Origin of the sequence: Branchiibius hedensis (genome assembly GCF_900108585.1) — a bacterium.
Taxonomy (GTDB): domain Bacteria; phylum Actinomycetota; class Actinomycetes; order Actinomycetales; family Dermatophilaceae; genus Branchiibius; species Branchiibius hedensis.
In genome coordinates this window covers 2,345,677-2,807,049 of sequence record NZ_UESZ01000001.1, presented here as the reverse complement: position 1 = coordinate 2,807,049, position 461,373 = coordinate 2,345,677, and the positions used below count along the sequence as shown (strand labels likewise).

Genomic DNA, 461,373 nt, shown 5'->3' with positions numbered 1-461,373 from the left:
TCAGCCCGATCGGGACGAGGTACATGCCGTTCTCCTCGAACGGCTCAGGCGGGTCGCCGGCGTCACCGGACCAGCCGATCCAGGCCGCTTCCCGCCCCCGCATCACCGATTCCATCGCGGTGACGAGGCCGCCGGGGCTGCGATGCCATTCGATGCTGCCGTCCTCGGCGACCTCCTTGTCGACGGGCAGCCGGTTGGCGGCGATCACGAGGTCGAAAGTGGGCGAGGTCACCTGCCCAGGATAGGTAGTCGCCGGGGACCCTTCCGGGCCGCACCGCAGCGCTGACACGCCTGCGTGATCTGCGTTACATTCGAGTATGAGAGTCTCCGAGATCCTCCGCCGCAAGGGCACTGATGTCGTGACTGTCGCGCCCGATGCGACCATCAGCGACCTGGTCGCGCTGCTGCACGAGCATCACATCGGTGCGGTCGTCGTCCTCGACGCGGACCGCCGACTCATCGGGATCGTCGGCGAACGCGACATCGTCCGCGGCCTGGCCGAACACGGCAGCGCGGTGCTGGCGCAACCCGTCAGCGATCTGATGACCACCCGGGTCGAGACGTGTTCGCCCGGCGACAACGTTCCGGATCTGGCCGAGCGGATGACCAGTCTGCGCATCCGGCATCTGCCGGTGACCTCCGACGACGACGAGCCCGGGGTGCTGGCGATCGTCAGCATCGGCGACATCGTCAAATCCCGCCTCGACCAGCTCGAGCACGAGCGCAGTCAACTGGAGAACTACATCTCGCAGTGAGCGCCCGCGGGGGCCCCGCGGGCACGCCGAGCGTCCGGCGAGGAACGGCGCGCGTCCGCACACGACGTACCGTTGGCCTATGAGCAGCATGGACGGGTCCGGTGTCGATTCGCACCTGGACCCGACCGCGGTGGCTCCGATCCGTCGGCGGCTACCTGGTGCCACCACGCAGCGGCCGCGCGAGATGCTCGGCGCCTACGAGCTGCTGGACCAGGTCGGCGAGGGCGGCATGGGCGTGGTCTACCGGGCCAAGGCGCCCGACGGGCAGTACGTCGCGCTGAAGGCGTTACGTCCCTACATCGCCCACGATCCCGACGCTCGCGCGCGGCTGCGCCGGGAAGTGGCGTCGCTGCGGCGGGTGCGCGCACCGGGGGTCGCGGCGCTGCTGGATGCGGACGTCGACGGCCCGCGACCGTTCTTGGTGACCGAGTTCGTCTCGGGTCCGCCGTTGGACAAGGTCGTCGCCAACGAGGGTCGTTTCACCGATCAGCGGCTCGCCGACCTGGCGCAGGGACTGGCCGATGCGCTGAGTGCGATCCACCGCGCCGGCGTCATCCACCGCGACCTGAAACCCGGCAATGTGCTGGTCGGTCGGGACGGGCCGGTGTTGATCGACTTCGGCATCTCGCACGTCGCCGAGGACTCCCGCCTGACGATGACCGGGCTGGTCATGGGCACCCCGGGCTATCTCTCGCCGGAGATGGTGGAGGGTGGCGAGGTCACCCAGGCCGCCGACTGGTGGGGCTGGGCGGCGACTCTGGCGTACGCCGCGTCCGGCACCCCACCGTTCGGCCGGGGCCAGATGACGGTCGTACTCGATCGGGTGCTGCGCGGTCAGGCCGACCTGCGCGGGGTCGACGAACGCATCCGACCGTTGCTGGCAGCGGCCCTGTCGCCGGATCCCGCCCGGCGTCCCGGGACGCAGCAGGTGCTGCACGAACTGCGGGTCTACGCCGGCGGCGGGTACACGACCGGACTGCCCGTCGCCACCGCCTCGGCGCCGCATACCGCGCCGTTGCGGCCGGATGCGACCAAGCGGTTGCCGGCTCCGTCGGCGGGGCGGGTGGCGCCCGTGAGCCGGCCGCCCGCGCAGGTGCACTCAGCCAACTATTGGGCGCCAGCCCAACCGGCACCGGCCGCGGCACCCAGTCAGCCGGCGCCGGAGCCACGCTCGGTGCCGTCGACCGACCCCCGGATCGGGCGGCCGCCGCGATCGGGGACGTTGGCTGCGCTCCTGGTCGGTGTGGTCGCGCTCAGCGCCGTCGTACCCGTGGCCGCCTGGGGCGCCCTGCTGATCTGGTCGTTCGTGGCCCGGTGGGTGGACCGGTCGATGACTGCCATGGTCGTACGCCGATTCGACGCCGGGCGGCGATCGACAGACCCGCTCGTCGCGGCCGCCGCCGCCCCGTGGCAGGCGCTCGTCGCGGCGATCAGCACCATCCTGGCGGCGATCCTGCCGGCCGTCGTCGGGGTCGCCGGTGCCGTCGCCACTGCGCTCGGGGTGGCTGTCCTGCGTTCCAACAGCCCCGAACTGGGCCGGCCGCTACCGGTCGCGGTCGGGGTGTTGTTGGCGACGGCACTGTCCTGGTGGGGCCCGGGCGGTCAGGCGTTGCGCCGCGGATCACGCAGCATCGTGCGCACCGTTGCACCGCAACCGGTGATCGGCACGGGCCTCGTGGTGCTCGTACTGGCGGCGGCCGCGTGGTGCGCATTCCACGCAGGCACGCACTGGCAACTGCCGCCGAGTTGGTGGCCGTATTCCGACGCTTCGCAGATCCCCGGATCCGGTCTGATCCCGAGTCTTCCGAGCATCCGCTGACTCATTTACGGATCTGCGTAACGATCCGGTATCTTTCGTCGATAGTTCTTGCGGTGGCAGTTCGCTGACCGCCGGAGCATCACAACTTCATGTCTGTCCGAGCGCCTGAACGCCGAGCCTCAACTCTCAGGCGCGTAGCCGCACCAACAAGGTGTGGTGAGGACGGGGGACCCAGCGCCGCGTCAGCGGCGATCGGCCAGGGATCGCGATCCGTGGCCTTGGGGTGAAGCCGGTCCGCCGGCCGGGCACCTGACAGCCCGAACCCGACAGCTCACCCCGCAGGCGTTCGTCAGGAAGGATTCCTTTTCGTGCGCTATACCCCGAAGCACGCTGCGCCCAAGCAGACCACCACTGCTCGTCGCACCGCCACCGCCGTGGCCGTCGGAGCCAGCACCCTGGGCGCCGGCATGATCGTCAACACCACCTCCGCGCACGCGGCCACCGTGTCCGTCGCGCCCGCCGCTGCTCCCGCAGCCGTGACCGTGAAGGCCGCCAGTTCCGGCGTCAAGCTCTCCGTCGACGGCGTCATCGGCCCGAAGACCACCAAGGCCACGCAGCGCTGGGTCGGTGTCGCGCAGACCGGGTCGCTGAACCTGACCACGCGCAAGGCCCTGCAGCGCAAGGTCGGCACGACCCAGGACGGCATCATCGGTCCGAAGACGGTCGCCGCGTTGCAGAAGAAGATCGGCATCTCCCGGGACGGCGCGCGCTACCTCAACGCGCGCACCGTGAAGGGGCTGCAGAGCTACCTCAACCGGACGCTGAAGCTGACCGGCGCGGCCCCGGTCGCCTCCTCCTCCGGCGGTGGCAGCACCTCCCGTGGCGGCGAGCGGCTGAACCTGGCCCGCGCGGCCATGTGGGACCGGATCGCCTGGTGTGAGTCCGGCCGACGCTGGGGTCTGGTTGCTTCGAACAGCACCGGCACCTACTACGGCGGTCTGATGATGACCCACGACGCGTGGCGCATCGGCGGCGGTCTGGCGTTCTCCTACAACGCCAACCAGTCCTCCCGCGAGGAGCAGATCACCGTGGCCAACAACCTCTACGCGCAGCTCGGCCTGAAGCCGTGGTCCTGCGCCTGGGCGGCCTGAGTCCCGCGTGATCCGAAAGCCCCTCGCTCCATGGCTGAGCGGGGGGCTTTCGGCTGCGCACTACGAGGTCGAAACAGCAGGAAGTCCGGCCGCCAGGAGGGCGACACCGGCGGCGAAGTCAGCGTCCCGGTCGGCGCTGGGCGCGTCGATCACGCCGAGGCGGGTCGCGAACTCCTGCTGTTGTTCGAAGAACACGAAGCCGAGCACGTAATGCACGGCGGTGCGGGCGGCCGTCTGCGCCTGCTCGCTGCCCTGCGCGGCGGCTTCGAAGAGGCCGAGGGCGGGGACGCCGCTCAACCCGAGGGCGTAGGAGCTGTAGACCAGTTCAGCGCCGTCCCGGTGGTCGCGTAAGGCAGCTCGGAACTCGTCGGCCACCTGCTGGAAGTCGGTGGCGTGGCTGTTGCGCAACGGCGCCAGGATGCGCTCGCTGACGGCCGCCAGCAGTGACTGCTTGTTGGGGAAGTGCCAGTACAACGCGCTGGGTTGCAGGTCGAGGCTGTCCGCGATCCGCCGCATCGACAACCCGGGCAGGCCGTGGCTGTCCAGGATGTCCAGTGCCGCGTCAACGACATCGTCCGCGGTACGGCGGGCGGTTGCGGGGGCAGCGGGCATGCGGCTACCGTACCTGAACAGTGTTCACCTGAACGGTGTTCAGCAAGCCCGTACCCGGCGTACGCAACTGGAGGTCCCGATGAGTCTCGATGCCACACACAACGCGGCGATTGCCGTACCACGCGGCAAGGTCCGGGTACTGGCCGACGTGCTGCCCGGTGGGCTGGCCCGCGACGTCGCGCTCGTTGCGGCCACGGTCCTGCTGCTGATCGGTGCCGGCCAGGTGACCATCCCGCTGCCGTGGACGCCGGTGCCGCTGTCGCTGGGCACGTTCGCGGTGATCGCCTCCGGCGCCGCGCTGGGCTCCGTGCGCGGGTTGGCGGCTGTCGCCATCTACTTCCTGGCCGGGATCGCGGGCGCACCGGTCTTCGCGCAGCACACCAGTGGCTGGCACTTCGCCTCCTTCGGCTACCTGATCGGGATGGTGGTCGCCGCTCCGCTGGTCGGCTACCTCGCCGAGCGCGGCTGGTCGCGCACCATCCCGACTATGGCCATCTCAGCGGCGATCGGCTCATTGGTGGTCTACGCGTTCGGCGTGCCGTGGTTGATGCACTTCGTCGGCGCTGACTTCGGCACCGCCCTGAAGCTGGGGGTGACGCCGTTCCTGATCGGTGACGGGCTCAAGATCGCCGCGATCGCGCTGTTGCTTCCGGCGGGGTGGAAGCTGCTCGATCGTCGCTGAGGCGGTTGGCTCGTTCCACCTGTGGCACGTGGGTCTCGGCCCATTCGCGGACCGCGCTGAGTGGCTCCAGGAGTGAGCGGCCGAGTGCGGTGAGGCGATATTCGACGTACGGCGGGTGGCCGCCTTTGTCCACGCGGGCGACCAGTCCGTCGTACTCCAGCGCCCGCAACGTCTCCGTCAGGACCTTCGGTGTGATGCCGGCGATGTGCCGTTTCAACTCGGTGAACCGCAGCGGCCCGTCGGCCAGTGCGGTTACCACGAAGACCGTCCAACGCGCGCCGATCCGGTGCAGCACCACCCGACTCGGACAGGTCGGTGCCATCACGTCGTACGCCTTCGCCATCGCGGATCGTCCCTGCTCAGAGTCGGTTTCGTTGTAGATACCGGTATCAAATCAATACCTTCGTTCAGGACAGCGTAACTGCGACGAAGGAGAAGACAATGACGGACCTGACCGGCCAGAGCGTGCTGGTGATCGGCGGCGGCAAGAATCTGGGATTGGCCATCGCGCGGAAGGCGGCGGCGCTCGGCGCAACGGTGACGATCGGCGTACGTTCGGCCCAGGACGCGGCGGGCGATGAGTTCCGGGTGGTCGCCCTCGACATCACCGACGAGGACTCGATTGCCGCTGCTGCAGCGGAACTGGGCACCATTGATCACATCGTCTCGACGGCGGCCGCGCACCACAACGTGGCTGTCGCCGATCTCGACAAGGCGGCTACCGTCACCGCGTTCGACGCCAAGGTCGTTGGCCCGTTGCTGGTGGCCAAGCATTTCGACGTGACCGGCTCGATCGTGCTCTTCTCCGGGGTCGCGGCCTGGCAGCCGTCGCCGGGGTACGCGGTCATGGGCATCACCAACGGCGCCGTCGCGTTCGCGGTGGCGGCATTGGCCAAGGAGTTGGCGCCGGTGCGAGTGAATGCGATCTCGCCGGGGATCATCGACTCCGGGACCTACGACGCGATGCCGGACGCGGACCGCGAGGCGTTCTTCGCGGGCGTGGCGCAGGGCAATCTGGCTGGGCGGGTCGGCAGGACCGAGGACATCGTCGATGCGGTGGCGTGGCTGTGGGGTGCCGGTTTCGTCAGCGGCGAGACCATCCACGTGGAGGGCGGTGCCCGCGCGGCGTGAGCCTCAGCGGGTCTTGATCGACGACTCGAGGACGGCGCCCCACTCGGCAGCGATCTGCTGGCGCCGCCTCGAGTCGTCGGTGAGTACGTCGGCCAGGCCGAGGCCACGAGCGAGGTCGAGGGTGGCCTGGATGAGTCGGCGGGTCCGCGGGTCGGAGTCGTCGGCGTTCAGCAACCGGACCGCCATCTCGTGGGTACCCCGGCCCAGTCGCCGTTCCAGGGGGACCAAGCGGTCCCGCAGCGCCTTGTCGGCTGCGGCGGCGGTCCAGACCTGGAGCGCGGCTTTGAAGAAGTCGTCGGCGTAGTACTCGATCAGCAGGCTGACGGCGCGCCGCTGCCGGTGTGGCCCCTGCAGGTCGGTCTCCAGGGAACTCATCGCCTCACGGCGGCGCTCGAAGATGTAGTCCAACGCCGCGAAGTTCAGGTCCTCCCGGGTCGGGAAGTGGTGCTGCGCGGCGCCACGGCTGATACCGGCCTCGGCCGCGATGTTGGCGACGGTCGCGTTGTCCCAGCCGTCCCGGGCCAAGCAGGTGATCGCGGCCTGCAGCAACCGTTGCCGGGTGGCCCGACTGCGGTCCTGCTTCGGCTCGCGGATCTCGCGATCGGTGGTGGTCACTGCGCCCACCGGGGCGGCCGCTTCTGCAGGAAAGCGGTCATGCCCTCTCGTGCGTCATCGCTGGCGAACAGCCGTGCGGACTGTTCGACGACAATCTCCCGGTCCGCGTCGAACCGCTGCAGGAGAGGGCGATTCAGCAGCAGCTTGGTCTCTGCCAGGCCCTGGGGGGAGCACTTCAACAGGTCGTCCAGGACGCCCCGGGTGGCTCCGTCGACATCCGCCGAGTCGGGTACGGCGCGGGTCACCCAGCCGCGTTCGGCACCTTCCAGCGCGGTCAGCACCCGTCCCGTGAGCGCGAGGTCCGCAGCGGCACGGCTGCTGAGTCGCGGAAGCACGGTCAATGAAATCACGGACGGCGCCAGACCCAGGCGTGCTTCGGTCAACGCAAAGGTCGTTCGCGGGCCGGCGATCACCATGTCGCATGCTCCGACCAGCCCCATGCCGCCGGCTCGCACGTGCCCATCGAGCCGGGCCACCACCGGTTTGCCCAGTGCGAGGATCGCCCGCAGCACGTCGGCGAGGGCCTGGCCGCGCGCGGTGACCGGGTCCGCACCCGGCGGGAGGGCGGCAGCGCTGGACAGGTCGGCTCCCGCGCAGAAGGTGCCCCCGGTGTGGGTGAGCACGACGACCCGCACGTCCGAGGATGAGTCGGCCTGCTGCAGCAGCTCGTTGAGCGATGTCACCAAGGGGTCGGACAGCGCGTTGCGGTTGTGCGGCGAGTCTAAGGTGATGGTGGCAACCCCGTCAGCCACCTCGTAGTGGACCAGTTCCTCACTCATCGCTGACCACAGCCAGCACCGCGCCGGGTTCGACCTGGGTGCCCTGGGCGACCAACTGAGTCACGACGCCGTCGGCGGTCGCGAGCACGGCGTGCTCCATCTTCATCGCCTCCAGCCACAACAGCGGTTGCCCCTGCGTGACCGTGTCGCCTTCGCTGACGGCGACCCGGGACACCACCCCCGGCATCGGGGCAACCAGCGACCCCGGAGTCGCCAGGGTCGACGGGTCGACGAAGCGTGGGACAACGCCCAGCGTCAGCGAGCCGTCCGGGCCCTGCACGTGCACCCGCTGCTCATCGCGCACGCTGGATCGGCCCACCCGGTAGCGGGTGCGCAATCCCGCCTGCTCGACCTCCACCCGGTCCGGTGCCACGGACACGATCCGCAACTCATCCAGCGCTGGGGTGGTGACAACCACCCCGTCCCGGGTGAACCGGTACCCCACGGCGATCTCGTCCTCGTCGTGCAGGTAGGTGCGGTTCTGGGCCGCGGACACCACGTTGCGCCAGCCGGACGGCAGGTCGGCATCCACCGTGGCGGTGGCCCGCTCGCGCGCCGCGTCAGCGACGGCGGCGACCACCGCGGCCAACGGCGGTGAGATCCGTTGCGCGCGGGTGAGTTCCGCCGGGTCGTGGGTGTTGAAGTAGCCGGTGTCGAACTCCCCGGAGAGGAACTCCGGGTCGCGCAGCACGCCGACGAGAAGGTCGCGGTTGGTGACGACACCCTCGATCACGCTGTCCTGCAACGTCTTTGCCAGCAACCGGCAGGCCTCAGGCCGGGTCGGTGCGGTCGCGATGACCTTGGCCAGCATCGGGTCGTAGTGCACACCGATGGTGTCCCCGGCTTCGGTGCCGGAGTCCAGCCGGATGCCCCGCTGCGGGGTGAGCGTGAACTGCTCGGTCACGCCCGGTACGACGAAGCCGGACATCGTGCCGGACTGCGGCTGCCAGTCGGCGGCCGGATCCTCGGCGTAGAGCCGGGCCTCGATCGACCAGCCGCGCATCGTCGGTTCGGCCCCGCTCAGTGGCAACCCGGTGGCCACGTCCAGTTGCAGGCCGACCAGATCCAGACCGGTGACGTTCTCGGTCACCGGGTGCTCGACCTGCAGACGGGTGTTCATCTCCAGGAAGAAGAACTCGCCGTCGTGGTCGGCCAGGAACTCCACGGTCCCGGCCCCCACGTAGTCGACGGCCTTGGCGGCGGCCCGCGCCGCGTCGTACAGGCGATCCCGCATGCCCGGACCGACGCGTTCGACCAGGGGCGCGGGCGCTTCCTCGAACACCTTCTGGTGCCGGCGCTGGATCGAGCACTCCCGCTCACCGACCGCCCACACCGTCCCGTGCGTGTCGGCCATGATCTGGACCTCGATGTGCCGGCCGGTCTCGACGTACCGTTCACAGAAGACGGTCTCATCGCCGAAGGCCGACTTCGCCTCCCGCGCAGCGGTTTCGATCTCACCGGGCAGATCGGCGAGGAAACGTACGACGCGCATCCCGCGGCCGCCGCCGCCCGCCGATGCCTTGATCAGGACGGGTAGATCCTTCTCGGTGACGGCATCCGGCTGCAACCGGGTCAGCACCGGCACGCCCGCGTCGGCCATCATCGCCTTGGACTCGATCTTCAAGCCCATCGCGGCGATCGCGGCCGGTGGCGGACCGAGCCAGACCAGGCCGGCGTCCAGCACGGACTGCGCGAAATCGGCGTTCTCCGAGAGGAATCCGTACCCGGGGTGGATGGCGTGCGCGCCGGAGGTCAGCGCTGCGGCGATGATCAGGTCACCGCGCAGATACGTGTCGGCTGGTGCGGAGCCGGGCAGGTGGACCGCCCGGTCGGCTTCGCGGACGAACGCGGCGTCCCGGTCCGCGTCGGAGAACACCGCGACGGTGTCGATTCCGCGATCGCGGCAGGTCCGGAACACCCGGCGGGCGATCTCACCACGGTTGGCGACGAGCACCCGGCCGATGGGCGCGGTCTTGATGGTGGGTGAATACACGGGCTGCCTCACATCCGGAAGACACCGAACTCGCCGGTGCCTTCCACTGGTGCGGAGTGGATCGCGGACAAGGTCATGCCCAGGACGGTGCGAGTGTCGCGCGGGTCGATGATCCCGTCGTCGTAGACCATCCCGGACAGGACCAGGGGTAGGGACTCGGCGTCGATCTGGTGCTCGATCGCGGCCTTGATCGCCAGGGCGCCCTCGTCGTCGAACGGCTTGCCCTGCGCCTCCGCCGACGCCTTGGACACGTTGTAGGTGACCTCGGCCAACTGCTGCGCGCCCATCACCGAGGACCGCGCACTGGGCCAGGTGAAGAGGAATCTGGGGTCATAGGGTCGCCCACACATGCCGTAATGCCCTGCGCCGTAGGAGGATCCGAGCAGGATCGAGATGTGGGGGACGGTCGAGTTGGAGACGGCGTTGATCATCATCGCACCGTGCTTGATGATGCCGCGCTGCTCGTAGTCCTTGCCGACCATGTAGCCGGTGGTGTTGTGCAGGAAGAGCAGCGGAGTGTTGTAGCGGTTCGCCAACTGGATGAATTGGGTTGCCTTCAGGGCGTCTTCGTTGAAGAGGGCGCCGCGGGCGTTGGCCAGGATCCCGATCGGGTAGCCGTGCACGTCCGCCCAACCGGTGACCAGCGAGGTACCGAAGAGTGGCTTGAACTCATCGAACTGCGAGTCATCGACGACTCGGGCGATGACCTCCTTGGGGTCGAAGGGCACCTTCAGATCCGGTGGTACGACGCCGAGCAACTCCTCTTCGTCGTACCGGGGAGCGGTGGCCAGCGCCCGAGGCTTCGGCCCGGCCTTGCTCCAGTTCAGTCGGCCGACGATCTGCCGACCGATCCGGATGGCGTCCTGCTCGTCCTCGGCGAAGTAGTCCGCCAGACCGGAGACCCGGGCGTGCATCTCTGCGCCGCCGAGTTCCTCGTCGTTGCTGACTTCGCCGGTGGCCGCCTTCACCAGCGGCGGCCCGGCCAGGAACACCTTGGAGCGTTCCTTGATCATCACGATGTGATCGCTCATCCCGGGTAGGTAGGCGCCGCCGGCGGTGGAGTTGCCGAAGACCAGGGCGATGGTGGGGATGCCCGCCTTGGACAGGTTGGTGAGGTTCTTGAAGGAGCGACCGCCGGGGATGAAGATCTCCAACTGCCGGGGCAGGTCGGCGCCACCGGACTCGACCAGCGAGATTACCGGCAGCCGGTTCTCCAGGGCGATCGTCTGCAGCCGCAGCGACTTGCGCATCGCCCAGGGGTTGGTGGCGCCGCCCTTCACGGTGGGGTCGGTGGCCACGATCATGCACTCGACGCCGTTGACCACCCCGATGCCGCCGGCGATGCTGCCGCCGACGGTGAACTCGCTGCCGTAGCCGGCCAGCGGGCACAACTCCAGGAACGGCGAATCGCGGTCCAGCAGCAACTCGATGCGGGCGCGAGCCGTCATCTTGCCGCGGGACGCGTGCCGGGTGTTGGACCGTTCGCCGCCGCCGTCGACGGCCTTGGCCAGTTCCCCGTCGATCTCGGCCAGCTTCTCCTGCATCGCCGTCACGTTGGCGGCGTAGTCCGGGCTCGTGGGATCCAGGGTTGAGGTGAGCGTGCTCATGCAGTCAGCCCCAGGTTGCGTGCCGCCAACTGCCGCAGGATCTCCACCGTGCCGCCGCCGATGCCCAGGATGCGCATGTCGCGGTACTGCCGCTCCACCTCACCCTCGGTCAGATAACCCATCCCGCCGAAGAGCTGCACGGCGCGGTCAGCCACCCACTCGCCGTACTCGGTGGCGGTGTTCTTGGCGAAGCAGACCCGCGGGATCAGATCGGTGGTGTCCCCGGACAGGGCCTGGTCGACGACGGCGTGGGTGTAGGTGCGGGCCAGGTCGATCTTGCGGGCCATGTCCGCGAGGGTGTCCTGGACCGACTGGCGGCTGATCAGCGGTTCGCCAAAGGTAACGCGGTCGCGGCACCACTGGACGCTCAGGTCCAGGCAGCGCTGGGCGTGCGAATACGCCTGTGCCGCAAGCCAGATACGTTCACTGACGAAGTGCGCACCGATCTGCGCGAAGCCGGTGTTCTCCTCGCCGACCAGGTGGCGTACCGGCACGCGGACGTCCTCGAAGCTCAGCTCGGCGGTGTCGGAGCAGTGCCAGCCCATCTTCTGCAGCTTCTTGCTGACCGTGAAGCCAGGCATGCCCTTCTCGATCACCACCAGCGAAACGCCCCGGGCGCGAGGCAGATCCGGGCCGCCGGTGCGCACCGCGGTGACCACGAAGTCGGCGCGGGTGCCGGAGGTGATGAAGGTCTTGGCGCCGTTCACGACGTACTCGTCGCCGTCGCGGCGGGCGGTGGTGCGCAGGCCGCCCACGTCGGAGCCGCCACCGGGCTCGGTGATGGCCAGGGAGCCGATGATGTCGCCGTCCAGGGCGGGGCGGACCCAGCGGTCGATCTGCCACGGGTCGCCGGCGGCGATCAGGTGCGGCACGTTGATACCGGTGGTGATCATCGACGCCGGAACGCCGCCCGCGGCGCCGGCCTCCAGCAGTGCCTCGGTGACGGTCACCGACTCGCGCAGGCCACCGCCGCCACCGCCAGCCTCCTCCGGGTAGCCGGCGCCGAGGATGCCGAGGGCGCCGGCTTTCTTGGACAGTTCGCGGGGGAGTTCGCCGTCGATCTCCCACTGGTCCTGGTAGGGCAGGATCTGGTCCTTGGTGAAGCGGGTGACGGTGTCGCGCAAGGCACGCAGTTCGTCGGTCTGCCAGGGGTTCATCAGTGGCCTTCCTGGGGTAGCAGGGCTGTGGGGATGTCGAGGTAGCGACCGCGCAGCCATTCGCCGAGGCCCTTGGCCTGCGGGTCGAAGCGGGCCTGGTAGGCGACGCCCTCACCGAGCAGGTCCTCGATGAGGAAGTTCACCGCCCGCAGATTCGGGAAGACGGTGCGGTGGATCGCGAGGTCAGCGGTTTCAGGAAGCAGCTCCCGGAGCGTGTCGGTCGTGAGAGCCTCTGCCAGCCAGGCGAATCCGGCGTCGTCGCGGGCCCATACGCCGATGTTGGCGCTGCCGCCCTTGTCGCCGCTTCGCGCTCCGGCGACCCGGCCGAGGGGGGCGCGCACGGTATCGCCGGCGGGCGCCGGACCGGTGGCCGGCGCCTCGATCGCCGTCTCGGTCAGGTAGTCACCCGGGGCCTCGATCGTCAGCTGGGTACCGTCGGGAAGGGTCACCCGGTGGTCAACCTCTTCCTGGGGGATGAAGCCCGGCGTGAAGACGCCGTACGCCGTGGCGTCGGCCGGCGGGGTCATCGAATGGAAGCCGGGGTAGCTGGCCAACGCGATCTCGACGCCGGCGTTGCTGAAGGCCCGGCCCACGACCTTGGGGTCCTTGTCACGGGCGGTGACGATGAGCTTGGCGGAGGCGCCTTCTTCGGTGTCAGCGTCGGCGACTGCGGTCTTGGTGAGTTCCCAATCGATCTGTGCGGGTTGGGTTTTCAGGGCTTGCTCGAAGCCGCGTCGCGCGAGGTCGGCCTTGGCGTCGATGTCCAGGCCGGTCAGCACCATGGCAACCTGGTTGCGGAAGCCGCCGAGCGCGTTGCAGGACACCTTCAGCGTCGCGGGCGGCGCTTCCCCGGTGACGCCGTCCACGAGGACCCGGTCGGGCGCTTCCTGGGACAGTCGGATGCTGTCGAGACGTGTGGTGACGTCGGGGCCGTAGTAGCGTTCGCCGCCGATCTCGTAGAGCAACTGGGCGGTGACGGTGTCCACGGTGACGGCGCCAGCGGTGCCCGGATGCTTGGTGATCACGCTGCTGCCGTCGGCGCGGATCTCCGCGATGGGGAAGCCGGGATGCAGCAGATCGGCGATCTCGGTGAAGAAGGCGAAGTTGCCGCCGGTGGCCTGGGTGCCGCACTCAATGATGTGGCCTGCCACGGTGGCACCGGCCAGAGCATCGTAATCCTCACGGCCCCAATCGAATCGGGCGATCGCCGGACCGATGATGACCGAGGCGTCGGTGACCCGGCCGCTGATCACGACGTTGGCACCCGAGCGCACCCCTTCGGCGATCCCGAAGGCGCCGAGATAGGCGTTCGCAGCCAGCGACTCAGGCAACCCAAGCTCGGCGGCACGGGCGGTCACGTCGTCGCCATCGACGTACGCGACGGTTGCGCCCACGCCCAGCCGCTCGGATAGCTCATGGATCGCGGCCGCCAGCCCGGCCGGGTTCTGTCCGCCCGCGTTGCTGACGATCTGGACGCCCTTGTCGATGGCCAGACCGAGGCACTCCTCGAGCTGCCGCAGGAATGTCTTGGCGTAGCCGAGCGAGGCGTCCTTGGCCTTGTCGCGGCCCAGGATCAGCATGGTCAACTCGGCCAGATAGTCGCCGGTGAGTACGTCGAGGGGCCCGCCTTCGAGCATCTCGCGCATGGCACTGATCCGGTCGCCGTAGAAGCCGGAGCAGTTGCCCACTCGCAGGGCGTCGGTCATCGGGTCACCTCTCTGGTGTGTGCGGCGCGGACCGCCGCCTTCGGTGCGCCGGCGAACGCCTGCGCGATAGTGAGCCACTCGGTCGCCGCGCCCGGGGTGGCGACCAGGGCCAGTTCGGGCAGCTCGCGGCGTTGGGTGACCGCCAGGCAGAAGTCCTCAGCCGGTCCGGTGATCCGATCCTCGGCGGTGTCCGGTCCCCAGGTCCACAACGCACCCGAGGGGGCCGTCAGCTCGATGCGCGGTTCAGCAGCGGGAAGTTCCAGCTGGTTGATCGCGTAGGCGAAGGCACGGGTGCGGACACCCAGGTGAGCTATATCCCGCAAGCGGTCGGTGGGCACTCGACGTACGCCGAGTGCATCGGCCACGTCCTGACCGTGCGCCCACGTCTCCATCAGTCGGGCGGTGGCCATCGAGCGCGGCTTCATCGGGGGACCGAACCACCCGATGCTGGTGTCGTCTGGGAGAGCGGTGAGTGCCTCGGCCAGCTTTGCCCGGCCATCCTGCCACTGCGAAAGCAGTTGTGCGGCAGGCAGTTCGGCTCGCGCGGCGGCGGTCGTGTCCGTGAAGTGCAGGGGGTCGGCGGCGCCCTGCGCCACGACCTCGGCGAAGGCGTCTGGATCGGTGACCGCGGCCAGCGCGACCTCGTCGGTCCAGGCGAGGTGGCCGATCTGGTGGGCAATGCTCCAGCCGGCCGCTGGGGTTGGCCGCTGCCATTCGGCGGTGGTCAGATCGCGAACCAACGCCGCCAGATCGTCGCCCTCGGCGCTGAGGTGATCCACGGTGTTCATGAGGGCCGACGTTGCCACACAGAAAGAAATCAAGCAAGAGTGCTTGTTTTCCAAAGTGTGATCTAGGTAACGTTCGGTCATGCGGCTCACCGATGACCATCGTTCGTTCGCGGCCACCGTCCGGTCGGTCGTGGACACCCAGATCAACCCGTACGTCGACCAGTGGGAAGCGGACGGCATCTTCCCGGCGCACGAGTTGTTCCCGCAGCTGGGCAAGTACGGTCTGCTCGGCCTCGAATACTCGCCCGAGGACGGCGGCGAGGGCGCCGACCACTCCTACACGATGGTGGCCTGCGAGGAGTTCGGCCGGATCGCCGCCGGTGGCGTCTCGATGGCGATCAATGTGCAGGCGAACATGGCCACCCCCTCACTGGCGAAGTACGGTTCGCCCGAACTGCGGCAGAAGTTCCTGAAACCGGCGATCGCCGGTGAGATGGTCGCCGCCATCGGGGTGACCGAGCCGGATACCGGATCCGATGTGTCGGCGCTGCGCACCCGGGCGACCAGGGATGGCGACGACTGGGTGATCACCGGGCGCAAGCTCTACATCACCAACGGGGTGCAGGCCGACTGGGTCTGTTTGTTGGTCCGCACCTCCGATGAGGGTGGCTACCGCGGGATGTCCCAGATCGTCGTACCCACGGCGTCCGAAGGGTTCTCGGTCGCCCGCAAACTGGACAAGCTCGGGAACCGGTCGTCCGACACCGCCGAACTGGTCCTGGACCAGGTGCGGGTGCCCGTCGAGAACACGATCGGCACGATCGGTCGCGGTTTCCAGCAGCAGATGGAGCAATTCGTCATCGAGCGGATGGCCGCGGCCTACTCCATCGTCGGCCAGGTCGATGTCGCCCTGGAGAAGACCCGCGACTACCTGTTGCAGCGCAAGACCTTCGGCAAGGCGCTGGCGCAGCACCAGTACATCGCCTTCCGGCTGACCGAGCTCGCGGCGCGCAACGACCTGCTGCGGCATCACAACCAGGCGGTCTGCGAGGCGGTGCTCGCGGGGGAGGACATCACCCGGATGGCTTCGATCGCCAAGTGGGAGGCGGGCCGGCTGGTGCGTGAGGTCGCGGACATGTGCCTGCAGTTCCACGGCGGTATCGGCTACATGGAGGAGACCTGGACGGCGCGGATGTTCCGCGACGCCCGGCTCGCCTCCATCGGCGGCGGCGCTGACGAAGTCATGTTGCAGGTCGTCGCCCGCATCGACGGCTACCCGTTGAGCTGAACCATGGACCACGCACTCGGCGTCGATGCCGGCTTCGGTGACTGGGTCACCAAACACGCGCTGCGCAACCCGGAACGCCCGGCGCTGATCAGTGCCGAATCCGGCGAGGTGACCAGCTACGCCCAACTCGAGGTTCGCACCGATCAGCTGGCCGATGCGCTCAGGGGCCGCGGTATCGGCCGCGGCGATCGTGTCGCGATGCTGACGCTGAACAGCGTGGCGATGATGGAGATCTACGTCGCCGTCGCGAAGCTGGGCGCCATCAGCGTCCCGGTCAACTTCCGCCTGTCGGCCCCTGAGGTCCGGTACGTGCTGGCCGACAGCGGCGCCACCGTGCTGTTCGAATCCACGTCCCTGTCCAAGCTGGCCGAGGCCGCCTGCTCGGAGGGTACGGCGGTCCGCGAGCGCATCGCCGTGCCGACGTCGGCTGACCGGGCCGCGGACAGTGAGTACGAGGCTTTCCTGCGCAGCGGAAACCCGGACCGGGTCACCCTGCCCATCGACCTCGATGAGGTGTGTGTGCTGATGTACACCTCGGGCACGACCGGCGCGCCGAAGGGCGCGATGCTGACCCACGGCAACTTCCAGTGGAACGTCTTCAACGGGCTGGGCCTGGGTGAGGGCAACAACGGCCGGGACGTCACGTTGTCCAGTGCGCCGCTGTTCCACATCGGTGCCCTCGGGGTGCACACCGCGCCGTACCTCTATCTCGGGGCGTGCACGGTGATCCAGGAGGCGTTCACTCCCGACTCGTGGCTCGAACTGGCCGAACGGCACCGGATCACCAACGCGTTCCTGGTCCCGGCGATGTGGGCCGCGGTGTTGAACGCGCCATCGTTTGCCGAACGGGATCTGTCCTCCTTGCGGACGGCGGTCAGCGGCGGCGCGCCGTGCCCGATCGTGGTGATCGAGGGGATGCGCGCGAGGGGTGTGCAGTTCACCGAGGGTTTCGGGATGACCGAGACCTCACCGAACGCTTCCTGTTTGCAGCCCGACCAGGTGCTCGAGCACGCCGGATCCATCGGCAAGCCGCTGATGCACGTCGAGTTCCGGTTGGTCGACGAGGCCGGCGAGGATGTGCCGGTCGGTGCGGTCGGCGAGTTGGTGATCCGGGGGCCGAACGTCATGGTCGGGTACTGGAAGAAGCCGGAGGCGACGGCTGAGGCGATGCGTGGCGGCTGGTTCCATTCCGGTGACCTGGGTCGCCGCGACGAGGCAGGCTTCTACACGCTGGTCGACCGCAAGAAGGACATGATCATCACCGGTGGTGAGAACGTCTATCCCATCGAAGTCGAGCAGGTGATGTACCGCCACCCGGCGGTGAACGAGGTGGCTGTGATCGGCGTACCGGACACCGCATGGGGTGAGTCGATCGTGGCCGTGGTGGCGCTGACACCGGATGGTCAGGTGAGCGGGCCGGACCTGCTGGCGTGGACTCGGGAGCGGGTCGCGCACTTCAAGTCGCCAAAACGGGTCGAGTTCGTCGACGCGCTGCCGCGCACCGCCACCGGGAAGGTGCTCAAACGGGATCTGCGCGAAGAGTACGGCGGCGCGGCCAGTGCCGTGAATCGGTGACATCCAAACGAAGGAGCAACCATGGTCATGAAAGCTGATGTGTCGCAGGTCGATCCGCTGGAATACAACCTGGCCACGCGGGTCAACATTGGTGACTCGCTGCGCCGGATGGCGGGCATGTTCCCCGACCGGGTCGCCGTGGTCGACGGTGCCGACCGGGTGACGTACGCCGAGTTGAACGACTCCGCCGAGCACGTCGCTCGCGCTCTGCTCGACCTGGGCCTTCCGGCGCAGAGCCCGGTGGCGATGCTGATGATGAACTCCTGGCGGATGCTGGCCACCTACTACGGGTGCGCGAAGTCCGGGATGGTTGCGATGCCGGTGAACATCGTGCTGACGGCGGCGGACCAGCGGTGGATCCTGGCCGATGCGCAGGCGACGGTGATCGTGGTCGATGCGGTGTTCGCGCCACGGGTCGCTGCTCTGTTGCCGGACCTGCCGCTGGTCGAGACGGTCATCGTGGTCGGTGGAAGTGAGCCGTTCGAGCGGGTCCGGACGGAGGATTGGGACGCCTGGACGGCGAGTGTCTCGGACGTGCCGGTCGAGGTCATCGTCGACGACCGGGACATCGTGCAGTGTCTCTACACCTCCGGCACGACCTCACGGCCCAAGGGTGTGTTGGTCAGCCATGTGTCCCTGCAGATCGCGCTGTTGTCCGATGTGATCGTGACCCGGCAGACCTGGGGCTTGCAGTCACCGACGATGCTGGTGGTGTTGCCGATGTTCCACACGACGGCGTTGAACACGCTGACCCAGCCGATGTTGACCGTCGGCGGTACGGCGGTGCTGCTGCCGGCCTTCGATCCGAACGCCGTTCTCGACCTCATCGAGCGGGAGAACGTCACGCACACGATGATGTTGCCGATGATGTGGGCGGCGACCCTGGCGGCTCAGAAGGCCAAACCGCGGGACGTCAGCGGGGTGACCACGGCGATCTATGCGATGGCGCCGATGCCGGACGAGTTGCTGGCGGCGGTCGATGACACGTTCACCAACGCTGACGTCATTCTGGGCTCGGGCCAGACGGAGGTTGTGCCGGCCACCGTGATGCAGTTCCCCGAGCACCGGCACAGTGCTCCGAACTCCTGGGGTTCGGCGGTGCCCACCCTGGACGTGGGGATCATGCAACCCGGCGGCGGCGAAGTGGTCGGGATCGATGAGACCGGCGAGATCGTCTACCGCGGCGGCAACGTGTGCGCCGGCTACTGGAACAACCCGGCTGCCAACGCGGCAGCCTTCGCCGGTGGCTGGTTCCACAGCGGCGACGTCGGGCACATCGACAAGGACGCGGTCGTGTGGTTCACCGACCGGGTCAAGGACATCATCAAGTCTGGTGGCGAGAACGTGTCGTCGGTGATCGTCGAGCGGGTCGTCGGCGGGGTGCCCGGGGTGGCGGAGTGCTGCGTCGTCGGCGTGCCCCACGAGCGCTGGGGCGAAGCGGTCACCGCGGTCGTGGTCGCCGACGGCTCCGTGGACCCAGCGCAGTTGGCCGACGACGTGATCGCAGCCGCGAAGCAGCGACTCGCCGGCTTCCAGGTCCCCAAACAGGTCACGGTCCTGCCCGAGCTGCCGAAGACCGCCACCGGCAAAGTCCAGAAGCACGAGGTCCGAGCCGCACTGCGCGAGTAGGTAGTTGAGGGTCTGTCCGAAACTTTGTGTAAGTGGCTTGGCGTGACGTCCCTGGCTTTGGCTGGGGCGGAAGGAAGATCGCGTCATGTCTGATGAGCAAGCGCATGGTGAGTTGGTGGCGAGGTCGTCGGCCGAGTCGGTTGACGTTGATGATCTGGCGCAGCAGCTGGTCGCTTCGGCGGTCGAGCGGCAGGTCGCTTTGACCGGTGAGGGTGGGTTGTTGACGACGCTGACGCGGCGGGTCCTGCAGGCAGCCCTGGAGGCCGAGATGAGCGCCCACCTGGGGTATGACAAGCACGCGGTCAACGGCCGCGATGGCGGCAACTCCCGCAATGGCTCCAGCCCCAAGACGGTGCGCACCGAGATCGGGGACGTGCAGATCCAGGTTCCGCGGGATCGGGCCGGCACGTTCGAACCGCAGATCGTGCCCAAGCACCAGCGCCGCCTGGCCGGGTTCGATGAGGCCGTGATTTCGCTGTACGCGAAGGGCATGACCACCGGGGACATCGCCGCTCACCTGTCCCAGGTGTACGACACCGATGTTTCCCGGGACCTGGTCTCGCGGGTCACCGACCAGGTCCTGGGTGACATGAAGGCGTGGTCGGCGCGTCCGTTGGACGCGATCTACCCGGTGATCCTGATCGACGCGATCGTGCTGAAGGTCCGCGAAGGGACGGTCGCGAACCGTCCGGTGTATGTGGCAATCGGTATAGACCTCAACGGTTTCCGCGATGTCCTGGGGTTGTGGGTCGGCCCATCGGGTGGGGAAGGAGCCAAGCAGTGGATGAACATGCTGTCGGACTTGAAGAATCGTGGCATCCTCGATGCGTGCATCGTGTGCTGCGACGGCCTCAAAGGCTTGCCCGAGGCGATCACGGCGACCTGGCCGGCCGCCACGGTGCAAACGTGTGTGGTGCATTTGGTCCGCAACAGTCTGCGGTACGCCTCCAAGAAGTACTGGCAGGCCATCACCCGCGACCTCAAGCGGATCTACACCGCCCCGTCGCTGGCGGCGGCCGAAACCGAGTTCGAGACCTTCGCGCAGCAGTGGGAACCGCTGTATCCGGCGATGGTGCGGATGTGGCGCAACTCCTGGACCGAGTTCATCCCGTTCCTGGACTTCCCTGTCGAGGTCCGCAAACTGATCTATACGACCAACGGGATCGAGTCGTTGAACGCCCGGTTCCGGGCAGCGACACGTCGACGGGGCCATTTCCCGGACGAGCAATCCGCGTTGAAGGTGCTCTACCTCGCGGTGTTGGAGCGGCAGAAGAACCGACCCAACCCCACCGGGCAGATCGCCGGCTGGAAGAACATCCTGAACGTACTATCCATGACCTACGGCGACCGCCTAGGTCTGAACTAGCCGATGCCACTTACACAAAGAATCAGACGGACCCGTAGTTGACTACATCCCCAGACCGCCTCACTGTCTAGGAGATCTGCACCTTCTCGGTTGTTTGATCAACCGAACCTCCGAGATAGTGCGGATCTCGGACGTTGCGAGCCCGCGAGCCCACCTCAGGCGCTTTTGCGGTCGGGTGGGTTGTGCGCTGACCAGTGGTAGTTGCGTTGCCATTGCAATCGGCCGGGTGGGTTGTCGGGGGTGAACAGGTCGCCGCCGTACCCGGTTCTGGTTTTCTGTCCGATGACCGGTGGGACCAGGAATTCCAGGTACCCGTCTTTCTCCCTTGTTTCTACGTGGCGGTCGTGCACGAGCCGGTGGTGGTGGGCGCACAGCAGGCACCCGTTGTCCAGATCAGTGCCGCCATGGGGGTCCTCGGGGTTGTGGGGTGTCCAGGGGTTTCGCCAGTGGTGGCCTTCGCACCAGTGCGGTGGGCGGTCGCAGCCGGGGTAGGCGCAGCCTCGGTCTCGCAGGGCCAGGGCGCGGCGTTGGGTGGCGTTGAAGAACCGTTGCGTCTGGCCCAGGTCCAGGGGCAGTGACTTGCCGCCGAGGACTTGGGGCAGGATCCCGGCCCCGCAGCCGATCTCGCGTGCTTTGCTGGCGGAGATCCGGGCCCCGGAGGGCAGCGTGCCGGGACCCACCTGGCCGGTGAGGGTGTCGTAGTCGACGTTCACGGTGAGCACGGCGGCGATCCCGCCGGCGTTGGGTAGGGCGTCGGCGGGTAGGTGGGTGCAGATGGTCGCGAACGCGCGTCCTTGGCGGTGCGCCTGGTCCGACGGCAACCCAGCATCCCTCGACTCACCCGGCTCACCTGATTCAGCCGCTTCGGCTGGTTCGGTGTCTTCTAGGTGGTAGCGCCGGGGTGCGGACAACGCTTCGATGGCGGTGCGGAGCATTTCGGCTTCGGTGTCGGGGACGGTGAAGCCGCCGCGGTGGGTGCCGTCGCGGTTGTCGCGCATCCAGAACCGGGCCGCCCGGGCGGCGCGGCGTTCCCGGGCTTGTAGTTGGTTCTCTTCGTGCTCGTCCGCCTCGGCCGGGGTCTTGAAGGCGTCGGCGGCGCGGGTCGCGGCCCGGCCCAGGTCCTGGATCGACAACAACCGGGCCGCATCGAGTAGCGATTCTTGGGCGCGGACCCGGTCCTCGGTGGCCACGGCGACGGGGAGGTGGGTGAGGGCTTTGGCGATGATCCCGGCTTGTTCCCGATTCACCCGACCCTCAGCTAACGCGTCTTCCACGACCGGGGTGTTGGACAGGTGGATCGCGGCACGGACCAGGGCGTTGCCCTCGCGCCGGTCACCCCCGAAATCAGCCGCCAACAGTTGCCCGGTGCTGGTCGCGCCGACCGTCCGGGCGGTGTCCCGGTCGTGTAACCCCCGCGCCAACACCATCAAGGCGGCGTCGATCCGGGCTTTCGCCCGGGCCAGCGACGAACTGAGCGAGCGCAGATCGTCGTCGGTGACCGACGGATCGCTGCCCAGGTCGCCGTTTGAGCGGCAGGCGGTCAACGCATCCACCGCGGCATGCACCCCGGCCACCCCGCCCGCCCATGAAACACCGGGCGGCACAGTGCTTTCCGTGACCGAACCGCCAGTGACAACACCCACCATTGACTCCACCCCCTTCCCGTCCCCACGAGAAACCCGAACCGGACTGAGAAGAGACTACGAGCCAGCACCGACAGTCAGAAGAAGGAAATCAGCCAGTGTGGATAACCGCCCAGCGTCCACGGCTATCCACAGCCGAGACGTCCACAGCCGCGCCGTCGGCCGTCCGGAACGAAGCAGCCGCGACGAAGCCGCGTCGAGACGGTGAGCAGTAGATCGGGCCACCATCAGATCAGGCGACCACGACCAGGGCCACGGTTGCCGCCGCGACGGACGCGACCGCCGCAACGAACCCTTCGAGAGCCAGTCGGCGCGTCGAGATGGAAAGCCCGGCTGCCCGGCACCGCTGCCGCCACAGCAACGTCGCCAGCGACGCCCACACCGTGACCAGCGGACCCGCGTTCACCCCGATCAGCAGGGCTATCAGCCGGGCGGGCGCGTCGGACGCCACCGATTCGAGGGCCAGGTAGGCCGGCAGGTTATTGACGAGGTTCGCTGACACCCCGCCGGTGAACGCCAGCCGGAAGAGATCGAGAGTGCCTACGCCCGAGCCGACCGCCGAGCCCAGCAAGGACCGCAGCCCGTGGTCGAGTGCCAGTTGCACCACGAGGAACAACACGACCACACCGACCACCAGCCGCCACGGCACGGCGATCTCCCGCAGCCGGGACCGGTCGCGCACGAAGAGCACGACGGCCAGGAATACCGCCGCAACCGTGGCCGGCACAGCAGGCACCAGCCCGGTCACGAAGAGCGGCCCCAGCAGCACACACACGCACCCGGCCGACCACAGCAGGACCCGGTCGTGCGGCGACGGAGGCGACGGCACGTCGTACGTTCCCCTCAGAACCCGACGATGGCGCAGAGCCAGCACGAGCACGGTCGCCGCGATCGCGGCCAGCGCGGGCGCCCAGGACAACCGCAGGTAGGCGCTCGTGGACGCGACGTGGTGCAGCGCCAACAGATTGGTCAGGTTCGAGACCGGCAGCAGCAGCGAGGCGGTGTTCGCCAGCCACAGCGTCGTCATCGCGAACGGCACCGGCGAGACCCCCACCTGGGCGGCGACCGTGATCGCGACCGGGGTCAGGAGCACCGCGGTGGTGTCCAGGCTCAACACGATGGTGCTCACGCAGGCCAGCGCCACGATCAAGAGCCACAATCGCCAGGTACGGCGACCACCGGCTCGCGCTGCCCAGTGCGCCGCAACGTCGAACACGCCCGCGATCGAAGCGATTTCGGCGACCACTGTGATAGCGACCAGGAAGACGAGCACCGGCCCGACCCGTGCCGCAAGATCGAGCACCTCGTGGGCGCTGAGCACCGCATGACGCTAGCAGCCCCGGCCACCGGTAGCCTGAGGGTGAACACCGCCGCGTAACCCCGGGAGACCCACGCATGCCCGCTGCGCACGATCACGTGCTCACCGTCGTCCCCGGAGGCAATGCCCTCTCCCCGTTCCGCGCAGCCGGGCTGGTCACGCGCCTGCAGGCCGTCGTCCCGACCGTCACCGCGGTCAGCGCCCGCTACGTGCATTGGGTGGCCAGCGCCGCGCCGCTCTCACCAGAGGTCCACGAGACGGTCGAGCGGCTCTTGACGTACGGCGACCCCTGGGTTCCCGGCGCAACCGGAGCTCTCGTCGTGGTGGCTCCGCGCCTTGGCACGATCTCGCCGTGGGCGTCCAAGGCCACGGACATCGCGCACAACTGCGGTGTCGAAGTGCAGCGCATCGAACGGGTCACCGAGTTCACCGTGGCCTCGTCCGCGCCGTTGACGCAAGCCGACTGGGCAGCGTGCGCCGACGTGCTGCACGACCGGATGATCGAGGTGGCGTTCCCAGCGCGCGACGACGCCGCGGCGCTGTTCGCCGAGCGCGACCCCGAGCCGATGGAGCACATCGACATCCTGCGGCATGGCCGTTCGGCGCTGGAAGAAGCCAACCGCGACCTCGGCCTGGCCCTGTCCGACGACGAGATCGACTACCTGGTGGAGTCCTTCACCGGCCTGCAGCGCAACCCCACCGACGTCGAGCTGATGATGTTCGCGCAGGCCAACTCCGAGCATTGCCGACACAAGATCTTCAATGCCGACTTCATCGTCGACGGACAGGCCGAGACGCGGTCCCTGTTCGGGATGATCCGGCACACCGAGCAGGTCGCAGGTGCGGGCACGGTCGTCGCCTACAAGGACAACGCGTCGGTGATGGAAGGCGGAAGCCGCACGCGCTTCCTGCCGTCTGCAGCCGACGGCCCCTCGGCCTACCGCGGTCGCGAGGACGACGTACACGTCCTGATGAAGGTCGAGACGCACAACCACCCGACGGCCATCAGCCCGTTCCCCGGCGCCGCGACCGGTGCCGGCGGTGAGATCCGCGATGAGGGTGCGACCGGTCGGGGCTCGGCACCCAAGGCCGGCCTGACGGGTTTCGTGGTGTCGAACCTCCACCTTCCGGACACCGAGGAGTCCTGGGAGACAGAGCAATACGGCGCACCGTCGCACATCGCGTCACCGCTGGAGATCATGATCGAGGGGCCTATCGGTGCAGCCGCGTTCAACAACGAGTTCGGTCGGCCGGGCCTGGGCGGCTTCTTCCGGGTCTACGAGCAGACCGTCGACGGTGTGCGCCGCGGCTACCACAAACCGATCATGAGCGCGGGTGGCCTGGGCACGATCAGTGCCGATCTGGTCGAGAAGATTCCTTTCCCCGCCGGCACATTGCTGATCCAGCTCGGCGGCCCGGGGATGCGGATCGGGATGGGCGGCGGAGCTGCATCGTCGATGGCGGCCGGCACCAACGCCGCCTCGCTCGACTTCGATTCGGTCCAACGCGGCAACCCCGAGATCGAGCGTCGCGCGCAGGAAGTCATCAACCACTGCTGGTCGCTCGGTCCGCAGGAGAACCCGATCCTGGCGATCCACGACGTGGGCGCGGGTGGGCTGTCCAATGCCTTCCCGGAGTTGGTCGACGATGCCGGTCTGGGCGCCCGATTCGACCTGTCCGCAGTGCCGTTGGAGGAATCAGGCCTGGCACCCAAGGAGATCTGGTGCAACGAGTCACAGGAGCGGTACGTCGTGGCGATCGCCCCGTCGTCACTGCCCCAGTTCAGAGCATTGTGCGAGCGTGAGCGATGCCCGTACGCCGTGGTCGGAGTCGCCGCCGACGACGGTGAGTTGGTCGTGACCTCCTCGGCCGACGACACGCCCGCGGACACCCCCATCGACATGCCGATGCAGGTGCTCCTAGGTAAGCCGCCGCGGATGACCCGGGACGTCACCCGGGTCGTGCGGAACGGAACGGACTTTGACGAGTCCGCGATCGACGTACGGGAAGCGGCGTATGCCGTGTTGCGTCACCCCTCGGTGGCCAGCAAGCGGTTCCTGATCACGATCGCCGACCGCACGGTGGGCGGTCTGACGCATCGCGATCAGATGGTCGGTCCGTGGCAGGTGCCGGTCGCTGACGTCGCGGTGACGCTGGCCGACCACGTTGGCTTCGCCGGTGAGGCGATGGCCAGTGGCGAGCGAACTCCATTGGCGGCCAAGGATGCTCCGGCCTCGGGTCGGATGGCGGTCGGTGAGGCGCTGACGAACCTACTGGCCGCGCCGGTCCCCTCGCTGTCGCGGGTGAAATTGTCCTGCAACTGGATGGCAGCCTGTGGTGAACCGGGCGAGGACGCCGCACTCTACGACACGGTGTCCGCGGTCGCGATGGAGTTGTGCCCGGCCCTGGGCATCTCGGTGCCGGTGGGCAAGGACTCGCTGTCGATGCGCACGCGCTGGTCTGAGGATGGCGTCACGAAGCAGGTGACCTCGCCGGTGTCGTTGGTGGTGACCGCGTTCGCCTCTCTGCCGGACGTTCGTGGCACGTGGACCCCTGCGCTGCAGGGTGATTCAAAGTTGGTTCTGGTCGACCTCGGGGCCGGGAAGAACCGGCTCGGCGGTTCCATGCTGGCGCAGGTGTCGGGTGGGTTCGGATCCGAGGTGCCGGATCTGGACGATCCGGATCAGGTGCTGGCCCTTGCGGATGCGCTGGCCGAGTTGCGGTCGGCGGACCTGGTCACGGCCTATCACGACCGCTCCGATGGCGGTCTGTGGGCGGCGGCGTGCGAGATGGCCTTCGCGGGAGCGACCGGTGTCTCTCTCGAGGTGCCCTCAGTGGCAGCGCTATTCACCGAGGAGCTCGGGGTACTCCTGGAGGTGCCGGCTGACTCCCTGGAGTCGGCTTCCGGTGTGCTGCGGTCGCGCGGGCTGTCGTTCTCGGTGGTCGGTGCGCCGAATTCGACACGCCGCGTGACGGTTTCGGTTGATGGCGCTCCCACCCTGGATGAGTCGCTGCGCGATCTGGGCCAGGTGTGGGACGAAGTGTCCTGGCGGATCGCCCGGTTGCGGGACAACCCGGAGTGCGCCGACCAGGAGCACGCAGCGTTCGCCGCGGACGACGACCCTGGGTTGGTGGTGGCGCCGACGTTCGATCCGAGCGACGACGTGGCCGCGCCGTACGTTGCGAAGGGCGTCCGGCCCAAACTGGCGGTCCTGCGCGAGCAGGGCGTCAATTCGCACGTCGAGACCGCGTTCATGTTCGACCGGGCCGGTTTCGACGCGTACGACGTGCACATGACCGATCTGCAGAGCGGCCGGATCGCGCTGGATGAGTTCACCGGCCTGGTCGCCGCCGGTGGTTTCTCCTACGGCGACACGCTGGGAGCGGGGGAGGGCTGGGCGCGCTCGGTGCTCTTCCACCCCGAACTCACCGACCAGTTCCGCGAATTCTTCCACCGCAGTGGGACGTTCGGTCTCGGGATCTGCAACGGTTGTCAGATGTTCGCCGCCCTGGCCGATCTGATTCCAGGGGCTGAGGCGTGGCCGTCGTTCACCCGCAACGTCTCGGAGCAGTACGAAGCCCGGCTGACCCAGGTCGAGGTCCTCGACTCACCCTCCGTGCTCTTCGCAGGGATGGCCGGCAGCCGCATCCCCATTGCGGTCGCGCACGGTGAGGGGTTCGCGAACTTCTCGGCGCGCGGTTCGCTTGAGAACGTCCACCAGGCAGTGCGGTTCGTCGACCACGTTGGCGGCATCGCCACGACGTACCCGCACAACCCGAACGGTTCGCCGCAGGGGCTGACCGCGGTGACCACCGACGACGGCCGGTTCACCGCGATGATGCCGCACCCGGAGCGGGTCAGCCGCAACGTGCAGATGTCGTGGACCTCGGGTCCGGTGGAGCAAGAAAGTCCCTGGCTGCGGATCTTCCGCAACGCCCGGGTGTTCGTTGGCTAGTTTCGACGCGTTAGGCACACGACAAAGGAGTCCGAATGTCATTGCAGGGCAAGACCATCATCATGTCCGGCGGGAGCCGCGGGATCGGCGAGTCCATTGCTCTGCGGGCTGCCGCAGACGGTGCGAACGTGGCGCTGCTGGCCAAGACCAGGCAGCCGCATCCGAAGCTGCCGGGCACGATCTACACCGCGGCCGAGGCGATCGAGAAGGCCGGTGGTCAGGCACTGCCCCTGGTCGGCGACGTGCGCGACGACGAGTTCGTGGCCTCCGCCGTCGCCCAGACCGCGGAGAAGTTCGGCGGGATCGACATCGTGGTCAACAACGCGTCGGCGATCGACCTGACCGACAGCGAGTCGATCCCGATGAAGAAGTACGACCTGATGACGCAGATCAACACCCGCGGCGCGTTCCTGCTGTCGCGGTGCGCCATCCCGCATCTGAAGAAGTCGGACAACCCGCACATCCTGACCCTCTCGCCGCCAATCCTGTTGGACGAGAAGTGGTTCAACGGGTTCACCGCCTACACGATCGCCAAGTACGGCATGTCGCTGGTGACCCTGGGTCTGGCCGGGGAGCTGCGCGAAGACGGCGTCGCCGTCAACTCCCTGTGGCCACGTACGGCGATCGACACGGCCGCCGTACGCAACATCGTCGCCCCGGGTGAGGAGAAGCGCAGCCGGACGCCGGAGATCATGGCGGACGCGGCGTACGTCATCCTGACGACCCCCAGTCGCGAGCGCACCGGCCAGTTGTTGATCGATGACGACGTGCTGGAAGCCGCTGGTGTCACGGATTTCTCGCAGTACCTGCTGCCAGGTGCGACCGATGCCGATCTCGCGTTGGATTTCTGGGTGGAGCCCAAGGGCGACGTCGGGAACTTCTCCCTGCACTAGACGGATCTAGTGGGCTGCGCTGAAAGTCCTGGACGAGGTGCTCCGCCCCTGACCAGGACCTTCACGCATCCCAAGCGTTAAACAATTTGGCGCGCAGCGCACTAGGCGTGGAGGATCTCGACGAGGTCCTCCACGCCGCGGAAGTCACCAGGGTTGCGGGTGCATAGCCGGGAGTTGTGGGCATGGGCCGTGGCTGCGATGAGCAGGTCGAGTGACCGGGCGCGCGGCTTGCGCCCGACTGCGACAACAGCTGCGGCGAGCTGCCCGTAGCTGTCGGCAACCGCGTCATCGACGGGCAGGGCATCAAACTGACGCTGCAGCAGCGACAACCGGCGCAGTCGCTCGGCGCGCACGGAGGGGCTCGATGCCACGAGCACACCGAAGTGCAACTCGGCCACACTGACCGCGCTGATCGCGAGTTCGCCCTCGATCGGGGCAACGTCGCGCGCGATCAATACGCTGGTATCGAGGACGGTCCTCACCGAGGTAGCCACGGATCGCGCATGACGTCGTGGTCGATGGAATCGCGATCCGTCTCCCAATTCGTGTCGGCTGGCCCCGCGAACAGATCTTCCAGATCGGTCCACGCGCGCCAACGGCGACCAGACACAGGGACCAGACGAGCGCTCGGGCGTCCGGCGACGGTCACGGTGATCTCCTCGCCGTCCTCGACCCGGCGCACCAGGTGGGATGCGTCTTGTCGGAGTTCGCGTAGTCCAACGGTGGCCATACCTCAGGGTAGCACTTGTGCTATTCGACACCGAATGACCGACTTTCGAGCTAGACTTGAATTGTTCAAGAAAAGACTGCAGGGTGGGCGATCAATGGATGACAGCGATTTCGAGCAGGTGCTGAGGGCGGCGGATCTACGGGTCACCCGTCCCCGTCTGGCGGTGCTGGACGCCGTACGCCAACACCCGCACGCCGACACTGCCAGCGTGCTGACGGCAGTGCGCGACCGCGAACCGGCCGTGTCCCAACAGGCGGTGTACGACGTGTTGGCTGCCCTCGCCGACGCCGGCATTGTGCGCAGAATCCAACCGGCCGGTTCGGTGGCCCGATACGAACTGCGCGTCGGTGACAACCACCATCACATCGTGTGCCGCACCTGCGGGGTCGTAGCGGACGTCGATTGCGCGATCGGTGCCGCGCCATGCCTCGAGCCATCCGAGGCCCACGGTTTCGTCATCGACGAGGCCGAGGTCGTCTACTGGGGCCAATGCCCCGACTGTGCTTCCCAAGTTGTACCCACCTCTCTCTGAAAGGGATTCAGTCATGCCCGAACACCTTCCTGATGCCCATCCCGACGACCACAAGACGCAGGCGAACGCCGAAGTCGGTGAGATGAACGACCAGGCCCCTGCTGGTGGCTGCCCCGTCCTGCACGACGCCGGCGTCCAGCCCACCGAGAACGACGCGAACCGTCGCTGGTGGCCGGACCGTCTGAACCTGAAGATCCTGGCCAAGAACCAGCCCGCCGTGAACCCGCTGGGCGAGGAGTTCGACTACGCGGCTGCGTTCAACACTCTCGACCTCGCGGCGGTGAAGGCCGACATCGAGAAGACCCTCACCACCAGCCAGGACTGGTGGCCGGCAGACTTCGGCCACTACGGCCCGCTGATGATCCGGATGGCCTGGCACAGCGCGGGCACCTATCGCGTCCAGGACGGGCGTGGTGGTGGCGGCACCGGCCAGCAGCGGTTCGCGCCGCTGAACTCCTGGCCCGACAACGTCAACCTCGACAAGGCCCGCCGCTTGCTGTGGCCGATCAAGAAGAAGTACGGCGACGCCCTCTCGTGGGCCGACCTGCTGATCCTCACCGGTAACGTCGCGCTGGAGTCGATGGGTTTCAAGACCTTCGGTTTCGCCGGCGGGCGTGTCGACGCGTGGGAGCCGGACGACGACGTGTACTGGGGTCCGGAGACCGAGTGGCTCGGTGGCGACCAGGGTGGTGCGCAGCGCTACAAGGGCGACCGTGAGCTGGACAACCCGCTGGCCGCGGTCCAGATGGGTCTGATCTACGTGAACCCCGAAGGCCCGGAAGGGAATTCGGATCCGCTGGGCTCCGCCCGCGACATCCGGGACACCTTCGGCCGGATGGCCATGAATGACGAGGAGACCGTCGCGTTGATCGCCGGCGGCCACACCTTCGGTAAGACGCACGGCGCCGCGACCCCCGATGGTCACGTCGGCCCGGAGCCGGAGGCGGCCGGGATTGAAGCCGGCGGTCTGGGCTGGCTGAGCACCTACGGTTCGGGCACCGGCAAGGACGCCATCACCTCGGGCCTGGAGGTCACCTGGACCGATGTGCCGACGCAGTGGAGCAACCGGTTCTTCGAGATCCTCTTCGGCTACGAGTGGGAGCTGGAGACCTCGCCCGCCGGTGCGCACCAGTGGGTCGCCAAGGACGCCGAGGCCATCATCCCGGCGCCCGACGAGGGCGGCGCGAAGCGCAAGCCGACCATGCTGACCAGCGACCTGGCCCTGCGGGTGGACCCGGTGTACGAGAAGATCTCGCGACGCTTCATGGAGCACCCCGAGGAGCTGGCGGACGCGTTCGCCCGCGCCTGGTTCAAGCTGACCCACCGCGACATGGGACCGGTTTCGCGGTACCTCGGCCCGGAGGTGCCCAGCGAAGAACTGCTGTGGCAGGACCCGATCCCGGCGCCGACGCACGTTGCGACCCCGGACACGATCGCTGCGGTGAAGCAGCAGATCAAGGACTCGGGACTGTCTGTCTCGCAACTGGTTTCGACCGCGTGGGCCGCTGCCTCGTCGTACCGCAACTCTGACAAGCGCGGTGGCGCCAACGGTGGACGGATCCGGTTGGAGCCGCAGCGCAGCTGGGAGGTCAACGACCCGGAGAAGTTGGCTGAGGTCGTCGCCAAGCTGGAGACCATCGCCGACGCCAACGACATCACGTTCGCTGACACGGTCGTCCTCGCCGGCAACGTCGGCGTCGAGCAGGCCGCTGCCGCAGCGGGTGTCACGGTTGAGGTGCCGTTCACTCCCGGCCGCGGCGACGCGACCCAGGAGCAGACGGACGTCGACTCCTTCGCGTGGCTGGAGCCGAAGGCCGACGGATTCCGCAACTTCGTGCGCGCCGACGCCAAGCTGCCGGCGGAGTACCTGCTGATCGACAAGGCCAACCTGCTGAACCTCACGGCTCCGCAGTTGACCGTGCTGATCGGTGGTCTGCGGGTGCTCGGCGCGAACGCTGCTGGCTCCACCGACGGGGTGCTCACCGACCGCCCGGGTCAGTTGACGAACGACTTCTTCGTCAACCTGCTTGACCTCGGCACGGTCTGGCACGCAGCCGGCTCCAACGACCAGTTCGAGTCCGAAGACGGCAAGTGGACGGGTACCCGTGCGGACCTGGTCTTCGCCTCGAACTCCGAATTGCGTGCAGTGGCTGAGGTTTACGCCCAGGACGGTGCGCAGGAGAAGTTCGTCAAGGACTTCGTTGCGGCGTGGGCCAAGGTCATGGACAACGACCGGTTCGACGTCTGATCTGATCGCTGACGCAGCAGCCCGGACCCGTGATGGGTCCGGGCTGTTTGCGTTGCGGCGGCGCGACCACCGATTCTGAGGAGATGGATGTTCTTGAGGGGCAGGTGTGCTCCCGGCTCCCTCAGAATGCGCGATCTCCTCAGAATCGTGACGGCACGGCACCCGCGCAGCGGCGGTTTTCCTCGCAGGTGGCCGCGCAGGTAGCATCGGGCGGGCTCGCTTCGGTGAGCACGCCGGCGTAGCTCAGTTGGTAGAGCGCCTCACTTGTAATGAGGATGTCGCGGGTTCGACTCCTGTCGCCGGCTCCATGGGGTGTTCGCGTTTCGTGGTGGTTGTGTTTGCGAAACCGGTGTGGAGGCGGGGCTGGGCGTGGGTGGCGTTGGTTGGGCCCGCGGACGCGGGGTTGCGGGCGTGGTTCTGCTGGGCTGGGGTCCGGGCAAATGGGCTCCGCGGACGGTCGAATCATCCGGAAGTCGTTGCTGGGCATGCTGGTTGACCGGAGGGTTGTTCTCCGGTCGATGGGTCGCTCAGGCGGGGGTCTGTCCGGAACTTTGTGTAAGTGGCTTGGCGTGACGTCCATGGCTTTGGCTGGGGCGGAAGGAAGATCGCGTCATGTCTGATGAGCAAGCGCATGGTGAGTTGGTGGCGAGGTCGTCGGCCGAGTCGGTTGACGTTGATGATCTGGCGCAGCAGTTGGTCGCTTCGGCGGTCGAGCGGCAGGTCGCTTTGACCGGTGAGGGTGGGTTGTTGACGACGCTGACGCGGCGGGTGCTGCAGGCGGCGTTGGAGGCCGAGATGAGCGCCCACCTGGGGTATGACAAGCACGCTGTGGCTGGCCGTGATGGGGGCAACTCCCGCAATGGCTCCAGTCCTAAGACGGTGCGTACCGAGATCGGGGATGTGCAGATCCAGGTTCCGCGGGATCGGGCCGGCACGTTCGAACCGCAGATCGTGCCCAAGCACCAGCGCCGCCTGGCCGGGTTCGATGAGGCCGTGATTTCGCTGTACGCCAAGGGCATGACCACCGGGGACATCGCCGCTCACCTGTCCCAGGTGTACGACACCGATGTTTCCCGGGACCTGGTCTCGCGGGTCACCGACCAGGTGTTGGGTGAGATGAAGGCGTGGTCGGCGCGTCCGTTGGATGCGATCTACCCGGTGATCTTGATTGACGCGATCGTGTTGAAGGTCCGCGAAGGGACCGTGGCGAACCGGCCGGTGTATGTCGCAATCGGTATAGACCTCAATGGTTTTCGCGATGTGCTGGGGTTGTGGGTCGGGCCTTCGGGTGGGGAAGGAGCTAAGCAGTGGATGAACATGCTGTCGGACTTGAAGAATCGTGGCATCCTCGATGCGTGCATCGTGTGCTGCGACGGCCTCAAAGGGTTGCCCGAAGCGATCACCGCGGCCTGGCCGGCCGCCACGGTGCAAACGTGTGTGGTGCATTTGGTCCGCAACAGTCTGCGGTACGCCTCCAAGAAGTACTGGCAGGCCATCACCCGCGACCTCAAGCGGATCTACACCGCCCCGTCGCTGGCGGCGGCCGAAACCGAGTTCGAGACCTTCGCGCAGCAGTGGGAACCGCTGTATCCGGCGATGGTGCGGATGTGGCGCAACTCCTGGACCGAGTTCATCCCGTTCCTGGACTTCCCTGTCGAGGTCCGCAAACTGATCTATACGACCAACGGGATCGAGTCGTTGAACGCCCGGTTCCGGGCAGCGACACGTCGACGGGGCCATTTCCCGGACGAGCAATCCGCGTTGAAGGTGCTCTACCTCGCGGTGTTGGAGCGGCAGAAGAACCGACCCAACCCCACCGGGCAGATCGCCGGCTGGAAGAACATCCTGAACGTACTATCCATGACCTACGGCGACCGCCTAGGTCTGAACTAGCCGATGCCACTTACACAAAGAATCAGACGGACCCTTACGTGGATGATTCGGTGGCTTCGATTAGTAACCAGGGCATGAGCACCACGTTCAGCCTGGATGAGGCGGGTCGGCGGCTGACCCAGTCCACCGCCGGCGGGTGGGACGACGGGATGGTGGTGACCCGGCACTACACCGACACCTCCGACAACCCCTCCTGGTCCGTGACCGCCAAACCAGGGCAGGCTGAGTCGTGGACCAAGTACACGCCCGGGTTGGACGGTGGCCTGGGGGCGATGATCGCCCAGGACGGGTCCGCCTCGATCAGCCTGGTCGACCCGCACGACAACAACGTCACCGCCATCACCATCCCCGCCAGCTCGTCGAGCACGACCACCGCGTTCGGGATCACCGGCTGGTCCGGATACGACGAGTACGGCGGGCTGCCGATCAACTGGCACTGGGCCGACAGTTCGGTCACCGGACCCCTGGGGTACGGGTGGCTCGGCGGGAAAGAACGCGCCACCAACGGCCAAACCGCCCAATTCACCCTCATGGGTGCCCGCTTGTACAACTGGACGACCGGCGGGTTCACCAGCCCCGACCCCGTCCCCGGCGGTAACGACACCAGCTACGGCTACCCCACCGACCCCATCAACTCAAGCGACCCCACCGGACAATTCGGATGGCCACGATGGGTCAAAAAGGCAGCGAATTGGGTAAAGAAGAATCCAACCAAGGCCATCGGACTAGCCGCCTTCGGCACATGTTCATTCGTCACGCTTGGAACCTGCGCAGCGGTTGGCGTTGTGGCGTCAGTTGCAAATGCGCGGATTAGTGCTGGACGCTTCCGAAGCTGGGGGTTTGCTCGCTCCCTTGGAGTGAATTTAGCCTGGACCGCCGGTGGTTACGGAGCCGGCCGTCTTCTCCAGTCGGGGTATCAGATGACCCGTGGTGCAGCCTATTCGTCCTATAAGGTTAGGCGGGCTGTCCCAAGAAGCGTGGGGCAGATAGTTAGGCCCAACTACCGGCGTGTGCCGAACTGGAAATACAGGTCGTCGTACTACGTGCATTCGACCAAGCTAAGCGTTATGCAGTCGTATTTCTCGGATTATATGTGATGGAATCCCCATGTGAGGGTGGCCGGTGGAGGCCGGCCACGGCCGAGGAGGCCGATCAGTGTGTCCTAGCCAATGGCGAGGACACTTGCGGCCGGCTCCGTCTTCGGGTGACGGCTGCCTTGGTTGGCGGACGTTTCGTCTCGTATGCGCTTCTCGCCGTTGCCGTCGTTTCGATTAGTGGTTTCGATTCAATCAAAGGATCCGACGAGATTCGCGGAGTGGGCGCACTACTGTACGCCGCTGGACTAGCAGCGCTTTCAGTTGGATCCGAGTTGCTGCTCGCACGACCGATCATCGAATTATCACCTGGTCGGCTGACGATCAGGAATCCTTTGAAGGTGTATCGCATGGCACTTTTCAATGGATGCAGAATCGAAATAGGTGAACCGAGTTTTCTTGGCAGGGTCACCTTGAAGTATGAAGGTAACAGGCGAATTGTCTGTACTGGGATTGAGCGAACGGGGCTGACCATCATAAGGGGTGAAAGCCAGGAGGAAATTCTGCTCCGGCTGGCTCTGGGGAGTCGGCGCTATGAGATAGATCACAATCAGATAAATCTGCCTTTAATGTATGAGACAAGGGTGCGCCTAATGAGCCCAGCTCTCGGAATCCTGCTCGCTGCGTGGACTTGCTTCTTCGCTTTCCACTCTCTCGTGCTCGTTTGAGGTCAGGACCCAACGGGCAAGTTTCCGAGCCCGGGGCGAGGCGAGAAAGCAAAACGCAGCCGCTACCCCGGCGCCGGTGCAATTTAGGCCCCGGTTACGACTTAGGCCTGACTCCTGACTCGTGCCACTTGAGCTGACGGTTGAGTTTGATGGGACATCGGTGCTGGTCAGCGGGTTACGGTTCGGCTGATTGACACACCCCGCTACTGGCTATCGTCGGGGTCGTGGCGTTTGTGCGGAAGGTCCCGGGCCGTTCCAGTGCCACGAAAGTGCAGATCGCCGAGCGCCGGGCAGGACGTGACGTGGTGCTGGAGCACATCGGGACCGCGCGCAGCGACGCCGAGCTGGCGGTGCTGATGCAGCAAGCGCGCCAGCGGTTACGGCCAGGGCAGGAGGCCTTAGATCTCGGTCTCGACGATGAGAGCGGTGCTACCCGCCCGGGGGTGATCACCGCTAAGACCAGCGCCGTGTTGTGGCAGGTGCTCACGCGGGCGTACGCCGACCTGGGGTTCGACGCGCTCGGCGATGCCGCGTTCCGGGAGCTGGTGTTGGCCCGGATCATCGAACCGACCAGCAAGGCGGACACGGTGCGGGTGCTGGAAGAGATCGGGGTGCCGCACGCTTCGTTGCGCAATGATGTTCCGGTCGTTGAAGCGGTGCGCCAGCGCCGAGTACCGCGACACCCTGGCGGCGGCGTGCTTCGAACACGTCACGGTCGCAGGCGATCTCAGCTTGTGCCTGTACGACGTGACGACGTTGTATTTCGAGGCGGAGAAGGAAGACGACCTACGCAAAGTGGGCTACTCCAAAGAACGCCGCGTCGACCCACAGATCGTCGTCGGGCTCCTGGTGGACCGGGGCGGCTTCCCGTTGGAGATCGGCTGCTACGGAGGCAACCAGGCCGAGACCGCCACGATCGTGCCGATTGTCACCCAGTTCCAAGAGCGCCACGGGCTGGCCGACGTGGTCGTGGTCGCCGACGCCGGGATGCTCTCGGCGGAGAACCTCACGACACTGGATGAGGCGAACCTGCGGTTCATCGTCGGCTCCCGCGTAGTGAAGGCACCGGGGGACTTGGCTAAGCACTTCCGGTGGCGCGGCGATGCGTTCACTGATGGGCAGGTCATCGACACCATCACCCCACGCCGGGCCAGCGCTGCTGCGAAAGCGGAGAACGACCCAGCCCAGTTCGCGGAACCGGAGTGGGACCGCGAGGACCATCCGTTGTCGTGGCGGGCGGTATGGGCCTACTCCCGCAAACGCGCCGTCCGCGATAACAAGACGTTGACGATCCAGCAGCAGCGGGCCCAGGCCGTGGTCGATGGGGAACGGGCACCCAAGAAACCCCGCTTCGTCAAAACCGTCGACGGCACAACGGAATTGAACCAATCAGCACTGGAACGGGCTCGCCGCCTGGTCGGGCTCAAGGGCTACGTCACCAACATCCCCAAGGCCACCATGCCCGCCGCGGAGGTGATCGCGAAGTACCACGACCTGTGGCAGGTCGAAGCCTCGTTCCGGATGAGTAAAACCGACCTGCGAGCCCGCCCGATCTCCCACCACGACCGCGACGCCATCGAAGCCCACCTGACCATCGTATTCGCCGCCCTCGCGCTGAGCCGGCACCTGCAGCAGCAGACCGGGCTCAGCATCCGCAAGATCGTGCGAACCCTACGACCGCTACAGCAAATCACCGTCCGGATCGCCGGACATGAGGTCATCGCCCAAGACCAACTCACCCCAGCCGCAGCAGAGATCCTCGACGCCCTTCAAGCCAACTCGAAATGACACACCCCGGTGGCACGAGTCAGGTTAGGCGATTCTACAAATAAAAATTCATTCGAGAAATCAGAGTAGAGAGCGAGCAAGACGATCGCATTCAAGGATTCCGACATTTTATTTGGCAAGCGCGCAAAGTCCTCACGTTGGGCTACCTAGTGTCGCGTTTCTGAAGTTGGTTGACGGCGGGTCCATCGACGACGCGAATGACGACGACACGCACGCTGGGGCCGTTCGTGGGCTACCGCCTCGTCGAGGGGATCGCCAGCCTGGCCGCTTCATTTGAGGGAGCCATCGGTGATGTGCGACTGCCATGAATCCCGAGGTGACCTGGGCCCGCTCTCGGACACGTGCTGTGGGGACTGGTCCCGTAGGGCACGCGAAGGGCACGGAGGCCCGCATGAGTGGTATTGCGGCAGATCAGAACGGCATCAGGCAGTCTCGGTGACGGGTTCGACTCTTGTCACCGGCTCCGATCGCGGCACGACCGGACGAGCGTAGCCGTCCTCCCAGCGGCTACTTAGAGAATCTGGGGTAGGTCCTGCTCTGGCCGGAGCAGGATTCAGGTGTCCGGGGTTGTCGCTCTCTTTTCGGCTGCTCACCGTTGTGGTGTGGCTCTCATTTGGCCTGCGCATCCCCGGGCACCGCCAGGGCCGGGAGAGGCTCAAGAGAGGAATGCGCTGCCGGAAGTAGCAATGCCCTCCTGCGCTCGACCACCGATCCGGTACTCGAGAACGGGAGCAACAACGATGCAGAACAGCTCACCCCCACCGGGCGCGGTGGTGATCGGGATGGACCCGCACAAACGCTCGGTCACCATCGAAGTGATGAACGCCGGCGAGCAAGTGTTGGATGGTGGCCGGTTCGACACCGACAGTGACGGTTTCACCCGCATGCTGACCCACGTTGCTTCCTACCCGGATCGGGTGTGGGCGATCGAAGGGTGCGCCGGGATCGGCCGGCACGTCGCCGCCCGACTGGTCGCCGCCGGCGAGACCGTGGTGGATGTCCCGGCGAAACTGTCCTACCGGGTGCGGTTGCTGACCGCCGGCAACGGACGCAAGACCGATGACACCGACGCGCACTCCATCGCCCTGATCGGGGTCCGCGTCACCGGGCTACGCCCCGTGGTCAGCAACGAGCAGATCGAGTTGTTGCGGGTGCTGGTCGATCGGCGCCGGATGCTCGGAGAAGAACACACCCGCAAGATCTCCCAAGTGCATCGCCTACTGCTGGAACTGATCCCGGGCGGGGCGAAGATCTACCTGTCCGCCCGCCAAGCCCGCACACTGCTGTCCCCGGTGCGCCCCAAAGACCCCGCCGGCAAAGCCCGTAAACAGCTGGCCATGGAGTTGATCACCGACCTGGAGAAGGTCTACACCCGCACCAAACAAGCCGACAAAGACCTCCTCGCCGCGTTGGCCGAAACCGGCACCCACCTGACCGAGCTGCACGGCATCGGGCCCACCGGGGCAGCGATGCTGCTGGTCGAAGTCGAAGACATCACCCGCTTCCCCGACCACAACCACTTCGCGTCCTGGACCGGCACCGCACCCATCGACGCCTCCTCCGGCGACACCGTCCGGCACCGCCTGTCCCGCGGCGGGAACCGTCAGATCAACCGGGTGCTCCACACCATGGCCACCGTCCAACTACGCAACCCCACCCAAGGCCGGGCGTACTACGACCGCAAGAAAGCCGACGGGAAATCCTCCATGGAAGCGATGCGCTGCCTCAAACGGCGACTGTCCGACATCGTCTACCGCACCATGCTGACCGACCTGACCCAGCCGGCGACGACGGGCCCGGGAGGGCAACCAGGTGACGACTCTGACTCCAGCGCGACCGGCTCACAACCCACCACCGGCTCTTCGGACAAGCCACTTCCCGGACCCGCCACCACCCACCCTACGAGGCCCCTCCCCGCAGCGTCTTGACATAGAGAGGAGCCATGAGCGGGAAAACGCAGGGCCCGTAATGGGATGCCTAGCGGACTTCGATGGGATCAGTCCCGCGGGCCGGTGCCGAACGGCGAGGTCAGCGAGTTTCGCGAACAGGCCTCCATGAGCGGTCATCTTTAGCGCTCGGTCCTCCTCGTCATAGCGTGTCCGTCACTTTGTGTAACTGGCTTGGCGTGACGTCGTTGGCTTCGGCTATTCGTAGTGCGTCCACATGCGCAGGATGTGGACGGTCCGCTCGTCGGGCAGGATCTCGTAGACCATTCGGTGCTGGATGTTGATACGCCTGGAGTAGCAGCCCGCCAGATCGCCAACCAGCTTCTCGTAGCGCGGGGTCGTGGCAAACGGATCCTCCCGCAGGACGTCCAGCAGTTGCTGCGCCTTCGGTTTCAGCCCGGAAGCCGCCAGTTTCTTGGCGTCCTTCTGCGCGGCGCGCGAGTAGACCAGTGTCCAGTCCTGCGTGTTCACCAGTCGAGTTCGGTCGAACCGGCGTCGATTCCGTCTTCGCGGGCTCGACGGATGGACTCTGCCATCCCGGGCACGGACTCCAGGGCCAAGGTCTCTTGGATGGCGTGCCAGTCGGACTCGCTGATCAGGACGGCGTTTCCGCGCTGCCCGGTAATAGTCAATGGCTCAGAGTTCTCGTTCACCTGGTCGATCAAACGGTAGAGATTCGCTCGTGCGTTGGTCGCGCTCACGGCTGTCAAGGTGATCACCTCCTGACCAAAGCGTACGCTATCACGTACGCTATCCGCCATTCTCAGGTTACCAACCGCGCCACCGATCGGACGCGTCCGTGCTCGTGAGCTAACGGAGCTTGCGTGACCAGCGCCAGCGACGCCCTCGCGTCGAGCGGGCCTGCTCGGCCGTGGTAGAGCGTGCGGCGATAGCCGGGACGGAATGTGCGAACGAGGCCAGACTCTTGAAATCCTCGCCCTGCAGCACCCGAGCAGTCGTTGTAAACGGGAACCCGGTCATGCCAAGGACACGGATGGCGTACGCGCCGCCCGCTTGCTCGTGTTCAATCCAGTCGCCGCCGTACTCGCGGATCGTCACCTCCCCGACATAGGCGCCGATCAGCGTCCACCACAGGTCGAGGCGCTCCTCGGAGAGGGGGCCATCAGCAAGCAGACGCGCGCAAACTTCGTCTAGCCGGGGGAGGCTCTCAACGGTCCAGTCAAGCCTCTCGTCGAACTGCTCAGCGACCAATCCCACGCACTGCTCAGCGATCTCGACAAGGCCCTCACGGTCTACTGACACGTCAGCATCCTGTCAGTTGGAAGCACTGACCTCGGCAGGAATTTGACTCCGAGGTCGAACGCCTTTGTCAGCGGCACGAGCGGCGGGCAGCCTTGAAGTCCGCGACCACCTCGTCCGGGTCCACACCGCGCTCGGACAGCATCGCATCCAGCTTCGCCGCCGCCGACCGCAACGAAGCGGCTTCAGCCTCACGATCCACCGGGGTCGGGATGAACCACCCGACCGTCTGACCATGACGGGTCACCGCCACTGGCTCGGCCGAGTCAATGTATTCCGCCAACCCTGCCCTGAACTCCCGGATCCCTACCGTCGCAACCATGGCTCTCCCTCTGTGTATCAATGTGTACACATTGATACAGTTCGGAATCGCATTCAAGCAAGCGTGTCGGCCCAGGCTCGGGTACCAACGCACCGAGCAACCCGCGGCTGAGAGGTCCTACCGCGTCACCGATCCGACGCGTCGGGACCGCAGGTTGGCCAGCCGCTCAGCGGGCGCTGCGGTCGAACTCGATCAGCCGGGTGCCCTTGGTCACCGTCCGGCCCCAATCGCCCTCAGCCACAAGGCCATACATCTGGCCCGAGACATGCCACTCCTTGCGTCCGCCGGACTGATCCTCAATCGTCACGTAGTACCACGTCGACGCGCTGGTGCCGCCTACCGTCATGCCGGTCGTGACCGGACCACCCGCGACCCCGCCGATCGGCATCCCGCCGCCCACGACGGTGCCGGAGCTGCCGCCGCTGACCCGCATCCGTTTGGCGACAACGCGACCTTGCCCGATGATGCGTGGGGCGGACGCTTCCTTGACGCCCCGAATCACCATAAGCACGACCACCACGACGATGCACGCAGCGATCAAGGCGAAGACCGCGGCGAACCATCCGGGGATGCCGAAACCACCGAAGGAATCGGTGCTCGGGTCAAGCGGCGAGCCGAAGGTAGCGACCGGGTCGGTCGGCAGGCCGGTGTTGTTCATCTAGTTCCCTGTCCCGTTGGCATCGCGATCGGTCTACCGTGAGCAGATGCGTTTCGACGAGGCTAACGCGGTACAGAAGGCCTGCCGGCAACTTGGCGGAATCAAGCCAATGGCCTGGGTTTTCGCCCGCGTCCTGTACCGTGTCGACAACCCGCTGCTGAAGCGCACCGGCGGCAAGACCTCCGTCACAGGCCTCCTCACCGGACTGCCCATCATCGAGCTGACCACCATCGGTGCACGGTCCGGTCGGCCGCGCACGATGCCGCTCGTCGCCGTACCCGATGGGGATCGGCTGGTGGTCCTGGCCTCCAACTTCGGCCAGCACCAGAACCCGGCCTGGTACTACAACCTGCGCGCCCACCCCGAATGCACCGTCACGCACGCCGGCGAATCGGTCCCGGTGGTCGCCTACGAGGCGACAGGCGACGAACGAGAACGTCTGTGGCAGTTGGATCTCGAGACCTACCCGCCCCGGGCAAAGTACGCCGATCGCACCGGTGGGCGGCGCATCCCCGTCATGGTCCTAGGTTCCCTGACGTCCTGATTGCCTACAACAATCGGGCCAGCCGCTTTTTGCGGCGGTTCTCCCGCACGATCCACGCCACGTCTGCGTCGGTGGCGGCCTGCTGCTCCAACTGCGCGAACGCAGGCAACCCCTGCTGAGGGTCAGCCGCTACGGCCACGCTCCAGCAATAGCCCAGTCCCTGGCGCAACACCCGCAGCTTCGGATCGCGGCGCTGGGTTGCCGGCCACGATGCCACAGTTGCGGTCGCCCGTCGGCACACCTCGAGCGCAACGGCGGCACCCGCGGGATCGGTGATCAACCGCGGCTCGCAAATAGCGGCAGCCGCCGCGCGCAGGACCAGGGGATCGGGGTCGAATGCCCAATCCAGGACAATCGAGCGCAGCCGATCGGGGTCGTCATCGCCTACTCGTTGCAGGGCTATCGCGACCCCTTCGCGGATGCGCCAGCGGTCATCGGTGGCGTCGCTGCGCAGTTGGGCGAGCACCTCGGGTGAGGGGGCTTCAGCGAGGCATGGGCCCAGTGCGACGGTGCCGCAGAACCGCAGATACTCCTCATCGCTGGTAAGCAACGATCGCACCTCGTCATCGCGGGCCACTTCCGCGAATGCCGCTGCGAGGGTGAGGTTTGCACGCGGGCCGGGCAGTCCTGAGTGTGTGCGCAGGTAGGCGAGTCGCTCGCTTCCGGACAGCCCTCGCAACACCGCGCGAGCGTCATCCACCGCACTCATTGCTTCGCCTCGATCAGCGTGGCGCCATCCGCAGCGCGCCGTCCATCCGGATCGTCTCGCCGTTGAGGTAGTCGTGCTCGACGATCATCGTCACCAGGCGGGCGTACTCCTCGGGCTGGCCGAGGCGGTGCGGGAAGGGCACGTTGGCCGCGAGTGATGAGCGCACCTCTTCGCCGAGACTCGCGAGCAGGGGAGTGTCGATGATCCCGGGGGCAATAGTGTTGACCCGGATGCCGTACTGCGCCAGATCCCGCGCGGCCGGCAGCGTCAGCCCGACCACGCCGCCCTTGGAGGCGGAGTAGGCGACCTGCCCGATCTGACCTTCGAACGCGGCAACCGACGCGGTGTTGACGATGACGCCGCGCTGGCCGTGCTCGAGCTCAGCAGTCTTTGAAATCGCCTCTGCCGCAAGAGCAAGGACGGTGTAGGTGCCCACCAGGTTGATAGTGACGATCCGGGAGAACAGGTCTAGGTCGGCTACACCCTCCCGGTTGAGGATCCGCTTCGGCGGCCCGATGCCGGCGCACGAGACGGCCGTCCGCAGTGGCGCGAACTCAGCAGCCGAGGCGATCACCTGTCGCACCTGCTCCGGGTTCGTCACGTCGGCCTCGAGAAGGGTCACGCCCGATGCCGGCGAAGCCTTCTCAATGGACGGCGCCAGGTCGAGCGCAAAGACCGCGGCCCCCCGTGCGGCCAGAGCGGCGGCGGTCGCCGCGCCCAGTCCGGATGCGCCACCGGACACGATTGCCGACGTACCTTGAAGCTCCATGCTCAGCCCTTCTTCTTGAGGTCGCGCCCGATCACCAGGCGCTGGATCTGGTTGGTTCCTTCGAAAATCTGCATCACCTTGGTCTCGCGCATGAAGCGCTCGACCGGGAAGTCCTTGGTGTAGCCCGCACCCCCGAGCACCTGGACCGCATCCGTCGTGACCCGCATCGCGTTGTCCGTCGCGACCAGCTTGGCGATCGACGCCTGGCGGGAGAACGGCCGACCCGCGTCACGCAGGCGGGCAGCGAAAAGGTACGTCGCGCGGGCCGATTCGACGGCCGCCGCCATGTCCGCGAGCAGGAACGAGAGTCCTTGATGGTCGATGATCGGCACACCGAACGCCGCACGATCCTTGGCGTAGGCGACGGCCACGTCGAGCGCCGCCTGCGCGACACCCGTTGCGACAGCGGCGATCCCGAGCCGCCCGCTGTCCAGCCCAGCGAGGGCGATCGACAGCCCCTGTCCCTCAGCGCCGAGTCGCCGCTCGACCGGCACCCGCACCTGCTCGAACCGCATCGTCGCGGTCGTCGAACTCATCAGGCCCATCTTCTTCTCCGGCGGGTCGGCAACCAGACCCTCAGCCGACGCAGGAACCAGGAAGCAGGTGATGCCCTCGTCTGCGCGGGCCATCACCTTGTAGTAGTCGGCCTCGCCGCCGTGCGTCGTCCACGCCTTCGCGCCGTTGATGACGTAGTCGTCGCCCTCACGACGTGCGGTCGTGCGCATCGCCGCCGGGTCGGAGCCGGCGTGAGCTTCGGAAAGGCAATAGGCGCCGAGCAATTCGCCACCCAGCATGTCGGGCAACCAACGCTGCTTCTGGTCTTCGGTTCCCGCGTGGAAGAGGCCGAAGCAACTGAGCGCGTGCACACTGACGCCGACCCCGACCGCCGCCCACGCCGTGGCAATCTCCTCCACCACCTGCAGGTACACCTCGTACGGCTGGCCGCCACCGCCGAACTCCTCCGGATAGGGCAAGCCCAACAGGCCCGCACGCCCCAACGTCCGGAACCGCTCGCGAGGAAACGTCGCCTCCCGCTCGGCCTCATCGACGTACGGCGCCAACTCCTTGGCCGCGATGTCCCGGGTCAGCGCAACCAGGTCCGCCGCGTCGTCATCCAAGAGGCGTTCGACGGGCACGGGTCCTCCACGCAGTTCGACAAGGTGTACTCAGGTTCTCATCACAGTACACTTCAGATCGTGGCCATCCGCAAGCGTTCCGTCCGGCAGGAACAGATCCTCGACGGCTTGATCGAGCTGTTCCTGGCCGAGGGATTCGGCGCGTTCTCGGTGGCGGACCTCGCCGAACGGTTGCAGTGCTCGAAGGCGACGCTCTACGACCTCGCCGACAGCAAGGAGCAGTTGATCGCGGTCGTGTTACGGACGTTCTTCCGGCGCGCTACCGACCAGGTGGAGGCCGAGCTTGCCCCGGTGACCGACCCCGTGCAGCGGATCGACGCCTACCTGTCGGCGATCGGTCATGCGCTTGAGCCGGCCACCAGGGCGTTCTACGACGACCTGCAGGAGTTCGCCCCGGCCCGCGAAATCTATTCGCACAACACGGCTTTCGCTGCCGACCGTGTGCGGCAACTCGTGCAGGGAGCCGCGCCACACCGGCGGGCCGTGAACGCCGACTTCATCGCCGCGATTGCCGCGGGGGCGATGGAATCCATCCAGACCGGCGACGTGCGCGAGCGCACCGGGCTGGATGACGCCGAGGCCTACCGGCAACTGGCCGCGTTGATCGTCGGTGCGGTCAGTCCGCGGTGACGGGCAGTTCCTGGTACGCCGGGTAGAGCACTGACATCCGAGCGTCCGAGTCGCACCGACCCAGCCCCGCGACGTACGCCCCGAGGTCTTCCAGATGGATCTGGGTGCCGGCGCCGTAGCCGCCGACCATGTCGACGGGCAGGCCGCGGTGCTCGACGGTCAGAACGGTGTCCTCGCCGTCCGGCGTGAGTGTCACCTCGACCGACTCCCGGCCGTCGCTGCTGGTGGTCACGAAGCGGTGCGGCGGGTCGCACTCGGTGATCGTGTCCTCGCCCTCTGCGCCGCTGGCGTACATCCGGTATCGGTAGGTCTGGCCGACCGCCAGGGTCCCTTCGAACTCGCCCAGCCAGCGGGCCAACCGGTCCTTCTCGGTGAGCGCTGACCACAAGTCGTCACGGTCGGTGGCGTAGCGCTCCTGCAGGCGGATCGACCCGCGCGCGCCATCGTTGTGCAACGTCCCCAGGAGCCGGGGCTGCGCGGAGGGCTCGCCGAGTTCCCTTGCGTACGTGGGCATCAAGCCCTCCCAGCGTGGCCGCCACGGCGCAGGGTCCTGCCCCGAAAGGGCCGAGCGCAGGTCTTCCAGGTGCACCTGCCAGCCGGCGCCGTGGGCGAGTTGGTCGGCGCGCGGCAGCCCGCAATCCTGCACGGTCAGCCGGGTGCCACCCGCCTCTTCCCGCAGACGTACGTCGATCCGCGTCTCCTGCTCGGTCCCCGGGTCCATCCGCAGCGAGAAGGCGTACGGCGGCTCACAGGTCTCCACAACGGCCGGCCCGTCCCAGCTGCTGGTGAAGGTCACGTGGATCACGCCACCGACCCGCAGGTCACCGCTGACCGTGCCCATCCACCGGGCCAGCCGCTCGGGTTCGGTGACCGCCTGCCACAGGTCCTCGATGGTCGTGGGATAGACGTCGTGGACCCGGATAGTCACGCGATCGCCGTACTCGATGATCGAACTCAACAGGGCGGGAGCGGTTTTCATCAGGAACTCCTATTTTTCTTGCCTCGGGCAATTTCGGTGTGCAGCGCGGCGAAGCGGTGTTCCCACTCACGCTGGCGTTGCTGGAGCCAATCGCCGATCTCGGCCATCGGTTCAGGGCGTAGCCGGTAGATCCGGCGCTGGGCGTCGTGCTCGACCGCGACGAGCCCGGCGTCCCGCAGCACCGAGAGGTGGCGGGAGGCAGCGGGTTGGGAGATGGGCAGGAGGGCACCGAGTTCGCCGGCCGATGCCGGCCCCTGGCTGAGTCGCTCCAGCACGGCCCGGCGGTGCGGGTCCGCGAGGGCACGGAGGGCGCTGTCCATGGCACTAAAATAGCAGCATAGTTATATAACGCAACAGCTAATTAAGATGCGGACTGCAACGTGCCGCAACGGTGGCGCTCGGCACCGGCGGCGAGCACGCTCGAGATCAGGACCGATCGGGGTCCGGCTAGGGCGACAAAGGAGTCGAGATGAGAGCAGCGCGCTACTACGACCGGGGCGACATCCGGATCGAGGACGTCCCCGAACCCGAGGTGGGCCCGGGGCAGGTCGGGATCGACGTCGCGTGGTGTGGCATCTGCGGGACGGACCTGCACGAGTACGCCGAGGGGCCCATCTTCATCCCGCCATCCGGTCACCCGCAGCCGATCAGCGGTGAATCCGCCCCGGTCACCCTGGGCCATGAGATGTCCGGCGTCGTGTACGCCGTGGGCGAGGGTGTCGAGGGCCTCTCGCCTGGCGATCACGTCGTGGTCGAGCCGTACATCGTGCACGACGACGTCGACACGGGTCCGGACAGCGACGACTACCACCTCTCGCCGGACATGAACTTCATCGGGTTGGGCGGCGGTGGCGGCGGCCTCGCCGAGAAGATCGTGGTGAATCGGCGCTGGGCGCACAAGGTTTCGGACAACGTGCCGCTCGACCAGGCCGCGCTGCTCGAACCCCTTTCGGTGGGTTATCACGCTGCTGAGCGCTCGGGCGTGCAGGCGGGCGATGTCGCGCTGGTGACCGGAGCCGGGCCGATCGGGTTGCTCACCTCCGCTGTGCTGACCGCTCTGGGGGCGAGCGTGATCATCAGTGAACCGAGTCCGCTGCGACGTGAACGAGCCGAGCAGACCGGTGTGGCCAAGCTCGTGCTCGATCCCGGTGCCGACGACGTCGTCGCCAGGGTCCGCGAGGCGACCGGCGGCCGCGGGGCGGACGTCGGATTCGAGTGCACCTCGGTGCAACCGGCGTTGGACACGCTGGTCGAGGCGTTGCGGCCGCGCGGGGTGCTGGTCAACGTCTCGATCTGGGGCAAGCGCGCCAGCTTCGACATGCAGGCACTCGTCCTGAAGGAGTTGGATGTCCGCGGGACCATCGCCTACGTCAACTCCCACCCGGCCACGATCGCTCTGGTCGAGGAAGGCAAGGTCGACCTCGGTCCGTTCATCACCGGTCGGATCGGCCTGGACCAGCTCATCGACGAGGGTTTCGACACCTTGATCAACCGCAACGAGACCGCGGTGAAGATCCTGGTGTCGCCCAGCGGCCGCGGTTTGTGAGTGGCATCCAGCAAACTCCCAGCAACTTTTGACACAGGTGTAACGCTGTCTCACCCAGAGGCGTGATCGCTGGCGGGATCCTGGTCGGGTGAGTACAGACGTCGAGATCAACCCGATCAGTGCCGAGGACTACGGTCACCACCTGCTGGCCATCGAGCCGGGCGGGGTGGACGTCATCCCGGAGGATCAGCGGCACGGCCGCCCGATCGATCTGTTGTGGACCTGGACGTCGCCGAACATGGAGTTTGCGACGATCGGTGTCGGCATCCTCGGACCGCTCTTCTGGGGTCTGAATCTGTGGCAGACGATCGCTGCGATCATCCTGGGTACGGCGCTCGGCTCGCTCACCCACGCCGTCCTGTCTTCGTGGGGCCCGCAGTCGGGACTGTGCCAAATGGTCCTGTCCCGAACCGGATTCGGGTTCCTCGGCAACATCCTCCCGGCCGGGTTGAACGCCGTCATCGCGGGCATCGGCTGGTTCGCGGTCAACAGCATCAGTGGGGCGTTGGCGCTGCATGCCCTCATCCCAGGGCTCGCCAAGGGACTGGCGCTCGCGATCGTCGTACTCCTGCAGTTGGCGGTTGCCTTCCTCGGGCACAACCTGGTGCAGGCGTTCGAGCGGTGGGCGTTCCCCATCCTCGCGGTGGTCTTCGCCATCGGCGCGGTCATCGTCTTCAGCAAGTCGCACCCCAGCGTCGGCACCGGTGGCACGCCCACCGTCGGCGCCTTCCTGCTGATGGCCGGCGCGTCCTTCGGCTACGCGTGCGGCTGGAACCCCTACGCCAGCGACTACACCCGCTACCAGCCACGCGGCAACGGAGCCAAGGCGGGCCTGTTCGCCGGTCTTGGCATCCTGATCTCCTGTGTCATCCTCGAATCCGCCGGTGCTGCAATGGTGTCCGCTGCCGGCAAGGCCGCCAACGTCGACCCGGGCGTCTACACCGGCCTGTTGCCCACCTGGTTGGGCAAGCTCACCTTGCTGTGCATTGCGATCGGGGCGATCTGCGCCAACGCGCTGAACATCTATTCCGGGGCGATGTCCGCTCTGGCGATCGGCTTCCGCACCACGCTGCACCGGGCCAGGGCGTTCGTGGCCGTCGGTTTCGGGATCCTCGGTTTCCTGCTGGCCCTGGCCGGCATGGACAACGCGGGGGAGAACTACGAGAACTTCCTGCTGGTCATCGCCTACTGGATCGGCCCCTGGCTGGGCTTCGTCCTCACTGACCGCTGGCTCAACCGCGGCGCGGACTTCACGGCGATCGCTCAGGACCGCGGTTGGCAGAACTGGGCCGGCCCGATCGCCATGCTTGTCGGCATCGTGGTCTCGGTGTGGCTGTTCTCCAACCAGGCCAACTACACCGGGCCGATCCCGTCCGCGCACCCGCAGGTCGGTGACATCACGTATCTCGTCGGATTCCTGTTGTCCGCCGGAATCTACGCCGGCCTGCGCCGGGTGCTGCCGCCGAAGTCGAGCACACTGGTGCCATGACCACCGATCAGGAGATGCTCGCCGTCGCTGTCGAGGAAGCGCGGGCCGGGCTCGCCGAGGGCGGAATCCCCATCGGAGCAGCCCTGTTCGACCCCGACGGTGTGCTGTTGGGGCGTGGCCACAACCGCCGGGTGCAAGACGACGACCCGTCGGTGCACGGTGAGACGGATGCCTTCCGCAACGCCGGCCGGCAACGCAGTTATCGCGGCACCACGATGGCCACGACGCTGTCACCGTGCTGGTTTTGCAGCGGGCTGGTGCGTCAGTTCGGCATCACCCGGGTCGTCGTCGGCGAGGCGCAGACCTTCGTCGGCGGCCACGACTGGTTGGCCGAGAACGGCGTCGAGGTCGTCGTGCTGGACGACCCGGAGTGCGTGGCGATGATGACCGAGTTCATCGCCGAGCACCCGGACCTGTGGAACGAGGACATCGGCGTCGACTGAGGCCTCAACTCAACCCGAGCCGGTCCGTGATCTCCTTGACGTCGCTGGGGAAGCGGTGCACCTCCTGCGGCCAGTCCAGGGCCTGGGTGATCCGCCCCGCCCAGTAGCGAGCCGCCTCGTCATCGGGTACGTCGATCACCGTGAAGCCGCCGAGGTGCTCCTTGGTCTCGGTGTAGGGCCCGTCGCTGAAGACCGGTGCTCCGTCCACGAGCTCGACGCTGCAGATCGCGGTGGACGCGTCGATGCCGCCTTCGGCGAAGACGAAGACCCCCTGCTCCTTCATCTCATCCAGGACGGCGTTGCTCGCCTTGCTCTTGTCCTGCAACTGCTCCAGCGTCTGCTCCGGCACCCACTCGTCGTTGAAGGCAATCAGGTACAAAGCCATCGTGGTCTCCTCTCGTGCGGCACCACCGTGTGCGGTGCCGTCACTCGTTCTACGAACGGTGCCACGCGAATACGACAGCCGACCGCAAAACGGCTAGCGCAGGACGAACGGATTGCCCACTGGCGCGCCGCTGTTGATCCAGACCGTCTTGGTCTCCAGGTACTCCTCGATCGCCTCGGCGCCGTTCTCGCGGCCCACACCCGAGGACTTGTAGCCGCCGAACGGCGCCATGAAGCTCACGGCCCGATAGGTGTTCACCCAGACGGTGCCGGCTTTGATCGCATCCGCCATCCGCAGCGCCCGGGCCAGGTCCGAGGTCCAGACCCCTGCCCCCAGCCCGTACGCCGAGTCGTTGGCTATCCGGGTCGCGTCCGCCTCATCGTCGAACGGGATCACGGCCAGGACCGGCCCGAAGACCTCCTCCTGGGCGATCCGCATGCCGTTGTCGACGCCGGTGAAGATGGTGGGGCGCACGAACCAGCCGTCCCCGACGTCTGCCGGGTCGGCTGGACCGCCACCGAGTGCGACGGTCGCCCCCTCTTGTCGAGCAACGTCGATGTAGGACAACACTTTCTGGTACTGCGGCCGGGTCGTGATCGGGCCGACCTGAGTATCCGCCGCTCGCGGGTCGCCCATCCGGGCAGTGGCCGCGAGTTCGACCACCCGCGAGACGAGTTCGTCGTGGATCTCGCGCTGGACCAACAGCCGTGAGCCAGCGATGCACGTCTGCCCGGTCGCAGCGAAGATCCCGGAGACCACCCCGTTCGCAGCCGACTGCAGGTCGGCGTCGGCGAAGACGATGTTCGGCGACTTGCCGCCGAGTTCCAGCGCCACGTGTTTGATGCCGGCGCCGGCCGACGCGCCGATCGAGCGACCGGTCGCGTCCGAGCCGGTGAAGGACACCTTGGCGACACCAGGGTGCTCGACCAGCGGGGCGCCGACCTCCTTGCCGAAACCGGTGACGACGTTGAAGACACCCTTGGGCAAGCCCGTTTCGTGCAGCAACCGGGCCAACGCGACCGTTGACGCCGAGGTGAATTCCGACGGCTTCACCACCACGGTGCATCCGGCTGCCAGAGCAGGTGCCAGCTTCCACGCAAGCAGCAGCAGCGGTGAGTTCCACGGTGTGATGATTGCGGTGACGCCGACCGGTTCGCGTCGGGTGTAGGCGAAGTAGCCGGGTTTGTCGATCGGCAGCACGCGGCCCTCGATCTTGTCGGCGAGTCCGCCGTAGTAGCGGAACCACTGCGGCAGATAGGCGACCTGGCCGGACATCTCGGCGAGCAGCTTGCCGTTTGTCGTTGACCTCCAGTTGCGCCAGCTCGTCGGCGTGTTCGGCGATCACGTCGGCCAGACGGACCAGCAAAGCACCCCTCGCGGTCGCCGTGAGGCCGCCCCACTCGTCGGCCTCGAGGGCGGCGTTGGCGGCCGCAACAGCCAGGTCGGCGTCTGCCGATGAACCCGCAGCCACCTGCGCCCAGGGCTTGCCGGTGTAGGGGTCTTCGCTCTCGAACCAGCCACCGTCGACCGGGCGGTGCTCGGTACCGTCGATGAACATCGGGACGTCGTACATGTCGGGCTCCTCAGAAGGTTTCGAAGCCAAGCGCGGCACGGACAGCGTTCTTGTTCGCTACTCCGTCGCGCGGGGGTAACGCACGCGGCGGCTCGGTGACGTCGATGAGGACCCGGCGGAACGCCGTACCGTTCTGGGCTGTGATCAGGGCGGCCAGCTCCCGTGTCTCATCGGCGGATGAGATCGTCGCGGCGTCCGGAATGCCGAAACCTCTTGCCACCTGGGCCAGGTCGGTGTTCAGACCCGCGTGGCTGCGCTGCATCCCGGTCTCGCCGAAGTGGCCGTTGTCCAGTACGACGATTGTCAGGTTCGGGGGCGACTGCACCGCTACCGTGCCCAGGGCCCCCACACCCATCAGCTGCTCCCCGTCACCGGTGATGACAACCACGGGCGTATCCCGTTGCGCCAGAGCCAGTCCCAGCCCCATCGGAACGGCTGCTCCCATCGCACCCCACAGGTGGAAGGTGCGCGGACGGTAACCGGTGGCGAAGACGTCGTAGCTGGGGGAGCCCAAGCCGGTGACGATGAGGACGTCGTCGGGTAACTGGCCGATCAGGTCGGTCACGAACGCCCGGCGATCGATGCGGGTGCTGGTGTCGGGCAATGTTGCGGTCATCAGTTGCGCTCCCACTTCTTGCGTCCGATCAGTCGTTGGCCGAGCAGCACCGCGACGCGGCCGCCGGCGAGGAAGGCGGTGTCCAGAGCAGCGCTCACGGTTTCCTCGACATCCGAGGGGTCATCGACCCGGTAGACGGTGATGCCCATCAGTTCGAGGGCGTTCTGCGTGGCCAGGCCCATCGGGGCCTGCCAGGGGTTGAACTCGCCGTATTCCCCACGCATGGTCACCACGGTGAGGAAGGGGAAGCCGCCCATCGTGAGCAGCGAGAACATGTTGATGCAGTTGCCGACTCCGCTGCTTTGCATGAGCAACGCCGCGCGTTGGCCACCCAGCCAGGCGCCGCTGACAACGCCGACGCCTTCCTCCTCGGTGGTGCAGACGACGTCGGTGATGTCGGGATCAGCAATCGCGTCGCGGATGGCGACGGCGTGCCCGGCATCGGGCACGTAGACGATCTGCTGAATGCCGCCCTCCCGCAAAACGCGGGACACGGTGTCCTGCCAGCTGCTGCCGGCCAGATAGGTCTGGTCTGTCACGGTCATGGGGATGATCGTGTCCGCCATCGGGAGTTAATAGAAGAGGTCTTTGATGAGCACAGAATTAAGATGAATGAATGCTGGAAGCGGCCGATCTGGAGTTGCTGGACGCCATCGCGTCCACCGGCAGTCTCGCTGCGGTGGCACACCGAACGGCGGTGACGCCCGCGGCGGTCACCCAGCGCCTGGCCCGGCTGGAGGCGAAAGTCGGTGCGCCGCTGGTCGATCGCGGTCCGCGTGGTGCGCGGCTGACCGATCTGGGTCGGTTGATCGCCGAGCAGGCCGCCGAGGTGTCGGCTCTGGTCAGCCGGGCCCAAGCGCGCGCGGAGACCTACTTGGGCCAACGGTCCCGGCGGTTGCGCGTCGGTGCCTTGGCTTCGGCGGTGCGACCGCTGGTCGCGGACGCCCTAGCCAACGTGCGGCTGCGGCACCCCGTGGTGGAGCCGTCAGTGGTCGAAATCGGTTCGCAGGAGGCCATTCTCGGGGTTCGCCGGGACGAATTCGACGTGGCGATCGTGGCGGAGTACGCCGAGCCGCTGGCCGCTGACTCGGTCCAGTTGCACCGGTTGATGCGCGATCGGCTGATGGTCGCCGTACCCGATGACCACCGCCTCGCACGTGGCGACGCGCCGATCAGTTTGGGCGGTCTCGCGGGCGAAGATTGGGTCAGCGGGGCACCCGGGCGTCGGCACCGCACGCAGTTGGACGAGTTGGCGAAGGTGGCCGGCTTCGTGCCGCGGGTCGCGTATCAGAGCGAGTCCTACGAAGTGGCCCTGTCGCTGGTCGCCGCCGGGATGGGGGTGGCGTTGATTCCCCGTACGGCGTGCCATCCGACCCGTGGCGTGCACGTGCGTCGGGTGCGTGGTGCGCCCTCGCGGACACTGTTCGCAGTCACGGCGCCGTCGGCCGCCCAGGCACCGATGGTGGCGCCGATGTTGGCGGCCTTGAAAGACCTCGCCCGCGCCTGACCGATCAGGCCTCGGGAATCTCCCGGCCGAACGACTCCACGGTGATCTCCTCCGGCTCGGGGCCACCCCGCTGGTCGGTGTCCAACGCGTCGATCTGCGCCAGTTGTGCTGCAGTGAGCTCGAAGTCGAAGATGTCGATGTTCTCGGCCATGCGCTGCGGGTTCGTCGACTTGGGGATGACCTGTCGGCCCTCCTGCACGTGCCAGCGCAGCATCACCTGAGCCGGGGACTTGCCGTGCTCCTGCGCGATCTGCGCGATCGTTGGATCCGCCAGCGTCGAGCGGTGGCCGCTGTCCCGGTAGAAGGTGATGCCGCCGATGGGCGACCACGCCTGGGTCAGCACGCTGTTGCGGAAGTTCGCGGCCTGCGCCTGAGGTTGCTGGAAGTAGGGGTGCACCTCGATCTGGTTCACCGCCGGCGCGACCTGGGTGGCCGAGGTCAAACGGTCAAGATGCAGGGGCATGAAGTTGCTGACGCCGATAGCCCGGACCTTGCCCTTACCCAACAGCACCTGGAGCGCTTCGTAGGAGGCGACGGTCAGATTGAACTCGCTGGGGAGGGCCTGGTGCAGGATCAACAGATCGATCTGCTCGACGCCGAGCTTGGCGGCGCTCTTTTCGAAAGCGTGGATGGTCGCGTCGTAGCCGAAGTCATTGATCCAGACCTTGGTCTCGATGAAGATCTCGTCACGCGGCACACCGGAATCCGCGATGGCCTGGCCGACCTCGCGTTCATTGCCGTACGCCGCCGCCGTGTCGATGTGGCGGTAACCGGCGCCCAGCGCTTCACGCACCGCCTGCCGGGTCTGGTCCGGCGGCGTCTGGAACACGCCGAATCCCACTGCGGGGATGGTGACGCCGTTGTTCAACTCCAGGTCAGGCACGCTCATGCGGATCTCCTTGCTGCGGTTCAGGACGTCGACAGGGCCGCGCCCATCGCTTGGATCAGGGCTTGCAAACCCTTGAATGGCCTAGTCATCACAGTGAACTCGGTGATCTCGTCGTCGTCGTTCCATGTGATGATGTCCACCCCGTCAACGTCCAACCCGTCAACGGTGGCGTTGAAGCGCAGCACCGCCGATCGCTCGTCATACCACTCGTGGCGGTAGGTCAACGTCGGGCCGAGCACCTTCGCGGCCGCCCACAGGTAGGCGTAGGTCAGCTCCGCACCTTCCTGGGGGGTGTGCACCGCGGGCGAGCGGAACACCGCATCGTCGGCGAGCAACGCGCGCAGTGCGGCGGGGGTGGGATCCGTGACGAACGCGTGCCAGTCGCTGACGGCAGCCGGTGTGGTCATGCCGTTCAGGCTAGTTGCGCGCTCGGCCAGGAGCCATCACGTACCACTCGGCGTACGACGCGTACCGCCTCGGTCGCCACAGCCTCCACGTGCGGTGGGATCCGACCGGCGCGTTGCAGACCCAGCACCATGGAGCGCTTGATCGACGGCTCGACCAGGGGCGCCGCGCTCAACTGCCCATCGCCCAACTCGGTGGCGATGCCGGCAGCAGGAAGCACAGTCCACCCGTAGCCGGCTGTGACCAACTGCTTTTGCACGTGCATCGAGTTGGTCTGCATTGTCACGTGCGGAGTCGCACCCGACTGCGCGATCGCTTGGTCGATCAGGATCCGCAGGCCGTGCCCCGCGACCGGGAGCACCAGATCTTCCTGCCACACCCGCGACCACGGGATCGGCCGGTCGGCGCTCAGGCCGGCCGACGCCGGTGCCACCGCCCACAGTGGTTCGCTCACCAGGGGTGACACCGAGATCGACGGCGTCGAGGCCAGGTTGTACAACAGCGACAGGTCCACATCGCCGGCATCCAGCCACTGCTGCAGATGTCCGGAGTACGCCGACAGGATGCGCAGTTCGATGTCCGGGTAGTGCGACCGCACCGCGTCCGCCAGGGGCTGCGCCAAGAGGTCGAGAGTGCTCTCCAGGATGCCGATCGTGACGATGCCACGGACCGAGGTCGGGCTGGGCCGCAGTTCGGCGCGGGCCCGGTCCAATTCCTGCAGCGCCCGCCGGGCTCGCTCGACGAGAACTTCGCCCTCGGCGGTGAGCGTCATACCCTGGCGGCTTCGCTCGAACAGGGTGACGCCGAATTCCTCCTCGAGAGAACGGATTTGGCGAGTGACCGCTGGCTGCACGATGTGCAGGACCTGCGCGGCCTTGGTGACACTGCCAACCTCGCTGACCGTCACCAAAGCGGTGAGTTGCTTGAGATCCATAGAGACCCTTATGTGATCGGGCTATCCATCTATCACCAGGAAGTATTACATGGAGTGCTAGATCACAGCCCATGATGTGTGGCCCGGCTCACAATCCCGCCCCGGAAGGAGCACCTCATGAGCGTGCAGACCCCTACTATCGCCCCGCGCCGGCACGGCGTGGCTGCGAACGTCATCCGTGGTTGTCTCGGCAACACGATCGAGTGGTTCGACTGGTTCGTCTACGCCACGTTCAGCCTCTACTTCGCCGCCAGCTTCTTCCCGGGTGAAAGCCCCACTGCCCAATTGCTGGCCAGTTCCGCGGTCTTCGCCGTCGGCTTCCTGATGCGCCCCCTGGGCGGCTGGCTCCTTGGGGCGTACGCCGATTGGAAGGGCCGGCGCGCAGCGCTCACCTTGTCGGTGCTGCTGATGAGCGGTGGCTCCCTGGCGATCGCGCTGATCCCCAGCTACGCGAGCATCGGCCTGGCGGCACCCATCCTGCTGCTCGTCGTACGTCTGGTCCAGGGTCTGTCGGTCGGCGGTGAGTTCGGCTCCAGCGCAACGTATCTGAGCGAGATCGCCACTCCGAAGCGGCGCGGCTTCTTCTCCAGCTTCCAATACGTCTCGATCGTCCTTGGCCAGCTGCTCGCGCTGATCGTGATGATCGTGATGCAGCAGATCTTCTCCGACTCGACCATCACCGCGTGGGCCTGGCGGATCCCCTTCGTCATCGGCGCGATCCTCGGCCTGGTGGTGCTCTACCTGCGGCGCACGATGGACGAGACCGACCACTTCAAGGCCGACCAGGCCCAGAAGGAAGCGCACAAGGCGGCGACCTTCCGCGAGGGCGAGCAGATCGAGAAGCGTGGCCTGAAGTCGCTGCTGACCGAGTACCCCAAGCAGATGGCGGCGGTCTTCGCCCTGGCCATCGGTGGAACGGTCGCGTTCTACACCTTCACGACCTACTTCACGAAGTACATGGTCAACTCCGCCGGTCTGCCCAAGAGCATGGCATCGGTCATCAGCTTCATCGCGCTGCTGATCTTCATGGTCCTGCAGCCGCTGACCGGCATGCTGTCCGACCGCTTCGGCCGTAAGCCCGTCATGCTGTTCTTCGCCCTGGGCATCATGATCAGCACCGTTCCGATCTTCACCATCGTGGGCCACACCCACAGCGGACTGGTCGCCTTCGCCGGGATGATGATCGGCCTGGTGTTCCTGTCGGGCTACACCGCACTGGCGGCAATCGTGAAGGCCGAGCTGTTCCCGACCAAGATCCGGGCCATCGGCGTCGGTGTCCCGCACGCCTTGGTGGCGGCCGTCTTCGGTGGGACGACCGAAACCGTCGCGCTGTCCCTGAAGAACGCCGGGCACGAGTCGGCCTTCTTCTACTGGGTGATCGGCTGCGTCGCCCTCACTCTGGTCGCGATCCTGCTGATCCCGGAGACCTCGCGGAACTCCACGCTGGAGGCCCAGGACCCTACGGTCAGCCCCGCTGATGGGGGCATCACAGATCAGCATTCGACGGTGGCCACCATCACAAAGCACGATGGAACGGAAGAGAAGGAGACTGTCCATGTCTGAGCTGACCGCCTACGAACTGAACGCCGAAGAGTCCGCCATCGTCAAGCTGGTCCGTGACTGGGTCGATGCCGAGGTCAAACCCGTGGTGCAGGAGTTGGAGCACGCCAACACCTACCCCGAGGACCTCATCGAGCAGATGAAGCAGCTGGGCATCTACGGTCTGGCGATCCCCGAGCCATGGAACGACGCCGGCGTCTCCGTACCCTGCTACGCAGCGGTGAACGAGGAACTGGCCCGCGGCTGGATGAGCCTGGCCGGAGCGATGGGCGGGCACAGCGTCGTGGCCAAGCTACTGGTCAACTACGGCACGCAGGAGCAGCAGGACCGCTACCTGCCGAAGATGGCCACCGGCGAGATCCGCGCCACGATGGCACTGACCGAGCCCGGCGGCGGCTCCGACCTGCAGGCCATGCGCACGACCGCTCGCAAGGACGGCGACGACTACGTGATCAACGGGGGCAAGACCTGGATCACCAACGCTCGGCGCTCGCAGCTGATCGCGCTGCTGTGCCGCACCGACCCCGAGGCCCAGCCCGCGCACAAGGGGATCAGCATTCTGCTGATCGAGCACGGCCCGGGTTTTGAGGTCTCCCGCGATCTGCCCAAGTTGGGTTACAAGGGCGTCGAGAGCTGCGAGCTGAGCTTCAGCGACTTCCGGACCCCCCAGACCAGTCTGCTGGGCGGCACTGAGGGACAGGGCTTTTCGCAGATGATGCGCGGTCTGGAGATCGGCCGCATCCAGGTAGCGTCGCGTGCGCTGGGCGTCGGTCAGGCCGCGCTGGAGGATGCGGTGCGTTATACGCAGGAGCGGGCGAGCTTCGGCAAGCAGATCTGGCAGCACCAGTCCGTGGGGAATCTGTTGGCGGACATGGCCACCCAGCTGATGGCCGCTCGTCAGCTGGTGCAGTACGCCGCGCGGCGCTACGAGACCGGGCAGCGGGCGGACATGGAGGCCGGCATGGCCAAACTGTTCGCCTCCGAGACCGCGATGAAGGTCGCCCTCGATGCGATCCGGGTGCACGGCGGCTACGGGTACTCCACCGAGTTCGACGTCGAACGCTACTTCCGTGACGCCCCGTTGATGATCGTCGGCGAAGGCACCAACGAGATCCAGCGCGGCGTGATCGCCCGTCAGTTGGTCAAACGCAACCCGGTAGCGCGCTGAACGGCGCTGTGGCATGCAGACTGACCTGATGGAACCTCGCACCGGCCGCGCCGTCCCGGTTGACGCCTCGTCGTCCTGGCTGTTCGTACCCGGCGACCGTCCCGAGCGCTTCGCCAAGGCGCACGCGGCCGGCGCGCACCAGGTCATCCTCGATCTGGAGGACGCGGTGTCCGTCGCGACGAAGCCGGTCGCTCGGCAGGCCGTGACCAACTGGGTCGGCGACGGGCGGGACGCCTGGGTGCGGGTCAACGCACCGGGCAGCGCGGCGTATGCCGAGGACGTGGCGGCCGTCAAAGGTTCCGGTGCGCTGGGGGTCATGGTGCCCAAGGCCACCGCCGATGGTGTGCGTACGGCGCGCCAAGACCTGGGCGGCGACCTGCCCCTGATCGCCCTGGTCGAGTCAGCGGTCGGGCTGCAGGAGGCCGACCGGATCGCACGGTCCGACGGTGTCGTGGCCCTGGCCTTCGGGTCGATCGACTTCGCGGTCGATGTCGACGCTGAGGAGACCTGGGAAACAATGCTGTTCGCCCGCAGTGCGCTGGTTCTGGCGGCCCGGGCCGCGGGACTCACCGGTCCGATCGACGGAGTCAGCACCGCGGTGAGTGACCCCGAACAAGCCGGTCGCGACGCAGCGGCCGCCCGAGCGCTCGGCTTCGGCGGGAAGCTGTGCATCCACCCTTCGCAGGTCGTGCCGGTCAACCTGGGCTTCGCTCCCTCGGCGGAGCAGTTGGACTGGGCGCTGCGCATCGCGCACGCGATCGGTGGGGTCGAACGTCTCGACGAGGACGACCTGTCCACCGCGCTGCAGGTGGACGGTCAGATGGTCGATCGACCGGTCGTGCTGCGAGCTCGCCGGATCCTGCAACGGCACGCCATCAACGATCTGTAGGAGGACCGACATGCTTCCCCTTGACGGCATCACGGTGGTGTCCCTCGAACAGGCGGTCGCCGCCCCGTTCGCCACGCGACAACTGGCCGACCTCGGCGCGCGGGTCATCAAGGTCGAACGTCCCGACGTCGGCGATTTCGCCCGAGAATACGACCGCACGGTGCACGGTGACTCCAGCTACTTCGTGTGGCTCAACCGCGGCAAGGAGTCCATCGAGCTGGACATCAAAGACACCGCTGACCGGGCGGTCCTTGACGCGATGATCGCCCAGGCGGACGTCGTCGTGCAGAACCTCATCCCGGGCGCCGTCGAACGGCTCGGCCTGGATGCGGCCACGCTGCGCGCCGCTCGCCCCGAACTGGTCTACTGCTCCATCTCCGGCTACGGACCCGACGGCCCGTTTCGGTCCAAGAAGGCCTACGACCTACTGGTGCAGTGCGAAGCCGGACTGCTGGCCACCACCGGATCGCCCGACGAGCCGGCCAAGGTCGGGGTATCGGTGGCCGATATCGCCACCGGGATGTACGCCTACTCGGGGGTCCTCTCGGCGCTGCTGCGCCGCTTCCGCAGCGGTGAGGGGGCCACCGTGGAGGTCGCGATGCTCGACGCGCTGGGTGAGTGGATGATGCAGCCGACCTACTACGCGGTGTACGGCGATCGGCCGACCGTCCGCACCGGCGCCAAGCACGCCTCGATTGCGCCGTACGGTCCCTATCGCGCCGGTGACGGCAACACGGTCTTCCTCAGCGTGCAGAACGATCGGGAGTGGGAAGGGCTGTGTCGCAGGGTGATTGGCGACACGGCACTGATCGACGACCCGCGTTTCGTGCACAACACCGAGCGGGTCGAGCACGATGCCGAGGTCACTGTCCTGTTGGAGAAGGCGTTCGCGGCCTACGACGCGGACGACCTGGTCGATCGGCTGGACGAGGTCGGGATTGCGTGCGCCCGGATGCGCACTCCCGCCCAGTTCCACGAGCACCCCCAGTTGCAGGCCCGCGACCGTTGGCGCAGTGTCATGACCCCGGGTGGGCAGGCGATCGATGCACTGCTGCCGCCGGTGGTGCTGTCCGACGCGGCTCCCGCGATGGGTGACGTCCCGTCGTTGGGCTCGCACAACGAGTCACTACGCGCCGAATTCGCCCGAATGGCAAGGGTGCTCGCATGACGTCGGAGGTCATCGAACGCTCCGAGATCCTGAATCCCGGGCCGGCCGAGGCGCTCGCCGGACTGATCGGCGTGGCCGCACCCGGTGACGCACTGCCGATGATGTGGCACTGGGTCTATCTGCTGGACCGCCCGGCACAGGTCGATCTCGGCCCGGACGGCCATCCGTTGCGTGGCGTCCTACCCGCCCCACCGGAGCCGGGCCGGCGGCGAATGTGGGCGGGTGGTCAGGTGCGCACCCTGGCCCCGTTGCGGCTCGGACAGGTGGCCACGCGGCGTACGCACATCATCGACACGGTCGAAAAGCACGGTCGCAGTGGACGATTGACGTTCGTCAGCGTCCGCCACCAGATCACCCAAGGTGACACGCTGTGCGTCGACGAGCGGCAGGATGTCGTCTACCGGGACATGGTCGCCGCTGAGCCGATCGCGCAGATCGGCGACGACCAACCCGCCGGGCCAGGGGAGTGGTCGCTGGAGATCACCCCGACCCTGTTGTTCCGCTTCTCGGCGCTGACGTACAACGGGCACCGGATCCACTACGACCGTGAGTACGCCACAGTGGTCGAGGGCTACCCCGGACTGTTGACCCACGGTCCGCTGCAGGCGCTGATGATGGCCGAGAGCGCTCGCCGGGACGGGATCGACACCACCGTAGGGACGACATGCGACTATCGGCTGGTCTCGCCGCTCTTCGACTTCCAGGGTCTGGTCGTCGGCCCGGGGGACGCAGCAGGGACTCGTGACGCAGCAGGGACTCGTCAGGTGCGCGACCGCGCGGGACGGACGACAGCCGTAGCCAGCTTCGGCCCATTGGCCGGCAGCAGCAAGTAGGGGGAACTCCCCACATTTTCAGCTGTGAGTTCCCTGGGTGGTTCTGTTTGTATCGAGAACGTATCCGATCAGCAGATTCGTCCGAAGGGGACACCATGCGCAGCCCGATCCACCGTCCACTGATTGCCGTCGGAGCCGCCTGCGCGGTGCTCGGCCTGGCCGCCTGCGGCAGCAGCGTCAGTGTGTCCTCCCCGAGCGGTGGGACGACGACCACGTCCTCCAGCAGCGCCGCTCCCACCACCTCGGACTCGCCGACCACGTCGGCGGCTGCGGAGGCACCGAGCACGTCCGCCGCCGGCGGCGGTGCGACCGAAGGTACGCCGGGCACCGTCACCCCGCCCGGGACCAAGCTGAAGGTGGGTCAGGCGGCCGTCATCCACACCAACCGCGGCGACGACCCGAAGGACCCGAAGTACTACGAGACGACTATCGAGCTGAGCGTCGCGAAGATCGAAAAGGGTTCGGAGGCGGACCTTTCCAAGCTGGAGAACGCCGCCAAGTTCAAGGGGCAGACGCCGTACTACATCACCGTCAACGCCAAGCTGCTGTCCACCAAGGGTGCCTCCAACCTGGGTGTGAGCGTGCCCAGTGTCGACGGCACGCTGAAGGACGGCACCGAGGCGCAGAGCCTGATCGTCTTCGGGCAGTTGGGCCCGTGCGACAGCAAGAGCTTCAAGGCCACCGGTAGCGGGGACAACCTGACCATCCCGGTCGGCGCGACCGCCGTCGGCTGCACGATCGTCCTGGCTCCCACGGGTGATGCGGTCACCGGGGCAACCTACGACGACAGCCGCTGGAACTACGAGGACTACTCGGACAACAAGTACCGCGACGACCCGATCGTCTGGTCGAACTGACCCGGTCCTACAGACCGGCCAAGGTGCGCGGCGTCCCGACTCCGGTCGGGGCGTCGTACCCCTTCTTGGCGGTGCACAGGTAGTCACCGCCGCAGTACCCGTTGCTTCCGGACCTGATGTCGTGGAACCACGACCGGTGCCGGTAGATCCGGCCCGCCGTCGTGCCGTAGGACTTCGAATGGCCGGCGCGCGCGATCATCCCCGCGACCAACGGGGCGGACAGACTGGTCCCTCCGACCAGCAGCCAATCCGTGGGAGTGCCGAACGTGTCGTAGACCGCGAAGTTGCTGTACGGATCGGCCACCGCTGAAAGGTCGGTGCTGGTGCGCATCGGGCAGTGCGTCAGCCGCCGCGACTGATAAGCCGGTTTGGCGAACCACGCGGAACAACCGCTACCGCTGCCGTCCCACGCGGATTCGCTCCAACCGCGGGCGGTGCGCAGGTTGCGGGTCAACGACGTGCCGCCGACGGAGATCACGGTCGTCGAGCTCGCCGGGAATCCGGCCGGTTGGAAGCCGTCGTCGCCGGAGGAGGCAACGATGGGCACTCCCGGGTGCCGGTAGTAGCGGGCCGCGATGCCGGGCACCGCGGTGTATTCGGGGCCGCCATAGCTGTTGGAGACGACGGCCGCGTTCAGGCGGACCGCGGTGTTGACCCCGGCAGCCAGTGACATGGTGTCGTTGTCATCGGCCTCCACGACCAGGATTTTGCAGGCCGGACAGGCAGCGGAGACGGCGTCCACGTCCAAGGCCGCTTCCAACCCCCAGTCAGGGTCGGCTTGGGGCAGCGGGCTGGTTGCGCCACGCTGGTTGACGATCCGCAGGCAACCGTTGCGGACGGTGCACGCCCTGAGCCCGGAGACTTTGCGGTAGACCGCCAGGTCCTTCTCCAGGTTCGGGTTGCTGAAGGCGCCCACGATCGCCACCGTGACCCCGACCGCTCCGCCGCGCAGCCCGTACGCCGAAGCGATCTGGGACGGGCCGAGGGTCTGGATGACCTGGGGAAGGTAGGCCCTGCGTCCGGAGGTGGAGGTGCGGTACTGCGCCAAGCAGCGGACCTTCCCGGCAGGGACGGGCGCACACGCAGCGTGCGGGACCCCGCTGGCCGGCAAGGGGGACGGGCCAGCGGTCGCGGGCCCGGCGCCCAGCACGCCGAGGCTGGCCAGGGCCAGACACAGCAGCGGGACCAGCAACCGGCGCACGGTGCGGTTCATCTCAGGCTCCCTTCACGACGTACGCCGCGTCCGTGGTTTGCGTGATCGCGTCGCCGCCCGCGGTGTGGCCGCTCACCCGAATGGTCACCGACTTGCCCACGGCGGACGGGGAATTCGTGAGTGCGGCGAGGAACCGATTGCCGCCGAGGGCGGTCACGGGCACATCGGTGAACGTGCGCCCACGGTCCAGGCTGATCTGCAGGGTCGCGGTCACCGCCGCCTTTCCGATGATGGGTGCGATCGAGAAGGTGAAGGGGTGGGCGCCCACGCTCATCGTGCTGTCCAGGGCGGTCGGCAGCGGCACGGACGTCGTCAGTTCGCTCGGGACGCGGCAGATGGTCGGTTCGCCCCACGGGTCGTCGCCGCAGTCCCACGTCGCCGGGGCGACCGCATCCTTGGCAGAGGTGTGGAACGTCAGGTCGGTGACCGAGTGGGTGGAGCGGGTGAAGCCGGCGATCCCCAACCAGGTCTCGAGCCGCGCCCGGACGGTCGTTGCGGTCGTCGGCACCGTGAGCGTCAGCCCGGAACCGTTGGTCTCACTGTCGATGAGCTTTCCGTTCTTCCACACCTGGAACTTGGCGACCGTCGTACTGTCATCACCCAGTCCGATAGCGCCGAAGTGACCCGGTACGGAGTCGGTGAACGGCACGATTCCGACAAACAATTGGTCATCGGACCGGCAGGAGTAGCAGACGAACCCCGAACCGCCTTGTGCCGCCGGTAGGCCCGGGGCCAGCGGCCCGCGCAGGTAGTCGACCGGGTAGGTCTGTCCGGCCAGCCTCGTGCGGGGCACGTCCTGCACATCGGCTTGGGCTTTGGCCGTCGGGTCCATCGAGGGCAGGTAGTCGTCCTGCCACAGGGTTCCCTTGGGCGACACCAGATAGTCGGTGCCATGGCCGCCCGGTGGGGTTGCCCACCCGAACGACGACGTGGGTGCGTCGCCGGTGGGCAGAGCCTCGTGGCTGATCCCGTCAACCACGCCGGGTGCGCTGCGGTAGTAGCTCATGGCGAGGGTGGCGACATCGCTGACGACGTGCCGCTGGGACGGCGCGATGGCGCCGGTCGCCTGGTACGTCGCGGTGTAGGAATAGGGCGATGCGGCAGTGCTCTGGTCGTTGCCGAACAGGAAACTGGTGCTCAGGGTCTGCGTACCCGTAGGCGGCGCGGCGCTGGGGGAGACATACAGATCGTGTCGCCCGAACTCCAGGACCCCGTTGTCGCTGAAGGACTCGCCGACCCAGCCGTCGCCTTCGAACGTCACCGTCTGCAGTACGTCGAGCGAGGTGAGCTCGTAGGCAGCGGCGGTTGGTCGCGGGGTGACCAGGGTGACCTTCGCCGTCGCGCGCCGGGCGTCGATGGTGAACTTCTGCAGGTTGCTCTCGGCCCGGATCAGCGGGAGCGTGACCACCGAGTCGGAGGCATCGTCGCTGATCACGGCGAACACGCTGTACCGGCCCTTCGGCAGGCTGGCCCGGGCCTGGCCGTTCATCACCAGTGCCTGGTTGGCGAACCTGCTCGGGTCATCGAGGTTGAGCAGGAAGAGTCCGGCGAACTGCGCCGGCCGCCCGCTGCGGTCCAGGACGGTGAACCGGGACGTGACCTGAGCGAACGCGGGTTTGACGACGTTTCGCGGTCCCGCGGTCACGCTGATGCGACTGGCTCCGAACAGGGTGCTGCTCGTTCGGTGGGCAGCGCGATCAGCCGCCGCCTGCCTGCGCAGCGCGGCACCGAACGCGGCGCTGCCCTTCCGGTCGAAGGTCCCCGTGATCTGGGTCGACGTGCGCGTGGTGACGTGCAGACCAGGAACCTTGACCGCCGACAGTTTCGGACCGGTGACGTGCACCGACACGGCGGAGGAGACCTTCGACACCTCGAACAGGGCCGGGTCCAAGGCGCCGCCGAGGTAGGGCAGGGCGGCGGTAGGGACCAGGAGCGACTGTTGGGGGCCACCCATCCGCACCATGCCGCCGCGCTCGCCCGCAGCCGGGATGACCGTGGTGACCGCGCGGCCCGACACCTGCCGCTGCACCACCGTTTCGCCGGTGATCAGCCGGACCACCCTGGGTGCAGGCGCCGCTGTTCGCGGGGCGTTCTGGTGCACACTGGTCGTCGAATTACGAGCGCTCGCAGCGGTATTCACGCTGAAGGCGGCAACGGCGAGGAGGGCCGCGGCGGACGCGGCCATCGCCTGTCGTGGTGTATTCACGTTTCGACCCCCGAGGTCGCTCGAACCTAACCGGCGCAATGTCGGCAGGCACACCATGACACACAGCTGCCGCATAGGCGCTGCGACGCACCAAACTCCCAGGACACTGGTGGCTAGCCGAACGAAACCTGAACGACTTGCGCCCCGGCCGAGGGGCCGGGGCGCAGGTCTGAGCGGGTGCCGATCAGATGACGCCGTACTTGGCCAGCAACTCGCCGACTTCGTTCTTGGTCACCTTGGTCTTCATCCACGGCTGGGCGAACTTCAGACCGGGCAGTGTCAGTTCCTTGCCGTCGCGCAACCGGCTGGTCGCGGTGAGCAGGCTGCGCACGTCGTACGTCGAGTTGAAGACTTCGGGGACACCTCGCTCGATGTCGAGCAGGGTGTAGACCGCTTCCATCGGGGTCCGCACGGAGTACTCGGTCGTGAAGATGCAGTCACGCTCCTTGGACTCGGCGAACTGGCCGATGAAGGCGAAGTTGACCGATCCTTCGGGCACGACGTCTGGCCGGTCGCCGGCCTGGCGCGGCATGAAGAACGCCGTGACGTAGGGCATCATGCACGGCACTGTCTTCGCGCCGTTCGCGGCCAACTCGGGGATGTCGGACTCGGGCACGCCCAGATGGTAGAGCCACTCGGCCGCGATCTCCTCACCGGTGCACTCCTGGATCGACTTCTTGGTGTAGTCACCGGGAGTGTCGCTGTTCAGGGCGTAGACCCAGACCACGATCTGATCCTTGGGCTGCTGCTTGAAGTGCGGCTGCCGGTTGACGGTCCAGCTCATGAACCAGGAAGAGTCCTTGACGGTGACGATGCCGCCGGTGACGACCTTTCCGCTGAACGGGTCCCGTTTGGTGATTTTCTGGATGTACTCCGGGATCCGGTGGTCCAGCGTGGTCACCGTGGCTGATTCCCACTTGGACTTCTCGATGTCACCGGCGAAAACGTCCGGATGGCCGAAGGATTCGTGCTTTGCAGAGATCTTGCGCCACAGATCCCAGGCCGGAGCCGGCCCGGTGTTGAGCTTGGCCGGGGTGTGCTGGTCGCCCTCGTCGGAGTTCTCGGTCAGTGAGCCGATGGTCATGAAGACCAGGTCGTTCTCACCCAGGTCGACACCACCTTCGGCGCCATCCTTGATCCAGTGGATGTAGGTCGCCTTCTTCTTTTCCGGGTCACTGAGGTCGAAGTCGACATCGGTGACCGTGGTGTCGAAGTGGAAGGTCACCCCGTGGTCCAGCAGCCACTTGTAGAGAGGCAGCACCAGGGACTCGTACTGGTTGTACTTGGTGAACTTCAGTGCACTGAAGTCCGGCAGGCCGCCGATGTGGTGGATGAAGCGGTGCACGTAGAGCTTCATCTCCAGCGCCGAGTGCCACTTCTCGAAGGCGAACATCGTCTGCCAGTAGAGCCAGAAGTTGCTCTTGAAGAACTCGTCGGTGAAGACCTCGTCGATCCGCTTGTTCTCCATCTCCTTCCGCGTGGCCATGAAGAGCTTGACCAGTTCGTTCTGCGCCTTCTGCGACATCATGAACTTGTTGTCGGTGTGCGCGCTCTGCCCGCGGTCCATCGTGGCGCGTTCGAGGGAGAAGTTCGGGTCGTCCTTGTTCAGCCAGTAGAACTCATCCAGGACGCTGGCGCCCTCGACCTCGATCGAGGGGATGCTGCGGAAGAGGTCCCAGAGGCACTCGAAGTGGTTCTCCATCTCGCGGCCACCGCGGATCACGAAACCCTTCTTGGGCTCCTTGATCCCATCGAGCGCGCCACCAGGGAGCTTGAGCTCTTCCAGGATGGTGATCTTCGAACCATCCATCTGACCGTCGCGGATCAGGAAGGCCGCGCCCGACAGGGAGGCCAGGCCGGCGCCGACGAACCAGGCGGTCTTGTCGTCCACCCCCTCCGGCTTGCGCGGGCGGGCAAAGGCTTCATAGTTACCGCTGCTGTAGTACATCTGCCGAAACTCCTTCGTATCAGTACTGATAGAAGCCCTCGCCGGCGGCGAGACCCGTCTTGCCCTTGTCGATGTAGTTGACCTTCAGCCATTCGGCGAGCTTGCGGGCATCCGCGTCACCGTGGCTCATGATGTTGTACGGCGTGACCAGGCCGATGATGTCGTAGAGCTGGAACGGGCCCAGGGGTGCGCCCGTGCCGATGCGCCACACGTTATCGACGTCCTTGGGTTCGGCATACCCTCCAGCGGCCAGTTCGAGGGCCGCGCCCAGGAACGGCACCAGCAGGGAGTTCAGGACGTAGCCGGCCTTCTCCTTGTGGATCGGCACCGGCACCATGCCGATCTCGCTGGCGAACTGGACCACGCGGTCGAAGACGGCCGGATCGGTCTTCGGCGTCCCCATCACCTCGGCGGTGTTGGCCCGCCAGATCTGGTTGGCGAAGTGCAACGCCAGGAAACGGTCCTCGCGGCCGCTGGCGTCGCTGATCGCGCTGGGCAGCAGCGTGGAGGAGTTGGTGGCGAAAATCGTTGCGGCGGGGGCGAATTCGTTGATCTTGGCGAATGTCCCGCGTTTGAGATCCACGACCTCCGGGATTGCCTCGATCACCAGATCCGCGTCTGCCACCGCCGCCTGCAGGTCCGCAGTGAGGGTGAGTGAGTCGCGGGCTGCCTGGGCTTTTCCGTCCGCGGCGCCGGGCACTTCCTTGGCGTACGTCGCGACCAGACCGTCGAAGGTACCTCGCGCTTTGTCGAGGGCTTCCTCCGAGATGTCGTAGGCGGTGACCTGCTTTCCGGAGTAGGCGGACTGGAAAGCGATCTGCGCTCCGAGGACTCCGGTGCCCAGGACCGTGACCCGCTCGATGGAACTGGTGGTGGGTGCTGACTGCGTCATGGTGACGCCTCCTTCTCTACATCTGTAGAAAGACTACGCCCGCGCGTTCGACCTACCCAACCGTCGGCTCGCCGGTGAGCCTTTCCGTCTCAATTGAGGTGCATGTGAGTCCAGGGTTTGTCCAAGTGGAAGCGCCGCCCGCTGATCTCGCTGACCTCGATAGCGACGACGTTGAACTTCGCCGTAGGCACCCACGGTCGCAGCGGAAGGTCATCGGCGACGTACGCCGCGCTGCCCTCGAGGGTGACAGCGCGGCCACGCGCGATGACGCTGAGAGCCGTCTCCTCGTCGTACTGGTCGATCTCGAAGGCGACGTCCGAATTCATCGCCATGCCAAGCAGTTTCGAACCCTCGGCGGTCCGGAAGATGATGCGCTTATTCGCATCGACGGCGTAGTTGATCGGGACGATGTGCACCTCGTCGAGCAGGTGGAAGGCCAAGCGACCGAACTCGTGCTGGCGCAGCACCTCCCACGCCTCGTCGTCGCTCATCGGGGCAATCGGGTTCTCATCCATTGCTGACTCCTTCGGTCGACACCTCCGATGTTAGTCCTGTCCGGGAGAGGGCAGACTGGCAACCGTGACCATGCACAGTGACGACTACCAGGCGCTTCGCGGACGCTACGACCAGATGACCTACCGGCGGTGCGGACGTAGTGGTCTGCAACTGCCGGCAGTCTCGCTCGGGTTGTGGCACAACTTCGGCGACGACGTCCCGCTGGATCGGCAACGGGCGACGTTGCGGCGCGCGTTCGACCTCGGAGTGACGCACTTCGATCTGGCCAACAACTACGGGCCGCCCTACGGCAGCGCCGAGCGCAACTTCGGCACGATCTACGCGCAGGACTTCAAGCGCTACCGCGACGAGTTGATCCTGTCGACCAAGGCTGGCTATGACATGTGGCCCGGTCCGTACGGCCAGGGCGGCGGCTCGCGCAAGTATCTGCTCGCCTCGCTGGACCAGTCGTTGCAACGGATGGGCGTGGACTACGTCGACATCTTCTACAGCCACCGCTTCGATGCGGACACGCCGCTGGAAGAGACTCTTGGCGCACTGGATTCGGCGGTTCGCTCCGGCAAAGCGCTCTACATCGGGATCTCGTCCTACTCCGGAGACCGCACCCGCGAAGCGCTGGCGATCCTGCGCGAACTGGGCACTCCGCTGCTGATCCACCAGCCGTCGTACTCGATGTTGAACCGGTGGATCGAGGAGGACCTGCTGGATGTGCTCGGCGCCAACGGCGTTGGCTGCATTGCGTTCTCGCCGTTGGCGCAGGGGATGTTGACGGACAAATACCTCAAGGGGATCCCGGAGGGGTCCAGGGCCGCACAGGGCAAGTCGTTGGACCCCAAGCTGTTGAAGCCGGAGTCGCTGAAGCACGTGAAGGCGCTGAACAAGATGGCGCAGGCGCGGGGCCAGTCCCTTGCCCAGATGGCGCTGGCCTGGGCGTTGCGCGATGACCGGGTGACCTCGGTGCTGGTCGGCGCCTCGAGTGTCGAGCAGTTGGAGGACAACCTGGGCGCGCTGGACAACCTGGACTTCGGGCCGGACGAGCTGGCCCAGATCGACCAGCACGCGGTCGACGCCGGCATCAACCTCTGGCGTACGTCGTCCCGCGCCTGAGTGCCCGCATTAGCTGCGCAGCGGCTTCAGGGCGTCGGTCAGCTTCAGGAGTTCATCGAGCACGATCGTCGCTGAGGCGGCCTGCTCGTCGTTCGGCGTGAAGACGCCGCCCTCGACCTGCTTCATCGCGAACGGGATGATCACCTGCTGCGGAGTGGCGTACATGCCCAGGGTCGTGATGACCTGCTTGGCCATCTGCACTGCGCGCAGGCCACCGGAGACGCCGCCGTAGCTGACAAAGGACGCCGGCTTGTAGGCCCATTCCTTCTGCAGGTAGTCCAGCGCGTTCTTCAGCGGCGCGGTCATGCCGAAGTTGTACTCCGGCGTCACGAAGACGAATGCGTCCGCGTGCTCGACCCGCGCCGCCCACGCCTTGGTGTGGTCGTGGGTGTACTGCTGCAGCCGGGGGTGGTTGGGCTCGTTCATCATCGGCAGGTCCAGCTCGGCCAGGTCGACCGGGTCCACCTCGAACCCGCCTTGCTCGCGAGCTGCCTCGACGAACCAGTCGGCGATGGGTCCGCCGATGCGGCCGGGGCGGGTGCTGACCTGACAACTTGTAGAACGTTCAAAGACATGGGTCCAGTCTAGGGGTCGCCGGAGAATCCATAGGGCGTCATTGTTTGTGACCTCCTCCCGTTGGTACATCGGGCGAATGGACAGATTGTGTTAGTTCAGCGTTAGCAATCCGTAAGTCTTTCTGGGTAACCTGGTCTCTACCGCAAATTCTCCGCGCGTCGTGGCGCGAGTCGCCAGCCGTCGTCAACCCCGGAGGTCGTCATGACTGAGTTCCCCACTGTTCTGGTCGAGCAGGCCCACAGCAGCGCCTGGGCGCTGGACCGCACCCAGGCCGCCGCGATGAACCCGGCCAATCCCGCCGACGCCTCCTTGCATCTGGCCGCTGATGCCCTGCGCGCCCGCGGCCTGCAGGTCGTACCGCGCGAGGGTGGCGCAGTCACTGCCGACCAACTGCGGGTTGCCGACGTCTACGTGATTGCCCACCCGGCGCAGGCCGCCTCGGAGCGTGTCGCCGGTGCGCTGTCCCCGGTCTTCGATCCCGCTGAGTTGGACGCCATCGAGTCGTTCGTCCGCGCCGGCGGTGGCCTGGTCGTGCTCGCCGAGTGCGATCAGGACACCCACGGCAACAACGTCAACGACTTGCTGGCCCGATTTGGTCTGCACGTCCGCAGCACGCTGGTGCACGAGAGCGCGGACGGTGGCCGCCGCCACCAGAGCAACGCGACCTGGGTGCTCGGCGAAGTCGCCGGGGGACTTGGCCAGGGGCTGCTGGCCGGGGTCGGCGAGTTGTGCTTCTACCGGTCCGGGGTGATCGAAACCTCCGCCGACGCGGACGTGACGGTTCTGGCACGGACCAGCGCCTCGGCGTACCCCGCAGGTGAGGCGCTCGCGGTTGCCGCACGGGTCGACGCGGGTCGGGTGGTCGTCCTGGCCGACTCGGACCTGGTCGGTGACGACAGCATCGCCGAGTTGGACCACAAGCGGTTCTGGAGCAACGTCGTCACCTGGGCATCGGCCGCTGGCCGCGCGCCCGCTGCGACCGTCGCGCACAGTGAAATCGCTTCATCGCCAGCGTGGTTCGCGTTGAAAGACGCGGTCGAGGAGTTGCGCCTGATGCAGGCCAAGGACGGTTCGATCGATTCATCGACGTACGACGTGTCCCGGGCGGCCGAGCTCGTCCAGGTCATGATCGACCGGGTGGGTGAACTCGCGCCGCAGTTCCCGCACGACGCGGACTACCTGGCGGCCCTGCCGGGTGACCTGTCCCGTTGGCGTGACGAGGGATTCGGCAAGCCGGACTTCCTGGACTCCCTCGTGCTCTTCCGCCCGGACCTGTGCCGCGAGGACGGGATCGAACACCTGGTGCTCTTCCCGATGTACACGCAGAACGGCAACCCCGACCGGGTGTTCGAGGCGCTGCTGATCAAGGTCATGTGGCCGGACTGGCTGGCGCAGGTCGAGGCGACCTACGACAACACGATGTTCCTGCCGGTCAACTTCATCGACTTCACACCCGGCTACGACACCAACTCAGCGGTGCTCTTCCCCGAAACTGTTGCGGTGCGGGAGGTTCCGAAGTTCCACTGGGGCGCGATCTTCTGCGACCGCGAGGGTGCGCGCTTCCGCGAGGTCGTCACCGCGGCATCGTCCCTGCTGTCGCTGGACCTGCCGCCGGACGCCGAGCGGTTGCTCGCGTCGCAGTCCCTAGCGCAGGAGACCTTCGCGATGTGGGACCTGATCCACGACCGCACGCACAGTCACGGCGACCTGCCCTTCGACCCGTTCATGATCAAGCAGCGGATGCCGTTCTGGATGTACGCGCTGGAAGAACTGCGCTGCGACCTGAACACCTTCCGCCAAGCGGTCATCCTGGAGGAAGAGGGTCAGCCCTACGCCCGATTCGTCCAGCTGGCAGTGCTTTTCGACCGTCTGTTCCGTTTCCCCATCACCGGGGACCGCGTCCGCAACTACGACGGACTGGGCGGCCAGTTGATGTTCGCCTACCTGCACAAGAACGACGCACTGCGCTGGACCGACAACCGGCTGTCCTTCGACTGGCGCCGGGTGCCGTCGGTGATCGTGCAGTTGTGTGAAGAGGTCGAGACGCTCTACCGCACCGGGATCGACCGCTCGCGTGTCGGCCACTGGCTGGCGTCGTACGAGTTCGTCATGGCGTACGTCGCACCGCACCCCGCGTCCGCATGGGCCAAGGGCGCTGCCAACCTGCCGCTCGACGGTCCGGTCAAAGCGCTGGTCGACCTGGTCCAGCCCGATGAGTTCCCGCTCAACGTCTTCTACGAGTCGCTGCGCAAGAAGATGGCGCCGGTGATCGATTCGACCCGTGGCATCACTGGTGTCAGCCCGGCCCCGCAGGTTGTCGCGGCGTGACGGACCTGTCCGGTCTGGTCGTCGTCGTTGCCGGCGCGGCCGGTGATCTTGGTCGTGCGACGACGCGGGCCGCGGCCGCTTCTGGCGCGACGGTCGTCGCGGTCGGGCGCTCAGAGGAACGCCTCGCTGCGCTGGAAGGGCCGGGCGTCGTACCGTCAGTCGTGGATCTCACCGACGAGGCCGCCACCCTGGCGTGGGGGCACGAACTGGTTGAGACCTACGGTCACGTCGACGGTCTGCTGCACCTGGTGGGCGGTTGGCGCGGCGGCAAGGGCATCGTCGAGACCGACCTGGCCGACTGGGATTGGTTGCACGAGAATCTGATTCGCACGCTGCAGCACACCTCGCGGGCGCTGCATGACGCGTTGGTCGCTAGTCCGCGCGGGCGCCTGGCGATAGTGTCATCGACCTCGGTGGCCAAGCCCACGGCGACCAATGCGCCGTACGCCGCGGCGAAGGCGGCCGCCGAATCCTGGACTCGGTCGGTGGCCGACTCGTTCGCGCACTCCTCCGACGATCCGGCGGCGGCAGCATCGGTGATTCGGATCATGGCGTTGGTGACTCCGCAGATGCGCGAGGCGAATCCGTCGAAGGCGTATCGCAACTTCACTGACGTGGATGACCTGGCCGCGGAACTGGTGGGGTTGTGGGACCGGCCCGCTGCCGAGATCAACGGCGCCGTGTGGTGACCTTGTCTTCATGACTTCCTTGCACGACGTGTCGGCGCGCGGTTTCGCCAGTGACAACTACGCCGGTGTCCATCCTTCGGTGCTCGATGCCGTGGCCGCGGCGAACGGCGGCCATCAGGTCGCCTACGGTGAGGACGACTACACGGCTGCCTTGCGCGAGCGGATGTCGGAGTTGTTCGAGGCACCGGTCGAGGTGTTCCCCGTTTTCAACGGCACCGGTGCGAATGTCATTGCGCTGCAGTCGGTCACGCAGCGCTGGGAGTCGGTGGTCTGTGCGGAGACGGCACACATCAACGTCGACGAAGGGGCCGCGCCGGAGAGTGTCGGGCACCTGAAGCTCAAGACCATCCCCACTGTTGACGGGAAGCTGACTCCGGAGTTGCTCGACGCATTCCCGCTGCGGGTGGGCGACGAACACGCCGCGCCGGTCGGTGCGGTGTCGATCACCCAGACCACCGAGCTGGGAACGGCGTACACGGTCGAGGAGATCCGGCAGCTCGCTGCCTGGGCGCACGCGCATGAGCTGGTGCTGCACGTCGACGGGTCGCGGATCAGCAATGCGGTGGTTTCGCTCGGAGTCTCGTTGGCGGAACTGATCACGGACACCGGCGTGGACATCCTGTCCTTCGGTGGCACCAAGAACGGCGTACTCGGCGCGGAGGCCGTCGTAGTGCTGAATCCTGCTGCGGTGCACGGAATCGTCTTCCTGCGTAAGCAGTCGATGCAGCTGGCGTCCAAGATGCGCTTCCTGTCGGCGCAGTTGCTCGCGCTGCTGTCGGATGACCTCTACCTGACCTCCGCCGGGCACGCGAACGCGATGGCTGCGCGGCTGGCGGACGCTGTCGCTGATGTCGTCACGCTGCCCCGCCCCACGCAGGCGAACGCGGTCTTCGCGATCCTGCCGCGCGAGGTGTCGCTGAAGCTGATGGAGACCTTCCGGTTCTACTTCTGGGACGAGACCACCGGCGAGGTCCGGTGGATGTGCGCCTGGGATACCACCGAAGAAGACGTCGACACCTTCGCTGCCGCGATCCGAGACGCGCTGGCGGGCGCGTAGTTCGCTCGACTTTGGGACTGGTTGACCCACGATTCTCGCCTCAATGGGACAACCAATCCCAAAGCTGGCGGGTGCGGCGCGCAGTTAAGGGAAACCTGTGCGCGGGCTTTGCGATCGCAGGCATATTCTGCGCGGGTGGAAAGCACGCCGGAGGCTGAGGGGCCGCAGACCGGGGTTGAGCCGACGCGCGGCCATCCTCGGTGGCACCGGTATTGCTGTCGTGACCGCCGCCGGCACGGCGGCCGCGACCGATGAAGTCGTGACGTACCGCTCGCCGACCTACCGGGTCTCGCCGATGCCGGACACGGTCACCTCGCCGATGAGTGTGCGGGTCACCTGGCATGCGGAGGCGCCGGCGGCGCAGACCGCGCACCTGACCTTCGACGATGGTCCGTCACCGGTGTGGACGCCGAAGGTCCTGGACATCCTGCACCGCAACGACGCGACTGCCACCTTCTTCATGCTGGACGAGTTCATCAAGGGCCACCCCGACGTGGTCGCTCAGGTGCACGTGGCCGGCCACGAGATCGGGGTCCACGGCGGCGACCACACCGACATGACGACCCTTGAGCCGGACGCGTTGGCGAAGGTCCTGAGTGAGACCCGGGAAGCCATCACGAGCATCACGGGAGTCGCCCCGACCAGGATGCGACCGCCGTACGGGCGGCTGGATGCCCCGGTCCTGTGGTCTGCGCACCAGGCGGGACTCGAAGAAGTCGTCCTGTGGTCGCACCGCACCGGTGGCAGCCGCCAGGAAGCCCAATCGGTCCTCGACCGTCTCTCGTCAGGGATGGTCATCCTGTCCCACGACGGCCGCTCGTCGGTGAACGATGCCGAACTCGACGCGATCAGTTGGCTCCTGCCGCAATTGCGCGCCAAGGGGTTCTCGGTCACCCGCCTGCCGTTGGGCGGCTAACGCGGGTAGCAGTCGATCTCGGTGGCCTTCACGCTCGCCCACGCTTGCGCCCCGGCGACCAGCCCCAACTCGTTGACGGCGAGCGTGGTCACCTCAGCGACGAGGCGGGAGTCATTGGCAGACAGCATGATTCGCGCGGTCTGACCAAGCACTTCGACCCCGGTCACGGTCAGCTGCCAGGTGTTGCGCGGCGAGCCGTCCGGGGGCGAGCGCCACAGCGACACTGCGTTGGGTCGGATGCTCACCCAGCACTCGCCTTCGACCTCCGAGGCGGTGCGGACCTCACCGAGACCCGTGGCCACGAGACCGTCACCCGTCGCGTGACCAGGCAGTAGATTCAGACCGACCAGCGTCGCGGCGTACGCCGATCGCGGAGCAGCCGACACCTGCACCGGAGTGCCGCGCTGGGTCAGGCGCCCGTCCTCCAGGAACACCAACTCATCCGCCAGGGTCAATGCGTCGACGGGATCGTGGGTGACCATGATCGTTGTTCCGTCGAAATGCGCCAGGCGAGAGGCGAGTACGCCGCGCACGGAGGTCCGCGTCTGTGGATCCAGTCCGGCGAGGGACTCGTCCAGAAGGAGGACCGCGGGATCGGTCGCGAGGGCCCGGGCTAGGGCGACGCGCTGTGCTTGTCCGGTCGACAGTGCTTTGGGTTTGCGGGACGCGAGTTCGCCGATACCGAGGGCGTCGAGTTCCTCCAACGCGCGCTGTCCCGCAGCCGAGGCGGCCACTCCACGCGAGCGCGGCCCGAACGCCACGTTGTCGGTGGCACTCAGGTGCGGGAAGAGGACCGGATCAGCGAGCACCAGACCCACCGAACGATCCTGCGGCGCAAACGAAGTCCAGTCGGAGTCATCGACCGTCAGCGAGCCACTGCTAAGCGGGGTGAGCCCGGCGATTGCGCGGAGCAACGTGGTTTTGCCGGACCCATTCGGACCGAGAATGCCTGTCACTGTGCCGGATTCGAAGGAGAGCGACACCTCGAGGGTGAAGCTGCCCTGTTCAACGCGGCCGTCGAAAAGCGCGCTCACCGCAGCCACTTCCCGCGCAGCGCGGCCAGCACGACCACGCACACCAGCAACATGATCACGGCCAGGGCGGTCGCGGCGTTCTGATCGATGTCGAGCGCCTGGTAGACCGCGAGCGGAGCGGTCTGTGTCGTGCCGGGGAAGGAGCCCGCAAAGGTGATCGTGGCGCCGAACTCACCCAGCGCGCGCGCCCAGGCGAGCATGGCCCCCGCCGCGATGCCCGGCAGCACCTGCGGGATGACGACCCGACTGAATGTCCTTGTCGGAGTAGCGCCCAGCGTTGAGGCGATGTCGTCGTAGCGCGGGTCGAGGGACCGCATGGCACCCTCCACCGCGAGGACGAAGAACGGCAGCGCCACGAAGACCTCGGCGATGACGACCCGCGTCCAGTTGTAGGGCAGCCGCCAGCCGAACCAGTCGTAGAGCGGACCGCCGATCACCCCGGTCCGTCCCCAGGCCAGCAGCAACGCGACACCGCCCACGGCCGGTGGCAGCACCAACGGCACCGTGACGACAGCGCGGACCCAGGGCACCCACCGACCCTCGCTACGCGCGAGAACCCAAGCGAGCGGCGTACCTAAGAGCAGGCAGAGCACCACGGTCGTCAACGTGGTGCGGATCGACAACCAGATCGCGTCCTTGGCGCCGGCGGTCTGCAGATCGGGTCCCAGGCTCGTCCAGGAGACGCGGATCAGCAGTGACGCCAATGGAATAGCCAGCAACGCCAAGCCCACTAGCGCCAGAAGCGCTAGTGGGCTGCGAAGGGGGCTGCGCCCGTGGCTGCCAGCCACAGCGGCAGGTCAGACCTGCCCGAAGCCCAGGCTCTTCAGGATGTCCTGACCCTCGCTGGAGGTGACAGCCTCGTAGAACTCCTTGGCACCCTCGGTGTTGGTCAGTTGCACGATGGGCAGCTTGGTGACGGTGTTCTGGTCCTCGGGGATCACGACACCCGTGACGGTCGAGCCGGCCGAGGAGACGTCGGTCTGGTAGACGATCGCTGCGTCGGCGTCACCGGTCTTCACCTTGGCCAGCGTGGCCTTCACGTCGGACTCGAAGCTGATCACGTGCGGGGTCACGTCGGCCTTGGCCAGGACGGTCTGAGCGGCGCGGCCACAGGGCACCTGCTTGGCGCAGAGCACGGTGTCGATCGACGAATTGCTCAGCGACGCAAGGCCGGTCACGTGCGCCGGGTTGCCTGCGGGAGTGGCGATCTCCAACCGGTTCGTCGCGAAGAGCTGCGTCGGCTTGCCCTCGATCAGGGACGGCGTGATCGTCGTCTTCGACTTCTCGTCGGCCAGCGCGATGATGTCGGCGTCGACACCGTTGTTCAACTGGGTCGCGAGCGTCGAGCTGGCACCGAAACTGATCTTGATGTCCAGGTCCGGGTGCTCCTTCATCACCTCGGCGGCAATCTTCTTGAAGGCCTCCGTCAGGGATGCAGCCGCGAGGATCGTGACGGTCTTCTTGCCGGTCGCACTCGACGTGCTGGTGCCAGTGCCGGTCGTGGCGGACGGCGACGACGAGGTCGAACTGCAGCCAGCGAGCAGGACGGTGCCAGCGGCAGCGGCCGCCGCGATACGGGTGGGCAGGTAGCTCATGCGGTGTCTCCTGGGGGTGTCGGATCGATGGGGGCGAGCTCGGGTCGTTTCGGCAATAGGTTGTCGCCACTGCTGCGGCCGGTGAGCCGTCGGTGCACCCAGGGTCCAAGGTATTCCTGGGCCCATTCTGCGTGTCCACGAACGGCGGCAATCCGCGACAGTGGGGGTGCTGGCGGCAACGGTATCGCCCAGTCGCGTTCGGTGTCCCGGTCTCCGAGCGCCCATGCGGCCTGGGCGGCGACCCGCTGGTGGCCCTCCGTGGTCAGGTGTAGGCGGTCGGTGGCCCACAGGCGCGGATCGCGCAGCACCCGCAGGTTCCACATGTCCAGCACGTAGGCACCCTGCCGTTGTGCGATGCCCCAGATGTTCGCGGTGAAGACGGAGGTGCGCGGCCGAATCCTCCTGAGCAGCGGCGCAAATCCCGGATCGGCGGTCGTCGACATCAGCACGTCGGCCCCCGTCGCCCGGATCTTCGCCACGGCCGCTTCCAACCGGTCGGCCAGGTCGTCGATGTCAGTCCCCGGTCGCAGCAAGTCGTTCGGACCGCCGACGATGCTCACCAGATCCGGTTGCAACTCCAACGCCGCGTCCAACTGCGGGCCCTCGACGTCGGCCAGCAACCGGCCGCGGATCGCGAGGTTGGCGTAGCCGAAGTCGCGTCCCTCGTCAGCCGCCTTCGACGCCAGGTGCGCGGCGAGACGGTCGGCCCACCCGACGTACGTATCGGGTTGGTCCGGTGACGGGTCGCTCATGCCTTCGGTGAACGAGTCGCCAATCGCGACGTAACGGGACCAGGTCACGGGATGCTCCAATCGATCGGGTCGGCGCCCTGCGCCGCGAGTAGTTCGTTGGTGCGGCTGAACGGTTTGGATCCGAAGAAGCCGCCGTGCGCGGACAGGGGAGAGGGGTGCGCGCTCTGCACCGTGGGGACCTGCCCGAGATGGGACGCCAGGTTGCGGGCGTCCCGCCCCCACAGGATCGCCACCAGCGGGCCGCCCCGCTGGGCAAGGGCGCCGATTGCGGCCGCCGTCACATGCTCCCACCCGATGCCGCGATGACTACCCGGTTCACCCGGCCGCACGGTCAGGACCCGGTTCAGCAGTATGACCCCCTGCTCCGCCCAGGGGGTCAGGTCGCCGGTGCTGGGGGCGTCAACGCCGAGGTCGTCGATGAGTTCCTTGTAGATGTTCCGCAACGACGCGGGCAGCGGTTTCACTTGCGGCGCAACGGAAAACGACAAACCGACCGCGTGGCCGGGTGTGGGGTAGGGGTCCTGACCGACGATCAATACGCGTACGTCGGGTAGCGGCACCCGGAAGGCGCGCAGCACCGCGTCTCCCGCGGGCAGGTAGCCCCGACCCGCAGCGATCTCCTCCCGCAGGAACGCACCGCAACCGGCAATCTTGTCCGCCACCGGCTCCAACGCGGGCGCCCACGACGGGTCGATGTCGGGCGGCAGGGCGGTCGTGGTCACGGTCTAAACCTAAACTCGGCGTCGTGCACGAATTCGACGAGACCACCCGAGCGCTCGGCGACGAGGTACTGCGCTACACCAAGGAACGTCTGGCCCTGGATCCAGTGCCGTTGGACTTCCCGCGCACCAAGGCCGAACTCGACACCGTTGCCGCCGGCGCCATCTCCGCTGGTGGGATCGGTGGGCTGGCCGCGATGCGGCTGTTCGAAGAGGACCTCGCCCCCGCCTGCCTGTCCATCGACCACCCCCGCTATCTGTCCTTCATCCCGTGTGCGCCCACGCGTGAGGCGGCGATGTTCGACCTGATCGTGGGTGCGTCCTCCATCTACGCCGGGTCGTGGCTGGAGGGGGCCGGCGCGGTGTACGCCGAGAACCAGGCGCTGGACTGGATCGCCTCGTTGGTGGGGCTGCCTGCATCGGCCGGCGGAGTCTTCGTCCCGGGCGGCACCATCGGCAACCTGTCGGCGCTGGTGGCCGCCCGCGCGACGGCCCGCGCCCGCACCGGTCGGCGCCCCTACCGTGTGGCCGCGACCGCCGGCGCGCACTCCTCCATCCAGTCCGCGTGCGATGTCATGGACGCCGAGTTGGTGCCCGTCGACGTCGAAGACTGGCGCCTGACCGGCGACAATCTGCGGGCCGTCCTGGAAGCCGAGGGCACCGAGGACTTCTTCGCCGTCGTCGCGACCGCCGGCACCACCAACTTCGGGATCATCGACGACCTGGCCTCGGTCGCCGACGTGTGCGAGGAATACGGCCTCTGGCTGCACATCGACGGTGCGTACGGCGGCGCCGGGCTGGCCGCTCCATCCGTGCGTTCGCGGTATGCCGGGATCGAGCGGTGCGACTCCTTCATCGTTGACCCGCACAAGTGGCTGTTCGCGCCGTTCGACTGTTGTGCGTTGCTCTATCGCGACCCGAACCTGGCGCGCGCGGCGCACACCCAGCACGCGTCGTACCTCGATGTCCTCAACGACGCCGAGGACTGGAACCCCACCGACTACAGCATCGGGCTGACCCGACGGGCGCGCGGACTGCCGTTCTGGTTCTCCCTGGTCGCCAACGGGACGGCCGCCTACACCGCCGCGATCGAGCGGACGTTGGAGGTGACCAGGTACGCCGAAACGCAAGTTGCGCAGCGCCCGTACGTCGAGGCGGTGCGGGCTGCTGATCTCACCGTGCTGGTCTTCCGGCGGCTGGGTTGGGAGCCGGCGGACTACTACGCCTGGTCGGACACGCTGCTGGAGTCGCAGCAGGGCTTCGTGGTGCCGACCTCGCACGCCGGGGAGACGTTGGCGCGGTTCGCGATCGTGAATCCGAAGACCTCCGAGGCCGACATCGACGCGATCCTGGATTCGATGGCCTGAGCGGCTGCTGCGCTGGTCTACTGGTGGGATGACGGTCGGAGCCGAGCTACGCCCTTCGACCCCGGACGATCCGCCTCGCCGGATGCGGGAGTGGCTCGCGGTCGCCCTCGTGGTCGTGGTGGTTCAAGCCGCTCTCTATATCGGGTTTCTGCTGTTCACCGGCCGGTTCGTCATCGGTGCGGCGGCGCTGACCCATCCGGTGGGCGACTACTGGGTGACGCGGGCGCAAACCGTCAGCTGCTTCAAGGACATCCCCGGCACCGACGAGGTCCAGGTGGTCGTCACAACCGGAGCAAACGTGAGAGACGTCGACGCGCAGGTGCGCAGCGAGACGCCCGCCGCGATCGACGTCGCCGCGACAGGTTTGGAGAATGTCTTCCTCGACGACGGGATCCTTTCGGCCTCACTCCAGGATCGCATTGTTCATCTCTCCGAGCCGCGCGGGAACCGGCCGCTCATTTCTGGCGGCCAGTCGATCGAAGTCTGCTCCGATCCTGAATGACATCGGTGTAGTTCGCGACTACGATCGGTGCCATGAGTGAGCCGCTGCACGCCCCGACGCCGTCCCCGGAGCCGACCAGCACGAGCGGTTTGTCCGAGCGCGACCGGCAGATCCTGGCTTTCGAGCGCGACTGGTGGCGTCAGCCGGGCGCCAAGGAGCAGACGATTCGCGAGACCTTCGGGCTGAGCTCGACGCGGTACTACCAGATCTTGAACGACCTGATCGACCAGCAGGCAGCGCTCGAAGCCGACCCGCTGTTGGTGAAGCGGCTGCAGCGCTTGCGCTCCTCCCGGATGCGCCAGCGCACCGCCCGTCGCCTCGGTTTCGACGACCCCAGCTGAGTCAGACGCCGCCGCGCAGCAGCACCCCGCCGTCGATCGTGACCGTCTGACCGGTCATCCAACCGGCATCCTCGGACAGCAGGAACGACACCACTCCGGCGATATCCGTCGGTTCGCCGAGCCGCTTCAACGGGTACGGCGCCGCGACCTCTTCCTCGCGGCCCTCGTAGAGAGCAGTCGCGAACTTCGTCTTCACCACGGCCGGTGCGACGGCGTTCACCCGGATCGAGGGACCCAACTCGACCGCCAACTCCTCGGTGAGGTGGATGACGGCGGCTTTGGTCACGCCGTACATCGCGATGCCCGGCGCAGGACGCAGGCCGGCGACGGAGGCGACGTTGACGATCGCGCCGCCGTGCGCACCCATCCAGGCTTCGTGCGCGAGCTTGACCCACGCCAGCCCGGACAGCACGTTGACGTCGAACATCTTCTGCGCCGCACGCGGCTCCAGCGACAGCAGCGGCCCGTACGCCGGGTTGATGCCGGTGTTGTTGACCAGCAGGTCCAGCGAACCGAAGCGCTCGATCGCCAGGGCGATCGTCTCGGCCTGGTGCTGCGGGTCGTCCGCCTTGCCCGCGACGTACGCCGCCCGCTCGGGCCCCAGCGCATCGACCGCCTCGATCAGGGCGTCCTCGCCGCGCGCGGTGATGACCACGTTGGCGCCGTCGTCGATCAGTCGCTGCGCGATGGCCAGTCCGATCCCGCGGCTGGCGCCGGTGACGATGGCCGTCTTCCCGTCATGGGTGCTCATAAAAAATCAATCTCCCGTGCTTGAAAATAGGTACCGACAAGTAAGCTGCGTCACATGAACGTGTCGGCGGCCACCATCCTGCGCGTCAGTTTCGGCAACGCGGAGCGCTTGCACGCGGTCACCGCCGACAGTCTGCACTCCGTCGCTGACGCTATCGAACGCGCGGGCAAGGATCCGCAGGTGCGGGTCATCGTCATCCACGGCGACCAGCGCTCGTTCAGTGCGGGCGCCGACCTGTCCGGGCAGGAGGACCCGGCCAGCTCCGCCACCCTGGATGCGGTGGAGCGGCTGATCCACGCGATCCGCGACGTACCTCGTCCCGTCGTCGCCCTCGCCAGAGGAGCCGTCGCCGGGGTCGGCGTCTCCATCGCGCTGGCCGCTGACCTGGTGCTGTCCGACGAGGACACCTACTTCCTGCTGGCCTTCACCCGGATCGGCCTGATGCCCGACGGCGGCGCCACCGCACTGGTGGCCGCCTCGATCGGTCGGGCCCGGGCCATGCGGATGGCGCTGCTGGCCGAGAAGCTCAGTGCGCGCGACGCCTACCGGCAGGGTCTGATCGCCGGTGTCTACGAGCAGTGCTCCTACGACGCGCGCACCGCCGAGATCATCGAGCAACTCAGCGCCGGCCCCGCCGCGGCGTACGCCGAGACCAAGCGGGCGATCAACGCCGCCACCCTCGATCAACTGGACGGCGCGCTCGACCGGGAATCGACCGCGCAGGTCCGGTTACTCGGCTCGAACGACTTCGCCGAAGGGGTTGCCGCGTTCTACGACAAGCGGGCCGCCGTCTTCCGCGACCAGCCGCCGGTCCAGTGAGCGGCCCCCTCGCGGGCGTCCGCGTCATCGAGCTGGCCGCGATCGGTCCGGCGCCCTTTGCCGGGATGCTGCTCGCGGACCTGGGAGCCGAAGTGATCCGGATCGACCGACCGTTGCCGGACCCGGGCTACGAAGCCATGCACTCGGTGCTCAACCGCGGCCGCCGGCGAATGACCCTGGACCTCAAGAGTGCGCAGGGTGTTTCCGTCGTACGCCGATTGGCCCAGTCCGCCGACATCCTCACCGAGGGCTTCCGGCCGGGTGTCGCCGAACGGCTCGGCATCGGTCCCGCGGAGCTGTTGGCGGACAACCCCGCGCTCGTCTACGGGCGGATGACCGGCTGGGGCCAGCACGGACCGCTGGCCACGGCTGCCGGGCACGACATCGGCTACATCGCGCTGTCCGGCGCGCTCGCACCGCTGGTCGGATCCGACGGGGTGCCCGTGCCGCCGCTGAACATGCTCGGCGACTTCGGTGGTGGCGGAATGCTGCTCGCGGTCGGCGTGCTCGCGGCCTTGCAGCACGCGCGGGCCACCGGTGAGGGTCAGGTGGTCGACGCCGCGATCGTCGACGGGGCTGCGCTGCTGACCGCGATGCACCAGGCGATGCGGGCGATCGGTGCCTGGTCGGCCCCGCCCGGGCACAACCTCTTCGACGGCGGTGCGCCCTACTACGGCGTCTTCCGCACTCGCGATGACAAGTTCCTGTCGGTGGGTGCGATCGAACCGCAGTTCTACCGGCTCTTGCTGGACGGTCTCGGCTTGACCGATGTCGACCCGGCGACCCAGAACGACCAGTCCACCTGGCCGCTGCTGCGCACCCGGGTCGCGGGCCGGATTGCCGAGCGCACCCGCGATGAGTGGATGGCCGTCTTCGGCGGCACCGACGCGTGTGTGGCGCCGGTCCTGGAGCCGGGTGAGGCATTGGCCGATGCCCACTTGGCCAGCCGATCGACGTACGTCGAGCAGGACGGGGTGCAGCACCCCGCCCCTGCGCCCCGATTCTCTGCAACCCCCACGCAACTGCACTCCGCCGGCGGGGAAGATGAGACCGAGAAGATCCTGGCCGAAATCGGCTGGGACAGCACCCCATCGAAGGATCGATCATGAGCGAAGCCCTCATCTACGAGGCGATCCGCACGCCGCGCGGCCGCGGCAAGGCGAATGGATCGCTGCACGAGATCAAACCGGTGAAGTTGGTGACCGGACTGATCGACGAGCTGCGCACCCGGATGCCGTCGCTCGACGTCGAGGTGGTCGACGACCTGATCCTCGGGGTGGTCAGCCCGATCGGCGACCAGGGCGCTGACATCGCCAAGACAGCGGCGCTGAAAGCCGGATTGCCCTACACGACAGCGGGTTTGCAGCTCAACCGGTTCTGCGCAAGCGGCCTGGAGGCAGTCAACATCGCCGCCGAGAAGGTTCGCTCCGGCTGGTACGACATGGTGTGGGCCGGCGGCGTCGAGTCGATGTCCCGGGTGCCGATGGGCTCCGACGGCGGCGCCTGGGCGCAGGACCCGGAGACGGCGCTCGCGACGGGTTTCGTGCCGCAGGGCATCGGTGCCGATCTGATCGCGACGATCGAGGGTTTCAGTCGCACCGACGTCGACACCTACGCGGTCGAGAGCCAGGAGCGGGCCGGTAAGGCGATCGCCAACGGACTCTTCGACCGGTCGGTCGTGCCGGTGCGCGACAACGCCGGTCTGCCGGTGTTGGAGAAGGACGAGTTCCCGCGACCGGGCACGACCGTCGAGTCGCTCGCCGGGCTGAAACCGTCGTTTGCGCAACTGGGTTCGCAGGCCGGTTTCGACGACGTGGCGCTGACGAAGTACCACTGGGTGCCGGCTATCGATCACGTGCACCACGCGGGCAACTCCTCCGGGATCGTGGACGGCGCCTCGCTGGTCGCGATCGGCACCTCCGAGGTCGGGTCCCGCTTCGGACTCACGCCGCGGGCGCGGGTCGTGGCGACGGCGGTCTCCGGTGCGGATCCGACGATCATGCTGACCGGTCCCGCACCCGCGGCCCGCAAAGCCCTTGCGCGCGCAGGCCTTTCGGCTTCCGATATTGATCTCTACGAGATCAACGAGGCGTTCGCCGCGGTGCCGCTTCGCTTCATGAAGGATCTGGACATCCCGCACGACAAGGTCAACGTCAACGGTGGCGCCATCGCCCTCGGTCACCCGCTGGGTGCGACCGGGGCGATGATCCTGGGCACGTTGCTGGACGAGTTGGAGCGCCGTGACCTGCAGACCGGCCTCGCGACGCTCTGCGTCGGTGGCGGAATGGGCATCGCGACGATCATCGAAAGGGTCTGAGCCACCATGACTTCCGAAGCAGTTCGCTACGAGCGCGACGAAAACGACGTCGTCACCTTGATCCTGGACGACCCGAGCGGGTCGGCCAACGTGATGAACGACGCCTACACCCAATCGATGCACCGTGCGGTACGCCGATTGGCCGAGGAGCGCGACCAACTCGCCGGTGTCATCGTCACCAGCGCGAAGAAGACCTTCTTCGCCGGCGGTGACCTCTCGATGCTGTCGCAGATCACCCCGGAGACCGCTGTCGACGCGTTCAATGCCGCGCAGGCCGTCAAAGCCGATCTGCGCGAACTGGAGACGCTCGGTCTGCCCGTGGTCGCCGTACTCAACGGGACAGCCCTGGGCGGTGGCCTGGAGATCGCGCTGGCCTGCCACCACCGGATCGCGGTCGAGGGCCGCGGCACGGTCTTCGGTCTGCCGGAGGTCACCCTCGGTCTGCTGCCCGGCGGCGGCGGAGTCACCCGCACGGTGCGGATGTTCGGGATCGCCAATGCTGTGACCAACGTGTTGCTCGAGGGCAAGTCGTTCCCGCCGGCGAAGGCGCTGGAGCTGGGTCTGGTCGACGAGGTGGTGCCCACGGTCGAGGACGGGCTGCGCGCGGCGCGGACGTGGATCGCGGAGCACCCGCACGCCGTACAGCCCTGGGACGAAAAGGGATACCGGATGCCGGGAGGGTTCCCGCGGCAGATCGCCGACCAGTTGGCGGTGTTCCCGGCGATCCTGGTCAAGCAGCTCAAGGGTGCGCCCTACCCGGCGCCGCGGGCCATCCTGTCGGCGGCGGTCGAGGGAGCGCAGGTCGACTTCGACACGGCGACCCGCATCGAGAGCCGCTACCTGGTCGAACTGGCCAGTGGTCCGATCACCAAGAACATGATCAAGGCCTTCTTCTTCGACTTGCAGACGATCAAGAAGGGCGGTTCGCGACCGGCCGGGATCGAGCCGCGGAGAGTGTCGAAGGTCGTGGTGCTCGGTGCCGGCATGATGGGCGCCGGAATCGCTTACCAGTTGGCCAAGTCCGGCATCGACGTGGTGTTGAAGGACGTGACCGTCGAGGCGGCAGCGACCGGGAAGGGCTACTCGCAGGGTCTGGTGACCAAGGCGGTTTCGCGAGGGCGGATGACCCAGGAGGCGGCCGACGCGTTGCTGGCGCGGATCACGCCCACCGGGACGGCCGAGGACGCAGCGGGCTGTGACGCCGTGATCGAGGCGGTCTTCGAGTCGCCGGAGTTGAAGCAGCAGGTCTTCGCGGAGGTGGCGCCCTTCATCGCGCCGGATGCGCTGTTGTGCTCCAACACCTCCACGCTGCCGATCACGTTGCTGGCGCAGGGCGTTGACCGGCCGGCCGACTTCATCGGACTGCACTTCTTCTCCCCGGTCGACAAGATGCCGCTGGTGGAGATCATCCGCGGCGAGCAGACCTCGGACTCGGCGTTGGCGCGGGCGTTCGATCTGACGTTGGCGATCAGGAAGACTCCGATCGTCGTGCACGACTCGCGCGGCTTCTTCACCAGCCGGGTGATCGGCACCTTCGTCAACGAGGGTCTGGCCATGCTGGCCGAAGGTGTCTCGCCGGTGTCACTGGAACGCGCTGCGACACAGTCGGGTTACCCGGTCGGGCCGTTGCAGTTGTCCGACGAGCTCAACCTGGAACTGATGGCCAAGATCGCCGACGCGACGGCTGCCGCGGCGGGCGAGGGGTACGTCGAGCACCCAGGGACCGGTGTGGTCCGCACGATGCTGGCCCAGGATCGCGCAGGCAAGAAGGCGGGAGCCGGGTTCTACGACTACTCGGGCGGTCGCCGTACCTCGTTGTGGTCGGGACTGGCGACGACGTTCCCGGCGGCCGACCCGATCCCCTTCGAGGACGTGCAGGAGCGGATGCTCTTCGTGGAGGCGCTGGAGAGCGTCAAGTGCGTCCAGGAGGGCGTGCTGACCTCGGTTGCCGATGCCAACATCGGCTCGATCATGGGGATCGGCTTCCCGGCGTGGACTGGCGGGGTGCTGCAGTACATCAACGGTTACGAGCACGGATTGAAGGGCTTCATTGCCCGGGCCGGTGAGTTGCAGGACACGTACGGCGACCGGTTCGCAGTCCCGTCGCTGCTGCAGGAGATGGCTGATCGGGACGAAACCTTCGTCTGATCCAGCTGGGGTGTTGACTCTGACACGGTGTCAGACGGTCAGGTGAACACACCATGTTGAGTATCGGAGAGTTCGCCCGGGTGGCCGGGGTGTCCGTGCGGATGTTGCGGCACTACGACCAGCTGGGTCTGCTGCACCCTGCGTCCGTCGACCCGTCGTCGGGCTATCGGTCGTATTCCGCCAGCCAGTTCGATCGAGTCAACCGACTGGTTGCCTTGAAGGAACTGGGGTTCTCGTTGGCCACGGTCCGGGAGTTGCTGGACACGACCGACGAAGCCACTCTCGGCGATCGATTGCGCCTCAGACGCGATCAACTACGCGATCAGATCGAGGCCGATGGCGTGCGGCTGCGGCAGATCGAGGCGAGGCTCCGAATGATCGAGAAGGAGAATGCCATGTCTGATTACGTTCTGACCTCGCTTGCCCAGGTCACTCTCGCCCAGGTGAGCGACACCGTCAGTGGCCGCAGTGAGATCGGCGACCGGATAGGTCCGCTGTTCGAACTGGTCACGGCAGCGGTCGATTCCGCTGGCGTACCCATCGCGGGTCCGGCGCTGGCCACCTACACCGTGCACGGGGATGAGATGGAGATCGCGGCGGCTGTCCCGATCCCGGATGGCTCCGCTCCGGCGGGCACGTCGGCGGTCACGCTCACGGCCGTGCCATCGGCCGTCACGACGCGCTTCGAGTCGGAGGTCATCGATGACATCGTCGGCGCATGGCAAGACCTGGTCCGGGAGGTCGAAGCGCGCGGGCTGACCCCGAACGGTGTGTGCCGGGAGGTCTACCTGGAGACACCGCAGAGCGGTAGCGGCCGCTGGGTCGTCGACTTGCAGCAACCGGTGGCGTGAGCATTTCGCGGGCTTCATGACCCCGAGTCATGAAGCCCGCGACCTGCTGCCGGTCAGGACCAGGCGCGGATGATCTGCCGGATCACGACGGTGAACCCGACCCCGGTGGCGGTGAGGTACTGGCCGTAGAGCCGGCGCAACCACGGGTTCAGAAAGACCGACGCACCGTAGACACCGACCGCGATCGCACCGAGCCGGGCACCGCGCTCCACCGCGACCCAGCCGGTGAACGGCACCAGACTGCAACGCAGTTCACCAGCGGTGCGCGCGTAGACCTTCACCGGCACCCCGTTGAGCGCTTGATGCAGGATGCCCCGCGGACCCTCCTCGCGCAGGTCGCGCGCAGCGGTCTGCCACATCCGCGGTGTGGTCCACGGCGCAGGGAAGGTCCGGCCGTTGCGGGCGGCGACCGTGTTGACCAGCACACCGGTCAGCGAGCCGGCGATGAGCGCGCCGGAGAACTTCGGAATGCGCGACGGTTCGGCGGCGGCGAAGAACACCAGCGACATCTCGGCCATCACCGGCCAGCTGATCGCTTCAGCAAAACCCCAGCCACCGGCGAGCAGCAGGCCCCACCGGCTCTCGACCAAGGAGTGCACGGCGCGCCAGGTCCGCGACGTCTTGGTCTCTGCTGGGCCGAGCCCCAGGAGGGCGCTGACCCGGGTGCGCAGTTGCTCCGGTGTTGGTTCGTGCATCGCCGCGCCGATCCGGATCTGCATCGGCGCCGGGCGGAAGCGGCCGCGTTTGGGGAGCACGTCACCGGTGCCCAAGAGCGCCACGGGTACGACGGGGACGTTGAGATCGTGGGCGAGTCGGGATGCCCCAGAAGCGAATTCGGCGACAGAACCGTCCGTGCTGCGGGTCCCCTCGGGGTAGAGGACCACGGTGCGGCCATCGTCAACGGCCTCGCGAGCGGCAGCCAGCAGACCGGCGTACGCGCCATGTTCGTGCCGGCGCACCGGCAACCCGCCAGCTAGTCCCGTGATCAACGCTCGGCGCCACCACACGTCGAACCAGTAATCGGCGGCTGCCGCGAACACCGGTTTGCCGCTCGGCGGCAGACCGGCCATCAACGCGGCGGTGTCGGCGTGCGAGGAGTGGTTGGCGACCAGGATCCGGCCGCGACCATCAGGGCTGGCTGGAAGCTGCCCGGACACGGTCAGGCCACCGGCCAGCGCGCAGGCACCCCGCCAGAGCCCGCGACGCAACCGGCTCGGTAGGTGGATCCGCTGGTTGGGGAGCAACCTCATGACAGCACCGCCGCCAGCGGTAGCACCAGAAGCAGCGAATCGATCCGATCCAGCAGCCCACCGAAACCAGGCAACCAGTCGCCGGCGTCCTTCACTCCAGCCTGTCGTTTGAACATCGACTCCAACAGATCACCGAGCACCCCGCCGAAGGCGACCGCGATCACCAGGCCGACGGAGATGGTGCCCAGCAGCGTGAGGACGACCACCGCGCCGATCACGGCCCCCGCCAGACCACCGACGGTTTTGTTCGGGCTGAGCGGAGACAGCGGGCGCGCACCCCAGGCGAACCGTTTGAATCCCTTCCCGCCGCACCACGCAGCCACATCCGTGGCAGCCGCGGCGAAGCAGACCAGGAACGCGTTCTCCCACAGGATCACCAGGTGGGCCAGCGACCACGCGATCCACACCGTGCCGAACCCGGCGAACGCCGTCCGACGCACCCCGTCACTCAGATCGCCCTCGAAGATCGACGGCAACGCACACAGCAGGACCACGAGGGGGACAAGGGCCAGATAGGCCGGGTGCAGCCACGCCAGCAACGGGTAGGCGATGGCGCACGCCAACAGGATGAGTCGTTCCGGCCGGGGCAGCGCGATCATCCGGGAGTACTCGGCGCTGGCGATCACCGCCAACACGATCGCCAGCGCTGCAGTGGTGCCCTTGCCCAACCAGATCGGGATGCCGACGACCGGCAGGATCAAGACCCACGTCAGCCACTTCTGGCGCAGCTCCTGCTTGCCGGAGAGGAGCACTGCGACACCGGCGAGCGCCAGGATCGCGACCGTGACGATCAGGTAGAAAACGCCCCGGCCGCCCAGATGGATGGAGAACGGTCCGGCATCGAGGTCGAGCCGTAGTGAACTGCGGTCCAGGTGCAGCAGTTCGACGTACCAGTCGACCAGAGCGTCGGGAAGTTTCACGAGGCGGCCACCAACTCCCGGTGGGTCGCGCTCAGCCGGGCGATCGCCGTACCCAAGGAGCCGATGACGATCAGGGCCGCCCAGAACGTCAGGGCGCCAGGGAAGGCAGTGGCGAGTACGGCGACCAGGCACCTCTCGGTCTTGCCGAAGGGTCCGCCGTTGCGCCGGGTGGCGCCCGCGCCGGCGGCGGCCAGGGAGGCGAAGGTGGGCAGGGTGGCGGCCACTGCGGCCACGAGAACGTAACCGACCTGCGGACTGGACCACCCGGCGTACTCACGGGCAGCCAACGCGGTCAGTCCGGCGAACATCAACAGGTCGCTGAGCCGGTCGCCGATCTCATTGAGCACGAATCCCCACGGCCGACTCACCCCGCGGGCGCGCGCGACCGCCCCGTCGAGGTTGGCACCGGCCAGGCGGATGGCCAGGGCGATCAGCGCAGCCCACCACCAGCCGCGCCAGATCACCAGGGCGGCGGCGACGGCACCCAGTACGCCGATCAGAGTGAAGACGTCGGGAGAGATGCCACGGCGTACTGCGTCATCGGTGATGACCTGCAGACGACGGGCGTACCACGGTTTGAGCGCGTACAGACCTTGCACCGGACCCCTCCCAGGCGACGTCCACCCATCCAAGCACGATCGGGGGTCCGAATCGTTTGCACTCACAGGCCGAGAGTGCCAATAATGGCATTAGCACTCTCGCCTTGAGAGTGACAAAACTCAGTAAGACAAGTGGCCGCAGGGCGAGGGCCTCAGCGGGTGGATGACGTGAGTTCACCGGCTCGGCTCGTCCGTCGCGGGCGTCATGCGGCCAACCCGTAACGCGACGTGTGGGAGGACTACCGCACATGGCTAAGTTGATTGCTTTCGATGAAGAGGCGCGCCGCGGCCTCGAGCGGGGTATGAACACCCTCGCCGACGCCGTCAAGGTGACGCTGGGCCCCAAGGGCCGCAACGTGGTGCTCGAGAAGAAGTGGGGCGCCCCCACGATCACCAACGATGGTGTGTCCATCGCCAAGGAGATCGAGCTCGACGAGCCGTACGAGAAGATCGGCGCCGAGCTGGTCAAGGAAGTTGCCAAGAAGACTGACGACGTCGCCGGTGACGGTACGACGACCGCCACCGTTCTGGCCCAGGCCATGGTCCGCGAGGGCCTGCGCAACGTCGCCGCCGGCGCGAACCCGATGGCGCTCAAGCGCGGCATCGAAGGCGCGGTTGCTGGTGTCAGCCAGGCGCTGCTGGACAACGCCAAGGAGATCGAGACCAAGGAGCAGATCGCTGCGACCGCGTCCATCTCCGCTGCTGACCCGCAGATCGGTGAGTTGATCGCCGAGGCCATGGACAAGGTCGGCAAGGAAGGCGTCATCACCGTCGAGGAGAGCAACACCTTCGGTCTGGAGCTGGAGCTCACCGAGGGTATGCGCTTCGACAAGGGCTACATCTCCGGTTACTTCGTGACCGACACCGAGCGCATGGAGACGGTCCTGGAGGACCCCTACATCCTCATCGTCAACTCCAAGATCAGCACCGTGAAGGACCTGCTGCCGCTGCTGGAGAAGGTCATGCAGTCCGGCAAGCCGCTGGTCATCATCGCTGAGGACGTCGACGGCGAGGCCCTGTCCACGCTGGTCGTCAACAAGATCCGCGGCACCTTCAAGTCGGTCGCCGTCAAGGCGCCGGGCTTCGGTGACCGCCGCAAGGCCATGCTGCAGGACATCGCGATCCTGACCGGTGGCCAGGTCATCTCCGAGGAGGTCGGCCTCAAGCTGGAGACCGCCGAGCTGGAGCTGCTGGGGCGCGCCCGCAAGGTCGTCGTCACCAAGGACGAGACCACCGTGGTCGAGGGTGCCGGCGACGCGTCGCAGATCGCCGGCCGGGTCAACCAGATCCGCGCCGAGATCGAGAACAGCGACTCTGACTACGACCGCGAGAAGCTGCAGGAGCGCCTGGCCAAGCTGGCCGGTGGCGTGGCCGTCATCAAGGCGGGTGCTGCGACCGAGGTCGAGCTGAAGGAGCGCAAGCACCGCATCGAGGACGCCGTCCGCAACGCGAAGGCTGCCGTCGAAGAGGGCATCGTCGCCGGTGGTGGCGTGGCTCTGCTGCAGGCGACGGACGCTGCGTTCGCCGACCTGAAGCTGGAAGGTGACGAGGCGACCGGTGCGAACATCGTGCGCGTTGCCGCCGAGGCTCCGCTGAAGCAGATCGCGCTGAACGCCGGGCTCGAGCCGGGCGTCGTGGTGGAGAAGGTCCGCAACCTGCCCGCCGGTGAAGGTCTGAACGCTGCGACCGGTGAGTACGTCAACATGGTCGACTCGGGCATCATCGACCCGGCCAAGGTGACTCGCTCCGCGTTGCAGAACGCTGCGTCGATCGCCGCGCTGTTCCTGACCACCGAGGCTGTCATTGCTGACAAGCCCGAGAAGGCGGCTGCTCCGGCAGGCGACCCGACCGGTGGCATGGGGGACATGGGATTCTAATCCATGGGTTTCTAATCCAAACCTGCACGAAGCGAAGGCCGCTCTCCCACGGGAGGGCGGCCTTCGCCGTACGTTGAATGTGTTGGGACTCGGCCAGGTCAGCTGATGGTCATCTGGGCCAGGCGGATCATGTTGCCGGACGGGTCGCGGAAGCCGCAGTCGATCCCGTAGGGGCGCTCCTCGGGCTTCTCGTAGAACTCGACGCCTTTGGCGGACAGCTCCGCGTAGTCGCGGCGGACGTCGTCGGTGACCAGGAAGACCGCGCCGATCAGCCCGGTGGACATGGCCTTCTCGACCAGGTCGTGCTGCTCATCGGTGAAGACGGGGGCGCCGGGAATGCTCATCAGGACGATCTCGATGTCCGGTTGGTCCTTCGGGCCGACGGTGAGCCAGCGGAAGCCGGGCATTTCGGGGAAGCTCCAGTCCGAGCGCAGTTCGAAGCCGACCTTGGTGGTCCAGAAGTCAAGGGCGACCTCCTGGTCGTGGACCCAGACGTTGATGCTGGAGATGGTGATGCTCACGGGTTTCCTCCTGTAGCGGTTTCGGTGCCCACGACGCTACGAGGTGGGAGTCGCCGGGTCTTCTCGAAACGTGCGCAGTTGGGGTCGGGCCTCTCGGCGGACGACGCAGCCGGGGATCGCGAACCTCGGCGTCTGCGCGAACTCGGCCCGGTACTGGGTCGGCGTCTGGCCGTACATTCGCTTGAAACTGGTCGTGAAGCTGCCGACCGAGGTGAGCCCCACCTCGGCACAGACCCGTGCGACATCGTGGTCGGTGTTGCGCAACAAGGTGGCGGCGCGTTCGAGGCGACGGGTCAGCAGGTAGCCGTGCGGGCTGATGCCGAATGTCTCCCGGAACGCGCGGGAGAAGTGCGCCTGACTCAGCCCGGCGGCTGCGGCCATGTCCGCCACCCCGATCGGCTCGTCGTACCGGTGATCGGCGAGGTCGCGGGCTCGTAGCAGGTGACGTTCGATCGGCAGGCCCACGATCACAGTCTGCCGTGCTCAGAACTCGCCACGTGCTCTGCGCGCAGCCCACTAGGGTGACCTGGTGCCGGAATACCAGCGGATCCACGTGTCCTACAACGGCCGGCTGGGTGTGCCGGTCGGTCTCTTCGTGGCCGTGGACCATCTGCGCCGGGCTGGTCGGCTCTCGCCGGACGATGAGGCGCTGTGGCTGACCGTCGACGATTGGTTCATCGCGAATCTGCCTGAGCCGCCGCAGTATTCCGATGGGAACACCGCCGGCGTCGTGACGTGGTTTAAGCCGCCGCTGCCCGCTGCGATGCAGCGTCGGGTCGAGGTCGCGACGGGACTACTGAGCAAGTACGGCGTGCCGTGGTCAATCAGTGAGTCCGATGACCCGGGCGAGATCGTGTACGAAGACGATTTCCAGGTGGCTGTCGTGCCGCCGGTCCGTGGTGAGCCGTCGCCGATGCCGGCAGGGGTGACGCTTGGGCCAACGACGGGCGGTTCGAAGCAAAGCCTGGGCACGGACGCTTCTGCAGCCGCACGGCGCCACCTTGCCTACTACGCAACGGAACTCGCCGACCGGGCCAACCGCCCTGCGTCGCCTGACCGGCAGCGGCAGTTGGCGGCGTTCATAGCGCAGTGTGAAGCCCTTGAGCTCGCGACGATCCTGGAGGTCGGCTGTGGCGGCGGCCGGGACGGCGTGGCGTTGCAGGAAGCTGGATTCGATTACCGCGGAGTCGATCTCACGCCCGAGGCGATCGACATTTGCTCCGAGCACGGTCTGGCGGTGACGGTCGCGAGTGCGGCGGATCTGCCGTTCGAGGACGACTCGTTCGACGCGCTCTGGACGATGAGTACGTTGATGCACCTGGACGGCGACGGCTTCTCTCGGGCGGTCGCGGAGGTGGGGCGCGTCGTACGTCCAGGTGGTCTGGTTGCGGTCGGTCTTTGGGGTTCCGAGCCCCCTCGCCGACGCGTCGACGAACATGGTCGACTCTTCGTGCGACGCTCGGATTCACAAGTACGGCAGGCTCTTTCGCGCATCGGCTCGGTCGAGACGTTCGAGACGGGTCAGTGGTACGACGATGGCGAGCACTATCAGTACTTCACCCTTCGAGCGACCTGACCGTCGGCTCTATCCACAGATTTGTTCGTGGCCGGTTGGCTGTCGGTGCTGGGTCGTAGGGTGGTTTTCAGGGGCAGGGTTCGGGGCGCCGGGGAGGGGTGTGGCGGGCGTGAAGATCGATGAAAGCCGTTCGGGCAGTGGGCAACTCGGTGGGCCTGTGGTCGTGGCGTGTGCTCCGTCGAGGGTGGTACGACGCTCGGATGCCGCTGGTGATCCGGTGGGCGCATTGTTGGATGAGTTGCACGACGTGCTGGACCGGTTCGCCGCGTTGGATTCGTGGGACGGGTCTTCGGTGGAGGATGCGCGTCGGGCGTCGGGTCGGTTGGCGTCGGCGAAGGCGCGGATCGATGGGGTGCTGGTGTCGGTGGCGTCGGCGTTGCGGTCGGCGGTGACGTCGGCGGGTGGTTCGGTGGCTGAGGTGTCCTCGATCATGTCGGGTGAGTTCGGTGGGGACCGGCGGGATGCGCAGGCATTGGTCAACCTGGGGGAGCAGTTGCAGCACGCGCCCGCGACCGGATCAAGGTTGAGTAGCGGTGGGGTGTCTCGGGAGCAGGCGGGGGTGATCGCCCGGGGGCTGGCGGCGTTGCCGGACAGTGTGGCGCAAGCGGACCGGGACGCGGCGGAACGGGCGTTGTTGGAGGCGGCACCCACGATGACGTTGGTGGATTTGCGGCGGCGGGCGACGCGGATGCGGGAGGCGTTCGAAGACGTTGCGCAGGCCGACGCGCACGAGGACGCGGTGTTGGTGGATCAGGAGCAGGCTGCGTGGGCGCAGGCGTCGTTCTGGATGCGTGAACACAAACCGGGGCTGTTCAAGGGCGGGTTCACGCTGCCCGAGCTTCAAGCGCAGATGCTCAAGACCATGTTGGAGGGGATCAGTGCGCCCCGCCGGTTCCATCTGGAGACTGGCAACCACGGTGGCGGTGCTGGTCGCGCTCGGGCCAGCGGTGGTCGCGCCAACGGTCGTCGGGCCACGGGTTCGGGGGCTGCGGGCGGCGAGGGTCACGAAGGCGGACCCGTTCCGCCGGACTGGGCGCGCGGCAGCGAGGATGCCGTCGCGGAGCCGGCGCGTGGCGGCTGGCCGCGGACCGGGGCGCAGGCGGACGCCGAGATCGACGCCGCTGAACTGGCGGAGGCGGGTGGGTTGCCGATGGACACCGCACACCGCGAAGGTCGCGCCCTGGCGCAGTTGTGTGAGCACTTGCCGTTGGACAAGCTCCCGGGTGCCGGGGGTATCTCGGCGGTGCTGACGGTGAACCTGGACTATGAGACGTTGGCTGTGGGTGTGCGGGCGGCGACGTTGTCTACCGGGGGCAGGGTCAGTGCTGGTGAAGTGCGGCGACTGGCGTGCGGCGCCTCTTTGATCCCGCAGGTTTTCGACGGGAAGTCGTTGCCGTTGGATCTTGGCCGGGCGAGGCGGTTGTTCACGAATCATCAGAGACGGGCGGCGGAAAACCGGTACGGCGGGTGTGCTTTTCCCGGGTGTGATCGGCCACCGGGGTGGACCGAGGGGCATCACTGGCGAGAACCGTGGGCTGCTGGTGGCACCACGAACCTGGATGATCTGGCACCGCTGTGCGCCTCGCATCACCGCCGGGTTCATTACGAACACATTCCTGCCCGGCTGCGGGACGGGGTCCTGGAGTTCTTCGTGGCGCCCAGAGGCGGTGGCCCCAAGGAATGGCGAAGCAACAACCGGTGGCGCGTCGGCCCGCTCGCCCGGTGATACGTGCAGCCGACCCGCTCGCGCGGTGACTGTGCAACCGCGGGCCTGCTCGCGCGGTGACTGTGCAACCGCGGGCCCGCTCGCGCGGTGACCGTGGATTTGGTCTGCGGTCCGGAGGCGAGGTGTACCAATGGGAACGGGTCTGATGGGGTAGAACGGCGGCCCCGGATGGTGGATCAGCTACGCAGGTCGAACCAGGCGAGCGTCTGCTCGACCTCCGGGTGGTCGTGCGGGCGGCGTACTTCGCGCACGTCCGGCCAACCCCAGGAGCGGACGGTTGCTGCGACGCCTGGGGTACCGTCCTCGCCAGGCGCGCGGCGGTCTTCGTTGGTCTTGCCGATGATCAACCGGCCGCCGGGTCGCACGACGTGATCGACGAGGTGCTGCACGAACGCCAGTCGTCGATCAGCGGGCACGTATTCCAGTCCGGTGCGGACAACGTCGAACCGCATCGGTGGTCGCCAGGACGCGGCGTTAGCGGTCCAAATGCGTTGCGCCCATCGGGGATAGCGCGATCGGGCCAATTCGGCGAGGGCGGCCGAGATGTCAACGCCGTAGGGCTCGACCCGCAGTCCGCGCTCGGCCGACCAACGGTGGACCGAGGCCATCAGCAGTCCGTTGGCGCACCCGACGTCGAGGAAGGTGCCGTCCCGGTCGATCGCTTCCATCACGATCGACCGGGAGCGCTCCCATTCCTGCGCGGTCCCGGAGTGACCGGAGCCCATCCGTTCGTCGCCGGCGAGGTAGGCCGGCTCAACGATGGCGAGAACGCGTCGGTGCCACTCGCCGGAGTCGATCTCGCCGCTGGCGTACGCCGCGTCGATCGGGGCGAGAACGTCGTAGCCGTGTTCTTTGGCGCGCTCCCGGTCTGCCGACTCAGCGGGCAAGGGCGCCCATCGGGTCCCACGCAGGCAGCACGGTCGGCTCCTGCTCGAGCGCGGCCTGGAGGTCGGCGGGGAGGGCGTCGCGGCGTACGGCGATTTCGAACACGTACTCGCCGAACCAGTTGTCGTTCATGGTCATGAAGCCCTTGTCGCCCTTCTCCGAACCCCAGCTGTTCTCGACGCGCCAACGGCGCGGCGCGTTGTCCAGCAGGTCGACGCCGGTGAAGAGCATCGCGTGGGTCATCAACGACTCGTGGTGCAACAGGCGGTCCGCCTTGCTCAGATCGGACGTCACGTTGTAGATCGCGTCGTAGTCGAAGAGTTTGGCGTCCCAGATGCCGAGGTTGGCGTCGCACATTTGCGAGGTGTCGCAACCGAACCACACCGGCTCACCGCCCGAGATCGCTTCAACAGCAAGCTTCTTCATCAGATCCACCTCGATGTTGAGGTAGGTGACCGGGCGCGCGCCCACCACGTTGCCCAGGTGCGCGACGGTGAAGGTCTGGCCGTACGGGTGGCGCGGGTCGTTGACGACGCACACGTAATCCTCGAGCGGGATCGTGACGTATTCGGCGGCGAACTCCTGCGGAGTCATCGTGCCCTTGCGGTGGAAGCCGGAATCCTTGTCCTTCCACTGCCACACAAAGGAGTCCGGGGGAGTGCCCAGGTGCAGGGATAGCAGCCGGTGGACCGTTGTCAGTACGTCGGCCTTGGCCTGGCCGAGCTCCTCGCCGGACGCTCCGTCCGCTGCCCGCTTCCGCAGATCACGGGCCGCCTGTCGCAGGACGACGGACAGGTCGCGGTTCATCAGGTGCGTGTTGCTCGAAGAATTCGTCTCCGGCATGGCGGTTTTCGGCACCAAGCCGTGCTTCTCGACGAGGGCGGTGAACATGTTCCACTGGCCGCCGTCCTCGGCCGACCGGTCCAACAGCAGCGCCACCGTGCGGTCGTCCACGTCGTCGCCGGCCGTCTCGATGATCGACTCCAGCCAGAAGTTGGCCTTCTCGAACTTGTCCCAGAAGAGCAGGTAGTTCTGCGAGAACTCGAAGTCCTTGACGTCGAGCTTCTTCGCGGCGCCGGCCCGCAGCAGGTTGGTGCCGGCGAACAGCCAGCAGCGGCCGCTCTTCTCCTGATTGGTGGCACTCCAGTCATCGAGCAGCTCGGAGACCGAGTGGTCGATTGACGTGACGACGCGGCGGTCGATCGCGACCTTGTCGATCGGGGTCGTGGCCACGGCGTTCTGCAGCAACCGGGCGGTCGGATCCGCGTCGAAGTTCTTGGTCAGCTGTTCGGTGAAGTCAGGTGTCAGTTCAGCAGTCACCCATCGATGCTACGTCGGGACAACGTGTTGCTGGCCCGACCGTGGCAGCGGGACTCATTGTTGGGGCCAGGTCAGCCGCTTACCGTCTGGCGACGTCCAGGAAATCTCCCGGAACGGCAGGTGGTCCACCTCGGTGGTGTCGAGCCACATCAACACGTGACCGTCGCCCACCGGCGTCGTGTGCAGCGCTGGCGCGGCGCCGCCGGTCGTTGCCGTGGTGGTCACCTTGGTCACGGGCCCCGGTGCGAGGATCGCGACGACCTGGTGGGCCGGGGCTCCGCCGGTGATGGTGGTCGCGCACACGCCGTCGGCGGCGACGTCGTTGGTTCCGCCGTTCGTACCGCCCTTCGTGAGCACCCGGACGCCGCACGTGCCCAACGATTCGAAGGACCAGAAGGTGGTAGCCGATCCGGCAGTCGTGGTGAGTGGCACCAGCGTCGCGGTGGCGCCGTTCGAAGCATGCAGAGTGCCAGCGGTCGTCCACCACGAGGCGTATCCCACGTATTTCGCGGCGTCGATGCGCTGGCCGGTCCAGAAAACGGCGGCAGGTGTGCCGTCGGGAAGGACAACGCCGGCACCGCCCAGCATGGAGTAGTCGGACCGGGGATCGATCCACAGATCGGCGGTGTCGGTGTCCGCTGGCACCGGGCGAACGATGACCGTCTGGTCCCGGTCGTTTGTCGCCGAACCGCCGTCCTTGTACTGGGCAACCTCGGGCAGGTCGACCGAGCCTGTCTTGTCGATCCGGCGGATCCGCAGAACGCCGTCCTTGCGATACACCTGGTACGTCGTGGACGGGGTGGCCGGTTTGCCGTCGGCCTTGCCCATCGGCGTCGAGGTCACCTCATCGCGGGGGAGTCCGGCGTCGTCACCGTCGCGCTGGAAGAACTGGCCGAGTGGGGGCGTCGAACTGTGCGCGGGCATCGGTGAGGGGGACGAGGAGTCCGGCAGCGCCGTACCCACTGCGATCGCGACAGCGGCGGCCGCGGCGAGCGCCCCGGTGCCGGCGCCCCACAGGGCTCGGCGGCGGCGTACCTTGCGCTGGCCGGAGGCGACCACCGAGTCCGCGGACACGCTCATGGTCGGCGCGGCCGGGTCCAGGTCGTGGAAGAGTTCTTCGAGTTCGACGCTCATGACGCCGCTCCCTTCGAAGAGGTGGTGTCGGAATGGACGAGGGTGCGCAGCGTGGCCAGGCCGCGGGAGGCCGAGCTCTTGACGGTCCCGAGGCTGACACCGAGTGCGTTCGCGGTCTCCTCTTCGGACAGGTCCGCGTAGTAGCGCAGTACGACGCACTGCCGCTCGCGCAGCGGCAGCTGCCGTAGGGCGCGCACCAGGTCGGCCCGGGCATCGACTGTGCCGCCCGCGTCGCGGGTGGGTGAGTCCGCAACGTCCGCAGTCACGATCTCGGCCCCGGTCCGGCGCCAGCGGTCCGTGCGCAGGTTGAGCATGACCTTGCGGGTGTAGGCCCACGGCGCCTTCTGGGCGCTGCCCCATTTGGTGTAGACGCGGGCCAGCGCCTCCTGGACGAGGTCTTCAGCAACGTGCGGATCGCCGGTCAGCAACCAGGCGGTCTTCAGCAGGTGCGGGCTGCTGGCCTGGACGAATTCGACGAACCGCGCCTGCTCAGCCGCGTCCACGTCGCCCCGATGTCCGTCCTGCTGTCATGGTCATACCGAAACAGACGCACAGCAGGCGCAAAAGGTTGACTCAGGGAGTCGGCGCATCCCAGGAGTGAGTCTTCCCGTCGGGACCGGTCCACGTGACCTTGCTGAAGGGTGCGTCCGATCCGGCGCCACTGCCTGCGGCGAGAGTCCCCGAACCCCACAGCACCACTCGCGAGGTGCCGGGGATACTCGCCGACACGATCGCCTGGTCCGTCACACCAGGCGCGGTAACGCTGTGCAGGTTGCTGATCGGCCCATAAACCGTCTGCATCCACCCGACGTGGTCCTCCGAGCCAGAGAGATCCGTCGGGCACTGCTCGTTCGTCATTGGGGTCGCGAACGCTCCCGTCTCATCATCGAACCCGCAGAAGGAACTCTTGGTGAACTCCCAGTAGGTCGCCTTCTTTCCGCCAGCAGTCAGCGTCACTGTCTTCGCGGTCTCAGCGGTAGACGAGCCCAGGCTGCCGGAGGTAGTGCGCCACCAGGCCAGTCCGACGTTGGACACGTTGACCGGATCGCTGGTCCAGAAGACGCCCACTGTGCTGCCATCCGACAGGGTCGTCCCGCCACCTTCGACCATTGCCTGAGCCGAGATGACCTGCGCCGCGGACCTGACGTCGGCAGGCAACGGATGCACCATCAACGTTTGTTTCCGATCGGTGGTCACCGAACCGCCGTCGGACAACTTTTCCGCCAGCGGCAGCAGGGTTTGGCGGCTGCCGTCGAGGCGACTGAGTCGCAGTACGCCGTCCTGCCGGGTCACGACGTACTTGGTCATTGGCGTCCGCGCAGCACCGGATGGATCGGACGCGATCGGTATCGCGCTCGAGGCGATCTGACCGAGCGGCAGGCCAGCGCTCGGCCCGAAGAAGTCCGCTTTCTGCGGATCATTCAGATCCAGCGTGTTGGTCTGCGCGGGCATCGGCCTGGGTGCGCTCTGTTCGCCGCCGACCACACCCACCGTGATCGCGACGGCGGCAGCCGCCGCGACCCCAGCCGTCGCCAGCCCCGCGAACCGGCGGCGTCGGCGTACCACGTCTTGCTTGGCGGCGCCCAGGACCGTCGCGGGGGACAGGCTCATCGGCGGCGCGGAGGTCTCCCGCAGCAGCTCTTCGACGTCGATGCTCATGACTGTCCCTCCAATGCTGGGTCGAGTTGCGTTCGGAGCCGGGCCAATCCACGGGACCCGGCGCTCTTGACCGTCCCCACTCCGATGCCGAGCAGGTCGGCCACCTGAAGCTCGGACAGGTCCGCGTAGTGCCGCAGCACCACCACGTCGCGCTCGCGGCGGGGCAGTGTGCTCAGCGCGTCGATCAGCGCGCGGCGGGCATCGACCTGCGCCTCGTCACCCTCGGCACCAGCCTCGGGAAGGGAGCCGGAGACCACCTCCAGCCTCGTCGAACGCCACCGATCGGTGTTCAGGTTGACCAACGTCTTGCGCGCGTAGGACCACGGCTGGCCGTTCATCGAGCGCCACTTGCGGTAGAGCCGCACGTAGGTCTCCTGCACCAGGTCCTCGGCCCGGTGTGCGTCCCCGCACAACAGCCAGGCGGTGTGCAACAACGACGGCGAACTGGCGGCGACGAACTCGGTGAACGCAGCGTCGTCGCGCCCGCTCATTCCCGCTCCCTATGACCACTCATACCGGTACCTACGTCATAGCCACCGAAAAGGTTGTGTGACAGTGAGGCATGACGTTCTCCATCGTGGCGCGGGATGCGGCGACCGGTGATCTCGGGGTCGCTGTCGCGTCCAAATTCCTGGCCGTCGGCGCGGCTGTGCCCGCTGCCCGCTTCGGCATCGGCGCCGTCGCCACCCAGGCCTTGTGCAACACCCTCTACAAACGCGACGGTCTGGCCCGCCTCGCCGAAGGGCTGAGTGCCTCCGACGCGCTCGCCGCCCTCACCGCCGCTGACGACCGCCGCGAGACCCGCCAGGCGGGCATGGTCGACTCCCGCGGCGGCAGTGCCACCTTCACCGGCACCTCGGCGCTGCCGTGGGCCGGCGGCCGGACCGGGCCGAACGTGGCCATCCAGGGCAACATCCTCACCGGTCCCGACGTGGTCGATGCGATGTACGACGAGTGGCTGGCCACCGAGGACCTCCCGTTGGTGCAACGCCTGTTGCGATCCCTTGAGGCCGGTGACGTTGCCGGCGGCGATTCGCGCGGCCGGCAATCCGCGGCGTTGCTCGTGGTCTCGAAGACCGGCAGTTATACCCCCGGCGACGACGTGATCTACGACCTGCGGGTCGACGACCACGTGGCGCCGATCCCCGAACTGGCCAGACTGCTGCAGGTGCACGACCTGCTCTTCGGTGAGTCAACCGACCTGTTGCCGCTCGACGGCGAGTTGGCCGACGAAGTCGCGACCCGGCTCTCGGCGCTCGGGTACGCCGATCTGGACACCTGGGCCGGGGTGGAGAACCTCGAGCTCCGCCTGCACCCGGGCCAGATTGACGTGATCGTGCTCGGCCAGCTGCGAGCCGTGACTGCCGCGATCGGCTGAGCACTCCGATCGGCGTACCCGAACTGCTCTGTCCCCCAGTCAGATCCCTCAGTGCCGGAAGGTGGCCAACACGTCCTGCTCGGTCTGCTGGTAGGACGAACCGGCCCGGCCCAGGGCCCCGGAGATGGACTCAAGGGTGCGGCGAACGTTCTCCTGCTGGCCCTCCCACTCGTGCTGCAGCGCGGCGTACTGCCCGGATGCCGAGCCGGTCCAGGTGCCCTGGAGAACCTCCAGCTTGCGTCGCATGGCGCCCATCGCATCCTGGATCTGCCCGGCGATGAGGTTGAGGTCGCTGCTGTGTCGAGCGATCTCGGTGGTGTTGACGGCGAAGGTGTTGCTCATGGAATCGTCCCCCTGGTGACGACGGGCCCACCGGATGTGGGCGCGATAGGTTCACGCTAGGCGGCCAACAGCACCCGAATCGGTTTGTCCACAGGGCGATTCAGGGCTGGAGCACGGCGACGAGAGCACGGGCTACTCCGGTCATGTACCCAGAGCGGGGGTGATAGCTCGAACCGTCGCCATCGGCCACGTGGGAGCCGTTGAACCACGGTTCCGCGGCACAGGCGGTGTGCGAAGCGGTGACCGGACGAAGGTCCAGGAATTTCGAATCAGTCTGCACTGCAGCGGCTTTGATTGCATCGTCGAGTCTGCCGAGGGTGGCGTTGACCCACGCCGCGTCGCCTTCGGTGATCGGCCACCGGGACGGACACTGTGCGCCCTCGGGCAGGACCTGGGGGTAACCCAACAGAACGACCTGCGCCCGGGGTGCGTCGGCCTTGATCGTGCGCACCGCGGCCACCAGCGAGGACGTCACCTCGGGAATCTGACTGACCGCGTTCGGCGTCGAGCCGAGAACGCTGTCCTTGCAGGGGGTGGCTGAGGTGGACACAGCGGCGTAGTGGCTGCAGCCGACCAGCGTGCCGAACAAACCGTTGTCGTTCACGCCGAGCGCGATCGTCACCAGGCGGGTGTCCGCGGTCAGGCCGTCGATCTGCGGCGGCGCCGTCTCGCCCTGGAACGACTGCGGCGTGCCGATGTTCGTGGTGCGGGCTGCGTTGCAGGATCGGTCAGCCAACGTCACGTCCAGAGCTTTGGCCACCTGCCGCGGGTAGTTGTCAGCCGCCTGCGCGCAGAACGACGCGGGCGAGGGCTGGGTGGCGCCGGTGGCGGTGCCTGCTGTGTACGAGTCGCCGAAGCTGACCATCCGGCCCCCGACGAGGTGGTCGTCCGAAGAGGTGCTCGACGCCGTGCCGGACGATGTGCTCGACGACGCGCTGGGCGCCGTGCCCGCGGAGGTGGATCGCGGCTCGCCGGACGTCGAGGAGCAGCCGGCCAAAGCGGCGCACAACACGGCCACCGCCGCCAGGGAGCGGGTACGCGCGGTCACGGTCACCACCTCATCACACACAGCGTGCGAGACGCGCCACAGCGAGGTTTACGCGGCAGTAGGATCGCGGCTATGCCGGAACCGCAGGTCGCCGTCAGCGCAGTGACGCTGGTGAAAGAGTACGGCTCCGGCGATTCCACGGTGCGCGCGCTGGATGGTGTCGACGTCCAGATCCGCCAGGGTCAGTACACCGCCATCATGGGGCCGTCCGGATCCGGCAAGTCAACGCTGCTGCACTGCCTGGCGGCCCTGGACACCCCGACCTCGGGCGAGGTTCGGTTCGGTGGGGACACGTTCGCTCGGCTCAGCGACAACAAACTGACCCGGCTGCGCCGCGAGCGCATCGGTTTCGTCTTCCAGAGCTTCAACCTCGTCCCGACGCTCACCGCCGAGGAGAACATCCTGCTGCCACTGGCGATGGCCGGCCGGAAACCCGACGGCCGGTGGTTCGATCAGATCGTCGAGTCGGTCGGGCTGGCAGATCGCCTGCAACACCGCCCGGCGCAACTGTCCGGCGGTCAGCAACAGCGGGTCGCCTGCGCGAGGGCCCTGATCACGCGGCCAGACGTCATCTTCGCCGACGAACCCACGGGCAACCTCGACTCGACCGCCAGCGGGCAGGTGCTGGCGTTGCTCCGTCAAGCCGTCGACGAGTTCGGCCAGACCGTGGTCATGGTGACGCACGACGCGGCGGCCGCGGCCTTCACCGACCGGATTCTGTTCCTCTCCGACGGCCGGATCGTTGATGAGATGAGTCAGCCAACCGCGGCCACCGTCCTGGAGCGGATGAAGGGACTCGACGCCGGATTCGGCCAGAGCGTCGTCGTGGCCACCGATCGATCGGAACGGGCCGGGGTCTGACTTGCTCACCGCTGCTGTGCGCAGCCTGATCGCCCGCAGGGCACGGCTGGTCATGTCACTGCTCGCCGTCCTGCTGGGCGTCAGCTTCGCCTTCGGATCGCTGATCTTCATCAGCACTCTGGACCGGGCGTTCTCCGCAGTGCAGTCGGGGACAGTCAGTGACGTCGTCGTCCGCCAAGCCGGTGTCCGTTCCGGACAGGGCCAGGTGGATGCCTCGCTGATCCCCCGCGTCGAGGCGGTCCCCGGCGTCGCCCAGGTCGACGGCCAGGTGCTCGAGAACGGTGTCTACCTGCTGGGCAAGAACGGTGAGGTGTTGGGTGCGGCCAACGTCCCCGGCAGCGGGACGAACTTCCACAACGGACGTGCCGCCGGTGGCCTGCCCGGCCTGGTCGTGCTCGAGGGTCGCGCCCCTGCCTCCGCCGGCGAGGTGGCCATCGACCCCAAAGCCGCCGCCGAGGGCGGCTACCGGCTCGGTGACATGGTCACCATCGTCACCACCGGCGACAACCCCGTGGTGACCAAGAAACTGGTCGGTCTGGTGACGTACGGCGCAGGCGGAACCCCGGGGGCAACGCTGGTCACCGTCGACACGGCTACCGCGCAGAAGATCTTCGCCGACAACGGGAACGTTTTCCAGCAGTTGTGGGTGGTCGCGAAACCGGGCGTGAGTCCCGCGGCGCTGCGGGACCGGATCAACGCGGTCCTGCCCGCCGGAATGGCGGCGCTCACCGGGGCGCAGGCAGCGGACGTGGATGCCAGCACCATCAACAAGGCATTGCGCTTCATCACCGCCGCGCTGTGGGTTTTCGCCGCGACCTCGTTGCTCGCCGGCGGATTCCTGATCGCCAACACCTTCGCGATGTTGGTGACCCAACGGGCCCGCGAACTGGCGCTGCTGCGAGCGATCGGTGCGAGTAAGGCCGACATCCGGCGGATGGTGCTGCTCGAGGCGCTCGTGATCGGCATCGTCGGCTCGGCCCTCGGGCTGGGGTGCGGCTACCTCCTGGCCCGGCTGATCCGCGGTCTGCTGCGCCGGTTCGGGTACGACCTGTCCGCGACGCCGCTGGTCGTGCCGTGGACCGGCGCTTTCATCGCTGCGGCCCTCGGTGTCGTGGTCACCGTGCTGGCGGCGTACCTGCCCGCTCGTCGGGCCAGTAGCGTGCCGCCGGCGGCGGCGTTGCGCGACGACCCCACCCCGGTCGAGCGCTCGCTGCGGTTGCGAGCGGGGGTGGGGATCGGCGTACTCGCGCTGGCCGCACTCGCCCTGGCGCCCCCGGTCCGCGCGCGGGCGTCGACGAACGTGTTGCTCGCGGTAGCCATCGTCCTTGCCCTCGTCGGGGTGGTCGTGTTGACGCCGGTCCTGGCGAGGCCCGTGATCCGGGTCGCCGCCCGCGCGGCGGGGCTGTTGTGGGGTGATGTCGCGCGGCTTGCGGGCACGAATGCGCTGCGCAATCCGCGTCGCACCGGGGTGACCGCCACGGCGTTGATGATGGGTACGGCGTTGGTGGCCATGATGGGGGTCTTCGCGATGTCCGCCCGGGCCAGTGTCGATCAGCTGATCGCCGATACCTTCCGCAGCGACTACATCGTGTCGGCGTCGTACGGCGCACCGTTCTCGCCAACCATCGCCGAGCGCATCGAGAAGGTGCCCGGCGTCCAGGACGTGGCGCGAGTCCGACAGGGCGGGGCGTACCTGGAAGCGGGCGGTCAGCAGATCCAGATCACCGTTGCGGCGACCGACCCGGTGCCGTTCCTTGATCTGGTCGATCTGCACTTCGACGCTGGAACCTCGGCCGACTGGCGCGGCGCCAGCGTCGTGGTGTCCCGCACCTTCGCCCAAGAGCACGGTCTGCGGGTCGGTCGCGACGTGACGATCGGTTTCCTCGGCAAGCCGTACGCCGTCAAGGTGGCCGGCATCATGGCCCAGAGCCCCCTGGCGGTGGTCGACGTCATCACCACGACGCAGCAGTTCAACGCGATGGGCGGGGGACCCGAGGACCGCCTCGTCTTCGTCTCCCGCGAGCCGTCGGCCAAACCCGCGGCCGTCCGGGCCGGCCTCGTCGCCGCCCTCGGCGGCAACTCGGTGGTGACGGTCAAGAATCAGGACGAGTTCGCCGCGCAACAACGCGAGCCGATCGATCAGTTGCTCCGGGTGATCTACGCACTCCTGGGGCTCGCGATCCTGATCGCGTTCCTGGGCATCGTCAACACGCTGGTGCTGTCGGTTGCCGAGCGACGTCGGGAGATCGGTCTGTTGCGCGCGGTTGCCATGACCCGTGGCCAGGTGCGGCGGATGATCCGGCTGGAAGCGCTGGCCATCTGCGTCCTCGGCTCGGTGATCGGACTGAGCACCGGCGTTCTCCTCGGCTGGTTGCTCCAGCGATCCCAGGCGAACCGTGGGATCAGCGTGCTGGACATCCCCTGGCTGCAACTGCTCGGGGCCCTGGTGATCGCAGTGGCCGCCGGGGTGGTCGCCGCCTGGTGGCCGGCGCGCCGCGCGGCCGGGTTGCCGCCGCTGGCCGCCATCGCAACCGAATAGCGCCCGCCGGCGACGCAACCGAATAGCGCCCGCCGGCGATGCAACTGGTTGAGAAAGGTGCGGGCGCCCCGTGGGGTGCGGGAGCAAAGCTCGACCGCGACCGCCACGAGGCGCCCGGCTGGACGTTCCGGCCCCGTCACAAGCCGTACGTCCGGGGAGAGACTCGCGACGCGGAGGAAGGGGTGTGTCGCGAGACCCTCGCCACGACGTGCTCTAGGAGGAAGCCTCCTTGAGCGTCGCCGTGACGTCCATCTTCTGCCCGTCGCGGTAGACGGTCAGAGTGACCTTGTCCCCGACTTTCTGGGCCCGCACGAAGCCGACCAGAGCATCGGAGGAGGTGACGGCCGCACCGTTGAACGCGGTGATGACGTCACCCTGCTTCAGCCCGGCGTCTGCCGCCGCGCTCCCGGAGACGACCTGTCCCACCTTGGCCCCCGCCACGGTGGCTCCGCCGGTCGTGACCGAGCCGTTCTGTGCGCTGATCCCCAACTGGGCGTGGACCGCCTTGCCGTTGCTGATCAACTGCTCCGTGACGTTCGAGACCACGGTGGCAGGAATAGCAAACCCGATCCCGATGGATCCGGACTGTGAGGATTCTGAGCTTCCGCCGAGAGTCGCGATCGAGGAGTTGATGCCGATCAGTTCGCCCGCCTCGTTGACCAGGGCGCCACCGGAGTTGCCCGGGTTGATGGCGGCACTGGTCTGGATGGCGTTGGTGTAGACGGCGTCGCTGGCGGTCTGCTGGCCGTACTGGTTCTGGGAGTCCGCGCCGCTGGTGGTGACCGGCCGGTTCAGGGCGCTGACGATGCCACTGGTGACCGTGCCGGACAGACCGAGCGGGTTACCGATCGCCATGACCGGCTGGCCGACGACGACCTTGCTCACGTCACCGATCGCGATCGGCTGCAGGTCGCTCGGCGGGTCGGTCAGTTTGATGACGGCCAGGTCGGTGCTCGGGTCGGTGCCGACGATCGTCGCCTTGTACGTCGTGTTGTTGTTCAGCGTCACCGTGATGGAGTCGCCGTCGCTGCTACTGCTGTCCAGGGTCACCACGTGGTTGTTGGTGACGATGTGCCCCTCCTTGTCGAGGATCACACCGGAGCCCTCGCCTCCGGACTGGCCGTTGGTCACCGTGATCGACACGACGCTGGGGGACACCTTCGCGGCCGTGGTCACCCAGCTCTGCACTTCCTGACCGCCGTCGGTGACGGTGACGTTGGTGCTGGTCACGCCGCCCGCCGAGGAGCCGCTCGCCGAGGAGTTCGAGCCGTGACTGAGCGCGTACGTCGAACCGCTGGCCAGTGCCGCAGCGACCAGTGCAGCCAGGGGTACGGCGATCCACGGCGCCTTGCGCGACGACCGATTCGTGGTCGCCGGGGTCGTGGTGTTCGGCTGGTTCGTGGCGTCGAAGCCGTACTGCTGACCCTGCGCGGGGTACTCGGCGCCCTGCGCCGGGTACTGACCGGCGACCGACGGGTACTGACCGGTGCCGTACGCCGGGTAGCCGCCGGGCGGGGTGAAGGCGCCCTGCTGATGCGGCGCGTAGGAACCCTGCGGCTGCTGGTAACCAGTGGGTGCGGCCGGCGCGTTCTGATCAACGGGCACGCTCTGGGTGTGCTCACCCTGGCCGTAGATCGGCTGGGTGCTGTCCACGGGTGCCGCCCCGGCGTCGTGGCCTTCACCTTCGGGGCGGTACTGGTCGTTGCTCACGGGTCTCCCTCACGTTGACGGTCGTAGTCTGGGCCCCATTAACCCGGATCGAGTTAGGCGACCCGTACGCCCTAGCTGTGCGAATCCTGTGCAGGCAGGTCGCTGGGTACGGTCACGTCCTCATCGTAGGGATTTTCGTCCTGTGCGGACTGTTGGTTACTCGCTGATCTGACCGGCATGGTGACGGTGAACGTCGCACCCGGTCCCGGGGTCGTGCTGGTCACACCGACTGTCCCGTCGTGGGCTGCGACGATGGCGGCCACGATCGCCAGACCAAGGCCGCTACCGCCGTCGGCGCTGTTGCGGGAGGAGTCGGCCCGGTAGAACCGCTCGAAGATGCGCTCGCGGGACTCCTCGGGCACGCCCGCACCGTGGTCGATCACCCGGATCACGGCGACGGTGTCGTCGCTGCCGACCTGCACCTCCAGCGGACTGCCGGGCGGGGTGTAGCGCAGCGCGTTGTTGACCAGATTGTTCAGCACCTGACGCAGGCTGGATTCGTCACCGGTCACCAGCGTGGCGTCCAACGGGCCGTGCTCGCCGATCAGGCGGATGGTGCGATCCGGGGCCACCGCGAGAGCATCCTGCACGGCATCGGCGGCCAGCACCGTCAGGTCGACCGCGTCTCGTCGGGGCGCCGGCTGTCCGTGGCGGGATTCCCGGTTGTCGAACCGGGTGAGCAGCAGCAGGTCGTCCACCATCGCGGCCATCCGGGTGGCCTCGCCTTCGATGCGACTCATCGCCGAATGCACGTCGTCGGGGCCGATCGCCCCTTGCCGGTACAACTCGGCGTACCCGCGCACCGTCGCCAGCGGCGTACGCAACTCATGGGAGGCATCGGCGACGAACCGGCGCATCCGATCCTCCGAGCGCTGCTGGACCGCGAAGGACTGCTCGATGCGCGAGAGCATCACGTTCAGGGAGTGTGACAGGCTCGCCACCTCATCGCGCGTGCCGATCTCGGGCACCCGGCGCGCCAGATCTCCATCGGCGATCGCCCGGGCGGTGTCCTCGATGCGGCGCAGCGGGGCCATTGCGCGGCGGACCGCGAACCAGCCGAGGATTCCCCCGACCAGCACCACCCCGAAGGTTCCGACCGCGACCACGATGATCAGCCGCTCGATGATGTCGTTGACGCGCGACATCGGCACCGCGATGGCGTACTTCGTGGATCCGTCCCCCGCGCTGCCGGTCACGACGCGCCACCGCTCGGTGCCGTCGACGGACTTCACCGTGATCGGTGTGCCGTGCTTGCGGGCTGAAAGGTCTTTCAGGTCAGGCGGATTGGTGCCGACCAGATTGGTCTGGAGCGTTGCGGCGTCGTGGGTCACGGACACGACGTAGGTGCTGGAGGGTACGAGGGACTTCAGGGTGTCGGTGCTGATCTCGCGCTGGTTGTCCAGGGCCGTGGTCAAGGTAGCGCCGATCAGGTTGGCTTCGGCCTGCAACTCCGAGTCCTGGCGCTGCATGAGGAAGGACCGCAGTTGGAGGGTTGCAGTCAGGCCCACCCCGATGGTCGCGATCGTCAGGAAGGCGACCAGGAGGGCGGTTAGTCGGGCGCGCAGCGGCATGAGGCAGGTCTACTAGATGCCGACCCTCGTGGGTCAGCCCTGGGTGGGTCGCTCGGGTCGCAGCTCAGTCGCGCGGTGCGCGCAGCACGTAGCCGACGCCGCGTTTGGTGTGGATCAGCGGTGGCAGGCCCTCGATGTCGATCTTGCGGCGCAGGTAGGAGATGTAGCTCTCGACGATGCCGGCCTCACCGCGGAAGTCGTAGTCCCACACGTGGTCGAGGATCTGGGCCTTGGACACCACGCGCCCGTTGTTCAGCATGAGGTAGCGCAACAGTTTGAACTCGGTCGGTGAGACCTCGATGATGGCGCCCGCTCGGCGTACGTCATGGGAGTCTTCGTCCAACTCCAGGTCGGCGACGGTGATCACCGACTGGCCGTCGTCGTTCTGCTGGGCGCGGCGCAGCACGGCGCGGATCCGGGCCACGACCTCCTCCAGGCTGAACGGTTTGGTGACGTAGTCGTCACCGCCGACGGTCAGGCCCTTCACCTTGTCCTCGACCGCGTCGCGGGCGGTGAGGAAGACGATCGGCAGATCGTGACCGCCGCCGCGCAGTTTGCGAGTCACGTCGAAGCCGTCCATGTCCGGGAGCATGACGTCCAGAACGGCCAGGTCGATCGGGTGCTGTTCGAACAGCCGCAGGGCATCGCCGCCGTTGGCAGCGGTGTGCACCTCGAATCCCGCGAACTTCAAGCTGGTGGCCAGCAGTTCGCGGATGTTGGTCTCGTCTTCCACCACGAGCAGGCGGGCCTCGGGAGCGTCCATGGCACTAGCGTGGACCGCTTTACTGGAAGTTTCCTGAATGTTGGGTGGATTCTGTGGGTTTTAGTTAGCTCTGCTAATGAGATATGCTAACTATATGTCTGAGGTGAGTGGAATCGCGGTGGCGGCTGACCGCCGGCAGTTGGCTGCGGAGTTGCGCGCGGTGTGCATGCGGGTCAGCCGGCGCACGCGGTTCGCCAAGGAGGCGCTGGTGCCGCCGCACCAGGCCTCCGTGCTCGGCAAACTCACCGATAACGTCCTGACGCCACGGGAATTGGCGGATATCGAGTGCGTGAGCGCCCCGTCGATGACCCGCACCGTGGGTTGCCTGGTCGACAAGGGGTTGGTGCGCCGGGAGGCGGACCCGAGCGATGGCCGCCAGGTGCGGCTGTTCATCACCGATGAGGGGCGTACGACGATCGCGCGGGTGCGTGCCCAGCGTGACGAGTGGATGTTGGAGCGGCTCTCCGCGCTGTCCGAACAGGAATGCGCGGTGCTGGAGCAGGCGCAGGAGATCCTGGGCCGGGTGGTTGCTGCGTGAGCGGGGGCAAGACTTTCGCGTCGCTGCAGCACTACAACTACCGGCTGTTCTTTCTGGGCGGCCTGGCCTCCAACGTCGGGACCTGGATGGGCCGGGTCGCGCAGGACTGGCTGGTCCTGACCCAACTGACCAACCACGACGCGACCGCCCTGGGCATCGTCACCGCGTTGCAGTTCGCGCCGGTTGTCCTGCTGGCCCCGTTGGCCGGTGCGGTCGCGGACCGCTTCGCGAAACGACGGATCCTGATCGGCACCCAGGTCGGTCTGGCGGTGACCAGCCTGCTGCTCGCCGTACTGGTCATCGGGGGATGGGCCGTGCTCTGGCAGGTCTACGTGATCGCCCTGCTGCAGGGCGCGGTGACGGCCCTGGACAACCCGGCCCGGCAGGCGTTCGTGTCCGAGATGGTGCCGCCGGAGCGGCTGTCCAACGCGGTCGGTCTGAACGCCACCTCGTTCAACTCCGCGCGGTTGATCGGCCCCGGCATCGCCGGTCTGCTGATCGCGGCCATCGGGACCGGCTGGACCCTGGTGTTCAACACGGTGTCGTTCGCCGCGGTGGTGCTGGCGTTGACGGCCATGCGGGTGCACGAGTTGACGCCGGCCCCGCGGGCGAAGGGTCGCGGTGGGGTGCGCGAGGGGCTGGCCTACGTGCGGCGTCGGCCGGACATCCAACTGATCATGGTCATCGTCTTCATGCTCGGCACGTTCGGCATGAACTTCCAGATCACCATCGCGCTGATGGCCACGACCGTCTACGGCAAGGGTGCCGAGCAGTACGGCGCCCTGGGCTCGGTGATGGCCGTAGGTTCACTGGCCGCGGCCCTGATGGCGGCTCGTCGCGCGCGGCCCCGGTTGCGGGTGCTGCTGGCGGCGCTGGCGGGCTTCACCATCTCGGCTCTGGCCGCAGCCATTGCGCCCTCCTACCTCACCTTCGCCATCGCGTTGGTGCCGTGCGGGCTGTTCGCGATCACCGCGCTCAACACCGCGAACGCCACGGTGCAACTGAGTGTTTCACCGGAAATGCGCGGTCGGGTGATGGCGCTGTACATGGCGATCTTCATGGGCGGTACGCCGATCGGAGCGCCGGTCGTCGGCTGGATCGGTGGCACGTTCGGGGCGCGCTGGACGATCGGTATCGGTGCGATCGCTGTCGGCATCGCGGTGGTGGGTGCGATGGTGTACCTCATGCGGATCAACGAGGTAGAGGTGCACATCGAGCGGTCGCCGCGGCCGCACCTGGAAGTCTCCGCGCACACTCGTGAGCTGGTGGGTGCGCCGCAATGATGTCGCCCCGGGCGCGGCGGATCATCGTGATCGTCGCGTTGGTCGCGCTGATCGGCGTACCCGTGCTGGCCGCGATCCTGCACTGAGCGCTGCAAACGCCCGGGCAGTCGAGTGGCTCAGTAGGCGCTCTGGGCGTTGATGGATCGTTCCGCGGTCGCCAGCGCCTTCTGCACCGTCCGATAGAGCGCGCTGGGTGCGTCCTGATGCTCCAGCAGCCACGCTCGCACGGCCGTCAGGACCGGGTGGGTGGCCAGGTCACCGTCGGCGACATCGACCAGCGGGAAGAGGCCGGCGATCATCCGCTCGGCGTCGGTCTGCCCCAGGGTCTTCCACCACTTCTCCAGACCGTCCAGGTACGCCGGCAGGTCGGCGCGGGTGTCTGCCGCGCTGAACGGCTGCCGGTAGCCGGCCAGCAACGCCCGCCGATGGTCGTTCGACATGGGCGAGCCGTCGGTGAGGGCCTTCCAGACCTGTTCCTTGACGGCACGTCCGGGGCGGGAAGCAATGGCCTGCGCGTACGCCGTGCGGCCAGTCATCGTGTCGTCGCCGGCCAACTGGGCGTCCAGGTCTGCAACCGACCAACTCCCGGTTGCCGCAAGGGAATTGGTCAGACGCCAACGCAGATCGGTCGGGAGGTCCTCGAGGGTCGCCAGCGCGGCGACCTCGTCGGAACAAGCGTCGGTGAGCGCGGCGAGTCCGGCAACGCCGCGGACCCAGATCAGGTGCTCGTCCGAGCCCGGAGCCGTCCGGGCCGCCTGATCGAGGCAGACCTGCAACAACCGCGCTGCCTGCCCGGGTCGATCCGCCTGCGGGGTATACGTGCCGACGGCCTCCGCGCCGAGGAAGGCCAGCACGGTGAGGATGGACGGGTTGGGTTCTGAAATCGTCTGGGTCGCAAAGACATCCGCAAAGGTGGCCGCGGACAGTCCACCGTCACGCACCATGCCCCACAACGTCGACCACGCCACCGCGCGGGTCAGATCCGGGGTCACCTGGGCCAACGCGACCCCCGCGGTTGCCAGCGAGCGCTCGTCGAGGGCGGTCACGGCGTACGTCTCATCGGCGGCGTTCAACACGATCAGGTCTGCGCACAGCCCCACTGCCTCCGGCAGCGCCACCGAGCGCTCAGTGAGGGTCACCGGTAGATCGGTGAGCAGTTGTAGCGAACCGTCCGAGAGGGCGAAGAGGCTGACGGTGAACCGGTGCGGACGCAGGATGCCCTGGCCGGTGACATGGTCCACCCCGTGCTGCTCGATGCGCAGCGCGGTGATCGCGCCGTCGCCATCGCGGGTGACCACCGGCGTGAGGTGACTGGGTCCTGAGGTCTGCCACCACGCACGCGCCCAGTCGCGCAGATCCTCGCCGCTGGCGCCCTCCATCGCGGTCAACAGATCATCGAGTGTGGTAGAGCCGTAGGCATGTTCGGCGAAATAGGCGCGAGCCCCGGCGAAGAACTGATCCGTCCCGACGTACGTCGACAGTTGTTTCAACGTGGCCGCACCCTTGGCGTAGCTGATGCCATCGAAGTTCTGTCGCGCCGCTTCGAGGTCGGGGATCGTCGCCACGATCGGGTGCGTCGTGGGCATCTGGTCCTCGGTGTACGCCCACTGCTTGCGACCCAGCGCCAACTGGACCCAACCGTCGGGATAGTCGGTCGCTGCCTGCGCCACCTGGTAGCCCATGAGGTCGGCGAAGGATTCCTTGAGCCACAGGCCATCCCACCACTGCATGGTGGCCAGGTCCCCGAACCACATGTGCGACATCTCGTGCAGGATCACCTCGGCCCGCTGCCCACGCTGGGCCTTGGTGGCTCCGCCGCGATAGAGGAAGTTCTCGTTCCAGGACACCAAGCCCGGGTTCTCCATCGCGCCGATGTTGTACTCCGGCACGAAGACCTGGTCGTACTTACCCCACGGGTAAGGGAATCCGAAGTGCTCGTCGAAGAAGTCGAGCCCCTGTTTGGTGACCGTGAAAATGTCCTGTTCGTCGAGGTATTCGCGCATCGTCTGCCGGCACAGCAACCCCAGGGCGATCTCCTGGCGGCTGCCGTCGGCGCGTTCGATGACGTGCAGGTCGGAGGTCGTCGCGTAGGGTCCGGCCGCGAGCGCCACAAGGTAGGTCGACATCAGCGGAGTCCGCCCGAACCGCGTCACCGTGACGTCGCCCTGCGCCGGGGAGGCGACGGCGGGTTGGTTGCTGCGCACCTGCCAGTCGCTGGGCGCGGTCACGCTCACCTCGAACTGCGCCTTGAGATCCGGCTGCTCGAAACAGGCGAACATCCGACGCGCATCGGTGGGCTCGAAATGCGTGTAGAGGTAGGTGTTGTTGTCCTGCGGGTCGGTGAACCGGTGCAGGCCGTCGCCGGTGTTGCGGAACGCGCAGCGAGCCGTGATATCGACCGTGTTGTGCGGCAGTAGCGGTTCGAGCGGGAGCCGGGCACCGTCGTACCCGCTGGTGTCGATCGGCTGGCCGTTCAGGGTCGCCGACTCGATGGAGTCAGCCACCAGGTCCAGCCAGGTCGACTCGCCGGTGGCGTCGAAGATCAACGTGGTGTGCGAGGTGAAGGTCGTCGCGGTCGGATCGGCGGCGTGCGTGAGGTCGATGCTGATCGCGTACACCGGGGCGTGCACCACGCTCGCACGCTGCGCACATTCGGACTGGGTCAGGTTCAGCGCGTCGGTCACGGGAGTCCAGTCAACCATCCGCGGATCGCGCGGTGGTCAGAGCCGGTCAATGACGTAGTCGATGCAGGCGGTCAGCGCCGAGACATCCTCGGGGTCGACCGCGGGGTACATCCCGATGCGCAACTGGTTGCGACCGAGCTTGCGATACGGCTCGGTGTCGACGATCCCGTTGGCGCGAAGGGCGGCGGCCAGCGCCTTGGCGTCGATCCCCTCGTCGAAGTCGATCGTGCCGACCACGGGGGAACGCAACGAGGGGTCGGAGACGAACGGATCGGCGTACGCCGAGGCATCAGCCCACGCGTAAAGGCGCCCACTGCTCTCGCTCGTCCGCGCGGCCGCTCCGGTCAGTCCGCCCAGCGAGTCCAGCCAGCGCAGCTGGTCCAGCAGCAGCGCCAACGTGGCCAGGGCAGGAGTGTTCAGAGTCTGCTCCAGGCGCGAATTCTCCACGGCCGTCTGCAGACTCAGGCTTGCCGGGATGTAGCGCTGCGAGGCGGCCAGCTGCGCGGTGCGCTCCAGCGCCGCCGGTGACATCAACGCGATCCACAGGCCACCGTCGGAGGCCAGGCTCTTCTGCGGGGCGAAGTAGTAGACGTCGGTCTGCGCGACGTCGATCGCCATCCCGGCGGCTGCGGAGGTCGCGTCCACCAGGAACAGGCCGTTGTCGGCCGGGCGCTGGATCGGGCTGGCCGCACCGGTCGAGGTCTCGTTGTGGGCCGTCGCGTAGAGGTCGACCTCGGCGGGGGCCAGCAGTGCGACCGAACCGGCAGGCGCCTGCACGATCAGCGGGTCGGTCAGCCACGGCGCGCCACCGGTGGCCGCCGCGAATTTGGCGGTGAACTCCCCGAAGACGGCGTGGGCGGCGCGTTCGCGCACCAGGCTGAAGGCGGCCACGTCCCAGAAGGTCGTCGAGCCGCCCATCCCGAGGATGACCTCGTAGCCGTCGGGCAGGGCGAAGAACGTCGCGAGGCGCTCCCGGATCTCGGCGACCAGCGCCTTGACCGGTGCCTGCCGGTGCGAGGTGCCCAGCACCGACTGGCCGATGGTCACCAAGTAGTCCAACTGGGCGGAGCGGATCTTGCTCGGCCCGGAGCCGAAGCGCCCATCGACGGGGCGTAGCTCCTGGGGGATCACCAACTCGGCCATGGGTCAGAAGTGTGCCAGCGTCGTAGATTTTGACTATGGGTGATGTCGAAGGGCGAGAAGAACTGATCCAGGTGGCCCGCTGGGATTACGACGGTGAGGGCATCGACGAAGCGATGCTGCCGGGCGATCCGTGGACGGCGATCACTGGTTGGATCGAGGCGGCTCGCGAGCGGTCGTTGTCCGCCGACGACGTCCCGGAGCCGGACGCCCTCAGCGTGGCGACCGCGGATGCGCAGGGCCAGCCGCACGTGCGGACCGTGCTGATGCGCTACCTGACCCCGCACGGCCCGGGGTTCTACACCAACCTGGAGTCGCTCAAGGGCCGTGACCTGGCCGCCAATCCGCGGATCGCGGCCGCCCTGACCTGGCCGCCGATGTTCCGGGCGATCCGGTTCACCGGGACCGCCGAGGAGTTGCCGCGCGATGTGGTGACCGACTACTTCCAGTCCCGGCCCTGGGGCTCCCGGATCGGCGCCTGGGCCTCGGCGCAGTCCGAGCCGCTGGAACGGCGGGCGGTGCTGGAAGAGCGCACCGAGCACTTCGCGCATCGGTGGCCGGACCGGGGGCAACCAGACGACGTACCGTTGCCGGACTTCTGGGGCGGCTACCTGATCCGATGCCAGGAGATCGAGTTGTGGGCCGGGCGGCACAGTCGCCAGCACGACCGGCTCGTCTATGTGCGTACGGCGCCCGGCACCTTGGCCGACCACGCCGCCTGGCGGATCGAGCGGCGCCAGCCGTAACCAATTCTGGGCGTGGAACAGCCCGCGGGCTGTCGACCAGGTGGTCGACGTGGATGCTGGACGAGGCATCCGCCCGCGGGCTGCGGCGGCTGCGAGGAATTCGCAGGCGCGGCGTCCATCGAGTCATGCGACGTGGCGGGGCCGCGTCGTACTTCGATGACTTGCGCTAGCGCGCAACCACCTCACGCGTCCTTGCTGAAATCACTGCAGGACCACCTCCTCTCTCGTGTAGGGCAACGGTAGGCAGGCGGTCGCTGCCGCGGCAACCACTTTTCGGCGGGGCATGTTTGGCCGCTGGAATTTGTTCGGCTGGTGTAGGGATAGGCGAACCTTCGTTGGGTAAGGAACAATCAGCACCGTGAGCGACCTCATCGACACCACCGAGATGTATCTACGGACGATCTTCGACCTCGAGGAAGAAGGCATCGTGCCGTTGCGGGCGCGGATCGCCGAGCGATTGGGTCACTCCGGGCCCACCGTGTCGCAGACCGTCGCCCGGATGGAGCGGGACGGCCTGCTGACCCTTGCCGGCGACCGGCACCTCGAATTCACCGACCACGGCCGGGAGTTGGCGACCCGGGTCATGCGTAAGCACCGGATCGCCGAGCGGCTCCTGGTCGATGTGATCGGTCTGGAGTTGCAGTACGTGCACGAAGAAGCGTGCCGGTGGGAGCACGTGATGAGCGAGCGGGTCGAGCGCAAGATCCTGGGTCTGCTGGACGAGCAGCACGTGTCGCCGTACGGCAACCCGATCCCCGGCCTCGACGAGCTTGGTCTGCCGGAGACCCCGGAACGGTTCCGGGACGGGGTGGCGTCGCTGACCGAGGTCGTCGGTCTGGAGCCGACGGATCTGCTGGTCCGGCGGATCGGTGAACCCGCCCAGGCGGAGTACGAAACGTTGGCGTTGTTGACCGGTGCAGGCATCACCCCCGGCGCACAGGTGACGGCGCATCGCGAGGCGGACGGCCGCGTGTTGGTGCGCGTGAAGGCCGCCGACGAGGACGCCGAGGGCCTCTCACTGCCCCGCGACGTGGCGTATCACGTCTTCGTCCAGCAGTGATGTGACGTAGATCACGGCCAATCTGGTAACACTCTGGGACTTTCCCCAAGAGTCCGTGATCTGTTTGTGATCTACGCCCAAGTCTGATGTACGTTGTTCCGGCAGTCGCCAACCGGTGGCTGCCTCGTCAGCCGGCATGCCGAATCCTGCCGCCGGATGATGAGCACAACGCGTGTCCGCATGGCAGGAGCGGGGGACCCACCTCTGACCGTCGTGATGACGGTCTCGGGGCGAAGACGACTGACGCAACGGGGAGCGTCCAGGAGTCCGGGGACCTCTTGACCCGAGCCCGACAGCTCACCTCGCAGGCATCCATGAGAGGTATTACCCACAGTGACCGGACTCGTTCCTGCTTCTTTCTCGCGCGCCAAGGGCCGCCATCGTGCGCCGGGCAAGCTCGCCACCACTATGAACTCCACTGCGCGGGTGTCTGCCGCAGTTGCCGTCTCCGGCGGAATCGTCGCCGCGGTTGCCGTTCCCCAGGTCGCGTCGGCTTCGCCGTCTGCCGCCAAGGTGACCACCGCCAGCAACAACCACGCCGAGTCGGCCGCCTTCGTCAACCTCGGGCTCAGCAGCAACTCCGCGCAGGTGTCTGCCACGGTGGCCGACACCGCCGCGCAGCAGAGCACGCTGCTCGACCTGAGCAAGCTGGTTGCTGCCGCGCCGGCTGCCAAGCCGCTGCTGGAGTCGGTCGCCGCCAAGACCTACACCGCTCCGGTTCGCGCCACGGCGACTCGCCAGCAGAGCACCACCACGTCCTCGACGTCTCGGTCGGCTACCCGCCCGAGCGCTGCGGCGGCCACGCCCTCGAACAACTCCGCCTCGAGCAACTCCTCGGGGAACTCCGGTTCCAGCAACTCCGGCTCCAGCGACTCGGGCAACAGCGGTGGCAGCTCGGTGTCGCTGCCCAGCGGTAGCGGCAACAGCGCCGCCATCGCGATCGCCCAGCGCTACCTGGGTGTGCCCTACATCCTGGGCGGTTCCAGCCCCAGCGGTTTCGACTGCTCCGGTCTGACCAGCTACGTCTACCGTCAGCTGGGCATCTCGCTGCCCCGCACCGCCGCTGCCCAGCAGGCCTCGGTGCCGTCGGTGAGCACGCCGCAGGTCGGCGACCTGGTGTTCTTCGGCTACCCCGCCTACCACGTGGGCATCTACGCCGGGAACGGCATGATGATCGCCGCGCCGCACCCGGGCACGGTCGTCAAGCTGCAGCCGATCTACCAGGCGCCCTCTGGTTACGGCCGCCCCTGAGGCAGTACCGCGCATCACGAAAGCCCCGCCAACCGGCGGGGCTTTCGTGTGTCCGGGATCAGCCCGCGTGCGTGCTGCGTTGCGCCGTCGCCGGTGCACACAGCCACGCCAGGACGGCCGCGATCCCGACGACGAGTAGTGCGTGCAGGATGCCAACGTGTTCCCCGAGCAGCCCGAGCAGGGGCGGGCCGCCGAGGAAGGCGGTGTACCCGATGGTGGAGACCACCGACAGTCGGGCGGTGGCCCGTGACGGATCGTCGGTGGCGGCGCTGATCCCCACCGGGAACCCCATCGAGGCGCCGATACCCCACAGCATCGCCCCGAGATAGGCCATCGGGGTGTTGCCGAAGACGACCAGCAGGCTGCCGACGAGGGCGATCGCGAACAGGATCCGCAACATCGTCACCCGGCCGAACCGGTCCAGCAGGTGCGTTCCGAAGATCCGGGCGAGGGTCATGAAGCCCAGGAAGATCGCGAAGCCCAGCACGCCGGCCCAGTGCGGCACCCCGTGTCCGTCCACCATCGCGATGGAGATCCAGTCGTTGGCGGTGCCCTCGGTGAAGGCAGCGATCAACACCACGACCCCGATCGCCAGAGTGCGCGGCTCCAGCCACGCCGACTTCGCCGGGGCACTGACGACCTCGTCGTCGGCAGCCTCGTCCGCGTCGGCATCGAAGCGTGCGGAGTAGGCCCAGCCGACGACGAAGACCACCGCCGAGGTGATCAACAGGTGTACGCCGACCGGCACGTGCAGCCCGGTCATCGCGGCTCCGATCAGCGCGAACAGCACGGTCCCGGCGCTGAACGCGGCGTGATAGCGCGGCATGATCGCGTAGCCGAGCTTCTTCTCCACGGTCGCACCCTGCAGGTTCATCGTGACGTCCCACAGCGAGATGCCGACCCCGATGAGCACCATCGCGGGTACGACGAGCGCGACCTCGCCACTGAGCGAGGTGGCGGCGCCGGCACCGATCAGACCCGCGCAGGCCAGGATCAAGCCGATCCGTTCGGTACGCCGTGGCCCCAGGCGCCGGATCACCGCACCGGACAGCGGCAAGGTGCAGACGCTCGCCAGGGAGGCGACCAGCAACAGCAGACCCAGGTGGGCTAGGTGTACTGCCCCGGGACGTTAGGAACGGTTCTCGGCCTGTCGGCGTGACTTGAGGAAGACCTCCGGGTGAGGTGTGAAGCGACGAAGCAAACACATCCCCAAACCCGGAGGTCCTCATGGTCCACGCTAATGCCCCGCTTTCTGCGACTGGTCGCCTGCGCCTGGCGCGGTGCGTGGTGGACGATGGGTGGCCGTTGCGGCGGGCCGCAGACCGGTTCGGGGTCTCGGTCACCACCGCGCACCGCTGGGCGGCCCGGTACCGCCAGCATGGTGCGGCGGGGATGTGCGATCGTCCCAGCCGGCCCCAGTCATGTCCGCACCGCACCAGTAGGCGCCGGGAACGGCGAGTCCTGGGGTTACGGGTTTCGCGGCGGTGGGGGCCGGCCCGGATCGCCTACCACCTGGGGATGAATCCGGCCACGGTGCACCGCATCCTGACCCGGTACCGGTGTCTTCGGTTGTCCTGGACGGACCCGGCCACTGGTGCCCCGGTACGGGCCGGTCGTCGAAAGGTGGTGCGCTACGAACGCGACGCCCCGGGTGATTTGGTCCACGTGGACATCAAGAAGCTGGGCCGCATCCCCGATGGGGGTGGACACCGGGTCCATGGCCGCGCTGCGGGGAAAGCTAACTCCCGTGCTACCTCCAGCAGTGGGCGGGGGTATGCCTACCTGCACCACGCGGTCGATGACCACTCCCGGTACGCCTACTCAGAGATCCTGGCCGATGAGAAGAAGGAGACCGCGACCGCGTTCATGCAACGGGCGGTGGCGCACTTCGCGCAGGTCGGGATCACCACGGACCGGGTGATGACCGACAACGGGTCCTGTTACCGCTCCCACCTATTCCGGAACATGCTGCAGGACCATGGGATCACCCATAAACGCACCCGCCCCTACACCCCGAAAACCAACGGGAAAGTCGAGCGGTTCAACCGGACCCTGACCGAGGAGTGGGCCTACGCCCGCCCCTACACCAGCGAGACCGAACGCGCCGCCGCGTACGAGGACTTCCTGCACATCTACAATCACCACCGCGCACACACCGCGCTCAAAGGTGGCTCACCCGCAGACCGCGTACCCAACCTGGCGGGGCACTACAGCTAGGGACAGGCCCAGGGCGCTGCGGATGTCCGGCAGCCGCGACGCCCAACTGGCGAAGGCGGCCCCGTTGAGCAGGAAGAGGGCGTAGACGGCGAACGACTGACGGTTCAGGGCAGGGGTGACGGCGACACTCATTTGCCGTCATTGTCTCCCGCCGCAGGTCGGGCCCGCATATCCGCAACGGGCGATTGGGCGCGGCCGGTGTGGCGGCGCACAATGGGCGGGTGGAAATCACCTGCCCGATCACCGTCCGGGGGTGGCGCGGCGGGGAGCCCTTGTCCGACGTACCTCGCGCGCAGATCGGAGAACTCCTGGATGCTCCGGACGGGCTGGCGTGGGTCGACCTGATCGATCCCAGCGAGCAGGACCTGGCCGAACTCAGCCACCGGGTACGCCTCAGCCCGACCTCGATCGAGGACGCCCTGGCGCCCTACGAGCGGCCCAAGCTGACCCGCCACGGTGATCACCTGTTCCTGATGGCCTACGCGACCGATCTGGACGGCGACGCGTCGTCGCCGGAGAACGGCCGGCTGCGGTTGCACCGCGTCTCGGTCTTCATGTTCGAGAAGCTGTTGGTCACGGTGCGCCGCGGCGACGGCTTCGACATGAGCGCGGTGGAGAAGGCCTGGGACGCCGACCCGGAGATCGCCAAGGAGGGTGTCCCTGCTCTGGTGCACGGGCTGCTCGACGTGATCGTCGACAGCCAGTTCGACACGATCCAGCAGATGGACGACGAGCTGGAATCCCTTGAGGGGCAACTGTTCGAGGAGCGACGCACCACTCGGGACTTCCAGCGGCAGATCTTCGGCCGGCGCAAGGATCTGGTGCGGCTGCGCCGGATCATCACCCCGATGCGCGAGATCGTCGGCGGTCTCATGCGACACCTCTCGCGCAACATGTCCCGCGACCTGGAGGGCTGGTACCAGGACCTCTACGACCACTGCCTGCGCGCCGCTGAGTGGACGGAGTCGTTGCGCGACATGGTCTCCTCGGTGTTCGAGACCAACCTGTCGTTGCAGGATCTCAACCTGAACACCGTCATGAAGAAACTGGCCGGCTGGGCCGCGGTGATCGCCGTCCCCACCGCCATCACCGGCTGGTTCGGACAGAACATCCCCTACTGGGGATTCGGCAACACCTTCGGCCTGTGGTTGAGCACCGTCTCGATCGTGGTCGTCTGCGTCGGCCTGTACGCCTTCCTACGCCACCGTGACTGGATCTGATGAGGAGCCCTGTGACCGACATCGAAGTACCCACCCGCGCCGAACTCGACGCGCTCGCCGACCAGGCCCGTGCCCTGGTGCAACGCTGGTTGGAAGCGGCGGCCGCGCTGCCGACGGACCGATCGGCCCAACAGTTGGCCGACGTCCTGCGCGACCCGGACGGGTTGCCGTTCACGGTCGGGTTCGTCGACGGCGTCATCCGTCCGGAGGACCCAGCCGTGGCCGCCGAGAACTTCGCGGCGCTCGCGGCCGACGTGCCCGGCTTCCTGCCCTGGTATCTGCGGTCCGCGGTGAAGCTGGGTGCCCGGGCCGGGTCCGTGGCCCCGTCCGCCGTCATCCCCGTCGTACGCCGATCGCTGCGTCAGATGGTCGGTCACCTGATCGTGGACGCCAGTGACGCCCGCTTGGGTAAGGCGATCGAGAAGATCAAGCGCGATGGCGTCCGGTTGAATCTTAACCTGCTCGGCGAAGCAGTGCTGGGGGAGCAGGAGGCCGATCGGCGTTTGGCCGGCACCGTGAAGCTGCTGGGTCGCGACGACGTCGACTACGTCTCGATCAAGGTGTCTTCGACCGTGGCACCGCATCCGGAGTGGGCGTTCGACGAGGCTGTTGAGCATGTCGTCGAGAAGCTGCTGCCGCTGTATCAGCTTGCGGCACAGAGCAGCCCGGCGAAGTTCATCAACCTGGACATGGAGGAGTACCACGATCTCGACCTGACGATCGCGGTCTTCACGACCATCCTGGATCGCCCCGAATTCGCCTCGCTGGAGGCTGGCATCGTGCTGCAGGCGTATCTGCCGGACGCGTTGTCGGCGATGATCCGGCTGCAGGAGTGGTCGGGTGCCCGACGGGCCCGCGGGGGTGCGCCGATCAAGGTGCGACTGGTCAAGGGTGCCAACCTGCCGATGGAGCAGGTCGAGGCGTCGTTGCACGGCTGGCCGCTGGCGACGTGGGGTAGCAAGCAGGACTCCGACACCAACTACAAACGGGTCCTGAACTACGCGATGCAGCCGGAGCGGATCGCCAACGTGCGCGTCGGCGTCGCGGGGCACAACCTCTTCGACGTCGCCTTCGCGTGGCTGCTCGCCGGGCAGCGGGGCGTGCGCGACGGCATCGAGTTCGAGATGTTGCTCGGGATGGCGACCAGCCAGGCCGAGGCGGTGCGCCGCGAGGTCGGCAACCTGCTGCTCTACACCCCGGTGGTCCACCCGGGGGAGTTCGACGTCGCGATCGCCTACCTGATCCGCCGGCTCGAGGAGGGCGCCAGCCAGGACAACTTCATGTCGGCGGTCTTCGAATTGCATTCCGACTCAGCACTGTTCGAGCGCGAGTGGCAGCGGTTCATCGCGTCGCTGCACGCGTTGGACGAGTCCGTGCCGCCGCCGAACCGGGTGCAGGATCGCAGCACCGAGGTGATCGACACCGCAGTCGAGTTCGCCAACGTGCCGGACACCGACCCCTCGACGCCGGGTAACCGGTCGTGGGGGCGGGCGATCCAGGAGCGGATCGCCACTAGTGACCTGGGTGCCGACCTGGTGCACGAACACACCATCACCGACGCTGCGGTGCTGGAGGAGACGATCTCCGGTGCCGTTGCCGCAGGCCAGGAGTGGGGCGCTCGCTCCGGGGTGGAGCGGGCCGCGATTCTGCGCCAGGCCGCGGTCGAATTGCAGCGCGCCCGCGACCAGCTCATCGAGGTCATGGGTGCCGAGGCCGGTAAGACGATCGACCAGAGCGACCCCGAGGTCTCCGAAGCGGTCGACTTCGCGAACTACTACGCCGATCTCGCGGAGGGGTTGGACTCGGTCGAGGGAGCCAGCCGATCGCCGTACGCACTGACGGTCGTGACCCCGCCGTGGAACTTCCCGGTCGCCATCCCCGCCGGCTCGACGCTCGCGGCTCTGGCCGCGGGCTCGGCGGTCATCATCAAGCCGGCACCGTCGGCGGCGCGCTGTGGTTCGGTGATGGTTGACGCACTGTGGCGGGCGGGTGTGCCGCGGGAGGTCCTGCGGCTGGTGCACGTTGCCGAAAACGATTTGGGCACAAAGCTGGTCAGCGATGAACGGGTCGATCAGCTGATCCTGACGGGCGCCTACGAGACTGCCGAGCTCTTCCGCTCGTTCCGGCCGGAGCTTCGTCTGCACGCCGAGACCAGCGGCAAGAACGCCATCATCGTCACTCCGAGTGCTGACCTCGACCTCGCCGTAAAGGACGTGGTTTCCTCGGCCTTCGGGCACGCCGGGCAGAAGTGTTCGGCCGCATCGTTGGTCATCCTGGTCGGGTCCGTGGCCACCTCGCGGCGGTTCAACCAGCAGCTGGTCGACGCGGTGCAGTCGCTGACCGTCGGCTATCCCAGCGACCCGAACACGCAGATGGGGCCGCTCATCGAGCCCGCGTCGGGCAAGCTGCTGCGCGCGCTGACCACGCTCGACGAGGGCGAGGAGTGGGTCGTCCAACCCCGCCGGCTCGACGACACCGGCCAGCTCTGGTCGCCGGGGGTCAAGAAGGGCGTCAAGCCCGGGTCGACCTCGCACCTGACGGAGTTCTTCGGTCCGGTCCTGTCGATCATGACTGCCGAAACCCTCTCGGAGGCAATCGAACTGCAGAATGCCGTCGAGTACGGCCTGACCGCCGGGCTGCATTCGCTGGAGCGGGACGAACTGTCGTTGTGGCTGGATCGGGTGCAAGCGGGCAACCTCTACGTCAACCGGCACATCACCGGCGCGATCGTGCGTCGCCAGCCGTTCGGCGGGTGGAAGAAGTCCGCCGTGGGGCCGGGCACCAAAGCGGGTGGGCCGAACTATCTAATCGGCCTGACCGGGTGGCGGCCGACCGTCGACCTGGCGGCAGGAGCCGCATCGGACGCCGAAGCCTGGACCGCTGAGTTCAGCCAGGCCCGTGACGTCAGCGGGTTGACCGCGGAGCGCAACGTCTTCCGGTACCGGCCGGTGCCAACCGTGATCCGGGCCGGCGAAGATGCCGATCCGGCGCAGGTGCTGCGGGTGCTGTCGGCGGCGACGACAGCCTGGCAAGGATCCAGTGTGCGCGGCGTGTTGTCCTGTGCCACAGCCCTTCCCGACGCTGTGGTTGAGGCGGCGAAGGCTGCGGGGGTCCCCATCCAGGTGCAGTCCGACAAGGACTGGTTGGGCGGCCTGGCGAGCGGCCCGGCCCGACGGATCCGGTTGATCGGTGGTTCAGCGCAGGCCATCTCCACCGCCACCGACGGTCGTCCCGACATCGCGGTCTACGACCAACCGGTCACCGCAGCGGGGCGCATCGAGATGTTGCCGTTCCTGCATGAGCAGGCGGTCAGCATCACGGCGCACCGGTTCGGTACTCCGAACCACTTGTCCGACGGACTCATCTGACCCAGGCACGACGAGGGGCCCGGTCCACGCGGACCGGGCCCCTCGGCGTACGTCGATCGGCTCAGTCGAGCGCGGCGTCCAGGGTGATCTCGACACCGGTGAGCGCCTTGCTGACCGGGCAGGAAGCCTTGGCGTCCGCGGCCACCTTGGCGAAACCGTCGGCGTCCAGGCCGTCCACCTCACCGCGGACGGTGATCTTGATGCCGCTGAGTCGGAAACCGCCGGCCGGGTCCGGGCCGAGCGAGACGTCAGCCTGCACGTCGAGAGCCTGCGGAGTGCCACCAGCCTCGGCGATCAGCGCGGACAACTGCATCGCGTAGCAGGAGGAGTGCGCCGCTGCGATGAGTTCCTCGGGGCTGGTCGCCCCGCCAGCGTCGTCAGCCGCCCGCTTGGGGAAGGACACCTCGAAGGTGTCGAGCTTGGAGCTGGTGAGTTCGACCTTGCCAGAGCCCTCTTCGAGGGTTCCGGTCCAGTCGGTGCGTGCGGTACGGGTGGGCATCGTGCCTCCTACAGCGTCGTGGGGTGGGGTGTGGAATGGGCAGTTGCGCGCACGTGGCTGGCCACTGCCTCGACCTGGTCTCGCAGGTCTGCGAGAGCGTCGCGGCTGAGACCAGTTGCCTCGCAAATGGTTTCGGGGACGTCAGCTAGTTGCTGGCGGATCTCCTTGCCACTGTCGGTGAGGCTGACCAGGACCACCCGTTCGTCGTCCTGGCTGCGGGCTCGGTCGATCAGACCAAGGCTCTGCAACCGTTTGAGCAGTGGCGACAAGGTCCCGGAGTCCAGGTAGAGCCGCTGGCCGAGTTCGCCGATCGCCAACGGCGACTCGTTCCACAGCACCAGGAGCACGAGGTACTGCGGATACGTGAGACCGAGCGGCGTCAACAACTCCCGGTAGCGACCCGTGAGCGCACGCGATGCGTTGTACATCGCGAAGCACAACAACTCGTCTACATCGACGTTGTCGTCCACGTGCGTGCTCACATTCGTCAGGCTAGCACATTGTGGGCAATCAAATTGCCCACAATGTAAAGCGCGGCTTCAGGAAGGTAGCCATTGGGCCGCCCTTACCCACGGACATTCGTTTCAGGGTGGCACTCAGGGTCGGTGGCCGATACGTCCTATCGGGTTGAGACCAGCACGACGTCGAGCCGGCGGGGGCCGTGCACTCCTTCGACCCGGTTCAATTCGATGTCGCTGGTCGCACTGGGTCCGCTGATGAAGGTGAGCGGCCCGGCGGTGTCCAGCGCGGCGAATGCCTGCGGCGCCGTGTCGACGACCTGGTCATCCCGCACTATGCAGACGTGGTGATCCGGTACCAAACTGAGGGCCCGTCGGCCCTGCCCCGGGCCGGCATCCAGCACGATCGTTCCGGTGAGCGCGATCCCGAGGCGCGCTACGGTGACAACCGTCGCTGTGCCGTCCAACTCGGCGACCGACAGCCGCGTACCTGGCCCATCCCGTCGTACGTCGAGTGCGCCGGTGACCGTGTCCGGCAGGTCATGCGGGACGACGATGGATCCTTCGCCGACGAGATTCGTGACCAGCTCGGCCAGTCCGGGTTCGTCGACGCGGTACACGTTGGCCCGGTATTCGGCCACCCGCTCGGCGAACAGCTCCAGATCAGCGATCCCGGTCAGCGGGGCATGCTCATAGTCCCGCGGCACCGTGACCGGAGCGGGGTCGTCCTCCAGGGCGTTGCGCAGGCGGGCCAGGATGTCGTCCTTGGCGCTCATCGCTTCGCCCACCAATCGCGGAAGGATCGGGTCGGCAACTTCGGCAGGTCGCGGTGCTTGGCCCACGCGGCGCCCGGCAGCGGCAGGTGCCCCAGGAGATGACCGTGACCACCCAGTTTGCTCAACGGGACCAGTCGGATGATCCGACGGAATCGCGATCCGGAACTCATCGCCGTACTCATCGCCTTCATCGCGGTCTCTTCCACCGGATGCTTGGTCGCCGCGACCGATTTCGCCCGCAGGTGCACCAGAATCGAGGGGATGTCGATCCGCACCGGGCAGGCATCGAAACACGCCCCGCAGAGCGTACTGGCATACGGCAGAGTGGCATTCGGGTCATCGGGGCCGTCGAGGCCGGTCAGTTGCGGGGTCAGGATCGCGCCGATCGGGCCGGGGTAGACCGAGCCGTAGGCGTGACCACCGACGCGTTCGTAGACCGGGCACACGTTCAGGCAGGCGCTGCAGCGGATGCAGCGCAGCGCGGGCCGACCGACCGGGTCCTCCAGCACCCGGGAGCGGCCGTTGTCCAGCAACACCAGGTGGAACTCTTGGGGTCCGTCGCCGTCGTGGACCCCGGTCCACATCGAGGTGTAGGGATTCATCCGCTCGGCCGTCGAACTGCGCGGCAGCAGTTGCATGAAGACCTCGAAGTCGGTGAACGTCGGGATGATCTTCTCGATGCCCATCACGGTGATCAGGGTCTCGGGCAGGGTCAGGCACATCCGGCCGTTGCCCTCGGATTCGACCACGGCCAGCGTGCCCGTGTCGGCGACGGCGAAGTTGGCCCCGCTGATCGCGACCTTGGTGTGCAGGAACTTGTGGCGCAGATAGTGCCGCGAGGCCGCCGCGAGGTCCGCGGGCTCGTTGCTGAGATCTGCTGGGGCACCGGGCATTTCACGGCGGAAGATGTCGCGGATCTCGTCGCGGTTGCGGTGGATGGCCGGCACCAGGATGTGGCTGGGGGTGTCGTGGCCGAGTTGGACGATCAACTCGGCCAGGTCCGTCTCGATGGCGGTGATGCCGGCGGCCTCGAGGTGTTCGTTGAGGCCGATCTCCTGGGTGGCCATCGACTTGACCTTGACGACTTCCTGGCTGCCGGTCGCGCGAATCAGACCGGTCACGATCTCATTGGCTTCGGTGGCGTCGCGGGCCCAGTGCACGACACCGCCGCGGGCGGTGACGTTGCGCTCCAGTTCTTCGAGCAACTCCGGAAGTCGTTGCAGCACATCCTGTTTGAGGGCCTCACCGGCCTCGCGCAGCTGCTCCCAGTCGTCGAGTTCACCGACGGCGTGCAGGCGCTTGTCGCGGATGGTGTGAGTGGCATGCCGCAGATTTCGACGCAGTTGGGCGTTCTGCAGCTCGTGCGCGGCGGCCCTGGGGAACGGCTCCTTCCCGCGCAACGGCCAGGTCGGGTCGGGCAGGTCAACGGCGCTCATCGGGTGCTCGCCAGGATCTGCGCCAGGTGCCGTGTCCCCACACCGGTTTCCAGCCGCGAGAGACCACCGCCGATGTGCATCAGGCAGGAGGAGTCGCTGGTCGAGCAGATGTCGGCTCCGGTGGTCTGCACGGCGGCCACCTTGTCGGCGAGCATCGCGCTGGAGACGGGCTCGTTCTTGAGAGCGAAGGTGCCACCGAAACCGCAACACTCCTGTGCGCCAGGCAGTTCCACCAAGTCCAAACCATCGACGGCTTCCAGCAGGCGCAGCGGCTTGTCGCCGACCCGCAGCATGCGCAGTGAGTGACAGGTGGGGTGGTAGGTCACCGTGTGCGGGAAGTACGCGCCCACGTCGGTGACACCGAGGACGTCGACGAGGAGTTCGGAGAACTCGTAGGTCTTGTCACTCAGCGCCTGCGCCTGGTCGGCCAAGGCGTCGTCGCCGGCGTTGCGGGCCAGAGTCACGTGCTGGTGCCGTACCGAGCCCACACAGGACCCGGACGGTGCGACGACTGCGTCAGCAGCGACCTCAGTCAGGGCTGCGACCTGGTTGCGTACGACGGGAAGCGCGTCATCGACGTACCCGGTGTTGATGTGCATCTGACCGCAGCAAGCCTGGCCCCGCGGCACGACGACCTCGTGGCCCAACCGTTCGAGCACGGTCACGACGGACTTGCCGACGTCGGGGAAGAGGGCGTCGACCAGGCAGGTAGTCATCATCGCGATCCGCATTGTTTGTCACTGTACGCCCGGCTGAGACAATGATCGGGTGGGGAGCCTTGGTGAGTTGGTGCAGGACATCGATCGGTACGACGAGAGCAACCGGGCGTGGGTGCGCCAGGCGGTGCGCGCGGTCCAGGCCGACGCGACGCGGTCCTCGGACACTCACCTGCTGCGCTTCCCTTCGCCCCGGTGCCGCGGCGTCGATCTCTATCTGAAGGACGAGTCCACCCTGCCCACGGGCAGTCTGAAGCACCGGCTGGCGCGCTCGCTGTTCCTCTACGCGCTGTGCAACGGCTGGATCCACGAGGGTCAGACGATCATCGAATCCTCAAGTGGCTCAACGGCAGTCAGCGAAGCGTACTTCGCGCAACTGCTCGGTCTGCCGTTCATTGCGGTGGTCCCGGCCTCGACGTCGCCGGCGAAGTTGGCGTTGATCGAGCAGTACGGCGGGGCGTGCCATCGCGTCGACTCCGCCGGTGACATCTACGCCGCCGCCCGGGCTTTGGCCCAGGAAACCGGTGGGTTCTACATGGACCAGTTCACCTTCGCTGAGCGGGCCACCGACTGGCGCGGCAACAACAACGTGGCGGAGTCGATCTTCGGGCAGATGGTGCGTGAGCCACACCCTGAGCCGACGTGGATCGTGGTGAGTGCGGGCACCGGCGGCACGAGTGCGACGATCGGACGCTATCTGCGCTACACCGGCGCCGCGACGAAGCTGTGCGTCGCAGATCCGGAAGGATCGGCGTTCTTCGAGGGCTGGTCGCGCAACGATCCGGCGACCACCGGAACGGCGTCGCGGATCGAAGGAATCGGCCGGCCGCGGATGGAGGAGAGCTTCCTGCCGTCGGTGGTGGACCGGATGATCCGGGTGCCGGACCGCGCGTCCGTCGAAGCGATGCGCTATCTGCGCTCCCGGATGGGCCGGGTGGCCGGACCGTCGACGGGGACCAATCTGGTCGCGGCCGCGGTGCTCGCCGCCGAGATGGCCGCATCCGGGGTCGAAGGCTCGATCGTGACGTTGCTGTGCGACGACGGGCATCGCTACACCTCGACGTACGACGACGATCAGTGGCTGGCCGCCCAGGGGATGGGCGACGAGAAGCTGGCGGCCGACATACGCCGATCACTCACCGAGGTGCTCGGCTGACCCCCGTTTGCGGCGCAACCAGCGCTAGTGGTGGGCGGTGAGCACCTTTTCTGCCGTGGGCGCCTGGTTGAGCGGTGCTTCGAAGAACGCCAGCTCGTGCGCCATCGACCGGTCGAACGCATCGACCATGCGCTGCCGGACGGCGGCGGGCGCCTCCTGGGCGGCGCGCTCGACGATCGCCGTCGCCTGGCGCGCGGCCTGCGCGAAGGCGGGATCGCCGTACGTGCCCAACCAGTCGTGGAACGCGTGCCCCTCGTGGTCCAGGGCGCGCAAGCGCTCACCCACGTCGGCGTACAGCCAGTAGCACGGCAGCAGCGCGGCCACGAGTTCGGCGTACTCCCCGGAGGTTGCGTGCAGGTGACCCACGTACGCCAACGTGGTCGCCGACGCCGCGACCGGTCCGTCGCCAACATGGGAACGGTGTAGGGCGGCCTCCTCCTCGAGCGCGGCGGCGGCTCCCCGCGCCCAGAACACCTGCTCCTCACGGGTCGGCGCCAGCGTGCTGGCCCGGGCCAGGAGGTGCGAATACTCGCCGAGGTAGTACGCGTCTTGCGCGAGGTACCAATGGAATTGGTCGCGATCCAGGGTTCCGTCGCCGAGCGTGACCACGAACGCGCAGGCATCGACAGCCGCCCGGATGGGTGCGGTCGCCGCCCAACGCGACTCGGTCCACGAGTCGAAACCCGCTGGCTGGGAACGCAGTTCGTGGAAGTGATCCACGGGACCATGTCCGTGTCCGACATCGAGCGCAGCACCATTCTCGAGCGCACCGGTGAGCCACTCCTTGGCTCGGTCGAGCGCCGACGACCACGACAGGCCGGACGCGGCCAGGGTCGCCATCGCCGATGACAGCGAGCAGCCCGTGCCGTGTGTGTTCGTCGTCGTCACGCGACGACCCAGCACTTCATGCACTCCGTCAGTCGTGACGATCGCGTCGGGGCAGGCACCGTCGCCGGTGAGGTGGCCACCCTTGAGAAGCACTGTGGTGTCGCTGCTGGACGCCAGGAAGCGCGCCTGGTCGATCGCGTCCGCCCACGTGCTTGCGGGCTCCTGCTCGACGAGCACCGCCAGCTCGGGCAGGTTGGGAGTGACCAGGTCCGCCAGGTTGCACAATCGACGTACGGCGTCCTCCGCCTCTGCGTCGAGCAGCCGGTCCCCGCTGGTGGCGACCATGACCGGGTCGAGCACCACGACAGGTGGCCGGACCCGGGCGAGCCATGCGGCGATGACCTCGATCAGGGGCGCCGAGTGCAGCATGCCCAGCTTGACCGCGTCGATGGTGACGTCATCGGACACCGCGTCGAGTTGTTCGGCCAGGAACGAGACCGGCGGGACGTGCACGGCGCGCACCCCGCAGGTGTTCTGCGCGACCAGTGCGGTCACCACGCCCATGCCGTAGCCGCCAAGCGCACCGATGCTCTTGAGGTCAGCTTGCAAGCCTGCCCCGCCGGTGGGGTCGGTACCGGCGATGCTCAGGACCCGGGGGATGGCGGTCACCGTGCACTCGCCAAAGCCGCTGCGTCCCAACGGGATCGCAGTGCGGTTGCCGCCGCCCGCGGATCGTCTGCGGAGCAGATGGCGCTGACCACGGCCACACCAGCCGCGCCGGCTGCGCGAAGGGGGCCGACATCGGCGGTGCCGATCCCGCCGATCGCGACGCACGGCACGGGCGACGCAGCCGACGCAAACGCGCCGAAACCGTTGACTCCCAGAGCCGGTGGATGGTCCGGTTTGGTGGAGGTCGGGTGCACGGCGCCCACCCCGAGATAGTCGACGGTGCCCGCCGGAAGGGCGGTGAGTTCGCTCGTCCGCGAGGCGCTCCAGCCCACGAGCGCACCGCTGCCGAGAAGACGTCGAGCGGTCACGGGGGACACGTCCTGCTGACCCAGGTGCACGCCGTCGATCTGCGCACCGGCGTCGCGAGCAGCCAGTGCAACGTCGACGCGGTCGTTGACGATCAACGCTGCCGACCCGCGCAGCAGCGCCGACAAGGAGACCAGCGCAGCGACCTGGTCGCGGGCGGACGCCGACTTCGCGCGTAGCTGGACGACGGTCACGCCGCCCGCCACGGCCTGCTCGGCGACCTCGAGCAGGCGCGCCAACGGCAAACGGTCGTCGGTGACCAGGTGCAACGACAGATCGGCCTTCATCGCGCACCACCAGCGACGAGGGTCCGACCGCGCGTGAGCCGACCTTCTGCGTCGAGCTCCGTCGGGTCCAGGGCGCAGAGAGCGTCGAGGAAGGCCACCGTGAACGAACCCGGGCCGTGGCTGTTGCGTGCCGCGGTCTCCGACGCCACCGCATGCACCAGCGACGCGGTGACCGCTGCGGTGAGCGGTGCGGCGACCCCGAGGAAGGCGGCCATCGTCGCTCCGAGCGAGCAGCCACCGCCGGTCACCAGCGTCAACAGTGCGTCGCCACCGTGCACCCGGACCACCTCGTCACCGTCGGTGACCAGGTCTATCGGTCCGGAGACCGCGACGACTGCGCCCGAGCGGCGCGCAAGGTGCACTGCGACCTCGGCAGCAGCGTCGGGTGTGTCGATGGAGTCCACGCCGCGGCCACCCGTACCGGCACCGGCGAGCGCCAGGATCTCCGAGGGATTGCCGCGGATGATCGCCGGTCCCTGGTCGAGTAGCTCAGCAGCGAGCGCAGTCCGGACCGGCAGCGAGCCGACGGCGACCGGGTCCAACACCCACCGGCGGGTGGCCGGCGGCACCTCCCGGGCGGCGGCCCGTTGCTCGGCGTGCGGCGTACCCAGATTGATCAGCACGCCATCGGCAATGGCGGCGAACGGCCCGGCCTCGGTCGGGACATCGGTCATCGCCGGGGTCGCGCCGAGGGCGAGGAGCACGTTCGCCGTGAAGTTCGTGACCACCGCGTTGGTGATGCACTGGGTCAGCGGACGCGTCGAGCGCAGCCGGCTGAGGGCCTCGCCGGGTGGGGGAGTGGCGTCGAACAGTGGGGTGCGCGAATGCACGGACATCGTGGACAATCCCTTCGCGAGTACGAACTCGATCAGGTTCGACGGGTGTGATCTCAGCCCCGGCGGGGCACCCCGTGTCGTGAGTTGAACGTATCAGCGCTGGTGCGGGATTGGTCACTCAGGCGGTGACGTTCTCCACTGCAGAGCCCGGATCGTGCGGGACCCGCGAGGCGTGCAGCCGGGCGTGCGCGATCGCGGTGGGAGTGGTGTCGAAGATGTGCCGCTCGTGGCTGATGGTGTCGTAGACCCCCAGCCCCTGCAGGATCGCGGCGTGCTCGGGTCGCACGCCGGACAGCATCACCGTGATGCCACGACGTTCCAGGCGGGTGATCACATCGGACAGGGTCGCGGCGCCGGTCGCGTCGATCGCCGTCAGGTGCGCCATTCGCAGGATCACGACCCGCACGTCGCTGACCCGGGTCAGCTCTAGCAGGAAGTCGTGGGCGGCGGCGAAGAACAGCGGTCCTTCCAAGCGGTAGACCACGATGTGCTCATCGAGCAGGTGCTCCCGCTCCATATCGTCGGCGCGCGAATCCGCAAGGGTGGCAACGTCTTCGGTGCTGACCGCGGCGCTCGCAGCGACCTGTTTCAGGGCTAGGCCGCCGGCCACGATCATGCCGATGATGACTGCCTCGACCAGGTCCAGGGCGACGGTGGCAATGGCGGTGATCGCCAGGACCGCGGCGTCCTGTTTCGTGGCTCGCAGCAGGGTGCGGACGCTGGAGACGCTGACCATGCTGACGGCCGTGGCGATCAGCACTCCGGCGAGCGCTGCCAGCGGGATCTTGCCGACCAGGCCACCCGCGACCAGGACCACCACGAGCAGCAGCAGTGAGTGCGTGATGGCGGCCAGGCGGGAATGCGCACCGGTCTTCACGTTGACGGCAGTGCGGGCGATCGCGCCGGTCGCGGGCACGCCACCGAACAGCGGCGCGGCGATGTTGGCCAACCCCTGCCCGAAGAGTTCACGGTCCGAATCGTGCCGTTGCCCGACCGTCATCGCGTCTGCCGCGCTGGCCGACATGAGGGATTCCAGGGCGGCAAGGGCAGCCACCGCGATCGCCGGGATCACCAGTTGCTTCAGTGTTCCCGGGGACAGGTCCGGCAGACTCGGCGCGGGCAGACCCGCGGGGATCTTGCCGATCTGCTCGGCGCCCAGGTGCATCAGCAGGTTGGCGACGGTGACCACGATGATGGCGGGCAGGGCGACCGGGATCCCCGGTCGGAGCCGGGCCAGCAGCAGGATCGCCGCCGCCACGGCGAGCGCGATGAGCACCGGAGCCCAGTGCGGGTGTTTGAACCACTCCTGCACCGAGCGCACCGCGGTCGCGATGACCCCGTCGGCTTTCACGTGTACGCCGAGCGCGCCCGGGATCTGCTGCAGACCGATGATCAACGCGATCCCGATGGTGAAGCCCTCGATGACGGGGACCGGCACGTAGCGCATGACGCGCCCGGCCCCTGCCAGCGCCAGGATCACGAGCAGGACACCGGCCAGGACACCGACGACCAGAACGCTGGGCACGCCGTACGTTGCGACGATGGGGACGAGCACGACGGTCATGGCCCCGGTCGGTCCGCTGACCTGCAGGTTGCTGCCGCCGAAGACGGCTGCGACGAGTCCGGCGATGATCGCGGTGGCGATTCCGGCTGCGGCCCCGGCTCCGGAGCTGATTCCGAAACCGAGGGCGAGCGGCAGCGCGACGAGCGCAACCATCAGGCCGGCGAGCAGGTCGCGGCGCGGGTTGGTTCGCATCGCCTCCAGGTCGGCGCGGGTGGGGAGCAGGCGGGTCACGCGACGCAGCGGCGTGACGGATTCAGCGGTGGTGCTCATAACGCTTTCAGTGGGTGGTGCGGGCGAGTTGGGCAATGAGGTCGGCCTGCTCTGCGGCGACCGCCGAGAGGATCTGCCGGGCGGCCTGGAGCAGATCGTTCACTTCGGGTACGGCGATCGCGTAGATGACCTCGCCATCTCGCCGTTGCGAGGTGACCAGGGAGGAGCGCCGCAGCACACTCAACTGCTGGGACAGGCTGGAGGCCTCGACACCGATCTCGGCGAGCAACTCGTGGACCGCGTGCTCGCGTTCGGACAGCAACTCCAGGATCCGGATGCGCACCGGGTGGCCGAGCGTGCGGAAGAACTCGGCTTTCGCCTGATAGAGCGGGACCGACATGCGCCGCCTCCTGTGATCGCAGCCTTCATCACTTGAAGAAGTCTTCATATGATGACACACGGAGGCCGGGGTCCACGAGGTGGGTCACCGATTCTGAGGAGATCGAGGTTTTTGAGGAGCGGCCCGGGGCTACAGATCCTCAGAACCGTCGTGATCCTCGAGATCGTGCGGAGGGAGGATCACCGTCGCCACCACGCTCGCGCCGTTCGCGGTGGCCGCCTCCACGGTGGCCTGCACCTGGTTGAACTGCCCCTCCATCAGCACCGGCTGACCGCGGGTGGGGTCGCCGGACCAGCGCAGCGTCACATCCGCGGGCGGGTAGAAGGTCTGGCCTTCGGGGAAGGCAAGGACGGCGCTGGCGTGCACCCGTTCGTCGGCGAGGGGCAGAATCGTCACCTGATGTACGGCGGGTAGCCGCTCGAGCGTGCGCGCCAAGGCCCGCTGGAGTCGCTCTGAGGTCCGGAACACCGCGGTGATCGCAGCGGTGCCACTGCGAAAGTCGTTGGTGGCAAAAGAATCACAGCTGATGCCCCGGGTGGAGATGGCTGTCGCGATGGACGTCAGGGTGCCGGTGCGGTCGACGCCGCGAACGAAGGCGACGTAGCCGATCTCGTCGGTGTCCATTCACAACTCCCACTGCGCGAGCATGGCGTCGGTCTTGTCGAGGCTGGCCCGGAAGCGACGTTCTTCATCGGGGGCGAGATCATCCAGCAGCACCTGCTTCCAGCCTTCTGGTCCCAGGACGACCGGTACTCCCGTCACCGAACGCACCGGTTGGCCGGCCACCGAAATCTCGCCATCGAGGCGGACCTGGCCAGCAACGACGATCTCCCGACCGTCGAACAAGGTGTCGATCAACTCGACAGTCGCGTTCGCCGTACCGGACGCGGTCTTGGCCCCGCTCTGGTGGGTCAGCCACGGTCGGGTGACGGTGCGCAGATCCGGCGGCCAGTCGTAGACCTCCGCGAACGCGGCGGTCATGTCGACGGAGGCGACCTCGCCGATCCGGGTCTTGGCCGCCGCGATCTCACCGTCGAAGTCATCGAGGGAGCGGTCACCCCGCGCCCTTCGGACAGCCGACTTGCGCTCTGGCACAGTCAAACCCGTGACGCGGACGGTTGACCACAGGGGCACCAGATCGTCGCCGTGCGGGCCGACGACGAAGCCACCGATGCGTTGCCGGGGGAAGCCGAGGGTCGAGGCGATCTCGCGGCGGAAGCGCAGCGTGTCCAACCAGGCGCCCATCCCGATGACGCGGTGGCGCCCCAGGGCTTTGGCCAGGATCCCGACGGCGAGTTCGACCGGGTTGGAGACCACGATGATGACCTCGTGGCCGGCGCCGTGCTCAGCCAGCCGCTCGGCGTACTGGGTGAAGACACGAGCGTTGACGGCGGCCAACTCGCGGCGGTCCACCACGGCCCCCGGCGCGGCGGGCGGGGTGGCGCCGGCGGCCATGATGATGACGTCGGCCACGACATCCTCAGGGGCCACGGCCACGTCGATCAGCGGTGCGTGCTCGGAGTAGGCGTCGCGCAGATCGGCCCGCAACCCGTGCGCGGCGGTCTGCGACGAACCCCCGCGGCGGCCGACCAGTTGCAGCCGCGAGGTCGTCGGCACCACCCGGCGTTCGATCAATTGCGCGCAGATCTGTCGTCCGATGTCACCGGTCGCTCCGATCACCGCTACATCCACACCGCCACGCTAGACGACTCGTGTTTCGGGGCTGTTGCCTGCTCACGTCGCGCGGCGGGTGACCTTAGGCGCCTTGCGAATCGCCAACCACGCCAACGCTGCAGCCACCAAGGGAGCGATCAGCACGATGGCGGCGATCGGCAGCCAGGGAATGGTGATGAATACCGTGGCGTCCGGAGCGAAACTGGCATCGGAGCCCGCCCGGCTGCCAACGGTCAACTTGGCCAGCGCCTGCCCGATGGCCAGACCAGCAAGTGACCCAAAGAAGGCGGCCAGGAGCGCGAGCCAGTAGGCGTGTGCCGCTGCCATGGACCTTCGGGTACGCCGAGTGGCACCGACCGCTGCCATCGTTGCGTCATCCGCGCGCTGCTCGGCCATTGCCAAGGCAGTCGACGTCAGTGTGGTGACCAGCAGCAGGGCCAGGAGGCAGCCGAGCAGAATCATGACCAGGTTGCCGATTTGGCTCTGGAAACCTTGTTCGACCGTGAACGAGCTGTTGGTGAGCTGATCGTTGATCGCCTTCTCAGCATCGGCCGGGATTGCTCCCGACGGATTGCGGACCAGGAGGGCCGTGGAGGTGAGATGGTCGCCCCAGCCGAGCCGGGCCGCAGTCTCGGGTGTGGCCACCGCCCCCAGGCTGGAGGTGAAGGCGCCGTACGCGTGCTGATGAGGCGGGATGGCCACGGTGGGGATCCCCGTCGTCAATGTCGGTTTTCCGAACTGTTGCACCTCATCTGTGAAGTGGTAGTTGGTCGAGCCGACCGACACCTGCGCTGGCACGTTCGACCCGAGAAGGACCAGGGCGCCGGCGGCAACCTGACGGCGCTGGCTGGCGGTCAGGTCGAACCGTCGGGAGATCTCATCCAGGGGGAGCACACCGATTCCCGACTGCATGCCGTTGCCCATGTTGGAGAGGTGTAGGCAGGCAGACTTGGCCGGCTCGCCCGTAGCTGGATCCATCGTCGGCGCTTCAAGGGCAGCCGTAAATGTGCAGCCGGGGGTGAGGATTGTTGTCGCCCAACCATCAGTCGGCGGTTCGTCCGCCGTCGGGTCGATCGCCTGGTTGATCGGATCGGTCACCGTCTGCAGCGGTGTCACGAGATAGGACGGTTGCGACCGGTGGATCGCAGCGAGCACCTCTGTGTTGTCCAGGCGGCCGACATTGTCGGGGCTTCCCCACGCGACCGCCTCGCCCTGCAGTGTCGTAGGACGGTAGTTGCGCGAGTCGAAGGCGTTGTAGGAGGCGAACGAGATCATCATCGCGACGATGGCCGCTGTCGCTGCGAGGGTTGCCGCAACGGTCGGGATGGAACGCGACCGGTGCCGAGCGGTGTCCCGGGCGGCCATCCGTAGCGCGATGGGCAAGCGCCGGGAGTGCTTGGCGAGCGTGACCAGCAGCCAGGGCACGATCATCAATCCGCCGAGGCAGAGCGCGATCACCGCTGCGGCGCAGGCTTCGCGGGTCGGGGAGGTCGTGACGAACTTCTGCCGGGTCATCGGGGCGAGGAGCAGGAAGGCGGTGGACGCTGCGGTGACGAACAGGCCCACGAGTGCGACTCGACGACGCAACGGGGGCGAGACGCTCTGGCCCTTCATCACCCCGACGACGTCCAGGCGGCCCAGGCGCAGGGCGGGCAGGAGAGCAGCGACCACGCACGCGGCCATGCCCAACAGGCAGATCCCGAGGACCGCCAACCAGGGCACGTCCCAGGGGCCTTGCCACGACCGCGGTACGGGCAACCGCTGACTGACGACGTACGCCGCGCCGATGCCTGCCAGACCACCGAGAACTACCGACAGACCACCGAGAACAACCCCTTGAGCCAGTACGGCGCGTCGCAACTGTCGTTGTTCGGCACCGTTGGCGGCGGCGAGGGCCAAGGTCCTGCGCTGCCGGGATGCACTGACGGCGAATGCAGGTGCGGTGAGCAGGATGACGATGAGAGCGAGGAACAACGCACCGAGCGCATAGGCCCCGATGTCTGTGTTTCCCGACAGTTCACGCATCTCCACCGGGATCTGGTCTTCGGGCGGCGGGTTTCGCAGTACGTCGGCAGACAGGACCAGCAGTCCGTAACGGTTGAGCTGTCGGACCTCGGACCACGTCACGGGGGTGTCGCGTTCGATCAACCACGTTGGCAGATAGCTGTTTCCGATCGCGATCGGGGTGAAGACATCGGTTTGTGTCTTGGTGTCGACGATGCCGACGACGGTTGCTTGACGACGAGTGCTGTCGATCAACAGCGTGATCGGTCCGGACGTCGGAAGCCCTGCCACGACAGAGTCTCGGGAGACGACGACCTCTTGGTCATTGCGCGGCCAGTGACCGCTGACCAATGTCGCCAAAGGTGTCCGTAGCGCTCGCGGATCGAGCTGTTCGAGGACGATTGGCGGATTGCCGTCGGCGAGCATGACGCGGCCCTGCGCGTGGGCGCTGTAGATCGCCTTGCCGTGCAGCAGCGCATCGAGGGCGGCCCCTTGCGAAGCCAGGTCCCCGCTGCTCGAGTAGCCGGGGATGCGCTGAGCCGGGGTGTCCGTGGTTCCTTGGCCGTTCACGTCCGGCGTCTGGAGGGCGGCTACCTCTTGGGGCGCCATGACCGATGCGGCCGCGGTGCCCAGCTCGTAGGGGATCCGCTCGGCACCGGAGATCGTGACGGTCGACGCCATCGTGAACGCGAAGCACAACACAGCGATGGGCAGCCCGGCCATCAGGGCGACGATGGCGCTGCGACCCTTGTGTCGACGTACGTCGCGCCGCGCCATCCGCAGGCTGACCCGCCAACTACCGCGCCAGCCAGCCGCCCCCGAGGCGGCTGGCGGACGCGAGACCGAGGGCCGGTCGTCCAACAGAGTCATGCGCGGACCTCGCGCAGCAGATCTTCCGGCTCGGCTGCCGCGCCGGTGGAGTCGACGACCTCGCCGTCGCGCAGGAAGACGACCCGATCGGCCCACGCGGCGTGCCGGGCGTCGTGGGTGACCAGTAGGCCGCCGGCTCCGTCGTCGCATCGGTCGCGCAGGACCCGCAGCACTTCCTCGCCGGTCTGGGTGTCGAGTGCACCGGTCGGCTCGTCGGCGGCGACCAGGCAGCGATCGCCCACCAACGCGCGGGCGATCGCGACCCGCTGCTGTTGGCCGCCGGACATGGCGTCCGGGTAGCGGTCGATCAACTCCGAAAGGCCCACAGAATCAAGGCCTTTGAGTGCCTCCACCCTGGCATCACGCACCGAGCAGCCATCCAGTTCCAATGGCAGCGACACGTTCTCGCCTGCCGTCAGCGACGGGATCAGGTTGAAGTCCTGGAAGACGACGCCGATCTTGCGGCGGCGGACCCGGGCGATCTGGGCGGGCGTCAATCCGCCCAGATCGACTCCGTCGACGATCACCGTGCCCTGGGTGGGTGAGTCCAAGGCCGACGCCAAGTTGAGCAGGGTCGACTTGCCCGAGCCGGACGGCCCCATGACGGCGACGAGTTCGCCGCGAGCGACGTCGAGGTCGATGCCGCGCAGCGCGTGCACGGCCTGCGGACCAGTGCCGTGCACACGGGTAACACCGCGCATCTGCAGGATCGGCGTGTCGTTCACTGGGTGACCTCCTGGATGGCGGGTGCGTCGGACGTGATTGCGGCGCGGGCGGATACGCGCCCCTTGGTCAACGTCGACTCCACGTAGTCGAGCCAACGGACCTCGGCTTCTGCTGCGAAGAGGTGGTTCTCCAGCAGCAGCGTCCAAGCAATGTCGCTGTGCTTGTCCGAGGACCGTTTCAGACGGGTGAGGTCGCGCAGTTGCGCCATCGATGCGGTGCGCTGGGTCTGGACCACTCGGCGTACGTCGATGCCGGGCAAGGTCACGGCCAGCACCAACTTGATCGCCAATTCGTCTCGCGGACTGGTGGCGCGCTCGACCGGGGAGGACCACCACGTCTCGAGTTCGGCGCGGCCGGTGTCGGTCAGGGCGTACTCGATCTTGCCCTCATCGTCCGCCGGGCCGGTTTGCTCCACGAGGCCGTCTCGCTCCAGGCGGGCGAGGGTAGTGAACACCTGTCCCACGTTCAGCGGCCAGGTGCCGCCGGTGTGCGCCTCGAACTGTGCTCGCAGCCCGGAGCCGTGGATCGGCCCTTCGGACAGCAGGGCCAGCAGGCCGTAGCGGACAGACATGAGGTTTCTCCCTGGGTATACCGAGTAAGGGTGAGAGGAACCTATACCGCGTATAACCCAGGGTCAAGCATCGGGCGCGGGGTCAGCCCAGTTCGCGCAGCCCCGGCAGCACCTGCTCGCCGAAGGTCCGCAGGAAGCGCTCCTGGTCATCGCCCGGCGCGTGGAACACCAGGTGGTCGAAGCCCCAGTCGACGTACTGCTTCACCGCAGCCACGACCTCGTCCGGGTCGGAGGACACGATCCAGCGGGACGCGATCTGCTCATCGGACAGTGCGTCGCCGAGCTTCTCCATCTCCAGCGGGTCGCTGGTGCCGTGCTTCTGCTCCGGAGTGAGCGAGAGCGCGGCCCAGAAGCGGCAGTTCTCAACCGCCTTGGCGTGGTCGGGGTCCCAGGAGAGTTTGATCTCGATCATCCGGTCGATGGTGTCCCGCTTGCCCAGCGACAGGCCTTCCTCGACCGCCGGGATCAGCTTGTCGACGTAGAGCTCCTTGCCCTTGCCGGAGGTGCAGATGAATCCGTCACCCATCCGGCCGGCGTACTTGGCCACGGTCGGACCACCTGCGGCGATGTAGACCGGGATCGGCTCGTCGGGTTTGTCGTAGATCGTCGCGTCGACCGTGTGGTAGTAGTCGCCTTCGAAGCTGACCCGCTCCCCGGTCCACAACGCCCGCATCAACCGCACCGACTCGCGCAGCCGGCCGAACCGCTCCTTGAAGTCCGGCCATTGCCCGGAATCCACTGAGCCGACAACGATTTCGTTCAGCGCCTCACCGGTGCCGACACCCATCGCGATGCGACCGGGGTAGAGAGAGCCGAGCGTGCCGAAGGCCTGGGCGACCACAGCGGGGTTGTAGCGGAACGTGGGGGTCATGACCGACGTACCCAACTGGACGCGTTCGGTCCGTTCGCCCACAGCCGCAAGCCAACTGAGGGAGTACGGCGCGTGCCCACCGTGGTGCCGCCAGGGCTGGAAGTGGTCGCTGATCCAGACGCTTTCCAGGCCGATCTCCTCGGCCAGGACCGCGTAGTCCAGCAACCGCCGCGGCGCGAACTGTTCTGCCGAAGCCTTGTATCCGATGCGCAGGGTCATACCTCCAAACTAGGCGAGGACTGACTCCACCGCGACGGAGGACATTCCAAAGGCTTCGGCGACGGGAGCGCAGGTGATCTCACCGGCGTGCGTGTTCAGTCCGAGCGCCAGGGCGTGGTCGGCGCGCATCGCGTCCTGCCAGCCCTGGTCGGCCAACCGCACCGCGTAGGGCAGTGTCGCGTTGGTCAGCGCCCAGGTCGAGGTGTTGGGTACGGCGCCCGGCATGTTCGCCACGCAGTACATCGTCGAGTTGTGCACGGGATACACAGGGTCGGCGTGCGTGGTGGGCCGGCTGTCCTCGAAGCAGCCGCCCTGGTCGATTGCGATGTCCACCAGCACCGAACCCGGCTTCATCTGCGACACAAGCTCATTCGAGACCAGGCTGGGTGCTTTGGCGCCCGGGATCAGCACGGCGCCGATGACCAGGTCGGCCTCGCGCACCTGCTGGGCGATGGTCAGCGAGGAGGACGCGAGGCCCTGCACGCGGTTGTTGTACCGCCAGAACGACATCCGCAACTTGTCCAGGTCCGTGTCCAGCAGGGTCACGTCGGCGCCCATGCCGAGCGCGATGTTGGCGGCGTTCTGGCCGGAGACGCCGGCGCCGATGATCACGACTTTCGCGTTGGCGACGCCGCCGACGCCACCCATCAGCACGCCGCGGCCGCCCTGCGGCTTGGTCAGGTAGTAGGCGCCCATCTGCGGGGCTAGGCAGCCCGCGACCTCCGACATCGGGTAGAGCAGCGGCAACCCACCGGAGGGCAGTTGCACGGTCTCATAGGCGATACCCGTCGTACGTCGAGCCACCAGTTCCTTGGTCAGTGCCTCGTCCGCGGCCAGGTGCAGGTAGGTGAAGAGGGTCAGATCCTCACGCAGGCGGTGGTATTCGCTGGCGACCGGCTCCTTGACCTTGATCACCATCTGCGCGTTACCCCACACCTCGTCGGGGTCGTCGACCATCGTCGCTCCCTGCGCGACGTACTCGGCGTCGGTGATTTGTGAACCTTCCCCGGCGCCGGTCTGGATGAGCACCTCGTGGCCGTGCGCGACCAACTCGTGCACGCCGGAGGGCGTGATGCCCACCCGGAACTCGTTGTTCTTGACTTCCTGGGGCACGCCGACGCGCATGGTCTCTCCTGATGGGGGTTCGGTTCCAGCCCGCTATTGCTACTCCTACAACCTGGAAAGCAGTACCTTGTCCGAAGAATCTTCGACGCCGGGAGGCTTGCGTGGCGACTCGTTCGAAAGGTGACCCGGATCACACCAGTCGGTCGAACAATGTGCGCGACGGCCTCGATGAAGTCGACCGGATCCTGCTGCGCGAACTCGCGGCCGATGCCCGCACGCCCAACAATGTGCTGGCGGCAAAGGCCCGTATCGCGCCGTCCACTGCGCTGGGCCGGGTCCGTGGCCTGGTAGAGGACGGCGTCCTGCGCGGGACGCACGCGGACATCGATCCCACGCTGACGGGGCGACCACTACAGGCGATGGTCGCGGTGCGCATGCGCGCGCACGCCCGCTCCCGGCTGACCAAGTTCCTGCACCACCTGGCGGATCTGCCCGGGGTGCGCAACGTCTACCTGCTCGGCGGCACGCACGACTTCATGATCCATCTGGCCGTGCCGGACACCAATGCGCTGAACGACTTCGTGATCGAGCACCTCAGCGGGATCCCCGATGTGGCCAGCACCGAGACCTCGCTGATCTTCCAGCACGTGCAGTCGCACCGCTTCGACTGACGCCCTGTGAACCAGACCACAAGAAGGCCTTGACGTTACGCAGAGTGGAAAGTAATGTCCACAATACGGAAACAAAGGAGGCGTCACCGATGACGGTCCAGACCAGTCCCGGCCACAGCATCACCGCGCGGGTCTCCGCGCCCGCTGGATTCAGTGCCACCGCCGCGCTGGCTGCTGCCGCAGCTTCGGCCGGCGCCGATGTAACGGCCCTCGACATGGTCGAGTCCGGCCACGAGGGCGTCGTCGTCGACCTGACCGCCTACACCCGGGGCGTCAGCCACGCCGCTGAGGTCGTCGAGGCGCTGAAATCGGTCGACGGGGTCGAGGTCGCCAACGTCAGCGACCGCACCTTCTTGATGCACCTGGGCGGCAAGCTGTCGGTGCAGTCCAAGGTCGAGTTGCGCAACCGCGATGAACTGTCCCGGGCGTACACGCCCGGCGTCGCTCGCGTGTGCCTGGCGATCCACGAAAACCCTGACGACGCAAGGCATCTGACCATCAAGCGCAACACCGTTGCCGTGGTCACCGACGGCACTGCCGTGCTCGGCCTGGGCAACATCGGCCCGGCCGCGGCGCTACCGGTGATGGAGGGCAAGGCCGCACTGTTCAAGCGGTTCGCCGACGTGGACGCCTGGCCGGTCTGCCTGGACACCACCGACACCGAGTTGATCATCTCCATCGTCAAGGCGATGGCCCCCGTCTACGGGGGAGTGAACCTCGAAGACATCGCCGCCCCACGGTGTTTCGAGATCGAGCGCCGGTTGCGCGAAGAGCTGGACATCCCCGTCTTCCACGACGACCAGCACGGTACGGCGATCGTGGTGCTGGCCGCGCTGATCAACGCTCTGCGGGTGGTCGGCAAAGAGATCTCCGACGTACGGATCGTGGTCAGCGGGGTCGGCGCCGCCGGGCACGCGATCATCCAGTTGCTGAAGGCGCAGGGCGCTCGCGACATTATCGCGTGCGACCGCAACGGCGCAGTGGACCACGACCGCGAATACACCGACGAGCACCGCCGCTGGATCGCCGACAACACCAATCCCTCCGGCTTCGTGGGCACCTTGCACGACGCGCTCGCCGGCGCCGACGTCTTCGTCGGTGTGTCCGCACCGGGCGTCATCGAGGGCAAGCACGTCGCGACGATGAACGACGGCGCGATCGTCCTGGCCCTGGCCAACCCGGATCCGGAGATCGACCCGTTGGAAGCCGCCGAGCACGCGGCAGTCGTCGCGACCGGGCGCAGCGACTTCCCGAACCAGATCAACAACGTGCTCGCCTTCCCCGGGCTCTTCCGCTGACTGCTCGATGCCGGGGCGCACGAGATCTCGACCGATCTGCTCGTGGCAGCCGCCGAAGCCATCGCCGGTTGCGTCGCCGCTGACGAATTGACCTCCAGTTACATCATTCCCAGCGTTTTCGACACTCGTGTCGCACCCGCTGTGGCAGCCGCCGTCCAAGCGACCGCCGTCACCCCGCCCGCTGTCACTTCCGAGGAGAACTGATGACCACCGCGCCCGTCCGCCCCGCCAGCTACTACGCCCCGCACGGCGGGCATCCGGACCAGTCGGCGTTGCTGACCGATCGCGCGATGTTCACCGAGGCCTACGCGGTCATCCCGCGCGGCGTCATGCGCGACATCGTCACCAGCTTTCTGCCCGGGTGGCACGACACCCGGCTGTGGGTGCTGGCCCGGCCGCTGAGCGGATTCGCCGAGACGTTCTCGCAGTACATCGTCGAGGTGGCGCCCGGCGGCGGCAGCGACCGACCGGAAACCGACCTGGGTGCGGAGTCGGTGCTCTTCGTCGTCGAGGGCGAGATGACGATCACGATCGATGGTGACCGGCACGAACTGCGCGCGGGCAGTTACGTCTACCTGCCCCCGTCGCAGCGGTGGACGGCGGTCAACCACAGTTCCGCCGAGGTCCGGTTCCACTGGATCCGCAAGGCCTACGAGCCCGTGGCCGGTCTCGACGCCCCCGAGGCGTTCGTCACGCACGAGGAGGACGTCGTACCCTCCCCGATGCCGGGCACCGAGGGCCGTTGGGTGACAACGCGATTCGCCGACCCGACCGATCTGCGGCACGACATGCACGTCAACATCGTGACCTTCGAACCCGGCGCGGTCATTCCCTTCGCGGAGACGCACGTCATGGAGCACGGTCTCTACGTGCTGGAGGGCAAGGCGGTCTACCGCCTCAACCAGGACTGGGTCGAGGTCGAGGAGGGCGACTTCATGTGGCTGCGTGCTTTCTGCCCGCAGGCCTGCTACGCCGGCGGTCCGGGTCGGTTCCGTTACCTGCTCTACAAGGACGTGAACCGGCACATGCGCCTGCCGCGGAGCTTCGCGTGACGCGGCTGGCCGCGGGTGACCTCGCTCCTGCGCTGTCACTGGATGGCACCGACGGACCGGTCGACCTCGCCGCACTGGCCGGCCGTCGGGTTGTCATCTACTTCTTCCCCAAGGCGTTCAGCCCCGTATGCACCGACCAGGTGTGCAGTTACCGGGACGAACTGCCGGCCATCACCGCCGCCGATGCCCTCGTGTACGGCGTGTCACCCGACCCGCTGGACGAACTGTCCCGGTTCGCAAACCAATTCGACCTCGGTCACGCTCTGCTGAGCGATCCGGACGCCACCACCGCACAGCGCTGGGGTGCGTGGGGACCCAAGACCGTGAACGGGCAGGCAATGGTCGGCCTGCTGCGGAGCACCTTCGTCGTCGGACCCGACGGCACGGTGGAGAGCGCTGACTACGAGGTGGACGGCCGCACCGATGCGGCCGCCCGACTCGCTGGTCTGTCGGCCCGCTGAGGCCACGTCACCCCCTGCCCCGCGACCCGCGGCGGCGAATTCGACGGTCAACGATGACCTTTCGGAGGTTCACCCATGTCTGAAGTCACCACCAAACACCCGGTCGATGAGGTGTTGCCGGCACCGCAGATGTTCCTCTACGGGTTGCAGCACGTGTTGTCGATGTACGCCGGAGTGGTCGCCGTACCCCTCGTGGTCGGCAACGCACTGAAGCTCTCGGCCGCCGACATCACCTTCCTGGTGTCGGCCGGTCTGTTCATGTCCGGCCTCGCGACCCTGCTGCAGACCATCGGTGTCTGGAAGATCGGTGCCCGTCAGCCGTTGGTGCAAGGTACGTCGTTCGCGGGCGTCTCGACGATGCTCACCATCGGTGCCTCGGTGGGTGGCGGACACGCCGGTTTGCGGGCGATCTACGGCGCGCTGATCGTGGCAGCGATCCTCGGCCTCCTGCTGGCGCCGGTCTTCACCCGGTTGCTGCGGTTCTTCCCTGAAGTGGTCACCGGTGTCGTCATCACGATCATCGGTGTGTCTCTGCTGCCGGTGGCCATCAAGTGGGCCGGCGGCGGAACCCCCGGTGTCACACCGAATTTCGGTGCTCCGAAGAACGTCGCGGTGGCCGCGTTGACCGTGCTGCTGATCGTCCTGATCTACCGGTTCCTGCCCGGCTTCTTCAGCCGCGTCGCGATCCTGCTGGGTCTGGTACTCGGCACCCTCGTGGCGATCCCGTTCGGCATCACCGACTTCAGCAAGATCTCCGACGCCAACGTCTTCCAGTTGACGACTCCCTTCCACTTCGGGATGCCGACCTTCGCCGTCGGTGCGATCGTCTCGATGTTCATCGTCATGCTGGTCACGATGACCGAGACCACGGCGGACATCCTCGCGGTGGGTGAGGTCATCGACCAGCCCGCGACCCGTGACCAGGTGACCGCCGGTCTGCGGGCCGACATGGGTGCGTCGGCGGTCGCCGGTGTCTTCAACGGCTTCTCGGTCAGCGCCTTCGCGCAGAACGTCGGACTCGTCGCGATCACCGGTATCAAGTCGCGGTTCGTCGTCGCCGTCAGCGGCGCCATCCTCTTCGTGCTGGGTCTCTTCCCGGTCCTCGGTGCGATCATCGCGATCGTGCCGCTGCCGGTGCTCGGTGGCGCCGGCCTGGCCCTCTTCGGCACGGTGGCGGCCAGCGGAATCCGTACCTTGTCGAAGGTCGACTTCTCCGGCAACGCCAACTTGGTGATCGTGGCCCTGTCGCTGGGCATGGGCATCATCCCCATCGCCGTGCCGACGTTCTACGACCAGTTCCCGTCCTGGTTCCGGGTCATCTTCGACTCCGGCATCAGCGCCGCCGCCATCACCGCGGTCCTGCTGAACATCGTCTTCAACATCGTCGGCCGCTCCGACGACTCCGAGGGCCCGATCTTCTCCGAGGCGCCGCCCTCGGGTGCGATCTCCGACGAGGACGAGGAGCGCCTGCAGATGCGTCGCGAGGCGATCCACCCGCGGGCCCGCCAAGCGATCATCGAGAACGCCTGAGCCGAAAACGCTTGAGCCGAAAATGCTTGAGCCGAGAACGCTTTGAGCCGAAAACGCTTGAGCCGAAAACGCTTGAGCCATTGAGGTTCAGCATGGGTCCGCCGTCCGAGCCAGGGGCGGCGGACCACGCTGGTCGACCGATACGACCCGCCGAGACCCTTCCCCTAGTGGGCATTCGGGGGCATCCGGAATCGCCGGTTGCTGAGCCATCTCTTCTCACCTCCTTCCGGCGGCCGAATGTAGAACTCCAGGCGGCCGTTCCGTAACCGGATCGGGATGCCCTCCGCGTGGACCCGCCGATGGTCCGACCCGCACAGCAGCGCCAGGTCGTCGAGGTTGGTGGTGCCGCCCGCCGCCCATGGTTTTCGCCAGTGGTGCCCTTCACACCAGCCCGGTGGCCGATCGCAGCCGGGCATCGCGCAGCCACCGTCACGGTTCTCGATCGCTCGCCGTTGATGGATCGTGAACGTGCGTTTGGATCGCCCAAGATCGAGTGGGACGGACGCCCCGTCGAAGACTTGCGGGATCAGCCCGGCGTTGCACGCCAGTCGCCGTACCTCACCGGCGCTCATCCGGCTGCCGGTCGACAACGTCGCCGCCCGGACGCCCTGGGCCAGGGTCTCGAAATCGAAGTTGACCGTCAGGATCGCCGAGACACCACCGGCACCCGGCAGTTTGTCGGTCGGTAGGTGTTCGCACAGCTGAGCCAGTGCCCGGCCCTCCCGATGCTGCTTGTCCAGCGGAAGACCGCCCGCCTCGGCGGCGTCCGCCGCGTCGAGGTCGGCCTCGACCTGGGCCAGGGTGGGCGCCCAGCCGGCCACGGGAGCGGCGCCAGGCGCGGCGCCGACATCCACTGCGGCCCAGTCCGGTGGTCGCGGCGTGGTCTGCTCGGAACTCCCGGGCGGTCCTGCGTCCATCAAGTGGAACCGCCGCGGGGCGCTGATCGCCTCCACCGCCGCCTGCAGCATCTGCGCCTGCACCTCCGGCAGCAGGAATCCGCCCTTGAACAAACCCGGCTTGAACTCCTTCATCCAGAACGCCGACTGCTCCCACGCCGACTGCTCCTGGGCAACCAGTTGGTCGTTCTCGTGCGCATCCGCGTCGTGCACCGACTCGAACGCCTCCCGCATCCGGGTCGCACGCCGCGACAGGTCCGGCAACGGCATCTTCGGAGCCGCCGCGAGCAATTCCCGCTCGGCCCGCGTGCGGTCCGCCTCCGACACCGACGGCGGCAACGCCGCCAACCCACGGGCGATCACCCGGGCCTGCTCTTTGGACACCCGCCCGGCAGCCAGAGAGTCGCTGGTCGCCGGCGCATCGGCCAACTGCTTGCCCAGGTAGAGCAGGGCGTTGCCCTCCCGGCGGTCCCCACCGAACTGCCCGGCGAGCATCGACCCCACCGCACCGGGCGAGCCACCCGCGGCAGTGGTCACCGCCCGCACCCGATCGGCCGCGTTCACCATTGCCGACTCGATCCGTGCCTTCGCCGACCCCAACCGGCCCGACGCAGCCAAAGCACTGGTCTGCGAGACCTGTTCCCACTCGCCAAACGCGATCAACCGGTCTAGCGCAGAGTGCAACTCAGTCACCAGGCCGGCGAGCGTAGCGTCGGCCGAGGGAGCAGCCGACACCGCTACCGCATCAACGGATTCAATAGTCTTCACGCCAGCGCCACCTCCCCAGGTTGCCGGACCCCCGAACGTCTGTACGAGATCAAATTACTGACCACCACTGACACCCGCCATGGGCGAATCCGGTTGTGTGGACAACTCAGCGGTCCGGTGCGCTATCCACAGATCACGCTCAGCAGCCATCGCCTAGCGTGGAGACATGGCTTCCTTCCCCACCGCACCTGTCGTCGCTGCCGGACTCATCGGAGGGTATGGCGTGGCCCGGGCGACCGGCGTACGTCCCCTCGGCGGTGTAGTCCTCGCTGCCGCTGGCGTTGCCGCTGGACGAGAATGGCTGTCGCGTAAGGGCATTCCGACGACTGCGGCACTGAGCGCGCTCTACCTGACGGCTTTCGGCGGCTCCCACCCACTGGCCAAAAAGCTGGGGGCGTGGCCGTCGGTGCTTGCGGTGACTGCCGTCGCGGCTGGCGTCACATACCTTGTCGCGGACACATAACGTCGGCTGCCGTCACGACCGTGATCCTGCAACGGCGGCCAGGGCTTCCTGATAACCCGAGCCGATCGTTATCAACGTGATCCACTTACTTTTGTAGCCAAGAGGTTCCTCGTGCCAGGTCGCGTCCGGACGAACTTCGTGTAACCAGGTTATGTCGGCGTCGGACCGCACGAGGGTGCCTATCCATTGCGCGCTAAGCCGTTCCTCCTGCTCGATGCTGACCAGCTGGGCCGCGGCGGCCATCGAGCGTAGGACGGATGCAACGTTGTCCAGCGCCAGCGGCGACGGCGCTCGAGGTGGCCAGGTGGGCAATCCGCGCGAGTAGTCCTGCTCGAACCCCTTGCGTCGCTTGATGCGCACGACATCTTTGATCCGGAAGGCGGAATAGCCGTCGAAGTAGCCGCCGTCTCTGATGTTTTGGATGACGGCCCAATTGTCTCCGACGGCGACGATGAATCCTGGTAGATCTTCTGCGAACTTCAATGAGCGCTCGACACGAACCAACCGTTGAGCCATTTGCGCGCGTCGAAGCTTTACGGCTGTATTCACGCGCCAAGAATGCCAGAGCACCACCGCGTGCCGACCCGCCAGCCGGCTAGGCGATCAGCAGGTCGTGGGCATACGCGGGCGGCGATCTCACAGCCATCGTGGAGAAGATCTAAGCGCTACACACGCCTGCTGCCTCTCGGCTTATCGAACGGACGTCGGCCGCGTTGCTGAGGCTCAGGAGCCGTAGATCAGGTCCGCATAGTCCTCACGGTGCTTGGACATGTACGACTTGTAGAACGGGCACAGCGGCATCACCTTGCGCTGACCCTTGGCGCGTACGTCGGCCAGTGACTCCCGCGCGAGAGCGGACGCCACGCCGTGCCCCTCGAACTCCGGTTGCACCTCGGTGTGCGTGAAGACGATGAGTTCGTCGGTGAGCTGGTAGACGGCGAAGCCGGCGAGGGCACCGTCGATGTGCGCCTCGTAACGGCTCTCGGCTGGGTTGTCCGTGATCACGACATCAGTCATGCACCGAGCGTAACCGGGCGGCGGGTTCGGCCGCCGATGGTCGATGTGCAACCGGCAAACCCGCGATTCACGGCCAGACCCGGGGAAGCAGGCTAGCGCGGCCGCGAGTCAGCGGTAGTGCGTGCCGATCTGCTGGCCCACCTGCTCCAGGAGCGACTGCGCGTTGGCGATCGACCGCTCCACGGAGGGTTCGAGATCCGAAAGGGTCCACGCCGCAGTGATTCCCGCGCCTAACAGGTGCTTGGTGGTGAGCAGCGACCGCCCGGCCACCGCGACCACGGGCACGTGATGTTTGGCGGCCGCCGTCGACACCCCGATGGGTGCTTTGCCCGACAGGGACTGCTCGTCCAACGAGCCCTCGCCGGTGATCACCAGGTCCGCGCCGAGCACTGCGTCGTCGAAACCCAGGAGCGACAGGATCAGCTCGATGCCTGGTTCGAGGCGGGCGCCGAGACCGGCCAGCGCACCGAACCCGGCACCACCGGCGGCACCCGCACCGGGAACCGCCCGGAAGTCGGTGCCGACCACCGATGCGAGTACGTCGGCCCACCGCCCCAGCGCAGCGTCCAGTGCCGCCACATCGCTGGGTGACGCACCCTTCTGCGGTCCGAAAACCGCTGCAGCACCGTCGATTCCGAGCAGCGGATTCGTGACGTCGGAGGCGACGACGACCGATGCTCCGGAGAGCCGCGAGACGACGGGCTCCAAGGAGACCGAAGCGATCCGGGACAACGCCCCGCCACCCCGGCCGATCGGCGTACCGGAAGCATCGAGGAGGCGGGCGCCGAGGGCGGCCAACATGCCCGCACCCCCGTCGGTGGAGGCGCTGCCCCCAGGCCGACGACGATCTCGCGGGCTCCGGTCGCGAGAGCGGCGTCGATGACCTGACCGAGGCCGTACGTCGATGCCGTCAGGGGTGCCAGGCGCCCACCGGGTAGCAACGAGAGTCCGCACGCCGCGGCCAACTCCACCACCGCGCGGTCGCCGTTGACCGCGAACGGAGCAGACACCGGGTCGCCGACGGGGCCGTCAACGACAACCTGATGCTCGGTGAAGCCGGCCGCAACGGCGGCAGCCACGGTGCCGTCGCCGCCATCGGCGATCGGCAGCAGGACGACGTCGGCCGACGGAAGAGCCGCCCGTAATCCTGATGCGAGCGCCGCCGCGACCCCCGAGGCCGACAGCGACCCCTTGAACTTGTCGGGGGCCACGACGATCTTCATGCGCTCAGTCCAACATGCTGATCGCGGTCGGTGCGTCCGCGCCGACGGAGGCCAGGTCTTCGAACTCGACCACGTTGTCCAGTTCAGTACCCATCGCGATGTTGGTGACCCGTTCGAGGATGACCTCGACCACGACCGGCACGCGCAGGTCCTGGGCGAGCTTCTGCGCATCGGCGAAGGCCTGCGGCAACTCCTCGGGATCCTGCACGCGGATACCCCGGCAGCCCAGTCCCTCAATGACTTTGAGGTGATCGACACCGTAGCCACCCAGCTCGGGGGCGTTGATGTTCTCGAAGGAGAGCTGCACGTGGTAATCCATCGAGAAGCCACGCTGGCTCTGTCGGATCAGGCCGAGGTAGGCGTTGTTGACCAGGACGTGCACGTAAGGGATGTTGAACTGCGCGCCGACGGCCAGTTCCTCCAGCATGAACTGGAAGTCGTAGTCACCGGACAGCGCCACCACGGGCGTGTCGGGACGGGCAGTCGCGACACCCAGTGCTGCCGGCATCGTCCATCCCAGCGGACCGGCCTGACCGGCGTTGATCCAGTGCCGCGGACCGTAGACGTGCAGGAACTGCCCGCCGGCGATCTGCGACAGCCCGATCGTCGACACGTAGACGGTGTCGCGGTCGAAGGCCCGGTTCATCTCCTCGTAGACGCGCTGCGGTTTGATCGGGATCTCATCGAAGTGCGTGCGGCGCTGCAACGTGTGCTTGCGCTGCTGGCAGTCCTTGACCCACACGTCCCAGTCGGGGAAGTCCCGCTCGCCAGCCGCCTCGACGAACAGCGACAGGGCCGCGCCGGCGTCCGACACGATGCCGTAGTCGGGCGCGAAAACCCTTCCGATCTGGGTCGGTTCGATGTCGACGTGCACGAAGGTGCGCCCCGCGGTGTAGGTGTCCAGGCCACCGGTGTGCCGGTTGGCCCACCGGTTGCCGATGCCGAGCACGAAGTCGGACTCCAGCAGCGTGGCGTTGCCGTAGCGCTGCGAGGTCTGCAGTCCGGCCATGCCCGCCATCAACGGGTGGTCATCGGGGATCGCACCCCAGCCCATCAGCGTGGGGATGACCGGGATGTTGGCGGCTTCGGCGAAGGCAACCAGGGCGTCCGAGGCGTCGGCGTTGATGATCCCGCCACCCGCGACGATCACCGGTCGCTCCGCCTTCGCCAACATGGCCAACGCGTGGTCGATCTGCGCGCGGGTCGCAGCCGGCTTGTAGACCGGAAGCGGCGTGTAGGTGTCCGGGTCGAAATCGATCTCGGCCATCTGCACGTCGAACGGCAGGTCGATCAGCACCGGGCCCGGACGACCCGAGCGCATCAGGTGGAAAGCCTGCTGGAAAACGCCTGGCACCTGGGCGGGTTCGAGGACGGTCGTCGCAGCCTTGGTGACGGGTGCAGCGATGTCCGCGATGTTGATCGCCTGGAAGTCCTCCTTGTGCAGGCGGGCCACCGGCGCCTGGCCGGTGATGCACAGGATCGGGATCGAGTCGGCGCTGGCCGAGTAGAGACCGGTGATCATGTCGGTGCCCGCGGGACCGGAGGTGCCGATGCACACGCCGATGTTGCCTGCAGCGGCGCGGGTGAAACCCTCCGCCATGTGCGAGGCGCCTTCGACGTGCCGGGCCAGGATGTGCTTGATCCCGCCGTGCTCACGCATCGCGTCGTAGAACGGGTTGATCGCGGCACCGGGCAGACCGAACGCCGTTGTAGCACCTTCGAGTTCGAGGATCTTCACTGCCGCATCGACGGCTCGCATCTTCGTCATGATCCGCTGACCTCCTGTCCGGACAGTCGCTCGACCCCGCGCAGCAGCGCCGAGTGGTCCAGGTCGCCGTCACCCTGCGCGCGCAGCGAACCGATGAGTTGGGCGGTGGCCGCACCCAGCGGGATCGCGACCCCCTTGGCCCGGGCGGACTCCAGGATAATGCCCATGTCCTTGTGGTGCAGGTCGACCCGGAAACCGGGCTTGAAGTCACCGGCCAGCATGCTGGCGCCCTTGCGGTCCAGCACGGTGCTGCCGGCCAGGCCACCGGCCAACGCCTTGAGCCCCGCTTCAGCGTCCACGCCGTACGCGCGCAGCAGCACGATCGCCTCGGCGACCAACTCGTAGTTGCCCGCGACGATCAGCTGGTTGGCGGCCTTGACGGTCTGACCCGAGCCGGCCGGCCCGACGTGCACGATCGTCTTACCGACGACCTGCAAGTACGGCGTGGCAGCGGCAACATCGTCGTCCGCCCCGCCGACCATGATCGACAGCACCGCCTCTTTCGCGCCGGCCTCGCCGCCGCTGACCGGTGCGTCGATGACGCGGATCCCGCGCTCGGCTCCCGCCTCGGCGAGCTGGACCGCGACGTCCGGGCGGATGCTCGACATGTCGATGTGCAGCGTGCCCGGTTTGGCGTTGGCGTAGATGCCATCCTCGCCGAGCGCCACGCCGAGCACGTCGGGGGAGTCGGGCACCATCGTGATGACGACCTCGGCCTCGGAAACGGCGTCCGCGACGCTGGTGGCGCCCTTACCGCCGTGAGCGACGAGGGCATCAATCGCGCCCTGGCTGCGGTTGTAGCCCACGACGGTGTGTCCGGCGTCGACCAGGTGATTGGCCATCGGGGCACCCATGATGCCCAAGCCGATGAAAGCGATCGTGCTCATATCTACTGGCTCCTAACGGTTTTCGGGTCAGCTGCGCTGTTCGCGCGGCAACCAGGTGAGGCTGTCGGTGGTGTTGGTGGCCGGGATGTACTCCAGGGCCACCCGGCCGTCGTAACCGGCGCGCTGCAGATGCGCGAGGTGCTCGGCGATGGGCAGTTCCCCCGAGCCGGGCTCGTGCCGACCCGGCAGGTCGGCGACCTGCACGTGGGCGATCCGATCGGCGTACGCGTCGATCGCGGCGCTGACGTCGTCGCCGTTGTTCGCCAGGTGGAAGACGTCGAAGAGCATCCGCACGTTCGGCTCACCCACCCGATCGAGTACGCCGGCCACATCCGCGGCCGTGCGCAGCGGGTAGGGCTTGGGGCCGCTGACCATCTCCACGAGCACGGTGCGGGCGGCTCCGACGGTCTTCGCGGCGTACCGCAGGTTGTCGGTGGCCACGGCATCCTGCTCGGCGGCGTCCACGCCCTCGAGGCGGTTGCCGTAGAGCGCGTTGAACGCCGGCACGTCGAGGCGTGAACCGATAGCGGCCACGACGTCGACGTTGTCGCGGAAGTCCTGCTCGCGGCCGGGCAACGAGACGACGCCGCAGTCCGGGCCGGTGAGGTCGGCGGCCCAGAAGTTCAGCCCGATCAGCTGCACTCCGGCGTCCTGCACGGCGCTCACGAACGCATCGACGTCCCGGTCGGCGGGCACCGGTTGATCCGGCCAGGGCCACCAGAACTCGACCGCGGAGAAGCCTGCGTCGGCGGCCGCCTGGGGGCGCTCGAGCAGTGGTACCTCGGTGAACAGCAGCGAACAGTTGACTGCGTAGGACAGCGTCATGACCAACCTTCCGTAATACGGAAAAAAGTTTCTGTAATACGGAACAATAGAACGTGACATGGCGCACGTCAAGAGTCTGAGATCGGCTAGTGTCTTCCGTATGACGGAAAAGGACGGACCCAAGGCCAGCGAGCGCGTGCAATCGCTCGATCGCGCCTTCCTGCTGCTGGAGCGCCTCGCCGACGCCGGCCGGCCGGTCGGGATCTCCGAGCTCGCCGAGATGACCGACATCCCACTGCCGACGATCCACCGTTTGCTGCGGTTCTTGTCCAACGAGGGCTATGTGCGCCAGGACAATTCGCGCCGCTACGCGTTGGGTCTGCGGTTGATCCGGCTGGGTCAGTCCGCCAGTCGTGGCCTCGACGTGTGGGCGCACGGAGAGCTCGGCGGTCTGGTCGAGCAGTTCGAAGAGACCGCGAACCTGGCCATCCTGCAAGGGGATCTGGCGATCTACGTCGGCCAAGCGCCGTCGCCACACACGATGCGGATGTTCACCGAGGTCGGTCGTGCGGTGTCACCGCACTGCACCGGCGTCGGCAAGGCGATGCTGGCTGAGCTGCCTGACGACCGGATTCTCGCGCTGCTCAAGCGAACCCGGATGCCGGCGATCACCTCGCACACGATCACTTCACCCGAGGCGATGATGGCTGACATCGAGCAGATCCGAGAGCGTGGCTACGCCGTGGACGAGGGTGAGCAGGAGCCGGGGGTGCGCTGCGTGGCGGCGGCGGTGCGTGGCCTTCCGTTCCCGGCGGCGGTGTCGATCTCCGGGCCCAACAGCCGGGTGACCGAGGAGAAGGTGCCGCTGATCGCCCCCGTCCTGATCGAGGTGGCCGAGCGGTTGCGCGATCGGTTCCCCAGCAGCGCCGGGCAAGTCGGTTTCGTGGGCTGAGTGGGAGGATCAGCTATGAGCCAGTTCGAGGTCCCGACCGTTGACATCTCGGCGTACGTCGTGGACGGATCGCCCGGCGATCGGGCCGCAGTGGCCCAAGCCATCGACCAGGCCTGTCGCTCAGTCGGATTCATCCAGATCGTCGGCCACGGGATCGCGCCGGAGACCGCGGCCGGGCTGGCCGGGGCGATGGACGACTTCTTCGGTCTGCCGGTGGCGGACAAGAAGCGGTGGGTCCGCCCGGCCGCGGAGAACCGTGGCTACACGCCGCCGAAATCAGAGACGCTGGCCCTCAGTCTCGGGGTGCAGTCGGAGAAGCGGATGAAGGACTTCTTCGAGGCGTTCAACGTCGGATCCAGCGCCTCGGACTACCCCCAGGACCACCTGCTCGCCGATCACTACGCAGAGAACACCTGGCCCGAGGTCCCCGAGTTCCAGCAGCGGGTGGACGCGTGGCGTGACGAAGTGGCGCGGGTTGCGCGGATCATGATCACGATCTTCGAAGACGCACTGTCGTTGGCACCGGGGTCGCTGGCCGCCCTGGCCAACCACCCGATCGAGGTGCTGCGGATGAACAACTACGCGCTGCCGTCCGGGACCCACGTCGAGGTCGATGAGGACCTGATCGGGATGGGCGAGCACACCGACTACGGCATCGTCACACTGCTGTGGGCCGACCAGGTCAAGGGTCTGCAGGTGTTGCACGACGGCACGTGGCACGACGTCAGCCCGGCCGACGGTGCGCTGCTGATCAACCTGGGTGATCTCACCACGCGGCTGACCAACGAGCAGTGGCTCTCCACGCTGCACCGGGTCAAACCGCCGATCGTCGACGGCACCATCGAGCGGCGTCGCTCGGCTGCCTACTTCTTCGACGCCGACGCGGAAGCCGTTGTGGGACCGTGGGATTCGTTCGTGTCGGCAGATCATCCGCGGCTCTACGACGACGTCACCGTCGATGAGCACATCCGGGCCAAGTTGGCCGGGTCGCGAGCCGGCGTACGCAACGCATCCGCGCAGCGGGAGAACGCCTGGGTGGCGGCGACCCTGACCTGACCCGACGTCAGGTAGAACGGAGACGTGAACTCCCTGGCGCCGTACGTCGATCGGATCCTTGCGCTGGGGACGCAACGGACTCATCCGGCAGGTACGGCGATCGGTTTCCAACGCGGGGACCGGCGAGAGGTCGGGTGGGGTGGCTACGCGCTCTCGCCGACCGACGGTGAGTCCGGTGTGCCGATGTGGCGCGAAGCGCTCTTCGACCTCGCGTCCGTGACGAAACTGGCTGTGACTACGACGCTTTCGATGCAGTTGGTGGCATCGGGGGAGTTGGCGCTGGAGGCGCCGGTGGCGCTGTACCTACCGCAGTTTCCGCGCCCACAGATCACGGTTGAGCAATTACTCACGCACACAGCGGGACTCGAAGCATGGTGGCCGCTCTATTGCACCCCGGGCGAGCCCATCGCGGCTATCTGTCAGCTGCCGTTGGCTGACGATCCGGGCACCCGCTTCAACTACTCCGACCTGGGCGTCCTGCTCGCAGGAGCAGTGGTGTCGTCGGTGAGCGGGCAACCGTTGGACGTCGCGTTCGCCGAGCGGGTGGCCGCTCCGCTGGGGCTGACCGCCCGATACGGACCGGTCGATCCGGCGCTGGCAGCGGCATCAGCGGACAGCGACGGCTACGAGTACGCGATGCTTGCGACCAGCCTGCCTCATCCAGTTCCGTTCGGGCCCAGCGATTTCGGCGGCTGGCGCACTGGTGTCGTGCGCGGGGAGGTGTCCGACGGGAACGCCGCCCACGCGTTCGGCGGAGTCGCTGCGCACGCCGGGCTGTTCGCCTCGATCGACGATCTGCTCACGTTGGGATCGGCGCTACGCGAGGGCTTCGTGCCGCGCTCGGTACTGCAACGATTCGCCGAGCCGTCTGCAGCGAATCCGGCTCAGGCAGTGGGCTTTCGGCGCCGGACCCTGCCCGGTGGCGGCGTGGTTCTGGAGCACCCTGGTTTCACCGGGACCTATCTCGGGTTCGCGCTCGACGAGCCGTTGGTGGTTGCAGCTGCTGCGACCCGGCTGCACGGGACGGTCGGGCCGCTCCCCAGGGATGTCCCGGCCGAGTTGCCGGTGACGGTCGCGACCGCGGACGTTGTGCAGCTCGCGTGGCAGGCGGCTACCTGACTGTCCGTGCTACCCGGTGAGCGGCCTCCTCAACTCATGACCCGCCGTACCCCCTCGGCGGCGCGAGTAGGAGGTAGACAGCGATGGAAACAGCACTACGCGGCGTGGTCGGGATGAGCGATCTGATGCACGCCATGCGCACCGAGACCCGGCGGATCATGGACGCCGCCGGGGGAGATCTGGTGCTCGAGCACGAGATGATCCTCAGCCGGTTGATCGAGGCGGATCTGCTGCGCAGCGAGGAATCCGAGCAGTTGGTCGAGATGTTCCGACGGGTGCAGGAGGCTGGCGAGCCCAAACACGACCCGGCACCGGCGTACCTTGCTGTCCGGTCGATCTACGACAAGATCGCGACGGATCCAGCGGTCAGCCCGGTTGCCGTGGTCATCGCCGGGGCTGGTCTCGGCAGCTTCCAGGTGGAACCGGACGGCGACGGTGGAGTGGCCGTCGGCGTTGCCCGGATGAGTCATGGGCAGCAACTCGCCGGTATCGGCGCGGCGATCGGCACCATCCTCGGCGGGGTCACCGGGGGAGTCCTCGGCGGCGCGATCGGCGGCTACATCGGCAGCATGCTCGATGAGAAGAAGGACAAGAAGAAGACCTAGCCGCTGGCGCTCACTGCGACCACACCTCGGTTCGGGTACGCCGAGTGTGGAGTTGATCGCGCAACCAGGCGCCCGCGATGGCGCCCACAAACAGCACCACACAGGAGACGACGGCCCAACCCAGCTGCGCGGGGAGGTTCAGCGCGACGCCGCGGCGGCCGGCCACGACCCCGCCCAGGATCAGGGTGAGCACACTGGCCGCAGCGGACGCAACGAGTGCGGGCAGCCAGCGCATCTGGAACAGCAGTCCGTTCGCCAAGCCGGCGATGCCGCATGACACACAGCTGGCGACGGCTAGGGCCAGGATCACCCGACCGGTCTGCGCGTACTGCGTGCCGGTCAGCAGCGCCCGGGTGATCCTCGGCATCAGGATCGCCGGGCCGAGGAAGGCGACCACCATCGCTGAGAACGCCCGCAGCACAGTGGATCCCGGGGTGTGGTCGGTGTGGTTGCGGTGCATGGGCGGCCGGATCCTCACGAAGCTCAGTGGTAGGTCTTGAACTGCAGCGTTTCCTGGATGTGCGCCGCGACGTCGGGATCCACCTGGGTGCCGGTGATCGCCAGCGCTGCGGACTTCGGATAGGGCCACTGGGTCGCCACGATCCAGATTCCGTGTTTGGTGCTGGAGCCGTCGGTGTAGGTGAAGTTGCGCAGCACCGCGTCGTGCGCGCCGTCGACGGTGATGCGGTCCGTGGCCCCGGGCTGATAGCCGGTCAGCCCCACCATCGCGGGGAGATCGAGCCGCGCCAACGCGGCGTACGCTCCGCTGTCGTCGCCCAGCTCTCCGGCGGCCTGAAGCTGCATGCCGTTCCCGGAGTACTTGACCTCGAACGGTTTGCCGGCGCCGGTCGACTTCTGCCAGGTGCTCGGAACCTGGAAGGTCAAGTGGCCCTCGGTCACCTCGACGTACTCGACTTGTCCCCCGCCGCCGGGTTCGGGTCCGGTCGGCGATGACGAACACGCACTGATCAACAGCGCGCAGAGCAGGGCCAGGACGGCTGCGGTGGCAGTGTTGCGCATCAGTTGCTCCCTTTGACGCAGTCGGAGTACGGGACCGGTTTGCGGTTGCCCGATGCGTCGGGCGCACCGAGGTAGGACGCCGCCGTCGCCTGTGATTCAGAGTCGGACAAGCTGAAGTCGAACCCTAACGCAACGCCCACCTTCACGTTCAGCCCGAACGCGGTCGTGTCCTTCACGTTGTCATAGGTGACGGCGCTGACCTTCGACCGGTCATGCATGAGTTGCTGGAACGGGTCTTTCGGATCGGCGTACGACGGGTCGATCCCGCCGGCCGCGATCGCGCCGGCCCACGAGTAGTTCGTGTCGCCGCCCAGCCAGTTGGCGATGGTCTGCTGTGCGGCTGTGTCGTTGGCGTCGATCGACAGGTCAGTGGTGATCACCGTGGCCGTCGTCGCGTCGGTACTGGTCAGGATGCTGCCGCCGCCGGAGTTCTTGCCGGCCTGGGTGCTGCCCGAAGCCGCGGATCCGCCGGCCTGGCCACCTTCGGTGGTGCTCACGAACTTCAGGCCCACGACCTTGCCGTCCTTGTTCTTGGTGATCGCCATCGTGACGGCCGAGGCGCCCTTGGTGCCCCAGGTCGCCGTCCACAGTTGGGAGCTCACGCTGGCGTCGATGCCCAATGAGGTCGTGTACGTCGTGTCGCCCGTCACGTTGTCGGTGTTGACCGCCCATTGCGAGTTGGCGCTGATCTTGCCGACGACCTGTGCGGCCGGGATGGACTCACCGGTCCGGTTGTCGTCGGGGCCGGTCTTGTTGGTCAGGCTGAGCCCCAGCGTCCCCGAAACATCACCGGTCAACTTGATGCTGGTCATCTGTGAGTCCGGGTCCCGCGGGGGGTCGGCGCAGCCGCCGAACGCACAGTAGATGGAGTAGGTCGGGCTGTTCTGGATGGCCGCCTGATCGGCCAGGTAGTCCTCCAGGCCTTTGCGGAACTCGTCGGCGTTCTTCTTCCCGTCCGGGCCATCGAAACTCCAGGTCGAGCCGTAGTCGAACTGCAGTCCCGCACCGAAGTTGACCTTGGCGCCGGCCTCGAGTTTGCCGAAGGTCACATCAGCGCCGACTCCACCGGTTGCGCCCACGCTGGCGCCATCGGTCGCTGTCAGTTTGACCGAGCCGTCGCTGTAGACCGTCTCGACCAGGCCGGCGTTGTCGCCGATCTCGATGAAGAAGATCTTGACCTTGCTGTTGTAGGACTCGCCCTTCTCGTTGTACTTGCACTTGTCCGGCTCGAAGTCCTTGTCGGTCTTGCCCGGGGGCGAGGCGGGTCCGCAGGAGCCGTCGTTCTGCAGGATGCTGTTGACGGCTTGGCACACAGCGCTTTCGACCCGGCCGTTGCCGACGACGGCGTAGACGATCGCGACGACCAGCGCGGCAGCGAGCATGATCGCGCCGATGTATTCCAGGCCGGATGCCCCTCGCTCGCCTGCGCTCCTGCTGCTCACCCGTGGACCGTATTTCGGGACGGTGGTCCTGCACCTGGGTCGCCGGACCCAAAGTCGGGCCCAGCCCGAGCGGTGTGGCGGCCGGTGCGCTGGATCAGCGGGTGATCGGAACCTTCAGGTCGGCAAATCCCTTGAGGCGCAGCGTGATTTCGGTCAGGTTGGCTGGTAGAGCTGGGTAGGCAGCGGTCAGGACCCTGGGTTGGGGGTAGACGACGATGTTCGGGGTGCAGGCACATTCAGGTGTCCGGCCGCCCACGAAGGGGAAGGAGGGGAAGGTGGTGACGATGTACCCCTTCTTCCCCGCGGTGTCGACCAGCTGCGGCCAGGTCTGGGGCACATTCAACTTCAACGGGGAGTCGCCCGAGGTAGGAGCCGTGAACCAGAAGGTCAGCACTGAGGAATGAGTGCTGGCCTTGACCGAGGAGACGAAGATGGTCGCGGGCCGGCCGCTGGTCAGGAAGCTACTGCTCGTGGCTTGGGCAACGGACTTGTTCTGGAAGTTCAGCATGTCGGCGGGCATCGTGGCGGTGGCCGTGGGCGTGGAGGTTCCGCTGCCGCTCGAGGCCGACGGCGAGGTCGCGTTGGTGGTGGTCTGGTTGTTGTCGCTGCCGGTGCATCCGGTCAGGATGAGTGAAGCGGTGAGGATGGCGCCGGTGCTGGCCAGGGCGAGTGGTCGTTTCACTGGGCTCCTCCTGGATTCGCGAAGGACAGTGACACTCGCCGGTTGAGGGCTTTGCCCTCGGGGAAGTCGTTGCTCGCCACCGGGTCGGCCTCGCCCATGCCTTGGGGGATGAGTTTGACGCCAGGGGGGACCATCGGTTGCAGCGCGGCGACCACCGCCTGCGCTCGGCGTTTGGACAGGTCCAGGTTGTGCGCCTCGGTGTTGTCGGAGTCGGTGTAGCCGATCACATTGACCGTGCCGGTGACATGGTCGGCTTTGAGAGCGGCGGCCGCTTTGGCCAGGGTGGCGTTGGCCGCGGGACTCAACTCGGCGCTGTCGACGGCGAACAGGACATCGGCAGCGATGTCGACTGACTTGCTGTCGGACTTGGTGCGATCGGTGATCTGACCGCTGAGGTCGCCGACCGCTTGGGTCAGCGGCAGGATCGACTGGCCGGTGTTGGTCACCTTGGCCAGGGCGGCCTCGTCGACAGCGGGCCATCCCGTGCCGACCACGATCGGGTTTCCTGCGGGCAGCGTCGGGGTCATCGCGCCGTCTTCGACGGGGATGTCGGGAATGATGGTTCCGGCGATGTTCACGTCGACGGTCGTCACGGACGAGGGCAGCGTCGGAACCACGTAGTACAACGCGTAGGCCTTACCCGCGTTGTCCTCGCTCACGTGGGAGACCAGAGACGCTTGGGAGCACACACAGGCCTTGTCGGGGGTCATCAAGGTGACGTACATCTTCTTTCCGGCCGAGTCCATCAGACCCGCCTCCCCCAGGGCGTTGGCTCCCGACCGGTCTGGAGACATATCGGTGCTTGAGGTGGCCAGGATGGTCGCCAGGTTGAAGGCGCCAGCATTGGGCGTACCTGCAGGGAAGCCGATGGAGAAATACACGGCGGTTCCGCCCGGGATCCGGCGTACGCCGTGGACGGTCACGACTCCTTGCGGAGTCGTGCCGGAAGATCCATATCCAGCCTGAACCTGACCCAGTACGGGAACGGTGGTGTTGTCCGCGGCGGTAGCCGGCCCGATGGCCCCCCACGACGTGGCGAGCACCGCCAAACCGGTAGCGACGATGCGTGGGTGAGTCCTCACGCGTGCCGTCCTTCCTGCCCCGTGGGGCCCGCTAGCGATCCGCGCTGGCCGGTGCCGAGGTCAGCGGGTGAGTGGGATCTTCAGGTCCGGGAAGCCGGTCAGCCGGAAGGTGACCTGGGACAGGCCCGTCGGCAACGGCGGGTACTGGGCCGTCAGCACTCGCCGGGTGGGTTCAATCATGTTGACGTCCGTGCAGACGCAGTAGGCACCCGGTTGACTGCCCGTGAAGATGTTCACCCCGTAGCTGTTCCCCGTGCCGGCGTCTACCAGCTTGGGCCAGGTCTCCGGGCGGCTGGCGGAGATGGGGGAGGCGTACGGCGTGGCAGTAGTGACCCAGAACGTGACGACCGTGGTGTCCGGCGTAGCCCTGACGGAGGCCACCGACAACGTCGCCGAGGCTCGGTTGCTCAAAAACGTGGTGCTCTTGGCCGTGGCCGCGACCTGGTCGATCTTGTAGTTCAGGAGGTCCGGTGGCACCGACGCGGTCGGTGACGCCGAGCTGGAGCCGCCGTGGGATGTGTTGGTGGCCGACACGGACGACGGCTGCGGGTTGTCGCTGCCGGTGCAGGCGCTCAGCGCGACCACGGTGCTCAGGGCCGCGATCGTGACGGCGGCGTTGCGTCGCTTCATTGGCCGACCTGCTTGAAGGACAGGGATACTCGCCGGTTGAGCGCCTTGCCCTCAGGGGAGTCGTTGCTGGCCACCGGGTCGGCTTCGCCCTTGCCCTGGGGCACCAGGGTGATGGACGCTCCGACCAGCGGCTTCAGCGCAGCGACGACGGCGGCGGCTCGACGCTTGGACAGATCGAGGTTGAAGGCCTCGGACAGATCAGAGTCGGTGTATCCGATCACGTCAACCGTTCCGGTGGCGCCGGCCGATTTCAGGCTGGCACCGGCCTTGGCGAGCGTGGCCTGAGCGGCCGCAGTCAGCGTGGCGCTACCGCTGGCGAACAGGACGTCGGCGGCGATATCGATCGACTTCGTTGACGTTTTGGTGCGAGTGGTCAGTTGACCGGCTGTTATCTGCTGGGTGAGCGGATAGATCGATGCGTTCGGGTCACTGACCGTCGCCAGGGCGCTCTGGTCGATGGCCGGCCAGCCGGTGCCCAGTGCGATCGGCTGGTCGGCGGAGACGGTAGGCGTCATCGCCTGATCCTGGACGGGGACGGCCGGGATGATCTTGTCGCCGATGATCACATCGAGGTTCTGCACCGATGCAGGCAGCTGCGGCAACACGACGTACATCACGAAGGCGGTGCCCGCGGCATTGCTCTTGACGTGATCCTGCACGCTGCCGTGTGAACACACGCAGCGCTGATCGCTGGCCAACAGTCCGCTGTAGACCTTCTTGCCGCGCTGATCGACCGCTGCGACGATCCCCAAGTCGTCGCGCACCGACGTCCGCCCGGACGCGGCGTACTTGCGGAACTGGTCGGTAAGAGCCAGCGACAGATTGAGCGCCGACGCATTCGCGGTGCCGGCCGGGAATCCGACCGAGAAGTAGACCGCCGTCCCACCTTGAATTCGGCGCACGCCGTGCACGGTGATGACTGCCTCCGGCGCCTTCGGATCAATCGTGCTTCTGCTGACTGTCTGCCCCAGCACCGGAATCGTGGTGTCGTCGGTGGCGCTGGCCGAGACGGGCGGCAGGCCCCCAGCGATGGCACCGGCCGATGCCACGACGGCCAGCGCGGTGGTGGCGCGCTTCCGCAGGCTATGGGTGGTCACGGGTGAGTCCTTCGCAGATTGACAGGCAACGTCGGTACTTCTTGCGGCAACGGTTTTCGACCATAGCTGACCTTCGACTGCGGATGGACTTCTCCCATGGTCAGTTATCCAGTCGCGGCTCGAAGTGGAACGTCAGGTGGCCGGGTTGTGCGTGGGCTGGTCCGCCGGTGCCCGGGAAGGTGATCGGGATCTCGACGTCGCCGCAACGGGCGACCGAGTCGACATCCGGTGGGGGCGTTGACGTGGTGGGTGAGGGCGTCGCGGAAGAGGTGGTCGGCGTCGGTGTAGGGGTGGGCGTCGGTGTGGGGGTGGGCGCATCCGGCAGGTGGCACGGTCCCAGGCGCATGCCGGTGCGAGCTACCGAAGATCGGGTTTCCAGCTGGCCCGACTCCAGGGTGTGCGCGCTTTGCACCGTGACTTCGACCCGGTCGGAATCGGGGAAGTAGCGGTAGGCAATGACACGGGCGTCGTTGCGGGTGGCGAAATCGGCGGCCGCTCCCTGGCCCATTCCGGACAGGCTGCGACCGTTGAGCAGGGCATCGACGATGGCCGCTGGTGCGTCCTTGGCGATCTGTTGAGCACCCGCGAGGGCCGTCGCGTCGGCGGCGGTCTGCAGGCCACTGGCCTGGTCGGTTGCCTTGTCGTACTTCACGTACGCCAGGAACCCGACGCCCAACAGGAGAAGCGCCACGCAAACCACGAGGGCGGTCACGGCCTGGCCGCGTTCCTGGTTGCGCATGAGGGTCCTAGCTCTTGGTTGGTGACGTGCAGGAGCGGGGAGCGACCGCTGGCCGCTCCCCGCACCTGTGCGACGGGATGCACTCACTGTGCGGTGAGGATTTCGTTCACCTTCTCCGTCACGGTGCCCTTGATGTTGGCGGGGTTGATGGCGGTGATGACAGCCACCACCAGCAGCGCGGCCAGGATCACCATGCCGACGTATTCCAGAGCGGAGGCGCCGCGCTCACGGTCGGCGTAACGAGCCTTCAGCACATGCAGCGTGACCATCATGCGGGCGGCGAAGTAGTTCTGCATTTCGATCTCCTTGAACTTGTGGTTGCGGCCGGGAGCCCTTGTCCTGCTTCACCTTCGGGCTCCGGGAGCCCCCTTGGCGACACCACCGAAGTTACGGATCGAGCGGAGCCCGTCGCAGGGTCCCAGGACCCACCGACGGGCCCAAGTTCGCTGCCGGTTTCCCCAGGCCGACCCACGCGGCGATCGCTTCCGCGCGGGAGGAGACGCACAGCGAGGCGAAGATCTGGTTGATGTGGTTCTTCACCGTTTTCTCGGCGACGAACAAGGTCCGCGCGATATCGGAGTTCGACCGACCCTCGGCGACCAGGTCCATCACCTCGACCTGCCGTGGACTCAGTGAATGCCCGCCGTCACGCAGCCCGGATGGCGCCTCGACCTGGGCCGTGGTGCGCAGCGCGGCCAGAGCGGGGCCCGAGAACGCACCCACGCCCGCAGCTGCTCCCCGGATCATGTGGGACAAGGCGGAGGCGTCGAAGGTGCCGTGCACGAGATACCCGACCGCCCCCGCGCTCAGCGCCTGGCTGATCACGCTCGGGTCGTCGGTGAAGGTCAGCATGAGGACGGCGCTGCTGCCAGCCAGTTCGGCCACGACCGACAGGCCGTCCCGCCGTGGCATCCGGACGTCGAGTAGCACGACGTCCGGTCGGGTGGCCGCCGCCATCCGGATGGCCTCGTCGCCGTTGCTGGCCTCACCGACCACCGCAAGGTCCGGCTCGGTCCCGATGAGTGCGCGAAGACCCGTCCGCACCACGGGGCTGTCGTCGACGATCAACACGCCGAGGCTGCCCTGCTCCGTCGTCATACCTCCAGCAACCCCCTCGAGTGGACGGTGCAGGTCAGGGTCGTGCCCTCACCCGGTGCGCTGTCCCACAGGACCCGCCCACCGATGCGGGCCATTCGCTCGTGGAGGCCCTTGATACCCACGTGTCCAGCGCTCGCGGCGCGGTCCACTTGGACCGGGTCGGCTCCGCGGCCGTTGTCCGCGACGACCAGCAGGCAGTCCTGGCCCTCGATGGCGAGTTTGACGCTGGCTTCGGCAGTGCTTCCCGCGTGTTTGTGCACGTTGTCCAATGCCTCCTGCAGGATGACCAACAGCTCGTAGCGGATCGCCTCGTCGTGGGCGTCCACCTCAGGTGCAATCTCGATGTGCGCAGTCCGCCCGGTTCGCAGCTGCCAGGTCGTGATCACGTCAAGGGCGGCCTCACCCAACGGTTGCTCAGAGGTGCGCGAGCGCAGGTTGCCCATGATCTGCCGGATTTCGTGGACGGCAGTCCCTGCCATGTCCTGCACATCGGAGGCAATGTCGACAGCGCGCCCGGGGTCTCGTTCCAGATAGACCGGCAAGGCGCTGGCGGACATGACGATGCCCTGGACCGTCTTGGCGACGGAGTCGTGCAATTGCCGCGCCACGCTTGCGCGCTCCTCGGATGCGGCGGCGGTGGCGATGGCATCGCGCAGCGTGCGTTCGTTGCGGTCCTGTTGGTCCAGCGCTCGTTTCAGCGTGAACGCGAGGTACCACAGCATCAGGTAGACGAACGGGACGACCACGATGGTCATGGCGTGGTCGTTACCGGTGAGGCCGCGGCCGTAGATCCCGATCGCGTAGATGCTGGTCAGGGTGGCGATGACGATCAGCCCGGAGACGAGGTCGACCCACAGACCCAGCAGCACGGCCGTGGTCAGAACGGCGAGCACGAACGGGCTGATCGGACCGCCGAGGGCCGTTGCCGAAGCAATGAGCAGGACATCGACCAAGGCGATCGACGGGTGTCGGGTGACCGCGACCAGCAGGTCGGGACGGGTCAACCCGAGGTAGCTGGTGAGACCGGCGATCACGCAACAGGCGAGCGCCGAGACGTCCAGCGGGTGGCCGAACGAGGCCATCAGTGCGGCGACGATGGCGATCAGGCGAATGACGAACGCTGACTGGGTGACTTTGAGGGCGACCCGGTTGATCGTCGGCGCTGCACTAGGCACCCCCGAACAACCCCTTGAGTTGGTCGCCGCCGACGGCGAAATACAGGCCGACCAGGAAGATCACCAGGATGCCCGGCACCATGACCATCGTCACCACCAACGTGACCCGCGGCTCCACCCGAGCTGCCTTCTGCCGCAGCCGCTGGGCGTGCGCCTTGCGCATGTCGTCGGCGATGTGGGTCAAGGTGTCCACGAGGGGCGCGCCGAGTTCCTCGGCTTGCAGGTAGGCCGTGACGAAGTCCTCGACGGCCTCGGAGTTGGCGCGTGCCCGCAACCCGACGAACGCGGAGCGCACGGTCGCTCCGTTGTCGATCTGGCGCAGGGTGAGCTGGATCTCCTCACCGAGCGGGCCGCCGAACCGGTCGGCGACCGTGGCGAGGGCAGCGCGGAATCCGATGCCGGCCGTCACCGTCACGGCCAGCACGTCGAGGAAGTCGGGCAGATCAGCGTCGATGCGTTCACGGCGCTTGCGGGCCAGCCCCGACAGGCGGGCGAGCGGCAGGATGGTCACGGCCAGCACGCACAGGACGAGGAAGGGCAGGTTGCCCTTGAGCAGGAAGATGACGAATGCCGGGCTCAGGATGATGGACCACTGCGCGGTCTTGGCCAGCATCGAGTCGACGTCGAGGCAGTCTGGGCGTCCCGCTGTGTCGACCTGGCGCTGTAGCCACCGCAGCGCGCTGTCCGGAAGGAGCCGCCGCAACAGCGGCACGAAGCGGTAGGAGAGCGAAGCCAGCGCGCTCTGGCCTTTGGAGCGTTGCTGTTCGGCGCCGCGCAACAGGGCGATCTCTTCGGCGCCGAGGTCCAGTGCGGGATCTGAGCGCAACATCCGGTAGCCGCGGGCAAAGGTCAGGACGGCGATCATGGCCACCAGCCCCGGCACGGCCCCGACGGCCCAGTTCACGATTCGATCCTGGTCATCCGGCGAATCACCAGGTAGCCGCCACCGAACAGCAACCCAGCGACGATGAGCGCGACCTGGCCGAGCAGGGAGGTCGTCATCTTCTGGACGGTCCCCGGCTCGATGGAGTTCAGCAGGAGCAGTGATCCCGCGCCGAGCACGATGACCATGTAGGAGGTGGCGACCGACTGCGCCAGCGTCGTACGCACCTCACGCCGGGTCTCCTTGCGCTGTTCCAACGTGTCGGCGATGTTGCGCAAGGCGGTCACCAGGGAGCCGCCGCTTCGCGAGGCGACGACCAGAGTGGAGATCAGGACGTTCGCTTCGCGGGAGCCCACCCGTGCACGCAGGCCCTCGAGCGCAGTTGGCAGCGGGGCTCCGAATTTCAATCGTGTTGCGACACGGGACAATTCGGTGCGAGCAGGCTCGGACAGTTCGTCGCCGGCGATACCGATTGCCGTGGGCAGCGAGAGGCCGGCGTAGCTGGCGTTCGCGAGCACCCGCGCGAGATCTGGTAGTTGGGCGACGAAGGCCTCACGGCGTCGTGCTTGGCCCCGGCGCAGGTACCAGCGGACGCCGAAGACACCGACGACGAGACCGAAGACGGCAAGGGCCGGAGCCAGGAAGTCCCAGACCACCCACGTGGCCACCAGCGCGACCAGGACACCGGACAACAGGATGACGATCGGCTTCCGATCGATGCCGGCGAGGTCGAGTTCACTCTCCAGCCAGCGGCCGAGCCGGGTCTGCCGCAGTCTGCGGTCCGCGTCGTCGATCAGCCCCGCCGCGTGGTCTGCGCTCGTCACCGCCTCGGCGCTGATCACTGCCCGCCGGCGATCCGACAGGTGCAGGCCGAACTCACGGATGCCGAGGCAGAACAGCACGATGGCAGCCAGGGACCCCAGCAGGATCAGCAGAATGCTCACGGCGTCGACCACCGGGGGTCGGCGCCGCCGGCGATGAACCGGCGCCGCAGCTGCTCCGGCAGCGCAGTGGCGGCGAACCGGCCGGGGGAGTGTCCGTCGGCGGGCTGCCAGGTCATCAGTTCGATCAGTTCGAACGGTTCCTGGCGGCGGCTGGCCACGAAGGAAACGTTGGTCACGCGGCGGGCGCCGTCCGGGGCGCGCGTCAACTGGACGATCACGTCGATGGCCGAGTTCACCTGGTCGCGCAACGCGTGGAAGGGCACTTCGACGTCGCTCATCGACGCCAGGGTCTCCAGCCGGGACAGGGCATCGTCGGGGGAGTTGGCGTGCACCGTTGTGAGCGAACCCTCGTGGCCGGTGTTCATCGCCTGGAGCATGTCGAGCGCTTCTCCGCCGCGGCATTCGCCGACGATGATCCGATCGGGACGCATGCGCAGGGAGTTGCGCACGAGGTCACGCACCGACACCGCCCCGCGGCCCTCCACGTTCGCGGGCCGGGTCTCCAGACGGATGGTGTGCGGTTGGTTCAGGCTCAGTTCGGCAGCGTCCTCGATGGTGATGATGCGCTCGCGGGGGTCGATGAACGTCGACAGCGCGTTGAGCAGGGTGGTTTTGCCGGAGCCGGTGCCGCCGGAAACCACGACGTTCAGGCGGGTTTCGACGCAGGTCTGCAGCAGGAGCGCGGTGCGTTGATCGAGGGTGCCCATCTCGATCAGGCGGCTGAGCGGCAGCGACACGGGGAACAGCCGGATGGTGACGGTCGGGCCGTTGAGCGCCAGCGGTGGCAGGACGACGTTGACGCGAGCACCGCGCGGCAGGCGGGTGTCAGCGGGCAGCCGGGCGTCCGCCATCGGGCTCGACTCGTCCACGCGGCGGTTGACCGTCGACACGATGCGGTCGATCGTCTGCAGCAACTGTTCCTCGCTGCTGAAGGGTGCCGGCCATCGCTCCAGGCGGCCGTTGCGCTCGACGAAGATCGTTTCGTGCCCGTTGATCATGATCTCGCTGATGGAGGGGTCGGCCAGGATCGGTTCGAGGACACCGAGACCGACCGCCTCGTCGACAACCCGGCGGATCAGTTGGTTTCGTTCGCTGGCGCTGAGGATCACCCCCTCGCGCGAGACGAGGTGAGCGATCACCCGCTCCAGGCGAGCGCGACGTTGACCGGCATCCAGTTTGCTCAGCGCGTTGAGGTCGACTTCTTCCAGGAGGAGAGCCCTGAATCGGCCTACCAGAGAGTCGTCTTCGCGGGTCGCGCCGACCGGTAGAGCACCGGCGAAGGAGGCGTAGTTGCGTTTCATTTGATGTCCGGCATTTCGACGGTTCGGGAGACCGACCCCAGGTCGATCAGAATCAGGCTGGGGATGTGCACCTGCACGGTGTAGCGCTGGGCGTCGCCCGTCGCGCCACCGGTGATGGACTCGGCGGACAGGTTGCCGGGCAGCGCTCCTCGGGCCGCTTGCGCGGGGTCCTTGCCCAGGGTCGCGGCCCGGGCGGCGTCCCGGGCGGCCCAGCCGGCGGACAGGGTTGTCCATCCGACGATCCCGAATTGGAGGGCGACCAGGGCAGCCAACAGCAGGATCGGGATCAGGCCCGCCAACTCCACGGCCGCCGTACCCCGCTCTGGGTGGCGGGCGGACCTGCTCACGGTTCGGCCACCACCGAGCGACTTGTCGTCAACGTGGTGGGTAGGCCCACCACGTTGCCGAAGCCCATCGGGATGTTCACGGTCACGGAGATGGAGCCTTTGGTGGGTGTCGCCACCGCCAGGCCAGAGGCAAACGGGCCCGGGAGGGCATCGACGGCGGCAGATCGGGCGGATGAGGTCTGGTGGCTCACCGCGTACGCCCGTGCCGCCGCAGTGGTGGCGTGGCCGGCCCAGATGAACGTGATGCCAGTGACCGCCAACTGCCAGGCGACGGCGGCGAGCACGAGCACGAACGGGATCAGGGCAGCGTTCTCCAATGAGACGCCACCGGCCTCGCGTTTGCGGCGTCGGGTGCGCGGCACGGCTGTCGCGGGCGGGATCGCCGACGGTCGCTCCAGGCCCACCTCGCGGCGCAACTCCGACAACAGTCGCCACCAGGCGACCTCGGTGATGGCGCGCGGATTGCGTTCGTTCTGAGCGACTTCCAGCAGTCGGGTCGACATCGGGATCCTGGTCTCGGTCACGCGTGCGGTGGTCAGCCGCGGGACAGCGGAGGCGGGGAAGATGCTCTGCTTGTCCACCTTGTTGACCAGCACCCGCATCGTCGACTCGTCGCCGACCGACAGGGCCGTCCAGGCCATCATCCGGCGGCGCATCGCGCGCACCGACATCACGTCCGCGGTGGTGACGACCAGCACTTCGTCGGCGACTTCGACGCTGGCCGCTTGGCTGGGCGAGACGTGCCCGCCGCCGTCGATGATGACCACATCGAATTCACGGCGCAGGATTTCCACGATCGCTTGCAGCGCTTCCGGGGTGACGAAGTCGGCTTCGCGGACGTCTGCGGGTGCGAGCAGCACATGGATGCCGGTTTCGTGCAGGATCACCGCGTCCAGCACCGTCTGGGTGCCCAGGTCTTCTGCGACCTTCGCGACGTCGGCGATCGACACCGATTGCCGGACATCGAGTACGGCGCCGATGTCGCCCTTCTCGACGTCGACATCCACCAGGCACACCTTCGCGTCCGGGTGCTTCAGGACATGGTCTTGCGCCAGATGCGTCGCGATGGTGGTCGTGCCGACGCCGCCCTTGGCTCCGACGACGCTCAGGACGGTTCCGCGTTGGCGACCGGATGCCTCGGCCCCGGTCTGGAACTTGCGGATGTGGGAGACCCATTCCTGGGCCAGTTCCAGCCGACTGGAGACGTCCGGGAAGGAGAACGGGTAGGCGATCACGCCGCGGGCGCCGGCCTCCATGGCCTTGACGACGGTGGCCGGTGTGCGCGTGTCGGACACCTCCAGGACGGCGACGTCCGGGCGTTGCGCGGTGATGTCCCGGATGATCTCCGTGATCGGCTCGGGGCCGATTTCGCTGTAGGCGATGACGATGTCCGGGCGCATCCGGCGGCTGAGGTCGATCAGTTCCTGGGTCGTGGTCGCCACGGCCTTGATCGACACGTCGTCGATCTCCTGCAGGATTCCGGTGAGGTCGGCGACCAGGTTCTGGTCGCCGAGACCGATGACGACGTCGCTCATTTGGTGGCCTCCGGGACTGCTTTGCCACCCAACTGGCTGGCGTCGTACTCGCTGATGTCGTCCTTGCGGTCGGTGCCGACGTCGCTCGGCAGGCCGATCAGCCGGACCTCCTGGGCGAAGTTGGCCGCGTAGGTGACCGCCATGGCGTCCTTGGGCAGCAACGCCAGCGTCACGGGGATCACCTGGCTCTGGTTCGTGCCGTTGGTGGTCTGGTTGGTCACCGTCTGCTGACCGGCGATGGAGATCACCCGCACGTCTCGGGTGAGGACCTTGACGGATTTCGGTAAGCCGGGCACATCGCCGTACACCGCGTAGATGTCCACCCGGTCCCCGGGCCGGACCCGACCGGCGATCCCGGTGACGGGGTCGACGTCGATCGCGACCTCCCGCTCGTCGCGGTTGAGGCTGGAGCTGGGGATGAGCATGTCCGAGCTGATCGTGGTGCCGGAGTTGACCCGGAAACCGATCCGCCGACCCTGCAGCTGGGACAACGTCAGCACGGACGATTGCGCTGCCCAGCGGGCCGGTACCTCGACGGGTTGCAGGTTGCTGGCACTCAACGGGGTGTATGCCTCGATGGCCTGAGTGGCCCGGTAAACGGTGACTTTCGCACCGACCTGGCTGTTCACGGACGCCACGTAGCTGGTCACCACGAAGAACGTGGCCAGGGCCACGATGGCTGAGATCACGATGAGGATCAGACCTCGCCGTTGGCGGGGATTCACGCTGCGCGCTCCTGACCGACGATGACGACATGACAGAACTGGCAGACCGATCCGTCGCAACCCTGCTGGCAGATCGGGCACCCGGCGGGTGCCGGTGCGAGGACCGGCGCTGGAGGTAGAGCCACGAATTCGGCACCGGCGCTGCCGTAGGCGTTCTTGGTGCTGATCGGGGCCGCGACACGGGTGACGTCCGATCGACCGATCGCCTGGGCAACCGGATTCGGGTCGGCCGCGGCGACCAGCACGGTGGCTTCGGTGGGGGTGCGCACCGCCGCGGTCGTGACCCGCGGGTCGGCACCGAAGACAACCAGGAACCCGCCGGCGGTTGGCAGCATCGACCGTAGGTGGTGCCACAAACCCGGTGCGGGATCGCTGAGGTTGTTCACCCGGCGCAGCCAGACTCCCGACACGATGCGGTCGAGTTGTGCGTCCACCAAGCGCAACGCAGCGGCGGGATCCGCGGTGATTCGCGTCGCCTGCCGACCGACTGCGGCAAGGCCAAGGACACTGGCCGAGGCCTCGCGCAGCGCGAATCGGGTGGCCGGGTGGGCGCCCGCGGCGACGGTGATCGCCAGACGAGCCGCGGTGCCTTCACGCGACGCAGTGAGGACCAGGACGGTCGATGCCGGGTGGGCGGTCAGGTGCTGGGCCAGCTCGTCCGGACCCGACGGAAGGATCCAGACATCGCTGTCTGCTTCCGGCCACGGCGTTGCGCTCGCATCGGCGGCGGCGCTCAGCACGACTAGCATCACGTTCACGGAACTCGCCCTCACACAGTCATCCATCGGCTATCGATCCATCCCTCGGCGCACGACTCTATGGGCGTTTACGAGCGAGGATCAGGGTGAGATTGTCGGGAGTTTCCGCAACTCGGGACGGAGAGGAAATCGTGGTCAGACGACGACCATCGGGTCGGCGATACACCGACTCGTCGCGTCGGCACCGTGCTGGTGTCATCGCGTCGGCCATCGTCGCGGTCATCGCCTGTGGCTTGCTCGGCGTCGGTGCGGTTGCCTGGTCGATGCCCCAACTCGAACCGGTGAAAGTCCTCGCGGGTCAGCCGGCTGATCTCGGAAGGAGTCCCTGGTTCGACTCTGGCACAACGGTTTTCGCGGATATCGATCCGGCCGTGAAGACCCGGGCTGCGGACTGGGGATGCCGGCTGACGGACGGTGATTCAAGCGCACGGGTGCTCGAGTCCACACCGGACCCGGACGTCATCGGAACCCGCGTGATCGACGACCAGAGCCTGACGCCCGTCGTGACCGTCGGCCCGACGGGAGACGGATCGAGCATAACGTGCTCCGGCGGACGAGCTGAGACCGGCGTCACGATGTGGGCCCTGCCGACCGATGCCGGCCTGCCGCGGGTTGCCCTCTCGCTGGTCATCGCGGGCATCGCATTGCTGGGCGCTGCGGCGTTGATGCTTCCGGCGGCGCGCGGGCTCACCAGGTTCGGTCGATGAGCGTGCCGCCCGGTCAGATCCGGCGCATCGCGCGGATGTTCCGCTGGTACATCCTGGCCGGCGCTGCCGTGGTCGTGGTCTGTGCGATCGGGTTCTGGGTGTTGCTGCTGACCAGCGGGCGCACCTTCCATGGCACCGGGGCAACGGGGTCCGCCGTGACGATCGTGGGCTCCGCATCGGGACCGGCGCGGCTGCAGATCTACACCGACCGGCCGGCGACCACCGAGTGCACCCCCAACCAGCCAGGCGTCTACTTCTACCCGGCGGACTTGCTGGCCGGGGTGGGCCAGGCCAGCACCAGCCTGCAGCACGACGGCCGATCCTGGTACTACGCGGGGTATCTGACCGACGGCTGGCGCGCCGGGCAGACCGTCACCTGCCCGGCCTCGGACGGGCAGCAGGTATTGCTCAGCGTCGATGGTGCAGCCACCTGGCGTCCGTACGCTCTGGGTCTGACCGGCGGCAGCATCATCCTGATGCTCGGCGCCGCGGTGTTCGTGGCGCTGGGTCGAGACGCACGCTGACTCCAGGCTGCTTCAGATCAAGGCCGAACCCACTACTGCCCGTGAGGTTTTCGGGGGTCAGGACTGAACCGTGAAGGTGCGCATGATGCGCTCGATGCCGGCGGCGCCGAACTCAGCTGCGGGCGCCTTGCCGACCACGTTCAGGATCAGGTCAGGAGAGACCTGGGCGAAGAGTTGCTCGATGCGGTACGGATCCGACGTGCCCTGCGGTGTCTCGGTCCACGTGACCAGCACCGCGGACGTGGTGCCTGGCCACTTCACCGTAGACCGCGTGACGTCTTTGGCTTGACCAGTCGACACCTTGGTCGTCGCCAGCACCTCGGACTGGGCGAGCGCGTCGGAAGCGGGTTGGTTGTCGACGACGACCGCGACGCCGACGGGCAGCGACGGGTCGCGTCCCTGCTCGCGGGCAGCGACCCCGGGGGTGCCGCCCTTGGCGGTGGCCGGGACCTCGTTGTCGGTCCACGCTGCCGGAACCCGCAACGTGAAGCCCTTTCCCGTGAGGGTGCGGTAATTCAGCGGCGGCGTGGCCACGGGCGTGTACGTCGCGGGGGCCGAATCGGAGGGGCGCAGGCTGTTGGCGGTCTGCGAGGTCGAACCCGGTGAGGAACTCGAGCAGGCCGCGAGCGAGCAGGCCACGAGCACGGTCACTGCGGCGGTGACCAGAGAGCTGTTCATCGGAGCAACTCTCGCACGTCGGCCGGAATCGGCGGACCTTCGTGCCGGCGGCCCTGCAGCCAGACAACGGCGGAGGCGACGCCAACCCACGTGACCAGATCGACCAGGGCTGTGGCCGGTCCGGCCGAGGGGAGCACGGCCCGGCCCGCGAGCGCCTGCCCGGTCCAGCTCAACGGATTCAGCAGATAGCCCGCCGTTGCCGCACTGAGCCAGAAACCCCACCCGTAGTCCTGCCAGCGCCGGGCGCAGAACGCCACGATGCTGACCAGGGCGAACAGTTCCAGGATCGTCCGGACGGCGATACCCATGCCGATTTCGCCTTGGAGCGACGCAAACGTGATCCCCACGATGCCGAGCACGGTCGAGGTCACCGCCAGTGCGAGCGTGAGCGAGAGCCATCGAACGATGCGCGCGACGGTTTCGTTCATGGGCTCGATCGTGGCAAACCATCCGGGTTCGCGCCCGGGCCCGCAGGCCCCGCGGATCCGGGTCCGCGGGCCCATGCCGAACGGGCGGATCTGCAGCACAGTGAAATCCGGAAGGGAGCGCCATGACCAACAAGACCTCCGGGCGGGCACCCCGTCGCGAACGGGGCGCGCTCAGCCTGGAGTCGGCCGGGCTGATCTTCCTGGCTGCGCTGCTGGTCGGGGCGATCACGGTGGCCATCACCCACAGCAACGTCGGGGGTCGGGTCGCCGATCTGGTGTGCACGGTGCTCACCGGCGGTCAGGGGTCCTGCTCGGCGGGCGAGGGCAGTTCCGCGCCGGATGCGCACGTGCCGACCGAGCCGTGCACTGCCGCAGCCGAAGGTTATGAAGTCTCCGGCGAGGTCGCCGCCGGCGTGAGTGCCGGTGGCAACAAGAAGGTGTCGATCGAACGACTGAGCAACGGCCAGTACGCCGTCAACGTCACCTCCGGAGGCACCGTGGGGGTGGCCGGCGGGGTCGGCTGGGACGCCAGCGTGAACGTCAACGGGTCCGGCTACGGCTGGGACATCGGCGCGGACGCCAACGCCCGACTCCAGGGCGGTGTCACCCAGACCTACCTGGTCAACAGCAAGTCCCAGGCCGAAGACATCCGCAACTGGAGCATCTACCAAGACAGCAGGGATGCGCTGCTCAACAGCACCGGGACGGGGTGGGCCTCGCACATCCCCGGAGTCACCTGGGCCTCGGACACCGTGGCCGAATGGGCGGGTCTCAAGCAGCCGCCCACGCCCGACTCGACCATGGTGTACGGCGGTGCCAGCGCTGACGCGTCGGCTCACGACACGCTCGGCGTCGGTCAGCTGTCGGCCAGTGGGTCGGTCGATGCCGTGCTCGGCGTACGCACCAATTCCGACGGCTCGTACGTGATCGTCGGACGCGCGTCAGCCGGTGCCACAGCGGCGGCCTCAGCCGCGTGGAAGAGTGCCTCCTTCGATCCGAATGCGACTGCGCTCATTGAGGGTTCGTACGACAAGAACCACAATCTCACCAGCGTGAAGTTCACGGGAACCACCGGTCTCGGGAAGGAGGACAGCACCATCAATTCGTGGACGCTGCCGGTCAAGTCCGAGGCGGATCGTCAGGCGGCGAACGACGTCCTCTACAACGTCAACCCCGCCACCTGGTCCGGATTCTTCAACAGCGCGCAGGACCACGGTCAGGTCACCCGACTCACCTACCACGACGACGGCACCGACATCGAGGCCAAGGTCGGTGGCAAGTTCATGGCCGACGTCGGAATCAGCGGCAACCTGAAACTGCCGCACTCCAAGGTGACCGGCGCGCAGTACTGGGACGGTCAGAACTTCGTGACCTGGGCCGCCTGCCAGTAAGTCGCCATCGGCTCAGTGCTGGCTGACCGCTCCGACGAGCGGCAGCGCCAGCACGAGCAACGCGCCCAGGATCATGTGCGGACCGAACGAGATAGCCGTCTTGCGGGTGGCGCCGCGGAACAGGATGAGGATGATCGCCAGTACGGCGCCCGACAGGAAGCCGGCGAACACCCCGAGCACGGCCTGGGCCACCCCGTTGAACCCGAGCAACAAACCGAGGGTGGGGGACAGCTTGACGTCGCCGAGTCCGAAGCCCTGACCGCCGGCGATCAGCGCGATGATCAGGTAGAACAAGGCCACGCCTGCTGCGCAACAGACCGCAATCAGCAGCGAATGCCATTGATGGCGAACGATGCTCACGACCAACAGCCCGGCCAGGGCGGCTACGAAAGTGGGACCGGTCCACCGGTCGGGCAGCCGATGAACGTCAAGGTCGATGGCGGCCAGCACGATCAACGGAACGGTCAACGCGGCGTACACCAAGCCCTGCACGATGCCACCCACGGAGGTCTGTGCGGCGCCGACCAGACCGGCGGCGAGCGCAGTCACCACGGGCACCCAGCGGAAGGACATGACGCGTACGTCGACCTCGTCGGCATAGCGGTGCCCGAGCGTCGTCAGACGCGGGGTGAGCATGAGGCCGGCGAGGAGGCCGCCGATCAGTCCGGCGGCTGCTACCCCGATCGTCGAGGCGGTCATCGGCGCGGGGTGGTGGTCATGTCATCTCCTCGGCTCGGGACTCGCCGCCCCTGATTCAGACAATTGTGATGCTATTAACACTACTTTTGGAGCCATGGCCGATTTCGACGAGTCTCTGCAAGACCTTGATGTTGACGCTTTCTGGCGGGAGGGCTACGCCATCCTGCCGGATGTCTATACCGAAGAAGAAGTCGCGCAGATGCGCCAGGAGGTCATGGCCAATGCGAGCGTCGGCGGGGAGCTGACAGCCGGGCCGCTGAAGCACGTGCTCACCGACGGCAAGATGGCCGCGGTGGCCAAGAAGCTGCTGGACACCGATGACGTGATCTACGGCGGTGACAGCTCGGCGACCATCAACGGCAAGATCCGGGTCTGGCACAAGGACAACACCGATCGCCTGGACGAGAAGGCGCCCGACTGGGACGACCGGTACACCCAATTGCGGTTCGGGATCTATCTGCAGGACCACACCGAGCACAGCGGCGGCTTGAACCTCAAGCCGGGCGCCCATGACATCTGCGATCTGAGTAGCGGCCCGACCACCTATGTGCGTAGCCGGCCGACGGACCTGCTTGTGTGGAGCATGCGGATGACGCACTCCGGTGCCGGCACGTTGTTGAAGGATCCGAACCGGCCCGACCCGGAGCCGGAAGAGTGGAACTCCTTCAGCGAGGATGAGGTGGCACCGCTGCACGAGAACCGGCTCGCCGTCTTCGCGCACATCGGCGCCAACGACAAGCACGCCCGCCGCTACCTGGACTACCTGCGGCACCGCACCTACATCGCGAACATGTGGCGCAACCACCCCTTCACCCCCGAAGTCATCGCGGAGCTGGAAGCGGCCGGTCTGACCGTCCGGGACATGCCCGCTGAGGTCATCGACGACCCGCGGACGGGTGGGTGGAAGGAATGGCAGCCCTACTGGTACCCGGGCAAGGCCGACCCCGAGCCGAAGGTCATCTACCGCGAGAAGGTCGTCGAAGTGCCGGCCGCTGCCCCGGCGGCACCGGCCAAGCCGGCGGCATCGCAGGCGTTCGTGCCGCGGTACTCCCGGGCGGTCAAACGGCGGCTGCGGGGTGTGACCAAGGGTGCGGTCAACGGCTGGAACGCCGCTGCGCCGAAGGGCAGTCGCTGAGCAGGCCCTCGGCTCAATGGTGAGCCGGGGGTGACGGCGGGGTCGGGTTCGGCTCGACGAGGTAGGGGAAGGTTTCGCTCGCCCGCTTCGTCGGGCCGTCCACGTGGTCACTGATCCGGGGACCCTGCCCGCCGTTCATCAGGTACGTGTAGAGCGTGTCCATGCAGTCGTCGTTCAGCGAGCGACCGCCACAGGTCTGGTGGGTCCGGCCGGCCACCACCGACCGCTCGATCTCCAGGAACGTGTCTTCGGCGAACGGTTTGCCGTAGTCCACGATCAGATAGTCGGCGAGCAGCAACTCGGTGAGCGGGTGGGTGCCGTCCGTGGCCAGTGGCCACTGCGTCGTGCCGTCGATGCCGTCCCAGAAGCTGAGGTTGGCGTTGAGGCGCGCCCGGTAGGCGCCGACGTAGTCGGGCACGAGGTGAAAGGCATCCTCGGCGTTGAACAGGTCACGGATCTCCAGGTCCCGGTTGACCGTGTCGTAGGTCTTCATACCGAGGACGGCGTTCTCCAGTTCCGGGCGGCCGAAGCGCTCCCAGCGGATGGGGATCTTCCCGTTGATCAGGGTCTCGGCGACCACGGCCACGAGTGTCTGTGTGCCGTGCGCGCTCAGGTCGATCTCGACGACGACCGAGAAGACGTTCTTGCCGTCGGACAGGATGGCCCCGGGATTCTTGAAGGCCAACGTGCCGGTGGTGATGGTCTCCTGCAGGGCAAGGGCGTCACTGAAGAAGGGATCCCAGCGCGGTCCGGCGAAGACGCGGAGCCCATCGCCCTCGGCCACCTGGTTGACCTCGAAATCGACTGTGGCACCGGAAGATACGACGAGATGACCCTGTTGGCGGCCATCGCCTGGTGGGTCGAACGTGACGTCGATGGTGATCTCGCTGTCGTCGATGCCCGGGGCAAAGAAGGCCGGGTGTGACGGATCTGCTGTGAGAGGACGGATCCGGAACCGATAGATCAAGGCGTCGGACAGGAAGCCGTTCGGATCGGCGTACGGGACGGTGTTGACCACGAGGGCCAGGTGCCCCGGTTGTCCTGGGGCGGGAAACGCGTACGCGTCGGTGATGTCGGCGATCGGCAGTTGGTGGGCGCGCGGCCCGGAGTTGTGATGCGACACAGCTACTCCCTACGGGTGTCGTAGGGACGACGCTGTCCCCGGGGCTGGGTTGGTCGTCGGGTTCGGCTAGCCGGTGAAGTTGAAGTGGTAGGACTCGCCGTCGGTGCCATAGGCGTACGGCTGGGTGAAGCCGTACTTGCCTCCGTTGGCACGCAACCAGTTGGAACCCGCTCCGCCCCAGTCGAATTCGGTGGTGTGCCCCTCCCATTCCTGGAAGTCGACGGCGAGACCGACGCCGTGGTTGGAGGTGCCCGGAGAGTTGGCGTACTTCGGACCGAGCGTCTTGTACCAGTACTGCTGCTCGCTGTAGGTGCGGTAGGCGAGGTCGATGTTGGCGTAGTGGCCGAACTTGGCCAGGTAGGCGGTCTGCAGGGCGTTGAGGGCGGTGACCGCGTTGCAATTCAGGTAGCGCGGGGTGGTGACCGTGTAGCCCGGGTCGAACGGCTGCGGTGAGTTGTACGCCGTGTTGATCGGGCACAGGGCCCACGCCGGGAGGTTGCCGTTGACCGAGGCCACATTGGCCGAGAGGGTTTCGATCGTTCCGCGGTTGACGTATCCGCCGGTGCCGTTGAGCCGGATCCAGTTGGCGTCGACGACCTTGCCGCTGACCGTCGTACCGGCGGCCAGGGTGCGGCCGACGTTGTAGGCGAAACCGGGAGCAGTGTGCACCCTCGCCGGGATGCCGCCGGTGAGGGCGATCCAACCAGTCACCGTGCTGCCGACCGCGGCAGCCGCCGCAGGCTTGACCAGCGTGAGGTAGCTGGCAGAGGTGTAGCGGCCGGCGTACGGGCCGGAGCTGATCTTCAACCAGCCGCCGTTCAGCACACCGAGCACGAAGGAGCCCTTGGTGAGGGCGCCCACTCGCGTATACCCCGCGCCCGGGCCGCTACGGACGTTCAGCGACGAGACGGTGGACAACACCCGCATGCTCACCACGGTGGTGCTCACGGCGGTAGGGGTTGCGGCGGCGGGGGTGGCGGCCAGGGCCGAGGGGGCTGTCGCCAGGCTCGCGGCGAGTGCGGCAACACCGATAGCGGCCACCTTGCTCATGGACGTACTCATGTCATCTCCCCTGGAATCGAGCTTCACGCACCCATCAACCACACGAAATCGACATCTTGGCACGTGGCTGCCCGCCTGACCAGGTTCATAGCGATCCGATGGAGGGCGATTCTCCATCTCATCAGGGTCTGCCTTAGCCGTGGCGGTGCCTACCGCGCAACGTGACGAACGCGGCCACGGCAGCAGCGGTGACCAGCCCAGCGCCCCACAGCAGGGCCGCCGACATACCGTCGGTGAAGGCGGATTGTGCCTGCGTCGCGATCGGCCGGCCCATATGCATCGCCACGGCGAGTGAGGAGCGTGCCTGCTCCGCTGCGGGATCCGGCACCCCGGGCAGGGTCAGGGTGCTGCGATACGCCGACTGGAGGATGCTGCCCAGCACGGCGATACCCAGCGCGGCGCCGAGTTCGCGCGACAGATCGTTCATGGCGGAGGCGACGCCCTGCTTGGCCGTGGGCAAAGCCGCGGTGATGGCGTTGGTCGCGGGCGTCATGGCCAGACCCATACCCAGGCCGAGCGGAAGCAGACCGGCGAGGACCAGCCAGTAGCTGCTCTGCGGATCCAACTGGGCCAGCACCGCGAAACCGGCGGCGATCAGCAGCAGACCGGCCGCGATCGTCGTACCCGTGCCCATCCGGTCGGCGGCCGCAGGGGCCAGGACGCGTGCGGCGGGCATCATCAGGGCGGCCAGCGGCACGATGGCAAGGGCGGTGGTCAGGGCGCTGTAGCCGAGGACGAACTGCAGGTACTGCACCATCAGGAAGACGAAACCGAAGAACCCGAAGAACTGCGCGGTGATGCTCAGGCTGCCGGCTGAGAAGCCGTGCAGCCGGAAGAGCCGGGGGTCCAGGAGCGGGTCGTCGTGGCGCAGTTCCCAGCCGAGGAAGCACAGCAGCACGACCACTCCGACGCCGAGTCCGATGAGGGTCGCCGCACTGATCCAGCCCTGTGTCGGGGCTTCGATGATCGAGTAGACGAGGACGGCGAGGCCGGCGACCGACAGAAGGGCTCCGACCAGATCCAGCTTCGGCGCGTCGCGGTCCGCCGACTCCGGGATGAACCGCACGGTGCCAACGAGGGCGATAAGTCCCATCGTCAGGTTGAAAACGAAGATAGACCGCCAACTCCATTGCTGCAGAAGCAATCCCGCGGCCAGGAGCCCCAGGACGGCGCTGGCGCCGGACACGCCGGCCCAGGTTCCGACGGCCCGGACGCGACGCTCGGGCGGGAAGGTGCTGGTGATCGTCGACAGCGTCGCCGGCATGACGAGGGCGGCCCCAGCGCCGAGGACGGCCTGTACGGCGATCAGTTGCCCTGGCGTGTTGACGAACAGTGCCGAGATCGAGGCACAGATGAAGACCACGAGGCCGGCGACCAGAGCGCGGCGTCTGCCGTAGCGGTCACCGATCGCTCCGGACAGCAGGAGGAGGGCCGCGAACGACAGGGCGTAGGCGTCGACGATCCAGGAGATCTGGGTGGCGTCGGCGCCCAGGTCGATGGCGATCGACGGCGCCGCCAGGTTCAGCGATGAGATTGCTGAGACGACAGCGGCGAGCGCGATGACGATGACGGGCAGGACGCTTCGCCGATAGGGAGTGGGCGATGTCGTGACGGCATCGGTGAGGTCGGTCATGGTGGCTCCTCGTGGTTGTTGCGGATGCATTGACCGTCCCAGCGGCCGCCGATAGATTTCTAGACTGATGAATTACGCGTCCGCACCACGTCTCGGTTGGCTGTCGCCGTCCGCGGCACCGCGATGAATTCGACGCCGCGAGGCAGGCGACGGGGCAGTCCGGGCACCAAGCAGGCGGTCTTGGACGTCGCGCGGCGGCAGTTCCTGGCCAATGGGTATCCCGCAACCACCATGCGTTCGATCGCCACCGAGGCCGGGGTCGATGTCGCCCTGCTCAGTTACTACTTCGGGTCCAAATCCGGCCTTTTCAGTGCGGCGCTCGCACTCGAGGTGAACCCACCGCTCCTGCTGCATCAGGCGATCGATGGTGACCTGGCGACGATTCCGGAGCGGGTGGTCGAGGTGCTCATCTCCACCTGGGACGACCCGGAGTCAGGGGGACCGCTGCGGGTGATGTTGTCGGCGGCTACCCAGGATCCCGAAGTCGCCCGATTGGTCAAAGAAGTGGTGCAGACGGAGATGATCCGGCAACTGGCCGAGCGTTTCGGGGGCGTTGGTGCTACTGCCCGCGCCACGGCCTTCGGTTCGCAGGTGGCCGGCCTGCTGCTGGCCCGGTACTGGCTGCAGCTCGAACCGATTGCATCGATGCCCGTGCGGGAGTTGGTGCCGTTGGTCGCGCCGGGATTGCGCGCGGCGATGACTGGCGGGCGGCGCCTTCCCCCTGGGGCAACCGGTCGAAATTCATCAGCCTGGTAATTCACGTAGCTCCGCGGTGATGCTCGAAGCATGACCATCACAGGAGGTAGTGACATGAAGATCAGACTCAACGAGGACCGCAACCCCAGCTTTCCGTTCGACGAGCTCGTGGCCATCTTCGACACGGTGGAACAAGCCAGTGCCGTGGCCGATGCGCTAGCGGGCCAGTTCCCGGACATCGAGGCGGTCGACATTCTTTCTGGCCCGGACGGCGTGCGGATCTTCGATGCGGCGGGCAACGGCCACGGCTCGCGGGCACACCTGGTCCGGGGCCTGCAGCATGCGGGATCGGGCGAGAACGAGCTCTACCTTGTCGACGAGGCGTTGCGCGGCGGCCGGGTGCTGCTGCGAGTGCCGTGCAGCCCCGCTGATGCGGACGCGATCGGCGCTGTGGCGACCGCACAAGGTGGGCAGATGGTGGTGTGGTTCGGCCGGCACAGCATGATCAATATCCCGAATTCGTAGCTTAAGCCCGCTGTGGCAAGAGTGCTACATTTGCGCGCATGAGCACGGTGGCCTCGCGGGATCTGCGCAACCACACGGCCGACGTCCTGCGCCAAGTCGCGGAGGGCACACGGGTGACGATCACCGTGAACGGCAAGCCGGTCGCCGAGGTTGGCCCCGTGCGAGCGTCGCGGCCGCAGTTTTTCGCCAAGGCGGATCTCGTCGCGCTGCTGGCCGCGCATCAGAGTGATCCGCAGTTGTCCCGGGACCTCGACGACCTCGCGGGTGAAACCACCGACGAACTCGACCCGTTGTGAGTGCGCGCCCGGCGCTGCTGGACACCAGCGTCTTCATCGCGCGCGAGTCCGGGCGGCCGCTCGACGTGTCCGCGATCCCCGAGGACACGACGGTCTGCGTGATGACGCTCGCCGAGTTGCAGGCCGGGGTGCTCGCCGCTCCCGACACCGCAACGCGGTCCCGTCGGCTGGCGACCTTGGGCGTTGCGTCGACGGTCGAGGCGCTACCGGTGAGCGCCGAGGCCGCGCGTCGCTGGGCTGAGTTGCGGGTGCGACTGGCCGAGGAGGGGCGGCGTGCCAAGGTCAACGACCTGTGGATCGCGGCCGTGGCGCTCGCGAATGACATGGACATCGTTACGCAGGACGATGATTTCGACGCCATCGAGCATTGCGGCGAGCCTGCGGTCATTCGGGTGTAGGTGAGCGGGCGCCAGCTGCTCAACGAGTCCAACTCCAAGCTGCGGGGCTACCCTCGGATCGTGTACTGGAGGACCGTCGGCGTGGGGCTGCTTTTCGTGGTCCTTGCCTTCATCACGGATCTCCTTGGCTGGCACTCGCCAACCGCGAAGATCATTCTGTTCTCCGCGATGCTGGCCGCCATCGGCGCAACGGCCGCGAGTGAGAAGAAGACCCACCAGGCGAAGGATGCTCAACGTCGCGTGCCCCCGGCATGATTCGAACATGCGACACCCGCTTTAGGAGAGCGGTGCTCTATCCCCTGAGCTACGAGGGCGGGGAGCGTACGCCGATCACTCGCCGTACGCGCCACCAAGGGTAACCGCCGCGCGAGGCAGAGCCGACAACGCAAGTGGCCGCACCCCGGCTGGGGCGCGGCCACTCGACGTACCTGCTACTTCAACAGCGGCAGGAACAGGCAGTTGCCGTACTCCGGCACCCCCGCCAGCCGCGCGGACACCCAGTTGAGGGCCGGCTGCCAGCTCTCCACCATGCCCCCGAGGTGGTGCACGGCCAGCTTGTCGCCGTCCTGGATGTTCAGCCCGTACGTCGTGTAGTTGACCCGAGCGCCCTTCGCGCACCAATCGACGGCCAGCTGCCGCACCTGGCTGTGTGGCACCGTCTGGTCCGCCAGGTCGGTGGTCAGCAGCACCGGCGAGGTCGGCTTCAGGCGGCCGATGCGCTGGTCGCTGACAATCTGCTGCGCCACGGGATTCGCCGCGATCACGTCACTGAGCGACCGTCCGCCCGTGATCCACTTGGTGCTGGTCGCACCGCCGTAGGACAACACGGTGTCCGCAATGCACTGTGTCGACAGCGATTTCAGCGCTGCCTTGCCCGCGTCCTTGGTGTTCGCATCGAGGATCGGCTGCAACGCCGGATAGGACTGCGCGAGTCCGTTGATCGCGTAGCCGAGCACGCCGGCGATCGCGTTGCCCTCGATGCCCTTGATGACGACATTCAGGTCAGCCGGGGGAGCGCCCACGAAGGACCCGGCTAGTTGCACGTCCGGTGCGTAGCTCGGCTGCAACTCGGCAGCGGAACCGGTCGCGCCCCCGCCCTGGCTGTAGCCCCAGGTGGCCACCCGCGACGAGGCGGTGATGTCGGTGCCGGACAGGTTGCGCGCTGCCCGGACCGCATCCAGCACCGCGTGCCCCTGGTCCAGACGGTTCATGTAGGTGTGCACCCGGTCGGTCGTGCCCAGCCCGACGTAATCGGTGACGACCACCGAATAGCCCCGGTTCAGAAGGTCGCCCACGAAAATCGCGTCATACCCCAATGCGGTCGTGATGCCACCGGAGCCGTTGCCGGAGATGCTGATCGGGTTCTGCAGCAGCTTCGAGGGAGCGCACTGGTCGCCCTGCCCGATCGTGCCGAAGGCGTATGACACCAGCGGCCGCGAGCCGGACCCCTTCCAAGCAGCCGTCGGCTGCAAGTAGAGCCCGGTCACGGCGACCGGCTGCCCGCTGGAGTCGATCGAGGAGTACATGATCTTGGTGGCCTTGGCCGCGTAGCTCGTCGACACCGGTTGGGCGTAGATGACGGTCCCGGGAGTCGCGGGCACCGCCGCCGGCGGGTCGTAGAACGAGGCCGCGGAGGCACTCGGGGCAAGGGCGGTCAAGCCACCCGCGGCCAGGGTCGCCGCAACAGCAGCGGTGGAGACAGTGCGCAACATTGAGCCGGTTCTCTCGGTAGTTACGGTGGCGTAAGTAGCGTACCGATGATGTGACCCGGCTCACAGGAAGAGAAGGCAGTGAGATGTGTGGGCGGGGTGGGTCGAGTCTCCCGGCGGTGACGGGCACCGGCGAGAATGACCGCATGATCCTCACCTTCGACGGCCACGAGCCCACCATCGACGACACCGCCTGGGTTGCGAGCAATGCGACCGTCGTCGGCAACGTCACCCTGCGCGCAGGTGTCGGTGTCTTCTACGCGGCGGTGCTGCGTGCCGACATGGACCACATCGAGATCGGCGAGGGCAGCAACATCCAGGACAACTGCGCCCTGCACGTCGACCCGGGTCACGCACTCACCGTCGGTCGCAACGTGAGCGTCGGACACAACGCGACCCTGCACGGCTGCACCATCGAGGACGACGTACTGATCGGGATGGGCGCGACCGTCCTCAACGGAGCCGTTATCGGCCGCGGCAGCATGGTCGCCGCGGGCGCCCTGGTCACCCAGGGGATCGTCGTACCGCCCGGGTCCCTGGTCGCCGGCGTGCCGGGCAAGGTGCGCCGTGAACTCACCGAAGAGGAGAAGGCGGGCGTCCTGCTGAACGCCGAGGTTTACCGCGAGCTGACCCGCAAGCACGCGGTGACCGGTTAAGCCTTCGACGTACGCCGAACGGCGGCTTCCTGGGCCAACTTGCCTTCCGGGGTCAACGGAGTGAGGTCCTCCGGCGCCGCATCCCCGGTGCGCAGGTCGATCTGTTCGCTGAGGTAACGCCAGACAACAGCGGCGCTCGCGGCCAGCGGAACGGCCAGGAATGCGCCGATGATCCCGAAGGTGTCACCGCCGGCCGCGATCGCCAGCAGCACGATCGCCGGGTGCAGGTGCATGGAACGCGACTGCAGCAGCGGTTGGAGGATGTGTCCTTCGAGTTGCTGCACCGCGATGATCAGCACCAACGCGATGATCGCCGCCGTCAGACCCTTGGTGACCAGCGCGACCAGCACGGCCAACGTGCCGGCGACGAACGCACCGACGATCGGGATGAAGCCACCGAAGAAGGTCAGCACGACCAACGGACCGACCAGCGGGATGCCCAGCAGCAGCAACCCGATACCGATGCAGGTCGAGTCGACGGCGCTGACGATCGCCTGGGTGCGGATGAAACCACCCAGCGTGCCGTAGACCCTGGTCAGCACCTCGGTGAAGTGAGCGCCCGCTCCGCGACCGAAGGTCTGTCGCGCCCAGGGCAGGAATCGGTAGCCGTCCTTGATGAAGAAGAAGGTCAGGATCAGCGCGACGACCAACGTCACCAGCACCGAGCCGGCGGTTGCGACCCCGGTGAAAACACCGCTGGCGATCTGTTCGCCGCTGGACTGCAAACGGTCGGTGATGGCCTTCACCGCGTCGTCGATCTGATCAGGTCGCACGTTGAACGGCGGTCCCTGCAGCCAGTTGCGGATCTGGTTGACCCCCTTGATGGCGTTCTCGCTGAGCTCCGGCGCTTGGTCGACCACGGAGGGAGCCAGCGCCGCGAAGATGCCGATGATCAACGCCAGGCCACCGACCAGCGCGGTCACCGCCGACCAGGTCACCGAGAAGCCGTGCTTGCGCAGCCAACGGGTCGGTGGCCACAGCAACGTGGACGCGATCAAGGCCAGCAGCACCGGCAGGACAGCGCTCCAGAAGCGGCCGATGACCTGCAGCAGCATCCACGTGGCGACCAGGATCACGATCAGCCGTAGGCCCCAGCTGGCCAGCCATCGCACGCCGTCGCCGATGATCTGGGCCCGATCGACGCCCTCGTTCGGGGTGCGCTCGACCGCCACCGCCGGATCCGGGATCTCGTCCTGATCCGCCAACGGGTCAGGGTCCGGCTCGGAGGGTGCTACCGAGCGCACGCCCTTCGAAGGCAGCCGCATGGACGTCTCCTGTCTGAACCGGATCGACGAGAAAGGAACACCGGCAACGAGCGCGGTGTGAGCAACGCCACGTTACGGCGTCGCACCGGGGTTGATGCGGTCCGGCGCTGCCAGCGTGCTCAAGGGTAACGATCCGTCAGCCTCCACCTGTGCCAGGAGCACGCGCGTGGCGTCCTGCGCCCGGCGGGATAGCCTGGCGCAGTGAGCGATCGACCCGACCGAAACGCCCTCGCGGACGCAGCGGTCCAGGACTGGTCGCGACACCTGATCGGGCTCGGCGGGCCCAACAACCTGCTGTGGGCGAGCACCGGCGAACCCACCGAGGTCGATCTGGCCAGGGCCCACCCCGGCGGTCTGGCACGGCTGCTGTCCGGTGCTGTGGTCGGCCTACCGGAGCTGGTCCGGGAGCCGAGTGCGCTGGCCAGCCTGACCGTGCGGGCCGAGGCCCTGCACCGACGGGTCGACGTCCTGCGGGAGCAGGTGGGTCTGCTGACCTGCTACCTGGCAATGGGTACGGCGACCTGGCAGCAACCGGGTAGCACCCCTCGCGCGCCGGTCATCCTGTGGCGTGCCGACATCGCCCGCGATCACGGTGGCCGGATCACCCTGCAACTGGTCGGCGACCTCGAGGTCAATCCCGCGCTCACGTCCTACCTGCGCGCCCAGGGCATTGAAGTCGACGACGGCGAGGTGCTGCGCGCATCCCGCTCCGGCGATGTCTTCGACCTCAGTCACGCCTTCGACATCGTTGAGCGAGCGGCCACGTTGCCCGGGTTTCGGATCGAGCGATCCCGGGTGATCGATTCCTTCAGCTACGTCAAGGCGGCCAACGCCCGCGACCTGACCAGCCAGCGAGCCTGGATCGGCACCCACGACGTGGTCGCCGCCCTCGCCGGTGACCACGAAGCCGCCCAGCAGGTCGGTGCCGAGCCACCACCACCGCAGCCGGTTGCGGTGCAAGACGAGTTCGCGCCGCTGGATCTGGACGCGGAGCAGCAACAGGTCATCGCCGCAGTCCGGGCCGGTGCGCAGCTCACCGTGCATGCCCCATCCGGTTGTGGCACCAGTCAGACGATCGCCGGCCTGGTGGCCGGGTTGGCCATGGACGGCCGCCGCGCACTGGTGGTCACCCAGGCGTGGTCGGACGGCGACGCCGTGCTGGACCGGCTGGGACAGGCCGGGCTCGGGGACCTGCTGCTCGACGTACGTTCGCAGACGGCGGCCGCTCTCACCGACCGGTTGCGGGGGCAGTTGGCGGACCTGGCTGCCGCCGCCAGCGAGCCAGCCGTTGCTGAACCGGCTGACCTGGCCGGTGTGGTCGCCACCCTCGAGCAGCGCTGGGCGGCCGAGCACGACCTGCGCGCACCGTGGGGAGTCAGCCCCGCGCAGTGCCGACGGGCGCTGGCCGACATGAGCGGGCAGGAGTACGTCGGCAGCGACCGCCGGCTGGTGATCGACGACTTGGTCGCGGTGAGCGTCGAGCGCCTCTACACGCTGTCCGATGCGCTGCAGGCGGCGGTCGAGGCCGGGGCGTGGTCGGGGGGATCGACGAACGATCCGTGGTTCGGTGCCCGGGTCGTGGGCGCCGATCATCGCCAACGCACGGCACAACTCGTCGCGGACCTGGCCGACGGCGGCCTGGACGCCGAACGCGCGACGATCACCGCACTGTCCGACGAGGTCGGACTCGCCCGCCCGCGCTCCTTGCGCGAGGCCCAGGACCAACTGGATCTGATGGCCGGGGTCTTCCAGACGTTGGAAGTCTTCACCCCGGAGGTCTTCGGGGCGGGCCTGCCGGAGATGGTCGCTGGCACCGCCGAGGGCGCGGACGCCCCGACGGATCTGGGCATGTTCGAGCGGCGCCGGCTGCGCAGCCAGGCCAAGCGGTTGCTGCGGCCCGGCGCCAGCGCGCACAGCCTGCACGGGGTGCTGCAGCGGGCGTTGAAGCAGCGCACCCGGTGGCAGGCGCTCGCGGGTAAAGGCAGCGTTCCGACGGCACCGCTGCGCACCCCGCAGGTCGCCACCCAGGTGGAGTCGCTGCGCGGTCGGCTGGAGTGGCTCGAGGCGCGCCTGGCCGGTAGTGCATCAGCTCGCAGCCTGGTGGACACCGACTTCGATGAGATCCAGGTGCTGACCGAGCGGTTGCGCGACGCCGACGACCGGTTGGCGATTGTGCCGGAAGTGATTGGCACGCTGGATCTGCTGCGGGCCAACGGGTTTGGTGACCTGCTGGATGATCTGGCCGCACGTGATGCCAGCCCCGAAGAGGCCGCGTGGCAGGTGCGATGGGTGTGGTGGAGCTCGGTGTTGGGGCACTCCCAGCGCACCGATCCGGTGCTCGCAGCCCACGATCCGGAGGCGGCGCGGGCGACCGAGCAGGACTTCCGCGCCGACGACGCTGCCCACGTGCGGGCAGGCGCCGCGGCGGTGCGCGAGCGGGTGCGCCGCCAGGTGGAGCGGGTGCGCGTCGATCTGCCCGACCAGGTCGTCACGCTGCGTAGCCGGGTCCTGCATCCGGGGGCCCTGTTGACCCAGGCGCCCGAACTGTTGACCGCGCTGCGGCCGGCCTGGCTGGTCAGCCCGCTTGCGGTGGCCGCGACCCTCGCCACCGGGCTGTGGTTTGACGTCGTGATTTTCGACGACGGTGGACAGGTGCCGCTGCCGGAGGCGTTGCCGGCGATCACCCGGGCGGGACAGGTTGTGGTCTTCGGCGATCGCACCCAGGAGGTTGTCCTGCCGCGTGCACTGCAGTCCCCGCCCGCGCCGTCGGTGTTCCAGGCCCTCGAACCGCTGGCCCCGCAGCTGGCGCTCGCCCACGACTACCGCAGCCTCGATGAGCGGCTGAGCGCCTTCGCGGCGGTGCGCCGCTATGGCGGCGAGGTCACCGGGTTCCCGGCGGCGGGGGCCAGCACCCCGATCGGCATGACGACGGTGCATGAGGATCGCATCGTGTCGGCGGCCCTGTCCGCCATCCGGGAAGCGGCGAGCGCCGACCCCGACGGCACCCTCCTGGTCGTGACGTGGACCGCGGATCTGGCGCAGCGGATCCAGACCGACCTGGTGCGCCGGGTGGACGATCCGGACATCCGACGCCGGTTGGGTGGCGCCGAGCGCACCCTGGTGATCGGCGATGTCGTGACCACCCGCGCAGTCACCGCCGACACCGCGATCGTGGTCCTGGCCGACGAGCGTGGCGGCGCGGCGCTGCTGCAAGCGATGGGCGCCGAAGGGGCCATGGTGCGCTTCTGGAGCGCGGTGAGCCGGGCCCGGCGCCGCGTGCAGGTCCTGAGCACCCTTGACCCGCAGACGTTTCCCGAGGACCGACTGCGCACCACCGGGTCACGGACGCTGCGCGACTATCTGCGTTATTGCGCCGCGGGTGGCGATCCGCAGTCGTTGCAGGTGCAGTCGCTGGAGCAGAGTACCCCTCGGCGACGGCGGCGGACCGCGTCCACCGGTAGCGTCCTGGACACCCCCGTGCTGCCCGTCGTGGCCAGCAACGACGTGCCGGTCCTGATCGATGCTTTGGCGGCGCAGTTGCGCTCGCGCGGGTTGACGGCTATCCCGTCGTACGGCGTGTCCGGGCGGCCGGTCGAACTCGCCGTGGGTGGGGCGGACGTGAAGCTGCTGCTGGCGGTGGAATCTGACGACAGCGATCACGGCGAACCGTTGCGGTTCCGGCTGCGGCTGCGTCCGGATCAACTCGCGATCCGGGGATGGCACACCGAGACCGTCTACGCCCAGGACCTCCAGCAGGACCTCGCGGGTGAGGCTGACCGGCTCGCGCAGGTGTTGAGGTCGTTGTGACGTCGCCACGGCGGCATCGTCGAGCGGTCCGGCCCGCGACCGGCGGTGACCCGCAGCGCGAGGTGCCTGTCGTCGCTGGTGACGACGACACCGATCAGCGCGAACCCGCGGTCGAGGACGCGAAAGCGGCGGCCCAGCAGACCAAGAAGTCTGCCGAGCCGCCGCTCAGCGCTGCGGATCGGTGGTTGCTGGAGCAGCGACCACCGCACTGGGACTAGCTGATTCAGCCGTCCGAGGGGTCGGCGACGGGGCGAGTCTCGGGGCGGTCGTCGCGTGCTTCGCGCAGCAGCCCCCGGATGTCGGCGAGGATGTCCTTGTCGGTCTCCTCGTTCTCCGGCTCTTCGATGCCGATCAGGTGCTTGGAGCGCTCGTAGGGCACGATGAACAGGAAGTACAGCACCGCGGCCGTCAGCACGAACACGATCAAGGCGTTGATGATGGTGCTGATGTTGATGAACGTCGACGGGTTGTCCGAGATGATGCGGAAGCCCAGGCCCTGAGAGGCGTTCTTGCCACCGAAGGCGTTCAGCACCGGCTCGATGATGGCGCTGGTGAAGGTGTTGACCAGCGTGGTGAACGCTGCGCCGATGACGAAGGCGGTGGCCAACTCGATGAGGTTGCCGCGGAAGAGGAAGTCCTTGAAGCCCTTCAGCATGAAGTCTCCTTGATCGGGGGGAATCGGTCCTGACCGAATCTATCGAGAATGCGGCAGCGGCTCGACTTCCTCACCCCACGGATGGTGTGGCCCGGGACACATGAGATAGCGCCAGTCGTGCGCTAGGCGGCCGGATGCAAGGCAAGGGTCAGCCGCCCGCTGCCCGAATCCTCGCCACCGGCAGCGACCGCCGCTGCGTCGGATGCACTCACCGACAACAGAACTCGGGGGTCTTCCGACTCGGTCCACGAGGACGCCGCGGCAGCAGATGTCTGCACGACCGTGGTGGTGGCGGCGACCAGGCGCGCCCCGGCGTAGACATCGACCCGGTCGCCTCGCTGCAGCACGGCAGCCAGAGCGGGCTCGACCGGCACACTCAACACGACGCGGCTGCTCGAACCGGCCCAGGACCGGGCGTCCCGGATACGGGCCGCGGTCACCGGCTCGCCCGCGCGCATCGGGGCATCGACCACCGCGCCCACCGCTTGAGTCATGGTCAGCGGGTCGGGCAGTGCGGCACTGACCGGCCAGGCCACGGATCGTAGGTCCGCGCCGGCCAGGCGTTGCCCTGCGCTCAGATCGTGCGCCGCCACGACCACGGTCCGGGTCGCCCCCGCCGAGGTGACGCGGTGGACCGCGGCAAGGGCAGCGACCGCGACCAGCACCGCCGCGAGCACCTTGCGGGCGCGGTGCCGCCGGGCCGTGGCTGCGACGCTGCCGCCCTGCCAGGAGTCCGGGAGCAGCCGCTGAACGGGAGGTTTCACGGCAGGTCGAAGGGCAGCGTCAAACCGTCGAGGGCCTGGCGGCAGGAGCAGGACGGCGACTCGGTGGTCGGCAACGCGGGAACGGCCGCCGAGATGATGGCGCGCACCTGCTCCAGATTGCGTTCGAAGGCGGCCATCACCTCCTGGTGGGTGACCCCCTGGTCCTGCTCGAGGCCGGCATCCAGATCGGTGACCAGACAGATCGCCGAGTAGCACAACGCCAACTCACGGGCGATCGAGGCTTCCGGCATCCCGGTCATCCCGACGACGCTCCACCCGGCCTGCTGATGCCAGCGGGACTCGGCCCGGCTGGAGAATCGCGGGCCGTTGATCACCACGAGCGTGCCGCCGTCGACGCACGGGTTCGGCACGCCCTCGGCACCCTGGAGGAGCGCGGTGCGGCCGAGCGGGCAGTAGGGGTCGGCGAAGGCGACGTGCACGACCGGGCCCGGGTCGTCGTACACCGTGTGCGCCCGACCCCAGGTGCGGTCGACGACCTGGTCGGGCACCACGAAGGTGCCCGGACCCAGCTGCCGCTGCAGGGAACCCACCGCGCTGGGCGCCAGCACTTGGCGCACGCCCAGGCTGCGCAACGCCCACAGGTTGGCGCGGTAGTTGATCCGGTGCGGCGGATACCTGTGCCCGCGGCCGTGCCGGGGCAGGAAGGCGACCTGGCGGCCGCCGATCTCGCCGAGGACGATGTCGTCGCTGGGCGCACCGAACGGGGTGTCGACGGTGCGGCGCGGGGCGTCGTCGGCGAAGAAGGAGTACAGCCCGGAGCCGCCGATGATGCCGACAAGGGATTCGCTGCTCATGACCCCGAATCTAGGGGCTACTTGCTGCCCGCCGCCGAAGAGGTTGTGGATGACGAACTGCTCGACGATGAACTACTCGACGACGAACTACTGGAACTGGAGGCGCCGCTGTCGGAGGACTTCGACGAACTGCTCTCCGTGGAGGTGGACTTGCTGTCCGCCGACTTGGCGTCGGACTTCGTGTCCGCGGAACTGCCAGCCTTCTTGGCCGAGTCGCGGCTGTCGGTGCGGTAGAAGCCGGACCCCTTGAAGACGACGCCGACCGCGTTGAACTGTTTGCGCAGTGTGCCGCCGCACTCGGGGCAGACGGTCAGCGCGTCGTCGCTGAAGGACTGCACGATGTCGAAGGCGTGCCCGCAGTCTTTGCACGCGTACGAGTAAGTGGGCATGGGCGCAATTCTACGAATAGTTTCAGGGTGCTCGGTTGCGAGGGGCCTTGCGCCAGCCCGCCAGGCGGCCATCGGCGCTGACCGCCTGGATCCGCCGCAGCGTGGCGGTCCGCGCGTCGGCGGTGGTGACCACCAGCAGTTCATCACCGTGCCGCAGCACGGTGTTGGGCGCGGGTACGGCGCTGGTGCCGTCCCGCACCACCAGCGTCACAGCGGCTCCGGCGGGCAGCCGCAACTCATGGATCTCGACACCGTTCAGCTTCGAATCCGGACCGACGCGCACCTGCAACAGGTCGGCGTGGAGCTCATCCAGGGGAGTGGATTCGACCTCAACGGTGACCGTGTGCGCGGCGGTCGCGATCCGCAGTTTGCGTGCCAACCAGGGCAGCGTGGGTGCTTGCACGATGGTGAAGACCACCACCAGGACGAAGACGAGGTCGAAGATCCAGCCGGTGTTCGGGGTGCCGACGGTCAACGGGACGGTGGCCAGCACGACGGGGACCGCGCCGCGGAGGCCGGCCCAGGAGAGGAAGGCCATCTCCCGCGGTGTGAAGCGGAACGGCGCCAGACTGACCAGCACCGACAGCGGCCGGGCCAGCAGGAGCAGCACCACGCCGATGACGATCGCGGGAACCAACTGATCCATCAGCCGTTTCGGCGAAGCCAGCAGACCGAGCATCACGAACAACCCGATCTGGGCCAACCAGCCCAGGGCCTGCGCGAAGCTGCGGGTCGCCTGCCGGTGCGGCAGCCGTTGGTTACCGATGACCAGGGCACACAGGTACGCCGCGATGAAGCCGCTGGTGTGCGCCAGGTCGGCCACGCCGTACGCCAGGACGGTCAGACTCAGCACGGCCAGGGAGAACAGCGCCGAGGAGGTCGCGGTGACCCGGTGGCCGATCCAGGAGCCGGCCCAGCCGATCGCCAGACCGATGGCGGCGCCCCCGACCAACTCCAGGGTCGCCTCGATGACCACGACCCACCAGGGGCTCTCGTTGCGGTGCGCCGCGCCCTCGGCGAGAGCGACGACGATCAGCACGACCGGGGCGTCGTTGAACCCGGACTCCGCTTCGAGGACTCCGGTCAGACGGTGCGGCAACGGCACCCGGCGCAGCACGGAGAAGACCGCCGCGGCATCGGTGGAACTGGTGATGGCACCCAGCAGGAAGGCCACCTGCCAGTTCAGGTTCAGCAGATAGTGCGCAGCGACACCGACGACGGCGATCGAGACCAGGACGCCGACCGTCGAGAGCACCGCTGCGGGCGCGACACTGCGCCGGATCGAGCTCCAACTGGTCGTGAGGCCACCCTCGGCCAGGATCAGCGCCAGGGCGGAATACCCGAAAACCTGCGTCAACCGCGGGTCGCTGAACTGGATGCCGAGCCCGGCTTCACCCAGCACCAGACCGATTCCCAGGTAGAGCAGCAGCGTCGGGAGGCCGGACTTGTTGGCCAGTCGGACCGCGGCTACGGAGACCAGCAGCACCAGGGAACCGATCACCAACGTGCGGGTCAGATCATCCGGCGTGAACGACGTGATGGCGCTCAGAGAGGAGGGCAGCATGCGGCAGGCCTCCTCGTGCGTTGGGGTCGGTGCGCTGATTCTCTCAGTCGCCGAGGGGAAGGCGCCGCACACCCCGGTCCGCGGTCAAGACCGCGTCGACCGGTTGGTCGTGATCATCCGCAGGTACGGCGTCCAGCACCTCCTGCTCGAACACCACTGCCAGCCGGACCGCTTCGGGGTCGGCTCGCAGCAGCGCCCGGTCGTAGGAACCGCCACCCTGGCCGAGGCGGCGGCCGCGCACATCGACGGCAAGTGCCGGCAGCACGATGACCGTGGCGTCGGCGATCCCCTCGACGCCCAGGTCCTGGCCGCTGGACAGGTCGCGCCAGGACAGGTCCTTGTCCGCCAACAGGATCGGGGCAATGACCCGATGCCCGGCGACTCGCAGCGCCGCGATGATCTCCTCGGTGGGCGGCTCGGTCGGGAGGGACTCGAAAACCGCCACGGTCATCGTACGGGAATCAGACACCATTCCCATCAGGTGCGCCGACAGGCGGCGGCCCAGGTCGCGGCGACTCTCCTGGTCGGCGGCGGTGACCCGCTCACGTCGGGCTCGGCGCAGCTCACGGCGCAATGCGACCTTCGCCGCAGCTTCTGACTGGTCCACCTGATGAGTGTGGCTGAGCGCATAAGGTGAGCGCATGATCTCGATCGAGGACCCGGTCCGCAAGGCAGTCATCCCCGCTGCGGGGCTGGGCACCCGGTTCCTGCCGGCCAGCAAGGCGATCCCCAAGGAGATGCTGCCGGTCGTCGACAAACCGGCCATCCAGTACGTCGTGGAGGAAGCCAACCGCTCCGGCATCGACGACGTGTTGATGGTGACCGGTCGCAACAAGGCGGCGCTGGAGGACCATTTCGACCGGCACTGGGAGCTAGAACAGGCGCTGGAGAAGAAGGGCGACAAGCTGCGGATGGCGCGGGTGCAGAAGTCCGCGAACCTCGGCAACGTGCACTTCATCCGCCAAGGCGAGCCGCTCGGACTCGGGCACGCTGTGCTGTGCGCGGAGGCGCACGTCGGCAACGAACCCTTCGCGGTGCTGCTGGGCGATGACCTGATCGACGAGACCGAGCACCTGCTGCTGGACATGATCGCCGCGCGGCACGAGTTCGGTGGCTCCGTGGTGGCGTTGATGGAGGTCCCCGAGGACCAGATCCACCTCTACGGCTGCGCGGAGGTCGAGGACCTCGACGGTGACGTTGTGCGCGTGAAATCCCTGGTGGAGAAGCCGGCCGTCGGCGAGGCACCGAGCAACCTGGCGATCATCGGCCGGTACGTGCTCGACCCGTCGGTCTTCGACATCCTCAAGCACACCAAACCCGGCCGCGGCGGGGAGATTCAGCTGACCGACGCCCTCGTGGAGTTGGCCGGGTCGGACGCAAAGGGCGGCGGAGTCACCGGCGTCATCTTCCGCGGTCTGCGTTACGACACCGGTGACCGGCTGGACTACCTGAAGGCGGTCGTCCGGTTGGCGGTCCGCCACCGCGACATCGGGCCGGACTTCCGGGCGTGGCTGCACAGCTGGGCCGAGTCGGATGAGGCGCTCGGCCGGTCGGGCAAGACTGCGCACCTGGGGCATTGACGGGTGCTGACCCCGGAGGAATACCGCACGCTGCTGTGCGAGCGGGTGCCGCTGCTGCCTGTCGTTGAGGTGCCGCCTGCGCAGGCGGTCGGCTCGACGTTGGCTGCCGACGTGACGTCCCGCGTGCTGCTGCCCGGCTTCGACAACTCGGCGATGGACGGGTACGCCGTACGTGCCGCCGACCTGCCGGCGACGCTGCCGGTGTCGCTGGACATCCCCGCCGGTGACACCCGCTCGTTGACGGTGCCGGCCGGCACCTGCGCCCGGATCATGACCGGGGCCGCGCTGCCGGCCGGGGTCGACGCCGTGGTCCAGGTCGAAAACGTTGTCGTGTCAGGTAGTTCGGTGCAGTTCCCGACGACCGTTGCGGTGGGTACGGCGGTGCGGTCCGCTGGCTCTGACGTCCGACCCGGTGACGTCGTGCTGACCGCCGGCACCCGGGTCGCACCCACCCAGTTGCCGGCTCTGGTGTCCTGCGGCGCTCACTCTTTGTCGGTCCGTCGACCGGCTCGAGTCGCCGTGGTCTCGACCGGGGATGAGTTGCGCGAGGCCGGATCCGACCTGCTGCCAGGGCAGTTGGTGGATTCCAACGGGCCGACGATTGCGGCGCTCGCTCGGGCGGCCGGTCATGAGGTGACCTTCGTGGGCCGGGTGGGGGACACCGCCGATGAGGTACGCCGGGTGCTCACGTCCGTCGCCGATCGCGCCGATGTGATCATCACCTCCGGCGGCGTGAGCGCTGGCGCCTACGAACCGCTCAAGCTGGCTTTCCAGGACTCCGGTGAACTGGACTTCTACTCGGTGGCGATGCAACCGGGCAAACCGCAGGGCTTCGGGATCCTCGACGGCACACCGGTTTTCGCTCTGCCCGGCAATCCGGTCAGTGTGGTGGTGTCGTTCTTGGTGCTGGTGGTGCCGGCGTTGCGCGCGATGAGCGGGGACACCGCACCGCTGCGCACGATCCGTGCTCAGGCCGCGGCGCCGTGGCGGCGGGTGGATCACCGCGCCCAGTTCGCCCGGGTCCGCTTCACCCCCGACGGCGGCGTCGAACCGGCCGGTGGCCATGGTTCGCACCTGATCGGCGGTCTTGCCGGGGCAGACGGACTGGCCATCGTGCCCGCCGGGTCGCCCGACATTGCCGTGGGGGACTGGGTCGCCGTCATCCCGTTCCCCGGCCGCTGAGTCAGCCCTCGCCGCGACAGTCGACCGCGACGATCAGTCGATTCGTGGTCCCGTCGACGTCGACCTCACTGGCTTCGAAGCGCACGGGCACTCCTTCGCCCGCGGGGGTCAGGCAGTCCGGCCAACTGCTGTCGTGCCACGAGCCCTGCGCATCGATCCACGAGGGAACCGCCGTGGATGCGCCGTAGGTCCACCCGTCGTAGTCAACGGACATCACGTGTTCGCCTACCGAGGCCCGCGCGGTGTGCCAGCCGCCGAGCGTGCTGCGGTCCTGCTGCCAATTGCGGCCAGCGATGAACCCAGCCGTCACCAGCAGCACAGCAAGCACGACGGCCAGGCCCACCCGGATTCTGCTGCCGGCGGCGGCCGGGCCGGCCATGGTCCTCGTCGCGGTCATGGCGAGAGCGTAGGGGTTGGTCGCTATCGCGGGTAGCGTTCATCAGCCAGCGGGTACGGCCGACCCCACACCGTGATGCGCGGCACAATAGATAGGTGACCAGCAACGAGGCTCCCCGGTTGACCCATGTGCGGGCAGACGGCACGGCCGCGATGGTCGATGTGTCCGCCAAGCCGGTGACTGCCCGAAGTGCCTCGGCCCGTGGCGTCGTGTTGCTATCGCCTGCTGCGATCGCCGCCCTGCGCGACGGCACCGTGCCCAAAGGTGACGCGCTGGCGGTGGCCAGGATCGCAGGTATCCAAGCCGCGAAGCAGACACCTGCGCTGATCCCGCTGGCCCATCCGGTCGCCGTACACGCGGTGGCCGTCGACCTGACCGTGCACGACGACGGGGTCCAGATCGAGGCCACGGTGCGGACCGCGGATCGCACCGGCATCGAGATGGAAGCGCTGACCAGCGTGACCGTCGCGGCGCTGGCGCTGATCGACATGGTCAAGGCAGTCGACAAACATGCCCGCATCACCGACGTGCGCGTGGTCGCCAAATCCGGTGGCCGCTCAGGGGATTGGACCGAAGATGCCTGACGCGGTGGTGATCACGTGTTCCAACCGCGCCGCTGCCGGGACGTACGCCGATCGGTCCGGTCCGCTTCTCGTGGACGCCCTGCGGGGGTGGGGCTTTGCGTGTTCGGCCCCGGTCGTCGTACCTGATGGCCCGCCGGTTGGTGAGGCGCTGCGGTCGGCGATCACAGCGGGCGCTGACGTCGTACTCACCACGGGCGGAACGGGATTGACTCCCACCGATCAGACCCCAGAGCAGACCCGGCCACTCTTGACCCGGGAGGTGCCGGGCGTCGCCGAGGCGCTGCGGGCAGCAGGGGTCGCCGCCGGAGTGCCCACCGCGATGCTGTCGCGCGGGCTCGCAGGGCTGGCAGGGTCGACGCTGGTGATCAACCTGCCCGGCTCCTCTGGGGGAGTGCGGGATGCGATCGCGGTGCTGGAGCCGGTGCTGACGCACGCCGTCCAGCAGATCGGGGGCGGTGACCATGGGTAGGGCGTGGCCGGTGCGGCTGACCCAGGACTGGAACGGCACGCAGATTGTGTTGCGGCCGCTACGGGTTCGGGCGGACAAGCGGGAGTTCATGGCGCTGCGGGAGGCGAACGCGGCGTGGACGCGGCCATGGGATTCGACCTCCCCGCGCGGTCCGCGGATCGTCAGCTTCGGTGAGTTGGTGCGCGAGCAGAATCTCGAGGCCCGGCGGGGGCGGATGCTGCCGTTCGCCGTCGAAGTGGATGGTCGCCTGGCCGGGCAGATGCATCTGTTCGGGATCACTCGGGGAGCACTGCTCTCGGGGGCGGCGGGGTATTGGATCAGCCAACGGTTCGCCGGCCGCGGGATCACTCCGTGTGCCCTGGCGATGCTGATCGACCATGCGTTCGGCGCCTGCGGGCTGCACCGGGTCGAGGTCAACATCCGACCCGACAATGACCGATCGCTCCGCGTCGCAGCCAAACTCGGGTTACGCGACGAAGGTATCCGCGAGCGCTACCTGCACATCAACGGAGCGTGGCACGACCATCGCAGCTTCGCGATCACCGCAGAGGAGACCGCGGGCGTGTCGGTGGTCGCACGGCTGCGCGCAACGGTCGGTTAACACACATCATCGGCACAGAATCCCCGACACACCAGGCAAATCCGCGGTTTCGAAGGCCGCAGACCATAACGTCGGAGCGTGCCCGCGCCCAGCAGTTTGATCTTCGTCGTCATCATCCTGATCTGGGCTGCTTATCTGTTGCAGCACTGGATCCGTCGCCGCGAGGCGCTCGCGACGGCGCGCTCGGTGGATCGCTTCTCCGAGGCCATGCGGGTGCTCGATCGACGGGGCGTGATTGCCGACAGCGGCGCGGTCGCGATGACCCTCGATGGTGAGCAAGCGCGGCCCGCGATCCCTGCTGTGAGTGTCAAACCCGAGCGCATCTCGTTGCGTGCGGGATCCGTCCCGGCGACTTCTGTCGTCGCGGTCACTACGACGGAAGAGGTTGCCGTGCAGGAGAAGTCGTCGATCATGCAGGCGCCGGTCCAGGTCGGCAACCGGTTGATGAAGTCGCTGGGCCGGTTGGACCGTCGCAAGGTGCGCGGCATTTGCCTGCTGGTCTCGCTCGCGCTGCTGGTGATCACCACGTTGCTGTCGCCGTTCGGCCTGGTGCCGTGGTGGTCCCCGATCGTGATGCTGGCCGTGACCGCCGGTGTGGTCGCCTGGCTGCGTTCGGCGGCGTTGAAGAAGCAGGCGGCATCCGGTGTCCGCCGACCCGTGGCCCCGCGCCCGGCCGTGCGGACTTCGGCGCAGGTGGGCGCTCGCCGGCAGCCGTTGCAGGCACCCGTCGCACCCGCCGCGGTGAACACCGTGGAGCCGGTCTACGCGCCCGTGCACGAGGTGTACGACGTTGCTCCCGTGGTTGCGGCCTCCGTCATCGAGGTCGCTCAGCCCGTCATCGACAACTCGTGGGAGCCCGTCCAGGTCCCGCGACCGACGTACACGATGAAGGAAGAGGCGCCGCGGCCCGCTCCGGCTCCCGCGGCGGTCACCCCGGCGTACGAGCAGATGCCGGTCGAGGACCTGCCGTTCGACGGGCTGGCGTTGGACCTGGAGGACGACGACGTGCGTCCGGTCTACCGCGCGGGCTGAGCTCTCGGCGGATTCGGAGCCGCGGCGGGGGCGGTGTTATGGTTGCTTCCGCTTCAAGGGGCTGTGGCGCAGTTGGTAGCGCGTCTCGTTCGCAATGAGAAGGCCAGGGGTTCGAATCCCCTCAGCTCCACCATTTGGTCGAAGTTCCAACCCTGCCCCGCTGATCGTGGGGCAGGGTTTATTCGCTGTGCTCCAGGTTGATGTCGGGGTGGAGTTGGCCGGTGCGCTGCCAGAACTCGGTGTGGTGTCGGTTGGTGGGGTCGAGGACGGTCTCGTAGATGCCGGTGAACTCCGAGGTCACGTCAAGGTTCTCTTTGAGCGTGGTCTTGGTGAAGAACGCCTGGTTGCACAGGCGTCGGCGGGCGTCGTCGCAGGCGAGATAGAACGCGTGCGCGTTGGTCGCCAGGTGCAGGTAGGCGCGTAGCCGGAGCTTGGCGTCCTCGCGCCCAGCCCGGTAGGCAGACGGGCGTTGGTCGATGTCGGTGAGCATGCCTTCGATGCGGTGCTGCTCCTTCTTGAGGACGGGCAGGCTGATTGCGTCGGCGTAGTGGGCTTGCAGGAGCCGGAGTTGTTCGTCTTCGAGGCGTTCCTTCTGCCGGGTCAGATCGCGGCGCTGAGTCTCGGACTCAGCGTCGATGCGGTCGAAGATGTCCTCGATCATGCCGGTGAGGGCTCGGCGGCCTCGGGTGAGAGCTCACCGCCCGACGAGAAGCGCCAGGTCAGACCCTCTGAACATCTGCTTCGTGTCGCCGCCGAGTCGTACAGTAGTGACGAGGCAGCTTTCTCCTCCACAATGGCGCCCTCACGGGCAGGCCGGCTTCGGCCACTCTCTGACGCACTGTCTCGCTCAGCATCCGTGCGATGAGAGGACAGTGCCATGATCTGACTGCTATGGGCCGCTAGCGTCCGCACCCGCTACTACCTGCGGCGCTACATGCCCACCGACATCGCGCTCGACGCGATCCGAACCCGCCGCGGTCTGAAGTGGGGCGTACCCGCCATGCTGCTCGCCGTCCCGTACCTGCTCGCCGCGAGCGTCTGCACGAACCTGATCTCCGACGGAGCCCCGGCTGGCTCACGTCCTCGTGCTCCTGTTCATCTGGAACGCGCTCAAGTTACTCATCATGGGACCGGTCAGCCTCATAGTCCTGGCCCGGGTGCGCGTTCGGGGGGCGGCAGCGTATCGAGACATACGGCGACGGGACAGTGCTCTGGTCGGAGAGAGCCCATCTGACGACGGGGCCTTGCTGATTGGCTCGGATACGGTGGTGCATCACGCCGGGCGGCTCGACCCCAGATAGTCTGGGGACGCGCGGCTTGGAGCCCGCAGGCCGATTGGAGCGGGGTCGAAGGGAGGTCAGTCCGTGGCGACGAACGATCAGCTCAAAGCACTCGTAGTTAGTCATGCCGACGGGGACGACCCCCAGTTCTACGCAGTCGCCATGCAGGTGGCAGCCAAGGCGGCCCGTTCCGGCCAGGCCAAGTTCGCTCAGGAGTTGCGCGATCTCGTCGATGACCTTCGCCAGAAGGGAATCACCACTGCACGGGTCGCTTCTGTCGTCGCGGTTACCCAGCCGCGCGGTGAGCTCGGCTCGCTGCTGACCGTCACCTACCCAGATGCCCATCTCAGTGACCTCGCACTGTCGGACGAGCTCGCTGACCGGCTCGGCCATGTGCTCCTCGAACAACGCCAGCGTGACCAGCTTGCCCGACATGGTCTGCAACCGGCCCGTCGCCTGTTGCTCGTTGGCCCCCCGGGCACTGGGAAGACCTCCACAGCCCGGGTAATCGCTGGCGAATTAGGATTGCCCTTGTTCGCGATCCGTTTGGACGCGATCATCACCAAGTTCATGGGTGAGACAGCAGCCAAGTTGCGCCTCATTTTCGACGCGCTGGTGGAGACGCGCGGGGTCTACTTGTTCGATGAAGTGGACGCTCTCGCGGGTGATAGGGCCGCGCCAAACGACGTGGGCGAGATTCGCCGAGTCCTGAACTCCTTCCTGCAGTTTCTGGAAGAAGACGCCTCGGACAGTGTGATCGTCGCGGCGACCAACCATCCCGGACTGCTCGACAACGCACTGTTTCGCAGGTTCGACACAGTGATGGATTTCGCTTTTCCCGATGAGAAGAGCATCCAGGCCGTGATTGAGAATCGGCTCGCATCGTTCTCGACCAGCAACTTGAGCTGGAAACGAGTCATCGTCGCGGCGCAGGGCCTCAGCCACGCCGAGATCGCTACTGCAGCGGAGAACGCAGCGAAACGGACAGTGCTGGCCGGGAGGACTCGCATCCGCACAGACGACCTGGTGGCCGCGTTGGCGGAACGAACCAGGGTCGACGCCTCGCGCGGGCTAAACGCGTAGGTGGCATGGCTGAGCGAGACCGACCGCACCTGATCGTGCCTGCCCCGCCAGAGGCGGAACCTTTCACCTCCACGCAAGGCGGCGGGAGTGGCGACAAGCCGGAGTTCACCGGAGACCGCGCGAGCCACGGCCGAACACTCATCCGGGAGTTCGAACGGGCCGTGAGCGTGCGCGACGAGACCGACACCGCCGGCATCTATGTTTCCTTTGAGTCTTTCCCCGGTCTGGAGTTGGCTCTCCAGAGCCTCGATGTCCAGCGCAGCGGGGAGCAACCCGAACTTGTCGCGGTCAAGGACGCCACAGCAGGTACGGCGACGGTACAGATCGCCACTGTCTACATCCCGTATGGCAAGCGGGACTATTTTCTCAAACGGCTTAACGATTACGTCGAGACATCGAGCCAAAACAAGGCCAAGAACGCCAGCCTCGTGGAGGGCATCGCGGCGATCCGTCACGCCACCATCCGCGAGCTGTGGACCGATCCCGACAGCGAGTTCCCCTCCGATGCCGACACGGTGGTGTGGTGGGAGGTATGGCTGCGACGCCACGACGGACGCGAGCAGGAAAGGCTTGGCGCGTTTGCTGAGCGAAACCAGTTGCTCACCAGCGGGCACTACCTTGGCTTCCAGGACCGGACGGTCATGCTTGTGCGTGCGACCGCAGAACAACTCGCTCAAGGGCTGAGTTCTCTGGACGACCTGGCTGAGCTGCGCCGGCCGCACGACGTCGCCAGCCTGCTGACAGACATTCCGCCTGCCGAGCAAGCAGAATGGGTCGAAGAACTGCGGCGTCGGCTACAGACCGCTGGTCCAGATTCCCCGGTCGTGTGTGTTCTGGACACCGGCATTCACGACGGCCATCCACTGTTGGCTGACTCGCTGAGTGAGGCCGACATGCACGTCGTGGACGCTGGCTGGCAGAAACGGCCCGTCAACCCGCACGGAACAGAAATGGCCGGCCTCGCCCTCTACGGGGACCTGCACCAGGCTGTAACAACGTCGCACCCTGTCCGGCTGGATCACCGGCTGGAGTCAGTCAAGATCCTGCCTGACCACGGACAGAACTACCGTGATCTCTACGGCGCGATCACCGCCCGGGCGGTCGACCGTCCCGAGATCGAAGCGCCCGGCCGGGCTCGCATATTTATGCTGGCGGTCACCGCACCGAATGCTGAGGCCGACCCGCCGCAGGCCACCGGTGATGCCAAGCGTGGCCGACCCACGTCCTGGTCAGCCGCTGTAGACGCTTTGACGTTCGGGCGGGCGGTCGACGACACAGACTCGAAACTCACCTACCTCGACCGCGACGAACCTCGCACTCCACGCCTGTTCATCGTTTCGGCAGGCAACATTAGGACGATCAACCCCGCGGACAACCATCTCGACCGTAGCGACCTGTCACCCGTCGAAGACCCTGCGCAATCGTGGAACTCGCTGACGGTGGGCGCATACTCCCGGCACGACGACATGGCCGAAGCGCCGACGGCATTCGCCGGCTACGTGCCCATCGCCGCGCAGGGCGAGTTGTCGCCAGTCAGTCGAACCTCCGTCCTTCACGGCGGGGACTGGCCGTTCAAGCCTGAAGTCGTAGCCGACGGTGGAAACGTCGCCGCCTCACCGGACAAGACCACTGCTGACACCCCACCGAACCTAGGTGTACTGCCCCGGGACGTTAGGAACGGTTCTCGGCCTGTCGGCGTGACTTGAGGAAGACCTCCGGGTGAGGTGTGAAGCGACGAAGCAAACACATCCCCAAACCCGGAGGTCCTCATGGTCCACGCTAATGCCCCGCTTTCTGCGACTGGTCGCCTGCGCCTGGCGCGGTGCGTGGTGGACGATGGGTGGCCGTTGCGGCGGGCCGCAGACCGGTTCGGGGTCTCGGTCACCACCGCGCACCGCTGGGCGGCCCGGTACCGCCAGCATGGTGCGGCGGGGATGTGCGATCGTCCCAGCCGGCCCCAGTCATGTCCGCACCGCACCAGTAGGCGCCGGGAACGGCGAGTCCTGGGGTTACGGGTTTCGCGGCGGTGGGGGCCGGCCCGGATCGCCTACCACCTGGGGATGAATCCGGCCACGGTGCACCGCATCCTGACCCGGTACCGGTGTCTTCGGTTGTCCTGGACGGACCCGGCCACTGGTGCCCCGGTACGGGCCGGTCGTCGAAAGGTGGTGCGCTACGAACGCGACGCCCCGGGTGATTTGGTCCACGTGGACATCAAGAAGCTGGGCCGCATCCCCGATGGGGGTGGACACCGGGTCCATGGCCGCGCTGCGGGGAAAGCTAACTCCCGTGCTACCTCCAGCAGTGGGCGGGGGTATGCCTACCTGCACCACGCGGTCGATGACCACTCCCGGTACGCCTACTCAGAGATCCTGGCCGATGAGAAGAAGGAGACCGCGACCGCGTTCATGCAACGGGCGGTGGCGCACTTCGCGCAGGTCGGGATCACCACGGACCGGGTGATGACCGACAACGGGTCCTGTTACCGCTCCCACCTATTCCGGAACATGCTGCAGGACCATGGGATCACCCATAAACGCACCCGCCCCTACACCCCGAAAACCAACGGGAAAGTCGAGCGGTTCAACCGGACCCTGACCGAGGAGTGGGCCTACGCCCGCCCCTACACCAGCGAGACCGAACGCGCCGCCGCGTACGAGGACTTCCTGCACATCTACAATCACCACCGCGCACACACCGCGCTCAAAGGTGGCTCACCCGCAGACCGCGTACCCAACCTGGCGGGGCACTACACCTAGGCGTACTAACCACCCGGTTGCCGCAACTCGGGTCCGGGTTCTTCGCCACCACCAGCGCCACCTCCGCTGCGACCGCGCAGGTCGCCGCCATCGCCGCGAGCATCAGCGCGGCGTACCCGAACCTGCTGCCTGAAACGGTGCGCGCGTTGATCGTGCATTCCGCGCAGTGGACCCCCGCGATGCGCGCACGCTTCGCGAACCGCAACGCGAACAAGGGTGATCTGGCGAACTTGCTCCGTCGCTACGGGATGGGCGTCCCCAGCCTGGAGCGAGCGTTGCGCAGCGCGACTGACGCGCTGACACTCGTGGCTGAAGGGCGTATCCACCCGTTCGAGCAGAGCGAGAACGCGAGCAAGGTCCGCGAGATGAACCTCCACGAGTTGCCGTGGCCGACCGACGAACTCGAGTCCCTCGGCGAAACGGAAGTGTCGATGCGGGTCACGCTGTCCTACTTCGTGGAACCAAACCCGTCGAGCCGTGGCTGGACTGGCCGCTACGCCTACCCGTCGCACGGCCTGCGATTCGCGACCAAACGAGCCGATGAAAACGTCAACCGGTTCCGGCAACGCATCAACAAGCGGGCCCGCGTCGAAGGACAACGACTCCCTAGCTCAAAAACCGAGAAGGGCTGGTTGTTCGGCGCCGCCCAGCAGCAAAAGCCTGGCTCCTTGCATGCCGACATCTGGACCGGACCAGCAGTGGACCTCGCCAGCAAAGGAGCTATAGCTGTCTATCCGGTCGCCGGCTGGTGGCAATTCCGTCGCGCCTGGGACCAAAGCGAGAAGGGCGTCGACTACTGCCTTGTCATTAGTATCGAAGCTCCGGACGTGAACATCGACCTATGGACCCCCGTGTCGCAGCAAATCCAGGCAACTGTCGAGATCACCACCTAAGAGCGACTTGCTAGCGCACGGCATCAAGACTATCGGCATGTCTGCGACGGTGCGGGTCGTTCCCTAGATTTTTTCAGACTTGAGTCGGGTCAGCCAACGGCTGAGGGAGCAGCCTCCTGAACATCCAGGACCGGACGATAGACGATCTCGGCTAACGCTTGCTTGAGTGCGTCGAACTTCTCGACCGGCGTTATCGGGTCGACATCCAGCTTGAAGTCCGCGCGAATGCCTCGGATCGTGTCTCGTACCTTGTCAGATTCAGCGTTGTTCTCTCGGAGCTGGTCGAGCATGTTATCCAACAGTTCCTCAACCTGCCGACGCGTTGCGGTCGTGGGGTGATCCCGCGCGAATCGAGTACGCAGGTCTTTGAGGTTCCGGGTCGTCAGGTCGTTCGCCTTCTTGCGTGTGGCGGCGCGTTGCGCGCGGTCGAGAAGACGGAAGAGCTCTGTGAAGTTCGCGAGCGTGCGGTCGCGAAGTTCAGGACTGACGTCCTTCTCGGCAACGTGAAGGACGGCTCTTGCCACGCCGACCTTGTCCAGACTCAGAGGACGGTCCTGGTTCGGACTCGCGGTCTGAGCCGCCCGCTCCGCCGCTTTGAAAAGCTTCTCGCTGCTTTGAGGCTCGATTGTTGTGAGATGTTCGGCTATATGGTCGGCGTCCGCTTGGCTCAGTACCTCTCGGGCGAAGCGAACGACCGCCAGTCGAAGCACCTCGGCAGGTATCAGATCCTCGATTTCGACGGGTGTCCCGACGTCCGTCGTCAACTTGTCTGCGTCAAGGTCACCGACCTGGATGATGAACGCGTCGTCGACCAGACGCTTGTCACGGTACCCCCGACGCAGCTCAGCAGCCTGGCGGTTCCCCTCGTCGTCAGAATCGAGGAGAACGGTCACGGCAGGCTTGTCCACATCGCGACCCCGTGCGAGATAGACCATGTACGGGATGTGCTCTGCGCCGCCGGCCGGAACGAGGGTCAATGTGTTCAGGTCGAGCGTCGTGTTCTTCGTGCCAAGCCGCCGCGCGAGCGAACTGAGGCCGGCGAGGAGCACCTGGTCGGCCTGGCCCTCAAGCATCAGATTGCAGTTGCCAATGAACGTGGTTTCGGCAACGAATGCACCGAAGGCTGACCGGAGGGGCTCGTAGTGGTTTTTGGCTGCATTCTCGACGACCCGGCTTCCCTCATCGCCCTCTCCCTTCTCCAGCACCCGGATGCGCTCTCCGTGGTTCTTGTCGATGAGGAACGGCGAGTGGGTAACGTACAGAACTTGAATTGGTGCGACGCCTGGGTCTTCCGGTGCCGCGAAGTCAGCGAAGATGCGCAGTAGATCCTGCTGGCCTTGCATGGACAGAAAGGTGTCAGGCTCGTCCATCAGGAGAATCTCTTGGTTGCCCGATGGGACATGCGATCGATAGCGGACGAAGTAGGAAAGGAAGTAGCTCATCCCGCTCGATCTCTCGCCGAACGAATACTCCTGGCCCGTTCGGTCCCGCACGGTGAAGATGAGATCGAAGTCACGCAGCGTGAGGTAGACCGAAAACTCCGCGTCTTGCGACCACCACTTGGGGAAGTTGAGGGCATCGGCCAGTTGCGCGTTCATCTTACGAACCAGACCGTTTGCCCAACCCTCTGCTCCCGAGCCCGCCTCGACGGCTTTCTGAAGTTCTACGAACGACGACTTGTCGATCTGCCCCACATCGAACAGTAGCTTCTCGGCCAACTCGAGTCGCGCCCGCAGGTCGTCGTCTGTGACACCGGCGTAGGAGGCATAGGTCGTCACGACCTTCTCAGCCGCCTCGGTCAGCGCGTCAGTCGTCTCGAAGATCTTCGTGTCGTCGAATAGCGTGCGGAAGAACCCCAGGCGACCCTCGCGTGAGAACGCAGTCTTCTTCGTCTTCGCGGCCGTCAGGTACTCAAGAGGGACACTGCTAGGAAGCGGAACATCTGCGTGAATCTCGAAAAAGGTAGGAAGCGTGATCTTCTTGATCTGCGCATCTGTCAGGGTCTTGGTGAGCCACACAGGTTCCGCCGCACCTGAGGCGGCCTGCCGGCCATAGATGGTGACTCGCTTGTTGGCGCGGAACATCCAGAAAGAGTCAAGCGGATTACCCGCGTCAGCGCCAAGAAGCCCGCGGATGACATCTCGTTCCTCCTCAGTCAGACTCCCGAACTCGCCCCCGAACTCTGGTACTGCCATCTCCTTGTCGACGACCAACAGCTCGGAGTAGCGGCAGAAGTCTCGCCGCTCGATACCCTCACCGGTCAGAAGGCACTTCACTGCGGCGATGACTTGACTTTTACCTGACTCGTTCGCTCCGACCACCGTGCTGATCTCTCGTTCGAGGGAGATCTGGACAAACGGGAAAAAGCGGGGGTCGTGATCGTCGACGACGTCCCACGGATCAGGCACCGCCCGGCTGTCGCTCTTGCGCAGGTAGTCGTAGTTGAACGACTTATAGAACCTGATGTACATCGTTTCGATTCGCACGCGGACTCCCGTTCTCTCCGGGGGACATGCTAGATGTGGTCGCCGACACACGCAGGCGAACGGCACCTGACGCTTCGACAACACCCGAGCCTCGCCTGACGAGGCGCCTACAACTTCGGATGATCGCAGCTTCCTCGTAGCAAGTGGCCACCCTCCGACTCATGTAGGGGCTACGCCGAGCCGGGGCGTCGAGCGCCTGCGACGGTGTTCATCGTGCCGTCGACGCCAAGTGATTGCGTACTGCCCCCGCCGAGACGTCTGTCGAACCGCGCACCGATCTGAGCCAACGACCAGCCACGGTCCCGCAGCGTGAACGCTTCCTCCTTTTGCGGGAGCGACAGGCCACGTCGTCGCATCGGGACGCCTCGCCGGTGCAGGTGCGCGCTCACGGTGCGGCGTTCGATCCCGAACTCGTCGGCCAGCTCGTACACCGTCTGACCACTCAGGTAGCCGTCCACCAGCGTGTCGACCGAGGGCGCATCGAGCCGCTTCTGCGCCTGCCGAGTCCCCGGAACCGGCCCGGATGCGACAGATTGCGGCCCCCGCCCGACCCATGCTCCTGCCAACAGCCCCCTGACCAGGGACTTTGCCACCGGGGGCAGGGTTGGAACGTACTCTCGAAACTTCCACCACATGAGAGACACCGGTGACCATGCGCCGAACCGGTCAGGCTTCTGGTCCCGGATCCCAGTTGGTGTGCAGGTTGCGGCCCAGGGGGTCGATGGCCGTCATCTCGCTGTCGGGCCAGTCTGCCGATGCTGCCCCTGATCCGGCAGCCGACGCTGATCCTGTCCGGGACGGATGACCCGATCATCCCGGTCGCCAACGCCCGCCTCATGCGCCGGGCCATTCCGCACTCCCAGCTGCATCTGTTCGACGACGGCCACCTTGGCCTGATCACCAGCGCATCGGACCTTGCGCCGGTGGTGGCCGGATTCCTGGGCTCGCAGGCCCACGCCGGTTGAGGTGTGGCCGCGTGAGCCCGGGGGTCAGACCAGTTCGGTGCTCGCGTTGATCGTGACTCGGCCACTGGACAGGTCCAGCGTCGCGACGCCCAACTGCCGCTTGACATTGGCGGCGACGACGGCTCGGCGCGCCACGTCGTACACCATCCAGCTGACCTGCAACCCACCGGCGTACCGCGCGAAATCGCTCTTGGCCAACTGACTGGCCGGGGTGATCACGTCGGCACCGATCGAGTCCAGCGACACGAACAGCACGTGCCCGGCGGCCGTGTGCAACGGTTCGCGGGCGATGGCGGCCTGCAACGGCGCGCGACCACCCGGTGGCGCCGTCACGGCGGTGGTCAGCAGCGTGCCCACGCTCGTGAGCGTGTCCTGCGCGTAGTCCAGCACGGCCTTGGCCCGCTGCGCCTCAGGCCCGGCGGCGACCAACTTCTCGTCGACGTCGGCCACCAGGGCCTGCGCGGCGTCCACGGGGCGCCCGGCCTTCACGGCGTCGACCACCGCCGCGACGTACGTCGATCGGTCGCCTTCCAGCCGATCGTGCGCCGCGGTGAGCGCGGCAGTGCGCGCCTGCAGCGACACGGTCGCCCGGGCGAGCTCGTCGCGGGCGGTCTGCAGCTGAACCCACTGTTGCATCAGTGCGGAATCCTGGGGGTCGGGCGTCGCGGTGAAGGCGTCCACGCGCAGCGCGACCCCGGGCAGGTTGCGGGTCACGGCCTTGGCCACCTCGGCGACCAACGGGGTGCCGGTTGCGCTGACGGTCCGCGCCGCGACGGTGTAGCTGGTCCGGAACAGTCCGACGACATCAGCGAATTCGCCGACCACCTTGGGCGCCGCGCCCAGGCCGGTGAGGGCGATCTGCGCCGCGCCGGTCCCGATGGACTTGGAGCGCACCTCGCCGCTGGGCGACTCGAACTCCTCGACGAGCTGCGTGGCGTCGGTCAGTTGTGCGCCCGCTGCCTCGAATTGGCGGGTCAGTGTTAGGTACGGCGCGTCCGAGTCCAACAGCGCGCGGTCCTCCACGACCAGCACTTGGCTCACCTTGAGGTCGCGCAGCGCGGTCACGACGGAGGACACGGCGTCGTTGAGCTGGGAGAGCGCGACCAGCTCGCCGGGGTATCCGGCGCCGTCTTTGAGGGTCGTGGCGCCCGCCAACGGTTTGGTCTGTGCGTCCGGCAGTGACTTCAGCAGGTCCACCAGCACCTCGGTCGGTGTCGCCGCCGCTTTGGGGGTGTCGGTCATGGGGTGCTCCTCGCTGCCGCCGATTGCCCCCAGTCTGACGGCCGGACGCCGGCGGCGACAGTGGTTGCGAGGGACTCAGCCGACCTGAACGTCCAACGTGACCTCGATGTTTCCCCGGGTTGCGTTGGAGTACGGGCATCCCTGGTGGGCGGCCTCGGCCAGCCGGTCGGCGTCCTCCTGGCTGAGGCCGCCGAGTTCGATGTGCAACGTGACCGCCAGGCCGAAGCGGTTCTCCTCGATCTGGCCCAGCGACACATCGGCCGTGACCGCCGAGTCGGTGACATCCAAACCCAACCGCTTGGCGTTGCCCTTCAGCGCGGAGTGGAAGCACGCGGAGTAGCCGGCCGCGAACAGCTGCTCGGGGTTGGTGTGCGTGCTGTGTTCGGCCGGCGGCAGCAGGTCCAGGTCGAGGACCCCGTCGCTGCTGCGCACGTGCCCGCTGCGGCCGTCCCCGGTCGAGGTGGCGGAAGCGGTGTAGAACGTCTTGGCCAGGGTGTCCATGGGAACTCCTCGTGATCGGGTGGGGTCACCTCGATCATGACACCTGAGGTCAGGGCCGTTCGGCCCGCTCCCGGGCGCGCTCGAACAGGTCGCCCTTCTTGACCTTGCCCGTTGCCGTCATCGGCAGACCGCTGACCACCTCTACGACCGGCACCTTGTAGGGCGCCATGTTCTCCCGGGCCCATTCGGTGAGGTCGGCGGCGGTCACCGACGCCTCCGGCAGCAGTTCGACGAACGCGAGCGGACGCTGTCCGCGGTCCGGGTCCGGCATCGGCACGACAGCCAGCGTCGCCACCTGCGGATGAAGCCGCAGGATGGCCTCCACCTCCGAGGGGAAGACGCTCATCCCGTTGACCTTGATCATTTCCTTGTTGCGGCCCAGATAGTGCAGCGCGCCCCACTCGTCCAACCGTCCGGTATCGCCGGTGTGCAGCCACCCGTCGTGGAGCGCCGCGGCGGTGTCGTCCGGCCGGCCGTAGTAGCCCTTCAGCAACGAGGGGCTGCGCACGATGATCTGTCCTGCGCTGCCCACGGGCACCGGAGCCAGTTCGTCGTCGACGATCAGGATGTCGGTTCCTGGCACCGGCAGTCCGCAGAAGACCGGTTCGGCGGTCAGGTCGCGATCCTCGTCCTGGAACCCGAGGGTGATCGTGTCGCCGGTGTGCGTCTCCGTCATCCCGTACGACGCTTCCCGGATCACGTGGCCCGTCACCTCCCGCCACTGCTGGCGGATCTGCGGGGTCAGTTTGAGCACGAAGGACATGGCCAGCGCCGTGTGCAGCGACGACAGGTCACGTCCGGCCGCCTGCTCGAGCAACTCGACGTAGTTGTCGACCGTGCCGAGCATGGTCGTCGCGTGCTCGCGCTCGATCAGTTCCAGTACCAGCGACACGTCCCAGCGCCGCAGGAGGTGCACCTGGCCGCCGTTGACCAGCGGCGCGAGGATGCCGAAGTCTTCGCCGGCGATCCAGAAGATTGGTACGAAGATGATGCTGGCCGACCGTTCCTGCCCGACCCGTTGACCTTGGGCAGCGGTGATCGTGACGGCGGTGTAGACCATGTCGCCCTGGGTGTGCTCACAGCCCTTGGGCATGCCGGTGGTACCGCCGGTGTAGTTCAGGGCCGCCAGGGCGTCCGCCTCGGCAGGCTGCGGGCTGGCGGGCACCGAACCCGCAACGGCCGCATGCCATTCCGGCTCTGCAGCATCCTCGATCGGAGCAGCCAGTACGTCGGGTAGCGGCACTCCGCCCGCGACCAACGGTGCGCTGGGCGCCAGACGCAGGACTCGGCGTACCGCGGTGCGGTCCAGCACTGAGCGGACCAGGGGCAGCAGCGGTTCCTCGGCGACCAGCACGCTGACCCCGGCGTCGGTGAGTTCATGGGTGAGCTCATGCTCCCGGAACATCGGGTTGATCGGGACATGGACGCACCCCGCCGCCAGGGTGCCGAGCATGATCGCGGTGAACTGCGGGCAGTTGCCGGCGAGAATGCCGACCCGCGCGCCCGGCTCGACGCCCGCGGCCTGCAACCAACCCGCCCAACGCAACGCCTGATCGGCCAGCGTGCGGTAGTCCCAGGTGATTCCGTAGAACGACACCGCCGGTGCGTCCGGGGTCTGTTGCGCCCAGTGCCACACGTAGTCGGTGATCCCGACGAGGCCGGGCAGACCGGTCGGATCCTGCGGCACCTGCGCGGGCCAGTTCGCCGCCTGCAGTGCGCGGATCTCGTCGACGGCGGTCTCATAGCTGCGCGGCAGCGACCTTGCTGTCATGGATGCTCCTGGTGGTTGCGAGAGGGTGGATCGATGCCGATGAGGGTGGCGCCGACATCGATGACCGAGTCCACGAATCTGGTTTGGGCGGAACGCGATTGGGTACGTCGTTCCAGGGCACCCGTGCGCAGCGTGGAGGAGATGAACTCCGCGACGATGCCGCTGGGCCCCACCGGGTCGATCGTGCCGGCGGCACGCTCCCGCTCGAGGTAGCGCACGAAGCGGCGCACCGGCCGGTGCCACAACTCGTCGTGCAGTGCGCGGATCTCATCGTCGCGACGGGACCGCTCGGTGATGATCTCCAGCAGCGGGCCATGGGCCCACAGGGATTGCGCGGTGCGGCGGCAGGTCTGGGTGAGCACGTCCCACGGATCCCCCGGGGGCACCTCCTGCGCGGCGATGAAGTCGGCGACGACCTCTTGGGCCAACGCCCGTAAGACAGCCTCCTTGGAGGAGAAGTAGACGTAGGCCGTGGCCCGCGAAACTCCCGCAGCCGTGGTGATGTCGGCCATGGTTGCCTCGTCGTAGCCACGCTCGGCGAACACCTGCTCAGCGGCGGCGAGCAACTGTTGGTGGCGTTGGGTATGGCTGCGCTCGCGGGCATCGCGCACCGCCCAACGGTTGCCATCGCTCACCTGGTCATCGTGATTGACATTGACGTCAATGTCAATGAGCATGGCGTGTGTGACTGTCGTGGTGGCCAATCGTGGTGAGATCGCGGTGCGAATCATTCGTTCTGCTCGAGAACTAGGCCATCGGACGGTGATCGTCCACGCGGCGGACGAGGCCGAGACCATGGGCGTGCGCCTAGCCGACGAGGCGGTGGCACTGCCAGGGAGCGGGCCAGCGGCCTACCTGGACTTCGCCGCGATCGTCGCGGCCGCACCCGAGGGCGCACTTGTGCACCCGGGCTACGGATTCGGTTCGGAGAACGCGCAATTCGCCCGTGTGTGCACGAGCTCAGGCTTGGTCTTCGTCGGCCCGGAGGCATCAACGTTGGAGCTCTTCGGTGACAAGACGAGGGCTCGGGCCGCCGCGATCGCAGCCGGGCTGGAGCTGACGCCGGGCACCGGGATCGACCCCACGCCGGATCAGGTGCGAGACCTGTTGGCCGACCACCCGGCCGGCGTGATGATCAAGGCAGTTGCTGGTGGTGGTGGCCGGGGCATCCGCCAGGTCACCGATCCCGATCAGGTCGCCGAGCAGATGCAGCGCTGCGCGGCTGAAGCCGAAGCCGGATTCGGCGACGGCCGCATCTACGCCGAAGCCTTGGTCACCGGCGCCCGGCACATCGAGGTGCAGGTGGTCGCCGATGGTCGATCGGCGCTGAGCCTGGCCGACCGGGACTGCTCGATCCAGCGGCGCCATCAGAAAGTGGTCGAGATGGCGCCGGCACCGAACCTGCCTGCTGCGCTGCGCGATCGGATGGCCGAGGGTGCGCAGCGTCTCGCCGAGAGCGTCGGCTACCGGGGCGTCGCCACGGTGGAGTTCCTCGTGGCGGGTGACGCGGCGTACTTCCTGGAAGTCAATCCCCGCCTGCAGGTCGAGCACACCGTCACCGAGGAGGTCACCGGCAGCGATCTGGTGGCCGCACAGATCGAGTTGGCGCAGGGTGCGAGGATCGCCGACCTGCTGGAGCACGAGGTGTTGCGCACCGAGGTCCGGGGAATGGCGATCCAGGCGCGGTTGAACGCCGAGACCGTGACGCCGGAGGGTGAGGTACGCGCGACCTCCGGCACGATCCGGTCGGTGCAGTGGCCAGGTGGCCCCGGTGTCCGCGTCGACACCAGCGCGTACGCCGGGTTGCGGCACAGCCCGCGCTACGACTCCCTGCTGGCGAAGGTTATCTGCTCCGGGCCGACCGGCGTCGTCGCACAACGTCGGTTGCAGCAGGCGCTCGCCGAGACCGACCTGGTCGGGGTTGGGACCAACATCGCTGTGCTGCAGTCGATTGTCGCCACCGATGAGCTCACCGACGGGCGTCTGGGCACGTCCTGGCTGGAGGACACCTGGTCAGCCGTCGCGGCGGACGCCGCCGAGACCGAGCCCGGCGAGCACCTGACGCTCGACGCGCTGGAGCCCGGCCAGTTCGCGATCCACTCGGTGATGCCGGGTGTGGTGGCCGCGCTGGCGATGGTCGGTGGGGACCGCCCGGCCGGCAGCGATCTGGCCGTCGTCGAGGCGATGAAGATGGCCCACCCCCTGACCCACGAGGGGCCGGTGCGCGTGGTGCGACATCTGGTGGCCCTCGACGAGCAAGTCGAGGCCGGTCAGGCGTTGCTCGTGGTCGAACCGGCGGGTGACAGCGCTGCCGACGGTGACCGCGCCGAGGTCGACCTGGACACGCGTCGGGACGATCTGGAGGTCGTGCGAGACCGGCAGGCCCGACTACGGGACGACGCCCGCCCCGAAGCGATCGCACGCTGGCACGCCAAGGGTCGACGTACGGCCCGGGAGAACATCGCCGACCTGGTCGACGACGGCTCGTTCGTCGAGTACGGCGGCCTGGCCATCGCGGCGCAACGGGCCCGGCGTGGCGAGCAGGATCTGATCGCGAACACGCCAGCGGACGGACTGGTCTGCGGGACCGCGCTGATCAACGGGCAGGCGGCCGTGGTGTTGTCCTACGACTACACCGTGCTGGCCGGGACCCAGGGGGTGCGCAACCACGCCAAGACCGACCGGATGCTCGAGTTGGCCCACCAGAAGCGACTGCCGGTGGTCTTCTTCACCGAGGGCGGTGGAGGCCGCCCGGGCGACACCGACGTTTCGGGCATCACCGGATTGGACGTCGGAACCTTCCGCGCGATGGGTGCGCTGTCCGGAGTCGTGCCGCTGGTCGGTGTCGTCTCCGGCAACTGCTTCGCCGGCAATGCCGCCCTGCTGGGCGTGTGCGACGTCGTGATCGCGACCCCCGAGGCGAGTATCGGCATGGGTGGTCCGGCAATGATCGAGGGCGGCGGTCTGGGTGTCGTGCGCGCTGCGGACGTCGGCCCGGTCGAGGTCCAGCGCCGTAACGGGGTGGTGCACGTCGTCGCCGAAGACGACGCCGACGCGGTCCGCGTCGCTCGCACGTATCTGTCCTATTTCCAGGGTGATTCGAAGGACTGGGCGGCGCCCGATAGCCGCCTCGCGCGGCACGCCGTGCCGCAGGACCGGATGCGTTCCTACGACGTGCACAGGGCGCTGGCGGGGGTCTTGGACGAGGGGTCCTTCCTGGAACTACGAGCCGACTACGCCCCCGGGATCCGGACGGGGCTGGGCCGGGTGGCCGGCGCGGCGTACGGCATCGTCGCCAACGACTGCCGTCACCTCGGCGGCGCCATCGATGCGCCCGGTGCCGACAAACTGCGTGACTTCCTGCGGGTCTGCGACGCGCACGGGCTGCCGATCGTGACCTTCTGTGACACGCCGGGTTTCATGGTCGGCCCGGACGCGGAGAAGGACGCGACGGTGACCCGGTTCGGGCGGCTGTTTGCGGACACCGCGGCGCTGCGCGTGCCCATGGGCACGGTGATCCTGCGCAAGGCCTACGGACTGGGCGCGATGGCGATGGCCGGCGGCTCGTTCCGGGCGCCCCAGTTCACCATCGCGTGGCCGACGGGGGAGATGGGACCGATGGGCCTGGAGGGAGCCGTCCGGTTGGGTTACCGCAAGGAACTGGGCGCGATCGAGGATCCGCAGCAACGCCAGGAGGAGTACGACCGGTTGGTCGCGGCCGCGTACGCCCAGGGCAAAGCGATGGTCGCAGCCACGGTCTTCGAACTGGACGACGTGATCGACCCCGCCGACACCCGCCGGTGGATCCAGACCCTGCGCGGTTAGCCGCGGGGGAGTCCACCACAGCTCAGTGGTGGACCCGCTTGGCGTACCAGTGCGTCGCGTTCGGGTTGTCGTTGTAGGCGTCGATCTCCACGAAGCCGCTGCTGCGGTAGAGCTGCTGGGCCGCGGTGAGCGTGTCGTTGGTGTCCAGCACGAGCCAGTGAGCGCCGTACTCGATCGCTGCCGCCTCCAGGCCGGTCATCAAGGTGCGACTGATGCCCCGGCCCCGCTGGTCCGGCTCCACCCACAGGTGCTTGACCTCGAAGGTGGGCTCGCGCAGGTAGTCCGCCACGCGACGTACGCCGCCACAGCCGACCGGCTGGCCCCGGTCGTTGCGGACCACCACGAACAAACCGTCCGGCGGAGTGAAGGCTGCCGGCTCCGGATTGGTCCGGCGGTAACCCTCGGCGTGGGTCACGAAGCCGAGCTCGCGGCTGGTGAAGTAGTCATCGAGTAACTGTTGGGCGACCTCGTCGTCGACCCGGGTAGGAACCAACTGCATGCCATCAGCCTATGTCGCTCAGGTCAGCCGGGCATAGACCACGGTGTTGTCGTCGAAATGCCCTGTAGAACGGTCGAATTCGCCACCGCAGGTGATGAGCCGCAACTCCGGGCCCGCGGTGTTGCCGTAGACCTCACCGGTCGGGAACGCGTCCTTCGGGTAGCGCGCCACCCGGTAGACCCTGAAAGTCACGGAGCGACCGTCGGCCAGTTGCACGGTCGCCGCATCACCGGCGGTCAGGCTCGCCAGCCGGAAGAACGGGCCCTTGCCGGTGGCAGTCGTGACGTGTGCTTCGATCACCGCCGGTCCGATCGAACCCGGCGCCGGGGACCCTGTGAACCACGCCCCTTTGAGCTCGTTCTCGCCCGACGGCACGGCCAGCGTGCCGTCGGGCTGGAGACCGAGGGCGATCAATTCCAGCGACACACCGATGGCGGGAATGCTCACCCGGTGCGGCCGCGGCGCCGGGTTGTCCGCCGGACGTACGCCGCGTGTCACCGAAGGCGCGGCCGGCACCGGGGTGCGGGCTACTCCAGGCGCTGCGGCCACGGCCTCGTCAGGAGGTGTCGGAGCCTCGTAACGGTGGGTCAGCCCCCAGGCGGCGCACACGCTGGCCGTCAGCACCGCAAGGAACACGGCGATGACCCATCGGACTTCGGTGCGCGTCGCGCTGCGAGACACGGGTTCCTCCGTCAGTAGCGGTCGCTCAGATGTGATTGGTCGCGCGGCGGCGCAGCGCCACCAGGCCGAAGCCCACCGCAGCAGCCAGCGACGTCCCGGCCGCGCCGAGAGCGACCACTGAGGCGTCGTCGACGGTTCCGGCGCCGGTCTGCACCCCGCCCGTCGGCATGCCGCTCATCTGGCTGACCTCGAGGCGTCCGCAGTTCGCCGGGTCGGTCGCCTCCTCGGGCAGGGACGGGTCCAGCTCGGACTTGGAGCTGCCGGAGTATTTGCCGTCGCCGTTGTAATCGACGCCGTGCTGGACCACGACACCCTTGCCGGCCCGGATCGACGCGGCCGTGGCATCCGAGACGGTGATGGTGCGGGAGTAGGTCGTGGAGCCGACCGGGAAGCGGGTGACAGCCAGGCCGCTCTTGGGTGAGGTGTCCCCGGAGGTCGTCAGGGACACCGCGATCATGCCGTAGTCCTCCATCGCATCGGCGACCCGCAAGTGGCCGTCGACGCCGGTGCCCTTGGTGTCGTTGCTGGGGCAGGTGCTGCTCCCACCGATGTGCAGGTGCTGGGCGTGCGGAGCGCCGGCCAACAGACCGTGCGACACGATCTTGATGCTCAACTGGTCGCCGGTCAGCGATGCGGTCACGGTGCCCGTGGCGCCGCTGTCGTTGAGTTGGTTGAGTTTCGCCCACAGGTGGGTGGTGCCGGAGTGGGCGGGTGCCGAGGCGTGCGCTGCTGGTGCCAGCGCGATCGCGGGGAGGGCGATCGCCGGCAGAGCGACCATGCTGGCCGCCGCAGAAAGTGCGAGGGTGCGAGATGCCATGACTGCTTCCTTCCTGAAGTGCCCGCCGCGGCTGCGGTGGACATCAGGAGTTCGGCGCCCGGGCTCCGCCGGATGGGTCTACCCGAAGGAGACCGAGGAAACCGGCGTGGTCGTCGGTTCCTGTGAACCGCCCGCCGGCTCCACCGTCACCGCCGCACCCGTGGCCGCGTTGGGTGAGCCCTTCATGACGGTGTCCTGACCGGGTGTGACCACTCCGGCGCTGACCGGCCGGTTGTCGGCGATCATCCACGCCTGGTAGACCTTCCCGGACGGGAGATCAGACACGTCGGAGAGACGAATCACGCTGCGGTTCAACGACTTCGAGGCGACGATGCGCATCGTTCCGTCGCCCAGCGGCGCCGTGAAGGTCGTCGCGTCGGCAGCAGATTCGACCTGTTGCACTGCCGAGATGGTCGTCGGTGTTTGCGGCCACAACGCAACCGTCGTGGCGCCACCGGCGAGGACGACGGCCGCTGCCGCCGCCGCGAGCCAGCGGCCGCGGCGCCGGGGGGACAACGTCCGCACGTTGTCCTGCGGTGTGGTCGACACCTGCGCCAGGACGTTGTCCCGCAGGCGGGCCGGGGGGTCGACCGGCGGGACTGACTTGCCCAGCGCGGCGGTCAACTCCTGGAACTGTGCCACTTCGCCACGGCACTCGGCGCACGTGGCGAGATGCTGCTCCGCCGCGGACCGCTCGGCGGGATCCAGGGCGTCCATGACGTAGTCCACGGCCTCGATGTGCTCGCTCATGCCTCACCGCCCAGTACGCCCCGTAGGCAGAGCAATCCCTCGCGGATCCGGGACTTCGCGGTGCCCAGCGCAATGCCGAGTTCGGCGGCGACCTGGGCGTGGCTCAATCCGCCGAAGTACGCCAACTCCACCGCTTGTCGCTGCACGTGGGTCATTCTGCCCATCGCGCCGCGCACCCGCTCGGCGTCCAGTCGTCCGGTCACCTCATCGACCGTGCTGTCGAAGTCGCGATCCAGGTGCTGCACGCCGTACGCCGTGTCCCGCCGGCGTGCCGCCACCACCGAGCGCACCCGGTCCACCGAGCGGCGGTGGGCGATCGTGAAGATCCACGACAGCGCCGAACCCTTGGCCCCATCGAAGCTGCCCGCCCGGCGCCAGACGTCCAGAAAGGTCTCCTGGGTGACCTCCTCGGCCAGCGTCTGATCCGCCACGACACGCAGGACCAGGCCGAAAACGCGCGCACTGACGGCGTCGTACAACCGGGCGAAGGCGGCCTCGTCACCACGCGCTACGGCGGTGAGCAGCTCCTCCAGCGGGTCGGAGTGGGCGGTGTGCATCGGGCGTATCGTCGCAGGCGCCGCGCTTCTGGCCGACACCCCAAAGCCGGTCGTCAGCGTGACATCGATCGTCATACCAGTGATTCGGAGCCGACCGGGGCACCGGATGATCCCCCGGGTCCCGAGCCACCTAATCCAGCATCGCGCCGGGGTTCATGATCCCTGCGGGATCCAGGGCCTTCTTGATCCGCTGGTTGAGGGCGAGGACGTCCGGACCCAGATAGTCGCCCAGCCACGGCTTCTTCAACCGGCCGACGCCGTGCTCACCGGTGATGGTGCCGCCCAGGCCGATCGCCAGATCCATGACTTCGCCGTACGCCGTGTGGGCGCGTTCGGACTGACCCGCATCTGAGGGGTCGAAGACCAGCAGCGGGTGGGTGTTGCCGTCGCCCGCGTGCGCCAGCACCGCGATCAGGATGTCCCGGCGCTGCGCGATCTGCGCGATACCGCGCACCAGGTCACCCAGCCGGGGGACCGGCACGCCGACGTCCTCCAGCAGCAGCGAACCCTTGCGCTCGACGGCCGGGATCGCCATCCGGCGAGCGACGACGAACTGCTCACCGGTCTCGACATCATCGGTGTCGAAAACCTCTGTGGCGCTGTTCTTCTCGCAGATCGCGGTGATCTGGGCGATCTCCACTGCGGCGTGGCCGGCCGGCTCGTCGGACTGCACGATCAACATCGCTTCGGCGTCCCGGTCCAGCCCCATCTTGGTGACATCCTCGACCGCGTTGATCGTCGGCTTGTCCATGAACTCCAGCATCGAGGGCCGCATCGCGCTGGTGATGTCGACGACGGTCTGCGTGGCGTCATCCAGCCGGGCGAAGGTCGCGACCAGGGTGGCCGGGGGCCGCTGCGCCGGGACCAGGCGCAGCAGCACCTTGGTGATGATGCCGAGGGTGCCTTCGGAGCCGATGAAGAGTTTGGTCAGGGACAGACCGGCGACGTCCTTCAGACGTGGACCGCCGAGTTCGACGACGCTGCCGTCCGCCAGCACGACGGTCATCCCCAGCACGTAATCGGTGGTCACGCCGTACTTCACACAACACAGACCGCCGGCGTTGGTGGCCACGTTGCCGCCGATGGAGCAGAACTCGAACGAGCTCGGATCCGGCGGATACCACAGGCCGTGCGCGGCGGCCGCCTGCTTGACGTGTGCGTTCAGCGCGCCCGGTTCGACCGTGGCCATCCGGGTCAGCGGGTCGATCTCGATCGCCGTCATCTCATCGACGGTGATCATCAGGCAACCGTCGATCGCGCTGGAGCCGCCGGACAGTCCGGACCCCGCGCCGCGGGGGATCACCGGGATACCGTGCTGCGCGGCCCAGCGCACCCCGGCCTGCACGTCGGCGGTGGTTTTCGCGCACAACACCGCGATCGGCGTACCCGCATCGGGATCCAGCGCCCGGTCCCAGCGGTAGGGCGCCATCTTGGCGGGATCGGTGAGCAATCGGCCGGTGGGCAGGGCCGCGGCCAGCTGGGCGGGCTCAGGGGAGGGCACGAGGGCTCCTTCGCACATCGACGTACGACGACACGGACCCTTGCAACCTAACCCCGCCGCACGCAGATGGTTGGGTGAGGTCATGCAACTGCCGCAACCAGAACGCCGGGTGTCAGCCCGGGCGCCGGCCTACTGGCGGCTGCGCGGCGGCCTGGTCGCGGTGGTGCTCCTGGCCATCGCGGTCGTCGTCCAGATCTTCGTGCGTCCGCCCACGGCGCTCGTTGTCCTGATGTGGTTCGTGGTCGTCGTCGTGGCCGTGGTCGAGGTGTTGGTGATGCCACGCTGGCGGTACGCCGTCCATCGATGGGACGTCAACCAGGAGGCGGTGTCGACCCAAATCGGTTGGTGGGTCAGCGAATTGCGGGTTGCTCCGATCAGTCGGGTGCAGACGGTCGACACCGAGCGCGGACCGCTGATGCGGTGGTTCGGGCTGAGCACGGTCACCGTGACGACGGCGTCGTCGAAGGGCGCGTTGCACATCCCGGCCCTCGAGCACGAGGTGGCGACCCAGTTGGTCTCCGATCTGACGGCGATCAGCGCGGCGGATCACCGGGACGCGACCTGATGGCCGCAGACGACTGGCGACGGCTCTCTGCGCGGATGCTGCTGGTCCACCCCTTCAAAGAGGTCGGCCGTTTCGTGCCCGCCCTGCTTGCGGCGGCCGTCTTCGGCAGCACGACCGACGATCCCTGGTGGTGGGCGCTGATCGTCACGGTGGTCTTCGTGCTGATCGGCTTCTTGCGCTGGTGGACCACGCGCTACCGGTTCACGACCGACCGGGTCGAGTTGCAGCACGGCGTCTTCACCAAACAGCTGCTCACGACGCCGATCGACCGGGTGCGCAGCGTCGACGTCATGGCCTCGCCGTTGCACCGGGTCCTGGCCCTGGCGAAGGTGCGGATCGGCACCGGCGCCGGTGAGAACGACCTCGTGCTCGACGGGCTGACCACCGCCCAGGCGGCCGCGCTGCGGGCGGAGTTGCTGCACCGAGACCCGGCGCTGCAGACCGGAGCAGGCACGTCCGAGGACGTCGCACCGCCGCTGGGTGAGCGGGTGTTGCTGACGTGGAATCCCTCCTGGGTGCGGTTCGCGCCGTTCAACCCCTCGAACATGGTCATCGTCCTGGTGCTGGCCGGATTCGTGTTCCGGGTCGTCAACGACCTGCACCTCAACCCGAGCAGCAACGCCCAGATCCACGACGCCATCACGTGGGTGCGCGGGCTGGTCCTGCCGCTGGCCGTGCTGCTTGCGGCGGCGGCGATCGTGGCGCTTGCGGCGGTGCTGGCGATGGCCGGCTATCTGCTGGCGTTCTACGGGTTCCGCCTCACTGCCGACGAGGTCGGCCACACCTGGCACGTCACGCGGGGACTGCTGACGACGCGGTCGACCTCGTTGGACACCCGCCGCATCCGCGGGGTCACGATCAACCAGCCGGTTCCGTTGCGCTGGGTGGGCGGCGCCCGGCTCAGTGCGATCACGACCGGTCTGCACGGCCGGCACGATGAGGACCGCTCCCGTGGCGAGGCCGACCTGTTGTCGCCGCCGTCGCCGTTGCCGGTGGTCCTGGCCCTGGCCTGCGATGTCATCGACCCCACGGTGTTGGCCCACCCGATCGCCCCGCACGGCCCGGTCGCCACCCGTCGGCGTTACACCCGGGCGTTGTGGCCGAGCCTCGTGGTGGCGCTCGGGTTGGTGCTGGCCGGCACGTGGGGTCCGCTGCCGCGGTGGGTGGCGTACGCCGCGCCCATCCTGCTGCCCGCGGCTGCCCTTCTCGCGTGGGACCGTGCGCGTCGTCTCGGGCACGCGATCGCCGGGGACTACCTGATCAGCCGGACCGGTGGCCTCGGTGGGGCGACACACGTGGTCCGCACCGACGGCACCGTCGCGGTGGTGGTACGCCGCTCGATCTTCCAACGCCGGCAAGGGGTCGCCACTGTCGAACTGGCCACCGCGGCCGGCGACCAGGGATACACGGTGCTCGACGTCAGCTCGCAGCGCGCGACCGAGCTGGCCGATGAGTTGCTGGCCGCCGCACGCAACGCGTGAGGTCTCGACCGCGGGCTGGGCGACTCAGATCCAGCTCGGCAGCCACATCCGGGCCTGCCAGTGCGTGTAGGGGATCACCTGGGCAGTCCAGATCGGCCAGAAGAACACGAAGAGCGCAACGGTCAACACCGTGAACGACCCGACGGCGATCCGCCCGGCCCGCACTCGACGTACGGACGCATCGGGTGCGCCGAGGACCAGGCCGAGGACGAACACGCACGCCAACACGATGTAGGGCACGAAGACCACCGAGTAGAACGTGAAGATGGTGCGGTCCTGGTAACTGAACCACGGCAACCAGCCGGCCATCACACCGCCGACGATCGCACCGGCCCGCCAGTCGCGCCCGAAGAGCCAGTAGAAGATGCAGATGATCAGGGCGATCGCGCCGAACCACCAGATCAGCGGATTGCCGAGCGAGGTGATTGCCTTGGAGCACTGGTCGACGGTGCAGCCGGCGTCCTTACCCGGGGATTCGTAGAAGAACGACGTCGGGCGGGTCTGCAGGATCCACGACCAGGGGTTGGACATGTACGGGTGCGCCGCGGTGATGCTCTTGGCCGAGTTGTACATCTCGATGTGGTACTGCCACAGGCTGCGCAGCGAGTCCGGCAGCCAGGCGAACAGAGAACTGTCCGGCGAGAATCCGCTGTCCTTGTCCGCCGGATTGGCCACCGCCCAGGTCCGGTCGTATCCGTTGTCGCTGCGGAACCAGCCGATCCAGCACAACAGATAGGTCAGCACGCTGACACCGACCAGTTTGACCATCGCCGGCAGCGCGTCTTTGAGGAAGGTTCCGGCGATCCAGTTGCGAGCGCCGACCGCACGGCGCGCACCCAGGTCCCACCACACCGTCATCAACCCGAAAATCGCCAGGTAGAACCCATCCGACCACTTGGTCGCCATGCCCAGGCCGAGGCACACGGCGGCGACCCAGCGCCACGGCCGCCAACCCAGCCACGGGCCCAGCGCGGACACCGACTGCCCCGCGTCGCGGACCGCGGCCACCTTGTCGGCCAGGATCCGCCGGCTGCGGTCCCGGTCGGCCAACAGCGCCGCAAACGCCGCCAGGGGCCAGAACATCACCAGTCCGTCGAGGATCGACACCCGCGACATCACGAACGCGGTGCCCTCGAAACACAGCAGGATCGAGGCCAGCGTCGCCAGCAACGGCGATCGGAACAGGTGCCATGCGCACCGGCCGATCAGGTAGATCGCGATGGTCCCGGCCAGCGCCACCCCGACCCGCCATCCGAACGATGAGTCGATCCCGAAGATCCACTCGAAGAAACCGATGACCCATTTACCGAAGGGCGGGTGCACCACGAAGTCGGCCTGGCTGCCGTAGACCTGCGGGCTGCCCATCGTGAAGAGGTTGTCGCTCTGGGTGCCGAAGATGTTCTGTTGCCGCTCGATGCCGTACTGGATCAGCGACCAACCCTCTTTGACGTAGTACGTCTCGTCGAAGATCAGCTGGTGCGGTCGGCCGAGGTCCCAGAACCGCAGGATGCCGCCGATGAGCGCGACCAGGGCCGGGCCGAGCCAGGCCCACAGCTTCTCCCGGGCGGTGCGGGGTCGGCCCAGCAGGCGGCGACGCAACTGGTAGCGCAGCGGGAGGGGTGAGTCCTGGACCGGGGGCGCAGGTGCGTCAAGGGTCGTGGAGCTCACCCGCGACAGGGTAACCGAGCAGTCTCGGTGTGGTCCGTGCGACGCTAACGCCATGGCCGAGGGTGTGTTGGTGTTGGCAGGTACGCCGATCGGCGACCCCCGAGACGCCCCGCCCCGGTTGGTGTCCTGGCTGGGGCAGGCCGATGTCGTCGCAGCCGAGGACACCCGACGGTTGCACCGGCTCGCCGACCAGCTCGAGGTGTCGCCGCGGGGTCGGGTCCTCAGCTACCACGAGCACAACGAGCGGGCCCGCACCCCGGAACTGGTCGATCGGCTGACTGCCGGCGAGAGCGTCCTGTTGGTCACCGACGCTGGGATGCCGTCGGTGTCCGATCCCGGCTACCGCCTCGTGACCGCGGCGATCACGGCCGGGGCCCGGGTCACCTGCGTGCCCGGCCCGTCCGCGGTCCTGATGGCGCTCGCGGTGTCCGGGCTGCCCACCGATCGCTTCTGCTTCGAGGGCTTCCTGCCCCGCAAACCGGGGGAGCGCGCCCGGCACCTGCGCACCCTGGCCACCGAACCGCGCACGATGGTCTTCTTCGAGGCACCGCACCGGCTGGCCGAGATGCTCACCGCGCTCGCCGAGGCGTTCGGTCCGGATCGGCCGGCCGCGGTGTGCCGGGAACTGACCAAGACCTACGAAGAGATACGTCGCGGCGGCCTGGCCGAGTTGGCGGACTGGGCGGTCGAGGGCGCCCGCGGTGAGATCACCGTCGTCGTGGCCGGTGCGCGTGGCGCTTCGGTCGCTCTCGAGGACGTCCTGCCCGAGGTGCTGTCCCGAGCCGCCTCCGGCGAACGGCTCAAGGACGTGTGCGCGCAGATCGCTTCGGCCACGGGCCTGTCCAAGAAGTCGCTCTACGACGCGGCGGTCGCCGCCCGGTGAAACGTCGGGCGGCGCTGCTGTGGCTGGTCGGCAGTCTCTGGCTGGCGATGTGGTCGGTCGCGCGGTTCAACGCCGGTCTGGCCACGGCGTACGACCTGGGCATCTTCAGCCAGTCGGCCAAGTCGTGGTCGCAGGGGCACTGGCCGCGTTCGGACATCCGCGGACTTGATCTGCTGGGCGACCACTTCAGCCCGATCCTGGCCCTGAACGGGCTGTGGTGGCGGATCTGGCCGGACCCCCGCGTGCTGCTCATCGCGCAGGCGATCCTGCTCGCTCTGGCGATGGTGATCGTGTGGTGGGTCGCCCGCACCCTGGTCGGTGAGCCAATTGCGTTGCTGCTGTTCGTGATCGGCCTGGTCGCCCGGGGGACGATCGCGGCGGATCTGTTCGACTTCCACGAGGTGGCGTACGCCGCGCCAACCGTCGCGCTGTTGGCGGCGGCTGTGCTGCGGGCCCGCTTCCGCCTCGCTGTGGCCTCGGCCGTCGTCCTGGTGTTGGTGAAGGAGGATCTCGGCCTGACGGTGATCGCGGCTGGTGCGGCGTGGTGGTTGTTGCACCGGGACGGCTGGCGACGGCCGGCGGTCCTCGTGAGCGTCGGGGTGGCCGGCCTGGTGGCGGCGACCGTGGTGTTGCGAGCCGTCGGAGGCGGCTCCGGGTACGGCGTCTTCTTCGGCGGATCGGGCAGCACGCCACTGGGGCAACAGGTCGACACGGGGTGGTCCTGGTGGCGGCTGGCACCACTGGCCCTGTTCGCGGTCACGGCGCTCTTCGTCGGACTGCGTTCTCCCGTCGCGGTGCTGGCCATCCCCACCCTGGCCTGGCGGATGATCGGCAACAACCCGTCGTACTGGCGGCTGGACACCCATTACGACCTGGTCCTGGTGCCGATCGCCCTGATCGCCGCGGCGCACGCGCTGCACGGTCCCACCCACACCCACCCCGATTTTTGCAGCGCAGCTCACCCGGAAGCTGCGCTCCCAGGTGAGCTGCGCTGCAAGACTCCGGTGACCTCGGGGGTGGCGGCGGTCGCTGGCATCGGTGCGGTGATCAGCGTCACTCTGGGAGTTGCGCAGCTGGTCGAGGTGGCCGCTGCGCCGTGGCACGCCGTCGCGCCCACGCAGCGATATCGCGACCTGCAGGAAATCAGCGCGCGGATCTCCAAGGGCGCACCGATCGCGGCCAGCAACACCACCGGCGCTTATCTGGTCGCCACCCATGATCAGGTGTGGTCGATCCAATCGGCGCCGGCGGTGCGCTATGTCGTCTTCGCCCGGGACAAAGGACCGCTCGATGAGGTCTCACGGTGCCAGCGCGAGGCGTTGTTCGACGCGGCAACGGCCCGTGCGGACGTGACCGTCATGACCGCCGGACGAGGAGACATCATCGCGATCCGCTACCTGGATCCCACGATCGTGCGGCTGGCCGACTGCGGCTGAGCCGGTCGGCCCGGCTCAGACCGTGGCGGCCACAGGTGCGGTCACGTTGCCGTAGATCCCCGCGGACAGGTACCGCTCGCCGGAGTCCGGAACGATGGCCACGATGGTCTTGCCGGCGTTCTCCGGTCGCTGAGCCAGTTGCGTCGCGACGTGCAGGATCGCGCCGGCGGAGGACCCGGCGAGGACGCCTTCCTCGCGGGCGAGGGCCTGCGCCGCCAGGTAGGCGTCGGCGGTCTCGACCGCGACGTACTCGTCGGCGATCGACTGGTCGAAGTTGTCCGGGATCTGTTGCGGCTCAGCCTCGGTGATCTTGTGCACGCCGTCGATCTCCTGGGGGTAGGGGTTCTCCGGAGTCGGCACCGAACCCCAGCCCGGCTCGGCCACCACAACCTGCACCTGCGGGTTGTTCTCCTTCAGGTAGCGGCCGCTGCCGGACAGCGTGCCACCGGTCCCGACGCCGCCGACCAGGATGTCCACCGAGCCGGCGGTTGCCTTCCAGATCTCCGGACCGGTGGTGTCGTAGTGGTACTGGGGGTTGACCGGGTTGGCCAACTGGTCGGTGAAGTAGGCGTCCGGGTGCTCGGTGCGGGCACGCTCGCGCAGCAGGACCAACGCGTCCGGGTCGAGGAAGAACGTGTTGGGGACGGTGATGACATCGGCGCCGAACGCGCGCAGCAGGGCGACCTTGTCGGCGCTGATGTTGTCCCCGGCGTAGAACGTCGAGCCGTAGCCGCGGGACGCAGCGATCGCGGCCAACGCGATGCCGGTGTTGCCGCTGGTCAGGTCGACGATTCGGCCACCGGGTCGCAGTTCGCCGCGTTCTTCGGCGTCGCGGATGATCGCCCAGGCGATGCGGTCCTTGACCGAGCCGATCGGGTTGAACGTCTCGAGTTTGGCGACGATACGCGCACCCAGGTCGCGGTTGCGTCCGTAGCGGGTGAGTTCGAGCAGAGGGGTGTCACCGATGAGTTCGGTGATCTCCGTGACGAGGACAGCCATGGGTGCTCCTAGTGGTGTACGGCGAATGCCGTTGTGGGTCATGGGGTTCGGGCCTTCATCAGGCCGTTGTAGATAAATCCTGTCGAGTTAGTATGGCATAACGCAATCAATCGAAAAAGATAATTAGACATTATCGACGAACGGCGCTAGCGTCAGCGCCCGCAACCTCTTGTGAACCACTGCGGGGCGATCCGCCCCCTGTCGAAAGCGATCAACCCATGACCGAGAACACCCCCGGAACCCCTGAGCAGAACGACGCTGCGCCTGCTGGCGACGAGGTCCTGCCCAGTGGCGCCCGGGTCGAAGCCAACGTCGATGCCGATGCCCCCAAGGGCGTTAGCCGCCGCAGCCTGGTGACCGCCGGCGCGGTCGTCGCAGCCGCCGCCGGCGTCGGCGGCTGGGCGTTCCTGCGCAGCCAGGACCACGACGTACAGGCCGCCACCGGCACGCCCACCGTGACCAACTCGTGGGCCAAGAAGCAGTTGGCTCTGGTGTCGCCCAGTGGGGTGTGTGAGGCGCCGCTGATCGCGGCGTACGAGAACGGTCTGTTCAAGAAGGCCGGACTCGATGTGGTGCTGAAGAAGTCGGGAACCGACGAAGACACCACGGCCGCAGTCGGTTCCGGCAAGTACGTCGCGTCGAACGGCATCTTCTTCAACTTCCTCGGCCCGATCTACAACGGCACCCCGGTCAAGCTCAGCGGTGGTCTGCACCACGGCTGCCTCGACCTCTATGCCCGTAGCGACGGTTCGGTGCCGACGGTCGCGTCGTTGAAGGGCAAGAAGATCGGCGTCAGCAACCTGCAGGGTTCGGCGACCAACTTCTTCTCCCTGGATCTGTTGGACGCCGGCATCAACTCCAGCCCGGCCGCCAAGCAGGTCGAATGGGTCGTCATCGAGCAGGACCTGCTGCCCGAGGCGTTGAAGTCCAAGAAGGTCGACGCGATCGCCACCGCGGGCGGCTTCCTGCCGATCATCCAGGGGGTCAAGGACGGCTGGGCCAAGGAACTGTCCAACAACCGCAACCTGTCGACCAACGCGGCGTACCCCTGCTGCGCCGTCGCTCTGAACCAGACGTTCGTCACCCAGGACCCGGTCACCGCCGCCACCCTGGTCAGCACCTGGATCGAGGGCGCTCGCTGGGTCGGTGCCAACCTCGAGGAGGCCGCGCACCTGGTCACCGAGAAGAAGTACGTCTCCGGCAAGCCCGATGAGGCCCTGGCCGTCTTGCGGACGCTGACCTTCGACCCGTCGACCGCCAGCCTGCACAAGGCCCTCGAGCCCGGCATCGCCAAGTTCATCAAGACCGGCTTCCTGCCGGCAGCCACCAACCCCCAGGTGCTGGCCGACAAGGCGTTCGTCGATCTGAAGCTGGCCTGATCGCGATGTCCACCATCACGGCACGGCGGACTGTGTCTGCCCCCGCGAAAGAGACTGCGCCACAGCCGGACCCGGACCTCACCGTCCAGGGTCCAGACCGGATCCACGCCGCGTTGGACACCGTGTCCCATCCGGTGCGGATCAATCCGCTGCTGCTCGGCGGCGGAATCGTCGCCTGGGTCGGGTTCGCGCTGGTGGTCCTGCTGGTCCCCAACGAGTCGTCCCAGGCCCTGCGCGACCTGCAAGCGATCGAGGCCATGAGTACGCCGATCGCGATCGCTGGTCTGCTCGTCGCCGGGGCCTGGGCCGGGATCTGGGCGTTGTCCGCCAGCGGTTCCCGGCTCGGTCGCTGGGCGCACAACCACGCGACCCACGGCGCGGCGTGGCTGCTCGGGTCGGCGTTGTGGGCGTTGTTCTGGGAATACTCGACGGCCAAGACGGCGGCCCTTGCCCTGCCGTACTTCCAGTCGCCGCAGGCGGTGCTCAACGCGATCTGGACCGACCACGGTCTGCTCGCCGAGAGCCTCGGCAACTCGTTGCTGCTGCTCGTGGTCGGGTTCGTGGTCGGCCTGGTCGCGGGTCTGGTCACCGGCGTGACGATCGGCTGGTTCCAGCAGGCGAACTACTGGGTCCACCCGATCCTGATCTTCCTGGGCCCGGTGCCCTCCCTCGCCTGGGTGCCGTTGGTCTTCGTCCTGGCCCCCTCGGCGTACTCCGGGGCGGTTTTCATGATCGCGCTGAGCGTGTGGTTCCCGATCACGGTCCTGACCCGGGCCGGGGTGCTCAGCGTGCCGCGCTCGTACTTCGACGTCGCCCAGACGCTCGGCGCCAAGGGCGTGTTCCTGGTCGGCCGGATCAGCCTGCCGGCCGCGTTGCCGAGCATCTTCACCGGGGCGTTCATGGCCCTGGGTGCCTCGTTCGTCAGCCTCACGGTCGCGGAGAACTTCGGCGTCAACTCCGGCCTCGGCTGGTACCTGAACTGGAAGAAGGGCTGGGGCGACTACGCGGGCGTCTACGCCGGGATCGTGATCCTGGTCGTGGTCTGTGGCCTCCTGCTGACCCTGCTGTTCCGTAGCCGCAACTGGGTGCTGCGCTGGGAGAAGGAGCTGACCCGATGGTGACCGGCGCCGCAATCGACATCCTCAACGTCACGCAGGCCTTCCGCAGCCGCGGCAAGGACCTGCCGGTCCTGGACGACGTGAGCTTCTCGGCCCGGCCGGGGGAGTTCGTTGCCCTGGTCGGGCCGAGCGGATCGGGCAAGTCGACCCTGATCCGGTTGCTGGCCGGCCTGGACAAACCGCTGTTCGGATCGGTGTACGTCGACGGCCGCAAGGTCACCGGACCGGACCCCGAGCGGGCGCTGGTCTTCCAGGATCCGACGCTGTTGCCATGGCGGACCGTGCGCGGCAACGTCGCGTTGGGCCCGCAGGCGCGCGGTGAGTTGAAGCAGTCGGCTGCGCGGATCGACGAGGTGCTCGACGTCGTTGGGCTCACCGACTTCGCCGACGCCTGGCCGGCGCAACTCTCCGGCGGTATGGCCCAACGGGCCGCCCTGGCAAGGGCTTTGGTCGGTGAGCCGAAGGTGCTGCTGCTCGACGAACCGCTCGGCAAGCTCGACGCCCTCACGCGTCGAGTCCTGCAGGGCGAGCTCGCGCGGCTATGGCAGCAGCGCGGATTCACCGCCGTCCTGATCACCCACGACGTCACCGAGGCACTGACCCTCGCCGACCGCGTGATCATCTTCTCCCCGCGCCCGGCGACCGTCCGGGCCGACATCAGCGTGGACCTGCCCCGGCCGCGCTCACAGTCAGAACCGCAGTTCGTGGCGTTGCGGCAGCAGATCCTGGCGCTGCTCGACGAAGAAGCCACCACCCCACCTGACGAACTCGCCTCGTAATCAAAGGAATCCCTCATGCGTCTCATCACCCGTACCGCCGCCACCGCGGTGACCACCCTCGCGCTGACCCTCGGTGTCGCAGACGTGGCCCTGGCCCACGTGCGCGTCATCCCCTCATCGACCACGCCGGGCAGCTACTCCGTGCTCACGTTCAACGTGCCGGTGGAGTCCGACACCGCGAACACCGTTGCGCTGACGGTGAATCTGCCCACCACCACCCCGTTCACCTACGTCAGTGTCCGGCCCACGCAGGGCTGGACCGCCAAGGTCACCACCGAGAACCTGGCCAACCCGGTCAAGGACGACGACGGCAACATCATCACCAAGGCCCCGATCAAGGTCGAGTGGACCGCGACCGACGGCGGGCTGACACCGGGCCAGTTCGGTCAGTTCGCGATCCAGGCCGGCCCGCTGCCGAAGGCCGGCACCGTGTATCTGCCCACGCAGCAGAAGTATTCGGACGGCAAGACCTCCAACTGGGTCCAGCAGGCACAGGGCAAGGCCGAGCCGGAGTTCCCCGCGCCGAGTTTCCAGGTCACCGCGGCGGCCGCTGCCTCGCCCGCAGCGACGGACGGCGGCACCAACCCGTGGGCGCTGGCCGGTGGTGGCGCTGCGACCGCGTTGCTCGGCGGCGTCGTGGGTGGCGTCATCGGTGCCCGGGTGGCGCGTCGCCGTTCGGAGTCTGCCGATTCCGGTACGTCGATCGGCGGCCAGAGCTCGGATCGCACCCCGGCCGCGGTGTAAGAGTGCGGCGCGTTGTCGCCGCGGTCGCCCTCCTGCTGGTCCTTCTCGTCTGCTCGGCCCCGAGCGCCGCTGCCCACGCGTACGTCATCTCGCAGTCGCCGAGCAGCGGGGCTGAGTTGGCGACCTCGCCGGCAGCGGTCGTCGTCCGATTCTCCGAGCCGGTCACTCTCGCCTCGGGCACCGCGACCTCGGTGCTCGCCAGCTCCGGGGAACGGGTCGACACCGGGTCACCGGTCCTGGACGGGGACCGGCTGACCATCCCGTTGCAGCGGGGTCTGCCCAAGGGTGTGTACGTGGCGAACTGGTCGGTGATCTCCGCGGACAGCCACCCGGTCGGCGGGTCGCTGCAGTTCGGTGTCGGCGTCCTGACGGTTGCAGTTGCCGAACCTGCGGCGCCGCAACCGAGTTCACTGCTGCAACTGATTAACGGAGTCCTCAAGGGCCTGGTCTATCTGGGGCTGTCCGTCGCCCTGGGTGCTGCCATCGCGGCGCGGTTGCTGCACGTGTCGTGGCCCCGGCTGTGGCTCGCCGCCGGGTTCCTGGCCGCTGCCATCGGCTCACTCCTGCAGATCCCGGTGCAGTACCTGTGGGGTGCGTCGGCCAGCCAGGCGACCTGGGACGGGCTGCTGCAGTCATTCGGTTCGGACTACGCCGTGACGATCTACCTGCGGGTGGCCCTGCTGGCGCTGGCCTGGGCGGTGCGACGGTGGCTACCGGTGTTCGCCGTGGTGGCTTTGCTCGTGGTCGTCACCGTCGTGCGCAACGGTCACGGTGGCGCCGAAGGCGGCTGGATCTTCGTCTCGACCCTGGCGCACGCGACGGCTGCGACCGCGTGGGTCGGTGGGTTGGTGGTGCTGGGTTGGGCGATGCTGACCCGTCGCCTGTCAGTGCCGCAGCTGCGACGGCTCCCCGCGTGGTCGCGGTACGCCGGTGGTGCGGTTGCGGTGATCGCGCTGACGGGTGTGGCCCAGGCCGTGGTGCAGGTGCGCTACCCGGCGGCCCTGGTCCACACGACGTACGGGTGGGTGTTGATCGCCAAGGTGGTGCTGGTGGCCGTTGCCGGGTTGTTCGCGATCCTGGGAAACCGTTGGGTGAGAGCACATTCCCGGCTCCCTGACCGCCCCGCTCCCGGTGAGACAAGCCGGTTGCGGCGGTTCGCCCGGCGGGAGGCAGCCATCGGCGCGGCGATCGTGATCGTGTCCGGTGTGCTGTCCTCGGTCGATCCGGCCCAGGCGACGTACGCTCCCACCACCACGCAAACCCTGACCGCAGGGCCGTACACGGTGAGCTTGCGGATCGCGCCGGCCCGACGCGGCCCGGTCGGGTTCCGGGTCACGGCGACCGGTGCAGCCGACGCGACACCGCTGGCGCAGCAGGTGCAACTCACCCTGGACCAGCCCGGCGGCGCAATCAGGGCCCTGCCGGTCGAGTTCACGGCACGCATTCCCGGCAGCATCCGCTCCGGGCAACCCGTCCCGATCACGTTCGTCAGTTCGGTGGTCGTGCTGCCGGACATCGGCGACTGGCGCGCGCAGCTGACCGTCGTGGCCAGCCCGACCGAGCAATACAGTCTCGCAACCGATTTCACCGCCTACTAGGAGTCACGATGGTCAGATACGAGTCGGTCCTGGAGGCGGTCGGTGGCACGCCGCTGATCCGGCTCACCCGTGGTTTGCCCGCGGACGGGCCACGGGTCTACGTCAAACCGGAATGGCTGAACCCCGGTGGCAGCGTGAAGGATCGCGCCGCGGTGTCGATGCTGCGGCAGGCCGAGCAGGATGGTCTGCTGCGGCCGGGCGGGACCGTCGTGGAGGTGACCAGCGGCAACACCGGTATCGGATTGGCAGTGGCCGCAGCGCATCTGGGCTATCAGTGCGTCATCTTCACCAGCTCCAACATCTCGGCCGAGAAGCGTCACCAGATCAGCGCGTACGGCGCGCGGCTGGAGTTGGTGGACGCCTTCGTGCCCAAGGATCATCCGGACAGTCTGCGGTCGCACGCGGAGCGGTTCGTCGCGCAGACCCCGGGTGCGTGGTTGGCGGCGCAATACGACAACCCGGCCAACCCGCGGGCGCACTACGAGAGCACTGGACCGGAGATTTGGGCGGACACCGAAGGGCGCGTCACCCATCTGGTGTCGACCATCGGGACCGGCGGCACCATCTCCGGGACGGCCCGCTATTTGAAGGAGATCAGTGGGGGACACGTCCGGGTGGTCGGCGCGGATCCCCTCACCTCGTCGTACGTCGGCGGCGACGGGAGCCAGAAGGCGATCGAAGGGGCGGGTCATTTCGTGCATCCGGAGGCGACGGTCGACATCTGGCCGACCGCGCTCGACCTAGACCTGATCGACGAGATCATCCCGGTGGCCGACGAGGACGCGATCGCCGCGGTGCAGAAGCTGGCGACGACGGAAGGCATCCTGGCGGGAGGGTCGTCCGGGGTGGCGCTCGCGGCGGGTCTGCGGGTCGCGGCGACACTCGGCCCGGACGACCTCGTCGTGATCCTGCTGCCGGACTCCGGGCGCGCCTATCTGTCGACGTACTTCAATCCGAAGTGGTTGTCCGACAACGGGTTTGGCGCCTCCGACGAGAAGTACGACGAAGCCGACCTGGTGACCGCGGACGAGGGTGGAGCGATTGCGGCGTCGCGATTGATGGCCGACGGCATTGCGGATGACGCACCGGTGCTCGTGGTCTACCCCCGGGTCGGACGGGTCCTCGCTCCGCACCCCAGCGACGTACTCGGCTGGACGACACCGGCGCTGCTGCGGGAGCACGCTACCGCGCGAGACGCCGCTCAAGCCTTCGATCCCGGCACCGTGAGTCCGGTCCTGCGCAACGGCCGGGTGGTCGGTGTGCTCGCGGCGCTGCCGGTCCCAGCGACGGCCTGAGCGTTGTCACCGGTCGTAGAGCGACAGGCCCGAAGCTTCGTCGGTGCTCTTGGACAGCCGCTCACCCGGAATGACCACAACGTTGAGTTCGATTGTCGGAGAGGCCGTTACCGACAACAGGTGCCCGGCGTGGGTGGTGCCATCTTCACCTGCGACAGCCAGGTGGGTGTGGGCGGCCGGTTTGCCGGTTTCCGAATTGAGACCGACGTTGCCGATGATTCCCAGGGCTTCGAACTGCCCTGGAAACGCATTGACGCGGTACTTGCGCCGTTGCCGGTCAAACCAGCCAAGCTGCACATCCCGCACGGCACCGATACCGGAGAAGTCGGCGTAGGTGACCTTCTCCTGGGCGCAGAACTTCTCGATGGCGCTGAACAGCTCGTCACCATCGGTGAGCACCAGCCGGTAGGTGATGCTCACGGCATCCGTGGCGGTCTGCTGCCACCACGCCTGCCCGGCCGAACCGTGCGCCGTGCCAGCGTCTTCGACGTTCACGTAGTCAACCATTGTGTGCCTTCCATGAGGGGTTCACTGGGCTGCCGATCGGTGATAGACGACCAGCGCGATGTCAGGAGAGGTCGGCGTCTTCATCGTGGCGAAGTCGCATTCGACGATCTGCCCATCGATCCTCAGCCGCCACATGCCCGATGCTTTGTCGTGGGGTTCGAAGCGTGACCACAGATAGCGAAATGCCGAACTGCTGAGCCACAACTGCTCAATGGTCCGCAGCAGTTCTGGTGTCGGTCCGGCCACGGCCATGCGCAGGTGGACAAGTCCGACCACTTCACGAGCCTTGGCCGACCAATCGACGTACACCGTGCGGCTGACTGGATCGCCGAAGAGATAGGACAAGAGCGACACATCCGTACCGACGACATCGTCGATGTCTCTGTCCGGGTAGAGGATCCGTGCCGCGCGGGGGTCGATGCTTCTCACCGTCAGGTCACCGGTCAGCACTTGCACCATGACCGCATCCTGGATTTGCGCCGCGATCGAGCGCAGCGTCTGTTCGGCGGCCTGGACACTGACATCCGACGAGTGCTGGTCGCTTGGGTCCTCGGCAGTCAGTGCCTGCAGATAGCGCCGGTCCAAAGGCCCCAGCTGCAGCGCCGTGGCCAGGGAGCCCACGACTGCGGCTGAGGGACGCACCGAGCGCCCCTGCTCCAGTTTCGTGTAGTAGTCGACGCTGACCCCCGCTGCCCATGCGATCTCCTCACGCCGCAGTCCGGTGACGCGGCGCGGGGTGTGCGTATCGACGACCGGCCACCGCGGGTCCGGTTCGATCCGCGCGCGATGGGCCCGCAGGAATCCACCCAGCGCAGTACGCCGGTACTCGCGCGCTGCGTCATGTTCGGCAGCGCGAAGGAAAGCCGGCAACGCGGTGCGTCCTGCGTTGCTCACCCGAGTTGCTTGCCGATCGCGTGATTGAACTGCTCGACGTCATCGGGCGTGCGGGAGGTGATGAGCGTGAACCCGTTGGTCTCGTCGGCCACAACGGCCTCGTTGACCCAGGTGCCCCCGGCGTTGTTGATATCCGTACGCACCGAGGGGTACGACGTCAGCGTCTTGCCCACGACCGCGTCGGCCTCGACCATCAGCCACGGCGCGTGGCAGATGGCTGCGATCGGCTTACCTGCGTCGACGAACTCTTTCACCAGACGTACGGCGTCACCGTCTTGTCGCAACGTGTCTGCGTTGATCGTCCCGCCCGGGATGACCAACAGGTCGTAGTCGTCGGTGACGACGTCGCTCAGGCGTGCGGTGGAAGCGACGACAGGTCCTGCGTCCTTGTCGTCGACCAACGTCTGGATCGACGTGTTGTCCGGCGTGGCAACGGTTGCGCGGTATCCCGCGTCCGTCACGTACGTGTGAGGTTCAACGATTTCGTCCCGCTCCACCCCGTAGGACGTTGCGATGAACAAGACGTTCTTGGCTGCCTCAGCCACTTCGATACCTTCTTTCGACGCGTGGGGCGGACCGGCGGATCAGAAGTCGATTTCCCGGTAGTGGTGCTCGTCGTACGTGCTGTTCAGGTAGTCGTTGACGGTCTTGTCGAAGTGCTTCCAGTGCTTGGACTGGGCGTGCGCGTCGAGGTCATCTTGAGTGGTCCAGTGCTCGATCAGGTGATAGGACAGCGGCTCGGCGACGTTGCGGTGCAACTGGTAGAACTCGCAACCCTTTTCCTTGTTCGACTCCACGACCATGTGGTGTAACAGCTTGACGAACTCGCCCTCGTGCTGCTGCTGCACGTCGAAGAAGACGTTGAGGATGATCATGCGTACATCGCTCCCTTGGTAGCTGTGACGGTGTGCGGATGGACCCGTCGCGGACGAACAACACCGAATCACGGCCGCGGAGGAGGTGCCTGGCCCTGCAAGTACCACCTGGCTCGCCAGCCCGGCTCATGGCGGGGCGGGTGCCGGGGACTGCAGTTTGTGGCGTTGTCGTCACAAGTCGTGGTCCGTTGACGTTCCGGTACGGCGACTCGTGGCGCTGTCGTCACAAGTCGTGGTCCGGCGGCCAGTCGATGTGGCGCTCAGCCGCCGTTGGCGCACAACTGGTCCATCGGCAACCTCAGCGTCGTCTGCGAGGTGTCGGCGGGGTTGAAGCACACCCACACGACCTTGCCCTGCTGGGAGAACGACGACGCCGACACGGTCCCGGTGGTTTCCAGCTGACGCCCGCCCGCGACGTACGCCACGGTGAGGGACAGGTCGGAGCCGGAAACGGTGGAGGACACCACGGTCCCTGCGGCCATCCCGGTCGTCGTGACCTTCGACGCGGAGTGTTGCCGCCAGATCAGGAGTCCCACGAGAAGCAGGAGCAGCACCAGGGCGGGCAGCAGGAATCTAGGTGAGAGCTTCGGCATTGCGCGATCTTCGGGTGAAGCGGCGGATCCGGCGGACCAGGACGTATCCCGCCCAGGCCATCAGCGCCAGGATCACCACGACCAGGATCGGGATGAAGATCGCTGCGAGGCTAAGAAAAAGTGACGAGACGTCCTCGGTCACCGACAGCACCGGCGCGGCGACCCCACCGGTCGACACGTTGGCAACCGGGCGCACGGCCGTCTTGCCGCTGTGCATGATGCCCGCGATCACCAGGCCGCCGACGAAGCCGATCCAGGAGTGCTCCTGCATGAAAGAGGAGTGATCCAGGTGTGACGATGCCTGCACGCCGGCCCCGATCACCCCGCCGGTGAGTGGGCGGATGATCGTGCCGGCCATGTCGTTGACGCTGTCGACCGCGGGGATCTTGTCCAGCACGACCTCGGAGATGAGCAGCAGGGCCGCGATGGTGATCGCCCACCAGGAGCCGATCCACGAAAAGCCGGTGGGCAGATCGATGACCGAGGTGAACCGGTCCAGCACACCGACGATCAGGAACGGGATGTAGGCGTTGAGGCCCGCAGCCGCGGTGAGACCCAGGCCGGTGAGCAACGCGAACATGGCCCAAGAATCTAGGTAGGGAGCGCAGAACGCAAACGCCTAGGATTCACGGTGTGAAGGTTCTCTCCGCTGTCGCCTGGCCGTACACCAACGGGCCCCGTCATATCGGCCATGTCGCCGGTTTCGGGGTGCCCTCCGATGTGTTCAGCCGGTACATGCGGATGGCCGGGCACGACGTACTCATGGTCTCCGGCACCGACGAGCACGGCACGCCGATCCTGGTCCTGGCCGACCAGGAGGGCGTTTCCGTGCAGGAGGTCGTCGACAAGTACAACGCGATCATCGCCCAGGACCTGGTCGACCTGGGTCTGTCCTATGACCTGTTCACCCGCACCACGACCCGCAACCACTACGCCGTCGTGCAGGAGATGTTCCGCACCATCCACGCCAACGGCTACCTGGTGGAGCAGACCACGACCTCGGCTATCAGCCCCTCGACCGGGCGGACGCTGCCGGACCGCTACCTCGAAGGCACTTGTCCCATCTGCGGATTCACCGAGGCGCGCGGCGACCAGTGCGACAACTGCGGCAACCAGCTGGACCCCTCCGACCTGATCAACCCGCGCTCCAAGATCAACGGGGAGACCCCGCAGTTCATCGAGACCCAGCACTTCTTCCTCGACCTGCCGGCCCTGGCCGATGCGTTGCAGGAGTGGCTCGCGGCGGTCGATGAGCGCGGCGACTGGCGCCCGGGCGTGATCAACTTCGCCAAGAACATCGCGAACGACATGAAGCCGCGCGCGATGACCCGCGACATCGACTGGGGGATCCCGGTGCCGCTGCCCGGTTGGGAGGGCAAGCGGCTCTACGTGTGGTTCGACGCGGTGATCGGCTACCTGTCGGCCTCGATCGAGTGGGCCCGTCGGCTGGGCGATCCCGAGCGGTGGCGCGAGTGGTGGAACGACCCGCAGGCCGTCTCCTATTACTTCCAGGGCAAGGACAACATCACCTTCCACGCCCAGATCTGGCCGGCTGAGTTGCTCGGCTACGCCGGTGCCGGCGCGAAGGGTGGCACACCGGGGGAGTACGGCGTCCTGGACCTGCCGACCCAGGTGGTGGCCTCGGAGTTCATGACGATGGAGGGCAAGCAGTTCTCCACTTCCCGCGGGCATGTGATCTACGTGCAGGACGTTGTCGCACGCTACGGACCCGACCCGCTGCGCTACTTCATCAGCGCCGCGGGCCCCGAGACCGCCGACGCCGACTTCACCTGGGCCGAGTTCGTGCAGCGCAACAACTCCGAGCTGGTGGCCGGCTGGGGCAACCTGGTCAACCGCACCGCGACGATGATCAACAAGTCCTTCGGGCAGATCCCGGCGCCGGGGGAGTTGGAGCCGGTCGACAAGGAGTTGCTGTCGGAGATCTCCGAGGGCTTCGGCACCGTCGGTGAGCTCATCGAGCGGCACCGGCAGAAGGCCGCGCTCGCCGAGGCGATGCGCCTGGTCCGCCTGACCAACGCCTACGTGTCCGAGACCGAGCCGTTCAAGCTCAAGTCCGATGACCAGCGCGAGCGCCTGGCCACGATCCTGCACACGCTGGCGCAGTCGGTCTCGGATCTGAACACGATGCTCGCGCCGTTCCTGCCGCACGCGGCCAACCGCGTTGCGCAGGTGCTGGGTGCGAGCGAGGAGTTCATGCCGATGCCGCGTCTGGAGCGCGTCGAGGACCTCGACGACGCCTCCCGCAGCTATCCGGTGATCACCGGCGCCTACGACGGCACCCCGCGCTGGGCTTCGGTGCCGGTCGTGGTGGGTACGCCGATCGGCAAGCCCGCGCCCGTCTTCACCAAACTCGACCCCTCCGTGGTCGAGGAGGAGATCGCCCGGCTGAGCCAGGCCAAGTAACTCGTCATGACCCACCATTCGTCGCGGGAGGCACCCGAGCTGCCGACGCCGTTGCCGTTGCCGGTGGTGGACAACCACACCCACCTCGACATCGGCCGCGACGGTGGCGCCCCGCCGGACGTCGCCGAGGCTGTCGCGGCGGCCCGTGCGGTGGGCGTGGACCGCCTGGTCCAGATCGGCTGCGACCTGGCCGGCGCCCGGTTCACCGTGCAGATGATCGACACGTACGCCGCGTTGCTGGGTGGCGTGGCCATCCACCCCAACGAGGCCCCTCGCCACGCGGCCGCGGGCGACTTGGCGTCGGCGTGGGCCGAGATCGAGGCGCTCGCAGCGCATCCGCGGATCCGGGTGATCGGTGAAACCGGTCTCGACTACTTCCGCACCGGACCGGAAGGTGTTGCCGCCCAACAGGATTCGTTCCGCTGGCACATCGATCTGGCCAAACGGACGGGCAAGGCACTGCAGATCCACGACAGGGACTCTCATGAGGACGTGTTGCGGATTTTGGCGGAGGAGGGTGCCCCGGACAAGACCGTGCTGCACTGCTTCTCCGGCGACGTGCCGATGGCACGGGAGTGTGTCGACCGCGGCTACTACTTGTCCTTCTCCGGGACGGTGACCTTCAAGAACGCCCGGAATCTGCGCGATGCGCTCGCCGTCACACCGCTGGACCGCTTGCTGGTCGAGACCGATGCCCCCTACCTGACCCCGGTGCCGTACCGCGGGGCGGGCAACGCGCCGTACCTGATTCCGATCACGGTTCGTGCGATGGCCGGGACCCTCACGGTGGACGTGCCCACCCTGTGCCAGGCACTTTCGGCCAACAGCGAGGCGGTCTACGGGCCCTGGTGACGGCGTCGCCACGTCCGACTGAGAAAAATTGTGATTGCGCTCACGTGCGTTACAGCTGTCTCAGGGTGCGACAAGATCCGCGGAATGCTGCGGCAGGAGTCGGATCAGGCTCTTACCAGGAAAGCGTTACATCGCCAAGATGTGAAGTATCTTTCGTTACCCAAATTTGACCTAACCCCCGATGTCGTTCACGGTAGACACCGTTAGCCCGAGAGCGGACTCCTTCTCGGATGGACCTGAGCACAGGTCGGGATGCGCGACGAAGCGTTGTCGATGCCGTCCCACAAGCGCCGGAAACCCTCGCATCGAGGGTTGTCGTGTGCCTGTCATCCACCGCCGCCCGAGGGGAAGTACGACATCGGAGAATCGTGACCTTTCGCATCACCCCAGCCCGCATGACCATGGCGGCTTCCAGCCTGATCGCCGTGTCCGCGCTTGCCGCGTGTGGCACGAGCGGCTCGGACTCCGCAGCGAACCTGCAGCTGAAGCCGTCGACGAGCACCACCAGCAGCTCGTCCGCAGCAGCCCCCACTTCTTCCGCAGCCCCGAGCAGCGCGACGCCGTCCACGACGACCTCGAGCAAGCCGGCTGCCAAGCCCACCACGAAGGCGACCAAGCCGGCGTCGCGTGGCGAGGCCCGTCCCGCGACGACGACCCGCACGGTGACTGACACCAAGACTCTCTACTTCTCCACCGTGAAGGAGTACGACTCGACCCTGGCCAAGGGCACCTCCAAGGTGACCACCGCCGGTCAGTCCGGTTCGGCGAAGCTGACCATCAAGCAGACCCTCGTCGGCGGCAAGGTCGTCAAGTCCGTGACCGTGGACCGCGACGTCATCAAGGCGCCGGTCAACAAGGTCATCACCATCGGCACCAAGAAGGCCGTGGCTGCCCCGGCTCCGGCTACCACCGGCTCCACCTCGGGCGGCTCGAGCAGCGGTGCTGGCCTGAACCTGGCCCGTGCGGCCATGTGGGACCGCATCGCCTGGTGCGAGTCCGGTCAGCGCTGGGGTCTGGTTGCTTCCAACAGCACCGGCACCTACTACGGCGGTCTGATGATGACCCGCGACGCGTGGCGCATCGGTGGCGGACTGAAGTTTGCTTCGGTCGCCAGCGGAGCCTCCCGCGCCGAGCAGATCACGGTTGCCAACAACCTCTACGCCCAGCTCGGCCTCAAGCCCTGGAGCTGCCGCGGCGCTGCCTGATCGGTAGCCAGTAGCGCGAAGGACCCCCGCACCCGTCACGGGTGCGGGGGTCTTTCACGTCTGCATGTCTCACATCGCGAGACGATGGGGAGAAGAATTTTCCGCGCCATTCAGCGAAAAACTACATCGTTGTGGTTCAAACGGGTTGCGATATCGGACTTAGGCGCAATTCCGCCGGTTGCGTGGCCAGTGCGTCCGGTGGAGCCGAGGCGCTGCGCGCCGATCCCAAATCACACCAGTCACACCAGCCACACGTTTCCCATCTTCCGCAATGGCCACAGGCGCGTCATAGTCCTACGAAGAACCAGACGGACCGCCGACCAGGGAGCACCATGACCAGCGCCACACTCGAAGCGTCTCGGAAACGCACGGCACCGCGACACCAGCGGCCGCGACCGAACACGCTGAACAGTCTCGCGGGTAAGGGCCTCATCTCGGCCGTGGCGATCCCGGCGACGGCCGGCACGGCTGCAGGCGCCTCGTTGCTGGCTGCCGGGGCGGCCGACGCGGCCACGATCCATCCGGCAGCCGCAGTGCAGAGCAGCCTCACGGCCTCCGGCGTGGTGAAGGCGGCGACGACGACAACTGTGGTTGCGGTGAGCTACGGCTCGACCGGTTCCTTGGTGAAGGTCGTGCAGCAGCGCGTCGGCGGGGTGACCGTGGACGGTGTCTTCGGACCCAAGACGCTGGCCGCGGTCAAGGCCTTCCAGTCCGGCAAGCACTTGGTCGTCGACGGCGTGGTCGGCCCGCTGACCTGGAAGGCGCTGGGTGGCTTCCCGGCGACCGGTGGGACGTCCCGCGATGGTGGCCGCACCTGCACGGTCGGTTCGACAGTGCGCTACAACGCGACCGGTAGCTCGGTCAAGGTGCTGCAGAAGGCGCTCGGTTTGGAGACCGACGGCTGGTTCGGGCCGGTGACCCTGGCCGCCGTGAAGTCATTCCAGTCGACCAAGGGTCTAGTGACGGACGGCGTTGTCGGCCCGGCGACGTGGAAGGCACTGGGCTGCACCGGCTCGACGACGAGTCCGCCGCCGCCGACCACGACGACTCCGCCATCGACGGGCGGCGGCACGAGCACACCCCCGCTGAACCTGGCCCGGGCGGCGATGTGGGACCGGATCGCGTGGTGTGAGTCCGGGCAGCGCTGGAGCCTGGTGGCCACGAACTCGACCGGCACCTACTACGGCGGTCTGATGATGACCCACGACGCGTGGCGGATCGGTGGCGGTCTGGCGTTCTCCTACAACGCCAACCAGTCCTCTCGTGAGGAGCAGATCACCGTGGCCAACAATCTCTACGCCCAGCTCGGCCTGAAGCCGTGGAGCTGCCGCGGGGCCGCCTGATCGGAGGTCCGGCGACGCCCGATTAGGGTGGCGCCATGGGTCTGCTCAGTGCTGCTGACGTCCGCGCGCTCGCGGCGCAGCTCGACGTACGACCCACCAAGCAGTGGGGGCAGAACTTCGTCATCGACCCCAACACGGTCCGCAAGATCGTCCGCCTGGCGGCCGTGGGACCCGACGACGTGGTGCTCGAGATCGGGCCCGGTCTCGGCTCCCTCACACTGGCCCTGCTGGAGCAGGTGCGGCACGTCACCGCGGTGGAGATCGACCCCAGGCTCGCTGCGCAACTGCCGCACACGGTCGCCGAGCATGACGACGCGAGCCGGCTGACCGTCGTACCCGGTGATGCCCTGCAGCTCACCGCGTTGCCGGACCCGCAACCGACGGCGATGGTCGCCAATCTGCCCTACAACGTGTCGGTGCCCGTCGTGCTGACCTGCCTCGAGCGGTTCCCGAGCATCCAGCGAGCGCTGGTGATGGTGCAGTTGGAGGTGGCTGAGCGGCTCGCCGCGCGGCCTGGATCCAAGGTGTACGGCGCGCCGAGCGCGAAAGCCGCCTGGTGGGCCGAGGTGCAGTTGGCCGACCGGGTGGGGCGCAACGTCTTCTGGCCGGCCCCCAACGTCGACTCGGGGTTGGTGTCGTTCGTACGTCGAGACCCACCGGTCACGTCCGCCTCCCGCGAGCAGGTGTTCGCGTGCGTGGACGCGGCGTTCGCGCAGCGCCGCAAGACGCTGCGTTCGGCGCTGTCCGGGTGGGCGGGGTCGCCGGGGGCGGCCGAGGCGGCCTGCCGGGGCGCCGGGATCGACCCCGGATTGCGCGGCGAGCGGCTGACGATCGAGCAGTTCGCCGCGATCGCCGAGCATCTACTGTGAGCGGCATGGAGCCCGCCACCGTCTCCGCTCGCGCGCCGGGCAAGATCAACCTCGACCTGAGGGTCGGTCCGCGCGGCGACGGCGGCTTCCACGAGTTGGTGACGGTTTTTCACGCGGTCAACCTGTGGGAGTACGTCGAGTTGGAGCTGGCTGCGGGCCTCACCTGCCGGGTGGACGGGCGCCAGGCAGCCGCCGTACCCACTGATTCCTCCAATCTGGCTGTTCGGGCGATCGAGGAATTGCGGGCGCTCACCGGCCTCGTCGAGGGCGTCGCGATCACGATCCACAAAGGCGTCCCGGTCGCGGGCGGCATGGCTGGCGGCTCCGCCGACGCTGCTGCCGCGCTCCTTGCCGCCGACCAACTGTTCAGCCTGGGTCTGCCGCTCACCGAGCTGGAGCGGGTCGCGGCACGCCTGGGTAGCGACGTGGCGTTCTGCCTCACCGGGGGTACGGCTTTGGGCACCGGGCGCGGAGAGTTGCTGGCTCCCGTGCTGGCAACCGGTGCGCTGGAGTGGGTGCTGGTCACCCACCCGGAGGGTCTGTCCGCCGGATCGGTGTACGCCGAGTGCGACCGTTTGCGCGGTGAGCGCACCGTCCCAGCGCCCCAGGTGGATCCGTTGCTGCTCGGGGCATTGCGCCAGGGCGATCCCGCACAGATCGGACCGTTGCTGCACAACGACCTACAGCCAGCGGCCTTTTCGCTGCTGCCCGCTCTGCGGGAAACGGTCGACATCGGTCTGTCGGAGGGCGCAGTCGGAGGTCTGGTGTCCGGATCCGGTCCGACCTGTGTGTTCCTGGCCGAGGATGCCGACGACGCCGATGATCTGGCAAACGTGTTGGCGCAGAGAGGTTTTCCCGGTGAGGTGCTGCGCGCCACCGGTCCGGCGCATGCCGGGGTGCTCGGGGTTGCGGACGTGCTCTGAGAGTGATCGGACAGTGATCAAGACGATCGTTGCCCGTTACCGCCGGGAAATCTGGTGGAAACGGTCCGTGGCTAGCGTCTCGGCATAGCGTCCCCGCATTCCGTCCGGGGAGCGACGCCGGCCCTCGTGGCCGGATGACCGACCGCTTAGGAGTTCCCTTGACCGCTTCTCATCGTTCCCTCGGCCCGTCACTCGACCGCCGTGGGCTGCTGCGTTACGCCGGACTCGGCGGCGCAACCCTCGTCGGTGGTGCGCTGCTCTCCGCATGTGGCAGCTCGTCGAGTTCGTCGTCTCCGTCGGCCACCGGTTCTGGCGGTGCCGGTGGTTCGTTCGGTGACATCGGTGTCCAGTTGTCGTGGATCAAGAACATCGAATTCGCCGGTGAGTACTTCGCCACCGAGAAGGGCTACTACAAGGACGCCGGCTTCGGCACGGTCAACCTGTTGGCCGGCGGCGGTAGCACCGGCGCTGAGGAAGCGGTGCTGTCCGGTAAGGCGCTGGTCGGTCTGTCCTCTCCGTCGATCACCGCACCGCAAGTCGCCAAGGGTGCGGATCTGAAGATCATCGGATCGACGTACCAGAAGAACCCGTTCTGCTTGTTGTCCCTTGAGGAGAAGACGCCGATCAAAACGGTGGCGGACCTGAAGGGCAAGAAGATCGGTGTGCAGTCCGGTGGCAACCAGACCATCTTCGAAGGCTTCCTGAAGGCCAACGGACTGTCGCCGAGTGACGTCACGATGGTGACCACGTTGTACGACCTAGCACCGCTGTATGCCGGTAAGTACGACGCGCACATGTCCTACATCACCAACGAGCCGATCCTGGCGAAGGCCAAGGGCTACACGCCGGTCGTGCTCGGCCTTGCAGACAACGGATTGCCTTTCACTGCAGAGACGTTCACCGTCACGGGCGCCTCGATCAAGTCGGACCGGGCGAAGCTGAAGGCGTTCCTGAAGGCAGAGATCCAGGGCTGGACCGATGCGGTCAAGGACCCCGCCCAGTCGGCGAAGTACGCGGTCGACAAGTTCGGCGCGGACCAGAAGCTGAACCTCGCGGAGCAGACGGCCGAGGCGACCGCACAGAACGGTCTGGTGCTGACCGAGGACGTCAACGCCAACGGCCTGTTCACGATGACCGATGACCTGGTTGCCAACAACATCAAGGCACTGAAGGCCATGGGGACCGAGGTCACCGCGGAGCAGTTGTTCGATCTGTCGCTGATCAAAGAGGTCTACAAGGAGAACCCGGACCTGATCACGAAGTTCACCATTCCGACCAGTTGACGTCGTGGGTGCGGACCGCCTCCGCTGGGCGGTCCGCACCCGGACGATGGGCCATGGGCCTGAAAGGTACTGCGCTGCATGACTTCTGAGACGACTCTGACATCGGCCGTCGCGACCAGTGATCCGGCGGCGAATCCGGACCTGGCCACGGGCATCAACCTGCAGGGACTGACCAAGACCTTCTCGCTGGGCCGCAAATCGGTGCAGGCGCTGGCCGAGGTCAACCTCGGCACGAAGCGCGACTCGTTCATCTCGCTGCTGGGTCCGTCAGGCTGTGGAAAGTCCACGATCCTGCGGATCATCGCCGGGTTGGAGACACCCAGCACCGGTGAGGTGTTGGTCAACGGGATGTCCGCCAAGGAGATCCAGCGGGCGCACGAGATCGGGATCGCGTTCCAGGACTCGGCGCTGTTGCCTTGGCGCACCATTGAGCACAACATCCGGTTGCCGCTGGAAGTGGCTGGTATCAAAGCGGATCCGAAGCTCATCTCCGACTTGATCGATCTTGTGGGGCTCTCCGGATTCGAGAAGGCCAAACCGGCGCAGCTGTCGGGCGGTATGCGGCAACGGGCGTCCATTGCGCGCTGCCTCGCGGTCCAGCCGACGCTCATGTTGTTGGACGAACCGTTCGGGGCCCTCGACGACATGACCCGGCAGCGGATGAATCTCGAGTTGCAACGGATCTGGACGGAGCGCCCGGCGACGACGCTGATGGTCACGCACGGGATCTCCGAGGCGGTGTTCCTGTCGGATGTGGTCGCGGTGATGAGTCCGCGGCCGGGCAAGATCGACCAGGTGGTGCCGATCGACCTGCCGCGACCGCGGACCCCGGATCTGCAACGGGCGCCGGAGTTCCACGCCTACGTCGACCAGTTGTCCGAGATCCTCTTCGGCAGCCACGGTGGAGTCGACCCCCATGGTGAGGTGTCTGACGGCGAAGTGGACGCGGCTGAGGAGCAATCGGCGTGACCGTCAGCGCGACGTCACCCGGCGGACTGACCGAGCGGCGGTTGTCGTGGCGGTCGCTGGGCAGCCTGCCGCCGTGGGTGTCCGGCCTGATCGGCACCGTACTCATCATCGCGGCCTGGTGGCTGGTCTCGGCGATCTTCTTCGGACCCGAGGGCGCGGTGCCCTCGCCGATCAACGTCGTGCAGGAGCTGTTCTCCGATTTCGGCTCGCAGATCTACTGGAAGGCGGTCGCGGCCACCGGTGGCGCGGCATTGATCGGGTACCTGTGGGGCACGCTGATCGGGCTGCTGATGGCCGTGATCGTGCTGTTGCTGCCGTGGACCGAGGGCGTGGTCACGCAACTGGCAGTGGTGTGCTCGTGTATCCCGCTGACCGCGATCGGACCGATCGTCACGTTGATGACGCCCGCCGGTAGTCGCGGCACGAGCATCTTCCTGGCTGGGATCAGCGTCATCTTCACCACCGTGGTCGGTGCCATTCTCGGATTCCGGGCGGCCAGCCAGACCCAGTTGGACGTGATCAGTGCGTACGGCGGCGGCCGGTTCAAGCAGTTGACGAAAGTCCGGTTGATCGCCGCGTTGCCGGCTATCCTCGCCGCGCTGAAGATCGGCGCTCCCGCTGCCTTCCTCGGTGCCGTCCTCGGGGAGTACTTCCTCAGCGGCGTCGACTCCGGGGTGGGCATCCAGTTGTTGGCTGCGCAGGCCGATAACGCCTCGGTCCGGTTGTGGGCGTTGGCGATCACCTGTGGTGCGATCGCGGGGCTGGCCTACTTGGTGATCGGGTTGTTGGGTCGTCTCGTGGCTCCGTGGGCCTCGGGTGACGCTGATGCGCAGGGGGTGCTGTGATGGCGGCCGTTACGTCCACTTCTGTCCCGGCAGCGGCTGGGTCCACATCGACGAACGAGTGGCGCTACTTCATCACCCGCTCGTTGAAAACGCTTGGTGCGGTGTTGATCTCCGGGGTCATCCTGCTGATCCTGTGGCACGTCATCGTGTCCCGCAGTGGAGTGAGTTCGTTCATTGCCAAGAAGCCGGTCGATGTCTGGAACTACCTGACCCAGGACGGGGTGGACGGAACCGCGGCCGCGCATCGCTCGAACCTGCTGTCGTTGCTGTGGGTGACGCTCGGTCACGCGGCGATCGGCTTCGTCTTCGGGGTGCTGGCCAGTGTCGTCGTCTCGGCCATCTTCGTGCTCGTGCGACCGGTCGAATTCATGTTCATGCCGATCGCCATGCTGCTGCGGACCGTTCCGCTGCTGGCCATGGCACCGGTGATCTACGTGATCTTCGGCAACGGCTTGGTGACCTGTGCGTTGATCGGGACCATCGTGGTCTTCTTCCCGCTGCTGGTGAACGTCACCCTCGGATTGCGAAGTGTCAGTAAGCAATCCGCCGACCTGGTCAGTGTGTACGGCGGTAACCGGTTCACCGTCCTGCGCAAGGTCGCGGTACCGACCGCTTTGCCGTACTTCTTCGCGGCGATGCGGATCGCGGTGCCGGGTGCGATCACCGGAGCGATGCTCTACGAGTGGCTGTTCACCTTCGAGGGGATGGGTGCCGCGGTGCAATCGGCGAAGGCGCAGGGCGATTACGCGCAGATCTGGGCCGTCACCTTCACCGTCACGGTGGTGGCGATCGCGCTCTACATGGTGGCGACCTTCATCGAGTCCGCTGTCCTGGCCAAGTGGGGTCCGGACGCCGGGAAGGCGACCGGCTCCTGAGCGTTCCGCTGGTCGTCGACACCGATCTGGGGTCGGATCCGGACGACGAGTTGGCGCTGGCTCTGGTCTGGGGCTCGCCCGAGTTCGACCTGCGGCAGCTGATCGTGTCGTACGGCGATGTGCACCTGCGTGCGTCGATCGCGCAGCGAATGGCAGCGGAGACCGGTCGGGCATTACGAGTTGCGGTCGGAGAGGACCTTCCCCTCTCGGGCGCCCCGGTGTGGTGGGCTGGGAGCGAGGGATCGGCGTACGGCGAGCTGGCACGTCCCACGGATCTGGTGCCGGTTGATCTCGGGCTGGCTCGCGGGGGAGTCCTGCTGGCGATCGCGCCGCTGTCCACGATTGCCACCGGGTTCGCCGGGGATCCCTCGCTGCCAGGGGAGTTGGAACGACTGGTCATCATGGGCGGTGACTTCCGGTCGCACGCCGCGGCCGAGCACAACATTGTTTCGGATGTGACTGCTGCTCAGTCGGTATTCGACACGGACGCAACGACGTTCGTTGTCGGGCTGGACATCACGCGGCAGGTCCGGCTGCACGCGGGGGAGCTGCGGCAGATCGCGACGGCGGGTCCGCTGGGCGCGATTCTTGGCCGGGAGATCGATGCGTGGTTGGCACGGTGGGATGAGGACTACGAGGTACCGCACGATCCGGTGACCGCGTTGGCCTACCTCGAGCCGGGGTTGTTCGAGTTCTCCCGGCCGGGCCGCGTGGTCGTATCCGACGACGGCACAACGCGATTCGTGCCCGGTGAAGGCCGCGCGAGGATCGCGACCGCGGTGAACGCGCCGGCTGCGGCTTGCAGTGTCCTGCGGCGGGTGCTGCTGGGCTTGCGGTCCTATCGCGCGGTGGATGCCTGATAGATCTGCTCGATCGAGGCGTCGAGGGTCGTGTTGAACTCTTCGTCGCTCTGGTGGACGTTCAGTCCTTCGAGGAGGGCGCGGCTGAAACTGGCGATCAGCCCGGGGTTGCGGCGCAGGTGTTCGTCGGCTTCGTCGCGGGTGTACCCGCCGGAGAGGGCCACGACGCGGGCGACGTTCGGGTGTCGCATCAGGTCGTTGTAGAAGCCATCGACGCTCGGGAGGGAGATCTTGATGGCGACGAGGTCGTCGCCGATCCGGGGCAGCCACTCCAGGATCGCGGCCTTGAGCAACTCCTCGGCGCGTTGCTTGTCGGGCGCGTGGATGTCGATCTCGGGTTCGAGGATGGGTAGGAGGCCGGCGGCGATGACCTGCTGGGCGACGGCGAACTGTTGGTCGACGATCCGGTAGATGCCGGCCGGATCCGCGGAGTGGATCACCGAACGTTCCTTGGTGCCGATGACCCCTTGCGCGGCTGCTTTCGGGAGGGTTTCGTCGAGGCCGGGGATGTCCTTCATGAGTTGGACGCCGTCGGCTTCGTCCTGCAGGCCCTTGTCGATCTTCAGGAACGGGATGACGCCTTTGACCGACCAGAGGTAGTCGGCGGTGGGGCGGCCGTCGACTTCACGGTCCATGGTGTCCTCGAACATGATGGCGGCCAGGACACGGTCGCCGGTGAAGGCCGGGCTGGTGACGATGCGGGTCCGCTCGGCGTGGATGAGGTCGAACATCTCAGCGTCGCTGGAGTATTCGGACGGCTCGATGCCGTACTGCGCGAGCGCTTTCGGGCTGCTGCCGCCGCTCTGGTCCAGGGCCGCGATGAAACCGGCGGCGGTGCGGAACCGGTCGAGCTTTTCGTTGTTCGGCATTGCAGACCTCCGTAGATTCGGCACTCGTCCAATTCGTCACTCGTCGCTTGTGACACTACGGCAGCCGGCCGACCCCTGGCTGCTGTCAGTCGCCGGGGTCCGTCACGTAGGTGTGGCCGGCGGGGCTGGTCCAGGTGCAGATGCCTTGGCTGGTCATGGTGACGTGCCAGCCGCCTTCGTGTTTGGCGCGGTGGTGGTGTCGGCATAGGCATTGCAGGTTGTGCGCGGCGGTGTCGCCGTCGGGGTAGCGGGTGACGTGGTCGATGTCGGACAGGGTGGCGGGTCGGGTGCAGCCGGGGAACCGGCAGTGCTGGTCGCGGGTTTTGACGAACCGGGCCAACCGGACACCGGGCCGATACGACCGGTCGGCGGTTTCGATCACGGTGCCGGTGGTCGCGTCGGTCAACGCCCGGGTGAGCTTCACCCCGAGCAGTTGCGTCAACTCGGTGATCACGGCGGCGGGGATGATCCCGACCCGGGGCAGGAACACGTCACCGATACCAGCCACGTGTCTGGCGTGGCCTGCCGGGGGCGACATCATCGGGACCTCATCGGGTGGTCCGGTCTGTGGTGGCGTCGTGTCTGGTGGTGTCGTGTCTGGTGGTCCGGTGTCGGGCGGGCCCTGACCGATCGCCTCGCTGCGTGCGTGTGCTTCGGCGTTGAGGTCAGCGCGGTTGAGGTCTTCGAGTTCTTCGGCGATCAGGGCGCGTAGTTCTTCATCGAGTTGATCGAGTCCGTTGATCGGGGTCAGGCCGGGTTCGTGCCAGTCGTAGTCCAGCGACGCCTCGTCGAACCCGTCGACCAGGTCATCCCAGTCCGGTTCCTCGAACGACAACCCCTGCACTCCTGCGTCTTCTGCTGTCGCCGGGGTGGCTGGTGGGGTGACGGGGATGGTGAACGTCAACTGGGTGTCTACCCCGACCCCGGTCAAGACCAGGTCGGTCAGGGCATCGACCCGGCACTGCGGCAGGGTTTTGTTCGTGGTGGTGACCTGGTGCAGTTCCCGGGCCAGGTCATCGACCGCCGCCATCACCTTGGCGGCTTCCAGGGTGGGTAGGACCGCGGTCAGCTGGGACAGGCCGGGTTCGTGATGCGGGGACACCCACACCCCCACCTGTGAGCGGCGCCGTGCCTGGGCGGCCCGGTCAGCACCGACCGGGTCCAGCCGGGCCCGTAACCGCCGCGCTTTCGCCCGCAACCGCACCGCCGTCATCCCTTCGGGGTCCCCGGCCAGGATCTTGTCTTCGATCTGGCGGGCGACGTGGTCGGGGGCTTCGGTGCTGACCTGCGCGACGGCGCAGGCTTTACCCGGGTCCAAGGTCCCGGACCCGACCCGGTCCACCAACCGCGGACACCGCTCAACCGTGTCCAGGGCTTCACCGAGGCGGGTGTTGCTGTGCCGATCCGACCAGCCCAACCGGGTCCCGGTTTCCAGGGCGAACCATTCATCCACGAACGAGCCCGGGTCATGCCGGATCACCCGGTGAATCAGCAACGGATACGCACCCTCGATGGGGTTCGGGTCATCGCGGTGCTCGATCGCCGCCGCCTGCGTCAACCGGTGCGACTGGATCGCCCAGGCACTGTTCTGCACGTGCTGTGCGGCGACAATGTCGCCCATCAAGTCTTCCTCGGACAACCCCGCGTGATCACCGGAGACCCGGGCGTACGCGGCCTGCAACAACCCCGCCGCCGCCCGCAGAAGCTCCGCCACCGACGCGTCCGCACCCACCGGTGAGCAGGTCACCGGGGTGGGAGTTGTGGTGGTCAACGTCATACCCCGATTGTACTGATGTACGAACCCCGAAAACAGATATACACAACCCAAATTTCGCGGCACGGCCCAGTTGGTCCGGGAGTGCCGGTGCTTTGCGATGACTCCAGCGGGAGCCTGCGGATGACGTCTCGAAAGCGTTCGGCTAGTTCAAGGACTGTCGGCAGGTCGCTCTAGCGTCGGACCCATGACTTCATGGGACGACATCCTCCAAGCGGCGACGTCCGCAGCGGCCGGTCCGAGCGACGCGGCGCGCGCGACAGGCTGCAGGAGTGCTGGGATCGCACTTCGCCCAGCGACCACGCTCAGCGCTGCGTGATCGCTCACTACCTGGCTGATCAACAGACCGACCTCGCCGCCGAAACGGACTGGGACGAGCGGGCTGTTGCTGAGCACGCCCAGGTTGAGGAGTCAGACTTTACGGCCCTGGGAATCGACTCCGCTGCTGGCTTCGCGCCCAGCCTCCACCTCAATCTCGGCGACGACTACTTCCGCGCCGGTCATCTCGAGATGACTCGCGAGCAACTGGCGAAAGCCCGGTCGGCAAAGGACCTCCTGCCCGATGACGGCTACGGAGCGATGATCCGCGCAGGGATAGACCACCTGGAGCAGAGGCTGGAAGAAGCGGTAACCCGCGGGACTCCTCAGGCCGGGGGATCCTGCTCGGCGCGGTAACTGTCCAACGTCTGTTGAAGCTGTTCGAGTAGCCGCGTAAATTCGTCAAGGTCGTCGCCGGATCGCGATGCCAGCACAGCATTGATGCGCGCCTCGAGAGGGCCAAAGAACGCTTCGGCAGTCGCGTGGATCCCCCGGGTTGAGTGCAACGTGACCGCTCGCCGGTCGGCATGCCCTCGGTTCCGGACGATGTGGCCGGCGTCTTCAAGGCGGTTCAGCAGAGTGGACGTTGCCCCTGAGCTCAATCCGATCCGCTCCCCAAGGCGCGCCGGCGACAGGGGGTTCCCGGCTTCCTCGGCTTGCAGTATCTCCAGCATGGCGGCGGCGTCGGTCGAGTACAGCCCACCGCTGGCCGCGAAGGCCTTGCCCATGTGCAGGTAACTCTCGCCATATGCCCGCAGCGCCTGGTGGACGCGGTGGAGGCGATCGCTGTCTTCGGCCTCCACTGGTGCCCCTTCCTGTGGGTGTCCGGCTTGATAACGCTACCATTTTCAAGTAACTTCATAATCAAGTAACTTGATCAAGAAGTAACGTGTTGCGCTGAGACGAGGAGCCGATGTGGATATGTCGCAACAGACGCGGCGATGGATCGGGTTGATCGCAGTAGCGCTGGGGGTGGCGCTGATCGTCGTGGACACCACGATCGTCAACGTGATCACGCCATCAGTGATCGATGACCTCGGGATCAATTCGAGCCAGGCGCAGTGGATCCAGGAGGGATACACGATCGTCTTTGCTGCACTCCTGCTCCTGACGGGTCGTCTCAGCGATCTCTGGGGAGCCAAGCAGTTGTTCCTCGCCGGAGTCGCGTTCTTCGGCGTCACCAGCGTTTTGGCCGGACTGGCTGGTAGTGGCGAGTTGCTCATCGCCGCCCGGTTCCTGCAAGGCATTGGCGCGGCCATGATCTTGCCGACGTCCCTAGCACTGCTGAACCAGATGTTCACCGGCAAAGCCCGCGGTATGGCATTTGCGGTGTGGGGCACGACTATCGGGGCAGCCACCGCGGTCGGACCTGTCATCGGCGGCTGGCTGTCTGAGCATTCGACGTGGCGGTGGGCCTTCGGTATTAACGTCCCGCTGACGATCCTCATCCTGATCATTGGCACGCTATTCCTCACCACGTCGGCGAGGTCCAGTGGTGGAGTCGACCTGTTCGGGGCAGCGTTGTCGATCCTCGGCCTCGGTGCCTTGGCCTTTGGCCTGGTGGAAGGGCGCACGTATGGGTGGATCACGTCTGCCGAGCCGTTCCACGTGCTTGGCGCGACGTGGGGCTCCGGCGCTTCTCCCGCGTTCGTCGCACTCTTGGCCAGCGCCGTACTCCTGGGTGCGTTCGTGTGGCGGCAGGTGATCGTCAGCCGTGGCGGCACCCGCCACTACCCGCTGATGGACGTGAAACTGTTCTCCATCGCCTCGTTCCGCAACGGCAACATCGCGACCGTCATCATCGGCCTCGGCGAGTTCGGCATCATCGCCGTCCTTCCGCTGTGGCTGCAGTTCACGCTTGGCTACTCCGCTCTGGAGGCCGGAGCGATGTTAGTCGCCATCGCGGTCGGAAGTTTCGTGGCCAGCGGCATCAGCTTCCCGCTCGCCGACAGCGGCAAGGCGACAGCGCTCGATCTCGTGCGGGCGGGTCTGATCCTGGAGGTCGTGGGCCTGTTGGCCCTGGGTTTGGTGGCCTTGCTCACCGACGCCCAGTGGTGGCTCATCGCCGCCGCGCTGTTCTTCTACGGCATCGGTGTTGGTCTGGCCACGGCTCAAGTCACCAACGTGGTGCTGGCGGAGATTCCGGAGAACGAGGGCGGCCAGGGGTCCGGGATCCAGAGCACCTTCCGTCAGTTGGGGTCCGCCCTCGGAATCGCAGTGCTGACCACCGCGTTCTTCTCGACGCTCAGCAGCACCTTGAACTCAAAGCTGCTGGGCATCGGCATCAGCTCTGCCGACGCGACGCGCTACAGCGAGGCGGTTACCAAAAGCGCGGGGGCGTCCATCGAATCTCTGGCCGCACAGCCTGCAACGGCCGCCATCGGCCACGCTGCTGAGGAGGCGATGAGTCACGCGCTTGCCCTCGGGTCGTTCCTCGCTGCTGGATTCCTGGTGCTCGGCGTGATCGCTACGGCATTCATTCCGCAGCGGCGGGACTAGCGAACGAGGTCGGTGCTGCGTCGTCGCTAGCATTTCATCGTGACGTTCTGGATTCCCGGTACTGAGATCCTTTGGTGCTACGGGGATCCGGGCAGCGACTGGGTCACCCCGATGCGCGTCGTTCGAGACGACCCCGAGGCGCTGGTTGCGTGGCTTCCGATGGGTACGCCGGTGCGCAAGCTCGTCCGCGGCGATGGCCAAGAGTTGCGGGCAGTCATGGCGGAGCGGTTCACCGCACCTCGCCGACAGGTCCTCGGCACCTGGACCGGAAGTTCCGTGCTGCGCATCTACCGTCCGGGGGAGGGCTGGTCCAGTTGGGCGTTCTTCGACGGGGTCTCGGGGCAGTTCGAAGGCTGGTACCTCAACGTCGAGGAACCACATCGACGCGGACCTCGCGAAACGCGGAGCCGTGACCAGGTCGTCGACCTGTGGGTTGAACCCACAGGCGAGATCGTGCGCAAGGACGTCGACGAACTGGAGTTGGCGGTCGCACAAGGGCGATACACCCAACAACAAGCGGACGAATTGATGATTACTCTGGCCGCCGCGGAGCGAGCGGTATTGGCGGGCGGGTCACCGTTCGACCAGGGGTGGGAGGCCTTCGCGCCCGACCCGAGCTGGCCGACCCCGACGTTGCCCTGATTCTTCCGGTACGCCGGGACGCGCCTCACGCCTAACCGGCAAGTCCGCGCAACAAGGCAGCCGTCGCCGCGGCGAGGACCACCACGACGATGAACGGCAGCCGCGCGACGAGTGCCGCGATCGCGACGATCAGTCCAGCCGCCCGCGCGTCGATCATCAGTCGTTGACCGCTCGAAAATGTCTGCAGCACAACGAGCGACGCCAATAGCGCTGCGGGCAGGAGCGCGCTGACCCGAGCGACCTTCGGGTGTTCGAGCCACGTCGACGGGACCGTGTAACCGGACAGTTTGGTCACGAACGAGATGACGGATGCGGCGATGACGGCGGCCCAGACACTCATACCGGCTCCCCGGGGGTCGGCCGCCAGAACCACGCAACCACGGCACCCACCAACGCCGCAGCCAGCACCGGCAGCCCGGCCGGGATGACCGGGATCAACACCGTCGTGACGACGGCGGCCACCACCGCAATGGCAATCGGCTCGCGCCCGCGCAGCCGTGGCCACAGCAACGCGATGAAGGCGGCCGAGGCTGCGGCATCCAACCCGTAGCGCTTGGGGTCGCCGAGCGCGTTCCCGGCCAGTGCGCCGGCGAGGGTCATCAGATTCCATCCGATGAAGACCCCGATCCCGGTGACCCAGAAGCCGAGCTTCCTTGCCTCCTGGGTTGATTGGGACAGCCCGACGGCAGTTGACTCATCGATCGTCAGGTGGGCCATCGCCAGTCGACGCCAACCCTGCGGCTTCAAAACCAGTCCCACCTGCAGGCCGTAGAGCGCGTTGCGCAACCCGAGCAGGGAGGCCGCCGCAACAGCCGCCCCTGCAGTCCCACCGCCACCGATGATGCCGATCAGCGCGAACTGTGACCCACCGCTGAAGAGCAACAGCGACAGCAGGCAGGTCTGCAGCACCGACAAGCCACTAGCGACACTGAGCGCGCCGAAACTGATGCCGTAGAGGCCGGTCGCGACCGCCACCGACACGCTCTGCCGGATGACCGCCGCGCGATCTTGGCTCACTCCAGCGTGTCCGACAGTTCCAGCCACCGGTCCTCCAACTCGGCCTTCTCATCCTCCAACTGCGTCACTTGCGTTGTGAGAGAGGCCAACCCGGCGTAGTCGTCCTGGTCGTGGGCAGCCATCTTCGTATGCAGGCCAGCGACGAGGTCGTCGATCTTGCTCATCCGTCGCTCGGCGGCCGTGAGCTCCTTGCGCAGCGCCTGGCGTTCGGCACCCGACAACTCGGGATCCGAAGTCGCCTCTGCAGCAACGGCTTTCGTGGATGACTCGCGCCGCAGCGACAGATATTGATCCACTCCGCCAGGCAGGTGGCGCAGGCCGCCCTGCCACACGGCGTACTGCTGATCGGTCACCCGCTCGATCAGGTAACGGTCGTGCGACACCACGATCAACGTGCCCGGCCAGGAGTCGAGCAGGTCCTCCATCGCGGTCAGCATGTCGGTGTCGACGTCGTTGGTCGGCTCATCGAGGATCAGCACGTTCGGCTCGGACAGCAGGATCAACAGCAGCTGCAGTCGCCGCTGCTGGCCACCGGACAACTCGCCGACCCGGGTCGAGAGTTGCTCCCGCTGGAAGCCCAGCCGCTCCAGCAGTTGGGCGGGCGTCATCTCCTTGCCGTCGACCACGTAGGTGGTCTGGGTGCGGGCCAGGACGTCGCGGACCATCTCGTCCTTGACCGGCTCCAACTGCGTCATTCGCTGGTCCAGGATCGCCAATTGCACTGTCTTGCCGCGCTTTACGCGACCCTCGCTCGGTGCAACCAAGCCGGCGATCACCCCGAGGAGCGTCGACTTCCCGGCGCCGTTGGCCCCGAGAATGCCGGTGCGCTCACCCGGCGCGATCCGCCAGGTGATGTCGTGCAGCACCTGCTTGTCACCGAAACGCACGCCGACGTCGAGTAGGTCCACGACGTCCTTGCCGAGGCGCGCGGTCGCCAGCTTCGTCAACTCGATGCGGTCCCGGACCGGAGGCACATCCTCGATCAGCTGGTTGGCGGCGTCGATGCGGAACTTGGGTTTCGACGTACGCGCAGGGGCGCCTCGCCGCAGCCAGGCCAGTTCCTTGCGCATCAAGTTCTGTCGCTTGGCCTCGGATGCGGCCGCTTGCCGGTCGCGCTCGACGCGAGCCAGCACGTACGCCGCGTAGCCGCCCTCGAACGGCTCCACGATCCCGTCGTGTACCTCCCAGGTGCTCGTGGCGACCTCGTCCAGGAACCACCGGTCGTGCGTGACCAGCAGTAACGCGCCCTGTCCGGGCCGCCAACGGCGACGCAGGTGCTCGGCCAGCCAGGTGATGCCCTCGACGTCCAGATGGTTGGTCGGCTCGTCGAGCATCACGACGTCCCAGTCGCCGACGAGCAGCGCCGCGAGCGCCACCCGCCGCTGCTGACCCCCGGACAGCGACGACAACGGCGCGTCCCAGGGCAGGTCGGAGACCAAACCGTTGATCACGTCGCGGATCGCGGGGTCACCCGCCCACACGTGGTCCGGGGTGTCGCCGACGATGGCCGCCCCGACCGTGGTGTCGGTGATCTGGTCAGCCTGATCGAGTACGCCGATCCGCAGGCCCCCGCGGTGCGTCACCCGACCGGCGTCCGGGCTCAGGCGCCCTGCGAGGACGGAAAGGAGGGTGGACTTGCCGTCACCGTTGCGGCCCACGATCCCGATCCGGTCGCCCTCGTCCACGCCGACGGTGACGGAGTCGAAGACCCGGCGGGTAGGAAAATCGACCGCAATGTTCTCAGCGCCGAGCAGATGTGCCACGAGGATCAAGCCTAAGGCCGTCGCGAGGTCCGCCTGACCGCGCTGATTCTGGAGCAATCGAGGTTCTGGGAGGTCTTTGTCGGCCGATCCACCTCCCACAACCTGGATTCCTCCCAAAACCAGGTTGCCGCCCCGGGAGCGCGCCCAGCAATCTGGGTGCGTGGACAGCATCGAGTTCCGGGTGACCGACCAGGAGTACGGCACCGGCCGGCATCGCGGTGTGCTTCCGGTCATCGACGGTGTGTCCCTCGTCGTCCTGGCGCGCCGCGTCGAGGAGCCGGCGGCTGATGCGGAAGGCCACCCGGACCTGGCCGGCTCGTACGCGCCGCTGGTGTCTGAGGGTCTGCCCAGGGAGCACTTCCTGGGACGGCCGTATCTGTCGTGGTTCGATGACGGTGACACGGTGCTGCTGGGGTGTACCTGTGGCGACTGGGGCTGTTGGCCGCTGACTGCGATGGTGCGGGTCGATGCACGATTCGTGCACTGGTCCCACTTCCGCAGCGGCCACCGCGACTGGGACTTGGGCGATCTCGGACCGTTCCGGTTCGAACGGCGGGCCTACGAGCGAGCACTCACGGACGCGGGGCTGCTTTGAGAGGCAGACCGGGGACGAATCCAGGCACCCGATGGCCTACAGAATGGAGTTGGCGATCTTCCACCGTTGACTGGCGGTCTTGTTGCAGGTGTACAGCTGCAACTGGGTTCCGTTGGTGAGGGAGCCGCGGGGGTCGTCGAGGCACTTACCCGAGGCTGGATTGAGTAGCGAGCCGTCGAGTTGCGGCACCCAGGCCTGGGCGTTGGTGCTGTTGCAGGTCCAGAGTTGAACCTTCGTGCCGTTGGCTGTGCCGCCTGAGCGCGAGTCCAGACACTTTCCGTAGGCCATGATCGACGCCCGGGATCGGACGTTGGTCCAGTCCTGGGACGCAGTCCCATTGCACGTGTACAACTGGACCGGGGTCCCGTCCGCTTGCCCGGCACTGCGGACATCGACGCACTTGCCGCCGGGGCCCGTGATGGGCTCGTGTTGGGTGGGGCTGGCGATCCGCAGAGCCTCCATGGTGCCCATGGTGTCCACCAACACTGTCCCATCAGAGACTGCAGCACGTTGCTCGTAGCCGTTCGCGTTAGGAATGACGGTGGTCCCAAGGTGCGCCCCGGTTGCCACGCTGAACGACTCCAACCAGTCGTCCCGGGTTTGCAGCCAGATGAGATTGCCGCTGCGCATCGGCGGCTCGCCCGCAGTGTTGACGGTGCGGGTCCAGAACGGCTTACCCGTCGCAGCAGACAAGCTACTGAGCAGCGAGTGGAAGTGACCGACGGTTTCGTCCCTCCAACTGACGGTGAGTCGGCCGGCTCCAGCGCCGCCGAGCAGCATGTTGAAGCCGATGTCGCCCGGGGGCCGCATTCGCCAGATCGGTGCGCACGTGGCGGCTCCGCAGCCAGTTGCGTTGAACGCTTCGATGTACGGGTAGCTCTCGATGTAGACGTGTCCGTCCGCTGCCACGGGACCTGCCGCGAGGTCGCTATACGCCAGGGGAGCTGACCAGAGCACGCGGCCGGTCTTCTGGTCAAACGCCTTCAGATGATCGTCGACGTTGGCGAAGACGCTGCTTCCCATCGCCAGGGTCGGGCCGAATTGCGACGTCGCCGGCTGGGACCACAGCAGTTTTCCGTCCGAGACGCGATAGCCGCGTAGGTGGGTGTTGTCGCCGAAGAACGCCAGGCCGTTCTGACTGACCACATCGTGGGGAGTGTCGCTCGTGCCGGTTTCGGCGCGCCACGCGATGCTGTGGTTGGTCAGGTCGACAGCCAGTAGCCCGCCGTACAAATCGTTGCCCGTCGGTCGGGGTGCCCAGTAGTACGACAGGAGTAGTCGGTTGCCCGCGACACTGGGCTGGTTGAACGTGCCCAACGGCAGTTGCATCGACCACAGCGTCGCACCCGTCGCCACGTTCTTGGCCACGAGTGAGGCGTGGTCAGCCGTGTTCCCGGGCCCCGTCGTGTAGTAGGCGACCCGGTTCACGATGGCCGAGCCGGCGATGGTGAACGCGTCGGCGGACCACGCCGGGCGCAGCCGAGGCACGTTGCTCGCGGTGAGCTGGGTTTCGCCCGGATTGAAGTTGCTGCCCCCGGCATCCGCCGACGGTTGCCCCCACGCGTCGACAGCCGTAGGACTCTGCGCGGACGTCGGCGACGCCGTCGCTGTCGTGGTCGCTCCGCTGACCAGCGTGACGATCGCGGCGGCGACGGCCGCAAGTGTTCTCTTGGCCATGGGAGTCCCTTAGCTAGTCGATATGCCGGGTCTGAAGCTAGGGCGTCGCGTCGTTCAAAGGTGACTCACAGGGCAGAATGCACCCTTTGGGGATGCCAGTTCATCAAGAAGTGACCGATGGCCGGCTCTTGGCAGATGACGCCATGAGCGGTCAGCCTGATTCCACCGCCGACAGCAGCGCCCGCAGCGCCCCCGCCAATCGCTCGCGATCCCGGGCTGGCATCCGGGCCAGCAACTCCCGTTCATGCTCCAGCAGGTCGGCCATGGCCGCATCCACCAGTGCGCGACCGGAGGGCGTCAGCTGCACCAGGACACCGCGACGGTCGCGCGGATCAGGCAGTCGGCGTACCAGACCTCGTCGCTCGAGCCGGTCCACCCGGTTGGTCATCGTCCCGCTGGTGACCAGCGTCTGCTGGACCAGGACGCCGGGGGAGAGTTGGTACGGCGCGCCCACCCGCCGCAGCGCCGACAGCACGTCGAACTCCCAGGTCTCCAGATCGTGCTCGTCGAAGGCGGCTCCGCGGGCCTGTTCCAGCAGTGTGTCCAGCCGCGAGATCCGCGAAAACACTTGCAGCGGTTCGACATCAAGATCTGCGCGCTCGCGATGCCACGCGGCGACGATCGCGTCGACCTCGTCGGCGAGCGGTGCACCCATGAGGTAATCGTAGCGTCAAGTCTCTTGACATCGAGATATCCCGAAAGTATCTTGACATCAAGATACTTTCACCGCGAGGAGGCGACGATGCCGACCTGGGATCCGACGCAGTACGAGAAGTTCGCCACGTTGCGCGACCGGCCGTTCTTGGACCTGCTCTCCCGGGTGGGTGCGCAGGATCCGCAGCTCGTGGTCGACCTCGGCTGCGGCGACGGACCGCTGACCCTGCTCATGGCCCAGCGCTGGCCGGGCGCTCGGATCATCGGGGTCGATTCGTCGCCGCAGATGATCGAGCGGGCTCGCGAGGTCGACACCGAGGGTCGCGTCGAATGGCAGGTGGGCAGCGTCGAGGACTGGGATCCCGCCCAGGCGCCCGACGTGCTGATCACCAACGCCACCTTGCAGTGGGTTCCGACCCACCGCGACCTCATCCCGGGCTGGCTCCAGGCGCTGCCGGAGGGCGGCTGGTTCGCGATGCAGGTACCCGGCAACTTCGATGCCCCGTCGCACCGGCTGATCCGTGAGACCGTCGCCGGACACCCACGCGCGCAGGAGTTGGCCGGAGCCCTGCGCTCCGATGCCGTCGAGGACCCCAGCGGGTACGCCGATCTGCTGGCTACCCGGTGCTCTCACCTTGACGTGTGGGAGACGACGTACCTGCAGATGCTGGATCCTGCTGCGGCGCAACGCAGTCCGGTGCTGGAATGGGTACGCGGTACGGGCCTGCGTCCGGTGCTGGACCGGCTGCGGCCCGAGGAGCTCGAGCCGTTCGAGGCGGCGCTCACCGCACACTACGACCGGGCGTACCCGCGCAAGCCCTACGGCGTGCCGTTCGAGTTCCGCCGCGTCTTCGCCGTGGGGAGCATCTGATGATCCTGGGGTTGCACCACGTGCAGATCGCCTGCCCCGCTGGCAGCGAGGACGACCTGCGCGCGTTCTACAGCGGTGTCCTCGGGCTGCCGGAGATCCCGAAGCCACCGATTCTGGCGGCGCGGGGCGGCTGCTGGTTCCAGATCGGCCCACAGGAGCTGCACTGCGGCGTCGAACCGGGCTTCCAACCGGCGCGCAAGGCGCACCCCTGCCTCCTGGTCGATGACCTGGACACGGTCGCGAGCGCCGTACGGGCAACTCGGCACGAGGTGACCCACGACGAGTCGATCCCCGGCGTGCGGCGGTTCCACACCACCGACCCGGTCGGCAACCGCCTGGAGATCCAGCAGGCTTAGTCCGCGGCCGCCGCGACAGTCTCCCGGGACTCGTCCCGGGCGTGCAGGTGGCCGCTGTACTTCAGCGTCGGGTCCTGCTGAAGTCCGCGCAGACCGTTCCAGCTGAGGTTCACGATCTGCTGGGCGACCTGCTCCTTGGAGAACTCCGACCCGCGCTCCAACCACCAGTCGCCGCACAGTGCGATCTGCCCGACAAGCATCTGGGTGTAGATGGGCAGCGGCGTGGGATCGATCTCGTGGCGGTTGAACATCGGGACCAACGCGCTCTCGACCGCCCGGGCCACCTCGGACATCAGACTCGCCAGCGAGCCGGTCGTGTGCCAACTCGGCGCGTCGCGGGACAGCACCCGGAAGGCAGCCGGCTTCTCCTCGACGAAGGTCAGCAGCCCCCAGACTGCCTGCTCCAGCAGTTCGCGCTCCCCATCGCAGTCACCGAGGAACTCCGTCACCGCATCCGCCAGCTCCCGCATCGAGCGGTCGATGACGACGGCGTACAGCCCCTCTTTTCCCCCGAAATGCTCGTAAATCACCGGCTTCGTGACGGAAGCACGCGAGGCCAGTTGCTCGACGGAGACACCCTGAACGCCCTCCTCGGCGAACACCTCCCGGGCGACGGTGATCAGCTGCTCGCGGCGCTCGGCTGCGGTCATTCGCTGACGTTGTGGCTTCATGGCATTCATTGTCCACCTAATGCGTCGTTTACGCTTGCCCGTGGCCTGCCCATTGCGGTGAGGTCGTTCCCCGGTTGCTCTGCTGGCAGGGGCCGCCTGACTTTGAATCAGGATTAGCGACGTTGGTTCGATTCCAACCCGGGGAGCGCGCGGGCCGTCAGCCCACCGCCCGGATCGCGGTGCAGACCGCGTCCATTGCCAGCAGCCGCACCACGTCCACGTGCGCCGGAACCGCGCCGGTCGCGGCCGCCACGAACGCGTCCCCGTCGAACCGGGTATGCGGCGGCGTGACCGCCCGGGCCAACCCGTCGTGCGCACCCTGGGCCACCAGGAAGCAGTCCGCCTTGCTCAGCGCGGCATTGGTCACCACCACCCCGATCGTGGTGTTGCTGCGAAAGTCCGGCGCCGCGGCCAGGAGTGCGTCAACGATCGACAGATCCACCGGGCCCGTGCCGGGGTCGATGTCACCGAAGGCGTTCACCGCGCACAGCGCACCGACCACCAACTCACCGACCCGGGCCTCGGCGTACCGCAATCCGCCCGGGCGCCGGTCCTGCCCGCGCCAGTTCGACACCGATGCACCCGTGCCCGCGCCGATCGATCCGTTCAGCACGTACGCCGTGTCCTGGGCCGCCGCGTAACCCGCCGCCGCGTCGGGGTAGGCGTCGGGGGAGCCCACGACGCGGTCGAAGAGCGCAAGGGTGGGCACCACGGGCACGTTGCCGGCCGGGGTCGGCACGCCCCGGCCCTGTTCGGCGTAGAAGCGCATCACTCCGTCCGCGGCGGCCAAGCCGAACGCGGATCCGCCCGCCAACAGCACCCCGTCGAAGGTCTGCACCGTTTTGTCCGGTGCCAACGCGTCGAGTTCCCGTGACGCCGGCGCACCGCCACGCACCTCCGCCGAGGCGACGGTCCCCGGCGGCAGGTCGACCAGGGTGCACCCGGTGCGGGCCACCTCGTCGGTCCAATGCCCGACCCGGACGCCCGGGATGCCGATCGCGTTGCTCAGTGCGGCCACGTGGGAACGATAGGTCAGCCGGTAACATCGCCTGTGCTGATGCTCGCCGACGGGCGACCGGCCGCTCGATCAAAGGAGTCTCGCGAGTGAGCGCCACCCCTGCCGCCGTGATTGTTCTCGCTGCCGGTGACGGCACGCGAATGCGTAGCCAGACCAGCAAGATGTTGCACAAAATCGCGGGCCGGACTCTGGTCGCCCACGCCGTGCACGCTGCGGTCGGCACCCACGCGCCGTACATCGCGGTCACGGTCCGTGCCCACCGCGACGCGGTCGCCGCCGAGGTCCTGGCGACCTTCCCCGAGGCGGTCATCGCCGACCAGGACGACATTCCCGGTACCGGACGGGCCGCTGAGTGCGGGTTGGCCGCCCTGCCCGCCGACCTGACCGGCACCGTCATCGTGACGTACGGCGACACCCCCTTGCTCTCGGCCGAAACCCTCGTCTCGCTCACTGAGCAACACGAAGCGACGGCCAACGCCATCACGGTTCTCACCACGCACCTGGCCGACCCCGCCGGCTACGGCCGGATCCTGCGCGATGCCGACGGCAGCGTCACCGGCATCATCGAGGACAAGGACGCCCGGGCCGCGCAGGCCGCAGGTGGCCCCCTCGCGCACGCGGTCGAGATCACCGAAATCAACTCGGGCATCTACGCATTCAGCGTCGACATCTTGCGCGAACTACTGCCGCAGGTCGGCACCGATAACAACCAGCGCGAGAAATACCTCACCGACGTGCTCGCGCTGGCCCGGGGCAACGGCGGCCGGGTCGAAGCACTGGTCATCGACGACACCCCGCAGATCCTGGGCGTCAACGACAAGTCGCAACTGGCGCAACTGGGCAAGGAACTCAACGAGCGCCTGGTCAAGAAGCTGATGGTCGAGCAGGGTGCGATCGTGATCGACCCGGCCACCACCTGGGTCGACGCCGAGGTCACCGTGGGCGCGGACACCGTGATCCACCCCGGCTGCCAGCTGCTGGGGGCCACCAGCATCGGCGTCGAATGCACGATCGGACCCGACACGACGCTGAAGGACACGGAGGTCGATGACGGGGCGAGCGTCGTACGCACGCATGCCGAACTCGCGGTCATCGGCCCGCAGGCCACCGTCGGCCCCTTCTCCTACCTGCGGCCCGGCACCACGCTGGGCGCGCGCGGCAAGATCGGCGGGTTCGTCGAGACCAAGAACGCGCAGATCGGTGACGACGCCAAGGTGCCGCACCTGACCTACTGCGGCGACGCCACGATCGGGGAGGGCGCCAACATCGGCGCCGGCACGATCTTCGCCAACTACGACGGGGTCACCAAGAACCACACCAACGTCGGCCGGTACAGCTTCGTGGGATCCAACAGTGTGATCGTGGCGCCTGGTTCGATCGCTGATGGCACGTACGTCGCGGCGGGCTCCGCGGTCACCGCACCGGTCGGGCCGGGCGAGTTGGCCGTGACCCGCGCCCGGCAGCGCAACGTCGAGGGGTGGGTGGCCCGGCGTCGTGCGGGGACCGCCACCGACGCCGCCGCGCAGGCCGCCGTCGCGCAAGGACTCGCCGCGGCGCGTCAAGGACTGGAAGAATCAACACCATCGGCGTCGGCAGCCACGGAAGAGAACGCATGAACATCGGCATTCAGCGCACCACCGAGAAGAACCTGATGGTCTTCAGCGGGCGGGCCCACCCGGACCTGGCGCAGCACGTGGCCAAGGAACTGGGCACCGAGTTGGTCCCGACCGCCGCCTACGACTTCGCGAATACCGAGTTGTACGTGCGCTTCGAGGAATCGGTGCGGGGTTGCGACGCGTTCGTCATCCAGAGCCACACCGCGCCCATCAACACCTGGATCATGGAGCACCTGATCATGGTGGATGCGCTCAAACGGGCCTCGGCCAAGCGGATCACCGTGGTCACCCCGTTCTACGGCTACGCCCGCCAGGACAAGAAGTCCCGCGGCCGCGAGCCGATCAGCGCCCGACTGATGGCCGACCTGTTCAAGACCGCCGGCGCCGACCGGTTGATCGCGGTCGACCTGCACACCGACCAGATCCAGGGCTTCTTCGACGGCCCGGTCGACCACCTGCAGGCGCTGCCGATCCTGACCGACTACGTCTCAGACAAGTACGGCGATGAGGACCTCGTCGTCGTCTCTCCCGACGCCGGCCGGATCAAGGTGGCGGAGTCGTGGTCGCGGCGGTTAAACAACGCCCCGCTGGCCTTCATCCACAAGACTCGCGACGTCACCCGGCCCAACGAGTCGGTCGCCAACCGCGTCATCGGTCAGGTCGAGGGGCGCACCTGCATCCTGGTCGACGACATGATCGACTCCGGTGGCACCATCTGCCACGCCGCGGAAGCCCTGATGAAGGACGGTGCGGCCAGCGTCATCATCGCTGCCACGCACGCGATCTTCTCCGGCCCCGCGGTCCAACGGTTGAGCGACTCGGTGGCCCGTGAGGTCATCGTCACCGACACCCTGCCCGTCGGCCCGGACAAGCAGTTCGAGGGACTGACGGTGCTGCCCATCGCGCCGCTGCTGGCCGAAGCGATCAGCCAGGTCTTCGGTGACGGTTCGGTGACCAGCATGTTCGCCGACCACTGAGTTTGCTGCGGACATACGGGCAGCAAACCCAGCGGTCGGCCCCTTCGGTTTACCAGTGGGTCCAACCGCCGATCTGGACGGCGCGGTAAATCGTCTGAGCCGCAGCTAGGCAGGGCTTCTCGGCGACGGCATCGGGGCCGGGCCAGTCCTTCTGCTTGCACTGGTACACCATGTTGGCGTGCAGCTTGCTGTCCACCGTGGACCGGCTGTAGCCGCTGACCTTGTGGTTGCGGTAGCCGAAATCGTGGCGATCGCAGGACTTCTTGAAGAAGCCGCCCCACACCTTGACGGCCGCCAGCGCTGCCTGGAGTTGTGGGGAGGGGATCCCGGCGCCGGACGGGATCGAGCAACCGTTGTGGCCCCAGTTGAGCCCGTACTTGCCGTAATACTGCCCGTACTTCGGGCCGTACACCCGCTCCATGGTGACCTGTTTGGCCACGTCCTTCTTGGAGATGGCGTCCGCGGAGACCATGGGGGCGAAGCTGACGGTCGAGATGGCGGCAATCGCCAGGAGCTTGCGCATCGGTTGTCCTTCGTGAGGGGTTGGGGGTGCCGCCGAGCATAGGTATTCCTGTGCAGGACCTGTCAAACATCTGATGGTCAACTGGTTGAAAGCTGAATGAGCGGGAGGGCGAACGGGCTGAATTTGGGCGGGTGCTGCCACTCGCCGTACGATGAACGACGTTGCCTCGGCGAGGGACGCTGCGTGAGCGGCTCCGTGATCGACAAGGTTCAGGCCAGTGTTCGTGCCTGCACGCGTCGGTTCATGCCGCGTCCCGCGTCGAGGCGCCACCGAATCCATCCGCGAAGCCTGAAGGACCTGACATGGCCACCAAATCCGACAACCGTCTGATCGCCGAGAAGCGCACCGAATTCGGCAAGGGCGCCGCCCGCCGCATCCGCCGCGACCACAAGATCCCCGCCGTCCTCTACGGCCACGGCACCGACCCGCAGCACCTGACCCTGCCGGGCCACGACACGATGCTGGCGCTGAAGAACCCCAACGCCATCCTCACCCTGGTCATCGACGGTGACGAGCAGCTCGCGCTGGCCAAGGACGTGCAGCGCGACGCGATCAAGCCGGTCATCGACCACGTCGATCTGGTCATCGTCAAGAAGGGCGAGAAGGTCACCGTCGACGTCGCCGTGCACCTGGAGGGCGAGGCGGGCCCGGAGACCAACGTGGTCCTGGAGAACAACACCCTGTCCATCGAGAGCGACCCGATGTCGATCCCCGAGAGCATCGTGGTCTCCATCGAGGGCTTGGCGGCCGGCAGCCAGATCCTGGCCAAGGACGTCACCCTGCCCGCCGGTTCGACGCTGATCGCCGACGAGGACCTGCTGGTCGTCAACGTCACCGCCCAGGTCACCGCCGAGGAGCTCGAGGCCGAGCTGGAGAGCGCTGAGGCCGAGGCCGGCATCGAGAAGGACGAGCCGGAGGCCGCCGAGGACGGCGACGCCGCGGAGTCCACCGAGGAGTGATCATGTGTCGCGAGTTTCACCGGTGAGCCCCTGGTTGATCGTCGGGCTCGGTAATCCCGGATCGACGTACGCCGGCAACCGGCACAACGTCGGGGCCATGGTCATCGACGAACTCGCGACCCGATACGACACGACGCTGCGCGCCCACAAGGCGCGCGCTCGTGCCGCCAGCATCCGACTCGGGCGGCCCGGCACCTCCGGGCCGCCCGCAGTCATTGCCATCCCCACGACGTACATGAACGAATCCGGTTCTCCCGTCAAGGGATTGGCCGACTTCTTCAAGGTGCCGGTCGAGCAGATCATCGTGATCCACGACGAGTTGGACATCGATGCCGGCACGATCCGCCTCAAGCGCGGTGGGGGAGAGGGCGGTCACAACGGGCTGCGGTCCATCTCTGCCGCGCTCGGCACCAAGGACTACCTGCGGGTGCGCGTCGGCATCGGACGCCCACCCGGCCGGATGGACCCGGCCGCCTTCGTGCTCAAGGATTTCAACGCCACCGAGCGCAAGGAGCTGCCGTTCCTGCTGGATGACGCCGCCGATGCGACGGAACTACTGATCGAGCGCGGTCTGACCGACGCGCAGAACACCGTGCACGCTGGAGGACCTACCCGCTCGTGACTCTCGACCCGCTGCTCAAGCTGTTGCGTTCCGACGCCGGAGTGCAACGCACCCTGCGCCACCTGAATGCCGACCTCGTCGACATCGCCACCACGCCCGGTCTACGGGCTCCGTTGTTGGCCGTTCTGGCCGGCGGCGACGCGGGCGTGCCGATCCTGGCGGTGACCGCCACCGGCCGCGAGGCCGACGATCTCGCGACCGCGCTGCGCTCCTTCCTGCCCGCCGAGCGGATCGCCGAGTTCCCCAGCTGGGAGACGTTGCCGCACGAGCGCCTCAGCCCGCGCAGCGACACCGTCGGCAAGCGGCTGTCCGTGTTACGCCGGCTGGCGCACCCATCCCCCGAGCACGGTCCGGTCGATGTGATCGTCGCCAGTGTGCGGGCGCTGCTGCAGCCGATCGCCAAGGGCCTGGGCGATCTGTCGCCGGTCGCGCTCACGGCCGGGCAGGATGCCGACCTCTCGCAGGTGGTCGAGGACCTCGTGGCGGCTGCCTACACCCGTACCGACCTGGTCGAGCGACGCGGCGAATTTGCCGTCCGCGGAGGCATTCTCGACGTTTTCCCGCCGACCGAGCAGCACCCGTTGCGGGTGGAGTTCTGGGGCGACACGATCGAGGAAGTGCGCTACTTCAAGGTCGCCGACCAGCGCAGCATGGAGATCGCCGAGGGTGGCCTGTGGGCGCCGCCGTGCCGCGAACTCCTGCTCACCGACGCCGTCCGGGACCGCGCGCGAGCGCTCGCCGACCAGTTGCCCGGTGTCGCCGACATGCTGCACAAGGTGGCTGAAGGCATTGCGGTGGAAGGGATGGAGTCCCTTGCCCCCGCTCTGTTGGGCTCCCAGATGGAGACGGTGCTCGACGTACTGCGCCCTGGCACGCACGTGGTGCTGTGCGACCCGGAGCGGGTGCGCACGCGGGCCCATGACCTGGTCGCGACCAGTGAGGAGTTCCTGGAGGCCAGTTGGGGCAACGCCGCCGCCGGCAACCAGGTGCCGGTGGACCTGCGCGCGGTGCTCGGCAGCGCGTCGTACTGGACCCTGCAGGAGTTGCGCGAACATGCCCTGAAGACCGGGCGGCCCTGGTGGTCGTTCGCGTCCTTCGCGACCGACGAGGACCTGATCGCCTTCACCGAGGACGAATTGCCCGGGGAGAGAGTCAATCTGGGCAGTACGCCGGTCGCGGCCTACCGCGGCAACACCGAGCAGGCGGTGGCTGATCTGCGCCAGTACGTCGCGGACGGGCAACGGGTGCTGATCGTCACCGAAGGTCCGGGGCTGGGGCGGCGGATCACCGAAGTGTTGGCCGAGCACGACCTCGCCACGCGTGGGCTCACGGAGCTGTCGCCCGGTTCGATCGAACTGTCGACCGGGTGCCTCGGGCCCGGATTCGCCCTGCCCAGTAGTGAACTGGTGGTGCTCACCGAGGCCGACCTGACCGGTGGCACCGGCGCTGAGGGATCCACCAAAGACATGCGCCGGATGCCGACGAAGCGGCGCAACGTGGTGGATCCGCTCCAGCTGCGACCCGGTGACTTCGTCGTCCACGAGCAGCACGGCGTCGGCAAGTTCGTGGAGATGGTGCAACGCACCGTGCAGGGCGCCACCCGCGAATATCTGGTGCTCGAGTACGCCGCGTCCAAGCGTGGGCAGCCGGGCGATCGGCTCTTCGTGCCCACCGATCAACTCGATCAGGTCACGCGCTACGTCGGCGGCGAAGCTCCCTCGGTCAACAAACTCGGTGGATCCGACTGGCAGGCAACCAAATCCAGGGCCCGCAAACACGTCCGGCAGATCGCCGCGGAACTGATCCGCCTCTACAGCGCTCGCATGGCCACGCCCGGCTACGCGTTCAGCCCGGACACTCCGTGGCAACGCGAGTTGGAGGACGCGTTCGCCTACGTCGAGACCCCCGACCAGCTCTCCAGCATCGACGAGGTCAAGGCGGACATGGAGAAGGCCGTCCCGATGGACCGGTTGATCTGCGGGGACGTCGGCTACGGCAAGACCGAGATCGCCGTCCGCGCGGCGTTCAAGGCGGTGCAGGACGGCAAGCAGGTCGCGGTCCTGGTGCCCACGACACTGCTGGTCAAACAGCACGTGCAGACCTTCAGCGAGCGGTACGCCGGCTTCCCGGTGACGGTGAAGGCGCTGTCCCGCTTCCAGAGCGACAAGGAAGCCAAGGAGGTCATCGAGGGCCTGGCTTCCGGTGCCGTCGACATCGTGATCGGCACGCACCGGTTGCTCGGCAACGAGGTGAAGTTCAAGGACCTCGGCCTGGTCGTCGTGGACGAGGAGCAGCGCTTCGGTGTCGAGCACAAGGAGCAGCTCAAGGCCCTGCGGACCGCCGTCGACGTGCTCGCCATGTCGGCGACCCCCATCCCACGTACGTTGGAGATGGCGGTCACCGGGATCCGCGAAATGTCCACTCTCGCAACCCCGCCCGAGGAGCGCCACCCGGTCCTGACCTTCGTGGGTGCCTACCAGGAGCAGCAGGTCGCCGCCGCGATCAAGCGCGAGTTGATGCGCGAGGGTCAGGTCTTCTACGTGCACAACAAGGTGCAGTCGATCGAGAAGACCGCCTCCCGGATCCGCGAACTCGTCCCCGACGCGCGCGTCGTCACCGCGCACGGCAAGATGTCCGAGCACCGGCTCGAGGACGTCGTCGTCGACTTCTGGGAGCGGCGGGCCGATGTGCTGGTCTGCACCACCATCGTCGAAACCGGCCTGGACATCTCCAACGCCAACACGCTGATCGTCGAGAGCGCCGACCGGTTGGGGCTGTCCCAGTTGCACCAGCTGCGGGGCCGCGTGGGTCGCGGACGCGAGCGCGCCTACTCCTACTTCCTCTACCCGGGGGAGAAGCCGCTGACGGAGACGGCGACCGACCGGCTGCAGACCATCGCCAGCCACACCGACCTCGGGGCCGGGATGCAGGTGGCGATGAAGGACCTGGAGATCCGCGGCGCGGGCAACCTGCTCGGTGGCGAGCAGTCCGGGCACATCGCCGGCGTCGGCTTCGACCTCTACGTGCGCATGGTCGGCGAGGCCGTCGCCGACTTCCGCGGCGAGACAGACACCGCACCGGTGGAGATCAAGATCGAGTTGCCGGTGGACGCGCATCTGCCGCACGACTACATCCCCGGTGAGCGGCTACGGCTGGAGGCCTACAAGAAGCTGGCCACCGTCGAGGATCTGGGTGCGTTGGACGAGATCGGCGCCGAGTTGAAGGACCGGTACGGCGAGGCCCCCGAGCCGGTTCGCAACCTGTTCGAGGTGGCCCGGTTGCGCACGGTCGCGCGCAAGGCCGGTATCAGTGATGTGGCGGTGCAGGGCAAATTCGTCCGGTTCAGCCCGGTCACCCTGCGCGAGAGCCAGCAGCTGAAGTTGGAGCGGCTCTACAAGGGCACGATGGTCAAGGAAGCGATGCAGCAGATCCTGGTGCCGATGCCGCGGACCGCGCCGGTGGGTGGCGAGCCGTTGCGGGACACGGCGATCCTGCATTGGGCCACCGAACTCATCGAACAGGTGCTTTTGGCATGATGCAGGGTGTGATGGGCGCGAAGGTGAAGTTGGCGGTAGCGGCGACGATGGCGGCCGGCGCGATGGCGTTGAGCGGCTGCGGTTCCAACAGTGTGGTGCAGAACGGCTACGTGGCCGCTCGGTACGACGGCACCACCGTCACCAATGAGCAGGTGCAGGACGCCCTGATCGACGTGCGCAAGGTCAACGCCGACTTCGACTCCCAGTCCGCGGCGGTGTTCCTGGCCCTGAATCCGGAACTGTCGCAGCTGGCCGGCAAGTACGGCGTGGCCACCTCGACCGCGCAGGCCAAGGCGGCCTTCCCCGCGACGGTGAAGAACCCGTCCACCTCGGCCATCAGCGTCGTGCAGTCGAGCATGGACTTCCAGGCGCTGCGCTCCAGTGAGCAGGGTCAGCCGGCGTTGGCCAAACTGATCAGCACCGCTGACGTGCAACTGAACCCGCGCTACGGCACCTGGCAGAAGGGCGTCGGCCCGACCAGCATCGCCCCGAACTGGATCTCCGCCTCACCGTCGCCCGCCGCCTCCTGATCCGGTGCCCCGGCTGACGCTGCTGGTCACGAGTCCGCGGCTGCCCGCCGGGTTGCTGACCCGCGACGCATGGAACGCCCTGTCGAGCGCTGCCGTGGTGCGAGCCGCCGATCTGGACGACCCGACGACCGCTGCTGTCGCCGCGTCCGGGATCCCGGTCCGAGCGGGCGCCGCCGATGCGCGTGAACTGGCCCGATCGGCGTACGACGTGGTGTGGATCGGTTTCCCCAATGGTGACCCCGGTCTGACCGACGCCTTGGCGCAGGAGTTGTCCGCGCTGGATGACCCGCCCGAGGTCGAGGTGCTGGTCGGATCCTGGGATCCGCCCGGCGCCCGGCTGCTGGATGCAGTCGCGGCGATGGACGCGTTGCGGTCGCCCGGCGGCTGTCCGTGGGACGCCCAGCAGACCCACGAGTCGCTCGCGAAGTACCTGCTGGAAGAGGCCCACGAGACGGTCGAGGCGATCGAGACCGGCTCGAGCGAGCATCTCGTGGAAGAACTCGGCGACGTGTTGCTGCAGGTGCTCTTCCACTCCCGGATCGGCGAAGAAGCCGAAACCCCCTGGGACGTCGATGATGTCGCGGCCGGGCTGGTCGCCAAGCTGATCCGCCGGCACCCGCACGTCTTCGCCGACGGCGACGCGCAGACGCCCGAAGAGGTGGAGGCGGCGTGGGAGCAGATCAAGGCGGCCGAGAAACCTGAGCGCGGCGCGGACGACCTGCTGGCCGGGATCCCGGTGTCGCTGTCCAGCCTGCTGATCGCGCAGAAGGTGTTGGACCGGGCCGCTCGCCGGGGTGTCGAGGTCACGCCATCGGACGATCTGGGTGGCGCATTGCTCGCGCTGGTGGCGCAGGCCCGCGCCGACGGGGTGAGCGCTGACGCGGCGCTGCGGGACGCTCTGCGTCGGCTGTCCGCGCCCCACGACTGATCGATCAGCAACGCCTACTAATGTGATCGGGTATGACGGTCCGACTGCACTGGTTCCTGCCGACCAACGGTGACTCACGGACCGATCTGAGTCTCGGCGATGCGGTCAGCGCGGTGAGCGGCACCGTTGGTCCGCCCGGTGCTGCCCCCACAACCCGGCGTGCTCCCACCCTCGACTACCTCGGCCAGATCGCCTGTGCGGCAGAACAACTCGGCTTCGAGGCGGCACTCACCCCAACCTCCAGTGCCTGTGAGGACGCGTGGGTCACGACGGCTGCGCTCAGCCAGGTGGCACGCAAGCTGAAGTACCTCGTGGCGTTCCGACCCGGCGTACTCAGCCCCACGCTGGCCGCCCAGATGGCCGCGACGTACCAGCGGATCACCGGCGGTCGCCTCCTGCTGAACGTCGTGACGGGCGGGGAGGACGTCGAGCAGCGTCGCTTCGGTGACGCGCTGGACAAGGACGCCCGCTACGCCCGCACCGGGGAGTTCCTGCACGTCCTGCGGGAGTTGTTCTCCGGCGAGCCGGTCACCTTCCGGGGCGATCATCTGTGGGTCGAAGGCGCCGTCCTGAGTGGCGAATTGCACCGGCCCGACATCTATTTCGGCGGATCCTCCCCGGCAGCCATTGAGGTTGCTGCCCAGCACAGCGACGTCTACCTGACCTGGGGTGAGCCGCCCGAGCAGGTGACCGAGAAGCTGGACCGCGTGCGCCTGGCCGCGACGCGGTTCGACCGTGAGCCGCGGTTCGGGATCCGGCTGCATGTCATCGCCCGACCCACGGCGGACGAAGCCTGGCAGGTCGCGGACCGGATGCTCGCGGGCCTTGCACCGGAGCAGGTCGCCATGGCCCAGTCCGCGCAGTCCGGTGCCCAGTCCGAGGGCCAACGTCGGATGACCGCGCTGCACGGGGGCCGGTTGGACAAGCTGGAGATCTACCCCAACCTGTGGGCCGGCATCGGTCTGGTGCGTGGCGGTGCGGGTACGGCGCTCGTGGGCTCCTACGCCGACGTCGCCGACCGGATCGGCGAGTACCACGCCCTCGGCCTGGACGAGTTCGTCCTCAGCGGGTATCCGCACCTCGAAGAGGCGTACCACGTCGGGGAAGGTGTCCGCCCGGCGCTCGCGGCCCGCGGTCTGCTCTGACTGACTGGTCGTCGCGCACGTCTCAAAAGCCTGCTGGCCCGGTTGTTACCCACGAGTCACCCGTTAGGCTCGAAACAGCCCGTGCAACCCCTTCACACTCAGGAGATCCAGTGGCCAGCATCGACGGCATCATTGCGCGCGAAATCCTCGACTCCCGCGGCAATCCGACGGTCGAAGTGGAGGTCCTGCTCGACGACGGCATCGTGGGTCGCGCGGCGGTACCTTCCGGTGCCTCGACCGGCGCGTTCGAGGCGGTCGAGCGCCGCGATGGTGACAAGAAGCGTTACCTCGGCAAGGGCGTCCAGGACGCCGTCGACGCGGTTACCGAGGACATCGCCCCGCATCTGCTGGGTTACGACGGCAGCGAGCAGCGCCTGGTCGACCAGGAGATGATCGAGCTGGACGGCACGCCCAACAAGGGCAAGCTGGGCGCCAACGCGATCCTCGGTGTCTCGCTGGCCGTGGCCAAGGCCGCCGCGGACTCCGCTGGTCTGCCGCTGTTCCGCTACGTCGGCGGTCCCAATGCGCACCTGCTGCCGGTGCCGATGATGAACATCCTCAACGGTGGCTCGCACGCGGACTCCAACGTCGACATCCAAGAGTTCATGATCGCGCCGATCGGTGCGGCCAGCTTCCGCGAGGCACTGCGTTGGGGCGCGGAGGTCTACCACGCGCTCAAGGGCGTGCTGCACGACAAGGGCCTCGCGACGGGCCTGGGCGACGAGGGCGGTTTCGCCCCGAACCTGGAATCCAACCGGGCCGCGCTCGACCTGATCCTCGAGGCGATCAAGAAGGCCGGCTACAAGCCGGGCAAGGACATCGCCCTCGCGCTCGACGTCGCGGCCAGCGAGTTCTTCGACAAGGGCAAGTACACCTTCGAAGGCGAGAAGAAGACCGCCGAGCAGATGTCGGCCTACTACGCCGACCTGGTCGAGAACTACCCCTTGGTCTCCATCGAGGACCCGCTGAACGAAGACGACTGGGACGGCTGGAAGACCCTCACCGACCAGATCGGCGACAAGGTGCAGCTGGTCGGCGACGACCTGTTCGTCACCAACCCCGAACGCCTCGGCAAGGGCATCGACGGCGGCATCGCCAACGCGCTGCTGGTGAAGGTCAACCAGATCGGCACGCTGACCGAGACCCTCGACGCGGTCACCCTGGCTCAGTCCAACGGCTACCGCTGCATGATGTCGCACCGCTCCGGTGAGACCGAGGACGTCACCATCGCCGACCTGGCCGTTGCCACCAACTGTGGCCAGATCAAGACCGGCGCCCCGGCCCGCAGCGAGCGCGTGGCGAAGTACAACCAGCTGCTGCGGATCGAAGAGGAACTCGACGACGCCGCGGTCTACGCCGGCGCCAGCGCGTTCCCGCGCTTCAAGGGCTGAGACTGCGCGCACGCCCGGCCCGCCTCCACGAAGAGGCGGGCCGGGCGTCGTACATTTCTCTCGTGGTGAGCGCCGGTCCGACCAGTCAACGCCGTGCGGGCAAAAGCGCGTCGCGGCCATCCAGCCGACCCCGTTCCGGTACGCCGACCACGCGCCCCAGCGTGAAACCCGCCTCCGTGGCGGCACCAGCCCCAGCCCCTCGACGTACGCCTCGTTCGATGCGGCGGATGGTCGGGATCGGTGCCCTGCTGCTGTTTCTCGCGGTGCTGCTGACCCCCACGGTGCGTGGCTACCTCGGTCAGCGATCGCAGATCAACCAGGCCCAGGCGCAGGTCGATGCCCAGGAGCAGGACATCGCCAACAAACAGGCGCAGCTCAAGCAGTGGAATGACCCGAAATACGTTGAGGAGCAAGCAAAGTCGCGGCTCGGCTTCGTGAAGCCGGGGCAGACCCTGACGGTCACCGTCGATAAGGACGGCCAGGCCCGCCAGTCTGCCGGCACCGATGTCATCCCGGCCAAGCCGACCCAGCCGTGGTACGACCAACTGTGGTCTTCAGTGCAGGGCGCTGCCACTCGCAAATGACCGTCTCCGACGCAGACCTGGCTGCCGTCGAGCAGCAACTGGGTCGCACCCCTCGTGGCGTCGTCGCGATCGCGGCGCGCTGCCCGTGTGGCTGCCCGGCCGTGGTGCGCACGCTGCCGCGACTGCCCAACGGCACCCCGTTCCCGACCACCTTCTACGCGACGTGTCCCCGGCTGACCGGCGCGATCAGCACCCTGGAAGCCAGTGGCCTGATGCGCGAGATGTCGCAGCGCCTGCAGGAGGATCCCGAACTGTCGGCCGCGTATCGCCGGGCGCACGAGGACTATCTGCGTCGCCGCGCCGAGTTGGGTGAGGTCCCTGAGATCGACGGCATCTCAGCCGGCGGTATGCCCGATCGCGTCAAGTGTCTGCACGTCCTGGTCGCACACTCCCTAGCCGTCGGGCCGGGGATCAACCCGCTGGGTGACGAAGCCCTGGCCGCGTTGCCGCAGTGGTGGGCGAACGGTTGCTGCGGCGTTCAGGGTTAGCCGCCACTCGTCGTACGCTAAGCGCGCCCTCGTAGCCCAATCGGCAGAGGCAGGCGACTTAAAATCGCTCGAGTGCGGGTTCGAGTCCCGTCGAGGGCACCAAGACCTCCTTACTCGACGCGCACGAAGGTAGTTGAGCCGCTGTGCCAGGTGAGCAAATCAGGCGGGGTGTCTGACCCGACTCGTGCCACTTGAGCGGGATTTCGCGGTCGGCGAGTCATCGGTGCTGGTCAGGGCGTTGCGGTTGCAGGTTTTGACACACTAATCGGGCCGATATTCTGGGGTCGTGGTGTTCGTGCGGAAGGTCAAGACCGCCTCGGGCGCGACCGCCGTGCAGATCGCGCAGCGCGTCGATGGACGCGACAAGGTGCTGGAACACCTCGGCTCTGCGCACACCGCCCAAGAGCTAGCGGTGCTGGTGCAGGTTGCTCGGCAGCGTCTTCACCCCGGGCAGGGCGAACTGGACCTGAGCGCTGGAGCTGTCCCGGCTGGTCAGGGCGTGATTACCGGCAAGACCAGCGCCGTCCTGTGGGAGGTCCTGTCGCAGGCCTACACCGCCTTGGGGTTCGACGCGCTCGGCGATGCCGCGTTTCGGGAGTTCGTGTTGGCCCGGATCATCGAACGACCTCCAAAGCGGACACGGTGCGTGTCCTGGACGAGATCGGCGTCGAACACGCGTCGCTGCGCACGATGTTCCGCTCCCTGAAACGCTGCGCCAGCGCCGAGTACCGCGACACCCTGGCGACTGCGTGCTTCGAACACGCCACTACCGCAGGAGATCTCAGCTTGTGCCTGTACGACGTGACCACGTTGTATTTCGAAGCTGAGCAGGAAGACGACCTACGCAAGGTCGGATACTCAAAAGAACGCCGGGTCGATCCACAAATCGTGGTCGGGTTGCTGGTGGACCGCCAAGGGTTCCCGTTGGAGATCGGCTGCTATGAGGGCAACCAGGCCGAGACCGCCACGATCGTGCCGATCGTGACCCAGTTCCAAGAGCGGCACGGCCTGGCCGACATGGTGGTGGTCGCCGACGCCGGCATGTTATCGGCGGAGAACCTGGGCAAGCTCGATGAGGCGAACCTGCGGTTCATCGTCGGCTCCCGGGTCGTCAAAGCCCCCGGTGACCTGGCTAAGCACTTCCACTGGCGCGGGGATGCGTTCGCTGATGGGCAGGTCATCGACACCATCACCCCACGGCGGGTCAGCGCCGCAGCGAAGGCGGAGAACGACCCCAACAAAGCCGCCGAACCGGTGTGGGACCGGCAGGACAATCCGTTGTCGTGGCGGGCGGCGTGGGCGTACTCCCGTAAACGCGCTGTCCGGGACGCCAAGACGTTGACGATCCAGCAGCAACGCGCGCAGGCCGTGGTCGATGGGGAACGGGCACCCAAAAAGCCCCGGTTCGTCAAAACCATCGACGGCGCAACCGAATTGGATCAATCAGGTTTGGATCGGGCTCGGCGCTTGGTCGGGTTGAAGGGCTACGTCACCAACATCCCCAACGCCACGATGCCCGCAGCCGAGGTGATCGCGAAGTACCACGACCTGTGGCAGGTAGAAGCCTCGTTCCGGATGTCCAAAACCGACCTGAGAGCCCGGCCGATCTTCCATGACGACCGCGACGCCATCGAAGCCCACCTGACCATCGTGTTCGCCGCCCTCGCGATCAGCCGACACCTCCAGCAGCAGACCGGGATCAGCATCAAAAGTATCGTGCGAACCCTGCGCCCGTTGCAGCAGATCACCGTGCGAATCGCCGGTCACCAGCACGTCGCCGCCGATCCGCTCAACCCACTCGCGGCCGAGATTCTCGCTGCGACTGGCACAACCTGGCCGACACACTAAATTGGCACGAGTCGGGAGGGCACCAAGACCTCCTTACTCGACGCGCACGAAGGTAGTTGAGCCGCTGTGCCAGGTGAGCAAATCAGGCGGGGTGTCTGACGGGAGTCGAACCCGCTAGCAGCTGGGCCACATCTATGCCGCGTTGGTGTTCGCACAGCCTCCCCGGCAAGACTACGAATTTAGATTCTCCCGGAGAGCTAAGGTGCTAGTCCGCGCTATAGGTGTCATCGGTTTCCTCAAGGTAGTAGCGATTATCTCCGATCGTGACGCAAATCGGTTTACTCACTCCGAATCGTGATGTTCAGGATGAACCAATCTGCTTGATTTCCCGTAGATTCCAACGCTCGTCAGTCCAATGCAGGATATACCGTGCCAAGCTGTCGTCTGAGGGAAGATCGATTACGTGTTTGCCAGAGGCATCGTAGACGTTCATCTCGTCGAGTACGTACTGTCCTTCTATAATTACCGTGTCTCCATTGGAGGAGACTACTGTTGGATTACGTAAGGATATGCTCCCGTTCTTCACATGCCAGCCGTGGTCATGCAAAACCCCAATCTTGCTCGCCATCCCGTTGCATCCGCTGCACGTGTCCTCACCCCAGCCTGCAAGGCGCAAATTGTCGGGCGTAGGAGAGTGAAACGCACGGTTGAGCGCGGCGATATAGCTAGCTACAAAGGCCAGAGCGCTAGCGTCGTCCCGGACGGTGGCGTCCGTTGGGAGACTTGCCGGTGGGCCCGTTGGCGGGGGCGGGTCATAGATTCCATCGCTCGTGCTCGATCCCGCAGATGCAGATGGACTCGCTGTGGTGCGCGTACTGTTCGATCCCGCGGATGCACTGGTCGGGTGGTTCTGTCGTGCTGGTTCGAGGCTGCATCCCCCGATGGCTGTCGCCATCGCCACTAAGGCTAGGGCGGCAGCGCCTACCTGCCGGTTCATGAGCATTGCCTGACTCCTGGGTAAGGTGGGTGAGCGAGCGCCTATCGGAGAAACTGCGCGAAATTTGTTGCGTACGCCTCCTTGCCCAAGCGGTTCGGGTGAAAGGACTCGCCCAATCGGTCACTGATTCCATTGATCCACTCGTCGGCCGAACAAACAGCGTGACCACTGTATGACGCGCGCACATCCACAACTCCTAAACCGTGTGCGGCAGGCGTGACCTCGCTGACGTGCATGCCTCTATGGTTGACGGCGGCCCGGTCGAGAAGTGGACGGGGATGAACGGGGTGGATCACTGGGTGACGGGCGGTGCTCTTGCGGCCGCCGCACTGACCTTGGCCGCCGCATTCGTCACTGCGATGCTGAGCTGGGGCGCGTTCACCACCAGCTGGAACGACGACCGACGCAGGGAGAACCCGGCGGTCCAGGGTGCGACGAACGAGCGGGGACTGGTTTCAGGAACCGCTGCGACCTTCTTGCTCGTCGGGTTGGCGCTAACCGCATCCAGTGGGGTGGTGACGCCTTTGGTGTACCAATGGACGGTCCACACCACTACCGCAGTCGCCAATTAGCGACCCGGATCGTTAGCGGTTTCGCCTAGGCATGGAAGGCGCCCCGATCTGGGTCCGATCAAGGGGTGCCTGGGCCGTCGTTACCTGGCAGGCTGGGGCGCACCGCCGCAAAGGAGCCCGGCCATGCCGAAGATCGTGCCCTGCATCTGGTTCGACAACGACGCCGTCGGCGCCGCCGAACTCTACGTTTCGCTCCCGACTCGTGCCACTTGAGCGGGATTTCGCGGTCGGCGAGTCATCGGTGCTGGTCAGGGCGTTGCGGTTGCAGGTTTTGACACACTAATCGGGCCGATATTCTGGGGTCGTGGTGTTCGTGCGGAAGGTCAAGACCGCCTCGGGCGCGACCGCCGTGCAGATCGCGCAGCGCGTCGATGGACGCGACAAGGTGCTGGAACACCTCGGCTCTGCGCACACCGCCCAAGAGCTAGCGGTGCTGGTGCAGGTTGCTCGGCAGCGTCTTCACCCCGGGCAGGGCGAACTGGACCTGAGCGCTGGAGCTGTCCCGGCTGGTCAGGGCGTGATTACCGGCAAGACCAGCGCCGTCCTGTGGGAGGTCCTGTCGCAGGCCTACACCGCCTTGGGGTTCGACGCGCTCGGCGATGCCGCGTTTCGGGAGTTCGTGTTGGCCCGGATCATCGAACGACCTCCAAAGCGGACACGGTGCGTGTCCTGGACGAGATCGGCGTCGAACACGCGTCGCTGCGCACGATGTTCCGCTCCCTGAAACGCTGCGCCAGCGCCGAGTACCGCGACACCCTGGCGACTGCGTGCTTCGAACACGCCACTACCGCAGGAGATCTCAGCTTGTGCCTGTACGACGTGACCACGTTGTATTTCGAAGCTGAGCAGGAAGACGACCTACGCAAGGTCGGATACTCAAAAGAACGCCGGGTCGATCCACAAATCGTGGTCGGGTTGCTGGTGGACCGCCAAGGGTTCCCGTTGGAGATCGGCTGCTATGAGGGCAACCAGGCCGAGACCGCCACGATCGTGCCGATCGTGACCCAGTTCCAAGAGCGGCACGGCCTGGCCGACATGGTGGTGGTCGCCGACGCCGGCATGTTATCGGCGGAGAACCTGGGCAAGCTCGATGAGGCGAACCTGCGGTTCATCGTCGGCTCCCGGGTCGTCAAAGCCCCCGGTGACCTGGCTAAGCACTTCCACTGGCGCGGGGATGCGTTCGCTGATGGGCAGGTCATCGACACCATCACCCCACGGCGGGTCAGCGCCGCAGCGAAGGCGGAGAACGACCCCAACAAAGCCGCCGAACCGGTGTGGGACCGGCAGGACAATCCGTTGTCGTGGCGGGCGGCGTGGGCGTACTCCCGTAAACGCGCTGTCCGGGACGCCAAGACGTTGACGATCCAGCAGCAACGCGCGCAGGCCGTGGTCGATGGGGAACGGGCACCCAAAAAGCCCCGGTTCGTCAAAACCATCGACGGCGCAACCGAATTGGATCAATCAGGTTTGGATCGGGCTCGGCGCTTGGTCGGGTTGAAGGGCTACGTCACCAACATCCCCAACGCCACGATGCCCGCAGCCGAGGTGATCGCGAAGTACCACGACCTGTGGCAGGTAGAAGCCTCGTTCCGGATGTCCAAAACCGACCTGAGAGCCCGGCCGATCTTCCATGACGACCGCGACGCCATCGAAGCCCACCTGACCATCGTGTTCGCCGCCCTCGCGATCAGCCGACACCTCCAGCAGCAGACCGGGATCAGCATCAAAAGTATCGTGCGAACCCTGCGCCCGTTGCAGCAGATCACCGTGCGAATCGCCGGTCACCAGCACGTCGCCGCCGATCCGCTCAACCCACTCGCGGCCGAGATTCTCGCTGCGACTGGCACAACCTGGCCGACACACTAAATTGGCACGAGTCGGGTTAGCGGTTTCGCCTAGGCATGGAAGGCGCCCCGATCTGGGTCCGATCAAGGGGTGCCTGGGCCGTCGTTACCTGGCAGGCTGGGGCGCACCGCCGCAAAGGAGCCCGGCCATGCCGAAGATCGTGCCCTGCATCTGGTTCGACAACGACGCCGTCGGCGCCGCCGAACTCTACGTTTCGCTGTTCCCTGACTCGCGGATCGTCCGGACCACGGATTACCCGGGATCGACCGACGAGGGCTTGGCGGACTTCCAACTCGATCGGGCCGGCAGGGTGTTGACCGTCGACTTCGAACTCGCCGGACTGTCCTTCGTCGGTCTGAACGCCGGCCCGCAGTTCAAGCCCACGCCCGCGCTGTCGTTTATGGTCAACTTCGATCCATCGCGCGACCCGGACGCACGCGCATCCTTGGATCGGGTCTGGGCCGCGCTCGGCGACGGCGGCCAGGTGCTGATGCAGTTGGGGGAGTACCCGTTCAGCCCGCACTACGGCTGGGTCAATGACAAGTACGGCGTGAGCTGGCAACTCATCCTGACCAACCCCGAGGGCGACCCCCGACCGCACATCATGCCCAGCTTCCTGTTCAGCGGCGCGGTCACGGGCAAAGCCCAAGAGGCAATTGCCCACTGGGGCAGCCTGTTCGAGGGCTCGCACCCCGGGCAGATCGTGACCCGACCGGAGGCGGAGGGGAGCGCGGCTGCCGGATCCCTGCTGTTCGGTGACTTCACTCTCGGCGATCAGTGGTTCGTCGCGATGGATTCCCCGGTCGAGCATGCCTTCGGCTTCACCGAGGGCGTCTCGCTGATGGTCGACGCACACGGCCAAGAGGGCATCGACCACTTCTGGGCGGGCCTTTCGCATGTGCCCGAGGCCGAGCAATGCGGTTGGTGCAAGGACGAGTACGGCGTGTCCTGGCAGGTCATTCCGGACAATTTCGAGCAATTGATGAGCCGGCCGGACGCCTTCGCCACAATGATGAACCAGCACAAGATTGTCATCGACGAGTATTAAGGCAGTCCATGACCCAACCCGCGACTGAGTCCGCCCTCAACGTCGAGCACAACGGGATCAACACCGTCCCCGACGCCGAGCACAAAGGCCAACCGCGAGAGCTCTTCTGGCCGTGGTTCGCCGCGAACATCTCGGTGCTCGGCATCGCCTACGGCGCCTACCTGCTGAACTTCAAGGTCTCCTTCTGGCAGGCCGCCATCGTTGGCGTGCTTGGGATCCTGGTGTCGTTCCTGCTGTGCGGATTGGTGGCCCTGTCCGGCAAGCGCGGCCATGCACCCACGATGACGCTGTCGCGAGCAGCCTTTGGGGTCAACGGCAACCGGCTCCCTTCCTTGATCTCCTGGCTGCTCACCGTGGGCTGGGAGACCGTGCTGTGTTCGCTGGCGGTCCTGGCGACCAGCACCGTGTTCAAAGAGCTCGGCTGGAGCGACGGCAACGCCACCAAGGTCATCGCGATGGTCGTCGTGGCGGCACTGATCGTGGGCGGCGGGGTCATCGGCTTCGACTTCGTGATGAAGCTGCAGCAGTGGATCACGATCATCACCGCGGTGCTCACCATCGTCTACGTGATCCTGGTCGTCGACCAGATCGACTGGGCTACCGTCAGCGCCATACCGGCCGGGGGAGCGCCACAGGTGATCGGTGGCGCCATCTTCATGGCCACCGGCTTCGGGCTGGGCTGGGTCAACGCGGCCGGTGACTATTCGCGCTATCTGCCCAGCAGTGCCTCCAGCAAAGGCGTCGTCGGCTGGACCACCCTCGGCGGTGCGCTCGGCCCGGTGATCCTGTTGCTCATCGGCTTGCTGCTGGTCGGCTCCTCGCAGGATCTGGGCCAGGCGATCAACAACGACCCGATCGGCGCACTGGCGTCGGTCCTGCCCAACTGGTTCCTGCTGATCTTCCTGGTCGTCGCCATCCTCGGTCTGATCGGCGGCGCAGTCCTCGACATCTATTCCTCGGGCCTGGCCCTGATGAGCATCGGGGTGAAGGTCCCGCGCCCAGTCGCGGCGGGCATCGACGGCACGATCATGATCCTGGGCACCATCTACTTCGTCTTCATCGCCGACAACTTCTTCTTTCCGTTCCAGGGCTTCCTGATCACCCTCGGCGTGCCGATCTCCGCGTGGTGCGGGGTATTCCTCGCCGACTTGCTACTGCGGCGCCAGGGATACGCCTCGCGCGAGTTGTTCGATCCGAACGGCCGCTACGGCAACGTCAACTGGGTTTCCGTCGCACTGGTGGTCGTCGGTACCGCCGTCGGCTGGGGGCTGGTCACCAACACCTACGCGGGCTGGCTGCAGTGGCAGGGCTACCTCCTCGGCCCGATCGGCGGCAAGAGCGGTGACTGGGCCGGCGCCAACTTGGGCGTCGTAGCAGCGCTGCTGATCGGCTTCGTCGGTTATCTGCTGCTCGGCCGCCGCAGGGTGCAGGAGCAGGAGGCGATCCCGCTGGATGAGTCCGAGGCCAACCTGGACATCGAGGAGCCGACCCCGTGAGTGCTCGCGAGGTGCTGATGCTGATCGACATGCAGGCGGTCTTCGCCAGGCCGCCGAGCCCGTGGGCCTCGGGCCAGTACCCGGGGGCTGAACGTCACGCGCTCCGCCTGCGAGCGGCGTACCCCGATGAGCGTACGGCGATCACCCGCTACCTGCCGCCCGATCCGGTGACGGGCGCCTGGGTCCCGTACTTCGAGGCGTGGCCGTTCGCGCTTGACCCGGCGCAAGCCGACTACGAACTCATGCCCGGCTTCGAACCGCGCGGTGCCACCCTCATCGAGCGCACCACCTTCGGCAAGTGGGACGCGACGTCGCAACACGCGATGGGCGACCCCGACGCGATCGTCCTCGCGGGGGTCAGCACCGACTGTTGCGTGCTGTCGACGGCGCTCGCCGCCGCCGACGCCGGCGTCCGGGTGCGGGTCGTCGCCGACGCCTGCGCGGGGGCCAGCCCCACCGACCACCAGCGAGCGCTCGACGCGATGGCGCTCTACGCACCGCTGATCGAGATCACCGACACCGATGCCGTACTGCGCGGATCGTTACCAGCGTGAGACCGGCGAACCGGCACAGAATGGCTATGCCAAACGTTGCACCACACAGATAATGGTGTGAGCCAACGAGAAGGGATCCCGTGATGGCGAGCAATCCGGTGTTCGGCCGGTTCGACAAGGACCTGAGTAAGGGCGAGTACGCCTCGATCGGTCAACCGCAGTACGGCCAGTACGCACAGCCGCAGCAGCCCGGCATGCCGGGTGGGCAGTGGTCCCAGGCGCCGGCCGCTGGCGCAGCGGCGTACCAGCAGAACCTCGAGGACCTGTACAACTCCCCGGCGGCGACCTCGGCGCAGACCCGGCGCATGACGATGAATGACGTCATCATGAAGAGCCTCGGGCTGTTCGCAGTGTTGGTGGCGGTCGCCGCAGGTGCGTGGATCGCTATTGATCACAATCCGTCGCTGTCGGTGCCGCTGTGGATCGGCGGTGCCATCGTGGGTCTGATCCTGGTGTTCGTCATCTCCTTCAAGAAGGTTGTGTCGCCGCCGTTGATCGTGGCCTATGCCGTCGCCGAGGGTCTCTTCCTCGGTGCTGTCAGCCGCTCATTCGAGAACGTCCCCCAGTGGAGCGGGATCGTCGTCCAGGCGGTCATCGCGACGCTGTGTGTCTTCGTCGGCATGTACGCGCTGTTCTTCTCCGGCGTCATCAAGGTCACCGAGCGCTCCCGCAAGATCTTCATGATGGCGCTGCTGGGTTATGTCCTGTTCGCCGTGGTCAACGCGATCCTGGTCTGGACCGGTGTGCTGTCCGGGTTCGGGGTGGGTGGCAGCGGTCCGTGGGGCATCCTGATCAGCGTGGTCGCTGTCGGGTTGGCCGCCTACTCCCTCGCTGTGGACTTCGACTCCATCCAGCGCGGCGTCAACGCGGGTCTGCCGGAGAAGTACTCCTGGCTGATGGCCTTCGGTCTGATGGTCACCCTGGTGTGGCTGTACGTGGAGTTGCTGCGTCTGTTCGCCCGGATGCGCGACTGACCACCGACAGCGACCCCGGCGCCGAATTGGCCCGGATCGTCCGCCGCTGGCACGAGTTGCCGCAGGACCGGGCGACCGGGTTGGCGCCCACCGTGCACGACGTCACGCAGACCCTCGCCGACGAAACGGCGAGGGTCTGCGGGCGCCGGTTGATCGACGTACCCGACCTGGGACCGTCCGCGGTGGCCGACCAACTGCGGGTCATCACGTACGACGCCCTGCAGGCTGGTCTCGACCCCACCTGGCTCGCGGCACGGCTGACCGCCCTGCGCCGCACGATTGCCTGAGAAACACGATTACTTGAGAAACACGATGGGCCCGACCAAACGGTCGGGCCCATCGTCTTGTCCAGAGGTCAGCTCAGGCGTTCGTAGATGATCGCCATACCCTGGCCGCCACCGACGCACATCGTCTCCAGGCCGAAGGTGCCATCAACGGTCCGTAGGCCGTTCAGCAGCGTCGTGGTGATGCGGGCGCCGGTCGAGCCGAACGGGTGACCCAACGCAATCGCGCCACCGTGGATGTTCAGCTTGTCGTAGTCCAGCTTGAGGTCGTCGGCCGACGGCAGCACCTGCGCCGCGAAGGCCTCGTTGATCTCGTAGAGGTCGAGGTCGCTCACGCTCATCCCGGCACGCTCCAGTGCCTGGTTGACCGCACCGACCGGGCCCAGACCCATGATCTCCGGGGACAGGCCGGTGACACCGGTCGAGACGACCCGGGCCAGCGGGGTGATCCCCAACTCCTTGGCCTTGGTGTCGCTCATGACGACCAGGGCGGCGGCGCCGTCGTTCAGCGGGCAGCAGTTGCCGGCCGTCACCGTGCCGTTCTCGCGGAAGACCGGGTTCAGCGTCGAGACCTTCTCCAGCGTGACGCCGGCGCGGGGCCCGTCGTCGGTGCTGACGATGGTTCCGTCGGGCAGCGTGATCGGGGTGATCTCGCGCTCGAAGAAGCCCGCCTTGATGGCCTCCTCGGCCTTGTTCTGGCTACGGACACCCCACTCGTCCTGGCGCTCGCGGGAGACGCCACGGGAGGTGGCGACGTTCTCGGCGGTCTGGCCCATCGCGATGTAGACGTCGGGCAGCAGGCCGTCCAGCCGCGGGTCGGCCCAGGTGGCGTTGGTCTTGGCGGTCTCTTCAGTGCGGGCAATGGCCTCGGCGAAGGCCGGGTTGCGCCAGTCGTCGGCCGTGCCACCCGCACCGGAGAAGTTGGCGTAGCGCGAGACGCACTCCACACCGGCGGAGATGAAGACGTCGCCCTCACCGGCCTTGATCGCGTGCGCGGCCATCCGGGTCGTCTGCACCGAGGAGGCGCAGAACCGGTTGACGGTGGCACCCGGCACGGAGTCCAATCCGGCCAGGACCGACACCACGCGGGCCATGTTGGAGCCCTGCTCGGCCCACGGCTCGGCGCAGCCGAGATAGAGGTCGTCGATCGTGGTGGCGTCGAGCTGCGGCACCTGGCCGAGAGCGGCGCGGACGATCTGGGTGGCCAGGTCATCGGGCCGGATCGTGGTCATCGATCCCTTGAAGGCACGTCCGATCGGGGTTCGGGCGGCGGCGACGATTACTGCTTCGGTCATGGGTCCTCCGTCGTTGCAGGTGTCGGGCCGATTCTACGGCTGGGTACCGGCCGGTAGCGGGGCGGTCCCATCAGCCTCCGTGGTCGGTCCGTCGGCCGCAGTCTCCTCGGAGGTGTCCGCCGGCTCCGGTCCCGGGCCCGGGGACCGACGCAGCAGGGTCGCCCACCGGCCCCGCGAACCGTGGCCCGCTCCGTCGACCTCCGCGGCGCTCACCTCGGTTCCGGGGTGGGCCACGGCCCGTTTCGCGGCGACGCTGACCGGGCTGACCGACGGCTCGACACCCGATCCCAACCGGCTCAGCACCGGCCGGACGTTGGTGTGTTCGCCGAGGGCATCCAGCACGCTGGGCAGCAGAGCCGCCGCGACCCGGGCGTATCCCGCCGACGACGGATGGAACTGGTCGGCGGAGAACATCACCTTCGGCGTCGCCTTGAACTCCGGGCCCAACAGGTCACCCAAAGACACAGTCCGTCCACCGTGTTCGACGACGGCCACGGTCTGGGCCGCGCCGAGATCACGCGACAGCCGTTGCGCGATGAGCCGTAGCGGTTGGGCGACCGGTCGCACGACGCCCAGGTCCGGGCAGGTGCCGACGACGACCTCGGCCCCCATCGTGCGTAGTTCGTCGACCGCCTCGATCAGCGAGCGGACGGCCGCCGCTCGCGGGGTGCGCTTGGTGATGTCGTTGGCGCCCACCATGATCACGGCCAGCTGGGGCGCCGGGCCCTCGCGGACCAGGTCGAGCTGTCCGGCCAGATCCGCGGAGACCGCACCCACGACGGAGAAGTTGTGCAGCTCGACCGGGCGGCCGGCGAAGGCAGCCACGGCGGTCGCCACGATCGCGCCGACGGTCTCGTGCGGAGCGTCGACGCCGAGGCCACGGGCGGAGGAATCACCCAGGACGACCATCTGAAGGGGGTCACCCGGCCCCGCGCCGTACCGGCCGGAATCCTCCAGTCCCTCACCCCAGGGGGTGCCCACGATCCGGCGGGCCCACTTCGCTTCGCCGACCAGTACGCCCCACGCGGTGGCCACTCCGGCCGCACCCAGGCCACCGCCGTAGGCGGCCGCTGCGGCAATCTTCTGTGCTCGTCGTGCGCGTCCCATGGGTCACCTCCGCCTCCTGTGCGCGTCCTGTTGAACCTAACGCAGGAACCCGACGGTGCGGTTCCGCACCCTCCTGATGCGACACTGCCAGGGTGAGGTACGCCGAACACATCGCCGATCTGGTCGGCGACACCCCCCTGGTCAAGCTCAATCACGTCACCGATGGCATCGCCTGCACGGTCCTGGCGAAAGTCGAGTACGTCAATCCCGGCGGCTCGGTCAAGGACCGAATCGCGCTGCGGATGGTCGAAGCCGCCGAGCGCAGCGGCGCGTTGCAACCCGGCGGCACGATCATCGAGCCCACCTCGGGCAACACCGGTGTCGGGCTGGCGTTGGTTGCCCAGCGCAAGGGTTACCAGTGCATTTTCGTCTGCCCGGACAAGGTCAGCGAGGACAAGCGCAACGTCTTGAAGGCGTACGGCGCGCAGGTCGTGGTGACGCCCACGTCCGTCGCACCGGACGATCCGAACAGCTACTACTGCGTCTCCGACCGGCTCGTCCAGGAGACCCCGGGCGGCTGGAAACCCGACCAGTACTCCAACCCCGAGGGCCCCAACAGCCACTACCACTCCACGGGTCCGGAGATCTGGGCCGACACCGACGGCCGGGTCACCTCGTTCGTGGCCGGCATCGGCACGGGCGGCACGATCACCGGCACCGGCCGCTACCTGCGCGACATCTCGGCGGACCGCGAGGGCGGCCGGGTGCGCATCGTGGGCGCCGACCCGGAGGGTTCGGTCTATTCCGGCGGCACCGGCCGGCCCTATCTGGTCGAAGGCGTCGGTGAGGACATGTGGCCGCGCGCCTACGACCCGAAGGTGCCCGACGAGATCATCGCGGTCAGCGACGCGGAATCCTTCGCGATGACGCGGCGGCTGGCCCGCGAAGAAGGTCTGTTGGTGGGCGGCTCCTGCGGCATGGCGGTCGTGGCCGCGCTCAAACACGCGGCGACGTTGCCCGCCGACGCGATCGTCGTCGTACTCCTGCCCGATGGCGGACGCGGGTACCTGTCCAAGATCTTCGACGACGACTGGATGGCGTCCTACGGGTTCTTGTCGGCCGGTGAGGAGGTCAGCGTGGGTGAGGCGCTGGCCCGCAAGTCGGGCACGCTGCCGGCCCTGGTGCACACCCACCCGGCCGAAACCGTGCGCGACGCGATCATGATCCTGCGCGAGTACGCCGTGTCCCAGATGCCCGTCGTCAACGCCGAACCGCCCGTGGTCGTCGGTGAGGTCGCCGGCTCGGTGAGTGAGCGCGAACTGCTGGATGCGTTGTACGCCGGGCGCGCGCACCTGGCCGACGCCGTCGCCAAACACCTGGAACCGCCGTTGCCGCTGATCGGTGCAGGGGAGCCGGTCAGTGCCGCTCGTCAATCGCTGGAGAAGTGCGACGCTGTGATGGTGGTCGAGGACGGCAAACCGACCGGCGTGCTCACGCGCGCCGACCTGCTGTCCCTGCTGATCGACTGAGTTCGGCCAACGCCGCTTCGGCGGCGTTGAACCCGGCCATGCCGTGCACCCCACCGCCAGGCGGGGTCGCAGCCGAGCACAAGTAGAGCCCCGGGACCCCGAGCCAATAGGGGTTGGTCGTCATGCGAGGTCGGAAGACCAACTGGCGTGCCGTGTTCGCGCCAGCGCTGATGTCGCCACCGACGTAGTTGGGGTTGTACGCCGCCCACTGCACGGGGTTGATGGTCGAGCTGGCCACGATACGGTCGCGGAAGCCCGGCGCGAACCGTTCGATCTGCCGCGTGATCTGCTCGCTGGCATCTCCCGAATATCCCTGCGGCACATGGGCGTACGCATAGATGGGGTTGATCCCGTTGGCGCTTCGACCCGGATCGGCCAGGTACTGCTGGCCCAGCAGCACGAACGGCCGCTCGGGCATCGTTCCTCTGGTGGTCGCTGCCTCGGCCGTGACGATCTCTGGGGCGCTGCCGCCCAGATGGACCGTCCCTGCTCGACGCACCAGCTCATTGGTCCACGGGATGTCGCCGTCGATGGCGTAGTCGATCTTGAACGCGGCCGGCCCGTAGCGGTACGCCTCGAAGGCCCGGCGCACCCGGGGTGGCAACTGGTCGCCGACGATCTGTAGCGCTCCTGCGGGCGCGACATCCAGGACGACGACGTCCGGTCGGCGTTCGGCGATGGATCCGAGGTGATCAAGGTCAGTGATCGGCCGCCCGGTGATGACCTGGCCGCCAAGCTCCTCGAACTCGGCGACCAGGGCGCGGGCAATCGATTGACTACCGCCTTCGGCAACCGGCCAACCCACTGCGTGCGCGGCCGCCGTGAGCAAGAGGCCGACGGCGCTGGTCATCGGCCGCCGCAGGTCATCGATGGCGTGGGCGGCGGCACCGGTGAACAGCGCCCGGGCTGGGCCATCGGAGAACGCCCGTGACGCGAGCGTTGCGGGCAGCGCTGCGGCCACCCCGAAACGTCCGAGCACCAGCGGATGACGAGGTAGATGCATCACGGGCTGGAACACTTCGTCGGTCAATGGCCCGAAGTGCCGGATCGCCGGCTCGAAGATCCGCGCCCAACGGTCACCGTCCCTTCCCAGCGACTCCCGGGTCGCGGCCAGATCGCGCGTGGCCACTCCCGCTCGGCCATCGTCGAGGGGATGGGCAAGATCGATCTGCGGCCAGAGCCAGCGCAACCCGTGCCGCTCCAGGTGCAACGAGCGGAAGTACGGCGAGGCGACGCCCGTCGGGTGGAAGGCGGAGCACACGTCGTGTCGCACGCCCGGGACGGTCAGCTCTTGGGTGCGCATGCCGCCGCCGACGTCGTCGTGGCGCTCGACAACCGTGACGTGCAGCCCCGCCTGGGCGAGCCGGACGGCGGCAGCCAGACCGTTCGGGCCGCTGCCGACGACCACCGCAGACGCCGATGACTGTGCGGTCATCTTCCGAGCCTAAGCGGGTGGCGCCGATCGGCCTCTGACCTGCGGATTTGGTACCTGCGCGATCACTCGTCTAATGTCTTCCATGTCAGCCGCTGAGCGCGGCGGACAAACCCGGAGCAGGTCGCTGGGCCGAGTTGGTAACAACCGGTTCGGGGTGATATGCTGAGGGTTCTCTCGGAGCCAAGCGCGCGAGGAACGGCCAGTCGGTCGGTCTGACGCCCAAGAGTCGAGAGGCAAAACATTCGCTTGACCGAGCAGAACCCGTAAAGGGTTTCAGCTAGTCATGTCGGCGTGTTTCTTGAGAACTCAATAGTGTGTCGAGTGATTGATGCCAATTGTTTTTTGATTGGTTGTCAGTGAATGAGATTGTTGCCCAGGCTTTGTGTCTGGGTGCTCTTGTTGTTTTTGATTGCCAGTTTTGGATTGTTTGCATTTTTTTGCGGAGAGTTTGATCCTGGCTCAGGACGAACGCTGGCGGCGTGCTTAACACATGCAAGTCGAACGCTGAAGCACCAGCTTGCTGGTGTGGATGAGTGGCGAACGGGTGAGTAACACGTGAGTAACCTGCCCTTCACTTTGGGATAAGCCTTGGAAACGGGGTCTAATACCGGGTATGACTGCGCATCGCATGGTGTGTGGTGGAAAGCTTTTGTGGTGGAGGATGGGCTCGCGGACTATCAGCTTGTTGGTGGGGTAATGGCTTACCAAGGCTTTGACGGATAGCCGGCCTGAGAGGGCGACCGGCCACACTGGGACTGAGACACGGCCCAGACTCCTACGGGAGGCAGCAGTGGGGAATATTGCACAATGGGCGAAAGCCTGATGCAGCGACGCCGCGTGGGGGATGACGGCCTTCGGGTTGTAAACTCCTTTCGCCATTGACGAAGCCTTTATGGGTGACGGTAGGTGGAGAAGAAGCACCGGCTAACTACGTGCCAGCAGCCGCGGTAATACGTAGGGTGCGAGCGTTGTCCGGAATTATTGGGCGTAAAGAGCTTGTAGGCGGTTTGTCGCGTCTGCTGTGAAAGCCCGGGGCTTAACTCCGGGTCTGCAGTGGGTACGGGCAGGCTAGAGTGTGGTAGGGGAGACTGGAATTCCTGGTGTAGCGGTGAAATGCGCAGATATCAGGAGGAACACCGATGGCGAAGGCAGGTCTCTGGGCCACTACTGACGCTGAGAAGCGAAAGCATGGGGAGCAAACAGGATTAGATACCCTGGTAGTCCATGCCGTAAACGTTGGGCGCTAGGTGTGGGATCCATTCCACGGGTTCCGTGCCGTAGCTAACGCATTAAGCGCCCCGCCTGGGGAGTACGGCCGCAAGGCTAAAACTCAAAGGAATTGACGGGGGCCCGCACAAGCGGCGGAGCATGCGGATTAATTCGATGCAACGCGAAGAACCTTACCAAGGCTTGACATACACCGGAATCATGCAGAGATGTGTGAGCCTTTTTGGCTGGTGTACAGGTGGTGCATGGTTGTCGTCAGCTCGTGTCGTGAGATGTTGGGTTAAGTCCCGCAACGAGCGCAACCCTCGTTCCATGTTGCCAGCACGTGATGGTGGGGACTCATGGGAGACTGCCGGGGTCAACTCGGAGGAAGGTGGGGATGACGTCAAATCATCATGCCCCTTATGTCTTGGGCTTCACGCATGCTACAATGGCTCGTACAGAGGGTTGCGATACTGTGAGGTGGAGCGAATCCCTTAAAACGAGTCTCAGTTCGGATTGGGGTCTGCAACTCGACCCCATGAAGTCGGAGTCGCTAGTAATCGCAGATCAGCAGTGCTGCGGTGAATACGTTCCCGGGCCTTGTACACACCGCCCGTCAAGTCACGAAAGTTGGTAACACCCGAAGCCCACGGCCTAACCGGTTTTCCGGAGGGAGTGGTCGAAGGTGGGATTGGCGATTGGGACTAAGTCGTAACAAGGTAGCCGTACCGGAAGGTGCGGCTGGATCACCTCCTTTCTAAGGAGCACTCACCCGCCTGTCTTTGTGCAGGGGTCACGGGTGGAGAGAAGACGCTTGCATCACCAACACTGTCCCGGGTTGTCCGGTGGTGGGTTGTGTGGTGGGTGTTGCTCAAGGGTGGAACATCAATCATGGTGCCTCGTGACCGCGAGTGCCGGCTCGACCGACTAGTACTGAAGACCGCTGATGTGTCCTGGGGTGACCTGGGGTGTGGGTGGTGTTCGTGGAGGGTTTGGTTGTGTTGGTGGGTGTGGTGTGGGGGTGTCGGCACACTGTTGGGTCCTGAAGGAACACGTCAGGGCGCTCCTTGTTCTCCCGGTTGCGGGGGGTGGGGGTGTTCGGTGTTTTTTCTGGTGTGGCATGCATGCCACTGGTTTCGCCTGGTTGGGTGGGGTTGGTGGTGTGGTGTGTGTGTTGTTTGAGAATTGCATAGTGGACGCGAGCATCTTGTTTTTTTGTGTCTTTGTGAATTTTGGTTGCTGCCTGCCTGTTGTGGTGGGTGGTGGTCAAGTTTTTAAGGGCGCACGGTGGATGCCTTGGCACCAGGAACCGATGAAGGCCGTAGTAATCTGCGATAAGCCTCGGGGAGTCGATAAACGGGCTGATCCGAGGGTTGCCGAATGGGGGAACCCGGCTGGAGTTATGTCCAGTCACCTGCACCTGAATGTATAGGGTGTGTGGAGGGAACGCGGGGAAGTGAAACATCTCAGTACCCGCAGGAAGAGAAAACAATAGTGATTCCGTGAGTAGTGGCGAGCGAAAGCGGATCAGGCTAAACCTGCGTTGTGTGATACCTGTCAGGGGTTGCGGCGTGGGGGTTGTGGGATGCGTTGTATTGCAGCTGACACTGTGGTGGGTAGTGATAAATCGCGCGTGTAGTCGAAGCATCTTGAATGGTGCACCGTAGAGGGTGGTGGTCCCGTAGACGAAACATGTGTGACTGCCTGGACGTTTTTTCCCAAGTAGCACGGGGCTCGAGGAATCTCGTGTGAATCTGGCAGGACCACCTGCTAAGCCTAAATATTCCCTGGTGACCGATAGCGGACTAGTACCGTGAGGGAAAGGTGAAAAGTACCCCGGGAGGGGAGTGAAATAGTACCTGAAACCGTGTGCTTACAATCCGTCAGGGCCTGCCCCGTTGGGGGTTGGGTGATGGCGTGCCTTTTGAAGAATGAGCCTGCGAGTTAGTGCTCAGTGGCGAGGTTAACCCGTGTGGGGAAGCCGTAGCGAAAGCGAGTCCGAAGAGGGCGTTCATAGTCGCTGGGTCTAGACCCGAAGCGGAGTGATCTACCCATGGCCAGGTTGAAGCGCCGGTAAGACGGTGTGGAGGACCGAACCCACTTCAGTTGAAAATGGAGGGGATGAGCTGTGGGTAGGGGTGAAAGGCCAATCAAACTCCGTGATAGCTGGTTCTCCCCGAAATGCATTTAGGTGCAGCGTCACGTGTTTCTTGCCGGAGGTAGAGCTACTGGATGGCTGATGGGCCTCACCAGGTTACTGACGTCAGCCAAACTCCGAATGCCGGTAAGTGAGAGCGTGGCAGTGAGACGGCGGGGGATAAGCTTCGTCGTCGAGAGGGAAACAGCCCAGATCACCAGCTAAGGTCCCTAAGCGTGTGCTAAGTGGGAAAGGATGTGGAGTTGCTGTGACAACCAGGAGGTTGGCTTAGAAGCAGCCACCCTTTAAAGAGTGCGTAATAGCTCACTGGTCAAGTGATTCCGCGCCGACAATGTAGCGGGGCTCAAGCACACCACCGAAGCTGTGGCAATCACACATTTCCCCAGCCGTCACTCGATGATGGTTCAGGGGTGTGGTTGGGTAGGGGAGCGTCGTGTCACCAGTGAAGTCCCGGTGTGAACCAGGGGTGGAGGTGACACGAGTGAGAATGCAGGCATGAGTAGCGAATGACGGGTGAGAAACCCGTCCGCCGAATAACCAAGGGTTCCAGGGTCAAGCTCATCTGCCCTGGGTAAGTCGGGACCTAAGGCGAGGCCGACAGGCGTAGTCGATGGACATCCGGTTGATATTCCGGAACCGGCGAAGGACCGCCCATATCGAGGCGAGGGATGCTAACCACCCAAACCAGTCACGTTCTGTCACCTTCGGGTGGTGGTGTGGTTGGGGAGCGTGGGACCCGATCTCGTAGTAGGTAAGCAAGGGAGTGACGCAGGAAGGTAGCCTCCGCGTGGCGATGGTTGTCCACGTCTAAGAGCGCAGCCCGATCGGTAGGCAAATCCGCCGATCATGAGGGTGAGGCTTGATAGTGACCACGAATGTGGGAAGTAGGGTGATCCTATGCTGCCTAGAAAAACTTCTAGCGAGGTCCGAGCCGCCCGTACCCTAAACCGACTCAGGTGGTTAGGTAGAGAATACTAAGGCGATCGAGTGAATCGTGGTTAAGGAATTCGGCAAAATGCCCCCGTAACTTCGGGAGAAGGGGGGCCCCAACCCTGAAGCTATTTACTAGCTAGGGGGGAGGGCCGCAGAGACCAGGGAGAAGCGACTGTTTACTAAAAACACAGGTCCGTGCGAAGAAGTAATTCGATGTATACGGACTGACGCCTGCCCGGTGCTGGAACGTTAAGGGGACCGGTTAACACGTAAGTGTGAAGCTGAGAACTTAAGCGCCAGTAAACGGCGGTGGTAACTATAACCATCCTAAGGTAGCGAAATTCCTTGTCGGGTAAGTTCCGACCTGCACGAATGGCGTAACGACTTCTCCACTGTCTCAACCGCGAACTCGGCGAAATTGCACTACGAGTAAAGATGCTCGTTACGCGCAGCAGGACGGAAAGACCCCGGGACCTTTACTATAGCTTGGTATTGGTGTTCGGTACGGCTTGTGTAGGATAGGTGGGAGACTATGAAGCCGCCACGCTAGTGGTGGTGGAGTCAACGTTGAAATACCACTCTGGTCGTTCTGGGCTCCTCACCTCGGACCATGATCTGGTTCAGGGACAGTGCCTGGTGGGTAGTTTAACTGGGGCGGTTGCCTCCCAAAGAGTAACGGAGGCGCCCAAAGGTTCCCTCAGCCTGGTTGGCAATCAGGTGTTGAGTGTAAGTGCACAAGGGAGCTTGACTGTGAGACAGACATGTCGAGCAGACACGAAAGTGGGGACTAGTGACCCGACGGTGGCTTGTGGAAGCGCCGTCGCTCAACGGATAAAAGGTACCCCGGGGATAACAGGCTGATCTTGCCCAAGAGCTCATATCGACGGCATGGTTTGGCACCTCGATGTCGGCTCGTCGCATCCTGGGGCTGGAGTAGGTCCCAAGGGTTGGGCTGTTCGCCCATTAAAGCGGTACGCGAGCTGGGTTTAGAACGTCGTGAGACAGTTCGGTCCCTATCCGCTGCGCGCGTAGGAAACTTGAGGAGACCTGTCCCTAGTACGAGAGGACCGGGATGGACGAACCTCTGGTGTGTCAGTTGTCCCGCCAGGGGCACCGCTGATTAGCTACGTTCGGAAGTGATAACCGCTGAAAGCATCTAAGCGGGAAGCACGCTCCAAGATCAGGTTTCCATCACCAACACGGTGTGAAGGCTCCCAGCTAGACGACTGGGTTGATAGGCCGGACGTGGAAGCACAGCAATGTGTGGAGCTGACCGGTACTAATAAGCCAACAACTTGACCACACAACACCCCTTCAACGGTTGTGCGGCATCAACACCAAAACCACTGAGAACACACTTGACAACTGACTGCTTGCGTCCACTATGCGAATCTGAAACAACACCCCACACACAACAAATGAAAGCATTGTTGTGTACGGCGTAACAGTTTCACCCAGTTACGGCGGTCATAGCGAAGCGGGAAACGCCCGGACACATCCCGAACCCGGAAGCTAAGCCCTTCAGCGCCGATGGTACTGCACCCGTGAGAGTGTGGGAGAGTAGGACACCGCCGAACAACCATTCAAACCCTTTCAGGGCCACCCCACGGTGGCCCTGAAAGCATTTACGGACCCAAATTCGGTGGACCCCCGGGATCCGTAGAGCGCACGTGCAGAGTGATGTGGCAGGCTGGGCGTCTTATGGCAAGCACCGTCACTGGGGTCGCATCGTCGCGACCCGCACCCCCGGCTAAGCCGCATCCCGCACGGCAGGCGCACGATCGCAACTCCTGGCGGGAGGTAGTAGCCCGCTGGGTCGGCCGGCTGCTGATGATCGCAGCGGTCTGGTCCCTGATTACCATTCCGCTGCGTGGATCGGTCTTCGCCGAATTCGGTGCCGACCTTCTGGGCCTGCTGAACATCCCCGCCGAACCCAGTTTCTTCATGGCCGGTTTCTTGGCCGTGCTGGCCGGGGGTGTACGCCGGCGGTTGCGCGCGGCGTACATCTGGTTGGTTGCGCTCTCGGCGGTGTCGGTGGCGGCATCGATCGCTCTGGTGGTCCGGTCCCAGGACCGCCCGGATTTCGTCGATGACCTGCGGCTGCGCGGCCTGGCGCACGAGTACGCGGTCTTCCGGACCGGTCCAGTCGCCTCAGTGATCGCTCTGATCATCGGACTGGCTGCCTTTGCCATCCTGCTGAGCTGTCGTAAGCAATTCCCTGCTCGGCTCAGTAAGAACGCGGTCGGGGCGGCTATCGGGGTGCTGATCGGCGGACTGTTCTTTTCGTTCGCGGTGACCTTCCTGCTCACCCTGCAATTCCACGGCACCCTTCACACGGTCGGCGAGAAGTTGCTGTGGTCGGCACGATCGACGTTCGGCATCGACTCCAACCCCGCTAACTCCGCCATCCTCAACGGTCACAGCGGTCTGCCCTGGGTGTACGGACTGGCGGGCGTCCTGTCCGCGCTCGCCCTGCTGCTGGCGCTGCTGGTTTTCTATCGCTCGGGCCGACAAGCCGAAGCGATCTCCGCCGACGATGAGCTGCACGTGCGTCGTCTCCTGTTGGAGTACGGCGAGGACGATTCGCTGGGCTACTTCGCCACCCGCCGGGACAAGAGTGTGCTGTTCTCCCACGATGGACTGGCCGCCGTCACCTTCCGTAACGAGGGCAGCGTGAGCCTGGCCAGTGCGGACCCGATCGGACGGCACGACTCGTGGGCCGACGCCGTCGATCTGTGGATCAAGCAATGCCGGGATACCGGTCGTTATCCCGCCGTGCTGTCGTCCTCCGAACGCGGCACCATGACCTACAAAGCGGCCGGTTTGCGGACCTTCCCGCTCGGCGACGAAGCCATCATCTCGGTGGAACGGTTCAATCTGAACGGTCCGGCCATGCGCCCTGTGCGCCAAGCAGTCCGCCGGGTGGAGCGGGCCGGCTACACCACGCAGGTGCGTCGGCACAGTGATCTCAGCCCTGACGAACTGGCGCTGATCGCCAAGCTGGCCGAGGAATGGCGCGGCGAGGAAACCGAGCGTGGATTCTCCATGGCTCTCAACCGGTTGGGTGACCCGGCCGACGGCCGCTGCCTGATCATCACCGCGCACGATACGACCGGGACGATCCGTGGCTTCCTGTCGTTTGTGCCGTGGGGCAGCAGGGGCGTTTCCCTCGACCTGATGCGCCGGGACCGGGCCGCCGAGAACGGCCTGAACGAGTACATGGTGTCCTGCCTGGTTGACGCGGCGCCAAAACACGGCATCCGGCGGATCTCGCTGAACTTCGCCGTGTTCCGGGAAGTCTTCAGCAACGCCGACCAGGTCAGTGCCGGTCCGGTCACCAAGGTCACCGACGCCGCACTCGGGTACGCATCGAAATTCTTCCAACTCGAAACGCTGTACCGCAGCAACGACAAGTACCAACCGGACTGGGTGCCGCGTCTGCTGTGTTACGACCCGGCGCTGACCGTGGCCCGTGCCGGTCTGGCGATGGGTACCGCCGAAGGGTTCGTGCCGGTTCTCGGCCCCCGGTTCCTGGTTGGACAGCGGCTGGCATCGGATCAGGAGCAGCGCTCGGAACCTGACTTCGTCGCGAAGGTGCGGGCCCAGGAGCAGGAACTGCTGGCCGCTAGGGCACCGGAGCCAGTGCTCAACGAGCAGCAGCGCGTCCGTCGCGACAAGATGGCCGCGTTGGAGACCGAGGGCCTGCAACCGTATCCGGTGTCAGTGCCACGCACCCACCGTGTCGCCGATCTTCTGCAGCAGTATGTCGACCTACCGGCTGACCAGATCACCGACGAAACGGTTTCCATTGCCGGCCGGATCCGGGCGGTGCGGGATTTCGGTGGGGTGGTGTTCGCCGTACTCGATGATGAGGCGGCCCGGATCCAGGTGATGGTCACCGAGGACGGGACGCCCGACCAGGCTCGCTGCTCGTGGCGGTCAGCCACCGATCTGGGTGATCTGGTGAGTGTCACCGGCCGGATCGCTACCTCCCGCACAGGTGAGTTGTCGGTGCTGCTGGACTCCTGGCAGCTGGCTGCCAAGTGCCTCTCGCCGATCCCCACCTTGGGCACCACTCTCAGCGACGACCTGCGGGCCCGACAGCGGACCCTGGAACTACTGTCCGATCCGCTCGCGATGGAGGTGCTGAAGAAGCGCTCGATCGGGGTGCGTTCGATGCGTAAGACCCTGCAGGACAGTGATTTCCACGAGGTGGAGACCCCGATACTGCAGACCGTGCACGGTGGGGCCAACGCGCGGCCGTTCACGACCCACATCAACGCCTACGACATGGACCTCTACCTGCGGATCGCTCCCGAGCTGTTCCTGAAACGGCTCGCGGTGGGCGGGATGCAGCGGGTCTTCGAGCTGGGACGCAACTTCCGCAACGAGGGCGTCGATGCCACCCACAACCCGGAGTTCACCTCGTTGGAGGCCTACCAGGCGTACGCCGACTACAACGTGATGCGCGAACTGGCCCGTGAGGTCATCATCAATGCGGCCATTGCGATCCATGGGTCGCCGGTCGCGTCCCGCAAGCGGGACGACGGCACCGTTGAGCTGGTCGACCTGTCCGTGCCGTGGCCGGTGAAGCCGGTATACCAGGCGGTGTCCGAAGCGGTCGGTGTCGAGCTGACGACGGCTACGCCGCGGGAACAAATCGTGGCTGTGTGCCGTGACAAGGGCCTTGAGCTGGACGACCGGATGACGGCCGGGCAGTTGATCGCGGAGCTGTACGACGAGTTCGTCGAAGGGCAGACCACGTTCCCGACCTTCTACACCGACTTCCCGGTGGAGACCTCGCCGCTGACCCGGGTGCACCGCACCGACCCGAAACTGTCAGAGCGGTGGGATCTGGTCGCGTGGGGTGCGGAACTGGGCACTGCCTACAGCGAACTCATCGATCCCATTGATCAGCGGCGCCGGTTGACCCAGCAGTCGCTGGCTGCGGCAGCCGGTGACCTGGAGGCCATGGAGGTCGATGAGGACTTCCTGCGATCGCTGGAGCTCGGTCTGCCGCCGACCGGTGGGCTCGGCCTGGGCGTGGACCGGGTGATCATGATGATCGTCGGCGAGCAGATCAAGGCGACGTTGGCCTTCCCGTTCGTGAAGCCTCGTACGATCAACGGGTGACCCGCCCGCTCATCGGTCTGACCAGCTACCACGACACCGTCTCCCGCGGTGTCTGGGTCGACCAGGACTCGGCGTACCTGGGCTACTCCTATGTCGCGAAAGTCGCTGCGGCTGGCGGCATCCCGCTGCTGATCCCGCCCGTCGACGGCGCGGATGAGGACTGGGCGCGCGGCGTACTGGAAGCTCTGGACGGTCTGGTGCTCAGCGGCGGGGAGGATGTCGCGGCAGCGCGTTACGGTCAGGATCCACATCCGGCCGCCCAGGAACCCCACGCGCAGCGCGACGACTGCGAGCTGTTGCTGGCGCGGGTCAGTCGCGATGTGAACCTGCCCGTGCTCGGCATCTGCCGGGGGATCCAGGTGATGGCGGTGGAAGCCGGTGGAACGTTGATCCAGCATCTGCCGGATGAGTATCCCACCATCGACCACCCCTCTGCCGGAGGCGTCTTCGGGTCTCACCCGGTGCAGATCGAGCCCGGGTCGATACTGTATGAACTGCTCGGTGCCCGGGTGGAGGTGCCGACCTATCACCATCAGGCGGTGCAGACCGCGCCCGGCTATCAGGTCGTGGCACGTTCCGACGACGGGGTGGTCGAGGCAATGGTCGATCCGGCCGCGCGTTGGCGCGTTGGGGTGCAGTGGCATCCGGAGGAGGCGGCCGATCTGCGGATCTTCGAAGCGTTCGTAGCGGCGGCTACTGGAAGTCGCGCGACTGCGTGACCACGCTGATCGGCAACGCCTCGATCCGGTCCGCCACCACATTGGTGACCCCCTCCGGCGTGCGCTCCAGGATCCCGCGGATCACCATCGCTGGCGCGGTCCGGGCAGTACGCCGGTAGCGCTGCCAAACCCCTTTGCTGACAACCACATTCGCTAGTCCGGTCTCGTCCTCCAGGTTGAGGAAGGTGATCCCGCTGGCGGTAGCGGGTCGTTGCCGGTGGGTGACGACGCCGGCGACCCGGATGCGTCGACCGGGCTCGGCGGTGGCCAGATCGGTGACCCGGAGGACTCCGTCTTTGACCAATCCGTCGCGGGCGTGCCGCATCGGATGGTCGACCGGGCTGATCCCCGTCGACTGCAGGTCGTGGATCAGCACCTCACCGGTCGTGAGTTCTGGGAGCAGCGGCGGCTGATAGGCCTGCTGCACGGGCAGCTGATCACTGCGTACGCCGGCCGTAGCCCCTGCCTGCCACAATGCTTCGCGACGGGTCCCGGCGATCGGTTCCAGAGCCCCGGATAGTGAAAGGGCTTCCAGCTGATCGGTTTCCAGGTGGCAGCGCCGAGACAGATCGGCCATGTCAACGAAGGGTCGCCGGGCTCGTTCGGCCACGATCCGCTGTGCCAGATCGGCACCAATGGCGCTGATGTCCGCCAGACCCAGCCGCACGGCGTACCCGCAATCTCGTCGGTGACTGGCTGAGTCGTCCGGTGCGTCCGGATCGAACGGCGGCATGGTGGTGGGATCGGCATCGTGGCGGCAGGCCTCCCGGCCAGGTCGGTGGGCGCCGGTCCGTTCCAGGTCGGCGTACACCCCGGAGCGCACGATGCACGGGCTGAGCACTTCGACCCCGTGCCGGCGCGCATCGTGGGTGAGGGTCTGCGGCGAGTAGAAGCCCATCGGTTGGGCGCGCAGCAGACCGGCGAGGAACGCGGCCGGGTAGTGCAGTTTGAGCCAGGAGCTGGCGTAGACCAGCACCGCGAAGCTGAGAGCATGCGACTCGGCGAAGCCGAAGTTCGCGAAGGCCTCGATCTTGGTGTAGATCTCGCTCGCCACTTCGTCGGACAGGCCGTTGGATCGCATTCCGGCGTAGAGCTTCTCGCGCAGGGCATCGATCCGCTCGACGCCTCGTTTGGAACCCATCGCGCGGCGCAACAGGTCGGCGTCGGCCGGTGAGCAGTTGCCCACCGCCATCGCCATCTGCATCAACTGCTCCTGGAAGAGCGGTACGCCGAGGGTGCGTTGCAGGACCGGCTCCAATAACGGGTGGGCGTAGGTGACGGGTTCCTCACCGGTGCGGCGGCGGATGTAGGGATGGACCGCGCCGCCCTGGATCGGGCCGGGACGGATGAGGCCGATCTCGACGGCCAAATCGTAGAAGCAGCGTGGTTTCAGCCGGGGCAGGGTGCCGATCTGGGCCCGGCTCTCCACCTGGAAGACGCCGATCGAGTCCGCCCGGCAGAGCATGTCGTAGACACCCGGCTCCTCTTTGGGGATCGTCTCGATCCGCCAGGTCTCGCCCAGATGCTGCGCGGTCAGGTCGAAGGTGTGTTGCACGGCGGCCAGCATTCCCAGGCCGAGCAGATCGAATTTCACCAGACCCATCCACGCGCAGTCGTCCTTGTCCCATTGCAGGACAGTGCGATCGGCCATCCGGGCCGGCTCGATGGGGCACACCTCGCTGACCGGGCGGTCGGTCAGCACCATGCCACCGGAGTGGATGCCCAGGTGCCGGGGGAAGCTGAGCACCTGGGTGGCCAGGTCGACCACCTCGGCGGGGATGTCGTGGTCGCCGCTGCTGACCTCGGCGCCCCACCGTTCGACCTGACGGGAATAGGCATCCTGCTGACCCTGGCTGTGCCCCAACGCTTTGGCCATGTCGCGGACGGCGTTCTTGGGGCGGTAGGTGACCACGTTGGCGACCTGGGCCGCGTTACGCCGGCCGTACCGGCGGTAGACGTACTGGATCACTTCCTCGCGGCGGCGGGAGTCGAAGTCCACGTCGATGTCCGGTGCTTCCTCGCGCAACTCGGACAGGAACCGCTCGAACGGCAGCCCGTAGTAGATCGGGTCGATCACGGTGATCCCGAGGACGTAGCAGACCGCTGAGGCCGCAGCGCTGCCTCGTCCCTGGCACAGGATGCCGCCGCGGCGGGCGAACTGCACGATGTCGTTGACGATCAGGAAGTAGCCGGGGAAGTCTTTGCGCTCGATCACGTCCAACTCGCGTTCCAACCGGGCCTTCGCCTCCGCGCTGAGGGTCGGCCATACCCGCGCTGCACCTCGCCAGGTCAACTCCCGCAACCAGGACATCGGCGTATGACCCTGTGGCACATCCTGTTTCGGAAGGCGGGGACTGGCCGCGCGCAACGGGAACGCGCACTCGTCGGCGATCTCGACGGTGCGTTCGATGGCACCAGGAAACCGGGCAAAGCGACTCAGCAACTCGGCGCCGCTCTTGAGGTAGGCCTGGCCATGGGCGGGCAGCCAGCCGTCCAACTCCTCCAGACTGCGCCGGGAGCGCACCGCCGCCAGGGCGGTGGCGATCCGGAACTGCTCCGGGGTGGCGTAGTGCACCGCGTTGGTCGCCACGACCGGTGTGTTGGTGACCGCGGCAACCTGCGCCAACTGGTCGCAGCGCACCGAATCGGCGGGCGAGCCGTGATCGGTCAACTCCACGAAGACGTTTCCGGCCCCGAAGTGCTCCTGCAGGACGGCGACCTCGCGGGCAGCGGCCTCGATTCCGTCGCGATCGAGGGCTCGTCGGACAGCACCCTTGCGGCAGCCGGTCAGCACCACCCAGCCGCCAGCCGCTTCGGCAGCCACCCGGGCGAGATCGTGCACCGGACGGCCCTTCTCGGCGTCGTGGGCCAGGTGGCCGTCTGTGAGGGCCCGGGACAACGTGCGGTAGCCGTCGTTGCCCTTGGCCAGCACCAGCAGGTGATCGCCCTCCGGGTCGGCGACGCCGTTCTGCGGTGTGCTCAGGCCGAGGGAGAACTCGGCACCGAAGCAGGTCCGTAGGTCGATCGCGTCCTCGGTTGCGGCGTACGCCTCGGCGGCTTCGGCGAACCGGACCACGCCGTAGAGGCCGTCGTGATCGGTCAGCGCCATCCCGTGCAGACCCAGCCGTGCCGCCTGGGTGATCAGTGCCTCGGGGGAGGAGGCGCCGTCCAGGAAGCTGTAGTGCGAGTGGGCGTGCAACTCGGCGTAGGGGACGTTCGGCCCCTGGGTCAGCTCGAGGGCGCGCGCTTTGAAGGCGGCTCGTTTGCGGGAGAACCCGGGGGCGTCGCCACCATCGGCGGGGTACTTCTTGGCTTCTGGCTCGGGACGGATCCCTTGGGACAGAGCACGTTCCAGCTGCCACCAGGGGATCGCCGGGTTATTGAATCCCACGGGTCACCTCAGTCATAGCGTGCCTCGGCCCACCACTCGCCGGCCGCGTGGAGCACCAGCCAGGCCCGTTGTTGGTCATCGACCAGTTGGAAACGGTGTAGCGGTTTCTGGTTGGTCTTGGCGCGTCGCCACCACCGGCCGTTGACCGGCCACGGCCCGGCCCAGGCGGTGATCCGGCTGGATGGGCGACCCGGCCACTCGGCCGTGGTCGGCATCCCGGTGAGCACCCCGCGATCGCTGATCGACAACGGGGTGCCGCGCTCGGTCAGTACCCGCATTGCTTGTGCTTCGCGGAAGACGACAGAGGGAGCAGGGCCGGGAACGGTGTCCGGCCACGGCTGCTCCAGGCGACGCACCGCGCGATCGGGAGTGGCTTGTCCGAACGGCGAAAAGGACTGGCGCTCGTGCAGCATCCGGCCACCGACGACGCTGCCGACCAGCACCGCGTCGTAGCCCAGGCGGTGTTGCAGCCCGGTGAGGGTGTGCAGCACGTGGTCGTCGGGTCGATCCCCCCACAGGCCCTGGCTGTGCTGCACGGCGGCATCCAGTTCTGTGGCGGCGATCTCGACCAGGGTGATCGGCCGGTGCTTGCTCTTGCCGAGGTCGGTCAACTGCCACTGCACGCGGTCGAGGATCTCCCGGCTGCCCAGATGCCACGGGTGACGCCACTCGCGCTCGTGGATCTCGCCGGCGGTTTCCCGAGGGCCCGGCTCGTGGTGGGTGATGATCCGGATCCCGGTGCAGACCAGGGAGCCGTCGTTGATGCGAGCACTGAGTTGCTCCACGGCAGAACCGCATTCGCTGACGATGACCTCGATGGCATCGGTGGGTTCGTCCAGCACGATGCGGGCGGCGAGCTCGTCGGGAGCGGTGCGCGGGTTGAGGATTGGCGCGTCGAGCCCGCAGGCCAACTGGTGGGCGCGCAGACCCGCCGCGCCGAACCGGTCGAGGACCTGCTCTCGGGGCAGCCCGGCGAGTGCGCCGATAGTGCGAATACCCATGCGGCGCAGCACGTTCGCCATCTTGGGATCGCCTGCGGCTTCGGCGATGACCGTGACGGGTAGGTCGGCGAGCAGGCCGGGGGAGCCGCCCGGGGGTACGACCGCCACGCCCTGGTAGGCCGCCTGTTCTGCAGCGAAGAGACCGTCAGCCACCGCCACGCGAACCTCGGGTGCCCCGTCAGGGTGGGCTCGGCGTACGGCGACCTGCAGCTCCTGCGCGGCTCGCACCTCCGAGCCGTAGAAGCGGGCCGCTCCGCCGGCCCGGACCGCTGCGACACCCGGCCGGACCAGATGCACACTCGGCACCACGTCAGCCATGGCGCGCAGGATGGGTTCGAAAGCACGCTGCTCCGCATCCAGATCATGCTGCAGGACAACCAGATCCGGGCAACGGTGCTGCGCCTGGCGCAGCCGGTCGCCGGGGCGGATACCTTCATCGCGCGCGGTCGACGAGCAGGCGACCACGGCTCCTTTGGCGACCAACGCCATCGGGGCTTCGGCCGGGACGCCATGGATCATCCGGGCCGCGAGCACCGGCCAGTGCGGGCACCAGACCAGCATGACGCGGACCGGTTCCGGCGCCGGTTTCACGACAATTGTTTGGGCGTGATTCCGCGCTTGCTCCGGGCCTCGCTGGCGCTCGTTTCCTCGCGTCGCTGTCATCACGCCAATTCCACGTGCACACTGCGGGTCCGGTGCCGCTCGGTGATGTCCAGGCGCAGGTGCCGGCGGGTCAGGTAGCCGCGGCCGTCGCCGATGCCGTCCCAGCGCTCGGTGTGTGCGTGCACCTTCGCTATCGATCCAGCCGGCCAGCGACCCAGCACCACGATGGTGGCGCGGCGGTCTCGCAGGCGGGCGGTCAGGCGGTTCAACTCTGCGGGGGCGAGGCGTGGTGGTGCGGGGGTGATCACCAGGTCGACCGCTTCGATCAGAGTGGCGACCACCTGGGTCCAGTCCTTCCCGCCGGTCGGCAGCAGGACCAACCGGTCCAGGTCGATACCCCAGCCGGCGGCCGCCTCGATGCCGAGATCAGGGATGCCGACCACGCCCGCCCAACCACCGGCATCACTGGCTCCGGCGATCAAGCCAAGGGCCACCGTGAGGGAGCCGGTCAGGTGATAGATGCCGCCGCGACGCAGCCCGCCGGGGAAGGCCGGTGCGAGAATCGGGTGGACCGGAAGATTGCCGCGCGGTGGCCGGGATGCTCCGCTGAGGTGCTCGATGGGATCCAGCGGGCGTACGTCGGCCGGGCGCACCGCGGGGGCGCGATCGGTGACGGGTGCCGGTTGGAGCATTCCTCGATCATCGAACAAGTGTTCGAACGATGCAACCCGCGACGGCGTGTCCCCGTGTTATCTCTCCGGACTTGGGTGACAGTTCTGCATCAGGAGATTGGTGGCACCGGATGTATGAGGGCATTGGTGACGGAGCGGGGTGCCTCCCGGCCCTGCGGCGGGAGCTCGGCTTTCCCGCTCATGCCGAGATTCGGTAACCGCCACGAGGTCACCCTCCGGCGGTTGTGGTTACAGTTCCGGTATGTCCAAGCCACGGGAATCTCGGCCGGTCTGGCCGTCGACGGTGGGCGGGTGGCTGGTCGTCCTCCTTTCCCTCGCCATCGCCGTTTGCGTGATGGTCGTGGCGTTGGTTGGGCGGAACTGGCATCTGCTTGTCTCAGCAATGTGTGCCGTTGGCGGAGGAATCCTCGGTGCCTACTCCGTGCGGCTGGGCCAAAGGACCCGGGGCGATTGAGGACTGGAGGGCTGCTGACCTGGCCCAGACGTGCCACGGAGAGCACCGCTATTCTCGTCCGGTCGTGGCTCCTCTCTATGTCAAGACGCTGCGGGGAGGGGCCTCGTAGGCTGGGTGGTGGCGGGTCCGGGAAGTGGCTTGTCCGAAGAGCCGGTGGTGGGTTGTGAGCCGGTCGCGCTGGAGTCAGAGTCGTCACCTGGTTGCCCTCCCGGGCCCGTCGCCGCGGGCTGGGTCAGGTCGGTGAGCATGGTGCGATAGACGATGTCGGACAGTCGTCGTTTCAGGCAGCGCATCGCTTCCATCGAGGATTTCCCGTCGCGTTTCTTGCGGTCGTAGTACGCGCGGCCTTCGGTGGGGTTGCGTAGTTGGACGGTGGCCATGGTGTGCAGCACCCGGTTGATCTGACGGTTTCCGCCGCGGGACAGGCGGTGCCGGACGGTGTCGCCGGAGGAGGCGTCGATCGGTGCAGTGCCGGTCCAGGACGCGAAGTGGTTGTGGTCAGGGAAGCGAGTGATGTCCCCAACCTCGACCAGCAGCATCGCTGCCCCGGTCGGTCCGATCCCATGCAGCTCGGTCAGGTGGGTGCCGGTCTCAGCCAACGCCGCAAGCAGGTCTTTGTCGGCCTGCTTAGTACGGGTGTAGACCTTCTCCAGGTCGGTGATCAGCTCCATCGCCAACTGTTTGCGGGCTTTGCCGGCGGGGTCTTTGGGTCGCACCGGGGACAGCAGCTTGCGGGCCTGCCGCGCGGACAGGTAGATCTTCGCCCCACCCGGGATCAGTTCCAGCAGAAGGCGATGCACTTGGGAGATCTTGCGGGTGTGTTCCTCTCCGAGCATCCGGCGCCGGTCGACTAGCACACGCAACAACTCGATCTGCTCGTTGCTGACCACGGGGCGTAACCCGGTGACCCGGACCCCGATCAGGGCGATGGAGTGCGCGTCGGTGTCATCGGTTTTGCGTCCGTTGCCGGCGGTCAGCAACCGCACCCGGTAGGACAGTTTCGCCGGGACATCCACCACGGACTCGCCGGCGGTGATCAGGCGGGCTGCGACGTGCCGGCCGATCCCGGCGCACCCTTCGATGGCCCAGACCCGCTCTGGGTAGGCAGCGACGTGGGCGAGCATGCGGGTGAACCCGTCACTGTCGGTGTTGAAGCGGCCACCGTCCAGCACTTGCTCGTCGGAGTTCATCACTTCGATGGTGACCGAGCGTTTGTGCGGGTCCATCCCGATCACCACCGCGCCCGGTGGGGGTGAGCTGTTCTGCATTGTTGTTGCTCCCGTTCTCGAGTACCTGGTGGGGTCGAGCGCGGGAGGGCATTGCGCGCGATGTTTCCGGTCGTGCCGCGACGAGCGCGTCGCATCGCTTGCACCCGGATCAGGCGGCGTTGAACGCCTCACGCCCTAGAGGACCTTGCCCGGGTTCAGGATGCCGTGCGGGTCGAGAGCCTGCTTCACGGCTCGCTGCATGGCGAGGGCCTCGGTGGACAACTCCTGGTACAAGCCGTCTCGTTTCAGGAGGCCCACACCGTGCTCGCCGGTGACGGTGCCACCCAGATCCAGCGCGTCGGCGATGATCTGGCGGAACGCGGTCTCGGCGCGGTCACGTGCGGCAGCGTCACCAACGTCGGTGATCAACAGCGGGTGGAGATTGCCGTCGCCAGCATGGGCGATGTTCGCGATCAGGGTGTCGTTCTCGACTGCGGCCACCTCGATCCTGCGAAGCATCTCCGGCACGGCAGCCTTCGGGACACAGACGTCCTCGGTCAGGACGGGGCCAAGGCGTTCCAGCGCGGGGTAGGCGAGTCGGCGCGCGGCGAAAAGGGCCTCGGCCTCCTCGGGGTCACTCGAGGCAGCGGCCCATGTCGCGCCGGCGGCCTCGAACGCGGCCAGCATCACCTGGGCCTCACGCTCACCGGCGGCGCCGGGAGCGTCGGTGCGGCCCAGGAGTACGACGTTCGCATCAACGGACAAACCCATGTTCTTCCACTTATCGACCGCTGCCAGACAGTGTTTGTCGATCAATTCGAGCGCCGAGGGAATGACCCCTGAGGCACCGATCGCTTCGACGGCGTTCCCGGCGTCAACGATGGAGGAGAAGTAGCCGGCCACCGTCCGCTGCGGCGGCTGTAGGTCGCGTAGGCGAACGGTGACTTCGGTGACCACGCCCAACGTGCCTTCAGAGCCGACGATCAACCCAGCCATGTCGTAACCGGCGACACCTTTGGCGGTACGGCGCCCGAGCCGGACGATCTCGCCCAGCCCGTTGATCACCTCGAGCTCGAGAACGTAATCGCGGGTCACGCCGTACTTCACGCAGCACAGGCCGCCGGCGTTGGTCGCGACGTTGCCACCGATGGTCGACCACGGGGCACTGGCCGGGTCCGGTGGGTACCACAGGCCGTGTTCGGCGGCAGCGGTGCGAAGGTCGTCGTTCACCACACCGGGCTGGACCACTGCGAGTCGTTCGACGCTGTTGATCTCAACGATTCGGGTCATCTTCTCCGTCGAGAGGATCACGCAACCGTCGACGGCATTGGCCCCACCGGACAGGCCGGTGCCAGCGCCGCGGGTCACGAGCGGCACGGCATGCTCGAGGCAGACGCGGACAACCGCTTGGACGTCGGAAGTCTCCCGGGCGCGGACAACAGCAAGCGGTCGGCCGTAGGGCGCCCATTCGGCCTCGTCGTGCGAATACGAATCGAGCACCTGCGCATCGATGACGAGACGTCCCGGAGGCAGCACTTCGGCAAGTCTGGCCAGGACGATTTCGGTCAATTGTGCAGTGGGTGGGGCTGAAGGCGTCACCGACTAAGTGAACCTCACGACGTGTGCAAACCGGACGCCAAAGGACGCTCCAAGCACTCGCATCGTCAGATTTCGGTAAGTTCTGCGCCGCTGCACTACCGCCGACGACCGGCCAGGAGTTTGCTCCTAGAGGTAACCCCTCGTCTGACCCAGGAGCACCCATGCCTCACCTGCGCAGCATCGTCCTCACTGTCGCCGTTGCCAGTGTCACCGGATTGGGCCTGGTGCCCACCGCTGATGCTGCGACCGTCCGCTACGTCGCTCTCGGCGACTCCTATTCCTCCGGGGTGGGCGCCGGGAGCTACATCGCCAGTAGTGGCGATTGCGATCGCAGTCCGAACGCCTACTCAGCCCTCTGGGCGGCTGCCCACTCACCCACGTCGTACGTCTCGGTCGCCTGCTCGGGAGCGAAGACAACAGACGTTCTCAACAACCAAATCTCGGCGCTGTCCTCCAGCACCACCCTGGTCAGCATCACGATCGGCGGCAACGACGAGAACTTCGCCAACATCATGCAGGACTGCAACCTCAAGGGCACCACGACCTGCGTCAACGAGATCAACGCCGCCAAAGCCGACGCGACGGCGAACCTGCCCGCCAAACTGGCCAAGGTCTACAACGCCATCAAGGCCAAGGCGCCGAGCGCGCACGTGGTGGTGCTGGGCTATCCCGAGTTCTACGACCTCGCCAAGAGCTGTATCGGCCTGAGCCAGGCGTCGCGGACCGCGATCGACAGCGGCATCGATCTGCTCGACTCGCTGACGAAAACCGCTGCAACCGCAGCGGGTTTCACCTTCGGTGACGTGCGGTCGGCGTTCGCCGGTCACGAGATCTGCGACTCCGGGCGGTGGCTGCACTCGGTGAACATCCTGGACATCGAGGAGTCCTACCACCCGACCGCCACCGGCCAGAAGTCCGGCTACCTGCCGGTGTTCAGCGCCAAGGCGTAGCGCTCACAGATCCCGATAGAGTTCCGCGGCCCAGCCCACCGGGCGGAACCCCATTGCGTCGTTGACCGCGATCATCGGCGCGTTCGACTCCGCGTTCCAGGTGCGCACGTACGGCGCGTCCGGGAACGCCTCCTGCATCGCGCGCGCTGTGCGCACTTTGAGCGCCGTACCGAGGCGGTGCCCTCGATGATCGCGGTCCACCAACGTGCCCCATTGGTAGACCCGACCACCGTCGGTCGCCGCGTGGACCAGGTCGGTGTAGCCCACCGGCTCGCCGTCGGGTGCCACGGCCAGGGTGGTGATCCGGGTGCGACCCTGCTGCTCCAACTCGGCTTCCTGCTCCCGGATCCGTTGCTCGTCCCAGACCTCGACCTCGGGGACGTGCTCGCCGGTCGGCGCTTCCGTCTCGACCGCGCCGATCAGGCGGCCGTAGCCGGGGAGGATCTCCTGTGGGGCAGCCCCGGTCCAGGTGCGGAACGTATAGCCCGCATGGTGGGTGGCCGCCTGCGCCGTCAAGGTGTCGAGTACGTCGATCGGTACCGGCAGGTCGAGCACCCGTTGGACCTCCAACTGGCTCACGTGAAAACCTGTCGCTGCAGCGAATTGCATTCCGGGAGAGGTAGATCCGTCCCGGCCACCGTCGTACGGCCACTGCAGCCACGCGATGGCCCGGGTGCGGTCAGCCGCCCGGGACTCGGACAACAGGGACTCCAGGAGCGCCCTGCCCACCCCTTGCCGCCGGGCCTCGGGCACGACAGCGATACCCACATCGGCGGTCGCGGTGTTGTCCAGCAGGGGCAGCATGGCTGCGCCGACGCCCACGACCGCATCACCGATCCGGGCCTGACGCAGAACCCTGCGCGCGGCATGCTGCGAACTGCGCAGCATCGCGATCGTCTCCGGCAGCGAGTAGGACGTATGGAAGGCGAAATCCTGCTCTTCAGCGCGATTGCGAGCAGTGTGGAAGGCCTCGATTGCCGCATCAGAGGACACGTCGAGTTCTTCGATGAGACAGGTCACGCACGCGAGCATCCCTCAGCGCGGCGGTCCGGGCAACACGATTTAGCCTGGCGCTATGAGCGAACTCAGCGGAACCGTAGCCCTCGTCACCGGAGCATCGAGCGGGATCGGGGAGGCGACGGCCCGAACGCTGGCCGCAGCGGGTGCCACCGTCGCCCTCGTCGCCCGCCGTAAGGACCGGCTCGATGCTCTCGCCCAGGAGATCGGCGGCGGTGCGCTCGCGATCGAGGCAGACATCACCGACCGAAGTCAAGCGGATGCCGCTGTGGCACAGACTGTTTCTCAGCTCGGCCGACTGGACATCCTCGTCAACAATGCCGGCGTCATGCTGCTCGGCCCGATCGAAGAAGCACCCATCGATGAGTGGGACCGGATGCTGGAGATCAACCTGCGCGCGGCGCTGTCGATGACCAAGGCCGCGTTGCCGCACCTGCTGTCCGCTGCGGACAGTGACCCACGGCGCGTCGCCGACCTGATCAACATCTCTTCCACCGCGGGCCGGCAGGTGAAGAAGGGCTCGGCGGTCTACAACCTGACCAAACACGGCTTGGGCGCCTTCAGCGAGTCGTTCCGGCAGGAGTTCAGCCGGCGGCATCTGCGGGTCGGGGTGGTCGAACCCGGCGCCGTCGTCAGCGAGTTGCGCGATCACCTGCGCGACGGCGTACGCGAGGCCAACCTGCAGCGCCTTGAGCAAATGGAACCGCTACAGCCGCAGGACGTTGCCGACGCGGTGCTGTTCATCGTGACCCGACCCCGCCACCAGACGATCAACGAACTCCTGGTCCGCCCCACGGAACAGGACGACTGACAGCCACCCGATCGGCGTACGGGAAGAGCGTTATCAGCCCGGCAGGACGTCCTGCTGCGCCGGCAACTGGTCCTGGCGCACGATCCCGACCGGGCAGGTCATGCCCTTGAACCCGTGGTTGCAGTAACCGCCGGGGTTCTTGTGCAGGTACTGCTGGTGGTAGCCCTCGGCGTAGTAGAACGGGCCGACCTCGGTGGCCGGCTTCTCCTCGGTGCTGATCGCGCCGAAACCGTTGTCGTACAGCACCTTCTGGAAGTCCTTGGTCGTCTGCGCGACCGCGGCCTCCTGCTCGGGGGTGGTCCAATAGATCGCCGAGCGGTACTGGGTCCCGACGTCGTTGCCCTGCCGGTTGGCGGTGGTCGGGTCGTGGTTCTCCCAGAACGCCTTCAGCACCTGACCAGCGCTGATCTGCTGGGGGTCGTAGACCACCATCGCGGTCTCGGTGTGCCCGGTGCGACCGGTGCAGACCTCTTCGTAGGTGGGGTTGGGCGTGTAACCGCCCATGTAGCCGACGGCGGTCGTGATGACGCCGGGCAGACCCCAGAAGATGCGTTCCGCTCCCCAGAAACAGCCCATTGCGACGTAGAGCGTCGCGGAGCCCTCCGGGAACGGCGGGTGCATCGAGGTGCCGAGGACCACGTTGGTGTCGGGGATGTCCGGCAGCGGGTCGGGTCGACCGGGAAGTGCTTCTTGCGGCGTCACCATGGTGGCGGTGCGTCCGAATCCAAAGACCATGACACCGATTGTCTCATTTTGGTCACAGATTCGCGCGCCCCTGGGTGAGCGAAACCGATTCGGCGGCGTTCTCACTGATGGGTAGCCTTGCCAGGTGCTGACCGTGCAAGACGCCTTGTTGACCCTGCAGAAGTTCTGGACCGACCGGGGTTGCCTGGTCGTGCAGCCGTTCAACACCGAGGTCGGCGCCGGGACCATGAACCCCGCAACGATCCTGCGGGTGCTGGGTCCCGAGCCGTGGCGGGTGGCGTACGTCGAGCCCTCCGTGCGCCCCGACGACAGCCGGTACGGCGAGAATCCCAACCGCCTGCAGACGCACACCCAGTTCCAGGTCATCCTCAAACCGGATCCGGGCAACCCGCAGGAGCTGTACCTGCAGTCCCTGGAAGCTCTCGGCATCGACCTGGCCGCCCACGACGTGCGCTTCGTGGAGGACAACTGGGCGCAGCCGGCGATCGGTGCCTGGGGTCTGGGCTGGGAGGTCTGGCTGGACGGCATGGAGGTCACCCAGTTCACCTACTTCCAGCAGGTCGGCGGGCAGAACCTGGACCCGGTCTCGGTCGAACTGACCTACGGCATCGAGCGGATCATGATGGCCCAGCAGGGCGTCACCCACTTCAAGGACATGGTCTACGCGCCGGGCGTCACCTACGGCGAACTCTTCGGCCAGTCCGAGTTCGAGATGTCGCGCTACTACCTCGACGACGCCGACATCGACACCAACCGTGAGCTGTTCGAGCGGTACGTCGCCGAGGCCGAGCGGCTGATCGAGGCCCGGCTGCCGGTGCCCGCGCACACCTACGTGCTCAAGAGCTCCCACGCCTTCAACGTGCTCGATGCGCGGGGTGCGATCTCCACGACCGAGCGGGCCGCGGCGTTCGCAACGATGCGCCGGCTCTCGCGTGAGGTTTCCCGGTTGTGGGTCGAGCGCCGCGAGGAGTTGGACTTCCCGCTGACCAAGTCGACCCTGTCGTCGATGGGCGGGCTGGCGTCGCCGTCGCCTGCCCCCTCGCAGCTGCCTGCTGAACTTCCTTCTGAACCAGCCACTTTCGTGCTGGAGATCGGCACCGAGGAGTTGCCGCCGCACGTGGTGGACCAGGCCATCGAGCAGGTGCGCACGCTGGCCACCGAGGCGCTGGCCGACTCCCGATTGACGTACGGCGACCCTCAGGTGGCCGCCACTCCTCGCCGGATCGTGGTGACGATTCCCGCTGTTTCCGCCGCGGAGCCGGACGCGTCGACGTTGCGTAAGGGCCCGAAGGTTGCCGCCGCCTACGACGCGTCCGGCGAGCCCACCAAGGCGCTGCAGGGTTTCGCGCGAGGCCAAGGCGTCGAGGTATCCGATGTGATCACAGCGGAATTCGACGGAGCTACCCATGTCGCGGTAGCCGTGGAGCAGAAGGGCCGCACCGCACCGGTCGTGCTCGGCTCGCTGATCGAGAAGGTCGTCGAGGGCCTGCGCGCCGACCGCAACATGCGCTGGGCCGACCCGCAGCTGGCCTATAGCCGGCCGATCCGCTGGCTCGTCGCGTTGTGGGGCGATCTGGTGGTCCCCGCTCAGGTGTCGTCGCTGGTCACTGGCCGCACGACGTACGTGCAACGGGGCGATGACACCCCGCTGGTGGACATCGCCACGGCTACCGATCTGATTCCGACCCTCGGCGCACACGGCATCGTCCTTGACGTGGCTGCCCGCCGGACCGAGGTCATCGACCAGGCCTCGGATCTGGCGCAATCGGTCGGTGGCACAGTCGATTTCGATGCCGAGTCCGGCTTGGTCGATGAGATCACCAACCTCGTGGAGCAGCCGGTCGGCATCCTTGGCTCCTACGGGGAGAAGTACCTGGAGCTGCCCGAGCAGATCCTGGTCACGGTCATGCGCAAGCACCAGCGCTATCTGCCGGTGCGTGACTCCGCGGGCAAGCTGAAGCCGTACTTCGTCACGATGGCCAACGGCGCCTGCTCACCGGACGTGGTGCGCGCGGGCAACGAGTCAGTGCTGCGCGCCCGCTACGAGGATGCGGCGTTCTTCTTCGACGCCGACCTCAAGGTGCCGCTGGCTGAATTCCGTTCGGCCATCGACAAACTCACCTTCGAAGAGCGGGTCGGATCGGTCGCCCAGCGCGCCGACCGGATTGCCTCGGTGGCGACGAAGCTGGCCGATGGCATCGACGGTGTTGACAGTGTCACGCTGCAGCGCGCCGGCGAGTTGGCCAAGTTCGACCTGTCCACCCAGATGGTCGTCGAACTGTCCTCGCTGGCCGGCACGATGGCCAAGGTCTACGCGGAGCGAGCGGGGGAGACCCCGGCGGTCGCGCAGGCGCTCTACGACATGGAATGCCCCCGCACCGCCGGTGGCGCGTTGCCGCAGACGCTCGAGGGCGCGCTGCTGGCGCTCGCGGACCGCTTCGACCTGCTGGCCGCGATGTTCGCGATCGGAGCCAAGCCGACCGGCTCCTCGGACCCGTTCGCGTTGCGTCGCGCCGCGCTCGGTGTGGTGGCGATCCTGCGCGCCCGCCCCGAGCTGTCGACCATCACCGTGGAGGACGGGTTGAAGGCAGCTGCCGTGCGGCTGGTTGCCCAGGGTGTGACCGTTTCTGACGAATCCATCGAAGCTGCAGCGGAATTCGTGCGCGACCGGTTCGTGCAGCAACTGCGTGACGAGGGTGTGTCGGCCGGTGTGGTCGAGGCGATCGCCCCGCTGGCTGGCCGCCCGGGTGCGGCCGAGCAGGCGCTGGCGGACATTCATGCCCTGGCCGACGACGCTGGGTTCGCGAAGCTGGTGGAGGCGACCCAACGGATCACCCGGATCGTCCCGGAAGGCACGTCATCGGCGTACGACGCATCGGCTTTGACCGAACCGGCCGAGCTGCGCCTGGAGTCCCAGGTGGCCACGCTCCCGGATCAGTCCGCGGCTGGACTGCCGGAATGGGCCGCCACGGCCGGCGATCTGACCGACTCGCTGAACACGTTCTTCGACGACGTTCTGGTGATGGCTGAGGACCCAGCGGTACGTGCCGCGCGGCTGGGCTTGTTGCAGTCGGTCGTGGACAAGGCGCCGGCCGGGATCGACTGGAAGGCGCTGTCCAGCGCCGTGGGCTGATCCGGGCCGGACAGCCTCAGGTGCGGGCGGCCGGTCGGTTCTGGCGATTGAAGGCGATCAGCGCATCCAGCGCGGACAGCGTCTCGCGGACTTCAACGAGGTGCGTCCGCAACGCATCGCGCTCCTGCACCAGGCGCTCGAACGCTGCGTCACTGGAGACCAGACTCGGCGTGTCGAGACACGGCAGTACCGCGCGGATCGCCTGACTCGACAAACCGGCCCGGTAGAGGCGCTGGAGGTAGTGCACCCGGTCCACGGCCTCCTGCTCGTAGACGCGCTGGCCGCCGGAGTTGCGAGAACTGTCCAGGAGCCCCTGCGTCTCGTAGTAGCGCAGTGACCGCACGCTGACCCCGGTGCGCTCTGCGAGTTCTCCGATGCGCACGCAGTTCCTCCCTGGACTTGCAGCTGACATTAATGTCAGGTTTTAGCGTACCGACCATGACTACGAACCACCCCCTCGACTTACTGAGCTTCCGCGCGCTGCGGGTAGCAGTGCACGACGGCGTCGCCACGGTCACCATCGACAACCCACCGTTGAACATTCTGGATACCGCGTTGATCACCGATCTGCGGCGGTTCGTGGACACAGTGCGCAACGACGGTTCGGTGCTGGTTGTCGTCTTCGAGAGCGCTGATCCGGAGTTCTTCTCCGCGCACGGTGACGCCGAGTTCGTCTCCAAACCGCAGCTGTTCACGGCGCTCATCCGGTCGGCGGACGCGCCGTTGAATCCGATGGAGGCCCTGCACGAGAGCGTGCGCACGTTGCCGCAGATCACCATCGGCAAGCTGGCGGGGTATGCCCGCGGTGGCGGTCTGGAACTGCTGATGTCGATGGACATGCGGTTCGCGGCCCTCGACACGGCCAAGATGGCCCATCCCGAGGCGGCGTTGGGGATCGTGCCAGGTGGCGGTGGCACCCAGTTCCTTCCCCGGCTGACCGGGCGGGCCCGTGCGCTGGAAATCATCCTGGGCGGCGGCCTCATCGACGCCTCGACCGCTGAGCGGTACGGGTTGGTCAACCGTGCGCTACCCGATGCACAGCTCGATGACTTCGTCGACTCCCTGGCCCGGCGGATCGCCGCAGTGGGCGCCGAGGTGATCGCCGGCGCGGTGCGCTGCGTCGACGCCGCCCTGAGCACCGACCTGTCGGTGGGACTCGAGATCGAGAATCACGAACTAGGCAGGCTGTTCACCGCGGACTCCGCGCAGCACACCATCGATCTGATCGCGCGCGGCTATCAAACCCGCGAGGTCGAGAAAGACCTGGAGGGCTTCTTGCACCCGAGCGGCTGAGGCGAAGCTGGCCAGCGCCCTGGGCTGAGTGGTTGGGTGAGCGGATGGCATCTCGCGCATCCAACTTCTGCATCGACGCCGCCGACGCCTACGCGCAGGGCGTGTGGTGGGACCAGGTCCTGGAGGATTTCACCCTGGACCCGGAGGCGGAGCCGGGCGAGGACGAGGTCGGGCTGATCGGGCCGGATGACCGGTTCCTGATCTTCCTCGAGGTGCCCGAACCCAAGACGGTCAAGAACCGCATGCACCTCTGTCTGCGACCCACGGACATCAGCCGGGACGAGGAGATCGAACGCATCCTGGGGCTCGGCGCGACGCTGGTCAACGACCTGCGCCGGGGCGACCGGGGCTGGGCAGTGCTGGCCGACCCGGAGGGCAACGAGTTCTGCGTGTTGACGCCGTACCAGCCGTCCTGAGGCGACTCGTAGGGTGGAGCCCATGACGGGTTTCTCGACCACAGCGATCCACGCCGGCCAGGAGCCGGATCCGCGCACCGGATCCGTGGTGCCGGCGATCTACCAGACCTCGACCTACAAACAGGACGGCGTCGGCGGCCTGCGCGAGGGCTACGAATACTCCCGATCGGCCAACCCAACGCGTGACGCGTTGCAGGAGTGCCTGGCCGAATTAGAAGGCGGCACAAAGGGATTCGCGTTCGCCTCCGGCCTGGCCGCTGAAGACGCCATCCTGCGAGGCGTGTTGAAGCCCGGCGATCACGTGATCATCCCCAATGACGCGTACGGCGGCACCTTCCGGCTCTTCGACAAGGTGCACCGGCCGTGGGGTGTCGAGGTCTCCCTGGCCAAGGTGTCGCAAGCCGACGCGATCCGCGGCGAGATCCGCCCCAACACCAAACTGATCTGGATCGAAACTCCGACCAATCCGCTGCTGGGCATCGCGGACATTGAGGCGGTGGCGGCGGTCGCCCGGGAGGCCGGGGTGCTGCTGGTCGTCGACAACACCTTCGCCTCGCCGTACCTGCAGAACCCCCTCACCCTCGGCGCCGACATCGTCGTTCACTCGACCACGAAGTACTGCGGCGGTCACAGCGACGTCGTGGGTGGCGCGGTCGTCGTACGCGATGCGGAACTGGCCGACACGATCGGCTTCCACCAGAACGCGATGGGCGCGGTGGCGGGCCCCTTCGACTCGTGGCTGGTGCTGCGCGGGCTGAAAACGCTGGCGGTACGGATGGAGCGGCACAGCGACAACGCTGAGCGGGTCGCTGACTTCCTCCTCGGCCGTGATGACGTCACGCACGTCTACTACCCGGGGCTGGACTCCCACCCCGGGCATGACGTCGCGGCTCAGCAGATGCGCCGACCCGGCGGGATGATCAGCTTCCAGGTCGCCGGTGGTCAGCGGCGCGCTTTGGATCTGGTTGGCGCCACGCAGGTCTGGACGCTGGGGGAGTCCCTTGGCGGGGTGGAGTCGCTGATCGAGCACCCGGCGAAGATGACGCACGCCTCGGTGGCGGGCACCGAACTAGCCGTGCCGGACGATCTGATCCGCTGCTCGGTCGGTATCGAGGACGCCGACGACCTGATCGCCGACCTGGCCGAGGCGCTGGACCGCACCCGCGGCTGATTCAGCACCGTGGAGCAAGGACTTTCGCAGCGGTACTCACCTGGAAAGGCAAGTGGAGGGTGAGTACCGCTACAAAAGTGGGCAGCGCTCAGCCCTGGTAGGGGCTCGCGGACACGATCTTGACCTCGATGGTCTTGCCGTTCGGGGCCTCGTAGCTGACCGTCGAGCCGACCTTCTGGTCAAGGATGGCTGCACCCAGCGGTGACTTCTCGCTGTAGACGGTCAGGTCGTCGGCGGCGCCTTCACGGCTGCCGAGCAGGAAGCTCTCCTCCTCGCCGAAGATCTCGGCCTTGACCACCATGCCCGGGTGGACGGTGCCGTCGGCCTTCGGGGCCTCGCCGACGGTGGCGTTTCGCAGCAGCTCCTCGAGGGTGCGGATGCGGGCCTCCATCTTGCCCTGCTCCTCCTTCGCCGCGTGGTAGCCGCCGTTCTCCTTCAGGTCGCCTTCCTGGCGAGCCTCTTCGATCTTGGCGGCGATCTCGCTGCGACCGGTGGTCGTGAGCTGGTCGTGCTCTGCCTTCAAACGGTCGAATGCGTCCTGAGTCAGGAACGTCGTGCCGGTGTCAGTGCTGGTCACGTCGATCTCCTCCAACTGGTGTAAGACAAAAAAGGTAGGCCCGGACCCGCGGGTCGCCGCTTGCTGGGACATTCCCAGGATGCGCGGCCGGTCTGCAGGTCCAGACCCGTTCGTGCAAGAACCTTCATTATAAACGACCGCGGTCGTCGCGCCCGGCAATCAGGTGACCTGGGTCACAGCGATTCAGCGATAGGTGCAGGAGTCCACTGTGGCCGCCACTGCGCGGGAGACCGTGGCGATCGTGCGCGTGTAGCGCGTCGTGGTCAGGGTGCTGGCTGGCAGATCCACTTGGAGTACGCCGACCTGCCCGTGATTGTTGTCCAATGCTTCCAGCGTGCACCGGACCGGTTTTCCGTCCTGGTTGGTGACATCGAAGATGACATCGACCCGGGCGTCACTCACCACGTTGTGTCCCGCATCGGACCACGCCAGGCCGCTGGTCGCTGATAGCCCGAACCAGATCGCGGCGATGACACCGAGGGTGATGCCGATGGTGCCGACCACCCACCACTTACCGGTGCCGGGGGCGGGTCGGGGCAGGGCCATGGAATGAGACAATAGAGCGCGTGACTGGCTCGGATCAGACCGCCCTCAATGAGGACCGCAGCAGCCTTCGCCTGCTCGCGGTCCACGCCCACCCCGATGACGAATCCAGCAAGGGTTCGGCGACGGTGGCCAAATACACCGCGGCCGGCCATCGGGTGATGGTCGTGTCCTGCACCGGTGGCGAGCGCGGCGACATCCTGAACCCCAAACTGGCCGACAATCCCGAGGTCAAGCGGGATATGGCCGAGTTCCGCCGACACGAGATGGCCAAGGCGGCCCAGATCCTCGGGATCGAGCACACCTGGCTGGGTTTCGTCGACTCCGGTCTGCCGGAGGGCGATCCGCGACCGCCCCTTCCGACGGGCAGCTTCGGCTTGGAGCCTTTGCAGGTGACCGTCCCGGCCCTGTTACGGGTGATCCGCGAGTTCCGCCCGCACGTGATGACGACGTACGACGAGAACGGCGGCTATCCGCACCCGGACCACATCATGACCCACGTCGTGTCGGTGGCGGCGTTCCAGGCGGCGGGTGACCCCACGGCGTACCCGCAGACCGGTCCGGCCTGGCAGCCGCTGAAGCTGTACTACGACCGCGGCTTCTCCCGGGAGAAGATGTTGGCCATGCACGAGGCACTGCTGGAACGGGACGGTGAGTCGCCCTTCGGGGACTGGATGAAGCGCTGGGAGGGCACCCCACCGCCGCGGATCACCACCCGCGTCAACGTCGGCGACTACTTCGGCGTCCGGGAGCAGGCGCTGCTGGCCCACGCCACCCAGATCGACCCGGACGGTTCGTTCTTCGCTCTCTCGCCGGCGGAGCAGGCCAAGATCTGGCCGACGGAGGAGTGGGAGTTGGCGGCGTCGTACTTGCCGGTCCCGGCGGAGGAGGACGATCTGTTTGCCGGGATCGACCCGGCCACGGCGGACGCCCTGGCGAGCAAGGGATCGCTGGATCTGGTGGTCGACGACATCCGCGAGACGACGCTGCCCGAGAACCTGCGGGTCGGCTGATGGGCGGCGACGAGAACGTCTCCACGACGGCCGGCATTTGGGGTTTCATCATCCTGTTCGCGCTGGCCCTGGCGTGTTGGCTGCTCTTCCGCAGCATGAACAACCGACTGCGGAAGGTGCGCTACTCCGCAGCCGACGAGGCCCGGGACCGCGAAGCAGTCCAGTTATCCGAAGAGACCGGCGAGTCCGAGCGGCAGGCGGCCATCGAATTGGACGAGGAACGCCTGGAGGAAAAGGGCGAGGAAGAGCAGAAGTAGCGGCTCAGTGCGCCAGCGTCGTCGCAGTCACGTCGTGACCGTAGATGGCCATCGACGCCGCGACGTAATGCACCACGAACGCCAGGATCGTGAAGGTGTGGAAGATCTCGTGGAAGCCGAACCAGCGCGGTGAGGGGTTCGGCCGCTTGGTGCCGTAGATGATCGCGCCGATCGTGTAGAGCGCGCCGCCGGTGATGATCAACGTCAGCACGGCCGGGCCGCCGCCGTGCAGCATCGGCTTGACGTAGAACACCGCGACCCAGCCCAGCGCCAGGTAGACCGGCACATAGAGCCATCGCGGTGCACCGGTCCAGAAGACCCGGAAGCAGACGCCCAGGATGGCGCCGGTCCACACGATGATCAACAACGAACGGGCCTCAGCGGCCGGCAGCAGCGTCAGCGCGAACGGGGTATAGGTGCCGGCGATGATCAGGAAGATGTTCGCGTGGTCCATCCGGCGCAAGGTCATCGCGGTGCCGGGGCTCCAGGTGCCGCGGTGGTAGACCGCCGACGTGCCGAACAGCAGTACGGCGGTAATGGTGAAGACGATCGCACCGACCCGCCCGCTGGTCGTGTCCGACGTCGCGATCAGGACGATGCCGGCGATCAGGGCCAGCGGCGCCATCACCAGGTGCAGCCAGCCGCGCAGCTTCGGTTTGACCGCCGCGAGCAGCGCCTTGGCGTCCTGCCGGGCGTCGGAAATGCTTTCGCGGACCTCGGCCATGCCGTCGCGGACGCCGTCTCTCATCTCGGAAAGACTCGGTATATCGGGCAGGTTGGGCATGTTCATGGTGCTACCTCAGGATCCGAACCGGCGGTCGCGCTCGGCGTACGCCCGCAGCGCTCGCAAGAAGTCGACCCGACGAAAATCGGGCCAGTAGGCCTCGCAGAAATAGAACTCGCTGTGCGCGCTCTGCCACAGCAAGAAGCCCCCCAGGCGTTGTTCACCGGAGGTGCGGATGACCAGATCCGGATCCGGCTGGCCTTTCGTGTACAGATGCTGGGCGATGTGATCGACGTCCAGGTCAGCGGCCAACTCCTCGATGGACGCGCCCTTGGCGGCGTGCTCCAGGAGCATGGAACGTACGGCGTCGGCGATTTCTCGTCGCCCGCCGTAGGGGACGGCGACGTTGACCAAAAGGCCGGTGACATCCGAGGTGTCCTCGGCGGCCTGCTTCAGCACGTTCGCGGTGCTTTCGGGCAACATGTCGAGCGCGCCGACGGGGTTGATGCGCCACCGTTGTGCCGCGGCGAGGTCCGTCACGACTGACTCGATGATGCCCAGCAGCGGGCGCAACTCCCGTTCGGGACGGGACAGGTTGTCGGTGGAGAGCAGCCACAAGGTCACGACCTCGACGCCGACCTCTTCGCACCAGGTGAGCAGCGGTTCGATGTTGTCGGCGCCGGCCTGGTGGCCGCTGGCTGTGTCGGCGCCACGGGCTTTGGCCCAGCGACGGTTGCCATCGAGCATCACGCCGACGTGGCGGGGCAGGTTGTCCTTGGGCAGGTCGCGGGCCAGACGGCGCTCGTACACGCCGTACAGCACATCGCTGATCCGCACCATCGCTCCTGATTCCTAACGGTTCCGTAAGTTGGGCCGTCGCCCGCCCCTCAGGTTAGCCCCGAAAGGTGAGGACTCGCACTGACTACGCGGTCGGGACAACCTCGATGGCGGAAGTTGTTCGCGAGTGCGAAGTCCGCTGATCCGATTGGCCAGCCACGCGCCGTACGCCGTTAACAGAAACGTCACACACCGATGGGCGCGGCTGAGCACAATCGCGCTCGGTCTGCCGTAGCGTTCCGAACACGACCACACCTTCGTGGTCGAACGGAAAGGCCCACTGGATGCAGCTGCTTCGGCTGCGGAACAGAGGGCCGGTTGCCCTCGGTGGGCTTATCCGGTCACTGTTCCGCAAGTGATTGCGCGGTTACCAACCGCGCGCCGAGGGAGTGTGTATGAGCATCAACGCCCAGCCCGGCCGCCGCACCTACGTCCTGGACACTTCGGTCCTGCTGTCCGATCCACGAGCTTTCACCCGCTTCGCTGAACACGAAGTCGTGCTGCCCGTGGTCGTGGTGACCGAATTGGAAGGCAAACGGCACCACCCGGAGTTGGGCTACTTCGCCCGCTCCGCGTTGCGGTTCCTGGACGATCTGCGCGTGCAGCACGGGCGCCTGGACGCTCCGGTGCCGTTGAACGACGGCGGCACACTCCGCGTCGAGTTGAATCACACCGATCCGCAGTCGCTGCCCTCCGGTTTCCGGCTCGGCGACAACGACACCCGCATCCTGGCCGTCGCGCGCAACCTGGCGAACGAGGGCCACGACGTCACCGTGGTCAGCAAGGACCTGCCGATGCGGGTCAAGGCGTCTGCGGTGGGGATGAACGCCGAGGAGTACCGCGCCGAGTTGGCCGTCGACTCCGGGTGGACGGGCATCACCGAGATCGAGGTCGGAGACGCCGAAATGGGCAGCCTGTACGACGAGGGGCGGCTCGAGCTGGCCAGTGCGGCTGAATTGCCTTGCCACACAGGCGTTGTCCTCCTCGGCCCGCGCGGCTCGGCACTGGGCCGGGTCACCCCGGACAAGTCGGTGCGGCTGGTCCGCGGCGACCGTGACGCCTTCGGTCTGCACGGCCGCTCGGCCGAACAGCGGATCGCGCTGGACCTGCTGCTCGACCCCGACGTGGGCATCATCTCCCTGGGTGGCCGGGCCGGAACCGGTAAGTCGGCGCTGGCGCTGTGCGCCGGTCTGGAGTCGGTGATGGAGCGCCGCCAGCACAGCAAGGTGATCGTCTTCCGCCCGCTGTACGCCGTGGGCGGCCAGGAACTGGGCTACTTGCCCGGCACCGAGAACGAGAAGATGGGGCCTTGGGCGCAGGCGGTCTTCGACACGCTGTCCGCGGTGGTGTCCCGCGAAGTCGTCGAAGAGGTCGTCGATCGCGACCTGCTCGAAGTGCTGCCGCTGACCCACATCCGGGGTCGCTCGCTGCACGACGCCTTCGTGATCGTGGACGAGGCGCAGTCGTTGGAGCGCAATGTGCTGCTGACCGTGCTGTCGCGGATCGGGCAGAACTCCCGGGTCGTGCTCACCCACGACGTCGCGCAGCGCGACAACCTGCGGGTCGGCCGACACGACGGGGTCGCCGCGGTGATCGAGAAGTTGAAGGGTCATCCGCTCTTCGCGCACGTCACGCTGCACCGCAGCGAGCGCAGTCCCATTGCGGCGCTGGTCACCGACATGCTGGAAGGTCCTGACGCGTAGCACCTGCGCGAGTCTGCCCTCCTCCAGCTCCGGAGGAGGGCAGACTGCGTTCTATGCGCGCCTCCATCACCCGGGTCGGTGGCGTGGTCGTTGCGGTGGCGTTCGCCGCCGGCCTGCTGGGTGGCCTGGCGGTGTGGGCCCTGTGGGCATTGACCCATCGCTCGCCGGGCACGAACCTCACCGGTTGCGACGTGCCCAAGGTGGCGCGCGACGTACTGCCATCGGTGGTGACGTTATCCGTGAGCGGCCCGTCCGCGTCCGGCACGGGATCGGGCGTCGTCGTGCGTACACCGATCGACGGCGCCGGCTCAGTCCAGGGCGTCCCGCGGGGGCGGGACTACATCATCACCAACGATCACGTGATCGCCCCGCAGGGGCAACCGGGTCAGATCAGGGTGACGTACGCCGATGGGCATTCCAGCGCCGCGACGCTCGTCGGTCGCGATCCGCTGACTGATCTGGCGGTGGTGACGGCGCAGGATCCGTCGTCGAACGCGCGTGCGATCAGCGTCGGCTCCACCGGTGACCTGGTCGTCGGGCAACCGGTGGTCGCGCTCGGCGCTCCGCTGGGACTCACCTCAACCGTGACCTCGGGGATCGTGAGCGCGACCGATCGGTACGTGCGGGTGCCCTCGGAGTCAGGGGCGACCCACCACCTCGTCGGGGCCGTGCAGACCGATGCCTCGATCAACCCGGGCAACAGTGGCGGAGCGCTGGTCAACTGTTCCCGGCAACTGGTCGGCATCAACTCCGCGGGAGCGGCACCCGGCGGCGAGGGCGGCAGCGTCGGTCTTGGATTCGCAATCCCGTCAAGCCTTTTCGCGCCGTTGGCCTCGGAGATGATCGCCACAGGGACGGTCCGGCACCCGACGCTCGGCCTGCAGGTCGCCGAGGTGACGGCGGCGTTGGCTCGGCAGTACGGGCTGCCACCGGGGCTCTTCGTGCAGGCAGTGACCGGTCCTGCGGCGGACGCTGATCTGCGCCCTGGTGACGTGATCACGACGATCGGCGGCCAGGCCGTGCGCTCGGTGGACGATCTGAACGCCCTGGAATTGCACGCGACGCCAGGGGATTCGGTGAAAGTCGAGTTTACGCGCGACGGCGGGTCGCACACTGTGTCGGTAACGGTCGGACAGGCGGACTAGGGGGATGGTTATGCGCAGAGTGGCGGTAGTGGCGATTGCGGTGGTGGCATTGGCCGGGTGTGGCAGCGGGGGATCCTCGGGTTCCTCGGGTTCCTCGGGGAGCCCGACGCCGGTGACGTCCGTGGATTCACTCAACGGCAAGTCCTTCGTCTCGACCTCGGTCAAGGGTCACGATCTGGTGAGTGGCACCGCGATCACGTTGCAGGTGACGGACGGGAACCTGTCCCTGAACGGTGGCTGCAACACGATGAACGGGGCGGCCACGATCAGCGACGGGGTGCTGAAATTCAGCGGCCACCCGATGCAGACGATGATGGCGTGCGGCGACGGCAAGGACGCCCAGGACAAATGGCTGCTCGAGACGTTTACCACTGGCGTCTCGCCCACTCTGTCCGGCGACGTCATGACGTTGACTCATGACGACCTCACGATCCTGATGGGCCCGGCGTCCTCGACGACCTCCTCGAAGTAGCTGCGGGCGCATCGTGCGCGGAGGAGACTGCAGCTATGACTGATGGATTCCAACCGTATGAAGAGCCGACCGCCGACGTCGTCGGTCAACTGAACGGCCGCTCCTTCGTGAGCAGCACCGTCACCGGGCACGACCTTGTCGCTGACAGCAGCATCTCGCTGTCGTTCGAGGACGGCCGGTTGGCCGCCCGGCCTGGATGCAACAATTACAGCGGACCGGTCGCGGTCACCGATGGCAACCTGGCGTGGTCGGGACCGGCGATCTCGACGCGGATGGCGTGCAGCGAAGAGTTGATGGCCCAGGACGACTGGTTCAACCAGTTGCTGACCAGCGGCGCAGCTTTCACCGTGGGGGAGAACACACTGACGCTCACTGCTGGCGAGGTCACCCTCGAATTTGCCGAGCTGCAGCCGTTGGACGAGATCTGACCGCAGCGCAGTCAGATTTGCATGCGCCGAGCCGATCGGCGAGAGTGGCAGACGGTCTCGTTTGGATAACGAGGCCGTTCTGCTTGTCTGCAACGGAAGGTTCTCGATGGCGCGCCAGGTTGGCCGGCACCGCGCACGGCGGCGCGGGATCCGTTCCGCCTTCGGACGCCCGGCGGCGATGGCGGTGACCGCCTTCGGCTTGGTCTGCGCGTCGGCTGCGGCCTACCAGACCGCTGCCGCCAGCCATGCGCACGCGCCGACGGTGCGCGCGGCGGTTGAGATCACCTCGACGCCCGCAACGGTGCCTTCTCGAGCGGTCGGGGATCAGGTGTCGCGCTCCCAGGCCCGGCCGACGCTGCCGGTGGTTCCTGCCGCGAAACCGGCCGTCGCGCCGCGGACCACGTCCGCTGTAGCCCCGACCGCTGTATCCCCGACCACCGTAGCCCCGACCACCGCGGCCACGGTCGGCCCGGCCAGCCCCGCGCAGGCGCAACAGATGGCACGGGCGATGCTCTCGGCGTACGGATGGAATCAGGCGCAGTGGCCGTGCCTGAACAAGTTGTGGACCCAGGAGTCGTCCTGGATCACGACCGCTGAGAATCCGTCATCCGGTGCGTACGGGATCCCGCAGTCGCTGCCGGCCAGCAAGATGGCCTCGGCGGGCGCCGACTACCGCACCAACACCCGGACCCAGCTGACCTGGGGGATGCAGTACGTCAAGGATGCCTACGGATCGCCCTGTCAGGCGTGGGATTTCCATCTTGCGCACAACTGGTACTAGATCGCCCGCCGCGGCTGATCTGCGAGAATGGTCTCGATGTTCCGTAACCGTGTCTTCGCCGTCTGCTACTGGCTGATCGCCATCGCGCTCGCTGTCGCGGGCGGGGTGTGGGGCGCCTCGTTGCTCGGCTCCCGGTCGCCGGAGTTCCACGACGACGGCAACGGGGTCGTTGCTTCGTCCGCATCGCACGTGCTGTTCGAGATCCTTGGCGGTGTTCTGGGTGCCGCCATCGTGCTGGCCATCGCGTCGCTGATCTGGTTCTTCCTGTGGTGGCGCGATCGCCAGGACGGGGTTGGTGTCGACGAGGACGACAGCGACCTGTCTCTGGATGACGTCGACGAGATGATGGTCGATGAGGACGAGCCATACTCCGACGAGGTGTTCGACGTCGAGGCCGAGCCAGCGCTGCCGCAGGACGGCACGGGTCGCGAGTAGCGGTCAGTCGGTGTGACCGTAGGTGTTGTCGCACAGCAGCCACAACGCGGACTTGCCGCAGCCGCAGGAGGTCAGTCGGGTCTCGCGCTCGGCCACGTAATCGACATCGGCGGGAATCCCGTCGAGCTGTAGGTCACCCTCGAGAACCACTGCACCATCGGCGTACGCCGTGACCGACGTGGGCGTGCGCGGCGCCTCGGCCGGCCCGTCGGCCAGGCGATACTGCAAAGCGCCACTGTGGCAACGGCGTACGACCTCGGCAACCTCTGACGCAGCGGCATTGTCGACTTGGATCCACGGTCGCTTCTGGGTGTCGAAGACGGCAGGTAGGCCGCGTACGCACTCGGCGTAGTGAATGCACCGGGTGGCGTCGTACGTGACTTCGATTCCTCGGCCGGAGTAGGGCTTGCCCTGCTCGAAGGGCGTCTGCGCGGTCATGGGTGACCTTCCCAGGGTTGGCGGATCGGCGGCTGACGCTTACGACGGTAGCTAGTGCCGGTGGGCTAGCGCGAGGTCCGCGCGTATCAGGGCGCCCGGCTGGGTGCTCCTCATGGGCGTCACGGTGGGAATCAGAAAGGACCGCCTGCCATGAGCAACGCCGACGAGACGGATCCGCCCCCGCAGGAACACGACGCTGGGCAGGCGCGCCGACAGGTCCGGCGGGGAGCGATCCCCAGCAGCCCCGAGCAACTGGCAGCGGCGACGCCGTACGAGCCCGCTGAGTCCTGCGACGACGACCGTGACGAACCCGATCCAGAAGACAGCAAGTGAAGGAGCACCACCATGCCTGATCAGACCCTCGGCCGCGGAGCGATTCCCACGCCGGCGCACGTGATGAAAGCAGCGACCCGGCATAAGGCCACGATCGCTGCACCACCGTCCTACCTTGTGAAGCCCCAACGAATCTCGATGTGGGGCAACGATGTTCACGGCGACTGTGTGACCGCTGAAGAAGCGTTCGCCAAGGCATGCAACTCGCCGGAGATCTTCATCAGTGACCAGCAGGTCATCGCTTGGGCCACCCGGAACGGTGTGCTCGAAGGTGCCCAGCTGGTCTCGGTGATGGACACCATGCGCACCGACGGGTTCACTGCCGGCAGCTACGAATACAACGACGGTCCGCACTACCTGGTCGACTACACCAACGCGAGCAACCTGCACAGTGCGATCAGCCAAGGACCGGTCAAGCTGGGCATCGCTGCCAACCAGGTGGAGCAGGCGTACTGGGGGAACGACGGCCACACCGGTTGGTACGGAACGGGTTTCAGCACCGACGAGGCGGAGGACCACTGCGTGTCGTTGTGCGGCTACGGCACGGTCGGCTGGCTCGCGGGCAAGCTCGGCGTTCCGGTGCCGGCGGGCGCCAACTCCTCGACTGCGGCGTACGCGATGTTCACCTGGAACTCGATCGGCATCATCGACGCAGCCTCCATGGTCGCGATCACCCAGGAGGCGTGGTTGCGCACTCCCACCACGATCACGACGCGCAGCAACAACCCTGGTCAACCCACGATCCGGCAGGGCGCCACCGGCGACGCGGTGAAGCGGTTGCAGCGAGCACTGCGGCGCACGCCGAACCTGAGCATCGTCGTCGACGGCAACTTCGGGCCGCGCACGAAGGCGGCCGTGATCGCCTTCCAGCAGGGCGAGGGTCTCACGCCGGACGGCATCGTCGGACCGCTCACCTGGGCGGCGCTACCCGGTGGTGGACCGATGCCGACCCTGCAGCAGGGCTCCTCGGGCGCGGTGGTGACTCATCTGCAGCAGGTGCTCACGGCGGGCGCGGCCGGGCAGTGGGGCACGACACCTGGTGGCGTCGACGGGCAGTTCGGTCCGCACACGGTGGCATCCGTGAAGGCGTTCCAGCGCTGGGGTGCTGTCAGCCAGAGCGGTGTCGTGGCCGACCCGACCTGGGACGTGGTGCTGGGTGCGGCCAGTGCGGATCTGGAGTCCCAGGTGGGACTGCAGTTCGCTGCCCCGTGACGGGGGCTCAGCTGTCCAGGAGGAAGCGATGTAGGACGCGGGTGCCGAATTCGAGAGCCTCGATCGGCACCCGCTCGTCCACGCCGTGGAAGAGCGCGGTGAAGTCCAGATCGGCCGGCAGTTTCAACGGTGCGAAGCCGAACCCACGAATTCCCAACTGGGAGAACGACTTCGCGTCCGTGCCACCGGAGAGCATGTAGGGCAGCAGTCGTGCTCCGGGATCCTCCGCGTCGATCGATCGCGCCATCGCGTCGACCAACGCTCCGTCGAACGTGGTCTCGACTGGCGGCAGGGTGTCTGCTTCCCACTGCACGTCCGGGCCGAGGATCTTGTCCAGGACATCCGGGAAGCCGTCCTGGTGACCGGGCAGCAGACGTACGTCGACCTGCGCCGTGGCGTCCGAGGGCACCACGTTCGCCTTGTAGCCCGCATTGAACATGGTCAGATTGGCGGTGTCCCGCAAGGTTGCGCCGACCAGCCGTGATAATCCGCCGAGGCGGGCCACTGCAGCTTCGGGATCGGACTCGTCGAACGGGACGCCGCTGAGTTCGCCGACCCCCGTAAGGAATTCGCGCACGGCCGGATGCAACTCGATCGGGAACCGATGCTCCGAGAGCCGCGTGACCGCGGCGGCGAGCTTCGCCACCGGGTTGTCGGTCTGCACCATCGACCCGTGGCCGGCGGTCCCTTCGACCTTCAACCGCAGCCACATGATGCCCTTCTCGGCGGTCTCGACCAGATAGGCGCGGGCGTCGTCGCCGACACTGATCGAGAAGCCGCCGACCTCACTGATCGCCTCGGTCGCGCCCTCGAACAACTCGGGCCGGTGCTCCACCAACCAGCGGGCACCGACGAAACCACCAGCCTCCTCATCGGACAGGAACGCGAAGATCAGGTCCCGAGGCGGGACAGTGTCGGAGCGCTTGAACTCGCGGGCCACCGCCAGCGTCATGGCCAGCATGTCTTTCATGTCGACCGCGCCACGGCCCCAGACGTAGCCGTCCTTGACCTCCCCGGAGAACGGATGCACCGACCACTGCGCAGGATCCGCCGGGACGACATCGAGATGACCGTGGACCAGCAAGGCGCCGCGGGAAGGATCGGCGCCAGCCAGCCGGGCGACCACGTTGCCGCGCCCGCGGGCGCCGGACTCGACGTACGTCACGTCGTAGCCGACCTCGGACAGTTTGGCGGCGACGTACTCGGCCGCCGCCTGCTCGGTGCCCACCCCGGTGCGCTCGCCCACGTTGGTGGTGTCGATGGCGATGAGTTCGCTGGTGAGAGTGACGACTTCGGCGACCGCGCGTTCGACGTCGCTCATGGCGTGGCTCCTGGTGGGACGACCAGGGTCATGGTGGATCGGCGTCGCAGGGTGAAGCCCAGCGACTCGTAGAGCCGGATCGCATTGGTGTTGGCGGCGTTGGCGTGCATGAACGGCGTGTCTCCGCGGTTGACGATGTTGTGGGCGACGGCCAGGACCAGCCGGGTGGCCAGGCCCTCGCCCCGGGAGTCGGCATCGGTGCAGACCGCGCTGATCTCGGTCCAACCCGGCGGGTGCAACCGCTCGCCGGCCATCGCGATCAACCGACCGTCGCGGCGGATCCCCAGGTAGGTGCCAAGCTCGATGGTGCGCGGCAGGAACGGGCCGGGTTGGGTGCGCTCGACCAACGCCAGCATGTCCGGTACGTCGTGTGCGGTCAGCGTGACCGCCTCACCCTCGGCGCGGGCAGACACCGAGGTCGCGACGAGCTGCACCCCTTCGAAACCACCGGCGACGGTCCAACCGGTCGGCGGGATCGCGTTGCCGCTGAACGGAACTGCGCCGCCGGGACCGACGAGATCGGCAGCCACGGCCCACTCGGCATCGGTCGGGTCATCAGGGAAGGCCATCAGCGGAGAGACGTCTCGCGGGTAGCCCAGAACGCGGCCTTCGCCGCGGGCAAAGTGGGCGTGCGGACCGCTCAACGACTCCCAGGCGGCGTTGTCGAGGACGGCAACGTCGCCGGCTGCGATCCTGCCTGGCGTGGTGGTGGTCATCCGGTGGCCAGGGCGTGAGAGGCGGTGGTGGTCGGCACGGTGTCCAGGCTCCCATCCTGGGCGGGGGAACCCCAACCCCACGGCGGGTCCGGGATCTCGCGGCGCAGCGTGGGCGCGATGTCGGACTGGAAGAGCTCAAGGCTGTCGCGGTGTTGCTCCTGGGTCAGGCCACCGGCGTCGGCATGGATGTGCAGCACGCTGTGCCCGAACTGCTCGTGGTAGCGGTGCACCTTCTCGATGATCTGCGCAGGCGAGCCGATCAGGGCGGAGCTGCGTTCGACGTAGTCCTCGTAGCTGGTGAAGACCTGGGGCACGCCGGCCCGTCGCTGCGCCGCTGAATTGCCCTCCCACACCGGGCGATACGTCTCCAGTGCCACCTGGGAGTCGCGGTGCGAGTAGTACCCAGCGGTGCCTGCGCCGACGGCGATCTGGGCAGGGTCATGACCGTAGTCGAGCCAGCGTTGGCGGTAGTAGTCGATGAGTTCGGCGTAGGGCTCGACCGGGTTGGTGACGTTCGCGGAGAACAGTGGGTCGCCGTACCGCGCGGCCAGGTCCACCGACTCCTGGCTGGTCGCCGAGCCGTGCCAGATCCGGATCGGCCGCTGGTAGGGCAGCGGCCAGACCTCCGCGTCGCGCAGCGGTGGCCGGAATTGGGTGTCGTAGGTGATCTGGTTGTCCTGCCACAGCTGCCGGAACACCTCGAAGGACTCGGCGTTGCGGGCCCACTGATCCTGCGGCGTGACGTTGAACAGCTCGCGCTGGGCGGCCCCGTTGCCCTTGCCGATGATGAGTTCGAGCCGGCCACCGGACAGGTGATCCAGGGTCGCGTAGTCCTCGTAGGCACGGACCGGGTCGAGCAGGCTCAACGTGGTGACGGCCGTGAAGAGCCGGATCGCCCTGGTGCGGGCCGCGATGTGGGAGAGCACCACCGTCGGCGAGGAGGAGATGAATGGCCGCTCGTGACGCTCGCCGACGCCGAAGCCGTCGAAGCCGAGTTGCTCTGCGAGCACGGCGTTTTCGACGACCTCATTGAACCGCTCGTGCGTCGTCGGCTGACGGCCGGTGATCGGGTCGGGCGCGTGGACGATGAGGGTGATGGCCAGGAATCTCATGCCGACAGCCGCCGTTCGTTGGTGGTGGTGACCGGCGGCAACTGCAGGTGCTCCCGCAGGGTCCGGCCGGTGTATTGGGTGCGGTAGACGCCGCGCTCCTGCAGCGGTTCGGTGGTCGTGACGTGCAACTGCGGGGCGAGTCCGACGCGGTCAGTGCGGGTGGAGACGAACGCAGCACTGGTGCCGGCCTCGAGGCCGCCAGGGTGGGGGAGCACGGGGGCGTCGCTGAAGCTGACGATGCTGACGCCGGCGGCCTCGGTGCGGTGGACCTGGTCGCTGATCGTGGCCGGGTCGAGGCGTGGTTGACCGAGGTCGAGGATGAGGGGGATAGGCATGTCAGTTCCTTTGGCTGGTGAGGGTCGCGAGGGTGTTGCGCGCGGTCAGGGGCAGGGTGAAGACGACGAGCATGCCGCCAGCGACGCTGGCCCGGGTTTCCCGCTCCGGCGCGCGCTCGAAGCCGAGTCGGGTGTAGAGCCGTTGTGCGGTCAGGTTGCGCGGACCGGTGTCGAGAACGACTGCGTCGGCGTCCTGCTCGCGGGCGACCGCGATGGCGTGCTGCATCAGGTCGTAGGCGATGCCGCGGCCTCTGTGCTCCGGGTCGACCGCCAGCAGGCGGATCTCGGCTTCACCATCGCGGGCGAACTGTGCGCTCGGTGTGCCGGCGTGCACGAGGGCGACCGTGCCGATGAGTCGATCGGTCAGTGTGTCGACGGCGACCAGGAGTCGTCCGTCGCGGGCCCGTGCCCCCGCGTCAGCCAAGGTACGCCGTCGCTGCGGATTCGCCTTGCGCGGTGTGCGGTCCTCGGGGCGCGGGGCCTCGAACGCCGCTACTGTGAGTGCGCCGATGGCGTCGAACTCCTGCGGTTGTGCGTCGCGTATCACGATGTCAGACAACGACTTTCCTTTCCTTCGACGTCACTCAGCCGGCCGGCGGGATCGGTGACGAGGTCCCAGGGAGTCGTGGCTCGGCGTACGGCGAGAGTGACGATCAGGGCGATGCCGACGCAGACGAACGCGCCGAGAGCGACACCCCAGCGGACGCCGAAACGGTCGGAGACCCAGCCCACGATGGGGCTGCCGATCGGCGTACCGCCCATGGAAATGACGGTGTAGACCGCCATGACCCGGCCGCGGACGGCGTTGTCGACACCGGTTTGGACGTACGCCGAGACGGCCGCGGCGAGCAGCATCAGGATGAAGCCGCTGACCAGCAGGACGATCAAGAAGGTGGCGTACGTGGGGGCGGCGGCCAGGACGGTGAGGCTGACGCCGAACCAGAACGCGCCCGAGGTGACCATGGTGATGCGTGGCTGACTGCGGCGGGCGGCGAAGAGGGTTCCGACGATGGTGCCGATCGCCAGAGCTGCCGACATGACGCCCAGTCCGGTTGAGCCCGTGTCGAATTCGCGCTCGGCGAAGAGAGTCAGGGTGGTGGGGAAGTTCATCCCGAAGGTTGCGGTGAGGCCGTAGACGAGGAAGACGGCGACGAGGTCTTTGCGGGCGGCGACGTAGCGCAGGCCGTCGATGCCGGCGCCGCGCCATGGCAGGATGACGCGTTCGCTGGCGATGGGGTGGATGGTGGCCAGGGCCGTGATCATGACGATGAAGCTGACCGAGTTGATCGCGAAGACCCAGCCTGCGCCGAGCCAGGTGAGCAGCAATCCGGCGAGGGCGGCGCCGACGAGGCGGGCGACGTTGAGCGACAGGATGTTCAGGCCGGCGGCGTTCGGGATCAGGCGTGGCCCGACCAGGTCGGTGACGAAGGACAGGCGGGCCGGGTTCTCGACCATGAAGACCAGGCCGAGGCTGAAGGACAGGACGAACAGCAGGCTGAGCGTTGCGTGGCCGCTGAGGACCGCGGCGGCCAGGATGACCGACTGCACGGCGTAGAGCGATTGGGCGATGAGCAGCAGCCGGCGGCGGTCGAGGCGGTCGGAGATGACCCCGCCCCAGAGGCCGAAGAGCAGCACCGGCGCGAACTGCAGTCCGACCGCCCAGCCGACCGCGGTGCCGCTGCCGGAGATTTCCAGGACGTACCAGTCCATGGCGACCGCTTGCATGGCGGTGCCGGTGTTGGACAGCAGCCCGCTGAACCAGAACCGGCGGTAATCGGGCACGGCTAGCGCTGCGAACGAGCCGGTGCCAGACACTGCGATCCTCCGTCGTCAACGGCCTCGCAACGGAGACCACGCGCTTGCCACGGGGATGCCGCGGCCGGGCTTTCACCTGGAGCACCCCGCCGCGGGTGGGAGGGTTGCCGGTCAGCTAGCCAGGGCTTGTCGCTGACACTCGATGCCGCGTGGCACGTTACCTGCGCTGAGCCGTGAGGGCAAATGCCTACTCACTATGTAGGCAATGCGGGTTGGTGTCAGAGGTGGGGTAGCAGTTCGCTGGGACTGAGCCCGTACTGCCGCTTGAACGAACGGGAGAAGTGACTGGCGTCGGAGAAATGCCAGCGTCGAGCAACCTGGCTGACGGTGCTGCCAGAGGTGAGATCGTCACGGGCGCGGGCCAATCGGCGTACTCGAAGGTACCCAGACACGGTCTCCCCGGAGTCCTCGAACGCACGGTGCAACGAGCGCACGGACACGCCGATCTGGTCGGCGATCACGGCGGGCGTGAGGGTGCCCCGGTGCAGGTTGCGCTCGATGAAGGCCTCGGCGGCGGATCGGGTGGCGTACGTCGATTGCGGCCAGGTCTGTCGCGGCGCCTGGAGCGCGGCGGCCAGGAGTTCGATCGTGGCGTTACGAGCCGCGGGCAGCGCCCCGAGCGGCAGGTCGTCGATGGTGCGGGACAGGCCGTCGAGGTAGTTGCGCAGCAGGGACACGGCCGGTGCGGAGGCGTCGAGGACGGACCCGGTGAGCAGTTCGCCCCGCGCGCCGACCTCGGCCAGGGCGGCCTTGGGCACCAGCAAGCTGCGCTTGATCAGCGGCTCCTGAACGAGGAACTCGGCGTGCTGCGCGGAGTCCCACATCACGACACTGCCGGGACCCAACTGGGCGGTCCGGCCGGCCTGGGTGACCTGTTCGCGGCCCCGCAACGTCATCAGCATGACCAGGTACTCGCCGTCGGTCTGGCTGATCTGCGGGCCGCGGCGGACACCGGCGCACGGGTCGCACGAGCAATCGACCAGGACCAGATCGGCGAGATGTCGTTGGCGCACGGAGGCGGAGTACGGCGTGTGGTCGGCCGGCGTGAGCTCGGTGATGTCCCAGGTCAGGTGGGTCTTGGACAGCAATCGACCCCAGGCTTCGCGCGCTGCAGCCAGGTCATCACTGCGCAGGGTCTGCACCATCGAAACCTCCTCGTCTCCCCTTGAATGTAACCCCGATCACACCGTCATCGCAGGGGGTGGCGCGCAGTGACATGAAGTCGGCACTCAGGTGCATGGCTGTGACCTGAGTCACTTTTTAGTGTCAGTCGTAGCCCGCCGTCCCGAGCGGGAGACCACAGGAGATCACGATGACCCAAACACTGGACGAGAAGGCGCAGGTCGGCGTACCTGACAATCGCACGGACGTCGAATTCGACTCTGACGGAGTGACTTTGCGCGGTTGGTACTACCGCGCGTCGGGCGGCGGCACGGCGCCCACGATCGTGATGAGCCACGGGTACGCGGCGGTCAAGGAGATGTACCTGGACAAGTACGCCGAGGCGTTCTCAGCGGGCGGGTTCAACGTGTTGGTCTACGACAACCGCAACCTGGGCGCCTCCGACGGCGAGCCGCGCGGCGAGATCACGCCATGGCAGCAGATCGACGACTACCGCAACGCCATCACGTACGCCGAGACCCTGGAAGGCACCGACCCGGACCGGATCGGGATCTGGGGCTCGTCGTACTCCGGTGGGCACGTGCTGGTGGTCGCGGCGCAGGACCGGCGGGTCAAGTGCGTTTCCGCGCAGGTGCCGGTCGTGGACGGTGACGCGAACTTCCGGCAACTGGTGCGGGCCGACTTCGTCGGCGGCGCCCGGGACGGGTTCAACGCGGATCGACGCGCGCGCTTCAACGGTGAAGCACCGGCCATGATCGACGTGGTCAACAAGGACCCGATGGCGCCGTCGGCGTTGCCGACGCCGGACTCCTACGAGTGGTTCATCGGGACGCACGAACTGCGGGCGCCGTCGTACGTGAACTCGTGCACGCTGCGCAGTGTCGAGCGGTTCTCGGAGTACCAGCCGGGTGCCTATCTGCGGCTGATCGCGCCGACGCCGCTGCTGATGTGCGTGGCGGCCGACGACGTGCTGACGCCGACGAAGATCGCGATCGATGGCTTCCAGGAGGCGCGCGAGCCCAAGAAGTTGGTGGTGCTGCCGGGCGGTCACTTCGACGCCTACGTCAAGGGATTCGAGATCTCGTCTGCGGTGCAGCTGGATTGGTTCCGCGAGCACCTGATGTCCGGCGCCACGGTGTCCGGGAAGGGTGCCTGAGATGGGACAGGAAGGGCGCCTGGCCGGCAAGGTCGCCGTCATCACCGGTGGTGCGTCGGGCTTCGGCCGCGAGTCGGCACTGCTGTTCGCCCAGCACGGTGCGTCGGTCGTCGTGGCGGACGTGGTGGAAAAGCCGTTGGCCAAGGGTTTCGAGGCCGATCTGGACACCCCGACCGCGGATGCGATCACGGCCAAGGGTGGCCGTGCGGTCTACGTGAAGTGTGACGTGACCAAGAAGGCCGACACCGACGCGGCGGTTGCGGCGGCCGTTTCCGAGTTCGGCCGCCTGGACGTGATGTTCAACAACGCCGGCATCTACCGCGGGGGCAAGTTGATGGACGAGTTCACCGAGGAGGACCTCGACGCGTGCTTCAACGTCAACGCCAAGGGCACCTTCTTCGGGATCCAGTCCGCGGTCGCGCAGTTCCGCAAACAGGAACCGGGGCCGCACAACCTGCGCGGCACGATCGTCAACCTGGTGTCGACCGCCGGTTTGCAGGGCCACCCGATGCAGTCGGTCTACAACATCTCCAAGGGTGCCCAGGCGAACGTAACCCGTTGCGCGGCAATTGAGTACGGCGCGGAGGGGATCCGCGTGAACGGCATCTGTCCGACGTACGCGAAGACCGCGTTGACCCGTGACCTGTACGAGGACATGGCGTTCATGAAGGAGTTCAGCGAGTCGGTGCCGATGAAACGCTGGGGCGAAATGGAGGACGTCGCGAACCTGGCGCTGTTCCTCGCCTCGGACGAGTCGAGTTACGTCCACGGTGATCTGGTCCGGATCGACGGCGGCGAAACCCTCTGCCGCTACTCGGTGTAGACCAGCGACTCGATCGGCGGCCGGACTGTCGGCGCCGACCAATCTCGGAAGCGGCCGAGGCATACCGGTGTGCCTCGGCCGATTCCGGTGCCCACTGGCGCAATCGTCGAAGACCAGCCAAAAACATACTGAATCGCTGGGATATTCTGCGGAATAGTTCGATGCCCGCCACGCGCACGCTCACTTCGCGCTACTGTTTGCTGAAACAGTCCATATGCACCATGTGAGCGAACACGTTCGAGGTGCCGACGTGAAGGGCAGTGCGCCTCGTGTCTTGGAATATTCGCCGTACGCCGACCCTCGACCGCCGCCAACTCCTCGCCGGAGTGGCGATCACTGCCGTCCTTGCAGGCTGCGCCAAGGGCGGGTCCAGTTCGCCGACCGCCACCTCCGCTGCTGGATCCGCCGGTGCCGACAGTGGCAAGGACATCGACGTCGTCACCGTGGCGCTGCCCGGTTCGTTGTCCTCGCTCTACCCCGGCCAGGAAGCGGGAATCCTGAACTACAACGTGTCGAACCTCTTCTACCAGGGCCTGGTGGGGGTGGACTCGGCTGGCAAGGTGATTCCGGCTCTGGCCACCAAGTGGACGCAGCCGAAGCCGACGACCTACGTGTTCGACCTGGCCTCGGGCGTGAAGTTCTCCGACGGGACGGAACTGACCGCCAAGGACGTGAAGTTCAGCCTCGACCAGGCCAAGGACGCGAAGGCCTCACCCGGTATCGCGTCGTACATGAGCAACGTCAAGGACGTCGCGATCAGCGGTGATCAGCAGGTGACCATCACCCTGGCCAAGCCGGATCCTGCGTTCCTGAAACTGATGAGTACGGCGGGTGCGGCCTTCATCACCTCCGAGGCATTCTGGACGAAGGTCGGCGGCAAGACCGGCACCAGCAGTTCACTGGTCGTCGGCACCGGGCCCTACCAGGTGACATCGTTCCAGCCGGACTCCGGGATGAAGCTGGAGCGCAACACGCACTGGTCGGGGACCGCGCCCAAGGCCAAGAGCATCGAGATCAAGTTCATTGCGGATCAGAACACCCGACTGCTGGCGGCCAAGTCCGGCGGTGTCGACATCGCCTTCAACGTGCCGCTGGATCAGGTGGCGCAGTGGAAGGCGATCTCCGGCGAGCGTGTCGTGGCCGTGAACGACCTGTCCTATGTGGGCCTCAACTTCGACACGCGCGTCTCGCCGTTCAACGACCCGAAGGTGCGTGAGGCCTTCTCCTACTCGGTGGATCGCGACGCGATCGTCGCCAAGTTGCTGCACGGCTACGGTCAGACGGCCACGGCGATGATGACACCGGAGTCGCTCGCCGCGGCGTACACCCCGCAGGAGGCCAAGGAGGTTCTGGAGACGGTCACCCACCAGAGCTACGACATGGCCAAAGCCAAGGCCGCGCTGGCCGCTTCCAGTCACGCGCAAGGCTTCACCGCCGAACTGACCTACCCCAACACCGGACCGCAGTTGGGGCTGGCCGCGCAGTCGTTGGCTCAGAACCTCAAGACGATCGGCATCACGCTGAGCGTCAAGGAGGTTCCGATCGACCAATGGCTGGCGACGATCGGCGACAAGACGCACGGCGTGTCGTTCATGTGGTACTTCTCCACGACGGGTGATCCAGCCGAGGTGCCCAGCTACCTTCTGGGAGAGGGGAACCCGTCCGGGTACAGCAACGCCCAGGTTGCCTCTCTCCTGGACCAGGCATCGCAGGCATCCGACCCCAAGACGCGCATCGCCGACCTGATCAAGGCAGAGTCGATCCAGGCAACCGACGTCGTTAACGCGCCCTTGTGGTGGGGCCAGTCGGTGACCGCGTTCTCGGACAAGGTCGCGATCAAGAACTTCGGCGCGTTCAGCTTCAGCTCCGACTGGGGTAGCGCCATCTACGCACCGCAGTGATCGCTCGTCGCTGGTCCCGGTCTCACCCGGTCGGTGCGTTGGTCCTGACCCGGCTCGGCGGAATCATCCTGGTCCTCTTCGTGATCTCGGTGATCACGTTCAGCCTGCTGCATCTGGCTCCTGGTGACCTCGTGCGCACGCTCATCGGCAACCGGCCGGTGACGCCGCAACTGCAGGCGCAGGTGCGGGCCGAGTATCACCTGGATGATCCGATCGTGGTGCAGTACCTGCGCTGGTTGTGGGGTGCACTGCACGGTGACTTCGGCACCTCGGTGCAGCTCCAGGTGCCGGTGTCTTCGGTTCTGTCGCAACGACTTCCGCTGACCCTGTCGCTTGCGTTCCTGGCCTTCCTGATTGCCGCGATCACCTGTATCCCGATGGGGGTGTTCGCGGCCCTGCGAAGCCCGGGTGCGCTGGATACGGCGGCCACGACCGCGGCATTGGTCGGGTTGAGTGCGCCGCCGTTCGCGATTGCGCTGGCCCTGCTGTACGTCTTCTCCTACTACGTGCCGATCTTCCCGGTCTACGGGGCCGGCTCGGGCTTCTTCGACAGCATCTACCACCTGCTGTTGCCGGCAGTGGCCCTGGCAGCCGGCGTCGGGGCGATGCTGATGCGAATCACCCGGAGTTCCATGCTGCGCGAACTGGACAGTGACTACGTGCTCGCCGCCCGCGGTCGAGGGGTGGGCCGGCGGCAGGTGATCGGACTGACCCTGCGCAACGCCGCAATCCCGATCGTGACGAGTGCGGCGCTGGTGTTCACCTTCTTGGTAAGCGGAACGATCGTCGTCGAAACGATCTTCGCGTTACCCGGGCTGGGCCAATTACTTCAGAACGCAGTCGAATACAAGGATCTACCCATGCTGCAAGGCGTGGCCCTGCTGATCGCGGTCATCGTGGCGCTGTTGTCGCTGGCGGCGGACTTGATCTATCTCATGCTGGATCCGCGGATGCGACGCAAGAAGGCAGCGGCATGAGCGCGTCGTCGGTGCTGTTGGCGCAGCCGGAACGTCGCAAGCGAAGCTACGCTGTCGTGATCGCGGCGGTGATCGTCGCGCTGTTGATCATCGGAACGATCGCCAGTCCGTTCCTGAAGGACGCCGCACTGCAGCAGAACATCCTCGACGCCGATCTGGCGCCGGGTCAGGGCGGCCACCTGCTCGGGACCGATCAACTCGGTCGGGACGTCGCCCTGATGACGGCAGCCGGTACGGCATCCGCAGTGGTCGGTCCGTTGGTCGTCGCGATCGGTTCGATGCTGCTCGGCGTCTTCTTCGGCACCATCGCCGGCTTCCGCGGCGGGGTCCTCGACGGCATCGTCGGGCGGGCGACCGACGTGCTGTTGGCGTTGCCAGCGCTGCTGGCGGCGATCGTGATCGGCGGCGTCCTGGGCGGTGGGTACTGGAGCGTGGTCGCGCTGTTGATCGTGCTGTTCTGCCCCTCCGACATCCGGTTGATCCGGTCGGCCGTGATGGAACAGACCCCGCGCCCGTACGTCGAGGCCGCCCGGATGCTGGGGCTGTCGAACCGGCGGATCATGTTCGGGCACATCGTGCCCAACGTGCGCGGCCTGATCCTGACCAACATGTTGCTCAACGTGGGTTTCGCGCTGGTGACGGTCTCGTCGCTGTCCTACTTGGGGGTCGGCGTACGACCGGGCTCGGCCGATTGGGGCCGGCAGATCGCCGACGGCCGGGACATCATGTTCACCAATCCGGCGGCCGTGCTCGCACCCGCGCTCCTGTTGATCGTTGCCACCTGCGCGATCACGATCCTCGGTGACTGGATCGGTGGACGGATGGAAGGCAGGACCGTCCAGTGACCGCGCTACGAGCCCGGGACGTATCGGTCCGGCACGGCGAAACCACGTTGGTCGAGCCGATCGACCTGGACATCGAGGCGGGGCGGTGTTTGGCCGTCATCGGTGAGTCCGGCTCGGGGAAGACCATGACGGCGCGGGCCATCGCGGGACTGCTGCCTCGTGGCGTAACCGCCTCGGGCTCAATGCAGTTGGGTGATCGGACGATAGACCTGCCCGGCAACGAACGCGTGTGGGCAAATATCCGCGGTGAGCAAATCGCCTTGCTGTTGCAGGACCCGTTCACCAGTCTGAGTCCGGTGCACCGCTGCGGACAGCAACTGGCGCAGGCGTTGCAGGCCGAGGATCGGCGCCGAGGCCGGCGCCGCAGCCGCGCGGACCTGCAGGAGCAGGTGCTGCTACGCCTGGAAGAGGTGCGGCTACCCGGGCGGGTCGCGAGACAGTACCCGCACGAGTTGTCCGGCGGTATGCGGCAACGTGTTGCCATCGCTGCGACCCTGGCGGCCGATCCCGACATCCTGATCGCCGACGAACCGACGACGGCGCTCGATGCCACCGTGCAGGCAGGCATCCTCGATCTGCTGACCACGCTATGCCAGGAGCGGGATCTCGGGCTGTTGCTCATCTCCCACGACCTGGGGATCGTGCAGGGTCGGGCGCAGTCGGTGATCGTGATGCGCGACGGGAGGGTCGTGGAGCGGGGCGCAACCGCTGACGTTCTTTCGTCGCCGCAGGAGGACTACACACGCCGGTTGCTCGCATCCAGTCCGTCGCTGTCGGACGTCCGCCAGCGGGACACGCGCACGACCGCTGATCCGCTGTTGGAAGCGCTCGATGTGTCCAAGAGCTTCGACAACCGGCCGGTCCTCTTCGACGTGTCAGTGCGCCTCTACGCGGGCGAAATGCTCGCGCTGGTGGGGGAGTCGGGATCCGGTAAGAGCACGATGGCCAGAGTGATCGCCGGTTTGGAGACACCCGAGTCCGGGACAATGACGTACGCCGGACGACCGTTGGGCTGGGGCCGCGCCGACCGCTCGCCAGACCAGGTGCAGGTGGTCTTCCAGGATCCGAACTCGACCTTGAACCCGGCGTTCACGGTGGCCAAGACCCTCACCGAAGCGTTGCGGGTGGCTGGGCGGCCGGGGAGTGACCTGGCTGGATTGCTGGAGTCAGTTGATCTCGACCCGGGGTTGGCAGACCGCAAACCCGGCCAACTGTCCGGTGGGCAGCGGCAGCGAGTCGCCATTGCCCGGGCCCTGGCACCGAAGCCCTCGGTGCTCCTCTGTGACGAAAGCGTCTCTGCCCTGGACGTATCCGTGCAGGCGCAGATCTTGCAGATGCTGACCGAGGTGACCCAGAAGTTGGATCTGGCGGTCCTGTTCATCACCCACGACCTGGCGGTGGTCGCCGAGATCGCCGACCGGGTCGCGGTCATGCGCGACGGGCGGATCGTCGAGACCGGGTCGGCTGCCTCCGTCATCACGGCACCCCAGCACGAATATACCGCGGAGCTTGTGGCATCAGCACGAGCCCAGAGCCTCACGAAAGGCTGAACTACATGACGACCACCCACTGGGGCAACGATGCCCCTGGCAGCTCTGCGCTCATCGAGAGCATGCCCCGGAGCGGCAGCAGCATTGGTCGATCGACCGCTCGCCGTACCAGCCGCGATTGTGTGCTGTCGGCGGGGTATCGATGCTGGTGACGTCCCGTCCGCACACGGCGACGCAGACCATCGTGGATGTGGTCACCGATGGTCAGGCGACGACGCGTGAGTTGGAGGTGGCGTTGGAGGAAGTCATCGCGTCCGGACACGACTGCGCCGCAACGAAGTTGGAAGTCCACCCGTGGAGTAAGGAACTTCTGCAGGGGAGCGCGGATCTGCTGGCGTCATTGGGCTTCGTGCCCTCCCGGGCGCCGCTGCCGTCCGTGGCCAGCACGCTGGGGGGCGTCGAGGGTTGGACGCGATGGAGCGCGCCGCTCGTGCCCGCGGGGGGTGAGCCCGCGCCGTACATCGGACAAACCACGGACTTCACGTGCGGTGCCGTCTCACTGCTCAGCGCGTTGCATCGCAGCCACCGGTCGTTGCTGGGCAACGAGCGCGATCGGGTGAGCAACGCCCGGGATGAGCTGCGTTGGTGGCGTAAGGCGACCAACATGCCCGCGTGCGATCCGATGACGTTGGCGGTGGTGGATGCGGAGGCGTTGGGCGAGGGGTCGCAGCGGCCGGTGCTGCATCTGACCTCGGATGAGCCGGTGTTGGTCGAGGGGTACGAGGGTGATGAACGGGCGTTCCGCGCCCAGCTTCAGCGAGCTTCTCGCGACGAGGCGGATTGGCTTGGCATCCGGGTGGATTCGCGGTGGTTGAGTGACACGGAATTGCTGGGTGCGGTGCGTGCGGGCTCGGTCGTGCAGTTGCTGATCGATGAGTTCCCGATGCACGGGTGGCACATTCCGCACTGGATCACGGCGGTCGCCGCGACCACAACGGCCTCGGGGCAGGACGCTCTTGTGGTCCAGGACCCGTGGGTCGATGCGGAGTACGGCGAGACCTGGGTGAGTGCCGATCACCTGGCGATCAGCATCGACGACATCCAACTGATGGCCCAGTTCGGGGATCCGGCTTATCGGGCGGCGATCGTGCTGCCCGCGTCAGGGCACTGAGCCGTCGCGCTGCGGCTGTTGCTCCGGAGGCAGCCAGTTCTCCGGGAAGGCGATGACCACCAGCAGTTGGGTGTCTTCATCGCCGACGGTCGCGTAGGCGTGGTTGGCGTCGGCGACGAATTGGATTGCGTCACCGGAGCGTAGGCGCTCACTCCAGCGGTCGTGACGCACCTCGACCTCGCCAGCCATCACCACGGCGTACTCCAAGGTGCCCCAACCGTGGGAGGTGTCGGAGGTGACGCAGCCGACGGGCAGCAACGCGTGCCGGATGTCGAAGCGGGTCAGGCCATTGCTGCTGAACAGCTCGCTGATGATCGAGTTGTCGACCGGTCCGATCCACTTGGGTGCCGAGCCGGCGCGGACGACCAGCGGCCGCTCACTGGTGACGTGCGTGAGGCTGTCGAAGCCGGTGCCCAGCGCTTCGGCGAGGCGCACCAGCACCTCCAGCGTGGGGTTGGCCTGACCCCGCTCGATCTGCGACAGCTGCGCGGCGCTGATGTTGGCGCGCTCGGCCAGTTCGCGCAGACTCAGCCCGCGGGCCAGGCGGATTCGACGCGAATTGGCCCCCACGGCGTACCGCAACTGGTCCCCGGTCACGTCCTGTTTCGGACTCAGTTCGGTCACCGGCTCAGAGTAATCGTCGGTTGCGGTTCGCGGCAGGGGCTACTACGGCGCGTGGCATCAGGATGCAAGGAACCGCTCGTAGTGGATCTCGAGCAGTTTGGGATCTGGCCGGTCCCGCTGTGCGCGCGGCAGCACGCGTAGCCGCTGACCGTGTAGGGCTTTCAAACCGTGTTCGAGGAGCGGGCCGTCAATCTCGGTGAGGATGTCCGAGCGGATCTCAACCCGTGTTTCGGGGGTTACTCCAAGGATCCCCGCGTCGTACGCCGCGTGGTGAATCTTGCACAGCGACAGACCGTTTCGTACGGCGGCCGAGCCGAGTTCGTGGCGATCCTCCACAATGTGGGCCGCATCCAGGAGCACGCTGTGGCGCAGTTCGCAGACGCAGCAACGGGTCCCGTAGGCGCGCATCACCATGGCTCGGAAGACAGGTTGGTGCAGGCGCTGAAGAGTCTCGCGCGCGACGTACCGCCGCATGACTTCTTCCAATCCTGACCCGGTCGCGGGCAGGTGTTGTAGCCCGTCGGTCGCGACGACAAATTGCTGCTGGGCGGGCTCCTCGGCAATCAGATAGATCGGGAAGATCGGCTTGTAGAGCGCCTTCCCAACTCCCCATAACCAGATCAGTGGCAGGCCGCTGAGTTGAGCCCCGCGAAGCGCCCGGTTGTCGGAATGGTCCGGGTCGTCGCCACGCCACTTGTACCGGAAGAGGCCGTCGACGCCGACTTCGTCGTCGTACGGTCGCGTGTCGCCCTCTGTTCGGTACGCCGTGCGGATGGTCAGCGCAGCAGGCAGAACGGCGGGCTTCCAGATGCCCTGTTGCGGCGCGACCAACCGGAACGGTTCGCCGTGGAAGGTGAACTCGGAGATTTCTTCGGAGGTCAAGGGGTCGATGCCGTCGTTGGTGCGTAACCGGAGCCAGTCGATGGCGGCCTGCCGCAGCGCCATGTCCTCCGCCGCCGACCACATGCCGGCATCGTGTCAGTCCGACGCGGTGGCGTCTACGGCGCAGATCAGGGCAGGCCCAGCGCCCCGGCAATCGCATGGCGGTTCTGGTGCACCGCAGCCGGCCAGGGTTGCCGAGGACTATCGCAATGGCCGATGCGCTACGCTGTGCTACATGGAGTCGGTGAGCCACCGGGAGTTGCGTAACAGCAGTGGGGAGGTGTTGCGCCGGGTGGCTGCGGGCGAGTCTGTGATCGTCACCAACAACGGACAGCCCGTCGCCGTGCTCGGCCCGTTGGGTGGCTCAGCGTTGGACCAGGCGGAATTGCGCGGTGAGGTACGGCGCGCGCGGGCTCCGTTGACAAGCCTGCGCCAGGTGAAGCGTGGCCGATCAACGGTGAGCACGGCGGACCTGCTGCACGATGTCCGCGGCCAGTGGTGATCAGCTATCTCGACACCTCGGCGGCGATGAAACTGCTGGTTGAGGAGGCCGAGTCCGACGCACTCGTCCGTGAACTGGCCGGCAGTGACAGGCGATTGGCTAGTTCCTGGGTGTTGCACACCGAATTGCATTGTGCCGCAGGGCGACATGCATCTGTGATCGACATTGAGGCGGTTGGGCAGGTGCTGGATGGCGTCGAGCTGGTGGATCTGACTAGAGGCGACCTGTTGGCCGCGGGCGCTCTGGCGCCACTGCGATCGCACGACGCGCTTCACCTGGCTGTCGCGCTGCGACTGGCGGTTGACGAGTTCATCACCTACGACGAGGAGTTGGCGACCGCTGCCCGAACCGCCGGGCTGCAGGTGGTCGCGCCGACGGACGCGCCGGGTCGCGATCAGCGATAGACCGCTCAGCGATAGACCTCGCGGCTATGTCCGAGCGTCACGATGACGATCAGGAGTACGTCATCGTTGATCGTGTAAATGATGCGGTAGTCGCCGACGCGCACGCGCCACGCAGGTCGCCCGCGTAGCGGCTTGGCGGCGGGCGGTCGAGGGTCCTCGGCGAGCAGGGCAATTGCTCCACGGATGCGCGCCTGCTGCGTCGGGTCGATCTTGCGCAACTGGCGCAGTGCCGCAGGCCTGACCTCAACCCGGTAGGTCGCGCGATGGCGGTGGACCTGGTCTGCTTCGGGGGGCTCCCGCACTCAATGCGCGGCGCGGTTCGCTAGCGTCACGGAGCATGGCGGGCGTCGAGCGAGAATTCCGGCCCCGGCCGAGCGTGCTCGTGGTCACGGCGGTGGTGTCAGTGCTGTCGCTGGTGCTCTTCGCGATGGCGCTGGGGCTGGGGTGGTTTGGTCCGGACGTCGGCGCCGGGGCGAACTTTTGCGAGGCCGCGCGGAGCGGGCTAGTTGTACTGCCCCGGGACGTTAGGAACGGTTCTCGGCCTGTCGGCGTGACTTGAGGAAGACCTCCGGGTGAGGTGTGAAGCGACGAAGCAAACACATCCCCAAACCCGGAGGTCCTCATGGTCCACGCTAATGCCCCGCTTTCTGCGACTGGTCGCCTGCGCCTGGCGCGGTGCGTGGTGGACGATGGGTGGCCGTTGCGGCGGGCCGCAGACCGGTTCGGGGTCTCGGTCACCACCGCGCACCGCTGGGCGGCCCGGTACCGCCAGCATGGTGCGGCGGGGATGTGCGATCGTCCCAGCCGGCCCCAGTCATGTCCGCACCGCACCAGTAGGCGCCGGGAACGGCGAGTCCTGGGGTTACGGGTTTCGCGGCGGTGGGGGCCGGCCCGGATCGCCTACCACCTGGGGATGAATCCGGCCACGGTGCACCGCATCCTGACCCGGTACCGGTGTCTTCGGTTGTCCTGGACGGACCCGGCCACTGGTGCCCCGGTACGGGCCGGTCGTCGAAAGGTGGTGCGCTACGAACGCGACGCCCCGGGTGATTTGGTCCACGTGGACATCAAGAAGCTGGGCCGCATCCCCGATGGGGGTGGACACCGGGTCCATGGCCGCGCTGCGGGGAAAGCTAACTCCCGTGCTACCTCCAGCAGTGGGCGGGGGTATGCCTACCTGCACCACGCGGTCGATGACCACTCCCGGTACGCCTACTCAGAGATCCTGGCCGATGAGAAGAAGGAGACCGCGACCGCGTTCATGCAACGGGCGGTGGCGCACTTCGCGCAGGTCGGGATCACCACGGACCGGGTGATGACCGACAACGGGTCCTGTTACCGCTCCCACCTATTCCGGAACATGCTGCAGGACCATGGGATCACCCATAAACGCACCCGCCCCTACACCCCGAAAACCAACGGGAAAGTCGAGCGGTTCAACCGGACCCTGACCGAGGAGTGGGCCTACGCCCGCCCCTACACCAGCGAGACCGAACGCGCCGCCGCGTACGAGGACTTCCTGCACATCTACAATCACCACCGCGCACACACCGCGCTCAAAGGTGGCTCACCCGCAGACCGCGTACCCAACCTGGCGGGGCACTACAGCTAGTCAAGCAGCCGGCCAACACGTTCAGCAACCTCGGGTTCGTGGCGGCCGGGCTTGCTGCGGCCGTCTATATCGATCGCCACTGGTCCTCCACTTCGCACTTGCTGGCGCCGTTCCCAGCCCTGATCGCGCTGCTCGGGCCGGGCAGCATGGCCATGCACGCGACCCAGTCGAGTCTCGGCGGCCGGTTCGACTTGGGCTCGATGTACCTCGTGGCGGGCTTCGCCGCGGCGTACGGGATAGCGCGTATTTTTGGTCGCGGGCTGGGCACTCTGGCAACGCTCTTCGTCGTTCTGGTGGTTGCTGCCGAGATCTTCGGAGCCAGCGACATCCCCGCGCCCTTGGTGGACACGGCTGGGAATCTGGCGTTCGCGGTGCTGCTGCTGGTCGCCGTGCTGGTCGAGGTCGTGATCCAGCGGCGGCCGGAGCACCCTCAGTCGTGGCGGTGGGCGTTGGTGGCGCTTGGCGCGATGGTGGTGGCGTTCGTGATCTGGAGTCTGAGTCACTCTGGCGGGCCGTGGTGTGATCCGAACTCATGGCTGCAGGGGCACGCGGTGTGGCACCTGTTGTGCGCGCTGGCGGCGTACGCGCTGTTCCGGTTCTACGCGAGTGAGCGTGCCGTGGTTCGGGAGCTTCATGACTTGGAGTCATGAGGGCATCCACGGGTCAGCCGTGACGGTAGGAGCCTGATCAAGGTCGTCTGTCAGGCGGACACGGGTCGGAATGGCTACTTGATGAGTTGAGAAACGCGGCCCCGGGAAACGCCCATGATGTATGCGGTGTCGCTGACGGACAGACCGGCATCGCGCAAGCCCTTGGCGGCGGCTCGATTCTCCGCCGCGGCCTCGCGCTGCATCTGCTCGGCTCGAGCGGTGGCGCGACGTGCAGCGGCGGCGGATCGTCGCTCCTTGGCCAGACTGTCCACGATGACGTCAACGTGCGGTGGCCGCTCACCGGTGAGGGTTTCGACGTAGTCCGCAACCTGCTTCTCGGCGGAGTCAAGAGTGCGGGACTGGGTCACTCCAATGCCCTCGATGTGTAGCTCCCACCCATCGGCCCATCGTTTTGCTCGCGCAGTACAGACATTCACTTCATCCACCAACCCTCCGGGAGGCAGGTCAGCTTCTTCACAACATCGGTCATCACGCCCGGCGAGATGGTGCCGGGCCGCGTGAGTACCGCGCGGTGCTGCCGCCCGCATCCGCATGTCCACACTTCGTGGTCTCCCCTTCCTGCTCGCGATGTACATCCCAAGCGGCGAAGCAGCTTCGCGATTCGCCGGTACTCCTGTGGCTTCATGTATATCCCCCCTCGATACTACGTGTATACGGGGACTACACAGCAACTGATCAGCAGCCCGCCCCTGCCCTGCGCAGCAGTTTGCCGCGACCCACTGACAGGCGGCCGGCTCACGCCTTCTCGTACAACGCTGCGGGCCGTCCGCGCAGGTTCTGCGCCAATACCGGCTCACCGTCGGCGTCGAGAAGCGGTCGCAGCAGCGGGGTCATCCGTTTGGCGAAGTTGTCCTTGTGCAGCGGCTCGCCGACGACCGCCTCGTGCACCTTGCGCAGTTGGAAGAGGGTGAACGGCGAGTCACCGAGGAAGCCGTCCGGGTCGGGCTCGATGTAGGACCGCCCGCGGAACTCATAGCGCGACTGCAGGTCCACGACAGCCGCCGACACGATCGCGTTGTGGTCGAACCGCAGCTCACCAACCGAGGACGGCGGCTCCCACGCGCCCGTGGCGGGAGCGGCCAGTTCCCAGGGCAGTGACAACGAGTGCGCCAGCGACAGCGCCCAGGTCCGGTCATCCCGCCGCGGGTCGTCGAAGACCGAGAGCAGGCGAGGGCTGAACCCAAGGGGAAGGACCAGCCCCGCCTTCACCTTCAGTGCCTCATACAACGTCTCCGCGACCGTACGCCGCTCGCGGATGAATCTGCCTGGCAGCAAACGGTTTCCACCGTCTGAGGTCCGCACAAAAATCCGCAGCGACGGATCTGCCAGTGGCGAGGTCACCGTCAACAGCGCGACATCCACCGCGACCGCCGGACGGGGGAACGACTCCAGCGAAGGTGAGGAGGAGCGAGAAGCCATGGCTTGACTTTAGCGACTATCGGGTGCAATCTGTGATTAGAGAACAACGAGTGCTAAAGGGGATGGTCGCCATGATGGACACGGATACCAACTACGAGGGGATGGTCCGCGAGATCCTCACCGGCGCCTACGGCCCGGCCGTGATCGACGACGGGTTGAACCTCGTCCATCAGGGACTGTCGATCCGCGTCATGGTGCTCGACGGTCCGCCGCCGGCAGTCTCGTTGCTGGCGATGGTGGCGGAAGACGTGACGGATCGCGCCGCGGCGGCGATCGCCGTCGCTCTGCTGAATCGGAGCGAGGGCATGGCCCGCTGGGTCCTGTCCGACGACACGGTCTACCTGACCGCGTGGATGCCGCTCTGGCCGGTCGCATCGGGTCACCTGGAACTGCTCGTCCGCGACTTCGTCGGCACCTTCGAGGAAGCCGCGCCCGACCTCCTGCTGCGCACGGGCGCCCAGTCGGCCCCACGCACGAGCGGGGTCCGGCAGGACCTGCGGCACGCGCCGTACGTGCCATTGGGTCACGACGCGGGCGGTCTGCGTCGGCAGATCGCGGCCTGGCTGGACGAGCGGTTCGGCGGGACGCACGAGGTGGATGGCGATGGCGACTTCGACATTGAGTACGACGCGCAGCCGGTGTGGATCCGGGTGCGGGAGCACCACCCCGCGGTGGTGTTCTTCGCCAAGGTGGTCACCGGCGCACGTGACCGGCGCACTGCGGCGATCGAGGCGACGTTGGCGACCCAGCTGGGGCTGGTCAGTGCGTGGTACCCGATCGAGAACGACATCTGGCAGCGGTGCGAGATCCCGGTGCAGTTCTTCTTCGCCGAGCACCTGGATCACGCCCTGGCTGAGTTCCTCGCCAACTTCGGAGCCGTCCAGGACGACATGGTGCTGCTGACCGGTGGAGAGGTCGAAATCTGATGGGAGACAACGAATTTACTTGGGCGGACGCGCAGCGCGAGTTGGCGCTCGAGGTCGACGTGCCGATCGAGGACGAGGAGATCACCGGACCGCCGAACATGATCTTCGCGTTGCCCGATGGTCTGGAGATGCTGACCGAGCTGGTCGGGGACTACCTCTACACGCGGTACGACGGGTTGGTGACCCGCGACGACGACGGCGACTTCGCGATCGAGCACCGGGGGCAACCGGTGTGGGTGCGGGTCGGGGCCGAACCGTTGCGCGTGGAACTGTTCACCCGGCTGGTCGGCGACATTGTTGATCCGCAGGTGGCGGCGATGCGGGTGGCGATCGACAACCGTGGGTTCGCGGCGAACAAGTTCGCGCTGATCGGCGACGGGGTGTGGCAGTGCGCGACGTTCCCGGCGCGGGTGTTCGCGATGGAGGTCTTCGGGGAGTTCCTGGACAGCTTCACCGAAGCGTTTGATATCGAGTCGGCGCAGTTGGTGCGCCACGGTGTGGGAAGGATGGGTGCGTGATGATGAAACTGACTACAGCACAACAGGATCGGGCGTGTGGCGCGATTCTGGGTACGGCGACCGGTGACGCCCTGGGGGCCGGGTACGAGTTCGACGGGGTGCGTCCCGGTCCGGACGGACCGCAGATGATCGGTGGCGGGCTGGGCGGATTCGATCCGGGGGAGTGGACCGACGACACCTCGATGATGTACGCCGTGCTCGCACCGTTGGCGTTCTCACCGTCCTGCGAGGGGATCGATCTGGATCGGGTAGCGGCGGGGTTCAAGCAGTGGTACGCCGGTGGGCCGGCTGACGTCGGCGTGCAGACCTCACGGGTGCTCAGCGCCGCAGATCCGACTGCGGCGTCGATGAGTTCGGCGGCGGCGTCGTTGCACGAGCGCACCGGTCGCACCGCTGGCAACGGTTCGCTGATGCGGACGGCGCCGGTGGCGTTGGGGTACCTCGACGATCCCGATGAACTCGTGGGAGCGGCGCTCGCGGTCAGTGGGCTGACGCACCACGATCCGTTGGCGGGGCAGGCGTGCGTGTTGTGGTCGTTGGCCATCCGGCACGCAATCCTGCACGGCGAGTTCGACATTCGCGGTGGGCTGGCCTTTCTGCCGGCGTCCTCTCGGGACTACTGGACGGGGTTGATCGACGAAGCGGAGACCAAGCCGCCGTCGACGTTCCGGGCGAACGGTTCGGCGATGGGCGCGTTCCAAGCGGCGTGGGCTGCGATCTCCCAGACACCGGTCCCGACGGATGGTCCCGCGTGCCAGTACTTGACCGACGCGTTGGCGACGGCGATCGGCATCGGGCATGACACCGACACGGTCGCGGCGATCGCGGGTGGGTTGCTCGGTGCGCGCTGGGGTGCCTCGGCGGTGCCGGCAAAGTATCGCCGGCCGCTGCACGGCTACCCGGGCATCACGGGGGAGCGGCTCGTGGAGTTGGCGCACCTGGCGTCCAACGGTGGCAGGGCCGGTCACCTTGGGTGGCCGCTGAAAGAACGGCTGGACTACTCCTCGTGGGAGCGGACGGATGTGCTGGTGCGGCACCCGGCGGACGATGGCGTCTGGCTCGGCGGAGTCGGTGCGCTGGAGAACCTGCCGCCGTCGGTGGACGCACTGGTCAGCCTATGTTTGGTGGGGCGGTCGCAGGTGCCGGAAGGGTTGGAGCACATCGCGTTTCGGCTGATCGACTCAGCGGACCCCGCAGCGAACCCGAATCTGGAGTTCGTGATCAATGACGCCGCTGCAATGGTGGCTGCCCTGCGGGATGAAGGCAAGACTGTCTTCTTGCACTGCGTCCGTGCCGAGTCGCGCACACCCACGGTTGCTGCTGCCTACGCGGGCCTGCGGGGCATCGATCCGCGAGATGCCCTGGCCGAGATCCAGCGAGTGCTACCCAACGCGTCGCCGAATACGCGATTCAGGTCAGTGCTGTTTGTCTGACTACCGCTGCGTTGTGTCGCAAACTCCCAACTCGCGGAGGGCATCGCGCAATGGCTCCCATGTGGTGTCGGCACCCAGGTTGCGGGCAAGCTCCCGAGCCCGAGCTGCGCGCTCCTGATCTGCCGGGTCTAAGAGGTCGGCGAACCGCTCATCAAGTAGCCACGACGAATCATTCGAGGCGTGGAAGGCGATCCGGTCCAGAAGTAGCTCTAGCTTGCGGTAGTTCAGTTTGTCATTGGCATCGACTCTCAACGGGCACCACGCGAGTTCGCCGTCCCACAGGGCGGTGCGCTCCTTCTGCAGGTCAGTGTCGAGCACCGTACCGACGACCGTCGGCTTATCGCCTTCAACGAAGACCTTGCGATACTCGCTGACTTCGTGAAGCATCCGCAGGACGTTGTCGTCGGTCATGGACGTCCCGACGATAAGCAGGTGTCGAGTCAATAGCAGCGACTCGAATAGTGCGGTCGAGGGTCGGTTCTTAGCGTCGTAGGTGACCATGTGCCGACGGGTCAACACAATCGAATCGGGATGCTTGATGTCGCCGTGAAGTTTCAGCAGCCAGGGTCTATCGGCCTGTACCGGCGACCACGGGAGAACTTGCGGCGGCCGGCCCGCCGCGCCGGCGGCCGTTTCGTAGAGAAGGTCGTAGTTGGTAGTCACCACCTCGCGGCAGGCGAGGCTTGCCAGGAGAGCGTGCAGCAGTGACGGTGTGGTCGCTGTGCCGATTTGCTTGCAAACAAGGTCTTGGAAGTGCTCGGGGTCGTCCTTCTGGATCAAGTCTGCGCGATCGGTCGGTGACAGCAGGGTGTCCTTCTCAGTCTTTCCATCGAGCGAATGCAACAGTTCATCCCAGCTCGGTAGTCCCGCTGCGGCGCTCACTCCGGCACCGAGCAGCAGTGCCAGTTCGCCGGTGCGCGCGCGGGAGCCGAGGCCAACTGCAAACCCCTCGAGGTTGGATGGCAGGGGAACATCGTCCATTCGGCGAGCCCATTGGACCGCGCTGTAGACGGAGAGTTCCTTTGCGACTAGGACGATGTCGATGGCGTAGGTCACCACGTGCTTTCGAAGTGCGCTTACTAGTGCCTTGATGACATGCCCTCGGTAGTCGCCGTGCCCACCTCCGTCGATACCGATTACCGGGAGAACGACGATGGGATGTTGGCGATCGAGCCCGGCGGTCACGTGATCGCGGACCCACTCAAGACAGCGCTCTAGTCGGGAAAGAATGTTTTCGATCGACGAGGGGGACGCCCCACCAACACTGACTGCCAAAACCGGTGGTCCAGCCTCAACGATCACGCCCCACTTTTTCGTGGACCAGTCGGTGGGCTCAGCCTTGGACTTTCCGGTGACGTCATCCCACTGCGGCCGGATGCTGAACGCATTGTCGGTGGGGATGATCGCAGCGTCGTAGTAGACCGCCTCAAGTCGTCCATGCACCACAAAGAGGTGTGCGCTTTCAGGGTCGAGAGTGTGGTCCGTGGTGCTCATGGCGTCAGCTTGCCTCAAGCGCAGGCAACTGGCCATCACGTGCTGCGAACTTTGGTCGGCGATGCTGTTGCATCGCGACCGCTTGACCGTCGTCGGCCGAAACGCTTCGGTTGGCTTCGTGAACGATTCCGATTTGAGTGCGTGGGCAACAGTGGCCGCAGCCTGCTTCGCCGTAGTTGCGTTGTTCTTTACTGCGCGGCAAATCAGGCATCAGGCGGAGCAGACCAAGTATCAAGCGCAGCAAACCCAACATCAGGTTCGCGACCAACTCCTGCACGCCGGTGCCTTCTACATCGAACGGTACTGGGCGATCGACGACGACCTACTTTTCACCAACGAGGGCGATGATGACCACGCGCGGCATGAATTCCGCTACCTCCGGCTCTGTGAGGATGAGTTAGAAGCTGCGCGGCATGAGTGGCTCGACCGGTCGCAGTGGAAGGTCTGGCATGACGAGGTTTTCGGAACGGAGGAGTTTGCTGCCCTTACATCGAAGCGTCTAGTCAGTTGCCGATCGACTCCCGGTGAGAACGACTTCCAGCTTCTCCGACTGTGCACGACCCAGACCCGGGACCGCGGGGCTCATACATGGGAGTCTTGTCAGGCGGCAAGCACTAGGCCAGAGAGTTCAGCCTCAATGTCGGCACGCGGGTCCGATGGCGTCAACCGTCCTCTGTCCGGCGAGGTTTGACAGAAGCGATGTCAAGAGTGTCGAGACTGCGGGCCGCAACAGTCACGCCGAACGCTCGGTGCGTGAGCGAGTTGTGATCAGAGATCGAAGAGACTCACGCGTCTCCTCATCCGGAGAGTAGATCGCCACGCCCTGCATCCCGCGCGTGAGTAGAACCTTGTAGACGTTGCGCACCAATCGGTCGAAATCTTGGTCGCTGACCTTCTTGGTGTTCTTGAAGTCGGGGTCACGGTTCTTGCTGCGGTCGGTCACCCATCGGCCGCCACGTATGACCATGTCCGGACCGATGATCACTCCGGCGTAGTCGTACTCGAAACCCTGCGCTGTGTAGACACATCCGACTTGACCGAAGCCTGCGTCGTCCGACGCCCAAAGAGCCGCTGGGGGCGCTCCACCGATTGCCCTGTCGCCCTTGAGGTTCCACGGGTGTGACCAGTCGCCGATCACGACATCGTTAACCAGTGAGCCGTCAGGTCGAGGATCGCTCCACGGCCAGCAGTAGCCCGCGGACAGGCGTGCCCCGAAACCTGCGTCCCGATGTGCCTGCATCACCTGTTCAAGCTCGTTCGGCGAATCGACAACCTCAACGTCGAAGCGCTCGTCACCCTCCCAGGCGATGGGTCCACCGGGTGTGAGCTCAAGCAGTCGTTGCACCCAGTCGACGTAGGCCGCGGAGCCGCCGCAACGGAACTGGTCCTCCAGCGAGATGCGCTGGACCTGAATGCCCCGCTCGGCCGCATACTTCTCGATGTCCTCGACGGTGCCCTGCTCGCCAGGCCGCACGACCTGATGCTCGTCGAGCAGAAAGACCGGGACCCTTGCGGCAGAGAACAACTCGTCCAATTGCGGGCGTCCAGTACGGAACTGTGCTTTGGTCCATCGATTGGCTGAGGTCTCCCGGACTCGGTGTGCCTCGTCGAGGATCAGGACGTCGAGGTCATTCGGTTCGGCCGCCATGAACGAGTTGAAGTACTGGAACATCTTCTTCACCGATGTGGACCGTGCTCCAGCAACCTTGCGGAGAGTCTGCGTGAACGACCGAGAGCCCGTGGCGTGCAGGACAGTTCGTCCCTGCCGCGACAACTCACCGAGAAGCGACAGCGCGATGACACTCTTACCGCTCCCTGGTCCGCCGGTGACGATTACCGCGGTCTTCGAGTTCTCTCGACGGGCACGTTCAACCGCGTGCAGAACGAAGTTGTACGCGTCGCGCTGTTCATCCAGCAGCGTGAACATCTCCCGCCGCTGCACCTCTTCGGCTGCGACAGTGAGGAGTTGGCGGGAAGGTGCGATCCGGCTATGCAGAAGCTCATCGGCGTACGTCGCTCCGGACTCCGCGTCGAACCGTGACTTCAGGTATTCGACGAACGCACCTCGGTCCTGACCGGTGAACAACCGACCGCGGTCGTCACCCGGCAACTGCAGAAGGTCGCTCACTTCCGAGTTAGTGGCGTTGTGCAAGTAGGCGACACCGGCGACAGCGTCGGCCTGGTCGGCCAGCACCGTGGTGAAGTCGACCAGGTACTCGCGATAGTCGCGCACCTGCAACACCGGATGGGTCACCGGGCGGTGACCGTACGCCTCGATGAGCACCAGGTTCGGGTCGCCCTCGAAGGAGACCGCGCGGCTCCACTGCTTCAGTTCGACGATGACGTACGACGGGCCGCCAGTTCGCGGGTGCCGACCGACGAGAACGACGTCAGCCCGCTTGCTGGTCAACGGGAGTTGGTACTCGATCAGCATCTCGACGCTGCCAAGACCAGCGGAGATCAGGTCGGCTCTCAACGCAGGGATACTGCGACTCCACGAATGACGTTCCCCGGGCGCAGGGGAGCGACCGGTGGTGATCGTCATCTGCTCCGCCAGATGCTTCACCAGCATTTCCTCGTGGCCGGACAGAGCCTCGGCGGTAGTGCGGTACAACGTCACAGGTCAGGTCCCCAGGCAGCACGAAAGAACTCGTGCGGGTGGGGGCGTGTCCTGGGAAGGAAGCCCGTCGGGCCGCGATTACGTTCGGAACTCTACTCACCGGATACGACGGGGACGGGCATACTCGCTGCGTGTCTGACCTTCAGGAAATCCGCGACGCCGTGCGGCAGTTCATCGCCGAACGTGACTGGCAGCAGTTCCAAGACCCCAAGTCGTTACTGCTTGCACTGGTCGGTGAAGTGGGGGAGTTGGCCGAACTCGTGCAGTGGTTACCCGCTGAGGAAGCGCGGTCTCGAATCGCCAAGGAACCACTGCACACCCGGGTCGCTGAGGAGATGGCTGACGTGCTGATCTATCTGGTCGGGATGGCAGATCAGTGCAACATTGACTTGCATGAGGCGGCGCTCGCGAAGGTCGAACGGAACAGTCGGAAATATCCCGTTTCCGAATTCCTTGGTGAGGCTCCGCATCGAGGGTGATCGATCGAGACTTAGGGCAGCAGGGTGGTCGCCGAGCGAGCCACTAGCGCTGTCATTGACTCGTCGGACTGACGTTGTGACGCCAGATTGAACGGAGTCGCACCGGGGATGAGCACCGTGGAATCGGCGTTCAGGACGATTCTTTGCTCAAATCGCTCTCCCAGCCCCGCCCCGAGCGTCCAACCGGCTATGCCGTTTCCGCGAGCGAACCAGTGCTCGCGACTGCCGAGCTGGATCAGCAGGAATTGTGCGATCCAGCGGATGGACAATGACCGCGGGGTGCTCGGGGGCAGCGAAGATCCCTGTGGCGCAACGAGTTTGATTCGCTCTTCAGTGGTCCGGATGCGTTCGCGGGGGTCTTCCGCTCCGAGCACGCTGAGCGCCAAGACGTGTTGCAGTACCGGATTCGAATGGTCGCGAAAGTAGCCGTCAAACGGGTCGAAGTGACCCAACTCGGTCGTTACCCCAGGACTATCGCTCAGAATGGTGACCGCGTTCGGGGTGGTGTGAGGTCCCGCGCCGACCGTTAACTCAAGCGGATGACGGCGGACCAACTGCGCAGCGACGCTCCACGCGAGCGCTTCAACGACGTGCGGTGGTGACGGATGAAGGTGCCAGGCGAAGTCTGCGTCCCCCTTCAGAATCCCTTTGGGCCAGAGGGGATGGCCGTAGTGGTAAAGCAGGTCGTTTCTGTGCGCGACTGCTTCCGAGGCGAATTCGGGTGTGGTCACTAGCCAAGCGACCTCGGAGCTGATTCCGTTGCCGCCGCCCTTGTCTTCCCAGTAGTCCCAGCGGGCCTCGAGGTTCTCCACGGGCTTCCGCGGTTCCCAACCCGCGACCACTCGAACCACTCCCCCGAGGATCTTGGATCAGTGCGTAGTCCACCGACCATCGATCGCTGCCGGGTACCGCGAGTTCAACGATCAAAAGCTTATGGGTAAGAGTTGGGTCGAGATCGTCTACAAATGCGTTCTGCCATCGAGGTGTTCCAACCGACATGAGATCAGCCTTTCATCGTGTGGGGATCGGGGCCGTCGTGAAGTTGCGGCTAGTCGAGCGAAGGATCCGAATCATCCTGCGAGGTAACGGGACCCGACAGAATGCGCTCTCGCTCTGCAGCAACGACTTGCTGTGCGAGTTCGGCGTCCGAAATGTCAAATGCCTCGGGTGCAACGTTCGCCGACTCGCTGACCCGTGCAAATTCATCGAAGAGCCTCGCCTTGTGAGCGAGGATTTCGGTCACCCGTCGATCGACTCCTTCTTCTGAGAGCAACCGGTGCACCTGAACCGTTTCGAGTTGACCCATCCGCCGTGCCCGAGCGATGGCCTGCCACTCGATGGTCGGCTTCAGTTGCGGCTCGCAGATCGCGACGACTGAGGCGGCCTGGATGTTGAGGCCGACCCCTCCTGCGACGATCTGTGCGAGCAGCACTGCTCCGTGCTCGGCCGATGAGAAGGTATCTACCATCTGCTGGCGTGCGTCAGCCGGAACGGATCCTGTCAGCGGGCCGATGACGGTCCCGTCGAGGTGTTCAGCGATGGTGGTCAGCACGGTACGGAAGTAGGAGAACACGACGACCTTGCGACCGTTGCTCTCCGCCTCGGCGACGATCACTTGTAGGCGACGGAGTTTCTCCGAGTTCGTGGGGTCGTCGAACGCAGCTTGTCGCATCGCCATGAAGTTGCCGTCGATGACCGACCGCTCATAGGCGCGGGCATCACTGGTGGATAAGGGCAGCCACTCGTCAACCTCGACGCTGGAGGGTAACTCGTCAAGGACGTCTTCAACGTTGCGCCGCAGATATGCGGGCGCCACTTGCCGTCGGAAACGTTGCGGCGTGAACTCATTGGTGTGCACCAGGAGATCGGGTCGAACGTAGCCGACAAGCGTTCTGAACTCGTCGATCCGGTTCTCCATCGGGGTGCCCGTCAGTAGCACCGCATAGTCGGCTTCATGGATGCGCTGCGTCGTCCTCGCGCTTCGTCGGGCCGACGGGTTCTTGATGTAGTGAGCCTCATCGACGATCACTGCGGTGACCTCCGGCCAGGACTCGGACTGGTTAAGCCAGCCGAGAGATTCGAAGGTTGTCACGGCGACCCCTCCGCGTCGAACCCACGCGTGCAGCGCCGCAGCGCGGTGCTGACCATGCAGCCGGTGTGCGGTCAGCGTCGACTTGGACGACAACTCCCGCATCCAGTTCGTGACGACAGCAGCCGGGCAGATCACCATGGAGTGATGTCCTCCGATAGATCGGGCATGAGCTAACACCGCGATGGCCTCGAAAGTCTTTCCGAGGCCCATCTCGTCACCGATAATCACCTTGCGCTGCGCCAAGGCGAATCGTGCTCCAAAGTCCTGATAGCCACGCAGGGAGCCGAGCAGAAACGTCTTGTCGAGTTGCTGCCGACGCACCGCTTCAATGATCTCGTCCGGGAGGTCGCCGTGCACTCGCTTGGGGTCCTCGGTGACGAAGCCTAATTCGTCGAGCATCGCGAAATAGTCCGCAGGTCGGCGAAGGAAGTCGTTCCAGGGATCCTCCTCGGTCGCCGAGAAGTCGAGCGGCGCAACCTGATCGGCAGCCGCACAGAGACTCTCGATCTTGGTGAGCAGCTCGTCGACGGTCTGCTCTGGATACGCGCCAACCACAACCTGTGCGACGTTGGGTCGCATCGGCCGGCTGAGGTGGTTGAGTCCCCCGACCATCTGTAACAGGGTCGGGGAGTTGAGAGTTCGTCGTAGCTTGTCCCAGCGGTGCAGGCAGGCAAGCAGATTCGCAGCTTCTGGGCGTCGTTCGTTGATGTCGAGGAGGACGGGTGTCTCGTCGTACGTCGTCCTCCACACGGTGCGTGCGGCTGCTTTGATGCGAGTGGCAGAGACGTCACCGATACCGGGAAGGACAGCCAACGGACCCCGGTACTCCAGCACCTTCAGCACAGTGTCAAAGCCGGCCTGCTCCAGACCGCCAAGCCGAAGTCGCTCCTGCGTGGTGTCGCGGAGCCGGTTGATCAATATTTCGCCAACCAGCTTTCGCGTCTCGGCAACGCGGACGAGATCCCCCGCAGCGATCGATTCCTTGCGAAGGGAGCTGGCCTGGGCAGCAAGCGGCCCGAGAACAGCGAGCGCTTTGTGAAGGCGCCTAAAGACACTCGCCTGAACGATCTGTATCTCCACGGCGGAAGGGGCCCACCATTCGTCCCAACGGATCGCGGGATTCAACAGGTCACCGGGTGCGATGCTGATCGGCTGGGTGTGGCGATCGACTGTGGCGAGTCGCTCGGTCAGGTTGTTGGCCGATGCCCAGGCTGCCCATTCATCGAGGTGGCGTGCCGCTCGCTCGGCAGCGGCGACGGCCTTTTTCCCGGCAAAGAGCTTCCGAATGCCTGATGCTCGCGACTCGGCCTGCAGCGATTGCTCGACCTCAGACGTGAGGCTGGCGAGAATCGTCGTGTTCCCGCCCAGCGCTTGTTTCGCCGCCCTGTCGGTCGCAACGGCGCCCAACGCGGGAGGAGTCTCGGGCTCGATGGGGAGCACTGCCCACGCGGGCTGCGCATCCCGGACGACGCTCATCGTCGCGCCGGCGAGGTCACCGACGGCGTAGGTGGCCTTCGTGTGGATGTCGTGTGCGCGGTTCTGGAGCGTCTGGGCGATCCTGACCCAAGTGCGGAGAGCTGCTCGCTGCTCCCGGCGCCCGCTAGCCATCTCGGCCATAATCACCCCCGATTTGCCTGTGCCGGAACCTTAGTTGAGGTACTCAGCGTTCTTGCAGCCTGGGTTCAGCGGACGAGTGTCTGACTCGTGGATTAGGTTTGGGCGAGGCGGAGGTGGCGTTGACGAAAGGTTGCGACGATGCAGCTGGAGCAGTTGAAGCAGGGGTTGCGTGTCGACGGACTGATTCCTGGCGTCACGATCGAAGTCATCGCGACGCAGTGGCACGGCAGCGACACCGTGACGCTTACCTACAAGACGTCGGCTGGTGCCCTGGGGCAACAGAACGTTCTCCGCAAGGACCAGTCGAGGCTGACCATTGCAACCACCGGCAGCCGACCCTTCGACGCAAACGCAAGCGACTTCAAGTTGGTTGCCGAGGCGCAACGGATCAAGCTGGCCGGATTGTTCGATCCGATGCTGGCGGTCGCGACCAGCGATGTTCGACCGCTGCCGCACCAGATCAGGGCTGTGTACGGCGAACTCCTGCCGCGAACCCCCCTGCGGTTCCTGTTGGCTGATGACCCAGGTGCAGGCAAGACGATCATGGCGGGCCTCTACATCAAGGAACTGTTGCTGCGTGACGACGTCAAGCGTTGCCTGGTCGTCGCGCCCGGAGGCTTGGTGGAGCAGTGGCAGGACGAGCTCTTCTTCAAGTTCGGACTTCGCTTCGATCTACTCACGACGCAGTTGATTGATGCGAACATCAACGTCAACGTCTTCGACACCAACCCGCTGCTCATCGCCCGTATGGACCAGTTGTCTCGGAACGATGATCTACAGGCGTTGCTCGAGGAGTCCGAGTGGGATCTGATCATTGTCGACGAGGCGCACCGGATGGGTGCGCACTACTTCGGCGGCAAACTGGAGAAGACGAAACGATTCCTGCTCGGGGAGTTGCTGGGTCAGATCACCCGCCACCTGCTCTTGATGACGGCAACCCCTCACTCGGGCAAGGAGGAGGACTTCCAGCTCTTCTTGACGTTGCTGGACCGCGACCGATTTGAAGGCAAACACGACAAGGCGGTAGACGTCACCGGAGTGATGCGTCGCATGGTCAAGGAGGACCTGCTGACCTTTGACGGCAAGCGGCTCTTCCCTGAACGAATTGCCGAGACGGTGCCCTACGAGTTGACCGCGCTGGAGCAGGAGCTCTATGAAGACGTAACTCACTACGTGCGCGAGGGGATGAACCGCGCGGACAAAGTGGGTGGCAAGCGCAAGAACACCGTCGGCTTCGCACTCACGGTGCTCCAACGACGCCTCGCGTCCTCGCCGGAAGCCATCTATAAGAGCCTGATGCGACGTTCCGAGCGCCTCGAGCGCAAGAAGCAGGAGATCCTCAACGGCACATACCAGGAGTCTGAGCCGGCAGTCGACCTGTCCGATATCGATGCCGACGACTACAACGCTGAGGAGTTCGAGGCGCTGGAGGAGGAGTTGATCGACTCAGCGACTGCGGCGCAGACCGTCGAGGAGCTCAACGCTGAACTCGTGGAGTTGGCAGGCCTGATCGACACGGCACGGCGGGTGCGCGAGTCGGGCACGGACCGCAAATGGTCCGAGTTGTCCAGGCTGCTGCAGGACCATGCGCTCACTACCGACAGCAACGGGTGGCCCCGCAAATTCATCATCTTCACCGAGCATCGCGACACGCTGGACTACCTGCAGTTCAAGATCAGCTCGTTGCTCGGTCGGCCGGGAGCGGTCAAAGCAATTCATGGTGGTGTCGGCCGTGGTGAGCGTCGTGTCATCACTGAGGAGTTCACCAAGAACCGAGACGTCCAGATCCTCATTGCGACCGATGCGGCTGGAGAGGGCCTGAACCTCCAGGCTGCTCATCTGATGGTGAACTACGACCTGCCGTGGAACCCCAACCGGATCGAGCAGCGGTTCGGGCGAATTCACCGCATCGGCCAAGAAGAGGTCTGTCGCCTGTGGAATCTGGTCGCTGCGAACACCCGCGAAGGTGAGGTGTTCACCCGTCTGTTGGAAAAGCTCGAGCAAATGCGCCTGGCGTACGGCGGCAAGGTGTTCGACGTCCTGGGTGAGGCATTCACCGAGACCCCGCTGCGATCCCTCTTACTCGAAGCCATTCAGTACGGCGACCTTCCGGACACGCGCGCGAAGATGCACCAGGTCATTGATGCTTCGGTTGGTGACGGGCTGAAGGAACTGCTCAACGAGCGTGCCCTCGCCTCGGAGAATCTCGCTGAAGCCGACCTGCACGTCTTGCGGGCGGCGATGGATGAGGCGCGGGCGCGACGTCTGCAGCCGCACTACATCGAGTTGGCGTTCAAGGCTGCCTTCGCGCGCTTGGGCGGCCACATGGCCAGGCGCGAGCAGGGCCGGTACGAGATCACCAACGTGCCACAGCAGATCCGAGCCGCGGCCAAGGGCCCCGTTGCCACGAAGTACGACCGCGTGACCTTCGAATTGGACAAGGTGCAGCCTTCTGACTTGACTCGGGCCGACCTGCTTGCGCCAGGTCATCCGCTACACGACGCCGTCATGGACGAAGCGGTCCTCCGGTTCGGTGGATCCCTCAACCGCGGCACGGTGCTGATCTCCTCGACTCTGGACGAGCCGCATCTGCTGGTTGGTGTCGTCGAGGAGGTCGCGGACGCGACCGGTGCTTCCGTCGCGCGCAGGTTCGGGTACGCCTTCGTTGATTCCTCCGGCACTGTTACGCCGGCCGGTCCAGCGCCGTACTTGGATTGCGTTGCCGCGCCCGAAGGGTCGATCGTCGACGCGGCGCGGTCATCGCCCTGGTTGGCTGAGGCCGAAGACCGAGCAACGAGTTGGATCACTGCCCACCAATTACCGGACTACCTCGCCGAGGTTCAGCCACGTCGTCTGGCGGAATTAACCAAGTCCCGCGAACTCGTGACCCTCCGGTTGGAGAAGGAGCGCGATCGCCTCATCTACGAGGCGGCGATCGCAGGGGAGAAGGAGCAAGCTGGGGAGAAGCCGAAGGAGTCCTCAGAAAGCCTGAACCGCAAGGCAGTTGAGCTCGACTTTCGCTTGCGGCAGCGACTGGGCATCCTCGATCAACAGGAGAGCATGTCGACGAAGCCGCCGCGCATCGTGACAGCTGCTCTGGTGCTTCCGATCGGCATGCTGGAGCACGACGTGCCCGCCAGCGCCCCGATCCACGCCAAGGAAACCAAGGAAGTTGAGCGCCGCGGGGTTGACCTGGTCATGGCTCGTGAGCGGGAGCTTGGACGGCACCCCGTCGAGCAGGCATTCAACAATCCAGGATTCGACATTCTCTCCACCGATAGCCACGGCGACACCTACCGGCTCGAGGTGAAAGCGCGGATCGACGGTGCCACCGACTTCTTCGTCACTCACAACGAGGTCATGGTCGGTAAGAACGCTGTGCCGCGTTATCGCCTCGCGCTCGTCAGGGTGGACCCGCGGGGCGCTGGATACGACGACGTGCGGTACCTCGACGATCCGTTCGCGAGCACCGAGCTGGGTGACTTCGACGCGACCGGGATTCGTGGCGACTGGGCGAAGCAGTGGGCAAAGGGCGCTGCACCGTACTAGGGGATGCTGTGGACGATGAGGGTGGGGCGAGAACGTGCAACAGAGTGAGAATGGGGAACTGCCGGTGACACCGAAACGCAAGCTGATCGAGGTGGCGTTGCCGCTCGAAGTCATCAACAGGGAGTCGGCTCGAGAGAAGTCCATTCGTCACGGCCACCCCTCGACACTGCACTTGTGGTGGGCCCGTCGTCCGCTCGCGGCGGCGAGGGCAGTGCTCTTCGCCCAGCTCGTGGATGATCCGTCATCACACCCGGAGCAGTTCCCTACCGAGGAGTTGCAGCGCGAGGAACGCGAGCGGCTCCACCGCCTGATCGAGCGGCTGGTGGTCTGGGAGAACGTCCGCGACGAGAAGCTCCTCGCCGAGGCTCGCGAGGAGATCCTCAAGTCGACCGACGGCAATCCGCCCCCGATCGTCGACCCCTTTGCGGGCGGCGGCACGATCCCTCTGGAAGCCCAGCGTCTAGGGCTGGAAGCACACGCATCCGATCTGAACCCGGTTGCGGTCCTGATCAACAAGGCGCTGATCGAGTTTCCTCCAAAGTTCGCAGGTCGGGCTCCGGTATTCCCCGGGCTTGCCGCGTCGCAAAGCACCGAGTGGACTGGCGCCCGTGGACTCGCCGCTGATGTCCGCGCGTACGGCGAGTGGATGCGTGACGAGGCCGAGGCTCGCATCGGAAGTCTGTATCCCAAGGCAGATGGGCGCACGGTGATCGCGTGGATCTGGGCGCGTACCGTGACCTGCCCCAACCCTGGCTGCGGCATCGACATGCCCCTGGTTCGGTCGTGGTGGCTGGGAAAGAAGAAGGGCAAGGAGGCGTACGTCGTCGCACACCCTCCAACGGATGGCTCCAAGAAGGTTCGATTTGAGATCGGCCATGACCCCGCCGGTCCGTCCTCCGATGGCACCGTCGGACGAACTGGCGCGGAATGCGTGCGTTGCCGGACGAGCGTCGATCTCAAGTACGTGCGTGAGGAAGCTCGAGCAGGTCGGATGGGACAACAACTCATGGCGGTCGTTGCGGAAGGGGACCGGCGACGGGTCTACTTGCATCCTTCCGATCTCCAGATGGCAGCAGCGCGGCTGCCCGCACCGGAGACGTCACCGATCCAAAACATACCGGCGCAGGCCCTGGGCTTCCGTGTGAAGGCATACGGGATGGATACGTGGGCCGACCTGTTTACGAATCGGCAGTTGGTGGCGCTGACGACGTTCAGCGACCTCGTGGGTGAAGCCCGGGAGCGAGTTTTCGCCGACGCTCTCGAAGCCGGTTTGCCCACTGGTGAACGCCTCGATGCAGGCGGCACCGACGCAGCTGCCTACGCCGACGCCGTCGCTGTCTACTTAGGCCTTGTGCAGAGCAAGATCACGAATCTGATGTCGTCTATTACGACTTGGATGAGTGATAGAGGTGCGTTCCGTGAAACCTTTGCACGACAGGCAATTCCGATGGCGTGGGATTTTGCGGAATCAAATGCGCTCGGTGATGTTGGAGGCGGCTGGCTAACCACGCTCGACAAGGAAGTGAGAGTCATTCAAGACCTACCTCTGGGTGTCGGTTATGTATCTCAACTTGACGCAGCAAGAAGGGAATACACCGGATCTTTGCTGTCTACTGACCCCCCGTACTATGACAACATCGGATATTCGGACCTGTCAGATTTCTTTTATGTTTGGCAGCGTCGGACGCTAAGAGGCGTCCTCCCGTCGTTGTTCGAGACGATGCTCGTTCCAAAGGCGGATGAATTGGTCGCTAATCCCTATCGACACGGCGGAAAGGGTGGAGCGAAAGACTTCTTCGAGGACGGTTTTCGGGAGGTGTTCGCTAGGACGCGGGAATCCGCAATGCGTGAATTCCCGATTACCGTCTATTACGCCTTCAAGCAGTCAGAGACCGACAGTCTTGGAGAATCTTCGTCGGGGTGGGAGACCTTGCTGGACGGGATGGTTCACAGTAAGTGGCAGATCACCTCCACCTGGCCAATGAGGACCGAGGGCTCGGGCCGCCTCATTGCGAAGGACACGAATGCTCTCGCGTCATCCATAGTGCTTTCGCTTCGACCGCGGCCAGATGACGCGCCGACGACCGATCGGCGTGGTTTTATCGCTGCGCTCGAGGCCGAATTGCCGGATGCTCTCCGGAAGCTGCAGGAGGGGCAAGTCGCGCCCGTTGACCTTCCTCAAGCAGTCATCGGGCCCGGGATGGCGGTCTTCAGCAGATACAGCGCCGTGCTTGAGCCCGATGGCACGAAGATGACGGTCCGTTCCGCACTGGTCCGTATCAATGAGATCCTCGACCAGGTACTCAATGAGCAGGAGGGCGACTTCGATGCGCCGTCGCGGTTCGCGATCGCCTGGTACCGCCAACACGGCTATGGTGTAGGGGCATTCGGCGACGCCAATAGTCTGGCCAACGCTCGCAACACGACGGTCGACACCATGGATCGCGACGGCATCCTCACGAGCCTGGCGGGCAAGGTCCAGCTCATTAAACCCGGCGATCTCGACAGCGACTACGACCCGGTCGCCGATCTCCACACGAGCAACTGGGAGGCCCTTCATCACCTGATCAAGGTGCTGGAGCACGACGGCGTCACACCCGCCGGCGCCTTCCTGCGGGCAGCGCTCACCAGGCCCGACGCCGCGGTTGATGCTGACCTCGTGAAAGAACTAGCCCACCTGCTATTCCGGGTCGCCGAGGCCAACGGATGGACCAAGGATGCCTTGTCGTTCAACAACCTGGTCACCACCTGGCCAGAGATTCTGGATGTTGCTCGAACGACGACTGAGGCACCGAGACAGACCCAGTCCGCTTTCGATTTCTCGGAAGACGAATCATGACCGCACAGCTGCAAACCAGTGGGTGGTCGCGTGACTACCTCGCCTTCATGCGCTGCGACGCCGGCGACAACTGGCTTCCCGACGCGGAGAGCCAGGTGCATTCATGGCTGGCGGGCAGGAAGGACCTTGATGTTGACCTGCATGCTGACGGCGACGTCGTCGACGGCGACCGGACAGTCACGGTTAGACGACTGGAGAACGGGCCAGCCCGCGACCTCAAGGTCACCCTGGTGGAGCCGAACACGCCCACCGGGACCTGGACGACCGAACTGGTAGTTCACGACGAACGCGGGTCCGAAGACTGGATCTACCTCAGTGTCACCAACGACGAGGGCAGATTCGTTGCCACGCCAAGGCTGGCGAGATACCTGATGCAAGTGCTCCCGCTGGGGGATGGCTCGCTCAGCTATGTGGATGCGCCACAGGTGTTCCGGGCCGATCAGGTAGAACGGCTGATCGAAGTCCTCAGCGATCAGCGACGCCATGGTCTCGTGTTCGTCGCCGGAACCGACGATCGAATTCCGATCGACGCGTTCATGAGACAGGTCGACGACTGGGCGGCGCAGGTCTACGGGCTAGCGCAGGTGATTGTGCTTGATGCCGAGGCGACACGCGAGTTCCACGACCGGGTCGGTGTCAGGTTGGCGACTCCTGCGTGGACCATTCGCACGTATCGTCCGGGCGTCGACTTCTCGGACCCGAGCGACGGGCGACGCCACCGCATCCTGGGCACAGAGCGCCTCGCAGGTCACTCCGAGGGTCGTATCCGCTTCCTGCTTGGAGAGATAGCACGTAGCCACGCCAGCGAGCGGCAACTTCCGTCTGCAGTCGTTCGAGTGCTCCGGCGGTTCGAGCGGGTGGAGAACCGCCGCCTCCTTGACGTACTGCAGGAACCGGACACCGCACCCGAGTCCGAGGTCATCGAGGCGCCTAGCGTCGCACCCGCACCGGTTGTCGAAGATGTCCCCAAATCGCCTGATCCGGTTGATCCTGAGTCACGCACCCAGTTGCGCTTGGTGAAGCAGATCCTCAATCTGAAAGAGATCACCGAGTCGGGTCTGCGGGACATCGCCGGCCGGCTGACCAGACATTCGATTGAGCGGGCCAACGCGGCCAAGGTCGCCCAGCGCCTTGAGGATCTTCAGACTCAGGTCGAGGGATTAAGAGACGGCAACAGCGAACTGCTGGAGGCCCTTCAAGAAGAGCAGCTTGAGCATGAGGTGACACGACTTGATCTCGATGCTCTCAGCGACCGAAACAAGTGGCTTGAGGATCGGCTCAAAGCCCTCGGAGACTACGAGCCGTCCTACGCGGCGACACCAGCGGAGTTCATTGAGTCGCGGCCCCGAGACTTCGGAGAGCTTCTTGATCGCATCGAGGCAATGAAAGAAGTCGAATTTACCGGCGATAGCGATGCGGTGATCGAGTTGGAGGCAGTCGATGGCAACAACGCGGCACTTCGAACCGCATGGGATGCCGTTCTAGCCCTCGCGGACTATGTCCGATCACGAGCGGACGGCCAATGTGACCAGAGCCTAAGCCACTACCTGCGTCACACGCCGACCGGCTACCGCACGTTCCCGCCGGGGAAATTCGCGGAGACCGAGACGGGCGAGACGATGAAGCGGTTTGGGGCTGAGAGACAATTCCCAGTTCCCACTTCGTATGATCCGGATGGACAGGCGATGATGAAGGCGCACTTCAAATTGGCCAAGATCGGTCCGATCACGCCACGGATGCACGTCCTCGACGGCAACCCGAAACAGCCCATTGTTTTCATTGGGTATATCGGTCCACATCTGACGAATACCAAGACCCGGAGCATGTGACATGGCACTGAGCAACCGCGACCGCATCGACCGCATGTTCCAGATCGTCGCGCCTGCACTCGACGACTTCATTTCTGCCGTTATCGGCCAAGGAGATCCTGCACTCGGGGCCGCTTGGACGGATCTGGTCAGGGCGAAAGATGTCAAGAACGGAGCGTCGGCCAGCAAGACCTACGACGCTCTCGACCCCCAGGTGCAGTTCCGAATGCTCACCGAGGGCAACATCACTGCGGGATATAAACCGGGCTGGTATCCCTTCAATCAGGCGGTCGGCCACACGGGAGAGACCTTTGCCAGTGAGTTGCGTGAGGTCCGAAACGACTGGGCGCACAATGCGACGTTTACCGACGACGACGCCTACCGTGCACTCGACACCGGGGAGCGGCTCCTGAAGCTGATCGGCGCTTCCAAAGAAGCCGAAGAGATCCGTGCCATCAGGCTGAACCTTCGTCGCGTCACCGCCGACAAGGACGACAAGAAGGCGCTCAAGGCGGCCGTTGACAATCCCGAGGCGGCCGGCGGTCTGAAGGCTTGGCGAGAGGTTCTCCCGCCGCATGATGATGTCGCGACTGGTAACTTCCACGCTTCGGAGTTCGCGGCCGATCTGTACAAAGTCGCTACTGGTGACGAGTCAGACGCGGACTACGCCAACCCCGTCGAGTTCTTCAGACGGACGTATCTCACCGAGGGTCTTAGCGACCTCATCGGGCGGGCAGTGCGTCGGCTCGCGGGTGACGACAACGCATCCCCTGTGATCAACCTTCAAACCAACTTCGGTGGCGGCAAGACCCACTCCATGCTGTCGCTCTGGCACATCGCCGCTGGCCTTCCGATCGGTGACTTTCCCCAAGCGACACAAGAGTTGTTGCTCGCAAGTGGTTACCAGGGCGAGCGGGTCAACCGGGTTGCAATCGTCGGAAACCACTTCAGTCCAGCAGGAGTCACGAAGGCCGACGGAACCCAGGTCAACACCATCTGGGGCGAACTAGCCTGGCAACTCGGCGGACCCGAGGGGTTCGCGCTGGTGGCGCAAGCAGACGCCGACCGGACCCACCCCGGCGAGAACCTCCACGAGCTACTGAAGGCACACGCCCCCGCGGTGATCCTGATCGACGAGTGGGTTGCGTACGCCCGCTCATTGGTGGGTCGGGACGACCTCGCCGGCGGCACGTTCGATGACCAATTCACCTTCGCTCAGTCCCTTACCGAAGCAGTCAAAGGAACCTCTGGCGTCCTGCTCGCGATCTCCATCCCCGCATCTGAAAGCGGTGATGATGCTGACAAGATTCCCGTCGGGAACGCCGAGGAGGTTGGTGGCGCCAACGGTCTCGAGGCGCTGAAAAGACTCCAGAACGTCGTACGTCGAGTCGCCGACCAGTGGCGACCGGCGTCGTCAGACGAGGCGTATCACATCGTCAAGCAGCGCCTATTCAAAGACGCGGACGCCGCAGCGCTCGCAGCTATTAGCGCGACTGCTCGCTCTTACGTGGAGATGTACCGCAAGTACACCGACGACTTTCCCCGCGAGGCACGCGACACGGCGTACGAGGACCGGATCAAGCAGACCTACCCGATTCACCCGGAGCTGTTCGACACCCTCTACGAGGAGTGGTCGTCCCTGGAGCGGTTCCAGCGCACCCGCGGCGTACTGCGATTGATGAGCACCGTGATCCATGCGCTGTGGGTGGGGGAGGACGCCTCGCCGCTGATCATGCCCGGCTCCGTGCCGCTCGCGACATCAAACGTCAACTCGGAACTGACGCAGTATTTGCAGGACTCGTGGAAAACGATCATCGATGCTGATGTCGACGGACCGAATTCCGAGCCGGTGAAGATTGACAAGGCAAAGCCGCTATTCGGCCAACGGGCACTCACCAGACGGCTCGCCCGCACGGTCTTCTTCGGGTCTGCACCGACAATTGCACCTGGCTCGACGCATAAAGGTATCGGCACCCAGCGGGTGTTCCTCGGAACCGCGGTCCCAGGTGACGTACCGGGCAACTTCCATGCCGCACTGACCCAGTTGGGTGATCGCGCGACGTACTTCTACTCGGGGTCAGGCAAGTACTGGTACGACGTGCAACCCAACATCACCCGCGCGGCGAGGGATCAAGCCGAGCGTTTGCACAAGGAGGATGTCTGGGCAGACATCGTCCGGCGCCTTCAAGGGCAGGGACGCAGCCGCGGTGGGTTCACCGGAGTGCACGTCTGCCCGGAGAGCAACGCCGACATCCCCGACACTGATGAAGCACGATTGGTCATCCTTCATCCGAAAGTGGCGCACAAGGCAAAGTCTGACTCGGACGCTAAGACGTTTGCCCAGAAAGCGACTGAACATCGAGGGACCGCCAATAGGGCGAATAGAAACATGGTCGTCTACCTGGCTGCGGACGAAGCGCGGCTCGCGGAACTTGACTCGGCCACTCGCGATTACCTGGGGTGGAAAAACGTCCTAGAAAATGAGTCGGACCTGGACCTGACGCAGAATCAGAGGAACCAGGCTGCTCAGCGTCGTGATCAGGCAGATCAGACCGCGACGGGTCGGCTGCTGCAAACCTTCACCTGGGCGCTCGTGCCGGCGCAGCCTGATCCCAGCTCTCCATTCGTGATCAGGGAGACGAAGGTAGAGGGGCAGGGTGATTCGCTCGCTGAGCGCGTTTCTCGGCGGCTCGGCAACGATGGCGACCTGTCAACGAGGCAAGCCGCGGCAACGATCCGGCTGGCAATCGACAAGGTGCCCCAAATCTGGGCGGACGGCCATGTATCCCTGGGCACTCTGTGGGGTTTATATGCGCAGTATCCGTATATGCCCCGGCTCCGGGATCGCGCAGTGCTCGGCGCCGGAGTCGTTGATATGCCGATGCTGTGGCAAACAGATGCGTTCGCGCTTGCGACCGGATACGACGAAGTCGCGGGACGGTACGTCGGGCTGTGGCACCCAAGCCCGGACAGCAAGGCTATGCCGCCGGCCACGACGGACTCGCTGCTTTTGGTGAAGCCGGATGTCGCTGCCGCTCAGATTGAACTCGACTCCGTAGCGAGCCCGACAGAGACGAACGTTGCCGAGCTCGTCGACGCGCACAGTCCACTCGGCTCCGCGCCAGCCAGCCCCGGCAGCGTGGACGTTTACCGGCCCGATCTCAAGACGCGGTTCTACGGGGTGAAGACCCTGAATTCCGACAAGATCGCGATGGATTTTAAAGATGTTGCGGAAGAGATCATCGCGCGCCTGCGTGAGGCCACAGGCACGGAACTGACGGTTCGTATCGAGATCGAAGCGAACAACGCCGCCGGCTTCGGGGAGAAGAGCATCCGCACGGTGTCGGAGAACGCGACGAATCTGAAGTTCGAACAATCTGGCTTCGAGAAAGACTAGGCATAGGGAGCGGGTAGACATGCCGAGCAGTGATGGTGCGCGAAAAGCGGTCACGAAATCGTTGAGCGCCGGCTTAGACGGAGCGGTAAAGGTGTCCCGACCAGTCCTGATCGCTCACATCCAGCAGTCACGGCGGCGCCGTCCTGACGCGACGCCAGAGCAGATAATTGACGCCCTGGGCAGACGATTCACCGCCACGGTGGCTGGAACCGGTGCTGCAGTCGGTGCGTCGGCCATTGCCCCAGGGGTGAACACGCCGATGTCGCTCGCATTCGCGGCTGGCGATGTAGCGGGGTACATGTCGTTTGCCTCACTGTACGTCTTCGCCGTCGCGGAGGTGCATGGGATCCCCATTCACGACATGGATCGACGGCGGACGCTTCTCATGGGAGTTCTCTTGGGAGATGCGGGAGCGCAGTCCGTCCAGAAGGTCGCAGGTCGCACGGGCGCCCACTGGGCGAACAAGGTCGTTCAAGCCATACCTATGTCCAGCATTAAGCAGGTGAATAAGGTTTTAGGCCACAATTTCGTCACCAAGTATGGCACAAAGCAAGGAGTGCTCGTGCTGGGGAAGCAGGTGCCCTTCGGTGTAGGCGCCGCCATTGGGGGTGTCGGCAATGCGGCATTCGCTCGCTTCACGATCCGAAGCGCGAAGCGCGCATTCGGGCCCGCACCAGAAACCTGGCCAGTGCATCTCGCATCGATGGTGGACCTGCGCGATTCCGGCCCAGTCGGGCCGGATACGGTGTTGAACCCCCGCTACGTGGATGACGGTGCCGAGGGAGGCTAGTCCCACCGGGGCAGGTGGCTAGGTGTAGTGCCCCGCCAGGTTGGGTACGCGGTCTGCGGGTGAGCCACCTTTGAGCGCGGTGTGTGCGCGGTGGTGATTGTAGATGTGCAGGAAGTCCTCGTACGCGGCGGCGCGTTCGGTCTCGCTGGTGTAGGGGCGGGCGTAGGCCCACTCCTCGGTCAGGGTCCGGTTGAACCGCTCGACTTTCCCGTTGGTTTTCGGGGTGTAGGGGCGGGTGCGTTTATGGGTGATCCCATGGTCCTGCAGCATGTTCCGGAATAGGTGGGAGCGGTAACAGGACCCGTTGTCGGTCATCACCCGGTCCGTGGTGATCCCGACCTGCGCGAAGTGCGCCACCGCCCGTTGCATGAACGCGGTCGCGGTCTCCTTCTTCTCATCGGCCAGGATCTCTGAGTAGGCGTACCGGGAGTGGTCATCGACCGCGTGGTGCAGGTAGGCATACCCCCGCCCACTGCTGGAGGTAGCACGGGAGTTAGCTTTCCCCGCAGCGCGGCCATGGACCCGGTGTCCACCCCCATCGGGGATGCGGCCCAGCTTCTTGATGTCCACGTGGACCAAATCACCCGGGGCGTCGCGTTCGTAGCGCACCACCTTTCGACGACCGGCCCGTACCGGGGCACCAGTGGCCGGGTCCGTCCAGGACAACCGAAGACACCGGTACCGGGTCAGGATGCGGTGCACCGTGGCCGGATTCATCCCCAGGTGGTAGGCGATCCGGGCCGGCCCCCACCGCCGCGAAACCCGTAACCCCAGGACTCGCCGTTCCCGGCGCCTACTGGTGCGGTGCGGACATGACTGGGGCCGGCTGGGACGATCGCACATCCCCGCCGCACCATGCTGGCGGTACCGGGCCGCCCAGCGGTGCGCGGTGGTGACCGAGACCCCGAACCGGTCTGCGGCCCGCCGCAACGGCCACCCATCGTCCACCACGCACCGCGCCAGGCGCAGGCGACCAGTCGCAGAAAGCGGGGCATTAGCGTGGACCATGAGGACCTCCGGGTTTGGGGATGTGTTTGCTTCGTCGCTTCACACCTCACCCGGAGGTCTTCCTCAAGTCACGCCGACAGGCCGAGAACCGTTCCTAACGTCCCGGGGCAGTACAGCTAGGGCTCAGTCCTCGGTCCAGGGATCGGCATCAAGGATGGAATCAGCGACGTCTGTGGGTAGCGGTGCCGAGTAGATGATCTGGCCGATTTTCGGGTTCATGCCGAACGCTTGGTTTGGTTCCGGTGCCCAATCGCTGGCTGACATCCCTGGAAAAGCATCCATCATTGCGGCCAGCGCGCGCGGATCGAAGACGTTTTCGGCAATGAAAGCGACGTACTGTTCTCCGCGGTCGGCACGAATAACCAAGCCAATGGAGAAAAGCGCAAACTTGGCGGTGATTACTTTTCCACTGCGCAAACTCTTGGCCGCTGCTTCAAGCATGAACCGTTCGAAGACGATGCGTTGGGCGTAGGCGTGCTCGGCGGCGACTCGCTTGCGGTCCCAGGCTGACGGCAGAAGGTAGTCGGTATCGATGCCGTCCGGTTTTTGCGGTGTCTTGGGGCATGAACTCGCAGACGTGATCTTTCGGTAGAAATCCCGCTGCGCACCTTCCTCGCGGATGCCAACCGCGGCGAGCCACCAGCGTGAGGTCGCACTCAGGGGGTGTAAGGACGCACCGTCCTCTGCCGCCAAGTCACTATCGGTCAGCCGGACGACGGCACCTCGCCAGCGGGTGGTCTTGAGTTTGAACCACACACGGTCCTTCAAGGAGGTGACTCGCTTGACGCCGCCAGTCTCGAGGGCTTCCGGAAACGACTGAGCCGCCGGAATCGGTGGAATGTCCAAATCATGTAAGTGTACGTCGATAGTCGGGGGGTCGATCCTCAACTCATCTAAGCAAGCTTTCGTCGGGCGCACGCCCAGTGCTGCGTCATACAAACGGATCCTAAGCGGCAGATGCCACTCAGGATCCGTTTGTAGGGCAGTTTTAGGAGGGAAGGCCACCGACGTCGTCGAGCTCTTCAGCAGACAGTCCACTGAGTAGCGAGACTGCAGATGCGGTGGAGCCATCGAGTTGGGTGATTGCGTCGCGAACCCCGGACTGAATGTCATCGCGGTGATTGGCGATGTACTCGCGAATGGCCTCCTCGACGACAGCCTTCTTGGAGACAGACATGAAGTGGGCCGCGTGGGAGATCAGGTTGTCAGTCTGGGCTGAGACCTTGATGGGGGAAACCGTGGTGGCGGTGGACATGGCACACCATCCTTGCGTAGTGGCTGGGACTGGTAGAACCATATCACCTCACGGGTCAAAGTACCAAAAGGTACTAACTTGGGTTGATGTACCGAGTCGATGCGCCATCCCAACCGTCACCAACATGCCCATATGGCAGTAGGGTGCGGTGACTAGGTGTAGTGCCCCGCCAGGTTGGGTACGCGGTCTGCGGGTGAGCCACCTTTGAGCGCGGTGTGTGCGCGGTGGTGATTGTAGATGTGCAGGAAGTCCTCGTACGCGGCGGCGCGTTCGGTCTCGCTGGTGTAGGGGCGGGCGTAGGCCCACTCCTCGGTCAGGGTCCGGTTGAACCGCTCGACTTTCCCGTTGGTTTTCGGGGTGTAGGGGCGGGTGCGTTTATGGGTGATCCCATGGTCCTGCAGCATGTTCCGGAATAGGTGGGAGCGGTAACAGGACCCGTTGTCGGTCATCACCCGGTCCGTGGTGATCCCGACCTGCGCGAAGTGCGCCACCGCCCGTTGCATGAACGCGGTCGCGGTCTCCTTCTTCTCATCGGCCAGGATCTCTGAGTAGGCGTACCGGGAGTGGTCATCGACCGCGTGGTGCAGGTAGGCATACCCCCGCCCACTGCTGGAGGTAGCACGGGAGTTAGCTTTCCCCGCAGCGCGGCCATGGACCCGGTGTCCACCCCCATCGGGGATGCGGCCCAGCTTCTTGATGTCCACGTGGACCAAATCACCCGGGGCGTCGCGTTCGTAGCGCACCACCTTTCGACGACCGGCCCGTACCGGGGCACCAGTGGCCGGGTCCGTCCAGGACAACCGAAGACACCGGTACCGGGTCAGGATGCGGTGCACCGTGGCCGGATTCATCCCCAGGTGGTAGGCGATCCGGGCCGGCCCCCACCGCCGCGAAACCCGTAACCCCAGGACTCGCCGTTCCCGGCGCCTACTGGTGCGGTGCGGACATGACTGGGGCCGGCTGGGACGATCGCACATCCCCGCCGCACCATGCTGGCGGTACCGGGCCGCCCAGCGGTGCGCGGTGGTGACCGAGACCCCGAACCGGTCTGCGGCCCGCCGCAACGGCCACCCATCGTCCACCACGCACCGCGCCAGGCGCAGGCGACCAGTCGCAGAAAGCGGGGCATTAGCGTGGACCATGAGGACCTCCGGGTTTGGGGATGTGTTTGCTTCGTCGCTTCACACCTCACCCGGAGGTCTTCCTCAAGTCACGCCGACAGGCCGAGAACCGTTCCTAACGTCCCGGGGCAGTACAACTAGGCACGGATCGACAGGGGGGCTCAGCGCGGTGGTGGGCAGTGTGCGGATGCTGGCGTCTGCAGCAGTCTCGCTCGCATTAGTCGTGTCGCTGGGGGCGTGCAGTTCGAACACGAGTCTCGGCAGTGAAGGTTCTTCGAGCACCAGTTCCGGCGCTTCGGTGGCCAGCACGGCACCGAAGCTGCTCGGCACTCTCAAGGAATCTGGCTTTGGGCAGTCGGGGAAGTACGCGTGGGTGGCGGCCGTCGTACACAACAACACGTCGTACGTTGGGCAGACGGTGACCGTGAACTTCAACCTCCTTGACGCCAGCGGGGCGATCCTGGCAAGCGAAAGCCAGGTTGAGTCCTTCTCGCGCCCGAACGAGGACATCATCGTTGGAACACAAGTCGAACTCCCAGACAGCAAGAAGGCCGCTCGTGTAGATGCGACCCTCGACGTAGAGGCCAAGGGTGCCTTCAGCAATCAACCCTTCCCTGCCATGCCGACTTCGGTTCCGCAGATCCGTGAGGAGTACGGGCAACCCCAGGCATCTTTCGAACTGACGAACCCGCTGGGTCAAGCGGTGAAGGACCCACGGATCAGTCTGTTGTGTCGTGACGCGGCCGGAAGGATCAACGGCGGCGGTGTCGCCTTCCCCGAGTTGGTCCCAGCCAGCGGCAAGATCCGTGTCGATACCAACCTGCTGCTGTCCGGCACCGCAAAGGGTTGTCAGGTCTACGTCGGAGCACCAAGCGACTGGGACGGCGCACAGAGCAGCTCCGCGGAGACGACCGCCGCAGCAGGCACACCTGAGGCGGCGTTCAGAGTCTGGGTCGAGCAATTCACGGCGCACGACTGGGTCGGCCAGTACAAGAACCTCGTCACCGAGCAGCAAGCGCTGGTCTCTGAGGCCAGTTTCGTCGCGTGTCGGAAGGCGAGTACGACCCCCTCGGTCGCTTGGGTCAAAGCCATTAGCGCCCAGGACGTGGGTGACACCGAGATCCCGGGGACCACAAAGTCACGACCCGCCACCAGAGTCACCGCCGAACTCTCCTCGAACGGTCTCACCGAGACGGTGGACTCCCACTGGGCACTCGAGGACGGATCGTGGCGCTGGCAGATGACCGCCGAGCTGGTGAAATCCTGCGCGGGTAAATAGTGGCATCGGCGTTCGGGTGGTTCGACGCGGACTCGGCGACACCGCACTGCTCATAGCGGCTGATGGGGCACGTTCACTTCCGCCAGAAGGACGCCTTCAACGACGAAGAGGATTGACATGGGCTTCTTAACCCCGATGTACGAACTCGGCGAGTACTTGTCCTGGACACGTTCGGGCGAGATTCAGCTGCCGGACTTCCAGCGCGGGTACAAATGGGAGGACGAACGGATCCGGCAGCTTCTGGTGACGGTGCTCCGTGGTCATCCGCTCGGAGCGGTGATGCTCCTGAAGACCGGAAACGCTCAGGTGCGCTTCAAGCCCCGGCCGATCGAGGGCGTGAACGTCCCCGCAGGTACAGAAGCCAAGTTCTTGCTGCTCGATGGCCAACAGCGCCTGACATCTCTCACCCAAGCGCTGAGTGGAGACGGCGTTGTCGCCACCAAGGACAGTCGGGGCAAACTGCTCGATCGTCGCTACCTCATTCACATGGAGACCGCACTCAGCGCACCAGATCGGGTCGATGAAGCGCTCATCAGTGTCCCGGGTGATGGTGTGGTCCGTTCCAACTTCGGCAAGGACGTCGTCCTCGACCTCAGTAGTGCCGATGAGCAGCGGACGCAGGGCTACTTCCCTTTGCATTTGCTCTACGGCGACTACATGAGCTGGACGTTCGAACTGGCCGATCGCGACCTCGCCAAACGGTTCTGGGAAGAGTTCATCAAACCCGCTGCGACCTACGACATTCCGGCGATCGTCCTCGACGAGAACACTGACAAGGCTGCTGTTGCCACGGTCTTTGAGAAGGTGAACATCGGTGGCCTCCCGCTCAACGTTTTTGAATTGTTGACGGCTGTCTTCGCTGGTGACGCCGAGCACTTCGAGGCGTTCGGTGAGGACTTCCGGCTGAACGATGATTGGAAACAAACTCAATCGCAGTGGTCCGACCAGCCGGTGTTAAGCGCAGTTGAGAACACCGACTTCTTACAGGCAGTCACGATGCTGACCACGCGCCAGCGCGCGCGGTCGGATTCCTCTGGTCGCCCGCCCGCGATCTCCGCAAAGCGCGAAGACGTCCTGAAATTGACTCTCGCGGACTACCTTCAATGGCGGGATCCGCTTCGAGGTGCGTTTGCCTGGGCTGCAACCTTCCTGGCTGACCGGCACATCTTCGCTTCACGAGATGTGCCCTACGCCAAGCAACTCGTCCCATTGGCCGCGATCAAGGTGGTCCTTGGTAAGGACGCGGACCTAGTGGGGGTGAGCGGGCGTCTGATTCGTTGGTTCTGGTGCGGTGTTCTTGGTGAACTCTATGGCTCGGCTAACGAATCGCGCTTTGCCCGCGACATCGAGATGGTGCCCGAGTGGGCGCTCGACGATTCCAAGCCAACGCCCCGCACTGTGGTGGATGCAAACTTCACGGAGTCCCGCCTTCACTCCCTGCGCACGCGAAACGCTGCGGCGTACAAGGGAATTGCAGCTCTCATTCTCGGTGGCGGAGCACGGGATTGGATGGAGGACAAAGCCCTAGACAAGGTGCAGTATGTCGATCTCGCCGTCGATATCCACCATATCTTCCCGCAGAAGTGGTGCTACGACATGAACATTGATGACGAGCATCGCGAGAGCATCGTCAACAAGACGACGATCAGTGCCCGGACGAACCGGACCATCGGCGGCGCAGCGCCCTCGGCGTATCTGGCCGTTATCGAGTCGCGAGCGCAGCTGGAGCCCGCGCGGCTCGACAGTCTCCTGGCGACGCACCTGGTCCCGGCAGAGCTCTTGCGGAAGGACGACTTCAACGGGTACTTCAACGCACGACGCGAACAACTCTGCCTGCTTGTGGAGAAAGCGATTGGCAAGACTGTGCAACGCGACGTTGGCCGGGGCGAGGCTGCTGAGGACTCGGCGCACTTCGAGTTGGACCAGCTCGCTGACGATGCTTCCGTGGACCGCGTCTGATCTGGCACGTCGGATGGGAGGCGAACCGAACTGACGTCGCCAACCTCCTAGGTAATCGCGCCTCTGCTTGCATACGCCGTACGCAAGAACGTTGCGACAGCGTTTGGCGCGCACGCACCCGACTCGTGCCAATTTAGTGTGTCGGCCAGGTTGTGCCAGTCGCAGCGAGAATCTCGGCCGCGAGTGGGTTGAGCGGATCGGCGGCGACGTGCTGGTGACCGGCGATTCGCACGGTGATCTGCTGCAACGGGCGCAGGGTTCGCACGATACTTTTGATGCTGATCCCGGTCTGCTGCTGGAGGTGTCGGCTGATCGCGAGGGCGGCGAACACGATGGTCAGGTGGGCTTCGATGGCGTCGCGGTCGTCATGGAAGATCGGCCGGGCTCTCAGGTCGGTTTTGGACATCCGGAACGAGGCTTCTACCTGCCACAGGTCGTGGTACTTCGCGATCACCTCGGCTGCGGGCATCGTGGCGTTGGGGATGTTGGTGACGTAGCCCTTCAACCCGACCAAGCGCCGAGCCCGATCCAAACCTGATTGATCCAATTCGGTTGCGCCGTCGATGGTTTTGACGAACCGGGGCTTTTTGGGTGCCCGTTCCCCATCGACCACGGCCTGCGCGCGTTGCTGCTGGATCGTCAACGTCTTGGCGTCCCGGACAGCGCGTTTACGGGAGTACGCCCACGCCGCCCGCCACGACAACGGATTGTCCTGCCGGTCCCACACCGGTTCGGCGGCTTTGTTGGGGTCGTTCTCCGCCTTCGCTGCGGCGCTGACCCGCCGTGGGGTGATGGTGTCGATGACCTGCCCATCAGCGAACGCATCCCCGCGCCAGTGGAAGTGCTTAGCCAGGTCACCGGGGGCTTTGACGACCCGGGAGCCGACGATGAACCGCAGGTTCGCCTCATCGAGCTTGCCCAGGTTCTCCGCCGATAACATGCCGGCGTCGGCGACCACCACCATGTCGGCCAGGCCGTGCCGCTCTTGGAACTGGGTCACGATCGGCACGATCGTGGCGGTCTCGGCCTGGTTGCCCTCATAGCAGCCGATCTCCAACGGGAACCCTTGGCGGTCCACCAGCAACCCGACCACGATTTGTGGATCGACCCGGCGTTCTTTTGAGTATCCGACCTTGCGTAGGTCGTCTTCCTGCTCAGCTTCGAAATACAACGTGGTCACGTCGTACAGGCACAAGCTGAGATCTCCTGCGGTAGTGGCGTGTTCGAAGCACGCAGTCGCCAGGGTGTCGCGGTACTCGGCGCTGGCGCAGCGTTTCAGGGAGCGGAACATCGTGCGCAGCGACGCGTGTTCGACGCCGATCTCGTCCAGGACACGCACCGTGTCCGCTTTGGAGGTCGTTCGATGATCCGGGCCAACACGAACTCCCGAAACGCGGCATCGCCGAGCGCGTCGAACCCCAAGGCGGTGTAGGCCTGCGACAGGACCTCCCACAGGACGGCGCTGGTCTTGCCGGTAATCACGCCCTGACCAGCCGGGACAGCTCCAGCGCTCAGGTCCAGTTCGCCCTGCCCGGGGTGAAGACGCTGCCGAGCAACCTGCACCAGCACCGCTAGCTCTTGGGCGGTGTGCGCAGAGCCGAGGTGTTCCAGCACCTTGTCGCGTCCATCGACGCGCTGCGCGATCTGCACGGCGGTCGCGCCCGAGGCGGTCTTGACCTTCCGCACGAACACCACGACCCCAGAATATCGGCCCGATTAGTGTGTCAAAACCTGCAACCGCAACGCCCTGACCAGCACCGATGACTCGCCGACCGCGAAATCCCGCTCAAGTGGCACGAGTCGGGTCCTTCGCGTGCCGGCGGGCTGAGGAGAAGCTCTCGGTAGCCCGCACGATCGCCAACCTAGACGCCGACGTCGCCTACGTAACGGCGTACGACGCAGCGCGAATCGCGATCACCGCACACATGCTTGCTTACGGGTATCGCGCACGCGCGACGGCTGGTGCGCATGAAGCGACCGAATATTTCGGCTGCGATCATCGAGGCGGTGGCCCAAGAGCTCAGGCGCTAGAGCTTGCGGAGGGGACTCAGCGTAAGGCGTGGTCGGGGGGCCTTTGGTCAGAACCAGTGAGGCGCGACCCCGGGTCGGCCTCGACGTCGGGGCGGCTGGCCTGACAAAGCCCTCGGTGAGCAACGTCTCGCAAACACTGGTGATTGATCGTTTCCGCTTGGTCGAATCCATCGGCGAATTGCCATCCGGTGCCATGAGTGGCGTTGATGCGGGGCTACGAATCGTGTTGTCGCTGTAGCAAACTCAGGCAGGTCACTCCGCGGGTTGGGGCGACTCCCAGCTCACCGACGGGAATCGCCCGAAGTCGGAGTCGAAGGTCACGACCGTTGCGCCCCACTGCAGCGCCAGCGCGGCCAGGTGCGCATCATTGACGAGGTTCCCACCGATGCCGACGGCAGCCAGCAACTCCGCCAGCCGCCGAGTGTGCTGCGCATCAGGCTCGGGTGCAACCACGTTGGGCCGCTGAAGCCACGCGTGCACAACCTCGAGTGCTTGCTGCGACGTCAACGGCGCCGCCAGCAGTCGCGGGTTAGTCGTGATTCGGATGAAGGCGAGCGTGCTCACCCATGGCAGCAAGATCGTTTCAGATCCATTGAGTGCGGCGTCGAGCCAGCGTTTCGAAGCCGCGTGGTGCTGGGCAGTGCTGTCCACCGCATAGATCAAGACGTTGGCGTCGACCAACTTCACTTGCCGAGCTCCCGGCGCCGCACGAGTTCTTCATCCTCTAGCTCGGCCGCCAGAGCAACCGCTTTGTCCAGCGACACGCGGGCCGGGCCGAGTGTGAAGACTGGGGTTTCGTAGGTGTCCGCGCCGGACCGTGGTCGTAGCCCGTCGACGATCGCAGCGTTCACCGCATCCTTGAAAGACAGCCCGCGCTCGCGCATGACTTTGCGCACCAGGCTGTCGGCCTCGGGGGTCAGCGTGATCGTGGTGCGCATGCACGCATCATAGCGTCAGGAAAAATGATGCGGTGATGCAATTACAGCTTGCGGAGGCGAACGCGGCGTACGGCGTGGTCCGGGTCCTTGGTCAAGACCAGTGAGGCGCGTCCCCGGGTGGGCAGAATGTTCTCGGCGAGGTTCGGGGCGTTGATCGAGTCCCAGATGCCTTCGGCGATCTGGACCGCTTCACCGTCCGAGAGCGATGAGAACCGGTGGAAGTAGGACTGGGGGTCGGCGAAGGCGGTCTGTCGCAACGACAGGAAGCGATCGACGTACCAGCGCTTGATGTCGTTCTCGCCGGCGTCGACGTAGACGGAGAAGTCGAAGTAGTCCGACACGGCCATCGCGCCGCCGTGCGAGCCCGGGATGAGCGAGGAGGGTTGCAGCACGTTGAGGCCTTCGACGATCAGCACGTCAGGCTGCTCCACGGTGACGAACGAACCGGGCACGATGTCGTAGGTCAGGTGGGAGTAGACCGGCGCGGACACCGAGGGTGAGCCGGCTTTGACCTCAGCCACGAACCGCACCAGCGCCCGACGGTCGTAGGACTCCGGGAAACCCTTGCGGTCCAGGATCCCGCGCCGGGACAGCTCGGCGTTGGGCAGCAGGAAGCCGTCGGTGGTGATCAGCGATACCGCAGGGGTGTCGGGCCAGCGGGACAGCAACTCCTGCAGGATGCGGGCCGTTGTGGATTTGCCGACGGCGACTGAGCCGGCGACACCGATGACGAAGGGGACCTTGGCGGGGGATTCACCCAGGAAGTCGCTGGTGACTTTGTGCAGGTCCGCGGTGGCCCCGACGTAGAAGTTCAGCAACCGCGACAACGGCAGGTAGACCTGCTCGATCTCCGCCATGTCCAGGCGGTCGCCCAAGCCCTGCAGTCGCCGTACGTCCTGGTCGTCCAGGTTCATCGGGTGCGCGTCGCGCAGGCGCGCCCACGCGGCACGATCCAGCTCGACGTACGGCGAGGGGATCGGGTGGCCGTTGGGACGTGACACGCCGGTCAGCCTAACGGCGTACTCGATCGGGTATGCGTGACTCGTCCCCGATCAGGCCTCATGTTTGTGGGGCTCGATTGTCGGTGGCGGTCAGTACCTTCGGGTCATGTTGTTCACCAGTCGAACCAACGCGATCAGGGATGTGGGGGCTCCGCGGTCGTGCGGCTTGCGAAAATACTCACGTAAGACGATACTTACGTATGACGGTAGCAGGGTCGAATGATTCGATCGTTCAGGAACTCCGACACCGAGACGGTGTGGAATCGCGAGCGCGTCCGATCGTTTGGGCCCGAACTGCAGCGAGCAGCTCAGAAGAAGCTACGGCTACTCAACGCGGCCGCCGAACTGAACAGTTTGAGAGTGCCACCCGGCAATCGCCTGGAAAAACTGACCGGCGATCGCTCGGGGCAGCACTCGATACGGATCAATGGACAGTTCCGCATCTGCTTCATATGGACTGAGGCTGGACCCGCCGAGGTTGAGATAACCGACTATCACTAACTGCCCTCGAGAGAAGCCGTGACGATGGACACCACGACCACAGCGCACGACCCGATCACCCCAGGTGAAATTTTGCTGACCGAGTTCTTGGAGCCACTGGGGATCACCCAATATCGGCTTGCCCAGGCGACGGGACTCGCACAGACCCGGATCAGCGAGATCGTCCGCGGTAAGCGCGCCATCACGACCGACACGGCTCTGCGCTTGTCGAAAGCGCTGGGTGTTGATGACCGGTTCTGGATCAACATCCAGGCTGACTACGACCTTGAGGTAGCTCGGGACCGCCACGCGGATGACCTGGCCAACGTCGTTCAACTGGTCGGCGGCTAACGGAGTGGCTCGCGTCATGACTTGAAGTCATGAAGCCAAAAGAACGACTGTGCCGCTGCGATCGGGTCCGGCGAGGACGGGCGTCCTGAGTGTCATCGCACGAGCCACCGCCGCCGACCGCCTACCCTTGGAGGCATGTGCGGAATCGTGGGCTACGTCGGGCCAGCAACCAACACCAAGGCTCTCGATGTGGTCATGGAGGGCCTCGCGCGCCTGGAATATCGCGGCTATGACTCCGCGGGGGTGGCGCTGGTCGCGGGCGACCGGGTCGACGTACGTAAAAAGGCGGGCAAGCTGGCCAACCTGGTCGGCGAGATCGATGAGCACCCGTTCACTGATTCGCGTACGGCGATCGGCCACACCCGCTGGGCCACCCACGGCGGCCCGACGGACGTCAACGCCCACCCGCACCGCGGCGGCGACGACGGCAAACTCGCCCTGATCCACAACGGGATCATCGAGAACTTCGCAGTCCTGCGCGACGAGTTGCAGGCCCAGGGTGTGCAGTTCAAGTCCCAGACCGACACCGAGGTGGTCGCCCAACTGCTCGGTACCCTCTACGACGGCGACCTCACCGAGGCCATGCGCAAGACCGTCGCCCGCCTCGAAGGCGCCTTCACGCTGCTCGCGGTGCACGCCGACCAGCCCGACGTCGTCGTCGGCGCTCGCCGCAACTCCCCGCTGGTCGTTGGTCTCGGCGAGGGCGAGAACTTCCTCGGATCGGATGTCGCCGCCTTCATCGGCTACACCCGTGAGGCCCTCGAACTCGAGCAGGACCAGATCGTCACGATCACCCCCGAGGGCGCCACGGTCATCAACTTCGACGGCACCCCCGCCACCGGCAAGCAGTTCCATGTCGACTGGGACGCCGCGGCCGCCGAGAAGGGTGGCTACGCGACGTACATGGAGAAGGAGATCTTCGACCAGCCGCAAGCGGTCGCCGACACCCTCCTGGGCCGCAGCAACGCCGCCGGTGACCTGCAACTGGACGACCTGCGGATCAGCGAGGAGCAACTGGCCGCCGTCGACCGGGTGACGATCGTGGCCTGCGGCACCGCGGCGTACGCCGGGATGGTCGCCAAATACGCGATCGAACACTGGGCGCGGATCCCGGTCGAGGTCTCGCTCGCCCATGAGTTCCGCTACTGCGACCCGATCGCCGACGAGAAGACCCTCGTCGTCTCGATCAGCCAGTCCGGCGAAACCATGGACACCCTGATGGCGGTCAAGCACGCGCATGACCTCGGCGCGCTGACCTTGTCCATCTGCAACACGCACGGCTCGACCATCCCGCGCGAATCCGATGCGGTCCTCTACACGCACGCCGGCCCGGAGATCGCCGTCGCCTCCACCAAGGCCTTCCTCGGTCAGATCACCGCCTGCTACATCCTCGGCTTGTACCTCGCGCAGCTGAAGGGCGGCTCGTACGCCGACGACGCCAAGCAGGTCATCGCCGAATTGCAAGACGTACCAAGCAAAATCGCTGACGTGTTGTCCGACGTGTCCCGCGTCCGCGAAGTCGCCCGCTTCATGGCCGACACGCGATCGGTGCTCTTCCTCGGCCGGCACGTCGGCTACCCGATCGCCATGGAAGGCGCCCTCAAGCTCAAGGAGCTGGCCTACATCCACGCCGAAGGCTTCGCCGCCGGCGAGTTGAAGCACGGTCCGATCGCGTTGATCGAGCCCGGTCAGCCGGTCTTCGTGATCGTGCCCGGCCCGGACACCCCGCACGGGTTGCACGGCAAGGTCGTCTCCAACATCCAGGAGATCCGCGCCCGCGGCGCTCGCACGTTGGTCATCGCGGAGGAAGGCGACACGTCCGTGGACGAATTCGCCGACGAGGTCTTCCGGATCCCGCACACCTCGCCGATGCTTCAGCCGCTGCTGACGGTGCTGCCGCTGCAGGTGTTTGCGCTCGAATTGTCCACGGCCAAGGGGCTGGACGTCGACCAGCCGCGCAACCTGGCGAAGTCCGTGACGGTCGAATAAATGATCCTCGGGGTCGGCATCGACGTCACCTCGGTCAACCGCTTCGCGGAGGCCCTCGAACGTACGCCGGCCCTCGCCGAACGCGTCCTCGTCGCCTCCGAGCGGACCATGCCGATGCATTCGTTGGCCGGGCGGTTCGCCGCGAAAGAGGCGCTGGCCAAAGCACTCGGCGCCCCCGGCGACCTCGCCTGGCACGACGCCGTCGTGGTCACCACCCCCGCCGGGCAGCCCCAATGGGAGTTGTCCGGAACCGTCGCGGCACGGATGACTGCCTTGGGTGCCACCACCGCGCACCTGTCGATCTCGCACGACGCCGGGATCGCCACCGCCATCGTGATTGTGGAGGGCCCGTGATCCACGCCTATTCCGTCCCCGACGTCCGCGCCGCCGAGGCCGCCATGCCGGAGCTGGCGACCGGTGAGTTGATGCAGCGGGCCTCGCAGGGAGTCGCGGAGGTGGCCGCTGCGCGACTGGAGGAGCACGAGGGGGCCTCGGTCGTCGTACTCGCAGGTCCGGGCGGCAACGGCGGTGACGCGCTCTTCGCGGCTTCCTTCCTCGCGCTCGACTATGCGGTCGTCGCGATCCTCACCGGATCCGGTGCCCACGAGCCTGCGCTGAGAGCGGCGCACGACGCCGGAGTCGTTGTGCTGGAATCGGATTCGCCATCCAGTTTGTCTGCGCTCGACGAAGCAGACCTCGTCATCGACGGTATGACCGGCATCGGTGGCCGCCCGGGGTTGCCGCCGGGCACGTCGGGTCTGGTCGACGCGATCGGCGACGACGCCTACCTGCTGTCGGTGGACCTGCCCTCGGGCGCCGACCCGGCCGGGTTGGTGGCCTCCGATTGCGTGTACGCCGATGAGACCGTGACCTTCTCCTTGCTCAAGCCGGTGCACCTGCTGCCCGCCACCGAAGCGGCCTGCGGGCTGCTCACGGTCGTGGACATCGGACTGACACCGCCCGCTGCGCCGGCCGTCTCACGCCTGACCTTCTCCGATGTCCCCACCCTGTGGCCGGTGCCCGGCCCCGACGACGACAAGTACTCCCGCGGCGTGCTCGGCGCGATCACCGGCGGCGAGCACTACACGGGCGCAGCGCTTCTCGGAGTCACCGCGGCTGTGACCGCTGGAGTCGGGATGGTCCGGTACGTCGGTCCGCCGGCTCCGACGTCCCTGTTGCGTGCCGCTGTGCCGGAGGTGGTGTTCGGCGACGGGCAGGTCCAGGCTTGGCTGATCGGCTCGGGAATGCCGTGGGAGGACGCGTCGCCGGAGCAGAAGACCGCCATCGAGAAGGCGCTGGCTTCGGAGCTGCCGGTGGTCGTCGATGCGGGCGGGTTGGATGCGCTGACCTCACCGCGGTCCGCACCCACGCTGATCACCCCGCACGCAGGGGAGTTGCTGCGGCTGGGACGACGAGTCGTGTCGTCCTCGCTCGACGATGATTGGGTGCGCTCAAATCCGGTAGCTGCCGCGCGGGCCGTCGCTGACGCGCTCACGGTGACCGTGCTGTTGAAGGGTTCGGTGACGGTCGTCGTACCTCCCTCGGCCTCCGGAGTCGAAGTGCACTCACAGTCCGACGGTCCGTCCTGGTTGGCCACCGCGGGTTCGGGCGACGTCCTGGCCGGGATCTGCGGCGTCCTGCTCGCCGGGGGACTCACCCCCGAAGATGCCGGAGCAGTCGCAGCGCTGGTGCACGGGGTCGCCGCGCACGACGCGAACCCGGGTGGGCCGATCCGGGCGCTGGACATCGCGCACCAGGTGGGTCGGACGGTGGCGCGGTTGCTGACCCGCTGAGGTGGGGCAAGGTATCTGTGACGCGCCTGAGCGCCTCCTGAGGGACATGCCGCGCCATCCGGGACGCGGCCCCGACCAGCGAGGTCCCCGTCATGGCACAGCTATCAGGCGACTCAACCAATCCCAGCAAGCCAGCCGTCAGTGGAATCCAGAAAGCGGCGGGCGGTGACGGCGTCTGGGGTCAGGCACAACGGACCGGCCGCGGCGTCGTCGGAGTCACCCCCGACGGCAGCGGCGTCTGGGGCGAGGTGAGCGCGGGCCGCGGCGTCGTCGGCGTCGTGAACGGCGAAACCGACGATGCCACAGGCGTTTGGGGCGAAGTGCGCACCGGCGGACGAGGTGTAGTCGGTGTGGTCGACGGCGGCTCGGATCGTTCCACCGGCGTCTGGGGTGAGGTGAAATCGGCCGGTCACGGCGTGGTTGGTGTCGCTGGCAGCGGCGGCGTGGGCGTCGCCGGAACCGCGCCCAACGGTGACGGCGTCGTCGGCAACGGTCACCGTGGGGTGGTCGGCCTGAGCGAGGACTTCCAGGGTGTCTACGGGCACAGCGTCCGGAACGCCGGAGTCGTCGGCGAGAGTGACGAATTCGACGGAGTCTTCGGTGTCGCGCACCGCCCGGAGAAGGCAGCCGTCTCCGGGCACAACCCGGGCGGCATGGCCGGCTTCTTCGACGGGGACGTCGTCGTCCAACGCAACGTGATCGTGGTCGGTGACGTGCTCCTGCAGGGGGCCGACTGCGCCGAGGAGTTCGATGTGTCCGAGCACGGCGGGCCGGAGCCAGGCGCGGTCCTGGTGATCGATCCGTCCGGTGGTGGCCTGCGCGAATCGAGCGAGGCGTACGACGCGCGCGTGGCCGGAGTCGTCTCTGGCGCAGGCGAATACCGTCCCGGGCTGATCCTCGACCGGCAGGACGAAGCACCGCAGTCAGTGCGGGTACCGATCGCGATGGTCGGCAAGGTCTACTGCAAGGTGGACGCCGACCACCGTCCGATCGAGATCGGCGACCTGTTGACCAGTTCTCCGACGACCGGGCACGCAATGAAGGCGCAGGACCGCAGCCGCGCGTTCGGCGCTGTGATCGGCAAAGCCCTCGGCTCCATCTCCAGCGGCCAGGGTCTGATCCCGGTCCTCGTGGCGATGCAGTGACGCGATGACTTCCCTACGACAGCGGGCGAACTGCATCGGCGTCGCGACCGCCGGGATGTCGGTCCGGCACGGCTTCCTCGGCCAACTGACCACCAAGGTTCCGGTCTCCCTGCGCACCGAACTCGACCGTCTCGCAGGCAAATACGTCCACGTCAACTGCATCCAGGTTGGCTCCGACCAGTTCACCGTCGCGGACTACGCGGAGATCGACGCGGCGATCGAGAAGACTCGTGCGCTCTACGCGATGGCCGGCCGCCCGATGGCCCTCGGTCGGATCGAGCACTACGCGATCAGCACCGCGGACGCCAGCGGTCACGACGTCATCGACTCCGACGGCGAGGCGGAGGACCTCACCGACGAATGGACCGTCCCCAACGACGCGTTGGATGTGTTCTTCGTCCGGGTCTACGTCGGGGATACCGCGGGGTTCTCACGGGTCGACGGCCCGTGCGACAAGGACGCCAAAGGTATGGACGGCAGTGTCGTGGAGATGAACTCTGGCGGGGGTGCCTCCGACTTCTCCACTGCCCACGAGATGGGTCACTACCTCGGTCTGTCGCACGCCGACGGCCGTCCGGAACGGCTGATGTATCCCATCATCCCCAACGGCGGGGTGCTCACCGCCGACGAAGCCGACGACATGCGCGACCACTGCCGCATGCACGAACCGTGTTGAACCAGAACGGAAGAGGTAGCGCTGATGTCAGCTCGAATCGGGTCCGACAAGGACCGCACCGTCGATGGTGCCCTCCGGACACTTCTGGGCGAACGTACGTCGATCAGCCCGGGAGCAGCCCTCGGTGTGCTCGCGGGACTTGGTGCCCGCAACGGTGAGGAGGGCGCGAAGGAAGCGATCGACGTACTGCGACGGGTTGTTGCCGACGGTCCCGACCCTCAGGTGCGGGCGGGAGCAGCGACGGCGCTCGCAGCGATCGGCACCCCGGAGGCGGTGGAGGTGCTGCGGCAGACAGCGGACGACGTGCCGAGCGCGGTGGCTCTTGCTCGGGTCGGCGACGCGGCTGACCTGGACCGAATGCTCGCTCTGCTCGACCAGGCGAAGGGTTCGTCGCAGCGGTCCCAACTCGAGGCTGCGGTGCGGCTGCTGGCCCATCGGGTGGGCACGTCGATCCCCGCGGACACGGACGACACAGTGCTTCCGGCACCGCAACGAGGTCGGCCCGTGGAGCCGCGCGAGGTGCAGATCGACCTCCGCGATGTCGCGCCCACCGATCGGTCGCTGGTGACCGAGGCGATGGTTCCGGCCGCGGCGGTGGTCTGCGGCGACACGGTGCACCACGTGCTGGTCGACCGCGAGCGGATTGCGGTGGTGGCCCGCGAGCCAGCGGTGGCGGCGGTCGTGCTGGGCGCGAACGAGACGACCGGTCAACTATTCGTGCGATGGCTGGTGCTGACCGATCCGTCGTCAGATCAGGGCGACGTGAGAGTGCAGATCGTGCAGCCACGCGGAGCGCGGGTCTTCGTCGGCCGCGGCCGGATCGACGGTGAGCAGTGGGAGGCCGAACTGGCCAGCGTTGAACGCCCCGGCGCAAGCGCTGTGTCGGTGAAGGTGGCCGGATCGCCGGAGGGGGTGCGGATCGACGGGGTCAGTGATGCCGTGATCGCGGTGCCGCGCCGAGTGCCGACGCAGCTCGTGGCGGGGGAAATGCGCCCGCGCTGAGTGCGAGTGGCGGGAAATTGATTCGCTGACTGTCGGTGGTGCGCCGTACCGTGGAGCAAGCCATGACCGTCACCGCCACGCCCCCGCAGATCACCTCGCCCGAACCCGTCGCTGACCCCTCCCGACGGGTCGATCTGGGCCGGTTGCGCAGTCGCTGGGGGATCGCCGCGCTGGTCTTCCTGGCCATCGCGGTCATCGGCCAGACTCTGGGCACCGTCGTCGCCGGGCACCTCGCAACGAGTCCGACCGCGAAGCTGGTCTGGCTGCTCGCGATCTGCGTCGCCGGTGGCGCAATCCTCGACACCGCAGGCAGATTCACCTGGGCGGCCGTCGTCGACCGGGCCGAGGGACGACTGCGCGAAGACCTACTCGACGCCGCGCTGCACCAACCGCTGTCCGCGCTGAACGAGCAGGCCGTCGGCGAAGTCCTCGACCGCGTCGACGACGACACCCACGAGGTCGGCAACCTCGCGCGCCGCGAGTCGTGGGGACTGATGCGCACCCTCTTCGGGCTGCTGCCGATGTGGATCGTCGCGGGCATCACCTGGTGGCCGGCCGCGATCCTCTTCCCGATCGTCGGAGCCGCGGTGTTCCTCGCGATCCGGCCGCTGCTGAGCCAGATCGCCGAGGGCAAGGTCATCGAGGAGATGGCCTGGACCGACCACGCCGCCGCCCTTGAGGAAGGCATCGCCGGAGCTGACGACCTGCGCACCTCCCTCGGCCAGTCGTTCGCGGTGAAGCGCCTGGCGGGGCTGTCCGCCAAGGTCCACGACCGCTTCTTCAAAGTCGTCACGATCGAGGGTCGACTGATCCGCCGCACCGGTCTGATCGCCTACGGATTCCTGGCGTTGACCGGCGTCGTCGGTGTGGGACTGGTCAGCAGCGACCACCTGTCACTGGGTGAACTCGTCACGCTGTTCCTGGTCACGACCACGTTCGTCGCGCAGATCGACCAGGCCGCCCACCACCTGCCCGATCTGCAGGCCGGTCTGGGTGCGGTCATCCGGCTACGGCAGATGCTGGCGGTCGCTCCCGAACCCTCCGGCGGCGTCCCCGTGCCCGAGGGCGGTCTGTCCATCGACGTCCACGGCCTCGATTTCAGCTACGGCAGCGGCTCGTTCGGTCTGCAGGACGTCAACCTGCACGTGCCCGCCGGCGACACGATCGCGCTGGTCGGTCGCACCGGCTCCGGCAAATCCACCCTGGCCTCGTTGCTGTCACGGGCCGTCGAAGCACCGATCGGCACCGTCTTCCTGGGCGGAGTCGACATCGTCGACCTCGACCTGCAGCAACTGCGCTCCAGCGTGGGCGTGGTCACCCAGCGCACCGAGATCCTGGCGGGGAGTCTCGCCGACAACATCACCCTCTTCACCGAGTTGCCCCGCGCGAGTGTGCAGGACGCGGTCGACCGGCTCGGCCTGACCGATTGGGTTGAGGGCCTGTCCGACGGCCTCGACACCCTCCTCGGACCCGGCGGCACCGCCTTGTCCGCCGGGGAGGAGCAGCTGGTGGCCTTCGCGCGACTGCTGGTCCGCAACGTGCAGGTCGTCGTCCTCGACGAAGCGACCGCGCGGATGGACCCCGTCACCGAAGCGCGAGTCGTCGCCGCGGCAGACCGGCTGATCGCCGGCCGCACCGGCGTCCTCATCGCGCACCGCCTGGGCACCATCGAGCGCGCCCGCCTGGTGGCCGTGCTCGACGGCGGCCGGGTGGTCCAGCAAGGTGTCCGGGCCGATTTGGCGCAGCAGCCGGGACCGTTACGTGACCTGGTGTTGGCCAGTGCCGCGGTCGAGACCGAGCCCGCCGAACGCCCCAGTGACGTGGGCGGATTGGTGGCCACTCGGCGTACGACGGAGCCCCCGCCCGCCCCCGAGGTCGGCACCGGGCCATCCCTGGCCAAAGGCATCGCCCACGCCCTCGTCGTCCGACCCGAGTGGGGTCTGATCGCGATCGGGATGTTCCTGATCTCCGCGATCTGCGGCGGCCTGGGCGCCGGCACCGGCTGGATCTGGGGCACCATCGTGCAGGACCTGCAGGACGGTGACACCCCGTCGTGGCTGCTGGTCGCCCTGGTGGCCTGCCTGTTGGTGGGCGTGTTCACCCTGGTCTCGGCGATCAAGCGGTACCCGCGCTGGTGGATCGAGATCCTGCTGCGGGTGCGGATGTCGGTGCTGGTCGGCCAGACCGCGCAGCACCGGCTGCCCAAGACCCCGCCCGGTGAAGTGGTTGCCCGGGCGATGGACGCCGACCGTTATGCGCGGTACGCCGATCGCTGGGTCGACTTCGTCAACGGCCTGGCCATCGCGCTGGTGACCGCCCTGTTCGCCGGGACCTGGGTCGCGGGAGCCGTCCTGCTGATCGTCATGATCGCCTCCGCGTTGGCCTCGGCCCTCGGCCGTCCGGTCGCCGGTCGGTCCGCTGCCCGGGCTTCCGCGGCGCGCGCCTCGTTCGGTCGATCGCTGGTCTCGGCCCTGGATTCGGCCCGCACCATCAAGTTGGCCGGCCGGATCCCGCAGATCCACCGGCACCTGCGCAAGGTCGACGGCGGCCGCGTCGAGGCGGCCGTCTTCGAGCACCGCGTGCAGGCGCTGCTGGACGGCGTCCCGATCCTGATGGTGCAACTCGGTGTGGTCGCGGCCTGGGCGGCCTACCTCGCCGGATGGTGGGGTCTGGCCACGGCCATCCTGGTCGCGAACGCCGTCAACGGATTCGACTGGTTCGGTCGGGTAGCCGGGTCGGTCGTGACCGAGGCTCCGGGCACCCGGGCGTGGCAGAAGGCCACGTCGCGATTCGCCGGGGGAGCGGACCTGATGGATCTGCCCCCCGGCGTGGACCTGCTCACCGGTGAAGCGCCCGGCGCACCTGTCGTCGAGCGGATCCCGTTGCAGGAGTTGACCCTTCGCGATGTGACGGCGTTGCACGATGACGGCACGATCGGGGTGACCGGGGTCAACCTGACTGTCGATCGCGGCGAACTCGTGCTCCTGCTCGGCCAGGTCGGCTCGGGCAAGTCCAGTCTGCTGAAGTCGCTGGCGGGGCTCTTGCCGCACACCGGCTCGATCCAATGGAACGGCGTCGAGGTGCAGGACGCCGAGCTGTTCCTGCGGCCCGGGCAGGTCGCCTACGTCGGGCAGATCCCGCGGGTGCTGTCCGGAACGTTCGACGACAACGTGCGCCTCGGCTTCGATCGGGACTTCGAGCAACCGGCCGACGACGCGCGCCTTTCGCGAGACGTCGCCGACGCCGGTGGTGCCTCGGCGCTGGTCGGGCACCGCGGCGTACGGCTATCCGGCGGGCAGGTGCAGCGGCTCGCGCTGGCCCGGGCGCTCGCGGCGGACGCGGAGTTGTTGCTGGCCGATGACGTGTCCAGTGCGCTCGACGCGGCGACCGAGATCGAGTTGTGGACCGCGTTGCGCTCGCGGGACATGACGGTCATCGGCTCGACGTCGAAGCGCTCGGCACTGGAACGAGCCGACCGGGTCGTCGTGCTGGTCGACGGCGGGTTGGCCGATGTCGGCCCGTGGCGAGAGTTGTCGGGGCGCTGGGGTCACCTCGCCGGCTGAGATCTGTTGGTTAACCAGACTTGACCAAGTAGAATCACGGTATGCCAACGGTGAATGTGTACGAAGCCAAGGCGCAGTTGTCGAGGCTGCTGGAAATGGTGGAGCGCGGCGAGTCGGTCACGATTGCGCGAGCGGGAAAGCCGGTCGCAGACCTTGTGCCGCATGCTCGGGTCGATATCCGCTTCGGCGCGATGCCCGACCTGCAGTTCGACGAAGCGACCTTCGATGAGGAAGACGCCGAAATTCTCCAGATGTTTGGTCTCACGTGAGTGCAGTGCTTCTGGATACACACGTACTGCTCTGGCTCCTGACGGACAGCACGAGGCTTGGCCGGCGAACCCGCGGGCGACTGGCCGCTGAGGTTGCCTATGTGTCTTCGGTGTCCCTGTGGGAAGTCGAGATCAAACGATCGATCGGCAAACTCGTCGTCCCTGGTGATCTGAACGAAGCGGTGACTTCGTCCGGTCTGCGTGAGCTGCCCCTTCGCTGGGCGCACGTGTCCGGGTACCCGGATATCGAGCTGCCTCACCGAGATCCGTTTGATCGCATGTTGATTGCACAGGCGGGCGTGGAACGCCTCGATTTCCTGACCGCGGACCGTCAGATTCTGGGTGCGGACCTGTCCGGGGTGTTCGACGCCCGCGACTGAGCGGCAGGGAAGATGCCAAGGGGGTGGCGGTGTTACGTCGATGAAACGCCGGCGCGGTAGCGTTCGACCTCGCCACTCGCCGTACGGCGTCGTCGGTATCTCGTCACCATCAGGGGAAGTACTACGTGGGAACTCGTCAACTTGATCTTGGCTGCACCTTCCGCCATCAGGCGGCGTGGCCGACTGCTGCGCTGCTGCACGTGGTGCCGGCGGTGCCCACGGACGGTGGCGACCCCGCGGGTCGACGCAACCCGGGCATCATCTTCAAGGACGAGAAGTGGACCCTCGAGCCGCAGATCGAGATCCACCCCTACCAGGACGCGTTCGGCAACCAGATCCAGCGGTTTACCATGCCGCAGGGCGTCTCCACCGTCAGTTACAGCGTCCGCGCCGAAGTTCCCGACGAGCTGGACGCTGCCGACGAAAGTGCGCCGGAGATCCCGCCGACCGACCTGCCCGACGACACGCTGGTCTACACCTTGGCCAGCCGCTTCTGCCACAACGATGTGCTGTCCGGTCAGGCGTGGAAGCTCTTCGGCGGCATGGAACCGGGCTACGGCCGGGTTGCCGCGATCTGCGACTGGGTCTGGAACTATCTGGCGTACACGACCGGCTCGACGACGTTCACCAGTACCTCCACGGACGCGTTCCTGACCGGACGTGGCGTGTGCCGCGACTTCGCGCACCTGATGATCACGATGTGCCGCGCGCTGAACATCCCGGCCCGCTACGCCCACGGCTACCTGCCGGACATGGACGTGCCGCCGCTGCCGACCCCGATGGATTTCCACGCCTGGGTCGAGGTCTACCTCGGCGACCGCTGGTGGACCTTCGACCCGCGGCACAACGCCCGCCGCAAGGGTCGGGTGCTGATCGGCGTCGGCCGGGACGCCGCCGATGTGGCCCTCATCACGACGTACGGCGCGCCCTGGCTCCAGTTGATGACCGTCACGGCGCAGGAGCCCGTGTAACACTGAAACCGCTATGACTGACCAGCCTTCCGGGGACGCGACCGCGCGGATCACCGTCGATCTTGATGCCATCCGGCACAACGCCGGTGTGCTCAAACGCCGTGCCGGCGACGCCGAACTGATGGCCGTCGTCAAGGGAGACGCCTACGGACACGGCCTGATCCCGGTCGCGAACGCCGCGCTCGAGGGCGGTGCCACCTGGCTCGGCGTGGCGCAGTTACGCGAAGCCCTGCAGTTGCGGGAAGCGGGTGTCACGGCACCGGTGCTGTCCTGGTTGCACGCTCCCGGCACCGACTTCGACGCGGCGGTCGCCGCGGACGTGCAGGTCGCCGTACCTCACGTCTGGGAGATCGAGGCGGTCGCCGACGCCGCTCGCCGGGCCGGGAAGCCGGCCACCGTGCATCTGAAGGTCGACACCGGCCTGGCCCGCAATGGTGCCTACGGTCCGCAGTGGCCCGAACTGCTCACGGCCGCGGCGAAACTGCAGGCCGAGGGCGTAATCGACGTCGCCGGCGTCATGACCCACTTCATCTTCGCCGACTCCCCGCAGCACCCGAGTGTGCTCGCGCAACAGGAGGCGTTCGCGCAGGCGGTGCAGGACGCCGAGCAGACCGGCCTGGATCTGCGGGTGCGCCACATGGCCAACTCCGCGGCCACCCTGACTGGCAGCAACGTGGCGTGGGACATGGTGCGCCCGGGCATCGCGCTCTACGGTTTGAGCCCCGTGCCCGACATCGGCACGTCCGGTGACTTCGACCTGATCCCCGCGATGACCGTCGATGCGAACGTGACGATCGCCAAACGGGTTCCGGCGGGGCAGGGCGTCAGCTACGGGCACACCTACGTGACCGACCGCGAGACCACGCTCATCGACGTGCCGATCGGCTACTCGGACGGGGTTCCGCGGGCCGCGTCCAGTAAGGGGCCGGTGCAGGTCGGCGGCCACCGGTTCACCGTCAGCGGCCGGGTGTGCATGGACCAATTCGTGGTCGCTGTGGGGGATTTGCCGGTGGCCGAGGGGGACCGGGTGGTGCTGTTCGGGTCGGGCGACAGCGGTGAACCGACCGCGCAGGACTGGGCGGATGCGGCCGGGACCATCTCGTATGAGATCGTCGGCCGGATGAGCGCCCGGCTCCCGCGGCTGTATCGGGGGCAATCATGAGTGCGTTGACGCGGGGCGTCGGAATCGGCGTGGGTGCGCTGGTCGCGGGAGCGGCGGCGGCCGGCGGCTACGCCATCGACCGGGTGCGCCGAGAACACCGAGCGGAACTCGACGGCGTGGACCTGACGCGATTCGTGGTCCCGGCCGACGATGAGCGGGTCGTCGTCGCCGATGACGGTGTGCCCCTGCACGTCGAGGTCGACAACCCGGACGCCACCGAGCACACGGTGCTGCTCAGCCATGGCTTCACCCAGAATCTCCAGGTGTGGGTCAAGCAGCGAAGAGCGCTGCGGGACAAGGGATACCGCGTTGTCCTGTGGGATCAGCGCGGGCACGGCCGGTCCGCAGAGGGTGAGCCCAGCTCCTACTCGGTCGCGACCACCGCGAACGACCTACGCGCGGTCGTCGAAGCAACCGACGGTGGCGGGGAGCTGACGCTGGTCGGCCATTCCATGGGCGGAATGTCGATGATGGTGCTGGGGGAGACCAATCCGGATCTGGTCAAAGAACGGGTCAGCCGCGCCGCGTTCATCAGCACCAGCACCGGTGACCTGTCGCAGGTCGTGAACTGGGGGCTCGGCCGGTTCGGCGGAGTCGTCAACTCGGTTGCTCCCGGTGCGTTGAACAGCCTTGCGCAGCGGCAGGATTGGGTTGACTGGACCCGCCACACCGGCCGGGATGTGGAGCGGCTGATCGTCAATCAGCTGGCGTTCGGCGGCGAAACCACGCCGGAGGTCATCGCGTTGACCTCCGACATGATTGCTCGCACTCGCCTGACCGTGGTCGCCGGGTTGATGCCGTCGTTGCTGAAACACGATGCGGCAGTAGGGCTTCTGGCCTACGGCAAAACCCCGGCGGTTGTCATGCACGGTGTCGGCGACAAGGTCATCCCGGTCGAGCACGCCCGGCTGCTGGCCAAGGCTCTGCCGTACTCAGACCTGGTCATCGTCGAGCACGCCGGGCACATGCTGCCGTTGGAGCAGCCGCAGATCGTCAACGAGCAGCTGTTGTCGCTGATCGATGGCTGAGTACCGCACGCGATTGGCTTCTCCCGATGCCACCGCCGAGTGGGGGCGGACCCTGGGTTCGCTGCTGCGGGCGGGCGATCTGGTGTTGCTGCACGGTGAGCTGGGCGCGGGCAAAACGACGCTGACCCGGTCGTTGGCCGAGGGGCTCGGGGTGCGCGGGCCGATCACCTCGCCGACGTTCGTGCTGGCGCGGACGCACCCCTCGGTCACCGGCGGTCCATCGCTGGTGCACGTGGACGCCTACCGGCTGGGCGGGGACGCCGCCGCTCTGGACGATCTGGATCTCGACGCGTCGTTGGACGAAGCGGTCACCGTGATCGAGTGGGGTGCCGGGATGGCTGAGGGCCTGTCGTCGGCACGGCTCGACATCTACCTGACCGCGTCGCCGGACGAGTCGCGCCAGGTGCGGGCCGTGCCCGTCGGCGAGCGCTTCGAATCGTTGGTTTCTGCGCTACCTCGTTAACCTTGTCGGGTGCTGCTCGCCCTCGACACCGCGACGAACGCGGTCACCGCTGCCGTGCACGACGGCAGCCGGGTCGTGGCATCGCACTCGGTGATCGATGCCCGGCGGCACGCCGAGATCCTGATGCCGGTCATCGACGAGGTGATGGCGGGCATCCCCAAGTCGGAGTTGACCCAGGTCGCAGTGGGCGTGGGGCCGGGTCCCTACACCGGTCTGCGAGTGGGCGTGATGACGGCCATGACTCTGGGTCATGCACTCGGGATCCCGGTCGTGGGTCTGTGCAGTCTGGACGCGCTGGCTGCGGGCGTACCGCTGGATGAGTTCGCTGTGGCCACCGACGCGCGGCGCAAAGAGGTCTACTGGGCCGTGTACTCACAGGGCGTACGCCGATCCGCGCCTTCGGTGAGCCTGCCCGGGGAGCTGCCGATCGACGTACGCCGATTGCCGACGGCGGGTCGTGGGCCGTTGCTCTACCCCGACGACCTGCCCGTGGGCATCGAGCCACTGGACGTGGACGCCGGCTGGTTGGCGACCGAGGTGGTCCGGCGGCAGGCGGCGGGGGAGCCGTTGGATGAGGTGCGCCCGCTCTACCTGCGCCAGCCGGACGCCAAGCCGGCGACAGGCGTGAAGTCGGTGCTGACGTGAGCGTCGAACTGCGGGACATGCAGTGGCCGGATCTGGCGGCGTTGGACGTGCTGGAGAAGGAACTCTTCGGGCCGTGGGCGTGGAGCCAGGCGACCTGGTGGCGGGAACTGGCTGGTCGGCCGAGGCGGCGGTACGTCGTGGCGACCGACGACGAGGAGATCGTCGGGTACGCCGGGCTGGACCACGGCGGCGACGTAGCCGACGTGATGACGATTGCGGTGGCGCCCACGCATCAGGGGACGGGGCTCGGGCGCTCGTTGATGGAGTGGCTGCTGGCGCAGGCGGCGGGTTCGGAAGCCGTGCTGTTGGAGGTGCGAGCGGACAACGCTCCGGCGATCGCGCTGTACGAGAAGTTCGGCTTCGAGCAGATCCAGGTGCGGCGGCGCTACTACCAGCCCGGTGACATCGACGCGTTGATCCTGCGGCGGTTGATGTGACCACTGAACCTCTGGTGCTGGGGATCGAATCCTCCTGCGACGAAACGGGAGTCGCGTTCGTGCGCGGCAACACCCTGCTCACCGACGCGGTCGCTTCCAGCGTCGACCTGCACGCGCGTTTTGGTGGCGTGGTGCCGGAGGTCGCGAGCCGGGCGCATCTGGAAGCGATGATCCCGATGATGTCGCGCGCTGCGGCCGAAGCGGGGCACGCGCTGTCCGACGTCGACGCGGTCGCGGTGACCTCGGGACCGGGCCTGGCCGGCGCGCTGATGGTCGGAGTCGCGGCGGCGAAGGCCGTCGCGTGGGCGTTGGACAAGCCGCTCTACGGCGTGAATCACCTTGCGGCCCATGTGTGCGCGGATGTGCTGGACCACGGTCCGTTGCCCTCGCCGACCGTGGCCCTGTTGGTGTCGGGTGGTCACACCGACCTCCTGCTGGTCAACGACATCGCCACCGACATCACCGCATTGGGTCGGACCATCGATGACGCAGCAGGGGAAGCCTTCGACAAGGTTGCGCGGGTGCTGGGCCTGCCGTACCCGGGCGGACCTGAAATCGACCGTCTCGCGGTGGACGGCTCACCCACGGCCATTGCCTTCCCGCGGGGGCTGACCGCACGCAAGGACCTGGAGCGGCACCGCTACGACTTCTCCTTCTCGGGGCTGAAGACCGCAGTCGTGCGTTACGTGCAGGAGCAGCAGCGCGACGGAGCCCAGCTGAACCTGCCGGACATCGCGGCGTCGTTCAGTGAAGCGGTGGCCGACGTGCTGACCCGCAAAGCGATCGACGCGTGCCAGGAGTACGGCATCCGCAACCTGCAGATCGGTGGCGGGGTCACCGCGAACCGCTGGTTGCGGGCAATGGCCGAAGAGCGTTGTGCGGCAGCAGGAATCGAGCTTCGGGTGCCGCGGATCCGGCTGTGCACCGACAACGGGGCGATGGTCGCGGCGCTGGGATCGCAGATCGTGCAGCGCGGGCTGCCGCCATCGGCGCTGGATCTGGGCACCGACTCGTCCTTGCCGGTCGAACAAGTCCAGATGTAGCTACTCGTCGGCGAGCAGCAGGACCGCTTGGACGCCGCTGACCCGGGTGATGGCGATGGTGCCGGACCGCGACCCGCTCAGCCGCAGCTGTCGGCGCAACGCATCGGCATCCAGCGACACCCCCTTCTTCTTGATGGTCAGGTTGCCGATCTGTTCGTCGCGTAGCCGGGCGCGAAGAGCCTTGACGTTGAACGGGATTGCCTCGCGCACGGCGTACCTCTTGGCCCACGGCACGAAGCGCTGTTTGGCCGATACGACGTAGCCCAGGCCCGGTGCTAGCTCACGGCCGTCGACCGCATTGATCAGCGCTCCGGTCAAGCCCGCTCGGATCACGGCGCGATCTGCCTCGTAGAGGAAGCCATGCACCTGATCGAGGTTCGCCGTTTCAGTCGTCGCGTCGGCTGCGTCGGCCTCGGTGATGCGCTCCGGCGCGTGCTCGTCCAGCACCACGACGGCGCTGCGACCCTTGACCGGCGCCAACGAGCCCCACCACACGGCGCACTCCAGGACTTCGCCACGGTAGGAAACCCACTCCGCTGCAGCATCATTCGGGACTGATCCGTGCGGCATCGACGGGCTGAGCTTGGCGCCGACAGCGGGTAACCGGTGGGCAACGTCGAGCACGAAATCCCACCTCGGTGCCAACTCCTCGAGCGAGAACGTACGCCGAGTGCGCCCCTTCGCGTCGGTGACCCCCGGTGTCCGGCGGGCTGGGTCAAGCCACGCTCCGACGCCACGGGCCGCTTCCCCGGAGGGCATCACGACGTCCTCGGCGCGGGCCTGTTGAACCGAGACCCGCTGCCACGGGCGCAGATTCACCGCTGCCACCGCAGCGGTCGCCTCGTCGGCGTCGACGGCGTGCACCTGCAGTCCGGCCTCGGCCAGGGCGATGGCGTCGGCGCCGATCCCGCAACCCAGGTCGAAGACCGTCTCCACGCCGGCGTCGGCGAACCGGGACGCGTGCAGCGCGGCGATCCTCGCCCGGGTGGCCTGCTCCACGCCGTCGGCCGTGAACAGCATTTGTTGGGCGGCGTCGCCGAACTTCGCGACCGCGCGCGACCGCAACCGGGACTGGGTCAGTGCGGCCGCCACCAGATCGGGATCGAAGCCGTCCGCCCGCAACCGGGAGCCGAGAGCGATCGCCGCGTGCTCGTCGTACGGCGGCAGCGATTGCAACAGACCCCACCCTTCGCCGGTCGCGAGGCGGGCGACGAGTTCGGCGTCCATGGTCGCTAGTTTGGCTCATGTGAGTGGCATTCCGGTGATCCTGGACGTCGATACGGGTGTCGATGATGCGTGCGCGCTGTTGCTCGCCGGCCGACACCCTGCGCTGGACCTGCGCGCCGTCAGTTGTGTCGGCGGGAACGCGCCCGTTGACGACGTCGTGCGCAACACGCTGATCGCGCTTCATGCGGCGGGCCGCGACGACGTCCCGGTGGCCCGCGGCGCCGATCGGCCGCTGCTGGAGGCTCCCGTCGACGCGCGGCACGTGCACGGCGACGACGGGATGGGTGACTTGGGTTGGCCGCCGGCCGCGCGCAGGGCCGATCCGCGACACGCGGTGGAGCTGTTGCGCGACACCTTGCTGGCCTCGCCGGAGCGGATCACGCTGATCCCGCTGGCGCCGATGACCAACATCGCCTTGCTGTTGCGCAGCTACCCACAGGTGGCGCCGAAGATCGAACGCATCGTCTTCATGGGCGGCGCTGCGGATGTCGGAAATGCCACTGCTTCAGCGGAATTCAACGTCTTCCACGACCCGGAGGCGGCCGCCATCGTCCTCGCCGCAACAGCGGAACTCGGCATCGCCGTCACGATGTACGGCCTCGACGTCTTCTACGCGCCCGTGGTGAGCCGGGAGCAGGCAGCGGCACTGACCTCGTCTGAGGCGGCACGTCTGGGTGGTGCCTTGATCACCTTCCAGTGCGACCGGTTCGGCAGTGCCGCCGCGACCATCGGTGACGCCGGAGCCGTCTGCGCGGTCATCGACCCGGCGGGGCTGACGACTCGTGAGTTGCCGATGCGCGTCGAACTCGGTGGGTCCTGGTCGCGGGGTCGCACGATCGTCGACCGCCGCGACTGGGACGGCGACATGAGCCACGACCCGCACGGCCCCGCCCCGCGCATCGAGGTGGCGCTGGAGGTCGACGCCGCGCGGTACGCGAACCTCTGGCTGGAAACCCTGCGATGACCGTCTACGTGCTCGGCGCCCTCAACGTCGACCTGGTGACCCGGGTGCCGCACCATCCGGCGCCGGGGGAGACCATCATGGGTCGTTCCGCCGGTCGCTTCGCCGGCGGGAAGGGCGGCAACCAGGCCATGGCGGCGGCCCGTGCGGGAGTGGAGGTGGTGATGGTCGGTTGCGTGGGCGACGACGACCTCGGCACGGCCTATCTGGCCCGGCTCACCGACGCCGGCCTGAGAACCCAGATCGCGCGGGCCGGTGATCAGCCCACCGGCACGGCGCTGATCACCGTCTCCGACGACGGTGAGAACTCCATCATCGTGATCCCGGGAGCCAACGAATCAGCCTCGGCGCCTTCCGGATTGACCGCCAGCGACGTGCTGCTGTGCTCCCTTGAAGTGTCGCTCGAGGTGGTGGCATCCGCTGCTCGCGCCGCTCACGCAGCCGGTGCGCGAGTCGTGCTCAATCTCGCGCCGTACGCCGATCTGCCAGCTGACGTGATCGCGCTGGCCGATCCCGTGGTGGTCAACGAGACCGAGGCGGGGCAGCTGCAGGACGCCGGTCTGCGACCCGTGTCGGTCGTGACGACCCTGGGGTCGCAGGGTGCCACCTGGACCCGCGGGTCAGGTGAGGTGGCGCGGGAGGCGGGGATCGGCGTACGCCGGGTGGTGGACTCCACGGGCGCCGGCGACACCTTCTGTGGTGCCTTGGCCGCTGCGTTGGCCCGGGGTCTTGACGACGCGGCTGCGTTGCGGGAGGCGAATGCCGCTGGCGCGCAGGCGGTGTCGTGGCAGGGCGCGCAACCCGACGGCTCGCTCTAGCTCAACGGTGTCGCCGCGCGAAGGTGGCGGGATCGCGTGAGACGTAGCCGTTCTGGATCCGCTGGACGCCGCCGAACTGTCCAGCGCAGACGGCTGCGAGAAGTACCGTCTCCGCCGCCGCCATGATCACGAACGAGGCTGGGTCCGCCCGGACGATGGCACCAACGGTCAGGAACAGCGCAAAGATCGCGCCCAGCGCGGCGAACACCACGGTGATCATCCGCAGCATGAGGTCGGCTTCCCAACTCACGTACCGAGCCGCGAACCAATCGCGGTTGGTGGGCGTCCGCTGGCCGACGCGGTAGGGCAGGTCGGCCCAGAAGCCGGCGGCCCGGGCCAGGCGTCGACCCGAGCGGTGCAGCGCGAAAAGCAGCCAGGTGCAAGGGATCCCGATCGCGAGCGCGACCAGAGCGAAGGGCGCGGCGGCCGGGGCGTGGTCGCCGGTCTCGAGCATGGCCAGGGCGGCTCCGGTGAGCAGGATGGCGAAGGTGGCGCCCGCGGTGCCCACCAGGCCCAGTGCCCAGCGCGATACGCGGCCGTAGTCAGCCCGGGTGCGGGTGGCGGCTGCGTCCGCGGAGATGGGTGCCTCCTGGTTGCCCTCGGCAGCGAGGACGTCGGGCATGGTCTCCGGCAGGATCAGCTGAAACACCTCAGGCCAGGATCCGGTCGACGAGGTCGGCCCAGCCGGCGAGGATCCGGTCGCGGTCCATGTGCTCGATCCGCACCTGTTGGTCAAGGATCCGGCGGTCGAGGGGCGCGATGAGGGCGACGGCCAGCAGCGTGAGATCGCCGGTGACGCCAGCTGACCGCAGCAGGTAGCGCACGTGAGTGGCGATGAAACTCTCTGTGGCGTAGGAGCGTTGGACCGATTCGCCGGCCGCGGCGATCAGCTCGGTGCTGCTGCGGTTCAGCTCGAACAGCGACGCACCGAACGCGATGAGTCGCTCCCGTGGACCGGCTCCCGGGCCCAGCGGCGGTGGGCCGGAGATGACGCTCTCCTGCCAGGCCCGGGCGTGCTCGTTGAGCAGGGCGCCCATGACGCCTTCGCGCGAGCCGAACCGGCGAAAGACGGTGCCCTTGCCGACACCGGCCGACGCGGCCAGGCGATCCATGGTGAGGGCGTCGATGCCTTCGGCGGCGACGATCTGCCGGGCGGCGCAGAGCAGCGCTTCGCGGTTGCGCGCTGCGTCGGCACGTTCGGTGGGCGCGCCGAAGGCCACCGGCAACGGCAACGGCATCGGCTTGGACATGACGTGGATCACTCTACGGTTGAGGGCAATTGACAAAGCGGACCGCGGTCCGTTTAATCGTCAGCGTACCCCATTTCAGACTTTCTAGGAGAACCCCCATGACCACCGTCGCCGTCCTCGTCGGCAGCCTGCGCGCCGACTCCGTCAACCGCCGCCTCGCCGAGACCCTGCGCGACAACGCACCCGAGGGTGTGGACCTGGTGATCGTCGACGGCCTGGCCGATCTGCCGTTCTACAACGAGGAGATCGACACCGAGGCGAGCGTGCCGGCGGCTGCTGCCGCAGTGCGCGACAAGGTCGCTGCCGCGGACCGCGTGCTCGCGGTCACGCCGGAATACAACGGCACGATGCCGGCCGTCCTGAACAACGCCATCGACTGGTTGTCCCGCCCCTACGGCGCCGGCGCGATCGTGGGCAAGCCGTTCACCGTCGTCGGCACCACCCCCACGCCGTTCGGCGGCAAGTGGTCGCACGCGGACGCCGCGCGCTCGGCCAAGATCGCCGGAGCGCACGTGCTGGAGGACGCCATCGTGTCGCAGACCGCGATCGACGTTGACGTCTTCAGCGCGGAGATCCAGGACCGCTTCGCCGCGGCCCTGCTGGCGCTGGTGGAGGCCGAAGCACCCGTCGCCGCCTGAATCTGACGCCTGACGCACCCCCACCTGCGGCATAACCAGCCCGAGTGGGGGTGCGTTGTGCTGTCGCGGTCCCTGGTGGCGGCACAACGCGCGCGAGTGACGTGCGTGCGGGGGTTCGCTCTCGGCGTACGGGAAAGGGTTGGCACTCGGCTTGCATGAGTGCCAACGCGCGCCTAGATTCAGAGTTAGCACTCCGCCTCGGACAGTGCTAACGGCAGACCAGGGTCGACCCCCGCGACGGCGGCCCCGCGAAACCGGCGGAAACCACGAGGCGGACGCACCCTCAAACGCAACGAATCCAAGAGGAAGGTCCCACCGTGTCGGTGAACATCAAGCCGCTCGAAGACCGCATCGTGGTCAAGTCGGTCGAGGCCGAGCAAACCACCGCGTCCGGTCTGGTCATCCCGGACACCGCCAAGGAGAAGCCCCAGGAGGGCGAAGTCCTGGCGATCGGCCCGGGCCGCATCGACGACAAGGGCCAGCGCGTGCCGCTGGACGTCGCCGTTGGTGACAAGGTCATCTACTCCAAGTACGGCGGCACTGAGGTCAAGTACGGCGGCGAGGAGCTGCTGATCCTGTCCGCGCGCGACGTCCTCGCGGTTGTCGGCTGACGAACCTCACACGCAGCGCCCCGGCTCGTGCGCCCAGAGTCCCTCGCGGACACAACGGGCCACGGCCGGGGCGCCTGCGTTGACGAAAGGAATCTGTAATGGCAAAGACGCTGGAATTCAACGACGAGGCGCGCAAGTCTCTGGAGCGCGGGGTTGACGCCCTCGCCAACACCGTCAAGGTGACGCTCGGCCCCAAGGGCCGCAACGTCGTCATCGACAAGAAGTGGGGCGCCCCCACGATCACCAACGACGGGGTGACCATCGCCCGTGAGGTCGAGCTCGAGGACCCCTACGAGAACCTCGGCGCGCAGCTGGCCAAGGAAGTGGCCACCAAGACCAACGACGTGGCCGGTGACGGTACGACGACTGCGACCGTTCTCGCCCAGGCCATGGTCAAGGAGGGCTTGCGTAACGTCGCTGCGGGCGCAGCCCCCGCCGGCCTGAAGCGCGGCATCGACAAGGCCGTCGCTGCGGTCAACGACCGCTTGCTGGCCAACGCCCGTGAGGTCGACGGCCGCGACGAGGTCGCCTCTGTCGCAGGGCTTTCCGCCCAGGACGCGACCATCGGCGGTCTGATCGCCGACGCGTTCGACAAGGTCGGCAAGGACGGTGTCATCACCATCGAGGAGTCGGCGACGGCGACCACCGAGCTGGACTTCACCGAGGGTATGCAGTTCGACAAGGGCTACATCAGCGCCTACTTCGTCACCGACCCCGAGCGCATGGAGGCCGTCCTGGAGGACGCCTACATCCTGATCAACCAGGGCAAGATCTCCGCGATCGCCGACGTGCTGCCGCTGCTGGAGAAGGTCGCGCAGTCCGGCAAGCCGCTGGTCGTCATCGCCGAGGACGTCGACGGCGAGGCCCTGTCCACGCTGGTCGTCAACAAGATCCGGGGCATCTTCAACGTGGTCGCGGTCAAGGCGCCGGGCTTCGGGGATCGCCGCAAGGCCATGCTGCAGGACATCGCGATCCTCACCGGTGGCCAGGTCGTCGCCGAAGAGGTCGGTCTGAAGCTGGACCAGGTCGGTCTGGAGGTGCTGGGTCAGGCCCGCCGCGTGGTGGTGACCAAGGACAACACCACGATCATCGACGGTCAGGGCGCGCCCGAGGACGTCACCGGCCGCGTGGCCGAGCTGAAGTCCGAGATCGAGCGCACCGACTCCGACTGGGACCGCGAGAAGCTGCAGGAGCGCCTGGCCAAGCTGGCCGGCGGGGTCTGCGTGATCAAGGTCGGCGCGCACACCGAGGTGGAGCTGAAGGAGAAGAAGCACCGCATCGAGGACGCCGTCTCCGCGACCCGCGCCGCGATCGAGGAGGGCATCGTCGCCGGTGGCGGTTCGGCCCTGGTGCACGCTGCCGCTGCGTTGCAGAACCTCGCGCTCGAAGGCGACGAGGCCACCGGTGCCTCGATCGTGGCCAAGGCGGTCGTCGAGCCGCTGCGCTGGATCGCCGAGAACGCCGGTCTGGAAGGCTACGTCGCCGTCTCCAAGGTGGGCGAGCTGCCCGTCGGCAACGGCCTCAACGCCGCCACCGGGGAGTACGGCGATCTGGTGGGTGCCGGTGTCATCGACCCGGTCAAGGTGACCCGGTCCGCGCTTCTCAACGCGGCCTCCATCGCCTCGATGGTGCTGACCACGGACACGCTGGTCGTCGACAAGCCCGAAGAGGAAGAGGCTGAGGCCGGTCACGGCCACGGACACGGGCACTGAGGCGACGACGAAGCGTGAAACGGAGGTTGTCGACGAGGCGCTAGCCGAGTCGGCGGCCGTAGTGGAGCGTGAGGAGTGCCTCAGAAGGCACTGAGGCGACGACGAAGCGTGAAACGGAGGTTGTCGACGAGGCGCTAGCCGAGTCGGCGGCCGTAGTGGAGCGTGAGGAGTGCCTCAGAAAGCACTGATCCAACCCTCCGGTGCGCCCGTCACTGCTGCGGCAGGGACGGGCGCGCCGCTGTGTGTTTGCACCGGAGTTCACCCAGAGTTGCTCGCGCGGGGGACGACATGCCTATGGTTGATGGGTTGAGCAATCAACGAAACGTCAGCGATCGTCGGTAAGGAGTGGTGCAGTGAGCCTCGGCCCGCTACGCAAACCACGCTCGACCGGTGAGGCGGCAGGTGACCTACCGTCCAGCTCCGTAACGTTTCCGCCGGTTACAGCGATATCACCGGAGAACGCGCAGACCCCCCTGCGTGATCTTGTGACGCAGGCCCGGCAAGGCGATGACGTCGCGACCAACGATCTGATGGCCGCTGTGCATCAACTGTCGCTGCGCTACGCGCGTGCGCGACTGGGTAGATACGCAGCAGCCACCGACGTAGCGGCAGATGTCGCGCAGGAGGTGTGTGTGGCTGTGCTCGTCGCGCTGCCCCGGTACACCGATCGCGGTCTGCCCTTCGAAGCGTTCGTCTACCGCATCGCCGCCAACAAGGTGGCCGATGTGCGTCGTGGCGCCATGAAGGACCCCGTCCCGACCGAGGAGTTCCCCGCGGTCGAAGATCTGGCACCCGGCCCCGAAGAGCGGGCCGTCAGCGCCGACGAAGCCGTCCGGGTGTGGGATCTGCTGTCCACTCTGCCGGAGCAGCAGCGCGAGATCCTGACCCTGCGGGTCGCGGTCGGCCTGACCGCGGAGCAGACCGCCAGTTCACTCGGGATGTCCGCCGGCGCGGTTCGCGTCGCCCAGCACCGGGCACTGGCGAAGCTGCGCGAGACGCTGGCCAAACAACAGGAGGCGGACCTGTGACGCCGTCCTTCGACCAGATCCACGACGACGACCAACTCCTGGACGCTTTGGGTGCCCGGGAGCGGGTCCGTGGCGATGAACTGACCGGTCTGCTGTCCTCGTGGACGGCCGAGATCGACAATCCGACCGCCCTCCCGCGGGCCGGTCGGCACGCCCGCCACTCGCGCGCGCTGCGGATCGGGCTGACGACGACCGTCGTGCTCGGCACGCTGTCCGTCGGGGGTGTCGCGGCCGCGGTGACCGGCACCAAACTGCCCGTGCTGCACCAGCTGGGCCAGGTCACGCAGGGCTTCTGGGGTGAGTCGGGAGCCCCTGCCGTCGTCGGACCGCCGCCGTCCTCGGCCGCTCCGCGATCGACCGATCCGTCGACTCCGTGGACCATCGACCCGACCCGCACCTCAGGTACGTCGCGTGACCAGGCCACGCGCGTTCCCTCCTTGGTGCCGCCGAGCACCCGCACCCACCTGCCCGGGGTCCCCGTGGCCGCCCCGCGGCCGAAGGCGCCCGCGCCGGTGTCGTCCAGCAGCGCCCAACCGACGCCGAGTTCGACGGCGCCGACCTCGAAGGCACCGAGCCCGACGAAATCCTCCGGCGCCCCGACCGGTACCTCGACGTCCACAGGGTCACCCACCCGCACCGGCGGTCCCGTATACGGCACGTCGTCGCCCGCCCCGAGCACCAGCAGCTCGAGCAGCTCGTCCAGCGACCCGGCCGAGCCGAGCGCGACACCCAAGTTGTCACCGTCGTCATCGAGTTCGGCCAGTTCGACGAGTGCCCCATCTGCTACCAGCTCCAGCAGTACGTCGGTGTTCAGCACCACGACGACCCCCAGTGGTGCGCAGAAGTCTCGCTGACCGGTGATGCGCGCGACGGGCTGTGACCCGGAGCACTCCCGCGATCGCCGTACGATTGGGCAATGGAGATTCCCGACCACTTCGGCCAGTTGGGCCTCACCTACGACGACGTCCTCCTGCTGCCGGGTGAAACGGACGTCATCCCGAGCGAAGTCGATACGACAGCGCAACTGACCCGCGAGCTGACCTTGAAGGTCCCGCTGGTCTCTGCCGCGATGGACACCGTCACCGAGTCGCGGATGGCGATCGCGATGGCCCGCCAGGGTGGCATCGGCGTCCTGCACCGCAATCTGTCGATCCAGGACCAGGCCGAACAGGTCGATCTGGTCAAGCGCACCCAGACCGGCATCATCTCCAACCCGGTGACCATCGGCCCGGACGCGACGCTGGAAGAACTCGACGAGACGTGCGGTCGCTATCGCGTGTCGGGTCTGCCGGTGGTCGACGTCGACAACAAGCTGATCGGCATCATCACCAACCGCGACCTGCGCTTCACGCCCGTCGCGGAGTGGGCGACCACCAAGGTCAACGAGATGATGACCCCGATGCCGTTGATCACCGGCGGCCCCGGGATCAGTCGCGACGACGCCACGACACTGCTGCGCAAGCACAAGCGCGAGCGCCTGCCGCTGATCGACGACGACGGGCACCTCACCGGTCTGATCACGGTCAAGGACTTCGTGAAGTCCGAGCAGTTCCCCGACGCCAGCAAGGACAGCCAGGGCCGGTTGCTGGTCGCGGCCGCCGTCGGCTATTTCGGGGACGCCTGGGAGCGGGCGACGACGCTGGTCGAGGCCGGTGTCGATGTGATCGTGCCCGACGTCGCCAACGGTCACGCCCGGCTGATGCTGGACATGATCCGCAAGCTCAAGGCCGACCCGGCGACCCGCCACGTACAGGTCATCGGCGGCAACGTCGCGACCCGCGAAGGCGCTCAGGCCCTGGTCGACGCAGGTGTGGATGCGGTCAAGGTCGGCGTCGGTCCGGGGTCGATCTGCACCACGCGCGTCGTGGCCGGTGTCGGTGTCCCACAGGTCACCGCGATCTACGAAGCCGCGCTGGCCTGCAAACCCGCGGGAGTCCCGGTCATCGGCGACGGCGGCCTGCAGTACTCCGGTGACATCGCCAAGGCGCTCGTGGCCGGAGCGAGCACGGTGATGGTCGGTTCGTTGCTGGCGGGCTGTGAGGAGTCCCCGGGTGATCTGATCCTGGTCCAGGGCAAGCAGTTCAAGACCTACCGCGGCATGGGTTCGCTGGGCGCGATGGCCTCCCGCGGCAAGAAGTCCTTCTCCAAGGACCGCTACTTCCAGGCCGATGTGGCCAGCGATGACGAGATCATCCCCGAGGGGATCGAGGGTCGGGTGCCCTACCGCGGACCCCTGGGGGCCGTCGTACGTCAATTGACCGGCGGTCTGCACCAGTCGATGTTCTACGTCGGCGCGCGCACGCTGCCTGAGTTGCAGTCGCGCGGGCGGTTCGTGCGGATCACCTCGGCGGGCCTGAAGGAGTCCCACCCGCACGACGTGCAGGGCATCGTCGAGGCCCCGAACTACTGGGCCGGATAATCTTCAGCTGTGACTGAGATCGAGATCGGCCGGGGCAAGCGCGGGCGGCGCGCCTTTTCCTTCGACGACATCGCGGTGGTGCCCTCCCGGCGCACCCGCGACCCGAGGGAGGTGTCGCTCGGCTGGCAGATCGACGCCTATCACTTCGATCTGCCGATCATGGCCGCTCCGATGGACTCGGTCATGTCGCCGGCTTCCGCCATCGAGTTCGGTCGCCTCGGTGGTTTGCCGGTGCTCGACCTCGAGGGCCTGTGGACCCGCTACGAGCGCCCCGAGCCGCTACTGGAGGAGATCGCGGCCCTGGCGCCCAGCGAAGCGCTGCCCCGGATGCGGGAGATCTACTCCGAGCCGATCCGCCCTGACCTGATTGCTCTGCGGTTGAAGGAGATTCGCGACTCCGGGTGCACGGTCGCCGGTGCCTTGTCGCCGCAGCGCACCCAGGAGCACTGGAAGACCGTGGTCGACGCGGGCGTGGATCTGTTCGTGATCCGCGGTACGACGGTCAGCGCCGAGCACGTGTCCGGCAACTCCGAGCCGTTGAACCTCAAGCGCTTCATCTACGAACTCGACGTCCCGGTCATCGTCGGTGGCGTGGCCACCTACACCGCGGCCCTGCACCTGATGCGGACCGGCGCGGCCGGCGTCCTGGTCGGCTTCGGTGGGGGAGCGGCGCACACGACGCGGCGGGCGCTGGGTATCCACGCGCCGATGGCCTCGGCCATCGCCGACGTCGCGGGAGCGCGTCGGGACTACATGGACGAGACCGGCGGTCGCTACGTGCACGTGATCGCCGATGGCGGCATGGGCTTGTCCGGTGACGTGGTCAAGGCGATCGCGTGTGGTGCGGATGCCGTGATGCTGGGTGCTGCGTTGGCCCGGTCCTCTTCCGCGCCGGGCGAGGGCTACCACTGGGGCTCCGAAGCGCACCACGCGCAGTTGCCGCGCGGGGAGAAGGTCTACGTAGGGACCGTGGGCACCTTGGCGGAGATCCTCAACGGCCCGGGCCAGTCCGCGGACGGTACGACCAACATCACCGGGGCGCTGCGCCGCGCCATGGCGACGACCGGGTACACCGAGCTCAAGGAGTTCCAGCGCGTCGAGGTTGTGGTGGCGCCTTACCAGCGGTCCTGATTACGGTCCGGAGACTTTTCTTCGGGTGTAGTACCACGCAGTGACCTGTGTCACTTACTATTCCGTAACATGACCGACATCCTGCAGGACCCCGCTGCCGCCGCGGACCCGGTCGTGGCCGCCAAACCGGCGCGATCGCCGTACGCCATTGCGCCCCACCTGGCCCCCCGGTTGGCGCGTCGCGTCCTCAGTTCCCCCGGTGCTGACCCGATCCAGTGCGTGACGCCGTTCACGGGGGAGTTGCTCGCGACCCTGCCGGGCAGCACGGTGGACGACGTCGAGGTCGCCTACAAGACGGCGCGTCGGGCGCAGCGCAAGTGGGCCGCGACCTCGCCCCGCGAGCGCGCGCGATTCCTGCTGAAACTGCACGACCTGGTCCTGAAGAACCAGGGCGAGCTGATGGATCTGATCCAGCTCGAATCGGGCAAGACCCGCCGCAATGCGTTCGAAGAGGTCATGGACGTGGCGGGGGTCGCCCGGCACTACGCGCGTCGGGCCAACCACTACCTCAAGCCCCGCCGGGCCCTGGGCGCCGTCCCGGTGCTGACCCAGACCCGGGTGCTGCACCACCCCAAGGGTGTCGTCGGAGTCGTTGCGCCGTGGAACTACCCGCTGTCGATGTCCATCACCGACGCGCTCCCCGCCCTGGTCGCGGGCAACGCCATCGTGCTGCGTCCGGACTCCCAGTCGGCGCTGACGGCGCTGCGAGCGGTCGAGTTGATCGACCAGGCCGGGCTTCCGAACGGCTTGCTGCAGGTCGTCCTGGGGCCGGGTAGCACCGTCGGCCAGGCCGTGCTGGACCAGGCGGACTACGTGATGTTCACCGGTTCGACCAAGACCGGCATCGGGGTCGCGCAGCGCGCCGCTGGTCGGTTGGTCGGGGCGTCGATGGAGTTGGGCGGCAAGAACGCGATGTACGTCGCGGCGGACGCCAACCTGAACAAGGCCGCCGAGGGTGCGGTGCGGGCGTGCTTCTCCTCCGCCGGGCAGTTGTGTATCTCGATCGAGCGACTGGTCGTGCACGAGAGCGTGGCCGATGAGTTCACCAAGCTCTTCGTCAAGAAGGTGCAGGCGATGAAGCTCGGTTCGGATCTGGACTGGGGCAACGACATGGGTTCGCTGATCTCGGCGGCGCAGCTCAAGACGGTCGTCGACCACGTCACCAACGCCAAGGCCGCCGGTGCGGTCGTTCTCGCCGGCGGCAAGGCACGCCCCGACCTGGGTCCGTACTTCTTCGAGCCCACCGTGCTGGCCAACGTGCCGGACTCGGCGACGTGCCGTCGGTGCGAGACGTTCGGGCCGTTGGTGTCGATCTATCGGGTGGCCTCGGATGAGGAGGCGATCGCCTTCGCCAACGACTCCGAGTACGGGCTGAACGCCTCGGTGTGGACCAAACGGGTCGGGCGCGGACGGCAGATCGCGGCGCGGATCAAGGCCGGCACTGTGAACATCAACGAGGGGTACGTCGCGGCGTGGGGTAGCAACGGTGCCCCGATGGGCGGGATGGGCCAGTCCGGGCTCGGCCGCCGCCATGGTGCAGAAGGCATCTTGAAGTACACCGAATCGCAGAACATCGCCGCCCAGCACGTCATGCCGATCGCGCCGGCCTTCGGCGTACCGGAAAAGCTATGGGCCAAGACGATGTCGCTCGGTCTGCGCGCGATGAAGCTGGGGAGGCTTTCGTGACAACCGAATACGACCACGACGTGGTGGTCATCGGATCAGGTTTCGGTGGTGCGGTCTCCGCGATGCGGTTGGCCGAGAAGGGCTACTCGGTCCTGGTGTACGAAGCCGGGCGCCGGTTCGAGGACAAGGATTTCGCCAAGACCTCCTGGCGGCTGAACAAGTACCTGTGGGCGCCCGCGCTGAAGCTGTACGGCGTGCAGCGCTATCACGTGTTGCCGAACGTCATGATCCTGGCGGGCGCCGGCGTCGGGGGCGGGTCGTTGAACTACGCCAACACGCTCTACAAGCCGCCGTCGGAGTTCTTCAAGGACCAGCAGTGGGGGCACATCACCGACTGGGAGGACGAGCTCTCGCCGCACTACGAGACCGGCAAGAAGATGCTCGGTGTCGTGGAGGAGAACCCCTGCTGGGGTCCCGTCGAGCAGCTGATGAAGGACACCGCCGAGCAGATGGGGGTCGGCCACACCTTCCGCAAGACGCCGGTCGGGGTGTTCTTCGGGGAACCGGACAAGACCGTCGAGGACCCGTTCTTCGGCGGGGAGGGCCCGGCCCGCACCGGGTGCACCGAGTGCGGTAACTGCATGGTCGGCTGCCGGGTCGGGGCGAAGAACACGCTGATGAAGAACTACCTGGCGTTCGCGGAGAAGGCGGGCGCGCGGATCGAGCCGATGCGCACGGTCACCACGCTCGAATCCCTCGGTGAGACAGAGGGTTTCCGGATCACCACCGAACGCACCGGTGCGTGGGCCGCCAAGAAGCAGACGTCGGTCACTGCCCGGCACGTCGTGCTGGCCGCCGGCACCTGGGGCACCCAGCAGCTGCTGCACAAGATGAAGGCCTCCGGCACGTTGCCGAAGCTGTCCCCGTCGCTGGGGGTGCTGACCCGCACCAACTCCGAGGAGTTGGCCGGTGCCGCGACGATGACGGTGCCCAAGGGTGTCGACCTCACGACCGGTGTGGCGATCACGACGTCCTTCCACGTCGATGAGACCACCCACGTGGAGAACTGCCGCTACGGCAAGGGCTCCAACGTGATGAAGCTGCTCGTCGCCGGGATGGTCGATGGTGAAGGCCGTGGGGCGCTGGCGCGGTTCGCCGCGTTCGGTGTCGAACTGGCCAAGAGCCCGGTCAAACTGTTGATGGCCGGACCGCTGGGCCCGGGTTGGAGCGAGCGCACGATCATCGGGCTGGTCATGCAGGTTTCGGACAACTCGATCACCGTCTCGGCGAAGAAGAAGCTGACCGGCGGTTTCAAACTGACCAGCAAGCAGGGTCACGGCGCGCCGAACCCGACCTGGCTGCCGCAGGGGCATGCTGCCGCGCACGTGATGGCGGACAAGTTGGCGACGCTCACCGGCAAGAAGACGATTGCGGGCACCAACTGGGCTGAGCTCGCGAACAAACCGCTGACCGCGCACTTCCTGGGCGGTGTGGTGATCTCGGACTCGCCGGAGAAGGGCGTCATCGACCCCTACCACCGGGTGTGGGGTTACCCGGGGCTGTTCGTCACCGACGGATCGGCCGTCTCGGCCAACCTCGGGGTGAATCCGTCGCTGACGATCACCGCACAGGCCGAGCGAGCCGCCGCGATGTGGCCGGTGAAAGGGCAGGAGGATCAGCGCCCGACCCAGGGATCGGCGTACGAGCGACTGGACGTCAAACCCAACCGGGTGCCGGGGACGGACCTGGGGATGCCGAAGGTGCGCCCGCTGCAACCGGTCGCCTGATTCCATCAGCACGTACGGCGGTCGTTCCGTTGCGAGGGACGGCCGCCGTTGAGGGTTCTCGGCCGACGCTGCGCAACTACTGCCGGTTTCGTCGCAAGTCGAGGTGGCGGACGCTGTGGGGGCAGCGGCTTGTGGTGGTTTCGTCGAAAGTCGAGGTGGCCGCGGTCGGGCGGCCGCTACCCGTCGTGGGCCTGGGCGATGTTGAAGACGTTGCCGTCGGGGGCTCGGACGAAGAACCGGCGCACACCCCACTCCTCGGTGGTGAGCGGGTGCACGATCTCGATGCCGGCGGCCTGCGCCTCGGCGTGCGCAGCATCGACATCGTCCACCTTCAGGGTCGCCACTGAATCGACCGGCGCTGTCTTGTCCCGGGTCACCACCTGCACACTGACCCGGGACTGCGGCTGGGTGAACCGTGCCACCCAGCCCTGGTTCATCTCCTCCTGGCTCAACCCCAGGAAGTCCGCGTAGAACGCGCGCACCTGGTCGACGTCCGGCACGGTCAGATTGGTCAGGATCTCCACCACGCGCATACTTGGATGTTAGGCGCTCTCCTCGGAGCGCCAGGCGCGCCAGAGGGCCGCGTAGGAGCCGTTGATCGCGAGTAACTCGTCGTGCGAACCCAGTTCGCTGATCCGGCCGCCCTCGATCACCGCGACCCGATCGGCGTCGTGGGCGGTGTGCAACCGGTGCGCGATCGCGACGACGGTGCGTCCGGTGACGACGGCGTTGAGGGATCGCTCCAGGTGCCGGGCGGCGCGGGGATCCAGCAACGAGGTCGCCTCGTCCAGCACCAACGTGTGCGGATCGACCAGTACGAGCCGCGCGAGCGCGAGTTGTTGCGACTGCGCATCGGTCAGCGCGTGACCGCCGGCCCCCACGACCGTGTCCAAGCCGTCGGGCAGTCGCGCTGCCCAGTCCCCGGCGTCCACCGAGGCGAGCGCTTCGCGCAGCACGTCGTCAGTCGCCGTGGGTGCCGCCAGCAGCAGGTTGTCCCGCAACGTCCCGACGAACACGTGATGCTCCTGGGTCACCAGCGCCACCTCCCCGCGCAGCACCGGCAGGCTCAGATCCACCAATGGCACCTCACCGACGGTGACCGACCCCTCTCGGGGACCGTCGATGCCGGCCAGTAACCGGCCCAGCGTGGACTTGCCGGCTCCCGACGGACCCACCATGGCCAACCGCTCGCCGGGCTGGAGCGCCAACGAAACCCCGTGCAGCACATCGCGACCCGTGCGGTAGGCGTACCGCACGTCGGATGCCGCCATGTCCGAGGTCGCTGGCAGGGCACCAGTCGCGGTCCGGTCGGCCGGAACCTCCTCGACACCGATGACTCGGGACAGCGACGTCGCGCCGACCTGGATCTCGTCGAGCCAGCCGAGCAATTCATCGACCGGACCGGCCATCGCCTGCGCGTAGAGCACGATCGTCGTGACCTGCCCGATGCTGGCGTGGCCCTCGAAGACCAGCCAGCCACCCCACAGCAACACCACCGCGACCGGCCCCAGCACGCCCAGGTCGATGGATGGGAACCAGCGCAGTCGCAGCGCGAGGGTGCCCATCTCCGCATCGAACATCTCCGCGATGCTCGCATCGATCCGCTGGCGGCCGCGCTCCTGCAGCCGCAGGGCATCCAAGGTCCTTGCACCCTCGACGGTTTCGGTGACAACGGCATTGCCGACCGCGTAGCTGGCGCGCTCCCGCAGATAGCGTGCGCGGGCCAGCCGCAGATACCGGCGCGTGGTCAGCACCATCATCGGGACGCCGACCAGCAACCCGATCGCAACCAGTGGGTTCACCACGAAGCCCACGATCAAGGTCAGCGTGACCGTCACGGCACCCACGAACAGCGACGGGATGCCGTACCGCACGACGTACGCCAACGCCTCGACGTCGTTGGTGGTCCGCGCGACCAGGTCACCGGTCCCGGCCCGCTCCACCGTCGACAGCGGCAACTCCACGACCCGCTCGACGTACCGCTCGCGCAGTTGGGCGAATACCCCCTCGCCCATGATGAACGCCGCTCGCCGCGCGAACCAGACCAGGATGGTCTGCACCAGGACAGCAGCCAAGAAGGCCAGCGCGATCTCGTTGATGACGGCGTACGTCGTGCCGCGCGTCAGATCGTCCAGCAACCGGCCCATCAACCACGGCGTGACCAGCGCCGCCAGAGCAGCAAGGCCCTGCAGGCCGACGACCAGCGCAAGGAACCCCCGGTGCTGCCGGATCAGGGCCAGGGTGTGCTCGCGCACCTGCCGCGGGGTGGCGATCGGCAAGGTACGCCGCGTGGTGTCGCTCATGCGCCCACCACCGCGTCGTCGTCGCCGCGGACAACCACCCGGCGGTACGCCGAGTCGTGCCGTAGCAGGTCGGCGTGCGTCCCGCGGGCGGTCACCTGACCGTCCTGCAACAACACGACCTCGTCCGCGCGGTCCAGCAGCAGCGGGCTGGCGGTCATCACGATGGTGGTGCGGCCGGCGCGTTCGGCGACCAGTCGGCCCGCGATGCGCGCCTCGGTGTGTGCGTCGACGGCGCTCGTCGGCTCGACCAGCACCAGGATCTCGGCCTCGGACAGCAGCGCCCGGGCCAGCGTGAGGCGCTGCCGCTGGCCACCGGAGAAGGTGCGTCCGCGTTCTTCGACCGGTGTGTCCAGACCGTCGTCGACCGCGTCCAGGATGTCTTCGGCGCTCGCGACCTGCAGGGCTTGCTGCAGTCGTGCGTCGCTGGCGCGGTTCCAGGGGTCGAGTTCGTCGCGCAGCCGGCCGGTGAAGAGTGCGGGGTCGATCTGGGAGACGACCACACGCTCCCGCACCTCGGTGAGCGGGACGTCCGCGATCGGCGTACCGGCAATCGTCACCTCGGTGCGCTCGGCGCCGAACCGGCCCAAACGGTCGGCCAAGGCCGCCGACTCCTCAGGGTGCGCGGACACGACGGCGACGAATTGCCCTGGTGCGACGGTCAATCCGGTGCTCGGGTCGTGCAGACTGCCGGGTCCGTCCGGCAGGGTAGCGGTGGCGGCGTCGGCCGCTGAGTCGCTCCGGACACCGAGGACCGCGATCACCTTGGCGGCCGCGACGTGGGTGCGGGTCAGCTTGCCGGCGAACTCGGTCGCGGTCTGCAGCGGCAGGACCAGGAACGCGGCGTACCCGTAGAACGCAACCAACTGTCCGACCTGCAGATCACCGTCGAGGACCGCATGGGCACCGACCCAGGTCACGATCAGCGTGAAGAGCCCGGGCAGCAGGATCTGGGCCGCATCCAACGTGGACTGCAACCCGGCCACCTGGTTGCCGCGGCGGCGTACGAGCTGGGACTGGTCGCGGTAGCGCTCCAGGAAGGTGGCCTCGCCGCCGATCCCGCGTAGCACCCGCAGACCGGCGACGGTGTCGGCGCCGAGCTCGACGAGTTTGCCGGAGGCCTCACGTTGCTGGGCCTGCCGACGCTGCAGCGGTTTCATCACCAGAGCCAGCGAGGCCAGCAGGATGGGTACGCCGAGCAGCACGAGCAGACCCAACCGCACCGACGTGGTGAGCATGATGACCGCGACCACCAGGTAGGACACGATCGCGCCGGCGAAGCGGTTGGCGACGTCGAAGCTGCTGCCGATGGTGGGGGCATCGGAGGCGATCGCGGCGACCACTTTGCCGGTGGGCATCGCGCGGGGAGGGCGGCCCCGGTGTCCGCGGCGTGGTGACCCAGCCATTGCATCGTGCGGAAGCAGGCCCGCAACCAGTTCTCCACGGCGTACCGGTGGCGCAGCGCACCCGTACCCGCAGAGATGACCGCGAGCGCGAAAACGACTGCGGACCAACGCAACAACGCCGCGCCGTCGCGAGGCACGATGCCCTGGTCGATGGCGCGGCCGACCGCAGCCGGGGTGAGCGCCGCACACAGCATCCAGATGCTGCCCATCAGTGCGCCGAGGATCTGGGAGCGCAGCTGGCCGCGACCGACGCCGAGCAGGAACCGCCACGGACCGCGCAGATCGGGCGTGCCGGGATCGGTGAAGGGGAGTCGTTGCATTTCGAAGATCACGGTGCGCCACGAGGACGCGCTGGGGCAAATCCTTTTCGGGAGTGCGCGCCGCGAGTTGTGGCGGTGTCGTCACCAGTTGAGGTGTCTGCGCTCGGGAGGGCCTCGAGTGCTGGCGGTTTCGTCGATTGTTGACGGCGCGCACCTCGGACAGTGCCTGTGGACAGCCGCCGGCACGAGTCCGGCAATTCCGAAACGCTGGGTCCATGAGCGACGCGCTACCGAAACGACGGTTCGGGCTGATCACCCGCGCCGAGGCGAATGCCGCGGGGGTCACCGACGCGATGCTGCGCAGTCGTAAGTTCCGAAGGGTCGGGCATGGCGTGTACGCCGACCGCAGCTACCCGCCGTCGGAAGCTCTGCGCCTCGACGCCGCTCTGCTGGTCGCTCCCGCGGAGACGGTTGTCGCCCGGCACAGTGCGGCACGGCTGTGGCACGGGGTCGTTCCCGATTCAGCCATGGTGACCTTGAATCTCCCGGGTCATCGGCGGCTGCGGCTGGATGGTGTCGAGGTTCGCAGCGTTGCGAGTGCTCAGGTGGTGGTGCTGGACGGTCGGCCGGTCACGACTCCTGCGCAAACCTTCTGTGAATTGGCGACCGATCTCGACTTGGTCGATCTGGTGATCCTCGGTGACTCGCTGGTGCGGGCCAAGAAGTGCCGGCCGGAAGACTTGGTCCGACGGGCAACGCAGTGGCGTGGTGCTCGATGCCAGCTGGCGCGACGGGCCGCATCGCTGGTTCGTGCTGGCGTCCGATCACCCAAGGAGACCCGGCTGCGGATGCTGATTGTGCTCGCCGGTCTCCCAGAGCCGCTGGTGGGACTGAAGTTCCGGGATGCTGATGGTCGGATCCGCTACGAACTCGATCTGGCCTACCGGGAGAAGATCGGCCTCGAGTACGACGGCCACGACCATCACTCCACACCGCGCGACCGGGAGTGGGACGCCCGGCGGCGACGGTGGTTCACGGATCAGGGCTGGAGCCACCTGTCCTATACCAACAATGACCTCTGGGCGGAACCGAGGGCTCTTCTGGAACAACTCGTCGCGATCCAACGACGGCACGGGATGGCCGTGCGGATCAGCAGCGACGAGTGGACTCGCTACTTCCCGGGGCGGCGAGCCGCTGGTTGAAGTCTTGGCAGTTTCGTCACCAGTTGAGGTGTCTGCGCTCGCGAGGGCCTCGAGTGCTGGCGGTTTCGTCGATTGTTGACGGCGCGAGGTGAGCAGGCAGCGGCACGCAGCGCGCGACGTACGCTTGAAACCATGTTGCGGACCGCCCTGAAGCCCAAGTGGCTGGGTTGGTTGGCGGCGTTGGTGGTCATCGTGGCCGCGTTCATCTGGCTGGGCCTGTGGCAGTTCGGGGTCGCGCACACCAAGGGTGCGCATGACGCGATGGCCGACGATGCGCACAAGACCCGCGTGACGCTGCAGGACTACATCGCTCCGCACCAGGACTTCCCGGCCGACGGTTCGCTGCGGCCCGTCGTCGCAACAGGCCACTTCGACCCCGAGCACCAGGTCCTGGTCGCCGGCCGCGTGTTGGACGGCAAAGACGGCTGGTGGGTGGTGACGCCGCTGGTCGCCGACGGCAGCGACGCGCGGATCGCGGTGGTCCGCGGATTTGTGAGTACGCCGAGTGCCCCCGCCCCGACGACCGGCACCTCGAGCGTGACGGTGGAGGGTGAACTCGCACCCGGTGAATCGCCGTCCGACGGCACGTATCCCGCCGGGCAGGTCGGCAGCGTCAACCTGGCGATCTTCGCCAACCAGTGGGGCGGGCAGATCTACAACGCGTTCATCTTCGCGACCAGCGAGCAGCCGAACGCCACAGCAGCACCGATCCAGACGTTCCCGCCACCGGAGCCGGCCAGCGGCGGTCTGCAGATCCGCAATCTGGGCTACGCGATCCAGTGGTGGCTGTTCGCGGCGTTCGCGGTCTACATGTGGTGGCGGATGGTGCGCGATGACTACCGCGATGAACAGGCGCTGATGGCCGCGGGGGACAATGTGCCGGATCCTAAGGAGAGAAGTGCCAGTGTCTGAGCTTGACCGCAGCCAGTTGATCGACGTCCCGAAGGCGCGTACCGCGCTGACGTTCTTCCGGGTGATGGCGGTGATCGTCGGTATCGGCCTGCTGATATTGGTCGCCGAAGTGATCCTGCACCGCGGCTTCCAGAACAACTCACTGGACTGGTGGCCGCAGCCGCACGGCATCCTGTTCATCATCTACGTGGCCGCCACCGCCAACCTCGGCTTCAAGATGCGCTGGGACATCCCCAAGATGGTCGGGGTGATTCTGGCCGGCGTCGTACCCTTCCTGTCCTTCTACGTCGAGCACCGGGTCAGCGGCACGGTGAAGCGTGAACTGGACGGCATCGAGGCCCGTAAACTGGCGCAGTGAGTTCAGCGCCCCTGCAGGAGCACCCCGTCCTCGTCGTCGACTTCGGTGCGCAGTACGCGCAACTGATCGCCCGCCGCGTCCGCGAGGCGAACCTCTTCAGCGAAGTCGTGCCGCACACCATGTCGGTGGCCGACATGCTGGCCAAACAGCCGGCCGCGATCGTGCTGTCCGGCGGCCCGTCATCGGTTTACGCCGAGGGCGCCCCGAGCCTGGACAAGGCCCTGCTCGAAGCGGGCGTGCCCGTCTTCGGGATCTGCTACGGCTTCCAGGCCATGGTCAAGGCCCTCGGTGGCACCGTCGAGCGGACCGGACTGCGCGAGTACGGCGCGACGCAGGCCACCGTGCGACCGGAGTCCACGCTGTTCAACGGTCAGCCGGACACCCAGTCGGTCTGGATGAGCCACGGCGACTCCGTCTCCGAGGCCCCGAAGGGACTGGCCGTCACCGCCACCTCACCCGGCGCCGACGTGGCCGCAATCGAGGACAACGACCGACGGTTGTACGGCGTGCAGTGGCACCCGGAGGTGCTCCACTCCACGTTCGGCCAGCAGGTCCTGGAGAACTTCCTGCTGCACGGCGCTCGGCTGAGCCCGGACTGGACTGCCGCCAACATGGTCGAGGAACTCGTCACCCAGGCGAAGGCCGACATCGGGGATGCCCGCGCGATCTGCGCCCTGTCCGGTGGGGTCGACTCCTCGGTCGCAGCAGCCCTGGTGCAGCGGGCCATCGGCGACCGGTTGACGTGTGTCTTCGTCGACCACGGCCTGTTGCGTGAGGGCGAGGCCGAGCAGGTCGAGCAGGACTTCGTGAAGGCCACCGGGGTCGACCTGGTCGTCATCGATGCCCGCGAGCAGTTCCTCACCGCTCTGGCTGGGGTCAGCGACCCGGAGGCCAAGCGCAAGATCATCGGCCGCGAGTTCATCCGCACCTTCGAGCAGGCTGCGCGCGACATCGTGCAGGACCGCGGCGACGAAGAGCACCCGGTGAAATTCCTGGTGCAGGGCACGCTCTACCCGGATGTCGTCGAGTCCGGTGGCGGCACCGGTGCGGCCAACATCAAGAGCCACCACAACGTCGGCGGTCTGCCCGATGACCTGCAGTTCTCCCTGGTGGAGCCGTTGCGGTTGCTGTTCAAGGACGAGGTCCGTCAGGTCGGCCGCGAACTCGGCGTCCCCGAGGCCATCGTGGCCCGCCAGCCGTTCCCCGGCCCCGGCCTGGGCATCCGGATCATCGGCGAGGTCACCGAGGAGCGGCTGGACATCCTGCGCCGCGCGGACGCCATCGCTCGCGCCGAGCTCACGGCCGCGGGCCTGGACCGCGATATCTGGCAGTGCCCCGTGGTGCTGCTGGCCGACGTACGTTCGGTGGGCGTCCAGGGCGACGGGCGCACCTACGGTCACCCGATCGTGCTGCGCCCGGTCTCCAGCGAGGATGCGATGACCGCGGACTGGACGCGGTTGCCCTACGAGGTGCTGGCCAAGATCTCCGGACGGATCACCAACGAGGTGGCCGAGGTCAACCGAGTCGTCCTCGATGTGACCAGCAAACCGCCGGGCACCATCGAGTGGGAGTGAGGTCGCGCATAGCGCGCGCCCAGCCGGCCGGAGCACACTGGACGCTGTGACTGCCTCCGTCCTCGCCGACCGGGAAACCTCGGCTGCCCGTACGGCGCGTGGCGGGCTGACCATCCCGATGTGGGTGCACGGGGCGGCGATGATCGCGCTCTCGGCGACGGCGCTGGCCATCCTGGTGCGCTACTGCCTGCACAGTTATCGCGGCCTGCGCTGGGACGAGGGGCTCATGTCGGCCTGGGACATCTCCGACGCCTCCCGGCTCACGGCGGCGCACTTCCTGTCCGTCATCACCGTGCCCGCTGTTGCCCTGGTCCTCATCGGCTGTGTCGGCGTGGCCGTCGTGCGGCGTCGGATCGGCGTGGCCGTGGGTGCGGCGACGCTCATCGGTGGGGCGACGATCACCACCCAGATCTTGAAGTATCAGGTTTTCGAGCGGTTGCCGCACGCGGGTTCCAACACGTTGCCCAGCGGTCACACCACCGTTGCCGTGTCGGTGTGCCTGGCCGCGACGCTCGTGGCGCCGACCAGCGCACGGGTGTTCGTCGCCCCGGTGGCGGCGGGTCTGTCGGCCGCTGCCGGCATCGCGACGGTGCTCGGATCCTGGCACCGCCCCGGCGATGTGCTCGCGGCGCTGGCGGTCTGCACGGCGTGGCTGGGTGTTGCCCTCATCGTGATCTTCGCGATGGAGCAGCGCCTGCCCGGCCCGCGACCCTCGGGGATCTCGCCGGCGTTGGCCCTCGCCGGACCGAGTGCGGTGCTCTTCGTGATGCTCTGGCAGCGCGGGATCGTGATCGGTGCCGGACTGCCCTTGGCGGGAGCCTGGCTGGCCGTCGCGGTGTTCGCGGCCGCGGTCGGGCTGGTGTTCACCTGGCTGACCGCCGTCGCTGATCGATCACTGACATGACCCTGCCGCTTCGGACACCGCTGGCCATGATCGCCGGCGGTCTGATCGCTCTGGCAATCGTCGTGCTGGGTGGCGTGGTCAGCGCGACCGGCGGGCGGGTCGACCGGGAGTTGATGCTGGCCTGGGCCTACGACGACCTGGTGATCGGCCCGGTCGGAGTCCTGGTCCGCGGCCCGCTCATCGTGGTTGTGCTGGCCGCGATCGTCGGGGTTGCTCTGCTGCGGCGACGGCCTGATCTGGCGGTCGCCGCGGTGGTCCTGGTCGGTGGCGCAACCGTGAGCACCCAGCTCCTCAAGCGCTCGGTCATTGCCCCGTTGGCGACCGGGGAGAACACGATGCCCAGCGGCCACGTCACGGTCGTGCTGTCCACACTGCTCGCGGCAGTGCTGGTGTCCGGTCCGCGGTGGCGGCCGCAGCTGTCGGCGCTCGCGGGTTTTCTGGGGGCGGTGACGGCGATCGGCGCGATGATCGGCACCTGGCACGTGCCGGGCGACGTCGTCGCCGCTGCTGCCGTGTGCCTGGTGTGGGCCGGGATCGTCGTGCTGATCGGCGCGCCGGTGGCACGCCGGTTCCACCGGACGGCAGCCGTCAGGTGGTCATCAGATCCCGCGCTGCGACCACCTGGTCTCGCGCTCCTGGGTGGGTTGGCGGCGGCAGGTGCGCTCACGGCGTACCGCGGATGGCCCGATATCCCGCTGGGCTGGTTCGTGGCGTCCCGGTTCACCGGGATGTTGGTCGCGCTGGCGGTGAGCGGGGTCGTCAGCTGGTTCGTGGTCGCCCTGGACGAGGTCGATCAGGTCGCCGGGACGTGATCGGGGTGATCCGGGTGATCCGTGTGATCGCGCGGGGTTTCCTTGGGTGACTTCCACCACGCCAGCCAGCCGATCGCGCCCAGCGGCAACTCCAGGATGTGGGTGAAGAAGCCGAACAGCAGCACGCCGGCGGCTGCGGCGGCGGGGTCGGCGCCCCACGCCTTGAGCACCGCCAGGGTGCCGGTCTCGGTGATCCCGACGCCGCCAGGGGTGACGCCGACCGCGGTGAGCAACCGGCCGATGGCGTACGCCGCGAACAGGTTCACCCACGGCAGGTTCACCCCCAAGGCGTTGAAGGTGCGCCAGAAGAGGATGAAGTAGACCCCCATGAAGCCCACCAGGCCCAGGGTCATCGGCAGCCAGCCGGTCCGGGTCACGTTGGCCATCCGGGAACGCTGGTCGACGATCAACTCACCCAGCGCCGGCACCTGACCCTTCTTCTTGCCGCGCCGGACGCGGGCGAAGACGGGTGCGACCCACCGGTCCAGCCAGCCGGCGACGGTCATCGTGAGTTTGGGGCTGACCAGGATCGCGATGAACGCCGTCAGCAGCAGCAGTCCGGTGATCCCGCCCCACCAGGCCGCCTTGCGCACCGATGGCGGCAGGGCGTTCTCGCTCAGGGACAGGGCCGCGATGCCGAGCAAGGGCAACGCCACGCGGGCCAGGACGTTCCAGACCCCGGAGACGATGATCGAGGTCGAGATCTCCCGACGCACGAAACCCCAGGACCGGGCCATCAGGTACGTCGTGGCGACGCCCGCCGCGCCGCCGCCGGGGAGCAGGTTGCCGGCCGCCGACCCCGACACGTTCATGATCAGGGCACGGATGTGCGACAGACCGGGCAGCGACCCGGTCAGCGTGAACGTGTAGCACCACAAACCGAGCACGACCAGACCGAAGAGTTCCAGGCAGGTCAGCCAGCCGATCTTGCTGAACGAGTCGAAGATCTCGTGCCAGGTCACGCCGCCCACCCACGGCAGGACGAAGATGATCAACAACGCCGCCAGGCCGATACCGGCAATCGCCGACAGGAAGGTGCGCCACGTCGGCTTGGGCATGTGTGGCGCTTCGTCGTCCAGCACCTCTGCCGGTAGCGATTCCGGCTGTGAACCGTCCGTCGTCATCGGCGGATCTCCTCTGTGACGTCCTGCTGGGTGCTGGGCTGGAAAATGTCGTGGCTCACCGGGCCGGCATGCGTCGGGCTGACGAACCATTCCCGGCCGAAGACCAGGTCGTACACCGGCCGCGGGATCCGCAGGAACGCGGCCAGCGTCCGGTCCGCGCCACCGTCGGCGACCGCCTGGGAGGCGTGGGCCCGCATCGAGGCACGTTTGGCCTTGATCTGATGACGTACGTCGATCCGATGGGTGATCTGTTCCTTCGCCGAATAGGCCCGGCGGTAGGAGTCGATGTCGAACTCGGGCGGGAACTTGTAGAACTTGGCGGCCAGGTTGATGCCTTTGACCAGCAGATCCCGCGGCACGGTCGCTTCCAGCACCGGGATGCCGGTCACCTCGGCTGCCCGGGCGCCGACCCGGTGGACCTGGACGTGGTCGGGGTGGCCGTAACCACCGGTGGGGTCGTAGCTGGTGAAGACATCGGCGTGCTCTTCGCGCAGGATCTCCGCGAGTTTGCCGGCTGCCTCGTCGACGTCCGCGTCGCTGAACCGGGTGCGGCCCGTCCCGTCCAGGTGCGTGACGGGACCCAGCCCGGAATCGGCGTACCCCAGGTTGACCACGCGGGCGACGCCGAGCGCATCGGCGCTGGCCTGCACCTCGGCCAGGCGGGTTTTCGCGAGGTCGGCCGGGTCGCCGTACTCGCTGCTGGTCAGCCCGAGCGCTCCGTCGGTGGCGACCACGAGCACCACCCGGTGACCCGCCGCGGCCGCCTTGGCCATCGTGCCCGAGGTGAGCAGAGCTTCGTCATCCGGGTGCGCGTGGAAGAACACGGCGACCGACATGGCCCCCATCCTGCCCTGTGCTGCTGCTATGAGCCTGAAGGGTGACCCGGCGTGGCCACTAGTGTTGTGCGGCGTGAAGGTCGCCCTGCTCACCGACTGCTACCTGCCACGGCTGGGTGGCATCGAGGTCCAGATGCACGATCTGGGGCGGCATCTGGTCGCTGAGGGGCACGAGGTGCACGCGTTCACCGCGACCCGCGGAGCCGATGGGACCCGGCATGGTCAGGAGGTCATCGACGGGGTGCAGGTGCACCGGTTGGCGATCCCACTGCCCGGTGACCTGCCCGTGAATCCGCTGGCCCCACGCGAATTGCGCTCTGTTCTCGGTGATTTCGACGTTGCGCACGTGGCGATGGGGGTCGTGAGTCCGTTCGCGATGGACAGCACGCGGGTGGCGCTGGGGCTTGGGGTTCCGACCGCCGTGACCTGGCACTGCGTGCAGGACCGGTTCCGCTTCGTGGTCCAGGCGGCCGGCTACGTCCGACGCTGGTCGCGTCGCGGTGCCGCGTTGTCGGCGGTGTCCTCGGTCGCCGCGGCCCCGTTGGTGGGGCTGTCCACGACGCCGATCGCCGTGTTGCCCAACGGGATTTCTGTCGCGGACTGGGCTCCTTCGGGTGAGCTGCGGGTTCCGCCCGGCGGTGTGGTCGAGGTGGTCTCGGCGATGCGACTAGCCACCCGGAAGCGTCCGGTGGAGTTGGTGGCGGCAGTCGGTGCGGCGCGTTCTGAGCTGACCGGCCGGGGCGTGGACCTGCGGCTGACGATCCTGGGTGACGGACCGTTGCGCTCGCGGGTTCTCACAGAGGGTGCGCGGTACGGCGACGGCTGGCTGACGCTGCCCGGTCGGGTCACGCGGGAGGAGCTGCGCGCGCGCTACCTGGACAGCGACCTGTACGTCGCGCCCGCCCGGTTGGAAGCCTTCGGGATCGCGGCTCTGGAAGCACGGACCGTCGGGCTGCCGGTCGTGGCGCCGGCGATGAGCGGGGTCAGCGAATTCGTGACGGACGGTGTGAACGGGGTGCTGACCGGGCCGTCGACCTCTGAGCTGGCGGCCGGCATCGCACGCCTGGCCGGAGACACCGCGTTGCTCCGGGAGATCACTGTGACGAACCAGACGTCGGCGCCGGCGTGTGACTGGCCGGACGTCGTACGTGCGGCGGTGGCTGAGTACGAGCGCGCCGGCGCCTGACGCTCCGTCCCCGACTTTTGAAGCGCAACTCACCCAGCGACGCCGCGTCCGGGTGAGTTGCGCTGCAAAGGTCGGCAGGGACGGGGATCGAGGGGCGGGGGTCAGCCCATCGAGCCCGGCAGCACCGTGTCGACGATGTAAACGGTCGCGTTGGCGGTCTGCACGTTGCCGCAGACCACCGAAGCGGTGCCGTCGACCTTCAGGTCCGGCGCGGCGCCGGTGACCTTGACCATGGAGCCGGCCAGCGACTTGTGATCGCCGACGACCGCCATCGGGTCGAGCTTGCCGGCGACCACGTGCCCGGTCAGCACCTTGGTCAGCGCGGCCTTGTCGGCCAGCAACTTGTTGAGGTCAGCGGCCGGGATCTTGGCGAAGGCATCGTTGGTCGGCGCGAAGACGGTGAGCGCCTTCGCGTTGTTCAGGGTGTCTACCAGCCCGGCCTTCTTCACGGCAGTGACCAGGGTCGACAGCAACGGGTTGTTCGACGCAGCGGTCGCGACCGGGTCGGAGGTCATGCCGCTGAAGGAGCCCTTGCCCGAGGCGGGAACCTTCGCGCAACCCGCGCCGAACGGAGCCATCGCGTTGGCGGCGGAGCTCGAGCTCGACTCCATCGAGGTCATCGGGGAGGACGACTCCGAGGTCATCGGAGCGGACGAGCTCGTGGTGGCCATCGGCGACGCGGCCGATGACCCGCTGTCGGAGCTGGAGGAGCCGCACGCGGCCAGCGCCATCGGCATGACCAACGCAGCGGCCGCGAGGGTGAACGTGGAACGAGTTTTCATGATCGTGCCTTTCCTCGAGGGATGTGATGTGCAGTGGTTCGGAGTAGGTGGGGGACTGGATGGGTGGATCAGCCACCGATGACGACGAGTTGCTGAATCCCGCTGGAACCGTTGGGAAAGACCGGCGCGCGATCGTCGGTCTGCGTCTGGTTGTCGCCGTAGATGACTCGCGCCTGCAGGGCGTGCTGACCGCTGCCCGGGTCGTCCCAGATGAAATACCACTGCCGCCAGAAGTCCACGCCGACGTCCGGGCCCAACGTGCAGTCCTGCCAGGGCTTTTCGTCGATCTTCAATTGCACCTTCACGACTCCGCGCCGTTGTGCCCACGCCACGCCGCCGACGACCGTGCGACCTTTCACCGTGGCCAAGGACGCTGGGGTGTCGATCCGCGCCGACGGTTTGATCGGCCCATTGGTCGTCCAACCCCGCTGTGTCCAATAGGCTTTCGCATCGGCGTACGTCGTGACGCGCATTTTCGTCACCCATTTGGTGCCGCCCAGCATCCCGTAGAGGCCGGGGGTGATGAGGCGGGCGGGGAACCCGTGCGTGCGCGGCAGCGGCGCACCGTTCATCCCGATGGCCAGCAGCGCTTCGCGGTCGTCCATCAGCGCACCCAAGGGGGTGCTGATCGTGAACCCGTCGGTCGCCGTACTGAACACCTGGGCCTGGGGTTTGTCCGGGTCCATGACCCCGGCCCGATCGAGCAGATCTTTGGTGCGTACGCCGAGCCACCGCGCGGCTCCGACGTAGCCGCCGCCGACTTCGTTGCTGACGCAGGTCATCGTGATGTCCCGCTCGATCAGGTCCATCGCGATCAACTCGCGATAGTCGATGGTGAACGGCCGATCGACGTCGCCCTCCACCGTCAGGGTCCAGGAGTCACGATCGAGATTGGGTACGGCGAGTGCGGTGTCCACGCGGTAGAACCCGCCGTTGGGGGTGCGCAGGGGAGTGATCTCCCGGTAGGTCTTCTCCAACCCGGCAGGCAGCGCTGGCAGCGGCGTACGCGCCTTGGGCAACGTGAGGTTGCTGGGATCTGTTGTGGCACTGAGCTTTTGACCGAGCGCTGCAGATCCGACGGCAGCGATCGCGACGGCACCGGATCCGGTGAGGAACGCGCGCCGAGTGTTCGTGCCGGACGGGTAGCCGTCAGGGCGGGTGCCGCCCACGCGGAACAGCCCGGTCAGCACCAGTGGCCCGGTCAGCCCGGCCAGGAGGGCCGGCCCCAGGTCGCGCCACGAACCGGTCGGTCGTTCCAACGTCGCCAACGCAGCGGTCGCCACGAGCAGCAGTTGCACCGCGATCCCGTAGACCAGACGCCGCCGCGCCAGCAGTCCGCTGATCGCGGCGAGGACCACCGTGCCTGCGACCACCGAGGCGAGCAGGACGGTTTTGTCGTTGGTGCCGAAATGCTCGATGGCCCAGTCCTTCAGGGCCGTCGGCGTGCGGTCGATGACGGCCGAGCCGATGATCAGGACCGGTGAGGTGGCGGGGTTGAGGATGGCGGCCAGCAGATGCGCCAGACCCATCGCGACCGCAGCGGCGAGGACTCCGGCAAGGGCGGCGCGACGACGGGACATACCCGTAGTTCGGCGCGCGGCCCCGCGCGGATGGTGCGGCGGGTGGGGCCAGCCTCAGGCCACGTCGGGGTGCGTTCCGTCGGCCCGCCGCTGCTCGGCGTACGCTTCCACGCGGCGGTCGATGGCCTGGCCCATGAACTTGCCGGCCGCGAAGGCGAGGATGACGGCGATGCCGAGGGCGACGTACGAGAAGGTGCTCAGGTATTTCTCGGCGGCTTTGCCCAGGTAGTACACGGCGTAGGTGGTGCCGCCCGCCCAGCAGATCGCACCGGCGACGTTGGCGATCAGGAACCGCGGGTAGTGCATCTTCAACACACCCGACAGCGGCCCGGCGAAGATCCGCAGCAACGCCACGAACCGGCCGAAGAACACCGCGAACATGCCGTACCGGTCGAAGATGTGCTCGGCGTAGGCGATGGTGTCGTCGTTGAAATGCGAAGGGAACCGGCGTTTGAGGATGTCGAAGATCTTGAAGCCGTACTCCCGCCCGACCCAGTACCCGATCGAGTCACCGATCACCGCGCCCAGGACGCCGGCAATCGCCACGGAGTGCGGTGAGACCGCCAACTCGTGTTTGGAGGACATCAGCGCGGCGGTGACCAGCACGATCTCGCCGGGCACCGGGATTCCGAAGCTCTCCACCATGACGACGACGCCGACCAGGATGTAGACCAGCCACACCGGGATCGTGGTGAGGAAGTGCTCCATCGTTACTCCTATTGCCTACGGCCTAGTGCCAGCCGGTGTCGTCGACCCCGCCGGGAATGTCGCTGGCCGGATCGTACGGCGTGCGCGTGAAACGGAAACTACCAACATCGAGGTACGCCGAGCGCTCGCCTCGCGCGTGCACCTGCAGTGGCTCGCCGGCGAAGTAGCCGTCCTGCCCGAGCCAGCGGTCCTGCGCAAGACGCACGAAGCGGGCGCCGCGGCCCGACCCCACCGGGGTCAGCACCAGGTCCGGTCCGTGCAGGGTCGCTACGTGCGGGCGCGGCCCCCAGAACCAGGTCCCAGTCAGGTCCAGATCGTCGGCGTGCTGCTGCGTGCGCTGCCACGCCGTCGGGATCAGTGGCACGTGGCGGCGCAACTCGGTGATCAACTCGACCGCGCTCAGATCAATACCGGCGGTCGAATTCATCAGCAGCACAGCACAATCGCCTGTTTCCGGGTCGGCGCGCAGCGCGGACTGGAAGCCGGGCATCGACCCACCGTGCCCGACGTACCGCGCTGATCCGAGATTGGTCACATCCACGCCCAACCCGTAGGCGCGCGTCCACCGCTCACCCGGTTCGTCGTCGACGAGGGTCGGGATCAGCATCCGCTCGCGGAACTCATCGGCCAGCACCTGCGCATCACCACGGACCAGGAACTGGCCGAAGGTGAGCAGGTCGCCGACCGTGGACCACAGCTGGCCCGCGGGGGCCATCGCGCCGGTGTCGTTGGCCGGCTCGTCGTGCACCAGATCCGCGTACGGGTGCACCGCGAACCCGTGCGCACCGCTGTCCGGCCGGTCGTACGTCGTGTGGACCAGTCCCAGCGGGCCCAGGACCCGCTCCTGCAGCACCTGACGCCACTGCTGCCCACGCAACCGCGCCACGAGTTGGCCGAGGACCGCGAAACCGACGTTCGTGTAGTGGAACCGCGACGCCGGAATGTGCGCCTGACGAATGCTGGGCAGAAGTTGCTCCCAGGTGAGCCCCGCGGAGCGCTCCCACCACGGGCCGTCGGTCTCGGCGTACAGGCCGGCGCCGTGCGTGAGCAGCGCCTGCACGCTCACGCCCGGCAGGTCGCTCAGTTCGGGCAGGTGCGCCGTGATCGGGTCGCTGAGCGCGACCGCCTCCTCGGCGACGAGTTGCATGACCAGGACCGCCGTGAACGTCTTGGTGATCGAGCCGATCCGGTACGCCGTGTCCGGGCTGGCCGGCGTACCCGCAGCGTCCAGGTCGCCCACCGCACCGGTCCATTCCACCCCGGTCATCGTGCGTACACCGGCGACCACCGACGGGGCCCGGTCGCTGTGTTGTGCGCGCGCGATCCGTGCGTTCAACGTCGCCCGGGCGCCGGGGGAGAGTTCTTCGGTCACCGTGGCATCCTGCCAAACCACGGCTTTGTCGCACGCTCGCCGTACCCTGGGTAGTGACATGAGCAGCCTTTTCGACGACCTTCCCCTGCCCGGATTCAGTAGCGCCCAGGCCTCCCCACGACCCACCGGGGTGGACGATCGCGGGGTGCCGGACTGGGCCCGCACCGGTGGCTCGGCGCCCGAACCGGCCCAGCCGCGGCAGACCCGCGGGGAGGAACTGCTGGCGGGGCTGAATCCGCAACAGCGGGAGGCGGTCGTGCACAGCGGCGGGCCGCTGCTGATCATCGCGGGGGCCGGTTCGGGCAAGACCCGGGTCCTGGCGCACCGGATCGCCTATCTACTCGCCGAACGGCACGCGCAACCGGGGCAGATCCTGGCGATCACCTTCACCAACAAGGCGGCCGCCGAGATGCGCGAGCGGGTCGAGGCGCTGGTCGGCCCCGCCGCCAAGGCGATGTGGGTCTCGACGTTCCACTCCGCGTGCGTGCGAATCCTGCGCCGCGAGGCCGGCAAGCTGGGGCTGAAGTCGAGCTTCTCGATCTACGACGCCGCCGACAGCCAGCGGCTGATGGCGATGGTGGTCCGCGACCTGGACTTGGATCCCAAGCGGTACCCGCCGCGGTCCTTCAGCCACCAGGTCAGCAACCTCAAGAACGAGTTGATCGACGAGGAGACCTACGCCGGTCAGGTGAGCGAGGGCACTCATCAGGAGCGGATGCTGGCCCAGGCCTACATCGCCTACCAGCGGCGGCTGCGGCAGGCCAACGCGCTGGATTTCGACGACCTGATCATGACGGTGGTCAACCTGCTGCAAGTCTTCCCGGATGTCGCCGAGCACTACCGGCGCCGATTCCGGCACGTCCTGGTCGATGAATACCAGGACACCAACCACGCGCAGTACGTCCTGATCCGGGAGTTGGTGTCGGCGCACGTGTCGGACGCCGCGCTGGGTGAGTTGCCGCCGGCGGAGTTGTGCGTCGTCGGTGACGCCGACCAGTCGATCTACGCGTTCCGCGGTGCCACGATCCGCAACATCGAGGAGTTCGAGCAGGACTACCCGGACGCGAAAACCGTTCTGCTGGAGCAGAATTACCGATCCACCCAGAACATCCTGCAGGCCGCGAACGCCGTGATCGCCGGCAACGACAAGCGTCGCCCGAAGAACCTGTGGAGCGAGGCCGGCGCCGGCGAGTTGATCATCGGGTACGTCGGGGACTCCGAGCACGACGAGGCTTCCTTCGTGGCGCGGACCATCGACGAGTTGGGGGACGACGCCGGGGTGCGACCCGGTGACGTCGCGGTCTTCTACCGCACCAACGCCCAGTCCCGTGCGTTGGAAGAAGTATTCGTGCGAGTTGGCCTGCCCTACAAGGTGGTTGGCGGCACCCGATTCTACGAGCGGCGGGAGGTCAAGGACGCGCTGGCCTATCTGCGGGTCATCTCCAACCCCACCGACACCGTCAACCTGCGGCGGATCCTGAACGTGCCCAAGCGAGGGATCGGCGACCGGGCCGAGGGCGCGGTGGCGGCGCTCGCGGACCGGGAGCGGATCCCGTTCATCGCCGCCCTCGGTCGCGCGGCGGATGCGCCGGGCATCGCGACGCGCTCCGTCGCCGCCATCTCGGCGTTCACCTCGTTGTTGGAGTCACTGCAGCAGCTTCGTGAGAGCGGTGCGGGCGTCAGTGACCTGCTCGAGGCGATCCTCGACCAGAGCGGCTACCTGGCCGAGTTGCGCAAGAGTCCGGACCCACAGGATGAGAGCCGGATCGAGAACCTCGCCGAACTCGTCGCCGTCGCAGGTGAATTCGACTCCAACTATCCCGGAGCTCCGTTGGAGGACTTCCTGGAGCAGGTGTCTCTCGTCGCCGACACCGACGACATCCCGGCCGACGATCAGGAGGACCGCGGTGTCGTCACGTTGATGACGCTGCACACCGCGAAGGGTCTGGAGTTCCCGGTCGTCTTCCTCACCGGGATGGAGGACGGCACCTTCCCGCACCTGCGATCCCTGGGTGACAAGGACGAACTGGCCGAGGAACGCCGGTTGGCCTACGTCGGCATCACCCGGGCTCGCGAGCGCCTGCACATCTCGCGAGCGCAGGTGCGTTCGGCGTGGGGATCCCCGCAGTACAACCCGCCATCGCGGTTCCTGTCGGAGATCCCCTCGTCGTTGATCGACTGGCAACGGATCGAGACGACCGGTTCGCGGCCGTCGTCGACACCGGCTGTGGCCCGGCTCGCGGCTCGCCCAGGGGTGCGCTCACCGGGGAACCGGCCGGTGATCTCGCTGGATGCTGGCGACAAGGTCACGCACGACAGTTTCGGCGTGGGCACCGTGCTGCGGGTCGAGGGTCAAGGTGAGCGCGCGATGGCGCACATCGACTTCGGCGGCGACACCGGCGTGAAGCGGCTGCTGCTGCGCTACGCGCCGGTCGAGAAGCTCTAGCGGCTCAGCCTCAGAAGATCCCGCGGGCGCGCATCCACGGGCCCGGGTCGACGGCGACGCCGCCGATGTGCACCTCGAAGTGCAGGTGCGGGCCGGTGGAGTTGCCGGTGTTGCCCGAATAGCCGATGACCTCACCGGGCGAGACCTGCTCGCCGACGGTCGCGGAGAAGGCGGACATGTGCCCGTAGATCACGCTGGTGCCGCCGCCCAGGTCGATCTCGACGCGCATGCCGAAACCGCCGTACCAGCCGACCGCGACCACGGTGCCGCTGTGCACCGCGCGCAGCGGAGTGCCGATCGGGGTCGCGAAGTCGTCACCTTTGTGGTTGGTCGAGCCGATGCCGCCGGGGGAGGAGCGGGCACCGAAACCGGACGTGAACCGTCCGCCGCAGCCGGCGATCGGACACACGAAAGCACTGGTGGTCGAATCGCGCACCGCCGATCCGCGCGACGTGGCCGAGGAACTGCGGGAAGACTGAGTGCTCTCGGGAGCCGTGACGGTGAGTTGCTTGGCGGCCGGGGTGCTCGACAGGGCAGCCAGCGCGGCCTTCTTCTGGGCGGCCTGCTTGTCGGCGGCCAGTTTGGCTGCGGCCGCCTTCTGCGAGGCCGCCCGTTTTGCCGTGGCCTGCTTGACCTGGGCGGCGGCGCGCGCCCGGGAGCGGGAGGTGGCCGACAGGTCGACCCGATTGACCACCGACGCCGACACCGTCTTCGGCTGGCTCAGCGACGTGTCCGCAGCGGTTTTCGCGCTGGGCGCACCCTGGGCCACACCGGCCGCGGTCAGGGTGATGCCCGCCGCCGCAACCACTGGCACCGTCACCCGGCTGTCGCGCCAGATGGGCGGGGTCTGGGAGCGATGCCGACCCTGATAACGAGACACAATGACCTTTCCAGCGGGATCTGACGGACGGCACGCGGCCGAAGGCAACAGTCAGCAACTGTACGAAACGAAAACCGGACCGAAGCGGGTCGCCCTCGCGGGGCTGGCAGATCGCCGTACGTTGCCTGGGAGGGACCACCATACCGTGACCAAACCGTGACATTTCAACTTCGGCCCCAATGTGTGCATAAGTACCAGGACGGTTTGCCGCTGGTTCTGTGAAGTCCGACACAGCCGCGTAGGCTCCAGTCATGCCCGAGAACTCTCCGTTGCGCATTGTGGTGGCCAAGCCGGGTCTGGATGGTCACGACCGGGGCGCGAAGGTCATTGCCCGTGCGCTGCGTGATGCCGGTATGGAAGTCATCTACACCGGTTTGCACCAGACACCCGAGCAGATCGTGCAGGCGGCGATCCAGGAGGACGCCGACGCGATCGGCATGTCCGTGCTGTCGGGGGCGCACATGACGCTCTTCGCCAAAGTGCTGGAACTGCTCGAGGCGCAGGATGCCTCGGACATCGTCGTCTTCGGTGGCGGCATCATCCCCGATGAGGACATCCCGGCGCTGAAAGAGCTTGGTGTGCAAGCGGTTTTCACTCCCGGCACGACCACGACGGAGTGCGTCGAGTGGGTGCGCGAGCATGTGGGGGCCGGCGCTACCGCCTGACCGCACGAGTGTGTCCTGGGTCACAGGGATACAGTCGAAAACGGCGAGTTTTTCTCTCGGAGCAAGGAAGTAGATCACGGTGGATCTGTTCGAATACCAGGCGCGCGACATGTTCGAAGCGCACGGAGTACCGGTACTGGCCGGGAAAATCGCAACCACGCCGCAGGACGCACGTGCTGCCGCCGAAGAAATCGGCGCACTGTCCGGCGGCGTTTCTGTTGTCAAGGCGCAGGTGAAGACCGGCGGGCGCGGTAAGGCCGGCGGGGTGAAGGTCGCCAAGTCCGCCGACGAGGCGCAGCAGCACGCCGAGCAGATCCTGGGCATGGACATCAAGGGCCACACGGTGGGCACCGTGATGATCGCCCAGGGCGCGCAGATTGCCGAGGAGTACTACTTCTCGGTGCTGCTGGACCGGGCCAACCGCTCGTATCTGGCGATGTGCTCGCGTGAGGGCGGCATGGAGATCGAGCAGCTCGCGGTCGAGCGCCCGGAGGCCCTGGCCCGCATCCCCGTCGACCCGAACGTCGGCATCGACCAGGCCAAGGCCGAGGAGATCGTGGCTGCGGCCAAGTTCGACCCCGAGACGGCCGCCAAGGTTGCTCCCGTGCTGATCAAGCTGTGGGACGTCTACGCCGGTGAGGACGCGACGTTGGTCGAGGTCAATCCGCTGGTGAAGACCACGGACGGCCAGATCGTCGCGTTGGACGGCAAGGTCAGCCTGGACGCGAACGCCGACTTCCGGCACCCGGACCACGCAGCGCTGGAAGACGTCGCCGCGGCCGACCCGCTGGAGGCGGCGGCCAAGGAGAAGGGGCTGAACTACGTCAAGCTCGACGGCGACGTCGGGATCATCGGCAACGGTGCGGGCCTGGTCATGTCGACCCTGGACGTCGTCGCCTACGCCGGTGAGGAGTTCACCAACCCGGCCGGGGAGCACCCCAAGCCGGCGAACTTCCTGGACATCGGTGGTGGTGCCAGCGCGGAGGTCATGACCAACGGGCTGAACATCATCCTCGGTGACGAACAGGTCAAGTCGGTCTTCGTGAATGTCTTCGGCGGCATCACCGCCTGCGACGAGGTCGCCAAGGGCATCGTCGGCGCGCTGGACGCGCTCGGTGACGGGGCGACCAAGCCACTCGTCGTACGACTGGATGGCAACGCGGTGGACGAAGGGCGAGCGATCCTCGCCGAACGCAACCACCCGTTGGTCACCATCGAAGCAACCATGGACGGCGCCGCGGCCAAGGCCGCCGAGCTCGCCGCCGCGAAGTGAGGATCTGACATGGCGATCTTTCTGAATGACGACAGCCTGGTCATCGTCCAGGGCATGACCGGCTCCGAAGGAATGAAGCACACGACCCGGATGCTCGCTGCGGGCACCAAGGTGGTGGGCGGCGTGAACCCGAAGAAGGCCGGCACGTCGGTCGACTTCCCCGGTGGCGTCAGCGTGCCGGTCTTCGGCACGGTGGCCGAGGCGATCAAGGAGACCGGTGCCAACGTGTCGGTCGTCTTCGTGCCGCCGGCCTTCACCAAGTCGGCCGTGGTCGAGGCGATCGACGCCGAGATCCCGCTGGCCGTGGTGATCACCGAAGGGGTGCCGGTCAAGGACACCGCGGAGTTCTACAACTATTCGATCGGCACGCCGACGCGAATCATCGGCCCGAACTGCCCCGGTCTGATCAGCCCCGGTAAGGCCAACGCGGGCATCATCCCCGCCGACATCGCTGGTGCCGGTCGGATCGGTCTGGTGTCCAAGTCGGGCACGCTGACCTACCAGATGATGTACGAGTTGCGGGAGTTCGGCTTCTCCAGCGCCATCGGCATCGGCGGTGACCCGATCATCGGCACCACACACATCGACGCGCTCGAGGCCTTCGAGAAGGACCCCGAGACCGACGCGATCGTGATGATCGGTGAGATCGGTGGCGACGCCGAGGAGCGCGCCGCGGCGTACATCAAGGACAACGTCAGCAAGCCGGTCGTCGGCTACGTCGCGGGCTTCACCGCCCCCGAGGGCAAGACGATGGGTCACGCGGGCGCGATCGTGTCCGGTTCCTCCGGCACCGCCGCCGCCAAGAAGGAAGCCCTCGAGGCCGCCGGTGTGAAGGTCGGCAAGACCCCGTCGGAGACCGCAGAGCTCATGCGGGAGATCATGCGCAACGCCTGATCGTCTGCTGCACGCGCGCCGGGACCCCTGCTGGGTCCCGGCGCGCCTGCGTCTGGCGCCGCGACGCTCAGGAGACGATGGGCCGCGATGAGTGTTCTGGATCGGACCAAGCGCGACGAACGGACAGCCAGCGAGTACGACGAGCGCATCGGCCCCGGGGTGATCGCCGGCTATGGCGCGGTGGCGGCTGGTGCCCTGCTGTTGCTGCTGTTCGCCGTGCTGCTGGTTGCGTGGGTGACCGATCCGCGCAGCGGCGGGCAGTGGATGGCGGTGCTCGGCTTGTCCGGTGACGTCTGGTCCCTGGCCCATGGCGGCCGACTGCACGCTCCCGTGGTCGGGTCGGTCGTGTTCGCTCCGCTGCTGGTCACGTTCGCGGCGATTGCGTTGGCGCGCACGGCTGCTCGGCCGGTGCTGGCGACCGGTTCGCGGCGCGGGTTGTGGCTGACGACCGCTGCTTTCGTCGGTGGTTATGCGGTCGCCGGTGTTGCGATCAGTGCTCTCGGTTATCTGGCCCCTGCGACCCCGTCGCTGGTGTGGGTGATCCCGGGTGCGTTGGTGGTGCCGGTGCTCGGTTTCGTGTGGGCGGTAGCGCGCGACACCCACGACGGCCCTCTGCGGGCCGAGTTGAGCGCGCAGTACGACCGCATTCCACCGGTGGTGCGCAAGGCCGTGCGGCCCGGTCTCGAGGGTCTCGCGGCACTCACCGGGCTGGGCGCGCTGATCGTGCTGATCGCCGTACTCACCCACCTGTCCCGGATCGGCGCGGTAGGTGCCACGCTCGACATGGGTCTGGTCGGTCTGGCGATGCTGTGGGGCGGGCAACTGGCTGCCCTGCCGAATGTCCTTGCCTGGGCGACGACCTGGGCCAGCGGTGGCGGTCTGCAGATCGGGCCGGTGGATCTGGGCATCGGGCAGGTCTCGCCGGGTACGTTGCCGGCGTTCCCCGCATTGGGCGCGATCCCCGAAGCCGGTCCGCTCAGCCCGCTGATGCTGCTGGCACCGGCCGCCGTGGTGGCGATCGGTGCGGCGATCGGCTGGCGGGTCACGTCGCGGACCAGCGTGCTGAGCAGCGTGACCAGCAAGCTGACCCAGGCCGCGGTGGCTTCCGGCATCGCCAGCGTGACGGTGGTGCTGGTGGCCCTGGTGGGCCGGGCCGGCCTCGGCGACGGGGCCATGGCGTACGTCGGGCCCACACCCCTGGCCTGCCTGCTGCTGATCGTCGAGGTCATGGGCGCTGCTTTGTTGACCACAGCCCTGGTCCACTGGCTCAGGTCCTCGCACTAGCCTTTCCCGCGTGAGCGCTACCCCCGTCGTCGTCCTCGTCTCCGGGTCGGGGACGCTCCTGCAAGCGTTGATCGACGCTTCGGCGGACCCGGCGTACGGCGTGCAGATCGTGGCCGTCGGCGCGGACCGGGACGGGATCGAGGGTCTGGCGCGAGCGTCGCGTGCTGGTATCCCCACGTTCGTGGAGAAGGTCCGCGACTACCCGTCACGGGAGGACTGGGACGTTGCGCTGGCAGCCCAGTTCGACACGTACGCACCCGACTTCATCGTGACCGCGGGCTTCATGAAGATCATGGGTCCGGCGGCGATGGGGTCGCGAACTTTCGTCAATACTCACCCGGCGCTGCTGCCGAGTTTCCCTGGGGCGCACGGGGTCCGCGATGCATTGGCGTACGGCGTGAAGGTCACCGGCACGACCTGTCACCTGGTCGACGGCGGCGTCGACTCCGGCCCGATCATCGACCAGCGGGCGGTCCCTGTGGCGGTCGAGGATGACGAAGAATCGCTGCATGAGCGGATCAAGGTGCAGGAACGCTCCTTGCTGGTCGAGGTCGTCGGCCGGATGGCCCGAGAAGGTTGGTCGGTCGACGGCCGCCGCGTCACGCTGGGCTCGTGAGGCCGGTGTTGCGCTCGCAGCGTTTGGAGCTGCGACCGATGGTGCCGGCGCACCTGCCGCTGCTGGTCGAACTGGACTCCGACCCTGAGGTCATGCGGTACCTGCTCGGCCGCGCGCGGTCGACTGAGGAAGCGGAGGACTTCTGGGCGCCAAAGTGCGCCGAAACCCATTCTGAGAATCGTGGGCTCGGGTGGTTCGTCGGCTTCGCCGGGGACGAATTCGTCGGACGGTGGGATCTGACGACCCCACCGCAAGACCCGGGCGCGGACCCGGAGGCCGGGTGGCGGTTGCGCCGGAAGTTCTGGCGGCAGGGTCTGGCCACCGAGGGGGCCGCGGCACTGTTCGAGCACGGGTTCCGCACCGTCGGTGTCCCCAGAATCTGGGCGGAAACGATGGCGGTCAACCTCGGTAGCCGTGGTGTGATGCGGCGCCTTGGGATGCGGCACGTGCGCACCGAGCACCGTCACTGGGATTCGCCATTACCGGGGGCAGAGCACGGTGAGGTCGTCTACGAGATTTCCGATTCGGAGTGGGTCGCCCGGCCTCGGTAAACTGACTTCACACGACTGGCGAAGGTGGGACACCACCGGGGAGTGAACAAGTCGCGCATCGCCCGCCTGGGTGCGCTCGTTTCGACAGCAGGAGTGTCACCTCATGGCCGACGAAGGTCGCCGTCCCATCCGCCGCGCGCTGGTTTCCGTCTACGACAAGACCGGTCTGGAGACCCTGGTCCGCGGGCTCGCCGACGCCGGCGTCGAACTCGTCTCGACCGGCGGTTCCGCGAAGTTGATCGCCGACCTGGGCCTGCCGGTCACCAAGGTCGAGGACCTCACCGGCTTCCCCGAGTGCCTCGAAGGCCGGGTCAAGACCCTGCACCCGAAGGTGCACGCTGGCATCCTGGCCGACACCCGCAAGCCCGAACACCTCTCGCAGTTGGACGAACTCGGCATCGAGGCGTTCGAGCTCGTGGTGTCCAACCTCTACCCGTTCGAGGCCACCGTCGCCTCCGGGGCGGGCCCGGATGAGTGCGTCGAGCAGATCGACATCGGTGGCCCGTCGATGGTGCGCGCCGCCGCCAAGAACCACCCGTCCGTCGCGATCGTGACCAGCCCGTCGCAGTACGCCGACACCCTGGCTGCCGTCGAGGGTGGCGGCTTCACGCTGGCGGCGCGCCAGCGACTTGCGGCGGAGGCGTTCGTGCACACCGCGACGTACGACGTGAACGTCGCTTCGTGGATGGGCAACGTGCTCACCGACACCTCGGAAGGCTCGGGCTACCCGGCATGGATCGGCGCGACGTACCTGAAGGGTCAGACGTTGCGGTACGGCGAGAACCCGCACCAGAAGGCCGCGCTCTACCTGAACGGTTATCAGCCGGAGCCGGGCCTCGCGCAGGGAGAGCTGCTGCACGGCAAGGCGATGAGTTTCAACAACTACGTGGATGCCGATGCGGCCTACCGGGCGGCGTACGACCAGGGCGACCAGCCGACGTGCGCGATCATCAAGCACGCCAACCCCTGCGGCATCGCGGTCGGCGCAGACATCGCGCAGGCGCATCGCAAGGCGCACGAGTGCGACTCGACGTCCGCCTTCGGTGGGGTCATCGCGACGAACCGGCCGGTGACCGTCGAGATGGCTTCGTTTGTGAAGGACATCTTCACCGAGGTGATCGTGGCGCCGGACTTCGACGAAGAGGCGCTCGTCGTGTTGCAGAGCAAGAAGAACCTGCGGCTGCTGAAGGTGCCGCACCGGGTGCCCGGCGATGAGATGCGGCACATCTCCGGCGGCGTGCTGCTGCAGGAACGGGACCGCGTCGATGCGATCGTGCGGGACGAGGACGGCACCATCACCGGTGGCGACGACGCGGCGAACTGGACCCTGGTCTCCGGGGAGGCCGCCTCGGCCGAGACGCTGGCTGATCTGCAGTTCGCCTGGCGGGCGGTGCGGGCGGTGAAGTCGAACGCCATTCTGCTGGCGAAGGATTCGGCCTCTGTGGGCATCGGCATGGGTCAGGTCAACCGGGTCGACTCCTCGCATCTGGCGGTGCAGCGCGCCGGTGCGGAGCGGGCCACGGGTTCGGTGGCCGCCTCCGATGCGTTCTTCCCGTTCCCCGACGGCCTCGAAGTCCTGCTCGATGCGGGCGTGAAAGCCGTTGTCGCACCGGGCGGTTCGCTGCGCGACAACCTGGTCATCGACGCTGCCAAGAAGGCCGGCGTGACGATGTACTTCACGGGAACGAGGCACTTTGCGCACTAAGAAGTTCGAGGTCGAGACCGGTGATCGTGAGGCCGTCGTCGACATCACTCGCGAGTGCAGTGCTCTCCTGCAGCCGGGCGACGAGGGACTGCTGCACGTGTTCGTGCCGCACGCGACGGCCGGTCTGGCGATCATCGAAACCGGTGCGGGCAGTGACGATGACCTGCTGAACGCCCTGCGCGACCTGCTGCCCGCTGACGACCGCTGGATTCACAGTCATGGCAGCCGAGGACACGGCCGGTCCCATGTCCTGCCAGCGTTCGTGCCGCCGTACGCCACCCTCCCGGTGATCGACGGACGCATCGCGCTCGGGGTCTGGCAGTCGATCTGCCTGGTCGACCTGAACGTCGACAACCACGTGCGGGCGGTGCGGGTGTCCTTCGTCGCAGCCTGATCAGGCGCGCAGCGATCGGGCCACGATCAGGAAGTGCATCCAGCGGCTGTCCGGGATGAGCCTCATCAGACCGCCTCGCAGAACCCGTTTGTCCAAGCGTCCGCCACCGTTACTGGCCGGACCTATGCCGATACAAGTCTCGATCGCGAACCCGTGATCGGTGAATAGTGATGAAGCAGTGGCACGGGTGAAAAAGCGCACATGGGTCCGGTCCAGGATTCCCCAGTCCTGGTAGTTCCACCGGCCGGCCAGCAGGTCGGTCAGGTTCCACACGAACTGCACGTTGGGGATCGACGCAACGACATGTCCGCCGGGCGTGAGGCGGTCGTGCAGATTCGCCACGATCGACCAAGGATCGATGATGTGCTCGAGGACATCGTTGAAGGTGATGACGTCGAACCGGTCCGGGCGATCGGCGAGGATGTCCGGGAAGTAGCCGGTGAGCACCTCATCGAACTCGTGATCGGTGCGCGCGATATCAGCTTGTGAGGCAACTGCCTCGACGCCGACGATGCGAGCGGAGGGATAGCGCTTCCGCAAGGTCGGCCCGAAACCGCCTGGCCCGCAACCAATATCGACCACCGTGGTCGCTCCCAGCGGCAGGTAGGGCAGGATCTCGGGACGCGCCTCCTCTTGGTAGCTGGCCAACTGCTCGGGGTGGGTCATGGCTCGACCTTGTCATAGCGATGCCCCCGTCGGAGCAGACGGGACCGGAGCTGGGTCCGCGCCAACCGGGCCACCTTGCGGACCGTGCGATCGTCGTCCGTCGCCAGCAGTTGCCACAGCGCCCAGGTGTCGGCAGCGCTGCGAGCACCGGGCTCTTCCGCGAGCACCGACAGATGGTGGGGCAGCAGGTTGGTGTCGACCAGTGGCCCGACGTACTGTGCGTCGCGCTCATGGTCTGGTGGCACCAGGGAACCACCGTGCCGCATCGCCGCCGCGAGCGTGAGCAACGTGCGCGGCCACCGGGTGGTGACCGACGTGTTGCTCGGGTGCACCCGATAGAGCACTGTCCGGTCGGCGATCGAGCCGATCGAGGTGCGCGCGGCCAGGGTCTGCAGCAGGACCCAGTCGTCGGCGGATCGCGCCCAGGAGGCGAAGCCGCCCACCTGCAGGCTGAGGGTGCGGGGCAGCACGTACGACGTGGTGACGGTCAGGCTGCCGGTCAGGACCCGCGAGGTGGGCACCCAGGTGAGTTCCGAGGCGGGGTCCGCCGGGAGTTCAGCCATCTCGTCGATGAGCCGATCGGCGGCGGGCCACCACTGGACCCAGTCGGCGAACGGATGGTTGCCAGCACGCAGTGCCGCTTCGTCCTCGGCCACGGCGAAGACGCGTTCGCCGGTGACGAGTACCTGCAGGTCCGGGTGCGCGGCGAAGACGCTCGTCAAGCGCTCGGCGCGCGTGGGCAGCCACAGATCGTCCTGGTCCAGGAAGGCCACCCGCTCGGTGCGCGCTTCCAGCAGCCCGGTGTTCCGCGCGAACGCCACGCCCTGATTGCTGCCGAGCGCGATGACGCGGGCGCCCACCGGATGCGTTCGGGCGATCTGCACGCTGTCGTCGGTGGAGCCGTCGTCGATCACGACCACCTCGTGCACCGGCGTCGTCTGACGACGCAGCGATTCCAGGGTGTCGGCGAGAGTCCGCGCCCCGTTGTGCACCGGGATCACGACACTCAGGCCGCAGTCGGCGGGGGCAGTCATGCGGGTCAGGAGATCGCCGCAACCGCTTGTCGGGCGATCTCGAGTTCCTCGTTGGTCGGCACCACGAGTACGTCGATCGCCGAGTCATCCGTGCTGATCCGCCGTGCGTCGTGGGACCGAACGGCGTTGCGCTCCGGGTCGATTCGAACACCCAGGAAGCCTGCCTTCTCCAGGACGGCGGCACGGACGACGTCGGAGTTCTCACCCACGCCCGCGGTGAACACGATCACGTCGACCCCGCCGAGCACCGAGGCGTACGCGCCGAGGTACAGCCGCAAGCGGTGGATGTAGACGTCGAACGCCTCGCGTGCCTTGTCATCGCCGGCGTCGATGGCATCGGACAGGTCACGCATGTCGGTGTGGCCGCTGAGCCCGAGGACTCCGCTGCGTTTGTTCAGCAGGTTGTCGATGTCGTCGACGTCCATCCGGGCGTGCCGCATCAGGTGCAGGAGGACACCGGGGTCGACGTCGCCGCTGCGGGTACCCATCACCAGACCCGGGATCGGTGTCATACCCATCGACGTCTCCACCGACTTGCCGCCGTCGATGGCGGTGACCGACGCGCCGTTGCCCAGGTGGAAGACGATCTGCCGGAGGTCGGCAAGGGGGCGCTCGAGGAACGTGGCCGCGGCACCGGAGACGAACTGGTGCGACGTACCGTGGAACCCGTATTTGCGCACCCGGTGCCGCTCGGCCACCGCACGATCGATGGCGTAGGTGTACGCGGCCGCCGGGATCGTCTGATGGAACGCGGTGTCGAAGACGGCGACGTGCGGGATGTCGGGGAACTGCTGTTGCGCAGCGTTGATGCCTTGGAGCCCACCGGGGTTGTGCAACGGGGCGAGCTCGGACAGATCCTCGATGTTGATCTTCACCAGGTCGGTGATGATCGTCGGCTCGAAGAAACGCTGGCCGCCATGCACGACCCGGTGACCGACAACGGTCGGCGGGTCATCCTGCAGGGACGGACCGAACTCGCTGAACGCGTCCATCATCGCCGCGAATCCGGCCGTGTGGTCGGCGATTTCGAGCTCGCGCCGGTGCTTCGTGCCCTCGACGGTGTGGGTGATCCCGGAGTTCTCATCACCGATCCGCTCCACCAGGCCACTGGCGAGGACCTGCTCTGAGTCACTGTCGATCAGCTGGTACTTGAACGACGACGAACCGGAGTTGATGACCAGGACCGCCCGCATCACACGCCTCCCGCGATACTTGATTGGATCGCCGTGATCGCGATGGTCAGGACGATGTCCTCGACCAGCGCTCCCCGGGACAGGTCGTTGATCGGTTTGTTGAGACCTTGCAACACCGGACCGATGGCGACGGCGCCGGCACTGCGCTGCACCGCCTTGTACGTGTTGTTTCCGGTGTTGAGGTCGGGGAAGATGAAAACCGTTGCGCGGCCGGCCACTTCGGACTCCGGCAGCTTCGTGCGCGCGACCGCTGCGTCCGTGGCCGCGTCGTACTGCAACGGTCCGTCGACCGGCAGATCCGGAGCTTTGCTACGGACCAGATCGGTCGCCGTACGCACCTTGTCCACGTCGGCACCCGAACCGGAGCTGCCGGTCGAGTAGGACAACATGGCCACGCGCGGTTCGATCCCGAAGGCGCGGGCGGTCGCCGCGGAGCTGACGGCGATATCGGCCAGTTGCTCCGCGGTCGGATCGGGGATCACCGCGCAGTCGCCGTAGACCAGGACGCGATCCGCCAGCGCCATGAGAAAGACCGACGAAACGACGGATACCCCCGGGCGCGTCTTGATGATCTCGAAGGCGGGCCGGATGGTGTGCGCGGTGGTGTGCGCCGCCCCCGAGACCATGCCGTCGGCAATCCCGAGCTGGACCATCATCGTGCCGAAGTAGGACACGTCGGTGACGGTGTCGGCCGCTTGCTCGAGCGTGACGCCCTTCTTCTGCCGGATCAGTGCATACTCCGCCGCGAACTGCCGGACCAACTCCGGATCGAACGGCGAAACCACCTGTGCGGCAGAGATATCCGCGCCGAGTTCGTGGGCTCTTGCGCGGATCGGTTCCTCGTCGCCGAGGATGATCAGATTGGCGATCTCGCGGCTGAGAACGATCGCGGCGGCGCGCAGGATCCGGTCGTCGTTGCCCTCCGGCAGGACGATCGTCTTGCGTTGGCTGCGAGCTCGCTCCACCAGCCCGTACTCGAACATCAACGGCGTGACGACGTCGGTGTGCGACACGTCGAGCGCGCGCAGTAGTTCGTCCCGGTCGACGCTGCGCTCGAAAAGGGCGAGCGCCCGCTCGTAGCGGACCGTCGAGTCGGCGGTCACGCGTCCGCGAGCGCCCATGACGCGCACAGCGGTCTGGTAGGTGTTGCGGTCGGTCTGCAGCACCGGCAGCGTGGAGGGGATGCCGTCCAACAGTCGCTGGATGACCTCCGGCACCTGGAACGGGCCGTTGAGGATGATCGTCGCGAGCGAGGGGAACGTGCCGGACTGGTCGGCCAGCACCGAGGCCAGCAGCATCTCCGATCGGTCGCCGGCGACGATGACGGCCGCACCGTCGGTGAGATGCTCCAGCGCGTTGACCGTCGACATACCCGCGATGACCAGGCCGGTGGCCGGGCGCGACAGCCGGGTCGGGTCGCCGCGCAGCAGCGTGGCTCCGAGGGAGTCCTGGATGTCGCGGATGCTGGGTGCGACCAGCATCGGGTCGTCGGGCACCGCCCAGACCGGGGTGTCACCCAGGCCGAGTTGATCGGAGACGACGTGGTGGACGGTCTCCCGGATCTGGTCGAGGGCGTTCTCGTCGGCCCGGTTGACCGCGACGGCCAGGATCTGCGCGCGTTCGTGGATGAGTTCGGCCACCGCCAGGTGCGCGATGTGCCCGAGTTGCTCGGCCGTGCGGGGCTGGCTGACGCCGAGTGTCTCCGCCGCCGAGTGCGCGTCGCGCCCGTTGAGCACCAGCAGCACCGGTGCGCCCAGGTTGGCGGCGATCCGTGCGTTGTAGGCCAGTTCGGTGGGGCCGCTGACGTCGGTGTAGTCGGTGCCGACGACGACCACCGCCGAACACTGCGCCTCGACGTGCTTGTAGCGCTGCACGATCGTCGACAGCGCCTCCTCGGGGTCGTCGCGCACGTCGTCGTACGTGACGCCCAGGCACTCGGCGTACTCGAGGTCGACGCTGTCGTGGGCCAACAGGGTCTGCAACACGTAGTCGGGCTCGACGGCGGACCGGGCGATCGGGCGGAAGACCCCGACTCGCTCGCCGCTGCGACCGAGGGCGTCCAGTACGCCGAGGGCAATGGTGGACTTGCCCGAGAACCCCTCGGCGGATGCGACGTAGACGCTATTGGCCACAGCACGAATCTAGTCCGAATTCGCCGTCGCGGGGACCAGCAGCAAACCGGGGCGGACCGCTCTAGGCTTTCGGCGTGACCCGGGTGCGCGGTATCGATGCCCTCCGCGGCATCGGTGCT

The 461,373-nt window shown here is 66.9% G+C and carries 430 protein-coding genes, 5 tRNA genes, 3 rRNA genes, 8 pseudogenes and 5 riboswitches (2 of these 451 cut by a window edge); of the genes and pseudogenes, 234 read left to right on the top strand and 212 right to left on the bottom strand.

Annotated elements, in window-relative coordinates; genetic code table 11:
• Positions 1–232, bottom strand: the start of a protein-coding gene (locus DR843_RS13565; RefSeq protein WP_245934130.1) for an alpha,alpha-trehalose-phosphate synthase (UDP-forming). The gene continues 1,190 nt to the left of window position 1, outside the view; 232 of the gene's 1,422 nt are visible here — the first part of the coding sequence; its start codon is at positions 230–232; its stop codon lies off the left edge, out of view.
• 85 nt (positions 233–317) lie between these two features.
• Here DR843_RS13565 and DR843_RS13560 point away from each other — a divergent pair, with 85 nt between their 5' ends.
• The 3 genes from DR843_RS13560 (at position 318) to DR843_RS13550 (ending at position 3,665) form a co-directional block, all read left to right on the top strand.
• On the top strand, positions 318–755 hold the full coding sequence (locus DR843_RS13560) for a CBS domain-containing protein (RefSeq protein ID WP_109688976.1): 438 nt from the start codon (positions 318–320) through the stop codon (positions 753–755).
• Between the two features lie 79 nt (positions 756–834).
• Positions 835–2,574 carry a serine/threonine-protein kinase gene (locus DR843_RS13555; RefSeq protein WP_109686619.1) on the top strand — a complete coding sequence of 580 codons (1,740 nt, stop codon included), beginning with the start codon at positions 835–837 and terminating at the stop codon, positions 2,572–2,574.
• A gap of 126 nt (positions 2,575–2,700) precedes the next feature.
• Positions 2,701–2,875: riboswitch (cyclic di-AMP (ydaO/yuaA leader) on the top strand.
• Between the two features lie 7 nt (positions 2,876–2,882).
• The gene (locus DR843_RS13550) at positions 2,883–3,665 is read left to right on the top strand and encodes a transglycosylase family protein (protein WP_109686617.1); all 783 of its coding nucleotides are present in this window, start codon (positions 2,883–2,885) and stop codon (positions 3,663–3,665) included.
• 60 nt (positions 3,666–3,725) lie between these two features.
• Here DR843_RS13550 and DR843_RS13545 read toward each other — a convergent pair whose 3' ends face one another.
• On the bottom strand, positions 3,726–4,277 hold the full coding sequence (locus DR843_RS13545) for a TetR family transcriptional regulator (RefSeq protein WP_109686615.1): 552 nt from the start codon (positions 4,275–4,277) through the stop codon (positions 3,726–3,728).
• On the opposite strand from DR843_RS13545, the gene DR843_RS13540 reads away from it, so the two are divergent.
• The gene (locus DR843_RS13540) at positions 4,276–4,959 is read left to right on the top strand and encodes a biotin transporter BioY (protein WP_245934129.1); all 684 of its coding nucleotides are present in this window, start codon (positions 4,276–4,278) and stop codon (positions 4,957–4,959) included. The two genes, DR843_RS13545 and DR843_RS13540, sit on opposite strands and share 2 nt — an antisense overlap.
• Here the strand turns inward: DR843_RS13540 and DR843_RS13535 are convergent.
• Positions 4,898–5,302, bottom strand: coding sequence for a winged helix-turn-helix transcriptional regulator (locus DR843_RS13535; RefSeq protein ID WP_109686611.1), 405 nt, complete (start codon positions 5,300–5,302; stop codon positions 4,898–4,900). The two genes, DR843_RS13540 and DR843_RS13535, sit on opposite strands and share 62 nt — an antisense overlap.
• A gap of 98 nt (positions 5,303–5,400) precedes the next feature.
• Here DR843_RS13535 and DR843_RS13530 point away from each other — a divergent pair, with 98 nt between their 5' ends.
• Entirely contained in the window at positions 5,401–6,090 is a 690-nt protein-coding gene (locus tag DR843_RS13530) for an SDR family oxidoreductase (RefSeq protein WP_109686609.1), read from the top strand.
• A 3-nt stretch (positions 6,091–6,093) separates the two neighbouring features.
• On the opposite strand, the gene DR843_RS13525 is transcribed toward DR843_RS13530, so the two are convergent.
• From DR843_RS13525 to DR843_RS13495, 7 genes are read right to left on the bottom strand one after another with little or no spacing between them, the layout of a single operon-like run.
• Positions 6,094–6,705 carry a TetR/AcrR family transcriptional regulator gene (locus tag DR843_RS13525; RefSeq protein ID WP_245934128.1) on the bottom strand — a complete coding sequence of 204 codons (612 nt, stop codon included), beginning with the start codon at positions 6,703–6,705 and terminating at the stop codon, positions 6,094–6,096.
• Positions 6,702–7,484: an enoyl-CoA hydratase family protein gene (locus DR843_RS13520; protein WP_109686607.1), complete on the bottom strand. Its 783-nt coding sequence runs from the start codon at positions 7,482–7,484 to the stop codon at positions 6,702–6,704. The genes DR843_RS13525 and DR843_RS13520 overlap by 4 nt, the downstream gene beginning before the upstream one ends.
• Complete coding sequence (locus DR843_RS13515; RefSeq protein WP_109686605.1) at positions 7,477–9,477, bottom strand: acetyl/propionyl/methylcrotonyl-CoA carboxylase subunit alpha; 2,001 nt, start codon at positions 9,475–9,477, stop codon at positions 7,477–7,479. The genes DR843_RS13520 and DR843_RS13515 overlap by 8 nt, the downstream gene beginning before the upstream one ends.
• 8 nt (positions 9,478–9,485) lie before the next feature.
• Entirely contained in the window at positions 9,486–11,084 is a 1,599-nt protein-coding gene (locus DR843_RS13510) for an acyl-CoA carboxylase subunit beta (RefSeq protein WP_109686603.1), read from the bottom strand.
• Positions 11,081–12,241 carry an acyl-CoA dehydrogenase family protein gene (locus DR843_RS13505; protein WP_109686601.1) on the bottom strand — a complete coding sequence of 387 codons (1,161 nt, stop codon included), beginning with the start codon at positions 12,239–12,241 and terminating at the stop codon, positions 11,081–11,083. Before DR843_RS13505 ends, DR843_RS13510 begins: the two co-directional genes overlap by 4 nt.
• Positions 12,241–13,947: an acyclic terpene utilization AtuA family protein gene (locus tag DR843_RS13500; protein WP_109686599.1), complete on the bottom strand. Its 1,707-nt coding sequence runs from the start codon at positions 13,945–13,947 to the stop codon at positions 12,241–12,243. The genes DR843_RS13505 and DR843_RS13500 overlap by 1 nt, the downstream gene beginning before the upstream one ends.
• Complete coding sequence (locus DR843_RS13495; protein ID WP_109686597.1) at positions 13,944–14,735, bottom strand: TIGR03084 family metal-binding protein; 792 nt, start codon at positions 14,733–14,735, stop codon at positions 13,944–13,946. The genes DR843_RS13500 and DR843_RS13495 overlap by 4 nt, the downstream gene beginning before the upstream one ends.
• Positions 14,736–14,814: 79 nt before the next feature.
• Between DR843_RS13495 and DR843_RS13490 the strand changes: the two genes are divergently transcribed.
• From DR843_RS13490 to DR843_RS13475, 4 genes are all read left to right on the top strand, one after another.
• On the top strand, positions 14,815–15,963 hold the full coding sequence (locus tag DR843_RS13490) for an acyl-CoA dehydrogenase family protein (protein WP_109686595.1): 1,149 nt from the start codon (positions 14,815–14,817) through the stop codon (positions 15,961–15,963).
• A 3-nt stretch (positions 15,964–15,966) separates the two neighbouring features.
• Positions 15,967–17,538 (top strand): acyl-CoA synthetase, encoded by a 1,572-nt coding sequence (locus DR843_RS13485; protein ID WP_109686593.1) that lies wholly within the window; start codon positions 15,967–15,969, stop codon positions 17,536–17,538.
• Positions 17,539–17,559: 21 nt separating this feature from the next.
• On the top strand, positions 17,560–19,167 hold the full coding sequence (locus DR843_RS13480; RefSeq protein ID WP_109686591.1) for an AMP-binding protein: 1,608 nt from the start codon (positions 17,560–17,562) through the stop codon (positions 19,165–19,167).
• An 85-nt stretch (positions 19,168–19,252) separates the two neighbouring features.
• The gene (locus DR843_RS13475) at positions 19,253–20,533 is read left to right on the top strand and encodes an IS256 family transposase (protein ID WP_172461486.1); all 1,281 of its coding nucleotides are present in this window, start codon (positions 19,253–19,255) and stop codon (positions 20,531–20,533) included.
• A 155-nt stretch (positions 20,534–20,688) separates the two neighbouring features.
• On the opposite strand, the gene DR843_RS13470 is transcribed toward DR843_RS13475, so the two are convergent.
• Positions 20,689–22,179 carry an HNH endonuclease signature motif containing protein gene (locus tag DR843_RS13470; RefSeq protein ID WP_109686589.1) on the bottom strand — a complete coding sequence of 497 codons (1,491 nt, stop codon included), beginning with the start codon at positions 22,177–22,179 and terminating at the stop codon, positions 20,689–20,691.
• A 229-nt stretch (positions 22,180–22,408) separates the two neighbouring features.
• Complete coding sequence (locus DR843_RS13465) at positions 22,409–23,497, bottom strand: SLC13 family permease (RefSeq protein WP_109686587.1); 1,089 nt, start codon at positions 23,495–23,497, stop codon at positions 22,409–22,411.
• Between the two features lie 74 nt (positions 23,498–23,571).
• On the opposite strand from DR843_RS13465, the gene purL reads away from it, so the two are divergent.
• Positions 23,572–27,450, top strand: coding sequence for a phosphoribosylformylglycinamidine synthase (purL, locus tag DR843_RS13460; RefSeq protein ID WP_109686585.1), 3,879 nt, complete (start codon positions 23,572–23,574; stop codon positions 27,448–27,450).
• Between the two features lie 35 nt (positions 27,451–27,485).
• Positions 27,486–28,343 carry an SDR family oxidoreductase gene (locus DR843_RS13455; protein WP_109686583.1) on the top strand — a complete coding sequence of 286 codons (858 nt, stop codon included), beginning with the start codon at positions 27,486–27,488 and terminating at the stop codon, positions 28,341–28,343.
• A 101-nt stretch (positions 28,344–28,444) separates the two neighbouring features.
• Here the strand turns inward: DR843_RS13455 and DR843_RS13450 are convergent, their stop codons facing one another.
• A complete protein-coding gene (locus tag DR843_RS13450; protein ID WP_109686581.1) occupies positions 28,445–28,825 on the bottom strand; it encodes a type II toxin-antitoxin system VapC family toxin in 381 nt (126 codons plus the stop codon).
• On the bottom strand, positions 28,822–29,073 hold the full coding sequence (locus DR843_RS13445; RefSeq protein WP_109686579.1) for a type II toxin-antitoxin system Phd/YefM family antitoxin: 252 nt from the start codon (positions 29,071–29,073) through the stop codon (positions 28,822–28,824). The genes DR843_RS13450 and DR843_RS13445 overlap by 4 nt, the downstream gene beginning before the upstream one ends.
• A 94-nt stretch (positions 29,074–29,167) precedes the next feature.
• On the opposite strand from DR843_RS13445, the gene DR843_RS13440 reads away from it, so the two are divergent.
• The 8 genes and pseudogenes from DR843_RS13440 (at position 29,168) to DR843_RS13410 (ending at position 39,224) form a co-directional block, all read left to right on the top strand.
• A complete protein-coding gene (locus tag DR843_RS13440) occupies positions 29,168–29,605 on the top strand; it encodes a Fur family transcriptional regulator (RefSeq protein ID WP_109686577.1) in 438 nt (145 codons plus the stop codon).
• 13 nt (positions 29,606–29,618) lie between these two features.
• Positions 29,619–31,853: a catalase/peroxidase HPI gene (gene katG, locus DR843_RS13435; protein WP_109686575.1), complete on the top strand. Its 2,235-nt coding sequence runs from the start codon at positions 29,619–29,621 to the stop codon at positions 31,851–31,853.
• Between the two features lie 232 nt (positions 31,854–32,085).
• Positions 32,086–32,161, top strand: a tRNA-Thr gene (locus DR843_RS13430).
• 304 nt (positions 32,162–32,465) lie between these two features.
• Positions 32,466–33,746: an IS256 family transposase gene (locus tag DR843_RS13425; RefSeq protein ID WP_172461499.1), complete on the top strand. Its 1,281-nt coding sequence runs from the start codon at positions 32,466–32,468 to the stop codon at positions 33,744–33,746.
• Between the two features lie 74 nt (positions 33,747–33,820).
• Positions 33,821–34,843 carry an RHS repeat-associated core domain-containing protein gene (locus DR843_RS19835; RefSeq protein WP_146202586.1) on the top strand — a complete coding sequence of 341 codons (1,023 nt, stop codon included), beginning with the start codon at positions 33,821–33,823 and terminating at the stop codon, positions 34,841–34,843.
• A 107-nt stretch (positions 34,844–34,950) separates the two neighbouring features.
• Positions 34,951–35,508, top strand: a complete 558-nt coding sequence (locus DR843_RS19830; protein ID WP_146202585.1) for a hypothetical protein — start codon at positions 34,951–34,953, stop codon at positions 35,506–35,508.
• Between the two features lie 224 nt (positions 35,509–35,732).
• A pseudogene (locus tag DR843_RS13415) lies at positions 35,733–37,296 on the top strand (IS1634 family transposase).
• Positions 37,297–38,036: 740 nt separating this feature from the next.
• Positions 38,037–39,224 carry an IS110 family RNA-guided transposase gene (locus tag DR843_RS13410; protein ID WP_174888835.1) on the top strand — a complete coding sequence of 396 codons (1,188 nt, stop codon included), beginning with the start codon at positions 38,037–38,039 and terminating at the stop codon, positions 39,222–39,224.
• A gap of 216 nt (positions 39,225–39,440) precedes the next feature.
• Here DR843_RS13410 and DR843_RS13405 read toward each other — a convergent pair whose 3' ends face one another.
• From DR843_RS13405 to DR843_RS13385, 5 genes are all read right to left on the bottom strand, one after another.
• Positions 39,441–39,713 carry a Txe/YoeB family addiction module toxin gene (locus DR843_RS13405; RefSeq protein WP_109686570.1) on the bottom strand — a complete coding sequence of 91 codons (273 nt, stop codon included), beginning with the start codon at positions 39,711–39,713 and terminating at the stop codon, positions 39,441–39,443.
• Positions 39,710–39,943 carry a type II toxin-antitoxin system Phd/YefM family antitoxin gene (locus DR843_RS13400; protein ID WP_245934126.1) on the bottom strand — a complete coding sequence of 78 codons (234 nt, stop codon included), beginning with the start codon at positions 39,941–39,943 and terminating at the stop codon, positions 39,710–39,712. Before DR843_RS13400 ends, DR843_RS13405 begins: the two co-directional genes overlap by 4 nt.
• Positions 39,944–40,052: 109 nt before the next feature.
• On the bottom strand, positions 40,053–40,505 hold the full coding sequence (locus DR843_RS13395) for a hypothetical protein (RefSeq protein WP_174888834.1): 453 nt from the start codon (positions 40,503–40,505) through the stop codon (positions 40,053–40,055).
• Positions 40,506–40,572: 67 nt separating this feature from the next.
• On the bottom strand, positions 40,573–40,824 hold the full coding sequence (locus tag DR843_RS13390) for a type II toxin-antitoxin system Phd/YefM family antitoxin (protein WP_109686569.1): 252 nt from the start codon (positions 40,822–40,824) through the stop codon (positions 40,573–40,575).
• Positions 40,825–40,990: 166 nt separating this feature from the next.
• On the bottom strand, positions 40,991–41,482 hold the full coding sequence (locus DR843_RS13385; RefSeq protein WP_109686566.1) for a DUF2500 domain-containing protein: 492 nt from the start codon (positions 41,480–41,482) through the stop codon (positions 40,991–40,993).
• Positions 41,483–41,528: 46 nt separating this feature from the next.
• Between DR843_RS13385 and DR843_RS13380 the strand changes: the two genes are divergently transcribed.
• Positions 41,529–42,026 (top strand): nitroreductase/quinone reductase family protein, encoded by a 498-nt coding sequence (locus DR843_RS13380; RefSeq protein ID WP_109686564.1) that lies wholly within the window; start codon positions 41,529–41,531, stop codon positions 42,024–42,026.
• 4 nt (positions 42,027–42,030) lie between these two features.
• Here the strand turns inward: DR843_RS13380 and DR843_RS13375 are convergent, their stop codons facing one another.
• The 3 genes from DR843_RS13375 to DR843_RS13365 are packed head-to-tail and all read right to left on the bottom strand — an operon-like array spanning position 42,031 to position 44,640.
• Entirely contained in the window at positions 42,031–42,735 is a 705-nt protein-coding gene (locus tag DR843_RS13375) for a DNA alkylation repair protein (RefSeq protein ID WP_109686562.1), read from the bottom strand.
• A gap of 13 nt (positions 42,736–42,748) precedes the next feature.
• The gene (locus tag DR843_RS13370) at positions 42,749–43,504 is read right to left on the bottom strand and encodes an SDR family NAD(P)-dependent oxidoreductase (protein ID WP_109686560.1); all 756 of its coding nucleotides are present in this window, start codon (positions 43,502–43,504) and stop codon (positions 42,749–42,751) included.
• A gap of 2 nt (positions 43,505–43,506) precedes the next feature.
• The gene (locus DR843_RS13365) at positions 43,507–44,640 is read right to left on the bottom strand and encodes an acyl-CoA dehydrogenase family protein (RefSeq protein WP_109686558.1); all 1,134 of its coding nucleotides are present in this window, start codon (positions 44,638–44,640) and stop codon (positions 43,507–43,509) included.
• Between the two features lie 60 nt (positions 44,641–44,700).
• Here DR843_RS13365 and DR843_RS13360 point away from each other — a divergent pair, with 60 nt between their 5' ends.
• Entirely contained in the window at positions 44,701–45,270 is a 570-nt protein-coding gene (locus DR843_RS13360) for a TetR/AcrR family transcriptional regulator (RefSeq protein WP_172461498.1), read from the top strand.
• On the opposite strand, the gene DR843_RS20120 is transcribed toward DR843_RS13360, so the two are convergent.
• Positions 45,257–46,249: an SRPBCC family protein gene (locus DR843_RS20120; protein WP_170119867.1), complete on the bottom strand. Its 993-nt coding sequence runs from the start codon at positions 46,247–46,249 to the stop codon at positions 45,257–45,259. The two genes, DR843_RS13360 and DR843_RS20120, sit on opposite strands and share 14 nt — an antisense overlap.
• On the bottom strand, positions 46,249–46,569 hold the full coding sequence (locus DR843_RS13350) for an ArsR/SmtB family transcription factor (protein ID WP_109686555.1): 321 nt from the start codon (positions 46,567–46,569) through the stop codon (positions 46,249–46,251). Before DR843_RS13350 ends, DR843_RS20120 begins: the two co-directional genes overlap by 1 nt.
• Positions 46,570–46,718: 149 nt before the next feature.
• Between DR843_RS13350 and DR843_RS13345 the strand changes: the two genes are divergently transcribed.
• From DR843_RS13345 to DR843_RS13335, 3 genes are all read left to right on the top strand, one after another.
• Positions 46,719–47,795 (top strand): 2,3-butanediol dehydrogenase, encoded by a 1,077-nt coding sequence (locus tag DR843_RS13345; protein WP_109686553.1) that lies wholly within the window; start codon positions 46,719–46,721, stop codon positions 47,793–47,795.
• An 88-nt stretch (positions 47,796–47,883) separates the two neighbouring features.
• Positions 47,884–49,284, top strand: a complete 1,401-nt coding sequence (locus DR843_RS13340; RefSeq protein WP_211310244.1) for a purine-cytosine permease family protein — start codon at positions 47,884–47,886, stop codon at positions 49,282–49,284.
• Complete coding sequence (locus tag DR843_RS13335; protein ID WP_109686551.1) at positions 49,281–49,727, top strand: nucleoside deaminase; 447 nt, start codon at positions 49,281–49,283, stop codon at positions 49,725–49,727. The genes DR843_RS13340 and DR843_RS13335 overlap by 4 nt, the downstream gene beginning before the upstream one ends.
• Positions 49,728–49,731: 4 nt before the next feature.
• Here the strand turns inward: DR843_RS13335 and DR843_RS13330 are convergent, their stop codons facing one another.
• From DR843_RS13330 to DR843_RS13315, 5 genes and pseudogenes are all read right to left on the bottom strand, one after another.
• Positions 49,732–50,112, bottom strand: a complete 381-nt coding sequence (locus DR843_RS13330) for a YciI family protein (protein WP_109686549.1) — start codon at positions 50,110–50,112, stop codon at positions 49,732–49,734.
• 93 nt (positions 50,113–50,205) lie between these two features.
• A complete protein-coding gene (locus DR843_RS13325; RefSeq protein ID WP_281268851.1) occupies positions 50,206–51,387 on the bottom strand; it encodes an aldehyde dehydrogenase in 1,182 nt (393 codons plus the stop codon).
• Between the two features lie 94 nt (positions 51,388–51,481).
• Positions 51,482–51,670: pseudogene (locus DR843_RS20935) on the bottom strand (aldehyde dehydrogenase family protein); the annotation flags it as partial.
• A 25-nt stretch (positions 51,671–51,695) separates the two neighbouring features.
• Complete coding sequence (locus DR843_RS13320) at positions 51,696–52,301, bottom strand: thiamine pyrophosphate-dependent enzyme (protein WP_109686547.1); 606 nt, start codon at positions 52,299–52,301, stop codon at positions 51,696–51,698.
• Positions 52,301–52,846: a thiamine pyrophosphate-binding protein gene (locus DR843_RS13315; protein WP_109686545.1), complete on the bottom strand. Its 546-nt coding sequence runs from the start codon at positions 52,844–52,846 to the stop codon at positions 52,301–52,303. Before DR843_RS13315 ends, DR843_RS13320 begins: the two co-directional genes overlap by 1 nt.
• A gap of 71 nt (positions 52,847–52,917) precedes the next feature.
• Here DR843_RS13315 and DR843_RS13310 point away from each other — a divergent pair, with 71 nt between their 5' ends.
• Positions 52,918–53,808, top strand: a complete 891-nt coding sequence (locus tag DR843_RS13310) for a LysR family transcriptional regulator (RefSeq protein ID WP_109686544.1) — start codon at positions 52,918–52,920, stop codon at positions 53,806–53,808.
• A gap of 4 nt (positions 53,809–53,812) precedes the next feature.
• On the opposite strand, the gene DR843_RS13305 is transcribed toward DR843_RS13310, so the two are convergent.
• Genes DR843_RS13305 through DR843_RS13295 form a run of 3 tightly spaced genes read right to left on the bottom strand, consistent with a single transcriptional unit; the run spans position 53,813 to position 56,036 of the window.
• A complete protein-coding gene (locus DR843_RS13305) occupies positions 53,813–54,697 on the bottom strand; it encodes an aldo/keto reductase (RefSeq protein WP_109686542.1) in 885 nt (294 codons plus the stop codon).
• A gap of 20 nt (positions 54,698–54,717) precedes the next feature.
• The gene (locus tag DR843_RS13300) at positions 54,718–55,104 is read right to left on the bottom strand and encodes a nuclear transport factor 2 family protein (protein ID WP_109686540.1); all 387 of its coding nucleotides are present in this window, start codon (positions 55,102–55,104) and stop codon (positions 54,718–54,720) included.
• Positions 55,105–55,109: 5 nt separating this feature from the next.
• Positions 55,110–56,036, bottom strand: a complete 927-nt coding sequence (locus tag DR843_RS13295; protein WP_109686538.1) for a LysR family transcriptional regulator — start codon at positions 56,034–56,036, stop codon at positions 55,110–55,112.
• A gap of 117 nt (positions 56,037–56,153) precedes the next feature.
• Between DR843_RS13295 and DR843_RS13290 the strand changes: the two genes are divergently transcribed.
• The 6 genes from DR843_RS13290 to DR843_RS13265 all read left to right on the top strand — a co-directional run bounded on the left by DR843_RS13290 (position 56,154) and on the right by DR843_RS13265 (position 62,511).
• A complete protein-coding gene (locus tag DR843_RS13290; RefSeq protein ID WP_109686536.1) occupies positions 56,154–57,599 on the top strand; it encodes an MFS transporter in 1,446 nt (481 codons plus the stop codon).
• Positions 57,592–58,764, top strand: coding sequence for an acyl-CoA dehydrogenase family protein (locus DR843_RS13285; RefSeq protein ID WP_172461497.1), 1,173 nt, complete (start codon positions 57,592–57,594; stop codon positions 58,762–58,764). The genes DR843_RS13290 and DR843_RS13285 overlap by 8 nt, the downstream gene beginning before the upstream one ends.
• Before the next feature lie 28 nt (positions 58,765–58,792).
• Positions 58,793–59,653 (top strand): HpcH/HpaI aldolase/citrate lyase family protein, encoded by an 861-nt coding sequence (locus tag DR843_RS13280; RefSeq protein WP_109688961.1) that lies wholly within the window; start codon positions 58,793–58,795, stop codon positions 59,651–59,653.
• 10 nt (positions 59,654–59,663) lie between these two features.
• A complete protein-coding gene (locus DR843_RS13275) occupies positions 59,664–60,821 on the top strand; it encodes a CaiB/BaiF CoA transferase family protein (RefSeq protein ID WP_109686534.1) in 1,158 nt (385 codons plus the stop codon).
• Positions 60,818–61,654 carry an HTD2 family dehydratase gene (locus DR843_RS13270; protein ID WP_109686532.1) on the top strand — a complete coding sequence of 279 codons (837 nt, stop codon included), beginning with the start codon at positions 60,818–60,820 and terminating at the stop codon, positions 61,652–61,654. Before DR843_RS13275 ends, DR843_RS13270 begins: the two co-directional genes overlap by 4 nt.
• Before the next feature lie 95 nt (positions 61,655–61,749).
• Positions 61,750–62,511 (top strand): hypothetical protein, encoded by a 762-nt coding sequence (locus tag DR843_RS13265; RefSeq protein ID WP_109686531.1) that lies wholly within the window; start codon positions 61,750–61,752, stop codon positions 62,509–62,511.
• A 7-nt stretch (positions 62,512–62,518) separates the two neighbouring features.
• On the opposite strand, the gene DR843_RS13260 is transcribed toward DR843_RS13265, so the two are convergent.
• The 5 genes from DR843_RS13260 to DR843_RS13240 form a co-directional block, all read right to left on the bottom strand.
• Entirely contained in the window at positions 62,519–63,724 is a 1,206-nt protein-coding gene (locus DR843_RS13260; protein WP_109686529.1) for a S53 family peptidase, read from the bottom strand.
• A gap of 1 nt (position 63,725) precedes the next feature.
• Positions 63,726–65,930, bottom strand: a complete 2,205-nt coding sequence (locus tag DR843_RS13255) for a hypothetical protein (RefSeq protein ID WP_146202584.1) — start codon at positions 65,928–65,930, stop codon at positions 63,726–63,728.
• Between the two features lie 184 nt (positions 65,931–66,114).
• The gene (locus DR843_RS13250; RefSeq protein ID WP_109686525.1) at positions 66,115–67,878 is read right to left on the bottom strand and encodes an oleate hydratase; all 1,764 of its coding nucleotides are present in this window, start codon (positions 67,876–67,878) and stop codon (positions 66,115–66,117) included.
• A gap of 19 nt (positions 67,879–67,897) precedes the next feature.
• Positions 67,898–68,770 (bottom strand): 3-hydroxyacyl-CoA dehydrogenase, encoded by an 873-nt coding sequence (locus DR843_RS13245; RefSeq protein ID WP_109686523.1) that lies wholly within the window; start codon positions 68,768–68,770, stop codon positions 67,898–67,900.
• Positions 68,771–68,859: 89 nt separating this feature from the next.
• Positions 68,860–69,285, bottom strand: a complete 426-nt coding sequence (locus DR843_RS13240) for a pyridoxamine 5'-phosphate oxidase family protein (RefSeq protein WP_109686521.1) — start codon at positions 69,283–69,285, stop codon at positions 68,860–68,862.
• Between the two features lie 70 nt (positions 69,286–69,355).
• Between DR843_RS13240 and mgrA the strand changes: the two genes are divergently transcribed.
• Positions 69,356–70,393, top strand: coding sequence for an L-glyceraldehyde 3-phosphate reductase (gene mgrA, locus DR843_RS13235; protein WP_109688959.1), 1,038 nt, complete (start codon positions 69,356–69,358; stop codon positions 70,391–70,393).
• 9 nt (positions 70,394–70,402) lie between these two features.
• Here mgrA and DR843_RS13230 read toward each other — a convergent pair whose 3' ends face one another.
• Positions 70,403–71,038 (bottom strand): NADPH-dependent FMN reductase, encoded by a 636-nt coding sequence (locus DR843_RS13230; RefSeq protein WP_109686519.1) that lies wholly within the window; start codon positions 71,036–71,038, stop codon positions 70,403–70,405.
• Positions 71,039–71,170: 132 nt separating this feature from the next.
• Between DR843_RS13230 and DR843_RS13225 the strand changes: the two genes are divergently transcribed.
• The 4 genes from DR843_RS13225 (at position 71,171) to DR843_RS13210 (ending at position 75,959) form a co-directional block, all read left to right on the top strand.
• A complete protein-coding gene (locus tag DR843_RS13225) occupies positions 71,171–73,297 on the top strand; it encodes a DUF6421 family protein (RefSeq protein WP_109686517.1) in 2,127 nt (708 codons plus the stop codon).
• Positions 73,294–73,986, top strand: a complete 693-nt coding sequence (locus DR843_RS13220; RefSeq protein WP_109686515.1) for an SDR family NAD(P)-dependent oxidoreductase — start codon at positions 73,294–73,296, stop codon at positions 73,984–73,986. Before DR843_RS13225 ends, DR843_RS13220 begins: the two co-directional genes overlap by 4 nt.
• 10 nt (positions 73,987–73,996) lie before the next feature.
• Positions 73,997–75,043, top strand: coding sequence for a threonine aldolase family protein (locus DR843_RS13215; protein WP_109686513.1), 1,047 nt, complete (start codon positions 73,997–73,999; stop codon positions 75,041–75,043).
• A gap of 175 nt (positions 75,044–75,218) precedes the next feature.
• On the top strand, positions 75,219–75,959 hold the full coding sequence (locus DR843_RS13210; protein ID WP_109686511.1) for a polysaccharide deacetylase family protein: 741 nt from the start codon (positions 75,219–75,221) through the stop codon (positions 75,957–75,959).
• On the opposite strand, the gene DR843_RS13205 is transcribed toward DR843_RS13210, so the two are convergent.
• The 5 genes from DR843_RS13205 to DR843_RS13185 form a co-directional block, all read right to left on the bottom strand.
• Complete coding sequence (locus DR843_RS13205) at positions 75,956–76,993, bottom strand: ABC transporter ATP-binding protein (RefSeq protein WP_109688957.1); 1,038 nt, start codon at positions 76,991–76,993, stop codon at positions 75,956–75,958. The genes DR843_RS13210 and DR843_RS13205 overlap by 4 nt on opposite strands.
• Positions 76,990–77,697, bottom strand: coding sequence for a molybdate ABC transporter permease subunit (modB, locus tag DR843_RS13200; protein WP_245934125.1), 708 nt, complete (start codon positions 77,695–77,697; stop codon positions 76,990–76,992). Before modB ends, DR843_RS13205 begins: the two co-directional genes overlap by 4 nt.
• 93 nt (positions 77,698–77,790) lie before the next feature.
• The gene (gene modA, locus DR843_RS13195; RefSeq protein WP_170119866.1) at positions 77,791–78,588 is read right to left on the bottom strand and encodes a molybdate ABC transporter substrate-binding protein; all 798 of its coding nucleotides are present in this window, start codon (positions 78,586–78,588) and stop codon (positions 77,791–77,793) included.
• Positions 78,585–79,388, bottom strand: coding sequence for an SGNH/GDSL hydrolase family protein (locus DR843_RS13190; protein WP_281268850.1), 804 nt, complete (start codon positions 79,386–79,388; stop codon positions 78,585–78,587). The genes modA and DR843_RS13190 overlap by 4 nt, the downstream gene beginning before the upstream one ends.
• Positions 79,385–80,062: a uracil-DNA glycosylase gene (locus DR843_RS13185; protein WP_109686507.1), complete on the bottom strand. Its 678-nt coding sequence runs from the start codon at positions 80,060–80,062 to the stop codon at positions 79,385–79,387. The genes DR843_RS13190 and DR843_RS13185 overlap by 4 nt, the downstream gene beginning before the upstream one ends.
• Positions 80,063–80,085: 23 nt before the next feature.
• On the opposite strand from DR843_RS13185, the gene DR843_RS13180 reads away from it, so the two are divergent.
• Genes DR843_RS13180 through DR843_RS13170 form a run of 3 tightly spaced genes read left to right on the top strand, consistent with a single transcriptional unit; the run spans position 80,086 to position 82,269 of the window.
• Positions 80,086–81,426, top strand: coding sequence for a pyridoxal phosphate-dependent decarboxylase family protein (locus DR843_RS13180; RefSeq protein ID WP_109686505.1), 1,341 nt, complete (start codon positions 80,086–80,088; stop codon positions 81,424–81,426).
• 28 nt (positions 81,427–81,454) lie between these two features.
• Positions 81,455–81,928, top strand: coding sequence for a hypothetical protein (locus tag DR843_RS13175; protein WP_146202583.1), 474 nt, complete (start codon positions 81,455–81,457; stop codon positions 81,926–81,928).
• A 32-nt stretch (positions 81,929–81,960) separates the two neighbouring features.
• Positions 81,961–82,269, top strand: coding sequence for a DUF3263 domain-containing protein (locus DR843_RS13170; protein WP_109686501.1), 309 nt, complete (start codon positions 81,961–81,963; stop codon positions 82,267–82,269).
• A 1-nt stretch (position 82,270) separates the two neighbouring features.
• Here DR843_RS13170 and DR843_RS13165 read toward each other — a convergent pair whose 3' ends face one another.
• Positions 82,271–83,020, bottom strand: a complete 750-nt coding sequence (locus DR843_RS13165; protein WP_109686499.1) for an SDR family oxidoreductase — start codon at positions 83,018–83,020, stop codon at positions 82,271–82,273.
• Positions 83,021–83,074: 54 nt separating this feature from the next.
• On the opposite strand from DR843_RS13165, the gene DR843_RS13160 reads away from it, so the two are divergent.
• From DR843_RS13160 to DR843_RS13140, 5 genes are read left to right on the top strand one after another with little or no spacing between them, the layout of a single operon-like run.
• Complete coding sequence (locus DR843_RS13160; RefSeq protein WP_109686497.1) at positions 83,075–83,839, top strand: enoyl-CoA hydratase-related protein; 765 nt, start codon at positions 83,075–83,077, stop codon at positions 83,837–83,839.
• Positions 83,836–84,948, top strand: coding sequence for a CaiB/BaiF CoA transferase family protein (locus DR843_RS13155; protein WP_109686495.1), 1,113 nt, complete (start codon positions 83,836–83,838; stop codon positions 84,946–84,948). Before DR843_RS13160 ends, DR843_RS13155 begins: the two co-directional genes overlap by 4 nt.
• A complete protein-coding gene (locus DR843_RS13150; RefSeq protein ID WP_245934124.1) occupies positions 84,945–86,156 on the top strand; it encodes an acetyl-CoA C-acetyltransferase in 1,212 nt (403 codons plus the stop codon). Before DR843_RS13155 ends, DR843_RS13150 begins: the two co-directional genes overlap by 4 nt.
• Positions 86,157–86,162: 6 nt before the next feature.
• Entirely contained in the window at positions 86,163–88,304 is a 2,142-nt protein-coding gene (locus DR843_RS13145; RefSeq protein WP_109686490.1) for an FAD-dependent oxidoreductase, read from the top strand.
• A 53-nt stretch (positions 88,305–88,357) separates the two neighbouring features.
• Complete coding sequence (locus DR843_RS13140; protein ID WP_109686488.1) at positions 88,358–89,155, top strand: MerR family transcriptional regulator; 798 nt, start codon at positions 88,358–88,360, stop codon at positions 89,153–89,155.
• A gap of 53 nt (positions 89,156–89,208) precedes the next feature.
• Here DR843_RS13140 and DR843_RS13135 read toward each other — a convergent pair whose 3' ends face one another.
• The 3 genes from DR843_RS13135 to DR843_RS13125 are packed head-to-tail and all read right to left on the bottom strand — an operon-like array spanning position 89,209 to position 91,924.
• On the bottom strand, positions 89,209–90,405 hold the full coding sequence (locus DR843_RS13135) for a lysophospholipid acyltransferase family protein (protein ID WP_109686486.1): 1,197 nt from the start codon (positions 90,403–90,405) through the stop codon (positions 89,209–89,211).
• Positions 90,402–91,325: a phosphatidate cytidylyltransferase gene (locus DR843_RS13130; protein ID WP_109686484.1), complete on the bottom strand. Its 924-nt coding sequence runs from the start codon at positions 91,323–91,325 to the stop codon at positions 90,402–90,404. Before DR843_RS13130 ends, DR843_RS13135 begins: the two co-directional genes overlap by 4 nt.
• Entirely contained in the window at positions 91,322–91,924 is a 603-nt protein-coding gene (locus DR843_RS13125) for a CDP-alcohol phosphatidyltransferase family protein (protein ID WP_109686482.1), read from the bottom strand. Before DR843_RS13125 ends, DR843_RS13130 begins: the two co-directional genes overlap by 4 nt.
• Before the next feature lie 248 nt (positions 91,925–92,172).
• Between DR843_RS13125 and groL (DR843_RS13120) the strand changes: the two genes are divergently transcribed.
• Positions 92,173–93,801, top strand: coding sequence for a chaperonin GroEL (groL, locus tag DR843_RS13120; protein ID WP_109686480.1), 1,629 nt, complete (start codon positions 92,173–92,175; stop codon positions 93,799–93,801).
• Between the two features lie 98 nt (positions 93,802–93,899).
• Here groL (DR843_RS13120) and DR843_RS13115 read toward each other — a convergent pair whose 3' ends face one another.
• Both DR843_RS13115 and DR843_RS13110 read right to left on the bottom strand, forming a co-directional pair.
• Positions 93,900–94,322, bottom strand: coding sequence for a VOC family protein (locus DR843_RS13115; protein ID WP_211310243.1), 423 nt, complete (start codon positions 94,320–94,322; stop codon positions 93,900–93,902).
• Positions 94,323–94,358: 36 nt separating this feature from the next.
• Positions 94,359–94,787 (bottom strand): helix-turn-helix domain-containing protein, encoded by a 429-nt coding sequence (locus DR843_RS13110; RefSeq protein WP_245934123.1) that lies wholly within the window; start codon positions 94,785–94,787, stop codon positions 94,359–94,361.
• A gap of 64 nt (positions 94,788–94,851) precedes the next feature.
• On the opposite strand from DR843_RS13110, the gene DR843_RS13105 reads away from it, so the two are divergent.
• Positions 94,852–95,898, top strand: coding sequence for a class I SAM-dependent methyltransferase (locus tag DR843_RS13105; protein WP_109686478.1), 1,047 nt, complete (start codon positions 94,852–94,854; stop codon positions 95,896–95,898).
• 217 nt (positions 95,899–96,115) lie between these two features.
• Positions 96,116–97,624: an HNH endonuclease signature motif containing protein gene (locus DR843_RS13100; protein ID WP_170119865.1), complete on the top strand. Its 1,509-nt coding sequence runs from the start codon at positions 96,116–96,118 to the stop codon at positions 97,622–97,624.
• A gap of 176 nt (positions 97,625–97,800) precedes the next feature.
• Here DR843_RS13100 and DR843_RS13095 read toward each other — a convergent pair whose 3' ends face one another.
• From DR843_RS13095 to DR843_RS13070, 6 genes are all read right to left on the bottom strand, one after another.
• A complete protein-coding gene (locus tag DR843_RS13095) occupies positions 97,801–98,511 on the bottom strand; it encodes a class I SAM-dependent methyltransferase (protein ID WP_146202582.1) in 711 nt (236 codons plus the stop codon).
• A complete protein-coding gene (locus DR843_RS13090) occupies positions 98,501–99,829 on the bottom strand; it encodes a C1 family peptidase (protein WP_109686474.1) in 1,329 nt (442 codons plus the stop codon). The genes DR843_RS13095 and DR843_RS13090 overlap by 11 nt, the downstream gene beginning before the upstream one ends.
• Positions 99,830–99,883: 54 nt before the next feature.
• A complete protein-coding gene (locus DR843_RS13085) occupies positions 99,884–100,963 on the bottom strand; it encodes a hypothetical protein (protein WP_109686472.1) in 1,080 nt (359 codons plus the stop codon).
• A complete protein-coding gene (locus DR843_RS13080) occupies positions 100,960–101,466 on the bottom strand; it encodes a SigE family RNA polymerase sigma factor (RefSeq protein WP_109686470.1) in 507 nt (168 codons plus the stop codon). Before DR843_RS13080 ends, DR843_RS13085 begins: the two co-directional genes overlap by 4 nt.
• A gap of 70 nt (positions 101,467–101,536) precedes the next feature.
• Positions 101,537–102,622, bottom strand: a complete 1,086-nt coding sequence (locus tag DR843_RS13075; RefSeq protein WP_109686468.1) for a hypothetical protein — start codon at positions 102,620–102,622, stop codon at positions 101,537–101,539.
• Positions 102,619–103,113 (bottom strand): SigE family RNA polymerase sigma factor, encoded by a 495-nt coding sequence (locus DR843_RS13070; protein WP_109686466.1) that lies wholly within the window; start codon positions 103,111–103,113, stop codon positions 102,619–102,621. Before DR843_RS13070 ends, DR843_RS13075 begins: the two co-directional genes overlap by 4 nt.
• A gap of 71 nt (positions 103,114–103,184) precedes the next feature.
• Here DR843_RS13070 and DR843_RS13065 point away from each other — a divergent pair, with 71 nt between their 5' ends.
• On the top strand, positions 103,185–104,000 hold the full coding sequence (locus DR843_RS13065) for a DUF1028 domain-containing protein (RefSeq protein ID WP_109686464.1): 816 nt from the start codon (positions 103,185–103,187) through the stop codon (positions 103,998–104,000).
• Positions 104,001–104,048: 48 nt separating this feature from the next.
• Here the strand turns inward: DR843_RS13065 and DR843_RS13060 are convergent, their stop codons facing one another.
• Together DR843_RS13060 and DR843_RS13055 are read right to left on the bottom strand one after the other, a co-directional pair.
• Positions 104,049–104,342 (bottom strand): WXG100 family type VII secretion target, encoded by a 294-nt coding sequence (locus DR843_RS13060; RefSeq protein WP_109686462.1) that lies wholly within the window; start codon positions 104,340–104,342, stop codon positions 104,049–104,051.
• Positions 104,343–104,442: 100 nt separating this feature from the next.
• Positions 104,443–105,390, bottom strand: coding sequence for an SGNH/GDSL hydrolase family protein (locus DR843_RS13055; protein WP_146202581.1), 948 nt, complete (start codon positions 105,388–105,390; stop codon positions 104,443–104,445).
• Between the two features lie 72 nt (positions 105,391–105,462).
• Between DR843_RS13055 and DR843_RS13050 the strand changes: the two genes are divergently transcribed.
• Both DR843_RS13050 and DR843_RS13045 read left to right on the top strand, forming a co-directional pair.
• Positions 105,463–106,251 (top strand): ABC transporter ATP-binding protein, encoded by a 789-nt coding sequence (locus DR843_RS13050; RefSeq protein ID WP_109686458.1) that lies wholly within the window; start codon positions 105,463–105,465, stop codon positions 106,249–106,251.
• Between the two features lie 16 nt (positions 106,252–106,267).
• The gene (locus tag DR843_RS13045) at positions 106,268–108,790 is read left to right on the top strand and encodes an ABC transporter permease (RefSeq protein WP_146202580.1); all 2,523 of its coding nucleotides are present in this window, start codon (positions 106,268–106,270) and stop codon (positions 108,788–108,790) included.
• A gap of 213 nt (positions 108,791–109,003) precedes the next feature.
• On the opposite strand, the gene DR843_RS13040 is transcribed toward DR843_RS13045, so the two are convergent.
• From DR843_RS13040 to DR843_RS13030, 3 genes are all read right to left on the bottom strand, one after another.
• Positions 109,004–110,500 carry a S1C family serine protease gene (locus DR843_RS13040; protein ID WP_245934122.1) on the bottom strand — a complete coding sequence of 499 codons (1,497 nt, stop codon included), beginning with the start codon at positions 110,498–110,500 and terminating at the stop codon, positions 109,004–109,006.
• Between the two features lie 71 nt (positions 110,501–110,571).
• The gene (locus DR843_RS13035; RefSeq protein WP_109686455.1) at positions 110,572–112,071 is read right to left on the bottom strand and encodes a sensor histidine kinase; all 1,500 of its coding nucleotides are present in this window, start codon (positions 112,069–112,071) and stop codon (positions 110,572–110,574) included.
• A 64-nt stretch (positions 112,072–112,135) separates the two neighbouring features.
• Positions 112,136–112,834 carry a response regulator transcription factor gene (locus DR843_RS13030; protein ID WP_109686452.1) on the bottom strand — a complete coding sequence of 233 codons (699 nt, stop codon included), beginning with the start codon at positions 112,832–112,834 and terminating at the stop codon, positions 112,136–112,138.
• Between the two features lie 94 nt (positions 112,835–112,928).
• On the opposite strand from DR843_RS13030, the gene DR843_RS13025 reads away from it, so the two are divergent.
• Together DR843_RS13025 and DR843_RS13020 are read left to right on the top strand one after the other, a co-directional pair.
• Positions 112,929–113,372 (top strand): MarR family winged helix-turn-helix transcriptional regulator, encoded by a 444-nt coding sequence (locus DR843_RS13025; RefSeq protein WP_174888833.1) that lies wholly within the window; start codon positions 112,929–112,931, stop codon positions 113,370–113,372.
• A complete protein-coding gene (locus DR843_RS13020) occupies positions 113,369–114,655 on the top strand; it encodes an MFS transporter (protein WP_245934121.1) in 1,287 nt (428 codons plus the stop codon). Before DR843_RS13025 ends, DR843_RS13020 begins: the two co-directional genes overlap by 4 nt.
• Before the next feature lie 116 nt (positions 114,656–114,771).
• On the opposite strand, the gene pepN is transcribed toward DR843_RS13020, so the two are convergent.
• Positions 114,772–117,339 carry an aminopeptidase N gene (gene pepN, locus DR843_RS13015; protein WP_170119864.1) on the bottom strand — a complete coding sequence of 856 codons (2,568 nt, stop codon included), beginning with the start codon at positions 117,337–117,339 and terminating at the stop codon, positions 114,772–114,774.
• 36 nt (positions 117,340–117,375) lie between these two features.
• A complete protein-coding gene (serC, locus tag DR843_RS13010) occupies positions 117,376–118,482 on the bottom strand; it encodes a phosphoserine transaminase (protein WP_109686446.1) in 1,107 nt (368 codons plus the stop codon).
• Positions 118,483–118,517: 35 nt separating this feature from the next.
• Here serC and pdxH point away from each other — a divergent pair, with 35 nt between their 5' ends.
• From pdxH to DR843_RS20795, 3 genes are all read left to right on the top strand, one after another.
• Positions 118,518–119,225, top strand: a complete 708-nt coding sequence (gene pdxH, locus DR843_RS13005) for a pyridoxamine 5'-phosphate oxidase (protein ID WP_109686444.1) — start codon at positions 118,518–118,520, stop codon at positions 119,223–119,225.
• 358 nt (positions 119,226–119,583) lie between these two features.
• Positions 119,584–120,285 carry an iron-dependent transcriptional repressor DtxR gene (locus tag DR843_RS13000; RefSeq protein ID WP_109686442.1) on the top strand — a complete coding sequence of 234 codons (702 nt, stop codon included), beginning with the start codon at positions 119,584–119,586 and terminating at the stop codon, positions 120,283–120,285.
• Between the two features lie 159 nt (positions 120,286–120,444).
• A riboswitch (cyclic di-AMP (ydaO/yuaA leader) is annotated at positions 120,445–120,611 on the top strand.
• A 100-nt stretch (positions 120,612–120,711) separates the two neighbouring features.
• Positions 120,712–121,536 (top strand): C40 family peptidase, encoded by an 825-nt coding sequence (locus DR843_RS20795; protein ID WP_281268847.1) that lies wholly within the window; start codon positions 120,712–120,714, stop codon positions 121,534–121,536.
• Between the two features lie 58 nt (positions 121,537–121,594).
• Here DR843_RS20795 and DR843_RS12990 read toward each other — a convergent pair whose 3' ends face one another.
• On the bottom strand, positions 121,595–122,626 hold the full coding sequence (locus DR843_RS12990) for an MFS transporter (RefSeq protein ID WP_109686438.1): 1,032 nt from the start codon (positions 122,624–122,626) through the stop codon (positions 121,595–121,597).
• 137 nt (positions 122,627–122,763) lie between these two features.
• Here DR843_RS12990 and DR843_RS12985 point away from each other — a divergent pair, with 137 nt between their 5' ends.
• Positions 122,764–123,753, top strand: coding sequence for an IS481 family transposase (locus DR843_RS12985; RefSeq protein ID WP_109683633.1), 990 nt, complete (start codon positions 122,764–122,766; stop codon positions 123,751–123,753).
• Here DR843_RS12985 and DR843_RS19825 read toward each other — a convergent pair.
• Positions 123,709–123,885 (bottom strand): MFS transporter, encoded by a 177-nt coding sequence (locus tag DR843_RS19825; RefSeq protein WP_146202579.1) that lies wholly within the window; start codon positions 123,883–123,885, stop codon positions 123,709–123,711. The two genes, DR843_RS12985 and DR843_RS19825, sit on opposite strands and share 45 nt — an antisense overlap.
• Before the next feature lie 89 nt (positions 123,886–123,974).
• Here DR843_RS19825 and DR843_RS12980 point away from each other — a divergent pair, with 89 nt between their 5' ends.
• A complete protein-coding gene (locus DR843_RS12980) occupies positions 123,975–124,973 on the top strand; it encodes a magnesium transporter CorA family protein (protein ID WP_245934120.1) in 999 nt (332 codons plus the stop codon).
• A complete protein-coding gene (locus DR843_RS12975; protein ID WP_109686436.1) occupies positions 124,973–128,341 on the top strand; it encodes a bifunctional proline dehydrogenase/L-glutamate gamma-semialdehyde dehydrogenase in 3,369 nt (1,122 codons plus the stop codon). Before DR843_RS12980 ends, DR843_RS12975 begins: the two co-directional genes overlap by 1 nt.
• 61 nt (positions 128,342–128,402) lie before the next feature.
• Here the strand turns inward: DR843_RS12975 and DR843_RS12970 are convergent, their stop codons facing one another.
• The 5 genes from DR843_RS12970 to DR843_RS12950 all read right to left on the bottom strand — a co-directional run bounded on the left by DR843_RS12970 (position 128,403) and on the right by DR843_RS12950 (position 132,241).
• Positions 128,403–128,840 (bottom strand): OsmC family peroxiredoxin, encoded by a 438-nt coding sequence (locus DR843_RS12970; RefSeq protein WP_109686434.1) that lies wholly within the window; start codon positions 128,838–128,840, stop codon positions 128,403–128,405.
• Between the two features lie 8 nt (positions 128,841–128,848).
• Positions 128,849–129,322, bottom strand: coding sequence for a MarR family winged helix-turn-helix transcriptional regulator (locus tag DR843_RS12965; RefSeq protein ID WP_245934119.1), 474 nt, complete (start codon positions 129,320–129,322; stop codon positions 128,849–128,851).
• 137 nt (positions 129,323–129,459) lie between these two features.
• Positions 129,460–130,074, bottom strand: coding sequence for a LutC/YkgG family protein (locus tag DR843_RS12960; RefSeq protein WP_109688939.1), 615 nt, complete (start codon positions 130,072–130,074; stop codon positions 129,460–129,462).
• Positions 130,071–131,510 (bottom strand): LutB/LldF family L-lactate oxidation iron-sulfur protein, encoded by a 1,440-nt coding sequence (locus DR843_RS12955; protein ID WP_109686432.1) that lies wholly within the window; start codon positions 131,508–131,510, stop codon positions 130,071–130,073. Before DR843_RS12955 ends, DR843_RS12960 begins: the two co-directional genes overlap by 4 nt.
• Positions 131,507–132,241, bottom strand: coding sequence for a (Fe-S)-binding protein (locus DR843_RS12950; RefSeq protein ID WP_109686430.1), 735 nt, complete (start codon positions 132,239–132,241; stop codon positions 131,507–131,509). The genes DR843_RS12955 and DR843_RS12950 overlap by 4 nt, the downstream gene beginning before the upstream one ends.
• 37 nt (positions 132,242–132,278) lie before the next feature.
• Between DR843_RS12950 and DR843_RS12945 the strand changes: the two genes are divergently transcribed.
• The gene (locus DR843_RS12945; protein WP_281268846.1) at positions 132,279–133,382 is read left to right on the top strand and encodes a PLP-dependent cysteine synthase family protein; all 1,104 of its coding nucleotides are present in this window, start codon (positions 132,279–132,281) and stop codon (positions 133,380–133,382) included.
• 24 nt (positions 133,383–133,406) lie between these two features.
• Here the strand turns inward: DR843_RS12945 and thiD are convergent, their stop codons facing one another.
• From thiD to ald, 12 genes are all read right to left on the bottom strand, one after another.
• Positions 133,407–134,879 (bottom strand): bifunctional hydroxymethylpyrimidine kinase/phosphomethylpyrimidine kinase, encoded by a 1,473-nt coding sequence (thiD, locus tag DR843_RS12940; protein ID WP_109686428.1) that lies wholly within the window; start codon positions 134,877–134,879, stop codon positions 133,407–133,409.
• The gene (gene thiE, locus DR843_RS12935) at positions 134,876–135,532 is read right to left on the bottom strand and encodes a thiamine phosphate synthase (RefSeq protein ID WP_109686426.1); all 657 of its coding nucleotides are present in this window, start codon (positions 135,530–135,532) and stop codon (positions 134,876–134,878) included. The genes thiD and thiE overlap by 4 nt, the downstream gene beginning before the upstream one ends.
• On the bottom strand, positions 135,529–136,368 hold the full coding sequence (thiM, locus tag DR843_RS12930) for a hydroxyethylthiazole kinase (RefSeq protein WP_109686425.1): 840 nt from the start codon (positions 136,366–136,368) through the stop codon (positions 135,529–135,531). Before thiM ends, thiE begins: the two co-directional genes overlap by 4 nt.
• Positions 136,360–136,453, bottom strand: a riboswitch (TPP riboswitch). Its footprint overlaps the gene before it by 9 nt.
• A 33-nt stretch (positions 136,454–136,486) precedes the next feature.
• Entirely contained in the window at positions 136,487–138,202 is a 1,716-nt protein-coding gene (locus tag DR843_RS12925) for a SulP family inorganic anion transporter (protein ID WP_109686423.1), read from the bottom strand.
• Positions 138,203–138,209: 7 nt separating this feature from the next.
• A complete protein-coding gene (locus tag DR843_RS12920) occupies positions 138,210–138,542 on the bottom strand; it encodes an ArsR/SmtB family transcription factor (protein WP_109686421.1) in 333 nt (110 codons plus the stop codon).
• A gap of 129 nt (positions 138,543–138,671) precedes the next feature.
• Positions 138,672–139,166, bottom strand: coding sequence for an ACT domain-containing protein (locus tag DR843_RS12915; RefSeq protein WP_109686418.1), 495 nt, complete (start codon positions 139,164–139,166; stop codon positions 138,672–138,674).
• Positions 139,167–140,234, bottom strand: coding sequence for a lactate/malate family dehydrogenase (locus DR843_RS12910; protein WP_109686417.1), 1,068 nt, complete (start codon positions 140,232–140,234; stop codon positions 139,167–139,169). It lies immediately after the preceding gene.
• Between the two features lie 42 nt (positions 140,235–140,276).
• On the bottom strand, positions 140,277–143,090 hold the full coding sequence (locus DR843_RS12905) for an ABC transporter permease (RefSeq protein WP_109686415.1): 2,814 nt from the start codon (positions 143,088–143,090) through the stop codon (positions 140,277–140,279).
• Entirely contained in the window at positions 143,087–143,791 is a 705-nt protein-coding gene (locus tag DR843_RS12900) for an ABC transporter ATP-binding protein (RefSeq protein WP_109688936.1), read from the bottom strand. Before DR843_RS12900 ends, DR843_RS12905 begins: the two co-directional genes overlap by 4 nt.
• A 20-nt stretch (positions 143,792–143,811) precedes the next feature.
• Complete coding sequence (locus tag DR843_RS12895) at positions 143,812–144,387, bottom strand: PadR family transcriptional regulator (protein ID WP_109686413.1); 576 nt, start codon at positions 144,385–144,387, stop codon at positions 143,812–143,814.
• Positions 144,388–144,469: 82 nt separating this feature from the next.
• A complete protein-coding gene (gene fgd, locus DR843_RS12890; RefSeq protein ID WP_109686411.1) occupies positions 144,470–145,477 on the bottom strand; it encodes a glucose-6-phosphate dehydrogenase (coenzyme-F420) in 1,008 nt (335 codons plus the stop codon).
• Between the two features lie 9 nt (positions 145,478–145,486).
• On the bottom strand, positions 145,487–146,602 hold the full coding sequence (gene ald, locus DR843_RS12885) for an alanine dehydrogenase (RefSeq protein ID WP_109686409.1): 1,116 nt from the start codon (positions 146,600–146,602) through the stop codon (positions 145,487–145,489).
• 101 nt (positions 146,603–146,703) lie between these two features.
• On the opposite strand from ald, the gene DR843_RS12880 reads away from it, so the two are divergent.
• The 5 genes and pseudogenes from DR843_RS12880 (at position 146,704) to DR843_RS12860 (ending at position 151,554) form a co-directional block, all read left to right on the top strand.
• Positions 146,704–147,213: an Lrp/AsnC family transcriptional regulator gene (locus DR843_RS12880; protein ID WP_245934118.1), complete on the top strand. Its 510-nt coding sequence runs from the start codon at positions 146,704–146,706 to the stop codon at positions 147,211–147,213.
• Between the two features lie 89 nt (positions 147,214–147,302).
• Positions 147,303–148,715: pseudogene (locus DR843_RS12875) on the top strand (NAD-dependent malic enzyme).
• On the top strand, positions 148,715–149,563 hold the full coding sequence (locus DR843_RS12870) for a bifunctional allantoicase/(S)-ureidoglycine aminohydrolase (RefSeq protein ID WP_109686405.1): 849 nt from the start codon (positions 148,715–148,717) through the stop codon (positions 149,561–149,563). The pseudogene DR843_RS12875 and the gene DR843_RS12870 overlap by 1 nt, the downstream one beginning before the upstream one ends.
• Positions 149,560–150,024, top strand: coding sequence for a peroxiredoxin (locus tag DR843_RS12865; RefSeq protein ID WP_109686403.1), 465 nt, complete (start codon positions 149,560–149,562; stop codon positions 150,022–150,024). Before DR843_RS12870 ends, DR843_RS12865 begins: the two co-directional genes overlap by 4 nt.
• A gap of 75 nt (positions 150,025–150,099) precedes the next feature.
• Positions 150,100–151,554 (top strand): nucleobase:cation symporter-2 family protein, encoded by a 1,455-nt coding sequence (locus tag DR843_RS12860; protein WP_109686401.1) that lies wholly within the window; start codon positions 150,100–150,102, stop codon positions 151,552–151,554.
• A 164-nt stretch (positions 151,555–151,718) separates the two neighbouring features.
• On the opposite strand, the gene DR843_RS12855 is transcribed toward DR843_RS12860, so the two are convergent.
• The gene (locus DR843_RS12855) at positions 151,719–153,218 is read right to left on the bottom strand and encodes an HNH endonuclease signature motif containing protein (protein ID WP_146202578.1); all 1,500 of its coding nucleotides are present in this window, start codon (positions 153,216–153,218) and stop codon (positions 151,719–151,721) included.
• Between the two features lie 166 nt (positions 153,219–153,384).
• Here DR843_RS12855 and DR843_RS12850 point away from each other — a divergent pair, with 166 nt between their 5' ends.
• A complete protein-coding gene (locus DR843_RS12850) occupies positions 153,385–153,681 on the top strand; it encodes a hypothetical protein (RefSeq protein ID WP_109686397.1) in 297 nt (98 codons plus the stop codon).
• Positions 153,682–153,693: 12 nt separating this feature from the next.
• Here the strand turns inward: DR843_RS12850 and DR843_RS12845 are convergent, their stop codons facing one another.
• The 6 genes and pseudogenes from DR843_RS12845 to DR843_RS12820 all read right to left on the bottom strand — a co-directional run bounded on the left by DR843_RS12845 (position 153,694) and on the right by DR843_RS12820 (position 159,401).
• A complete protein-coding gene (locus tag DR843_RS12845) occupies positions 153,694–154,230 on the bottom strand; it encodes a hypothetical protein (protein ID WP_146202577.1) in 537 nt (178 codons plus the stop codon).
• Between the two features lie 174 nt (positions 154,231–154,404).
• Positions 154,405–154,749 carry a GNAT family N-acetyltransferase gene (locus DR843_RS12840; RefSeq protein WP_281268843.1) on the bottom strand — a complete coding sequence of 115 codons (345 nt, stop codon included), beginning with the start codon at positions 154,747–154,749 and terminating at the stop codon, positions 154,405–154,407.
• 57 nt (positions 154,750–154,806) lie between these two features.
• Positions 154,807–155,921 (bottom strand): annotated as a pseudogene (locus tag DR843_RS12835) (glycerate kinase).
• A 4-nt stretch (positions 155,922–155,925) separates the two neighbouring features.
• Positions 155,926–157,689: a glyoxylate carboligase gene (gene gcl, locus DR843_RS12830; RefSeq protein WP_109686392.1), complete on the bottom strand. Its 1,764-nt coding sequence runs from the start codon at positions 157,687–157,689 to the stop codon at positions 155,926–155,928.
• Positions 157,686–158,576, bottom strand: coding sequence for a 2-hydroxy-3-oxopropionate reductase (locus DR843_RS12825; protein ID WP_109686390.1), 891 nt, complete (start codon positions 158,574–158,576; stop codon positions 157,686–157,688). Before DR843_RS12825 ends, gcl begins: the two co-directional genes overlap by 4 nt.
• Before the next feature lie 27 nt (positions 158,577–158,603).
• Positions 158,604–159,401, bottom strand: a complete 798-nt coding sequence (locus DR843_RS12820) for a hydroxypyruvate isomerase family protein (protein WP_109686387.1) — start codon at positions 159,399–159,401, stop codon at positions 158,604–158,606.
• 100 nt (positions 159,402–159,501) lie between these two features.
• On the opposite strand from DR843_RS12820, the gene DR843_RS12815 reads away from it, so the two are divergent.
• The 4 genes from DR843_RS12815 (at position 159,502) to DR843_RS12800 (ending at position 163,073) form a co-directional block, all read left to right on the top strand.
• Positions 159,502–160,293, top strand: coding sequence for an IclR family transcriptional regulator (locus tag DR843_RS12815; RefSeq protein WP_109686385.1), 792 nt, complete (start codon positions 159,502–159,504; stop codon positions 160,291–160,293).
• Between the two features lie 15 nt (positions 160,294–160,308).
• Positions 160,309–161,349, top strand: a complete 1,041-nt coding sequence (locus DR843_RS12810; protein WP_109686384.1) for an isopenicillin N synthase family dioxygenase — start codon at positions 160,309–160,311, stop codon at positions 161,347–161,349.
• A 24-nt stretch (positions 161,350–161,373) separates the two neighbouring features.
• Positions 161,374–162,468: a serine hydrolase domain-containing protein gene (locus DR843_RS12805; protein ID WP_109686382.1), complete on the top strand. Its 1,095-nt coding sequence runs from the start codon at positions 161,374–161,376 to the stop codon at positions 162,466–162,468.
• Between the two features lie 83 nt (positions 162,469–162,551).
• Complete coding sequence (locus DR843_RS12800) at positions 162,552–163,073, top strand: hypothetical protein (protein ID WP_146202576.1); 522 nt, start codon at positions 162,552–162,554, stop codon at positions 163,071–163,073.
• 10 nt (positions 163,074–163,083) lie between these two features.
• On the opposite strand, the gene DR843_RS12795 is transcribed toward DR843_RS12800, so the two are convergent.
• The 18 genes from DR843_RS12795 to DR843_RS12710 all read right to left on the bottom strand — a co-directional run bounded on the left by DR843_RS12795 (position 163,084) and on the right by DR843_RS12710 (position 178,531).
• Positions 163,084–163,533: a hypothetical protein gene (locus DR843_RS12795; RefSeq protein ID WP_109686379.1), complete on the bottom strand. Its 450-nt coding sequence runs from the start codon at positions 163,531–163,533 to the stop codon at positions 163,084–163,086.
• A gap of 23 nt (positions 163,534–163,556) precedes the next feature.
• Positions 163,557–164,093 carry a hypothetical protein gene (locus tag DR843_RS12790; RefSeq protein WP_109686377.1) on the bottom strand — a complete coding sequence of 179 codons (537 nt, stop codon included), beginning with the start codon at positions 164,091–164,093 and terminating at the stop codon, positions 163,557–163,559.
• Positions 164,093–165,535: a hypothetical protein gene (locus tag DR843_RS12785; RefSeq protein ID WP_109686375.1), complete on the bottom strand. Its 1,443-nt coding sequence runs from the start codon at positions 165,533–165,535 to the stop codon at positions 164,093–164,095. Before DR843_RS12785 ends, DR843_RS12790 begins: the two co-directional genes overlap by 1 nt.
• Positions 165,536–165,629: 94 nt before the next feature.
• The gene (locus tag DR843_RS12780) at positions 165,630–166,217 is read right to left on the bottom strand and encodes a hypothetical protein (protein WP_109686373.1); all 588 of its coding nucleotides are present in this window, start codon (positions 166,215–166,217) and stop codon (positions 165,630–165,632) included.
• Complete coding sequence (locus DR843_RS12775; protein ID WP_146202575.1) at positions 166,214–167,299, bottom strand: OmpA family protein; 1,086 nt, start codon at positions 167,297–167,299, stop codon at positions 166,214–166,216. Before DR843_RS12775 ends, DR843_RS12780 begins: the two co-directional genes overlap by 4 nt.
• 60 nt (positions 167,300–167,359) lie before the next feature.
• Entirely contained in the window at positions 167,360–167,929 is a 570-nt protein-coding gene (locus DR843_RS12770; protein ID WP_109686369.1) for a hypothetical protein, read from the bottom strand.
• Positions 167,926–169,026: an OmpA family protein gene (locus tag DR843_RS12765; RefSeq protein ID WP_109686367.1), complete on the bottom strand. Its 1,101-nt coding sequence runs from the start codon at positions 169,024–169,026 to the stop codon at positions 167,926–167,928. The genes DR843_RS12770 and DR843_RS12765 overlap by 4 nt, the downstream gene beginning before the upstream one ends.
• Positions 169,027–169,126: 100 nt before the next feature.
• Positions 169,127–169,765 (bottom strand): pilus assembly protein TadG-related protein, encoded by a 639-nt coding sequence (locus tag DR843_RS20335; protein ID WP_109686365.1) that lies wholly within the window; start codon positions 169,763–169,765, stop codon positions 169,127–169,129.
• Positions 169,766–169,848: 83 nt separating this feature from the next.
• Positions 169,849–170,061 carry a hypothetical protein gene (locus DR843_RS12755; protein WP_109686363.1) on the bottom strand — a complete coding sequence of 71 codons (213 nt, stop codon included), beginning with the start codon at positions 170,059–170,061 and terminating at the stop codon, positions 169,849–169,851.
• Positions 170,062–170,152: 91 nt separating this feature from the next.
• Entirely contained in the window at positions 170,153–170,863 is a 711-nt protein-coding gene (locus DR843_RS12750; RefSeq protein ID WP_109686361.1) for a response regulator, read from the bottom strand.
• Positions 170,860–172,038: a sensor histidine kinase gene (locus DR843_RS12745; protein ID WP_109686359.1), complete on the bottom strand. Its 1,179-nt coding sequence runs from the start codon at positions 172,036–172,038 to the stop codon at positions 170,860–170,862. The genes DR843_RS12750 and DR843_RS12745 overlap by 4 nt, the downstream gene beginning before the upstream one ends.
• Complete coding sequence (locus tag DR843_RS12740; protein ID WP_211310242.1) at positions 172,031–172,942, bottom strand: type II secretion system F family protein; 912 nt, start codon at positions 172,940–172,942, stop codon at positions 172,031–172,033. Before DR843_RS12740 ends, DR843_RS12745 begins: the two co-directional genes overlap by 8 nt.
• Complete coding sequence (locus DR843_RS12735) at positions 172,939–173,865, bottom strand: type II secretion system F family protein (RefSeq protein ID WP_109688933.1); 927 nt, start codon at positions 173,863–173,865, stop codon at positions 172,939–172,941. The genes DR843_RS12740 and DR843_RS12735 overlap by 4 nt, the downstream gene beginning before the upstream one ends.
• The gene (locus tag DR843_RS12730; protein WP_109686356.1) at positions 173,862–175,166 is read right to left on the bottom strand and encodes a TadA family conjugal transfer-associated ATPase; all 1,305 of its coding nucleotides are present in this window, start codon (positions 175,164–175,166) and stop codon (positions 173,862–173,864) included. Before DR843_RS12730 ends, DR843_RS12735 begins: the two co-directional genes overlap by 4 nt.
• Positions 175,163–175,513 carry a TadE/TadG family type IV pilus assembly protein gene (locus DR843_RS20115; protein WP_170119863.1) on the bottom strand — a complete coding sequence of 117 codons (351 nt, stop codon included), beginning with the start codon at positions 175,511–175,513 and terminating at the stop codon, positions 175,163–175,165. The genes DR843_RS12730 and DR843_RS20115 overlap by 4 nt, the downstream gene beginning before the upstream one ends.
• The gene (locus tag DR843_RS12720) at positions 175,510–177,048 is read right to left on the bottom strand and encodes a CpaE/TadZ family protein (protein WP_109686354.1); all 1,539 of its coding nucleotides are present in this window, start codon (positions 177,046–177,048) and stop codon (positions 175,510–175,512) included. Before DR843_RS12720 ends, DR843_RS20115 begins: the two co-directional genes overlap by 4 nt.
• On the bottom strand, positions 177,045–177,773 hold the full coding sequence (gene cpaB, locus DR843_RS12715; protein ID WP_109686352.1) for a Flp pilus assembly protein CpaB: 729 nt from the start codon (positions 177,771–177,773) through the stop codon (positions 177,045–177,047). The genes DR843_RS12720 and cpaB overlap by 4 nt, the downstream gene beginning before the upstream one ends.
• Positions 177,770–178,531, bottom strand: a complete 762-nt coding sequence (locus tag DR843_RS12710) for a hypothetical protein (RefSeq protein ID WP_146202574.1) — start codon at positions 178,529–178,531, stop codon at positions 177,770–177,772. Before DR843_RS12710 ends, cpaB begins: the two co-directional genes overlap by 4 nt.
• 131 nt (positions 178,532–178,662) lie before the next feature.
• Here DR843_RS12710 and DR843_RS12705 point away from each other — a divergent pair, with 131 nt between their 5' ends.
• Entirely contained in the window at positions 178,663–179,238 is a 576-nt protein-coding gene (locus tag DR843_RS12705; protein ID WP_109686348.1) for a hypothetical protein, read from the top strand.
• The gene (locus DR843_RS12700) at positions 179,235–179,762 is read left to right on the top strand and encodes a hypothetical protein (protein ID WP_109686346.1); all 528 of its coding nucleotides are present in this window, start codon (positions 179,235–179,237) and stop codon (positions 179,760–179,762) included. The genes DR843_RS12705 and DR843_RS12700 overlap by 4 nt, the downstream gene beginning before the upstream one ends.
• A 57-nt stretch (positions 179,763–179,819) precedes the next feature.
• On the opposite strand, the gene DR843_RS12695 is transcribed toward DR843_RS12700, so the two are convergent.
• Positions 179,820–180,440 (bottom strand): hypothetical protein, encoded by a 621-nt coding sequence (locus DR843_RS12695; RefSeq protein WP_109686344.1) that lies wholly within the window; start codon positions 180,438–180,440, stop codon positions 179,820–179,822.
• A complete protein-coding gene (locus DR843_RS12690; RefSeq protein WP_146202573.1) occupies positions 180,437–180,868 on the bottom strand; it encodes a hypothetical protein in 432 nt (143 codons plus the stop codon). Before DR843_RS12690 ends, DR843_RS12695 begins: the two co-directional genes overlap by 4 nt.
• Before the next feature lie 122 nt (positions 180,869–180,990).
• Between DR843_RS12690 and DR843_RS12685 the strand changes: the two genes are divergently transcribed.
• Entirely contained in the window at positions 180,991–182,259 is a 1,269-nt protein-coding gene (locus tag DR843_RS12685; protein ID WP_109686340.1) for a hypothetical protein, read from the top strand.
• 12 nt (positions 182,260–182,271) lie between these two features.
• On the opposite strand, the gene DR843_RS12680 is transcribed toward DR843_RS12685, so the two are convergent.
• Positions 182,272–182,958: a prepilin peptidase gene (locus tag DR843_RS12680; protein WP_109686338.1), complete on the bottom strand. Its 687-nt coding sequence runs from the start codon at positions 182,956–182,958 to the stop codon at positions 182,272–182,274.
• Between the two features lie 94 nt (positions 182,959–183,052).
• Between DR843_RS12680 and DR843_RS12675 the strand changes: the two genes are divergently transcribed.
• Complete coding sequence (locus DR843_RS12675) at positions 183,053–184,093, top strand: phytanoyl-CoA dioxygenase family protein (RefSeq protein WP_174888832.1); 1,041 nt, start codon at positions 183,053–183,055, stop codon at positions 184,091–184,093.
• A 13-nt stretch (positions 184,094–184,106) separates the two neighbouring features.
• Here DR843_RS12675 and DR843_RS12670 read toward each other — a convergent pair whose 3' ends face one another.
• From DR843_RS12670 to DR843_RS12660, 3 genes are all read right to left on the bottom strand, one after another.
• Positions 184,107–185,216 carry a DUF4331 family protein gene (locus DR843_RS12670; RefSeq protein ID WP_109686336.1) on the bottom strand — a complete coding sequence of 370 codons (1,110 nt, stop codon included), beginning with the start codon at positions 185,214–185,216 and terminating at the stop codon, positions 184,107–184,109.
• Positions 185,217–185,282: 66 nt separating this feature from the next.
• A complete protein-coding gene (locus tag DR843_RS12665; protein ID WP_170119862.1) occupies positions 185,283–186,278 on the bottom strand; it encodes a D-alanyl-D-alanine carboxypeptidase family protein in 996 nt (331 codons plus the stop codon).
• 133 nt (positions 186,279–186,411) lie between these two features.
• Positions 186,412–187,911, bottom strand: coding sequence for an MFS transporter (locus DR843_RS12660; protein WP_109686332.1), 1,500 nt, complete (start codon positions 187,909–187,911; stop codon positions 186,412–186,414).
• A gap of 96 nt (positions 187,912–188,007) precedes the next feature.
• Between DR843_RS12660 and DR843_RS12655 the strand changes: the two genes are divergently transcribed.
• From DR843_RS12655 to DR843_RS12635, 5 genes are read left to right on the top strand one after another with little or no spacing between them, the layout of a single operon-like run.
• Entirely contained in the window at positions 188,008–188,667 is a 660-nt protein-coding gene (locus tag DR843_RS12655) for a TetR/AcrR family transcriptional regulator (protein WP_211310241.1), read from the top strand.
• Between the two features lie 54 nt (positions 188,668–188,721).
• A complete protein-coding gene (locus DR843_RS12650) occupies positions 188,722–189,132 on the top strand; it encodes a hypothetical protein (protein ID WP_109686330.1) in 411 nt (136 codons plus the stop codon).
• A gap of 38 nt (positions 189,133–189,170) precedes the next feature.
• The gene (locus tag DR843_RS12645; protein ID WP_109686328.1) at positions 189,171–189,428 is read left to right on the top strand and encodes a type II toxin-antitoxin system Phd/YefM family antitoxin; all 258 of its coding nucleotides are present in this window, start codon (positions 189,171–189,173) and stop codon (positions 189,426–189,428) included.
• Complete coding sequence (locus DR843_RS12640) at positions 189,425–189,826, top strand: type II toxin-antitoxin system VapC family toxin (protein ID WP_109686326.1); 402 nt, start codon at positions 189,425–189,427, stop codon at positions 189,824–189,826. The genes DR843_RS12645 and DR843_RS12640 overlap by 4 nt, the downstream gene beginning before the upstream one ends.
• Before the next feature lie 60 nt (positions 189,827–189,886).
• Entirely contained in the window at positions 189,887–190,081 is a 195-nt protein-coding gene (locus tag DR843_RS12635) for a hypothetical protein (RefSeq protein WP_146202572.1), read from the top strand.
• Here the strand turns inward: DR843_RS12635 and DR843_RS12630 are convergent.
• A tRNA-Arg gene (locus DR843_RS12630) sits at positions 190,068–190,140 on the bottom strand. The genes DR843_RS12635 and DR843_RS12630 overlap by 14 nt on opposite strands.
• 117 nt (positions 190,141–190,257) lie before the next feature.
• The gene (locus DR843_RS12625; RefSeq protein WP_109686321.1) at positions 190,258–191,538 is read right to left on the bottom strand and encodes a lipase family protein; all 1,281 of its coding nucleotides are present in this window, start codon (positions 191,536–191,538) and stop codon (positions 190,258–190,260) included.
• Positions 191,539–191,681: 143 nt separating this feature from the next.
• On the opposite strand from DR843_RS12625, the gene DR843_RS12620 reads away from it, so the two are divergent.
• Positions 191,682–192,191, top strand: coding sequence for a gamma carbonic anhydrase family protein (locus DR843_RS12620; protein WP_109688927.1), 510 nt, complete (start codon positions 191,682–191,684; stop codon positions 192,189–192,191).
• Here DR843_RS12620 and DR843_RS12615 read toward each other — a convergent pair.
• Entirely contained in the window at positions 192,188–193,456 is a 1,269-nt protein-coding gene (locus tag DR843_RS12615; protein ID WP_109686319.1) for an AI-2E family transporter, read from the bottom strand. The two genes, DR843_RS12620 and DR843_RS12615, sit on opposite strands and share 4 nt — an antisense overlap.
• Before the next feature lie 201 nt (positions 193,457–193,657).
• Between DR843_RS12615 and DR843_RS12610 the strand changes: the two genes are divergently transcribed.
• Both DR843_RS12610 and DR843_RS12605 read left to right on the top strand, forming a co-directional pair.
• Positions 193,658–197,263 (top strand): hypothetical protein, encoded by a 3,606-nt coding sequence (locus DR843_RS12610; RefSeq protein ID WP_109686317.1) that lies wholly within the window; start codon positions 193,658–193,660, stop codon positions 197,261–197,263.
• Positions 197,260–197,481, top strand: a complete 222-nt coding sequence (locus tag DR843_RS12605) for a hypothetical protein (protein WP_109686315.1) — start codon at positions 197,260–197,262, stop codon at positions 197,479–197,481. The genes DR843_RS12610 and DR843_RS12605 overlap by 4 nt, the downstream gene beginning before the upstream one ends.
• 5 nt (positions 197,482–197,486) lie before the next feature.
• On the opposite strand, the gene DR843_RS12600 is transcribed toward DR843_RS12605, so the two are convergent.
• The 6 genes from DR843_RS12600 to DR843_RS12575 all read right to left on the bottom strand — a co-directional run bounded on the left by DR843_RS12600 (position 197,487) and on the right by DR843_RS12575 (position 202,057).
• Positions 197,487–197,918, bottom strand: coding sequence for an MscL family protein (locus DR843_RS12600; RefSeq protein ID WP_109686313.1), 432 nt, complete (start codon positions 197,916–197,918; stop codon positions 197,487–197,489).
• Positions 197,919–198,040: 122 nt separating this feature from the next.
• Positions 198,041–198,682, bottom strand: coding sequence for an SAF domain-containing protein (locus DR843_RS12595; RefSeq protein ID WP_170119861.1), 642 nt, complete (start codon positions 198,680–198,682; stop codon positions 198,041–198,043).
• Positions 198,679–199,497, bottom strand: coding sequence for an S-methyl-5'-thioadenosine phosphorylase (locus DR843_RS12590; protein WP_109686311.1), 819 nt, complete (start codon positions 199,495–199,497; stop codon positions 198,679–198,681). The genes DR843_RS12595 and DR843_RS12590 overlap by 4 nt, the downstream gene beginning before the upstream one ends.
• 17 nt (positions 199,498–199,514) lie before the next feature.
• The gene (locus DR843_RS12585; RefSeq protein ID WP_109686309.1) at positions 199,515–199,886 is read right to left on the bottom strand and encodes an FmdB family zinc ribbon protein; all 372 of its coding nucleotides are present in this window, start codon (positions 199,884–199,886) and stop codon (positions 199,515–199,517) included.
• A 22-nt stretch (positions 199,887–199,908) separates the two neighbouring features.
• Positions 199,909–201,450, bottom strand: a complete 1,542-nt coding sequence (locus tag DR843_RS12580; protein ID WP_109686307.1) for a potassium/proton antiporter — start codon at positions 201,448–201,450, stop codon at positions 199,909–199,911.
• Positions 201,451–201,493: 43 nt separating this feature from the next.
• On the bottom strand, positions 201,494–202,057 hold the full coding sequence (locus DR843_RS12575) for a 5-formyltetrahydrofolate cyclo-ligase (protein ID WP_170119860.1): 564 nt from the start codon (positions 202,055–202,057) through the stop codon (positions 201,494–201,496).
• Positions 202,058–202,091: 34 nt separating this feature from the next.
• On the opposite strand from DR843_RS12575, the gene galU reads away from it, so the two are divergent.
• Positions 202,092–203,030 carry a UTP--glucose-1-phosphate uridylyltransferase GalU gene (gene galU / locus DR843_RS12570; protein WP_109686305.1) on the top strand — a complete coding sequence of 313 codons (939 nt, stop codon included), beginning with the start codon at positions 202,092–202,094 and terminating at the stop codon, positions 203,028–203,030.
• 3 nt (positions 203,031–203,033) lie between these two features.
• Positions 203,034–204,212, top strand: a complete 1,179-nt coding sequence (locus tag DR843_RS12565; RefSeq protein ID WP_109686303.1) for a molybdopterin molybdotransferase MoeA — start codon at positions 203,034–203,036, stop codon at positions 204,210–204,212.
• Position 204,213: 1 nt separating this feature from the next.
• Here DR843_RS12565 and DR843_RS12560 read toward each other — a convergent pair whose 3' ends face one another.
• Positions 204,214–204,609 carry a hypothetical protein gene (locus DR843_RS12560; protein ID WP_146202570.1) on the bottom strand — a complete coding sequence of 132 codons (396 nt, stop codon included), beginning with the start codon at positions 204,607–204,609 and terminating at the stop codon, positions 204,214–204,216.
• A gap of 152 nt (positions 204,610–204,761) precedes the next feature.
• Here DR843_RS12560 and moaC point away from each other — a divergent pair, with 152 nt between their 5' ends.
• The 5 genes from moaC (at position 204,762) to DR843_RS12535 (ending at position 207,428) form a co-directional block, all read left to right on the top strand.
• Positions 204,762–205,193 carry a cyclic pyranopterin monophosphate synthase MoaC gene (gene moaC / locus DR843_RS12555; protein ID WP_109688921.1) on the top strand — a complete coding sequence of 144 codons (432 nt, stop codon included), beginning with the start codon at positions 204,762–204,764 and terminating at the stop codon, positions 205,191–205,193.
• Positions 205,186–205,662 carry a MogA/MoaB family molybdenum cofactor biosynthesis protein gene (locus DR843_RS12550; RefSeq protein WP_109686300.1) on the top strand — a complete coding sequence of 159 codons (477 nt, stop codon included), beginning with the start codon at positions 205,186–205,188 and terminating at the stop codon, positions 205,660–205,662. The genes moaC and DR843_RS12550 overlap by 8 nt, the downstream gene beginning before the upstream one ends.
• Positions 205,655–206,263, top strand: a complete 609-nt coding sequence (locus tag DR843_RS12545) for a GNAT family N-acetyltransferase (protein ID WP_109686299.1) — start codon at positions 205,655–205,657, stop codon at positions 206,261–206,263. Before DR843_RS12550 ends, DR843_RS12545 begins: the two co-directional genes overlap by 8 nt.
• Positions 206,264–206,341: 78 nt before the next feature.
• Positions 206,342–207,295: a hypothetical protein gene (locus DR843_RS12540; RefSeq protein ID WP_109686297.1), complete on the top strand. Its 954-nt coding sequence runs from the start codon at positions 206,342–206,344 to the stop codon at positions 207,293–207,295.
• Between the two features lie 57 nt (positions 207,296–207,352).
• A tRNA-Ala gene (locus DR843_RS12535) sits at positions 207,353–207,428 on the top strand.
• 45 nt (positions 207,429–207,473) lie between these two features.
• On the opposite strand, the gene DR843_RS12530 is transcribed toward DR843_RS12535, so the two are convergent.
• Entirely contained in the window at positions 207,474–207,956 is a 483-nt protein-coding gene (locus DR843_RS12530; RefSeq protein ID WP_174888831.1) for a hypothetical protein, read from the bottom strand.
• Positions 207,957–208,659: 703 nt separating this feature from the next.
• Here DR843_RS12530 and DR843_RS12520 point away from each other — a divergent pair.
• The 4 genes from DR843_RS12520 to DR843_RS12505 all read left to right on the top strand — a co-directional run bounded on the left by DR843_RS12520 (position 208,660) and on the right by DR843_RS12505 (position 213,310).
• Complete coding sequence (locus DR843_RS12520; protein ID WP_109686295.1) at positions 208,660–209,658, top strand: AAA family ATPase; 999 nt, start codon at positions 208,660–208,662, stop codon at positions 209,656–209,658.
• Between the two features lie 161 nt (positions 209,659–209,819).
• Complete coding sequence (locus DR843_RS12515) at positions 209,820–211,364, top strand: S8 family peptidase (RefSeq protein ID WP_211310240.1); 1,545 nt, start codon at positions 209,820–209,822, stop codon at positions 211,362–211,364.
• A 63-nt stretch (positions 211,365–211,427) separates the two neighbouring features.
• Positions 211,428–212,417 carry an IS481 family transposase gene (locus DR843_RS12510; RefSeq protein WP_109683852.1) on the top strand — a complete coding sequence of 330 codons (990 nt, stop codon included), beginning with the start codon at positions 211,428–211,430 and terminating at the stop codon, positions 212,415–212,417.
• A gap of 17 nt (positions 212,418–212,434) precedes the next feature.
• Positions 212,435–213,310, top strand: coding sequence for a S8 family serine peptidase (locus DR843_RS12505; RefSeq protein WP_211310239.1), 876 nt, complete (start codon positions 212,435–212,437; stop codon positions 213,308–213,310).
• Between the two features lie 89 nt (positions 213,311–213,399).
• Here DR843_RS12505 and DR843_RS12500 read toward each other — a convergent pair whose 3' ends face one another.
• The gene (locus DR843_RS12500; protein WP_109686294.1) at positions 213,400–215,796 is read right to left on the bottom strand and encodes an ATP-dependent nuclease; all 2,397 of its coding nucleotides are present in this window, start codon (positions 215,794–215,796) and stop codon (positions 213,400–213,402) included.
• A 170-nt stretch (positions 215,797–215,966) separates the two neighbouring features.
• Complete coding sequence (locus tag DR843_RS12495; RefSeq protein ID WP_146202569.1) at positions 215,967–216,389, bottom strand: helix-turn-helix domain-containing protein; 423 nt, start codon at positions 216,387–216,389, stop codon at positions 215,967–215,969.
• Positions 216,390–216,470: 81 nt separating this feature from the next.
• Between DR843_RS12495 and DR843_RS12490 the strand changes: the two genes are divergently transcribed.
• Positions 216,471–216,761 carry an alpha/beta fold hydrolase gene (locus tag DR843_RS12490; protein ID WP_281268896.1) on the top strand — a complete coding sequence of 97 codons (291 nt, stop codon included), beginning with the start codon at positions 216,471–216,473 and terminating at the stop codon, positions 216,759–216,761.
• A 24-nt stretch (positions 216,762–216,785) separates the two neighbouring features.
• Here DR843_RS12490 and DR843_RS12485 read toward each other — a convergent pair whose 3' ends face one another.
• The 4 genes from DR843_RS12485 to DR843_RS12470 form a co-directional block, all read right to left on the bottom strand.
• Positions 216,786–218,003, bottom strand: a complete 1,218-nt coding sequence (locus DR843_RS12485) for a hypothetical protein (protein ID WP_109686287.1) — start codon at positions 218,001–218,003, stop codon at positions 216,786–216,788.
• Positions 218,004–218,078: 75 nt separating this feature from the next.
• Positions 218,079–218,504, bottom strand: coding sequence for an organic hydroperoxide resistance protein (locus DR843_RS12480; protein WP_109686286.1), 426 nt, complete (start codon positions 218,502–218,504; stop codon positions 218,079–218,081).
• A 49-nt stretch (positions 218,505–218,553) separates the two neighbouring features.
• Positions 218,554–220,275 (bottom strand): AMP-binding protein, encoded by a 1,722-nt coding sequence (locus DR843_RS12475; RefSeq protein ID WP_109686284.1) that lies wholly within the window; start codon positions 220,273–220,275, stop codon positions 218,554–218,556.
• Complete coding sequence (locus tag DR843_RS12470; RefSeq protein ID WP_170119859.1) at positions 220,272–220,910, bottom strand: TetR/AcrR family transcriptional regulator; 639 nt, start codon at positions 220,908–220,910, stop codon at positions 220,272–220,274. Before DR843_RS12470 ends, DR843_RS12475 begins: the two co-directional genes overlap by 4 nt.
• 40 nt (positions 220,911–220,950) lie before the next feature.
• Between DR843_RS12470 and DR843_RS12465 the strand changes: the two genes are divergently transcribed.
• Complete coding sequence (locus tag DR843_RS12465; RefSeq protein WP_211310237.1) at positions 220,951–224,100, top strand: acetyl-CoA carboxylase family protein; 3,150 nt, start codon at positions 220,951–220,953, stop codon at positions 224,098–224,100.
• A gap of 22 nt (positions 224,101–224,122) precedes the next feature.
• Here DR843_RS12465 and DR843_RS12460 read toward each other — a convergent pair whose 3' ends face one another.
• The 6 genes from DR843_RS12460 to DR843_RS12435 form a co-directional block, all read right to left on the bottom strand.
• Positions 224,123–224,599 carry a GNAT family N-acetyltransferase gene (locus DR843_RS12460; RefSeq protein WP_109686280.1) on the bottom strand — a complete coding sequence of 159 codons (477 nt, stop codon included), beginning with the start codon at positions 224,597–224,599 and terminating at the stop codon, positions 224,123–224,125.
• A gap of 18 nt (positions 224,600–224,617) precedes the next feature.
• Positions 224,618–225,280: a class F sortase gene (locus tag DR843_RS12455; RefSeq protein ID WP_109686278.1), complete on the bottom strand. Its 663-nt coding sequence runs from the start codon at positions 225,278–225,280 to the stop codon at positions 224,618–224,620.
• A 25-nt stretch (positions 225,281–225,305) separates the two neighbouring features.
• Positions 225,306–226,097, bottom strand: coding sequence for a hypothetical protein (locus tag DR843_RS12450; RefSeq protein WP_245934117.1), 792 nt, complete (start codon positions 226,095–226,097; stop codon positions 225,306–225,308).
• A gap of 78 nt (positions 226,098–226,175) precedes the next feature.
• Entirely contained in the window at positions 226,176–226,847 is a 672-nt protein-coding gene (locus tag DR843_RS12445; protein WP_109688915.1) for an anti-sigma factor, read from the bottom strand.
• Positions 226,844–227,404: an ECF RNA polymerase sigma factor SigK gene (gene sigK / locus DR843_RS12440; protein ID WP_109686276.1), complete on the bottom strand. Its 561-nt coding sequence runs from the start codon at positions 227,402–227,404 to the stop codon at positions 226,844–226,846. Before sigK ends, DR843_RS12445 begins: the two co-directional genes overlap by 4 nt.
• Before the next feature lie 130 nt (positions 227,405–227,534).
• Positions 227,535–228,905: an FAD-binding oxidoreductase gene (locus tag DR843_RS12435; RefSeq protein WP_245934116.1), complete on the bottom strand. Its 1,371-nt coding sequence runs from the start codon at positions 228,903–228,905 to the stop codon at positions 227,535–227,537.
• A gap of 82 nt (positions 228,906–228,987) precedes the next feature.
• Between DR843_RS12435 and DR843_RS12430 the strand changes: the two genes are divergently transcribed.
• Both DR843_RS12430 and DR843_RS12425 read left to right on the top strand, forming a co-directional pair.
• Positions 228,988–229,470 (top strand): PH domain-containing protein, encoded by a 483-nt coding sequence (locus DR843_RS12430; RefSeq protein ID WP_109686272.1) that lies wholly within the window; start codon positions 228,988–228,990, stop codon positions 229,468–229,470.
• Positions 229,470–230,951 carry a PH domain-containing protein gene (locus DR843_RS12425; protein WP_109686271.1) on the top strand — a complete coding sequence of 494 codons (1,482 nt, stop codon included), beginning with the start codon at positions 229,470–229,472 and terminating at the stop codon, positions 230,949–230,951. Before DR843_RS12430 ends, DR843_RS12425 begins: the two co-directional genes overlap by 1 nt.
• Positions 230,952–230,975: 24 nt before the next feature.
• Here the strand turns inward: DR843_RS12425 and DR843_RS12420 are convergent, their stop codons facing one another.
• On the bottom strand, positions 230,976–232,619 hold the full coding sequence (locus DR843_RS12420; RefSeq protein WP_245934115.1) for a dolichyl-phosphate-mannose--protein mannosyltransferase: 1,644 nt from the start codon (positions 232,617–232,619) through the stop codon (positions 230,976–230,978).
• 52 nt (positions 232,620–232,671) lie between these two features.
• Between DR843_RS12420 and rsmI the strand changes: the two genes are divergently transcribed.
• Together rsmI and DR843_RS12410 are read left to right on the top strand one after the other, a co-directional pair.
• Positions 232,672–233,502 carry a 16S rRNA (cytidine(1402)-2'-O)-methyltransferase gene (gene rsmI / locus DR843_RS12415; protein WP_109686267.1) on the top strand — a complete coding sequence of 277 codons (831 nt, stop codon included), beginning with the start codon at positions 232,672–232,674 and terminating at the stop codon, positions 233,500–233,502.
• On the top strand, positions 233,499–234,938 hold the full coding sequence (locus tag DR843_RS12410; RefSeq protein WP_109686265.1) for a DUF2079 domain-containing protein: 1,440 nt from the start codon (positions 233,499–233,501) through the stop codon (positions 234,936–234,938). Before rsmI ends, DR843_RS12410 begins: the two co-directional genes overlap by 4 nt.
• Before the next feature lie 15 nt (positions 234,939–234,953).
• Here DR843_RS12410 and DR843_RS12405 read toward each other — a convergent pair whose 3' ends face one another.
• Complete coding sequence (locus DR843_RS12405) at positions 234,954–235,937, bottom strand: PLP-dependent cysteine synthase family protein (RefSeq protein ID WP_109686263.1); 984 nt, start codon at positions 235,935–235,937, stop codon at positions 234,954–234,956.
• Positions 235,938–236,155: 218 nt separating this feature from the next.
• On the opposite strand from DR843_RS12405, the gene DR843_RS12400 reads away from it, so the two are divergent.
• The 6 genes from DR843_RS12400 to DR843_RS12375 are packed head-to-tail and all read left to right on the top strand — an operon-like array spanning position 236,156 to position 242,850.
• Positions 236,156–237,316 (top strand): ABC transporter substrate-binding protein, encoded by a 1,161-nt coding sequence (locus DR843_RS12400; RefSeq protein WP_109686261.1) that lies wholly within the window; start codon positions 236,156–236,158, stop codon positions 237,314–237,316.
• Positions 237,317–237,321: 5 nt separating this feature from the next.
• Entirely contained in the window at positions 237,322–238,437 is a 1,116-nt protein-coding gene (locus DR843_RS12395) for an ABC transporter permease (RefSeq protein ID WP_109686259.1), read from the top strand.
• Entirely contained in the window at positions 238,431–239,213 is a 783-nt protein-coding gene (locus DR843_RS12390) for an ABC transporter ATP-binding protein (RefSeq protein WP_109686257.1), read from the top strand. Before DR843_RS12395 ends, DR843_RS12390 begins: the two co-directional genes overlap by 7 nt.
• Positions 239,214–239,228: 15 nt before the next feature.
• Positions 239,229–239,957 (top strand): YcnI family copper-binding membrane protein, encoded by a 729-nt coding sequence (locus tag DR843_RS12385; protein WP_109686255.1) that lies wholly within the window; start codon positions 239,229–239,231, stop codon positions 239,955–239,957.
• Between the two features lie 2 nt (positions 239,958–239,959).
• Positions 239,960–241,555, top strand: coding sequence for a copper resistance CopC/CopD family protein (locus DR843_RS12380; protein ID WP_170119858.1), 1,596 nt, complete (start codon positions 239,960–239,962; stop codon positions 241,553–241,555).
• 8 nt (positions 241,556–241,563) lie between these two features.
• Positions 241,564–242,850 carry a PLP-dependent cysteine synthase family protein gene (locus DR843_RS12375; protein WP_109686251.1) on the top strand — a complete coding sequence of 429 codons (1,287 nt, stop codon included), beginning with the start codon at positions 241,564–241,566 and terminating at the stop codon, positions 242,848–242,850.
• Positions 242,851–242,856: 6 nt separating this feature from the next.
• Here DR843_RS12375 and DR843_RS12370 read toward each other — a convergent pair whose 3' ends face one another.
• From DR843_RS12370 to DR843_RS12345, 6 genes are all read right to left on the bottom strand, one after another.
• Complete coding sequence (locus DR843_RS12370) at positions 242,857–243,345, bottom strand: PPC domain-containing DNA-binding protein (protein ID WP_170119857.1); 489 nt, start codon at positions 243,343–243,345, stop codon at positions 242,857–242,859.
• A 33-nt stretch (positions 243,346–243,378) separates the two neighbouring features.
• Positions 243,379–244,251: an MmyB family transcriptional regulator gene (locus tag DR843_RS12365; RefSeq protein ID WP_211310235.1), complete on the bottom strand. Its 873-nt coding sequence runs from the start codon at positions 244,249–244,251 to the stop codon at positions 243,379–243,381.
• Positions 244,248–244,796, bottom strand: a complete 549-nt coding sequence (locus DR843_RS12360; protein ID WP_109686245.1) for a DJ-1/PfpI/YhbO family deglycase/protease — start codon at positions 244,794–244,796, stop codon at positions 244,248–244,250. Before DR843_RS12360 ends, DR843_RS12365 begins: the two co-directional genes overlap by 4 nt.
• A gap of 39 nt (positions 244,797–244,835) precedes the next feature.
• A complete protein-coding gene (locus DR843_RS12355; protein WP_109686243.1) occupies positions 244,836–245,126 on the bottom strand; it encodes a putative quinol monooxygenase in 291 nt (96 codons plus the stop codon).
• Positions 245,127–245,386: 260 nt separating this feature from the next.
• The gene (locus DR843_RS12350; RefSeq protein WP_109686241.1) at positions 245,387–245,719 is read right to left on the bottom strand and encodes a DUF3592 domain-containing protein; all 333 of its coding nucleotides are present in this window, start codon (positions 245,717–245,719) and stop codon (positions 245,387–245,389) included.
• Positions 245,700–246,299 carry a DUF4126 domain-containing protein gene (locus tag DR843_RS12345; RefSeq protein ID WP_109686239.1) on the bottom strand — a complete coding sequence of 200 codons (600 nt, stop codon included), beginning with the start codon at positions 246,297–246,299 and terminating at the stop codon, positions 245,700–245,702. Before DR843_RS12345 ends, DR843_RS12350 begins: the two co-directional genes overlap by 20 nt.
• Before the next feature lie 53 nt (positions 246,300–246,352).
• Between DR843_RS12345 and metG the strand changes: the two genes are divergently transcribed.
• The 11 genes from metG (at position 246,353) to DR843_RS12290 (ending at position 258,167) form a co-directional block, all read left to right on the top strand.
• Entirely contained in the window at positions 246,353–248,143 is a 1,791-nt protein-coding gene (metG, locus tag DR843_RS12340; protein WP_109686237.1) for a methionine--tRNA ligase, read from the top strand.
• Positions 248,144–248,149: 6 nt separating this feature from the next.
• Positions 248,150–248,995, top strand: a complete 846-nt coding sequence (locus DR843_RS12335; RefSeq protein WP_109686236.1) for a TatD family hydrolase — start codon at positions 248,150–248,152, stop codon at positions 248,993–248,995.
• Positions 248,996–249,363: 368 nt separating this feature from the next.
• Positions 249,364–250,200 (top strand): resuscitation-promoting factor, encoded by an 837-nt coding sequence (locus tag DR843_RS12330; RefSeq protein WP_170119856.1) that lies wholly within the window; start codon positions 249,364–249,366, stop codon positions 250,198–250,200.
• Between the two features lie 332 nt (positions 250,201–250,532).
• Entirely contained in the window at positions 250,533–251,543 is a 1,011-nt protein-coding gene (locus tag DR843_RS12325) for a peptidoglycan-binding protein (RefSeq protein WP_109686232.1), read from the top strand.
• Between the two features lie 35 nt (positions 251,544–251,578).
• Positions 251,579–252,412, top strand: a complete 834-nt coding sequence (gene rsmA / locus DR843_RS12320; RefSeq protein ID WP_109686230.1) for a 16S rRNA (adenine(1518)-N(6)/adenine(1519)-N(6))-dimethyltransferase RsmA — start codon at positions 251,579–251,581, stop codon at positions 252,410–252,412.
• A 5-nt stretch (positions 252,413–252,417) separates the two neighbouring features.
• Positions 252,418–253,335 carry a 4-(cytidine 5'-diphospho)-2-C-methyl-D-erythritol kinase gene (locus DR843_RS12315; protein ID WP_146202568.1) on the top strand — a complete coding sequence of 306 codons (918 nt, stop codon included), beginning with the start codon at positions 252,418–252,420 and terminating at the stop codon, positions 253,333–253,335.
• 158 nt (positions 253,336–253,493) lie between these two features.
• Positions 253,494–254,618: an ABC transporter substrate-binding protein gene (locus DR843_RS12310; RefSeq protein ID WP_109686226.1), complete on the top strand. Its 1,125-nt coding sequence runs from the start codon at positions 253,494–253,496 to the stop codon at positions 254,616–254,618.
• 78 nt (positions 254,619–254,696) lie between these two features.
• Complete coding sequence (locus tag DR843_RS12305) at positions 254,697–255,587, top strand: ABC transporter ATP-binding protein (protein WP_109686224.1); 891 nt, start codon at positions 254,697–254,699, stop codon at positions 255,585–255,587.
• Complete coding sequence (locus DR843_RS12300) at positions 255,584–256,432, top strand: ABC transporter permease (protein WP_211310234.1); 849 nt, start codon at positions 255,584–255,586, stop codon at positions 256,430–256,432. Before DR843_RS12305 ends, DR843_RS12300 begins: the two co-directional genes overlap by 4 nt.
• Positions 256,432–257,307, top strand: coding sequence for an ABC transporter permease (locus DR843_RS12295; protein ID WP_109686222.1), 876 nt, complete (start codon positions 256,432–256,434; stop codon positions 257,305–257,307). Before DR843_RS12300 ends, DR843_RS12295 begins: the two co-directional genes overlap by 1 nt.
• The gene (locus DR843_RS12290) at positions 257,271–258,167 is read left to right on the top strand and encodes a nucleoside hydrolase (protein WP_170119855.1); all 897 of its coding nucleotides are present in this window, start codon (positions 257,271–257,273) and stop codon (positions 258,165–258,167) included. The genes DR843_RS12295 and DR843_RS12290 overlap by 37 nt, the downstream gene beginning before the upstream one ends.
• On the opposite strand, the gene DR843_RS12285 is transcribed toward DR843_RS12290, so the two are convergent.
• Together DR843_RS12285 and DR843_RS12280 are read right to left on the bottom strand one after the other, a co-directional pair.
• Complete coding sequence (locus DR843_RS12285; protein ID WP_109686218.1) at positions 258,146–259,036, bottom strand: fructose bisphosphate aldolase; 891 nt, start codon at positions 259,034–259,036, stop codon at positions 258,146–258,148. The genes DR843_RS12290 and DR843_RS12285 overlap by 22 nt on opposite strands.
• Before the next feature lie 85 nt (positions 259,037–259,121).
• Entirely contained in the window at positions 259,122–260,813 is a 1,692-nt protein-coding gene (locus DR843_RS12280; RefSeq protein ID WP_109686216.1) for an HNH endonuclease signature motif containing protein, read from the bottom strand.
• A gap of 312 nt (positions 260,814–261,125) precedes the next feature.
• Between DR843_RS12280 and DR843_RS12275 the strand changes: the two genes are divergently transcribed.
• Positions 261,126–261,485, top strand: a complete 360-nt coding sequence (locus tag DR843_RS12275; RefSeq protein ID WP_109686214.1) for a hypothetical protein — start codon at positions 261,126–261,128, stop codon at positions 261,483–261,485.
• Here the strand turns inward: DR843_RS12275 and DR843_RS12270 are convergent.
• A complete protein-coding gene (locus DR843_RS12270) occupies positions 261,455–261,931 on the bottom strand; it encodes a MarR family winged helix-turn-helix transcriptional regulator (RefSeq protein ID WP_245934114.1) in 477 nt (158 codons plus the stop codon). The genes DR843_RS12275 and DR843_RS12270 overlap by 31 nt on opposite strands.
• Before the next feature lie 118 nt (positions 261,932–262,049).
• Between DR843_RS12270 and DR843_RS12265 the strand changes: the two genes are divergently transcribed.
• Entirely contained in the window at positions 262,050–263,627 is a 1,578-nt protein-coding gene (locus DR843_RS12265; RefSeq protein WP_172461495.1) for a DHA2 family efflux MFS transporter permease subunit, read from the top strand.
• A gap of 39 nt (positions 263,628–263,666) precedes the next feature.
• Complete coding sequence (locus tag DR843_RS12260; RefSeq protein WP_109686209.1) at positions 263,667–264,269, top strand: ribonuclease FAU-1 family protein; 603 nt, start codon at positions 263,667–263,669, stop codon at positions 264,267–264,269.
• 31 nt (positions 264,270–264,300) lie between these two features.
• On the opposite strand, the gene DR843_RS12255 is transcribed toward DR843_RS12260, so the two are convergent.
• Genes DR843_RS12255 through DR843_RS12245 form a run of 3 tightly spaced genes read right to left on the bottom strand, consistent with a single transcriptional unit; the run spans position 264,301 to position 267,049 of the window.
• Positions 264,301–264,609, bottom strand: a complete 309-nt coding sequence (locus DR843_RS12255) for an AzlD domain-containing protein (RefSeq protein WP_109686207.1) — start codon at positions 264,607–264,609, stop codon at positions 264,301–264,303.
• Positions 264,606–265,286 carry an AzlC family ABC transporter permease gene (locus DR843_RS12250; RefSeq protein WP_109686206.1) on the bottom strand — a complete coding sequence of 227 codons (681 nt, stop codon included), beginning with the start codon at positions 265,284–265,286 and terminating at the stop codon, positions 264,606–264,608. Before DR843_RS12250 ends, DR843_RS12255 begins: the two co-directional genes overlap by 4 nt.
• A complete protein-coding gene (locus tag DR843_RS12245) occupies positions 265,283–267,049 on the bottom strand; it encodes an ABC-F family ATP-binding cassette domain-containing protein (RefSeq protein ID WP_109688906.1) in 1,767 nt (588 codons plus the stop codon). The genes DR843_RS12250 and DR843_RS12245 overlap by 4 nt, the downstream gene beginning before the upstream one ends.
• 160 nt (positions 267,050–267,209) lie before the next feature.
• Between DR843_RS12245 and DR843_RS12240 the strand changes: the two genes are divergently transcribed.
• Entirely contained in the window at positions 267,210–267,644 is a 435-nt protein-coding gene (locus DR843_RS12240) for a hypothetical protein (RefSeq protein WP_109686203.1), read from the top strand.
• A 36-nt stretch (positions 267,645–267,680) separates the two neighbouring features.
• On the opposite strand, the gene DR843_RS12235 is transcribed toward DR843_RS12240, so the two are convergent.
• Positions 267,681–269,321 (bottom strand): ricin-type beta-trefoil lectin domain protein, encoded by a 1,641-nt coding sequence (locus DR843_RS12235; protein ID WP_109686201.1) that lies wholly within the window; start codon positions 269,319–269,321, stop codon positions 267,681–267,683.
• 151 nt (positions 269,322–269,472) lie between these two features.
• A complete protein-coding gene (locus DR843_RS12230; protein WP_109686199.1) occupies positions 269,473–269,976 on the bottom strand; it encodes a MarR family winged helix-turn-helix transcriptional regulator in 504 nt (167 codons plus the stop codon).
• Between the two features lie 87 nt (positions 269,977–270,063).
• Here DR843_RS12230 and DR843_RS12225 point away from each other — a divergent pair, with 87 nt between their 5' ends.
• Both DR843_RS12225 and DR843_RS12220 read left to right on the top strand, forming a co-directional pair.
• Positions 270,064–270,846 (top strand): methyltransferase domain-containing protein, encoded by a 783-nt coding sequence (locus DR843_RS12225; protein ID WP_109686197.1) that lies wholly within the window; start codon positions 270,064–270,066, stop codon positions 270,844–270,846.
• Complete coding sequence (locus DR843_RS12220) at positions 270,846–271,202, top strand: VOC family protein (RefSeq protein ID WP_109686195.1); 357 nt, start codon at positions 270,846–270,848, stop codon at positions 271,200–271,202. The genes DR843_RS12225 and DR843_RS12220 overlap by 1 nt, the downstream gene beginning before the upstream one ends.
• Here the strand turns inward: DR843_RS12220 and DR843_RS12215 are convergent.
• On the bottom strand, positions 271,199–271,852 hold the full coding sequence (locus tag DR843_RS12215) for a TetR/AcrR family transcriptional regulator (protein WP_211310233.1): 654 nt from the start codon (positions 271,850–271,852) through the stop codon (positions 271,199–271,201). The two genes, DR843_RS12220 and DR843_RS12215, sit on opposite strands and share 4 nt — an antisense overlap.
• An 88-nt stretch (positions 271,853–271,940) precedes the next feature.
• Here DR843_RS12215 and DR843_RS12210 point away from each other — a divergent pair.
• A tRNA-Gln gene (locus DR843_RS12210) sits at positions 271,941–272,019 on the top strand.
• An 11-nt stretch (positions 272,020–272,030) separates the two neighbouring features.
• Here the strand turns inward: DR843_RS12210 and DR843_RS12205 are convergent.
• Positions 272,031–272,891: a P1 family peptidase gene (locus DR843_RS12205; RefSeq protein WP_211310232.1), complete on the bottom strand. Its 861-nt coding sequence runs from the start codon at positions 272,889–272,891 to the stop codon at positions 272,031–272,033.
• Between the two features lie 86 nt (positions 272,892–272,977).
• Between DR843_RS12205 and glmU the strand changes: the two genes are divergently transcribed.
• Both glmU and DR843_RS12195 read left to right on the top strand, forming a co-directional pair.
• Positions 272,978–274,507, top strand: coding sequence for a bifunctional UDP-N-acetylglucosamine diphosphorylase/glucosamine-1-phosphate N-acetyltransferase GlmU (gene glmU / locus DR843_RS12200; RefSeq protein ID WP_281268837.1), 1,530 nt, complete (start codon positions 272,978–272,980; stop codon positions 274,505–274,507).
• On the top strand, positions 274,504–275,484 hold the full coding sequence (locus DR843_RS12195) for a ribose-phosphate diphosphokinase (RefSeq protein WP_109686191.1): 981 nt from the start codon (positions 274,504–274,506) through the stop codon (positions 275,482–275,484). The genes glmU and DR843_RS12195 overlap by 4 nt, the downstream gene beginning before the upstream one ends.
• Before the next feature lie 49 nt (positions 275,485–275,533).
• Here DR843_RS12195 and DR843_RS20110 read toward each other — a convergent pair whose 3' ends face one another.
• Positions 275,534–276,007, bottom strand: coding sequence for a phospholipase A2 (locus DR843_RS20110; RefSeq protein WP_170119854.1), 474 nt, complete (start codon positions 276,005–276,007; stop codon positions 275,534–275,536).
• Between the two features lie 302 nt (positions 276,008–276,309).
• On the opposite strand from DR843_RS20110, the gene DR843_RS12185 reads away from it, so the two are divergent.
• The 11 genes and pseudogenes from DR843_RS12185 to DR843_RS12135 all read left to right on the top strand — a co-directional run bounded on the left by DR843_RS12185 (position 276,310) and on the right by DR843_RS12135 (position 288,038).
• Positions 276,310–276,966, top strand: coding sequence for a 50S ribosomal protein L25/general stress protein Ctc (locus DR843_RS12185; RefSeq protein WP_109686187.1), 657 nt, complete (start codon positions 276,310–276,312; stop codon positions 276,964–276,966).
• A gap of 4 nt (positions 276,967–276,970) precedes the next feature.
• On the top strand, positions 276,971–277,588 hold the full coding sequence (pth, locus tag DR843_RS12180; protein ID WP_245934113.1) for an aminoacyl-tRNA hydrolase: 618 nt from the start codon (positions 276,971–276,973) through the stop codon (positions 277,586–277,588).
• Entirely contained in the window at positions 277,585–281,124 is a 3,540-nt protein-coding gene (gene mfd / locus DR843_RS12175) for a transcription-repair coupling factor (RefSeq protein WP_109686183.1), read from the top strand. Before pth ends, mfd begins: the two co-directional genes overlap by 4 nt.
• A complete protein-coding gene (locus DR843_RS12170) occupies positions 281,121–281,654 on the top strand; it encodes a hypothetical protein (protein ID WP_109686180.1) in 534 nt (177 codons plus the stop codon). Before mfd ends, DR843_RS12170 begins: the two co-directional genes overlap by 4 nt.
• 4 nt (positions 281,655–281,658) lie before the next feature.
• Positions 281,659–282,582, top strand: a complete 924-nt coding sequence (locus DR843_RS12165) for a nucleoside triphosphate pyrophosphohydrolase (RefSeq protein WP_109686178.1) — start codon at positions 281,659–281,661, stop codon at positions 282,580–282,582.
• Between the two features lie 32 nt (positions 282,583–282,614).
• A complete protein-coding gene (locus DR843_RS12160) occupies positions 282,615–283,727 on the top strand; it encodes an LLM class flavin-dependent oxidoreductase (protein ID WP_109686176.1) in 1,113 nt (370 codons plus the stop codon).
• A 110-nt stretch (positions 283,728–283,837) separates the two neighbouring features.
• Entirely contained in the window at positions 283,838–285,118 is a 1,281-nt protein-coding gene (gene eno / locus DR843_RS12155) for a phosphopyruvate hydratase (RefSeq protein WP_109686174.1), read from the top strand.
• Positions 285,119–285,336: 218 nt separating this feature from the next.
• Complete coding sequence (locus DR843_RS12150; protein ID WP_109686172.1) at positions 285,337–285,702, top strand: FtsB family cell division protein; 366 nt, start codon at positions 285,337–285,339, stop codon at positions 285,700–285,702.
• A complete protein-coding gene (locus DR843_RS12145) occupies positions 285,699–286,190 on the top strand; it encodes a DUF501 domain-containing protein (RefSeq protein ID WP_109686170.1) in 492 nt (163 codons plus the stop codon). The genes DR843_RS12150 and DR843_RS12145 overlap by 4 nt, the downstream gene beginning before the upstream one ends.
• Before the next feature lie 25 nt (positions 286,191–286,215).
• Positions 286,216–286,292 (top strand) — tRNA-Leu (locus DR843_RS12140).
• A 184-nt stretch (positions 286,293–286,476) separates the two neighbouring features.
• Positions 286,477–288,038, top strand: a pseudogene (locus DR843_RS12135) (IS1634 family transposase).
• A gap of 1,229 nt (positions 288,039–289,267) precedes the next feature.
• Here the strand turns inward: DR843_RS12135 and DR843_RS19815 are convergent.
• Positions 289,268–289,543, bottom strand: coding sequence for a hypothetical protein (locus DR843_RS19815; RefSeq protein WP_146202567.1), 276 nt, complete (start codon positions 289,541–289,543; stop codon positions 289,268–289,270).
• Between the two features lie 127 nt (positions 289,544–289,670).
• On the opposite strand from DR843_RS19815, the gene DR843_RS20105 reads away from it, so the two are divergent.
• From DR843_RS20105 to DR843_RS12100, 7 genes and pseudogenes are all read left to right on the top strand, one after another.
• Complete coding sequence (locus tag DR843_RS20105) at positions 289,671–289,760, top strand: VOC family protein (protein WP_172461494.1); 90 nt, start codon at positions 289,671–289,673, stop codon at positions 289,758–289,760.
• A 91-nt stretch (positions 289,761–289,851) separates the two neighbouring features.
• Positions 289,852–291,413, top strand: a pseudogene (locus tag DR843_RS12125) (IS1634 family transposase).
• Between the two features lie 127 nt (positions 291,414–291,540).
• The gene (locus tag DR843_RS12120) at positions 291,541–292,440 is read left to right on the top strand and encodes a VOC family protein (RefSeq protein ID WP_109686166.1); all 900 of its coding nucleotides are present in this window, start codon (positions 291,541–291,543) and stop codon (positions 292,438–292,440) included.
• Between the two features lie 8 nt (positions 292,441–292,448).
• Complete coding sequence (locus DR843_RS12115) at positions 292,449–293,936, top strand: purine-cytosine permease family protein (RefSeq protein WP_109686163.1); 1,488 nt, start codon at positions 292,449–292,451, stop codon at positions 293,934–293,936.
• Positions 293,933–294,490, top strand: a complete 558-nt coding sequence (locus tag DR843_RS12110) for a cysteine hydrolase family protein (RefSeq protein WP_245934112.1) — start codon at positions 293,933–293,935, stop codon at positions 294,488–294,490. Before DR843_RS12115 ends, DR843_RS12110 begins: the two co-directional genes overlap by 4 nt.
• Before the next feature lie 83 nt (positions 294,491–294,573).
• Positions 294,574–295,464, top strand: coding sequence for a Bax inhibitor-1/YccA family protein (locus DR843_RS12105; protein ID WP_109686161.1), 891 nt, complete (start codon positions 294,574–294,576; stop codon positions 295,462–295,464).
• Entirely contained in the window at positions 295,416–295,751 is a 336-nt protein-coding gene (locus tag DR843_RS12100; RefSeq protein ID WP_146202566.1) for a hypothetical protein, read from the top strand. Before DR843_RS12105 ends, DR843_RS12100 begins: the two co-directional genes overlap by 49 nt.
• Before the next feature lie 68 nt (positions 295,752–295,819).
• Here DR843_RS12100 and DR843_RS12095 read toward each other — a convergent pair whose 3' ends face one another.
• Positions 295,820–297,043: an acetyl-CoA C-acetyltransferase gene (locus DR843_RS12095; protein WP_109686158.1), complete on the bottom strand. Its 1,224-nt coding sequence runs from the start codon at positions 297,041–297,043 to the stop codon at positions 295,820–295,822.
• Positions 297,044–297,076: 33 nt separating this feature from the next.
• Complete coding sequence (locus DR843_RS12090; protein WP_109686156.1) at positions 297,077–298,150, bottom strand: SGNH/GDSL hydrolase family protein; 1,074 nt, start codon at positions 298,148–298,150, stop codon at positions 297,077–297,079.
• A gap of 92 nt (positions 298,151–298,242) precedes the next feature.
• Between DR843_RS12090 and DR843_RS12085 the strand changes: the two genes are divergently transcribed.
• Positions 298,243–299,619, top strand: a complete 1,377-nt coding sequence (locus DR843_RS12085) for a cystathionine beta-synthase (protein ID WP_109686154.1) — start codon at positions 298,243–298,245, stop codon at positions 299,617–299,619.
• Here the strand turns inward: DR843_RS12085 and DR843_RS12080 are convergent.
• On the bottom strand, positions 299,582–301,054 hold the full coding sequence (locus DR843_RS12080; protein ID WP_109686152.1) for a phytoene desaturase family protein: 1,473 nt from the start codon (positions 301,052–301,054) through the stop codon (positions 299,582–299,584). The genes DR843_RS12085 and DR843_RS12080 overlap by 38 nt on opposite strands.
• A gap of 436 nt (positions 301,055–301,490) precedes the next feature.
• Between DR843_RS12080 and DR843_RS12075 the strand changes: the two genes are divergently transcribed.
• The 5 genes from DR843_RS12075 (at position 301,491) to DR843_RS12055 (ending at position 311,206) form a co-directional block, all read left to right on the top strand.
• Positions 301,491–303,020, top strand: a 16S ribosomal RNA gene (locus DR843_RS12075).
• Positions 303,021–303,527: 507 nt separating this feature from the next.
• Positions 303,528–306,657: ribosomal RNA gene (locus DR843_RS12070) — 23S ribosomal RNA — on the top strand.
• A 156-nt stretch (positions 306,658–306,813) separates the two neighbouring features.
• Positions 306,814–306,931: ribosomal RNA gene (gene rrf / locus DR843_RS12065) — 5S ribosomal RNA — on the top strand.
• The 16S, 23S and 5S rRNA genes sit together here, the layout of an rRNA operon.
• 124 nt (positions 306,932–307,055) lie before the next feature.
• Positions 307,056–310,487, top strand: a complete 3,432-nt coding sequence (gene lysX, locus DR843_RS12060) for a bifunctional lysylphosphatidylglycerol synthetase/lysine--tRNA ligase LysX (RefSeq protein ID WP_109686150.1) — start codon at positions 307,056–307,058, stop codon at positions 310,485–310,487.
• Positions 310,484–311,206 (top strand): gamma-glutamyl-gamma-aminobutyrate hydrolase family protein, encoded by a 723-nt coding sequence (locus tag DR843_RS12055; RefSeq protein ID WP_109686148.1) that lies wholly within the window; start codon positions 310,484–310,486, stop codon positions 311,204–311,206. Before lysX ends, DR843_RS12055 begins: the two co-directional genes overlap by 4 nt.
• Here the strand turns inward: DR843_RS12055 and DR843_RS12050 are convergent.
• The 5 genes from DR843_RS12050 to DR843_RS12030 all read right to left on the bottom strand — a co-directional run bounded on the left by DR843_RS12050 (position 311,181) and on the right by DR843_RS12030 (position 320,124).
• Complete coding sequence (locus tag DR843_RS12050) at positions 311,181–314,597, bottom strand: error-prone DNA polymerase (RefSeq protein ID WP_109686147.1); 3,417 nt, start codon at positions 314,595–314,597, stop codon at positions 311,181–311,183. The two genes, DR843_RS12055 and DR843_RS12050, sit on opposite strands and share 26 nt — an antisense overlap.
• Positions 314,598–314,605: 8 nt before the next feature.
• Positions 314,606–316,189, bottom strand: coding sequence for a DNA polymerase Y family protein (locus tag DR843_RS12045; protein WP_170119853.1), 1,584 nt, complete (start codon positions 316,187–316,189; stop codon positions 314,606–314,608).
• 71 nt (positions 316,190–316,260) lie between these two features.
• Positions 316,261–316,893, bottom strand: coding sequence for a hypothetical protein (locus DR843_RS12040; RefSeq protein WP_109686143.1), 633 nt, complete (start codon positions 316,891–316,893; stop codon positions 316,261–316,263).
• 534 nt (positions 316,894–317,427) lie between these two features.
• The gene (locus DR843_RS12035) at positions 317,428–318,615 is read right to left on the bottom strand and encodes an IS110 family RNA-guided transposase (RefSeq protein WP_174888830.1); all 1,188 of its coding nucleotides are present in this window, start codon (positions 318,613–318,615) and stop codon (positions 317,428–317,430) included.
• A 135-nt stretch (positions 318,616–318,750) separates the two neighbouring features.
• Complete coding sequence (locus tag DR843_RS12030) at positions 318,751–320,124, bottom strand: FAD-binding oxidoreductase (protein WP_218564413.1); 1,374 nt, start codon at positions 320,122–320,124, stop codon at positions 318,751–318,753.
• A 191-nt stretch (positions 320,125–320,315) separates the two neighbouring features.
• Here DR843_RS12030 and DR843_RS12025 point away from each other — a divergent pair, with 191 nt between their 5' ends.
• Positions 320,316–321,104 carry an SGNH/GDSL hydrolase family protein gene (locus tag DR843_RS12025; RefSeq protein WP_109686141.1) on the top strand — a complete coding sequence of 263 codons (789 nt, stop codon included), beginning with the start codon at positions 320,316–320,318 and terminating at the stop codon, positions 321,102–321,104.
• A gap of 3 nt (positions 321,105–321,107) precedes the next feature.
• On the opposite strand, the gene DR843_RS12020 is transcribed toward DR843_RS12025, so the two are convergent.
• Positions 321,108–322,124 carry a GNAT family N-acetyltransferase gene (locus DR843_RS12020; RefSeq protein ID WP_170119852.1) on the bottom strand — a complete coding sequence of 339 codons (1,017 nt, stop codon included), beginning with the start codon at positions 322,122–322,124 and terminating at the stop codon, positions 321,108–321,110.
• A 55-nt stretch (positions 322,125–322,179) separates the two neighbouring features.
• On the opposite strand from DR843_RS12020, the gene DR843_RS12015 reads away from it, so the two are divergent.
• Positions 322,180–322,932, top strand: coding sequence for an SDR family NAD(P)-dependent oxidoreductase (locus DR843_RS12015; protein WP_109686137.1), 753 nt, complete (start codon positions 322,180–322,182; stop codon positions 322,930–322,932).
• 33 nt (positions 322,933–322,965) lie between these two features.
• Here DR843_RS12015 and msrA read toward each other — a convergent pair whose 3' ends face one another.
• A complete protein-coding gene (gene msrA / locus DR843_RS12010) occupies positions 322,966–323,667 on the bottom strand; it encodes a peptide-methionine (S)-S-oxide reductase MsrA (protein WP_245934111.1) in 702 nt (233 codons plus the stop codon).
• 94 nt (positions 323,668–323,761) lie between these two features.
• Between msrA and DR843_RS12005 the strand changes: the two genes are divergently transcribed.
• Positions 323,762–326,770, top strand: coding sequence for a glycine--tRNA ligase (locus DR843_RS12005; RefSeq protein WP_109686135.1), 3,009 nt, complete (start codon positions 323,762–323,764; stop codon positions 326,768–326,770).
• Positions 326,771–326,786: 16 nt separating this feature from the next.
• Here the strand turns inward: DR843_RS12005 and DR843_RS12000 are convergent, their stop codons facing one another.
• Positions 326,787–327,152, bottom strand: a complete 366-nt coding sequence (locus tag DR843_RS12000; protein ID WP_109686133.1) for a MerR family transcriptional regulator — start codon at positions 327,150–327,152, stop codon at positions 326,787–326,789.
• A gap of 56 nt (positions 327,153–327,208) precedes the next feature.
• Here DR843_RS12000 and DR843_RS11995 point away from each other — a divergent pair, with 56 nt between their 5' ends.
• Genes DR843_RS11995 through DR843_RS11985 form a run of 3 tightly spaced genes read left to right on the top strand, consistent with a single transcriptional unit; the run spans position 327,209 to position 329,650 of the window.
• Complete coding sequence (locus tag DR843_RS11995) at positions 327,209–328,063, top strand: enoyl-CoA hydratase/isomerase family protein (RefSeq protein ID WP_109686131.1); 855 nt, start codon at positions 327,209–327,211, stop codon at positions 328,061–328,063.
• A 44-nt stretch (positions 328,064–328,107) separates the two neighbouring features.
• Positions 328,108–328,479, top strand: coding sequence for a VOC family protein (locus DR843_RS11990; protein ID WP_109686129.1), 372 nt, complete (start codon positions 328,108–328,110; stop codon positions 328,477–328,479).
• 22 nt (positions 328,480–328,501) lie between these two features.
• Complete coding sequence (locus DR843_RS11985) at positions 328,502–329,650, top strand: cystathionine gamma-synthase (RefSeq protein ID WP_109686127.1); 1,149 nt, start codon at positions 328,502–328,504, stop codon at positions 329,648–329,650.
• Positions 329,651–329,738: 88 nt separating this feature from the next.
• On the opposite strand, the gene greA is transcribed toward DR843_RS11985, so the two are convergent.
• Both greA and DR843_RS11975 read right to left on the bottom strand, forming a co-directional pair.
• Positions 329,739–330,227 carry a transcription elongation factor GreA gene (gene greA / locus DR843_RS11980; RefSeq protein WP_245934110.1) on the bottom strand — a complete coding sequence of 163 codons (489 nt, stop codon included), beginning with the start codon at positions 330,225–330,227 and terminating at the stop codon, positions 329,739–329,741.
• A gap of 183 nt (positions 330,228–330,410) precedes the next feature.
• Entirely contained in the window at positions 330,411–330,773 is a 363-nt protein-coding gene (locus tag DR843_RS11975) for a DUF4307 domain-containing protein (RefSeq protein WP_109686123.1), read from the bottom strand.
• Positions 330,774–330,793: 20 nt separating this feature from the next.
• On the opposite strand from DR843_RS11975, the gene mca reads away from it, so the two are divergent.
• Positions 330,794–331,783, top strand: coding sequence for a mycothiol conjugate amidase Mca (gene mca, locus DR843_RS11970; protein ID WP_109686121.1), 990 nt, complete (start codon positions 330,794–330,796; stop codon positions 331,781–331,783).
• A complete protein-coding gene (locus DR843_RS11965) occupies positions 331,783–332,040 on the top strand; it encodes a hypothetical protein (RefSeq protein ID WP_109686120.1) in 258 nt (85 codons plus the stop codon). The genes mca and DR843_RS11965 overlap by 1 nt, the downstream gene beginning before the upstream one ends.
• A gap of 4 nt (positions 332,041–332,044) precedes the next feature.
• On the opposite strand, the gene trhA is transcribed toward DR843_RS11965, so the two are convergent.
• Positions 332,045–332,788 carry a PAQR family membrane homeostasis protein TrhA gene (gene trhA, locus DR843_RS11960; RefSeq protein ID WP_425451556.1) on the bottom strand — a complete coding sequence of 248 codons (744 nt, stop codon included), beginning with the start codon at positions 332,786–332,788 and terminating at the stop codon, positions 332,045–332,047.
• Between the two features lie 51 nt (positions 332,789–332,839).
• A complete protein-coding gene (locus tag DR843_RS11955; protein ID WP_109686116.1) occupies positions 332,840–333,604 on the bottom strand; it encodes an isoprenyl transferase in 765 nt (254 codons plus the stop codon).
• 392 nt (positions 333,605–333,996) lie between these two features.
• Here DR843_RS11955 and phoH2 point away from each other — a divergent pair, with 392 nt between their 5' ends.
• From phoH2 to DR843_RS11925, 6 genes are all read left to right on the top strand, one after another.
• A complete protein-coding gene (gene phoH2 / locus DR843_RS11950; RefSeq protein ID WP_109686114.1) occupies positions 333,997–335,304 on the top strand; it encodes an RNA 5'-3' helicase PhoH2 in 1,308 nt (435 codons plus the stop codon).
• A 53-nt stretch (positions 335,305–335,357) separates the two neighbouring features.
• Entirely contained in the window at positions 335,358–336,449 is a 1,092-nt protein-coding gene (locus DR843_RS11945) for a S1C family serine protease (protein WP_109686112.1), read from the top strand.
• A gap of 121 nt (positions 336,450–336,570) precedes the next feature.
• Positions 336,571–336,921 carry an META domain-containing protein gene (locus tag DR843_RS11940; protein ID WP_170119850.1) on the top strand — a complete coding sequence of 117 codons (351 nt, stop codon included), beginning with the start codon at positions 336,571–336,573 and terminating at the stop codon, positions 336,919–336,921.
• A gap of 35 nt (positions 336,922–336,956) precedes the next feature.
• Positions 336,957–337,349, top strand: coding sequence for an META domain-containing protein (locus tag DR843_RS11935; protein ID WP_109686109.1), 393 nt, complete (start codon positions 336,957–336,959; stop codon positions 337,347–337,349).
• 106 nt (positions 337,350–337,455) lie between these two features.
• Positions 337,456–338,130, top strand: a complete 675-nt coding sequence (locus tag DR843_RS11930) for an aggregation-promoting factor C-terminal-like domain-containing protein (RefSeq protein WP_109686107.1) — start codon at positions 337,456–337,458, stop codon at positions 338,128–338,130.
• 36 nt (positions 338,131–338,166) lie between these two features.
• Positions 338,167–338,565 (top strand): hypothetical protein, encoded by a 399-nt coding sequence (locus tag DR843_RS11925; protein ID WP_146202565.1) that lies wholly within the window; start codon positions 338,167–338,169, stop codon positions 338,563–338,565.
• A 3-nt stretch (positions 338,566–338,568) separates the two neighbouring features.
• On the opposite strand, the gene DR843_RS11920 is transcribed toward DR843_RS11925, so the two are convergent.
• Positions 338,569–339,003 carry a (4Fe-4S)-binding protein gene (locus tag DR843_RS11920; protein ID WP_109686103.1) on the bottom strand — a complete coding sequence of 145 codons (435 nt, stop codon included), beginning with the start codon at positions 339,001–339,003 and terminating at the stop codon, positions 338,569–338,571.
• Positions 339,004–339,153: 150 nt separating this feature from the next.
• Here DR843_RS11920 and DR843_RS11915 point away from each other — a divergent pair, with 150 nt between their 5' ends.
• Both DR843_RS11915 and DR843_RS11910 read left to right on the top strand, forming a co-directional pair.
• Positions 339,154–339,336: a hypothetical protein gene (locus DR843_RS11915; RefSeq protein WP_109686101.1), complete on the top strand. Its 183-nt coding sequence runs from the start codon at positions 339,154–339,156 to the stop codon at positions 339,334–339,336.
• Between the two features lie 12 nt (positions 339,337–339,348).
• Positions 339,349–340,548 (top strand): peptidoglycan-binding domain-containing protein, encoded by a 1,200-nt coding sequence (locus tag DR843_RS11910; RefSeq protein WP_109686100.1) that lies wholly within the window; start codon positions 339,349–339,351, stop codon positions 340,546–340,548.
• 7 nt (positions 340,549–340,555) lie between these two features.
• On the opposite strand, the gene DR843_RS11905 is transcribed toward DR843_RS11910, so the two are convergent.
• The 7 genes from DR843_RS11905 to DR843_RS11875 form a co-directional block, all read right to left on the bottom strand.
• On the bottom strand, positions 340,556–341,869 hold the full coding sequence (locus tag DR843_RS11905) for a M20/M25/M40 family metallo-hydrolase (protein WP_109686098.1): 1,314 nt from the start codon (positions 341,867–341,869) through the stop codon (positions 340,556–340,558).
• Positions 341,866–342,585, bottom strand: a complete 720-nt coding sequence (locus DR843_RS11900) for a GNAT family N-acetyltransferase (RefSeq protein WP_109686095.1) — start codon at positions 342,583–342,585, stop codon at positions 341,866–341,868. The genes DR843_RS11905 and DR843_RS11900 overlap by 4 nt, the downstream gene beginning before the upstream one ends.
• Positions 342,582–343,697 (bottom strand): LLM class flavin-dependent oxidoreductase, encoded by a 1,116-nt coding sequence (locus DR843_RS11895; RefSeq protein ID WP_109686093.1) that lies wholly within the window; start codon positions 343,695–343,697, stop codon positions 342,582–342,584. Before DR843_RS11895 ends, DR843_RS11900 begins: the two co-directional genes overlap by 4 nt.
• A complete protein-coding gene (locus DR843_RS11890) occupies positions 343,694–344,032 on the bottom strand; it encodes a hypothetical protein (RefSeq protein ID WP_109686091.1) in 339 nt (112 codons plus the stop codon). The genes DR843_RS11895 and DR843_RS11890 overlap by 4 nt, the downstream gene beginning before the upstream one ends.
• A gap of 1 nt (position 344,033) precedes the next feature.
• Positions 344,034–344,591, bottom strand: a complete 558-nt coding sequence (locus tag DR843_RS11885; RefSeq protein WP_109686089.1) for a GNAT family N-acetyltransferase — start codon at positions 344,589–344,591, stop codon at positions 344,034–344,036.
• Positions 344,576–345,847: an MFS transporter gene (locus tag DR843_RS11880; RefSeq protein ID WP_170119849.1), complete on the bottom strand. Its 1,272-nt coding sequence runs from the start codon at positions 345,845–345,847 to the stop codon at positions 344,576–344,578. Before DR843_RS11880 ends, DR843_RS11885 begins: the two co-directional genes overlap by 16 nt.
• A 35-nt stretch (positions 345,848–345,882) precedes the next feature.
• A riboswitch (SAM riboswitch) is annotated at positions 345,883–345,994 on the bottom strand.
• A 71-nt stretch (positions 345,995–346,065) separates the two neighbouring features.
• A complete protein-coding gene (locus DR843_RS11875; protein WP_109686085.1) occupies positions 346,066–346,992 on the bottom strand; it encodes a helix-turn-helix domain-containing protein in 927 nt (308 codons plus the stop codon).
• Between the two features lie 167 nt (positions 346,993–347,159).
• Between DR843_RS11875 and DR843_RS11870 the strand changes: the two genes are divergently transcribed.
• The 7 genes from DR843_RS11870 to DR843_RS11840 all read left to right on the top strand — a co-directional run bounded on the left by DR843_RS11870 (position 347,160) and on the right by DR843_RS11840 (position 355,332).
• Positions 347,160–348,125: an alpha/beta hydrolase gene (locus DR843_RS11870; RefSeq protein WP_109686083.1), complete on the top strand. Its 966-nt coding sequence runs from the start codon at positions 347,160–347,162 to the stop codon at positions 348,123–348,125.
• A gap of 1 nt (position 348,126) precedes the next feature.
• Positions 348,127–348,948, top strand: coding sequence for an SDR family NAD(P)-dependent oxidoreductase (locus DR843_RS11865; RefSeq protein WP_109686081.1), 822 nt, complete (start codon positions 348,127–348,129; stop codon positions 348,946–348,948).
• 269 nt (positions 348,949–349,217) lie between these two features.
• The gene (locus DR843_RS11860) at positions 349,218–350,849 is read left to right on the top strand and encodes an ABC transporter substrate-binding protein (RefSeq protein WP_245934109.1); all 1,632 of its coding nucleotides are present in this window, start codon (positions 349,218–349,220) and stop codon (positions 350,847–350,849) included.
• Positions 350,846–351,826 carry an ABC transporter permease gene (locus DR843_RS11855; protein ID WP_109686079.1) on the top strand — a complete coding sequence of 327 codons (981 nt, stop codon included), beginning with the start codon at positions 350,846–350,848 and terminating at the stop codon, positions 351,824–351,826. Before DR843_RS11860 ends, DR843_RS11855 begins: the two co-directional genes overlap by 4 nt.
• Complete coding sequence (locus DR843_RS11850; protein WP_109686078.1) at positions 351,823–352,671, top strand: ABC transporter permease; 849 nt, start codon at positions 351,823–351,825, stop codon at positions 352,669–352,671. The genes DR843_RS11855 and DR843_RS11850 overlap by 4 nt, the downstream gene beginning before the upstream one ends.
• Positions 352,668–354,221: an ATP-binding cassette domain-containing protein gene (locus DR843_RS11845; protein WP_109686076.1), complete on the top strand. Its 1,554-nt coding sequence runs from the start codon at positions 352,668–352,670 to the stop codon at positions 354,219–354,221. The genes DR843_RS11850 and DR843_RS11845 overlap by 4 nt, the downstream gene beginning before the upstream one ends.
• A gap of 142 nt (positions 354,222–354,363) precedes the next feature.
• On the top strand, positions 354,364–355,332 hold the full coding sequence (locus DR843_RS11840) for a peptidase C39 family protein (protein WP_109686074.1): 969 nt from the start codon (positions 354,364–354,366) through the stop codon (positions 355,330–355,332).
• Here DR843_RS11840 and DR843_RS11835 read toward each other — a convergent pair.
• Positions 355,321–355,956, bottom strand: coding sequence for a helix-turn-helix domain-containing protein (locus DR843_RS11835; RefSeq protein WP_109686073.1), 636 nt, complete (start codon positions 355,954–355,956; stop codon positions 355,321–355,323). The genes DR843_RS11840 and DR843_RS11835 overlap by 12 nt on opposite strands.
• A gap of 57 nt (positions 355,957–356,013) precedes the next feature.
• Complete coding sequence (locus tag DR843_RS11830) at positions 356,014–356,922, bottom strand: HNH endonuclease (RefSeq protein ID WP_109686071.1); 909 nt, start codon at positions 356,920–356,922, stop codon at positions 356,014–356,016.
• A gap of 151 nt (positions 356,923–357,073) precedes the next feature.
• On the opposite strand from DR843_RS11830, the gene DR843_RS11825 reads away from it, so the two are divergent.
• Positions 357,074–357,340, top strand: a complete 267-nt coding sequence (locus tag DR843_RS11825) for a type II toxin-antitoxin system Phd/YefM family antitoxin (protein ID WP_109686069.1) — start codon at positions 357,074–357,076, stop codon at positions 357,338–357,340.
• On the top strand, positions 357,334–357,744 hold the full coding sequence (locus tag DR843_RS11820; RefSeq protein WP_170119848.1) for a type II toxin-antitoxin system VapC family toxin: 411 nt from the start codon (positions 357,334–357,336) through the stop codon (positions 357,742–357,744). The genes DR843_RS11825 and DR843_RS11820 overlap by 7 nt, the downstream gene beginning before the upstream one ends.
• A gap of 5 nt (positions 357,745–357,749) precedes the next feature.
• On the opposite strand, the gene DR843_RS11815 is transcribed toward DR843_RS11820, so the two are convergent.
• On the bottom strand, positions 357,750–358,046 hold the full coding sequence (locus DR843_RS11815; protein WP_109686067.1) for a type II toxin-antitoxin system RelE family toxin: 297 nt from the start codon (positions 358,044–358,046) through the stop codon (positions 357,750–357,752).
• A gap of 320 nt (positions 358,047–358,366) precedes the next feature.
• Here DR843_RS11815 and DR843_RS11805 point away from each other — a divergent pair, with 320 nt between their 5' ends.
• Positions 358,367–359,356, top strand: coding sequence for an IS481 family transposase (locus DR843_RS11805; RefSeq protein WP_109683633.1), 990 nt, complete (start codon positions 358,367–358,369; stop codon positions 359,354–359,356).
• A 23-nt stretch (positions 359,357–359,379) separates the two neighbouring features.
• A pseudogene (locus DR843_RS11800) lies at positions 359,380–360,006 on the top strand (ceramidase domain-containing protein); the annotation flags it as partial.
• A 74-nt stretch (positions 360,007–360,080) separates the two neighbouring features.
• Here the strand turns inward: DR843_RS11800 and DR843_RS11795 are convergent.
• The gene (locus tag DR843_RS11795) at positions 360,081–360,374 is read right to left on the bottom strand and encodes an antitoxin HicB (protein WP_211310231.1); all 294 of its coding nucleotides are present in this window, start codon (positions 360,372–360,374) and stop codon (positions 360,081–360,083) included.
• A 388-nt stretch (positions 360,375–360,762) separates the two neighbouring features.
• Complete coding sequence (locus tag DR843_RS11785; RefSeq protein WP_109686059.1) at positions 360,763–361,446, bottom strand: NrtR DNA-binding winged helix domain-containing protein; 684 nt, start codon at positions 361,444–361,446, stop codon at positions 360,763–360,765.
• A 71-nt stretch (positions 361,447–361,517) separates the two neighbouring features.
• Between DR843_RS11785 and DR843_RS11780 the strand changes: the two genes are divergently transcribed.
• The 3 genes from DR843_RS11780 to DR843_RS11770 are packed head-to-tail and all read left to right on the top strand — an operon-like array spanning position 361,518 to position 364,323.
• Positions 361,518–362,372: a T3SS (YopN, CesT) and YbjN peptide-binding chaperone 1 gene (locus DR843_RS11780; protein WP_146202564.1), complete on the top strand. Its 855-nt coding sequence runs from the start codon at positions 361,518–361,520 to the stop codon at positions 362,370–362,372.
• Positions 362,372–362,890: a T3SS (YopN, CesT) and YbjN peptide-binding chaperone 1 gene (locus DR843_RS11775; protein WP_109686056.1), complete on the top strand. Its 519-nt coding sequence runs from the start codon at positions 362,372–362,374 to the stop codon at positions 362,888–362,890. Before DR843_RS11780 ends, DR843_RS11775 begins: the two co-directional genes overlap by 1 nt.
• Positions 362,891–362,892: 2 nt before the next feature.
• Positions 362,893–364,323 carry an ADP-ribosylglycohydrolase family protein gene (locus DR843_RS11770; RefSeq protein ID WP_109688886.1) on the top strand — a complete coding sequence of 477 codons (1,431 nt, stop codon included), beginning with the start codon at positions 362,893–362,895 and terminating at the stop codon, positions 364,321–364,323.
• Here the strand turns inward: DR843_RS11770 and DR843_RS11765 are convergent, their stop codons facing one another.
• Positions 364,324–365,817: an SIR2 family NAD-dependent protein deacylase gene (locus DR843_RS11765; protein WP_170119847.1), complete on the bottom strand. Its 1,494-nt coding sequence runs from the start codon at positions 365,815–365,817 to the stop codon at positions 364,324–364,326.
• Here DR843_RS11765 and DR843_RS11760 point away from each other — a divergent pair.
• On the top strand, positions 365,807–366,508 hold the full coding sequence (locus tag DR843_RS11760) for a hypothetical protein (protein WP_170119846.1): 702 nt from the start codon (positions 365,807–365,809) through the stop codon (positions 366,506–366,508). The genes DR843_RS11765 and DR843_RS11760 overlap by 11 nt on opposite strands.
• A gap of 42 nt (positions 366,509–366,550) precedes the next feature.
• On the opposite strand, the gene DR843_RS11755 is transcribed toward DR843_RS11760, so the two are convergent.
• Positions 366,551–368,437, bottom strand: coding sequence for a DUF2075 domain-containing protein (locus tag DR843_RS11755; protein WP_245934107.1), 1,887 nt, complete (start codon positions 368,435–368,437; stop codon positions 366,551–366,553).
• Between the two features lie 131 nt (positions 368,438–368,568).
• On the opposite strand from DR843_RS11755, the gene DR843_RS11750 reads away from it, so the two are divergent.
• On the top strand, positions 368,569–368,916 hold the full coding sequence (locus tag DR843_RS11750) for a MazG-like family protein (protein ID WP_109686049.1): 348 nt from the start codon (positions 368,569–368,571) through the stop codon (positions 368,914–368,916).
• Positions 368,917–368,927: 11 nt separating this feature from the next.
• Here the strand turns inward: DR843_RS11750 and DR843_RS11745 are convergent, their stop codons facing one another.
• Positions 368,928–369,728 carry a TY-Chap2 family putative peptide chaperone gene (locus DR843_RS11745; RefSeq protein ID WP_109686047.1) on the bottom strand — a complete coding sequence of 267 codons (801 nt, stop codon included), beginning with the start codon at positions 369,726–369,728 and terminating at the stop codon, positions 368,928–368,930.
• Between the two features lie 236 nt (positions 369,729–369,964).
• A complete protein-coding gene (locus DR843_RS11740) occupies positions 369,965–372,484 on the bottom strand; it encodes a DEAD/DEAH box helicase (protein ID WP_211310230.1) in 2,520 nt (839 codons plus the stop codon).
• Positions 372,485–372,763: 279 nt separating this feature from the next.
• Here DR843_RS11740 and DR843_RS11735 point away from each other — a divergent pair, with 279 nt between their 5' ends.
• The 5 genes from DR843_RS11735 to DR843_RS11715 are packed head-to-tail and all read left to right on the top strand — an operon-like array spanning position 372,764 to position 385,008.
• Positions 372,764–376,174, top strand: coding sequence for a helicase-related protein (locus tag DR843_RS11735; RefSeq protein ID WP_109686045.1), 3,411 nt, complete (start codon positions 372,764–372,766; stop codon positions 376,172–376,174).
• A 34-nt stretch (positions 376,175–376,208) separates the two neighbouring features.
• A complete protein-coding gene (locus DR843_RS11730) occupies positions 376,209–379,013 on the top strand; it encodes a DUF1156 domain-containing protein (RefSeq protein ID WP_245934106.1) in 2,805 nt (934 codons plus the stop codon).
• Positions 379,010–380,842, top strand: a complete 1,833-nt coding sequence (locus DR843_RS11725; protein ID WP_109686043.1) for a hypothetical protein — start codon at positions 379,010–379,012, stop codon at positions 380,840–380,842. Before DR843_RS11730 ends, DR843_RS11725 begins: the two co-directional genes overlap by 4 nt.
• A gap of 1 nt (position 380,843) precedes the next feature.
• Complete coding sequence (locus DR843_RS11720) at positions 380,844–384,218, top strand: Swt1 family HEPN domain-containing protein (RefSeq protein ID WP_109686041.1); 3,375 nt, start codon at positions 380,844–380,846, stop codon at positions 384,216–384,218.
• 19 nt (positions 384,219–384,237) lie between these two features.
• Positions 384,238–385,008, top strand: coding sequence for a hypothetical protein (locus tag DR843_RS11715; protein WP_174888829.1), 771 nt, complete (start codon positions 384,238–384,240; stop codon positions 385,006–385,008).
• A gap of 18 nt (positions 385,009–385,026) precedes the next feature.
• On the opposite strand, the gene DR843_RS11710 is transcribed toward DR843_RS11715, so the two are convergent.
• From DR843_RS11710 to DR843_RS11695, 4 genes are all read right to left on the bottom strand, one after another.
• Positions 385,027–386,016, bottom strand: a complete 990-nt coding sequence (locus tag DR843_RS11710; protein ID WP_109683852.1) for an IS481 family transposase — start codon at positions 386,014–386,016, stop codon at positions 385,027–385,029.
• A 123-nt stretch (positions 386,017–386,139) separates the two neighbouring features.
• The gene (locus DR843_RS11705) at positions 386,140–386,862 is read right to left on the bottom strand and encodes a hypothetical protein (RefSeq protein WP_109686039.1); all 723 of its coding nucleotides are present in this window, start codon (positions 386,860–386,862) and stop codon (positions 386,140–386,142) included.
• 142 nt (positions 386,863–387,004) lie between these two features.
• Entirely contained in the window at positions 387,005–387,271 is a 267-nt protein-coding gene (locus DR843_RS11700; RefSeq protein ID WP_109686038.1) for a hypothetical protein, read from the bottom strand.
• Between the two features lie 152 nt (positions 387,272–387,423).
• The gene (locus DR843_RS11695) at positions 387,424–388,413 is read right to left on the bottom strand and encodes an IS481 family transposase (RefSeq protein WP_109683852.1); all 990 of its coding nucleotides are present in this window, start codon (positions 388,411–388,413) and stop codon (positions 387,424–387,426) included.
• Between the two features lie 277 nt (positions 388,414–388,690).
• On the opposite strand from DR843_RS11695, the gene DR843_RS11690 reads away from it, so the two are divergent.
• Together DR843_RS11690 and DR843_RS11685 are read left to right on the top strand one after the other, a co-directional pair.
• Positions 388,691–389,671, top strand: a complete 981-nt coding sequence (locus DR843_RS11690; protein ID WP_109686036.1) for a hypothetical protein — start codon at positions 388,691–388,693, stop codon at positions 389,669–389,671.
• A gap of 117 nt (positions 389,672–389,788) precedes the next feature.
• The gene (locus tag DR843_RS11685; protein ID WP_109686033.1) at positions 389,789–391,630 is read left to right on the top strand and encodes a GmrSD restriction endonuclease domain-containing protein; all 1,842 of its coding nucleotides are present in this window, start codon (positions 389,789–389,791) and stop codon (positions 391,628–391,630) included.
• 133 nt (positions 391,631–391,763) lie between these two features.
• Here the strand turns inward: DR843_RS11685 and DR843_RS11680 are convergent.
• From DR843_RS11680 to coaA, 4 genes and pseudogenes are all read right to left on the bottom strand, one after another.
• Positions 391,764–393,325: pseudogene (locus tag DR843_RS11680) on the bottom strand (IS1634 family transposase).
• Between the two features lie 588 nt (positions 393,326–393,913).
• Entirely contained in the window at positions 393,914–394,348 is a 435-nt protein-coding gene (locus DR843_RS11675) for a TA system VapC family ribonuclease toxin (RefSeq protein WP_109686031.1), read from the bottom strand.
• Positions 394,345–394,599 carry an antitoxin gene (locus DR843_RS11670; protein WP_109686029.1) on the bottom strand — a complete coding sequence of 85 codons (255 nt, stop codon included), beginning with the start codon at positions 394,597–394,599 and terminating at the stop codon, positions 394,345–394,347. The genes DR843_RS11675 and DR843_RS11670 overlap by 4 nt, the downstream gene beginning before the upstream one ends.
• 41 nt (positions 394,600–394,640) lie before the next feature.
• Positions 394,641–395,600 (bottom strand): type I pantothenate kinase, encoded by a 960-nt coding sequence (gene coaA / locus DR843_RS11665; protein ID WP_109686028.1) that lies wholly within the window; start codon positions 395,598–395,600, stop codon positions 394,641–394,643.
• Between the two features lie 219 nt (positions 395,601–395,819).
• On the opposite strand from coaA, the gene DR843_RS11660 reads away from it, so the two are divergent.
• The 18 genes from DR843_RS11660 to tsaD all read left to right on the top strand — a co-directional run bounded on the left by DR843_RS11660 (position 395,820) and on the right by tsaD (position 412,997).
• Positions 395,820–396,101: a type II toxin-antitoxin system RelE/ParE family toxin gene (locus DR843_RS11660; RefSeq protein ID WP_109686026.1), complete on the top strand. Its 282-nt coding sequence runs from the start codon at positions 395,820–395,822 to the stop codon at positions 396,099–396,101.
• A 24-nt stretch (positions 396,102–396,125) separates the two neighbouring features.
• On the top strand, positions 396,126–396,431 hold the full coding sequence (locus DR843_RS11655; protein WP_109688877.1) for a HigA family addiction module antitoxin: 306 nt from the start codon (positions 396,126–396,128) through the stop codon (positions 396,429–396,431).
• Positions 396,432–396,566: 135 nt separating this feature from the next.
• Complete coding sequence (gene glmS, locus DR843_RS11650; protein WP_109686024.1) at positions 396,567–398,420, top strand: glutamine--fructose-6-phosphate transaminase (isomerizing); 1,854 nt, start codon at positions 396,567–396,569, stop codon at positions 398,418–398,420.
• A complete protein-coding gene (locus DR843_RS11645) occupies positions 398,421–398,774 on the top strand; it encodes a holo-ACP synthase (protein WP_109686022.1) in 354 nt (117 codons plus the stop codon). It abuts the gene before it with no gap.
• A complete protein-coding gene (locus DR843_RS11640) occupies positions 398,771–400,213 on the top strand; it encodes a bifunctional ADP-dependent NAD(P)H-hydrate dehydratase/NAD(P)H-hydrate epimerase (protein WP_109686020.1) in 1,443 nt (480 codons plus the stop codon). Before DR843_RS11645 ends, DR843_RS11640 begins: the two co-directional genes overlap by 4 nt.
• Before the next feature lie 92 nt (positions 400,214–400,305).
• The gene (locus DR843_RS19810) at positions 400,306–401,358 is read left to right on the top strand and encodes a hypothetical protein (protein ID WP_146202562.1); all 1,053 of its coding nucleotides are present in this window, start codon (positions 400,306–400,308) and stop codon (positions 401,356–401,358) included.
• Positions 401,359–401,362: 4 nt separating this feature from the next.
• The gene (locus tag DR843_RS11625) at positions 401,363–402,034 is read left to right on the top strand and encodes a zinc metalloprotease (RefSeq protein WP_109686013.1); all 672 of its coding nucleotides are present in this window, start codon (positions 401,363–401,365) and stop codon (positions 402,032–402,034) included.
• A 24-nt stretch (positions 402,035–402,058) separates the two neighbouring features.
• A complete protein-coding gene (locus DR843_RS11620; protein WP_109686011.1) occupies positions 402,059–403,036 on the top strand; it encodes a HEAT repeat domain-containing protein in 978 nt (325 codons plus the stop codon).
• A gap of 62 nt (positions 403,037–403,098) precedes the next feature.
• The gene (locus tag DR843_RS11615) at positions 403,099–406,599 is read left to right on the top strand and encodes an ATP-binding cassette domain-containing protein (RefSeq protein ID WP_109686009.1); all 3,501 of its coding nucleotides are present in this window, start codon (positions 403,099–403,101) and stop codon (positions 406,597–406,599) included.
• 41 nt (positions 406,600–406,640) lie between these two features.
• Positions 406,641–406,868, top strand: a complete 228-nt coding sequence (locus DR843_RS11610; protein WP_109686007.1) for a type II toxin-antitoxin system Phd/YefM family antitoxin — start codon at positions 406,641–406,643, stop codon at positions 406,866–406,868.
• Positions 406,865–407,248 (top strand): type II toxin-antitoxin system VapC family toxin, encoded by a 384-nt coding sequence (locus DR843_RS11605; RefSeq protein WP_109686005.1) that lies wholly within the window; start codon positions 406,865–406,867, stop codon positions 407,246–407,248. Before DR843_RS11610 ends, DR843_RS11605 begins: the two co-directional genes overlap by 4 nt.
• Positions 407,249–407,373: 125 nt before the next feature.
• The gene (locus DR843_RS11600) at positions 407,374–408,219 is read left to right on the top strand and encodes a transglutaminase domain-containing protein (protein ID WP_109686003.1); all 846 of its coding nucleotides are present in this window, start codon (positions 407,374–407,376) and stop codon (positions 408,217–408,219) included.
• Between the two features lie 13 nt (positions 408,220–408,232).
• Positions 408,233–409,381: an alanine racemase gene (gene alr / locus DR843_RS11595; protein ID WP_109686001.1), complete on the top strand. Its 1,149-nt coding sequence runs from the start codon at positions 408,233–408,235 to the stop codon at positions 409,379–409,381.
• Positions 409,378–410,409 (top strand): alpha/beta fold hydrolase, encoded by a 1,032-nt coding sequence (locus tag DR843_RS11590; RefSeq protein ID WP_109685999.1) that lies wholly within the window; start codon positions 409,378–409,380, stop codon positions 410,407–410,409. Before alr ends, DR843_RS11590 begins: the two co-directional genes overlap by 4 nt.
• The gene (gene tsaE, locus DR843_RS11585) at positions 410,402–410,872 is read left to right on the top strand and encodes a tRNA (adenosine(37)-N6)-threonylcarbamoyltransferase complex ATPase subunit type 1 TsaE (protein WP_109685997.1); all 471 of its coding nucleotides are present in this window, start codon (positions 410,402–410,404) and stop codon (positions 410,870–410,872) included. The genes DR843_RS11590 and tsaE overlap by 8 nt, the downstream gene beginning before the upstream one ends.
• 9 nt (positions 410,873–410,881) lie before the next feature.
• On the top strand, positions 410,882–411,517 hold the full coding sequence (gene tsaB / locus DR843_RS11580) for a tRNA (adenosine(37)-N6)-threonylcarbamoyltransferase complex dimerization subunit type 1 TsaB (protein ID WP_109685995.1): 636 nt from the start codon (positions 410,882–410,884) through the stop codon (positions 411,515–411,517).
• Positions 411,514–411,954: a ribosomal protein S18-alanine N-acetyltransferase gene (rimI, locus tag DR843_RS11575; RefSeq protein WP_342767183.1), complete on the top strand. Its 441-nt coding sequence runs from the start codon at positions 411,514–411,516 to the stop codon at positions 411,952–411,954. Before tsaB ends, rimI begins: the two co-directional genes overlap by 4 nt.
• The gene (gene tsaD / locus DR843_RS11570; protein ID WP_109685993.1) at positions 411,951–412,997 is read left to right on the top strand and encodes a tRNA (adenosine(37)-N6)-threonylcarbamoyltransferase complex transferase subunit TsaD; all 1,047 of its coding nucleotides are present in this window, start codon (positions 411,951–411,953) and stop codon (positions 412,995–412,997) included. Before rimI ends, tsaD begins: the two co-directional genes overlap by 4 nt.
• On the opposite strand, the gene DR843_RS11565 is transcribed toward tsaD, so the two are convergent.
• A complete protein-coding gene (locus tag DR843_RS11565; RefSeq protein ID WP_109685991.1) occupies positions 412,998–414,224 on the bottom strand; it encodes a class I SAM-dependent methyltransferase in 1,227 nt (408 codons plus the stop codon).
• Between the two features lie 19 nt (positions 414,225–414,243).
• On the opposite strand from DR843_RS11565, the gene DR843_RS11560 reads away from it, so the two are divergent.
• A complete protein-coding gene (locus tag DR843_RS11560; protein WP_245934103.1) occupies positions 414,244–415,188 on the top strand; it encodes a nucleoside hydrolase in 945 nt (314 codons plus the stop codon).
• Positions 415,185–416,003, top strand: coding sequence for a ribokinase (locus DR843_RS11555; RefSeq protein WP_109685987.1), 819 nt, complete (start codon positions 415,185–415,187; stop codon positions 416,001–416,003). Before DR843_RS11560 ends, DR843_RS11555 begins: the two co-directional genes overlap by 4 nt.
• A gap of 1 nt (position 416,004) precedes the next feature.
• On the opposite strand, the gene DR843_RS11550 is transcribed toward DR843_RS11555, so the two are convergent.
• Entirely contained in the window at positions 416,005–416,652 is a 648-nt protein-coding gene (locus DR843_RS11550; RefSeq protein WP_109685985.1) for a hypothetical protein, read from the bottom strand.
• 1 nt (position 416,653) lies between these two features.
• Positions 416,654–417,253, bottom strand: a complete 600-nt coding sequence (locus tag DR843_RS11545) for a TetR/AcrR family transcriptional regulator (protein WP_245934102.1) — start codon at positions 417,251–417,253, stop codon at positions 416,654–416,656.
• Between the two features lie 98 nt (positions 417,254–417,351).
• Between DR843_RS11545 and DR843_RS11540 the strand changes: the two genes are divergently transcribed.
• The 9 genes from DR843_RS11540 (at position 417,352) to DR843_RS11500 (ending at position 428,205) form a co-directional block, all read left to right on the top strand.
• On the top strand, positions 417,352–417,891 hold the full coding sequence (locus DR843_RS11540; RefSeq protein WP_109685983.1) for an NAD(P)H-dependent oxidoreductase: 540 nt from the start codon (positions 417,352–417,354) through the stop codon (positions 417,889–417,891).
• Between the two features lie 317 nt (positions 417,892–418,208).
• Positions 418,209–418,502 (top strand): co-chaperone GroES, encoded by a 294-nt coding sequence (groES, locus tag DR843_RS11535; protein WP_109685981.1) that lies wholly within the window; start codon positions 418,209–418,211, stop codon positions 418,500–418,502.
• Positions 418,503–418,600: 98 nt separating this feature from the next.
• Complete coding sequence (gene groL, locus DR843_RS11530) at positions 418,601–420,214, top strand: chaperonin GroEL (protein ID WP_109685979.1); 1,614 nt, start codon at positions 418,601–418,603, stop codon at positions 420,212–420,214.
• A 353-nt stretch (positions 420,215–420,567) separates the two neighbouring features.
• Positions 420,568–421,242, top strand: a complete 675-nt coding sequence (gene shbA / locus DR843_RS11525) for an RNA polymerase sigma factor ShbA (RefSeq protein WP_172461493.1) — start codon at positions 420,568–420,570, stop codon at positions 421,240–421,242.
• Entirely contained in the window at positions 421,239–422,096 is an 858-nt protein-coding gene (locus DR843_RS11520) for a hypothetical protein (RefSeq protein ID WP_109685977.1), read from the top strand. The genes shbA and DR843_RS11520 overlap by 4 nt, the downstream gene beginning before the upstream one ends.
• 62 nt (positions 422,097–422,158) lie before the next feature.
• Complete coding sequence (gene guaB / locus DR843_RS11515) at positions 422,159–423,661, top strand: IMP dehydrogenase (protein WP_109685975.1); 1,503 nt, start codon at positions 422,159–422,161, stop codon at positions 423,659–423,661.
• Positions 423,662–423,670: 9 nt separating this feature from the next.
• Complete coding sequence (locus tag DR843_RS11510) at positions 423,671–424,792, top strand: GuaB3 family IMP dehydrogenase-related protein (protein WP_109685973.1); 1,122 nt, start codon at positions 423,671–423,673, stop codon at positions 424,790–424,792.
• A 69-nt stretch (positions 424,793–424,861) separates the two neighbouring features.
• The gene (locus DR843_RS11505; protein ID WP_109685971.1) at positions 424,862–426,478 is read left to right on the top strand and encodes a succinic semialdehyde dehydrogenase; all 1,617 of its coding nucleotides are present in this window, start codon (positions 424,862–424,864) and stop codon (positions 426,476–426,478) included.
• Positions 426,475–428,205 (top strand): GMC family oxidoreductase N-terminal domain-containing protein, encoded by a 1,731-nt coding sequence (locus tag DR843_RS11500; protein WP_281268833.1) that lies wholly within the window; start codon positions 426,475–426,477, stop codon positions 428,203–428,205. The genes DR843_RS11505 and DR843_RS11500 overlap by 4 nt, the downstream gene beginning before the upstream one ends.
• A 176-nt stretch (positions 428,206–428,381) precedes the next feature.
• Here the strand turns inward: DR843_RS11500 and DR843_RS11495 are convergent, their stop codons facing one another.
• Genes DR843_RS11495 through DR843_RS11485 form a run of 3 tightly spaced genes read right to left on the bottom strand, consistent with a single transcriptional unit; the run spans position 428,382 to position 431,863 of the window.
• Positions 428,382–428,738, bottom strand: a complete 357-nt coding sequence (locus tag DR843_RS11495; RefSeq protein WP_109685967.1) for a VOC family protein — start codon at positions 428,736–428,738, stop codon at positions 428,382–428,384.
• A 9-nt stretch (positions 428,739–428,747) separates the two neighbouring features.
• On the bottom strand, positions 428,748–430,508 hold the full coding sequence (locus DR843_RS11490; RefSeq protein WP_109685965.1) for an ABC transporter ATP-binding protein: 1,761 nt from the start codon (positions 430,506–430,508) through the stop codon (positions 428,748–428,750).
• Entirely contained in the window at positions 430,505–431,863 is a 1,359-nt protein-coding gene (locus DR843_RS11485) for an ABC transporter transmembrane domain-containing protein (RefSeq protein WP_245934100.1), read from the bottom strand. The genes DR843_RS11490 and DR843_RS11485 overlap by 4 nt, the downstream gene beginning before the upstream one ends.
• A 583-nt stretch (positions 431,864–432,446) precedes the next feature.
• On the opposite strand from DR843_RS11485, the gene DR843_RS11480 reads away from it, so the two are divergent.
• The 6 genes from DR843_RS11480 (at position 432,447) to DR843_RS11455 (ending at position 437,933) form a co-directional block, all read left to right on the top strand.
• Entirely contained in the window at positions 432,447–433,373 is a 927-nt protein-coding gene (locus DR843_RS11480) for a DUF559 domain-containing protein (protein WP_109685962.1), read from the top strand.
• Between the two features lie 132 nt (positions 433,374–433,505).
• Positions 433,506–434,285 (top strand): SURF1 family protein, encoded by a 780-nt coding sequence (locus DR843_RS11475; protein ID WP_109685960.1) that lies wholly within the window; start codon positions 433,506–433,508, stop codon positions 434,283–434,285.
• A complete protein-coding gene (locus DR843_RS11470) occupies positions 434,278–434,643 on the top strand; it encodes a DUF3817 domain-containing protein (protein ID WP_245934099.1) in 366 nt (121 codons plus the stop codon). Before DR843_RS11475 ends, DR843_RS11470 begins: the two co-directional genes overlap by 8 nt.
• Entirely contained in the window at positions 434,640–436,217 is a 1,578-nt protein-coding gene (gene guaA / locus DR843_RS11465) for a glutamine-hydrolyzing GMP synthase (protein ID WP_109685956.1), read from the top strand. The genes DR843_RS11470 and guaA overlap by 4 nt, the downstream gene beginning before the upstream one ends.
• 46 nt (positions 436,218–436,263) lie before the next feature.
• Positions 436,264–437,121, top strand: coding sequence for a phosphatase PAP2 family protein (locus DR843_RS11460; protein WP_109685954.1), 858 nt, complete (start codon positions 436,264–436,266; stop codon positions 437,119–437,121).
• On the top strand, positions 437,118–437,933 hold the full coding sequence (locus DR843_RS11455; protein ID WP_109685952.1) for a phosphatase PAP2 family protein: 816 nt from the start codon (positions 437,118–437,120) through the stop codon (positions 437,931–437,933). Before DR843_RS11460 ends, DR843_RS11455 begins: the two co-directional genes overlap by 4 nt.
• Here DR843_RS11455 and DR843_RS11450 read toward each other — a convergent pair.
• Together DR843_RS11450 and DR843_RS11445 are read right to left on the bottom strand one after the other, a co-directional pair.
• A complete protein-coding gene (locus tag DR843_RS11450; RefSeq protein ID WP_109685950.1) occupies positions 437,915–439,057 on the bottom strand; it encodes a lysylphosphatidylglycerol synthase transmembrane domain-containing protein in 1,143 nt (380 codons plus the stop codon). The genes DR843_RS11455 and DR843_RS11450 overlap by 19 nt on opposite strands.
• Positions 439,054–439,902, bottom strand: coding sequence for a PIG-L deacetylase family protein (locus DR843_RS11445; protein ID WP_109685948.1), 849 nt, complete (start codon positions 439,900–439,902; stop codon positions 439,054–439,056). The genes DR843_RS11450 and DR843_RS11445 overlap by 4 nt, the downstream gene beginning before the upstream one ends.
• A 19-nt stretch (positions 439,903–439,921) precedes the next feature.
• Between DR843_RS11445 and DR843_RS11440 the strand changes: the two genes are divergently transcribed.
• Complete coding sequence (locus tag DR843_RS11440; RefSeq protein WP_245934098.1) at positions 439,922–441,079, top strand: glycosyltransferase family 4 protein; 1,158 nt, start codon at positions 439,922–439,924, stop codon at positions 441,077–441,079.
• Positions 441,080–441,180: 101 nt separating this feature from the next.
• On the opposite strand, the gene DR843_RS20860 is transcribed toward DR843_RS11440, so the two are convergent.
• The gene (locus DR843_RS20860) at positions 441,181–441,594 is read right to left on the bottom strand and encodes a fasciclin domain-containing protein (RefSeq protein WP_342767182.1); all 414 of its coding nucleotides are present in this window, start codon (positions 441,592–441,594) and stop codon (positions 441,181–441,183) included.
• On the opposite strand from DR843_RS20860, the gene DR843_RS20855 reads away from it, so the two are divergent.
• On the top strand, positions 441,593–441,943 hold the full coding sequence (locus DR843_RS20855; RefSeq protein WP_342767181.1) for a hypothetical protein: 351 nt from the start codon (positions 441,593–441,595) through the stop codon (positions 441,941–441,943). The two genes, DR843_RS20860 and DR843_RS20855, sit on opposite strands and share 2 nt — an antisense overlap.
• Here DR843_RS20855 and DR843_RS11430 read toward each other — a convergent pair.
• The 3 genes from DR843_RS11430 to DR843_RS11420 are packed head-to-tail and all read right to left on the bottom strand — an operon-like array spanning position 441,930 to position 445,521.
• Positions 441,930–443,441: a molybdopterin-dependent oxidoreductase gene (locus tag DR843_RS11430; RefSeq protein WP_109685944.1), complete on the bottom strand. Its 1,512-nt coding sequence runs from the start codon at positions 443,439–443,441 to the stop codon at positions 441,930–441,932. The genes DR843_RS20855 and DR843_RS11430 overlap by 14 nt on opposite strands.
• A gap of 54 nt (positions 443,442–443,495) precedes the next feature.
• The gene (locus DR843_RS11425) at positions 443,496–444,149 is read right to left on the bottom strand and encodes a DedA family protein (protein WP_109685942.1); all 654 of its coding nucleotides are present in this window, start codon (positions 444,147–444,149) and stop codon (positions 443,496–443,498) included.
• Between the two features lie 22 nt (positions 444,150–444,171).
• Positions 444,172–445,521 carry a serine hydrolase domain-containing protein gene (locus DR843_RS11420; RefSeq protein WP_170119845.1) on the bottom strand — a complete coding sequence of 450 codons (1,350 nt, stop codon included), beginning with the start codon at positions 445,519–445,521 and terminating at the stop codon, positions 444,172–444,174.
• 58 nt (positions 445,522–445,579) lie between these two features.
• On the opposite strand from DR843_RS11420, the gene pcrA reads away from it, so the two are divergent.
• Positions 445,580–447,967, top strand: a complete 2,388-nt coding sequence (gene pcrA / locus DR843_RS11415; RefSeq protein WP_109685939.1) for a DNA helicase PcrA — start codon at positions 445,580–445,582, stop codon at positions 447,965–447,967.
• A gap of 10 nt (positions 447,968–447,977) precedes the next feature.
• Here the strand turns inward: pcrA and DR843_RS11410 are convergent, their stop codons facing one another.
• Positions 447,978–448,847, bottom strand: a complete 870-nt coding sequence (locus tag DR843_RS11410) for a M23 family metallopeptidase (protein WP_170119844.1) — start codon at positions 448,845–448,847, stop codon at positions 447,978–447,980.
• Between the two features lie 251 nt (positions 448,848–449,098).
• On the opposite strand from DR843_RS11410, the gene icmB reads away from it, so the two are divergent.
• The 8 genes from icmB (at position 449,099) to DR843_RS11370 (ending at position 456,229) form a co-directional block, all read left to right on the top strand.
• Positions 449,099–449,512 (top strand): coenzyme B12-dependent isobutyryl CoA mutase small subunit, encoded by a 414-nt coding sequence (gene icmB / locus DR843_RS11405; protein ID WP_109685936.1) that lies wholly within the window; start codon positions 449,099–449,101, stop codon positions 449,510–449,512.
• A gap of 79 nt (positions 449,513–449,591) precedes the next feature.
• Positions 449,592–450,785 (top strand): ADP-forming succinate--CoA ligase subunit beta, encoded by a 1,194-nt coding sequence (gene sucC / locus DR843_RS11400; RefSeq protein WP_109685934.1) that lies wholly within the window; start codon positions 449,592–449,594, stop codon positions 450,783–450,785.
• Between the two features lie 9 nt (positions 450,786–450,794).
• Positions 450,795–451,679, top strand: a complete 885-nt coding sequence (gene sucD, locus DR843_RS11395; protein WP_109685932.1) for a succinate--CoA ligase subunit alpha — start codon at positions 450,795–450,797, stop codon at positions 451,677–451,679.
• Between the two features lie 87 nt (positions 451,680–451,766).
• Positions 451,767–452,963 (top strand): cell division protein PerM, encoded by a 1,197-nt coding sequence (locus DR843_RS11390; RefSeq protein ID WP_109685930.1) that lies wholly within the window; start codon positions 451,767–451,769, stop codon positions 452,961–452,963.
• 10 nt (positions 452,964–452,973) lie between these two features.
• Positions 452,974–453,579 carry a phosphoribosylglycinamide formyltransferase gene (purN, locus tag DR843_RS11385; protein WP_109685928.1) on the top strand — a complete coding sequence of 202 codons (606 nt, stop codon included), beginning with the start codon at positions 452,974–452,976 and terminating at the stop codon, positions 453,577–453,579.
• Positions 453,576–454,130 carry a GNAT family N-acetyltransferase gene (locus tag DR843_RS11380; protein WP_245934097.1) on the top strand — a complete coding sequence of 185 codons (555 nt, stop codon included), beginning with the start codon at positions 453,576–453,578 and terminating at the stop codon, positions 454,128–454,130. The genes purN and DR843_RS11380 overlap by 4 nt, the downstream gene beginning before the upstream one ends.
• Before the next feature lie 2 nt (positions 454,131–454,132).
• A riboswitch (ZMP/ZTP riboswitch) is annotated at positions 454,133–454,209 on the top strand.
• Positions 454,210–454,233: 24 nt separating this feature from the next.
• Positions 454,234–455,835, top strand: coding sequence for a bifunctional phosphoribosylaminoimidazolecarboxamide formyltransferase/IMP cyclohydrolase (purH, locus tag DR843_RS11375; RefSeq protein WP_109685926.1), 1,602 nt, complete (start codon positions 454,234–454,236; stop codon positions 455,833–455,835).
• Entirely contained in the window at positions 455,825–456,229 is a 405-nt protein-coding gene (locus tag DR843_RS11370; protein WP_109685924.1) for a secondary thiamine-phosphate synthase enzyme YjbQ, read from the top strand. Before purH ends, DR843_RS11370 begins: the two co-directional genes overlap by 11 nt.
• Here the strand turns inward: DR843_RS11370 and DR843_RS11365 are convergent, their stop codons facing one another.
• Genes DR843_RS11365 through pta form a run of 4 tightly spaced genes read right to left on the bottom strand, consistent with a single transcriptional unit; the run spans position 456,230 to position 461,254 of the window.
• A complete protein-coding gene (locus tag DR843_RS11365) occupies positions 456,230–456,895 on the bottom strand; it encodes a class I SAM-dependent methyltransferase (RefSeq protein ID WP_109685922.1) in 666 nt (221 codons plus the stop codon).
• Positions 456,892–457,929 (bottom strand): glycosyltransferase family 2 protein, encoded by a 1,038-nt coding sequence (locus DR843_RS11360; RefSeq protein WP_109685920.1) that lies wholly within the window; start codon positions 457,927–457,929, stop codon positions 456,892–456,894. Before DR843_RS11360 ends, DR843_RS11365 begins: the two co-directional genes overlap by 4 nt.
• Before the next feature lie 5 nt (positions 457,930–457,934).
• Positions 457,935–459,122 (bottom strand): acetate/propionate family kinase, encoded by a 1,188-nt coding sequence (locus tag DR843_RS11355; RefSeq protein WP_109685918.1) that lies wholly within the window; start codon positions 459,120–459,122, stop codon positions 457,935–457,937.
• Entirely contained in the window at positions 459,122–461,254 is a 2,133-nt protein-coding gene (pta, locus tag DR843_RS11350; RefSeq protein WP_109685916.1) for a phosphate acetyltransferase, read from the bottom strand. The genes DR843_RS11355 and pta overlap by 1 nt, the downstream gene beginning before the upstream one ends.
• 74 nt (positions 461,255–461,328) lie before the next feature.
• Between pta and DR843_RS11345 the strand changes: the two genes are divergently transcribed.
• Positions 461,329–461,373 carry the beginning of an acyltransferase family protein gene (locus tag DR843_RS11345; protein ID WP_109685914.1) on the top strand. The gene runs 1,023 nt beyond the window's last position, so only the first 45 of its 1,068 coding nucleotides appear in the window; it begins with the start codon at positions 461,329–461,331; its stop codon lies beyond the right edge, outside the window.

Bases quoted from the DNA above. Each gene is read 5' to 3' on its own strand.
- DR843_RS13025 (WP_174888833.1), top strand. From the start codon at position 112,929: ATGTCTGAGGTGAGTGGAATCGCGGTGGCGGCTGACCGCCGGCAGTTG.
- DR843_RS11850 (WP_109686078.1), top strand. From the start codon at position 351,823: ATGAGCGCGTCGTCGGTGCTGTTGGCGCAGCCGGAACGTCGCAAGCGA.
- DR843_RS12080 (WP_109686152.1), bottom strand. From the start codon at position 301,054: ATGACCGCACAGTCATCGGCGTCTGCGGTGGTCGTCGGCAGCGGCCCG.
- DR843_RS11990 (WP_109686129.1), top strand. From the start codon at position 328,108: ATGGCATCTCGCGCATCCAACTTCTGCATCGACGCCGCCGACGCCTAC.
- DR843_RS12345 (WP_109686239.1), bottom strand. From the start codon at position 246,299: ATGTTCGCGTTGCTCACCGGCCTGGGTCTCACCGCGGCTGCGGGCCTC.
- DR843_RS11830 (WP_109686071.1), bottom strand. From the start codon at position 356,922: ATGTGGTCGGCGGCGGAGGACATGGCGCTGCGGCAGGCCGCCATCGAC.
- DR843_RS13035 (WP_109686455.1), bottom strand. From the start codon at position 112,071: ATGCCGCTGCGCGCCCGACTAACCGCCCTCCTGGTCGCCTTCCTGACG.
- DR843_RS13315 (WP_109686545.1), bottom strand. From the start codon at position 52,846: ATGACCGTGACAGACCAGACCTATCTGGCCGGCAGCAGCTGGCAGGAC.
- DR843_RS13520 (WP_109686607.1), bottom strand. From the start codon at position 7,484: ATGAGTGAGGAACTGGTCCACTACGAGGTGGCTGACGGGGTTGCCACC.
- DR843_RS12650 (WP_109686330.1), top strand. From the start codon at position 188,722: ATGAAGATCAGACTCAACGAGGACCGCAACCCCAGCTTTCCGTTCGAC.
- DR843_RS12430 (WP_109686272.1), top strand. From the start codon at position 228,988: ATGCAACTGCCGCAACCAGAACGCCGGGTGTCAGCCCGGGCGCCGGCC.
- DR843_RS12445 (WP_109688915.1), bottom strand. From the start codon at position 226,847: ATGAGCGAGCACATCGAGGCCGTGGACTACGTCATGGACGCCCTGGAT.
- moaC (WP_109688921.1), top strand. From the start codon at position 204,762: ATGGTCGATGTGTCCGCCAAGCCGGTGACTGCCCGAAGTGCCTCGGCC.
- DR843_RS12355 (WP_109686243.1), bottom strand. From the start codon at position 245,126: ATGATCATCCTCAACGTCTTCTTCGACGTGCAGCAGCAGCACGAGGGC.
- DR843_RS11865 (WP_109686081.1), top strand. From the start codon at position 348,127: ATGGGACAGGAAGGGCGCCTGGCCGGCAAGGTCGCCGTCATCACCGGT.
- DR843_RS13170 (WP_109686501.1), top strand. From the start codon at position 81,961: ATGAGTGAGCCGCTGCACGCCCCGACGCCGTCCCCGGAGCCGACCAGC.
- DR843_RS13135 (WP_109686486.1), bottom strand. From the start codon at position 90,405: ATGAGGTTGCTCCCCAACCAGCGGATCCACCTACCGAGCCGGTTGCGT.
- DR843_RS13560 (WP_109688976.1), top strand. From the start codon at position 318: ATGAGAGTCTCCGAGATCCTCCGCCGCAAGGGCACTGATGTCGTGACT.
- DR843_RS12620 (WP_109688927.1), top strand. From the start codon at position 191,682: ATGATCCTCACCTTCGACGGCCACGAGCCCACCATCGACGACACCGCC.
- katG (WP_109686575.1), top strand. From the start codon at position 29,619: ATGCCCGAACACCTTCCTGATGCCCATCCCGACGACCACAAGACGCAG.
- groL (WP_109685979.1), top strand. From the start codon at position 418,601: ATGGCAAAGACGCTGGAATTCAACGACGAGGCGCGCAAGTCTCTGGAG.
- DR843_RS12820 (WP_109686387.1), bottom strand. From the start codon at position 159,401: ATGACGCTGTCCTACGCAGTCAACTGTTCGCTGCTGTTCACCGAGGTA.
- DR843_RS12685 (WP_109686340.1), top strand. From the start codon at position 180,991: ATGACCAACAAGACCTCCGGGCGGGCACCCCGTCGCGAACGGGGCGCG.
- sigK (WP_109686276.1), bottom strand. From the start codon at position 227,404: ATGCACACCGCCCACTCCGACCCGCTGGAGGAGCTGCTCACCGCCGTA.
- DR843_RS13260 (WP_109686529.1), bottom strand. From the start codon at position 63,724: ATGAACCGCACCGTGCGCCGGTTGCTGGTCCCGCTGCTGTGTCTGGCC.
- DR843_RS11565 (WP_109685991.1), bottom strand. From the start codon at position 414,224: ATGGACGCCGAACTCGTCGCCCGCCTCGCGACCGGCGAAGGGTGGGGT.
- DR843_RS13280 (WP_109688961.1), top strand. From the start codon at position 58,793: ATGGAACCTCGCACCGGCCGCGCCGTCCCGGTTGACGCCTCGTCGTCC.
- DR843_RS12280 (WP_109686216.1), bottom strand. From the start codon at position 260,813: ATGACGTTGACCACCACAACTCCCACCCCGGTGACCTGCTCACCGGTG.
- DR843_RS11775 (WP_109686056.1), top strand. From the start codon at position 362,372: ATGGGAGACAACGAATTTACTTGGGCGGACGCGCAGCGCGAGTTGGCG.
- DR843_RS12920 (WP_109686421.1), bottom strand. From the start codon at position 138,542: ATGTCGGTCCCGCTCTATCAGGCGAAAGCCGAGTTCTTCCGCACGCTC.
- DR843_RS12390 (WP_109686257.1), top strand. From the start codon at position 238,431: ATGGTGACCGGCGCCGCAATCGACATCCTCAACGTCACGCAGGCCTTC.
- DR843_RS12485 (WP_109686287.1), bottom strand. From the start codon at position 218,003: ATGACCGACACCCCCAAAGCGGCGGCGACACCGACCGAGGTGCTGGTG.
- DR843_RS13500 (WP_109686599.1), bottom strand. From the start codon at position 13,947: ATGACCGACGCCCTGCGAGTGGGCAACTGCTCCGGCTTCTACGGCGAC.
- DR843_RS11490 (WP_109685965.1), bottom strand. From the start codon at position 430,508: ATGAGCGACACCACGCGGCGTACCTTGCCGATCGCCACCCCGCGGCAG.
- DR843_RS13350 (WP_109686555.1), bottom strand. From the start codon at position 46,569: ATGGACAGCGCCCTCCGTGCCCTCGCGGACCCGCACCGCCGGGCCGTG.
- DR843_RS20855 (WP_342767181.1), top strand. From the start codon at position 441,593: ATGCCGCTGAAGGAGCCCTTGCCCGAGGCGGGAACCTTCGCGCAACCC.
- DR843_RS12600 (WP_109686313.1), bottom strand. From the start codon at position 197,918: ATGCTGAAGGGCTTCAAGGACTTCCTCTTCCGCGGCAACCTCATCGAG.
- DR843_RS11710 (WP_109683852.1), bottom strand. From the start codon at position 386,016: ATGGTCCACGCTAATGCCCCGCTTTCTGCGACTGGTCGCCTGCGCCTG.
- DR843_RS11770 (WP_109688886.1), top strand. From the start codon at position 362,893: ATGAAACTGACTACAGCACAACAGGATCGGGCGTGTGGCGCGATTCTG.
- DR843_RS12510 (WP_109683852.1), top strand. From the start codon at position 211,428: ATGGTCCACGCTAATGCCCCGCTTTCTGCGACTGGTCGCCTGCGCCTG.
- DR843_RS12925 (WP_109686423.1), bottom strand. From the start codon at position 138,202: ATGAGCACCACCGCTGAATCCGTCACGCCGCTGCGTCGCGTGACCCGC.
- DR843_RS11945 (WP_109686112.1), top strand. From the start codon at position 335,358: ATGCGCGCCTCCATCACCCGGGTCGGTGGCGTGGTCGTTGCGGTGGCG.
- DR843_RS13175 (WP_146202583.1), top strand. From the start codon at position 81,455: ATGACGGTCGGAGCCGAGCTACGCCCTTCGACCCCGGACGATCCGCCT.
- DR843_RS11495 (WP_109685967.1), bottom strand. From the start codon at position 428,738: ATGCGCGTGGTGGAGATCCTGACCAATCTGACCGTGCCGGACGTCGAC.
- DR843_RS12195 (WP_109686191.1), top strand. From the start codon at position 274,504: ATGAACATCGGCATTCAGCGCACCACCGAGAAGAACCTGATGGTCTTC.
- DR843_RS20105 (WP_172461494.1), top strand. From the start codon at position 289,671: ATGCCGAAGATCGTGCCCTGCATCTGGTTCGACAACGACGCCGTCGGC.
- DR843_RS12755 (WP_109686363.1), bottom strand. From the start codon at position 170,061: ATGCAGAACTACTTCGCCGCCCGCATGATGGTCACGCTGCATGTGCTG.
- DR843_RS12960 (WP_109688939.1), bottom strand. From the start codon at position 130,074: ATGAGCGCCAAGGACGACATCCTGGCCCGCCTGCGCAACGCCCTGGAG.
- DR843_RS12325 (WP_109686232.1), top strand. From the start codon at position 250,533: ATGACCAGCGCCACACTCGAAGCGTCTCGGAAACGCACGGCACCGCGA.
- DR843_RS12375 (WP_109686251.1), top strand. From the start codon at position 241,564: ATGGTCAGATACGAGTCGGTCCTGGAGGCGGTCGGTGGCACGCCGCTG.
- DR843_RS12860 (WP_109686401.1), top strand. From the start codon at position 150,100: ATGTCTGAAGTCACCACCAAACACCCGGTCGATGAGGTGTTGCCGGCA.
- DR843_RS12790 (WP_109686377.1), bottom strand. From the start codon at position 164,093: ATGCGCAACACTGCCACCGCAGCCGTCCTGGCCCTGCTCTGCGCGCTG.
- DR843_RS13320 (WP_109686547.1), bottom strand. From the start codon at position 52,301: ATGACCGCAACATTGCCCGACACCAGCACCCGCATCGATCGCCGGGCG.
- DR843_RS11440 (WP_245934098.1), top strand. From the start codon at position 439,922: ATGAGCCTGAAGGGTGACCCGGCGTGGCCACTAGTGTTGTGCGGCGTG.
- DR843_RS11360 (WP_109685920.1), bottom strand. From the start codon at position 457,929: ATGACTGCCCCCGCCGACTGCGGCCTGAGTGTCGTGATCCCGGTGCAC.
- DR843_RS13490 (WP_109686595.1), top strand. From the start codon at position 14,815: ATGCGGCTCACCGATGACCATCGTTCGTTCGCGGCCACCGTCCGGTCG.
- DR843_RS12580 (WP_109686307.1), bottom strand. From the start codon at position 201,450: ATGCTGCCCTCCTCTCTGAGCGCCATCACGTCGTTCACGCCGGATGAT.
- DR843_RS11625 (WP_109686013.1), top strand. From the start codon at position 401,363: ATGACTTCCCTACGACAGCGGGCGAACTGCATCGGCGTCGCGACCGCC.
- DR843_RS12095 (WP_109686158.1), bottom strand. From the start codon at position 297,043: ATGACCGAAGCAGTAATCGTCGCCGCCGCCCGAACCCCGATCGGACGT.
- DR843_RS12035 (WP_174888830.1), bottom strand. From the start codon at position 318,615: ATGCAGAACAGCTCACCCCCACCGGGCGCGGTGGTGATCGGGATGGAC.
- DR843_RS12150 (WP_109686172.1), top strand. From the start codon at position 285,337: ATGCGGCGGATGGTCGGGATCGGTGCCCTGCTGCTGTTTCTCGCGGTG.
- DR843_RS12120 (WP_109686166.1), top strand. From the start codon at position 291,541: ATGCCGAAGATCGTGCCCTGCATCTGGTTCGACAACGACGCCGTCGGC.
- DR843_RS11765 (WP_170119847.1), bottom strand. From the start codon at position 365,817: ATGAGCACCACGGACCACACTCTCGACCCTGAAAGCGCACACCTCTTT.
- guaB (WP_109685975.1), top strand. From the start codon at position 422,159: ATGGAGATTCCCGACCACTTCGGCCAGTTGGGCCTCACCTACGACGAC.
- pcrA (WP_109685939.1), top strand. From the start codon at position 445,580: ATGAGCAGCCTTTTCGACGACCTTCCCCTGCCCGGATTCAGTAGCGCC.
- DR843_RS11890 (WP_109686091.1), bottom strand. From the start codon at position 344,032: ATGCCTATCCCCCTCATCCTCGACCTCGGTCAACCACGCCTCGACCCG.
- DR843_RS12220 (WP_109686195.1), top strand. From the start codon at position 270,846: ATGATCCTGGGGTTGCACCACGTGCAGATCGCCTGCCCCGCTGGCAGC.
- DR843_RS13250 (WP_109686525.1), bottom strand. From the start codon at position 67,878: ATGTACTACAGCAGCGGTAACTATGAAGCCTTTGCCCGCCCGCGCAAG.
- DR843_RS13530 (WP_109686609.1), top strand. From the start codon at position 5,401: ATGACGGACCTGACCGGCCAGAGCGTGCTGGTGATCGGCGGCGGCAAG.
- DR843_RS13380 (WP_109686564.1), top strand. From the start codon at position 41,529: ATGCGTTTCGACGAGGCTAACGCGGTACAGAAGGCCTGCCGGCAACTT.
- sucD (WP_109685932.1), top strand. From the start codon at position 450,795: ATGGCGATCTTTCTGAATGACGACAGCCTGGTCATCGTCCAGGGCATG.
- DR843_RS12305 (WP_109686224.1), top strand. From the start codon at position 254,697: ATGACTTCTGAGACGACTCTGACATCGGCCGTCGCGACCAGTGATCCG.
- DR843_RS12660 (WP_109686332.1), bottom strand. From the start codon at position 187,911: ATGACCGACCTCACCGATGCCGTCACGACATCGCCCACTCCCTATCGG.
- DR843_RS12480 (WP_109686286.1), bottom strand. From the start codon at position 218,504: ATGGACACCCTGGCCAAGACGTTCTACACCGCTTCCGCCACCTCGACC.
- DR843_RS12730 (WP_109686356.1), bottom strand. From the start codon at position 175,166: ATGAAACGCAACTACGCCTCCTTCGCCGGTGCTCTACCGGTCGGCGCG.
- DR843_RS12900 (WP_109688936.1), bottom strand. From the start codon at position 143,791: ATGCGCGGTGTTACCCGTGTGCACGGCACTGGTCCGCAGGCCGTGCAC.
- DR843_RS11700 (WP_109686038.1), bottom strand. From the start codon at position 387,271: ATGTCCACCGCCACCACGGTTTCCCCCATCAAGGTCTCAGCCCAGACT.
- DR843_RS11825 (WP_109686069.1), top strand. From the start codon at position 357,074: ATGGAGTCGGTGAGCCACCGGGAGTTGCGTAACAGCAGTGGGGAGGTG.
- DR843_RS13060 (WP_109686462.1), bottom strand. From the start codon at position 104,342: ATGAGCAACACCTTCGCCGTCAACACCACCGAGATCGCTCGACACAGC.
- serC (WP_109686446.1), bottom strand. From the start codon at position 118,482: ATGGCCGAGTTGGTGATCCCCCAGGAGCTACGCCCCGTCGATGGGCGC.
- DR843_RS12160 (WP_109686176.1), top strand. From the start codon at position 282,615: ATGACGGTCCGACTGCACTGGTTCCTGCCGACCAACGGTGACTCACGG.
- DR843_RS11920 (WP_109686103.1), bottom strand. From the start codon at position 339,003: ATGACCGCGCAGACGCCCTTCGAGCAGGGCAAGCCCTACTCCGGCCGA.
- DR843_RS13540 (WP_245934129.1), top strand. From the start codon at position 4,276: ATGCGGCTACCGTACCTGAACAGTGTTCACCTGAACGGTGTTCAGCAA.
- DR843_RS12915 (WP_109686418.1), bottom strand. From the start codon at position 139,166: ATGGACACCGACGAGATCGGCTACGTCGCCTTCGTTCGCGGCGTCGAC.
- DR843_RS13145 (WP_109686490.1), top strand. From the start codon at position 86,163: ATGACTTCCGAAGCAGTTCGCTACGAGCGCGACGAAAACGACGTCGTC.
- DR843_RS11505 (WP_109685971.1), top strand. From the start codon at position 424,862: ATGACCGACATCCTGCAGGACCCCGCTGCCGCCGCGGACCCGGTCGTG.
- DR843_RS13345 (WP_109686553.1), top strand. From the start codon at position 46,719: ATGAGAGCAGCGCGCTACTACGACCGGGGCGACATCCGGATCGAGGAC.
- DR843_RS13165 (WP_109686499.1), bottom strand. From the start codon at position 83,020: ATGAGCACCCATGACGGGAAGACGGCCATCGTCACCGGCGCCAGCCGC.
- DR843_RS12585 (WP_109686309.1), bottom strand. From the start codon at position 199,886: ATGCCCACTTACTCGTACGCGTGCAAAGACTGCGGGCACGCCTTCGAC.
- DR843_RS11365 (WP_109685922.1), bottom strand. From the start codon at position 456,895: ATGACCCACCCCGAGCAGTTGGCCAGCTACCAAGAGGAGGCGCGTCCC.
- DR843_RS13300 (WP_109686540.1), bottom strand. From the start codon at position 55,104: ATGACCACACCGGCTGCCGTCAGCGACTGGCACGCGTTCGTCACGGAT.
- DR843_RS11475 (WP_109685960.1), top strand. From the start codon at position 433,506: ATGTTGCGGACCGCCCTGAAGCCCAAGTGGCTGGGTTGGTTGGCGGCG.
- DR843_RS20860 (WP_342767182.1), bottom strand. From the start codon at position 441,594: ATGACCTCCGACCCGGTCGCGACCGCTGCGTCGAACAACCCGTTGCTG.
- DR843_RS12315 (WP_146202568.1), top strand. From the start codon at position 252,418: ATGGAGCCCGCCACCGTCTCCGCTCGCGCGCCGGGCAAGATCAACCTC.
- DR843_RS12400 (WP_109686261.1), top strand. From the start codon at position 236,156: ATGACCGAGAACACCCCCGGAACCCCTGAGCAGAACGACGCTGCGCCT.
- DR843_RS12905 (WP_109686415.1), bottom strand. From the start codon at position 143,090: ATGACTCTGTTGGACGACCGGCCCTCGGTCTCGCGTCCGCCAGCCGCC.
- DR843_RS11485 (WP_245934100.1), bottom strand. From the start codon at position 431,863: ATGCCCACCGGCAAAGTGGTCGCCGCGATCGCCTCCGATGCCCCCACC.
- DR843_RS12970 (WP_109686434.1), bottom strand. From the start codon at position 128,840: ATGCCCACCCGTACCGCACGCACCGACTGGACCGGAACCCTCGAAGAG.
- DR843_RS11450 (WP_109685950.1), bottom strand. From the start codon at position 439,057: ATGACGACGGACGGTTCACAGCCGGAATCGCTACCGGCAGAGGTGCTG.
- DR843_RS11445 (WP_109685948.1), bottom strand. From the start codon at position 439,902: ATGGGGGCCATGTCGGTCGCCGTGTTCTTCCACGCGCACCCGGATGAC.
- mgrA (WP_109688959.1), top strand. From the start codon at position 69,356: ATGCACAGTGACGACTACCAGGCGCTTCGCGGACGCTACGACCAGATG.
- DR843_RS13385 (WP_109686566.1), bottom strand. From the start codon at position 41,482: ATGAACAACACCGGCCTGCCGACCGACCCGGTCGCTACCTTCGGCTCG.
- DR843_RS12465 (WP_211310237.1), top strand. From the start codon at position 220,951: ATGGCGTGTGTGACTGTCGTGGTGGCCAATCGTGGTGAGATCGCGGTG.
- DR843_RS13245 (WP_109686523.1), bottom strand. From the start codon at position 68,770: ATGACGCAGTCAGCACCCACCACCAGTTCCATCGAGCGGGTCACGGTC.
- DR843_RS13555 (WP_109686619.1), top strand. From the start codon at position 835: ATGAGCAGCATGGACGGGTCCGGTGTCGATTCGCACCTGGACCCGACC.
- phoH2 (WP_109686114.1), top strand. From the start codon at position 333,997: ATGAGCATCAACGCCCAGCCCGGCCGCCGCACCTACGTCCTGGACACT.
- lysX (WP_109686150.1), top strand. From the start codon at position 307,056: ATGGCAAGCACCGTCACTGGGGTCGCATCGTCGCGACCCGCACCCCCG.
- DR843_RS13425 (WP_172461499.1), top strand. From the start codon at position 32,466: ATGTCTGATGAGCAAGCGCATGGTGAGTTGGTGGCGAGGTCGTCGGCC.
- DR843_RS13075 (WP_109686468.1), bottom strand. From the start codon at position 102,622: ATGAGCATCGACGTCGAAGAGCTGCTGCGGGAGACCTCCGCGCCGCCG.
- DR843_RS12185 (WP_109686187.1), top strand. From the start codon at position 276,310: ATGGCCACCAAATCCGACAACCGTCTGATCGCCGAGAAGCGCACCGAA.
- DR843_RS13470 (WP_109686589.1), bottom strand. From the start codon at position 22,179: ATGGTGGGTGTTGTCACTGGCGGTTCGGTCACGGAAAGCACTGTGCCG.
- DR843_RS11965 (WP_109686120.1), top strand. From the start codon at position 331,783: ATGGGCGGCGACGAGAACGTCTCCACGACGGCCGGCATTTGGGGTTTC.
- DR843_RS13310 (WP_109686544.1), top strand. From the start codon at position 52,918: ATGCTGGAAGCGGCCGATCTGGAGTTGCTGGACGCCATCGCGTCCACC.
- DR843_RS12815 (WP_109686385.1), top strand. From the start codon at position 159,502: ATGACGGAAAAGGACGGACCCAAGGCCAGCGAGCGCGTGCAATCGCTC.
- DR843_RS11670 (WP_109686029.1), bottom strand. From the start codon at position 394,599: ATGCGCACCACGATCACGCTGACCCCCGAGGCCGACAGCCTGGTGCGC.
- DR843_RS12700 (WP_109686346.1), top strand. From the start codon at position 179,235: ATGAGCGTGCCGCCCGGTCAGATCCGGCGCATCGCGCGGATGTTCCGC.
- DR843_RS13335 (WP_109686551.1), top strand. From the start codon at position 49,281: ATGACCACCGATCAGGAGATGCTCGCCGTCGCTGTCGAGGAAGCGCGG.
- DR843_RS12170 (WP_109686180.1), top strand. From the start codon at position 281,121: ATGATGCAGGGTGTGATGGGCGCGAAGGTGAAGTTGGCGGTAGCGGCG.
- thiE (WP_109686426.1), bottom strand. From the start codon at position 135,532: ATGAAGGCCGATCTGTCGTTGCACCTGGTCACCGACGACCGTTTGCCG.
- DR843_RS11620 (WP_109686011.1), top strand. From the start codon at position 402,059: ATGTCAGCTCGAATCGGGTCCGACAAGGACCGCACCGTCGATGGTGCC.
- DR843_RS12475 (WP_109686284.1), bottom strand. From the start codon at position 220,275: ATGACAGCAAGGTCGCTGCCGCGCAGCTATGAGACCGCCGTCGACGAG.
- DR843_RS12750 (WP_109686361.1), bottom strand. From the start codon at position 170,863: ATGACGACGGAGCAGGGCAGCCTCGGCGTGTTGATCGTCGACGACAGC.
- purH (WP_109685926.1), top strand. From the start codon at position 454,234: ATGGCCGACGAAGGTCGCCGTCCCATCCGCCGCGCGCTGGTTTCCGTC.
- DR843_RS12795 (WP_109686379.1), bottom strand. From the start codon at position 163,533: ATGCACCGCAACCACACCGACCACACCCCGGGATCCACTGTGCTGCGG.
- DR843_RS11895 (WP_109686093.1), bottom strand. From the start codon at position 343,697: ATGAGATTCCTGGCCATCACCCTCATCGTCCACGCGCCCGACCCGATC.
- DR843_RS13215 (WP_109686513.1), top strand. From the start codon at position 73,997: ATGACTTCCTTGCACGACGTGTCGGCGCGCGGTTTCGCCAGTGACAAC.
- DR843_RS13070 (WP_109686466.1), bottom strand. From the start codon at position 103,113: ATGAGCGGGCGCGACGACGCTGCGTTCACCGAGTTCGTCGCCGCCAGT.
- DR843_RS13455 (WP_109686583.1), top strand. From the start codon at position 27,486: ATGTCATTGCAGGGCAAGACCATCATCATGTCCGGCGGGAGCCGCGGG.
- DR843_RS11900 (WP_109686095.1), bottom strand. From the start codon at position 342,585: ATGACCACCACCACGCCAGGCAGGATCGCAGCCGGCGACGTTGCCGTC.
- DR843_RS13305 (WP_109686542.1), bottom strand. From the start codon at position 54,697: ATGAGCGTGCCTGACCTGGAGTTGAACAACGGCGTCACCATCCCCGCA.
- rsmI (WP_109686267.1), top strand. From the start codon at position 232,672: ATGGCCGAGGGTGTGTTGGTGTTGGCAGGTACGCCGATCGGCGACCCC.
- DR843_RS12810 (WP_109686384.1), top strand. From the start codon at position 160,309: ATGAGCCAGTTCGAGGTCCCGACCGTTGACATCTCGGCGTACGTCGTG.
- DR843_RS11590 (WP_109685999.1), top strand. From the start codon at position 409,378: ATGAGTGCGTTGACGCGGGGCGTCGGAATCGGCGTGGGTGCGCTGGTC.
- DR843_RS13375 (WP_109686562.1), bottom strand. From the start codon at position 42,735: ATGAGTGCGGTGGATGACGCTCGCGCGGTGTTGCGAGGGCTGTCCGGA.
- DR843_RS12450 (WP_245934117.1), bottom strand. From the start codon at position 226,097: ATGGCATCTCGCACCCTCGCACTTTCTGCGGCGGCCAGCATGGTCGCT.
- DR843_RS13230 (WP_109686519.1), bottom strand. From the start codon at position 71,038: ATGTACCAACGGGAGGAGGTCACAAACAATGACGCCCTATGGATTCTC.
- DR843_RS13410 (WP_174888835.1), top strand. From the start codon at position 38,037: ATGCAGAACAGCTCACCCCCACCGGGCGCGGTGGTGATCGGGATGGAC.
- DR843_RS12090 (WP_109686156.1), bottom strand. From the start codon at position 298,150: ATGGGACGCGCACGACGAGCACAGAAGATTGCCGCAGCGGCCGCCTAC.
- DR843_RS11645 (WP_109686022.1), top strand. From the start codon at position 398,421: ATGATCCTCGGGGTCGGCATCGACGTCACCTCGGTCAACCGCTTCGCG.
- DR843_RS12215 (WP_211310233.1), bottom strand. From the start codon at position 271,852: ATGACCGCAGCCGAGCGCCGCGAGCAGCTGATCACCGTCGCCCGGGAG.
- DR843_RS13065 (WP_109686464.1), top strand. From the start codon at position 103,185: ATGACGTTCTCCATCGTGGCGCGGGATGCGGCGACCGGTGATCTCGGG.
- DR843_RS11925 (WP_146202565.1), top strand. From the start codon at position 338,167: ATGTTCCGTAACCGTGTCTTCGCCGTCTGCTACTGGCTGATCGCCATC.
- DR843_RS13330 (WP_109686549.1), bottom strand. From the start codon at position 50,112: ATGGCTTTGTACCTGATTGCCTTCAACGACGAGTGGGTGCCGGAGCAG.
- groL (WP_109686480.1), top strand. From the start codon at position 92,173: ATGGCTAAGTTGATTGCTTTCGATGAAGAGGCGCGCCGCGGCCTCGAG.
- tsaE (WP_109685997.1), top strand. From the start codon at position 410,402: ATGGCTGAGTACCGCACGCGATTGGCTTCTCCCGATGCCACCGCCGAG.
- DR843_RS13160 (WP_109686497.1), top strand. From the start codon at position 83,075: ATGAACGTGTCGGCGGCCACCATCCTGCGCGTCAGTTTCGGCAACGCG.
- DR843_RS11555 (WP_109685987.1), top strand. From the start codon at position 415,185: ATGACCGTCTACGTGCTCGGCGCCCTCAACGTCGACCTGGTGACCCGG.
- DR843_RS13440 (WP_109686577.1), top strand. From the start codon at position 29,168: ATGGATGACAGCGATTTCGAGCAGGTGCTGAGGGCGGCGGATCTACGG.
- DR843_RS20335 (WP_109686365.1), bottom strand. From the start codon at position 169,765: ATGCGCAACCAGGAACGCGGCCAGGCCGTGACCGCCCTCGTGGTTTGC.
- DR843_RS11935 (WP_109686109.1), top strand. From the start codon at position 336,957: ATGACTGATGGATTCCAACCGTATGAAGAGCCGACCGCCGACGTCGTC.
- DR843_RS13295 (WP_109686538.1), bottom strand. From the start codon at position 56,036: ATGGATCTCAAGCAACTCACCGCTTTGGTGACGGTCAGCGAGGTTGGC.
- DR843_RS13325 (WP_281268851.1), bottom strand. From the start codon at position 51,387: ATGTCCGGCCAGGTCGCCTATCTGCCGCAGTGGTTCCGCTACTACGGC.
- alr (WP_109686001.1), top strand. From the start codon at position 408,233: ATGACTGACCAGCCTTCCGGGGACGCGACCGCGCGGATCACCGTCGAT.
- DR843_RS11455 (WP_109685952.1), top strand. From the start codon at position 437,118: ATGACCCTGCCGCTTCGGACACCGCTGGCCATGATCGCCGGCGGTCTG.
- DR843_RS11910 (WP_109686100.1), top strand. From the start codon at position 339,349: ATGCCTGATCAGACCCTCGGCCGCGGAGCGATTCCCACGCCGGCGCAC.
- DR843_RS11430 (WP_109685944.1), bottom strand. From the start codon at position 443,441: ATGTCCCGTCGTCGCGCCGCCCTTGCCGGAGTCCTCGCCGCTGCGGTC.
- DR843_RS12675 (WP_174888832.1), top strand. From the start codon at position 183,053: ATGGCCGATTTCGACGAGTCTCTGCAAGACCTTGATGTTGACGCTTTC.
- DR843_RS11390 (WP_109685930.1), top strand. From the start codon at position 451,767: ATGAGTGTTCTGGATCGGACCAAGCGCGACGAACGGACAGCCAGCGAG.
- DR843_RS11545 (WP_245934102.1), bottom strand. From the start codon at position 417,253: ATGTCCAAGCCGATGCCGTTGCCGTTGCCGGTGGCCTTCGGCGCGCCC.
- DR843_RS12015 (WP_109686137.1), top strand. From the start codon at position 322,180: ATGAGCGAACTCAGCGGAACCGTAGCCCTCGTCACCGGAGCATCGAGC.
- DR843_RS11930 (WP_109686107.1), top strand. From the start codon at position 337,456: ATGGCGCGCCAGGTTGGCCGGCACCGCGCACGGCGGCGCGGGATCCGT.
- DR843_RS12530 (WP_174888831.1), bottom strand. From the start codon at position 207,956: ATGATCGAGGACATCTTCGACCGCATCGACGCTGAGTCCGAGACTCAG.
- DR843_RS11695 (WP_109683852.1), bottom strand. From the start codon at position 388,413: ATGGTCCACGCTAATGCCCCGCTTTCTGCGACTGGTCGCCTGCGCCTG.
- DR843_RS13390 (WP_109686569.1), bottom strand. From the start codon at position 40,824: ATGGTTGCGACGGTAGGGATCCGGGAGTTCAGGGCAGGGTTGGCGGAA.
- glmS (WP_109686024.1), top strand. From the start codon at position 396,567: ATGTGCGGAATCGTGGGCTACGTCGGGCCAGCAACCAACACCAAGGCT.
- DR843_RS11615 (WP_109686009.1), top strand. From the start codon at position 403,099: ATGACCGTCACCGCCACGCCCCCGCAGATCACCTCGCCCGAACCCGTC.
- DR843_RS19825 (WP_146202579.1), bottom strand. From the start codon at position 123,885: ATGAGTGTCGCCGTCACCCCTGCCCTGAACCGTCAGTCGTTCGCCGTC.
- DR843_RS11655 (WP_109688877.1), top strand. From the start codon at position 396,126: ATGGACACCACGACCACAGCGCACGACCCGATCACCCCAGGTGAAATT.
- DR843_RS13140 (WP_109686488.1), top strand. From the start codon at position 88,358: ATGTTGAGTATCGGAGAGTTCGCCCGGGTGGCCGGGGTGTCCGTGCGG.
- DR843_RS12985 (WP_109683633.1), top strand. From the start codon at position 122,764: ATGGTCCACGCTAATGCCCCGCTTTCTGCGACTGGTCGCCTGCGCCTG.
- DR843_RS11355 (WP_109685918.1), bottom strand. From the start codon at position 459,122: ATGCGGGCGGTCCTGGTCATCAACTCCGGTTCGTCGTCGTTCAAGTAC.
- DR843_RS12720 (WP_109686354.1), bottom strand. From the start codon at position 177,048: ATGAGCGACGTCGTCATCGGTCTCGGCGACCAGAACCTGGTCGCCGAC.
- gcl (WP_109686392.1), bottom strand. From the start codon at position 157,689: ATGACGAAGATGCGAGCCGTCGATGCGGCAGTGAAGATCCTCGAACTC.
- DR843_RS11995 (WP_109686131.1), top strand. From the start codon at position 327,209: ATGACTACGAACCACCCCCTCGACTTACTGAGCTTCCGCGCGCTGCGG.
- DR843_RS12770 (WP_109686369.1), bottom strand. From the start codon at position 167,929: ATGAAGCGACGCAACGCCGCCGTCACGATCGCGGCCCTGAGCACCGTG.
- DR843_RS12850 (WP_109686397.1), top strand. From the start codon at position 153,385: ATGGCTTCCTTCCCCACCGCACCTGTCGTCGCTGCCGGACTCATCGGA.
- galU (WP_109686305.1), top strand. From the start codon at position 202,092: ATGATCTCGATCGAGGACCCGGTCCGCAAGGCAGTCATCCCCGCTGCG.
- DR843_RS12235 (WP_109686201.1), bottom strand. From the start codon at position 269,321: ATGGCCAAGAGAACACTTGCGGCCGTCGCCGCCGCGATCGTCACGCTG.
- trhA (WP_425451556.1), bottom strand. From the start codon at position 332,788: ATGAGAGACGGCGTCCGCGACGGCATGGCCGAGGTCCGCGAAAGCATT.
- DR843_RS12625 (WP_109686321.1), bottom strand. From the start codon at position 191,538: ATGTTGCGCACTGTCTCCACCGCTGCTGTTGCGGCGACCCTGGCCGCG.
- DR843_RS13150 (WP_245934124.1), top strand. From the start codon at position 84,945: ATGAGCGAAGCCCTCATCTACGAGGCGATCCGCACGCCGCGCGGCCGC.
- DR843_RS11715 (WP_174888829.1), top strand. From the start codon at position 384,238: ATGCCGAGCAGTGATGGTGCGCGAAAAGCGGTCACGAAATCGTTGAGC.
- DR843_RS11780 (WP_146202564.1), top strand. From the start codon at position 361,518: ATGATGGACACGGATACCAACTACGAGGGGATGGTCCGCGAGATCCTC.
- DR843_RS13270 (WP_109686532.1), top strand. From the start codon at position 60,818: ATGACGTCGGAGGTCATCGAACGCTCCGAGATCCTGAATCCCGGGCCG.
- DR843_RS13510 (WP_109686603.1), bottom strand. From the start codon at position 11,084: ATGAGCACGCTCACCTCAACCCTGGATCCCACGAGCCCGGACTACGCC.
- msrA (WP_245934111.1), bottom strand. From the start codon at position 323,667: ATGGTCTTTGGATTCGGACGCACCGCCACCATGGTGACGCCGCAAGAA.
- DR843_RS12825 (WP_109686390.1), bottom strand. From the start codon at position 158,576: ATGAGCACGATCGCTTTCATCGGCTTGGGCATCATGGGTGCCCCGATG.
- DR843_RS11725 (WP_109686043.1), top strand. From the start codon at position 379,010: ATGACCGCACAGCTGCAAACCAGTGGGTGGTCGCGTGACTACCTCGCC.
- ald (WP_109686409.1), bottom strand. From the start codon at position 146,602: ATGCGCGTCGGCGTGCCCCAGGAAGTCAAGAACAACGAGTTCCGGGTG.
- DR843_RS11805 (WP_109683633.1), top strand. From the start codon at position 358,367: ATGGTCCACGCTAATGCCCCGCTTTCTGCGACTGGTCGCCTGCGCCTG.
- DR843_RS12230 (WP_109686199.1), bottom strand. From the start codon at position 269,976: ATGGGTGCACCGCTCGCCGACGAGGTCGACGCGATCGTCGCCGCGTGG.
- DR843_RS13475 (WP_172461486.1), top strand. From the start codon at position 19,253: ATGTCTGATGAGCAAGCGCATGGTGAGTTGGTGGCGAGGTCGTCGGCC.
- DR843_RS12680 (WP_109686338.1), bottom strand. From the start codon at position 182,958: ATGACCGCCTCGACGATCGGGGTAGCAGCCGCCGGACTGATCGGCGGC.
- DR843_RS19835 (WP_146202586.1), top strand. From the start codon at position 33,821: ATGAGCACCACGTTCAGCCTGGATGAGGCGGGTCGGCGGCTGACCCAG.
- DR843_RS12265 (WP_172461495.1), top strand. From the start codon at position 262,050: ATGTCGCAACAGACGCGGCGATGGATCGGGTTGATCGCAGTAGCGCTG.
- DR843_RS13370 (WP_109686560.1), bottom strand. From the start codon at position 43,504: ATGGAGCTTCAAGGTACGTCGGCAATCGTGTCCGGTGGCGCATCCGGA.
- DR843_RS11840 (WP_109686074.1), top strand. From the start codon at position 354,364: ATGCTGGTGACGTCCCGTCCGCACACGGCGACGCAGACCATCGTGGAT.
- DR843_RS12350 (WP_109686241.1), bottom strand. From the start codon at position 245,719: ATGCCGAAGCTCTCACCTAGATTCCTGCTGCCCGCCCTGGTGCTGCTC.
- DR843_RS11740 (WP_211310230.1), bottom strand. From the start codon at position 372,484: ATGAGCGTCGTCCGGGATGCGCAGCCCGCGTGGGCAGTGCTCCCCATC.
- DR843_RS12550 (WP_109686300.1), top strand. From the start codon at position 205,186: ATGCCTGACGCGGTGGTGATCACGTGTTCCAACCGCGCCGCTGCCGGG.
- rsmA (WP_109686230.1), top strand. From the start codon at position 251,579: ATGGGTCTGCTCAGTGCTGCTGACGTCCGCGCGCTCGCGGCGCAGCTC.
- DR843_RS11985 (WP_109686127.1), top strand. From the start codon at position 328,502: ATGACGGGTTTCTCGACCACAGCGATCCACGCCGGCCAGGAGCCGGAT.
- DR843_RS12690 (WP_146202573.1), bottom strand. From the start codon at position 180,868: ATGAACGAAACCGTCGCGCGCATCGTTCGATGGCTCTCGCTCACGCTC.
- DR843_RS11720 (WP_109686041.1), top strand. From the start codon at position 380,844: ATGGCACTGAGCAACCGCGACCGCATCGACCGCATGTTCCAGATCGTC.
- DR843_RS19810 (WP_146202562.1), top strand. From the start codon at position 400,306: ATGGCACAGCTATCAGGCGACTCAACCAATCCCAGCAAGCCAGCCGTC.
- DR843_RS12145 (WP_109686170.1), top strand. From the start codon at position 285,699: ATGACCGTCTCCGACGCAGACCTGGCTGCCGTCGAGCAGCAACTGGGT.
- DR843_RS13445 (WP_109686579.1), bottom strand. From the start codon at position 29,073: ATGGCCACCGTTGGACTACGCGAACTCCGACAAGACGCATCCCACCTG.
- DR843_RS12545 (WP_109686299.1), top strand. From the start codon at position 205,655: ATGGGTAGGGCGTGGCCGGTGCGGCTGACCCAGGACTGGAACGGCACG.
- DR843_RS13505 (WP_109686601.1), bottom strand. From the start codon at position 12,241: ATGAACCCCTGGCAGACCGACGAACTGCGTGCCTTGCGCGACACCGTC.
- DR843_RS13275 (WP_109686534.1), top strand. From the start codon at position 59,664: ATGCTTCCCCTTGACGGCATCACGGTGGTGTCCCTCGAACAGGCGGTC.
- DR843_RS13535 (WP_109686611.1), bottom strand. From the start codon at position 5,302: ATGGCGAAGGCGTACGACGTGATGGCACCGACCTGTCCGAGTCGGGTG.
- DR843_RS13285 (WP_172461497.1), top strand. From the start codon at position 57,592: ATGTCTGAGCTGACCGCCTACGAACTGAACGCCGAAGAGTCCGCCATC.
- DR843_RS11955 (WP_109686116.1), bottom strand. From the start codon at position 333,604: ATGGTGCGGATCAGCGATGTGCTGTACGGCGTGTACGAGCGCCGTCTG.
- DR843_RS13265 (WP_109686531.1), top strand. From the start codon at position 61,750: ATGCGCAGCCCGATCCACCGTCCACTGATTGCCGTCGGAGCCGCCTGC.
- DR843_RS12895 (WP_109686413.1), bottom strand. From the start codon at position 144,387: ATGTCTGTCCGCTACGGCCTGCTGGCCCTGCTGTCCGAAGGGCCGATC.
- DR843_RS12665 (WP_170119862.1), bottom strand. From the start codon at position 186,278: ATGAGTACGTCCATGAGCAAGGTGGCCGCTATCGGTGTTGCCGCACTC.
- purL (WP_109686585.1), top strand. From the start codon at position 23,572: ATGCCCGCTGCGCACGATCACGTGCTCACCGTCGTCCCCGGAGGCAAT.
- DR843_RS11540 (WP_109685983.1), top strand. From the start codon at position 417,352: ATGACCACCGTCGCCGTCCTCGTCGGCAGCCTGCGCGCCGACTCCGTC.
- DR843_RS12115 (WP_109686163.1), top strand. From the start codon at position 292,449: ATGACCCAACCCGCGACTGAGTCCGCCCTCAACGTCGAGCACAACGGG.
- DR843_RS12285 (WP_109686218.1), bottom strand. From the start codon at position 259,036: ATGCCGAACAACGAAAAGCTCGACCGGTTCCGCACCGCCGCCGGTTTC.
- DR843_RS13240 (WP_109686521.1), bottom strand. From the start codon at position 69,285: ATGGATGAGAACCCGATTGCCCCGATGAGCGACGACGAGGCGTGGGAG.
- DR843_RS11975 (WP_109686123.1), bottom strand. From the start codon at position 330,773: ATGGCCCTGCCCCGACCCGCCCCCGGCACCGGTAAGTGGTGGGTGGTC.
- DR843_RS11870 (WP_109686083.1), top strand. From the start codon at position 347,160: ATGACCCAAACACTGGACGAGAAGGCGCAGGTCGGCGTACCTGACAAT.
- DR843_RS12295 (WP_109686222.1), top strand. From the start codon at position 256,432: ATGGCGGCCGTTACGTCCACTTCTGTCCCGGCAGCGGCTGGGTCCACA.
- DR843_RS12800 (WP_146202576.1), top strand. From the start codon at position 162,552: ATGGAAACAGCACTACGCGGCGTGGTCGGGATGAGCGATCTGATGCAC.
- DR843_RS13290 (WP_109686536.1), top strand. From the start codon at position 56,154: ATGAGCGTGCAGACCCCTACTATCGCCCCGCGCCGGCACGGCGTGGCT.
- DR843_RS11610 (WP_109686007.1), top strand. From the start codon at position 406,641: ATGCCAACGGTGAATGTGTACGAAGCCAAGGCGCAGTTGTCGAGGCTG.
- DR843_RS12460 (WP_109686280.1), bottom strand. From the start codon at position 224,599: ATGCAGTTGGTTCCTACCCGGGTCGACGACGAGGTCGCCCAACAGTTA.
- DR843_RS12025 (WP_109686141.1), top strand. From the start codon at position 320,316: ATGCCTCACCTGCGCAGCATCGTCCTCACTGTCGCCGTTGCCAGTGTC.
- DR843_RS12405 (WP_109686263.1), bottom strand. From the start codon at position 235,937: ATGGCTGTCCTCGTCACGGAGATCACCGAACTCATCGGTGACACCCCT.
- DR843_RS12040 (WP_109686143.1), bottom strand. From the start codon at position 316,893: ATGCTCCAACCGGCACCCGTCACCGATCGCGCCCCCGCGGTGCGCCCG.
- DR843_RS12590 (WP_109686311.1), bottom strand. From the start codon at position 199,497: ATGAGCAGCGAATCCCTTGTCGGCATCATCGGCGGCTCCGGGCTGTAC.
- DR843_RS13085 (WP_109686472.1), bottom strand. From the start codon at position 100,963: ATGAGCGTCGAACTCGAAGAACTCTTCCACGACCTGGACCCGGCCGCG.
- icmB (WP_109685936.1), top strand. From the start codon at position 449,099: ATGCCCGAGAACTCTCCGTTGCGCATTGTGGTGGCCAAGCCGGGTCTG.
- DR843_RS12105 (WP_109686161.1), top strand. From the start codon at position 294,574: ATGGCGAGCAATCCGGTGTTCGGCCGGTTCGACAAGGACCTGAGTAAG.
- fgd (WP_109686411.1), bottom strand. From the start codon at position 145,477: ATGACCCTGCGCATCGGATACAAGGCTTCGGCAGAACAGTTCGCGCCG.
- DR843_RS12950 (WP_109686430.1), bottom strand. From the start codon at position 132,241: ATGCGGATCGCGATGATGACTACCTGCCTGGTCGACGCCCTCTTCCCC.
- DR843_RS11875 (WP_109686085.1), bottom strand. From the start codon at position 346,992: ATGGTGCAGACCCTGCGCAGTGATGACCTGGCTGCAGCGCGCGAAGCC.
- DR843_RS12695 (WP_109686344.1), bottom strand. From the start codon at position 180,440: ATGAACAGCTCTCTGGTCACCGCCGCAGTGACCGTGCTCGTGGCCTGC.
- DR843_RS12870 (WP_109686405.1), top strand. From the start codon at position 148,715: ATGACCACCGCGCCCGTCCGCCCCGCCAGCTACTACGCCCCGCACGGC.
- DR843_RS12335 (WP_109686236.1), top strand. From the start codon at position 248,150: ATGACCCACCATTCGTCGCGGGAGGCACCCGAGCTGCCGACGCCGTTG.
- DR843_RS12395 (WP_109686259.1), top strand. From the start codon at position 237,322: ATGTCCACCATCACGGCACGGCGGACTGTGTCTGCCCCCGCGAAAGAG.
- DR843_RS12645 (WP_109686328.1), top strand. From the start codon at position 189,171: ATGAGCACGGTGGCCTCGCGGGATCTGCGCAACCACACGGCCGACGTC.
- DR843_RS12955 (WP_109686432.1), bottom strand. From the start codon at position 131,510: ATGAGCGCCGTTGACCTGCCCGACCCGACCTGGCCGTTGCGCGGGAAG.
- DR843_RS12225 (WP_109686197.1), top strand. From the start codon at position 270,064: ATGCCGACCTGGGATCCGACGCAGTACGAGAAGTTCGCCACGTTGCGC.
- DR843_RS12615 (WP_109686319.1), bottom strand. From the start codon at position 193,456: ATGCGGCTGCCTTCGAAGGGCGTGCGCTCGGTAGCACCCTCCGAGCCG.
- DR843_RS11660 (WP_109686026.1), top strand. From the start codon at position 395,820: ATGATTCGATCGTTCAGGAACTCCGACACCGAGACGGTGTGGAATCGC.
- DR843_RS11480 (WP_109685962.1), top strand. From the start codon at position 432,447: ATGAGCGACGCGCTACCGAAACGACGGTTCGGGCTGATCACCCGCGCC.
- DR843_RS11685 (WP_109686033.1), top strand. From the start codon at position 389,789: ATGGGCTTCTTAACCCCGATGTACGAACTCGGCGAGTACTTGTCCTGG.
- modA (WP_170119866.1), bottom strand. From the start codon at position 78,588: ATGAGCTACCTGCCCACCCGTATCGCGGCGGCCGCTGCCGCTGGCACC.
- DR843_RS11915 (WP_109686101.1), top strand. From the start codon at position 339,154: ATGAGCAACGCCGACGAGACGGATCCGCCCCCGCAGGAACACGACGCT.
- thiM (WP_109686425.1), bottom strand. From the start codon at position 136,368: ATGTCCGTGCATTCGCGCACCCCACTGTTCGACGCCACTCCCCCACCC.
- DR843_RS13030 (WP_109686452.1), bottom strand. From the start codon at position 112,834: ATGGACGCTCCCGAGGCCCGCCTGCTCGTGGTGGAAGACGAGACCAAC.
- DR843_RS11735 (WP_109686045.1), top strand. From the start codon at position 372,764: ATGCAGCTGGAGCAGTTGAAGCAGGGGTTGCGTGTCGACGGACTGATT.
- DR843_RS11785 (WP_109686059.1), bottom strand. From the start codon at position 361,446: ATGGCTTCTCGCTCCTCCTCACCTTCGCTGGAGTCGTTCCCCCGTCCG.
- DR843_RS12425 (WP_109686271.1), top strand. From the start codon at position 229,470: ATGGCCGCAGACGACTGGCGACGGCTCTCTGCGCGGATGCTGCTGGTC.
- DR843_RS13225 (WP_109686517.1), top strand. From the start codon at position 71,171: ATGACTGAGTTCCCCACTGTTCTGGTCGAGCAGGCCCACAGCAGCGCC.
- pdxH (WP_109686444.1), top strand. From the start codon at position 118,518: ATGGGTGATGTCGAAGGGCGAGAAGAACTGATCCAGGTGGCCCGCTGG.
- DR843_RS11425 (WP_109685942.1), bottom strand. From the start codon at position 444,149: ATGGAGCACTTCCTCACCACGATCCCGGTGTGGCTGGTCTACATCCTG.
- DR843_RS13050 (WP_109686458.1), top strand. From the start codon at position 105,463: ATGCCGGAACCGCAGGTCGCCGTCAGCGCAGTGACGCTGGTGAAAGAG.
- DR843_RS20110 (WP_170119854.1), bottom strand. From the start codon at position 276,007: ATGCGCAAGCTCCTGGCGATTGCCGCCATCTCGACCGTCAGCTTCGCC.
- DR843_RS12975 (WP_109686436.1), top strand. From the start codon at position 124,973: ATGAGGAGCCCTGTGACCGACATCGAAGTACCCACCCGCGCCGAACTC.
- DR843_RS12255 (WP_109686207.1), bottom strand. From the start codon at position 264,609: ATGAGTGTCTGGGCCGCCGTCATCGCCGCATCCGTCATCTCGTTCGTG.
- DR843_RS13485 (WP_109686593.1), top strand. From the start codon at position 15,967: ATGGACCACGCACTCGGCGTCGATGCCGGCTTCGGTGACTGGGTCACC.
- DR843_RS12385 (WP_109686255.1), top strand. From the start codon at position 239,229: ATGCGTCTCATCACCCGTACCGCCGCCACCGCGGTGACCACCCTCGCG.
- DR843_RS13495 (WP_109686597.1), bottom strand. From the start codon at position 14,735: ATGAACACCGTGGATCACCTCAGCGCCGAGGGCGACGATCTGGCGGCG.
- DR843_RS11905 (WP_109686098.1), bottom strand. From the start codon at position 341,869: ATGAGCGACGTCGAACGCGCGGTCGCCGAAGTCGTCACTCTCACCAGC.
- DR843_RS13480 (WP_109686591.1), top strand. From the start codon at position 17,560: ATGGTCATGAAAGCTGATGTGTCGCAGGTCGATCCGCTGGAATACAAC.
- DR843_RS20120 (WP_170119867.1), bottom strand. From the start codon at position 46,249: ATGAAAACCGCTCCCGCCCTGTTGAGTTCGATCATCGAGTACGGCGAT.
- DR843_RS12560 (WP_146202570.1), bottom strand. From the start codon at position 204,609: ATGACCGCGACGAGGACCATGGCCGGCCCGGCCGCCGCCGGCAGCAGA.
- DR843_RS13545 (WP_109686615.1), bottom strand. From the start codon at position 4,277: ATGCCCGCTGCCCCCGCAACCGCCCGCCGTACCGCGGACGATGTCGTT.